The 347,500-nt window shown below is 36.2% G+C and carries 316 protein-coding genes, 21 tRNA genes, 2 rRNA genes, 2 other RNA genes, 4 pseudogenes, 3 riboswitches and 5 other annotated features (2 of these 353 running past the window's edge); of the genes and pseudogenes, 81 read left to right on the top strand and 264 right to left on the bottom strand.

What is annotated here, in order from left to right:
• The 4 genes from EsVE80_RS03070 to EsVE80_RS03055 form a co-directional block, all read right to left on the bottom strand.
• A 23S ribosomal RNA gene (locus tag EsVE80_RS03070) occupies positions 1–1,079 on the bottom strand; it reaches 1,836 nt to the left of the window's first position.
• Positions 1,080–1,308: 229 nt separating this feature from the next.
• Positions 1,309–2,867: ribosomal RNA gene (locus EsVE80_RS03065) — 16S ribosomal RNA — on the bottom strand.
• The 16S and 23S rRNA genes sit together here, the layout of an rRNA operon.
• 635 nt (positions 2,868–3,502) lie before the next feature.
• Positions 3,503–3,865, bottom strand: coding sequence for a hypothetical protein (locus tag EsVE80_RS03060; RefSeq protein WP_173102429.1), 363 nt, complete (start codon positions 3,863–3,865; stop codon positions 3,503–3,505).
• Between the two features lie 61 nt (positions 3,866–3,926).
• Complete coding sequence (locus tag EsVE80_RS03055; RefSeq protein WP_173102428.1) at positions 3,927–4,307, bottom strand: CvfD/Ygs/GSP13 family RNA-binding post-transcriptional regulator; 381 nt, start codon at positions 4,305–4,307, stop codon at positions 3,927–3,929.
• Positions 4,308–4,386: 79 nt separating this feature from the next.
• Between EsVE80_RS03055 and EsVE80_RS03050 the strand changes: the two genes are divergently transcribed.
• Together EsVE80_RS03050 and EsVE80_RS03045 are read left to right on the top strand one after the other, a co-directional pair.
• Positions 4,387–5,556, top strand: coding sequence for a MalY/PatB family protein (locus tag EsVE80_RS03050; protein WP_173102427.1), 1,170 nt, complete (start codon positions 4,387–4,389; stop codon positions 5,554–5,556).
• Between the two features lie 168 nt (positions 5,557–5,724).
• The gene (locus EsVE80_RS03045) at positions 5,725–6,417 is read left to right on the top strand and encodes a YczE/YyaS/YitT family protein (protein ID WP_173102426.1); all 693 of its coding nucleotides are present in this window, start codon (positions 5,725–5,727) and stop codon (positions 6,415–6,417) included.
• Positions 6,418–6,487: 70 nt separating this feature from the next.
• Here EsVE80_RS03045 and EsVE80_RS03040 read toward each other — a convergent pair whose 3' ends face one another.
• The gene (locus tag EsVE80_RS03040) at positions 6,488–7,078 is read right to left on the bottom strand and encodes a peptidylprolyl isomerase (RefSeq protein ID WP_173102425.1); all 591 of its coding nucleotides are present in this window, start codon (positions 7,076–7,078) and stop codon (positions 6,488–6,490) included.
• Between the two features lie 134 nt (positions 7,079–7,212).
• Between EsVE80_RS03040 and EsVE80_RS03035 the strand changes: the two genes are divergently transcribed.
• Positions 7,213–7,689 carry a GNAT family N-acetyltransferase gene (locus EsVE80_RS03035; protein ID WP_173102424.1) on the top strand — a complete coding sequence of 159 codons (477 nt, stop codon included), beginning with the start codon at positions 7,213–7,215 and terminating at the stop codon, positions 7,687–7,689.
• A gap of 114 nt (positions 7,690–7,803) precedes the next feature.
• Positions 7,804–8,775: an NAD(P)/FAD-dependent oxidoreductase gene (locus EsVE80_RS03030; protein WP_173102423.1), complete on the top strand. Its 972-nt coding sequence runs from the start codon at positions 7,804–7,806 to the stop codon at positions 8,773–8,775.
• Between the two features lie 95 nt (positions 8,776–8,870).
• Here the strand turns inward: EsVE80_RS03030 and EsVE80_RS03025 are convergent, their stop codons facing one another.
• Entirely contained in the window at positions 8,871–9,107 is a 237-nt protein-coding gene (locus EsVE80_RS03025; RefSeq protein ID WP_173102422.1) for a DUF1450 domain-containing protein, read from the bottom strand.
• A gap of 89 nt (positions 9,108–9,196) precedes the next feature.
• Here EsVE80_RS03025 and EsVE80_RS03020 point away from each other — a divergent pair, with 89 nt between their 5' ends.
• Complete coding sequence (locus EsVE80_RS03020) at positions 9,197–9,706, top strand: phosphatidylglycerophosphatase A family protein (RefSeq protein WP_173102421.1); 510 nt, start codon at positions 9,197–9,199, stop codon at positions 9,704–9,706.
• 10 nt (positions 9,707–9,716) lie between these two features.
• Here EsVE80_RS03020 and EsVE80_RS03015 read toward each other — a convergent pair whose 3' ends face one another.
• The 4 genes from EsVE80_RS03015 to EsVE80_RS03000 are packed head-to-tail and all read right to left on the bottom strand — an operon-like array spanning position 9,717 to position 13,169.
• Positions 9,717–10,364 (bottom strand): TIGR01906 family membrane protein, encoded by a 648-nt coding sequence (locus EsVE80_RS03015; RefSeq protein WP_173102420.1) that lies wholly within the window; start codon positions 10,362–10,364, stop codon positions 9,717–9,719.
• A complete protein-coding gene (locus EsVE80_RS03010; protein ID WP_173102419.1) occupies positions 10,361–11,137 on the bottom strand; it encodes a TIGR01457 family HAD-type hydrolase in 777 nt (258 codons plus the stop codon). Before EsVE80_RS03010 ends, EsVE80_RS03015 begins: the two co-directional genes overlap by 4 nt.
• Positions 11,137–11,751, bottom strand: a complete 615-nt coding sequence (locus EsVE80_RS03005; RefSeq protein ID WP_173102418.1) for a YutD family protein — start codon at positions 11,749–11,751, stop codon at positions 11,137–11,139. The genes EsVE80_RS03010 and EsVE80_RS03005 overlap by 1 nt, the downstream gene beginning before the upstream one ends.
• Before the next feature lie 35 nt (positions 11,752–11,786).
• On the bottom strand, positions 11,787–13,169 hold the full coding sequence (locus EsVE80_RS03000; RefSeq protein WP_173102417.1) for a bifunctional metallophosphatase/5'-nucleotidase: 1,383 nt from the start codon (positions 13,167–13,169) through the stop codon (positions 11,787–11,789).
• Positions 13,170–13,323: 154 nt separating this feature from the next.
• Between EsVE80_RS03000 and EsVE80_RS02995 the strand changes: the two genes are divergently transcribed.
• On the top strand, positions 13,324–13,605 hold the full coding sequence (locus EsVE80_RS02995) for a hypothetical protein (protein WP_173102416.1): 282 nt from the start codon (positions 13,324–13,326) through the stop codon (positions 13,603–13,605).
• 75 nt (positions 13,606–13,680) lie between these two features.
• On the opposite strand, the gene EsVE80_RS02990 is transcribed toward EsVE80_RS02995, so the two are convergent.
• Complete coding sequence (locus tag EsVE80_RS02990) at positions 13,681–14,841, bottom strand: AI-2E family transporter (RefSeq protein ID WP_173102415.1); 1,161 nt, start codon at positions 14,839–14,841, stop codon at positions 13,681–13,683.
• Positions 14,842–15,030: 189 nt separating this feature from the next.
• Between EsVE80_RS02990 and tadA the strand changes: the two genes are divergently transcribed.
• Positions 15,031–15,588 (top strand): tRNA adenosine(34) deaminase TadA, encoded by a 558-nt coding sequence (gene tadA, locus EsVE80_RS02985; protein WP_173102414.1) that lies wholly within the window; start codon positions 15,031–15,033, stop codon positions 15,586–15,588.
• A gap of 58 nt (positions 15,589–15,646) precedes the next feature.
• Positions 15,647–15,733: signal recognition particle sRNA small type (gene ffs / locus EsVE80_RS02980), an RNA gene on the top strand.
• Positions 15,734–15,837: 104 nt separating this feature from the next.
• Here ffs and EsVE80_RS02975 read toward each other — a convergent pair.
• From EsVE80_RS02975 to EsVE80_RS02935, 9 genes are all read right to left on the bottom strand, one after another.
• Positions 15,838–16,173: a hypothetical protein gene (locus EsVE80_RS02975; protein WP_173102413.1), complete on the bottom strand. Its 336-nt coding sequence runs from the start codon at positions 16,171–16,173 to the stop codon at positions 15,838–15,840.
• A 189-nt stretch (positions 16,174–16,362) separates the two neighbouring features.
• Positions 16,363–17,736 carry an RsmF rRNA methyltransferase first C-terminal domain-containing protein gene (locus EsVE80_RS02970; protein ID WP_173102412.1) on the bottom strand — a complete coding sequence of 458 codons (1,374 nt, stop codon included), beginning with the start codon at positions 17,734–17,736 and terminating at the stop codon, positions 16,363–16,365.
• Between the two features lie 7 nt (positions 17,737–17,743).
• Positions 17,744–18,370, bottom strand: a complete 627-nt coding sequence (locus EsVE80_RS02965) for a YczE/YyaS/YitT family protein (protein ID WP_173102411.1) — start codon at positions 18,368–18,370, stop codon at positions 17,744–17,746.
• 147 nt (positions 18,371–18,517) lie between these two features.
• Complete coding sequence (locus EsVE80_RS02960; protein ID WP_173102410.1) at positions 18,518–19,228, bottom strand: zinc metallopeptidase; 711 nt, start codon at positions 19,226–19,228, stop codon at positions 18,518–18,520.
• Between the two features lie 95 nt (positions 19,229–19,323).
• Positions 19,324–19,665, bottom strand: a complete 342-nt coding sequence (locus EsVE80_RS02955) for a zinc ribbon domain-containing protein YjdM (protein WP_173102409.1) — start codon at positions 19,663–19,665, stop codon at positions 19,324–19,326.
• A gap of 307 nt (positions 19,666–19,972) precedes the next feature.
• Positions 19,973–20,632: a Crp/Fnr family transcriptional regulator gene (locus EsVE80_RS02950; protein WP_173102408.1), complete on the bottom strand. Its 660-nt coding sequence runs from the start codon at positions 20,630–20,632 to the stop codon at positions 19,973–19,975.
• A gap of 32 nt (positions 20,633–20,664) precedes the next feature.
• Positions 20,665–21,201 carry a ferritin-like domain-containing protein gene (locus EsVE80_RS02945; RefSeq protein WP_173102407.1) on the bottom strand — a complete coding sequence of 179 codons (537 nt, stop codon included), beginning with the start codon at positions 21,199–21,201 and terminating at the stop codon, positions 20,665–20,667.
• Between the two features lie 3 nt (positions 21,202–21,204).
• Positions 21,205–21,432, bottom strand: a complete 228-nt coding sequence (locus tag EsVE80_RS02940; RefSeq protein WP_173102406.1) for a heavy-metal-associated domain-containing protein — start codon at positions 21,430–21,432, stop codon at positions 21,205–21,207.
• A 30-nt stretch (positions 21,433–21,462) separates the two neighbouring features.
• Positions 21,463–23,352, bottom strand: coding sequence for a heavy metal translocating P-type ATPase (locus EsVE80_RS02935; protein WP_173102405.1), 1,890 nt, complete (start codon positions 23,350–23,352; stop codon positions 21,463–21,465).
• Positions 23,353–23,586: 234 nt separating this feature from the next.
• Here EsVE80_RS02935 and EsVE80_RS02930 point away from each other — a divergent pair, with 234 nt between their 5' ends.
• Positions 23,587–23,742 carry a hypothetical protein gene (locus EsVE80_RS02930; RefSeq protein ID WP_173102404.1) on the top strand — a complete coding sequence of 52 codons (156 nt, stop codon included), beginning with the start codon at positions 23,587–23,589 and terminating at the stop codon, positions 23,740–23,742.
• Positions 23,743–23,806: 64 nt separating this feature from the next.
• On the opposite strand, the gene EsVE80_RS02925 is transcribed toward EsVE80_RS02930, so the two are convergent.
• The 4 genes from EsVE80_RS02925 to EsVE80_RS02910 are packed head-to-tail and all read right to left on the bottom strand — an operon-like array spanning position 23,807 to position 27,785.
• The gene (locus EsVE80_RS02925) at positions 23,807–24,472 is read right to left on the bottom strand and encodes an HAD family hydrolase (RefSeq protein ID WP_173102403.1); all 666 of its coding nucleotides are present in this window, start codon (positions 24,470–24,472) and stop codon (positions 23,807–23,809) included.
• 18 nt (positions 24,473–24,490) lie between these two features.
• Positions 24,491–25,309, bottom strand: coding sequence for a diaminopimelate epimerase (dapF, locus tag EsVE80_RS02920; RefSeq protein WP_173102402.1), 819 nt, complete (start codon positions 25,307–25,309; stop codon positions 24,491–24,493).
• A 16-nt stretch (positions 25,310–25,325) separates the two neighbouring features.
• A complete protein-coding gene (lysA, locus tag EsVE80_RS02915; protein WP_173102401.1) occupies positions 25,326–26,618 on the bottom strand; it encodes a diaminopimelate decarboxylase in 1,293 nt (430 codons plus the stop codon).
• Between the two features lie 3 nt (positions 26,619–26,621).
• Positions 26,622–27,785 carry a M20 metallopeptidase family protein gene (locus EsVE80_RS02910; protein ID WP_173102400.1) on the bottom strand — a complete coding sequence of 388 codons (1,164 nt, stop codon included), beginning with the start codon at positions 27,783–27,785 and terminating at the stop codon, positions 26,622–26,624.
• A gap of 348 nt (positions 27,786–28,133) precedes the next feature.
• On the opposite strand from EsVE80_RS02910, the gene dapA reads away from it, so the two are divergent.
• The 3 genes from dapA (at position 28,134) to dapD (ending at position 30,665) form a co-directional block, all read left to right on the top strand.
• On the top strand, positions 28,134–29,015 hold the full coding sequence (gene dapA / locus EsVE80_RS02905; protein WP_173102399.1) for a 4-hydroxy-tetrahydrodipicolinate synthase: 882 nt from the start codon (positions 28,134–28,136) through the stop codon (positions 29,013–29,015).
• Between the two features lie 158 nt (positions 29,016–29,173).
• Positions 29,174–29,926 (top strand): 4-hydroxy-tetrahydrodipicolinate reductase, encoded by a 753-nt coding sequence (gene dapB, locus EsVE80_RS02900; protein ID WP_173102398.1) that lies wholly within the window; start codon positions 29,174–29,176, stop codon positions 29,924–29,926.
• Between the two features lie 25 nt (positions 29,927–29,951).
• The gene (dapD, locus tag EsVE80_RS02895) at positions 29,952–30,665 is read left to right on the top strand and encodes a 2,3,4,5-tetrahydropyridine-2,6-dicarboxylate N-acetyltransferase (RefSeq protein WP_173102397.1); all 714 of its coding nucleotides are present in this window, start codon (positions 29,952–29,954) and stop codon (positions 30,663–30,665) included.
• Between the two features lie 281 nt (positions 30,666–30,946).
• Here the strand turns inward: dapD and EsVE80_RS02890 are convergent, their stop codons facing one another.
• From EsVE80_RS02890 to EsVE80_RS02875, 4 genes are all read right to left on the bottom strand, one after another.
• Positions 30,947–31,900 carry a DHH family phosphoesterase gene (locus EsVE80_RS02890; protein ID WP_173102396.1) on the bottom strand — a complete coding sequence of 318 codons (954 nt, stop codon included), beginning with the start codon at positions 31,898–31,900 and terminating at the stop codon, positions 30,947–30,949.
• A gap of 14 nt (positions 31,901–31,914) precedes the next feature.
• Positions 31,915–33,246 carry a DRTGG domain-containing protein gene (locus EsVE80_RS02885; protein WP_173102395.1) on the bottom strand — a complete coding sequence of 444 codons (1,332 nt, stop codon included), beginning with the start codon at positions 33,244–33,246 and terminating at the stop codon, positions 31,915–31,917.
• A gap of 68 nt (positions 33,247–33,314) precedes the next feature.
• A complete protein-coding gene (locus tag EsVE80_RS02880) occupies positions 33,315–33,998 on the bottom strand; it encodes a metal-dependent hydrolase (protein ID WP_173102394.1) in 684 nt (227 codons plus the stop codon).
• Positions 33,999–34,218: 220 nt separating this feature from the next.
• Positions 34,219–34,791, bottom strand: a complete 573-nt coding sequence (locus EsVE80_RS02875; RefSeq protein WP_173102393.1) for a TetR/AcrR family transcriptional regulator — start codon at positions 34,789–34,791, stop codon at positions 34,219–34,221.
• Positions 34,792–34,981: 190 nt separating this feature from the next.
• On the opposite strand from EsVE80_RS02875, the gene EsVE80_RS02870 reads away from it, so the two are divergent.
• Entirely contained in the window at positions 34,982–36,130 is a 1,149-nt protein-coding gene (locus EsVE80_RS02870; protein WP_173104111.1) for an MFS transporter, read from the top strand.
• Between the two features lie 491 nt (positions 36,131–36,621).
• Here EsVE80_RS02870 and lacD read toward each other — a convergent pair whose 3' ends face one another.
• The 4 genes from lacD to pfkB form a co-directional block, all read right to left on the bottom strand.
• Complete coding sequence (lacD, locus tag EsVE80_RS02865; RefSeq protein WP_173102392.1) at positions 36,622–37,593, bottom strand: tagatose-bisphosphate aldolase; 972 nt, start codon at positions 37,591–37,593, stop codon at positions 36,622–36,624.
• A gap of 11 nt (positions 37,594–37,604) precedes the next feature.
• Positions 37,605–38,060: a fructose PTS transporter subunit IIA gene (locus EsVE80_RS02860; protein WP_173102391.1), complete on the bottom strand. Its 456-nt coding sequence runs from the start codon at positions 38,058–38,060 to the stop codon at positions 37,605–37,607.
• A gap of 63 nt (positions 38,061–38,123) precedes the next feature.
• Positions 38,124–39,557: a PTS fructose transporter subunit IIC gene (locus EsVE80_RS02855; RefSeq protein WP_173102390.1), complete on the bottom strand. Its 1,434-nt coding sequence runs from the start codon at positions 39,555–39,557 to the stop codon at positions 38,124–38,126.
• Positions 39,558–39,602: 45 nt separating this feature from the next.
• Positions 39,603–40,559, bottom strand: a complete 957-nt coding sequence (gene pfkB / locus EsVE80_RS02850) for a 1-phosphofructokinase (protein ID WP_173102389.1) — start codon at positions 40,557–40,559, stop codon at positions 39,603–39,605.
• Between the two features lie 165 nt (positions 40,560–40,724).
• On the opposite strand from pfkB, the gene EsVE80_RS02845 reads away from it, so the two are divergent.
• Positions 40,725–41,471: a MurR/RpiR family transcriptional regulator gene (locus EsVE80_RS02845; protein WP_173102388.1), complete on the top strand. Its 747-nt coding sequence runs from the start codon at positions 40,725–40,727 to the stop codon at positions 41,469–41,471.
• A 68-nt stretch (positions 41,472–41,539) separates the two neighbouring features.
• Here the strand turns inward: EsVE80_RS02845 and EsVE80_RS02840 are convergent, their stop codons facing one another.
• From EsVE80_RS02840 to EsVE80_RS02805, 9 genes are all read right to left on the bottom strand, one after another.
• Positions 41,540–42,016, bottom strand: a complete 477-nt coding sequence (locus EsVE80_RS02840) for a YbaK/EbsC family protein (RefSeq protein WP_173102387.1) — start codon at positions 42,014–42,016, stop codon at positions 41,540–41,542.
• Positions 42,009–43,448: an MFS transporter gene (locus EsVE80_RS02835; RefSeq protein WP_173102386.1), complete on the bottom strand. Its 1,440-nt coding sequence runs from the start codon at positions 43,446–43,448 to the stop codon at positions 42,009–42,011. The genes EsVE80_RS02840 and EsVE80_RS02835 overlap by 8 nt, the downstream gene beginning before the upstream one ends.
• 259 nt (positions 43,449–43,707) lie before the next feature.
• Positions 43,708–45,387, bottom strand: a complete 1,680-nt coding sequence (locus tag EsVE80_RS02830) for a ribonuclease J (protein WP_173102385.1) — start codon at positions 45,385–45,387, stop codon at positions 43,708–43,710.
• A 280-nt stretch (positions 45,388–45,667) separates the two neighbouring features.
• Complete coding sequence (locus tag EsVE80_RS02825) at positions 45,668–46,726, bottom strand: aspartate-semialdehyde dehydrogenase (protein ID WP_173102384.1); 1,059 nt, start codon at positions 46,724–46,726, stop codon at positions 45,668–45,670.
• A 176-nt stretch (positions 46,727–46,902) separates the two neighbouring features.
• On the bottom strand, positions 46,903–47,508 hold the full coding sequence (locus EsVE80_RS02820; RefSeq protein WP_173102383.1) for an alpha/beta hydrolase: 606 nt from the start codon (positions 47,506–47,508) through the stop codon (positions 46,903–46,905).
• A 391-nt stretch (positions 47,509–47,899) separates the two neighbouring features.
• Complete coding sequence (locus EsVE80_RS02815) at positions 47,900–48,700, bottom strand: GH25 family lysozyme (protein ID WP_232061261.1); 801 nt, start codon at positions 48,698–48,700, stop codon at positions 47,900–47,902.
• On the bottom strand, positions 48,643–48,801 hold the full coding sequence (locus EsVE80_RS13825) for a hypothetical protein (RefSeq protein ID WP_232061258.1): 159 nt from the start codon (positions 48,799–48,801) through the stop codon (positions 48,643–48,645). The genes EsVE80_RS02815 and EsVE80_RS13825 overlap by 58 nt, the downstream gene beginning before the upstream one ends.
• A gap of 125 nt (positions 48,802–48,926) precedes the next feature.
• A complete protein-coding gene (locus EsVE80_RS02810) occupies positions 48,927–49,151 on the bottom strand; it encodes a DUF2922 domain-containing protein (protein ID WP_173102382.1) in 225 nt (74 codons plus the stop codon).
• A gap of 63 nt (positions 49,152–49,214) precedes the next feature.
• The gene (locus EsVE80_RS02805; RefSeq protein WP_173102381.1) at positions 49,215–49,421 is read right to left on the bottom strand and encodes a DUF1659 domain-containing protein; all 207 of its coding nucleotides are present in this window, start codon (positions 49,419–49,421) and stop codon (positions 49,215–49,217) included.
• Positions 49,422–49,772: 351 nt separating this feature from the next.
• Here EsVE80_RS02805 and serC point away from each other — a divergent pair, with 351 nt between their 5' ends.
• From serC to EsVE80_RS02790, 3 genes are read left to right on the top strand one after another with little or no spacing between them, the layout of a single operon-like run.
• On the top strand, positions 49,773–50,858 hold the full coding sequence (gene serC, locus EsVE80_RS02800; RefSeq protein ID WP_173102380.1) for a 3-phosphoserine/phosphohydroxythreonine transaminase: 1,086 nt from the start codon (positions 49,773–49,775) through the stop codon (positions 50,856–50,858).
• Position 50,859: 1 nt separating this feature from the next.
• Positions 50,860–52,044 (top strand): phosphoglycerate dehydrogenase, encoded by a 1,185-nt coding sequence (locus EsVE80_RS02795; RefSeq protein ID WP_173102379.1) that lies wholly within the window; start codon positions 50,860–50,862, stop codon positions 52,042–52,044.
• Positions 52,044–53,270, top strand: a complete 1,227-nt coding sequence (locus EsVE80_RS02790) for a DUF1015 domain-containing protein (protein ID WP_173102378.1) — start codon at positions 52,044–52,046, stop codon at positions 53,268–53,270. The genes EsVE80_RS02795 and EsVE80_RS02790 overlap by 1 nt, the downstream gene beginning before the upstream one ends.
• A gap of 126 nt (positions 53,271–53,396) precedes the next feature.
• On the opposite strand, the gene EsVE80_RS02785 is transcribed toward EsVE80_RS02790, so the two are convergent.
• The 19 genes from EsVE80_RS02785 to EsVE80_RS02695 form a co-directional block, all read right to left on the bottom strand.
• Positions 53,397–53,828 (bottom strand): universal stress protein, encoded by a 432-nt coding sequence (locus EsVE80_RS02785; RefSeq protein WP_173102377.1) that lies wholly within the window; start codon positions 53,826–53,828, stop codon positions 53,397–53,399.
• A gap of 157 nt (positions 53,829–53,985) precedes the next feature.
• Complete coding sequence (locus EsVE80_RS02780; RefSeq protein WP_173102376.1) at positions 53,986–54,582, bottom strand: DUF1361 domain-containing protein; 597 nt, start codon at positions 54,580–54,582, stop codon at positions 53,986–53,988.
• Positions 54,583–54,743: 161 nt separating this feature from the next.
• Positions 54,744–55,910, bottom strand: coding sequence for a nucleotide sugar dehydrogenase (locus EsVE80_RS02775; protein ID WP_173102375.1), 1,167 nt, complete (start codon positions 55,908–55,910; stop codon positions 54,744–54,746).
• 30 nt (positions 55,911–55,940) lie between these two features.
• Positions 55,941–57,128, bottom strand: coding sequence for a lipopolysaccharide biosynthesis protein (locus EsVE80_RS02770; RefSeq protein WP_173102374.1), 1,188 nt, complete (start codon positions 57,126–57,128; stop codon positions 55,941–55,943).
• Positions 57,129–57,131: 3 nt separating this feature from the next.
• Complete coding sequence (locus tag EsVE80_RS02765; protein ID WP_173102373.1) at positions 57,132–58,397, bottom strand: O-antigen polymerase; 1,266 nt, start codon at positions 58,395–58,397, stop codon at positions 57,132–57,134.
• 21 nt (positions 58,398–58,418) lie between these two features.
• Positions 58,419–59,297 carry an AAC(3) family N-acetyltransferase gene (locus EsVE80_RS02760; protein ID WP_173102372.1) on the bottom strand — a complete coding sequence of 293 codons (879 nt, stop codon included), beginning with the start codon at positions 59,295–59,297 and terminating at the stop codon, positions 58,419–58,421.
• The gene (locus EsVE80_RS02755; RefSeq protein WP_173102371.1) at positions 59,284–60,072 is read right to left on the bottom strand and encodes a glycosyltransferase family A protein; all 789 of its coding nucleotides are present in this window, start codon (positions 60,070–60,072) and stop codon (positions 59,284–59,286) included. Before EsVE80_RS02755 ends, EsVE80_RS02760 begins: the two co-directional genes overlap by 14 nt.
• Positions 60,065–61,213 (bottom strand): glycosyltransferase family 4 protein, encoded by a 1,149-nt coding sequence (locus EsVE80_RS02750; protein ID WP_173102370.1) that lies wholly within the window; start codon positions 61,211–61,213, stop codon positions 60,065–60,067. The genes EsVE80_RS02755 and EsVE80_RS02750 overlap by 8 nt, the downstream gene beginning before the upstream one ends.
• A 34-nt stretch (positions 61,214–61,247) precedes the next feature.
• The gene (locus EsVE80_RS02745; RefSeq protein ID WP_197745910.1) at positions 61,248–62,027 is read right to left on the bottom strand and encodes a glycosyltransferase family 2 protein; all 780 of its coding nucleotides are present in this window, start codon (positions 62,025–62,027) and stop codon (positions 61,248–61,250) included.
• A gap of 4 nt (positions 62,028–62,031) precedes the next feature.
• A complete protein-coding gene (locus EsVE80_RS02740) occupies positions 62,032–62,880 on the bottom strand; it encodes an NAD-dependent epimerase/dehydratase family protein (RefSeq protein ID WP_173102369.1) in 849 nt (282 codons plus the stop codon).
• Entirely contained in the window at positions 62,877–63,446 is a 570-nt protein-coding gene (locus tag EsVE80_RS02735; RefSeq protein WP_232061307.1) for a sugar transferase, read from the bottom strand. Before EsVE80_RS02735 ends, EsVE80_RS02740 begins: the two co-directional genes overlap by 4 nt.
• 60 nt (positions 63,447–63,506) lie before the next feature.
• Positions 63,507–65,336: a polysaccharide biosynthesis protein gene (locus EsVE80_RS02730; protein ID WP_173102367.1), complete on the bottom strand. Its 1,830-nt coding sequence runs from the start codon at positions 65,334–65,336 to the stop codon at positions 63,507–63,509.
• A 12-nt stretch (positions 65,337–65,348) separates the two neighbouring features.
• Entirely contained in the window at positions 65,349–66,113 is a 765-nt protein-coding gene (locus EsVE80_RS02725; protein ID WP_173102366.1) for a tyrosine-protein phosphatase, read from the bottom strand.
• A 25-nt stretch (positions 66,114–66,138) separates the two neighbouring features.
• The gene (locus EsVE80_RS02720; protein WP_173102365.1) at positions 66,139–66,846 is read right to left on the bottom strand and encodes a CpsD/CapB family tyrosine-protein kinase; all 708 of its coding nucleotides are present in this window, start codon (positions 66,844–66,846) and stop codon (positions 66,139–66,141) included.
• A gap of 12 nt (positions 66,847–66,858) precedes the next feature.
• Positions 66,859–67,650 (bottom strand): YveK family protein, encoded by a 792-nt coding sequence (locus EsVE80_RS02715; RefSeq protein ID WP_173102364.1) that lies wholly within the window; start codon positions 67,648–67,650, stop codon positions 66,859–66,861.
• Between the two features lie 16 nt (positions 67,651–67,666).
• Positions 67,667–68,599 (bottom strand): LCP family glycopolymer transferase, encoded by a 933-nt coding sequence (locus tag EsVE80_RS02710; RefSeq protein WP_173102363.1) that lies wholly within the window; start codon positions 68,597–68,599, stop codon positions 67,667–67,669.
• Positions 68,600–68,613: 14 nt separating this feature from the next.
• A complete protein-coding gene (locus tag EsVE80_RS02705; protein ID WP_173102362.1) occupies positions 68,614–69,519 on the bottom strand; it encodes a hypothetical protein in 906 nt (301 codons plus the stop codon).
• Positions 69,520–70,044: 525 nt separating this feature from the next.
• Positions 70,045–71,211: a 3D domain-containing protein gene (locus EsVE80_RS02700; protein ID WP_173102361.1), complete on the bottom strand. Its 1,167-nt coding sequence runs from the start codon at positions 71,209–71,211 to the stop codon at positions 70,045–70,047.
• A 211-nt stretch (positions 71,212–71,422) separates the two neighbouring features.
• On the bottom strand, positions 71,423–72,193 hold the full coding sequence (locus EsVE80_RS02695) for a putative ABC transporter permease (protein WP_173102360.1): 771 nt from the start codon (positions 72,191–72,193) through the stop codon (positions 71,423–71,425).
• A 236-nt stretch (positions 72,194–72,429) separates the two neighbouring features.
• On the opposite strand from EsVE80_RS02695, the gene EsVE80_RS02690 reads away from it, so the two are divergent.
• Together EsVE80_RS02690 and EsVE80_RS02685 are read left to right on the top strand one after the other, a co-directional pair.
• A complete protein-coding gene (locus tag EsVE80_RS02690) occupies positions 72,430–74,178 on the top strand; it encodes an ABC transporter ATP-binding protein (protein ID WP_173102359.1) in 1,749 nt (582 codons plus the stop codon).
• The gene (locus tag EsVE80_RS02685; protein ID WP_173102358.1) at positions 74,175–75,932 is read left to right on the top strand and encodes an ABC transporter ATP-binding protein; all 1,758 of its coding nucleotides are present in this window, start codon (positions 74,175–74,177) and stop codon (positions 75,930–75,932) included. The genes EsVE80_RS02690 and EsVE80_RS02685 overlap by 4 nt, the downstream gene beginning before the upstream one ends.
• A 66-nt stretch (positions 75,933–75,998) precedes the next feature.
• Here the strand turns inward: EsVE80_RS02685 and EsVE80_RS02680 are convergent, their stop codons facing one another.
• The 6 genes from EsVE80_RS02680 to EsVE80_RS02655 all read right to left on the bottom strand — a co-directional run bounded on the left by EsVE80_RS02680 (position 75,999) and on the right by EsVE80_RS02655 (position 81,341).
• Complete coding sequence (locus EsVE80_RS02680) at positions 75,999–77,171, bottom strand: glycoside hydrolase family 3 protein (RefSeq protein WP_173102357.1); 1,173 nt, start codon at positions 77,169–77,171, stop codon at positions 75,999–76,001.
• A 169-nt stretch (positions 77,172–77,340) separates the two neighbouring features.
• A complete protein-coding gene (locus EsVE80_RS02675) occupies positions 77,341–77,868 on the bottom strand; it encodes a folate family ECF transporter S component (RefSeq protein WP_173102356.1) in 528 nt (175 codons plus the stop codon).
• Between the two features lie 39 nt (positions 77,869–77,907).
• Positions 77,908–78,009: riboswitch (THF riboswitch) on the bottom strand.
• Between the two features lie 268 nt (positions 78,010–78,277).
• Positions 78,278–78,907 (bottom strand): hypothetical protein, encoded by a 630-nt coding sequence (locus EsVE80_RS02670; protein WP_173102355.1) that lies wholly within the window; start codon positions 78,905–78,907, stop codon positions 78,278–78,280.
• 202 nt (positions 78,908–79,109) lie between these two features.
• Complete coding sequence (gene rsmA / locus EsVE80_RS02665; protein ID WP_173102354.1) at positions 79,110–79,997, bottom strand: 16S rRNA (adenine(1518)-N(6)/adenine(1519)-N(6))-dimethyltransferase RsmA; 888 nt, start codon at positions 79,995–79,997, stop codon at positions 79,110–79,112.
• Entirely contained in the window at positions 79,981–80,574 is a 594-nt protein-coding gene (rnmV, locus tag EsVE80_RS02660; protein ID WP_173102353.1) for a ribonuclease M5, read from the bottom strand. Before rnmV ends, rsmA begins: the two co-directional genes overlap by 17 nt.
• Complete coding sequence (locus EsVE80_RS02655) at positions 80,571–81,341, bottom strand: TatD family hydrolase (RefSeq protein WP_173102352.1); 771 nt, start codon at positions 81,339–81,341, stop codon at positions 80,571–80,573. The genes rnmV and EsVE80_RS02655 overlap by 4 nt, the downstream gene beginning before the upstream one ends.
• 422 nt (positions 81,342–81,763) lie before the next feature.
• Here EsVE80_RS02655 and EsVE80_RS02650 point away from each other — a divergent pair, with 422 nt between their 5' ends.
• Positions 81,764–82,354, top strand: coding sequence for a hypothetical protein (locus EsVE80_RS02650; protein WP_173102351.1), 591 nt, complete (start codon positions 81,764–81,766; stop codon positions 82,352–82,354).
• A 195-nt stretch (positions 82,355–82,549) separates the two neighbouring features.
• Positions 82,550–83,401 (top strand): annotated as a pseudogene (locus tag EsVE80_RS02645) (metallophosphoesterase); the annotation flags it as partial.
• Positions 83,402–83,759: 358 nt separating this feature from the next.
• Here the strand turns inward: EsVE80_RS02645 and yfcC are convergent.
• The 10 genes from yfcC to EsVE80_RS02595 all read right to left on the bottom strand — a co-directional run bounded on the left by yfcC (position 83,760) and on the right by EsVE80_RS02595 (position 94,203).
• Positions 83,760–85,484, bottom strand: a complete 1,725-nt coding sequence (gene yfcC, locus EsVE80_RS02640) for a putative basic amino acid antiporter YfcC (RefSeq protein WP_173102349.1) — start codon at positions 85,482–85,484, stop codon at positions 83,760–83,762.
• Positions 85,485–85,849: 365 nt separating this feature from the next.
• Positions 85,850–86,875, bottom strand: a complete 1,026-nt coding sequence (locus tag EsVE80_RS02635) for a 3-deoxy-7-phosphoheptulonate synthase (RefSeq protein ID WP_173102348.1) — start codon at positions 86,873–86,875, stop codon at positions 85,850–85,852.
• A gap of 358 nt (positions 86,876–87,233) precedes the next feature.
• Complete coding sequence (locus tag EsVE80_RS02630) at positions 87,234–87,923, bottom strand: uroporphyrinogen-III synthase (RefSeq protein ID WP_173102347.1); 690 nt, start codon at positions 87,921–87,923, stop codon at positions 87,234–87,236.
• A 116-nt stretch (positions 87,924–88,039) separates the two neighbouring features.
• The gene (locus tag EsVE80_RS02625) at positions 88,040–88,342 is read right to left on the bottom strand and encodes a nitrite reductase (NAD(P)H) small subunit (RefSeq protein WP_173102346.1); all 303 of its coding nucleotides are present in this window, start codon (positions 88,340–88,342) and stop codon (positions 88,040–88,042) included.
• A complete protein-coding gene (gene nirB, locus EsVE80_RS02620) occupies positions 88,342–90,771 on the bottom strand; it encodes a nitrite reductase large subunit NirB (protein ID WP_173102345.1) in 2,430 nt (809 codons plus the stop codon). Before nirB ends, EsVE80_RS02625 begins: the two co-directional genes overlap by 1 nt.
• Before the next feature lie 184 nt (positions 90,772–90,955).
• Positions 90,956–91,387, bottom strand: coding sequence for a precorrin-2 dehydrogenase/sirohydrochlorin ferrochelatase family protein (locus EsVE80_RS02615; protein ID WP_173102344.1), 432 nt, complete (start codon positions 91,385–91,387; stop codon positions 90,956–90,958).
• A gap of 10 nt (positions 91,388–91,397) precedes the next feature.
• A complete protein-coding gene (locus tag EsVE80_RS02610) occupies positions 91,398–92,111 on the bottom strand; it encodes a sirohydrochlorin chelatase (protein WP_173102343.1) in 714 nt (237 codons plus the stop codon).
• A gap of 29 nt (positions 92,112–92,140) precedes the next feature.
• A complete protein-coding gene (locus tag EsVE80_RS02605) occupies positions 92,141–92,773 on the bottom strand; it encodes a response regulator transcription factor (protein ID WP_173102342.1) in 633 nt (210 codons plus the stop codon).
• Between the two features lie 12 nt (positions 92,774–92,785).
• Complete coding sequence (locus EsVE80_RS02600) at positions 92,786–93,769, bottom strand: sensor histidine kinase (protein WP_173102341.1); 984 nt, start codon at positions 93,767–93,769, stop codon at positions 92,786–92,788.
• Positions 93,766–94,203: a GAF domain-containing protein gene (locus EsVE80_RS02595; RefSeq protein WP_173102340.1), complete on the bottom strand. Its 438-nt coding sequence runs from the start codon at positions 94,201–94,203 to the stop codon at positions 93,766–93,768. The genes EsVE80_RS02600 and EsVE80_RS02595 overlap by 4 nt, the downstream gene beginning before the upstream one ends.
• Positions 94,204–94,300: 97 nt before the next feature.
• Here EsVE80_RS02595 and EsVE80_RS02590 point away from each other — a divergent pair, with 97 nt between their 5' ends.
• The gene (locus EsVE80_RS02590) at positions 94,301–95,782 is read left to right on the top strand and encodes an amino acid permease (protein ID WP_173102339.1); all 1,482 of its coding nucleotides are present in this window, start codon (positions 94,301–94,303) and stop codon (positions 95,780–95,782) included.
• A gap of 78 nt (positions 95,783–95,860) precedes the next feature.
• On the opposite strand, the gene EsVE80_RS02585 is transcribed toward EsVE80_RS02590, so the two are convergent.
• From EsVE80_RS02585 to EsVE80_RS02570, 4 genes are all read right to left on the bottom strand, one after another.
• Entirely contained in the window at positions 95,861–97,192 is a 1,332-nt protein-coding gene (locus tag EsVE80_RS02585; RefSeq protein WP_173102338.1) for a DUF438 domain-containing protein, read from the bottom strand.
• The gene (locus EsVE80_RS02580) at positions 97,193–97,423 is read right to left on the bottom strand and encodes a DUF1858 domain-containing protein (RefSeq protein WP_173102337.1); all 231 of its coding nucleotides are present in this window, start codon (positions 97,421–97,423) and stop codon (positions 97,193–97,195) included. It abuts the gene before it with no gap.
• 235 nt (positions 97,424–97,658) lie between these two features.
• Positions 97,659–98,405: an oxidoreductase gene (locus EsVE80_RS02575; RefSeq protein WP_232061256.1), complete on the bottom strand. Its 747-nt coding sequence runs from the start codon at positions 98,403–98,405 to the stop codon at positions 97,659–97,661.
• A 150-nt stretch (positions 98,406–98,555) separates the two neighbouring features.
• Entirely contained in the window at positions 98,556–98,780 is a 225-nt protein-coding gene (locus tag EsVE80_RS02570) for a hypothetical protein (protein ID WP_232061254.1), read from the bottom strand.
• 162 nt (positions 98,781–98,942) lie between these two features.
• Here EsVE80_RS02570 and EsVE80_RS02565 point away from each other — a divergent pair, with 162 nt between their 5' ends.
• Positions 98,943–99,782, top strand: coding sequence for an aldo/keto reductase (locus tag EsVE80_RS02565; RefSeq protein ID WP_173102336.1), 840 nt, complete (start codon positions 98,943–98,945; stop codon positions 99,780–99,782).
• 58 nt (positions 99,783–99,840) lie between these two features.
• On the opposite strand, the gene EsVE80_RS02560 is transcribed toward EsVE80_RS02565, so the two are convergent.
• From EsVE80_RS02560 to EsVE80_RS02540, 6 genes are all read right to left on the bottom strand, one after another.
• Positions 99,841–100,626 carry a Cof-type HAD-IIB family hydrolase gene (locus EsVE80_RS02560; RefSeq protein WP_173102335.1) on the bottom strand — a complete coding sequence of 262 codons (786 nt, stop codon included), beginning with the start codon at positions 100,624–100,626 and terminating at the stop codon, positions 99,841–99,843.
• 108 nt (positions 100,627–100,734) lie between these two features.
• Entirely contained in the window at positions 100,735–101,514 is a 780-nt protein-coding gene (locus EsVE80_RS13820; protein WP_232061253.1) for a hypothetical protein, read from the bottom strand.
• Positions 101,515–101,684: 170 nt separating this feature from the next.
• Positions 101,685–101,996 (bottom strand): hypothetical protein, encoded by a 312-nt coding sequence (locus EsVE80_RS13815; RefSeq protein ID WP_232061249.1) that lies wholly within the window; start codon positions 101,994–101,996, stop codon positions 101,685–101,687.
• Positions 101,997–102,010: 14 nt separating this feature from the next.
• Entirely contained in the window at positions 102,011–102,526 is a 516-nt protein-coding gene (locus EsVE80_RS02550; protein WP_173102334.1) for a hypothetical protein, read from the bottom strand.
• 228 nt (positions 102,527–102,754) lie between these two features.
• Positions 102,755–103,720, bottom strand: coding sequence for an AEC family transporter (locus EsVE80_RS02545; RefSeq protein ID WP_173102333.1), 966 nt, complete (start codon positions 103,718–103,720; stop codon positions 102,755–102,757).
• Positions 103,721–103,738: 18 nt separating this feature from the next.
• Positions 103,739–105,382: a malolactic enzyme gene (locus tag EsVE80_RS02540; protein ID WP_269474255.1), complete on the bottom strand. Its 1,644-nt coding sequence runs from the start codon at positions 105,380–105,382 to the stop codon at positions 103,739–103,741.
• Positions 105,383–105,516: 134 nt separating this feature from the next.
• Here EsVE80_RS02540 and EsVE80_RS02535 point away from each other — a divergent pair, with 134 nt between their 5' ends.
• The gene (locus EsVE80_RS02535; protein ID WP_173102331.1) at positions 105,517–106,431 is read left to right on the top strand and encodes a LysR family transcriptional regulator; all 915 of its coding nucleotides are present in this window, start codon (positions 105,517–105,519) and stop codon (positions 106,429–106,431) included.
• Positions 106,432–106,502: 71 nt separating this feature from the next.
• On the opposite strand, the gene EsVE80_RS02530 is transcribed toward EsVE80_RS02535, so the two are convergent.
• The 4 genes from EsVE80_RS02530 to EsVE80_RS02515 all read right to left on the bottom strand — a co-directional run bounded on the left by EsVE80_RS02530 (position 106,503) and on the right by EsVE80_RS02515 (position 112,749).
• Positions 106,503–108,350, bottom strand: a complete 1,848-nt coding sequence (locus EsVE80_RS02530) for an ABC transporter ATP-binding protein (protein WP_173102330.1) — start codon at positions 108,348–108,350, stop codon at positions 106,503–106,505.
• A gap of 12 nt (positions 108,351–108,362) precedes the next feature.
• A complete protein-coding gene (locus tag EsVE80_RS02525) occupies positions 108,363–110,753 on the bottom strand; it encodes an ABC transporter ATP-binding protein (RefSeq protein WP_173102329.1) in 2,391 nt (796 codons plus the stop codon).
• Positions 110,754–110,775: 22 nt separating this feature from the next.
• Complete coding sequence (locus EsVE80_RS02520; RefSeq protein ID WP_173102328.1) at positions 110,776–111,450, bottom strand: TetR/AcrR family transcriptional regulator; 675 nt, start codon at positions 111,448–111,450, stop codon at positions 110,776–110,778.
• 564 nt (positions 111,451–112,014) lie between these two features.
• Complete coding sequence (locus EsVE80_RS02515; RefSeq protein ID WP_173102327.1) at positions 112,015–112,749, bottom strand: alpha/beta fold hydrolase; 735 nt, start codon at positions 112,747–112,749, stop codon at positions 112,015–112,017.
• Positions 112,750–113,087: 338 nt separating this feature from the next.
• Positions 113,088–113,329, top strand: a binding site (T-box leader).
• Between the two features lie 99 nt (positions 113,330–113,428).
• On the opposite strand from EsVE80_RS02515, the gene EsVE80_RS02510 reads away from it, so the two are divergent.
• The 5 genes from EsVE80_RS02510 to EsVE80_RS02490 all read left to right on the top strand — a co-directional run bounded on the left by EsVE80_RS02510 (position 113,429) and on the right by EsVE80_RS02490 (position 117,756).
• Entirely contained in the window at positions 113,429–114,268 is an 840-nt protein-coding gene (locus tag EsVE80_RS02510; RefSeq protein WP_173102326.1) for an SAM hydrolase/SAM-dependent halogenase family protein, read from the top strand.
• 29 nt (positions 114,269–114,297) lie between these two features.
• Entirely contained in the window at positions 114,298–114,849 is a 552-nt protein-coding gene (locus EsVE80_RS02505) for an ECF-type riboflavin transporter substrate-binding protein (RefSeq protein WP_173104108.1), read from the top strand.
• 16 nt (positions 114,850–114,865) lie between these two features.
• A complete protein-coding gene (locus tag EsVE80_RS02500) occupies positions 114,866–116,536 on the top strand; it encodes an ABC transporter ATP-binding protein (protein WP_173102325.1) in 1,671 nt (556 codons plus the stop codon).
• Positions 116,537–116,596: 60 nt separating this feature from the next.
• Complete coding sequence (locus EsVE80_RS02495; protein WP_173102324.1) at positions 116,597–117,430, top strand: energy-coupling factor transporter transmembrane component T family protein; 834 nt, start codon at positions 116,597–116,599, stop codon at positions 117,428–117,430.
• A 122-nt stretch (positions 117,431–117,552) separates the two neighbouring features.
• Entirely contained in the window at positions 117,553–117,756 is a 204-nt protein-coding gene (locus EsVE80_RS02490) for a hypothetical protein (RefSeq protein ID WP_173102323.1), read from the top strand.
• A gap of 1,108 nt (positions 117,757–118,864) precedes the next feature.
• Here the strand turns inward: EsVE80_RS02490 and EsVE80_RS02485 are convergent.
• The 15 genes from EsVE80_RS02485 to EsVE80_RS02415 all read right to left on the bottom strand — a co-directional run bounded on the left by EsVE80_RS02485 (position 118,865) and on the right by EsVE80_RS02415 (position 129,617).
• On the bottom strand, positions 118,865–119,137 hold the full coding sequence (locus EsVE80_RS02485; protein WP_173102322.1) for a head-tail connector protein: 273 nt from the start codon (positions 119,135–119,137) through the stop codon (positions 118,865–118,867).
• Entirely contained in the window at positions 119,127–119,456 is a 330-nt protein-coding gene (locus EsVE80_RS02480; protein ID WP_173102321.1) for a phage head closure protein, read from the bottom strand. Before EsVE80_RS02480 ends, EsVE80_RS02485 begins: the two co-directional genes overlap by 11 nt.
• Before the next feature lie 69 nt (positions 119,457–119,525).
• Positions 119,526–121,037, bottom strand: coding sequence for a phage major capsid protein (locus tag EsVE80_RS02475; RefSeq protein WP_173102320.1), 1,512 nt, complete (start codon positions 121,035–121,037; stop codon positions 119,526–119,528).
• Positions 121,027–122,232: a phage portal protein gene (locus tag EsVE80_RS02470; protein ID WP_173102319.1), complete on the bottom strand. Its 1,206-nt coding sequence runs from the start codon at positions 122,230–122,232 to the stop codon at positions 121,027–121,029. Before EsVE80_RS02470 ends, EsVE80_RS02475 begins: the two co-directional genes overlap by 11 nt.
• 153 nt (positions 122,233–122,385) lie before the next feature.
• Complete coding sequence (locus EsVE80_RS02465) at positions 122,386–124,080, bottom strand: terminase large subunit (RefSeq protein ID WP_173102318.1); 1,695 nt, start codon at positions 124,078–124,080, stop codon at positions 122,386–122,388.
• Positions 124,073–124,552 (bottom strand): phage terminase small subunit P27 family, encoded by a 480-nt coding sequence (locus EsVE80_RS02460; RefSeq protein ID WP_173102317.1) that lies wholly within the window; start codon positions 124,550–124,552, stop codon positions 124,073–124,075. Before EsVE80_RS02460 ends, EsVE80_RS02465 begins: the two co-directional genes overlap by 8 nt.
• Positions 124,553–124,634: 82 nt before the next feature.
• Entirely contained in the window at positions 124,635–124,727 is a 93-nt protein-coding gene (locus EsVE80_RS02455) for a DUF2292 domain-containing protein (RefSeq protein ID WP_232061305.1), read from the bottom strand.
• Between the two features lie 173 nt (positions 124,728–124,900).
• Entirely contained in the window at positions 124,901–125,284 is a 384-nt protein-coding gene (locus tag EsVE80_RS02450; protein WP_173102315.1) for an HNH endonuclease signature motif containing protein, read from the bottom strand.
• Positions 125,271–125,459 carry a hypothetical protein gene (locus EsVE80_RS02445; protein WP_173102314.1) on the bottom strand — a complete coding sequence of 63 codons (189 nt, stop codon included), beginning with the start codon at positions 125,457–125,459 and terminating at the stop codon, positions 125,271–125,273. Before EsVE80_RS02445 ends, EsVE80_RS02450 begins: the two co-directional genes overlap by 14 nt.
• A complete protein-coding gene (locus EsVE80_RS02440) occupies positions 125,456–125,866 on the bottom strand; it encodes a DUF3206 domain-containing protein (RefSeq protein ID WP_173102313.1) in 411 nt (136 codons plus the stop codon). The genes EsVE80_RS02445 and EsVE80_RS02440 overlap by 4 nt, the downstream gene beginning before the upstream one ends.
• A gap of 263 nt (positions 125,867–126,129) precedes the next feature.
• Positions 126,130–127,719 (bottom strand): DNA primase family protein, encoded by a 1,590-nt coding sequence (locus EsVE80_RS02435; protein WP_173102312.1) that lies wholly within the window; start codon positions 127,717–127,719, stop codon positions 126,130–126,132.
• Positions 127,716–128,630, bottom strand: coding sequence for a hypothetical protein (locus EsVE80_RS02430; protein WP_173102311.1), 915 nt, complete (start codon positions 128,628–128,630; stop codon positions 127,716–127,718). The genes EsVE80_RS02435 and EsVE80_RS02430 overlap by 4 nt, the downstream gene beginning before the upstream one ends.
• Before the next feature lie 10 nt (positions 128,631–128,640).
• Entirely contained in the window at positions 128,641–128,883 is a 243-nt protein-coding gene (locus EsVE80_RS02425; RefSeq protein ID WP_173102310.1) for a hypothetical protein, read from the bottom strand.
• A 129-nt stretch (positions 128,884–129,012) separates the two neighbouring features.
• Positions 129,013–129,267 (bottom strand): hypothetical protein, encoded by a 255-nt coding sequence (locus EsVE80_RS02420; protein WP_173102309.1) that lies wholly within the window; start codon positions 129,265–129,267, stop codon positions 129,013–129,015.
• Positions 129,268–129,344: 77 nt separating this feature from the next.
• Positions 129,345–129,617, bottom strand: coding sequence for a MerR family transcriptional regulator (locus EsVE80_RS02415; RefSeq protein WP_173102308.1), 273 nt, complete (start codon positions 129,615–129,617; stop codon positions 129,345–129,347).
• Positions 129,618–129,771: 154 nt separating this feature from the next.
• Between EsVE80_RS02415 and EsVE80_RS02410 the strand changes: the two genes are divergently transcribed.
• A complete protein-coding gene (locus EsVE80_RS02410; RefSeq protein WP_173102307.1) occupies positions 129,772–130,617 on the top strand; it encodes a helix-turn-helix domain-containing protein in 846 nt (281 codons plus the stop codon).
• A 44-nt stretch (positions 130,618–130,661) separates the two neighbouring features.
• Positions 130,662–131,816, top strand: coding sequence for a tyrosine-type recombinase/integrase (locus tag EsVE80_RS02405; RefSeq protein WP_173102306.1), 1,155 nt, complete (start codon positions 130,662–130,664; stop codon positions 131,814–131,816).
• A 96-nt stretch (positions 131,817–131,912) separates the two neighbouring features.
• Here the strand turns inward: EsVE80_RS02405 and sufB are convergent, their stop codons facing one another.
• The 15 genes and pseudogenes from sufB to EsVE80_RS02330 form a co-directional block, all read right to left on the bottom strand.
• Positions 131,913–133,304 (bottom strand): Fe-S cluster assembly protein SufB, encoded by a 1,392-nt coding sequence (sufB, locus tag EsVE80_RS02400; protein ID WP_173102305.1) that lies wholly within the window; start codon positions 133,302–133,304, stop codon positions 131,913–131,915.
• Between the two features lie 59 nt (positions 133,305–133,363).
• Positions 133,364–133,861, bottom strand: a complete 498-nt coding sequence (sufU, locus tag EsVE80_RS02395; protein WP_173102304.1) for a Fe-S cluster assembly sulfur transfer protein SufU — start codon at positions 133,859–133,861, stop codon at positions 133,364–133,366.
• Positions 133,848–135,083 carry a cysteine desulfurase gene (locus EsVE80_RS02390; RefSeq protein ID WP_173102303.1) on the bottom strand — a complete coding sequence of 412 codons (1,236 nt, stop codon included), beginning with the start codon at positions 135,081–135,083 and terminating at the stop codon, positions 133,848–133,850. The genes sufU and EsVE80_RS02390 overlap by 14 nt, the downstream gene beginning before the upstream one ends.
• Positions 135,080–136,360, bottom strand: coding sequence for a Fe-S cluster assembly protein SufD (sufD, locus tag EsVE80_RS02385; RefSeq protein ID WP_173102302.1), 1,281 nt, complete (start codon positions 136,358–136,360; stop codon positions 135,080–135,082). The genes EsVE80_RS02390 and sufD overlap by 4 nt, the downstream gene beginning before the upstream one ends.
• 16 nt (positions 136,361–136,376) lie before the next feature.
• Positions 136,377–137,147 carry a Fe-S cluster assembly ATPase SufC gene (gene sufC / locus EsVE80_RS02380; protein WP_173102301.1) on the bottom strand — a complete coding sequence of 257 codons (771 nt, stop codon included), beginning with the start codon at positions 137,145–137,147 and terminating at the stop codon, positions 136,377–136,379.
• A gap of 196 nt (positions 137,148–137,343) precedes the next feature.
• Positions 137,344–137,508 (bottom strand): hypothetical protein, encoded by a 165-nt coding sequence (locus tag EsVE80_RS13810; RefSeq protein WP_232061304.1) that lies wholly within the window; start codon positions 137,506–137,508, stop codon positions 137,344–137,346.
• A 159-nt stretch (positions 137,509–137,667) separates the two neighbouring features.
• Positions 137,668–138,240 (bottom strand): annotated as a pseudogene (gene hemC, locus EsVE80_RS13805) (hydroxymethylbilane synthase); the annotation flags it as partial.
• Positions 138,230–139,228 (bottom strand): uroporphyrinogen-III C-methyltransferase, encoded by a 999-nt coding sequence (gene cobA / locus EsVE80_RS02365; protein WP_173102298.1) that lies wholly within the window; start codon positions 139,226–139,228, stop codon positions 138,230–138,232. The pseudogene hemC and the gene cobA, both read right to left, overlap by 11 nt.
• A gap of 114 nt (positions 139,229–139,342) precedes the next feature.
• Positions 139,343–140,188 (bottom strand): MetQ/NlpA family ABC transporter substrate-binding protein, encoded by an 846-nt coding sequence (locus tag EsVE80_RS02360; RefSeq protein ID WP_173102297.1) that lies wholly within the window; start codon positions 140,186–140,188, stop codon positions 139,343–139,345.
• 52 nt (positions 140,189–140,240) lie between these two features.
• Positions 140,241–140,927: a methionine ABC transporter permease gene (locus EsVE80_RS02355; protein ID WP_173102296.1), complete on the bottom strand. Its 687-nt coding sequence runs from the start codon at positions 140,925–140,927 to the stop codon at positions 140,241–140,243.
• A complete protein-coding gene (locus EsVE80_RS02350; RefSeq protein ID WP_173102295.1) occupies positions 140,920–141,954 on the bottom strand; it encodes a methionine ABC transporter ATP-binding protein in 1,035 nt (344 codons plus the stop codon). Before EsVE80_RS02350 ends, EsVE80_RS02355 begins: the two co-directional genes overlap by 8 nt.
• 79 nt (positions 141,955–142,033) lie before the next feature.
• Positions 142,034–142,290, bottom strand: a binding site (T-box leader).
• A gap of 58 nt (positions 142,291–142,348) precedes the next feature.
• Positions 142,349–142,687 (bottom strand): glycine cleavage system protein H, encoded by a 339-nt coding sequence (locus EsVE80_RS02345; RefSeq protein WP_173104107.1) that lies wholly within the window; start codon positions 142,685–142,687, stop codon positions 142,349–142,351.
• A gap of 1 nt (position 142,688) precedes the next feature.
• The gene (locus EsVE80_RS02340) at positions 142,689–143,045 is read right to left on the bottom strand and encodes an arsenate reductase family protein (protein WP_173102294.1); all 357 of its coding nucleotides are present in this window, start codon (positions 143,043–143,045) and stop codon (positions 142,689–142,691) included.
• 44 nt (positions 143,046–143,089) lie between these two features.
• On the bottom strand, positions 143,090–144,283 hold the full coding sequence (locus EsVE80_RS02335; protein WP_173102293.1) for an FtsW/RodA/SpoVE family cell cycle protein: 1,194 nt from the start codon (positions 144,281–144,283) through the stop codon (positions 143,090–143,092).
• A 364-nt stretch (positions 144,284–144,647) separates the two neighbouring features.
• The gene (locus EsVE80_RS02330) at positions 144,648–144,887 is read right to left on the bottom strand and encodes a hypothetical protein (RefSeq protein WP_173102292.1); all 240 of its coding nucleotides are present in this window, start codon (positions 144,885–144,887) and stop codon (positions 144,648–144,650) included.
• 125 nt (positions 144,888–145,012) lie between these two features.
• Between EsVE80_RS02330 and EsVE80_RS02325 the strand changes: the two genes are divergently transcribed.
• Positions 145,013–145,085: transfer RNA gene (locus EsVE80_RS02325), tRNA-Thr, on the top strand.
• A 422-nt stretch (positions 145,086–145,507) separates the two neighbouring features.
• Here the strand turns inward: EsVE80_RS02325 and upp are convergent.
• The 8 genes from upp to EsVE80_RS02285 all read right to left on the bottom strand — a co-directional run bounded on the left by upp (position 145,508) and on the right by EsVE80_RS02285 (position 153,957).
• Entirely contained in the window at positions 145,508–146,137 is a 630-nt protein-coding gene (upp, locus tag EsVE80_RS02320) for a uracil phosphoribosyltransferase (protein ID WP_173102291.1), read from the bottom strand.
• Between the two features lie 60 nt (positions 146,138–146,197).
• The gene (locus EsVE80_RS02315) at positions 146,198–147,817 is read right to left on the bottom strand and encodes an ABC transporter (RefSeq protein ID WP_173102290.1); all 1,620 of its coding nucleotides are present in this window, start codon (positions 147,815–147,817) and stop codon (positions 146,198–146,200) included.
• Positions 147,810–148,568 (bottom strand): ABC transporter ATP-binding protein, encoded by a 759-nt coding sequence (locus EsVE80_RS02310; protein WP_173102289.1) that lies wholly within the window; start codon positions 148,566–148,568, stop codon positions 147,810–147,812. Before EsVE80_RS02310 ends, EsVE80_RS02315 begins: the two co-directional genes overlap by 8 nt.
• A 232-nt stretch (positions 148,569–148,800) precedes the next feature.
• Positions 148,801–150,051 (bottom strand): serine hydroxymethyltransferase, encoded by a 1,251-nt coding sequence (glyA, locus tag EsVE80_RS02305; RefSeq protein ID WP_173102288.1) that lies wholly within the window; start codon positions 150,049–150,051, stop codon positions 148,801–148,803.
• 130 nt (positions 150,052–150,181) lie between these two features.
• Positions 150,182–151,213 (bottom strand): L-threonylcarbamoyladenylate synthase, encoded by a 1,032-nt coding sequence (locus tag EsVE80_RS02300; RefSeq protein ID WP_173102287.1) that lies wholly within the window; start codon positions 151,211–151,213, stop codon positions 150,182–150,184.
• 201 nt (positions 151,214–151,414) lie between these two features.
• The gene (gene prmC / locus EsVE80_RS02295; RefSeq protein WP_173102286.1) at positions 151,415–152,251 is read right to left on the bottom strand and encodes a peptide chain release factor N(5)-glutamine methyltransferase; all 837 of its coding nucleotides are present in this window, start codon (positions 152,249–152,251) and stop codon (positions 151,415–151,417) included.
• Positions 152,244–153,317, bottom strand: a complete 1,074-nt coding sequence (gene prfA, locus EsVE80_RS02290; protein WP_173102285.1) for a peptide chain release factor 1 — start codon at positions 153,315–153,317, stop codon at positions 152,244–152,246. Before prfA ends, prmC begins: the two co-directional genes overlap by 8 nt.
• A gap of 70 nt (positions 153,318–153,387) precedes the next feature.
• Positions 153,388–153,957 carry a thymidine kinase gene (locus EsVE80_RS02285; RefSeq protein WP_173102284.1) on the bottom strand — a complete coding sequence of 190 codons (570 nt, stop codon included), beginning with the start codon at positions 153,955–153,957 and terminating at the stop codon, positions 153,388–153,390.
• 403 nt (positions 153,958–154,360) lie between these two features.
• Here EsVE80_RS02285 and EsVE80_RS02280 point away from each other — a divergent pair, with 403 nt between their 5' ends.
• From EsVE80_RS02280 to EsVE80_RS02270, 3 genes are all read left to right on the top strand, one after another.
• Positions 154,361–155,767 carry a TrkH family potassium uptake protein gene (locus EsVE80_RS02280; RefSeq protein WP_173102283.1) on the top strand — a complete coding sequence of 469 codons (1,407 nt, stop codon included), beginning with the start codon at positions 154,361–154,363 and terminating at the stop codon, positions 155,765–155,767.
• 157 nt (positions 155,768–155,924) lie between these two features.
• Positions 155,925–157,277 (top strand): Mur ligase family protein, encoded by a 1,353-nt coding sequence (locus tag EsVE80_RS02275; RefSeq protein ID WP_173102282.1) that lies wholly within the window; start codon positions 155,925–155,927, stop codon positions 157,275–157,277.
• Complete coding sequence (locus tag EsVE80_RS02270) at positions 157,270–157,962, top strand: type 1 glutamine amidotransferase (RefSeq protein WP_173102281.1); 693 nt, start codon at positions 157,270–157,272, stop codon at positions 157,960–157,962. The genes EsVE80_RS02275 and EsVE80_RS02270 overlap by 8 nt, the downstream gene beginning before the upstream one ends.
• A gap of 87 nt (positions 157,963–158,049) precedes the next feature.
• Here the strand turns inward: EsVE80_RS02270 and EsVE80_RS02265 are convergent, their stop codons facing one another.
• The 5 genes from EsVE80_RS02265 to EsVE80_RS02245 form a co-directional block, all read right to left on the bottom strand.
• Positions 158,050–158,856 carry a metallophosphoesterase family protein gene (locus EsVE80_RS02265; RefSeq protein WP_173102280.1) on the bottom strand — a complete coding sequence of 269 codons (807 nt, stop codon included), beginning with the start codon at positions 158,854–158,856 and terminating at the stop codon, positions 158,050–158,052.
• Positions 158,856–159,638 (bottom strand): phosphonate ABC transporter, permease protein PhnE, encoded by a 783-nt coding sequence (phnE, locus tag EsVE80_RS02260; protein ID WP_173102279.1) that lies wholly within the window; start codon positions 159,636–159,638, stop codon positions 158,856–158,858. The genes EsVE80_RS02265 and phnE (EsVE80_RS02260) overlap by 1 nt, the downstream gene beginning before the upstream one ends.
• Positions 159,635–160,414, bottom strand: coding sequence for a phosphonate ABC transporter, permease protein PhnE (gene phnE / locus EsVE80_RS02255; protein ID WP_173102278.1), 780 nt, complete (start codon positions 160,412–160,414; stop codon positions 159,635–159,637). Before phnE (EsVE80_RS02255) ends, phnE (EsVE80_RS02260) begins: the two co-directional genes overlap by 4 nt.
• Positions 160,404–161,171 (bottom strand): phosphonate ABC transporter ATP-binding protein, encoded by a 768-nt coding sequence (phnC, locus tag EsVE80_RS02250; RefSeq protein ID WP_173102277.1) that lies wholly within the window; start codon positions 161,169–161,171, stop codon positions 160,404–160,406. The genes phnE (EsVE80_RS02255) and phnC overlap by 11 nt, the downstream gene beginning before the upstream one ends.
• A 252-nt stretch (positions 161,172–161,423) precedes the next feature.
• On the bottom strand, positions 161,424–162,341 hold the full coding sequence (locus tag EsVE80_RS02245; protein WP_173102276.1) for a phosphate/phosphite/phosphonate ABC transporter substrate-binding protein: 918 nt from the start codon (positions 162,339–162,341) through the stop codon (positions 161,424–161,426).
• Between the two features lie 221 nt (positions 162,342–162,562).
• Here EsVE80_RS02245 and EsVE80_RS02240 point away from each other — a divergent pair, with 221 nt between their 5' ends.
• From EsVE80_RS02240 to EsVE80_RS02225, 4 genes are all read left to right on the top strand, one after another.
• On the top strand, positions 162,563–163,219 hold the full coding sequence (locus EsVE80_RS02240; protein ID WP_173102275.1) for a cyclic nucleotide-binding domain-containing protein: 657 nt from the start codon (positions 162,563–162,565) through the stop codon (positions 163,217–163,219).
• Between the two features lie 109 nt (positions 163,220–163,328).
• Complete coding sequence (locus tag EsVE80_RS02235; RefSeq protein WP_173102274.1) at positions 163,329–163,961, top strand: NAD(P)H-binding protein; 633 nt, start codon at positions 163,329–163,331, stop codon at positions 163,959–163,961.
• Positions 163,962–164,121: 160 nt separating this feature from the next.
• A complete protein-coding gene (locus EsVE80_RS02230) occupies positions 164,122–164,919 on the top strand; it encodes an ElyC/SanA/YdcF family protein (protein WP_173102273.1) in 798 nt (265 codons plus the stop codon).
• 66 nt (positions 164,920–164,985) lie between these two features.
• Positions 164,986–165,663, top strand: a complete 678-nt coding sequence (locus EsVE80_RS02225; protein WP_173102272.1) for an HAD family hydrolase — start codon at positions 164,986–164,988, stop codon at positions 165,661–165,663.
• 41 nt (positions 165,664–165,704) lie between these two features.
• Here the strand turns inward: EsVE80_RS02225 and EsVE80_RS02220 are convergent, their stop codons facing one another.
• Positions 165,705–166,517, bottom strand: a complete 813-nt coding sequence (locus EsVE80_RS02220) for an endonuclease/exonuclease/phosphatase family protein (protein WP_173102271.1) — start codon at positions 166,515–166,517, stop codon at positions 165,705–165,707.
• 104 nt (positions 166,518–166,621) lie between these two features.
• Entirely contained in the window at positions 166,622–168,802 is a 2,181-nt protein-coding gene (locus EsVE80_RS02215; RefSeq protein ID WP_173104106.1) for a PTS transporter subunit IIBC, read from the bottom strand.
• 340 nt (positions 168,803–169,142) lie between these two features.
• Here EsVE80_RS02215 and EsVE80_RS02210 point away from each other — a divergent pair, with 340 nt between their 5' ends.
• The 3 genes from EsVE80_RS02210 (at position 169,143) to EsVE80_RS02200 (ending at position 173,008) form a co-directional block, all read left to right on the top strand.
• Positions 169,143–171,410, top strand: a complete 2,268-nt coding sequence (locus EsVE80_RS02210) for a glycoside hydrolase family 65 protein (protein WP_173102270.1) — start codon at positions 169,143–169,145, stop codon at positions 171,408–171,410.
• 166 nt (positions 171,411–171,576) lie between these two features.
• A complete protein-coding gene (locus tag EsVE80_RS02205; RefSeq protein WP_173102269.1) occupies positions 171,577–172,596 on the top strand; it encodes a LacI family DNA-binding transcriptional regulator in 1,020 nt (339 codons plus the stop codon).
• A gap of 163 nt (positions 172,597–172,759) precedes the next feature.
• Positions 172,760–173,008: a DUF5316 family protein gene (locus tag EsVE80_RS02200; protein WP_173102268.1), complete on the top strand. Its 249-nt coding sequence runs from the start codon at positions 172,760–172,762 to the stop codon at positions 173,006–173,008.
• Positions 173,009–173,193: 185 nt separating this feature from the next.
• On the opposite strand, the gene manA is transcribed toward EsVE80_RS02200, so the two are convergent.
• The 4 genes from manA to EsVE80_RS02180 all read right to left on the bottom strand — a co-directional run bounded on the left by manA (position 173,194) and on the right by EsVE80_RS02180 (position 177,702).
• On the bottom strand, positions 173,194–174,150 hold the full coding sequence (gene manA / locus EsVE80_RS02195; protein ID WP_173104105.1) for a mannose-6-phosphate isomerase, class I: 957 nt from the start codon (positions 174,148–174,150) through the stop codon (positions 173,194–173,196).
• Between the two features lie 91 nt (positions 174,151–174,241).
• Positions 174,242–175,261: a serine hydrolase domain-containing protein gene (locus EsVE80_RS02190; RefSeq protein ID WP_173102267.1), complete on the bottom strand. Its 1,020-nt coding sequence runs from the start codon at positions 175,259–175,261 to the stop codon at positions 174,242–174,244.
• 86 nt (positions 175,262–175,347) lie between these two features.
• A complete protein-coding gene (locus EsVE80_RS02185) occupies positions 175,348–176,184 on the bottom strand; it encodes a VOC family protein (RefSeq protein ID WP_173102266.1) in 837 nt (278 codons plus the stop codon).
• 486 nt (positions 176,185–176,670) lie between these two features.
• A complete protein-coding gene (locus tag EsVE80_RS02180; RefSeq protein ID WP_173102265.1) occupies positions 176,671–177,702 on the bottom strand; it encodes an aromatic acid exporter family protein in 1,032 nt (343 codons plus the stop codon).
• Between the two features lie 301 nt (positions 177,703–178,003).
• Between EsVE80_RS02180 and EsVE80_RS02175 the strand changes: the two genes are divergently transcribed.
• Positions 178,004–179,926, top strand: coding sequence for a fructose-1,6-bisphosphatase (locus EsVE80_RS02175; protein WP_173102264.1), 1,923 nt, complete (start codon positions 178,004–178,006; stop codon positions 179,924–179,926).
• Between the two features lie 219 nt (positions 179,927–180,145).
• A complete protein-coding gene (locus EsVE80_RS02170; protein ID WP_173102263.1) occupies positions 180,146–180,439 on the top strand; it encodes a rhodanese-like domain-containing protein in 294 nt (97 codons plus the stop codon).
• A gap of 66 nt (positions 180,440–180,505) precedes the next feature.
• Here EsVE80_RS02170 and EsVE80_RS02165 read toward each other — a convergent pair whose 3' ends face one another.
• Positions 180,506–181,657 (bottom strand): AI-2E family transporter, encoded by a 1,152-nt coding sequence (locus tag EsVE80_RS02165; RefSeq protein WP_173102262.1) that lies wholly within the window; start codon positions 181,655–181,657, stop codon positions 180,506–180,508.
• A 108-nt stretch (positions 181,658–181,765) separates the two neighbouring features.
• On the bottom strand, positions 181,766–182,119 hold the full coding sequence (locus EsVE80_RS02160) for a PTS glucitol/sorbitol transporter subunit IIA (RefSeq protein ID WP_173102261.1): 354 nt from the start codon (positions 182,117–182,119) through the stop codon (positions 181,766–181,768).
• Positions 182,120–182,413: 294 nt separating this feature from the next.
• Between EsVE80_RS02160 and EsVE80_RS02155 the strand changes: the two genes are divergently transcribed.
• From EsVE80_RS02155 to EsVE80_RS02145, 3 genes are read left to right on the top strand one after another with little or no spacing between them, the layout of a single operon-like run.
• Complete coding sequence (locus tag EsVE80_RS02155; RefSeq protein ID WP_173102260.1) at positions 182,414–183,436, top strand: lactonase family protein; 1,023 nt, start codon at positions 182,414–182,416, stop codon at positions 183,434–183,436.
• 28 nt (positions 183,437–183,464) lie between these two features.
• Entirely contained in the window at positions 183,465–183,815 is a 351-nt protein-coding gene (locus tag EsVE80_RS02150) for a hypothetical protein (protein ID WP_173102259.1), read from the top strand.
• An 11-nt stretch (positions 183,816–183,826) separates the two neighbouring features.
• A complete protein-coding gene (locus EsVE80_RS02145; RefSeq protein ID WP_173102258.1) occupies positions 183,827–183,988 on the top strand; it encodes a hypothetical protein in 162 nt (53 codons plus the stop codon).
• A 151-nt stretch (positions 183,989–184,139) separates the two neighbouring features.
• Here the strand turns inward: EsVE80_RS02145 and abc-f are convergent, their stop codons facing one another.
• Both abc-f and EsVE80_RS02135 read right to left on the bottom strand, forming a co-directional pair.
• Positions 184,140–185,645, bottom strand: coding sequence for a ribosomal protection-like ABC-F family protein (gene abc-f / locus EsVE80_RS02140; protein WP_173102257.1), 1,506 nt, complete (start codon positions 185,643–185,645; stop codon positions 184,140–184,142).
• A gap of 881 nt (positions 185,646–186,526) precedes the next feature.
• Complete coding sequence (locus EsVE80_RS02135) at positions 186,527–186,964, bottom strand: hypothetical protein (RefSeq protein WP_173102256.1); 438 nt, start codon at positions 186,962–186,964, stop codon at positions 186,527–186,529.
• A 140-nt stretch (positions 186,965–187,104) separates the two neighbouring features.
• Between EsVE80_RS02135 and EsVE80_RS02130 the strand changes: the two genes are divergently transcribed.
• Entirely contained in the window at positions 187,105–189,852 is a 2,748-nt protein-coding gene (locus tag EsVE80_RS02130; RefSeq protein ID WP_173102255.1) for a cation-translocating P-type ATPase, read from the top strand.
• Between the two features lie 44 nt (positions 189,853–189,896).
• Here the strand turns inward: EsVE80_RS02130 and nhaC are convergent, their stop codons facing one another.
• The 6 genes from nhaC to metG form a co-directional block, all read right to left on the bottom strand.
• Complete coding sequence (gene nhaC, locus EsVE80_RS02125) at positions 189,897–191,276, bottom strand: Na+/H+ antiporter NhaC (protein ID WP_173102254.1); 1,380 nt, start codon at positions 191,274–191,276, stop codon at positions 189,897–189,899.
• Between the two features lie 76 nt (positions 191,277–191,352).
• Positions 191,353–192,735, bottom strand: a complete 1,383-nt coding sequence (gene tyrP / locus EsVE80_RS02120; RefSeq protein WP_408639871.1) for a tyrosine-tyramine antiporter — start codon at positions 192,733–192,735, stop codon at positions 191,353–191,355.
• Between the two features lie 131 nt (positions 192,736–192,866).
• On the bottom strand, positions 192,867–194,738 hold the full coding sequence (gene tdc / locus EsVE80_RS02115) for a tyrosine decarboxylase (protein WP_173102252.1): 1,872 nt from the start codon (positions 194,736–194,738) through the stop codon (positions 192,867–192,869).
• 461 nt (positions 194,739–195,199) lie between these two features.
• Positions 195,200–196,456 (bottom strand): tyrosine--tRNA ligase, encoded by a 1,257-nt coding sequence (gene tyrS, locus EsVE80_RS02110; RefSeq protein ID WP_173102251.1) that lies wholly within the window; start codon positions 196,454–196,456, stop codon positions 195,200–195,202.
• Positions 196,457–196,610: 154 nt separating this feature from the next.
• Positions 196,611–196,809, bottom strand: a binding site (T-box leader).
• Between the two features lie 400 nt (positions 196,810–197,209).
• Positions 197,210–199,882, bottom strand: coding sequence for a cation-translocating P-type ATPase (locus EsVE80_RS02105; protein WP_173102250.1), 2,673 nt, complete (start codon positions 199,880–199,882; stop codon positions 197,210–197,212).
• A gap of 337 nt (positions 199,883–200,219) precedes the next feature.
• Positions 200,220–202,229, bottom strand: a complete 2,010-nt coding sequence (metG, locus tag EsVE80_RS02100) for a methionine--tRNA ligase (RefSeq protein WP_173102249.1) — start codon at positions 202,227–202,229, stop codon at positions 200,220–200,222.
• Between the two features lie 291 nt (positions 202,230–202,520).
• On the opposite strand from metG, the gene EsVE80_RS02095 reads away from it, so the two are divergent.
• Entirely contained in the window at positions 202,521–202,796 is a 276-nt protein-coding gene (locus EsVE80_RS02095) for a hypothetical protein (RefSeq protein ID WP_173102248.1), read from the top strand.
• 18 nt (positions 202,797–202,814) lie between these two features.
• On the top strand, positions 202,815–203,648 hold the full coding sequence (locus EsVE80_RS02090; RefSeq protein WP_173102247.1) for an NUDIX domain-containing protein: 834 nt from the start codon (positions 202,815–202,817) through the stop codon (positions 203,646–203,648).
• 121 nt (positions 203,649–203,769) lie between these two features.
• Here the strand turns inward: EsVE80_RS02090 and aac(6') are convergent, their stop codons facing one another.
• The 9 genes from aac(6') to EsVE80_RS02045 all read right to left on the bottom strand — a co-directional run bounded on the left by aac(6') (position 203,770) and on the right by EsVE80_RS02045 (position 213,513).
• Positions 203,770–204,324 carry an aminoglycoside N-acetyltransferase AAC(6')-Ii gene (gene aac(6') / locus EsVE80_RS02085; protein ID WP_173102246.1) on the bottom strand — a complete coding sequence of 185 codons (555 nt, stop codon included), beginning with the start codon at positions 204,322–204,324 and terminating at the stop codon, positions 203,770–203,772.
• A gap of 217 nt (positions 204,325–204,541) precedes the next feature.
• Positions 204,542–205,609: a 23S rRNA (adenine(2503)-C(2))-methyltransferase RlmN gene (rlmN, locus tag EsVE80_RS02080; protein WP_173104104.1), complete on the bottom strand. Its 1,068-nt coding sequence runs from the start codon at positions 205,607–205,609 to the stop codon at positions 204,542–204,544.
• A 286-nt stretch (positions 205,610–205,895) separates the two neighbouring features.
• On the bottom strand, positions 205,896–207,707 hold the full coding sequence (locus EsVE80_RS02075; RefSeq protein WP_173102245.1) for an FtsX-like permease family protein: 1,812 nt from the start codon (positions 207,705–207,707) through the stop codon (positions 205,896–205,898).
• Positions 207,697–208,446, bottom strand: coding sequence for an ABC transporter ATP-binding protein (locus tag EsVE80_RS02070; RefSeq protein ID WP_173102244.1), 750 nt, complete (start codon positions 208,444–208,446; stop codon positions 207,697–207,699). The genes EsVE80_RS02075 and EsVE80_RS02070 overlap by 11 nt, the downstream gene beginning before the upstream one ends.
• Before the next feature lie 238 nt (positions 208,447–208,684).
• Positions 208,685–208,828: a hypothetical protein gene (locus EsVE80_RS02065; RefSeq protein WP_173102243.1), complete on the bottom strand. Its 144-nt coding sequence runs from the start codon at positions 208,826–208,828 to the stop codon at positions 208,685–208,687.
• Between the two features lie 33 nt (positions 208,829–208,861).
• The gene (locus EsVE80_RS02060; protein WP_173102242.1) at positions 208,862–211,288 is read right to left on the bottom strand and encodes a DNA translocase FtsK; all 2,427 of its coding nucleotides are present in this window, start codon (positions 211,286–211,288) and stop codon (positions 208,862–208,864) included.
• A gap of 91 nt (positions 211,289–211,379) precedes the next feature.
• Complete coding sequence (locus EsVE80_RS02055; RefSeq protein ID WP_173102241.1) at positions 211,380–212,195, bottom strand: amino acid ABC transporter substrate-binding protein; 816 nt, start codon at positions 212,193–212,195, stop codon at positions 211,380–211,382.
• A 22-nt stretch (positions 212,196–212,217) separates the two neighbouring features.
• Positions 212,218–212,850 (bottom strand): amino acid ABC transporter ATP-binding protein, encoded by a 633-nt coding sequence (locus tag EsVE80_RS02050; protein ID WP_173102240.1) that lies wholly within the window; start codon positions 212,848–212,850, stop codon positions 212,218–212,220.
• 15 nt (positions 212,851–212,865) lie between these two features.
• Complete coding sequence (locus tag EsVE80_RS02045) at positions 212,866–213,513, bottom strand: amino acid ABC transporter permease (RefSeq protein WP_173102239.1); 648 nt, start codon at positions 213,511–213,513, stop codon at positions 212,866–212,868.
• 172 nt (positions 213,514–213,685) lie between these two features.
• Positions 213,686–213,920: a binding site (T-box leader), on the bottom strand.
• Between the two features lie 70 nt (positions 213,921–213,990).
• On the opposite strand from EsVE80_RS02045, the gene EsVE80_RS02040 reads away from it, so the two are divergent.
• Entirely contained in the window at positions 213,991–214,473 is a 483-nt protein-coding gene (locus tag EsVE80_RS02040; protein WP_173102238.1) for a YbaK/EbsC family protein, read from the top strand.
• 26 nt (positions 214,474–214,499) lie between these two features.
• Positions 214,500–214,670 (top strand): hypothetical protein, encoded by a 171-nt coding sequence (locus tag EsVE80_RS02035; protein WP_173102237.1) that lies wholly within the window; start codon positions 214,500–214,502, stop codon positions 214,668–214,670.
• Positions 214,671–215,282: 612 nt separating this feature from the next.
• On the opposite strand, the gene EsVE80_RS02030 is transcribed toward EsVE80_RS02035, so the two are convergent.
• Together EsVE80_RS02030 and EsVE80_RS02025 are read right to left on the bottom strand one after the other, a co-directional pair.
• A complete protein-coding gene (locus tag EsVE80_RS02030) occupies positions 215,283–215,918 on the bottom strand; it encodes a DUF421 domain-containing protein (protein WP_173102236.1) in 636 nt (211 codons plus the stop codon).
• Between the two features lie 11 nt (positions 215,919–215,929).
• Positions 215,930–216,379, bottom strand: a complete 450-nt coding sequence (locus EsVE80_RS02025; protein ID WP_173102235.1) for a DUF3290 domain-containing protein — start codon at positions 216,377–216,379, stop codon at positions 215,930–215,932.
• A gap of 269 nt (positions 216,380–216,648) precedes the next feature.
• On the opposite strand from EsVE80_RS02025, the gene EsVE80_RS02020 reads away from it, so the two are divergent.
• Positions 216,649–218,640, top strand: a complete 1,992-nt coding sequence (locus EsVE80_RS02020; RefSeq protein ID WP_173102234.1) for a KUP/HAK/KT family potassium transporter — start codon at positions 216,649–216,651, stop codon at positions 218,638–218,640.
• A gap of 66 nt (positions 218,641–218,706) precedes the next feature.
• On the opposite strand, the gene EsVE80_RS02015 is transcribed toward EsVE80_RS02020, so the two are convergent.
• Positions 218,707–220,488, bottom strand: coding sequence for an ABC transporter ATP-binding protein (locus EsVE80_RS02015; RefSeq protein WP_173102233.1), 1,782 nt, complete (start codon positions 220,486–220,488; stop codon positions 218,707–218,709).
• On the bottom strand, positions 220,478–222,226 hold the full coding sequence (locus EsVE80_RS02010) for an ABC transporter ATP-binding protein (RefSeq protein WP_173102232.1): 1,749 nt from the start codon (positions 222,224–222,226) through the stop codon (positions 220,478–220,480). Before EsVE80_RS02010 ends, EsVE80_RS02015 begins: the two co-directional genes overlap by 11 nt.
• A 197-nt stretch (positions 222,227–222,423) precedes the next feature.
• Between EsVE80_RS02010 and EsVE80_RS02005 the strand changes: the two genes are divergently transcribed.
• Entirely contained in the window at positions 222,424–223,257 is an 834-nt protein-coding gene (locus EsVE80_RS02005) for a helix-turn-helix domain-containing protein (RefSeq protein ID WP_173102231.1), read from the top strand.
• Between the two features lie 44 nt (positions 223,258–223,301).
• Here the strand turns inward: EsVE80_RS02005 and EsVE80_RS02000 are convergent, their stop codons facing one another.
• The 3 genes from EsVE80_RS02000 to EsVE80_RS01990 form a co-directional block, all read right to left on the bottom strand.
• The gene (locus EsVE80_RS02000) at positions 223,302–224,126 is read right to left on the bottom strand and encodes a GRP family sugar transporter (RefSeq protein ID WP_232061248.1); all 825 of its coding nucleotides are present in this window, start codon (positions 224,124–224,126) and stop codon (positions 223,302–223,304) included.
• A gap of 100 nt (positions 224,127–224,226) precedes the next feature.
• On the bottom strand, positions 224,227–225,789 hold the full coding sequence (locus EsVE80_RS01995) for an alpha-glucoside-specific PTS transporter subunit IIBC (protein ID WP_173102229.1): 1,563 nt from the start codon (positions 225,787–225,789) through the stop codon (positions 224,227–224,229).
• Positions 225,790–225,808: 19 nt separating this feature from the next.
• The gene (locus tag EsVE80_RS01990; RefSeq protein ID WP_408639865.1) at positions 225,809–227,143 is read right to left on the bottom strand and encodes a family 4 glycosyl hydrolase; all 1,335 of its coding nucleotides are present in this window, start codon (positions 227,141–227,143) and stop codon (positions 225,809–225,811) included.
• Between the two features lie 154 nt (positions 227,144–227,297).
• Here EsVE80_RS01990 and EsVE80_RS01985 point away from each other — a divergent pair, with 154 nt between their 5' ends.
• Positions 227,298–228,056 carry a MurR/RpiR family transcriptional regulator gene (locus EsVE80_RS01985; protein ID WP_173102228.1) on the top strand — a complete coding sequence of 253 codons (759 nt, stop codon included), beginning with the start codon at positions 227,298–227,300 and terminating at the stop codon, positions 228,054–228,056.
• Between the two features lie 345 nt (positions 228,057–228,401).
• A complete protein-coding gene (locus tag EsVE80_RS01980) occupies positions 228,402–229,676 on the top strand; it encodes a solute carrier family 23 protein (RefSeq protein ID WP_173102227.1) in 1,275 nt (424 codons plus the stop codon).
• An 84-nt stretch (positions 229,677–229,760) separates the two neighbouring features.
• Here EsVE80_RS01980 and EsVE80_RS01975 read toward each other — a convergent pair whose 3' ends face one another.
• From EsVE80_RS01975 to EsVE80_RS01925, 11 genes are all read right to left on the bottom strand, one after another.
• Entirely contained in the window at positions 229,761–231,845 is a 2,085-nt protein-coding gene (locus EsVE80_RS01975) for a DNA topoisomerase 3 (RefSeq protein ID WP_173104102.1), read from the bottom strand.
• Between the two features lie 253 nt (positions 231,846–232,098).
• Complete coding sequence (locus EsVE80_RS01970; protein WP_173102226.1) at positions 232,099–232,467, bottom strand: DUF1033 family protein; 369 nt, start codon at positions 232,465–232,467, stop codon at positions 232,099–232,101.
• Positions 232,468–232,690: 223 nt separating this feature from the next.
• Positions 232,691–234,730, bottom strand: a complete 2,040-nt coding sequence (pbp4, locus tag EsVE80_RS01965) for a penicillin-binding protein PBP4(5) (RefSeq protein WP_173102225.1) — start codon at positions 234,728–234,730, stop codon at positions 232,691–232,693.
• 159 nt (positions 234,731–234,889) lie between these two features.
• Positions 234,890–236,011 carry a tRNA 2-thiouridine(34) synthase MnmA gene (gene mnmA, locus EsVE80_RS01960; RefSeq protein WP_173102224.1) on the bottom strand — a complete coding sequence of 374 codons (1,122 nt, stop codon included), beginning with the start codon at positions 236,009–236,011 and terminating at the stop codon, positions 234,890–234,892.
• 229 nt (positions 236,012–236,240) lie between these two features.
• Positions 236,241–240,713, bottom strand: coding sequence for a SpaA isopeptide-forming pilin-related protein (locus EsVE80_RS01955; RefSeq protein WP_232061247.1), 4,473 nt, complete (start codon positions 240,711–240,713; stop codon positions 236,241–236,243).
• 488 nt (positions 240,714–241,201) lie between these two features.
• Positions 241,202–241,813: a metallophosphoesterase gene (locus EsVE80_RS01950; protein ID WP_173102222.1), complete on the bottom strand. Its 612-nt coding sequence runs from the start codon at positions 241,811–241,813 to the stop codon at positions 241,202–241,204.
• A gap of 9 nt (positions 241,814–241,822) precedes the next feature.
• The gene (locus EsVE80_RS01945) at positions 241,823–242,674 is read right to left on the bottom strand and encodes an aldo/keto reductase (protein ID WP_173102221.1); all 852 of its coding nucleotides are present in this window, start codon (positions 242,672–242,674) and stop codon (positions 241,823–241,825) included.
• Positions 242,675–242,824: 150 nt separating this feature from the next.
• A complete protein-coding gene (locus EsVE80_RS01940; RefSeq protein ID WP_173102220.1) occupies positions 242,825–243,169 on the bottom strand; it encodes a DUF1831 domain-containing protein in 345 nt (114 codons plus the stop codon).
• 162 nt (positions 243,170–243,331) lie between these two features.
• On the bottom strand, positions 243,332–244,465 hold the full coding sequence (locus EsVE80_RS01935; protein ID WP_173102219.1) for a cysteine desulfurase family protein: 1,134 nt from the start codon (positions 244,463–244,465) through the stop codon (positions 243,332–243,334).
• A gap of 136 nt (positions 244,466–244,601) precedes the next feature.
• Complete coding sequence (locus tag EsVE80_RS01930; protein WP_173102218.1) at positions 244,602–245,573, bottom strand: ribose-phosphate diphosphokinase; 972 nt, start codon at positions 245,571–245,573, stop codon at positions 244,602–244,604.
• A gap of 123 nt (positions 245,574–245,696) precedes the next feature.
• Positions 245,697–246,239 carry a hypothetical protein gene (locus tag EsVE80_RS01925; protein WP_173102217.1) on the bottom strand — a complete coding sequence of 181 codons (543 nt, stop codon included), beginning with the start codon at positions 246,237–246,239 and terminating at the stop codon, positions 245,697–245,699.
• Between the two features lie 204 nt (positions 246,240–246,443).
• Here EsVE80_RS01925 and EsVE80_RS01920 point away from each other — a divergent pair, with 204 nt between their 5' ends.
• Together EsVE80_RS01920 and EsVE80_RS01915 are read left to right on the top strand one after the other, a co-directional pair.
• Positions 246,444–248,348, top strand: coding sequence for a M13 family metallopeptidase (locus EsVE80_RS01920; protein WP_173102216.1), 1,905 nt, complete (start codon positions 246,444–246,446; stop codon positions 248,346–248,348).
• 86 nt (positions 248,349–248,434) lie between these two features.
• Positions 248,435–249,592 carry an alanyl-tRNA editing protein gene (locus EsVE80_RS01915; protein WP_173102215.1) on the top strand — a complete coding sequence of 386 codons (1,158 nt, stop codon included), beginning with the start codon at positions 248,435–248,437 and terminating at the stop codon, positions 249,590–249,592.
• Positions 249,593–249,658: 66 nt separating this feature from the next.
• Here the strand turns inward: EsVE80_RS01915 and EsVE80_RS01910 are convergent, their stop codons facing one another.
• The 5 genes from EsVE80_RS01910 to EsVE80_RS01890 all read right to left on the bottom strand — a co-directional run bounded on the left by EsVE80_RS01910 (position 249,659) and on the right by EsVE80_RS01890 (position 252,410).
• Positions 249,659–249,961, bottom strand: coding sequence for a hypothetical protein (locus tag EsVE80_RS01910; RefSeq protein WP_173102214.1), 303 nt, complete (start codon positions 249,959–249,961; stop codon positions 249,659–249,661).
• 25 nt (positions 249,962–249,986) lie between these two features.
• Entirely contained in the window at positions 249,987–250,535 is a 549-nt protein-coding gene (locus EsVE80_RS01905; protein WP_173102213.1) for a cysteine hydrolase family protein, read from the bottom strand.
• A gap of 50 nt (positions 250,536–250,585) precedes the next feature.
• Positions 250,586–251,281, bottom strand: coding sequence for a 5'-methylthioadenosine/adenosylhomocysteine nucleosidase (locus tag EsVE80_RS01900; RefSeq protein WP_173102212.1), 696 nt, complete (start codon positions 251,279–251,281; stop codon positions 250,586–250,588).
• A 256-nt stretch (positions 251,282–251,537) separates the two neighbouring features.
• Positions 251,538–251,843 carry a cell wall synthase accessory phosphoprotein MacP gene (gene macP, locus EsVE80_RS01895; protein WP_173102211.1) on the bottom strand — a complete coding sequence of 102 codons (306 nt, stop codon included), beginning with the start codon at positions 251,841–251,843 and terminating at the stop codon, positions 251,538–251,540.
• Positions 251,844–251,852: 9 nt separating this feature from the next.
• Positions 251,853–252,410, bottom strand: a complete 558-nt coding sequence (locus tag EsVE80_RS01890) for an NUDIX hydrolase (protein WP_173102210.1) — start codon at positions 252,408–252,410, stop codon at positions 251,853–251,855.
• Positions 252,411–252,695: 285 nt separating this feature from the next.
• Between EsVE80_RS01890 and EsVE80_RS01885 the strand changes: the two genes are divergently transcribed.
• The gene (locus EsVE80_RS01885) at positions 252,696–253,352 is read left to right on the top strand and encodes a 5-bromo-4-chloroindolyl phosphate hydrolysis family protein (protein ID WP_173102209.1); all 657 of its coding nucleotides are present in this window, start codon (positions 252,696–252,698) and stop codon (positions 253,350–253,352) included.
• Positions 253,353–253,441: 89 nt separating this feature from the next.
• The gene (locus EsVE80_RS01880; protein ID WP_173102208.1) at positions 253,442–254,638 is read left to right on the top strand and encodes a toxic anion resistance protein; all 1,197 of its coding nucleotides are present in this window, start codon (positions 253,442–253,444) and stop codon (positions 254,636–254,638) included.
• Between the two features lie 208 nt (positions 254,639–254,846).
• On the opposite strand, the gene EsVE80_RS01875 is transcribed toward EsVE80_RS01880, so the two are convergent.
• The 8 genes from EsVE80_RS01875 to EsVE80_RS01840 all read right to left on the bottom strand — a co-directional run bounded on the left by EsVE80_RS01875 (position 254,847) and on the right by EsVE80_RS01840 (position 263,388).
• On the bottom strand, positions 254,847–256,220 hold the full coding sequence (locus tag EsVE80_RS01875) for an amino acid permease (protein ID WP_173102207.1): 1,374 nt from the start codon (positions 256,218–256,220) through the stop codon (positions 254,847–254,849).
• Positions 256,221–256,264: 44 nt separating this feature from the next.
• Positions 256,265–257,140, bottom strand: a complete 876-nt coding sequence (locus EsVE80_RS01870) for a GRP family sugar transporter (RefSeq protein ID WP_173102206.1) — start codon at positions 257,138–257,140, stop codon at positions 256,265–256,267.
• Between the two features lie 99 nt (positions 257,141–257,239).
• Positions 257,240–258,265 carry a two-component system sensor histidine kinase SapS gene (gene sapS, locus EsVE80_RS01865; protein ID WP_173102205.1) on the bottom strand — a complete coding sequence of 342 codons (1,026 nt, stop codon included), beginning with the start codon at positions 258,263–258,265 and terminating at the stop codon, positions 257,240–257,242.
• A 61-nt stretch (positions 258,266–258,326) separates the two neighbouring features.
• Complete coding sequence (sapR, locus tag EsVE80_RS01860; RefSeq protein ID WP_173102204.1) at positions 258,327–259,001, bottom strand: two-component system response regulator SapR; 675 nt, start codon at positions 258,999–259,001, stop codon at positions 258,327–258,329.
• A gap of 161 nt (positions 259,002–259,162) precedes the next feature.
• Positions 259,163–259,366 carry a hypothetical protein gene (locus tag EsVE80_RS01855; RefSeq protein WP_173102203.1) on the bottom strand — a complete coding sequence of 68 codons (204 nt, stop codon included), beginning with the start codon at positions 259,364–259,366 and terminating at the stop codon, positions 259,163–259,165.
• 85 nt (positions 259,367–259,451) lie between these two features.
• Positions 259,452–260,957, bottom strand: coding sequence for a phosphohexomutase domain-containing protein (locus tag EsVE80_RS01850; protein ID WP_232061245.1), 1,506 nt, complete (start codon positions 260,955–260,957; stop codon positions 259,452–259,454).
• 166 nt (positions 260,958–261,123) lie between these two features.
• Positions 261,124–262,779, bottom strand: a complete 1,656-nt coding sequence (locus tag EsVE80_RS01845; RefSeq protein ID WP_173102201.1) for a phosphoenolpyruvate carboxykinase (ATP) — start codon at positions 262,777–262,779, stop codon at positions 261,124–261,126.
• A gap of 105 nt (positions 262,780–262,884) precedes the next feature.
• Positions 262,885–263,388: a methylated-DNA--[protein]-cysteine S-methyltransferase gene (locus tag EsVE80_RS01840; RefSeq protein ID WP_173102200.1), complete on the bottom strand. Its 504-nt coding sequence runs from the start codon at positions 263,386–263,388 to the stop codon at positions 262,885–262,887.
• A 120-nt stretch (positions 263,389–263,508) separates the two neighbouring features.
• Here EsVE80_RS01840 and EsVE80_RS01835 point away from each other — a divergent pair, with 120 nt between their 5' ends.
• Positions 263,509–264,426, top strand: a complete 918-nt coding sequence (locus EsVE80_RS01835; RefSeq protein ID WP_173102199.1) for a GIY-YIG nuclease family protein — start codon at positions 263,509–263,511, stop codon at positions 264,424–264,426.
• Positions 264,427–264,508: 82 nt separating this feature from the next.
• Here EsVE80_RS01835 and dtd read toward each other — a convergent pair whose 3' ends face one another.
• From dtd to EsVE80_RS01800, 7 genes are all read right to left on the bottom strand, one after another.
• Positions 264,509–264,955 (bottom strand): D-aminoacyl-tRNA deacylase, encoded by a 447-nt coding sequence (gene dtd, locus EsVE80_RS01830; RefSeq protein ID WP_173102198.1) that lies wholly within the window; start codon positions 264,953–264,955, stop codon positions 264,509–264,511.
• A 3-nt stretch (positions 264,956–264,958) separates the two neighbouring features.
• Positions 264,959–267,169, bottom strand: a complete 2,211-nt coding sequence (locus tag EsVE80_RS01825) for a RelA/SpoT family protein (protein WP_173102197.1) — start codon at positions 267,167–267,169, stop codon at positions 264,959–264,961.
• 279 nt (positions 267,170–267,448) lie between these two features.
• Positions 267,449–268,105 (bottom strand): beta/alpha barrel domain-containing protein, encoded by a 657-nt coding sequence (locus tag EsVE80_RS01820; protein ID WP_173102196.1) that lies wholly within the window; start codon positions 268,103–268,105, stop codon positions 267,449–267,451.
• A 12-nt stretch (positions 268,106–268,117) separates the two neighbouring features.
• A complete protein-coding gene (locus EsVE80_RS01815) occupies positions 268,118–268,864 on the bottom strand; it encodes a 16S rRNA (uracil(1498)-N(3))-methyltransferase (RefSeq protein ID WP_173102195.1) in 747 nt (248 codons plus the stop codon).
• Between the two features lies 1 nt (position 268,865).
• Positions 268,866–269,813, bottom strand: a complete 948-nt coding sequence (gene prmA / locus EsVE80_RS01810; RefSeq protein WP_173102194.1) for a 50S ribosomal protein L11 methyltransferase — start codon at positions 269,811–269,813, stop codon at positions 268,866–268,868.
• Positions 269,814–269,895: 82 nt separating this feature from the next.
• Positions 269,896–270,378, bottom strand: a complete 483-nt coding sequence (locus tag EsVE80_RS01805; protein ID WP_173102193.1) for a DUF3013 family protein — start codon at positions 270,376–270,378, stop codon at positions 269,896–269,898.
• A gap of 2 nt (positions 270,379–270,380) precedes the next feature.
• Positions 270,381–271,013 carry a DNA-3-methyladenine glycosylase gene (locus tag EsVE80_RS01800; RefSeq protein ID WP_173102192.1) on the bottom strand — a complete coding sequence of 211 codons (633 nt, stop codon included), beginning with the start codon at positions 271,011–271,013 and terminating at the stop codon, positions 270,381–270,383.
• 227 nt (positions 271,014–271,240) lie between these two features.
• Here EsVE80_RS01800 and EsVE80_RS01795 point away from each other — a divergent pair, with 227 nt between their 5' ends.
• The 4 genes from EsVE80_RS01795 to EsVE80_RS01780 all read left to right on the top strand — a co-directional run bounded on the left by EsVE80_RS01795 (position 271,241) and on the right by EsVE80_RS01780 (position 273,739).
• Complete coding sequence (locus tag EsVE80_RS01795) at positions 271,241–272,542, top strand: replication-associated recombination protein A (protein ID WP_173102191.1); 1,302 nt, start codon at positions 271,241–271,243, stop codon at positions 272,540–272,542.
• Between the two features lie 68 nt (positions 272,543–272,610).
• Positions 272,611–272,805, top strand: a non-coding RNA gene (ssrS, locus tag EsVE80_RS01790) — 6S RNA.
• A gap of 74 nt (positions 272,806–272,879) precedes the next feature.
• Positions 272,880–273,152, top strand: a complete 273-nt coding sequence (locus EsVE80_RS01785) for a hypothetical protein (RefSeq protein WP_173102190.1) — start codon at positions 272,880–272,882, stop codon at positions 273,150–273,152.
• Positions 273,153–273,265: 113 nt separating this feature from the next.
• Complete coding sequence (locus tag EsVE80_RS01780) at positions 273,266–273,739, top strand: universal stress protein (RefSeq protein ID WP_173102189.1); 474 nt, start codon at positions 273,266–273,268, stop codon at positions 273,737–273,739.
• Between the two features lie 175 nt (positions 273,740–273,914).
• On the opposite strand, the gene EsVE80_RS01775 is transcribed toward EsVE80_RS01780, so the two are convergent.
• A complete protein-coding gene (locus EsVE80_RS01775; RefSeq protein WP_173102188.1) occupies positions 273,915–275,024 on the bottom strand; it encodes a sortase domain-containing protein in 1,110 nt (369 codons plus the stop codon).
• A 469-nt stretch (positions 275,025–275,493) separates the two neighbouring features.
• On the opposite strand from EsVE80_RS01775, the gene EsVE80_RS01770 reads away from it, so the two are divergent.
• Positions 275,494–276,390, top strand: coding sequence for a cation diffusion facilitator family transporter (locus EsVE80_RS01770; RefSeq protein WP_173102187.1), 897 nt, complete (start codon positions 275,494–275,496; stop codon positions 276,388–276,390).
• Positions 276,391–276,437: 47 nt separating this feature from the next.
• Here EsVE80_RS01770 and EsVE80_RS01765 read toward each other — a convergent pair whose 3' ends face one another.
• The 27 genes from EsVE80_RS01765 to EsVE80_RS01635 all read right to left on the bottom strand — a co-directional run bounded on the left by EsVE80_RS01765 (position 276,438) and on the right by EsVE80_RS01635 (position 302,906).
• Complete coding sequence (locus EsVE80_RS01765) at positions 276,438–277,121, bottom strand: ABC transporter ATP-binding protein (RefSeq protein ID WP_173102186.1); 684 nt, start codon at positions 277,119–277,121, stop codon at positions 276,438–276,440.
• 4 nt (positions 277,122–277,125) lie between these two features.
• Positions 277,126–278,205: an ABC transporter permease gene (locus EsVE80_RS01760; RefSeq protein WP_173102185.1), complete on the bottom strand. Its 1,080-nt coding sequence runs from the start codon at positions 278,203–278,205 to the stop codon at positions 277,126–277,128.
• Positions 278,206–278,579: 374 nt separating this feature from the next.
• Entirely contained in the window at positions 278,580–279,182 is a 603-nt protein-coding gene (locus EsVE80_RS01755) for a TetR family transcriptional regulator (protein WP_173102184.1), read from the bottom strand.
• Positions 279,183–279,195: 13 nt separating this feature from the next.
• The gene (gene proC / locus EsVE80_RS01750) at positions 279,196–279,999 is read right to left on the bottom strand and encodes a pyrroline-5-carboxylate reductase (RefSeq protein WP_173102183.1); all 804 of its coding nucleotides are present in this window, start codon (positions 279,997–279,999) and stop codon (positions 279,196–279,198) included.
• Between the two features lie 154 nt (positions 280,000–280,153).
• Positions 280,154–281,425: a phosphopyruvate hydratase gene (gene eno / locus EsVE80_RS01745; protein ID WP_173102182.1), complete on the bottom strand. Its 1,272-nt coding sequence runs from the start codon at positions 281,423–281,425 to the stop codon at positions 280,154–280,156.
• Between the two features lie 91 nt (positions 281,426–281,516).
• Positions 281,517–281,577, bottom strand: a riboswitch (Fluoride riboswitch).
• Positions 281,578–281,739: 162 nt separating this feature from the next.
• The gene (locus tag EsVE80_RS01740) at positions 281,740–283,524 is read right to left on the bottom strand and encodes an ABC transporter ATP-binding protein (RefSeq protein WP_173102181.1); all 1,785 of its coding nucleotides are present in this window, start codon (positions 283,522–283,524) and stop codon (positions 281,740–281,742) included.
• A 152-nt stretch (positions 283,525–283,676) separates the two neighbouring features.
• Complete coding sequence (locus EsVE80_RS01735; RefSeq protein ID WP_173102180.1) at positions 283,677–284,498, bottom strand: MarR family winged helix-turn-helix transcriptional regulator; 822 nt, start codon at positions 284,496–284,498, stop codon at positions 283,677–283,679.
• 495 nt (positions 284,499–284,993) lie between these two features.
• Positions 284,994–285,863 carry an AraC family transcriptional regulator gene (locus EsVE80_RS01730; protein ID WP_173102179.1) on the bottom strand — a complete coding sequence of 290 codons (870 nt, stop codon included), beginning with the start codon at positions 285,861–285,863 and terminating at the stop codon, positions 284,994–284,996.
• A gap of 393 nt (positions 285,864–286,256) precedes the next feature.
• The gene (locus EsVE80_RS01725; protein ID WP_173102178.1) at positions 286,257–287,669 is read right to left on the bottom strand and encodes a YfcC family protein; all 1,413 of its coding nucleotides are present in this window, start codon (positions 287,667–287,669) and stop codon (positions 286,257–286,259) included.
• Positions 287,670–287,728: 59 nt separating this feature from the next.
• Entirely contained in the window at positions 287,729–289,222 is a 1,494-nt protein-coding gene (locus EsVE80_RS01720) for an amidohydrolase family protein (protein ID WP_173102177.1), read from the bottom strand.
• 33 nt (positions 289,223–289,255) lie between these two features.
• On the bottom strand, positions 289,256–289,966 hold the full coding sequence (locus tag EsVE80_RS01715) for a GntR family transcriptional regulator (RefSeq protein ID WP_173102176.1): 711 nt from the start codon (positions 289,964–289,966) through the stop codon (positions 289,256–289,258).
• 79 nt (positions 289,967–290,045) lie between these two features.
• The gene (locus EsVE80_RS01710; RefSeq protein WP_173102175.1) at positions 290,046–290,858 is read right to left on the bottom strand and encodes a fructoselysine 6-kinase; all 813 of its coding nucleotides are present in this window, start codon (positions 290,856–290,858) and stop codon (positions 290,046–290,048) included.
• A gap of 116 nt (positions 290,859–290,974) precedes the next feature.
• Positions 290,975–291,943, bottom strand: coding sequence for an SIS domain-containing protein (locus tag EsVE80_RS01705; protein WP_173102174.1), 969 nt, complete (start codon positions 291,941–291,943; stop codon positions 290,975–290,977).
• 292 nt (positions 291,944–292,235) lie between these two features.
• Complete coding sequence (locus EsVE80_RS01700; RefSeq protein WP_232061243.1) at positions 292,236–292,994, bottom strand: GNAT family N-acetyltransferase; 759 nt, start codon at positions 292,992–292,994, stop codon at positions 292,236–292,238.
• Between the two features lie 58 nt (positions 292,995–293,052).
• Positions 293,053–294,234 (bottom strand): acetate/propionate family kinase, encoded by a 1,182-nt coding sequence (locus EsVE80_RS01695; protein WP_173102173.1) that lies wholly within the window; start codon positions 294,232–294,234, stop codon positions 293,053–293,055.
• A 20-nt stretch (positions 294,235–294,254) separates the two neighbouring features.
• Positions 294,255–295,256 (bottom strand): class I SAM-dependent methyltransferase, encoded by a 1,002-nt coding sequence (locus tag EsVE80_RS01690; RefSeq protein ID WP_173102172.1) that lies wholly within the window; start codon positions 295,254–295,256, stop codon positions 294,255–294,257.
• A gap of 187 nt (positions 295,257–295,443) precedes the next feature.
• A complete protein-coding gene (gene comGG, locus EsVE80_RS01685; RefSeq protein WP_173102171.1) occupies positions 295,444–295,827 on the bottom strand; it encodes a competence type IV pilus minor pilin ComGG in 384 nt (127 codons plus the stop codon).
• The gene (gene comGF, locus EsVE80_RS01680; protein ID WP_173102170.1) at positions 295,805–296,224 is read right to left on the bottom strand and encodes a competence type IV pilus minor pilin ComGF; all 420 of its coding nucleotides are present in this window, start codon (positions 296,222–296,224) and stop codon (positions 295,805–295,807) included. The genes comGG and comGF overlap by 23 nt, the downstream gene beginning before the upstream one ends.
• Positions 296,214–296,534: a hypothetical protein gene (locus EsVE80_RS01675; RefSeq protein WP_408639864.1), complete on the bottom strand. Its 321-nt coding sequence runs from the start codon at positions 296,532–296,534 to the stop codon at positions 296,214–296,216. Before EsVE80_RS01675 ends, comGF begins: the two co-directional genes overlap by 11 nt.
• A complete protein-coding gene (gene comGD, locus EsVE80_RS01670; RefSeq protein ID WP_173102168.1) occupies positions 296,506–296,970 on the bottom strand; it encodes a competence type IV pilus minor pilin ComGD in 465 nt (154 codons plus the stop codon). Before comGD ends, EsVE80_RS01675 begins: the two co-directional genes overlap by 29 nt.
• Positions 296,939–297,262, bottom strand: coding sequence for a competence type IV pilus major pilin ComGC (comGC, locus tag EsVE80_RS01665; protein ID WP_408639863.1), 324 nt, complete (start codon positions 297,260–297,262; stop codon positions 296,939–296,941). The genes comGD and comGC overlap by 32 nt, the downstream gene beginning before the upstream one ends.
• Positions 297,263–297,277: 15 nt before the next feature.
• Positions 297,278–298,291, bottom strand: coding sequence for a competence type IV pilus assembly protein ComGB (gene comGB / locus EsVE80_RS01660; protein WP_173102167.1), 1,014 nt, complete (start codon positions 298,289–298,291; stop codon positions 297,278–297,280).
• On the bottom strand, positions 298,263–299,201 hold the full coding sequence (comGA, locus tag EsVE80_RS01655; RefSeq protein WP_173102166.1) for a competence type IV pilus ATPase ComGA: 939 nt from the start codon (positions 299,199–299,201) through the stop codon (positions 298,263–298,265). The genes comGB and comGA overlap by 29 nt, the downstream gene beginning before the upstream one ends.
• A 117-nt stretch (positions 299,202–299,318) precedes the next feature.
• Positions 299,319–299,975 carry a tRNA (guanosine(46)-N7)-methyltransferase TrmB gene (trmB, locus tag EsVE80_RS01650; protein ID WP_173102165.1) on the bottom strand — a complete coding sequence of 219 codons (657 nt, stop codon included), beginning with the start codon at positions 299,973–299,975 and terminating at the stop codon, positions 299,319–299,321.
• 86 nt (positions 299,976–300,061) lie between these two features.
• Positions 300,062–300,841, bottom strand: a complete 780-nt coding sequence (locus EsVE80_RS01645; RefSeq protein ID WP_173102164.1) for a phosphotransferase family protein — start codon at positions 300,839–300,841, stop codon at positions 300,062–300,064.
• A gap of 117 nt (positions 300,842–300,958) precedes the next feature.
• A complete protein-coding gene (locus EsVE80_RS01640) occupies positions 300,959–302,170 on the bottom strand; it encodes an ABC transporter permease (protein WP_173102163.1) in 1,212 nt (403 codons plus the stop codon).
• A complete protein-coding gene (locus tag EsVE80_RS01635; protein ID WP_173102162.1) occupies positions 302,163–302,906 on the bottom strand; it encodes an ABC transporter ATP-binding protein in 744 nt (247 codons plus the stop codon). Before EsVE80_RS01635 ends, EsVE80_RS01640 begins: the two co-directional genes overlap by 8 nt.
• A 170-nt stretch (positions 302,907–303,076) precedes the next feature.
• Here EsVE80_RS01635 and EsVE80_RS01630 point away from each other — a divergent pair, with 170 nt between their 5' ends.
• The 3 genes from EsVE80_RS01630 to EsVE80_RS01620 all read left to right on the top strand — a co-directional run bounded on the left by EsVE80_RS01630 (position 303,077) and on the right by EsVE80_RS01620 (position 305,004).
• Positions 303,077–303,502 (top strand): HIT family protein, encoded by a 426-nt coding sequence (locus EsVE80_RS01630; protein WP_173102161.1) that lies wholly within the window; start codon positions 303,077–303,079, stop codon positions 303,500–303,502.
• Positions 303,503–303,886, top strand: a complete 384-nt coding sequence (locus tag EsVE80_RS01625; protein WP_173102160.1) for a YtxH domain-containing protein — start codon at positions 303,503–303,505, stop codon at positions 303,884–303,886.
• Between the two features lie 122 nt (positions 303,887–304,008).
• Positions 304,009–305,004 (top strand): peptidylprolyl isomerase, encoded by a 996-nt coding sequence (locus EsVE80_RS01620; protein WP_173102159.1) that lies wholly within the window; start codon positions 304,009–304,011, stop codon positions 305,002–305,004.
• 167 nt (positions 305,005–305,171) lie between these two features.
• Here the strand turns inward: EsVE80_RS01620 and EsVE80_RS01615 are convergent.
• From EsVE80_RS01615 to EsVE80_RS01585, 7 genes and pseudogenes are all read right to left on the bottom strand, one after another.
• Positions 305,172–306,713: pseudogene (locus tag EsVE80_RS01615) on the bottom strand (HAD-IC family P-type ATPase); the annotation flags it as partial.
• Between the two features lie 10 nt (positions 306,714–306,723).
• Positions 306,724–307,683 (bottom strand): IS30 family transposase, encoded by a 960-nt coding sequence (locus EsVE80_RS01610; RefSeq protein ID WP_000222573.1) that lies wholly within the window; start codon positions 307,681–307,683, stop codon positions 306,724–306,726.
• 95 nt (positions 307,684–307,778) lie between these two features.
• Positions 307,779–308,540 (bottom strand): annotated as a pseudogene (locus EsVE80_RS01605) (P-type ATPase); the annotation flags it as partial.
• A 290-nt stretch (positions 308,541–308,830) separates the two neighbouring features.
• Positions 308,831–309,775 carry a 3'-5' exoribonuclease YhaM family protein gene (locus EsVE80_RS01600; protein ID WP_173102158.1) on the bottom strand — a complete coding sequence of 315 codons (945 nt, stop codon included), beginning with the start codon at positions 309,773–309,775 and terminating at the stop codon, positions 308,831–308,833.
• A 49-nt stretch (positions 309,776–309,824) separates the two neighbouring features.
• On the bottom strand, positions 309,825–312,431 hold the full coding sequence (locus tag EsVE80_RS01595) for an AAA family ATPase (protein ID WP_173102157.1): 2,607 nt from the start codon (positions 312,429–312,431) through the stop codon (positions 309,825–309,827).
• On the bottom strand, positions 312,431–313,615 hold the full coding sequence (locus tag EsVE80_RS01590) for a metallophosphoesterase family protein (RefSeq protein WP_173102156.1): 1,185 nt from the start codon (positions 313,613–313,615) through the stop codon (positions 312,431–312,433). Before EsVE80_RS01590 ends, EsVE80_RS01595 begins: the two co-directional genes overlap by 1 nt.
• A 371-nt stretch (positions 313,616–313,986) precedes the next feature.
• On the bottom strand, positions 313,987–314,853 hold the full coding sequence (locus EsVE80_RS01585) for an ROK family protein (protein ID WP_173102155.1): 867 nt from the start codon (positions 314,851–314,853) through the stop codon (positions 313,987–313,989).
• A gap of 248 nt (positions 314,854–315,101) precedes the next feature.
• Between EsVE80_RS01585 and EsVE80_RS01580 the strand changes: the two genes are divergently transcribed.
• Positions 315,102–316,160, top strand: a complete 1,059-nt coding sequence (locus EsVE80_RS01580; protein ID WP_173102154.1) for a GntR family transcriptional regulator — start codon at positions 315,102–315,104, stop codon at positions 316,158–316,160.
• Positions 316,150–316,773: a GyrI-like domain-containing protein gene (locus EsVE80_RS01575; protein WP_173102153.1), complete on the top strand. Its 624-nt coding sequence runs from the start codon at positions 316,150–316,152 to the stop codon at positions 316,771–316,773. Before EsVE80_RS01580 ends, EsVE80_RS01575 begins: the two co-directional genes overlap by 11 nt.
• Positions 316,774–316,833: 60 nt before the next feature.
• Here EsVE80_RS01575 and EsVE80_RS01570 read toward each other — a convergent pair whose 3' ends face one another.
• Positions 316,834–317,172: a YlbF family regulator gene (locus EsVE80_RS01570; protein WP_173102152.1), complete on the bottom strand. Its 339-nt coding sequence runs from the start codon at positions 317,170–317,172 to the stop codon at positions 316,834–316,836.
• A 50-nt stretch (positions 317,173–317,222) separates the two neighbouring features.
• Complete coding sequence (locus EsVE80_RS01565; protein WP_173102151.1) at positions 317,223–319,376, bottom strand: PBP1A family penicillin-binding protein; 2,154 nt, start codon at positions 319,374–319,376, stop codon at positions 317,223–317,225.
• A 193-nt stretch (positions 319,377–319,569) separates the two neighbouring features.
• On the opposite strand from EsVE80_RS01565, the gene EsVE80_RS01560 reads away from it, so the two are divergent.
• Entirely contained in the window at positions 319,570–320,421 is an 852-nt protein-coding gene (locus EsVE80_RS01560) for an RluA family pseudouridine synthase (RefSeq protein WP_173102150.1), read from the top strand.
• Between the two features lie 104 nt (positions 320,422–320,525).
• Here the strand turns inward: EsVE80_RS01560 and EsVE80_RS01555 are convergent, their stop codons facing one another.
• From EsVE80_RS01555 to EsVE80_RS01545, 3 genes are all read right to left on the bottom strand, one after another.
• Entirely contained in the window at positions 320,526–321,518 is a 993-nt protein-coding gene (locus EsVE80_RS01555; RefSeq protein WP_173102149.1) for a peptidoglycan DD-metalloendopeptidase family protein, read from the bottom strand.
• A 269-nt stretch (positions 321,519–321,787) separates the two neighbouring features.
• Positions 321,788–322,507, bottom strand: a complete 720-nt coding sequence (locus EsVE80_RS01550) for a pseudouridine synthase (protein ID WP_173102148.1) — start codon at positions 322,505–322,507, stop codon at positions 321,788–321,790.
• A 637-nt stretch (positions 322,508–323,144) separates the two neighbouring features.
• Positions 323,145–324,014, bottom strand: a complete 870-nt coding sequence (locus EsVE80_RS01545; RefSeq protein WP_173102147.1) for a LysR family transcriptional regulator — start codon at positions 324,012–324,014, stop codon at positions 323,145–323,147.
• A 257-nt stretch (positions 324,015–324,271) separates the two neighbouring features.
• Here EsVE80_RS01545 and EsVE80_RS01540 point away from each other — a divergent pair, with 257 nt between their 5' ends.
• Complete coding sequence (locus EsVE80_RS01540) at positions 324,272–325,753, top strand: YfcC family protein (protein ID WP_173102146.1); 1,482 nt, start codon at positions 324,272–324,274, stop codon at positions 325,751–325,753.
• Positions 325,754–325,772: 19 nt separating this feature from the next.
• Positions 325,773–326,966, top strand: a complete 1,194-nt coding sequence (locus EsVE80_RS01535) for an amidohydrolase (protein WP_173102145.1) — start codon at positions 325,773–325,775, stop codon at positions 326,964–326,966.
• Positions 326,967–327,062: 96 nt separating this feature from the next.
• Here EsVE80_RS01535 and EsVE80_RS01530 read toward each other — a convergent pair whose 3' ends face one another.
• On the bottom strand, positions 327,063–328,703 hold the full coding sequence (locus tag EsVE80_RS01530) for a putative polysaccharide biosynthesis protein (RefSeq protein WP_173102144.1): 1,641 nt from the start codon (positions 328,701–328,703) through the stop codon (positions 327,063–327,065).
• 210 nt (positions 328,704–328,913) lie between these two features.
• Here EsVE80_RS01530 and EsVE80_RS01525 point away from each other — a divergent pair, with 210 nt between their 5' ends.
• The 3 genes from EsVE80_RS01525 to EsVE80_RS01515 all read left to right on the top strand — a co-directional run bounded on the left by EsVE80_RS01525 (position 328,914) and on the right by EsVE80_RS01515 (position 331,727).
• On the top strand, positions 328,914–330,425 hold the full coding sequence (locus tag EsVE80_RS01525) for a UDP-N-acetylmuramoyl-L-alanyl-D-glutamate--L-lysine ligase (RefSeq protein ID WP_173102143.1): 1,512 nt from the start codon (positions 328,914–328,916) through the stop codon (positions 330,423–330,425).
• A 182-nt stretch (positions 330,426–330,607) separates the two neighbouring features.
• Positions 330,608–331,468: a sialate O-acetylesterase gene (locus EsVE80_RS01520; protein ID WP_173102142.1), complete on the top strand. Its 861-nt coding sequence runs from the start codon at positions 330,608–330,610 to the stop codon at positions 331,466–331,468.
• 19 nt (positions 331,469–331,487) lie between these two features.
• Positions 331,488–331,727, top strand: a complete 240-nt coding sequence (locus tag EsVE80_RS01515) for a hypothetical protein (RefSeq protein WP_173102141.1) — start codon at positions 331,488–331,490, stop codon at positions 331,725–331,727.
• Positions 331,728–331,797: 70 nt separating this feature from the next.
• Here EsVE80_RS01515 and EsVE80_RS01510 read toward each other — a convergent pair whose 3' ends face one another.
• On the bottom strand, positions 331,798–333,330 hold the full coding sequence (locus EsVE80_RS01510; RefSeq protein WP_173102140.1) for a WD40/YVTN/BNR-like repeat-containing protein: 1,533 nt from the start codon (positions 333,328–333,330) through the stop codon (positions 331,798–331,800).
• Positions 333,331–333,554: 224 nt separating this feature from the next.
• Here EsVE80_RS01510 and EsVE80_RS01505 point away from each other — a divergent pair, with 224 nt between their 5' ends.
• The gene (locus EsVE80_RS01505; protein WP_173102139.1) at positions 333,555–333,869 is read left to right on the top strand and encodes a hypothetical protein; all 315 of its coding nucleotides are present in this window, start codon (positions 333,555–333,557) and stop codon (positions 333,867–333,869) included.
• Between the two features lie 195 nt (positions 333,870–334,064).
• On the opposite strand, the gene leuS is transcribed toward EsVE80_RS01505, so the two are convergent.
• Together leuS and EsVE80_RS01495 are read right to left on the bottom strand one after the other, a co-directional pair.
• The gene (leuS, locus tag EsVE80_RS01500; RefSeq protein WP_173102138.1) at positions 334,065–336,476 is read right to left on the bottom strand and encodes a leucine--tRNA ligase; all 2,412 of its coding nucleotides are present in this window, start codon (positions 336,474–336,476) and stop codon (positions 334,065–334,067) included.
• A 77-nt stretch (positions 336,477–336,553) separates the two neighbouring features.
• Positions 336,554–336,760, bottom strand: a binding site (T-box leader).
• Positions 336,761–336,807: 47 nt separating this feature from the next.
• A complete protein-coding gene (locus tag EsVE80_RS01495; RefSeq protein WP_173102137.1) occupies positions 336,808–338,607 on the bottom strand; it encodes a muramidase family protein in 1,800 nt (599 codons plus the stop codon).
• A 411-nt stretch (positions 338,608–339,018) separates the two neighbouring features.
• Here EsVE80_RS01495 and EsVE80_RS01490 point away from each other — a divergent pair, with 411 nt between their 5' ends.
• The 3 genes from EsVE80_RS01490 to EsVE80_RS01480 are packed head-to-tail and all read left to right on the top strand — an operon-like array spanning position 339,019 to position 341,202.
• Entirely contained in the window at positions 339,019–339,669 is a 651-nt protein-coding gene (locus EsVE80_RS01490) for a phosphatase PAP2 family protein (protein ID WP_173102136.1), read from the top strand.
• Between the two features lie 14 nt (positions 339,670–339,683).
• Complete coding sequence (locus EsVE80_RS01485) at positions 339,684–340,649, top strand: TIGR01212 family radical SAM protein (protein WP_173102135.1); 966 nt, start codon at positions 339,684–339,686, stop codon at positions 340,647–340,649.
• Complete coding sequence (locus EsVE80_RS01480) at positions 340,642–341,202, top strand: tRNA (mnm(5)s(2)U34)-methyltransferase (RefSeq protein ID WP_173102134.1); 561 nt, start codon at positions 340,642–340,644, stop codon at positions 341,200–341,202. The genes EsVE80_RS01485 and EsVE80_RS01480 overlap by 8 nt, the downstream gene beginning before the upstream one ends.
• A gap of 175 nt (positions 341,203–341,377) precedes the next feature.
• Here the strand turns inward: EsVE80_RS01480 and EsVE80_RS01475 are convergent, their stop codons facing one another.
• The 24 genes from EsVE80_RS01475 to EsVE80_RS01360 form a co-directional block, all read right to left on the bottom strand.
• A complete protein-coding gene (locus EsVE80_RS01475) occupies positions 341,378–341,656 on the bottom strand; it encodes an NUDIX domain-containing protein (protein ID WP_173102133.1) in 279 nt (92 codons plus the stop codon).
• A gap of 140 nt (positions 341,657–341,796) precedes the next feature.
• Complete coding sequence (locus EsVE80_RS01470) at positions 341,797–342,567, bottom strand: alpha/beta hydrolase (protein WP_173102132.1); 771 nt, start codon at positions 342,565–342,567, stop codon at positions 341,797–341,799.
• Between the two features lie 27 nt (positions 342,568–342,594).
• On the bottom strand, positions 342,595–344,058 hold the full coding sequence (locus tag EsVE80_RS01465) for an MDR family MFS transporter (protein ID WP_173102131.1): 1,464 nt from the start codon (positions 344,056–344,058) through the stop codon (positions 342,595–342,597).
• A 145-nt stretch (positions 344,059–344,203) separates the two neighbouring features.
• Positions 344,204–345,394 (bottom strand): methionine adenosyltransferase, encoded by a 1,191-nt coding sequence (gene metK, locus EsVE80_RS01460; protein WP_173102130.1) that lies wholly within the window; start codon positions 345,392–345,394, stop codon positions 344,204–344,206.
• Positions 345,392–345,468: riboswitch (SMK box riboswitch) on the bottom strand. (Overlaps the previous gene by 3 nt.)
• Positions 345,469–345,622: 154 nt before the next feature.
• Positions 345,623–345,694 (bottom strand) — tRNA-Glu (locus EsVE80_RS01455).
• A gap of 9 nt (positions 345,695–345,703) precedes the next feature.
• Positions 345,704–345,777 (bottom strand) — tRNA-Ile (locus tag EsVE80_RS01450).
• A 46-nt stretch (positions 345,778–345,823) separates the two neighbouring features.
• Positions 345,824–345,896: transfer RNA gene (locus tag EsVE80_RS01445), tRNA-Phe, on the bottom strand.
• A gap of 4 nt (positions 345,897–345,900) precedes the next feature.
• Positions 345,901–345,973: transfer RNA gene (locus EsVE80_RS01440), tRNA-Asp, on the bottom strand.
• A gap of 17 nt (positions 345,974–345,990) precedes the next feature.
• Positions 345,991–346,064, bottom strand: a tRNA-Met gene (locus EsVE80_RS01435).
• Positions 346,065–346,110: 46 nt separating this feature from the next.
• A tRNA-Ser gene (locus EsVE80_RS01430) sits at positions 346,111–346,200 on the bottom strand.
• A 14-nt stretch (positions 346,201–346,214) separates the two neighbouring features.
• Positions 346,215–346,286 (bottom strand) — tRNA-Glu (locus EsVE80_RS01425).
• A gap of 9 nt (positions 346,287–346,295) precedes the next feature.
• Positions 346,296–346,383, bottom strand: a tRNA-Ser gene (locus tag EsVE80_RS01420).
• A 32-nt stretch (positions 346,384–346,415) separates the two neighbouring features.
• A tRNA-Ile gene (locus EsVE80_RS01415) sits at positions 346,416–346,489 on the bottom strand.
• Between the two features lie 16 nt (positions 346,490–346,505).
• Positions 346,506–346,576 (bottom strand) — tRNA-Gly (locus EsVE80_RS01410).
• Between the two features lies 1 nt (position 346,577).
• A tRNA-Asp gene (locus EsVE80_RS01405) sits at positions 346,578–346,653 on the bottom strand.
• A gap of 18 nt (positions 346,654–346,671) precedes the next feature.
• Positions 346,672–346,745 (bottom strand) — tRNA-Met (locus tag EsVE80_RS01400).
• 46 nt (positions 346,746–346,791) lie between these two features.
• Positions 346,792–346,881: transfer RNA gene (locus EsVE80_RS01395), tRNA-Ser, on the bottom strand.
• 26 nt (positions 346,882–346,907) lie between these two features.
• Positions 346,908–346,981 (bottom strand) — tRNA-Ile (locus EsVE80_RS01390).
• 13 nt (positions 346,982–346,994) lie between these two features.
• Positions 346,995–347,068, bottom strand: a tRNA-Met gene (locus EsVE80_RS01385).
• A gap of 27 nt (positions 347,069–347,095) precedes the next feature.
• Positions 347,096–347,168 (bottom strand) — tRNA-Ala (locus EsVE80_RS01380).
• 14 nt (positions 347,169–347,182) lie between these two features.
• Positions 347,183–347,256: transfer RNA gene (locus tag EsVE80_RS01375), tRNA-Pro, on the bottom strand.
• A gap of 14 nt (positions 347,257–347,270) precedes the next feature.
• Positions 347,271–347,344 (bottom strand) — tRNA-Arg (locus EsVE80_RS01370).
• A gap of 9 nt (positions 347,345–347,353) precedes the next feature.
• Positions 347,354–347,439 (bottom strand) — tRNA-Leu (locus EsVE80_RS01365).
• A 19-nt stretch (positions 347,440–347,458) separates the two neighbouring features.
• Positions 347,459–347,500: transfer RNA gene (locus EsVE80_RS01360), tRNA-Gly, on the bottom strand (it continues 30 nt past the right edge of the window).

The following is a 347,500-nucleotide window of genomic DNA, read 5'->3' as shown; positions in this document are numbered from 1 at the left end:
ACCCCACATCCTTTTCCACTTAACATACATTTTGGGACCTTAGCTGGTGGTCTGGGCTGTTTCCCTTTCGACTATGGATCTTATCACTCACAGTCTGACTGCCGAATATAAATGAATGGCATTCGGAGTTTATCTGAATTCGGTAACCCGAGATGGGCCCCTAGTCCAAACAGTGCTCTACCTCCATCATTCTTCACTTCGACGCTAGCCCTAAAGCTATTTCGGAGAGAACCAGCTATCTCCAAGTTCGTTTGGAATTTCTCCGCTACCCACACCTCATCCCCGCACTTTTCAACGTACGTGGGTTCGGTCCTCCAGTGCGTTTTACCGCACCTTCAACCTGGACATGGGTAGATCACATGGTTTCGGGTCTACGACTACATACTCATTCGCCCTATTCAGACTCGCTTTCGCTGCGGCTCCGTCTCTTCAACTTAACCTCGCATGCAATCGTAACTCGCCGGTTCATTCTACAAAAGGCACGCTATCACCCATTAACGGGCTCTAACTTGTTGTAGGCACACGGTTTCAGGATCTATTTCACTCCCCTTCCGGGGTGCTTTTCACCTTTCCCTCACGGTACTGGTTCACTATCGGTCACTAGGGAGTATTTAGCCTTGGGAGATGGTCCTCCCGGATTCCGACGGAATTCCTCGTGTTCCGCCGTACTCAGGATCCTCCTAGGTGCCTTCCAAATTTCGTCTACGGGGTTTTTACCCTCTTTGACTGACTTTTCCAAGTCATTCGACTATCTGAAAGAACTACCATATCGGAGTCCTACAACCCCAAGATGCAAGCATCTTGGTTTGGGCTGTTCCCTTTTCGCTCGCCGCTACTTGGGGAATCGATTTTTCTTTCTCTTCCTGCAGGTACTTAGATGTTTCAGTTCTCTGCGTCTACCTCGTATACGCTATGTATTCACGTATACGTAACATCCTATAAAAGATGCTGGGTTCCCCCATTCGGAAATCTCTGGATCATAGCTTACTTACAGCTCCCCAAAGCATATCGGTGTTAGTCCCGTCCTTCATCGGCTCCTAGTGCCAAGGCATCCACCGTGCGCCCTTATTCACTTAACCTTATAAGACCTTACGGTCTGGTTTTGAGCAGTTCTTCTAGCGATAGAAGCTTACTCAAGAAAATAAGCAATTGAACTTATTAAAAAACTCATTCAACGCGGTGTTCTCGGTTTGTTTTGATTTTTTCTTCAAGTATCCAGTTTTCAATGAACAAATATTTTGAGAGTAAACCTCTCAAAACTGAACAAAGACAAGTGACAAACTGTGTAGTTTCCGTAATATTCCTTAGAAAGGAGGTGATCCAGCCGCACCTTCCGATACGGCTACCTTGTTACGACTTCACCCCAATCATCTATCCCACCTTAGGCGGCTGGCTCCAAAAGGTTACCTCACCGACTTCGGGTGTTACAAACTCTCGTGGTGTGACGGGCGGTGTGTACAAGGCCCGGGAACGTATTCACCGCGGCGTGCTGATCCGCGATTACTAGCGATTCCGGCTTCATGTAGGCGAGTTGCAGCCTACAATCCGAACTGAGAGAAGCTTTAAGAGATTAGCTTAGCCTCGCGACTTCGCAACTCGTTGTACTTCCCATTGTAGCACGTGTGTAGCCCAGGTCATAAGGGGCATGATGATTTGACGTCATCCCCACCTTCCTCCGGTTTGTCACCGGCAGTCTCGCTAGAGTGCCCAACTAAATGATGGCAACTAACAATAAGGGTTGCGCTCGTTGCGGGACTTAACCCAACATCTCACGACACGAGCTGACGACAACCATGCACCACCTGTCACTTTGCCCCCGAAGGGGAAGCTCTATCTCTAGAGTGGTCAAAGGATGTCAAGACCTGGTAAGGTTCTTCGCGTTGCTTCGAATTAAACCACATGCTCCACCGCTTGTGCGGGCCCCCGTCAATTCCTTTGAGTTTCAACCTTGCGGTCGTACTCCCCAGGCGGAGTGCTTAATGCGTTTGCTGCAGCACTGAAGGGCGGAAACCCTCCAACACTTAGCACTCATCGTTTACGGCGTGGACTACCAGGGTATCTAATCCTGTTTGCTCCCCACGCTTTCGAGCCTCAGCGTCAGTTACAGACCAGAGAGCCGCCTTCGCCACTGGTGTTCCTCCATATATCTACGCATTTCACCGCTACACATGGAATTCCACTCTCCTCTTCTGCACTCAAGTCTCCCAGTTTCCAATGACCCTCCCCGGTTGAGCCGGGGGCTTTCACATCAGACTTAAGAAACCGCCTGCGCTCGCTTTACGCCCAATAAATCCGGACAACGCTTGCCACCTACGTATTACCGCGGCTGCTGGCACGTAGTTAGCCGTGGCTTTCTGGTTAGATACCGTCAAGGGATGAACATTTTACTCTCATCCTTGTTCTTCTCTAACAACAGAGTTTTACGATCCGAAAACCTTCTTCACTCACGCGGCGTTGCTCGGTCAGACTTTCGTCCATTGCCGAAGATTCCCTACTGCTGCCTCCCGTAGGAGTCTGGGCCGTGTCTCAGTCCCAGTGTGGCCGATCACCCTCTCAGGTCGGCTATGCATCGTGGCCTTGGTGAGCCGTTACCTCACCAACTAGCTAATGCACCGCGGGTCCATCCTCAAGTGACGCAAAAGCGCCTTTCAAATCACAAACATGTGTTTATGATTTTTATGCGGTATTAGCACCTGTTTCCAAGTGTTATCCCCCGCTTGAGGGCAGGTTACCCACGTGTTACTCACCCGTTCGCCACTCCTCTTTTTCCGGTGGAGCAAGCTCCGGTGGAAAAAGAAGCGTTCGACTTGCATGTATTAGGCACGCCGCCAGCGTTCGTCCTGAGCCAGGATCAAACTCTCATAAAAAGTGTTTGAACAGTCAAATGACTGTTAAGCTCAAATAAAATTGATTCTGCTAGCTATTGCTTGCATGTTGTTTGCTTCTCTAAAAGAAGCGCCCTACACATTGGTTCGTTTGCTTGCTTTGTTCAGTTTTCAAAGGTCTACTTCGTCGCTTTTAAAAATGTTTCAGCAACTCTTATATCTTATCAGTTGACTTAATTCTTGTCAACTGTTTTTTCAAAAAGTTTTAAAAACTTTTTGAAACGATATTTCAGAAATGTGCTGTTTACTAAGCAACTTCGTTAGTTTAACAGTCGTTTTGGCAACTGTCAACAATTTTTTCAAAAATGTTTCAAGTTGTTTTCAATTGCATGACTGTTTCGTCAACGTTGATTAATTTACCACTAAAAAAAGACTAGGTCAACAAAAATGTTTAGAAAAATAATGGATCCTTCCCATTCACATTTTAGACTAAATATCGATTATTCGCCTTTTATTCTCTTAAATTGTATTTTCTTAAAAAATGCAGATTATCTAATATTTAATTACGTATAAATTTTATATAACTGATAATTTTTATCTGCTATTAGTATATTAATATTGTATAGAATATTTTTTATATAAAAAAAGGCGATTGTTAACAATCGCCTTTTACTCTCTTAAAAATAAGGTACGCCTTCAATGTCATAATGCCGAATAACTTCCCGAAACCGTTGTGGTTCTTCCCAACGAAAATCTTCCGGTAAATCGCCAACTAATTTTTCTTCACTTGTTTCAAAAACAAATAGCGGAACATTTTCTTCTGCTATTTGCCCATTTGTTAATTCTACCAAGTCAATATTTTTAACATCTAATTTAACGCTCTCTTTTAATAAGCTCAAAATATTTGCCAAACCAGTACGTTCGTTTGAAAAATCAGTAGAAGCCAATTCCATTGTATCTCCTACAGTATGAACTAAAAATCGTTTAGAGCCATTTTGTAAATGCAACATCACTGTTCCAGCAACTTTTTTATTAGTCACGATACCACCTCGGCTGTTTTATCTGCTTTTATGATAGCACATTTTCAGAAAATATGCATAATTATTTCGCACGATTTTCAGAGTGTAAATAAGAAACAGCTTCCTCAATCCAGTCTGGTAATACTCTTTTTATTGAAGCAAAACCAATTTTTTTATTTTTATTCGTAAAATAGCGTTTTTTGTAATTACGATTTGGAATATAATTTTTTTCTAACGTTCGTTTAGATAAACTAATTTTCTGTGAGTACTCATCAATATCAATAATTTGCACGTTTATTTTTTCCCCAATAGACAAAATATCATGAATATTTTTAGTATATCCTGATTGAACTTCAGAAATATGTATCAATCCTTGAGTTTTATCATCTAAAGAAACGAAGGCACCATAAGGTTGAATACCTGTAACTTGGCCTTCAAGAATATCGCCGATTTTATAAGACATTTGGTTTCCACTCCTTGCTTTATTCATTATACTGTAACTAGAGTTAAAAAAGAAGTTTAGAAATTCAGGAGGTCTTTTTATGTCAATTTTTGATCAACAGCACGAGCGTCGTCAAACAAACAGCGTCAAATGGGATAGCATTGCATCAACTTATCACAAAGACAATCTATTACCTTTATGGGTAGCTGATATGGATTTCACCGCACCTTCATGTGTGCAAGAAGCACTACTTGATTATGTCAAACAAGGTATTTATGGTTATACACTTTTTGGTGACGATCTTTATGAAGCAATTATTAACTGGCAAAAAAGACGTCATCATTACGATATAAACAAAGAAGAAATTTTATTTTCTCCCGGCGTCGTACCCAGTATTGCTGTTAGTATTGAAGCCTTTACAAAGCCCGGTGACAGTATAATGATTCACGACCCTGTTTACCCACCTTTTGCTAAAATGATAGAAGAAAATAAACGAAAACTAATACGAAGTCCCCTTAAAGTTATAAATGGACATTTTGAAATGGATTTGAATAAAATGGAATCCAAAATGATGAAAGAAAATGTTAAACTGTTTATTCTATGCAACCCTCACAATCCTGGTGGACGTGTTTGGACAAAATCTGAATTAAAACATTTAGGCGATTTATGTAAGAAATATAACTGTTTAGTAGTAAGCGATGAAATTCACCAAGATTTGATATTTGCACCCCACCAACACGAAACTTTTCATAATGTTGACGCTGATTTTGCCGACTTTTCAATTGTTTTAACAGCTGCAACCAAAACATTTAATTTGGCCGGAATTAAAAATTCTATGATTTTTGTAAAAAATCCGCAATTAAAAGCAGCCTTTGCAGCAATTCAGGAAAAGAGCGAACAAGATACAATTAATACCTTTGGATTGATTGGTACTAAGGCAGCCTATAACGGCGCTGAGGCATGGTTAACTGAGTTATTGGACTATTTGCAAAAAAATAGTGTATTTACCATTAACTTTCTACAAAAAAATCTACCAAAAGTAAAAGTTATGCGTCCAGAAGGTACTTATCTTTTCTGGCTAGATTTTTCTGCTTACAACTTGACAGAATCACAGTTAAACAAAAAAATGATTGAAGAAGCAGGAGTTGTTTTAAATGGCGGTTATACATTTGGTCCAAGTGGAAAACAACACATGCGGCTAAATATAGCTTGTCCCAAGGCGACATTACAACAAGGATTAACTCAAATTGCCCAGGCTTTTAAAGAATAAATACGTTGGACTGCATCAGTTTGGTGCAGTCTTTCTTTTTCTTCTGTGTTTTCCTTACGTTTATTACAAAAATTTTGTTACACTAAAGGTAAGGAAAAAAATAAAAGTATGGATTTTACTGACTTCTATTTCAAAAATTTCTCTATAAAATAAAAAAGGAGGTCAAATATGCCTGATTTACCAAAACGTTTAATGCAATATATTCCGGGAATTTTTATTTTAGGTCTGGGGACGGTACTTTTTTCATGTTGCCAACTGGGTGTCAGCTCGCTAGTTTCACTGCCATTTACAACAGCTACAATAACAGGTATAACACTGGGAAATGCAACAAGTTTAATATTTGGTTTATTGGTTATCGTTGAAATCATATTAGCCAAAAGTCTGTCATTAAAAATTCTCTTGCAACTGCCTTTTTCTTTTCTTTTTGGTGCTGTAGTAGATTTTTACAATGTTACCTTAGGCTTAGAAAATTTTGTAGTGCCTAATTTAATTGGTAAAATAGCACTTTTAACCGCTGCAGTAATTGCTACAAGTGTCGGAGCCTTCTTAATGGTACGTTCCAGACTAATCTTAAACCCACCAGATGGTTTAGTAGAAATTATTGCATTAAAAAAAGATAAGCGCTTTGGTCAAGTTAAATTTTATTTTGATTTAACAATGATCACACTTGCCTTTTTATTAGGCATGATTTTTTTAGGTCAATCAAGTGGGATCGGTCTGGGCACGTTAACTGCACTTTTATGCGTCGGACGGTTAATTCATTTTTTAGAAGTAAAAACAACACCTCGCCCGGTGGAAGAAACAAATGAATATGCCCAAATGGTTAGATCAAATGATGCAAATAATATCAAAGCACCTTAAATCACATAAAAATACCCGAATAAGGCTATGTTTTATATTCCAAACATCACACTTATTCGGGTATTCTTTTTTAGTCAGTTAAAATTTCTACTGTCTCAATGACAACATCATGAACTGGTTTATCTTGTGGTCCTCTTTGGACGTTGGCAATCTCATCTACGACGTCCATTCCTTCCACAACGTGACCAAAAACCGTATGGCGGAAATCTAGCCATGGTGTTCCGCCTTGTTTATAGGCTTCAATAATTTCAGAAGGATAACCAGCACCTTCTAATTGTCCCAGCATATTTGCTGGCACATTTTGATTATTCACAATAAAAAATTGACTACCATTTGTATTTGGTCCGGCGTTTGCCATAGACAAAGCGCCTCGGACATTAAACAATTCTTTTGAAAACTCATCTTCAAAAGTACCCCCAAACGTGCTTTCGCCACCCATGCCAGTACCTGTTGGATCGCCACCTTGAATCATAAAATCTGGAATAACACGGTGGAAAATAACACCATCGTAATACCCTTTATTTGCTAACTCCTCAAAGTTTTGAACAGTTTTTGGTGCTAATTCTGGAAATAATTGTACTAAAATGTTGCCACGGTTCGTTTTAATCAATGCTTTGTGGCCAGTTTGGTTTTCCAATGTTAGTTGTGGAAAATCGCTCACGATAATTCCTCCTTCAATTAATAGATTAATTTCATGATAGCAGACTTCGCTTATTTTGCCACGTATTCTTGATTTTATTTTGCGTTATTTGTTATACTAGCTGGAAATTTAATGATTTCTACGGAGGTGTAAACATGGAAATTCGTCCTATTCAAAAAAAAGATGATGACGCGTTAGCAAGCATCATTCGTATGAGTCTTGAAGCTAGTAATTTGGCAATTGCCGGAACAGCCTATTTTGACCCTGAACTAAAAGCGCTATCTGCGTATTACGCCAAGTCAGTCAATCGCAATTATTTTGTTGTTATAGGAGATGATAAAGTTCTTGGAGGAATTGGAATTGCAGAATTTTGTCTTGAAAAAAACATCTGCGAATTACAAAAATTATACCTAAGTAAAAAAGCACGCGGAAAAGGTTATAGTCACCAATTAATGGACTGTGCTTTGACATTTGCAATCCAGTCTGGATATTCCGCAATTTATTTAGAAAGCCACCACAGTTTACAAGCAGCATTAAGCTTATATCAAAAATACGGTTTCAAACAACTCTCTGCACCCTTATATCCTACTGCGCATAATGCGATGGATTGCTTTTTGCTAAGAGAAATTTAAGCGGGGAATATATTTCAAAAGAATAATACCTTTTAATAGAAAAAACAGCTTCTTGCCCTTATACTAAGGACTATTGCAGTAGTTTATTGTTGCAACAGATAAGGAGGAAACAAGATGGAAGTCTATGATATTACCATTATCGGTGCTGGTCCTGCGGGAATGTTTGCCGGCTTTTACGCTGGCATGCGCAACGCGAAAACCAAAATTATCGACAGCTTACCGCAATTAGGTGGTCAATTATCCACACTCTATCCTGAAAAAAATATATATGATATTCCCGGTTACGTTCAAATAAAAGCCAATGACTTAGTGCAAGTTTTAGAAAAAAAACTGCAAACTTTCCCCCATACTTATTGTTTGGGTGAAGAAGTCCTTCACCTTGAAAAACAAGATGATGTCATTGTCATTACAACGGATAAAGAGACACACTACACAAAAGCCGCTATCTTAGCATTGGGAAATGGATCATTTCAACCCCGAAAACTAACAGTAGCTGGTGCCAAAACTTTTGAAAATCGCGGTTTGGATTACTATGTCAACGATTTAATGAAGTATGCTGGAAAAAAAATCGCATTAGCTGGCGGTGGTGATTCAGCCATTGACTGGGCGTTAATGTTAGAACCGATTGCAGAAGAAGTCCATTTAATTCATCGTCGTGATAAGTTCCGTGCTTTGGAACATAGTGTTGAAAAGCTTTATCAATCGTCTGTTAATATTATGACGCCTTATGTAATCGATGAAGTTCGTGGCACAGACTTTCTAGACGGGCTAAGCCTGCAGCAAGTCAAAACCAAAGAAAGAATTGAACTATCCGTAGATTACCTGCTCGTAAACTATGGTTTTACTTCCAACTTAAATGTGAAAGATTGGAACTTAGCTGGCACAAGGCAAAGTATCACTGTTAATTCTGACATGAGCACTTCAATTCCTGGCATTTATGCTTGTGGTGATATTGCCGGTTATGAAGGTAAGGTAAAGTTAATTGCAACAGGCTTTGGTGAAGCGCCTACTGCCGTTAATAATGCTTTACATTTTATTGATCCTAAAAATCGGACTCAACCGGCTCATAGCACCAGCTTATTTTAAAATAAAAAAGACCGCAAAGATTCTACTGCTCTTTACTAGTTTAGCTATTAGTAACAAGACAGCAAAATTTTTAGGTCTTTTTTCTATGCAACTATTTAAATTTCATCCCACTCTGAAATAGCTTGTTTGACTTTTGTTAACAGTTCTGACATGTTATCTGCTACAATAACGTCTCCTTCAACCATAACAAATAGTTTTTTTGCACATAATTCACACATACTCAAACAACTAGTAATTAAAAATTCTGCTCTTTCTCTCAGTTCTTCGTCTTCTAACAAAAGATTGCCCTGATGACTCAGATTTTGTTCACAAAATTCTATTAAAGGTTTCATGATACTCTTCCTTTTCTTTGCTTGATATTATCCGATAGTATAACATAAAAGGTGTGTTAACTTTAACAAGATGAATTGGAGGGATTTGAATGGTAATTGAAACAAAAACATTAGAAGAAAAAGCCCGTGAATTATTAACTAGTCGTGGTGTTAGCTTAGATGAGATTGGTGAATTGGTCATGTTTTTACAAAAAGATTATATCAAAGATATTACTTTGGAAAAATGTGTCGAAAGTGTTAACAGTGTTTTAACCAAAAGAGAAGTCCACAATGCGATTATCACAGGTATTCAATTGGACATTCTGGCAGAAGAAGGAAAATTACTTAATCCTCTACAAGAAATTGTCGCTGATGATGAAGGTCTTTATGGGATTGATGAAATCTTGGCATTGTCCATCGTCAATGTCTACGGTTCAATCGGTTTTACAAATTATGGCTATATTGACAAAGTCAAGCCGGGGATTTTAAAAGAATTAAACAGCCATGATGGCAAACATGTTCATACCTTTTTAGATGATATTGTTGGGGCTATTGCGGCTTCGGCGGCAAGTCGCTTGGCTCATCAAAACCCAGGTAAATCTCATTACATTACCCAATAAAAAAGCGCGCCTAGCTAAGGCGCGTTGTTTTTTTTCTTAGACTGGTGTTCCCCCACAAAACAAGGGCTAAAAAGCACAGCTCTAATAAAACAAAAGCAAGAATAAAGCAGTGCATGAAGAAACTCTCAGGCAAAACATTAATAATTGGATCTGTTTTAGGATCAAATAACCAATCATCATTTTGAAAAAATAATTCATGAAAAGTGACAAAAAAACGGTCAAATCCTGTGGCCATCACAAAACCCAAAATTACCGGAATTATCATTCCGAATTTAAAAGGCAGAATTAAACGCCATAAACTCTGTTGTTTTTTTAACTTAACTAAAAAGACAATAGAAGGAATAATAGTTATAAGGAAAACGGCATAATTGAGTAGAAATAATTTTTTGACATCAATAAAATGACCCCGCCCAGCCTCAGACATGGGAAAATCCGGTAAAGTAAGTTGACTTGCAAAAGGATTATTTAAAAAAGCCATCAATTTGTCAAAATTCTTCAACAAGGTTGTTTTATCCACAGTTGTATCGTGTAAAATGTTTAAATAATGAATATCAAAAACATACAACGGACGAAAATTAATCGCGATGGTAATAACCAACGTAATGATGGTCAAAAAAAGACTAAAAAAGCCAAATCGTCTTTGCCAGGTTGTCATCATTTTTTTAAATCCCCAAAGTCCCATTCATCTAAAGAATCCAATACAAACGTGGGTGCTTTAGGGAGGTTGGGCACTTCTGATTTTTTAGTAAAGCCAGATAATACCAACAATGTATCAATACCATTATTTAATCCAGAACAAATATCTGTTTCATAATTGTCTCCGACCATAATGACGTCTTCTTTAGCCAAACCAATTTTTTCGAGTGCTTTATCCATAATAATTGCTTCTGGTTTTCCGATAAAAATCGGCTTTGTTTGGGTCGCCGTTTCTACTAAGGAAATCAATGAACCAGCTCCAGGTAACAAACCTCTTTCAGTTGGTATGTTTTTATCGGGATTAGTTCCAATAAACGTAGCCCCTTTTTGAATAGCTAATGTGGCCAATACAAACTTCTCGTATGTCACATTGTTGTCCAATCCAACCACTACATAATCCGGATTTTCCTCTTCCCAAACAAATCCAGCAGCTAATATCAAGTCAATCAGGCCTGCTTCACCAATTACAAAGACTTTATTTCCAGCCTTGTCAGCTCTCATAAAGTCAATTGTCGCTAAAGTTGCCGTATATACTGTCTCTGGCGCTACATCAATATCAAATTCATGTTTCAAACGATGTGCTACAGTTTCTGGACTACGCGTAGTATTGTTGGTAACAAATAAAAAAGGGAGATTACGGCGTTTTAATTCATCCACAAAATTTTTACCGGCTAAAATTGGTTCTTGCCCACGATAGATGGTACCATCTAAATCAATTAAATATCCTTTGTACATTAATCTTCTCGCTTCCTAATTGTAAAGCCGCCTTTTTTCCCCTCTTTTTTGCTAGGTTTTGCAGCATTCTCTGTTTTCTTTGTTGGTTGTTTATCAACTTTTTTCTTTAAAACCGGCTTTGTTTTTTTTCTTACTTCTGTTTTCTTTTCGGCAATATGTGCTTGCACCGGTTGGTTGGTGTAATTTTTCTTACGGCGTTTACGATTTTGATTTTTTTCCCGCTTATTTCCTACCCGTTGAATTACAAAATAAGCACAGCCAAAATTACAATACTCATATAAATAATCTTCTAACGTATCAATACGTTGTTCTGGTTGTGCCTTTTTATCATCCGCATTGAAAAAACCTTTCAAGCGTAACTGTTCATAACCCCAATCCCCAACAATATAATCATAACGAGCTAAAACCTCGCTGAAACGTTCCCCTAATTTTTCTGCGTCAAAGCCTTCCCGGTGGTCATAAACAAGCTTGTACTGACGTTGTCCAATCATAAAATCTGTTTCATTAATCGGTGTCACAAGTTCGCCTTTTTGCGGTTTTGCCACTTCTTCGGTTACGACTTCCTCTAAAACCGTCGTTAATTCTTCGGTTAGATTTTTGTTTTCTTTTGTCATTCTTTCACCACCTGTTTTTTCATTATACCTTGTTTTTATTTACTTGGATAGTGAGTTTGCAAATACGTTCCCAGTACGCTACGGATAAATTCTGGAAATAAAAATTCATACTTTCCCGCAATCTCAATTGTAGGAAAAAACGGGACAAACATAAAATGATCTACCGTTGTAAATGTATATGTTTTTTCATCATCTAATTTTTCTCCTAGCCAATAAACTTCATGATTAACACTGTCATATAAAATACCATCATACGTAATCACACCAAAAATCTTCCCGCGAAATCCCATGCCCAACATAGGAAAATTACGTAAAAAGTTGCGGTTTTTCTCCATTTCTAAAACTAAGCGGCGGACATCTGAACCTTTTAAAGTTACATTTAACAGATGCATCGGATGTGGCAAGGTTGTATGCAATTGATCTTGGTTTACTTCTCCTTTTGGCAATTCTTGCAAAAATAAACCACTATTTAAAATAGCGACATCTGTTTGTCCCCTTTTTTCTACTGCTTTTAAAGCTGCATCAATTAAACGGTGTTCACCGTTTAAATCCAGTGTCAAAGTGTAAGGCAAAGTGGCAACCTTTTGTGCCTTTAATAGCTCGTGTCCTTTTTGTAAATAACCACTTATCTCTTCTTCATCCTCTGGAAATGCTGTGAGTGTTGCCGTTTCAATGGTACGAGCTTTTTTAGAAATAATTTTATGATTTTCATCTAATTCCAGCCGTACTTCACCAATGTAGTATCCAAATTTCCCCGCAGCAGCCAACTGTACACCGTTAACAACTTTTCCTTTTGGAAACAAATGATGGGTATGCGATCCTAAAATAACATCCAGCTCCGGCATTTCACTGGCAATTAATTGATCATCTTCAATCCCCAGATGACTCATTAATACTAAAACATCAACTTGCGGTCTTAAATGTGCCACTAAATTAGGTAAGATTTCTAGCGGATAACGAATATCCCAACCATTAGGACTATAGGTAAGTGGAAATGGTGCTGTCAATGCAATAAGCCCAACTTTTGTACCAGCTTGTGTTGTAATAATTTTATATTCTTTGCTCCATTTTGGTGGTTGCAATGTCTTTTTATCAAATAAATTGGCTAACAAAATATCAAAATTAGCGCCCTCGTATAGCTGATTTAGATCTTGTTTTGAATTACCCACACCTTCATTATTTCCAATTGTAACTGCATCATAAGAAACTGTGTTCATTAACGCAACGTTGGCTTTACCATTGGTTGCTTCTGATAATGGATGCCAGCGGTCGATAAAATCCCCCAGATCAACCGTAATAGCCCCGTGTCCTTTTTTGGCTAATTCGCGCTGACGTTGTTCAAGATAACGTCTGATTTTTGGCCAATTTTCTAAATGAGAGTGCAGATCATTGGTGTGCATAATGGTAATTTTTTCCATAATAAAGCCTCGTTTCTAAAGGGATGTAAACATTCTAAGTTTAGACTAGCATATTTTTTTCATAGCGTCTTATTTTGTCTTTCAAATTTGAAATCTTTTGCTCAATCACAGGTATTTGCTAAAATAGACCTAGTAGAAAAAAGGAGGAATAATGATGAAAGACACGCTAAAAAAAGAATGGGAAAAATTATTTAATAAAACGCACGACCTAGCTCAATTAAAAAATCTTCACAAAAATGAAAAAGGCCACTTTATTACTCCAGACGGCGTCAAAACTGAAGTTTGGGAAAAGCATGATGAAACTGGTTTGAATGCGCTAATGGCATCTGATTGGGAATCTTTTCTTGATGGAAATGACGTTTTCAGTCAATTAAGTTTGGCAGAACAAAATGAATTAAAAGCTAATGCCCCCCGCTATGAAGACTACCAAGAATAATTTTTACTATTCGAAATTCTCAAAAAACAAATGCTATGCTTTATAGAGGATATAATCTACAAGCATAGCATTTATTTAATCTTCAAAATTTGTCTCTTCGTATTTTCCATACTCCCCATAAAAGCGATTATAGCGCCCTTTTAGTTTGCGGAAGCAATAAATACATAAAACTTTCAGCACAGCATAAATGGGAATCCCAAAAATTAAACCAAACATTCCCATTAAATCTCCCATCACCAACAAAACCAAAACAATCGTAATTGGATGAACAAGAAGATGTTTCCCCATCACAGCAGGTTCAATCAAATGGCCATTTAACATTTGGACAATCACCCAAACCAGACACATTTTTATTAGCATCCCAAAAGAAGACATCAAGGCTACGATAAACGCCGGTATAAATGCAATAAATGGTCCTATATAAGGAATAATTGCTGTCACCCCAGTTAATAATGATAAAGATCCTGCAAAGGGCATACCAATAATTAAAAAACCAATAAAAGTTAACAGACCAATTGCAATACTAACTAAAACTTGTCCTTTTAAATATGCCCCCACTTGTGTATTCATACTGCCTGCAATTATTTTGGCATCTTTACGAAAACGCGGTGGAATTAATTTGGTAACATAGCTAAAAAATTTACGATCATCCTTTAATAAGAAAAACGTAATAATTGGTGCTGTCCCAATAATCAATACTGTACTGGTAATGGTTGAAACAACATTGGATGCTCCTTTTAAGACACCTGATAAGTAATCCGTCACTTGACTGGACAGCCCTTCAGACCAATTTTGCAACTTATCCATTGTTTGGTCGAGCGGCTCTTCAAAGGGAGAATTATCAAAAAGCTTTGTTATCATTTTTATCGACTTATCCACGTAATCAGGAAAGGAAGAAACCAAAGAAAGAACTTGTTTTTGAATAATGGGACTAATTAAAACGACAGCAACCACGACTAAAGCAATCAAAATCACAAATAACGCTGCCACACTGATTACCCGCTTTACGCCCTTCCCTTCTAACCAATCGATAATAGGATTAAATAAATAATATAAGACCATCGTTAAAATTAACGGACCACTAATAGCTTTAAAAATTGTTACAAAAGGATCAAATAAAAAATCTAACTGGGCAAAAAGCCATAAAACAGCGCCTAATAAAAGTAACACCACTAATGTAAAAATTAAGTTTCGACCACCTAAAAATTGTATCCAGCGACTCGCTTTTTTCTCCATTGTCACCACCTCCTACTTTGATTGTAGCGGAGTTCAAAAAAGGTGTAAAAGAATACGATGTTTTAAGCTGTTATTAAGCTAATCGTATTATAGTTTTACCATACCCAATATTTTTTCATTTCTTCTTTTCTAGCACCCTAGTAAAACTGCCAATTTTGCTAGGGTGCCTCTTTTGTCTCTTATAAAAAAATGCTAAAATTCAGTGAGGTGAAAATTGTGAAAAAAAGCAGTACTTTAGATACTAGAGCCAAAGAAAAATATATGCTTCTAGCGCTGGAACAGGCAAAAAAAGCCCAAGCCATTGGCGAAGTTCCTATTGGTGCTGTAGTTATTTTGGACGGTGAAGTTATCGGTTGTGGTTATAATCGCAGAGAAGCAGACCAAGATGCAACTGCTCATGCTGAGATGTTGGCTATTCGAGAAGCTTGCCAAAATGTTGATAGCTGGCGTTTAGAACGTAGCCAATTATTTGTCACACTGGAACCTTGTCCCATGTGCAGCGGGGCAATGCAACTCGCTCGGGTGGAAGAAGTTTACTTTGGTGCTTATGATCCAAAAGGTGGTGCTGCCGGATCACTACTAACAATTTTGACTGATGAACGCTTTAATCACTGGTCTTATGTGGAAGGTGGCATTTTACAAGGTGACTGTAGTCAAATCTTAACTGACTTTTTCCGCGAACTACGCGCAAAACGTAAAGCAGAGAAAAAATTGCGGCAACGAACATCAGAAGCAGAATTTGAATAAAACTTTAGAAAAAGACTAGCCAAAATTGTTTAAATACGCTATACTAGTTTTTGCCGCAAGGCTAGGACAATGGCAGGCTTGTGAATTGTGTCAGATCTGGAAGGAAGCAGCACTAAGCAGGATCTGCCATGTGTCTGATTAAACAGAACTTAAGCGAGACTTTGGTTTCGCTTTTTTTTTTTTGCAATAAAACTTTATAAAATAAAAAAGAGAGGCCGACGATCCCGATCGGTCTCTCTTTTCATCTTTTTAAACAATTTGATCAATCAAACCACTTAATTTATCTTTTAAGCTTTCAGTTGTTTCTTTTAATGAATCCCCGTAAACAGAAATTTGCTTACGACCTGATTTAATTTTTTTCATGACATTCATCAACGAATCCAACTCTGTATCTGATAAATTATCGACAACAGACAGTAGTTTTTCATTACCATCAAACTTATCGTCAACAAATCGTTTTACTTTGTAGCGATCTTTTTTATGACGAATCTTGTTAATTACAGCATCAGATGCAATTACCGCGGTAGTAATACCAGCCACTGCCGCAATACTTAAGCCAATTGTTACTTTTGTCTTATTTTTCATTTTTTCAGCCCCTCTTTTAAGAACTTTTCTACTACTTCATCATAGCACAGAGAAAAAAATAGCAAAACCAAAAGGGCTTTCACAGACAAAAAGCAACGACATGCTAAATTTTTCTTATTCTTTTTTGCTCGTCGATTTTGCCAGAACATACAAAAAAGCCCACAACTGAAATACGTTTTAGCCTTCGTTTTATTTTGCTAATGGTTCACCTTTAAAACGCAGTCCTTTGGGATAAAAATTTTTTACTATACCTTGGACTTGTTTACCAAAACCTATTGGCACTTCATCTACACATAATAAAACCCATCCAGCATTCCCTTCTTTTGTAAAAGTTTCGCCAGCAACATAATGTAACCAATCTGTATAACTAATTTTAAGGATTGGAAAAGCTGAAATCGTTTGTTGCGTAGCGGTCATGGCCAAGTTAAAACTTGGTTCCATTCGTCCTTTTTTTAATACGCCTAATTCCACACCATTACGCAAAACTTTAATGCCCGTTAAATCCGGAGCTGCTTGAGGTACAGCCCAAACATAATCCCCAAACATCTGCAGAGTACTATTTTGAGGCAAGGGAAATTTTTGCTTAAAGTCATTCAGCAGTGTGCTGGTTTTCTTGCTTATTTTTGTTTTTCCATCTTTTTTCTTCTTGTTCACAATTGGGTTTTCACCGTGAAAAGTTAACTTGGCCACAAAATGTCCTTCGCCTTGATTTAAATGCGGCCATAGGCGAATTGTCTTAACTAAATCAGGATTGCCATCTCCCCATTCTGGACGACCATAAGCTACATTTTTTTGCGGAATTGTTTCAATTGTAAAGGGATACTTCTTTACTAACCAACTAATAATTTCTTCATTTTCTTCTGGGGAAAAAGTACAAGTCGAATAGACCAGAGTTCCACCATTTCTTAGCATTTTAACAGCTGCAGTTAAAATCTCTTTTTGACGTGTGGCACATTTTAGCGATGTATCTGCTTGCCATTGGTCCATGGCAATGGGATCTTTACGAAACATCCCTTCCCCAGAACAAGGGGCATCAACAACAACACAATCAAAAAAACCGCTGAAAGTTGTCACCAACTCATTGGGAGCATGGTTGGTGACAATCACATTCGTACTCCCCCAACGTTCAATGTTCTCAGACAAAACTTTAGCACGTTTAGGAAAAATTTCATTTGCCACTAACAAGCCTTCTCCATTTAATTGCGCTGCTAACTGTGTGGACTTTCCACCCGGTGCCGCACATAAGTCCAATACTTTTTCTCCTGGTTTTATAGCGGCTGTCGCTGCAACTATCATCGCACTTGGTTCTTGACTGTACACATAACCGGCTTGATGCAATAACGTTTTACCTCCGACATTACCTAAAAATGCATTTGTCGCATAAGGAGCAGCTCTTCTTTTGGTTGGTCCATATTTTGTAAGCATTGCAAAGGAATCCGGTTTTGAAGGATTAAGTCGATAACCTTTGCTAACACGCCCTTTGGTTAAAGCAGCAAAAAAATCTTCTGCTTCCTCTTGCAATAATTTTTGATATTTTTCATAGAATGCTTTTGGTAATTCCATTTTTCTCCTACCTTTTTGTTAAAGAATTAACAACCGGATGGGTAACTTTTTGGTCAAAAAAACTAATAAACGGACCAGTTAAAAAGGCACTGATAAACGTCCCAATTCCAATTGGTCCGCCAAAGATAAAAGCCACCACACTAAAAGTGACATCTTGAATAACGCGAATAATACGATAAGGTGCACCTGTTTTATCCACAATAACGGGTGCAATTGCATCATAAGGTGCATTACCAAGTTCTGCGCCCATATACAACGACGCACCAAAACTAAAAAGCAAGATACCGATTATTAAAAAGAGCAGCTGCATAAAGATGTTTGTGGCAATTAAATCTAATTTGGTAAAAATTTCTGTATAAAAATCAATAAAAAATCCTGCCAGTACCATATTGATAACAGTTCCGATACCGATGTATTTTTTTCCCAAGATAAAGATTACTACTAAAATAATAATATTTACCATCAGTTGATAGACGCCTAATGATAACCCAAACTTTTCTCCTAATGCAATATTTGTAGAGGTATAAGGATCTAAGCCAACTTTTCCCATACGTAAAGTTGTTGCCCCTAGTGCCAAAATAGCAACACCTACTAATGCTATAAAAGAGCGAATACTAATTTCCTTTTTATTCATGTTATTCCTCCAGCTTGACTGTAAAAAGCAATCAGTTCATTTATTTACCATTTTGTCAAAATTATAAAAATAGTGCAAAGATTTGCCTTACATCGAGTATTCTGTATAAAAAAATACGCAACCCAAATCGGTTACGCATTTAAAGACTTAATCACGGCGATTACCACCAAAAATTAAAATTAGACGTAGCAGTTGTAAAAACGTAGCTACAGCTGCAGCTACATACGTTAAGGCTGCGGCAAATAGTACTTTTCGTGCCATCGGTAATTCTTCTTCTGTTAACAAATTTCCATTACTCAAAATCTTCAAAGCCCGAGCCGAAGCATTAAATTCCACCGGTAAGGTCACCAATTGGAAAATTAAAGCCAACGAGAAAGCCCAAAGTCCAATCGTAACAAGTTTGGGGGCACTTAAGAAAAAACCAATTAAAATAATAGGAAATGCTAAAGTGGAACCAAAGTTTGCCACCGGTACAATGGCCGCCCGCAAACGTAGCGGCATGTAACTTTTTGCGTCTTGAACTGCATGCCCACATTCATGGGCGGCAACGGCAATTGCAGCGACAGAAGTAGATTGGGCCGTTGCTTCTGATAGACTTAACATTTTTGTTTGAGAATTGTAATTATCTGTCAGATTTCCCGCAATTTTTTGTACACCGACATCGTTAATCCCTTGATCATTCAAGATGTATTGAGCAGCTTGTGTTCCCGTAACATAATTACGGCTTTTTACTTCATCGTACTTCCTAAAAGTACTATTGACATAGGCTGATGCAATGCCAGATAACACCAAACCGATAATCACTAAAATCATTGTTGGATCAAAAAACGGCATAAAGCCATAACCCATTCCATACATAGTCGTTTCCTCCCTCACACAATCAAATAAGACTTTTCTACCTTTATTTTACCATTTTATCCATGAAAATATTGTGAAGAGAATCGGAAGGAATTTTATAATTTTTTGACGAATTCTGACTTTAATTTCATGGGGCCAAAACCGTCTACTTTGCAGTCAATATTATGGTCTCCTTCAACAAGTCTGATATTTTTTACTTTTGTACCTTGTTTAATAGGATTAGAAGCTCCTTTTACTTTTAAATCTTTAATCACAGTGACGTTGTCGCCATCTTGTAATAAATTGCCGTTTGCATCTTTTGCAATTACGCCCTCTGCTGTTTTTTGTGCTTCTTTTGAAGCGCTCCATTCATGACCGCATTCAGGACAAACAAATAAACCGCGATCTTCATAAGTATATTCAGATCCGCATTCTGGACATTTCGGTAATTGTGACATTTCACTTCTCCTTTAAATTTCTTTCGTAGCTTTCATTTTACATAAAAAAACTGGTGGTGAAAAGACTTCATGAAAATTATCTCATCTAAGAAATGCACTCTATTTTAAACTTTTTACCGGCAAAGCTAATAGTATTGCCCATTCCTAAATTCTGCTGACAATCATTTTAATAGCATTGATACACTGCAATCGGATTCACTAAATTTTACAGCATCAAATTTTCAAAAATTAATATATTCTCGCCACTAAAAAATGCTGAATAAAGCCGCATACATTGCTTGCTTTATTCAGCATTTTTTTAGTGTTCTTATAGGTCTTCCAAACCCTCTTTATCTCGCAGAGTCAATTGGTATCCTTGACGTAAAATCAATTGTTTTTCTTCCAACAATTTAATTTTACGGGAAAGAGTCTCCGGAGTAGTGCCTAAAAAAGCCGCAAGTTCCTTCATTTTCATGGGAATTGTAACAACGTCACTATTTTCTACGGTACTCAAATCCAGTAAATACGTGGCTAAACGTTCTTCAATTTTCTCCATCGTTAAAAATTGACTTTGCTGTTCCACTTTTGTCATTTTTTCAGCATTAATTTCCAAAAGTTTTAAACTAAGTTCGGGATAATCCAGCAATAACTGTTTAAAGTCTGTTTGCTTTAAAACGCAAACTTCGGTTTTTTGCAGCGCTTCACTGAATAGATTATTGTTACTAGCTCCAAAAAGTAGATTTTCTCCTTCATAGCCACCTGGTTCCACCACTCGCAAAAGTTGCTCTCTGCCTGCAGCGGATAACTGATACACTTTCAAATTACCACTGGCAACAATCACCAGTTGTGCTTCTTTGTCAGGTGTTGTGACTTGTTCACCTTTTTGGAAGACTTTATGCTGCACCAATTGATTGATTTTTTTTTGATCTTCTTCGTCTAAGTGATTAAACAACGGTACCAATGCAACACATAGGTGGTCATGTGCCATGAAAGTTCCTCCTTTTAAGATAATATTAACAACTAATCTTCTTCGTCTTCTTCCAACAAGCCTTCTAATGCATCATGGCCAATAAAACTTTGGAAAAGACGACTTTGAGCTTTTAACCAGCCATACAATGCTTGTAAAAATACAACTAAAGCAAATTTTTCTTCTTTTTCGGCTAGTTTAATTCCTCTAGTAACGAATAAATTTTGTGTATTAAAATCTTGGACAGCTGTAAATAAGATATTCTCTGTCGTTTCGTATTTTAACTGGCCGCTTTCTTCTAACATTGTATAGCGAGTAAACTCTGCAGTGGTCGTGGGAATGACTTCACCTTCATCTAACAACAATCGATTGAGACGGTCAAACAATTCGTCTTCTTTTTTTATAGTATCTGCTATTTGAGAACTAACCCCTTTGGCAGTTCCTTTTAAATAGTAATTGGCTTGCCGCAACTTATTACGTTGAATGAAAAGATTCGCTAAAATGTGCCCACTCATTGCACCAGCAGTTGGTGTATGATGATCTTTTTCACTTTGTACGAGTTCTGCTTGATATTTTTCTGCTGCATTCATATTTTACGCTTCCTTTACTTTTACAGATTGGACTTCATAACCTAATTTTTCAATTGTTTTTGCTAATGTTTCTCCAGTCGTTTGATTTGCATCAATTTCTGCTTTCACTTTGCTGGCGTTAAATAAGACTTTCACTTTTTCTACCCCAGCTTCTTGGCTCACTGCACTTTCAATTTTTTGCATACAAGACGGGCAAGTTAACGCTCCTAGTTGAATAATTACTTTTTCCATCTGACATCCTTCTTTCTTGTTTTGTTGCTCTTATTGTAAGACTTCTTTTGCCTCAAATACTTGATAGCTATCAAGTTTTCCAACTTTAAATGGTAATAAACGCATTCCATTGGCGATAACGACTAAAATACTTAATTCATGAACTAACATGCCGCTAGCCATATAAATATAGCCAAAGATTAGTCCTACTAATAAAAATGCTACTGTTCCCACTGCCAACGCAATATTTTCTTTCATATTCCAAACTGTCTTTTTTGTTAAAGCATAGGCTTGTACTAATTTCGTAAAATCGGAATTCATTAAAACGACATCTGATGTTTCTACTGCAACATCGGTTCCATTTCCCATAGCAATCCCAATATCTGCTAAAGCAATGGAAGGACTATCATTCACGCCGTCTCCGACAAAAGCTACTTTGTGACCGGCATTTTGTAGTTTTGTAATAAACGCAGCTTTATCTGAAGGTAACAAGCCACCGTGAATTTCTGTTATACCAAGTTCTGACCCAACAATTTCAGCCGTTTTTTCATTATCGCCGGTTAACATTACTAGGTTTTCTGCACCCATCTTCTTTAATTGGGTTAGTGTTTCCTTTACCTGAGGACGAATTTGGTCTTTAATTCCCACCAACTGAGCTAATTTGCCATCGATTGCCAAATAAACTAACGAATGCCCCATTGCTTGTAAGTTTATTTGATCTTTTGCAGAATCTTCTACATTCACACCGGCTTCTTGCAGTAACTTTTCATTTCCAACCAATACTTCATGTCCTGCAATTATTGCTTTTATTCCGCTACCTTTTATTACATTCGTTTTTTCTACCGTTAAAAATTTTTCTACAGCAGCATATTGTAATATCGCTTGTCCCAAAGGATGATCTGATTCGCTTTCAATACTTGCAAGTATCCGTAAATTTTCTTCTTTACTCCCCGTATAATTTTCTAAAGCCGCAACAGTAGGTTTTCCTGCTGTGAGCGTTCCGGTCTTATCAAAAACAAAAGTATCCACTTTACTAAAAGTATCTAAAACTTCTCCACCTTTTAATAAAATACCAAACTTAGCGCCATTGCCAATTCCAGCCACATTAGAAACCGGCACACCGATTACTAAAGCACCTGGACAGCCCAGCACTAAAATTGTAATAGCCAAAGACAAATCGCGACTAATCAGTCCCACTACTAAAGCTAAAATTAAGACAAATGGTGTATAAAACTTAGCAAAGCGATCAATAAACCGTTCTGCCTTTGATTTACTGTCTTGGGCATCTTCCACTAATTCAATAATTTTCCCAAACGTTGTGTCTTCCCCTACTTTTTGTGCTTCTATTTGGAGCGTGCCGTTATCTAATAACGTACCTGCAAAAACCAAATCACCTCTTTTTTTGTGTACAATTGCGGATTCACCTGTGACACTGGCCTCATTCAAATAACCTTCTCCACTGGTTATCACACCATCTACTGGAATTTGTCCTCCTGTTTTGACTAATAATTGATCCAAAACATCCACTTCATCCACATCAACTTCTTCAATTTTCCCCTCGTTGATGACAAAAGCTGTAGTCGGTGCCATCTGTGTTAATGTCTTGATTGCAGAACGCGTCTTTTGCAAAGTTTTTTGCTCTAAGAGACTGCCAAATAAAAATAGGAAAGTCACAATTGCGGATTCATTATACTCACCAATTAAAAATGCCCCTACCACCGCGATGGTAACTAATAAATCAATACTAATCACCTTCACACGTAAAGCTTGGTACGCTTGGATAAAAATTGGCACCCCGCCTAAAAAAGAAGCTACGACCATAGCTGCTACATACCCTGCTGAAAAATGCATACCTTTACTTATAAACGCAGCTACAATCAAAAATCCGCTTACAACAGCCAACTTGTTTTTATACTGTAAAATTTTTTGTTGAAATTTCATTTTTAATTCCTCCTATGTTCTTTAGTGTCAAAAGTTTAACGGCTTGCTTAACTTTGTGTCTTTAGTTTAACGACTTTCGCGTAGCGATAAATTGATAGTCATCAAGTATTTTGCTATTTCGTAAAAAAATATTTAAATCGCGAGCATATACTTTTTAAATAACAAAGGTTCTTGCTAAGATAACAACAATAAAAGAAAATATTTTTTCATAAATTTATATAGGAGTTGATTTTTTTGAAACAAACAAAAACTATCAAAGAAAAGCAAGGCAAAACTTTCACACCCCGCAATGAATTTGAAGCTCGTCTTTTTAAACGTTTTGAAAACTACGCTACAAAAGAAGAAACCGTTAAAAATAACATCTCGTTTGTTAAGCAAGAACAAAAATAAAAAACGTAAGAATCAGCATCTCAGCTGATTCTTACGTTTTTTCTATCATTTATTAAATGCGTCTTTATTTGTGATACTGCTGATATATCTTTTGACATTTTGTATAGTCAAGATCAGAAAATGTTGTGACGACTACATCTGAGCACAAATCCAGTATAGGATAATTGGGATTTGCAAAACCAATTCCAACCATCTCTGCTTTTTTGACTGCAATACTTCCATTAGGTGAATCTTCCAATGCTACACAGTTTATAGGTGATACTCCCAAACGTTTTGCCGCTAACAAATAAACGTCTGGTGCGGGTTTAGAATGCTCCACTTCCTCCCCACTTGCAATAACTGTGAAATCTTGATAAATTCCAATTTCCGACAATGATTTTTTTATTTCACTTAAGGGTGAAGAAGATGCAACTGCCAAGTTGACACCTGCATTTTTTAATCCTTTGACAAATTTTACCGCTCCTTGAATCGGTTTTGTTCCATCTCTTTTTACAATTACTTCCCGTCGCTTAATCATTTCACGAATATAATACGCAGCTGATTCAGGTAAAGCCAATTCTTTTTTCATCGTTTCCCAAGTATATTGATAAGAAGTACCCATAAACTTACTATGATAACTACTAGGAACCATAATGCCCGCATCTTTTAAAAGGCTATCTTTTGCTTCAAAATAGCTATATTCAGAATCAATCAATACTCCGTCCATGTCAAAAATAATTGCTTCTAACATATGTCACCAATTCTCTCTTTAAATTTGTGCCAATAAGGCTTCTCCACTTAACAAACCTTCTGCAATCCATGTTGCATCGCCAGTAAGAAAAAGCTTTTCTTGTTGCACGTTTACTTCTAGCTTACCACCCAATACAGACAATGCAACCGGATTTTCTTCAACTTGTTGTGTGCGATTTAAGACATACGCTACAGATGCTGAACCTGTTCCGCAGGCTAATGTAAAATCTTCTACGCCTCTTTCATACGTTCGAACAACTACGCTATTTCCCGCGACATCGTAAAAATTTACATTAGCACCTTTGGGTAGTTCTGACCAATAGCGTAGTTTTTGAGCTAAAAGACGTAAATCGGATAAGTCTTTTTTGGCTAAACCCGCATATGCGATAACAATATGGGGAATAGCAGGATTGCCTAATTCGACATAATAGACCGTATTTTTCTCAAATTCTTTTACCTCAAATTTTGTAACATCATTTAGCTGTACTTTGTAGATATTTTGGCTTAATTTCCAAGCTGGGACTAATCCTGCTATAGTTTCTATCACCATTTTTTCTGATGCTAATTTTTTTTCATATGCATAACGCGCTAGACAGCGCGCACCATTTCCACACATCTCGGCTTCTGTGCCATCGGCATTATAAAAACGCATGCGAAAATCACCGCCTTCTTGTGGTACATCTACAGCCATTACAGCATCTGCTCCCACTGAAAAGCGGCGACGACAAGCACCTTTTGCGAGTGCACTTAATTCATCTGTCTCTAATTTTAAGTCAATATTATTAAGGACAATAAAATCATTGCCCGCACCTTGCATTTTTACAAAAGGAATATCCATTATTTCACGTCCTTTGTTATCTTTTTACTTCATTTTGAATCATTTGTGCATACGTTTGTCGTTTTACTACCACTTCTGATTGACCATCTTTTACAAAAATCACAGCTGGCAGTGGTAATTTATTATAATTACTCGCCATAGAATAGCCGTAAGCTCCTGTTGTAAACGTAGCAAAAAGATCTCCTGCTACAACAACGCTAGGAACTGCTATATCTTTTATCAATAAATCTGTACTCTCACACGCTTTACCAGAAATCGTCACTTCTTTAGATACTGGTTCATTCATTTTATTAGCCACGACACCACTATACTTTGCATCATAAAGACCTGGGCGAATGTTATCTGTCATGCCGCCATCGATACTAATGTATTTTCTTAAATCAGGCAGCTCTTTAATGGCGCCAATCGTATGCAAGGTAATGCCGGCTTCAGCCACAATGCTGCGACCAGGTTCAATCACAATTTCAGGACGAAGTAATTTATTTTCCTGACAGAATTTTTCGGTTAATTCCATAACTGGGTCCAAAAAGTAACGATAAGGTTTACGGACATCTGTTTTTGTATAACAAACGCCAAAGCCACCACCATAATTTAACTCCTTAATCTGATACCCATAGCGTTTTTTCACCTCTAACATTAAATTAAGGGCAACTTTGACAGCAGCAAGATGCGCATTATTATCACTTAATTGGCTTCCAACATGAAAATGAAAACCATAAAATTCCAAATCTTCTGCTTGCAATACTTTTTCAATCTGTGGATATAAAATTTCAGGTGCTAAAGGGATACCAAATTTAGAATCTTTTTGTCCTGTCGAAATAAAAGCATGCGTTTTGACATCTACCTCTGGTGTAATTCGAAACATAATCCGGGCTTTTTTAGCCAATTTGCGACAAATTGACTGAATTAATTCTACCTCTTGTAAACTATCGACAATAATACGTCCAACCCCATAATCTAGTGCCATTTCCAATTCGGCTTCTGATTTATTATTGCCGTTAAATTCAATTTTTTCTGCTGGAAAATCCGCAGCTATTGCCGTGTACAGTTCCCCACCTGAAACAACATCTAAAGAAAAATTCACTTGATTGATTAATTGCAACATCGCAATGGTATTGAAAGCTTTACTTGCATAAGCTACTCGGGTATTAGGATATTTATTGATAAACTGCTCTTTTAAATCCTGACACTCTTTTAAAATCATATTTTCTGAGTAGACATATAAAGGTGTACCGTATTGTTTTGCTAAAGTAACTGTATCACAGCCGTCCCAATACAGATGACCATTTTTAACTTCTTTTTGAAACATTTTTTACACACCTTTCTCATTTAATACGTGTATTAAATCAACATAGCATTGAATGCCGCCTAACAAATTCTTTTCATCAAAACGTAATTTACTACTGTGCAGCGGATATATATAATCCTTTTCTTCATTTTTTATACCGACAAAGAAAAAGAGACCTGGAATTTTTTGTTGAAACATGGAGAAATCTTCTGCCAACAAATAAGGTGGTGACGTAACATAGCTATCTTTTGCGACTTTCTTTAATGCCGCTACCATTTTCGCGTCGTTGTCTACCACGCGATACATATGATTGAAATCAATTGTTGCTCTGCAATCATAAGCCGTTGCAATATCTTTAGTTAACGTTAGGATACGTTTAGTTATTTTTTCATAAACAGTATCTGAAAAAACCCGCAGTGTACCAAAAAGTTCAACTTTTCCTGGAATAATATTCATCGCTTCTCCTCCATGAATCTCACCAAAAGTTAATACAGCTGAATCAAGCGGGCTAATATTCCGCGAAATAATGGTGTGTAATCCTTGAATAATCGCTGCTGTTGCTAAAATTGCGTCAGCACCTTGTTGTGGTTGCGCACCGTGAGCACTTTTACCTTGGACGGTAATGGTTACTTCCCCGTTGCGAGCCATCATACCACCTTGTTTACAAGCAATGACACCTTCGTTAAAATCTGGAAAAACGTGTAGCCCTATAATTTGCTCTATACCGAATTTTTCTATGATACCTGCTTCAATCATCAGTTGTGCACCGCCAGGACCTTCTTCAGCCGGTTGGAAAATCAAAACAACCGTGCCGCAAATCTCTTCTGGATGTTCGCTTAAATATTTTGCAAAGCCCAACATGGTAGCCATATGTCCATCATGTCCACAGGCATGCATCCGCCCTTGGTGTTGTGAACAAAAAGCTACACCACTTTCTTCTGTTACGGGTAAAGCATCTATATCTGTTCGAAAAGCTAAAGTTTTGCCGGGCTTATTTCCACGAAAAACAGCCACCAAACCAGTATCCAAGACTTCATGGACCTCTTGAACATCTAAATTAGTTAATACACTTTTTAAATACTGACAAGTTTTAAATTCTTGCAAACCCAATTCAGGAATTTGGTGTAAATCACGTCGAAATTTAGTTACGTCTTGTAACAATGCGCGAATTTCATTTCGAATTTCCATTTTATTCATCCTCTTTTTAAGAATAATTTCCATTATTATCATTCATTAAACTATTTTTTACTTCATAAATTAGCTGTTGTTTTATCTCAATATAAATTGAGTTATTGATAAAATGTAATCGCTCCATTATAATGACGTTTGTTTTTTTTACAGTTCTCGTTTTCAACCATTATGCAAAAATATTCATTATTTTCAGAATATCCTTGGCTATTTCCTGTCATTATAGTATATTACTTTGTAAATAGTTGCGATTTTCGTATAAAAAATATTTTCTGAATTTTTTATAATTTCTCTCTATTTTACTAAGAAAACGCAAGAAAGCAAATATTTTGAAAAGGATGTGTTGATATGGCAATTTTTGAAGGAGCTGGCGTTGCCCTTGTTACCCCAATGAAAACAGATGGAATGGTAGATTTCGATAAGTTAAAACAATTAGTAGAGTGGCAAATCACAAAGGGAATCGACGCAATTATTGCCTGCGGCACAACCGGCGAAGCCTCAACTCTTATTGATGAAGAACATATCGCGGTGATTGAAGCTGTTGTCAAGCAAGCTGCCGGACGCGTGCCCGTGATTGGCGGTACTGGTTCAAATAATACACAACACGGCATTCATCTAGCCAAAGAAGCACAACGTGTAGGCGCTGATGGTTTGTTAATTGTTACGCCCTATTACAATAAAGCAACGAACAGCAGTTTGATCAAACATTATACCGCTATTTGTAATAGTGTTACATTACCTATTTTACTATATTCTATTGCCGGCAGGACAGGAATGAACTTAAGTCCGACTATGGTAGCAGAATTAAAAAAAATTCCCAATATTGTTGGTATCAAAGAGGCCAGTGGTAATATCTCTCAAGTCGTAGAAATTTGTAGTTTAGCAGATGAAAATTTTGCCGTTTATTCTGGGAATGATGATCAGGTCTTACCTTTTCTTTCTGTTGGTGGTTCTGGTGTTATTTCAACTATCGCCAATATTTTACCGGCAGAAACCTCGCAAATGGTTCATGATTTTTTAGCTGGTGATATTCAAGCTGCACAAAAAACACAAATTCAACAACTCCCATTGATTCAAGCAATCTTTAAAGAGGTAAATCCTGTTCCAATTAAAGCTGCCGTCAGCCTTTTGGGAAAATGTGAAATGAATTACCGGCTGCCATTAGACAAACCCGAGTCCAAAACGTTACAATTATTAAAGACAGAAATGAAAAATTTTGGTTTACTTTAACATTTAACCTATAATTGAAAAATAGTGTGTTCTTTATGAAATAACTGGTTATAGCCTTTCAAATATTAGTTTGCTATACAACCAAACAAAAAGCTGTACCTTTTGGTTCAGCTTTTCTTATTCCAACTATGATGATTAAATCTTGAAAGGAGTTTTCTATGAAGAAAGTCTTATTAAGTGGTTGTCACGGGCGCATGGGGCAAGTTTTACAAAATATAATTAAAGACCATTCAGAATTAGAAGTTGTCGCAGGTATTGACCGCAATCCGATTCAAAAAGCTGATTTTCCTGTTTACGCTAACCTGTCTGAAGTCGTCGAAAAAGTGGATGTTGTAATCGATTTTTCTCACTACAGCGCTGTACCTGCTTTAATTAATAGCTGTGTCGCCCAAGAACTGCCGTTGGTTATCGCCACAACGGGTTTAACAAATGAAACAAAAACCATGTTGCCAGTCGCCGGTCAAGTTATCCCCATCTTTTATTCTGCCAACATGTCTTTAGGAATGAATGTTTTAATAAAAGCTCTCCAAACCGTATCCTCAGCCTTAGAAAGTGATTTTAATATTGAAATTATCGAAAAGCACCACAATCAAAAAAAGGATGCCCCCAGTGGAACCGCCCTTTTACTGGCGGATAGTATAAATGACTCTTTAGCGAAACCAAAAGAATATATTTTTGGCAGAGAGGGTAATGATTTAGAAAATCCATTAGATCAAATGGGTATCCACGCTATTCGAGGAGGAACAATTCCTGGTGAACATACAGTCATATTTGCCGGTCCGGATGAAATATTGGAATTCAAACACACTGCCTTATCCCGCAATATTTTTGCCAATGGTGCTTTAAAAGCTGCTGAATTTTTACTAAAGCAAAAGCCAGGCTTATACAGCATGGAAGATTTATTAACTTAGAATAGATTTACAAGGAGGGTAACAAATGTCAGATTTACATTTTACTGATCCTTATGCATTAGCCAAATACATTAAGGATGCCGAGAAAAAAACACCTGTAAAAGCTTATGTCCGTGGTAATTTTGGCGGTTTAAGTCACGATAAAATTAAAATTTTTGGTGATTACAATTCTTGGGTATTAATTGGTGATAATCAAGATATTCAAGAATTCTTAAAAAAATATCCAGAGAAAATTGAAGATCTCTACATTGAAAATGATCGTCGTAATTCAGCCGTTCCGTTACTAGACTTAACTAAAATCGATGCCCGTATTGAACCGGGTGCTTTGATTCGTAATGAAGCGGTAATTGAAAAAAATGCCGTCGTGATGATGGGCGCTGTGATTAATATTGGTGCGGTTGTCGGCGAAGAGACCATGATTGATATGGGCGCAATACTAGGTGCACGAGCAACTGTCGGAAAACGTGCCCACATCGGTGCTGGAGCCGTCCTAGCTGGGGTTTTAGAACCACCATCAGCAAACCCTGTAATTATAGAAGATGATGTTTTAATCGGTGCAAATGCAGTTGTTTTAGAAGGCGTACGTGTTGGTAGAGGTGCTGTTGTAGCAGCCGGTTCGGTCGTAACAAAAGACGTGCCTGCTATGAGCGTTGTAGCTGGTTCTCCTGCAAAAATTATTAAAACAAAAGACGAAAAAACTACGAGTAAAACTGAATTTTTAGATGACTTACGAGGATAAGCTTAGAAGTCTGTATTAGTCTTAAAAAGCATTAAATTCTTTTTTGTATCTGATTACCCAAATCTCGTTTCAACATGATAAAAAATATACACCTGAATCAATCAAAATCTAGCAAATAAGCTTTTCTCTTAAGTAATAGAGGTAGTTGCTTCATTTGACACTTATTTTCAAAACTTCATAAAAAAAATACACTTTCAACTTTTATCACAGCCAAAATTAAAGGCCAGAGATAAATGAAAAAGTGTATTTTTTTATTTTGAATTAAACGAGTGGCGTAATAATTACTGCGCTAAATACTTACGACAAGCCGCTTGAATTTCTTGATAAATTTCAGCAACTTCTTTTAGGTCTTTGGCATTGGCACCACTAGCTAAAGGATGTCCTCCGCCATGATGACGCTTGGCAATCTCATTAATGACTGGCCCTTTTGAACGCAAGCGTACCCGATAGTAGCCTTCAGGTTGCTGCACAAAAATTCCCCAAGCCAGGGTAACATCAATCGTTCCTGGTAATGAGACAACATGGGAAGTTTCTGAATCAACTACATTAAATTTATCCAATAATTCTTGAGGTAAAATGACCCGTCCTGCGCCATTTTCATCCACTTCAATATTTTCATAGACATAACCCGAAAGCTTCGCTACCTTCATGGAAATTTGTTGCAGTTCACGATTTAACTTAGCCGCATCAAAGCCAAAGTCTAAAAGTTTGCCGGCAATTTCTAATGTATAAGAAGTAGTTGCTGGATATAAAAAACGCCCCGTATCGCCAACAATTCCTGCATATAATAAGCGAGCTGCTGCCACACTAACTTTTAGCAGATCTGGAAATGAAAAAGCGAAATCAGCAATCATTTCACTACAACTGCTAGCCTTGGTATTGACCCAGACCAAATCTCCATAAGGCTCATCATTGGGATGATGATCAATTTTAATTAATTTGGCACCATTTTTATATCGCTGATCACTCACGCGGGGCGAATTAGCCGTATCCGTTACAATCACAAGTGCCCCTTTATAAAGCTCATCTGCCACTTCATCCATTTCGGCCAAGTAATGTAAGCCTTCAACAGGCCCTCCTACTTGATAAATTTCTTTTGTTGGAAAACTGGCCCGTAATACTTCTGCTAGACCCACTTGCGAACCTAGAGCATCTGGGTCTGGACGCATATGCCGATGGATAATAATACGATCATATTCTTCAATTGCTTTTAAAATTTCGTGTCTAATGTTCATCTTCTCACCTTAACTTATGGCCGCTCTAAAACTTGGCAAGTAACGATTGCCAAAGCTGCCAACGTATTTTCTAAATAAACTTCGATTTCCAACTTCGCACTTCGTCGTCCCAACTCCAACATGCGAGTATGAATGGCTATTTTACTCTCTAATTGTATCAAACGCAAATAATGCATATTCACTTGTTCAATCCACGTATTGCGCCGCTGTTGTTGCAGCAAAGCACGCTTAGCGGTATTAGCGACGATTTCATTTAAAACACCAAAAGAAATCGTCCCGACTTCATTAACCATTTGAGGCGTAACTGTAAATGTATAGTAAGGTTTATCCAATTTATTGCCTTCATTATCTTGGTCTATTAATTGAATATCACCTGTGATTTGATCGGAAATCGTATCGGCAATTTGTGGTTGACGTTGCACCAATTGCATCGCCTTCATCACGTCTTGACGAGAAACTAAGCCAACCAAGCTCAAATCATCAGAGACCACTGGCATAACCTCTAACCCGTCCCAAATCATTTGATGACTGACTGAAGCCACACTCATTTCACGTTTGACGTAGCTAATTTCTTTTGTCATTACGCGTTCAATTGCTTGATTATCTTGCTTTTCCAAAATATCTTTGGGCGTGACAATTCCCACCAGGCGCATATTTTTATTAACAACTGGAAAACGAGAATGTGTTGTACTTTCAGCCAATCGTTTGTAGTCTTTGACTGTTGCTGAAACATCCAAGTAAGAGGTTTTTTCTAATGGCGTAAAAATATCACTTACAAGCATGATGTCTTTTTTAATCAACTGATCACTTAACGCTCGGTTAATCATTGCCGCTACTGTAAACGTGTCATAAGTTGTACGTAAAATGGGCATTTGGACTTCATCGGCTAGTCGACAAATCTCACTTGTAGTATCAAAACCACCTGTAATTAAAACGGCGGCACCTTCTTTTAACGCCAAACGATGAACACCTTCGCGATTACCAACAATCATTAAAGAGCCTGGTGTAATGTACCGGGCCATAGCATCTTCTTTCATAGCACCAATCACAAATTTATGTAAAACCTTATCTAATCCGGCTTTACCACCTAAAACGTCGCCTTCAATAATTTGGACCACTTCACCAAAAGTTAGCCGCTCAATATTTTTCTTTAATTTTCGTTCAATCCGAATGGTCCCCACTCGTTGAATCGTCGAAACCAAACCAATATTTTCGGCATCCTTTATCGCGCGATAAGCTGTCCCTTCACTAACATTTAGCGCTTTGGCAATACCCCGTACGGAAATTCGATCCCCCACAGGTAAACTTTCAATATGAGCTAAAATTAAATCATGTTTTGTCGCCATTGTTCCACTCCTAGTTATGGTATACACTTTTTTTATACAGCGCTTGTTTATCAATATCTTTGTTGTTTTTATAACGTGAGACGCTCGCCAACTGCCATTACTTTTCCAACACCAGTTGGTAAAAGGGCTATAAAAGCGTTGGGATCTTGCTCAATTAGCGGAAAAGTATTGTAATGGATGGGTACCACTTGTTTTGCCTGTAATCGCTTAGCCGCAGAAGCTGCCTCTGTTGGTCCCATGGTAAAATTATCACCAATTGGTAAAAAGGCTACATCGATAGAAAACGCCTCGCCAAAAAGAGCCATGTCGCCAAAATTTGACGTATCCCCAGCATGATAAATCGTTTTACCTTCAGCTTGTAGAATAAAGCCAGCCGCTTCACCCAAATAAACCATTTGACGCTCAACTTCATAACCTGAGCTATGTTGGGCGTGAACCATCTTCACTCGCCCAAATGGAAAGTCAAATTTACCACCGATATTCATACCATGAGTATTTTTTACCCCATTTTTTTCAGCAAAATTACATAATTCCACCATGCCAATGATGGTAGCATTGCAGTTTTTAGCGATTGCAACCATATCGCCCACGTGGTCACTATGTCCATGAGTTACCAAAATATAGTCTGTTTTTACCTCGGCTGCTACTAAATCTGTTTTAGGATTACCCGTAATAAATGGATCAAATAATAAATCCGTACCATCTTCTAATTTGATAGCGATTACGGAATGACCATGGTAAGTGATTTCCATCTCTTTGCCCCCTTACGTTACAACATAAAACTAATACAGTTTTTACTTATCTATTGTAACAGACTTAAACAGAAAAAGGGTATGAAAAAAATCGGCATAAGAAGAAATACTCTTTCCTACTCCGATTTTAAAAAGAAATAAGTCAATTAGTTTAAGTGTGATATGTGCCTGCAATCTTCGTAAATAGCTGATAAAAGTCTATAAATCGCTCCTAACCTGTTTATTCTTTGGCCTTCCTTGCAATAGTCTGAACAAATTGCGTCAATACTGCGACAAAACTTTCATCAGAATCGAGCATCACATTTTGAAAATAACCCAACTGACTCAAACTGACATAGCCATGAAGTAAGCTGCGAAACCCACGACTTTCCATTAAGACTTCTTCTTCTGATAAACCAAACGAAGCCAATAACTGAGATAACAATGAGGTATTTTTTCGACCGGCTAAAAGCAGTGCGTCATTGTTAAAGCTTGGAATTGTATTAAGCAATTCGTAGACCGCTTGATACTTCAAAGCAAAGCGCCGATAAGCCTCTCCGTAGGCTAATAAAGCTGCTTCTTTTGTTTTTCCTATTAATTGTGATGTTAAATATTCATGTAATCTTTCATGAAGAAAAATTGCAGTATGAACTTTCAAGTCGGTTAAATTTTTAAAATGATTATACAAAGACGGTGGTTTAATTGCTAAAGCTTCGGCCAAACGGGGAAAACTAACTTGTGCCAATCCCATTTTTTCTGCCAACGCAATGTAAGTTATTATAATTTTTTCAGGAGTTAAATCCCGCCGTTTCATAAAATCCCTCCTTACGAAAACCATTTTAACACAAAGCTTTTTAAACTACTAACAATAGTTGACAAACTACTAATCGTAGTTTAGTCTATAAAACGAAAGTGAAGTGAGTGTTTTGACAATACTAAAAAAGTATTTTGCCAGTAATGAACTCTGGCAGCGTAATCTGCTTATTTTATGGTTTGGTAGTTTTATGACCGGAATTGGCTCCAGCTTAATTTCTCCTTTTTTATCGCTATATGTAGATACCTTAGGCAATTTCACAAAAAAAGAATTAAGTTTTCAATCTGGTTTAATTTTTGCGAGTACTTTTATTACGATGGCCATTGTCTCGCCTTTATGGGGCAAGCTAGCCGATCAAAAAGGGCGTAAGCCCATGTTGCTTAGAGCCAGCTTGGGTATGGCAATTATGATTTTTTCCATGGGCTTTGTGACAAAATCATGGCAATTACTTCTTTTACGGCTTTTATTAGGTGCATTTTCTGGTTATACCAGTAATTCCGTTGCCTTAATGGCGATCATTACACCAAAAGAACATTCTGGTCGCGTGCTTGGCACACTTTCAACTGGAACTGTAGCTGGAACTCTTTTAGGCCCGTTGTTTGGTGGTATTGTAGTAGCCCATGCTGGCTATCGTATGACATTTTGGATTACCGGCATCATTATGTTTTTTGTTTTCTTACTAACCGTCTTTTTTGTCAAAGAACATTTTACCCCCAAACCAAAGAACAAGGTTTTGACTGCTAAAGCATTAACACAAGTTATTGACCATCCAAAGGTAATTATTGCCATGCTTTTAACCACAACAATTTTACAATTAACAGATAAAGCAATCAGTCCCATTTTGAGTCTATATGTACGCCAACTTGTACATAATCCACAACTTGTTACTATTTATAGCGGGATCGTTGCTTCTGCTCCTGGGGTAGTCATGCTATTTTTTGCACCTTTATTTGGGCGGTTAGGAGATCGAATTGGTCAATATAAGATTTTACTTTTTGGTCTGGTCTTATCTTTTAGCATTTATTTCACACTAGGTTTCAGTCATGCAATTTGGCAAGTTATTTTATTACGCCTTTTTATCGGGGTTAGTGACTCGGCATTAGCCCCTAGTGTACAAATTATTTTATCGCAAAATAGTCCCCAAGAAGCGACTGGACGAATCTTTAGTTACAATCAAACGATGCAATCAATTGGCGCAATTGGCGGTCCTTTAATTGGTTCCACGGTGTCAGCTTACTTTGACTATCGCTATGTCTTTTTTGTATCAGCCTTATTTATTGTTTTAAATATTTTGAACTATGCATCCAATTTCCCCCAATTAAAAGAAAGCAGGTATTAATTATTTCCACCTTGCTGGGAATATATCCTTTAGTCGCCATTGATTTGCAAAGAAAACTTTAGCTAGTGGCAACGCAACTTTTTATTTAACCTCCAACGTACAAAAAAGAACTTACTGGTAACGAAGTTCGTTGAAATGGGTTTTATTTCATTGGGTAAGTAGCTGTTACTACTTTTGACTATTTACATTTTGATGTCAAAAAATATCAACTTTTCACTTTTGCAAGAGATTATGGCAAGCTTTGCTTTAAAATAAAAATTAAATTAAAGCAACTATTATTATAATTCCCACATTACAATTTCCAAATACACTCTAAACTATTTTTAGCTAACAGATCTAGGTTGGCAATTGTGTCGTTGCGGTATTGATACTTTAATTTTAACTGGAAAAATGGCATTTACGCTTACGGTGTTGTATTTCTTGGGCTGCTTGTCTTGTAGTAGTAAAGCTGAAAAAGAGCTGTGACATCATCTCATCACAGCTCTTTTTTCTTAAAATTTAACTGGTGTTGCAGTCGCTTGTAAGACTTCATTTAACGCTTCAATATTTTTACGTCCTTCATTTTGCATCCATTCTCTTGCTGCATCTTCGCCACCTGTGATAAATGGTTCAACCCCATTTGCCCACGTTGCACGACCACATAAGACACCATTAAACGTTGAGCCTGCTTCTTTAGCAAACTTCAATGTTTCTTGGAATAATTCAGCGGTAACACCTGCTGATAAGAAGATAAATGGTAAGTCTGTTGCTTCTGCTTGTTCTTTGAAATACCCCATTGCTTCTTCTTTTGTATACGCAACTTCACCTTTTGCGTAACCTTCTACATAGTTCATGTTGACCGGAACTTCCATTTTTAATACATCTACACCATAGCGTGGTTTGGAAAATTCTTTCATCATTTCGATCACTTTATGTGGTTTTTTCAGCGCATATTCTTTAGTGCTAGCATCGGCATCGTTTGCATCATAAGAAACCAATTCCAAGAAAAATGGTAAATCTTCTGCGGCGCATTCAGAACCAATTCGTTCCATGAAGGCTTTCTTTTGATCGTTGATTTCATCACTTTCATCAACATCATAGTAAAGTAAGAATTTACATGCATCTGCCCCTGCTTCTTTTAGACGTTTCACAGACCAAATAGACAAAATATCTGGCAGACGTCCAGGTGTAGAGGCATCATAACCTGTTTTTTCATACGCTAGTAATAAGCCGGCATTTTCATCGCGAACACCAGCCGCTGGCAAACCAAATTCTGGATCTAGTAAGATGGATGAAGCATATTGAGTTAATTCAGAAGACACGATTTTTTTAAAGTCTTCAATTTGAACAGCCTCTGCCTCTGTGTCTTGGTATTTATTAATCATTTTCTTTAACGCACCACGTTGATCAATCGCAAGTGCAGAAATCACACCGTTTTTGTCACTTAATTGTTTGATAAAGTTTTTTTTTGCTTCTGTTGTCATGAATATACTCCTTAATTTTCCGCTAATTTACTGTTTAAAAGATCAGCAATCTCTGTTGGGGTGCTAGCTGCTTTTAGTCCTTTGGTTACATCTTGATGCATCAAAAGACGCGCTACACTGGATAAAAGTTTCAAATGTGTTGTTCCTGCCTCAGAATCTGGAATAAATAGGGCAATGATAAAATCTGTCGGGCTACCATCTAAACTGTGCCAATCGACTGGATTATCTAAACTAACGATTAAAATGTCAGCAGTTGTAATTGTTATATCTTTAGCATGGGGAATCGCAAAACCATCCATCATCCCTGTCGTTCCTTCTGCTTCACGTTCTAACAACTTTTGATAGACTTTCTTTTCATCTCTTGCTAGTCCTAGTAAAACTGCCTTGTCAGCTAAAAAATGCATTACTTCATCTTGCGTTGCAAAATTTTCTCTTAAAAAAATATGGTCTGTTTTAATTAGCGCCATGTTTTTCACCTTTCTTTAAAAAAGCTGCAGCAATATTGTTTATCTACTGCAGCTTTTATTTCTTTATGCTTGTACTTCAATCTTTGTTTCAGTTGTTTTGTTTTTTGTAGCTTTTGTAACCCGATTTTTTTGAATAAGTCCTAAGATAACACCGCCAACAATAGACCCTACGAGAATGGCAAATACCCATTGTAATTTACCATCTACTACTGGCAAGACCAAAAAGCCACCATGAGGCGCTGGTACTTTCACACCGAACATGTACGTTAAAACAGCTGCAATAGATGAACCTAACATCATAGTTGGTAAAACCCGTAATGGATCTTTAGCTGCAAATGGAATGGCGCCTTCTGTAATGTGTGTTGACCCTAAAATAAAGTTAACTAAACCAGCATTCCGATCATTGGTTTCAAAATATTTACCAAAGAACAACGTAGCAAAGCCAGTAATTAATGGTGGTGCAATACAAGCTGCCGAAACACCTGCCATAAAGCTGCTGTTGCCTTGGGCTAATAGTGCTGTACCTGTTACGTAGGCTGCTTTATTCACTGGTCCTCCCATATCAAAAGCACACATACAACCAACAATGATTCCTAATACGAGTGGTGAAGAATTTTCAAACCCAGACAAGAAACTCATCATGCCTTCATTAACCGTCTTCATTGGACCAGCAATTAAAGCCATAATTGTCCCAACAACTGCAACTCCAATAACGGGATACAAGAAAATTGCCTTTAATCCATCCAGTTGTTTTGGTAAAACTTTTAACAAACGTTGCAATAATAAAACAAAGTAGCCTGCTAAGAAACCTGCAAAAATACCGCCTAGAAAACCAGCACCACCAGAATTTGCTAACAAACCACCTACAAACCCAACGACTAAACCAGGACGCTTGGCAATTCCTTCAGCGATGTAAGCTGCCATTACAGGTACCATCATTCCCATTGCCGCATCGCCAATTGATTTAAACATTGCTGAAGTTGCATTATAGGTTGGATCATTTGGATCAAAAGAGTAAACACCCCAAATAGCAAAAGAAACTGCAATGATAACCCCACCAGCTACTACAAACGGCAACATGTGAGAAACACCATTCATTAAGTTTTTATAAATGCTACGACCAATATTCATTTGTCCGTTTTCAGTTGAAACTTCTTCCACGGTATTTGCAACAGCACTAACTTTACCTTTGCCGGCAAGCGCGTCGTCAATTAATTGATCGGCTTCTTTAATTCCTTTGCTAACCGATACATCAATTATCCGTTTACCTGCAAAACGTTCAGCGTGCACGTCTTTATCTGCAGCGATAATAACAGCCTCTGCATTTTTTATTTCCTCAGCTGACAATTCATTTTCTACTCCTACTTGTCCGTGCGTTTCAACTTTAATCGTGACCCCTTTGCGCTTTGCCGCTTGTTCCAATGCTTCTTGCGCCATATAGGTATGAGCAATACCAGTAGGACAACCAGTTGCTGCAATAATTTGATATTTTGCCATTTCGACACTCCTCATTTCATTAAATTTAATTGTTAAAACCACTGTTTAAGCTAAGACTTCATCTTTTTTAACGTCTTCTTTAATTACTGTAATGTTGATTTGTTCTTCTAGTTGACTGACATCAGAAAAATCTGTTAAGCCTTTTTGAAAAGCAGTTGAACTACCTGCTGCAATCGCCTGCTGCAAAGTTTTTGTTAAAGGTTGTTTTTTTATTATTCCTGCAATGAATGTCCCTAATAACGTATCTCCTGCACAGGCTGTATTGACCACCTGTCCTTTGGGAGAATTTCCTACTAAAACACAATCTTTTGTAATAAAGTTAGCACCGTCACCGCCTAAAGAAAGCAAAACATTTTGCGCCCCTTCTGCTACTAAACGTTTGCCGTAAGTAAGATAATCCGCCTTTGTCTGGAGAGTAACGTCATACCAAGCTGCTAATTCTTCTTCATTTGGTTTTAGTAAAAATGGTTTGTATGGTAGACACGCCAGCACTTCTTGATAGCTACTGTCAAGAATTAGGTTCACTTGTTTTTTATAACAAATCTTACTAATTGCAACTAAAATTTCTGGTGACACTCCTTGTGGCAGACTTCCAGACACACACAAGTAATCATCGGCTTTAAGTAAATTTTCTAATAGTGTTAAAAACTCCATAGTTTTTTCAGCCGGTATTTCTGGCCCTTTATTGACTAATTTGAATTCCTCCCCTGTTTGTTTCACTTGGGTAAAGACATTGATACGGGTCATACCGGGTACTTCAATAAAATGAGTGCTAATTTCTTTTGCTGCTAAAAAATCGTTAATATATCCTCCGGTAAAACCAGCTTGAAAACCCAATGCAGTGTTATCAACACCCAATTGCTTTAAAATTAGTGAAACGTTCACGCCTTTGCCATTTGCTTGAATATCATCATCTTTGGTTCGATTAACCGTATGAGGTTTCATACTATCGGTTTCAATAAATAGATCAATGGCCAAATTCAAGGTACATGTATAAATCATCTTGTCCCCTCCTTTCATTTTTATTATGCATTAAGTAAAGATGTAAATGTTTTCAAATAGAAACAAATTCGCTGAAAATTTTTTCACTTTTTATAACCCCTGTACATCAAATTGGTAAAAAGTTACAATAATAAATAGCAAATATCGATTGGGAAGGATACCATCATGGATGCAAAATTAAGCGAATCAGAACAATACTTATGGGATTTCATTCAAAAAAACATTACACATATTCCCCATTATTCCATCGTTAAATTAAGCGAATTGGCAAATGTTTCTACTGCTACGATTGTTCGAACAATGAAAAAGATGGGTTATGAAGGCTTTACTGCTTTTAAGCACTCTTTAAAGGAAAAAGAAAATTCCAACATCAATTTTTCCCATTTAGATAAAATTGATGAAGGCATTAAAATGGCGATTCTAAAAAATGAACAAGAAGTGATTCGAACGATTAATATGATTGAAATCGGCAATATTGAAGATGCTATTCAACGTATTCATGCAGCTAAACGCATTATGATATTTGCCCGAGGCTTTTCTGAATTAATTGGCCAAGAAATGATGGTGAAACTGCAATTAACCAATAAGTATTGTGAACTCCATACCGATCCAAATATTATTCGGAATATTTCTCGTAAACTGACCAAAGATGACGTTGTAATTTTCGTATCATTAAACGGCGAAACAGAAGAACTGGTAGTTGCTGCTAAAAACTGTTATGAAGCTGAAATTGGTACGGTTTTATTAACTGCCAGCCGTTACTCTTCGCTAATGGAATATATCGAGATTCCTTTTATTGGTTTTAAATCCGAGGGCTCTTTTTTCCCTGATTACGAAGTACGCTCTCGGTTACCTTTATCGATTATGGCCCGAATACTTTTAGATTCTTATGCCTTGCGAACAGCAAAATAAAAAAAGCAGATATAAAAGTTAGGTTGAAAATTTTGCCTAATTTTGTATCTGCTTTTTATTTAAAATGCTTATCCTGCTAAGATGTCTGCTTGAATCGGCTGAATCAAAGCAATCAAATCCGTTACTTTTACTTTGATACTATGACCCAATTCCCCACTAGAAACAATTACTTTTTCATGAGCTAGAATACTCGTATCAAATAATTGGATGTAATCAGGATGTTGCATGAAAATTCCAATTGGCGTATTGGCGCCATGTGGATAGCCAGTTGCCGCCATAACATATTCCATTGGCGGAAAGCCCACTTTACGATTTCCAGAAGCTTTAGCCGTTTTTTTATAATCGAGCCGCCCATCAAGTGGAACAAGTGCAATGACGGTTCCCGTTTTATTTCCTTTTAAAACCAAGGTCTTATAAATTGTCGTACCCGCTAGTTGTAACTTTTCAGCCTGAGCGCGACCTTCATCTTCATCACTTACATCAAACGTAAAACTTTCAAATTGCATCTGGTTTTCTGCTAAATATTCTTCCACTGCATTAGACATGTTTTCTGATGCCTCCTTGTTTTTTCACCCGATAAAGCGTTAAGAGTAATGCTATTAAACAAAGTAAAAATGATCCTAGAAAAGTAATTTTCATTCCATAAATAAAAACATCTGGTCGCGCAGCAATATAAGTTGTGACCCGTTCTCCCATTTTTGAACTCATCGCATCATATAAGATCGTCGTGGCAAGTGAAATACCTATAACCATTCCTAAATTACGGGCAAAAGAATTCAAGCTGCCTGCAACACCTAAATTTTCTTTGGTGACACTACTCATGACCATTGTATTATTGGGCGATTGAAATAGTGAATTACCTAATCCCATGATAGCAGTTGCCACAACGTAATACCACAAAGGTGAATCTGCGTGCATAAACATATACATGAGCTGGGTAACAGCTAACATAACTAATCCAGTTAAAACTAAAATTTCTGGCCCCATTTTATCCGTTAAATAGCCACTTAAGGGAGAGCCAATTACCATTAGAAATGGAAATACCATCATGAGAAGTCCGGCATAACTTGGTGAAAGCCCACGGGCACTTTGAAGGTAAAAAGGAATAACAACATTGACAAAAAAGTTAGAAGAAAAAATCAACAACGCTGTAACTAAACTCATCGTAAAAACCTTATTTTTGAAAATACTAAAAGTAATCAAAGGTAATTTTACTTTCTTTTCAACATATAAAAAGACAAAAAAGCTAATTATCGCCAAAGCAAACAATAGTAATGGAATAGTCGTTAAAAATCCGTGTTCTTGTCCTAAAAAGACACCGCCAAAAAAGGTCATGATTGTCGCTGCAATTGCGGCAAAACCACCCATGTCGATTTTTTCACCGCTTAATGTAATGTCTTTGGGTAAGAATTTTTCACTTATTAACATGGTAATAATCCCAACAGGCACATTAATCCAAAAAATATACGCCCATGAAAAATGCGCCAAAATTAAACCACCTAAACCAGGTCCGGCAATGGAGCCTAAAGAGACAAAAGCACCAATCATTCCTAGCGCCCGACCTCTTTCATGCATTGGAAAAACTTCGGTGATAATTCCGGTATTCGTAGCCATGGTCATCGCAGCACCTAAAGCCTGAATAACCCGCGCAAACAATAGAAACGTTAACGAGTGATTAAAGCCACATAAAAGAGAACCAAAGACAAAAATTAATGTCCCAATGCGGTAAATTTTAATTTTTCCCCAGCTATCTCCGATTTTCCCAAATAATAGTAAACAAGCACAGACCATCATCAAATAAATGGAAACAATCCATTCTGACTGATTCATTGGGACATGCATGTCTTTTGAAATAGTTGGCAGCGCAATATTCACAATACTACCGTCTAATGTAGACATAAAAGTGAACATCGAGACTGCAACGAGAATCCACCAACGATTTTTTTGGACAACCTTATCTTCTTGGTATGTATGCATATATAACTTCCTTTCGTAAAAAAATAAAACCGTTTTGCTAAACAATTCTTCTATTTTTTTCATTTTGACGATTACTAGTTATTTCGATTGTCTACCCACTAAAATCGACACTAGAGTAGTATAATCGTTTTTCATAAAGATTTCATATGTTTTGTTTAAAAAAAAGATTTTAACTATCCTAGTCTTCGCTTAAAAAACTAAATGGCGCTCTTAATAAGAAAAACACTGAAACATTTAAAAATGTTTCAGTGTTTTAGGTTTATTTTCTTTTTTGGCGTTGGGAAGACTCCATAATAACTGGGAGAATAACCGGGCGTCGTTTCGTTTGTTCAAATAAGTAACGACTTAGACGATCGCGAATGTCTTGTTTGAGTTTACTCCATTCAAACTCATCATCTTGTAAATGCTTCTCAACAATTTCACTGACCATATCCGCACTTTCGCGAATCAAATCACGACTTGCTTTCACATAGACAAAGCCTCGTGACGTAATTTGCGGCGCTGAAACAATTTTTTTCTCACGACGATTGATAGTCACAACCGCAATAAAAATACCGTCTTCTGATAAAATTTTACGATCGCGTAATACAATATTACCAATGTCGCCAACGCCAATTCCATCAATTAAGACATTTTCTGCCGGTACAGAACCCGCTTGAGACATTTGACCATTTTTGTATTCCAAAATATCACCACGGGCTGTGATAAAGATGTTCTTCAACGGAATCCCTGTTAATTGCGCTAGTTGTGCATGCGCAGCTAGTTGACGATATTCTCCTTGAATTGGAATTAAATATTTTGGCTTTAATAAATTCAACATTAATTGTAAATCATCAGGATTAGCATGCCCTGAAACCCGCATGTTATCTGAAATTTGTTTTACCGTACCACCAGCTCGAAAAACAATATCTTCTGTTTTTGCCACGGTGGTTTCCATAGCCGTTGTCGGCGTTGTCGTAATATAGACTAAATCGCCTTCTTGGATACGTAATGTTCGATGAGAACCATTGGCCATTCGTTGTAATGATTTAATCGGTTCTCCCATCCGTCCTGTCTCTAAGACAATAATCTCTTCGGGAGGATAGTTTTTCATCTCTTTTTGTGTGATAAACAAATCTTCGTCAGGTAATTCTAATTTATTTAATTTCATCGCCGTTCGAATAATTCGGCCAAAATCTTGCCCGGTTAAAACGACTTTACGATTACAACGGTAAGCTGCATTTAATACTTGTTGGACTCGTTGCAAGTTGCTGGCAACTCCGGCAACAATAATTCGGCCTTCCCAATATTTAATCGTGTCATATACTTCATCGGCGATTTGACGTTCAGAAGCAACCGGCGTAGCATTTTCTGCATTACTAGAGGTGCTTAAAAGTGCCAAAACACCTTCTTTACCAATTTCTGCAATCCGTGCAAAATCTGTTTGATACATTGGCACGGCAGCTTGATCGAATTTAAAATCACCAGTGTAAACAATGTTGCCGACTGATGTTTTTAATGTAATTCCTACAGAATCCGGAATGGAATGCGTAGTTCTAAAAAATCCAACTGTTGTTGTACCAAAATCGATTTCTGTATGCTCATCGATTATATGAAAATCTCGAAACTTCTTAGTAGCATCATTTTTTTGAACGCCAATTTTGGCTAACTCAATGGTTAATTTGGTTCCAAATACAGGTACGTCAACTTTTTCTAAAAAGTAAGGCAGTGCACCAATGGCATCGGCATGTCCATGGGTCAAAAAGACACCGACAACGCGATCTGCATTTTCTACTAAATAAGTAAAGTCAGGAATTACAGTATCAATTCCCAATAATTCATTTTCAGGGTATTTTAACCCACAATCTAATACATAAATATCATCTTCCACTTCGGCGATGTACATATTTTTGCCGTTTTCTCGAACGCCGCCTAATGGAATGATCTTGATGTTACTCAAAAACATTCACCTCTCAAATTTTTTCTATATAATAAATATAATATTTCCTTTTCTGTGCCCAACTAGCCACTGTCCATTATACACTAAAAAGGAGCAAAAAGCGGCGGCAAACTGCTAATTTGTCCTGGAAGCGTTTTGCAGCAAAATTTTTTTTAAAAAATTACGTAATTTGAATACACAAAAATAAAAAAAGCTCCCAAGCGGGATGATAACTTTTCACACGTAAAACAGCAAAAATTACCATCACTTACTTGGGAGATTCTTAGATTAACTAGTGTATTTAGTTAGGGACGCGTACTAAGTTTAGTTCATGTAAAGTTTCTGCAATTTGAACGGAATTCCAGGCTGCACCTTTTAATAGGTTATCGGAAACTACCCACATGTGTAGTCCTGTTTTTACGTCTAAATCACGGCGAATCCGACCAACAAACGTATCTTTTTTATCTACACTATTTAAAGCTTGGGGATAAACTTGTTGACTCGGATCGTCTTGTAAAGTCACTCCAGGTGCTTTTTCTAACAAATCTCTAACGGCCTGAGGTGTCATTTCTTTTTCTGTTTCAATATAAATTGATTCAGAATGACCACTCACTACAGGAATCCGAACACAAGTTGCAGCAACTTTTATGGCATCGTCTTCCATAATTTTATGTGTTTCATTAATCATTTTCCACTCTTCGTACGTATAATCATCTTCAGCAAAAACATCAATTTGCGGAAGCGCGTTAAAGGCAATGGGATAATGCAATTTATCACTTCCTGCAGGCAAAATTTGCGGATCTAGTTCCTCTTTGCTTTTACCGTCTAACAAAGCTTGCGCCTCTTGTTTTAATTCTTCAATTGCTTTTGCTCCAGCACCAGAGACAGCTTGATAAGTGGATACAATAATCCGTTTTAAGCCAGCAGTTTGGCGAATCGGTTCTAAAGCTACCATCATTTGAATTGTGGAACAATTGGGATTGGCAATAATTCCTTTGTGACGTTTTAAAGCATCCGGATTTACTTCTGGTACCACTAACGGCACATTTGGGTCCATACGAAAATGACTGGTATTGTCCACGACAACTGCACCCCGTTTTACTGCTTCTGGTGCAAAAACTTTTGAAATACTCCCACCAGCAGAGAATAGGGCAATATCAATACCATTAAACGAATCTGGTACTAATTCTTCAATTGTTAAAGGTGCTCCTTTAAATTCTCTTGTTTTCCCGGCAGAACGTTTTGAAGCCAACAACTTCACACTTTCAATTGGCAGTGTAGTGTCTTCCAACATTTCAATCATTTTTGTTCCTACAGCTCCTGTTGCTCCCACTACAGCGATACGATATCCTTTTTCCATCTACTACACCCCTATGCATAAATTTGAGCCTGTCTTTGACAAGAATTGATATTTTGGCTAGTTTAGCACAATCTGAAATAAATTTCAGTAACTACCAAAAAATATTTCAAAGATTATATCCATGAGCTTCAATTAGACAAACAGCTATCGTTTTAACCAAACGACAGCTGCTTTTTCTATAATGGGATATGGTGCAACCAATTGCGAGCATGATTCACTTCTTCTGCTGATAATTGATGTCCTTGTGACGTTTGTTTAATGGTTAAATCTGCTCCCCGTTGCTCAAAAGATGCCGCTAGCTCATTGAAAGATTCCAAGGTGACAATGGGATCTCCTTGACCAAAAGAAAGCCATATCCGTTTCTCTTTTAGACTAAATTGTTTTTCATGCACACCTAAAGACATCGGGTGGAAAAATAAACCTTGCGTTAATTCGGTTTCTCTTTCTAATAATAAATGAGCCGCAATATTAGCACCATTCGAGTACCCGACCAAAATCCAATCACTTAAGGGAACATTTTTTTCTGCACTAATTTGTTTAATTTCTTCGTACAACTTATCGGTTTCTTCTTCTAGGCTATCCAGATCAAATTGGTTTAAGCCATTGCGCTTAAAAAAGCGATTCATTCCATCTTCTTTTACTTCGCCGCGAAATGATAAAATTTCACAACCGCCATCTAAAAAGCGGGCAATATCTACTAAGGAAGTTTCATCACCGCCAGTACCATGTAACAGCAATAACTTCTTGCCATCTTCTGTGCCAGCATCATATAAGTATTTCATTTTTTCCCCTCCAATTTTAGCTATGCCAATTCAATATAATAGATAATAGCTTCAAATAACACAGTTTTATAACCCATTTTAAATTAACTGTACTTTATTCATTTCATTATTTTTTTCAGTGAAACTGTTATTCCAGCATTATCAAAAAACACTCGCCAGCTTACTATTTGTAAGTATACTACCAAATAGATTGATTTTCTTCAATTATTTTACCCTTTTTCGGAAAGTCACTTTAGTTAACTTTCTGATCATCCTATACTATACTGTGGTTGAAGGGAATTTTGGGGAAGATTTCCGACAACGTGTAAGGGGAGAATGCGATTCCTTACATCATTGTGGCTAAATTTTTAGCAAAAATAAGGCTTGGATAAATTTATCCAAGCCTTATTTTTTATTTCATTTTACCATAAGCTGTTATTTTTCCTATTGCTAAATAGCCTTCTTCCCCTTTTTGTCGTGGCTGTACTGCCCACAAATAACCTTGGTTTAAAATAATATCATCAAATTTTATCTGATTACCTTTATAAAGGAGTGCAATGACTTGACTTGTGGTATTTGCTTTTTCACGCAAATAGACAGCAGTATTGAGAGTGAATACTTTCAACGTCTTTAATCCTCCTTCTACCGGTTTTTCCTCAAGAGATGTTTCTGGTAAAGACGGCTTTTCTTCGATTAATACTTTTGTTCCAAAAAGTGTTGCAAAATCTTTACCACCAGTCAAACGATTTAAATCAATTGGTCCTTTGTAACCAGGAATACGTCCATTAGAAGTATATTGATGAATATCGTAACGATTGGTACAAGTCGGATTAAACCCTTCATAGCCCCCATTATTTTGTCCATAAGCAGGAATCCAGATTGCGTCAAATTTTTCCACTTCAAGATTAAATTGCCGGTACAAATGATTGGCAATATAGACACCTACTTTTTTTGCACCCAAGCGCTTTAGCTCTTGACGATAACTTTCGCATCCGCTGCGCATATCGTGATAAGATTTTTCTTCTACGTCTAGCCACCAAAATGTTGGCTGAAATTTTGCCGCCCGCTGATAAAAATCACGGGCTTCTTGTTTCATATCTGCAATACTCGTCCCCCTTACCCAAGCATATACAGCTACTGGAACTTTATATTCCTTTAATTTTCTAAGATGCGTTTCAAAATGTATATCTCGGTGGAGGGACCCATATTGCACCCGTACAATTGCCCATCAATATTTTTGGCTAACTTACCATAATCAATTGCCTCAGGTAATTGCCATTCACTAATGTCAAGAATCACTGGTTTTGGAATCATACTATCCTCCTATTTGCCAATTTTTAATAACTGAAGGCTGCAAACCTCAGCTTGTCTAAACTGCCTTATCCGCAACTTTTTAGCCCGTAATTTCTAATAGTTTGCAGCCTACAACTTCACAAATCTTATGCTTCGTCAGAAAAGAGTTCTGTTTCAATCGTTTCAACGTATTTTGCGCTAGCTGGAGCGACAAACAAAGTCACACCTTTTTTAACAAATAACGATAACCCACTGATTTCTTCCATTACTTGTTGGACTTCTGTAACACCTAAGTTTTCATTTGCAATACGGGGGATTATTTTGTGCTTTTTACCTTCACTATTTAAAAAAGTTAAATGCAGTTTTTTCATCTTGTTTTCCTCCTCTATATCCTTTTTTAGCATTCATTTCTACGCTTTTTTGCATATTATTTATTACGCGGTATACTCAATTTCCTTTGTCTCTACCACACTGTTGTAACTAACATTTTCTGGTAATAATTGACTAAACGCACGACCAAAAGTTAAAACATCTGTTTCAGAGGGATTTTCCACGCTATTTGAAAATTTTTGTTTACTAAGCGTTTCTTTCCCTGGTTCCAAAAATGTGACAGCTAAATTCGTACTAATGTGTGTTTTCATAACAATTCCTCCTCATAATTACTATTTTTTGAAACTACTTGTTTTCGATCGATTAAATATAGTAGTTTGCTGATTTTCTTCAGTAAGTGGCGCCCTTACACATTAACAACGAAATCTCACTGGAAAATGTCAAAAGATTTAAAAAAAAATACAAAAATTTTTTCGTTATTTCATTTCGAACATTTGTGATTCAATTCACTTATTAACTTCATTTCCCTATTATGGATAAACTTCCACGCGTTGTTTATTTGCAATTTTCTGAAAAATCACTTTAAAAGCAGAAATTCATCTGTTACAATAAGCGATAACTCATTTAGAGTTAAAATTACTTTTTCAAAGGAGAGAATAGCTATGACTGTTTACAATTTTTCAGCCGGTCCTGCCGTATTACCTACACCCGTCTTGGAGCAGGCCCAATCCGAATTTACGGATTACCAAGGTAGCGGCATGTCCGTAATGGAGTTGAGTCATCGTTCCTCCTTTTTTGATGCAATTATTAAAGATGCCAAAAAACGCTTGCGGGAATTAATGAATATCCCAGATAACTATCATATTTTATTCTTACAAGGAGGCGCAAGCTTGCAATTTTCAATGGTGCCGTTAAATTTAGCGCAAAATAAAAAAGCCTTGTATGTCAATACCGGCTCATGGTCGAAAAAAGCAATTGGAGCCGCTAAAATGCTCGACAATGTCGCAGTTGAAGTGATTGCTTCATCAGAGGAAGATAACTTCACGTATATTCCTGATATTACGCCAGATATGATTGATCAAGATGCCGCCTATTTACACATTACAACTAATAACACCATTGTAGGTACTGCTTTTCAAACTATTCCGGATGCAGGGAAAGTTCCAATTGTAGCCGATATGTCATCCAATATTCTGGCCAATGATTACAATGTAGAAGATTTTGGAATCATTTATGCTGGTGCCCAGAAAAATATTGGTCCAGCTGGTTTAACTGTGGTGATTATTCGCGATGATTTGTTAGGCCTGTGTGAAGTAAATGAACCCATGCTCGATTATAAAATTCACACCGAAGCAAACTCGTTATACAATACACCACCAACATTTGCCATTTATATTGCCCAACTGGTTTTCAAATGGTTACAAGACTTAGGTGGATTACCTGAAATCTTAAAGCAAGATCAAGAAAAGGCACAACTACTTTACGACGCGATTGAAAAATCAAGTATATTTACTAGTCCTGTCCGCCAAGATAGCCGTTCAATTACGAATATTCCTTTTGTGACTGGCGATGAAGAATTGGATAAAAAATTCAACGCTGAAGCTTTGGCCGCAGGTTTTGAGAACTTAAAAGGACACCGTTCCGTTGGCGGCATGCGGGCAAGTCTGTACAATGCCTTTCCAAAAGAAGGTGTAACAGCCCTCGTTGCTTTCATGGAAAAATTCGAAAAAGAAAATGGAGGCGCATAAGATGTTTCACATTAAAACCTTTAACGCAATTGCTCCCGAAGGCATGAATCGCTTTGAAAAAGATAATTATGCCATTAATGAAAGTGATACGCCGGATGGAATCATATTGCGTAGTCAAAAACTGCATGATTACACTTTTCCTAAAAGTGTTTTAGCTGTTGCTCGTGCTGGTGCCGGAACCAATAATATCCCCGTGGCAAAGTGCACCGAACAAGGAATTGTGGTTTTTAATACCCCTGGTGCCAATGCGAATGCCGTCAAAGAACTGGTTCTTGCTAGCCTGTTATTATCTGTACGCCCCATTTTACAAGGTGCCCAGTGGATTCAAAGCTTAACCGGAGAAGCTATCGAAGAACAAGCCGAAGCAAATAAAAAACAATTTGCCGGTCACGAATTAGAAGGTAAAAAATTAGGTGTCATTGGCCTTGGCGCTATTGGTGCTATGATTGCAAACGATGCCTATCGCTTAGGCATGGAAGTTGTCGGCTATGATCCTTATGTTTCTGTTGATACCGCTTGGAGTATTTCCCGGCGTGTAACCCGGGCCAATGAATTGGCTGATGTGTTAACAACGTGCGATTTTATTACTGTCCATGTGCCCTTGTCAGAACAAACAAAAGGAATGATTGGCCAAGCAGAACTCGCCAAAATGAAAAATGATGCCAAACTATTCAACTTTGCCCGCGGCGGCATTGTAGACGACGCTGCTGTCTTACAAGCCTTAGAGGCCGATCAATTAGCCGGATATACCACAGATTTTGCTGACGAAAAATTATTGCACAATGACAAAGTTTTAGTTTTGCCACACTTAGGCGCGTCGACAGAAGAAGCTGAAATCAACTGTGCCAAAATGGCTGCTCGCACATTAAAACGCTTTTTAGAAGAAGGGACGATTAAACGTTCGGTTAATTTTCCCACAGTAGAGATGGCCTTTCATTCTCCTTATCGTATTACCATTATTCATAAGAACATTCCCACTATGCTAGGTCAAATTTCTTCAACCATCGCCGAGATGAATATTAATATTGACAATATGATTAACCGTGGTCGCGATGATTATGCCTATACATTGGTTGACCTTAATTGTGACGATAAAAAAATTGCCCATGCAGTTGCAAATCGTTTAGAGGAAAACTCAGATATTATTCGTGTCCGGGTCATTAAAAATCCGGGGGTGAGTTATTAATGGTTGCTATCTTTCCTTTTAAAGCAATACGTCCAGCTAAAGAATTAGCCGCAAAAGTAGCGGCGCTGCCTTATGATGTCATTAATAGTGAAGAAGCGCGAGAAATGGCAGTAGATAATCCCTATAGCTACTTTCATATTGATCGTGCAGAGATTGACTTACCACAAGCGCTATCTCCCTATGATCCAGCAGTCTATCAAAAAGCGGCTACCAATTTAGCTGACTTTTTAAAGAATGGGTGGCTAAAAAAAGATGACGCCCCTTATTTTTATCTCTACCAATTAACGATGAATGGGCGCAGTCAAACAGGTTTAGCACTATGCGCTTCTATTGATGATTATGTTGCTGGAAAAATTAAAAAGCATGAATTTACCCGACCCGAAAAAGAAGTTGATCGCATTCACCATATTAAAGCTTGCGATGCCAACACCAGCCCCATTTTCTTAGCTTATCGCCAGGAAGACCAAATTCAGACACTAGTAAAAGATTGGCAAAAAAATCACACAGCTGTTTACGACTTTGATAGCTATCATGCTGTGAACCATAAAGTCTGGGTAATAGATGATGAAAATGTTGTCACAACTTTAACTACATTATTTGAAGCAATTCCTGCTCTGTACATTGCTGACGGTCATCACCGAACCGAATCGGCGGTTAAAGTCGGGTTAGAAAAACGCGCCCAAGGTACGAACAGCCCTGAAAGTGATCACTTCCTAGCCATCGTCTTTCCAGAAAATGAACTAGCCATTTGGGAGTACAATCGGGTTGTCAATATTCCCATTACAGATACTTTTTTGGATCAGCTTAATGTAAGTTTTACAATTAAAAAAACAACGAAAACAAAACCCGCTGCTCCGGGAGAAATTCACATGTATCTACCGGGACAATGGTACAGCCTGACGGCAAAAGAGACGATTAAAGACGAAAATCCCGTGAAACGATTAGACGTATCTTTATTACAAGACAATGTTTTTGAGCCGATCTTTGGGATTAAAGATGTTAGAGTCGATAAACGGATTGATTTTATCGGTGGTATTCGCGGCTCGGAAGAACTAGTCAAACTTGTCGACAGTGGCACATGGCAAGTTGCCTTCTCGCTATACCCGACAGCCATGAGCGATCTATTAGACGTCGCCGACGCAGGAAAAATCATGCCGCCAAAATCAACTTGGTTTGAACCAAAGTTATTAAGCGGCCTCTTCTTACATGATTTAGAAACAAAATAAGTTGTTCATTTTTTTATGGGTCAGTTGTGCCCCCTCTTTCAACTGCCCCATAAAAATGAAGCATATAAAAAGCGACTGCCCAGTGTCTTTTAGAAGACATGTCTGACAGTCGCTTTTAATTTACAATTACTTCACCATTAAAACGGTACAAGGGGCGTGATTTACGATATATTGAATAGTAGAACCCACTTTTTCTCGGGTCAACGAACCCTTACCAGTAGCCCCTGCCACAATCAAGTCAATCTCATACTCAGTCGGAATGATTGTAGCGATATAAGTCTTGGGCTCACCAACCTCTAAAATCTCTGCAATATTTTCAATCCCGGCTTTACGGGCCAGTTCCACTAGATTTGCTAGAAGCATCTTTGCTTTTCCTTGCTCTTCTTTTAAAATCTTTGACACAGCAAATGAACTCGTTGAAAGTGACGCTTCATCAATAATATACGCGAGGTACAACTTGCTATTGTTAGCTTTGGCAAAAGCAACAGCTTCATGAAATGCCTTCTCTGCATTTTTTGATCCATCAATCGCCACTAAAATATTTTGGTAATGAGTCATTTTATCCCCTCCTAAGCACTCTTAAATAAAAAGGCAACCACATGAAATCCTTTTCTTTAATTCAAAAGTACCATAAAAGAATGAGACTGGCTAATAAGAAGTAGGAAAAAATTGGCTAAAGCTATCTTTCAATGATAGCTTTAGCCAATTTTTTTAATTAAATATTTTCTCCTTTTCGTCCCATCAACAAATTTTGAATAGACAAGACAACCAAAATTCCCAGATGAAGAACAAAGAACAACAGGACAAACTCTAGTTTTTTTAACGACCACTGTAAAAATACAATATCGAATACTTTTAATGGGTCAGTCAAAAAGTAGATGGAATGTAACCGCGGTGGAAATCTCCCCGCATAGATTCCCATCGAAGAAAGAAAACAGATTGCAGCAACTATCAAGCGAATTCCATAACTGTGCAGATTCAGTTTATCCTTGAAATAACGTGCCAATTTTAACAACTCAGAAAAACCCCATAAATTAAAGGCAAATATTACTAAGAATAACGCAATCAAAAGTGCCCATAAGCGGACACTCGGTAAACTACTCCCATCAGCGTAATTATACAACTGTAACATATCCGAGTGCACAATATCAGTCACAAGATACGGAATATTCGGGAAAAATAGCAACCAAATACAACCTAAAATGACTTGTAATAGCGGCGAACGCACATCCTTAATATGAAATGACAATTCTAATGGAATATAGGCCAGCAAAGTATTGAGTGATAGAAAATAAAATTTGGTCGTATACATTATAGCGATGGTGAGCAGTGCTATTAAACGGATTAGGTTTTTGTAGATGGGAGCCACCTCCAAATACTTTTTTAAGATTAGAACATAAATTGGAGTATAAGCAAAATAATAAGAAGAAGGATCAAACTAAACTTGATAAATTATTCTTATTATAAAGGCAATTAATCTCTTTGAAAAATGTCACGTGTATAAACTTTATCAGCAACATCTTTTAACACAGATTCCAATCGATTAGATACAATCACATCAGATACTTTTTTAAATTCATCAAAATCTTTAATAACTTTTGAGTTGAAGAAATTATCCGCCTCTAATGTAGGTTCGTAAACTACAACTTCAATCCCTTTCGCTTTAATACGTTTCATAACACCCTGAATAGAAGAATATCTGAAGTTATCCGAATTAGCCTTCATCGTTAACCGATAGATTCCTACAACTTTAGGATTTTTAGCAATAATTTGATCTGCAATAAAGTCTTTACGTGTCGTGTTTGCATCTACAATGGCACCAATGATATTGCTTGGTACATCTTCATAATTTGCACGTAATTGTTTTGTATCTTTAGGTAAGCAATAACCACCATAGCCAAAAGATGGATTGTTATAATGACTTCCAATACGAGGATCTAAGCCAACACCTTCGATAATTTGTTTCGAATTTAATCCTCTCGATTCTGCATATGTATCTAGCTCATTGAAATATGCAACCCGTAAAGCTAAATAGGTATTTGAAAATAGTTTGATTGCTTCTGCTTCTGTCGGATGCGTCAATAAGACAGGAATATCCTCTTCTAATGCATTTTCTTTAAACATATCTGCAATCTCTTGACCACGGTCTGAGCATTCCCCAACAACAATTCGTGAGGGATGAAGATTATCATATAACGCTTTTCCTTCTCGTAAAAATTCAGGAGAAAAGATGATATTCTCAGTTTGATATTTTGCTTTTAAATCTAAAGTATACCCAACCGGAACCGTCGATTTAATAATAAATGTCGCATCTGGACGAATTGCTAATGCTTTTTCAATTACATCTTCCACTGTAGAAGTATTAAAATAATTTTTCTTTTCATCGTAATCAGTTGGCGTTGCAATAATTAAATAATCTCCAAAATTGACCGCATCCACAAAATCTTTAGTAAATTCTAAATTTAAATCATCGCGCTCTAAAAACTCATGAACTTCTTTATCTTCTAATGGTGACTGACGCTTTTGTAGCATATCGATTTTTGTTTCTACAATATCGTATGCCTTAACATCTTCTTTTTGTGATAATAATAATGCATTTGCTAAACCTACATAACCTAAACCAAAAACTGATACTTTCATTATTATTCCATCTCCAATTTAATAAAAATATTATTTTATATATCTGCTTCCTATAACACATAATAAAACTATTTTTAATATAGCTACCAAAACATTCGATAAACAAAATCCAATTAGACCAAATGAATTAATTGCACAAAATCCAATTCCAAAATAAAGAAAAATATGGCTGATTTGAATAAACATTTGCCACCCTATAGGACAAAACTTCAAAATCATAGGTTGAATAAATCCCGCAGAAGCCGTTAAAATTGAGGCCAAATTAGCAATGTGTACATAACTATAAATTTCATCGGTAGCAGTTGGATAAAGCAAACCTAAAAGAGGTCCAGCAAAAAATAGTGAAATTATATAAAAAATACTGCATAAAAGAAAATTCAAAAAATTAGTCTTCCAAAAAAATTTTTTTGAGATTCTTTCTGTATCAGAAAAGTTACTTAGTAAAACAGTTGATACTGGACCTAGACCCATCCCAATAAGTTTTCCGAACAATGAGGCAATATAATAAATTGCTACTTGTTCTGCACCTAAGATTGGAAACAAAAAAAGTCTATCCGCATAAGTTGTTAAACTAATCATCACTGAAGACGAAGAGATAATCAAGACTCTTTGTAATGTTTTATACCAATAATCACTTTTCTTTGTTTTTATTCTCCAGAAAAATGTCCTTTTTAATTCATAAATAACAGTAAAAAGCATTCCCATAAAAAATATCAACAACCACTCTTTTGTAAAAAAAAATAAAATTATACCAAGTAAATATCCTGCTGCTTGATATAAGTTACTTTTCATGACTGCTAAAAAATTCTTATCAATATTAAATTCTGAGGTTAAATACTGATTCCCTATACCCAAAATTATAAAAATATATAATAATAGAGCTGGTATAACTTCTAATTTTATACTTAATAGATTTAAAATTAACCACAATAACGGCAATGATATTAAAGCTAAAATCAAAAAAATTCTATTATAATCTTCGATAATATTTCTTTTGTGATACTTATTATTTAAAATTATTCTGGTGTTGTTTAAGCCCACACCAAAAATCTGACTTAAAATATTCGCAATACTTATCAATGTAAGAATGATTCCATAGTTATTAACAGTTGTTTGTCGTGCGAGTAATGGCAAAATTAATAACTGTATTAATACAACGGGTATAAAACTAGCAATAATATTATATAGCGAATTCATTATAAATGCCTTTTTTTTCATCTACTATAATTTTTCCTTCCTATTCTTTGGAATTAACCATAGTACTACTCCAGTTAAAAGTAGCCCATGAGTTAAAAGAACTGTAAAAAAAGAAGAACTGATAAATGTATATGCAACTGTAATAACAGCTCCTATTAAAATCTTAAATTCAATTCCTACAGTACAGCCATCCAATACTTTTAAAGTTAAAATGATTAGAAGAGGCATAATAACAATTCCGCCTATACCTAGATTGTAATATGCATCAGAGAATAAACCATTATTTGCTAACATAGTCTCTGCATTAAAATAATGTAAACCTATTAAATTAGGTATACTCATGTTATAAGGAGAATCAATGCCGATTCTTCCAAGAAGACCTTGTCTAAAAAAATCTTTAGGATTTTGTCCAAAAAAATCAAAATAATATATATTTAATAAATTTGGTAAAAACATCGCTCTACGAATAAAAAAATTAACTAAAAAGTTGGTTCTCATAACTATAACTTCTAAAAAAGAAAATACACTAGAGATAAAAATAATAATAGAAAATGTGCTTATTTTAATACGCTTTACAAAAAAATAAATTATATATGTTAATACAATTGAAAATAGAGTAGATTTTGATCCATCCACAGAAAAAGATAAAAACTGTATTATAAATAATCCTATTGCGATTCCATATTTTTTTATTGAGTAAAAATATATTGATAAAATAGGAATAACTACTTTTGCAGCTGAAAATAGATAAGTAAATATCAAAGGTAATTCAATATTTCTAATCTCGTCCCTAAGTTCATAAACATTTAAAAGATTAAAATTAAGTCTAAAACCCGCATATCTTCCTGATAAAAAAATAATAAATAGTGAAAAGAAAATAGTAGCTATAAAAATTAGTTTTTCGCTTAATACGCTATCAACTTTAGGTAAATAAATAGTCGGTATAATTCTTATAAATATCAATAGAAAAACCCAGTATAAAAGAAAACAAGTAACAAATAGTACATTCTGTGGCATAAAGCTATACAAAGTCAATGCTGGTATAAAATTAATTAGTATAAAAACCAATACTACAGCACGACTTAGATTTTCACTCTTATAATATAGAGAAGTAATCATAGGGAGAAATAAGGAGAAAACAACCCAAAAAAATAAATACCTTTCAAGATTGAAGTCGTTCTTAAACCCATTATAATAAAAACTTGTAGAAATAAAATATTTATATATACAGTCTAGGCATATTTTATACATTATCAAAATAGCCATCTGTATTAACCTTTTTATATTCAAAAAGACCTCTCCTTAACTTAGCTATATTTTATAAAATTTTATATTGCTATTCATCATCTGTTTTGCAGTATCAAAAATATCAACCGCATTACAGCAATAACAATCTAATTTTCCCTTTTTTAAATATTTATGATGGGTATTTTTAGCAAGTTTGGAAATATTTCTTTTATCATTTTTCAAGCCATCCGCACGAACAATTATATTTTTTTCAATCTTTGATCTATCTTCTAAGACTAATGTAGTATTTAGTTCCTTTCCAATTATCTTTTCAAAATTTTTATTATCTTTTAAAAGTCTATAAACAACATAATGAATAAACGTTATTTTATGGGGATGTTTGCCTATTCCAAGACATAAAATCTTTCCATCATTTACTAACAAATCATTAAAAGGAGATTTTTCATCAAATGGATATCTAGATTTAATGTGGTTATCCTTATAACAGCTATCTTTACCATTCAGATAACTAACAGAAAAATACGAATTCAACGACCGTTTAATTGGATAATTACTTCTAAATACTTCGGTGATTTTTCCAAACGAAGATGGAGTATACAGTACATCTAAAAAATTCTGATTGTCTCCTGAACCTGGCATCATCAAAACACCACTTTCTCCTATTTTAGAAAGAATCTTATTTATTAGAATTTCAGAATTCATATTTTCAAATTGAAAGAAACTTTTAAGCGAGCAATGTAGAAAAATATAGTCTCCCTCTTGTAACCCCATATATTCCAATATGCAGTCTAATTCATCTATACTGAACGTCTTTTGATTGAATTTGATATATAAATTCTTTTTTTTTCTTACAAACGCATCAGAAATAGTTTCATTTTCCCGAGCTTTAACAACTATTCTCAAATATTTTCTGATCAATAATCTAATTTTATTTTTTTTCAAAGTCTTTTTTCCCTTTCAAAATAAGCTTATAACATTCAAAAAAACTAATTTCATATTTTTTAAAATTTTTAAATGCAAAGTAAAATATTCTTGGATAAAGTTGAAATTTGAAAAGTTCAGAAAAACATGCACCTGTATCATATAATAATTTTTCATTATATCCCGTAAACCAACTTGAGACAGAGTTACTATCAAGTCTTCCTATTGTGATAGGCAATCCTACTATTTTCAGACCGCTCTTTAGACAATCTCTTAAAAATAAAGTATCTTCTCCAGCACTATAGGAAGCACCCCCTCCAAACAAAACACTAAATGTTATTCTCTTTTTTAAAATACTACTTCGTTTAACAGCAATTCTAGCAGCACCAAATCGGGTAAAATTGAGCCAATTTATATTCATTTTCTTTTTTATGATAAATCGAGAATTTTTTACTTCGTCTAAATTAAAAATAATTACATCAGCTTCTTTGTTCTGTTCAAATGCTTTTTTTATCACTTCAGCGTAATTATCATAATAAATAACATCATCATCAGCGATAATGCATATTTCCTTATCTGACCTAAAAAGAGAGTTGTTCCTATTTAATCCTACACCACGCTCAGAAAAGTTGAAAATTTGTACGGAATTCTCCTTAAAAAAAATATTTTCCTTAGAGAATTTATTAGTTTGATTAGCAATAATTGCACTGGTTTTTATATTCTGTTTCTCCAGAAGTGAATAAAAATTATCTTGTTCAACTGTTGCTATTAACACATCTACTTCTTTGTTATTCATGTCTTATTAACTCATTCCAATCATTAATTATTGATTCTTCAGAAAATTTATTTCCCTTTGATATGTTGTAAGAATTTAATGACATCTTTTCAAGAACATCTCTATTTCTATAAAAAAACAAAATTTTCAATTCAAGGAAATCAATAAGCTTCTTGTCAAGAATATCTGAATTATTGATTGTCTGGTTTCTATTATTCCATACAGATTCATTTGGTAAGTCATCCGGACTAAAAAAATAAAATTTAGGTTTAGTTAAAAAACCGTTAACTTCATTCTGTACTAATTCTTTAATTGCATACAAATCAGTTGAAATAATTGGAAGTCCTGCTTTCATAGCCTCTAATATAACTATCCCAAAACTATCATCACTTGTTGGATGTACCAGAATATGATGGTTAAAATACAATTTTTCTAAACTTTTATTATCTAAATTAAACTCAATTAATTCAACGTTTTTTGAAGTCACTATCCTATTAAGTATCTCTGGATTTAACAAATTACTATTTGTTACAATTGATAAACTGATGTCAAAATACTCAAGTCTTTTCATTAACTCTATTAACTCAAGTCCTCCTTTTGAAATAAATCTTTTACCTTGTGCAATAAATAAAAGTCTTAATTTTTTTTCCTTGGATTTTTTACTTAAAGAAGCAAGACTAAAGAATGAATTGTCTTTTATTAAGGGATATATTGTCTTTTTCTTTATATTTCCAGGAAGTGGGCCACAAACTTCAGAAAAAGTTTTTTCGCATGCCTCAGACATAAAAATGACAGCATATAAATTTTTACTTTCTAATAATTTTTTTATTTTTCTTTTTCCAAGAAGAGACTTACCTCTTAATAATGAATAATGATATAAGGCAGTAGGGTTTTCTACATAAAGAATATATGGAGAATTTGAGTCAACAAATCTATTAAAGCTAAAAATCAAATCATTTTTTGTTATATCATCTCTATTTCCGTTTAATACCTGAATTATACCTAAGTGATCAAATAGCCTGCTTCTAACAATTTTTGAGATTAATTCTTTTTTCCAAGAATTAATTTCATATATCTGTTTTTTTTCACTTAATAAAAATTTCCCATTGATATTCTTGTTATTAAATAGATAATTAAAAAAACCTCTGGTTTGAGATAGCACAAATATTTTTTTTATGATCTTTCATCCTATTCTTTTAAACTCTTTTTATAACAGCATTCAAACAATAAAAAGTAAAATAGTAACACGATTTAATAATATCAAATTTTTCAACATTTCTATAAAGGTACCATGTTCTTGACAAGGCCTTTATTTTATTGGATGAGAGGGAGTTTAGCCCCCGACGATATATTGATAATGATTGATTAATTCCTAGAGCATCTACCCCACTCTTAAGTATTTTCCACCATGTTGCAGTATCCTGACCACGCCTAACATTTGGCATATAAATTAATTCTTTTCCCAATCTATCTACATCTAACATAACCGTTGAAGTAAAAATAATTGTATTTTTTAATGACTTTTTATAATTAATTACCTTAGGAACTCGAACCTCTCTAAGAAAATTATTTCCAGTTTCGTCAGAAAAAAAATAACCAGTAAATGAGAAGGCACAATTTCTTTTTTTCATAAAATCAATTTGAATTTCTATTTTTTCATCGAACCAATAATCGTCTGAATCTAAAAAAGCAATATACTTTCCTTTACTATTTTGGATTCCGACATTTCTAGCAATTGCGGCACCTGAATTTTTATCAAGTGCTATAACCCTCAATCTACTATCTTTAAAAGATAAATTTTTAACTACATTAATTGTCTCATCAGTTGAATTATCATCGACTACAATAATTTCAATATATTTATATGTTTGATTCATCACTGAATTAATAGTTTTCAAAATATATTTTTCTGAATTGAAAGTAGGAATGATAACTGATACTAAAGATTTATCGATATCCATTTCAAGTTTTTCCATCCTTCTATTTTTCCGTTTTCTTTATACTATCTTCTAAGGTTACAAAGTGACTATTATAGAGATAATTAGACTTAAGTAAGTCTTCCTCATAAAATAAATCACCAAAAACCTTTTCAAAAGTAGTATTAAACCGCATCATTATGTTTATCACTTTTGAAAAACCAGGAAGTATCACTATTTTCTTTCCGTTTTCCTGAGCAATTAATTGAACCATCTGTGAAGTATTTACATACTCTTTATTCTGAGGATAGAAAATTCCCGAAGTTTCATTATCTATTATGGCTTTCAAAAAAATATTCAAATTCCCGATAAATAACATACTTCTTTTATTATTTATTTTTGGAAAAATCGGTATTTTTTTTGCGAATTTAGCTAATCTCGTATAGTTTCCAATTGAATTTTTTCCGTAGATCATTGGAGGACGTAATATTACAACTTTAAAATCATCGTCATTCAAACTACTAATTAATTTTTCACCTTCCAATTTTGACTTTCCATAAGGATTTTGGGGAACTAAAGGTGTTTTAGAAGAAATATGTCCTACACTATTCCCATAGACTGCCATTGTACTAAAATATATAAACTGCTTTACTCCCGAAATTTTTGCCATTTTTGCAGTTTCATAAGCTAAATCCCGATTAACTCTATAGTATAAACTTTCATCTTTTTCTTTACTGTGCACAATAGCAGCTAAATGAATTACTATATCGTAATTGGAAAATTCAAAGTTTTTCCAATTATCATCCTTCATGTTTAAACTGTTAACAAAAAAATCATGTGAAAAATATTTCAAATATTCAATAAAACTATTCCCAACATAGCTATTTTTTCCAGTAATTAATATCCGCTTCATCGAATTTCCTCTTTTTCTTCTAAAGTACCTGTTCCACCTTCAACAACGCCATCACTCTTGAACACTGCAACTATTGTACCAATGAAGCACTTTAAATCCATTATAAAAGAGATATTTTGTGTATAATCACCATCAATCTTTGCTTTTACAGGGATTGCTAATTCATCACGACCACTAATTTGAGCCAAACCGGTCAATCCAGGCCGGATATCATTAGCTTGATATTTATCTCTTTCCTCAATTAGATCGTATTGATTCCAAAGTGCTGGACGTGGTCCAATGACCGCCATGTCACCTTTTAAAATATTAAAAAGTTGAGGCAACTCATCAAGACTAGTTTTTCGTAGAAATTTCCCTACTTTCGTAATAAAAAAATCAGGATTTTCTAATAAATGAGTTGGCATCTCTTTAGGCGTATCAACTTTCATAGTTCGAAATTTCAAAATATTAAAGTGACTCTTATTTAACCCAACTCTTTTCTGTTTGAAAATAATCGGACCACGAGAGTCAATTTTTATGGCGATACAAAGAATTAATAGAATTGGTGAGAGAATAATAATTCCCATTAGTGCTAAAATAAAATCAACGACTCTTTTTATGCTATTTTGATACACGCATAGCTCCTCCTATTTACTGGATGCATTGGCAAAAGCAACAACCTCTTTAGCCAATTCTTTATCATCAACATTTGCTAGACTTTGAACAAACGTCATAACGTGCTCTAAGTCAAAGCCTTTAATGTTCCCAACAAAAATCTTTTCATAAACTTCTTCATCGTTACGTTCCTTATCCAACATTAGTTCTTCATAAAGTTTTTCCCCAGGACGAATTCCCGCTTCGACAATTTTAATATCATCTTCACTGTAGCCGCTCAAGCGAATCATATTTTTCGCTAAATCTAAAATCTTCACTGGTTCACCCATATCTAAAACGAAGATTTCGCCACCTTTTGCCAGTGCTCCCGATTGAATTACTAACCGACTGGCCTCAGGTATAGTCATGAAATATCGCGTCATGCGAAAATCTGTGACAGTCACGGGGCCACCTTTAGCGATTTGTTCTCTAAATAATGGAATAACACTCCCCCGAGAGCCTAATACATTCCCAAATCGCACAGCAGAAAATTTCGTTTTTCCAGTTTCATTAAGACTAGTTACAATCATTTCTGCAATTCGTTTTGTAGACCCCATCACATTAGGTGGATTATTGGCTTTATCTGTTGAGATCATAACAAAGTTCTTTACATTATTTGCCTTAGCAGCTTCAGCCACATTTTTGGTACCAAACACATTATTTTTCACAGATTCTCTGGGATTATACTCCATTAGAGGAACATGTTTATGGGCTGCTGCGTGATACACGATATCCGGTTGATACCGTTCCATTAATTCAAAAATTAATTTACGATCTTGCACATCGGCGATAATTGGCACATAGTCGATTATCTTGTCTTTATATTTTGTGGTCAATTCTCGATGAATTTGGTAAATTGAATTTTCTCCGTGACCCAGTAATAAAATTCGTTTCGGGTTAAAATTAGAAACTTGCCGACATATTTCTGACCCAATTGATCCGCCTGCTCCAGTTACTAAGATGGTTTTTCCCGTTAATTGATCCTTAATCGAAGCAATATCTAATGTTACTTCTTCTCTACCAAGCAAATCCACAACATCAATTTCTTTTAAACGTGATAAGCTAACTTTTCCTGCGGCAACTTCTTCCATTGAAGGCATCGTGTTAACTTTCACTTCAGATGATTCCAATAATTGAAAAATCTCACGCAACTTTTTTCGTTGTAAGGAAGGAATAGCAATTGTCACCATATCGATATTATTTTGTCGTACAAGTTCTGGTAAATCGCGAACTTTTCCCAATACCCGTCTACCCGAAAGATAAATTTTTTGCTTATTTGGGTCATCGTCAACAAAACCAATGACATCAATGTCACCCGCTGTTTTGGAACCTAAAAAACTATTTAGAAGAATACGTCCCCCTTCGCCAGCACCAACAATTAGGGTACGTTTCTCTTCATTTATATCTTGATTTGTCCCTCGCATATTTCGCCATTCAACAAACAGACGCCAGATAAGACGACTACTAATAATCAAAAATGTTGCTAAAATATATGTAAATAATTCTAAACGTCGACTAAAAAGATGATCTGCAAAAAAGGACAACACAATCAAACTCACCAAAGACTGAAAAGTCGTTGCTAAAAATATCGCAATCATTTCTCTTAAATTTGTATACCGATTAATTCGCGTAAAAACGTGAAAAGTAAAGCCAAAAACTAAATATAAGCCAATTGAAAGTAATGTAGATAAAAATACAAATTTTTCTGAAATTGGTACGAAAGGTTTCATAAATACATACGCTAATAAATTAGCAATCGCAATTAAAATACAGTCAACCACAACCAAAATTGCAATTTTTCTTCTTCTTGTTAGTGCAAACAACCCTTATTCCCCCTAAAATAACCCGAATTTTTTCTTTTTCACAACCGTATAATTCGGCATGACGATTTGATCCCCATTCAACAAATCTTTTGCTACTTGTTTCATTGCAGCAACTTTTTCTTCACCAAAATCCTTCGTAATTGCCTCATAAGCTTCTTTCAGATAGAAATTCCGCTTATTTACCCCATGAGCATCAGAAGCAACCATTTGCACCAGATTGTGTTCCACCATTTCTTTGGCGGTTTTCTGAATAGACTTCCCAAAAATTCCAACATAACTCGGTGCCGTTAATTGTGCCAAACATCCCATATCCAAATACTCTATTAATCGATTGGGATCCTCTCTAAATTTCGCATTTCGTTCTGGGTGTACGATAACCGGAATCTTCCCCAGACTACGTAATTGAAAGAAAATATCTTCAGTATATGCTGGGACATCCATTGTCGGAAACTCAATTAAAATATATGTATCAGCTAAATCTGTAAATAAAATATTATCATTTTGAACTTCTGAAATTAGCTCCCCCGTAATCCGAACTTCTTGTCCTTCCAGCACAGTCAGTGGCAAGTTACGCTTGTCCAATTCATCTTGTAGAGACAGGACTTGCGGTACAACGCTAGACTTTGGATTAGTATATTTGCCGTTATTATGATGGGGCGTACACAAGATATGTGTGATGCCTTGGCTAATTGCTTTTTCAGCCATTGCAATACTTGCTGCTAAATCTTCTGCTCCATCATCTATCCCGGGTAAAATATGACAATGTAAATCAATCATTGTACCGACACTCCTTTTAATTTAATTAACTGCCATAATAATAGTAGTAACCTTGATCTTTGGTATGTTGTGCGCCATTGTAGACAACGCCTAATACGCGGGCACCCACCATTTTTAATAAATCACGGGCTTTCACAAGTGATTCTTTACGAGAGACATTTTCACGAATAACCAGCACTGTACCGTCCGCTTTTGATGCCATGATTTGGGCATCGGTCACTGCTACAACCGGTGGCATATCAAAAATGACAATATCGTATAAATTGCGGGCTTCATCAATTACTTGATCCATTCGAGCAGAACCGAGTAACTCAGAAGGATTTGGAGCTTTGGGTCCGCTCGTTAGGATGGATAAATTCTCAATTCCTGATGGTTGGGCTGCTTCTAAGACACTTCTTTGAGTGCTTAGTACGGTACTTAATCCTACTTCATTACTTAAATTAAAGGTTTTATACACCGTAGGGTTACGCATATCCGCATCCACTAACAGCACCCGTTGCCCTGATTTTGCAAAGACAACTGCTAAATTGGCTGAACTTGTTGATTTACCTTCTCCGGGTCCTGAAGAGGTAACCACGATCGTTCTAATTTGACGATCAGCAGAAGAGGCAAATTGGATGTTGGTTCGAATCGTTCGAAACTGTTCTGAAATTGGTGAAGATGGATCGACTAATGTAATCAAACTCACGGGATGAGTTTGTGTGCCTTTACGTTCGGTATGTTTTTTTGACATTTTTACTCCTCCTTATACACGTGAGCGACTGCGTCGAGATGCACTTACTTCTTTTTTGTTCGAATTACTTGGTTTCTTAAACGAAGGAATTAGCGGTTTCTTTTGAATCGTAGCATCCAATTCTTTTTGACTCATTTGCGGTACCGTACCTAAAATGGTTAATCCCAAATCCTCAGAGACAAATTTATCATCTTTAACCGTCCGGTCTAATAATTCTAATAAGAAGGATAATCCCACGCCAATCATTAAACCTAGAACAAGACCAATAGCCAAGTTTAGTTTGTTGTTTGGTGATACGGGTGCCATACTTGCCGTTGCTTTTGAAATAATTGAAATTTTATTCACTTCTAAAACGTCTTTAGCTGTTTCTTGGAAAATTTGTGAAGTGGTATTGGCAATATGTTCTGCATTAATGGCGCTACTGTCGGTTGCCTTAATCGAAAACATTAATGAATTCTGTTGTTGCGTGACTTCTAGTGCTCCTTTAATCTCACCTGTTGTCATATCCAAATTATATTCTGATTCCAAACGATCTTTAACTTGATCAATAACCAAATCGCCGGTCACCAATTCTTTATAGGTATTAATCATTTGTAGATTTGTATTGACATCATTAGGGTTAGCCGTTGCATCTCCTTGTGGTAAAGTCACAATTAACTGCGCTTGCGAGCTATACTTTGGCGTAATAATAAAAAACGTTGCAATACCCGCTAAAGCTAAACCAATAAAACTGCAAATAAAAATTGAAGCTAAATGTTTTCGTAAAATATCAAAAATTTGTTTCAGACTAATTGTCTCTTCCATTTTTCCGCCACTTTCTTTAGTTATTTACATCGAGTGCTTTTTTCATTTCAGTTTGAACACGATTTAATTCGGTTTCACTAACCCGTTGGTAAGAAATACCGTCTTGCATGAAGCCTTCACCTTGCATTTGATCTTGTTGAATTTCTTCAAAAGCACCACGATAGTCTGCTGCAATTTTTTTCATATCATCAAAACTCATGTCCGTTTTGACATTAGTTTCCATAGCGTCCAATACTTCCTTATAGCGAGTTACACCATCAAACGTTAGTAATTGTTTGGCAACACCCGTTACAATTTTACGTTGGCGTTCTTGCCGTCCATAATCGCCTCGCGGATCTTCATGACGCATCCGCGAAAAAGATAATGCTTGGTCTCCATTCAGATGAATTTGGCCGTACTCAAAAGTGTAACTATCTTGAGTGAATTTTTGGTCGTTGCTTACTGTAATACCACCTACAGCATCAACCAACTCTTTTAAGCCCTTCATATTAATAGCCACATAGTGATCTACCGGAATATCCAAATACTTTTCAACTGTATCCATAGACATCCCCGCACCACCAAACGCATAAGCGTGATTAATTTTATCTTTGGTGCCTTTACCGACAATGTCGACATATGTATCGCGGGCGATACTGGTAATTAACGTTTTTTTAGCAGTAGGATTCACTGCGGCTACCATCATCGTGTCTGAACGGCCGATTTCTGTTCGCCCTAAGTCGCCTGTATCTATCCCTAGTAATAAAACAGAAAAAGGTTTTTTTTCTGCAATCACTTGTTTTTGTTCTTCTTTACGTTTCGTATCCAATTGTCTTTCTACAGATTCATACGTTTTCTTCACAGAACCACTTAAATCCATATAGACCTTCGCACCAATTCCCACTGCAGCAATTGTTAAAATCGCAATAAATCCTACAATTCCTAAAACAATCTTTTTGCCTTTAGACATATCTTTCTCCTTTTCTAATAGCCAGTTTCAGAATATGAATCTCCAGCTTCTGTATCGCTTGCTTCACTTTGATAATTACTTGCATCGTTTGCTTGCGTTGCTTCATCTGAATAAGACGCTGCGTCACTTGTTGCGTTATCATTATATCCCGTTGTACCTAGCCCTAATTGTTCTGAAATTTTGTCTGCTTTTTCGGTAAATTCTTCTTTCAAATTCTTGTTACGAACTTGGCTGATACTATTTACTAAACTTAAATACTTTTCATAGGTTGCTTTATTGGTGATTTTGTCATCTTTTAACATGCTCTCAAGAGATTTATTAATCTCTGCTACCCGCTTTAATTGAGCATCTGCGTAAGAAAGGTACTCTTTTACTAATTTTGTCCAGTCACTTTCATCGATAAAACTAACCCGTTCTCTGATTGTACCAACGTCCGTATCTTTTAACTTCGTTTTGATAACGACATTATTCTGTGCTTTTTGCCAGTTGCTCACTGGTTTTTCAAATAAAGTATCCACATTGTTTTGAATCGCAAATTTTGCTTCAGCATCTGCCATTTGCTTGTTTAGTACTTCTTTTTCTTTCGCAATCTTTTTCATATTCTTAGGCAAATCGTTTTCTTCGATACCAAAATCATCGGCTGAAACTTTGATTCCATCTAATTTTGCACCAGTCTGCGTTAATTCAGCTTCAGTAATGCCTCTTTTCAAAAAAACCTTTTCTTTACTAGTATAAAGAGCTGTGATTGCACTATTTACCTCGTTAATAGAGGCTTCATCTTTTTTGACTGCCGTTTCAGCATAGCTGACTTTTTGCTGATACTGTTTGTTGTTGTTTTCACGATAACCGACAAAACAAATCGCGACTGCACCAATTCCCACAGCTGCGACGGCGATCGTTTTAATAAGGGGGTTACCCATGTACGCACGCTCCTAACTCACTATAGATAACAATTATTTATACAAAATCTCTAGCCTATTATACGTTACAGTTAAGTATTTTTAAAGGGCAATTTCAATTTCCAAAGAATTCTAGCCGATAAAAGGAAAGTGGCTTTTTTTAAGCGAAAATTTGAGAATTTAAAAAAATAACAATTAGCTTTAATTATTATTTTTTTAAACCGAAAAGCTTTACTGCTTTCATACTTGTATATTCAAGAAAGATTCATAAAAATTTCAAATAGATTAACTCTTTTTTGTATAACAGATTTTATAAGTCTATCTTTTTTTAACGCATCTCGCACACAAGATAAGGGGAAAGATAAAGCAAAACTATGCAAAATTTCTTATGAAATCAGGAAAAAAATTAGAGCTATTCTTGATAGATTTTGCCATTTTAGATTATAAACTTTATTGTAAAAGAAAAATTTCAAACTGCCTCTTATTTTTCGGGCATAAAATAAAAAGTAGCATTAGACTTTACTAATGCTACTTTTCCCACTTGATTTATCCCCGAATCGTTACTTGAACTTGACGTCTCCCCCATTTGTTACATTGAGCAACTGTGGGAAAATGGACGTCGATGATATTGCCTTTAATGGCTCCACCTGTATCTAAAGCTAATGCGACACCATAACCTTGAACTTCAACCACCGTTCCCAGTGGAATGACAGTTGGATCTACTGCTACAGCTTGTGGATTTTGACGTAAGTCCGTTCCACTGGCTGTTAAATAACTTGCCCCCGGTTCAGCATAAGAATAAGCAGTTGATTCCATCATCATGGTTTTACCACCTGATGTACTGCCGCCATTATTTGTTTCATTATTTGATTCACTGCTGCTTGTGCCAGTGTCAGTATTACTATTTGACTCAGTTGGTTTACTCACAGTAGTGTTTGTTGTCTCTTCACTTGCAGCATTTTCTTTAACTGCTGCTTGCTCTCTAGCAGCTTCTTGCTCTTTTGCGGCTTGTTTTGCAGCTGCTTGTTCTTTTGCAGCTTTTTCTTTTTCTGCTTTTTCAGCAGCTAAGCGAGCTGTCTCGACTTCTTTACTTTGAGCAATTTTTTGCAATGTACTTTGATTATCAGCTAATTGTTGTTTTAAATTGGCAATTTTACTATCTAATTCGGTGGCTTCAGCTTCTAAGCTAGCTTTATTATCCTCTAGACTAGCCGTTGTTTTTTGCGCTGTAGCTTTTAAATTTTCCAATTTTTCTTTTTCAGTGTTTAAATCAATAACTTTTTGTTTTTGCGCATTTTGCAATAACGTCATCCCATACGCGCGGTTGATAAATTCTTGTAAATTTTTGGCGTCCAATAAGACAGACCAATCACGTTCTGCACCACCGTTTACTTGAATTTCTTTTAAGCGCTCTGCCATGATTTCTTTGCGTTTTTCGATATTTTGTTGTGTTGTAGCAATATCTTTTTGTGCTTTAGCTAACTTTGCTTCATTTTCAGCAATTTTAGCTTTTGTTTTTTCTACTTGATCATATTTGTCATTCACGTCGTTTAAGGCCAATTGTACCTCGGCGCTGATTTGATTACTCTGACGTGTGATAGTAGACTCTTGTTCGTTTAATGAGTCCAATGATTCCGCTGCTGCAAATACTGGGCTGACAAGATTGACAGCTAAAACAGCTATCAGTGCTGTCACCATTTTTTTTGCCTTCACAAAATCCACACCTTTCTTTTCTAATCTCCAACGCCACTTATTATACAAAGGAAAGGTGTATGTATCATTTCAGTTAGATTACATTTTATTACAGCCTCTATCCCTTAGAAGATAATTTGGTGCTTGATTAAAAGTTTTGTACAACAAAAAAGCGAGGAAAATACTAGCTTCTCCCCGCTTACATTTTTTGTAATATTCTCGTAATATCTGCCTAATTTTTTTTGTGATTCAAAACATATTGTCGTACATTTTCTAAACTTTTAACATTATCCAATTTTAGACGATTAAAGTTTTTTAACAGTCTTCTTTGGTGAAAATTAAGCCGTGGAAAGGCATTTTCTGCTTCTGGATGCTCTTTAAAATACTGCGTTAATTCTAAGCGCTGTTGTACAGTATCTTTTTTTTCATCAAAACTATCCTTCAATTCCTCTTTACGTTTGTCTAATTCTCCAGCAATTTTTTTAGTCATACTTTGGAATGATGCCAAGTTAGCTAAGGTATAGCCCAAATCAAACATCATAATCGCAATTAAAATGACGGGAAGATAAAAACCAAAATGCACTGACAGCCAATTAACAGCTAACATCACCCGTGGATGAATCACTTTCACAATCAACACACACCCAATCCCCCAAAATAAGGACACTGGAATAGCTACACGTCCGTTAATATTTAGCGGAACATCATGATAATCCCACCAAGAAGCATGGAATAATTTTTCTAAACCATAACTTGTAACATATTCTAAAACTGTCACTAAAACTGCTGCAAAGATATATAATAGTAGCAAATTGTCGTGAAATGGTCGTAAAAAATATAAAACCATTAAAATACCAAAACCATAAATTGGTGTAATAGGCCCCATTAAAAACCCGCGATAAACAAATTTTCCAGCTTTAATCGAACAAAAAATTGTTTCCCATAACCAGCCGACAAATGAATAACAAAAAAACAAGAGTACTACTGTGATAAACTCTTGCATGATTACCTCCTCCTTGCACAATTTGCTCCAAATTCTTCAAATAATTTCTAAGTCCTCTTTATTGTATCAAATTTCAGTGACTTTTCTAGCTGAAACAGCCTGCCTTTTCTCGATTTGCTTCCTAGGTTACAATAAGAAAAGTAAGCTAAAAATTGCAGCGATTAAAAGTAATAGAAAGTTTTGTTCATTATATTTTTCTATGTCGCAACTATTCGCTAAACGATAGGAGTTTTTAAATGTTTCAATTATTGGTGTATGCAAAAAAATATCGCAAACAAATTATTCTAGGACCTTTTTTCAAGTTTTTGGAAGCCGTTTTTGAATTAATCCTCCCGCTTTTAATGGCCCAATTAGTGGACCAAGGTATTCGCCAAAATAATCACCACGTCGTTTGGCAAATGACTGGTTGGATGATATGTATGTCTATCATTGGGCTGTTATGTGCCATCATCTGTCAATATTATGCTTCTATTGCTTCCCAGAATTTTGGGACAGAACTTCGAAATCAAGTAATGAAAAAGATTAATAGCTTTTCGCATGCTGAATTAAATCTTTTTGGGACAGATACTTTAATTACACGCATGACAAGTGACATCAATCAATTACAGCTAGCACTTGCAATGTTAATTCGTTTAGTTGTCAGAGCCCCTTTTTTAAGTATCGGAGCTGTTATTATGGCCTTTACCATTGACTGGCAAGCAGGAATCGTCTTTTTAATCACCTTGCCGTTGTTTTGTCTCATTTTATTTTTTATCATTAAGACAACGGTCCCTCTCTACCAAAAAGTACAGCAAAAATTGGATATTATAAACGAACTCGTGAGTCAAAATTTAAGTGGCGTCCGCGTTATTCGTGCGTTTTCCCGCCGTAAAACAGAAATAAATCATTTTGCCAAACGCACAGATGATTTATCGACCATTTATGAACGTGTTACAAATATTTCTGCTCTTTTAACACCAGCTACAACGTTCATTATGAATATCGGCATACTTGCTCTTTTTTACTTAGGCGGCTTTAAAGTAAATACAGGACATTTAGCTCAGGGGCAAATTTTAGCTTTAGTAAATTATATGAATCAAATGTTGCTGGCATTAATTGTCGTTTCCAATTTAGTTATCATTTTTACCCGTGCTGCCGCTTCTGCTAACCGCGTAAATGAAGTCTTGCAAACAACACCAAGTATTCCAAATACAACTGAGCGTGTTAGAGTAAACACAGAAAAATTGAGTCTGATAAAAACTGCTAAACACCAAGGCGCAATTGCATTTCAAAATGTTGATTTTCGTTTTGCTCCTCAATTTGGTCTCGTGTTAAAAGATATTAATTTTACTGTTGCCCCTGGTAGTACTCTAGGTATCATTGGTCCGACTGGAAGCGGTAAGTCCACTTTATCTCAACTCATTCCACGCTTTTATGATGTTACCTGTGGCAGTGTGTCCGTAGATAATCTGGATGTAAGAAATTGGCCTCTAACAAAATTACGTGCTGAAATTGCAATGGTACCGCAAACTGCGGTCTTATTTAGTGGCACAATTAAAGAAAATCTCCAATGGGGTAAAAAAGATGCGACAGATGCACAATGTTGGGCAGCTCTTGAATTAGCCCAAGCCAAAGATTTTGTCGCAGCTTTACCTAAGGGATTGGAAACTCCTATTTTTGAAGGGGGTAAAAACTTTTCTGGTGGGCAAAAACAACGCCTAACAATTGCGCGAGCGGTAATTTCGAATCCTCGTATTTTGATTTTGGACGATTCTCTGAGTGCCTTAGATTACAAAACCGACTTAGAATTACGCCAAGCCTTGCAAAGAGAATTAAATGGAACGCTTATTATTATTTCGCAACGTGTCCGTTCCATTCAAGAAGCGCAACAAATTTTAGTGCTAGACGCTGGAAAACAAGTTGGTTTAGGAACTCATGAACAATTACTTGCTACTTCACCCCAATATCAAGCAATTGTGCACTCACAAGAGGAGGTCTCATTATGAAGTCAAAAAAAATCGACTGGTCCGTTTTAAGACGGTTTAATCCTTACTTGTTATCCTTTAAAAAAGAAATTTGGGCGGCCATCTTTTTAGGCATCATCGCAGGAGGCGCAAGTGTTTTTATCACCTATCAAATCGGACAAGCAGTCGATCAAATGTTAGGAAAAAAACAAGTCAATTTTGCTAATTTAAACCATATTTTGTTACTCTTTGCAAGTGTTGTTTTACTAACAGTTTTTAGTCAGTTGTTCATCCAACGCTTATCAAATAAAATTGCTTATTTTGCAGCCGGCCAACTACGCAAAGATGCTTTTACACATTTAAATAAATTACCATTAAGTTATTATGATCAAACGCCCCATGGAAATATCGTTAGTCGTTTTACCAATGATATGGATAACATTGCAATTGCTGTCGCCGCTGTTTTTAACCAAGTATTTTCTGGTGTTTCTATCGTGTTAATTGCATTTGTAGTCATGCTGCGTTTAAGTGTTGTCCTGACTTTCGTGGTTTTAGTGGCAACGCCCATCATTTTTCTTGTGAGTTGGTTAGTAGCCTCACAATCTCAAGCTAATTTTGCACGTCAACAAGAAATTGTCGGCGAAATATCTGGCTTTGTCACAGAAATGGTAGGCAATCAAAAAATCGTCAAAGCTTTCCAACAAGAAGATGTAAACCAAGTAAAATTTGAAACTATCAATCAGGAATTAAACGTACGGGGACAAAAGGCGCAATTCTCTTCCTCTTTAACCAATCCCATGTCCCGATTTGTTGATCATTTGGCCTATTTAGCCGTTGGATTTGTCGGCGGACTATTAGTTTTAAATGGAAGTGAATTGGTGACAATTGGCATCATTTCTAGTTTCACCATTTATGCCAGTCAATTTACCAAACCTTTTATTGAACTTTCTGGTATAACGACGCAAATTCAAACAGCCATTGCCGGCTTAATTCGAACCTTTGAAATTTTAGATCAAAAAATCGAAACACCTGATGCGCCAGACGCCATCACCTTAACAACAGTTAAAGGTGCAGTTGTCTTTTCCCATGTTGACTTTAGCTATACAGCAGACCAACACTTAATTCATGATTTCAATTTTACGGCCAATCCTGGCGAGACAATTGCGATTGTAGGAAAAACCGGTGCTGGAAAATCAACATTAGTCAATTTATTGATGCGTTTTTATGAAGTTGATGCTGGAATGATTACTTTAGACGGCCACGATATTCGTCAGATCAGTCGCGATAGTTTACGTCAAAGTTTTGGAATGGTATTACAAGATACTTGGCTTTTTGACGCCAGCTTGCGGGAAAACCTTACTTATGGTAACCCCCATGCAACTGACGCCGTAATTTATGAAGCCTTACAAAAAACCTATATGTATGATTACGTGCAACGTCTTCCACAAAAATTAGATACCTTCATTGGAGCCAGTGGTATCAAAATATCAGACGGACAACGTCAATTATTGACAATTGCCCGTACCATGATCTCTGAACCTCATTTACTAATCCTAGATGAGGCTACTAGCTCTGTTGATACTCTCACCGAGCAAAAAATACAGGCAGCGTTTTTAGCCATGATGAAAGGAAAAACGAGCTTTGTTATCGCTCATCGCTTAGCCACGATTCAAGCTGCTGATAAAATTCTCGTCATGGATCAAGGCGAAATTGTGGAACAAGGTAGCCACGAAAGTTTATTAGCCCAAAAAGGATATTACGCTGAACTTTACCAAGCACAATTCGAGCAATCTTAATCTAAATAAAAAAAGTTGGCACGCATGCAATCAAATCTAAAGCTGCATGTGCGCCAATTTTTTTATTTAGTTCAATAGACCCAACTCTTTTTTCCATGTTAAAACACGTACAACTGCTGTATCTAAGTCAGATTCCGCATATTTACCTGCTTTTATCGCTGCTAAAATAGTCGGAATTTGCACCTGGTAACTAGAAGACATAATCAAATCATTTCCTGCTTGTAAGGCAGCTAAGCCTGCCTCTGCTTGAGAAATAAAATCAGCTAAGCCCGCCATATCCATATCATCTGTCATAATCACACCTTTAAATCCTAATTCATTTCGTAATACATCATGTACCGGTTTAGAAATAGAGGCAGGTTTTGTCTGATCAATGTGCGTAATAATATTATGTGATACTAAAATACTGTCTGCTCCTGCTTTAATTCCCGCTTTAAATGGTTTAAAGTCGGTTTGGCGTAATTCTTGCAAACTCCGGGTATCATGTACAATTTCAACATGAGAATCCCGATTATTTCCATATCCTGGGAAATGTTTTAAGGTAGAGCCACTTTTTTCTGCTGCCAATGCTTTTACAACTGTAGTGACATATTCACTGGTTTCCTCTTCATCTAAACCAATCGTACGATCGTAAATAAAGGCATTAGGATCTGTTGCAACATCTGCGATAGGAAATAATCCTGCGTTAATGCCAAATTCGTGGAGAATTTTTGCTTTACTAATAGTATCGGACTTAATCGCTGCAAAACCGCCCGCTTCGTATAATGCTTGTGGGGAAGCAAAGGGGGCTGTGATTAAATTGGCATTTTGACTAAGACGTGTGACTGTGCCTCCTTCTTCATCAGAGCCAATTAGTAAAGGAATATCACTAGCATCTTGGTAACTTTTTATCTTTTCAATCAAACTCTCCTTTGTTTCATTCTCCATGTCACGCCCAAAGAGCACATAACCACCTAAATGGTATGTTTCAATATCTTGTACTTGATTTTGTTCTGGTACCCGAACAAAAAATAATTGTCCGACCTTTTCTTCTAAACTCATATTTTTCAGCTTTTCTTTTACACTATGATCCACTTCTTCACTGTTAGAAGTTGGCATTTCTTTTATTACTGTTTTAGAAGAAGCTGTATTTTTTTCATTTTCTTGCTTACCCGTAAAATCAAAAAATAAATTTAAAATAAAAAAGCTTCCTAAAACTAAAATAATTGCAGTCAAAAGAATAATCAAAAAATTTTTCATTTTTCCTCCTTAAAACAATTCCATTACTTTTACTCTCTACTTTATTCTAACATGAGTAACTGTAAAGCATGGAAATACCGCTTTTGTTTTCCATCAAAAAAACCGTAGGAGTTGTCTGAAGACAAGTCCTACGGTTTTTTTCGCCCTGGGATGAAGGACGGGTATTTGTTTAATTCGAATGAAGTCTTTTTGCAAGACGTCGATACGGTAAAGCGCGTCCTACTATATAAATAATCATTGTTTCTAAAGGAATCATGATGGCGGCCTTAATCAAGCGTGTCGTCCATAAACCTGCATTGGTCAAATCAATACCATACATTAATGATAACCACAGTGGTGTTAAGCAAAAGCTAAAAACTACAGTGTTTACTAGCACACACAAGAAAGAATTTTTCCATGTAATTTCTTTTTTGTAAAAGAAAAAACCATAAATTAGTCCACCTAAGAAGGCATTAAACGTAAAGCCGATAAAAAATGGTGCTTTTGCTAACAAAGTATTGCCAATCACATCTGCAACCACTGCACCGACTCCAGTCCAAAAAGGACCAAACAAAGTTGCCATCACCACTTCAGGTACAAAACTAAAAGTGATTTTTAGCAATTGGGTTTCAAACCCGAAAACCTGCGACAAAACAACCATCAAAGCAATCAACATTGCCATGACCGCAATCATGTAAGCGTCGACTTTTCTTTTCATAACTCAGCATCTCCTTAATAGAGCTGCCGCATAAAATAATGCAGCGAATGCGAAAATAAAACCGCGAATTGCATGCAATTCTTCGTCCTAAGGGCAACATCCCATCCCTCAGACACTTAACGCTTTATTTCCTACTCTGTCATATTTGAGGCTATAAAAACCCCGCCTAAAATATAGCACGAATCTATTGCTACAACAAGCTAATCACACTTTAGGTCTTAAAAATTTGTAACGAACGTTAAGATTCTAAGTGCTTACACCAAAAATAAATTGCTCTCACGTTTGACGTTAAAATTCTATTCATTTCCATTAATTACTTTTAGATAAGTCCCCATCTAAAATGTCATAATTTTTCTTTCTGCTTTTTTGAAAAAAAATCCTGCCATAAATTTATGACAGGAAAAAGTGATTATTTTGTTAGCGCACTTTTCACATTACTCATAACGCTTTTTTGTAATTTCAACGCCTTTGTAAATATAGGAATATCAAAGTGTTTACTTAGTGTTCCTGCTACAAAATACGCGATATTGTAGTCCACTAAACTATGCACCACACCGCCAAAGCCTAACAAGACAAAATAGAAATAAAAGACACCGCCATCATAAGTTCCTGGTGTACCAAGATTAATCATGTTAAAAGCAAGCACAACGACTACTTCTGCAGCTGCATGAATCAACCCCAATATGACATTGTATATTTGAAAACGAACATTGGCTAAAGTAAATTGTCCATTTTGTAATACGATTTGCGGATTTTTTTGCAGATAAAGTGCCCCAATTGTTGCAAAAATGACATGAGTTAACGCACGCAACGCAATAATAACTGGTAATCCCGAAACTAAAAAACCAAAAGTTGTCCCTAATGAAACAGCAATAGCCACTGCTGGCGAAAAAAACATTGCAATAAATAATGGCACATGACTTGCTAAGGTAAAAGATGCTGGTCCAATTACAATTTTGGGCATAACCATCGGAATCATGATTCCCAAGCCAATTAATAGTGCTGCAATAGTTAGATGACGCACAGAATTATTTCTCATTTTTTCCTCCTTGAAAAATACAACGTTTAGTTTAATCTTAATTTAAGTGTCAAGACACTTAATTCTTTTCTATTTTATTGGTAATCAGCCAATGTGTCAAGACATATTGATTTCTTTCACGAAAGAATACTGAAATATTTCATTAAACTATTGATGAATAAAAAAACCTTTCGCACCAAATAGCGAAAGGCTTTTTCATCTTCTACTTTTTAATTGTCAACATCGCATTACTCAAAGCAGCAAATTCAGCCAAGGATAATGTCTCTCCCCGTCGTTTCGGGTCAATGGCAGCTCGTTCTAAGCTTTGTAGCAGCCAAGTTTTAGTTTCTTCATCTTTTCCATAAGCATGAAGTAAATTATTCCAAAGTGTTTTCCGCCGTAATTGAAAAGCTGCTTTGGTTAATTTAAAGAATTCTCTCTCATCTACAACTTTCACAGCTGGTTGATTACGACGAGTTAATTTCAAAATAGCCGAATCAACATTCGGTTGAGGCACAAAAACTGTTTTTGGAACGATGAACGCTAATTTCGCTTCCATAAAGTATTGCACAGCAATTGATAAAGAACCATATGCTTTGGTCCCTGGTACAGCCGAGATACGATCAGCTACCTCTTTTTGCATCATTACAACCATTTCAGCTACTGGTAAATCACTTTCCAAAAAATGCATCATAATTGGCGTTGTAATGTAATAAGGTAAATTTGCCACAACTTTTAATGGAAGACTATTATCAGTAAAGTTTTCTGTCGTTAATTTCAGCAAATCTGCTTTTAAAACATCTTGATGAATCACTTTGACATTTTGATAGTCATGCAATGTATCTGCTAAGACGGAAATTAGGCGATCATCAATTTCAAAAGCTAAAACTTCTTTGGCAGATTTTGCTAATTGTTCTGTTAAGGCACCAATTCCCGGACCTACTTCAATGACATTCGTCTGTTCATCAATTTCAGCTGTAGCAACAATTTTTCTTAAAACATTGGGTTCTGTTAAAAAATTCTGGCCTAAACTTTTTTTAAAGGTAAACCCATGCTTTTGTAAAATTTCTTTGGTTTTTGAAGGTGTGGCAATATCACGTGTGTCTTTCAAGGTCGTCCTCCAACTCTTTTTTGATTTCCTGCATCGCTGTCTTTAATTCTTCGGGCGTGATACGAAACATTGCTAATCTCTTGGTCAACTGTTTACTGTTAGTGTACCCAATTTTCAATTTATCGCCGAGTTTTTCCCGTAATAGTTTGGCAGAAGCTCCCGCTATTAAACCATAGTCTATTAAGCTTTGTCTACTGATTAAAGGAATTTCCTCATTCGTATCTACCGGTGTCACAACTTTTCGTAAAGCTTCTAAAATTGCATCATCACTAGCATGTTCTACGCCTAGAGAACCATGACTACGATTAGGGGTAGCTTCCTTACGAGGTAAAAAGGCATGTTTTGCCCCAGGTACAACTTCCATAATTATTTTCCGGATTTTTTCTCCAGAAAAATCTGGGTCCGTAAAAATAATGACACCTCGCGTGTTATAAGCATGTTCAATTTGAGCTAAAATATCATCGTTAATTGCTGAACCAATTGTTTCAATGGTATCTGCTTTAACAACTTCTTGCAGCCTTCTTGTATCGTCTTTTCCTTCAACGACAATAATCTCTTCAATTACCGGCTTATTCATTGGGCAATCTCAAACAAACGATGGGCATTTTCCCGGGTAATAGCTGCTACTTTTTCAAAAGGTATTTGACGTAATTCTGCAATTTTCTCTACCACATAGCGCGTATAGCCTGGTTCATTACGTTTACCACGATAAGGAACTGGTGCTAGAAAAGGCGCATCTGTTTCCACTAAAAGACGCTCAAGAGGAACAATCGTCGCTGCCTCTTGTACATCTAGTGCTTTTTTAAAAGTCACAACGCCGCTAAAAGATAGATGCATACCAAGATCTAAGAAGCGTTTTGCCCATTCACTACTACCACTAAAGCTATGCATAATTCCGCCAATCTCTGCTATCTTCTCGTCTTTTAAAATACGGTACGTATCTTCTAGCGCGTCACGGGTATGAATACTAACAGGCAAATGCATTTCTTTTGCAATCGCAATTTGGCGACGGAAAATTTTTTCTTGTACTTCTTTTGGATCTTCCATCCAATAATAGTCCAAACCAATTTCACCTAAGGCTACTACTTTAGGCATTGTCAATTGTTCTTGCAGTTGAATTTCGATCTCTTTTGTATAGCTACCTGCTTCGGTTGGATGCCAGCCAATAATACTATAAATATTGGCATATTCTTGACTTAAAGCTAAACTTTTTTCAATTGTCGGCGTGTCAAAACCGACCACAGCCATCTCCGTTACACCAAGTTCTTTCGCCCGTTGAATAGTTTCGGGAATATCTTCATTAAATTGCTCCGCGTTCAAATGTGTATGGGAATCAAAAATCACCAGATTCACTTCCTTAATTAATTTATCTTTTGTTTAATTTAAATGAGGACAAACAGCTCCATCATAACACGATAATCCACAGTATAAAACTATCGCTACTCACTTTCATTTCATTAGTAACTTTAGCACAAAAACGTTTGTCTCTAAAGTAAAGCCCCTATAAAAAAATAACTTTTGTAAAAATTTAGTTGTTAGCCTGCTCTAATCTTTTAAAACCCAATCTCTTAACGTTGCAAAATCCGCCCTAAGTCTGATTTAAGTTTCTCGTTTTTCTTTATAATTAAAGTAGTTTTTTTACTCAAAATCTAGTAGGATAACGAATTTTCTTTACAAGAAGGAAAGTCGTTAGTTCTTTGCCCGCTTTAGCGTCTTACTTATCTTTTATTAGTCCCAAATTTTTTATTACAAAAAGGAGTTAAAATATGGAGAATTTTAATCACAAATACCCGCAATTTGCACAATACTTGCGTCAAAAATATTCTCAAACTACGAAAGATCAAATTGTGACTTGGGGACACTTTGCTATTTTAGCTTTATTTGGCCTTATGCTAAAATTCAGCTTTACCGGCCAATTGCTACTCATCTTCATCTTTATCACCTTTGCTGCTGTAGTCAAAGGCCCTATGATGATTTTATACAGTTCAATTTATCTTTTCCTAACCAGTTTATTTCCACCAATTGGTATCATCTTATCTGCACTTTTGTTTGTCTTATCTCTGCTGGAATTAAAACGTAATTGGCAGCTAAATCTCACTGCCTTTTTCTTTTACGGCGTACCACTCCTATCGACTTTGCTTTTGAAATTCAGCTCAAGCGATCCTTTTTGGTTAAAAAATGTGCTGCTTCTAATCGGTGTGATTGCTTTTCACTTCATTTTACAAAAATTCTATCGCAAAGGTTTCACAAGCCTCTCGCTCCTGTGGTTCCTTATCGCAATGCCTTATGAACTGCTGTTATTTATTATCCCAAAAAAGAACAGTCGTTTGCGTCATAATTCTTCAAAAAAACTTTAAAATAAACGCAATTCAACTAGAAACAGCCGTTTTAAACGTTACCTGTCAATATCCAGGCGACGTTTATTTTATTTGTAATAAAAACGAAATAATTTTCATCTAAATTTAGCAAAATCTTATCTGATGTTCGATTGCTTTTTCCCAAACAATCTTATATTCTATACTAGTTAGCAGAATTTTAAAGGAGGCCGTTTCATGCAGTTCATTCTAGGTGTTATCGCTATTTTATTAGCATTTTCAGTCTATGCATTTTTTATCGAACCTAGTCGGCTCAAGCAACGGCATTACTTGATTCGTAAAAACAAGCAACGCGTATTGGATATTTCAGATGCCTATGATATGTTTACCCAAGAAGGCGATGTTACAATTGCCCATATTAGTGATTTGCATTTCTCTCGTTGGTCCAAACCCCGTAGATTGAACAAAATTATTCGTTCTATCATGGAAATGCAACCAGATATTATCGTTTTTACTGGTGATTTGATTGATGATTATAAACATTGGCCAAAAAAACAAACAGATCGTTTAATTGAAAAATTAAAACGACTTAAAGCGCCAATGGGAAAAATCGCTGTGTTAGGCAATCACGATTATAAACATGGTGGCCAGTACTTCGTTAAAGAAGTATTAAAAGAAGCTGGTTTTACTACTTTAGTTAATGAAGAGGTTTTTGGCTCTGATGCTAAAATTTCAATGAATATTGTCGGAATTGATGATCTAAGTGGTGGTAGTCCCAGCTATAACTTCGAATCAACTTTAGCTGAATGGCACATTTTATTAGCCCATCAGCCTGATCAAATTGAAGCAATTCATAGTTTAGACCAATATGACTTGGTTTTATCCGGACACAGCCATGGTGGGCAAATACGTCTCCCTTACTTATATATCAAAACACAAGGCGCTAAGCGTTATACGGACAGTTTATATTTACCAACAAAGAATACGATTTTATCTGTTAATACAGGTGTCGGCATGACGATGATCCCAGCCCGTTTTGGTGTACCACCAGAAATAATTTATTACCATCTTTCAAACAAACGTCAAATCTTTGAAAATTTTGATGGTAATTTTAATTTTGAAAAACAAATTACAGTTGAAAAAAATGAAGGAACACCAGAAGAAACTAGAAATGAATATATTGCACCTGATCGGAAGGCTGTTCCCCAAACACCCACTGATATACCTACAAATCCAAATGCTAATCCCGAGGATAAACCTGAGGATAAGACAGATAAGATTGTAGATATCAATTTATTCCGTCGTCGCTATAAAAATAAAAAAATTATCTAAATAAAAGAACGACTTTCAAAAATCACATTTTGAAAGTCGTTCTTTTTGTTCCATTATAAAAAATCAAAAAGCTCCTAAAAAAAACTTTCTCTAAAAAGAGAAAGTTAAATAAAATTTATTGAAGCCCTACGGCAATGGCAATAATGATAAAGATAGAACCCAGGACAAAGAAGAAACCTTGCATCTTGATTTGGAACTTCGCCCATTTTGCCCACTCGATATGTGCAACACCTAAAACACCGATTAAGCTTGCTGAAACTGGTGTAAACGCATCGACAAATCCTGCCCCTAATTGGTAAGCCAAAACTGCAACTTGGCGAGAAACACCTACAAGGTCAGCAAGTGGCGCCATAATTGGCATTGTTAAAGCTGCTTGTCCAGAGTTTGAAGTAACAACCAAATTGAATAAACTTTGGAAAACATACATTGCCCAAGCACCAACCATTGCTGGTACTCCACTTAATAAACCACCAACACTATGCAACATCGTGTTTAAGGCAGATGGCATATTCGCATCTGAACCACCTAAAACAAGTAAAATTCCTTTTGCCATACCAACAACAATCGCCGTTCCGGCTAAATCGGCAGCACCGCTTTGGAAACTTTTGGCAATATCATTCCAACCCATTTCATCAAGTTTAAATAATACTGCAATAATACCGGCCACTAAGCCCATTACAAAGAATTGAGATGCAATTTCAGGAATATAATAGCCTTGCTGCGTTACACCCCAAACGATCCAAATTAATACGACTAACATTTCCAATAAAATTAATTTGTGCCCTAATAAGAAAGGTTTCTTTTCCTCATTTGTTTTTTGAATTTGATCACGGAAATGCGCATCAGATTCATAAACTTCTGATTTCATTGGATTTTTACGAATACGTTCTGCATAAAGTGATAAGTATAACGCAGAAAGCGCCGTAATAACAAACCACATAATTAAACGGAAAGTTGCGCCGGATAAGACTGGGATGCCAGCAATTCCTTGCGCTACTGCCACACTAAAAGGACTCATCCAAGAAGCCGCGTTCCCCACCTGGGAAGCAACATAGGTTACCGTAACCGCAACAATCGAGTCATAACCCAACGCTATGACAAAAGGTACCATCACCATTGAAAACGGAATAACCTCTTCGGCCATTCCAAAAGTTGCACCACCAAAAGAAAAGGCAAAAAACAGCAATGGAATTGCTAGTCGTTCCAAGCCACGTGTTTTGGAAATAAAAGCAAAAATTCCTGCATCGATTGCTCCGGTGCGCATAATAATCCCAAAAGCACCACCAACAACTAGAATTAAAGCAACAATCCCAACGGCTGAACCATACTTATCACCAGAAACTAAACCTTCAAAAACAAAATTCAAGAAACCAAAACCATTAAAATCATCAGTTCCCCAAATCTTAGCGGTTTTGTGTAGCTTTTCTGACTTATCGTAAATTTTGTCACCATATAATTTATACAGCGCATCATCTGTCAGATTAATGCCGTCTAGTGTTTCTTGTGAAAGTTTACTTTCACCTTCTTTAATAACACCTTCAACGTCTTCTTTGGCAACATCTAACTCATCTAACTCTGTTTGATTACCTGCTAAATCCTCCAGTTTGTCAAAAACAAACTCTTTATTCAAGGGGTAATCATAACGGAAGGTGTCTTGTTCCAAGACTGTCCGTGTTGCTACTTCGCCATTAGCGTCTTTGTACTCAACTTCAGTGGTGGAAAATTTACCTGCTGGCACAATAAACGTCAACAGCCACGCCGCGATAACAACCATAAAAATAATGACATAAGTATGGGGCGTACGCATTTTTGTTAAATCACGTTTTTTCTTGTTCTTCATATCTCTATCCTCTCTTTATACGATAACAATATTATAAGTTATTCTAGTCAAAAATCATACGTTTCTTTTGTAATTTTTTTTAGATAAGCTGAATAATTATTGAAATTCCTTTTACACCAATAACCTAGTACTATGCGATTTTAAAAGTTATTATTTTCTCAATATTCAAATTATTACCGCTAACAATCATAGTTAGCTTTCTCTTTATTCATTCATTGGGGTTATCTTATTCACAATAAATTTTTAGGATAAAATAATCTTGAAAGTGCTATCGTAATAATTGGGATGTTTTTTAGCAAAAGAATAAGCCAAGATAAATTATCTTGAGTTATTTTATTTCCCATGACGAGAATCCATTTTTATTCTTAGGCGTGTTTTGCTATATACCGAACCAAATCTTCTGTTTTATCCCAGCCCAGACATGGATCAGTAATAGATTGCCCAAAGACCGTCCCGTCTGGTTCTTGGCGGCCATCTTCAATAAAACTTTCAATCATGAAGCCGCGCACCATTTTTCTAATTTTTTCGTTGTAATTGCGATTTTCCAATGTTTCTTTGACAATTCGAATTTGTTCTAAATATTGTTTTCCTGAATTATCATGGTTAGTATCTACCACTACAAACGGATTTTTGAAATTTCCCGCTGCATAACGGTTGGTGACTTCAATTAAATCTTCATAGTGATAATTTGGCATATTTTTTCCCACCTCATTTAATCCACCACGTAAAACAACGTGTGCTAATGGATTGGAAGAAGATTCTACTTCAGCACCATTATAAATGAACTCTTGTTTTTGTTGGGCAGCATACAAGGAATTAAATAGGACTGTCAGATTCCCGCTAGTCGGGTTTTTCATTCCAGTTGGCTGATCAATACCACTGGCTACAAAACGATGTTGTTGGTCTTCTACAGAACGTGCACCTACTGCAATATAACTTACTAAGTCTTCAACAAATTCTAAATTTTCAGGATAAAGCATTTCATCTGCCGTTGTTAAACCTGTTTCCGTTAAAACACGTTTGTGTAATTTACGCACGGAAACAATCCCACGAATCAAATTGCTTTCTCCATTTGGATTTTGTTGGTGTAAAAGTCCTTTATAGCCGTCACCATTTGTACGAGGCTTGTTGGTATAAATACGTGGTACCATAAATACTTTATCACAAACCTCAGCTTGTAATTTAGCTAAACGATGAGCATATTCCATTACTGCCTCTTCCTCATGGGCAGAACATGGACCAATAATTAACAACATGCGTTCATCTTCTCCTGTGATGATTTTTTCCAATTCCAAATCTCGTGCCTTTTTTTGTGCAGCCTGTTCTTCTGTTAATTTTGCTAATGATTTAACTGATTCTGCATTAATTTTTTTGCTGATTGCTTTGAACATACCCTTTTACTCCTTTATTTTTAAATTTACGACAAAGAAAAAGACCCCGTCCTTTCCTAAGAAAGGACGGGGTCTTAAAATAGACTCGTGTTACCACCTTTTTTTATAGTCCGCTTACGCAAAACTACCTCAATAGGTACAAAAATACATATACCCTGGCTAGTTTAACGAAGGCACACCATCCGTCGCAGCCTACTTTATTCGGTGCGAAGTTCAAAGAGGAATTCAGTAAAAATAGTCCCGCGCCTCTCAATTACCGGCAACTTCCTGTCTTCTTATTTTTACTTACTATTTCTTGTCATTACTTTTATTTATTGCATTCATTGTATACAGCTGTCTTTTCATTGTCAAGAAAATTCTAACAATTTTTTTTACTAATCTTCGCTACATCTTTTTTCAATATTGCAGTATAGCCAGATTTTTCAATCGCCTTTTTGGTCGTTTCACCAATTGCAAAAAATTGCAACGGATATTGAAACGACTCTTGATACACCGCCATAAAACGGTGCCAAGAAGAAGGACTGGTAAAATATACAGCGGTAATTTTTTTTGCTCGCAATACCTTTTGCAGTTTCTTTTGACTCTCTTTTGGAAAAATATTCTCATAGGCAACAAAACTTTTAACTTGATGTGCGGCTAATATTGTCTCCAAACCATTCTCAGCTAACTGACTTTTCGGATATAAAATACGTGTTTGGGTAGGATAAATTTTCTGCCAAGTGCTTAATAACATGTCTTTTGTTTCTTTAGGACTAATAAAAGTCGGAGTAAAGCCAGCTTTTATCACCGCCTGAGCAGTTTTTTGCCCAATCACAGCGATTTTAACACTAGGGTGTGCATATTTTAAAACATTGGCTACTGGTACTTGGCTTGTAAAAAAAAGCCACTGGGTTGTTTTAATTTCTTCAATTTCTTTAGCAGATAAATTTCGCAAGGAAATTTCGGTTAAAGGTAAAATTTCTGTTTCATAACCATGCGTGGTAAAAAAAAACTGATCGGATTCATTTAATTCCGCTATGCGTGTTAGCAAAATTCGTCCTTCTCCCATACTCTTCCCTTCCTAATAGAAATACCCAAACCGCTCCTACTAGCATCAAAGTTACATTTAATGCCACCTAAGTTTGTATTTGGGTATTGTCTTATCTTAAATTATTATCCTAAAATTTAAATTTCAACGTACACCTTATCTTCTTCCAAAATAACAGGATAAGTCTTAATCTGACCCTCATCTGGTTCTTGAATCCTGCCGTCTACAAGAGAGATTTTATAGTCACGCATCGGTTCATAGACGTATTCTCCTGAAACCATACCTTCTAAAATTGGGCCTTCCGTTAAAGGACAATAGTCAGCTAAAGCATAGATATTACCTTCAGAAGTCATAAAAATCGCAATTTTTTCATCATTAAGGGTAACCAGACGTCCTACACGAGGAATTAATTTATTTTTTTTGGTGGCCAAAACTTTCATTAGTAAACCTCCACTTTTTCTGGTTTTTCAATTGTATACATTTTTTCTCGCAAATCAACATCTTTTGTAATTGGTCCCCATGGATCGCGTTGCCCTTTGGCTTCTAATGATTCCGTTAAGGCTGCCCACAACTCTTCACGTTTTTTTGCATCTAATAAAACTGCCTTCACATTATCAAAGCCCATCCGTTCTAACCAAGGTGCTGTCCGTTCACCATAAATACCTGTTTCACGATAATATTGTAACATTGCTCCACAAAGTTCAATGACTTCTGCTTCTGTTGCAAAAGTTCCTAACATTTTGGCTGCCACTAACTCTGTTCCGCCATTTCCACCAATCATCACTTGGAAACCATTTTCCACACCGATAATTCCAAAGTCTTTAACAGCAGACTCTACACAACTTCTAGGACAACCAGATACGCCCACTTTAAATTTATGGGGTGTATCTAAGTATTCAAATGTTTCTTCTAGTTTCACACCTAAGCCCATAGTATCTTGGGTCCCAAAACGGCAGAAACTTTTTCCCACACACGTTTTAACTGAGCGAAATACTTTGCCGTAAGCTTGGGCTGCAACCATATCTAATTCTTCCCATATTTTTGGCAAGTCAGCCTTTTTCACGCCGTAAAGTCCAATGCGCTGGGAACCTGTGACTTTGACTAACGGTACGTTGTATTTTTCTGCTACTTGTGCCAATTTTAATAACTGTTGTGGAGTTGTCTGACCACCACGCATCCGGGGAATAACTGAAAAAGTACCATCTTTTTGAATATTGGCATGCATCCGTTCATTCACAACGCGAGATTCACGTTCGTCTTCATGTTCTTTAGGCCATGCGACGTTTAAATAAAAGTTAACAGCTGGACGACATTTGGGACAACCCTCTGGATTTTTCCAACCCAACGTGTCGAAAACTTCTTTGGTACTTAATAAATGTTTGGCATAAATCTGAGTTACGACTTGATCTCGATTTAACTCCGTACAGCCACACATCCCGCTAGCGGCGGTCACGCTATCTCCAAGTTCTGCTTCTAACAACGTTTGAACTTGTGGTTTACATTTACCACATGAAGTTCCAGCCTTTGTAACTTTTCCAACTTCAGCCACACTGGTTAATCCTTTTTCTCGAATCGCGCGTAAAATGTCACCTTTTGAAACGCCATTACAACCACAAACTGTTTCATCCTCATCCCAAGATAAAACATCATCGCCAGTGCCAGCACCTTCGCCAATTGCTTGTAAAACAGCAATTGTTTGCAATTCATCTAAGGATTGCCCTTTTTTCATCATGTTGTAATAACGACTGCCATCTTCAGTATCCCCATACAAAACGATACCTGTAATTTTTCCTTCTTTTAAGAAAATCTTTTTATATTTTTTGCTACTACTATCAAAAGCTTCAATACTTTCTAACCCTTCAGTATTCACGACATTTCCAGCAGAATAAAGATCTGCACCAGAGACTTTCAAAGAAGTAAATGTCGTAGAGCCTTGATAAGGGGTAATATCTGCTTGATTTGTTAATTTATCTGCCAATACTTTACCTTGTTCAAATAAAGGCGCCACAAGCCCATAGCAGATACCATTATGTTCAGCACATTCTCCAACTGCGTAAATATTAGGCAAGTTCGTTTCCATATAGTCATTTACAACAATACCACGATTAACAGTCAAACCAATCTCGCGTGCTAATTCTGCTGCTGGTCGAATCCCAATTGACATTACAATTAAATCAGTTCCCATTTCACTGCCATCAGCAAAGCGCATCCCACTTACCCGTTCATTTCCCAAAATTTCCTGGGTATTGTGTTCGAGTAAAAATTTCAATCCCTGACTTTCCAATTCTTCTTGTAAGAGTTTCCCTGCTTTTTCATCCAATTGCGTTTCCATCAGCCACTTAGCTAAGTGGACAACCGTAACATCCATTCCTTGATCTTGCAATCCTTTAGCGGCTTCTAATCCTAAAAGACCACCCCCAATGACTACTGCCTTTTTGTATTTGGCCGCTGCTTGTAACATCTCAACCGTGTCATCAATTGTTCGAAAAGCCACGACACCTTTTTTATCTGCACCGGGAATAGGTAAGATAAATGGATGTGACCCTGTGGCAAAAATTAGTTTGTCAAAAGAAACTACTTGCCCAGAATTTGTAGTAATAATTTTATTTTGAGTGTCCACACCAACAGCTTCGTCATGATTGATTAATTGAATATGGTTTTCTGTATACCAATCTATTGGATTGGTGATAATTTCTTCAACCGTCATTTTATTTTGTAAAACATTAGATAGCATAATCCGATTGTAATTTGGATAAGCTTCTTTACCAATAATAGTAATTTCATAGCGGTCCGGATCACGATTGATAATTTCTTCAACCGTCCGCACTCCTGCCATTCCGTTTCCGATTATGACTAAACGTTCTTTCATGGATTTTCCACCTTTATTGTTAATAGATTCACAATAAAAGAAATCCGTGTTAAAGCCTATTGGGGAATCCCCTATATTTGCTGTATATTTCACAAAGTAATTTATATTGACTGTTCCTGTGACTAATGAAGCCAATATTTTCAACTTTCTTGGTTTTTTTTGTATACAAATAAAAAAAACAGCCTCATTTTAGAGAACCGTCTTCATTTTGGTTTAAAAGTCGAACAAGTTGTTCTTTCAAGGTTTTTGTTTGCTTTGGACTTTTTCCTTGAGAAGAAAGTGCTATTTCAAAGTCTTGATAGGTAAAACTTGCCAAATTAAAGAAATTACTATTGGCTTTATTGGTCGTATCGTTCACTAATTGAAGAGGTGTTGTGGCGGCTAAAATCTCTTTATTAACGTATCTGTCATTTGTACAAATAAAAATCATTTGAAAATCCGCTGTATCCCCTATTTGATACGCTCGTTTGTGCCATATAATTTTCTCCGCTGCTGCAGCCTTTTGCACATATTCACTTGCTACTGGTGCAATAACGGTCGGTATATTTCCTGCCACAACCAGTTTTTGAATTTTTCTTGTGGCAATTGTTCCTGCTCCTACCACCAAGATTTTCATAGTAGCCACATCAAGCATGACGGGTAACATTGCTATCTGCCAACCTTTCTAAAATTGCCTTAACAACTGCGACACTATCTGCTAACGTTGGTAAAATCGTATCTTTAACTTTACGTTTTGCAAGAATATCTTGCTTGATTTTTGTCGGTAGAAATCCATCTGTAAGAAAAAGACGTTGTATAATTAAAGGCTCTGGCAATTGCTGTAGAATTTCCGTGTAAAGATGTTTGCCATGATAGTTTGCCGGATAAACTTTTCGGCCAGAAATTAACGTTAACTTCTGAGCAATTTCTTCTAACTGGCTAAAAGGTTCGTCGAAATGTGGCGTTCCATGCGCAATTAATAAAACTGCTTGTGGTAAAAGTTTGGGCTGTCCTTTTAACTGCTCCGCTAAAAACCGCAAAACAGCATGCGTTGTGCCAAGGGGTTCCAAGTACGTTGCAACAGCATCTTGTGGCAAAACTTTCCCAGCTCGCAGCGGCAATTCAATTTTCACATGGGTTGCCGCAAATAACAAGACAGGCAAAAAGATAAATTCTTTGCAGCCTTTTGACGCAAGTTGTACAATGCTGTCTTCTAACGTTTGCTTTTTCCCTTCTAAAAAGCCAATGTCAAAAGGAACAGTTAATTTACTTGCCGCTTGCTGTACAGCCGTAATATTTGTTTGTACAACGCGATCTTTACGACCATGCAAAACAAAAATGACTCCTTTTTTTACTGTCATATTCTTGTCCTCTTTTCTTTACAAACAAACTAAAAATCAATTAAATGATGCTTCAAACTATATTGCAACAGACTGGCGTAGCTATCCAAATGTAATTTTTTTCGAATGTTAGCTTTATGCACTTCGACTGTTTTCACTGAAATAAAAAGTCTTTCAGCAATTTCTTTATTATTGTAACCCAGTGCAATCAAAGGGAGAATTTCTTTTTCTCGTTTAGATAAACTAGCGTACAAACGATCTTCTTGTCCATGGGCAATTTCCGTTAAAATTTCTTCATCATAGCCTGCATAATACCGCGTACCAGTATATACATTGCGAATTCCTGTTAGTAAATCTTCATCTGTGGCACTTTTTAAAATAAAACCATCAGCCTTAGCTTCTAACGCGCCACGTACATACGACTCTTCATCGTGCATTGTCAAAAGAATAACTTTTACATTAGGATGTGCTTCTTTGACGCGCTTTGTCGTAATTAGCCCATTTTCTCCTGGTGGCATACTGATATCTAACAAAACGATATCTACCGGCAGATTTTCAATTTTCATGAAGACTTCATTGCCGTCAGCGGCATCGCCAATCACTTCCATGTCCGCTTGCGCATTAATCATAAAAGCCAACGCATTACGAACTAAGGCGTGATCATCAGCAATTAAAATTTTCATGGCGCGCCTCCTCTAATCGTTTACGGTGACATTTTTTTCTAATGGTACCGTAATTTTTATTTTTGTGCCGTGATTTGGCTCAGTTAGCAAATGAAATGTACCCGCTAAAGCATGAATTCGCTCTTGCATATTCATTAAACCAAAACCTTGTTTTTTTTGTAAGGGATCAAAACCATACCCATCGTCAACTATCTCAATTGTTAAAAAACGGGCAAAATCCAAATGTAATTGAACTTGATTCACACCAGCGTACTTCATGGCATTGGCTATTGCTTCTTGCACCACGCGGTATACTGTCGTCCGGATAATCTCTGGCAAAGATGCTTGAACACCTGTAACAGTCAAATCAATTTCAAAACCGGTCATCTCCTCTGTTCGGTTTACGAATTGTTCCAAAGCAGGTACTAGTCCAAATTCATCTAAAGACATCGGTCGTAGTTCTCCAGCTAAATCACGTACTTCTTCTAAAACTTCAGCAAAATGGCGATCAATTGCTTTTAACTTTTCCTGTTGTTTTTCGTCTGGTACCCATTTTATTCCTCTAGTTTCCAGCATTAAACTATAAATACTTTGGGCAATTCCATCATGTAAATCTTGCGCAATTTTTTTACGTTCACTTTCTCTTGCATCGTTTAAATAGCCAAAAAGCGAGTTAACATTATTTGACGTCTTTTGTAACGTAATTTGAACTAGAGTTGCTTTATCCTTACTTGTCACTTTTCCTAAAAATTCATGAGGATTATTATCTTGATCCATTAAAATTAGTGGAAAGCCACTCGATTTAATTTCACCGGTCACAAGACAATTTTCACAGGCAGCTTTTGTTGGGTGTAAGTAACATCCCTCTCCTTTGGCTAGCTCAATAATTTTAGCCAGATTAATATGATAATTTTTTTCCAGTTTTTTTGCTGCTGAGGTACGATGACAATCCCCCTCTACTAAGAGCCAAATTGCTTCTGATAACTCCGCAAACAATGTCTCATCAAAAGAAATCATATAACCAACCCCTTTAAAGTTGGGGCCAATTTTTCAGCTGCTGTACTTACGTTTGTCAATTCTTCCTCCGTAAAAGAATGGGTATGGCGAAAACCAATCGCCAAAATCCCGATTACTTTATTTTCTACTGTTATCGGCACTGCCAGCATACTATCTAGAGATTCCACCCGGGCAATTGGGTATTCTAACAATTTATCCGGTTGACTAAAAATAGCTTCATCTGCTTGCGGACGCCCTGTCTTCCAAACCATACCCGCGATACCGCGTCCCACTTTTAATCGAATTTTTTGATAGGCGTCGCTTTGATTTCCGCTAACATAGCGCCAACGAATAATTTGGGGAACATCATCCGGGGCACAATTGACCGCAATGCCAACAAAATCGCAGGCCCACCCCCTTCTTCTTTCGTATAACCAATTTTCTATATTCTTCATTTGCTACTCCAATTCCCTATATTTCAACAACTATCTTGTAGTTTGTTACAAAACTCACTAATATAATACCGTAATCTTAACAGGAGGCAATTACTTGATGCAAAAAAATATGTCTATCGCCACTTTAATGTTAATTATTATCACTACCGTTTATTCTTTTTCCAGCATGGCGACTGCTTTTTTTATGATGGGAACAAAATCGCTAGCATGGTTTATTATTAGTGCTCTTGGCTATTTTATTCCCTATGCTCTTATTGTAGCGCAATACAGTAGAAAATACGCCCACCAAAAAGGAACTATTTATGATTGGCTGAAAGATTCTCTTTCACCAAAAATCGCCTTTATTACTGCCTTTTTATGGTATTGTAGTTATTTCACTTGGATGGTCAGCCTTTTTATGAAACTGATAATTCCTGCTTCTATTTTATTATTTGGTAAGGATATAACGAATAAAATGACCTGGTTATCCCTACCAACTCAAGTTTGGCTAGCCCTTTTAGCAATTGTAGCCGTCTTTTGTTTAACTTATTTCATCAATCGTGGTTTCCACCATATTATTTCTTTTTTAAAAATCAGTAGCTTCACAATGGTGGGTCTTTTATTATTATCGCTTTTTAGTAATTTGATTTTATTATTTTTACACCCAGAAAATTTCGTACCTAATCTAATTAAAAGCTGGCACGCACCCAGTTTTTTTGCTGGTACGGACAATCAATTTTTTACTCAATTTCCTTTTTTTATCTTTGCCATTACTGCTTTTGGCGGTTTAGATACTGTAGCCAGTTTAGCAGATAAAACCAACGAAAGCCGTAAAAAATTTCCAAAAGCTGTTATTTTCAGTGCAGGTGTAGTCACTATCTTATACATCTTTGGTATTATCTTATGGAGTGGGACAAATGACATCACGACACTACGTCAAACCAATCAGCTACATTTGGGCAACTTGATGTATGGCTTAACCGGTAGTTTAGCCAATTCTTTAGCTAAAGGACTGGAGTTTAATCCTTGGCAAAGCAATCTTTTGTGTCAATTCTATATTCGCTATACTGCCTTTACACTATTAACGGCATATATTGGCTTGTTATCTTCAATTACTTACGGTCCTTTAAAAAGTTTGATTACCGGCACGCCAAAAGAAATTTGGCCACAACCTTTCATTACATTGAATCAAAAACAGATGCCTGAAAAAGCATTATGGTTGCAAGCCAGCCTAATCAGCATTTGTATTGCGGCTTTAGCTTTTAACAATGCACTAGTAGGAAATTTATTCAATCAGTTGACTTATATGACAAACGTCTCCCGCGCATTACCTTATCTTGTTGTTGCCGCAAGTTTTCCTTTCTTTATTCAAAAAAATGTCGTCACACAAAACATGCTGTTGGTCCCGATTAAAAAGATAAATTATCTACTCTCTTTTAGTGTCTGCCTTTGCGTAACTGCCGCAATTTTTTTCCAAATTTACTCACCATTCCAAGCTGGTGAGTACAATAACGTTTTGACGTTAATCTTCGGTCCTAGTCTATTTTCCTTACTTGCAGCAAAGTTATACCAACGATTTGAAGATAGACAAGTTATCTAAACTATTCTGTTTATAAAAAAGCTTGAAGTACACTGTCTTTTATTCAAAAAAAAGACAAACGATACTTCAAGCTTTTTATTATTGTTTTTGGTCCAATAAACGATTTTGGCCACTAATATTTTGGATTTCTGTAATATCTTGCGTTACTTCTAAACACCCCATATACTCACCCTTATTGTCATGTAGTGCAAAATAACGAATATAGATTTTACGTTCTTTTAAATCAATCCAAAAGTCGGCATTTTTGCGAGTACCACTTTTAAAATCATTTAAAATTTGTTCCACCACATGCATACTTTTTGGCGGATGACAGTTAACAACTTCTCGACCAATCACTGAACGTGTCCGTGGAAAAACACGTTTTTGACCTTCCGAATAAAATCGTACGCGATCTTCTTTGTCGACAAAAGTCAAATCTACCGGTAAAACTTCAAAAATTGCTAAGAGCTGTTCTAGTTCTAAACTTCCTGTTGGAAAAACCACATTTTCAGCTGAACTTTGTTCTTCCCAATCGTAATGCTTTGTTGCTCCTTCTTGTGTCACTGCTTCTTGTGCTAATCCAGCAGCAATACCATCAGTTGTTTCTTTCGCTTGCATGATTGCGGCTTGCCGGGCTGGCTCTCGTTCTTGTTCGTCAGCTAACGCTTTTTGACTTGGTTTCCAAGGCAATGGCTCTGGTATAAAAGCAAACCCGATGTCAAAACTATCCTTGGCAATTTCTTCCCAGTCCTTTAAACTGAAGACGTCTAATGTCATAGGGATCATAATTTCTTCTTCTTTAAAAATCATCTCTTCTATTTCTTCTTTTAGAGCTTGCCATTTCTCAGATAAAGGATTAAAAGCAGCTTTTTCACTCTTCACATAATTAATCAAATCCTTTAACATTTCACGAACTTGATCATCTACTCCCCACATGACTTGTGGCGGTGCTGTAATACCATATTTTTCCATATAGCTAAAAATCAATGTCTCTTTGCGAGCATAATGTTTTTCAATCTGACCCAAATCTACTAAGGCTGCTAGTAAGCGATCCCGTTTTGACCAATCACCCTTTGCCATTTTTGTTAGTAAATCGTCCACTTCATCTGTCAACAAAGACTGCATAACTTGATTTTCTAACTTCAATGTATGAACCGGATGACCAGGTTGGGCATGCTCCAAGTTAGAACGATGAATTTCATTAATTGAACCTTTGAATACAGCAGCATGAATATTACATAGCCGTTGTATTTCTGCTGGATTTAATCCTGATTTAATCAAAGCCTTTTCAGCAGCTGTAATTTCTGTTACATCGACACCGTTAAATTCTTGATTAAATAAATCTTTGGCTTCTTCAAAGGAGCCACCTTCATGTAACAAAGTTAAAATCTCCACAATTCGCTCTTGGCGTTGTGCGCGTGTGCGTTCCATTTATTTCCCTCCCGTCACAGTAAAACCTGCTGCTTCAAAAGCAGCAACAATTTGCGACAATGGTATTTTTTTCAGGCGTGCGCCTTTTTCAATCGTCATATACCGACCGGCAGTTTGTAACATCCTAGGTTTTTCAATCGCAGCAAAACCAATCTCTGCCATAATTGTCTTGATCTCAGGGTAATCAGTCACCAAATCAAAAAGATTGCGACTTAAATCAAGTTCTTTCAAATTAATACATCCTCTCCTGATATTGAGAATGATTCTCACTGCCATTATACATTGAATTGTGAAGAAAGCCACTAGGAGATTTCCCTAATAAAATTTTATTAAAAAATCAGTAATGCACTTTTATTAAAAGAACGCGCTAAAAATTTTTTCTCAAAATAAAAATGTAGGAATAGATCAGCTTATGCCCTCTTCCTACATTTTTTGATTTCAATATTTTTGATAACTATGGCCATCCTTACATCATTTCTTGCAGTTTTCCTTGTTGCCGAATAATACCTTGTAATTTTTTTGCCTGCAATTGAATATTTGCTAATTCTTTAACCATTTCTGTGGTAGCTAGTGGCTCAATAATTAAATTGGCTTCAAGAAATTCACCAATGATTATCATTTTTTCAGCCTTTTGAAGCTTTTGTTGCATCGCTTCTTGTTGTTTAGCGACAGCTTGCGCAAACTCTAAAGCCAATGTATTACGCACCTGACAAACATCAGCAAGGTGGATTGCCTGATCGTCCACTTTATTTAACGTTGTTAATTCGGCTTCTGCTTTCAGTAAATCCTTTTGACTTAATGCAGTCTGCAACTCCGTCAAATTATTTTGAAATTCCTTTTTTTCTTCATTAAGTTTTGCCACATTAGCTTGCATTTCACGCGCCTGTGCCTTCAATTCTGCTGAACCTTTAGAAACACGCAGAATCTTTTTAGTTTGAGCTGTGATGAAATCAACATCGAATGTTTCCTGATTTTCTAACGCCATCGCCGGTTCCAGTTGCTCTTTGTAGGCTTGCGCATCTTCACTATCTTTTTTAATAAAGAGAGCACGTTCCACGTTAATAGCCGCATTGCGATAATCTTTTTTTGCGATAGCTACCTCTGCTGCTTTTAGCGAATTATGATAAAGCTGTGCGTTCTGATACAAAAAGTATCCGCACGCACTACTTGCCAATACCAATAATGTCCCCATTAAGAAAAAAATCTTTTTCATTTTCGCACCTTCTCATCGAACTCATTTATTTTTAATCTAATTGTAACGATTATTAAATAATATGACAAGAAAACCGCTACTCGAAAATGTAGTTTTACCGTTACTCAATTTTTAAGAGTACAAAAACAATCACCAGGATCTATACGAGGACTACCTAGATTTAACTGAATTTCCGCTGGAGTTTGTTTTTTTTAATATCTTTTGGTTATTTTGAATACCTTCTTTATAGCTACTAGTACTGCCCTCTACTTCAATATCTCCTAAATCATAGCTAACGCCACTTTCCAAAATCCGTCCAGATTTCGTTGCTCCCCCACTCCAACCGACACTAGAAATGCCGATATCAAAGCCAATATTCACTTCTGTTTTATCCAATTCTTTTCCCTCCTCAAAGTTATGTTGCCGCTTACTTAATTTTGTTCTAATTTTCAGTTACAAACACTAAGTTGTTATATTTAGATAGTTTTACAACCTATCATTTCACTCAAATTAGATTTCATGATAAGTTTAAAAAAAGAACTTTGAGGAGGATAAACTATGAATATACCAAATCTTGTTTTAAACGATGGAAATTATATTCCGGCTCTTGGTTTTGGAACGTATAAAATTCGAGGGGATTATGGTATGCAACAAATTTTAAGTGCCATTCATGATGGTTATCGCGCACTTGATACTTCCACAAATTATGATAATGAAGGGATTGTTGGAGAAGCTATTCGTCGCTCAGGTATTCCACGAGCCGAATTTTTTATCACTTCAAAATTACCTGGTAAATACCATCATTATGAAGATGCTTTATTATCTATTCAAGAATCTATACGCCGGATGGGCTTGGATTACTTTGATCTTTTTCTAATTCATTGGCCTTTACCAAAACGAGGGCTTTATCATGAAGCCTGGCAAGCACTCGTTACGGCACAAAAAATGGGATTGATTCGCTCCATCGGTGTTTCAAATTTTGAACCAGAACATTTAGATAAAATTATTGCAGACACTAATGTAGTGCCCGCAGTTAATCAAATCGAGATTCACCCTTACTGGACACAAGAAAGAATGCTCCTTGAAAATAAAAAACGTGGTATTCTTACAGAAGCTTGGAGTCCATTGGGGCGGGCAAGCGCATCGTTAAAAGAACCCTTAATTCAAGATTTAGCAAATAAGTATAATAAAAATGCCGGTCAAATTATTTTACGTTGGCATTATGAACGGGGCATTATTCCTATTCCAAAAGCAAGTTCACTCATTCATCAGCGTTTAAACCTTGATATTTTTGATTTTGCATTAATGCCAAATGAAATTTTGGCAATTACAGCTTTAAATAAAACTGATGGACGAATTAACAACCAAGATCCTAACGAATACGAAGAATTTGAATAAATAAGACACCTGCTTATGCTCATGATTAAAAACCATGAACTTTAAGCAGGCGTCTTCTTTATTTAACTAATCCCAACATCTCACAGGCGTGCCAAATGCCGTTATCTCCAACTTTTCGTGTTACAAATTTTGCTTTAGATTTTAAAGCTTCACAGGCATTTCCCATCGCAACAGAATAACCAACTACATCAAACATTGCCAAATCATTTTCCTCGTCACCAAAAGCCAATGCTTCTTCTGGCGAAATGTTTAACTTTTTCAATATTTCATATACGCCAGTCGCTTTTGATACATGAGCTAAATGAACATCCATGACAACGGGTGCTACTTTTTCAGCAATCAATGAATTATTTTCTAACTGAAGATGGTGACGATTTTCCATGCGAACAATTAATTGAACGACATTCTGTGGCAATTTCTGAATGTCATTCACATATTCAATATATCTTGCAGCAGCGTCTTTAGTTGCAACTTCCATACTTGTCGCTAAAAAACGTTCTGGTGTTTCAATAATATAACGAATTTTTTGTCGATCAAACTCCGCCATTGTTGCTCTTAAAGTTTTAGGCTCAATAGGATGAATTGCTAATTCTTTTCCTTTATATAAAACTTGTGTGCCATTAGATGCAACTAAACTTTCTACACCTAATTCAGTTGCAAATTCTCGTAACATCAAGTGATTACGTCCTGAAGCAATTACAGGCTCAATCCCATTTTTCTTTAGCTGTCGCAAAGCTGCTCTAGCAGAAGCTGGAATTCTTGGCAAAATTCCCAGCTCATGGGACAATTCATTATCGGCCAATGTTCCGTCAATATCAAAAAATGCAATTTTAAATTGTGTCATAGTACCCCTCTTTTTACTTTCTCTTATCTCAATATTAGCAATTAATGAAAGAGATTACACTGAAAAAAATAATCTTAAGAACAAAAATTGCCCCTAAGATTATTTTTTCTACTGTTTAGCAGACCCATTCACATGCCCTGGTGTATACTTTGCTGCTTCAGCTTCTGTAATTAACCGAAAATTATCGGGATTTTTTACTTGACCGTATGTTTTCCCACTTTCTACTTTTAAGAACTTATAACCTGCTGGTGCTTGGTTCCAGCCTCCCGAATTTGGAATTGGAGCTGGCGTTTTATTATTTAATAACGTGTTAGCCTGTGTTTGTTTTTGCGCTGCTTTTTCTTCTTCAGCTTTTTTTCTAGCAGCTTCTTGTGCAAGCCGTTTTGTCTGTTCTTTACGCTCATTGCTTAATTTGTAGGAACTATCATAACTTATTTTTAATGTTGTATAACTACTAGACAAATCTCCTGTTTGATAATTTTTCAAACTAAGCGCCTCGTTTAAACCTGTCCTAATGCCGTTTAATTCTGCTCTTTCATCAGAATTCAAGTCACCTTTAGCGAGTAATTCATTAGTTGCTTGAATTAATTTACGTGCAACTTTTTCATTTTCTCTAAAGTCTTGTTCTGTATCTTTTGCACGTTCTTGTAAAGTTATGAGTAAATTGTTGGAGTTATCATACTGTTTTTGCACTGTTATAAGACTATCAGCATCTTTAAAATATTCTTCATTTTCTTTTTGTAGTTTTCCTAATTCACTTTTATCCGTTTTAGTTAAAAATTTGTTTTTTTGTAACAGCACAGCAGTTTTGTTAACTTCTTTTAGATTATCTACAAAATCTTTCATTTCTGCTTGATTAGCTGTCATTCTTGTTGCCAGTGCTGCCATTTTTTCTGCTAATTGTCGAACGGGTTTTACTTTTTGTGGCGAGTTAATTTTCTCTAGTTCCCCAGCTAGATCTTCAACTTGTTTTTCGTCTTCACTTGGAATAAAGACTTCGTTACTTTTTTTAGTTAATTCAATTAAATTAGAGGCTACGTTGCTGTATTCTTTGGTCGCTATTTCCGCTTCCTTTTTTCTAGTCTACTGGTAATTTTTGTTAGCAATTTTTCTTGATAAATATTTTTTTCTTGTAATGAATCCCGATTTTCTTTAGTTTTTGCTTTATCGAAATCCATTACTGTTTGTTGTAAGTCTTTTTTATCTTGATTCGAAATAAACTCTGAATTAACTACTTGGTGTATTTTTTGTTCTTGTTTAGTCTGGGTATCATAAACTTTTTGATAAGCATCTGCATTTATCTCTGTTGCGATGAAACCAGCAGTCATAAATGCCAGTACAACGCCTAGTACATCACGTTTTAGTTTCATATGTACTTTCCTTTCTATACTAGATTGTGTTTATGATTTTCAATCGAATTGCGATACCATTGCAAAGAAATCTCAACATCTTCTTGTAGTTGGTGATCATCACCAATGTAATTATAGTAAGCTATAATTTCACCAATAATTTCATTCAAATCAGCAATTGCTATCTCATTATCTTCAATATTCTTATTTTTTACTTTGTTAAATAGTCTGCTCGCTTCGTAAGCAAAATCGTGTTTTAATTGATAATCAATAAAAAATACCAACTCGTCATTTTTTAAAAGCTCAGGGTGGTGATTTTGCAAAAACTCTGTCAACTGATTGTAGTGTTCACTTTCTGGCTTCAATTTTCTCATTTGAAATAGAACAATTCCCATTGCAATTAAATACCAGATAAATGGACTAATTCGAAATATGTCCAACATTACGATAAAACTTGCCAATCCTAATAAGATTGCAGATAAAAGAATGACTTTTACCAAATAACGTTTTCTATCTTTATATAAAGATAGAATATAATAATACTCACTCATTTTTTTCTCCTCCAATTCACTTTATTTTATTATTTAATTCTATTGTAGCTTATCTTGTAAAATAAAAGCAAAAAGTAAATTAATTATTTAATAATTGAATTTAAACTACCTATATTCTAAACAAAAAAAACTCAACCACAATAGATAGTCTTATTGCCCAGTAATTGAGCATAAAGAGTTTCTAGGTGTTTGAGTTTTTTTACGATTTTATAATCATATTAGTTTTTGCTAGATATATTGTACAATACTCATTAAAATTGGCACGACGACTACAAATAAAATTGTACTGGTAGTAACTAAATTTGTAGCGTACTTAACATCTCCATGTGCATCTGCAGCCAAAATTGGTAAGACGGCTAACATCGGCGTAGCGGATTGAACAATTAAGGTTTGTTTCAACAAGCTAACCAAATGAATGCCAAACATTGAGGACCCAAGGCTGATTAAGCCGATTAAAATGATTGGTGACAAGACAAAGCGACCAATTAAAGCAACTACTGTATCACGGTCAAAACGAATACTTTTTAGTCCAGCATCATACAATACAATCCCGATATAAATTAAAGATAATGGTGTAACAATCCCGCCAATATAACTAAGAGTTGCATTTATAAAACTTGGGACAGGAATACTGAAGATTAAAAAGATTAGTGCCACGATAAAACCTAATAATGGCGGTGGCAATAACTTTTTCCAATTTAACTTCGCCCTATTTTTACCTTTTATTTTGGTTGGATCATCATTGGAAATTAAAAATACTCCAAAGGCCCACGTCGATACCGTATTAGTAACATAATAAACCAAAAAGTAAGGCAACGCTTTTTCACCAAACAACGCGATGTTTAATGGTAAGCCAATAAATATCGTGTTGGCATTTACCACTGCATTCATAAAAATTCCCCGTCGTCCCGGACGAATGTGCATAACTTTGACTAATACATAGGCAATAAGATAACCAATTGCAACTCCTAAAACAGGAAACAACAAACTACCGGACAAAGAAATTAGACTATCTTTGGTTAAATATTTTAATACAGAAACAAAAATTGAGGCTGGCAATGCTATTTTTGTAATTAATCCTGAAATATTTTTACCAAAATTTTCATCAAACCAACCTTGTTTTTTCAAAATATACCCCAAAGCAATCATTAAAATAATACTAATGACACTTTGAATTGATTGGAAGAAAACCACAATAATACCTTCTCTCTTTTAATACTCAGGAACCCATTTTGTTGCCTTAACAGCAATATTTATATCGTCAATTTCTTCTTTATTTAGTTTTTGGTCTAAAACACTTTGACCGACTACCTCAGCAATTTTTTCAGAAAATGCTGCCAATTTTTCCACAGGGGGTAAAACAGGTGCTCCTGGTTGAGTGGTATCCACAATACCTCCTAATGCATGACTTGCTTGTGATAGAATTTCGCCATTTATACGACTCGCAGTTGAAGCAATTATTCCTAAGCCAAGTCCAGGATACATTAATGCATTATTGGCTTGACCAATTTGATACGTTACGCCGTTATATTCCACATCTTTTGCAGGAATACCAGTTCCAATCAAGGCTTTACCATCTGTCCATTTAATTAAGTCTGCTGCAGTTGCTTCGGCTAATTTCGTGGGATTGGATAAAGGGAAAATAACCGGACGTTTCGTATATGTGGTCATTTCTTTAACAATATTTTTTGTAAAGGCACCAGGTTGTGTAGAAGTGCCAATCATTACGGTTGGATGAACAGCCTTTACCACACTTTCCAAATCGGTTAAATCCAAGTCAGAGGAAAATTCACTCCGTTTACGAGCAAAAGCTTTTTGGCCGTTTGTCAAATCTGACATATCTTCAAATAAGAGACCTTGTTTATCAACTAAATAGAAATGTTTGCGGGCTTGTTCTTCACTTAGCCCTTCCCGCATTAATTCATCTAACAGTTGGTTGGCAATCCCAATTCCGGCAGTACCTGCGCCAAAAGTCAGAAAAATTTGGTCGGTTAATTTTTCTTTGGAAATATTCATTGCTCCTAAAATACCCGCTAATACTACAATGCCAGTTCCTTGAATATCATCATTAAAGGTTGTAATTTTATCTTGGTATTTTTCTAAAATTGTAGCAGCATTACTCCGTCCAAAATCTTCCCAATGCAATAGCAACTCTGGAAATAATTTTGTAGCGGTATTAACAAATTTATCAACAAAGTTCATATATTCTTGTCCATAAATCCGTTCGTGTTTATTCCCCAGATATAACGGATCGTTGCGCAATTTTTCATTATTTGTTCCTGCATCTAAAGAAACAGGTAATACTTGCCTTGGATCAATTCCCGCTGCAGCAGTATAAACCATTAATTTGCCAATGGAAATCTCTACACCGTTGACTCCCCAATCCCCCATCCCTAAAATGCCTTCTGCATCTGTTACAACGATTAAGCGAATATCGCGTCCTGCTGCAGCATTTTTCAAACTGGCTTCAATATCTTCTGGGGCATCAATTGATAAAAATGCAGCATCTTGTGGTTCAATAAATAACTCATTGTATTGTTCAATGGCATCTGCCACCGTTGGATCGTAAACAATTGGCATGAATTCTACGATATGCTGTCCCATCAATTTGTAAAACAGTGTACGGTTCGTGTTAAAAATGTTCATTAGAAAAATCCGTTTTTCTAAATCGCTAGGTTTACTTAAATATTGGGCATAGGTTTGGACAGCTTGTTCTTCTAATGTTTGTACTTGACTTGGTAAAAGACCAGTCAATCCTAATTCCTTACGTTCAGTTTTAGTAAAAGCTGTTCCTTTGTTTAAAAATGGATTGTTTAAAATTTCAATACCTTTCATTTTTAAAAGCCTCCTTGCAATTTTGCGGTTATCTTTCGTTGACAATGACAAGACTAACCCTTATTTCTTGCTATAGTCAAAAACAGCAGGTATGATAAATTTAATTTATATGAGAAAATTATCGAATAGTAACGCTAAAACTTAAGGAGTTTTTTATGAACATTCGAGATTTAGAATACTTCCAGCGCTTAGCTTTAGAAAAAAATTATTCTAAAGTAGCTGACTTTTACCACGTTAGCCAACCTACAATTACATATGCCATTAAACGTTTAGAAACAGAACTAAATGTTAATTTGGTCAATCGCAATCAGGCTCACAAAAATATTACTTTAACCAATGCTGGGCGCCAATTTTTACTACATGTAAATAGTATTTTGCGAGAGCTGAGAATTGCCAAGCAAGAGATGACCCATTTTTCGGCAAAAAAACTTCCTTTGGGTTTACCGCCAATTATTGGGAATTATTATTTTCCAAAATTATCTTCTAAACTTTTACAAACAGATATTCTACCTCACCTTGTTATTCAACGAGAAGGCTCTGAAAACCTGTTGCGACAAATTAAATTGGGACGCTTAGACGTCGGTTTGATTGGTTCTTTGGATACAATTACTACAGATATTTTACAATCTGAAGTTTTAACGAAGAAAAAATTCAAGATTGTCGTTGCGCCAACCCATCCTTTAGCTACGAAAAAGAATATAGCTTTCGCTGATTTAGCGAAAGAAAATTTTTTATTATTAAGTGAACAATATGTACATCACCGCGCTTTTACTCGCTTAATTCAAGCAAGTAACACGGATCCAAAAGTTATTTATCAAAGTGATGATTTGGCTATCTTAAAAGGGATGATTAAATCCGGTATAGGAATTGGTTTTCTTGCAGAACTGGCTATCAGTTCAGACGACAACTTAATAGCTATTGACTTGGCAGACGCCAATCAACCTCAATTTCTAATTTCTCTTTTGTACCGTAACAATAGTATTTCAACACCAATTATAGCAGAATTACTGACATTAATTCGTCAAATTGTCGTTGAAGATGAAAATAAAAAATTAAATAATTTGCGATAAATAAAAATACGTTTTTCACTTAAACTATTGAGCAAAGTGAAAAACGTATTTTATTTTATAACGAAATTTATTTACCCAGCCAACTCTTCAAATTGTGAATTGTAAAGTTGTGCATAATAACCATCTTTCGCTAATAATTCTTCGTGTGTCCCTTGTTCTTTGATATCGCCATCTTGCATATATAAAATCTTATCTGCATCTTTAATCGTCGATAACCGATGGGCAATAACAAAAGAAGTTCTTCCTGCCATTAAATTATTCATTGCATTTTGAATCAAGACCTCTGTTCTGGTGTCTACAGAAGATGTTGCTTCATCCAAAATCAAAATTGGTTTGTCGGCTAAAATTGCACGGGCAATCGTTAGTAATTGTTTTTGTCCTTGGGAGATGTTAGAGGATTCTTCATTTAATTCCATATTGTAGCCACCAGGTAATGTTTCAATGAAGTGATGCACATGGGCAGCTTTAGCTGCGGCATAAACTTCTTCATCAGTTGCATCTAAATTACCATAGCGCAAGTTATCCATAATGGTTCCTTTGAACAACCAAGTATCTTGTAAAACCATCCCGATATTTTGGCGTAAATCAGCTCGGTTAAAGTCACGAATATCATGACCGTCAATTTTAATAGCACCAGAATTCACGTCATAAAAACGCATCAATAATTTAACCATTGTCGTTTTACCAGCACCAGTCGGCCCAACGATTGCCACCATCTGACCTGGGTCAACATGGCTGCTAAAATCGTTAATGATAATTTTATCTGGTGTATAGCCAAAGTGTACGTGTTCAAAGTCCACTTCACCTTTAACTTTTCCGATTTTCACTGGATTTTCAACAGTTTGTGCCTCTTCATCTTCACCTAAGAATTCAAAAACACGTTCAGCTGCTGCTGCCATTGATTGCAACATATTTGAAACTTGCGCTAGTTGCGCAATTGGTTGAGTTAAGTTGCGGACATATTGAATGAAAGCTTGAATATCCCCGACGGTAATTGTACCGTTGTAAGCTAAAATCCCACCAATAATCGCGACTGCAACATAACCTAAGTTACCAACAAAGTTCATGATTGGTTGCATTAAACCTGAAAGAAATTGTGATTTCCAAGCAGATTTAAAAAGAATGTCATTTTGTTCTTTAAATTCTTTCATGGCATTTTCTTCATCGTTAAACAAATGAACAATGTTATAGCCACCGACAGTTTCTTCTACTTGACCGTTAATTTTACCTAAATACTTTTGTTGGGTAGCAAAATATTTTTGTGAATATTTCACGACAAACATAATTAATAATAATGAAATTGGCACAATCAAAACTGAAATTCCCGTCATTTGAACAGAAATAGATAACATCATGATAATTACACCGACAATAGTAAATGTAGAAGTAATTAACTGTGTAACAGATTGATTTAATGATTGACCTAAAGTATCTACGTCGTTGGTGATACGGGATAAAACTTCACCAGTTGTCCGGCTTTCAAAGTAGTTCATTGGCATCCGATTAATTTTTTCGGTGATTTCTTTACGCATCCGGTAAGTAATCTTTTGGGTAACAGTCGACATGATCCAGCCTTGCATCACACCAAAGAGTGCTGCGACTAAATACAAACCCAACATAAAGATTAGAATTTGACCGATTTTATCGAAATTAATGCCACCAGTACCTTGATATTTTTTGATTAAGCCATTGAATAATTCCGTAATGGCTTTTGATAAGATTTTTGGTCCCCAGATATTAAAAACAGTTGACGCTGCTGCGAATATCATGACAAACAAGACTGCAATCTTATAATTTGCCATATAGGAGACTAATTTTTTAATGGTGCCTTTAAAGTCTTTGGCTTTTTCGCCACCGGCCATGCCGCCACCCATTGGGCCACGACCGCCACGGGGAGTTTGTTGTTTATTTTCTGCCATTGTCTTCGCCTCCTATTCTGCTTCTAAGCCCAATTCAGCGTTACTCAATTGTGAAGAAGCAATTTCTTGATAAACAGCAGATGTTTCCATCAATTCTTCGTGAGTACCTTGTGCAACAATCCGACCTTCATTTAAAACAATAATGTTATCGGCATGTAAAATCGTCGAAATTTTTTGTGCTACGATAATTTGCGTAATACCTTTAACATTTTCGGCTAATGCTCGTCGTAAAGCGACATCTGTCTTATTATCTAACGCAGAAAGAGAATCATCAAAAATTAAGATTTTTGGATCTTTGGATAATGCACGCGCAATAGCTAAGCGTTGTTTTTGCCCACCAGAAACATTGGTCCCGCCTTGAGAAATAGCACGATCATAACCCGCATCATTTGAATTAATGAATTCTTCTGCTTGGGCAATCATGGCCGCTTTTTTCATTTGTTCATCAGAAATACCATCGACGTTCCCAAATTTAATATTTGATTTAATATCACCAGAGAATAAAACCCCTTTTTGTGGTACAAAACCAATTAAATCATGGAGTTTGTGTAAACTCATCTGACGAATGTCTACACCATCAATAGTAATACGACCAGTTGAAACATCAAACAAACGTGGAATTAAGTTTACAACAGTCGATTTACCAGAACCCGTTGAACCAATTAAAGCTGTTGTTTGGCCTGGTTTAGCTGTGAAATTCAAGTGATGCAATACATCTTCATCGGCATCTGGGTAACGGAATGTTACACCTTCAAATTTCACTTCACCAGTAAAGTCGTGATCATCTTGTGGTTGATCTGGATCAGTAATAGTTGGTTTTGTTTCTAAGACTTCATCCACACGACCAGCAGAAACGTTAGCCCGTGGTAAAATAATTGAAACCATTGATAGCATCATGAAGGCCATCACGATTTGCATCGTATACGTAATAAAGGCCATCATATCTCCGACTTGCAATTGACCAGCATCCATATTATGACCGCCGACCCAGACAATTAAAACAGAAATACCATTCATCAATAACATCATAATTGGCATCATAATCGACATTGCCCGGTTCACAAACATTTGGGTTTTCATTAAATCCGTATTCGCACCATCAAAACGTTTTTCTTCATATTTTTCACGAGAAAAAGCGCGAATAACGGGTAGTCCTGTAATAATTTCACGAGATACTAAGTTAACTCGGTCGACTAATTTTTGTAGGCTCTTGAATTTTGGCATGGTAAAACCAAGTAAAGTCAAGACTAAAATCAAGACTAAACTAACCGCAACACCAATAATCCAGCCCATACCAGTACCTGTTTTATATACTTCGTAAATCCCACCTAAACCTAATATTGGTGCGTATAATACCATCCGAATTGTCATAACCAGACCCATTTGGATTTGTTGAATATCGTTTGTACTACGCGTAATTAGGGAAGCTGGTGAGAATTTTTCCATTTCGGCATTGGAGAAGCGCAAAATCTGATTGAATTGTACTACGCGCAAATTTTTACCCACAGAAGAAGAAACCAGCGAAGCAATTAAACCAACTAAAATCGCAGCCACAGCTGAGATTAATGTTAAAATAATCATTTGTGTACCTTTTTTTACCATATAATCGGTTTGAATTTGCTTGGTGTCTTTGTTTAAGGCTTTATACTCGGCTAATGTTAATTGGACTCCAACTGTTTTCATGGAATCTTCACCCATATCGCCAAGCTCGTCTTTGGTTTCTTTTCTTGCTGCTGTTAATTTTTCCGGAAGTGAATCATTGACTTTTTTCAGTTCATCGCCAAGTTTTTGCGCTTGAGCACCTTTGGCCTTAGCTTCATCCCCAAATTTTTGTGCTTGAGCACCTTTTGTTTGAGCAGTTGCCATGTCACCAGCCGCCGCTGCTGTTTGGGCTTCTGTTGCTGCTGTTTGGGCTTGTTCGCCTAACGATTTAGCTTGTGCACCTAATTCTTGTGCTTTTTTACCGTCTGTACCTAGTTTTTGATAAGTATCTAAAATTTCTTTAGCAGCATTGCCATCTTTTGAATCCTTAGCCTGAGAAGAAGCCAGCATCATCATTGGCAATTCAAAAATCTTTGCCAACTTTTCTTTAGTCATGCCCTCTTTTAAATCAAGATTATAGACATCAATTTTTTTACCATCTACTGTTTTTGTAGCAGCTTTATAATTTTCTTTAATCGTATCCTTTTCAGCATCTGTCATAAATAATTCGATTGCTGAAAGAGTGGACTTGCGAATTGTTTCTGGTGTCGCAGTTTCCAGTCCTCCTTGTTGAATACCCACGTCGACAATGTCTGACGTAATGCTAGGTAATGTCAAATCACTATGCGCTTGGATTCCTAAAAGTACCAGTGCTGCTAGGATTGCATACCAATATTTTCCCAGATATTTAAATAATTTCACGTCTGCAACCTTCCTTATCTATTTAATTTTTAACTTTAGATTTAATAGCACCACTTTTTAGCCAATTAAGTTTTAAAGTAAAATCCTTTAAAACTACTTCTACATCAAAGTTATCTTTTCCTACTAACTGACGATAACCTTCTGCAACAGTCGAAAATACAATGTGCATCAACATTTTGACTAAAAGTTTTAACTCATCCTCATTCTGAACATTTAAAGTCGTCAGATCAATCATGTTATAAAACTCTTGCATACTTTCTTTGTGTACTTGACGTGCAGGATCCGCATGAGAATCACCTCTTGGCTTGCCAAAATGGGGCGCAACTTTATGAAAAGAACGATAATCCATATTCATAAATAAATTGCGATAAAAAGAAGCATTCTCACCTTGCAAAACTTCTTTCACCATCTTGGTAAAGTAAATTTCAAAACCGTCAAAAAGTTGACCATTCGCTTTTGCCATTGCAGTATTTAATTCTTGCTGACTATTTCGGCGCATATTTTGAAAATAGTAGAAATATAAATCATCTTTATCTTCAAAATATTGGTAAAAACTTCCTCGAGGAATTCCTGCATCTTTAATAATCTGAGCAATTGAAGCCTCCCCTAAAGGCACTTTGGAAAATTCTTTTTTCGCAGCTTTCATAATCCGTTGCTGCTTTTCTCTTGTTAGATGAAAAAAGGTTTCCTTTGGCATGATCTTTCCTCCTTACTTTAAAAATTTTCAGTTTAAATAAATGACGCTATGTCATGTGACAATGTGTCATTATACACTCATTTTTGGTAATTGCAAGTATTTTGCATAATTATTTTCATAATTATCCCAAGAGAAAAATAGTTATTTTTAAAGATAAAAAACACCGATACAAAAGGAAGTAAATTAAAATGATATTTTATTTTTCAAAGCAACATTACCTTTTTACTATTTTCAGTCAATAAAAATTCATATTTTTTTCATAACTCCCTTTGAAATAACAACTGAAATTTTATATGATTCGTCTAACACCCAATTTTATTTCGGCACAAAAACCTTGGTCAAAATGGTTTCCTCACTTGTTCCAAGCTTACCTTCATAACAATGTGCTCAAATTTTGCTTATGAACTGGCAAACAATACTGCCTTTTTCTCAAATACTAAGACATAATTTTTACAGCTGAAAAAAAATCTCGCATAAAAAGTCGTCTTAACTTTCAAAACTTAAAATTACACCAACCCATCATCTTTAAGTTTACTACTACGACTTAATATTTGAGAATTTTTCCTAGTTTATTTCTTGCAACCAATGAATAATAATCTGACCAATTTCTTTTTGCTGTTTTCTATTTGAAATTGTTGCTTGTCCGTCCCCCTTTTGTGCTCCGTAGCTGCCAAAGCCAGCATGATTACCACCTTTAATGACATCATAAGTAGTCATCTTGGGTAAATAGTTTTTGGCTTTTTGATACTGTTTATGATTTAATACCTGATCTTTACTGGCAGTAATCGATAAAACTGGAAAACTAGATTTTGCTAATGAACCTTTTTCATCCGGATAGCTAGCTAAAAAAATCATCCCACTAATCTCTTGTTGGTGATTGTGGGCATAGCGGCTTGCCATGACGCCCCCTAATGAATGACCTCCTAAAATATTTTTCTCGTGGGACTTCACCACAGCATTAGCTTTATTGGGTGCCATGACCGCTAAATCAAAAGGCAATTTCAAAATATATACCCGATAACCGGCATTGGCTACTTCTTGTGCCCAGATGCGATAACTCGCCGGTTCTACTAAAGCCCCTGGATAAAAGATGAGATTTGTTTTTTCTTTTGCTCTATCTGCTTGTTCACTAGTAAATAATTCGTAATCTTTTGTAACCTTTATCGGATCAATTGCACTTGCAGTACTGCTAGGCGTGTAAATATTCAATTTAATATAGATAATGCCACCTGCTATTGCCAAAAGAAGAGCAATCAACATTCCCAATAAAATTTTTTGCCACCTAAGCAACTTTTTCATAGGAAGACCCCCTTTATATTTATTTCAAAAATTTAACCAAAAAAGACCACTTCTTGATTATAGCAACAAGAAACGATCTGATAAAAAGAAACGACTACGACTGAAAAGCTTTTCTAAAATTGACAAGTATGAAAAATATTTTAATCGGAAATAAAACGATTTTATAGCCTCAAAAGAATACCTACTCTTTTGTATATGAAATACATAAAAAAATTCTTCAATAAAAAGTGCTAAAAACTACAAATTAATTACAACAATAGGATTACATGATTTTTAAGTAGCAATATAATTTCCTCATTGACAAGTGAAATATTCTCTGCTATTTTATTAACAATCAATAAAACGCGATGAAAAAGAAAGTAAAGTAATGCTGTTTACTAAAGAGAGTTCCCGGCTGGTGTGAGGGAATGTAAATCCATTATTTGAAAATGGCTTTTGAGCGGATTTCCCGAATGTTTAAGGAAATACGGTTGCCTCCGTTAACTAGGCACAGTCTCCAAAGAAATTTTGGGTACTAATAAAGGTAAGATCTGTGAGGATCTTATAATTAAAGGTGGTAACGCATTTTCATGCCCTTAGCAATTTTTGCTAAGGGCATTTTTATTTGTCTATACGATAGAATGACGATTCTATCAGGCAAAGTAAACATGCGACTGCTAAAATAGAAAGGTGGAAAAATATGTCAGGATTTTTAGTTGTTCAAACGGATTTTGGTTTACAAGATGGAGCAGTAAATGCAATGTATGGTGTCGCCTATCAAGTAAGTCCTACTTTGATTATCAATAATTTAACACACGAGATTGAACCTTATAATATCCACGATGCCAGCTATCGTCTTTTACAAGCAGTCAGTTATTGGCCAGCCGGTACTGTTTTTGTTTCAGTCGTTGATCCTGGAGTGGGTTCTACTCGCCGCAGCGTTGTTGCCGAATTATCAGGTGGACAATATGTAATTACTCCGGACAATGGAACGTTAACGTATTTAGCACAATATATAGGGATTAAAGAAGTACGTCAAATTGATGAAGAAATTCAACGTTTACCTGGTTCATCAGAAAGTCATACCTTTCATGGACGAGATGTTTATGTTTATAATGGGGCACGCTTAGCTAGTGGAAAAGTTGGGTTTGTAGAGTTAGGTAACAAGATTGCGACAAGCGAATTGGTTGCTTTCTCATTAGTTACTCCTTTGCAAAATGAAAATACAATTACCGGAACAATTGATATTACAGACATCCGTTTTGGCTCTTTATGGACAAATATTCCTGTCGATTTTTTCAAAAAATGGCAGGTTGAATATGGCCAACGACTGTTAGTCAAAATATATTATCAAGATGTTGTCCGCTATCAAGATGAAGTTGTTTTTGGGCGTTCTTTTGCCCAGGTAGCACCAAAAGAAGCCGTACTTTATATTAATTCATTGTTAAATGTCGGTTTAGGAATCAATCTAGATTCTTTTTCAAAGGTATATCAAATTGGAACAGGCAATGATTGGACGATTGAACTAACGCAAATATAAAAATGAAAAAAGAAAAAGAGGTTAAGATGATGAATAAAAAATTTACCGTCAAACATATTGTAGCAATTGGGATTGGTGCAGCAGTCTTCTTTATTTTAAAACGTTTTGTAACAATTCCTACAGGGATTCCCAATACTGATATTGCAACTGCGTATCCCTTTTTAGCGTTGCTCGGTGTCGTTTATGGGCCAATCGTTGCAGGGCTAGCTGGCTTTATTGGTCACGCATTGGGTGATCTAACAACCTATGGTGCTTGGTGGTCTTGGATTGTTGCCTCCGGAATTTTAGGAGTGTTCTTTGGTTTACTGGCAAAACGCATTCCAATTAATGAAGGAATTTTTGGAAAAAAAGAAATTACAACTTTCTTAATTGGTGAAACAATCGCTAATTTGGTAACCTGGGTTATTATCGCTCCAATTGGTGATATTCTAATTTATGCAGAAGCACCTAGCAAAGTTTTTACCCAGGGGGTTGTGGCTGGGATTACTAATTCCATCGTAACTGGAATTATTGGATTTATATTATTAAAAGCATACGCCCAAACTAAGACAAAAAAAGGAAGTCTAAATAAAGAAGCTTAGAACGTGAGGATAGAAAATGATCGAGTTTCGTGATTTTACGTTTCAATATAACAGCCAAGCTGAACCAACATTAAAAAAAATCAATTTACGTATTCAGCAAGGAGAAAAGATTTTAATCATTGGCCCCAGTGGATCTGGAAAGTCTACCCTAGGAAAATGTTTAAATGGTATTATTCCACAAAATGAGCCAGGAAGTTTTACTGGTTCTTTGTCTATTGGTGCTAAAAATTTCGGCGAAGCCTCAATCTATGATCTTTCTTTGGACGTTGGAACCGTTTTACAAGATACAGATAGCCAATTTGTGGGATTGACAGTAGCGGAAGATATTGCCTTTTCATTGGAAAATGAAATGGTCGAGCAACACGAAATGCGTACAGCAATAGATTATTGGTCGAAAAAAACGAATCTGCAAGCTCATTTAAAAAAAAGACCACAAGACTTATCCGGCGGCCAAAAACAGCGCGTCACAATGGCTGGCGTCCTGATTGATGAAACGCCAATTCTTTTGTTTGATGAACCCTTAGCCAATCTTGATCCGCAAACAGGTTATGAAGCAATCCAAATGATTGACCACTTGTATCAATCTCAAAAATTTACGACGATTATTATTGAACATCGTTTAGAAGAAGTACTTGCCGCTCCTATCGATCGGGTGATTTTAATGGATGAAGGAAAAATCATCGCAGATATGACACCAACAGAGTTATTACAAAGTAATCTATTAGCCCAGTATGGTATTCGCGAACCTCTTTATCTTACAGCTTTAAAACAGGCCAATATTTCATTAAAAAATTTTAGCGATCTGACAAAGGTTGAGAAATTAGTTTCACCAGCAATTGCAGCAGCATTAACTGGATCTTTCACAAAAGTTGTGCCACCTGCCCAAGAACAAAAACCTCTACTAACCTTGAACAATATAACATTTGGTTTTGGTACTGACGCAGTTCTGAAAAATATTGACTTGACTCTTTACCAAGGAGAAATGGTTAGTTTGGTTGGTCACAATGGGGCGGGAAAATCTACTTTATCAAATTTGATTACTGGCTTTTATCCTTTGCAAACTGGACAATTATTATGGAAGGGAACTTCCCTAGCTGCAGAAAGTATTAAAGAACGAGCGGATAAAATTGGTTATGTCCTGCAAAATAGCAATCAGATGCTTTCTAAGAACATGATATTTGAAGAAGTCGCTTTAGGTTTAGAAAATCGAGGGGTTGATGCTGCGATTATTCAAGAAAAAGTTTGGGATACGTTGAAAATTTGCGGCTTATATGAATTTCGTAATTGGCCCATCTCAGCGCTAAGTCATGGTCAAAAACGACGTGTCGCCATTGCTGCTATCCTAGTATTAGAGCCAGAATTGCTGATTTTAGATGAACCGACTGCAGGACAAGACTATTACCATTATAATGAGATGATGCATTTCTTACATGAGTTAAATCAACAGGGAATAACTATTTTAATGATTACTCACGATATGCACTTAATGTTAGAGCATACACAACGGACAATTGTTTTAAAAGAAGGAAAAATTATTGCAGATGAGCCTCCTGCAACAGTACTCTCTTCGGCTGAACTTGTTGCATCGGCTAGTCTAAAAGAAACCAGTCTTTACCAGTTAGCAAAAAATAACCAGTTGTCAGATCCATCTGGTTTTGTCGCTGCCTTTATTCAGAATGAAAAATAAACTGGATAAATAAAGATTAGTTAACTAGTAACACCTACTTTATGAATTAGGAGGAGCCTCATGGGAGGGACTAATTTAATTGGCTATCTGCCAAGGCAAACACCAATCCATCAACTTAGCGGCGTAACGAAATTATTGTGTTTTTTACTGCTCTCTGTGATTGGGATGATTTCTTATGATACACGATTTTTACTAAGCCTCGCACTTTTCTCAATCATTCTTTTTGTTGTGGCAAAAATCAGTTATCGTGAAATTTCTTTTGTCTTAAAATTTATTGCCTTTTTCTCAATTTTAAATCTTTTGACTGTTTATTTATTTGCACCAGAATACGGGGTAACAATCTATGGAACTCGGCATGTCATTTTTCAGGGAATTGGACGATATACCTTGACCCAAGAACAACTTTTTTATGAGTTCAATTTATTGATTAAATACTTTGTAACAATTCCACCAGGACTAATTTTCATTTTAACAACTAATCCGAGCGAATTGGCATCAAGCATTGCACGCGTGGGAGGATCTTATAAAATTGCGTATGCATTTTCATTAGCATTACGCTATATCCCAGATATACAAGAAGACTTCCGCACAATCTCAAAAGCTCAGCAAGCACGTGGTAATGAATTATCGCAAAAAGCATCGTTGGGAAAACGTATACGCGGAAATTTGACAATTGCGATTCCCTTAATTTTTTCAAGCTTAGAACGAATCGAAACAATTTCTTCTGCGATGGAACTTCGGCGCTTTGGAAAAAATAAAAGCCGCACCTGGTTAATGGCTAAACCTCTAAGAAAAAACGATTATTTCTCCTTGTTATTGATTAGCTTAGTTTGTTTGGTTGGAGTTTACTTACTAAAAGTAAATCATGGTCGCTTTTATAACCCATTTAATTAAATCCTCTAACCAAAACTACGGTTAGCCTTATTGATGTTGGTAAAATTATCAACATCTTTTTTGTTGTAAAAGAAAAAGTCCAGAAGAATATTCCTAAGGTGGCGTGAGTCAGAGAATACAAAATGGCGGTTGGAATGTTTATTACAAAACCAGTAACGGTAAACAAACTGCAAGAACTGCTTACAATAATATTGTTTGTCGCATGGTCAAAAAATGCTGGGGCTTCAGGAGTGCCTAGCACATGGGCTTCTGCTACTGGTATTAGTTGGATTGCTGGAGTAATTTTTGGTGCAGTAGCAGGTGCCAATGCCTACTTTGCCTCTTAAAAAAACTTGTAGAGATCGAATTGATAGACATGGTAATACAGGTACCGCACGCATGACACTTACTAAAACAAGATGGTCGGCAAAATATGATAATCGTTGGTAGTTCAGTCCAAAATACGCTATAAAAGTATCAGCTGTCTTGTCTACATACTTACTGAAATGGTATGATGAATTAATATGATGTACCGGGAGGGACAGTGATTGAGTAGGGATAAAAAAATTTTTTACATTGTAACACTCATTCAGTATATAATCTATGGAGTTTCACTGGTGTGGGCATTTTTAGCTAGAGGAATCACACAAAACTGGCCATTTTATCTCTTGTTATTAGGGATATTAATTGGAAATTTTATCCCAATTAAATATCGTATCAACTTCTTTTCAAGTGAGCCTGGTTTCATTTTTAAAACAAAGACACGAAAATTCGAAAACATTATTTACATGACAATTACCTGTATAATTATTTTTCTAGTTATACTCCTATATACCTTATAATTTATAAAGTACAATCACTGAGAAAGTAGATACTGGCTTCCTCAGTATCTTTATTTTCGTAGCCAATCTTAAAAACACCACAAAAAAAGAGTACCAAAACATTGAATTAACAATGTTTTGGTACTCTTTAAATGTATTAACCCACAGACCCTTCCATTGCCTGAAGTAATTAGCGAACACTCACAATGGTTGTTTTTTAGGTGAAAGACTAGATTTTGGGTTGTTATTATATACCATCAGTTCACATTTGTTTTAACGTATGGATAGGAAAAAGATAGGAAAAAATGTCGCTGGGGGCATTAGCATTTGTCAGTTATTGGCAAGTGCTTTTTTTATGTAAAAACACGCCCCACAAGAGACGTGTCTAATCAAAAAGTTATCAGCTTTGAAGAACAAAGAAGAACATAACTTAGCAGAAGCTAGATTACTTTCTTCAAAAGAGGTTTGAACGTTCATTTTACATTGTGCCACCTAGTCCAGCCAGTTTGCAACCTGACCTACAATTTTCAGTTTTACAATGCAAATCGGATAGCTAATCCTATAAAATCAGGGTAGCTACTCCCTTCATTTACTACCTCTATTATACTACAAAAACCGCTTTATACCAACGTTTTCAGGCGTATTTCCCTCTTAATTGTTGAATCATACTGGTTACATAAACAGGGATATGATCTGCAATAGCTTCCCCACGATTTAAGTACCAATATTGAGTTAAAAGCAGTGTGGCATTTACGAATAGATCATCTTCTTGGTATCCAATCGCTTCACTATTTACAGCATTTCCGACGTATTCCATACTAGCAGCATCTAAAGCAACCAGAAGGCCATCATCGTCTGTATACGGGATTCTAAGACTCTGTTTAATCATTTCCAATCTATTTAACATAGGCCAAACTCAACTCCATTCTCTCGTTAGGTAAATCAGTATAAACACGTTCGATATTATAAGAAAGCTCTCCAAGTTTTACATGGTACAAAGCTCGGTCCATCATCAGTAATGGTTCAAATCTCAAAGCTATCCTTCTATCAACACTAGACTTTTCCTGAGCAGATATAAATTGTTCGTTTGCTGAAATTCCCAACTCACTGTAAAAAATATCACGTACCTTCACCCAGTCTTCTTTTGGTCTATCGTTTTCATCTATATATGATTCTAGTTTTTGAAGTTCTCCTTTGTATCGGTAATCAGATATTCGGCTTTTCATTCGTCTTACTCCCTTCTATAAAGAAAAGGGCATACCTCTAGAAAGGTACACCCTCAACAATCAATTTGATTATTCCCCAGTGCCTGTTGCTGGAGTGAATTCAATATATACTGAAGCGTTCGGGTCAATTGTTTTATAATCGTTACGAACGACTACTGCCAAGCCTTGAGAATAGTAATCAAATTTTTCCCATTGGGTTGTAATCTGATTGCGACGGGCAACAAAGACTGATTGGGCAATATCTCCCATCACCATTGGGAAGGTCCCAGCTTTTGGATTCGCAAACAGTGCATCACTGATAAGCACAACTGGCATACCGAACAATGATTTTCCACTTGGTGCTGTTACGTCTGGTTGCAAGATATAACGGCCATCGGCATCTTTTAGCGTGTCCAAGTGATTGAAGCCGGACTGGTTCAAAATTACCATTTTATCCAAAGCTGGATCTAATACCACATTATGAATCTGTTTCAAATCATCAAGGGTAGCGGCTGTTTGCTTGGTGAAGGTTTTTAACAAGTCCATGATATGCTTGTTGTCAGTGTTTTCTACTAACTTCGCTAACTGGTCTTTGACTTCTGCCACAATATTCACTTCTGAATCTTCCACTACTTCGTTTGACAAGGCAATTTTACCAGCCCGAGTTTCCACTTTGTAATCCACTTGTGTGAACATTTCAGCATCAATATCGGCAATTTCAGCTAGTTCCGCTTTCGTAGCAAGTACCGCTTGTTGGTTGGTTGCCACTGGATATTTCCCTTGACCGTTCGATACAGTTTTAACAGTGGCATATTGTGCCAAGTTGTAGTTTGAACGTTTGAGATCAAACACTTCCCCGATTACTTCGCTAGGAACAACGGCCGCTGCATTTACAGTGGTTACTCCGTCACGTTCTTCACCTTGGGAACGGATATAATCTTCATATCCCCGAATTTCTGTTTTCTCGTTATCAATTAAAGTTTTTTCCATTTTTTTGCTCTCCTTTTGTGTCTTAGAAGTGGATTCTAAGGCTTTGTTTGTTTTGTTTGATTGGTTGTTACTCATAAACGCTTCATAGGAACGCTTATCTACTTGGACATTTGACGAATCATAAGCCGGGACCGTTACAACACTAATTTCATTCAGCTTTTGGATTTTATCAATGGATCGTACTACCTCACCATCTTCTTTCTCGCTGAAGGAATCGATTCCCAATACAAAGCCAAAACTCATCTTGTCTAATAACTTTTTTGAGACATTTTCATAAACATCATTGGCATAAGTTGTGCCATTTAGTTCCGCTTCAAAGTGAAGGCCAATATCATCTACTTCAAGTTTCAATGTGCCGGCTTTTGTGCTGGCAAGGGGCTTGCTGTAATCATGATTGTGTAATAAGAACACATTCGACAAGTCCACTTCTTTCAGGGCTTCTGGTGTGATTACTTCCACAAAACCACCTAAATCTTTTGAAGGTTGTCCAAACTTCAGCGCATAACCGCTAATCGTTTTGGGTTGTTCCTCCTCGGTTTTCTCTGGTTCTTTCTTGTCAGCCGTCAATTCAGCTTCTTCTGTCAATCGTTTTTCTTTTTCTTCATTCTCCATCTGCTTGCATTGCTCCTTCCTGTTGATCTAATTGATACCGTTCCAACATATCCAAGTAGGTATAGTTCAGACTTGCCAATAAGCGATCTCCGCCATCAACTGGTGCTAGGCCTAATTTAGACCGCCCCTCATTAATCGTGAGTAGTGAACCCTGTACCTGTTTCAACGTTGTTTCAGCCATTGTGAGTGGGTCTGTTTCCAAGAATCGCTCTGTATTGAAGCGAACATTCAACGGATCGTCCACTAGTTTTGCTTTGATTTCCGATAAGAAACAAGCAAAGTAGTGGCTCAACGTGTTTTGCAGATAAATCAGATTGGATTGTGTCACGCTTGAGTGGGCGCTTTCGACTTCTAAACGGTCTGAAGGAATCCCAAAAGCCTTGGATATTTGCTTGGTTGTCCAGTCATTCGAGTTGATTAACTTCAAGACACTGGTGTCTACTTCGAGTTTCTTGTAATCCATCGTGGAATCCAAAACGATTGTTCTTACCGCATTGTCTCCATTGTCTGACCCATTCGCTTCTTCAAACTTTTCCCGGATTGCTTTTTTCGCATTGGAATCTAAGTCGGATTTCTCAACTTTCAAAATTCCACTACTATTAATCCCACGCTTGAAATAATTGAAAATAGTCTTGTTCCCAGCCGCTTGAATTTTTAGCTCGTCTTTTAACGCATAAAGCGGTGGTATACCGGTTAGGCCATCTTGTGTAAAATACTTGAAATGAAGCATATCCAAGGCTTCCACACGCTTTTTCTTATCGCTTGGATTTCCAACTTCGTAATAGATTGACCCATTGTCATGCTGTTTCATAGTAATTTCACTATTGGCAACAAAATCCATCGATACTGGAGTTCCGGCTTCATCTCGGACTATCAAGGCAAAACTATTGCCGTTTAGTAGCATATTTACTGCCAGGCAAAACTTGAAATGCCAGCCGTCCATTAGTTCATTCGGCCTATTGTTGAACAAAGACATTAGATCATCATTCTTAGTGGGCAGATTGTCCTTTAGTAATTGCAACGGACTGGAGGCAATATCTGAAGCTAGAATCTTAATAGCCGTAAACACATCGCTATTTTTTAACGCCTTGATACTCACGAAACTTGAACCATCGTCTGTTACAATCTCGACAACATGGTCTAAAAAGGCGTCTCCTGTTGTGCTAGAAACACTTTTCCCTTTGAAAAATGCCATCTTTACCCTCCTTCCTGTTGGTTATTTAGTAAAATTGCAATCCCAATAAGCACAAAGCCCAGCGCTAACAATCCCCAATAGAAGTTTGTTAGAAAAGTAATTGCCGTTATTACACAAATTAGTCCAAGTAAAAGGATAATTGTATGGCTATTCCTAGAAAGAAAATTCTTCGCTAGTGTAAAATTCATTATCTGCCCTACTTTCCTCTTGATTGGTGTGGTAGTCCATTGCAAACACATAAGCATTTATCAAGGCTGCAATCGGATCTATCTTGTTTGAATTTTTTGCTTTGTTTATCTGAATCCCGTTGTTATCCTCTTTGATAATCGCATTGTTCACCGCATGAGTTAGGATTGTATTTTTCGCATGAAGGATATTTCCCTCATAGACCTGTTCTCTAAAAGTCCGGGTTGGTACGTTCAAGGTAAGTGTCCCTTGTCTTACTTCCAACATTGGATAATTCGCTCGCTCTGCTTTGGCTATCAAATCATTGGCGTTGTACGGGTCATAGCATATTCCCATACATTCCAAATCATTTTCTTGGATAAGTCCTTGGATAAAGTTGAATACCTCTGTATAGTCCACAATGCCACTCTCAAGCCGTGTAATTGAACACTCGCCTATCTTCTCTAATTCCCGATAAGGCAAGCCATCACGCTTTTCCTTGTCCTGTAAGCCGTACTTGGTAGCCACAAAGCTGTGAGAATCACAATACAGTTTGCCATTGGCTAGTGGCACGATCCATGAAATGCTGGTCAAGTCGTCTGTCTTGGATAAATCCACCCCAATATAAACGGGCAAGCCGGTTATCTCTTGCGGTTCAACTTCCACTGCCTGCCAATCTTCGGCCGCCATGTAGCTATCTTCTGAAGCCTGGCGCCACAAATTGAAGTTCTTCACCAATACCGAGTTCAAATTGTTCTGTTTCAAGGCAAGCTGAACATCATCTTCAATGGTTGGTAGCATTACCTTTTTAATTTCTTCACTTTCAAAGATTGGGTTCGCTTTGATCCATAAATCTTGATCGTGTATTTCTTCCTCGCTGTCCAATTCCCAAATGGCTATGAAGTACCTATCAGCTTGTTCTTCGCCTTTTAAGACTTTATCCAGTAGTAAGTATTCCTCATACATCGGCACGTTCAAATCAAGCCCAGCGGTGGATATAACAGCTAATAAGCCGTTCTTTTGCTGGGTCATACCTGACTTGATAACGTTGTATGTTTTCCGGTCTTTGCTCTCATGCCACTCATCAATAATGGCAGTCGTAGGGGCAAAACCATCTAGCGTACTGGTTTCACTTGCCAAGGCCATCGCAAAGGAATTTGAAGGCAAGTGAATGATTTTCGAGTTCATAATTTTCAACTGTTGCCGTAGAAATTTACTTTTCTTGGTGGCAGCCTTCAATGAATTGGACAGCATATCATAACCCAATCTGGCTTGCTTCAAGGCATTAGACACAAACAGCACTTGCCTTGCTTCAGCCGGTTCTCGCTCCATTACAAGGGCATTAGCTGCCATGCCACTTGCTAGGTAGGTTTTCCCATTCTTACGTGACTTGGAAATAAACGCCCGGTTAAACCGCCTAAAGTTGCCTTCTTTGGTACGCCACCCATACAGACTAGAAATAATAAACTTCTGGAATCCTAGCATCTTGATTGGCTTACCATCAGTCCCAGGCAATAACTCAATGAATTGGATTGCCTTTTTCGCTTGGGCATCATCATAGTAATAAGGATAATCCGGCTTCTTTGCCTTCTCCAAATCATCTAGATGGCGCTGGCAAGCTAACTTGATTTTCTCCCCAGCAATCAGGCTACCATCTAATACTTGCGCAATGTAGTTATCCATTCGCCATCAAACTTTCAAATGGATCTTGTGGTGTTTTCTCTTTTGCGTTGTTCAAGGCAATCCGAGAACGTTCTACCATTGTCATGCCAAGGGCAGTAGCGGCCATTTTCATATCCTTCATAGCGTTGGATTGCATTCTAATTGCCGGATTCGCTACCCTAGCACCATTAGCAGCCTTTTGGAATACACCTTTATTCTTAATCTCACGTTCAGCCGCCCCCACACGGGCAAAAGCCAGACAGTACGCCACCAACATTCCATAATCAGCTTCAGAAAGTGGCAAGTCTTGTTTTAGGATAGGAACCAACCGATTCCATTCCTTCACGGCCATCTCTGGAAAATATTCAGGGGGGCCGGACATCAATTCCTTATGAGTGAACATCGCTTGTCTGGCATCTTCTCTTTGAGCTTTTTCCTCATTTGAGATATGTTCACGCTTAGTATTTGTTAATATGGTTACTGGATTCGCCATCTTGTTTCCTCCTTCCCAACAAAAAAGGAGAATACCAGCTACTACTCATAATGAGTAACAACTAATATCCTCCGTTTTTCGGTCAGATTTTATGTTTATTCAATTCATCGATAAAAATAATTTTTCCGTCCTGTATCTGGATTGTAAGTGATCCATAGTCCGGCAACGACAGCATTTTTTCCTTGCCGTCTTTCGTCTTGATTAATACTGTGTTTTCCATATAATTCCTCACTTTCTATTATACACTTTTCGATTACGTTTGTAAACGGTATATCTTTCTAAATCGGCTTTTTATGAAAAAATGAGTCCCTTCCCGTTCCCTAGCTTAAAATTTCCATGCCCCCATAGTCAAAGGGAGGGTTTTTTCCGTTTCTTTTTCTCGATTGCTGTTTTTTTATTGTGGCAAGCATGGCATAAACTTTGAAGATTTTTCTCATCTAATCTTCTTGAATAATCGTCTCGTATTTCAACAATATGATCCACCACATCAGCTTTATGAATTACACCAGCCTTCAAACACTGCTCACAACAGGGATTATTTAGTCGATAGATATAGGACATCTTCTCCCATGCTCTCGACTTATAAAACGCGAAGTACTTACCACCATCTGCTTTCCTGCTGCTATAACTCACATTGCTTACCTTCGTTCGCTTGTGCTTCTCACAATAGGATTGATTGTAATCAACCAGCACACGACACCCAGCTTTATTGCAAAGCTTACGGGGCTTCATAATAACTGAACACTTTCATATAGGGGCTATACACTGTTAGCAATCTATTATCCTTAAAGTAAATACTGGCTTGCCCATCGTTCACGGCAATGGCCTCTACCCCGTTCTCGCCTTCTTCCCAGCATTCCTCTTTCACTCCATTAAAGTATGCAATCTTAATCTTTGGATAGCTCATTGTTCGTCCTCCAATAAATACTCTATCAGTTCCTCATCAGTCAGCAACAACGCCAAGAACCTATCATGCAGATTGGTAAACAAAGCCTCTTCGTGATCCGTCATTTCCCGTTGAGTTGCCAGGTTATACAGTGCCAGTAAGCCTGATAAGTCCTCTGCCACTTCCTCGGCTGTCTGGTAGTTCTCCCCATCAACCAGGGATACCACCAACAATGATTGGCTCCACTCCACTGATTCCCTCAACCAATTCTCATCGGCCGCCATTATATCCAAGGCTTCCTGTGAGAACGTGGAATAGTCCTTCGTCGCCAGTGCCACACTAAAGGCCAGCGTGTTCATCAAGAAGCGTTCCATCATCTCGGTGTATTGCATGTTCATTGGTTTATTTATGCTTATGAAATTTAGCATTTTATTCCTCCAATCAATTATCGTCCATGATTTTGTTGCTATGTGTCCCTAATTCTATTTTTATAAACATTGATATACCGGCGATTGTCCCTAATGTCCTTGATTTTGCCCCATTACTTTATATATAAAATAAATAATGGTATTCTCTTTTTTTATTTTTCAAATTAATTAGATGAAATTAGGTACATTAGGGACAACCCCTTGATACATAAGGGTTCTTGTTGGGCAGATTAGGTACAAATTATAGGCACAACATGGACACTTCAATCACTTAAAATTCGATATGTTGAGGTCAGTTTCAAACCACTATATCGGTAAGTGTGCTGGCCACTGTCATTAAACCCTTGTGTATTTTTCCTTTTTGGTACTTCGTATTTATCATTCAAATACTTAGTGAGTTCCTTGGTAGATTGTGGCCTATAACCATTGCAAGAACAAAAGGCTCTGTATTCAGCAACAACCGTTTTTGCAATTTCACCTTTAGTTTCAGCAGTATCAATCACGCAACATTCAAACAAGAATTGGGCTATACGGTCATTGTCAAATAGCCATTCAGACTTGGTATCAGCCATTTCCTTAGAACGTGTAAAGTTAGCTTTTTTACCATTAAATATTTTTTTGAACTCTTGTATGCACTGATAAACAAAGCTGGTAGATTCTTTTTCCATTGCGTCTAAATCTTGACTCTCCCAAAATGTAGCACCTTCCAATCGCTGGTTGCCCACTGTGATTGGGACAATGGTTAAACGATCCGCAAAACCTGGGCTCATATCCTTGAAGTGAAAGAAGCCATTCATACTAAAAATATGCTTTGAGTGGCTCACAAAGGTGAAACCTTGGATTCCTTTGAACTCACCCCGGACAGCATCTCCACCAGTTAACTGTTTCAAAATTGCTGTCTGGCTAATGTAATCATCATCAATATCTCCACTAAGGTTTAAGGCTTTACCTAATAAATCAACAACGGCAAACTTATCTTTTGTTAGCATCTGTGGAGTTAGTGCTGTACGATTTTCTTTAGTGATATAGTTCTCCGCTACCATATTCAAAAAGCTAGACTTTCCTTCTCCACCTTTCCCATATAAGAAAACCAAGTCTTGTGCTGGGGCATGGCTTCGATAAAAGGTATATCCAATAAACTGCTTCATGAATAAGGCGGCATCTCCAAAGAAATCATGGAAAAATTTATCTGTTGCTGGTGTAGGCGTTCCGGTCATATCCAATTCATAGTTGTAAGAAATCAATATGAAATTATCGGGATCGTGGGGCTTCATCTCATTGGTGAGAATATTGTACGTCCCATTTTTAAAAGGAACCAATGCCGGATTGCTTTCCTCAAAAGGTGATCGGTTGGAATAAGAAGGATCATACGTTTTCTGTTTTACATAAGTCTTGACCGGTGATATATATCTTTGGTCATAGTAGCCCCACGCTTGTAGTTCTTCGAGACAGATTTTCTCTGTAAAGGAAATCATCTCATTCTTACCAAAGTACCGCCAAGCGCCTTTTAACGGCTCATAGACAGCCCCTTCCAACAGCTTAGGAAATCGCAACAAATGATTCTTTTTGATAATCATATCGCCCATTTTTTCGTGATCAAAGTAATGGTCAATTGAAAATTTATCTGAATCTTTTTGGTTCACTTCAACCGTACACATAAACCAATCTGGAGAAATGTTGTTCAATTCGTCAACCATTGCTTGGGCAATACCAACGTCTTTGCTTTCAATCTCTTTGATTGCCACACGCAAATTTAACGGTGTTTTACCAAAGTAACTGTTTTTCTTTTTTTGCTGTACCGTACGTCTAATAGCGAATGTCTCTTTTAGTACCGAATCGCTTATACTACTCAATAAAGGTTCCCTCCTTTCTCCGCATGGTTTTTAATTCTGGAATGAAAAATGGTGTCCAGTTCCTTTTGATCTAGCGGTTCTGGAAAAATTTCTAAGTTGAAATTAATTGCTCCCATCACTTTAGCAATCGTTTCAATTGGTGTATCAACACTTAGCATTTTATCTACCATCTGCCGCCACCAAATGTTTCGATTCCCAACGGTTGCCCCTTCAAACAATTGTTCCAGGAAAACGCCTGTATATTTTTGCTTGCCGGAACTATTGGTTGTATAGCTACTTGTTTTAGGTAGGCGCTGTTTTTTTTGTGCATCTACCCACTGTTGAGAATTAGTAATTCTATGAAGGAACTTATCAACTGGAATAGGTTTAAATCCATCGTGGAAAATACGTAAATTATCACTGCTAAATTCCGTAACGATAGGCAAGCCTTGACCCTGTGACCATGTTTTATTACTTTCATCAAATTCAAACTTAACGGCCAGATCTAAGCAAAGCCCAAACAGCAACTTCTCGTACTCCTCACGGCTTACTGCACGATCCAATTCAAGAACCAATCGATAACGGATATTATCCGGCTTGTATTTCAGGGTTGGATATAAGCAGTAATTGACGGCTTTTAGCTTGTCCGTTATCTTCCCTAAAAATTCGGATTCTGTTTCTTGGACATCATCAAAATCAATAAAGAGTAGCGAACGACTAACCAAGTTTGTATTGTTACGCTTTAAGTCCCCAAGGATAGTACCAGCGATAACTATCAGCATTTGTTGTGTTTTAATCTTTAGTTCTTCGTCTTTGTCTTTTGGATAAGGAAGGCGCTGAGCCTTACACGTTTTAAAGAAATCAAAATCACGGTCAATATTCTTTACTTCGTGCATTGGTGCCAACGTTTTCACTATATTTGTATAAATCATCGTGGCCACCTCAATCTGGGCAAATCTCGTTTGAGATACGTTGAATATCTTTCTCTAGGATTTCAAGACTATCGCCAATTTCACCAAGTAGCCCACTATTAATCTGGTATTTCAAAGAAAAATCATCACCGGTCACTCTGGCATATTCCACCGTTTCAGCCAATCGCTTCAATACCTTTGCTTGTTGGGATAGATTGGTTAGCTCAACCGCATATTTCATCAGTTCATCATTCGTTATCGTTACTTTTTCCATGGTAATTTCCTCCTAAGTTTGATATACTAGAAGGGTAAATAAACGGTGTAAATGCCCGTTGTAGTAGCCTTTAACGTTCGCTTTGGTCGGTGGAATCGTTAAGGCTTTTTCTTTACCCTTCATCATGTTTTAGTCCTCCAGCTCTTTAGCAACTTCCAAAAGTAGTTCTACATTTAATGCCTTCTTTTTTAAATCGTGTAGTTCATCAATCACATAAGCAATCTTATCGCTAGGCTTCGACAAGGTCTTTCCATAGCCGTGTAAAGTAACGATACTGCCTTCATCGCCCACGCTTTCTAAAATCTCTGCAAGCTCAACAGCGAAAGTCCCAATCACAAATAGTTCCGTATCTGCATAGCTTTCAAGCGATTCATGTTTCTTCATTTTTAGTTCCTCCTTCAAAATTCCTTCAGCAACTAACATTTGACTTCCAACGTTCCACTTGCGCCCCCAGCTACCCATTATTTTTCAAATTCTTCCATCCAGTTATCAACCTTTTTTCGATTACACCGTTTTGTCTGATTGATAACTGACACAGGAAAACCCTTCTCTTTAATAAACTTAGAAAGATTAGATCGTGATACTTGTAAATATTCACAAGTTGTCTCTAAATCCATCCATTCTGGAAATTCACGTTTTTTAAGCTGTTGTTGAAACGTGATTGCCCAGACTCTCGTAGCAACATCGGTAAGCTGTTCCTCAATTTCCTGGCTTAAATCTACCTCTAATTTCATATATTTTCGCCTCCTATCTGAACATATCGTTTACATATATCTGTTTTTGGTGTAACCTATAAGTACACTTTACAATATGCGCAAACGCTTGTCAAGTTTATATTCGTTTTTTTGTTTTAGCTGTAAACCAAACATGCACTAAAAGGAGGTAAAAATGCTTTATTTCAAATTAGATAAAATAATGGATGAACGAAAATTAAGTATTAACAAGGTTTCTTCAGAGGCTGATATATCGCGCCCAGCTCTTACAGCCATGTATAATAACGATTCAAAAGGTGTCCAATTTGAGACATTGGAAAAATTGATGAAATATCTCAATGTTTCACTTGGGGATTTAATCGGGGAAAAAAAAGAACAAAATATATTCTCCTTCAAACCAACGGTATCTATTAAAGGGATTATTGCAGCAGAGAAAACGAAGACAGATTCTGAATCCAATAACGGTTTTGTTCAAGTTCTCCCATCCCGAACATTACCCTACGATGCAATATTGCTTGAAAATGGGACTTTAGGAGAAAAGTTTAACTTTGCTATCACTCCCGTAGATAATTATAAAAATATTTCTAAATCAACATCGTATCTTCAAGGAAAAGCAGAAAGTCCTAACTTAATTACTTCTTTGTTGATTACCTTTTATCGAGCGGATGGTAAGGGAAAACAAAAAAATGTCAGCGATATTAATGCCTTTTTAGGAAAACTGAATACCGAAGCTACAGTATTGATGGTGGAAAGCATATTCAAATCGTGGCTATCCGTATACAAGCTACTAAATAACAATTATAAAAATGAATTATCCGAGTTATTGCTTATCGATATAAATTTGATAGGCAATAAAACGCGTATTCCTCTAGTAGCAAAAACTAATAAAAATAGTAAATCTAGTGATGTTTCGTTGGATTTTTCCATGTTTAAAGCTTCATCAAAATTGAAGGGGAATGATACTTATTCTTCTCATTTAGAATTTAAAGAAATTCCAGAAAATGTAAAAATGCCTGACTAACAAAACCACCTCCACTTGCCCCCAGCGAGACATAGGAGGATATCATGGCTAAATTTAATCAATACAGAGACAAGAACAATAAACGAAAATGGAGTTTCAACGGATTTATCGCAACCGATCCAATCTCAGGTAAAAAGATAGTAACTGACCGAAACGGGTTCAATACAAAAGGTGAAGCACAGACTGCCTTCGATAAGTTAAAACGTGAGATTTTAAACGGATTAAAAAAACAGCAATCCATCACATTTGAGGATTTATACTGGGAATGGCTAGACCACCACAGAAACAGTGGTGTAAAACCTTCCACGGTAGCGACTAACCGCCGTTTTCTTGAACCTCACGCATTACCTAAACTGGGTAAACTGAAACTAGATAAGATTACTGTGGCCTATTGTCAGAAGCTGGTAAATGAATGGTACGACAAATACAAGCAGTATCATTACATCCGTCGGGCTGTTGGGCAAGTGATGGCTTACGGTGTTGCTATGGAGTACATGGATAGTAACCCTATGAGGAAAACGCTGTTGCCTCGAAAAAAGGAAGAAGAAAAAGCCCCCAACTTCTACAACAAGCAAGAGTTGATGGCTTTCATGGATTATGTAAAAAAACTTGATAACTATAAGTATTATGCTTTCTTCTGGCTCTTGGCTATTACAGGTATGCGAAAAAGCGAAGCCCTGGCATTGTACGTCTCGGATATAAACATCTTCAATAAAACATTGACTATCGGGAAAACAATCTCTACGGATGAAAATCGTCAAAATATTTTGCAGACACCTAAAACGAAAAGCTCATACCGTACTATTAGCTTAGACGATACCACGATACAAATCTTACAAAAATGGATTGCAATACAAAAACAAGATTTGCTAAAGCTTGGCTACAATATGAATAGTCGAAAACAGTTTCTGTTTGTTAACGTTGAAAATAAAGTAATGTACCCACAGATTGCCAATGATTGGCTAACCTGGATCTATGACAAAGCGGAAAAGGAAGGAATAATCTTCAAACGGATTACTCCTCACGGCTTCCGGCATACTGCTTGCTCTTTAATGTTTGAGAGTGGGGCAAGCATCAATGAAGTTCAACAACGGCTCGGTCACAAAGATATAAAAACTACAATGAATATTTACAATCACGTTACTCCGCAGCAAGCTGAAAACACCAGTCAAAAATTAGCAGATTATCTCGCTCGCTAACAAATAGATAGGTTTTAGGATAGGAATTTCTCTTTCACCCCAAACAAAAAAGCTAGGATTGGCTTCACACAGCCTTTCCTAGCCTTCTTATAGGTCTTACCCCACAGACCCTTCCATTTCATAACTAATCAAACGATTTAGTTCAACGGCGTATTCCATTGGAAGCTCTTTAGTGAATGGTTCGACAAAGCCCATGACAATCATTTCAGTAGCTTCTGATTCTGATAGTCCTCGACTCATTAAATAGTAAAGTTGTTCTTCAGAAATCTTAGAAACTTTGGCTTCGTGTTCAAGTGACACTTGGCTATTGTGAATTTCATTAAACGGAATGGTGTCTGATTTTGATAGTTCATCCATAATAATCGTATCACATTCGATATGAGAAGCAGAACCACTACTTTTCTTACCAAAGATGACTTGTCCGCGATAGTTTACTTCACCGCCATCTTTTGAAATAGATTTCGAAACAATTGAACTTGAAGTATTGGGAGCATTATGAATCATTTTAGCACCGGTATCTTGGATTTGTTTGGCTCCGGCAAAAGCAATAGACAGCATGGTACCGCGAGCACCTTCTCCGTCTAAATACACACTTGGATATTTCATTGTGGTTTTTGCACCTAAGTTTCCGTCAATCCATTCTACTGTTGCACCTTCATAGGCTTTCGCACGTTTTGTTACCAAGTTATAGACATTATCCGACCAATTTTGAATAGTAGTATAACGGCAGTAGGCATCTTTTCTGGTGAAAATTTCCACAATTGCTGCGTGTAAACTGTTGCTGGAATAAGTAGGTGCGGTACAGCCTTCAACATAGTGAACGCTAGCGCCTTCATCAACGATAATTAATGTTCGTTCAAATTGTCCCGTATTTTCAGCATTAATCCGGAAATACGTTTGCAATGGCGTATCCACACGAACGCCTTTTGGTACATAAATAAATGTCCCACCTGACCAGACAGCAGAGTTCAAGGCAGCTAATTTGTTATCTGTGGGTGGTACCAATTGCGCAAAATATTCTTTGAAAAGTTCAGGGTATTCTTTTAAAGCTGAATCAGTATCGGTAAAAATAATCCCCAATTTTTCAAATTCTTCTTTCATGTTATGGTAAACCACTTCTGATTCATATTGAGCAGAAGCCCCAGCCAAGTAAGCTCGTTCTGCTTCTGGAATCCCAATCTTCTCAAAAGTATCTTTAATTTTATCAGGAACATCATCCCAATCACGAGCTGGTTTGTCACTGGCTTTTTGATAATATTTAATTTTGTTAAAGTCGATGTCAGAAAGGTCTGGACCCCATTTTTGCATTGGCATTTTGTTAAATGCTGCCAGTGACTTCAAGCGAAAATCTAGCATCCATTCTGGTTCACCTTTAACGGCTGAAATTTCCCGGACAACTTCTTCGGTTAGACCTTCACCGGTACTAAAGACAGGTTTGACATCATCATGGAAGCCAAATTTATATTCTTCTAATTCAGGAACGCCCATGCGATCACTACTCCTTACGTTATTTAGGTATTGATTATTTTAATCAAGACGATACGTTTTTATTTATTGTCCCCTAGAAAATCTTCTTCGTGGGGATGAATAGAACTTGTTTCAGCAATTCCACTACTTGTTTCAACAACTGCTTTTTCCAATGCTTTCCAAGCTAAAGTCGCACATTTAATACGCGTCGGGAACTTTGCTACACCGCTTAACATTGCGGCATCTCCCAATTTTTCCGCATCGGGCACGTCTTTTCCTTGCACTAAGTCAGAAAACATTTTTTCCATATTACCGACTTCTGTTAATGGTTTGCCAATAACTGCATCTGTCATCATAGATGCGCTGGCAGTACTAATAGAACAGCCGCTACCATCAAAGGCAATATCTGAAATAATGCCATTATTTACTTCAACTTCCAAATGGATGACATCCCCACAAGTTGGGTTATTCATTTCAATGGTTACATTTGACTTTCCCAGCGTTCCTCTATGATGAGGATGGCTGGAATGATCTAAAATGACTTGGCGATATAAATTATCTAGTCTAGATAGTGCCATGCTGGAAAAACTCCTTTGTTTTATGAATCGCATCAATTAAGCGATCCGCATCTTTTTTTGTATTATAAAAATAAAAACTTGCTCGAGCTGTGGCAGGTACGTTCATATACTTTAATAAAGGCTGTGCGCAGTGATGACCTGCTCTAACCGCCACACCTTCCATATCTAAAGCCGTTGCTACATCATGAGGATGCAGTCCATCAATATTAAATGCAATGACACCAGTGTGATCTTTTGGATCTTGCGGACCATACACCGTCACACCTTCAATCGCTTTTAATTTTGGCATCACATAATCAACTAAACTTTGTTCATAGTCGTGAATTTCATCCATTCCGATGGCAGATAAATAATCGACAGCTGCTCCTAAACCGATACCTCCTGCAATGTTAGGGGTACCTGCTTCAAACTTCCAAGGTAATTCTTTCCATGTACTGTCATATAAATTAACAAAATCAATCATTTCACCGCCAAATTCCACCGGTTCCATTTGATCTAACCATTTGCGTTTTCCGTATAAGACCCCAATACCGGTGGGACCACACATCTTGTGACCACTAAAGGCATAAAAATCAACATTCAATTGTTGAACATCAACTTTCATATGAGGTGCAGCTTGTGCGCCATCTATCACCATAACAGCATCATTTTCATGCGCCAAAGTAATTAATTCTTCAACTGGATTAATCCCGCCTAAAACATTTGAAACATGAGCAATTGCGACAATTTTAGTTTTTGGTCCAATTTTACGCTTAGCATCAGCTAAATCAAGATAACCTTCTGGCGTGATATCGATATAAACTAATTTGGCATTCTTTTGTTGTGCCAATTGTTGCCAAGGAATGATATTGGAATGGTGTTCCATATAAGAGATGACAATTTCATCGCCTGCTTTGACAAATTTATCGCCGAAACTTCTAGCAATCCAGTTTAAACTAGTAGTTGTCCCCCGCGTAAATAAAATTTCGGCTGTCTCTTTCGCGTTAATAAAAGCACGGACCTTTTCTCTGGCACCTTCATAAGATTGTGTCGCTCGTTCTGCTAGTGTATGGACACCACGATGAACATTAGCATTATCTTGGTGATAATATGCCGCTAATTTAGCTAAGACGGCTTCTGGCTTTTGCGTTGTTGCTGCATTATCTAAATAAATAAGAGGTTCATCATTGACTAATTGATGCAAGATAGGAAAATCTTGGCGTAATTTTTGTGCATCAATCATCGATTCAACTTCCCTTCAATGACTTCAATAAATTCTTTTTGCGCTTCTTTAACAGGAATTGCAGTAATAACAGAACCCAAGAAACCTCGAATAACCAGGCGTTCTGCTTCAGTTTTTGGCAGGCCACGACTCATTAGGTAATACATTTCTTCAGGATCCACACGACCAACACTTGCAGCATGCCCGGCAGTAACTTCATTTTCATCAATTAAAAGAATTGGATTGGCATCTCCGCGAGCTTTATCAGAAAGCATTAACACACGACTTTCCTGTTGCGCATCTGCCCCTTTTGCCCCTTTTAAAATATGACCAATACCATTAAAAGTTAATGTACCTTTTTCGCGGATCACACCATGTTGTAAAATATGACCGATAGAATGGGCAGCCTTATTGGTAACCCGGGTATCAATTCCTTGAATTTGTTTTCCAGCCGAAATCGCAACAACTTTAATCTCAGAGTGAGCACCATCACCCACTAAATCTGTATCAAAGTCAGCTACTACATCCCCGTCGTTCATAACCCCAATAGCCCAATCTACCATTGCATCCCGCATTACATAACCGCGACGATTTAAATAAGTCGTCAAGTCCACACCTAAGCGATCAATTGCAGAGTATTTTACTTTTGCGCCCGCTTTAGCAATAACTTCCACAATAATATTAGCAGCTTGTTTTTGGGCCACTTCTTTTTCAGAATTAAAACGTTCTAAGTAAGTAAACTCACTATGTTCGTCTGCCACAATTAAAATGTGCTTAAAGAAATGTTCTGTACCGGATTGATTTAAAATTGCTTCAATTGGTTCTTTGATTACGACGTTTTTGGGAACATATAAAAATAAACCACTATTCATGAAAGCTGTATGCGCAGCAGTTAACTTATCTTCAAAAGGCGTTACTGCCTTTGTCATATAATATTCTTGGACTAATTCGGGATATTCTTGTATGGCTGTAAAAATATCCGTGAAGATTACCCCTTGTTCCACTAGATTTTGTGGTAGTTGTTCAAAGACAGTCGTGTCATCTGCTTGCACTAACATTGGATTATCTTGCATAGTATCAAATGCTGGTACCCCTGTTTCTTTTGGTTCAATCGACAAATGATCACGGGTTATGTTTAGTAATGGCCAGCGGTGAAAACGAACCCGCTCAATTTGCGGTAACGCTAATTCGTCCACCTGCTCTAAAGCTGCCAACCGCATTTCCAACATCCAAGCTGGTTCTTCTTTATAAGCAGAAAAGGTGGTCACATCAGCCAATAGCTTTTTCAATTCTGTCATCTAATTGACCTCCTTTTTAAACTTCTTCCTTGTAATCAATACCTAATTCTTTACTAATACCAGCATAGCCTTCTGCTTCTAGGCGCTTAGCAAGATCAGCATTTCCTGTTAAAACAACGCGTCCGTCCATCATAATATGAACGACATCAGGGGTAATGTAGTTTAACAAGCGTTGATAGTGGGTAATAATTAAAGCTCCAAAATCATTGCCGCACATTTCATTAACCCCTTTGGCTACTACTTTTAACGCATCGATATCAAGACCTGAATCAATTTCATCTAAAATAGCAAAAGTGGGTTCTAGCATTAGCAATTGTAAAATTTCGTTTCGCTTCTTCTCCCCACCAGAAAATCCTTCGTTTAAGTAACGTTCTGCCATTTCTTCTGGCATATTTAATAATTCCATTTTTTTATCTAATTTTTTCAAAAATTCCATAACTGAAATTTTATCATCTTCATCTCGTTTTGCATTAATTGCTGCGCGCATGAATTCTGCATTAGTAATACCAGGAATTTCACTCGGATATTGCATGGCTAAAAATAGACCGGCCCGTGCCCGTTCATCTACTTCCATTTCCAATAAATTCTCACCATCAAGTAAAATTTCACCTTGAGTTACTTCATAATTAGGATTGCCCATAATTGCAGCAGATAAAGTAGATTTACCCGTCCCGTTTGGCCCCATAATGGCGTGAATTTCACCAGTTTTCAGCGTCAAATTAACACCTTTTAGAATCTCTTTATCTTCGATTGCTACATGTAAATCTTTAATTTCTAACGTTGCCATCGTCTCGCCTCCATCATTTTTCATTCTCATTCATTTTACGCTAATTGAGAATGATAAGCAAACATCGCTAAATAAATTTGCCTATTCTTTTACTATTATAAAATCAATAAATTTCAATTTAGAATGATTATAAATTAAAAGATCCAAAACGAAAACTTCCTCGTCTTGGATCTTAGTTAATTCTCATTTGTTTTAGCTAATAGTTAGCTAATTGCTGTAATCTTCTTGCGCTGCTTTCTCCTAAAGTTAGCGGATCACTTCCAACTTGAGTAATGGAAAATAACTGACCTTTTTCATTACCTAACATTGCGGTAAGCTCAAGCTTTTCCCCGTTTTTTTTCGCATGGGCTGCTAGCGGCACATTACAACCTACGCCAAAGACCGCTAAAAATGCTCGCTCACAAGTAATCACCTGACGTACGTACTTATCATCAATTGCTGCTGCAATTTTTGCAGCCGGAGAATTCTCAACTCCTTCAACTGCAATCACGCCTTGGCCGACAGCTGGTAAAAATTCATCTAGCGTTAAAGAAACTTGATGCAACTGACAGTCACCTAGCGCTTTTGGATGACGTAATAGCGCGGCTTGTGCCATCATAATCCCATCGTATTCTTTTTGAACCAATTTTTTTAAGCGGGTATCAATATTGCCTCGCAAAGATTTAACGATTAAGTCCGGTCGTACAGCCAATAATTGAAATCGCCGGCGTAAGCTACCTGTACCAATCACGGCTCCTTGAGGCACATCAGCTAATGTTTTAAACTAATTGCGCAAAATTAAAGCGTCCCCTGCTGGTGCACGTTCAGGAAAAGCTGCAAGTGTTAATCCTGAGGGTTCTAGGGAAGGTAAATCTTTTGCGCTATGGACGGCTAAATCAATTTCACCTGTCAAGAGCTTTTGCTGAATGTTTTTAACAAAGATACCTTGTCCTCCCATTTGGCTTAAAGAGGTCTTTTGATCTAAATCTCCGGCAGTAGTAATTAATACTTTAAAAAAACGATGTTCTGGGAACAAATTTTGTAAACGAGAAATTACATTATCTGCTTGAATTTGTGCCAACGGACTTTTTCTGGTACCGATTTTAATATCCATTTTTTCTTTCTCCTATTTCTATTAGGAAATTTTGAAATAATACCGCTGCATTTTTTCCTTGATAGATGATTTCATATTCTTCTTTTAAGAGCGCGGGCAACAAACGGTTGTGTAAAGTCATAAAACGTTCATCAAATGCCTCTCCCACAAAAACCGGATATAAATCTACACCTTCGTCTGTGTATGTTAACAATTCATCAAAAGAAAGTTTTTTCTCACTGACTAGAATAGTTCGTTGACCAAAGCGAGGCAAATCTTCAAACCATGACTTTATTGCAGCTTTTGCTGCAACTGGTCCTATGAAAATTAATGCTGGGTTATGCAAATCAGCTTTTTCGACTGCTGCGACAATAGTTTGGATTGTTGCGACTACCTTTTTTTGCCTTCCCCATGTTCCCCACTCCACGACTGCTACGGGTAATGTTTCACTGGCACCTTGGTTTAGCATAATTTCTATAACCGCAGACAGCTTTTCCATCCCCATATACAAAACAACTGTGCCACCTTTGGCAAGCTGGGCTAGAGGTTCTTGCGTAAATTCCTGCAGCTGTGCGGTGGGAGTAGCAATCAATAATTTTTCACTAAGGTGGCGCTGGGTAACAGCAAAACCCGCATAGACTGACACACCTGAAGCACTAGTTACACCTGGATATACAGCATGCGTTATCCCCGCTTTTATTAGAGGCTGTATTTCTTCGGCAACACGACCAAAAATACCGGGATCGCCACCTTTTAGCCGGACAACATTTTCATAGTTTTGCGCTGCAGCAATTAACTTTTCTTGAATTTCATTTTGGGTATAAGCATGATGGTCGGGTGCTTTTCCTACGTAAACAAGTTTGGCTTTGGCTGGAGCTAAATATAATAAAATTGGATTTAGTAAACGATCATAAAAAATAATATCAGCATTTTTTATTGCTCGTAAGCCCTGATAGGTTATTAAAGCAGGATCTCCTGGTCCAGCACCTACTAAAGTAACTTTTCCCATTTCTTTTCTCCTTTACCTTATAAGTTATACATCTAAGTTATTATCCCTTATCTTAAACAAAAAAACAAAGGCACAACTCACATTCCTGTAAGTGCGCCCTGTTCTTATCTTTCATTAATTTACATCAACGATTTTAACGGAGCCTTTCCATTTATCGTCAACAAATTTCTTCACTTCATCGCTGTGTAAAACTTCCAACAATTTCTTAATTGCTGGTTTCGTTTCATCTCCTTTGCGTACTGCAATAATGTTAGCATATGGTGAATTATCATCATCATGCATTAGAGCATCTTTTTCTGGATTTAAACCAGCAGTTAAGGCAAAGTTGGCATTGATTGCTACTAGTGCATCTTTTTCATTTTCATATGTTGGAACTAATAAACCTGGGTCGATATCATGTTTAAATTTTAAATCTTTTTTATTTTCAGCAATATCATCAAAAGTAGCTGTTGTCTTTTCAACACCTTCTTTTAATTTGATCAGATCTGCATTTTCAAGAATGGTTAAGATACGGCCCCAGTCAGTATTAGAGTTGGAAGTGATGATAGTTGTTCCATCTTTAATATCAGCAACACTCTTAATATCTTTTGAGTAAATTCCCATTGGTTCAATATGAACAGCACCAGCATCCACAAAGTCATAATCATTTTCTTTAACTTGATCGTTAAAATAAGGTTTGTGTTGGAAGTAGTTCGCGTCAATTTCTTTTTCTGCCAATAGTTTATTTAATAGCGTATAGTCGGTAAAAGACTTCACTTCTAAATCGACACCTTCTTTTTTCAATAAAGGTTTGGCTTCATTTAAAATTTCTGCATGTGGACTTGTTGTAGCCCCTACAATCAACTTAGTTTCCTTAGCAGCAGATGAAGAAGCACTATCTTCTTTTGATCCACTATTGCCACAAGCAGCTAATGTGACGCTTGCAAGTAATACTGTTACTAACCCGAATATTTTTTTCATTTTCATTTCTCCTCTACAATTTTATGATATTAATTATGAAACTTCACCGAAATTAGCGTTTATCTAATTTTTGTGTGAAGTAATCTCCTAAACCTTGAACAACAAAAACGATGAGCAACATAATGACTGTTGCAACTAAAGTAACAGTTTGATTACCTAACTGGAAACCTTCTGACCAGGCAAGAGACCCCAGCCCACCAGCACCAATTGCACCAGCCATGGCAGTAAATCCAATCATAGAAACAGATGTCACCGTAAAGCCAGAAACCAAAGCTGGCATACTCTCTGGAACTAAAATCTTATAAATAATCTGCCAATAGTTAGCACCCATCGCATTGGCGGCTTCAATAACGCCTGGCGAGACTTCACGAAAAGCAATTTCTACTAAACGTGCATAAAAGGGAACCGCTGATAAAATCAAAGCAGGTAATGCAGCACTGGCACCAATCATGCTTCCTACCAATGTCTTGGTAAAAGGAATAATTAATACCATTAAAATCATAAAAGGCGTAGAACGAAAGATATTACTAATAATTGAGACGACATTATATAAAATTTGGTAACTGGCGCTTTTTTTTCGTCCTAAACTATATAGCAATAAACCTAACAAAATTCCTAAAACAAAAACTACAATCATTGAAACAATTGTCATGTAAAGGGTATCAACGGTGGATGTTTGCATCTTTGCCCAGTCGACTTTTTCAAAATTCAAATACGTTTCTACAAAACTCTTATCCACGATGCAACACCTCCACTCCTACTTGTTGTGCGGAAAAGAATGCCATTGTTTTATTAATCGCTTTTTCATCTCCGGTAATCAATACCGTCAAAGAACCAAAGGAGTTGTCTTTTGATTGGCGAATATTCCCATAGACAACATTAATGTCCACATCAAATTGACGGATGGCTTGTGAAATTACTGGTTCGTTAGCATTATCATCTTTAAAAATTAACGTTGCCAACACACCATTAGGGTTTTCAGCGATAAACTCCCGTAAGACTTCTTCTGGTTTTTCACTTGGTTGCAAGTCTTGTTGCACAAAACGTTTAGTGACCGCTTGTTGTGGATTACGAAATACCTCAGAAACTTGTCCTTCTTCTACAATCTTACCTAACTCCATTACGGCTACTTTATTACAAATTTTGCGAATAACGTTCATTTCATGAGTAATCAAGACAATGGTTAAATTTAGTTTTTGATTGATGTCTAACAATAAATCCAACACTTCATCGGTTGTTTGGGGGTCTAGCGCACTGGTTGCTTCATCACAAAGTAAAATTTTTGGATTGTTGGCTAGGGCACGGGCAATTCCTACCCGCTGTTTTTGACCACCAGATAATTGCGCTGGGTACGCATCTCCTCTGCCTTCTAAATTGACTAAGGCAAGTAGCTCTTGGGCTTTTTGCTGCCGCAATTCTTTTGATATACCCGCTAATTCCATGGGTAGTTCAATATTTTCTAGAACTGTTCGAGACCATAATAGATTGAAATGTTGAAAAATCATCCCAACATTTTTACGAAAATCACGTAATTCTTTGTTCTTCAATTTGCCAATATCTTCTCCGTCAACGACAACACTACCGCTTGTTGCTAGTTCCAATCCGTTTAAAAGGCGGACCAATGTCGATTTACCTGCACCAGAATAACCGACGATACCATAGATGTCTCCTTTATCAACCGTTAAAGAAACACCATCGACTGCATGAATTGTCTGCTTTTTGACATTAAAACTCTTTTTAACATCTGTTAATTGGATTAAAGCCATTTTTTAGCCTCTTTCTATTTCATACTTTAGTAAAAACCATGAAAAAAACAGCTTTTCATCCTTGTAATTCTTTCAATTACAAAAGGACGAAAAGCTGTCGCAATTTCGTGTTACCACCTTAATTTGCTATAGTCTCACAACTATAACCTTATCCAGTACTTACCGCATTGGTGCATACTGTCGTGCTATAACGGGCACTCCCGTAATAAGCTTGCTAATTGCTCACTTATTCTGCTCAAAGACCATCTTCCATCTTACCTTCATTACCTGTTTGCAGCATTCTCAGGCTCTCTGTGAAATGTCGGTGACATGTACTCTTCTTTTCAAAGCTTTCAAGTTATTGGTGAAATTATAACAAGGTAAAAATCAACTGTCAAATATTTTCAGAAAAATTTTACAGTTCGTCGAATTCTGTAGCATCGACATCTTTAAATGCAACTAGCCATGCGTTCATTTCATCTTCGTCATTTAAAACGTCAATATTTTCCAACGCCTTTTCATTTACAGAAGAAATTGTTCCAGTTAAAGGTGCAGGAAATTCTTGGACCGCTTTTTCTGCTTCTACTTCAACAAGTGGCATACCTTGTTTAAATACTTGGCCAGTCTTTGGTAATGAAGCAAAAGTTACTTTACCTAAATCAGATTGGGCAGCTTCTGTTAGACCAACGACATACTCATTTCCATTGTACAATACCCACAAATTATCTTTTGTTTTTAAACATTTTTGTTGCATCTTATTTCGCGATCCCTTCATATTCAGTTTCTTTAAAGCCAATTGATAAAAGTTTGTCATCACGCACTAAAATCGGGCGTTTAATTAACATTCCATCACTTGCTAATAATTCACTTGCCTCTTGTACTGATAGATTGGGTACTCGGTCTTTCAAGCCCATCTCCCGGTATTTCATACCGCTAGTGTTAAAGAAGCGGCGTACTGGCAAATCACTTTCTTCCATCCACTGCATTAACGTTGCGGCAGTTGGCGGATTTTGAACCATGTCAATGGTCTGAACAGCGATTGCTTGTGAATCTAGCCAAGCTTTTGCTTTTTTACATGTACTACATTTTGGATACCAATATAAAGTCAGCATAGCATTGCTCCTTTACTTTTATTTCCGCTTTCACTTTACCACGTTTAAGCGAAAGTAGCATCTTTTTCCTCTTTTTTTGATTCTGCTTGATAGCGCATCGATAAAATCAAACCAATACCAATCATGTTACTTAAAATAGCCGAGCCCCCTTGACTGATAAAGGGTAATGGAATCCCAGTTAAAGGTAACAGACCGATATTCGCCCCGATATTTTCAAAAACATGGAACAAAATCATCATAATAATACCAGTTGCAATATACGCATAAAATTCGTTATTTGTGTCAAAGCACACGCGAATCATATGATAAATCAAAATAAAATACAAGAGAATGACAAAAGCACTCCCTATAAAGCCAAAGTTTTCTCCAATAACTGTAAAAATCATATCAGATTCTCTAACCGGTACGTAAACATCACTAACGTTAAAACCTTTTCCTGTCATTCCTCCAGAACCAATAGCAAGCAAGCCATATGCTAACTGATAGGAATTGCCTTGCATATCGTGGAAAGGATTTAGCCAAGAATCAATGCGGGCAAATTGATAGGATTTAAAGCCGACGTGATACAAAAGGTCTCGTCCAACTTCTGTTGTCACTAAGAAAATTGTGCCTCCACCAATAATAGCAAAAATAGCAAGCAGTGGAATTAAAATGCGCCAAGATATTCCTGACATCAAAAAGACACCACCGATAATAGCGACAAACACTAGCATCGTCCCAAAATCTTTTTGCAACATTACCAAAGCTAGCACTGGTAGGGAAACTGCTAAAATCTTTAAAATCAAAAGGCCGTCAGTAGGCAAATTACGATTACGATACTTCACATTATGTGTAGTGACCACTAGGGCTAACATCAGAATTAACGCAATCTTCATCAATTCAGCGGGTTGGAAATTTACCGGTCCAAAAGTAAACCAGTTTTTTGAACCCGTTACACTTTCTAAGTTCTGATCGTAAAATTTCAATAATAAAGTCATAATTACAAGACCTAAACCATAAACATAAGGTGTCAATTTCCAGATCCATTTTGATTTCATATGCATAATTACCACAACTGCCACTGTGCCGACGCCATACCAAACAGCTTGTTTTGCTACACCGGCTAAAACATTGGGATTATTACGATCATGAGTTAAAGCAACATATAAGGCTGCTAACCCGATTAAACACAACAGAAAGACTGGTAAAATTACACCATAATCAATCCGGTTATCATTTCTTGCTCGTCTGTTTTCCATGATTCCTCTTCTTTCCAAACTGGCTTTGCAAACTTCTCAAAAATTCACACTACAACATAAATTCGTTGCATTTTATCAAAATACACAAAAATCTGCTTTTTTAATAGTTTGTAAAGCTCGTCACTGTTCACAAGTTGCCAACAGCGTTTTTTCTAAGTTAATAAATGCTATAAATTATAAAAAGGTAAAAAAGTACACTTCCTCATTATAGTTGTTAATGAAAAGAAATAAAAGAAGGGAAATAGACCCTAGGAAAAATTTAAAAATTTTAGTAATAATTAAAAATGACACAAAAATAATCAGGAATATGTAAGCAAAAAAATAAGACTCAAGCAGATGAAAATCAGCTTAAGTCGTAAGAAAACTATTTAAGTTTTTCCAATTCTTTGTAATTAATAATCATTACACCGTTACTTTGCGTCATTAATTGTTGATTATCACCCGTTTCGTCAATTTCAACGACAGCAGAATTTTTTAGCTGTTTGGTGACGGTACCGGTCTGCGGTTTTCCGTAAATTGTAAATTTCACATGGGTATCGACCTGAAATCCTTTACCTGCATCTGACGGAATGATTGTTGTTTCAAACTTACCAAAACTTGCCACTATAGAAAACCTCCCTTTAATTAATACCAGTATACCACATTTTGTGAAAATTTTCTAAGTTCTTGTTTCATAGAAGTGTTTTGCCTTTACAAATATTTTATTTTTGCTATAATTTCTAACGTACTGCCAGCTTAGCTCAGTAGGTAGAGCAACGCACTCGTAACGCGTAGGTCACAGGTTCGATCCCTGCAGCTGGCATTGTCAGAAGTCTTGATAAATCAAGGCTTCTTTTTTTGTATACTCAAAAATAGCACCTCTACGTACTGAAATACTAAAGTGAGTATTTCCTATCTGTCAAAAAAAGTTATTATGTTCGTCTGATTTTAACTTTCAACAGCCTATAACATACTTGCTTTTATTTGTTTCATTTTTTCCTAATTCAAGGAGCCCAAAATAAAAAGCAATGGCTGATTTTGTGACAATTATTTATTTTTCCGTTTCGTTACAAGTAGGTTATTTTTTCTTTGCGGCTAAATAGGCATAACTTATACACATATCAACAGACTTATCCACAATATATTGTGGTTTCAAATTTTAATAAACCCATATTTTGTATCAATAGCTAATTTTTCTTACAAAAAAACGCTGGTTGTAATACAACCAGCGCTTTTTACGAATTATTATTTTGTACCAAACAAACGGTCGCCTGCATCTCCTAATCCTGGAACAATGTAGCCGTGTTTATTTAAATGATCATCTAAGGCAGCCGTAAAGATATCAATATCTGGATGCGCTTCTTGCAGTGCACGTACACCTTCTGGAGCGGCAACTAAGCACACAAACTTAATATTTGAAGCGCCACGTTTTTTCAATGAATCAATCGCCATAATTGCAGAACCACCTGTTGCTAACATCGGGTCTACAACAAAAATTTGGCGGTTATCAATATCTTCTGGCATTTTGAAGAAGTATTCATGCGCTTGTAATGTTTCTTCGTCTCGATACAATCCAACGTGTCCAACTTTGGCTGCTGGAATTAATTCTAAAATACCATCTACCATACCCAAACCAGCACGTAAAATTGGCACAATGGCAACTTTTTTACCCGTTAATGTTTTTTGAGTAGATTGTGCAACTGGTGTTTCAATCTCGATATCTTCCAATGGCATGTCTCGTGATACTTCATAAGCCATTAACATTGCGATTTCGTTTACAACTTCTCGAAATACTTTTGTTCCTGTGTTTTTATCACGAATAATTGTTAATTTGTGTTGGATCAAGGGATGATCGATTACTTGAAATTTGCCCATTGTAAAAGCTCCTTTAGTTTTTCTTTTATTTTAAAGCAAATAGGCTGGTTTAACAACTAATCACTTTATTTTTTTCTGCCTTGCCAAATCAATTTTTCTCTGCCAAGAAACTTGGTCTAATTTTTGCCAGAAACTACGACGATAGTAAGATATTAGCCATAAGCCAATCACTACTACACCAATTAAGACGATACCATTGACCAACACTGCATCCATCATATTTAATAACGCAACATATCCGCCAATTAAAAGAGCACCTACAATCATACTCCCCCACATCATAAAGATTAATCCGACGCGACCACTTCCCCGCAAAAAAAGCTGACTAAAATTAGTCCAATCTATTAAAAGTAGCCGGTAATCTCGTATAAAGTAAAACTGAGACAACAAAATGGTTCCAAAAATCCCCCCGATAACAAAAGATAACAGAAATAGCAAAGAAGCTCGTAAAACAAGACCCGCTGCCAATGAGAGTAGCAACGTAATACCACCTTGAATGATCAGACCTACTTTAAATTTTGCTACTAGATATTCTTTACGACTCACAGGTAGCGTCTGCATATAGGAATAATTTTCACCATCCAAAGAAATCAAATTTCCAACAAATGATGTTTGGTTAATCGTCATCAAGGCTAAAACAAGGCCACCAAAAAAAGCAACACCAACATATTTTATAGACAAATCATGTAACGTTATATCACCATTCAAAGCAAAAGTTGCAATAAAGACAATAGGAAAAATCAATGATGAAGACAACACTTGTGTAATAAAAGAGGGATTCTTGACCAATTCAAAATTGTAACGTTGTAAAATTTGTTGCAAATTTTGATTTTTCTTTCGTTTGCGCCGCACGACTTGTTCTGTACTAGAAATAGCAGTCACTTGTTCATACAGTTGCGGCAAAATTTGCCACTTCACTAGAAAAGCTAAAATTATAAAAAAAACTAACAACCCAGCAATACTCATTAAACCACTACTTGAAAGTGGTGCGTGAGTAATATGAAACAGGGGTAACATTGGTAAGATGATACTGCGATCAGTGACATAACTATCTGCAGTATCCTGATTCATAAACAAGATACCGATAACGACTACGGCCATCGTCACCCATAAAAGCATCGTGGTCATTAATTTTTTATGCTTTTGAAAGACTTTTGTCCGTGCAAGGCCAAAAACAATTAAGCTACAAATGGCAAATAAAATTAAGAGCACAACAATGAATAATGCGATACTAATAAATATTGCCATGACAACATTTATTCCACTTTTCAAACTTGTTAAAAAAAATAGAACCAACAATGGAATAATAAACGGAACTACCGAAAGAGCCACGACAATATTCTTGGCAATAAAGATCTGGCCTTGTTTAAATGGTAAGGGTAAATAACTCCCCAAATCTTTACTTTCAAAGAAAATGTTAAAGATAATACTGACTCCTTGGGACAAACCCAATAAACAAAATAATGTGGCAAAATACGTAAATGTCCCTGGCATTTTTGCAAAGTTCGTCAGAAAAAGCATTGAGCCATAAACTGCTAAAAAGACCAGACCAGATAAGAAGTACTGACTAATAATCGCGCGCGATAAATTTTTGCGTCCTTTTTTTCGCAAACGATCAGTAGCTTGAGGGTTAGCATAACGCAAACTAACAGCAATTAAAGCTTTTAATTGCTTACTCATCCCCATCACCTGCCAACTCTTTGACAATCTCTTCACTATTTTTTCTACCCGCCATTTTTAAATAAATGGCTTCTAAGGATTCTTGGGGATTTTCTGCTAATAAATCTGTCACCGAACCATTATAAATTAACTCACCTTGTTTCAAAATGGCTAACTCGTCACACAATTGTTGTGCTGTATCTAAAACATGGGTAGAAAAAATGACTGTCTTGCCTTTTGCTGCATGCTGTTTCATCAATTCTTTTAAATCAAAAGAGGCTTGAGGATCTAACCCTTGCATAGGCTCATCTAAAATCCAAATATCAGGATCTGGCAATAAAGCCCCTATAATAATTGTTTTTTGCCGCATACCATGAGAGAAGCTGGCTAATGTTTCATCAACGTGATTTTCCATACTGAATAATTCCACTAGCTCTTTTAAGCGTGTTTTTTTATTTTCTATCTCATAAGCAGCTGCAATTAAATCCCAATACTCCCCTGCTGATAATTGTAAAAAAATGTCTGGCGTATCTGGCACATAACCAATTTTCTTTTTTATCTCCATTCGATTTTCAGAAAGTTCTTTACCATCGAATAAAATTTGTCCTCTGGTTGGTTCAATAATGCTGACTAAACTTTTAATTGTGGTAGATTTTCCGGCACCATTATGACCCAAAAAGCCGAAAATTTCTCCTTCTTTAATAGTAAGCGATAAATTTTGCAATGCTGTCTTTTGACCATAATCTTTTCCTAACTCTTTTAACTCAATCATTGACTCTCACTCCTTGTATGTAGACCTATTAAAAATGATATTTTTTAATTTAATTAAATTGATATCCGTTTATTATCTAGTATCATACTACATTCTTATTGGGGATAAAAATGCACTCTCGCATTTTTTATTGAATTCGTTTCCAAATATTTATCTAAACGCTAAAAATTGCTTCTTTAATCAAAAAAGGGCAATCACCAAAGATTGCCCAATCAACTAATTATTCCTTTTTCTAGTTCTTTATAGCTTGATAAATTGGAAAACGATCGGTTAATCGTTTTACGCTTGCTTTAATTTTTGCCAACTCCGCTGCATTATCACGATTTTTTAGTGCGTTCACAACTAACTGTGCGACTTGAGTGCATTCCTCTTCTTTGAAGCCACGACTTGTTAGTGCCGGAGTTCCAATACGAATACCACTTGTTTCCATTGGACTTAAGGATTCAAAGGGAATTGAATTTTTGTTCAAAGTAATGTTTACCTTATCTAAAACATTTTCTGCAATCTTCCCCGTAATATCTAGACCACGAACATCTACCAATAAGAGGTGATTATCTGTGGCACCAGAAACAAGACGGGTTTCTGGTGTTTGATTAAAGACTTTTGCCATAGCTTGGGCATTGTCAATAACTTGTTGGCTGTATTCTTTAAAACTTGGATCTAATGCTTCTTTAAAAGCAACTGCTTTTGCTGCAATTACATGTTCCAATGGGCCTCCTTGAATACCAGGGAAAACCGCACTATTAATTTTTTTAGCTAAATCCGGATCGTTAGTTAAAATCATACCACCACGCGGTCCTCGTAAAGTTTTATGAGTAGTCGTAGTCGTAATATCTGCAAAAGGAATTGGTGAAGGATGTAACCCTGCTGCAACCAAGCCAGCAATATGGGCCATATCAACCATTAATTTAGCCCCAACTTCGTCTGCAATTTCTTTAAATTTCGCAAAATCAATCGTACGGGAATAAGCACTTGCTCCGGCCACAATTAATTTTGGTTGATGTTTACGCGCTAAAATACGCACGACATTATAATCAATCACTTCTGTTGCCGGATCAACTCCGTAACTAACGAAATGATAGGTTTTACCGCTAAAATTGACTTTTGAGCCATGGGTTAAATGTCCTCCAGCAGAAAGATCCATACCTAAAATCGTGTCTCCTGGTTGAACCAAAGCTAAATAGGCTGCAGTGTTAGCTTGTGATCCAGAATGAGGTTGAACGTTAACAAATTTGGCGTTAAATATTTCCTTGGCACGATCAATTGCCAAGTTTTCAGTAATATCGACAAATTCACAACCTCCATAGTAGCGACGTCCAGGGTAACCTTCTGCGTATTTATTCGTCAATACACTTCCTTGAGCTGCCAAAACACCCGGGGAAACGATATTTTCTGAGGCAATTAATTCCAAATTATTTTGCTGACGATTGAACTCATTATCCACAGCTTCCCATAATTCTGGGTCAAATTCACGATAGTCCATTTTAGCCACTCCTTTAAATTAACACTCTTTTTTCGTAAAACACTTAAGTTAAGCAAAAAGCCACTTAATATTGAAATTGTATCATAAAAATAAGGAGCAAAAGAAATCTTTCGCCCCTTATTTTTAGAGTTTAATTTTCTGGTGTAAAGTAGTGCTGGCTAGCTGATTTTTTCAAGCGATTCATATACGCAGCACCAATACCTTCTTCTGGGTATATCTCTGCCAAGATAACGTCTAAATTTAAAGCTTTATTATCCAACGCACGTAAACCGGCGAAAAGTCCTTTTGCAGCTGATTCTGCCGTATCTTTACTATACATAAAGACGCACGCCGTATCATACCGCATTTTTTCTGAAATTGTAGGCCCTGCCAAAACACCAGCTCGTAAATGGTTTTCCTTTACCCAGACCTTCGCTTTTTCCCAGTCATTATTTTTTACCAATAAGACTTTTGTATCCGGAGCATAGTGCTTATATTTCATTCCGGGCGCTTTTGGGGCTTCATTTTCACGGATTAAATGTCCATCTAAAGCGACGGTTACCCCTAATAACTTACTTAGGTCTTCTTGCGTAATTGCCCCTGGACGTAAAATCACCGGTGCTTTATTTGAATCACTTAAATCAAGGACAGTTGACTCTAAACCAATTGAGGCAGCACCATCATCCACAATACCTGCAATTTTTCCTTTTAAGTCATGATACACATGTTCACTAGTAGTTGGACTGGGTTTACCAGATGTATTGGCACTAGGGCCAACTAAAGGAACACCGGCTAATTTAATTAATTCTCGTGTTTTTTTATTCGCTGGCATTCGAAACGCCGCTGTGGATAAACCGCCTGTTACAACAGACGGTAGACTATTTTTTTTAATCGTAAAAATCAAAGTTAATGGTCCTGGCCAATAATTTTCTACAATTTTTTTCGTTAACGGATGAAAGTTATCCACATAGTCTTGCACCATCGTAAAATCTGCGACTGTTACTATTAGTGGATTATCACTAGGACGTCCTTTAACTGCAAAAACCTGCTTGACAGCTTCAGGCAAAAGTGCATTAGCTCCCAGTCCATAGACTGTTTCAGTTGGAAAAGCAACTAACTCACCTTTTTTTAATTTTTCTGCCGCTTCATGTAATTGATCCGTTTGGTATACCTTAGTTTCCAAATTTTATCCACATCCTTTTTTTACAGAACAGGCGACTTTTCAACAATTTCAGTAAAGTTATCCACTTTTTGTGGATAAACGATTTGTCAAGTGTGCAAAAGTCTGTTCATAACTTTCTATTTCGTGAAACAGTTCTGCCAGCTATGTTTTTTAATCGTGAAACATTTTTAAAAAATTTTTTTCCACAAGTTTGCGTAATATTTAATACACATAGACCATTCGCTCATTACCACTTAAATCTTTTTTGACAATGACGGTTTTAGTTGGAAACGCCGCTTGAAAAATTTTTGCTACTGCTGCACCTTGCTTAAATCCAATTTCCAAAAAAATTTGTCCATCAGGAGCTAGAACTTTTTGTGCTTGCTGTGCCAATTTACGGTAAATCGCTAAACCATTGTCTGCGGCAAATAAAGCTGTTTTAGGTTCAAATTCCCGAACACTTTCATCCATTAGCTCCCATTCACTGGGGCTAATGTATGGAGGATTACTAATAATAATATCATATTCTTCTTGAGCCCAAGATAATGTGTCGCCTAATTCAAAAGATATATCTGCATTTAGGGCGATTGCATTTTCTTTTGCTACTGCTAAAGTTTCTGGCACAATATCAACGACGGTAACTTGCCAGTTCATTCTAGCTAACTTTAAGGAAATACCAATGGCGCCTGTTCCTGTCCCAACATCTACTACTTTTTTAGTTGCTGTTAAGTCTTTGTTTTCCCGCAAGCACCAGTCAACTAATTCTTCTGTTTCTGGTCTTGGAATTAAAGTTGCTTCATTTACTTTAAATTTATGCGTATAAAAATACGCATAACCTAACAAATATTGCGGTGGCTGATTTTGCAATAAGGCAGCCAAGTCTAATTCAATTTGTTTTTCATCAGCCAACGGAATAACTTGATTCATATTCAAGAGCCATTGTGTCTTATCCCAATTTTTTCGCGCTAAAAAAACAAATTCAATACTATAGGCTTCTTTACCTGCTGCTTTTAAAAAAGAAGAAGCTCTTAACAGAGCTTCTCGATACGTCTTAGCCATTTTGCATCTCTTCTAATTTCGATGTTTGATCATACATGATTAAGGCATCGATAATTTCATCTAATTTACCAGCTAAAATTTGATCTAGTTTTTGAATTGTTAGGCCAATACGATGGTCCGTTACGCGGTTTTGAGGAAAATTATACGTCCGGATTCGTTCCGAACGATCCCCTGTCCCTACAGCAGACTTACGCGTTGCATCATATTCACTTTGCGCTTCGTGAGAAATTTGATCATACACCCTAGCCCGTAAAACTTTCATTGCTTTTTCACGGTTTTTCAATTGTGAACGCTCATCTTGCATGGCAACTACAATCCCAGTTGGAATGTGCGTCAAACGCACGGCTGAGGCTGTCTTATTAACGTGCTGACCACCGGCTCCTGATGCGTGATAAATATCAGTTCGAATATCTTTGTCGGCAATATCAATTTCAACTTCTTCTGCTTCTGGCATCACGACAACTGTTGCAGTTGATGTATGAATTCGCCCTTGAGATTCAGTTGAAGGTACACGTTGAACCCGATGCGCGCCACTTTCATATTTTAATTTGGAATAGACATTGTCGCCTGTAATCATCATGATTACTTCTTTATAGCCGCCAATACCGGTAATATTGGCATCCATTACTTCGACCTTCCAACCTTGTGCTTCGGCATATTTTTGATACATATTAAATAAATCACCAGCAAAAAGTGCTGCTTCATCACCACCCGCGGCACCACGAATTTCCATGATAATATTTTTGTCATCATTGGGATCTTTTGGTAATAATAATATTTTAATTCGTTCTTCTAAAACTTCTTTTTCCTTTTTCAAATCATTTAATTCTTCTTTGGCCATTTCTGCCATTTCATCATCCAAGTTTTCATTTAAGAGCTCTTCAGCATCTTTAATTCCGTCAATAACTTGTTTGTAACGGCGATAAACTTCTACTGTTTCCCTTGTATTTGCTTCTTCTTTGGAAAGCTCCATAAAACGCTGAGTATCAGTGATTACATCTGGATCACTTAACAGCTCTCCTAATTCTTCGTAACGATCTTCAATCGCCTGCAGCTGATCATACATAATTATTTTGCTCCTTCATTTTCAGATTATGTTTCACGACAGAACCCGTCAAAACGTAAAATTTAATTGCTTATATTTCTGGATGGAAATAATGGTGTCGGCACACAGGATAATACGCTTCGTTGCCCCCAATTTGGACTTGGTTTCCTTCATAGACAGGTTTTCCATCAATATAATGAAGGTTCATAATCGCTTTTTTATGACAAAACCAACAGATTGTTTTCATTTCTTCAATTTTGTCAGCATATAAAAGTAAATATTTAGATCCTTCAAATAACTCATTGCGAAAATCATTTTTTAAGCCAAAGGCCATTACTGGAATATTCAATTCATCTACAATTCTAGTAAAGTCCAAAACATGCTGTTTTTGCAAAAATTGTGCTTCGTCGATTAGCACACAGTAGGGTTTTAATTCTAAATTTACAATCGTTTCAAAAACGTTAGTTTCAGCAAAAATCGGCAATGCTTCTCTTTCCAATCCGATTCGACTTGAGACTCGCCCTACTCCAGAACGCGTATCTAAACCACTTGTCATAATCACAACAGGTTTATCTTGCTCTTCATAATTGTGGGCAACTTTCAAAATTTCAATTGTTTTCCCACTGTTCATTGCGCCATATTTAAAAAATAATTGTGCCATTTCACAAATTCCTCCGCTTCACTCTTTGATATTATAGCGGAAAAGATTCGCTTTTTACAGTAGGAATTTCTTGGGCTCTTCTTAAAGGACAATTCCATAAAAACAAACAAAAAACCATCGTCAAAATTGACAATGGTTTTCAAGGGAGTAAGAAAATGAAAAGAAAAGTTTGTTGGGTTTGGGTTGTTTTGTTGGTATGTCTATATAATAGCCAGAAAATGTGAATAATTTATGACAAGAATTTGCGAAATTCATATCTTTTTTTTAGCGAAGTTCTTTAAATTCAGTCACCTTATTTCTAAATTTTGGATTGCTTAAGAGAAAACTGGGCTAGTCACTCCTATTTTTTTGCTTCTCTGCTATACTTAAGACAAAGTTAACTATTTATACAAAGGAGTTTTTTATGAGTATTTTACGTGTGCTGCGCCAAAAGTCTCGCCGAGCACGTTTTTTTGTGGCTAATAATGTGTCCTCTATTCAAATTATCGTGAGCTATTATTTAGTGATGACTTTTATTTCGCTATTACTTTTTTATTTGCCGTTTTTCCGCCAACCTAACGTTCACGTTCCGTTTTTAGATATGGTTTTTATGGCAATAAGTACGGTGAGCGTGACGGGACTGACGACTTTTAATATTAATCACGTTTTTAACGAACACGGGGTGGTTTTATTAGAAGTTTTATTCCAAGTTGGTGGATTAGGGATTATGATGATTTCGACTTTCTTCTTTATTATATCGCGCCGTAAAATTTCGCTAAAACAGCGACAACTAATTATGACAGATATGAACCAGCCCCGACTTAGTGGCATTGTGCGTCTAATTCGCATAACCTTTACGATGATTTTAATTTTTCAAGTTAGTTTTGGTTTATTTTTTGCTTTGTATTTTTTATGGCAAGGCTATTACCAAAATTTAGGAGATGCATTTTTTTATGGTTTTTATCAAGCTATTTCTGCTGTGACTAATTCTGGCTTTGACGTAACTGGGGATTCTATCATGCCTTTTGCAGGTGACTACCTTTTCTTAGTTGCAATTATGTTTTTGATTTTTATCGGTGGTATTGGTTTTCCTGTTTTAATGGACTTTTATGAATGGTTTTTATATCGCCGCAAAAAAATCAACCGTCGGCTGCCGTTTCGTTTTTCTCTTTTTACCAAAATAGCTGTCTTAGCTTTTGTTATTTTGTTTGTAGGAGGAACTTTCATTATTTACTTATTGGAAAGAGAGCACTTATTTGCTGGTATTGATCCGTTAGGACGCTGGATAAATAGTATGTTTTACTCTATGACGACCCGTAATGCCGGTCTACAAATTCATGACTTGGGCGAATTTCAAGTAACAACCTTAATCATTTTTTCACTCCTGATGTTTATTGGTTGTAGCCCTAGTTCTGTGGGTGGTGGCGTACGAACGACAACCATTGCTATTATCGGTTTGTATATGACTTCATTTCTAAAAAGCGAAGATAATATCAATATTTTTGGCCGTCGTATAAGTGATGCAGATGTCCGTAAGTCAGTCGTTGTGTTCATGTTGTCGCTGGCCATGTGCTTTTTTAGTGTTTTATTGTTAAGTGCAACTGAAAAACAATCACTGATTGCAATTATTGTCGAAGTTACCTCGGCATTTGGAACAACGGGATTGTCACTTGGAATTACTTCTGAGCTATCAATAGTAGGTAAGATTGTAATTGCCTTGTTGATGTTTATCGGGCGGATTGGTATGTTGTATACACTTCTTCTTTTCATCCCCAAAGAAACACGCGATCAAGGTTATGAATATCCTACCGAACAAATCATTATTGGTTAGAAAAAGCTGCAGGTGTCTCCTGCAGCTTTTTTATTAGCTTCTACTAAAATTTAAGAAAAAGCAAAGGTATTACCGTAAATTATTCAGACTATGGTATGATAAGTTGGATTTGTGAAACGATTTAACGACAGTTTAAATAAAAGGAGCAACAGAATCTATGAGCTTACGTAGTCATTTGGCGATATTTGCCGGCAAGAGTGCCCAATGGGTTTTAAAAACTTTTTTTAAAGGTGGTTCCAGCTACCCAGGACAATTGGCTTTAAAAATTAATCCCAATATTTTAGACCACTATTCTGATCTTTATGAAGTGGTCGTGGTAACGGGTACAAATGGTAAAACCCTTACAACTGCTTTAACTGTTAATATTTTAAAACAGCAATTTGACGAAGTGTTAACTAATCCAACTGGTGCGAATATGGTACAAGGGATTGTATCCACCTTTTTATCTGCCAAGCCTAAAAAAAATCAAAAAAACTTTGCGGTTTTAGAAATTGATGAAGCCAGTCTTAGCAAAGTAACAGAATATATCAAACCAGAATTATTTGTTTTTACGAATATCTTTCGTGATCAAATGGATCGCTATGGTGAAATTTATACAACTTATCGCTTGATTGTCGAAGGTGCTGAAAAATCACCTCAAGCAACAATTTTGTGCAATGGGGATTCACCAATCTTTAATTCTGTTAAAACTGTTAATCCGCGTAAATATTATGGCTTTGATCATTTACCTGATACCGAACAAATGGCCCATTACAATACAGATGGTGTTTTGTGCCCTAATTGTCATCATATTCTACATTATAAAATGATCACTTATGCCAACCTTGGTAAATATTATTGTCCTAACTGCGGTTTCCATCGTCCTGAATTAGACTACAAATTAACCAAAATGGTCGCTATGGACAACACATCAGCTGATTTTATAATTGATGAGCATAAATATGGTATTGAAGTTGGCGGCATGTATAACGTATACAACGCTCTAGCTGCGACAGCAGTAGCAGAATACTACAACGTTCCTGCAGAAAAAATCAAAGCTGGTTTAGGTTATGATGAAAAAGTTTTTGGTCGTCAAGAAGTAATTGATATTGATGGTAAAAAATGTACATTAGTCTTAGTAAAAAATCCCGTTGGCCTCAACCAAGTAATTGATATGATTGGTCTTTCTCCTTATTCATTTTCACTTGTTGCCTTATTAAACGCTAACTATGCTGATGGCATTGACGTCAGCTGGATTTGGGATGGCAATCACGAAGCCTTTGCCAAAATGAATATCCCTGCCGTTATTGCCGGCGGAGAACGCCACAAAGACATGGCATTACGTTTAAAAGTAGCCGGTATTGAAGAAGATAAATTGACCGAAACCAAAGATTTAGATGAAGTAATTGAAGATATTAAAGCATTACCAACAGAAAATGTTTATATTTTAGCAACATATACTGCTGTGTTACAATTGCGAAAAAAATTAGCAGAAAAAGGTTACATTAAAGGAGGAATGGATCGTGGCTGATTACGAATTAACATTAGCCCATCTATACGGCAACCTGCTGAATACTTACGGAGATAACGGCAACTTATTGGTATTACAATATTTAGCAAAAAAAATGGGTATTCAATTAGATACAGAGATTGTCAGCATTCACGAAAAATTTGACCCTACCAAATACGATTTAGTTTTTTTTGGCGGTGGTCAAGACTTCGAACAATTAATTGTTTCAGAAGATATCCAAAATAAAAAAGCTGATTTAACCGACTACATCGAAAACGACGGTATCATGTTGGCGATTTGTGGTGGCTACCAACTACTAGGCCATTATTACATGGGCGCTAATGGAGAAAAGATTAAAGGTATTGGTGCATTAGATCACTATACATTAAGCCAAGAGAATAATCGTTTTATTGGAGATATTGTCATTCACAATGAAGAATTCAATGAAACCTACTACGGCTTTGAAAATCATAATGGCCGTACTTTCTTAGGTCAAGGGGAGAAACCCTTAGGTAAAATTGTCGAAGGTAAAGGCAATAATGGCGAAGATCAAACAGAAGGTGTTATTTACCGGAATGTTTACGGTTCTTATTTCCATGGTCCTATCTTAGCCCGTAATGAAAAATTAGCCTATCGCCTCTTAAAAACTGCTTTAGAAAAAAAATACGGTTCCGTTGTTATTCCCACACTAACTGAAATTGCTTAAAGCAAAATAAAAAACACCCAGACAAGCAAGATGTTTCCTACTAAATTTAGTGGACTACGAATCATCTTTTATTATCTGGGTATTTTTTTAGCACAAGCGCATATCTACTTTTTGTAATAACTTCCCACTAGTGACAATTTCTGTTGCTATTTCTTGAAATTGACCTGCTTTTATTTCATATAGACTAAAACCTGCATGCTGAACAAAGCGTACCAGTCCCCCACCTTCATCCTGACCTAAAAAAGAGAGACCATCTACCGTATAATAAGGAATTTCACCTATTGTAGCCTGATAGTGACAATGGGTATGTCCATTTAAAACGGCCAAAATATTATGGCGCTTCAAGACTTGCCACAATTGATCAGATTGAGGCAAGTTCGCTGTCGCATATTGTCCTTGAATTAAGTGGTGATGCGTCATAAACAAAACTGGTTTGTCTTGATGCGTTGCAAGCATTTCTTCCAACCAATTCAACTGATTCTTATCAATAAAACCATCGGCATTACCATAAATAGAAGAATCAAAAGAAAACAGATAAAAGTCAGCCATTTCACAAATAAAATTATAATAATTAGAAGTAGGCACATTTTTCAGCCAACCTTGATAAAAGTTTTCCTTAATATCATGGTTACCTAATGTAACCATGACTGGTGTAGTGGGAAATTGTCGGATAAAGTACTCTCGTAAAAAACGATAATCACAAACTTCACCATCTTCAGTAAGATCTCCTGTAATCAAAACAAGATCAATCGCTGTCATTGATTTAGCCTTTTCAATTGCCAAGTCCAAGTATATCAGTGGATTTTCCATTTTGGTTAACATTTCTTGATAAGCATTTGTTGCTGGTAAATACTGACTGCGATAATGTAAGTCAGATAATTGTAAAATCTTCATCAGCGTAACTTCCTACGAATCCAGCCAGTAAATAAGTCTAAAATAAAGACAGTTACTACGACTCCTAATAAAATAATGCTAACACGATTCCAACTTCGAGTTTGAATTGCAAATATTAAAGGCGCACCTATTCCACCAGCGCCTACTAGTCCCAATGTCGCAGCACTTCGCACCGCAATTTCAAAATGGTTTAAAGCTAATGAACTGTAGATTGGCAATAAATGAGGAATACGAACAGAAAATACTATTTGCCAAAAATTAGCACCAATTGCTGCTGCGTCTTCGATTAATGCTTCATCCATTCCTTCGGCTTCTTCGGTAAATAACTTTCCTAACATACCAATTTGATGGACGCCTATGGCCATCACACCTGCAAAGGGTCCTGGACCAACAACTTTAACAAAAATAATTGCATAAACGAGTTCAGGAAACGCGCGTAAAACATTACAAATGAATTTGCCAATTTTTGCTATCCAAGGATGATTTTGCCATAAATTGCTAGAACTAAATAACGTTAAGGGTAATGCTAAAATGGTAGCAATAAAGGTACCTAAAAAAGCGATACCTATGGTCAGTACTAACAGACTAAGCAAATCTTCTCCACTACCGTCGTATAGATAGTGCCAATCTGGGTGCGCCAATCCTTGCACAACTTCTCTTCCCATTGCCAAAGAAAATGTGCTCAAGCTACTGTAGTCAATTCCAAAAGCTGAATAAATTATCAACGCTAAAAGAACCAATAGAAAAAAATACGTTTTTTTACTCACTTGGCTAATTATCATTTCAATCGCCTCCTTACCGCTTCACTTAAGCTATCCACAATGGCAACTACAATAAAAATTGTCAAAATAATAATGGATACACGATCGTAACGCATGAGCGCTAATGATGAATTCAAAATAACGCCTAATCCCCCAGCTCCTACATATCCTAAAACCGTCGAAGCACGTACGTTTACTTCAAAGGCGTAAAATGTATAGCTAATAATTTGATTAATGACTTGGGGCATAACCGACCAAATAGCAACTTGCATTTTAGTGGCGCCTACTGCTTCATTGGCTTCAATCGGACCAAAATCAATGGTTTCAATTGCTTGAAAAATCAACTGTGAAACCATCCCAAAAGTGAAAACAGCAATCGTCAATACACCTGTTGCTTCTCCAATACCAAAAACAGCCACGAATAAAGCGGCTAATAATAAATTAGGAATCGTACGAATTACCCCCAAAAAGAAGCGAATCGCATAAGATAAAAAACGTTTTTTTGTAATAACATGCGTTGCTAAAAAACTAATTGGAACAGCAAATAAAACACCTAAAAACGTTCCTAAAATAGACATCTGCAATGTTTTTAGCAATGGGGTTACAAGACTTGGTAGATAACTAAAATCGGGTTTTAAAAAGCGCGCTAAGAAAAGAGCCATTTGATCTGAATTTTGAAATACCGCCTGAAAATTTGCATGGGTTAAAAGGATGCTTCCTTGTAAGCACAACAGTAGCACAACTACGATAAACAAGTGTTTGTACCAATTAAAGTGGACAGTGTCTTTAATCTGCATTTGCCGCCACTTCCTTTTCATATGCTTTCCCATAAATTTCACTAAGCTGTGCCGCTGTTAAACTTTTAGCATCACCGTCAAAAACCACTTCACCACTTTTTAGCGCAATAATTCTACTCGCATATTTTTTTGCTAAAGGTACCGAATGAATATTCACAATGATCGTCTTATTTAACGTTTGGTTGATTTCTTTTAAATCTGTCATCACTTTTTCTGCTGTAACTGGATCAAGAGAGGCAACGGGCTCATCAGCCAAAATAATATCAGCTTGTTGCACGAGTGCGCGCGCAATTAAAACACGTTGTTGTTGTCCTCCACTTAATTCATCGCTACGGGTATGCAGTTTATCAGATAATCCGACTTGATCTAAGGCTAATGCCGTTTTTTCATAATCTGCTTGTGTAAACAAACCAAAAATACTTTTCCAAGTTGAATAGTAACCAAGGCGGCCTGATAACACGTTTTTTTGAACGGTACTACGTTTAACCAAATTAAAACTTTGAGATATTAGACCGATGTTACGCCGAATTTCTCGTAATTTTTTCTTATTAGCTGTGGTGATAGATTCACCGTTAATAACAATCTCACCACCAGTTGTTGTTACTAGGCGATTAATGGAACGCAAAAGTGTACTTTTACCGGCACCACTTAATCCAATAATCGCTACAAAATCACCATCTTCAATTGTTAAATTAATGTTTTGTAATCCTTTGACGCCGTTGGGGTAAACTTTGGCAACATTTTTAAATTCAATCATGACTTTAACTCCTAAATTTAGATATCAAAATTCTTACAAAAGGTTAAAAAGCTCAATTTTCCCTTTAATGGCTATAAAAAAAGAAAATCAGCTACTTTTTTTGGAAAATCAACACCGCATTTTGCGTCTTATTTTAGCGAAAATTTCCAAACTTGTTCTGCAATACTCTTAACAAAATTATGAATTTCCCTTGTAAAAGTACTAGTCTATTACCTATTATAAAAAGCCAGCTCATCAGAACCGGCATTTTGTTTATTCAGAAGCTTTTTTCGTATATTGACGAATTGTGTCATAAGCACTATCAGCGGCTTCTTGATAGCCTTTGTGTCCCCATAAAGCCATCGCTTCTTGACCAGCTTCATCTTTTGACATATTCAAGAATACATCTTTAATTTCCTTTTTTAATTTTCCATCCATTTTCGGTTGCACTGCAATTGCGTCGTTAGGAATATCACCCTTGGTTAAATATAAAACTCGTAAATCTTTCATAATATCTTGATTACTAAATTTTGCCGCAAATACATTGCGAGCACCTTCAAAAACAAAAGCTGCATCCATTTGCCCATTCAAAACTGCTGTCATTTCACTTGGAATATCATTCACAGTCGTAACCGTCGCATCTTTAGTTGGATCAATGCCAGCGTCTTTTAGTTCGGCTACAGGATAAATATAACCACTTGCAGAGTTAGGACTTAGTGTAGCGATCTTCTTACCTTTTAAGTCGGTTAAATCTTTTAAATTGCTATCTGCTTTAACTAAGATCTCACCTTTAAATGTATTCGTTAATTTATCTGTTGGTAAACCTGTTTTTCTATCATAAGCTCCTAATTGAGAAGTTAACACTGCTTCTGCTGCATCCATGTCTTTTGCTTGTACATAAGCAGCTGGTGGCATAATCCCTACATCAACTTGTCCAGAAGACATTGCCTCAACAATCGTTGAATAATCGGTTGCTAGCGTTACACGTACATCTTTATCAAGTTTTTTTGATAAATACTCAGCAAAAGGTTTTGTTTTGGCCTCCATTGAGCCATCGTTATTTGTTGGAACAAATTGTACCACCAATTTTTCTTTTGTATCTCCTTGCGCCTTTTGTTCATTACCACACCCCGCAAGGCTGACTAAGACACCTAATGTTAAAAGACTGGTTGCCAACATTTTGAAACGCATTTTTTCTCCCCCTATTGGAAATATGATTTATATTGCTTCCACATAATAGCAAGAATTATTTGAAACAAAAATGACCTGTGTCACTTTCACGGTAATTTTTTTGTAAATTTTAGGTAAAATCCGAACATTACCTTAACATCTATGCAAAAAGGGATGCTTTTTTATCTATTTGTCGTTATAATCAAAAATAACAATACTTCCCTGCGAGAAAGGAAGCTTTTATGAAACAATTATTTGATAACGACCAGTTAAAAGAAGCCATTGCAATCAATAATTTACAAGATTACTTAGATACCGATTTACTTTCCATTGCGACTTTATGTACTTTCGAAAAAGATGAAGATCTCATACAAGCTGGCACACCTTCTAAATACTTGTACTTTCTCGTTGAAGGTACAGCCATGGTTTATTCTTATACCTACGATACGCAAAACATCTGTATTAATTATTGTTATGAAGCAACTATTATCGGCGAAGCTTCTTCTTTATGGGCGACAACACCTAGTAGTAGCGTTAAAGCTATGACTCCTTGCACGTGTGTTTGCGTGAATTTAAAACAATATCGGACTATTTTACAAAATGATTTGCGCTTTTTGAAACATACCTGTCAACTGCTTAGCTACCGCTTAAACTCAGGAATTAACTTAGCCAGCTCCTTGAGTGAACCAGTCGAAACGCGATTAGCCCGTTTTATTTTGGAACATGCAAAAGATGAACTTTTTTCTTTTCAGCTGAACAATTGTGCGGCTATTTTAAATGTTAGCTACCGTCACCTATTACGTACGATGACTAATTTTAAAGAGCAAGAAATTTTACAAAAAGTTCGCGGCGGCTACTTGATTTTAAACCGAAAAGAATTACGCGCTCTAACTATCTAAAAATTTTAATACGACACTGTTCTTTTTTTGTCGCATTATCTCTTTTTCAAGAGACGAATTTTTTGTTTTCCTACAAAATGAGGTATAGGCTTTTTTTGAGGTGAGAAAAATGAAAATTTTGATTTTAGGCGCCAACGGAAAAATTGCCCAACTCGTCCGGGAAATGTTGGCAACAAAACACGTGAGTCTTCGCTTATTTTTGCGTAACGCTAGCCGAATCGAAAATATTGGAGATAACGAAGAAGTTATTGAAGGAGATGCAACTAATTTTGCTGCGATTACGCGTGCATTAACTGATGTCGATATAGTATATGCTAATTTAGCTGGTCAAAATATTGAAGCCCAAGCAAAAAATATCGTCCGAGCAATGACAACTGCAAATAAAAAACGTATCATCTGGATTTCAACTCTAGGTATTTACGATGAAGTCCCTGGAGACTTTGGTAAATGGAATCATGAAATGTTAGATGGCGGTTATCTTGAAACTTATGCTGCAGCTGCAAACGTCATTGAAACTTCTCCTTTAAACTACACGATTATTCGTCCTGCTTGGCTGACAAATCAAGATGAAGTTAATTTTGAATTAACCCAAAAAGGAGAACTTTTTAATGGGACGGAGGTTTCCCGTAAGAGTGTTGCTACTTTGGTTACAGAAATTATAAATAATCCTACACGTTATACTAACCAATCAATTGGCATTAATAAACCTGGGACAGATGGACCTATGCCAGCTTGGTATTAATCTAATTTCAATAAATAAAAAACGATAAATAAAAAAGCAGAGCTCCCCTCGTTCTGCTTTTTTGCGTATAATAAAAACAAGAGAGCATTGTGTGAATTATAAATATATTTATTCACCTTAAAACTCTTTTTATGTCTGTTTACGTAAAGGAAGGTAGTCAATGACATACACACTTGCTGATGATATTAACCTTTTAGGTACTTTTTGCAGTCAACGCGATCTTACAGCATTAACACAAAACAGCTTGCAGGAAAAATACAACTTTCCAAAAGCGGATGCTTTCGTTTTGTTCGGTGGGTCTATTTTAGGTGGTGTTGCGACAATGATTACGGCGATGGAAAATAAAATTGCGAAAAATTATCTAATCGTCGGTGGACAAGGCCATACCACTGAATCATTAAGACATCAAATTAAGCTCAATTATCACCAAATAAAAACAAAAAACGTTAGTGAAGCAGAAATGTTCAATGCACTGTTACAATTAAAAACGGGACAAACAGCAGATTATGTAGAAGTACAATCAACAAATTGTGGCAATAACATTACGAATATGCTAAAAATACTGACGGATAATCATTTGCCGCATGGGTCCGTAATTTTATGCCAAGATGCTACGATGCAACGACGTATGGGGGCTACACTACAAAAATTTGCGCCTGAAATTACGATTGTTAATTACGCGAGTTATGAAATAAAAGTTATCCTGAAAGAAAATCAGCTTCAATTTGACCGTGAACTAATGGGAATGTGGGATCTAGATACATATATCACTTTATTACTAGGGGAAATAAGTCGCTTACAAAATACCCCCACCGGCTATGGACCGGCTGGAAAAAATTTCATTGCACCAGTTTTTATTCCTAAAGATGTCCTAGCTGCCTACTCTCGCCTTATTAAAGCATTCCCCAATAAAATTCGCTCTGCTAATCCCTTATATGCCAAGGAATTGAAGACGTAATTTTTTAGAAACAAAACAGAATTAACTGCTAGTAAGACAAAATTTTTTTATACTAAGGAGGCTATTATGAAAGGGGTTCTTTTTGATTTTAACGGCACTTTAATTGATGATACAAAAAAACATGAAGATGCTTGGCAAACATTTATTACCAACGTGACAGGAAATCCTATTTCTCAATCAGATTTTGCAAAATATTTTCACGGCAAAAACGCCCAGCACACATTAGAATATGTTTTTAAACGTCCCTTAACATTCCAAGAAGTAGCAGACTATGCCGAAAAAAAAGAAGCATTGTACCGCAATCTTTGCCTAGCGGATCCAAATTATGCCCTCTTAAAGGGTGTACCAGAGTTTTTGACATTATTACAAGAAAAAGAAATTCCTTTTACCATCGCTACAGCTTCTGGAAAGACTAATTTAGATTTTTATTTTGAAACGCTAAATCTAAAACGCTGGTTTACTATGGAGAAGGTAGTTTATGATGATGGTAACATGATTAGCAAACCTGACCCTGACCCTTATTTAAAAGGAGCGCAACGCTTAAATTTACCTGCTACAGAATGTGTGGTTTTTGAAGATGCTCCAGCCGGACTATTAAGCGCTTACCATGCAACTGCTGCAAAAATTGTTGCGGTGGCTACTTCGGAAAAAATAGAAACTTTAACCAAGTTTCCTGGCGTTACCCTTGCAATAAAAGATTTTACTGATCCTGCTTTAACAAACTTAATCAACCAATTCACTTAAAAGAGCAGTGGACTAGGTATAACCCTATGTCCGCTGCTCTTTTATTTCCATTGTGCTTCAACAAAAACACCAAAATGGTCACTGATAAGAGGCGTTTTGTTACCAGTAAAAATGACTTGGTGATTTAACACTTTAAATTCTGACGTTAAAAAGACGTAATCAATTCTTTCGCCATTGCTTTCTTCCCAGCCTGCAATTTTTGCTAATGTTGTTTCTTCTCCACTTGTTTGTTTTGCAGCACGAAAACTATCTTGAAGTTGCCAACCACTTTTCATGATAAGATTGTACCCATTGCTATCAGCAGGATTATTAAAGTCTCCCATCAAGATTAACGGATAGGGATTATCTGCCAAAAAGGTTTGAATTTGTCTCCATTCAAAAGGAAAGCCTTCTTCCCACCAAGAAAAATGACCACTGACAACTTGAACCAATTGCCCGTCAACTTCTGTTAAGGCAGTTAAAATTCTGCGTGTATGATAATCTGCTACATCTTGTATTTCTGATATTAAAGCATCTTTGGCAATAAAAGGTGCCTTGGCTAAAATTGCTACACCTTCATGAAATCGACCATAGCCAATATGGTTATAACACCAAGACCAATAATATTCCTTATCTAAGCATTGCAATTGTTCTTGTAGGCGCAATGCAAAATTATCTTCATGAATCTCAGCATCAGTAGTACTAGGAATAAACCAATCATTCAAAATAGCTCCATTACTTGTAAGCAATTGGTTGACTTCTTGTAAGCAGATGACATCATAATCATTTTTCACAATATTTTCAACGAGTTGTGTTAATTTTTCTATTTGATTTTCCTCCAACCAACTATGGCAATTTAAAGTTAATAATTTCATTTCATTACTCCTATCTTGCTATCTTATTAGAGAATAGCACATTTTTTAATGGCAGAGAAAAAAGATTGTGCTCAAAGACATCGTCTTTGAGCGCAATCTTTTCTTTACAATTCAACGTTTGCAACTTCTGTCTTACTCAAAATTTCACCTGTCTTTTCTAAAGTTACAGATTTAATTTCGTCTGCATTGGTAAAGACAACAATAATTGTTGTTTGTTTACCAGCTTCTTGAATTGCTGCTAAATCCATTTGAGCAATTTTATCACCAGCTGAAACTTTGTCACCATCTTTGACATTAACCGTAAATGGCGCCCCTTTTAAATCAACAGTATCAATTCCCATATGCACCAATACTTCTAAACCATTATCCGTTAGTAATCCCAGCGCATGCTTAGTTGGAAAGACACTTGTAACTATTCCAGAAACCGGAGCGTAAACAATTCCAGTAGTTGGCTCTACGCCAAAACCGTCCCCCATCATTTTCTGCGAGAAAACAGGGTCGTTTACTTCGGTAATATCTTTCACTTTACCATCAGCTACATTGATGATTGGCTCGATTATTCCCTTAAATTCTTTTGGTAATTTTTTTGTGGTATGTTCTGTTACTGCATTTGTTTTAGGAATTGCCACCCCAGAATCAATAGCATCTTGAATATCAGATTTTAAAATATCAGCTTTAGGACCGTAAACGGCTTGAACACCTTTATCTTTAACCAATAATCCCATGGCTCCAGCATTTTTCCAATCTGATTCCGTGCCAACTTGAGCGGGATTTTTGACTGAAACTCGCAGACGTGTCATACATGCATCTACATCCACAATATTTTCTTTTCCACCCAATAGATTAATCACTTTTACGATCTGTGAGTTTGGATCAAGGGAACCGTCAGCGGTTACTTCTCCTGTACCTGGGTCTGTCTTATTATCATTTTCATAATTTCCATTACGACCTGGTGTAGCAAAATTGAATTTCTTAATTAAAAAGTTAGCGATGAAAAACATGACAACACCAAAGACAATTGTCACCCATATAAAGTTAAAAAGATCACCGCCTAAACCTGCTTTTAGCGCCATCGGTGTCCGTGTCAATAATTCAATATTCCCAAATGAGTGGACCCGCAAATGAACGATATCAGCCATTGCAAAGGCCGCACCTTGAATAACCGCATAAACACCGTAAAGGGGTACGGCTGCAAACATAAACATAAATTCAAGGGGTTCAGTTACCCCGGTTAAAAAAACTGCCAGTGCTGCTGAAAGATACATTGATTTGTATGCCCCACGTTTATCTTTATCAACGTTCCGATACATCGCAAAAGCTAATCCCATCAAAATACCAGAAGCACCAATCATTTGTCCAACTTTAAAACGTGCTGGTGTAAAATGATTCAAGACATATTCATACTGTGACATATCTCCTTGACCTTTTAAGTTTACTAAGTCAGTAGCCCATGCTAACCACAGAGGATCTTGTCCAAAAACTTGTTGCCCTGCTTGTGCGCCAGACATAATCGTATAAGCCCCGCCTAATTCCGTATAGTTAATCGGAATTGTTAACATATGATGTAAGCCAAATGGTAACAGTAAACGTTCCAATGTCCCATATAAAAACGGCGCCAAAACCGGTGCTGTCTCTTGTGATTGAGCAATCCACAGACCAAAGTTATTAATCCCTGCTTGAATGATTGGCCAAACAATTGCTAAAACTAACGAAACCAAAATAGAACGGAAAATAACGACAAATGGCACGAAACGTTTGCCGTTGAAAAAAGCCAGCGCGTCTGGTAATTTCCGAAAATTGTAATATTTATTATACGCAGTTGCACCCACAAATCCCGCAATAATACCGACGAAAACCCCCATGTTTAACGCAGGTGCTTCTAGGACACTCGTGAAAAAACCATTTACCATAATTTTAGTACCAAATAAAGTTTTCGTCATTGCTTCTGGATCAGCAAGCATATCACTTGTGACGCCAAAAATTGCACCTGTAATCCGATTGATTAAAATAAACGATAGGCCTGCAGCAAAAGCACCACCTGCTTTTTCTTTTGCCCAACTTCCCCCAATGGCTAATGCGAATAAAATATGTAGATTCCCAATAATTGCCCAGCCAATATTTTCAATGACACCCCCGGTTGTAACTAAAGCTGCCAGATCTGGATTAATCATTGGAATCGTTTTTCCAATACTTATCATCAAACCTGCTGCAGGCATAACTGCGATTACAACCATTAATGCTTTCCCAAATTTTTGCCAAAACTCAAAACTAACTAATTTTTTCAGATTTTCTTTCACTTCTCTTCACTCCTCTATTACTTTCCTTTTTTATTAGTGCATCTATGACTATTCACAATTGCAAATTGTAATGCAATCGGTTTCGTTGTAATTATTATAGCGAAGACTTTTTTTGCTGTAAAGTCAAAACTTAATTTTTAGACAAGAATATTTTTTACGAACTTTTTTATCCAGCGTAGATAGATGAAACCAAATAATTTCTTATAAAGATAACTTTTTATGACACTGGTCATAAATTTCTTGCAAACTTTTGCAAATTATCACTTGACTAACGCAAACGATTGCGTTTATTATTTACTTAACAAAAGCACACAGGGAGGATTATAAAATGAAACAGATACAGCGTTTATTCGACATTCATCCATGGAAAATCGCTACGAAAACTTTAGATAAACAAAACCGACGCTTACAAGAATCATTAACCAGTATCGGAAACGGGTATATGGGAATGCGCGGAAATTTTGAAGAACAATATTCTGGAGACCATCATTTAGGGACTTATTTAGCCGGCGTTTGGTATCCGGATAAAACGCGAGTTGGTTGGTGGAAAAATGGTTATCCTGATTACTTTGGAAAAGTAATCAATGCCGTTAATTTTTTGAGCTTAACTATTAAGGTCAATAATACAACTATTGACTTAGCAACTATTCCTTATGAAGACTTTTATTTAGAACTGGATATGCAAAATGGTATTTTAACCCGTCGTTTTACTGTGAAAGTGGCTAATGCGACTGTACGTTTCAACTTTGAACGCTTTTTATCAATTACTAAAAAGGAATTGGCAGTATTAAAAGTTACGGCAGAAGTAATAACAGGTAGCGCTACAATTACCATTGACTCCGCATTAGATAGTAATGTTCGAAATGAAGACAGTAATTATGATGAACTGTTCTGGGAAGAAAAAGCCAGTGGCAAAAAAAATACAGGCACCTATTTAACGGTTCAAACAATACCGAATAACTTTGGAATTGAACGTTTCAGCATCACAGCTATGATGAAACACAATCGAGATTCGCTTAAAACGCTTACTGCACCTTTAGCAATTTCGGATTCATTTTCCTATGAAGTTAAAGCCGGTGAAACGATTAGCTTTGAAAAACGAGTTATTATTTTAACTAGCCGAGATATTGCTGAAGAACATCAAGTAACTAAGGCTGCTGAATTATTAGCTACTTATAATGAATCTTTTGATACTTTAAAAAAAGAGCAAATTGAAGCATGGCAGAAACGTTGGGAACTAGCAGACGTTGTGATTGATGGCGACCCTGCAGCACAACAGGGAATTCGTTTTAACTTGTTCCAACTATTTTCAACCTATTATGGCGATGATGAACGATTAAATATTGGCCCTAAAGGCTTTACTGGTGAAAAATACGGTGGCGCAACTTACTGGGACACCGAAGCTTATGCCGTTCCCCTTTATTTGGCGCTAGCAAAACCAGACGTAACAAGAAACCTTTTAAAATATCGTCACAATCAATTACCAGAGGCACATATTAATGCACAAAAACAAGGTTTAGCTGGTGCCTTATATCCCATGGTAACTTTTACTGGAATTGAATGTCATAACGAGTGGGAAATCACTTTTGAAGAAATTCATCGAAACGGCTCTATCGCTTATGCGATTTACAACTACACAAACTACACCGGTGATGAAACTTATTTACAAAAAGAAGGCTTAGAAGTTTTGACAGCTATCTCTCGTTTTTGGGCAGATCGCGTTCATTATTCAAAACGGCACCAAAAATATATGATTCACGGAGTAACTGGTCCTAACGAATACGAAAACAATATTAATAACAACTGGTACACCAATATGTTGGCGGCTTGGTGTATGAAATATACTTTGACAAGTTATCGTCGCTTTGAAAATGATACTCCTGTTACCATAAGTAAGACAGAACAAGATAAATGGGAAGCTATTATCACGAATATGTATTTACCTTTTGATGATGAACTGGGCGTTTTCGTTCAACACGATACATTCTTAGATAAGGACTTAATGCCTGTAGCTGATTTAGATCCTACCGACTTACCTTTAAATCAACACTGGTCTTGGGATAAAATTTTGCGCTCTTGTTTTATCAAACAAGCAGATGTTTTACAAGGAATTTATTATTTCTCTGATCAATTTACTATGGAAGAAAAACGCAGAAACTTTAATTTCTACGAGCCAATGACCGTTCATGAATCTTCTCTATCTGCCAGCATTCATGCGATTTTGGCAGCCGAACTAGGAATGGAAGAAAAGGCATTGGAAATGTATGAACGTACCGCTCGCTTGGACTTAGATAATTATAATAACGATACTGAAGATGGTTTGCACATTACGTCAATGACTGGTAGCTGGCTTGCTATCGTACAAGGTTTTGCTCAAATGAAAACCGATCAAAAAACATTGCGTTTTGCACCATTTTTACCAAGTAAATGGGACAGTTATGCTTTTCATATCAATTATCGCGGCAGACTGTTAGCTGTGACTGTCACTAAAGAACACGTAACGTTAAAACTTATTGCAGGAGATAAAATTGCGGTAACTCTCTACAATAAAAATTATGAGTTAGCAGACGAAATCACAGCGCCGATAACCCATTAAGTTATTCATACGCCCGCAAACTGCGGGCGTTTTCCTTTTGAATTAAGCGAGGACAATAAAAGCTAGAAAATCTCTATCCAGAATAACGAATTTGGCTAGTTTTCTACCATCAAAATTGCTATGATAGCAAAAGAAGTTATTTCAAAACAAAACAGGGGGGAGACCAATGAGCATTACTGTAAAAGATGTCGCCAAAAAAGCCGGCGTAGCTACTTCGACGGTTTCTCGAGTCATCAATGACCATGCCAGTATTTCCGAAGAAACTAAGAAAAAAGTCCGGAAAGTTATGAAAGACTTAGGCTACGTTCCCAACGTGACAGCGCGTAATCTAGGGAAACAAATTGCTAGCGCAATCGGCATTATTTTGCCTCCTTTAGATTCAAAAGAACGTCTAGGGAACCCTTTTTATTTAGAGACAATCGAAGCGGTTAACGAAGAAGCGAGTACGTATCAGATGTCTGTAGCTGTTGCTTCGGCACCAGATTTTGAGACTCTTTTAGAAAATGTCAAACGAATGCATCTACAAAAACAAGTGGACGGTTTCATCTTAACTTATTCTGATAATCACGATCCCGTTATTGCCTACTTGTTTGACAATAAAATTCCTTTTACACTCATCGGGCAACCTTATCAAAACGAAAGCGAAATCGTTTTTGTTGATAATGACAATCAATTACTTGGAAAACAAGCAACAGAATATTTAATTGCTCGTGGGCACAGCAATATCTTATTTGCTACAAATACAACGCGAGAAAATCTTTATTTTGAGCGCTATTTTGGTTATCAAAAAGCTTTAATGATGGCCAATCTTACGACACATACAGCGGTTAAGTTTGAAACTCCTGAAGATTATGTTGCTTTTGAAGATATTTTAGAAGATACCAAAGCAACAGCTTTGGTAGTTATTGATGATTTGTTTGCAATGCGAATTATGCAATTAGCTCAAATTTACGGTAAAAAAATCCCCGATGATTTATCTTTAATTAGTTTCAATAATTCAATTTTTTCAACTCTTGTTCATCCGTATATCACTAGCCTTGATATTGATGTAGCCCGGCTAGGAAAAATGGCAACTCAAAAATTAATTGAACAAATTAATCAGCACATTACAGATGGAATTAAAGTTATTGTTCCTCATCAACTTATCCAACGAGAAACCGTTTTAGATTTAACCAAATTATCTTAATAAAAAACAGTAAAAAAGCATGCTAAATCCAATACTCTTTAAATGTTAGATCATAAACGTTAACATTTAAAGAGTATTATTGTTAGCAGCTTTTTTTAATATTTTTAATAACAAATAATTATGAATATGTTACACTGAAGAAAAAAATACGAGGATTGAAATTATGAAAAAAATATTTTTTATTTTAATTGGCAGCTCTATTTTGTCAGCCATTTGTCATGCTTTAGGCTATCATACCTTGATTAAATATATCGGTTACATTTCTCTATTTGTAAGTCTGGCTTTATCCGGGGTACTTATTTCCGGTGACCGTATGCGCGCAAATACTAGCAGCGGTACAGGCTATAACAAGGACTCCTTTTTATACGTATTTCTTTTCGCACTTCCTTTTTTAATTCTTAATTTTACATGACGATTGCAACTTGCCACCCATAAAATAACACTCTAATTTGAATACTGTACTTCTTGCAATAAACTAGCTCTGTGATTTCCAGCAAAAAATTCGCCAGCTGCTTTTATTACTTTTTAGTAACACAGTGTATTTTTTTGCAAAAAATAGAGGAGAAACCATCTCTTGATTTCTCCTCTATTAAAATATTATTCTTTTACCCCTGGTTCTGAAGCGATAATGCTGCAATCCCCTTTAATTACCCACTCAGCGATGCCATTTGGGATAATACAACTAGTCCCTAGTGGCATTTCATATGTTTTACCGTTAACACTTAATTGACCAAAGCCGTCAATCACTGTCATCAAGGTGTAAGGTGCGTGTGCTCTTAAGTGTAACTCACCTTTAACTTGCCATTCGTAAACATTGAAAAAATCTGTTTTTAAGTAAGTAATAATGCTGGAATTGCCTTCTTTTACTTCAGTTACATTTAATTCTGGTTTACGAGCTGGCACAGTCGTTACGTCAATCGATTGTTGAATGTGTAGTTCACGGGTATTTCCACTAGCATCTTTTCTACCATAATCATACACACGATAAGTGGTATCTGAACTTTGTTGTGTTTCTAAAATCATGATTCCTTTACCAATCGCATGAATTGTTCCACTTGGTACATAATAAAAATCACCTTTTTGCACTGGCACGCGGGTTAACAAATCATCCCACCGTTCATCTTGAATCATTTGCGCTAATTCTTCTCTTGTTTGGGCATGATGACCATAAATAATTTCAGCCCCAGGTTCAGCATCAATAATATACCAACATTCAGTTTTTCCTAACTCACCTTCGTGTTTCATCCCATATTCATCATCTGGATGAACTTGAACAGATAATTCATCTTCAGCATCTAATATTTTAATTAATAAAGGAAAGACAGGTTCAACTGGATTACCAAATAACTCTTTATGATTTTGCCATAAATCATCTAGTTTTTGTCCTGCAAATGCACCATTTTCAACAACACTGACGCCGTGAGGGTGTGCACTAATTGCCCAATCTTCTCCAATTTTATCACTGGGCAAATCAAAACCAAAAACTGTATGTAGTCGATTGCCTCCCCAAATTTTTTCCTGAAAAACTGGTTTCATAAATAATGGTTCCATTATCAATTTCCTCCTAGTTGTAATGTTTCATCTTGTGTTAAAAAAGACAATTTTCTTCTCCATAACAACTTGTCTTGAAATATTATACCACTTTTTAAGATTTGTGAGCCTTTTCTTTTAAATATAATGCGAGGATTTCATCTCTATTTTTCAAATAAAAATTCCGATTATCTACCGGATGGACACGATTACTCAAGAAAATGAATGCGCTGGACTGTTCGGGATCAATTAACATGAAGGTCCCCGTGTAACCCGTATGAAATAACAAAGGATGCTTATTTTCATCAGCAGTAAATTTCAAATCCCATCCTAAAGAACGTCCGCCAGTTTTTTTTGGTGTTTGATCTGATAAAAGTTTAGCTATGGTTTCTTTTTTTAAATAATCTGACCCCCAATTCAAATACATTTGTACAAAAGTTTCTAAATCAGATAGATTAGTAAATAACCCTGCATTTCCTGCCTCTTCTTTTAGAATTCTTGCCTTTGGATCATGAGTTTCCCCTTGTAGCACCATGCCATCTGGGAGAACTTCTGTTGGTGCTATTTTTTCTTTGATCGCCTCAGGAGGCAAAAAGAAGCTATTGTGCATTTTTAAAGGTACCAAAACTTCAGTACGAAAAATTTCAACCGTTGTCTTTTGGTACATTTCTTCTAGCAAAAATCCCAGTAATATTGTACCTGCATCTGTATATTGCACAACTTTCCCAATATTTTTCCCCGGTTGTAATTTTAAATAGGCAGCTTTTAACGCTTCTTTTTTTAACTGATTACGGTTAGCAATCCACGTCTTTATATCTGAAGTGTGGGTTAATAAATGCCGTAAAGTAATTTGCGGATTTTGAAAAGCTGTTAAATACTTTTGTAACGGTTGATCAATTTGCAGCCGCTCTTGTTCCACGAGGCGCAAAATAGCACTTGTAGTACAAATTACTTTTGTCAAAGAAGCAACATCAAATAACGTATCTTTTTGCAATCGTACTTTATCAGGTACTAACATCTGGTTGCCCCATATATTTTCATCTATCTGGTCTTTTTCAATAAAAGCAAAAGCTACACCAGGAAAAACACCTGCTTGTAATTGCTGTCTAATCAAAGCTTTAGTTTTTGTATACATTTAATCCCCTTTAAATTTGCCATTTCTTTAATATTTTTTAATAAAAAAATCTGAGCTAATGAAATCAGCTCAGATAACTATCCTAATTAATGCCGTTTTTTATCTTCACTAATGAACCACCATTCAATTCCAGTGGGATCGTAAATCGTAATAATTTGTCTTTTTTGATCGATAAAAAATTCAACTTGTAGAAATTCTAAATGTGCAGCTAAAGCCGTTATATCTGATTGCGACACCCGAAATTGCAAGAAGTCCAGACCTAATACACCATCTGTTGAAAGATCTAACGTCCCACCCTTACCAGCAGATAAACCAACATGAAAACTGCCTCCATTTAACGCTAAAATTCCATTGGTTTCATCTTGGACTTTTAACCCAATTACATTTTCTAAAAAGTCTTGCTGCTCTTTTAAACGACTTGTATTTAAATGAATTTTATCAAAATAAACACTATCTGATAACTGCGGAAACTCCCCTGTAGCTTTTCTTGCCAAAGCATCCAGTTGCAGCGAAGTAGGATTTTGATGGACTTTTTTTGAACCAAAATAAATTTCTAACGCATTGCCTTCTGGGTCTTCTACCAAGATTCCAGTAGCCTCTTCATCTATTAAGGCATCTTTAATTGGATAGTCTGCTTCAAGTAATCGCTGTGCCAAATCTGCCATTTCCATTTCAGAAGGAATTACTAAACACAAACGTTGTAATTTCTTAATTTCTCCTGCATGGTCATCAGCGTAAGGACTTTCTTCCAGCCATAACAACTCACTTTTTGCTTTGGTGTTACCAAAAATTGCCAACTCATTTTCTTCTCTTTTTAAACTAAAACCTATAATATCACGATAAAATTGAATCATTAAGTTTCGATTTTTAACACGTAATGCCACGGTTTGAAGTCCCGCCACCGCTAGTGCAAATTCAGCCATTTTTCTTTACTCCCCTTCCGACAAGATTATTGTACTTAGAAATTAGTCTTGTCGCAAATGATATCCCTTAATCTTTTTGATTAACAAATGTTATCTTATGATAATTTTTCTCTAAACATTCGTCTAAATTGCATTTTATCACTTTTTTAACAAAAATATCTGAAAACATCTGATTAAATAACGTTTTACAATAAAAAGTCGTGACTAAATAATTTTTAATCAGATTGGGCAAAGATACGAAAATTTCCTTAGAAAAACGAATAATTTCTTTATGAAAATTTTTATCCTAAGCGAAAGCCACGATGTCTTTTACACTTTCTTGATACGAAGCTTCTTTGTATCTGTCCATGAATACTTTTCATAAAATCAATTATTTTTGTCACTATTGGTTTCTGGCTTAAAATTTAGCTGTATTTTAACCAACAACTCTAAAATAGACTTGGCAAGCGCCAAAAGCTATTTTGCCGTCTGCCAAGTCTACGTTATTTATTCTTCTAGCGCTAGTTGCGCTTCGTAAGCAGCAACTTTTTCCGGATGATGCTTTTGCAAAAACCGCTTTTTAAAAATAAGAAATTCTTCTAAATCCATTAAAATGTGATACAAACGGGCTTTACTTAAAAATTCTTCTTTTGTTTGGGGCAAACTTGCCTCTTCAATCTTTTGCACTAGTTGATCCATCATCTGTAATTGTTCAATGGGTTGACTCATCTCACCAAAATGAGCAGCAATTTCGTTTAAAAATGTGACAATAACGGCCGAATCACTTTTGATTTGTCGCAATTTTTTTATCTCATAATGGAGATTATGCAAAACACCACATTGTTGTGCTCGCATTTCAAAGTAATCCAAATAGAAATCATCTGTAACCGGTAGCCGATTTTGCTGATACGCAAAGGCAGCTTGTGTATATGTGTGAAGTTCTTTTTCCAAATGAATAATCTCATCCCAAACATGATTATTTACTTCACTGTCTTGCAGATAGACAGCCAATTTTTCAAATACTTCTTTAAATTTTTTTTCACTAATAGTACGGCAATAATTTAAATATTTTTTTTGACTTTCATAATGTTGGAAATGATTGACGACTATTGCAATTAAAAGTCCAATTACCAAAAGCCAAAATTCATTCATAACGGCAGCGAATGTTAGATTTTTATCAACCAATAAATGCGTTAGGCCCACTGCATTTACAGACAGTGTTGGTAATAAATTACGTGCACTCAGGCCAAAAGTTAACAATACCAAGATAATCCCATAACTAATCCACTCCAAATGATGAAAAGGTTGAATCAAAAAAGCTAATAGAACGGTGACTAAAAACGTTCCGATGCGTTGCAGACAAAGACGCCAGGTTTGAACTTTTGTAATTGAAATTGTCAGCAAGGTAATAATTCCCGCAGAAGCGGCAAAATTCAATTCCAATAGCTCCGCCAATAAAATCGCCAACGCACTACCGATCCCAATTTTTAAGGCATAACCAAAATGTTGTTGCCACGTATTTTTCGTCAATAAATTCATTAATCGTCTCCTTCATTTGTCCATTTTTCTTTTATTATACTGGAAAAACAGGTGTAATTGCAGTCTACTTCGTTTTTAAACGTGTTCTTTTTTATGCACAATTAATCTCAATATTTTTCATTGATAGCGTAATGTTATTGTTTATCGGGTTCTATCTGCCTTTATTTTATAACTCGCTTGATATGCAGATACAACCATACCAATAAAAATAAATACTAACTAAATCTCAATTTATAAGTATTTCAACACCTATACAAAAATAAAATTGTTTGCTATATTATTACAGTAATGAGGTGATAATTTGGAAAAGAAGTACTATCAACTACTAAAAGAGAAATTTCCCACAAAAGAACAAGTTTTAACAGAACTTATCAACTTGGAAGCAATTGTTCAGTTGCCTAAAGGCACGGAACATTTTGTCAGTGATATCCACGGTGAATTTGACGCTTTTGATCATGTTTTGCGTAACGGTTCTGGTAGCGTAAAAGAAAAGGTTAAAGAATGTTTTCACGATCAACCGCGAGTCCCTATCACAGATTTATGTACCTTAATTTATTACCCCGAAGAAAAATTGGCACTAGAAAAGTCGACTTTAAATTGGGATGAATTGGTTTTATATTACAAAAAAAATATTCCTTATTTATTACAACTCACCAATTATGCTGGGCGTAAATATACACGTTCAAAGGTTAGAAAGGCATTGCCGCCACAATTTGCTTATATTCTTGAAGAGCTGCTCACAGAAGTTGATACGAAAGAAGATAAAATTGATTATTTTTCAACAATTATTAATCGCATTATTGAATTGAATCAGGCTCCTGCCCTCATTACAGCGTTGTGCAAAACCATTCAACGATTGGTTGTAGATCATCTTCATGTAGTAGGAGACATTTATGACAGAGGACCTAAACCAGATTATATTATGGAGAGGCTCTGCAATTTACCGTCTGTAGATATTCAATGGGGAAATCACGACATCGTTTGGCTGGCTGCCGTAGCTGGTTCTCCCATAGCAGCGATGAATTTACTGCGTATTTCTTCACGTTATGGAAATTTAGATATCTTAGAAGATCGCTATGGCATCAATTTACGTCCTTTAATAACCTATGCTCAAAAGTATTATGAACCAAGGTTGGCCTTTAATGTAAAAGCAGAGGATAATCAAACATTTCCTCAAAGTGAACAAATTTTACTCAATCAAATTCAACAAGCAACTGCTATCTTACAATTCAAATTAGAAGGTCAATTAATCCAACGACGTCCAGAATTTTTAATGGATCAACGAAACGTGCTAACTTTTATTGATTATGAAGCCCAGACCATCACACTAAATGCTATTACCTATCCGTTAGTAGACTTTCATGCACCTACGATTGATCCAAATTCTCCGCTTACTTTAACAAAAGAAGAGGAAATTCTAGTGACACGCTTATTGACATCGATTCAAACATCAGAAAAGTTAAAGCGACATATGGATTTTTTATTAGAAGCAGGTGGCATGTATTTGTGTTATAACGGTAATTTATTATTTCACGGCTGCATTCCTCTTCATGAAAATGGAGATTTAAAGTCGCTGCGAATTAATGGCCATAATTATGCTGGCAAAGCGCTATTAGACTTTTACGAGGAACAAGTTCAAAAAAGCTATTTATCTCCTAGTTGTCATGATGATTTAGCCACAGATATGTTGTGGTATTTATGGACTGGTGCGTGTTCATCTCTTTTTGGCAAAGAAGCAATGACAACTTTTGAGCGCTATTATATTACTGATAAAAAAACGCATATTGAAAAGAAAAATGCCTACTATCGCTTACGAAACGAAGAAACAATTTGCCAAGACCTACTAGCAGAATTCGGTTTACCTTCTCACGGACATATTATTAATGGACACACTCCCGTTAAAGAAAAAAAAGGAGAAGATCCCATTAAAGCCAATAGTAAATTAATCGTTATTGACGGCGGATATGCCAAAAGTTATCAAAATACAACTGGAATTGCCGGTTATACGCTATTATCTAATAGTTACGGTATGCAACTAGCCGCACACCAGCCTTTCACCTCTGTTGCCGATGCTGTAAAAAATGGTACTGATATAATCTCTGTTAAGCGCTTAGTAGCAGAAGTGGCTTGCCGTACGAAAGTAAAAACTACCAATAACGGTGCTAAAATCTGTCAGGAAATGGCCGACTTAAGTTATCTCTATCAAAATTTTGACAAAATTTAAACAAAAAAATTATTGTTATTATTTAAAACAGGGGAATTTATCTCCTGTTTTTATTTCTGCTTATTTTTTTATTTATATAGCTTATGCTTTTTTGCAGTATGAAATTCGCTTACATTTATTTTCTTTTCATTATTTTATCAGATTAAACGAAAAAGATTGAATTTTGTAGCGAAATACCCTAAGATACAAACATCTTACAAAAAGAAAGAAGGATGAAAGATGACTTCAATTTCCGTACAAGATTTTAACTTGCTACGTCAAAACGAAGCGCTGAACATCTTAGATATTCGCGATCAACAAGACTTTGAATTAAGCCACTTACAAAACGCTGTTTCATTACCAGCGACGAGTCTTCCTAATGAATTAAAACAATTAGATAAAAATGCGACGTACTATGTCATTAGCTATTCTGGACGTCGCTCAGAAATCATCGCGAATTTCTTAGAAAATCATGGATTTAATGCCGTTCATGTGATTGGCGGCATGCGTGATCTTAAAGAATTAGCAGCTTAAAGGAAAAAGGGATAAATCAATGCAATAAACTGCACTGATTTATCCCTCTTTTTTTCTTCAATCTCTTTAAACTTCTTCTTTGTCTTCATCATGATAGTATTGCGAAACATCTTTATACCATTCAAAAAGATGTGTAATCAAAACTTTAGCCGCTGCATATACAGGAATTCCCAAGATAACACCGACAACACCGAATAACTTACCGGAAGTCAATAACACCAATAAAATAGTAACTGGATGAACGGAAAGTTGATTTCCTAGCACTAATGGCGAAATTAAGCGCCCTTCAATGGTCTGTTCAATAACAAATACTACCAATACTTTCACCAACATTATTGGGCCTGCGACAATAGCCAAGAAGATAGCCGGTACCATAGCCAAAAATGAGCCTAAATAAGGAATCAAATTTAAAAATCCCGCCACAACTCCCAGCGTAACAGAATAATCCAATCCAATAATAGAAAATCCGATAATGAACATAATCGCGACAGCAAAAGCAACAGTCAGCTGTCCTCGTATATAAGAAGAAACCTGATCATTCATTTCTCTTAAAACTTTTAGCGTTGGTTGGCGAACTTTATTGGGCAAAAATTTAACAAAATAAGGTGCCAAATTACGTCCATCTTTTAAAAGGTAAAATAAAATAAATGGCATTGTAAAAATCGCCACCAACGTTGACGCAACCGCTCCTACTATTTTGCCAATACTCGAAATAGTTGAACTGGAGATGTTTCGAATAAAGTCTGTTAGCCACGTTGTAATTTTATCTCCGTAACTATCAAATTGGTCTTTAAAAGTTCCAAAAATAGGATCATTTAAAATTTCATTGGCTTTTTGATCAATAACATCTAAATAATTAGGAAAATTATCAATAAAACTGGCTGTCTGTTCCCGAATTTTCGGTACGATAACAACTACACCCCAAGTAATTAAACCAATTACCAATAAAAATAATAAGATAATACTATAAATTCGTTTTAGCCCTTTCTTTTCCAAATAATCCACAGCGGGGTTCATTAAATAATAAAAGACTCCTGCTAAAACAATGGGTAAACCCACAACACCAACGAATTGGGCCACCGGTTCAAATAAATATGAAACTTTCGTAAAGGCATTCAAAATCAATAAAATTAATAAAATAATCAACAATGCTGTCACGAACTGATTATTCAAAAACCATTTCCAAAACCAGGACAGTCGCTTTTTCTCTTTTTCCATGGTAACCTCCTTATTTCGTTTTGAATCGTAAGAATCCAAAAACAAGTAAAAGTGTAAAATTTAAAGGTAATTTTCCCTTGTTAATTTTCATTAACTTTTTCTTGTCGTTTAAGGATACGTAATAGTCATACCGACTTCTAAATAGGGAACTTTAAAAGGAGTCAGGTATATTCCATTTACAATGCTATCTGTTTCAGGCACAGTATCAAATACAAAAGATGCATGTTGTATTTCATGAAGACCTTTTAACGCCGTATTACCAATATGAGTAATGGTATATTTATCCGTACCAAAACTAATTTCATCTCCGACTTTTAATGTTATTTCAGAAGATGCTGGGACATCTTGAATGACTGCATACGGTTTTAGTCCCGCTGTAGCACTTTTATCAAAGAAAATTAAAAGTTTCTCTTTTGGATCAATCGCTTGCTTACCAATCGCTGTAATTTTTCCAACTATCATTTATAGTTACCTCCTAATTTCAACTTCGCTAAATTTACGTTAAATTTTTAAACAGTTAGCACAAAAAAGTATTCTGATTTAAGCAGCAAATACCTCTTATTTACTAAAAATTCACACTTCAAAGCCATAAAATACAATTAATTCAACTGTTTTAACAGCTCTCATTATAACATAACTAAACTTTCCACTGCCTTTTAAAGCGGATTCTTTATGGTAGAATAGAAAAGAGAATTACTTATTTATAAAAAATTTCTCTGCGGAAAAACTTGCAAATAATCGTTTAGGAGGAAAAATATGTTACATCACTTATTATTAGGAACCTATACAAGGCGTGTCAGTAAGGGAATCTATCAAATTATTCTTGATACAGATAAAGAGCAATTAGTAGATTTACGTTTAGTAACAGAAGAAAATAGCCCCACTTATTTAGCCCAAAGCAAATCAAAAAACTTATATACTGTAACAGCGGTTGACGGCAACGGGGGCTGCGGTGCATATGATAAAAATTTTAATTTTCTAAATGCCATCACAAAAGAAGGAGCACCATTGTGTTATGTAGCCGTAGATGAAGAACGTCAGCTTGTTTATGGTGCTAATTATCATTTAGGTGAAATCAGTGTGTACGGCTTAGAAAAAGACGGTAGTTTAAAACCAGGTGTCATCATTAAACACGATGATCCTACCGGCAGTAATGAAAATCAAGATAATCCGCATGTTCATTATACTGACTTAACGCCAGATAAACGTCTCGTTGTTTGTGATCTTGGTACGGATCGTGTTTACACATATAATGTCAGCACAACAGGTGAATTAGAGAAAATTGCTAGCTATCAAACAGCAGATGGCACCGGTCCACGTCATTTAGTTTTTCATCCGACTAAAAATATTGCTTACTTGTTAGGTGAGTTAAATAGCACGGTGACCGTTTTAAATTATCATCCACAAGATGGTAGCTTTACTGAGATAATGCAAGAGTCATTAATCCCCGAAGAATTTACTGGGGCAAATGGTGGTGCTGCAATTCGTATTAGTCAAGATGGACGTTTCTTATATGCCTCTAATCGCGGCCATAATTCAATTGCTGTTTTTGCTATCACAGCAGATGGTTTAACCGTTGAAAAAATTCAAACCATTAGCACTGAAGGTGATTTCCCCCGAGATTTTGCTCTTGATCCTAGTGATAAATACGTCGTGTGCGCTAACCAAAATAGCGATAATTTAACACTTTATTTTCGCAATCAAGCTGATGGTCACTTAACATTAATTCAAAAAGATGTTTATGCCCCAGAATGTGTCTGTGTCTTATTTGAAGACTAATATCCAGAGAAGAATTGGAGGAAGTCCCATGTTTACTAAAACCCCTGTCGAATTACTATTAAAAGATTTTTCAAACTTACTAAACAAATGTCAGTCGGTTTTTGATTTAGTTATCAGTCGTCGTTATAACGTCAATTTAGCGATTTTGACTACGGCAGAGGCTTATGCTATTGCCGAAAAAGCTTATGTCCGCTGTGATCAAAACGTCGAATTACAAACAAAGGAAGTAGAAGCTTTTGTTAATGCTTTTGACGATTTTTATTTTGAATTAAAACAAGTTTTATTCCATGACGATGATGATATTCCGAGCTTTAAAAAAAAGCTGACTACTATGCAAGAACAGTATGAATTACTAACACAGTCATTTAATTTGTTATAGGAGATTATACAATGAATCAACAAGAAGCTTTGGATCGCTTAAAAGAAGAGTTAAATCTACCGTTTTTTAATGGTAAAATTGAAGATAAAGAATACAGCGAAGAAGACTATCAAAAAATGAAAAATGATTTAATTAAATACTTTGACGATTATGTTCGCAACGTAGAAAACTAAATAAGCTCACTTTATTTCCTACATTTCGTCAGTGTATGTGTTTTAATATCCTTATAGTTTGAAGTAGACTAAAATAGCCGCTAGCTCCCATTTTTGTGGGATGCTAGTGGCTATTTCGTTTTTAGCTTGGTTTATTACAGTATACGATTAGTTATTTTTTTAATTCTAAAAATTTTGTTGCCACATGTTTTAAAAATGTTTCATCATGCTCTACAATTACCATAGTAGGTTGTACAGATTGAATGACTGCTTCTAATTGCTCCTGATTAAAGACATCGAGATAATTTAGCGGTTCATCCCAAATAAAGAGCTCTGCAGGCGTAGCCAGTGACTTTGCGAGTTCCACACGCTTTCGCTGCCCCATACTCATATCTTCAATTTTATTATAAAAAACTTCTCTTTCTACTCCTAATTTGCGTAAATTATTTAACAAGTCTTCATAATTCAAGTGATGACTTTCTGCAAATTCTGTTAACGTTCCTGTATTATCTTCATAGTTTTGACGCAAGTAACTAATAGTCAACTTTTTTGGTCGTTCCAATATCCCTTGGCTACCGCCATTAAAATGGTCCATTAGATAATGAATTAAAGAAGACTTTCCCACTCCATTAGCCCCTTTAATAGCAAGACGTTCCCCTTGCCGCAATTCAAATGAAACGGCGGCAAACAACGAAAGACTCTTCTGGTAGTGTAAAGTTAAATTTTCTGCTTGCAACAACAACTTATGGTGGGTAGGCACAAAATTCATTTTCAGCGTCTCGACTGTTTCGATATCCTTTAACAACTCTGCCTTTTTGCTAGCATTATCTTCTAAGCGATTAATAATAGCCTTTGAGCGTTTCATTGTACGAGCCGCATCAGCCCCAACAGCTCCCTTGTTCACTCGTCGTTTTTCCGTATCAATAAATCCTTTTGATTTTTTGGTCTTATCTCCTTCTCGAGAACGCGCCCATTCTGCTTTTTCGGCCGCTGTTTGCTGAAGTCGTCCGATCTCTTTTTTCAATTTACTGTTTTGTTCTAACTCATATTTATCTCGTAGTCGTTTTTGCTCTTCATAAACAGAAAAATTTCCTTGATACAACACCAACTGACTTTTTTCAATTGATAAAATATGGTCTACCACTTCATCGACAAAGCTTCTGTCATGGCTGACTACGATAAATCCTTGCTTTTTTTGTTTTAAATATTTAGCAACTTGCTTTCTTCCTGTAACATCTAAATGATTAGTAGGCTCATCAATTAAAGGGAAGTTTAGTTCATCCACAAACAGCAAGGCTAATAAAACCTTGGTTTGTTCCCCACCTGAAAGACTGGTAAATGGTCGCCAAAGAATCTCTGGATCCACCCCTAATAAATTCAACTCCCGCTCTAACTGCCATTGTTCAAAATTTACAACTTCATTTAATGCATAAAAAGTTAATTGTGCTTTATCTTGTAATTTCTGCGGAAAATACGTAAAGGTCAATTGATGTGTTATTTTCCCTTCATAGGGAAATTTATTTTGTAGCAAATTTAGCAGTGTAGTTTTTCCTCGTCCGTTCCGTCCAATTAAGCCTAATTTCCAACTAGAATCCATAATTAAGTTACTATGATCAAAAAGTAAGACTCCTTGGTTATCAAAACCAAATGTTAACTCTTGTATTTTTATCACTGTCATATTCTCACCTCATAAATAGTTACGTAGACGCGCTAAAATATACGACTCATGTACCAAAGTTTGGCATGTTTTCTTGAGATTTTCACTATACTTGCGATCTAGTAGACACATAATAATTGATCTTTTCCTTATAAATGCCCGCAAAAATTGACAATAGAAAAAGACCATCCTATTTTCAGGAATGGTCTCAAGCGCAAGCTATGACAGTAAGGTAGACAAAAAGACCTTACATCCGTCATTTAACCAATCCTGAAAATCTGCATACGAAGCCCTTGGTCATTCCAAGACTCACGTTTAAATGCAGCTTCAACAAATTGGTTAAATTTTCAATGCAAGATCCCTCATTTCAGTTTTGATAGTTTAAGAGTAACATGATTTATAATTCTTGGCAATTTTTCTAAAATAAAATTAGAAATTCTTATCGTGCTAATTTTAAAAAAATATAGTTAACAATAAAAAAAACACATGATTTATTTTTTTGATTTCAAATTTCTTCTATCACATAAAAGCAAGAAAATTTATTTCACAAACTTTAGTCCAAAAAAAGCAATTTTTCCACTCTTTTTTCCTTTTTTCAGCGTATAAAAAAACCATCGGGTTGGTTAGGCCCAATGGAAAAAGGAGTAATTACTCTCAAATGGAGTAAAATGAAAAATAAAAAGGTTGTTGTTGGTTATGTATTTAATATAAACGACAACAGTCTTTTTGTCATAAAAATAACGTTATAGTTAAATTAGATAACTCTCGTTTTGCTAATCTTTTTCATTTCATCAAAAGTTGGGCCGCAACTTTTTTCTAGCTAAACCTTTGCCCTAACCCCAAAAGCTGCTCAGCAAAATTAAAGGTACTAAACTTTTTATTACAACGATACTTCAAAGAGCTTATTTTTTACTTAGCAATAAGTTCGTCATGCGTTGGATTGAAAATGATATTTCATCAGTTGCTTCATCTTGTTTTGTTTCGGAGATATCAAAAGCCTTGGTATCAATTCCGGTTTCTGTTTGTAAACTGCCAATCATTTCTTCACAACCTGATACGTACTTTTCATATGAACGTTGAAATTTTTTATGAATTCCCATAACCTTTGCAGGAGGCCGTAACTTTTCAATTTGTGCTAACATCACTTTATATTTTTTAGTCCCTGCCGCAAAGACATCTACTACTTCTGCAATCTTTTCAGGTGTTAAGCTCTCTAAATTATCGCCATCAATAGCAGCACGAATAATTTCATAATGAGGATTCATTTCTTCCCCAATTTTTTCTGTATCTTGTACGATATCATTAATGTTTTGAACATAATAACCAAGATTTGGTCGCACAGTTATTCCCACTTTCTTTTTTGTGATACCTTCATTTTAGCTTTTTTTCCTTTAATAAGAAAGTATTCTCTATAAAAAGGGTTATTTTTTGCTTTTTTTCAAAGAGTCTTAGAAAATATAAGCAAAGGTGGTGATGTGAGATGACACAAGGAAAATCCCTGCAAGAATATGCTAAATTAAGCAGTGATGAAACTCTCACAAAGATAAATAGTTCAAAAACAGGACTGACAGAACAAGAGGTCCACAAGCGCTTAGAAAAATACGGAAAAAATGTCATTACTTCAACCAAGCAGCAATCTATGTTCAAAGTATTTTTCACCAATTTTACAAGTATGATGGCTATTTTACTATGGGTTGCCGGTTTTATTGCCCTGATGACTGGTACACCAGAATTGGGAATTGCAATTTGGCTCGTAAATCTTATTAATGGTATTTTTAGTTTTTGGCAACAATATAGAGCCCAACAAGCCACCAGTGCTTTACAAAAAATGTTACCGAATTATGTCAAAGTTATTCGAGATGGGAAAACAAATAAAGTTTTAGCCGAAGAATTAGTTCCTGGAGATGTGGTTTTGTTAGCAAGTGGTGATAACATTCCTGCCGATGGACGCGTACTTAGTGCTGACAGTCTTGAAGTAAACCAGTCTTCTTTAACTGGCGAATCCACCACAGTTAATAAAGAAATAGATATTCAAACGTCTGAAGATTTAAAAAACGTGGGTCAATACGCTGAGCAAAATTTAGTTTACGAAGGAACCTCTGTGGTAAGCGGAAGTGGCTCGTTCATTGTTTTAGCGACAGGTATGACAACAGAATTCGGGCAAATTGCAACTTTAACAACTTCGGTTACAGACGTCAAAAGTCCTTTGCAAAAAGAGTTAGACATTTTGACTCGTCAGCTTTCTTTCATTGCCATTGTGATTGGCGTTTTATTTTTCATCGCGGCTGTCTTTTTTGTTGGTTATCCTTGGGCTAAAGCCTTTATCTTTGCTTTGGGAATGGTTGTTGCTTTTATTCCCGAAGGATTATTGCCAACTGTTACCTTATCATTAGCCATGGCTGTACAAAAAATGGCGAAAAAAAATGCTTTAGTAAAACATTTGAATAGTGTCGAGACTTTAGGGGAAACAACCGTTATTTGTTCAGATAAAACAGGCACTTTGACAAAAAATGAAATGACCATTGAAAAAGTTTGGCTTCCAATCGCAGATTATGCGGTTTCTGGTACTGGCTATGAACCCAATGGTATTGTTACAAAAGCGGATAAAAAAATAGAGCTGTCAGAAGAGTCAGACTTATTACAACTAATTCGTATTGCTAGTCTTTGTAATAACTCTGCGATTGAAGAAAAAGATAATCACTATCAATTAGTAGGTAGTCCCGATGAGGGGAGTCTTTTAATTTTAGCCGATAAAGCTGACTACGATTTAGGAGATGAAAAGACAAATTATCCACGCCAAAATGAGCTGCCTTTTGACTCTAAACGGAAACGAATGTCTACTATTCATCGTAATAATAAGAAATACTACGTCTTTACTAAAGGTGGTATTACTGAAGTTTTAAGTTGTTGCCAAAGTTATTTAAAAAACGGACAAATTCTTACGCTAGATGAAAATTCGAAAAAACAAATTTTAGCTCAAAATGACACTTTTGCAAAATCAGGACTGCGTACCCTAGCTTTTGCGTATCGCTCGTTGGGTTCAGATGAAGAAATTTCAGTATCAAATTGTGAGCAAAATTTGATATTTGTTGGTCTTACAGCCAGTCAAGATCCTCCACGAGAAAACGTAATACAAGCTATTCAAAAATGTCATGACGCTTCCATCCGCATTATCATGGTAACTGGCGATTACGGCTTAACCGCTGAAAGCATTGCTCGCAAAATTGGTATTGTAAAAGGAAACGATGTACGGATAATTACTGGGGATGATTTAGCTGCTATGTCTGATGATACATTGAAAGACAATTTGCGACATGAAGTTATCTTTGCCCGAGTTGCACCTGAGCAAAAATACCGCGTCGTTTCCTTGTTACAAAGTTTAGGAGAGATTGTTGCTTCTACAGGAGATGGCGTTAACGATGCACCAGCTTTAAAGAAAGCCGATATTGGGGTTGCGATGGGTATTACTGGAACTGATGTAGCAAAAGAAGCTGCTGATATGATTTTAACAGATGATAACTTTACTTCAATTGTAAATGCAATTGAAGAAGGACGAACAGTTTACAATAATATTCGTAAATTTTTACTATATATATTAAACAGTAATATGCCAGAAGCTATTCCTTCTTTACTATTTTTACTTTCAAAAGGAACAATCCCGTTACCGTTGACGGTCATGCAAATTTTAACTATTGATTTGGGTACCGATATGCTCCCAGCTTTAGGATTGGCAACGGAACAAACCGAAGCTGGGACTATGAAAAAGCCTCCTCGCAAGCGAACAGAACATTTATTAACAAAGCAAATTATTTTGAAAGCCTTTGTTTGGTACGGACTTTTAGCTTCAATCATTTCAATCGGTGCTTATTTCTTTGTTAACCATTTAAACGGCTGGCCACAAGTTGCTTTAGCTACTGATGGAACAGTCTATGTCATGGCCACAACCATGACCTTAGCAGCAATTGTCTTTTGCCAAATTGGGGCTGTTTTTAATTGTCGGACCCAAAAACAATCACTGTTTAAGATTGGATTGTTTTCTAATAAACGGATTTTAGGTGGCATTTGTTTTGAAATTATCTTAATTGTTTGTTTAATGTATGTACCTTTCCTACAGAAATTATTTGGGACAACTGGGATTCAATTTCAAGATTGGCTGTTTCTTATTTGCATCCCACTTCCACTTATTCTAATTGAGGAAATACGCAAAAAAATTATTCGTAAAGCTTAATCTCTACCTAAAAAAAACGTCAAGGCCAAAGCCTTGACGTTTTTTTAACCGGCAGGATGAGCTGCTTTAGCTTGACGATGATTTAAAATGAAACCTACTGTAATTGTAACGATTGGGGCTAATAAAGGGAAAAAAGCAAAAGGTACATATGCCAGTGCACTCACCTTTAATGTACCTGCGATAAACGTTCCGCTAACTCCCCAAGGTATTAATGCATTCACACTTGCTCCTGCATCTGCCAATGTTCTGGTTAAATAGCGATTATCTAATTTTACTGTTTCAAAGGATTTCTTGAATGTCTCGCCAGGTAAAATAATAGATAAGTACTGTTCTCCGACAATAATATTTACACCAATACTACTAAGCGCAGTCAAACCAATCAAGCGAGAAGGCCGATCCATTTTGCTTTTTAAAGCTTCCACAATATTTTCGACAATTTGATATTTTAACAACAAACCACCTAAAGCTAACGCCAAAATAATTAGACTAGCTGAACCTAACATACTCATGATGCCGCCACGAGATAAAAGCGTATTTAATTTTTCACTCGTAGTTTCTGCTTTAAATCCATTCATCAAAATATCAGCAACTTTTTGAACCGTTAATGTGTGATTATGAACAAAGCTCAAAACAACGGCTACACTCGCACCTGTTAAAAGTGTGGCAATCGCTGGAATTTTTTTTATCGCCATTATAAACAGCACAACTAATGGAATTAATGTCCATGGTGAAATCCAGAAATTGTTTTGCATATTGGTAATCATCTCATTAACACTAGTCAAATTAGCAGTCTTACTAGTATGACCTAAAAATACGTACAAAATAAAGCTGACTACAAAAGCTGGTAAATCGGTGAACCGCATATTCGCAATATGTTGAAACAAATCAATTTCGCCAATCCCAGCTGCTAAATTGGTCGTATCTGACAACGGAGAAATATTATTTCCTAAAAAGGCTCCTGAAACAACTGCTCCAGCTGTATAAGCATCGTGAAACCCTAAAATATGACCGATACCTAAAAAAGCAATCCCAATAGTCGAAATAGTCGTAAACGAACTACCAACGGTTAAGCCTACAATTGAGCAGACAATAAAAACTGTTGGTAAGAAAAAACGCACTGAGATAATTTTAAAACCATAAACCATAATCGTGGGAATTGTTCCCGCTAAAATCCAAGAGGCCACTAGCACACCAATTAATAAGAAAATAATAATAGGAATGATCCCCGGCGTAATACCACTAATAATACCGGCATGAATATCGTCCCACGAAATTTTTTTCATCCGTCCATATAGTAATAACAGCATAAAGACAAATAAGATAGGCACATGAGGACTTAGCTGAAAACCTATAATTAAAATACCTAAAATTGCTAACATGGCTGCTAAAACTGTAGCACTCTCTTTAGTTGAAATCTTTTTCATATCAATACCTTCTTTTATAAATTCAAAGTAAAAACGCCCTGCCGCAAGGACTTACGACAGGACGCTTCGGGTGTGGTTAATGACTATGATGCAAGTGGTCTGCAGAATTGTCACTAACAGCAACTTTCCAGTCATTTTTCTTAAAATGATTAATGACCAAAGGAATAACAAACATAACAATTGCAATCGCAGCGACTAAGAGTGCGTTGCCTAAAGTGGATGTTCGTAATGTCGCATACGTAACAACAACAATAGAAAACAGTAACATGATGCTGACTACCCAAACAAATGCATTGCCTTTTTTACCAATTCGATAAGGGCGAGCCATTTCTGGATGGTGTTTTCGTAGTTCTAGGACAGAAATGGCAATCAATACATACACGATACAATAAACAATTGTTGTGGCATTCGTTAACGTTAAGAACACTGTACTAACGTCATCCATCACACCATACAATAGTGCAAATAATGAAATGACGATTGATTGCGTCAAAACAACATTTTTAGAAACGCCGTATTTGTTTTCTTTTTGGAAACCAAATTTTGGTGGTAAAAAACCTTCTCTTGCAACTTGAATAATTGTTTTAGAAGGACCAGTTACCCAAGCTGAAAGTTGTAGTAATACCCCAATAAAGACCATAAAACTGAAAATATTTCCAATAATGGTTGGTAAACCTAAAATTTCACAATAAATGATAATTGGTTGCGTGATATTGGCTAATTCCATTTTACCAGCAGGTACAACGTTGGCAACTAACATTGCATTGATCACATTAAGTAAAACTAAACCAATTAATGCAATGAAAACGCCCTTCGTATAATTTTTTGTAGAGTCTTTCAAACGAGGCATATAAACGGAACTCATTTCAATCCCGACAAAAATAAAACTAATCCCAGCTAGATATTTCAATGTTTCGATGTGTTGTAAATCTGGTAAAATTTTAGACCAAGAGAAAGCACCTAAATATCCGTTTGAAACTAAACCAACTTTGAAAAAGGCAAATAGACCTAAAACAAACATGACCACAACAGGAATATAAACACCTAACCAGACACCGATATTCCCACCGACTTTTGCCATATCAAATTTTAAATTCAAGATAGTTATAATCCAATAAATAACTAAAATACAAGCTAAAACAAACCAGTGATTGTTACCTAACGCAACATTTCCGAATGTATTTCCTAAAAGCGGGCCTAATGTCGAGGCAACCATAACCATACCAGGGAACATTTGCACCCATAATAGCCAAGCTACAACAAATCCCCACTTACTACCTAAAGCGGTTTTCACCCACAATTGCGGGCCACCTTCTTCTGGAAGCATTGTTGAAAGTTCACCAGAAATCATTGAGATTGGTCCGGCAAAAAAGACAACTGCAAAAATCGAATAGAAAATTAAAGTCCAACCAACAGCTGCTAAGGTTGGAATACTTCGAACTGTGGCACACAATGCCATTGTCAGTCCGATAAAAGTACCCAAACTAATTTTATTAATATCTGACTTACTCACTTTTGACACGCTCCTTAAAATTGGACCGCAGTCGATCAGTTACCTGACGGCAACTGATCCTGCCGTCTACTTACTGATTAATGTACTGAATGTACTAATTTTTCTGCATAGATTTTTTCCAATTTTTCTTGAAGCGCAGCTTTAATTTTTTCTGCATATTGATCAAAGTTTTCAGCTTTATTCATGTATGGTGTCATAACGCTGGCACGTAAAACTGTAATTTTTTCTACCCGACGCCATTCTGCATCTGAAAAGCCAAGTTGATTAACAAATTGCAAGGGACTATCACCATAATCTGGCACAGCAAAGTCCGTATGTGACGTTAAGAATTCATTGCCATAAATGCTACCTTTAACGTATGAAGAATAATCATAAACGTCATGATTCAATTTATTCATCGCTTCTAAATCATCGTTGCCTTTTTCTTTAAAGACATAATCCACCATATTAAAGTCTGGATAAGTTAGTGGGTGTACTTCAATTTCTTTATCGCCAACTTTAAAGGATAAACTATTTAAAAAGTTAAAGAAGCGATGTGAGCCTTCGATTGAAGCTCCCATTAATTTCCCATAACCGGTAACGTTCAACGGTAAAACATGGTGTGCAGCCCAAACACTAGCAGCAGTTGCGCCTGCTTTTGAACCTTCTAAAATATAAGCACCCAACAACGCTGGAATATCCGCACCTTTTTCAAAAACATAAGTGGCAAAATAAGAAATAACGTCCCGCATCCGAATATCTTGAATAACAATTCCACCAGCTGAATAAGGAACATAACCCATCTTATGGGGATCAATTGTGACAGATTCTGCTTCTTCAATTGCCCGGTAAGCGTTGTAAACTTCCTCTAAAATATAATTATTATTTTCAGTGAAGACACCTTTTTCAAAATGAATATCTTTCAAATTTTCAAATGGAATGAAGTCATTATTTTCATCTAAGAAAATGGCACGACCGTAACCACCATAAGCAGCATCTACGTGTAAATAGAAATAAATGCCATCTTTTGCTAAGACATCTCGTAAAGCAGAAATTTTGTCGATTGGATCAATCGCACCTTCTTCAGTTGAACCAACAACTCCTACAACACCTAATATTGGTGTCTTATCTGCTGCTAATTTACGAACAATTTTTTCAAGCTCATTAACATCCATGCGGTAGTTATGATCGACTGGAACAGGGATAACTTGATCTAAACCAATCCCGATAATGTCTGCTGCTTTTAACCATGAATAGTGTTTAGTTTGTGGTACTAACCATTTCCCTAGTTTTTCTAAGTTTTTACCACTACGAGCAGATGCTGCTTTAATTGCATCAATTTTTTCAGGTATTGTTTCAAGTAAATCCATAATTTCTTTGGTAGACATATTTAAAAGTTCCCATTCTGATTTACCATTAACTAATTCTGGAGTTACTTCTTTCATTGCAAGTGGCAATGATTTAATATTGCGGGCATACCATAAACCTTCTAAGTTTGCTAGTGAACCATCTGCAACAATGTGGCCCCAACCATTTTTATAACTCATTAAGTGGGCAAATTCATGTCCTACTTCTTCTTCCATTTGGCTCGTTGCTGGTGATGATTCATAAGCCACGTTATTACCATTCCAAAGCATTGCAAAGTTATAAGCTAATAATGATGGCATCAATGTTTCTGAGTTCATGTGACCCCAATAACGTCCTGCAGTATGCCATGGTACAGAATGACTCCGCATTCGAGATGAAATTTCTGATAACACATCTTCCATTTTGTTAATCGTATTTTTGAAACTTTCACTGCTTTTTTCTTCTGGCGTAATAATCGGCATGTCTTGTGGCATGTAATTTTGACGCCAACCTAAATGCTCATCTACTAATTCGTTTAACAAAGCTTTGTAAATTTGGCCATTTTCAGCTTTGTCCCCAATAAATAGGGCATTTAGATTCAAATCGTTTCCTTGTTCACTCATGATGAACTCCTCCTAAAAAAGTATTGATAAAGATTTTGTCGTTTGTAGGTTACACCTGTTTTTTTTTAAAAGTAAAATCAAAACTAGCTCCTTTTTTAATCAAATTCTTACTTATTAAATTGTTTTAAAGTTATAGTCAATTGTGAAAATTTAATAAAATAAAATGGCCGTTGTTTTTTATCTGAAAATTCCAAACAACAGTGTAACGAGCGTTATATTATTTACTGAAATTTTTCTCATTTTACAAACTCGTGAATTTTTTTTAATTATTCCTCAATATAAAAGCATCTACCTTTGTGAAGGCATTTTATTTTAACTACGATTAAAAAAAAGCGACCTGTAAAGACAGGTCGCTTTCTCTTGTAACGTATTAACAGTGATTTTTACTTTTTTAAGACCAGTTCATCATTTGAATTGGAAAATGAAAATCATTGTTTTTCAAGGCAAAAAATTATTAAATTTTAATTTAATACTTTGGCCAAAAAGTATTTTTTCTTACCTTTTCTGATAACAACGAATTTTCCTTCGAAATGATCAGATGGTGTTACGACAAAATCTAAATCAGTGATACGATCACCGTTAATACTTATAGCTCCATTTGAAACATCTTCCCGCGCTTGGCGTTTAGATGGTTCAATTTTTGTTGCTACTAATAATTCCACAATATTTTCAGGATTATTGGAAATTTCGACTGTTGGCATTTTGCCAAATCCCTGTTCAATTTCAGTAGCATTTAAATCTTTGATATTACCAGAAAATAGTGCTTCGGTAATTTTTTGCGCTTCTTTTAAATCTTCTTCGCTGTGAACAAAGCGCGTAACTTCTTCAGCCAAGCGACGTTGCGCTTCCCGTTTTTCAGGTTCGGATGCAACTTTTTGGGTTAATTCATCAATCTCTTCTTTATCTAAGAAAGTGAAGAATTTTAAGTATTTAATGACATCACGATCATCTTGATTTAACCAAAATTGGTAGAATTCAAATGGTGAAGTTTTCTTAGGATCTAACCAAACAGCGCCTCCAGCAGTTTTACCAAATTTAGTTCCGTCTGCTTTTAGCATTAAAGGAATTGTTAAACCAAACGCTTCTGCTTCAGGTCCTTCTAATTTTCGAATTAAATCAAGACCAGCGGTAATATTTCCCCATTGATCGGCACCACCGATTTGAAGTTGAACATCAAATGTTTTGAATAAATGTAAAAAGTCGATAGATTGCAAGATTTGGTATGTGAATTCAGTAAAGGAAATCCCCACTTCCAAACGGCTTGAAACAATATCTTTTGCCAACATTGTGTTAATGTTGAAGTTTTTACCGTAATCTCTTAGAAATTCCAACAATGAAATTTTGGATAACCAGTCAAAGTTATTTACAAAACTAATATTCGCATCTTTACCAAATAACTTACGCATTTGATTTGATAACGCGTCGACATTATGTTGGACCGTTTCCATTGTTTGCAAAGTTCTTTCTGTTGTACGTCCACTTGGATCACCAATTGTTCCTGTTCCACCACCGATTAAAATATAAGGACGGTGGCCCGCCAATTGAAATCTTTTCATCATCATGAAAGGAATTAAATGTCCAATGTGCATGGAATCACCAGTTGGGTCCACACCACAATAAAGCGCAATGCTCTTTTCATCTACGAGTTTACGTAGACCTTCTTCATTGGTTTGTTGGTTGATGGCATCCCGCCATGTTAATTCATCAATAATATTCATTTTATTGACCTCCGTCTATATTTATGAAAGCAGTAAACTGCTGGCATAGCAAAATTAAATTATGTTATTAAAAAATGATTTTTATTATGCGTTTTTTATCTGCTCGTGATTTTTATAAAATTTGGAGTATAAAAAAAGTCCCTTGGCAATTTTGCCAAGGGACGAAAAGTCGCGGTACCACCCAAATTATATGCTTATATTAGCATATCACTCAAACATTTAACGCTGTCGCGTGGCTTTACGCCAAGACTCCAGAAGTGTAATTCACACAGATAGCATGTACTGGTTTACAGCCCCACCAGCTCTCTTTAACAGCGGCTATTGTCCTACTTCGTTTCCATCGCAGTCATCATTTATTAATGTGACTACATCATAAGACTGGAATATCTGTTTGTCAACAAAAAATACGTTATTTTTTTCATAATAACAAAATACCTCTACAAAAAAAGGAAGAAAAATCTCAGTATTTATTCCAATGTCATAGCATAAATATTCACCTTCAAAGCCTTAAGACCGTTTTCTATTTTGCTCGTTTTCAAGAAAAAAAATTCTTATGTCATTTAAAATAAAGTCTATATAAAATAACAAAAAAAATATTATATAAAAACAATTATTTTACTTAATAATTAAAAGAGACACCAAATTTATGTAGCACGCCGAATTTTTTATCGGAACAAAAATTCTCTTCTAAAACCTAATAAAGCTAAAAAGCTGAAAGATATATCTTCCAGCTTTTTAGCTTTAGAGCGTATTCTATTCTTTACCCGTAGCACGTTGAATCGCTTTGACAATTTCCACAATCGGAATAATGGCAAAAGATGAACCTACGACTATTCCCCATTGGTACAAATCAAGATGAGCCACACGGAAAATATCATTTAATCCTGGCACCACAATAATTACCATCATCAAGAAGAATGAAAGTAAAATTGCCCAGTTAAATGTTTTATTGCGGAATGGTCCTACTTTAAATAAGGATTGGTGAACAGATTTCACATTAAATGCATGGAACAACTGCATCAAACCTAGTGTCGCAAAAGCCATTGTTAATGCATCACTATGAATTGCTTCATATGTTGCATGGACTGGCCATTGAATCGCAGACCAATAAACAAATAAAACCGTAGCAGCTTCTAAAATACCTTGATAAATAATACTTGAAAACACGCCGCCAGAAAACAAGTTTGAATTACGACCACGCGGTTTATGACTCATTAAATCTTTTTCAGCAGGTTCCATCCCCAAAGCAATAGCAGGGAATGTATCAGTTACTAAGTTAATCCACAATAAGTGGATTGGCAACAACGTATCCCAGTTTAACATCGTAGCAATAAATAACGTTAACACTTCACCTAAATTGGCTGCCAACAAGTATTGAACAGCTTTTTGAATATTAGAGAATACTTTTCGTCCTTCTTCAACAGCAACAACAATCGTTGCAAAGTTGTCATCTGCCAAGACCATATCAGAAGCACCTTTTGAAACTTCTGTACCTGTAATCCCCATACCTACACCAATATCTGCTTGTTTTAAGGCTGGAGCATCATTGACACCATCACCTGTCATGGCAACAACTTTACCTTCTTTTTGCCATGCTTTTACGATCCGTACTTTATGTTCAGGCGATACACGAGCATAAACAGAATAATGAGCAACTTTTTGTGCAAATTCATCGTCAGACATTTGATTTAATTCTGCCCCTGTTAAAACAGCATCATCATCACCAGCTTTAATAATACCAAGACGTGCAGCAATTGCTTCAGCTGTATCTCGATGGTCCCCAGTAATCATAATCGGACGAATACCAGCTTCTTTGGCCACCTTAACAGCATCTGCTGCTTCTGAACGTTCTGGGTCAATCATGCCGACTAAACCGGCAAAAATCAAATCATTTTCAACTACTTCTGATTCTAAGTCACTTGGAATAGCAGCAACATATTTATAGGCCATTCCTAAAACACGCAAAGCTTGTTTTGCCATATCTTTGTTATTGCTCAATATTTTCTGTTCTTCAGCATTTGTCATAGGTTTTACTTCGTCAAACACTTGATATTGTGTGCAACGACCAAGTAAAACATCTGGTGCTCCTTTAACGGCAACTAAATAACGACCATCTGCTTCTTTGTGAATTGTTGACATCAGTTTACGGTCAGAATCAAAAGGTAATTCTGCTACTCGTGGTTCTACTGCGACTTTTTCAGTTACATTAAAGCCTTGATCTTGACCGAATTTTACAAGAGCTGTTTCAGTTGGATCACCAATTAATTCGCCTTCTTGACTAAATTTCGTATCATTTGCGTAGTTCATAATCTTAAGAGCCATATTGTTATCTGGAATATGTTCAGATGATGGATATTGTCGGTCATTAGTGTATAACTTTTCTACCGTCATTTGATTCAACGTCAAGGTACCCGTTTTATCAGATGCAATAATATCTGTCGAACCTAATGTTTCTACCGCTGGCAATTTACGAATAATAGAATTGCGTTTGGCTAAAACTTGTGTACCTAAAGCTAAAATAATTGTCACAATTGCTGGTAAACCTTCTGGAATTGCAGCAACAGCTAAAGATACAGAGGTTAATAACATATCCATCCAAGGTGTTCCATTAATGATAGTCCCAAATAAGAACATAATCACGGCAATAACTAAAATTGCAGCTGTTAAGAATTTACCTAAATGATTCAAGTTGTTTTTTAGTGGTGTTTCAGTTTCATCAGCAGCAGCCAACATACCTGCAATTTTACCTACTTCAGTATTCATCCCTGTATTAACAACAACACCTTTACCACGACCATACGTAACATTACTATTAGAGTATGCCATGTTAATGCGGTCACCAATACCAATTTCGTTACCTTCTAAAACTATTAATTCTTTTTCAACCGGAACAGATTCACCAGTTAAGGCTGCTTCTTCAATTTTTAAAGAGCTAGCTTCAATCAAACGCATATCAGCGGGTACAACATCTCCTGCTTCTAACAATACAATATCGCCAGGTACAAGATCTGTACTCTTAATTGATAAGGCATGACCGTCTCTTATAACGTTTGCATTTGGCGTTGACATATCTTTCAAAGCTTCAATTGCAGCTTCCGCTTTTGACTCTTGCACAACACCCATAACTGCATTAATAATCACAACTAATAAAATGATAATGGAATCAACCGGCTCATGGGGTGCAGAAATAATGGCAGCAACCAGTAAAACCAAAATCATCAAGTCTTTGAATTGTTCAAAGAACTTTTGAGCCATTGATTTTTTCTTGCCTTCTTCCAGCTCGTTTTCACCGTATTCATTTAGACGCTTTTTGGCTTCTGCGGCACTTAGACCGTCAGCAGTTGCATCTAACTCTTTTAGAACCTCATCTGGCGTTTGGGAATAAAACGCTTGGCTCAACTGCTGTTTTTTGTTTTCTTCTGACAATTTTGTTCCTCCTTTGAAATTATCCTCCACAAGTCAGCTAAAAAAAATAGACTTGTGTATGTGCATAACATACATAAGTCTCACTAATTAAGGCAACACCAGAAAGTAAATTTCGGTTGGTGATGTTGCCACAGCTTATGCTGCTAGTTACTCCCTCATGAAAACATATAAATACAAGAAACATTATATAGTAGATTGTAGACTTGAGCAAATACTTTTCACAAAAATCCTTGATGTAACAGAATTACTGCACTGTTTTTTCGTGTATCTTCACAAAAAATATTCTAAAAAATAGCATGCTGTTTACATTTAAAAAATATAAACAGCACGCTTATTTTTAAGCGATTATTGAACCGTTTGGCATTTGTTTTGGTGCTTGCACAATCGCCAGGTTCCCTTTTTCATCTTCAGCAGATAAGATCATACCTTGACTTACTTGTCCCCGCATTTTCCGTGGTTTCAAGTTTGCCACAATCACAACTTTTTTACCGATTAAAGCTGTTGGATCTGGATAAAATTCTGCGATTCCAGAGAGAATTTGCCGGTCTTGGCTGTCACCGGCAGCTAAACGAAATTGTAATAATTTGTCTGCTCCTTTGACTTTTTGGCAATCGATGACTTCTGCAACTTTCAACTCAACTTTATCAAAATCATCGTATTTAATTTGCTTATCTTTAACAGAAATCAATTCCGTTTCTTCTGGATCCCATTTGACAGCTTCTTCAGGACTCGTTACACCTTCGGTCATTTTCTTTTGGATATACGCAACTTCTACTTCCTGATCCAAGCGTGGAAAAATTGGTGTCCCTTTTGCCACAACTTTTGTATCCCGCGGAAACTCTCCAAAACGTAAATCTTTCAAATCCATTGTCTCTGAATCCAAACCTAATTGTTGAAAAATTTTCTTCGGCGTTTCGGTCATAATCGGCTGCAATAAAATCGCCGCAATACGCAAGCTTTCAGCTAAATGCACCATGACACTATGAAGTTCATTTTTACGTTCTTCATCTTTTGCTAATACCCACGGTTCGGTCTCATCAATATATTTATTAGCACGGGAAATCAACGTCCAAACTTCAGATAAAGCCACACTAAATTCCATTTTATCCATCGCTTGATGATAACGCCCTACAACATTTGCCGCGGTTGTTGACAGTTCACTATCAAAAGCCGTCACTTTTGAAGCATATGCTGGTACATTTCCTTCACAATATTTATTAATCATTGCAATTGTCCGATTCAATAAGTTTCCTAAATCATTCGCTAAGTCATAATTTACTCGCGCAACAAAATCTTCAGGAGTAAAGACACCATCAGAGCCAAAAGGCATTGCCCGCAATAAATAGTAACGCAGTGCATCTAAGCCATAACGTTCAACTAGCATTTCAGGATAAACTACATTTCCTTTTGACTTACTCATTTTGCCGTCTTTCATTAACAACCAACCATGACCAAAGATTTTTTTAGGCAATGGTAAATCTAATGCCATTAACATAATCGGCCAATAAATAGTGTGGAAACGAACAATTTCTTTACCTACCATGTGCACATCTGCTGGCCAATACTTGTCAAATAAGCTGGTATCTTCTGAACCATAGCCTAAAGCTGTAATATAATTAGATAATGCATCAATCCAAACATAAACGACATGTTTTGGATCAGACTTCACAGGAATTCCCCATTTAAAAGTTGTCCGTGAAACTGCCAAATCTTCTAAACCTGGTTTAATAAAGTTATTAATCATTTCATTTTTTCGTGACTCAGGTTGAATAAATTCTGGATGTTCGTTGTAATATTCTAATAAACGATCAGCATATTTGCTCATACGGAAGAAATAAGATTCTTCTTTAACCAATTCCACTTCATGTCCGCTTGGAGCTTTACCGCCAATCACTTTTCCTTCTTCATCACGGTAAACTTCTGCTAATTGTGTTTCTGTAAAGTATTCTTCATCAGAAACAGAGTACCACCCTTCGTACTCGCCCAAGTAGATATCTCCTTGGGTTAATAATTGGTCGAATATTTTTTGAACAGCAGTTTTATGATAGTCATCAGTAGTCCGAATAAACTTATCGTAACTAATATCCAGTGTCTTCCATAATTTTTGAATATCAGCGGCCATCTTATCCACATAAGTTTGCGGTTCAACACCTAATTCTAACGCTTTTTTTTCAATTTTTTGACCATGCTCATCAACACCCGTTAAATAAAAAACGTCAAAGCCCATTAAACGTTTGTAACGAGCAACGGCATCACAAGCGATTGTGGTGTATGAATTCCCAATATGCAATTTGCCGCTGGGATAATAAATTGGTGTCGTAATATAAAAAGTTTCTTTTCCAGCCATGGATTTTCCTCCTAGTAATAAAAAAGTTAAATGACTCCTCTTGAAAATACTGTTGTAAAATAAATCAGACATTTTAAATGGCTGACAACAGTAACTCCTCTAAGTTTTTCACGCTAATTTTTAAATACACATCACGTAAATGATTCTTAGCTAGTATACCACAATTCCAATTTTCTTTAAGTGCTTTTCCTTGTAAAAAACATTCGCAAAATCATTTTTGGCAGATTTCGTCGCCTCAAAAAAAGTTTTTTTGGTATAATGAAAGGGATTAACGAAATTGAGGAAAATAATATGACTAAAAAACATCGTCTTCTAATAGCAGTAGTTACCGTTTTGACGCTCTTTCATATGATATTTTGCGCCTTTTACAACCGCTTGTACGGCTATTTTAATTTACAAGATACCTTGCAACTTTTTTTAACAACAACATTCATTCTACGGGGGGCTCTCCTCGTCATTATTGCTATTTTAGGACTTGTTAGCTTGAATGATCACGACAGCAAAGTAACCCCTTTTTACCTGATTTTCTTTTTATTCAATTTAATTATTCCATTTATTTTTAATTAAAGTAGAGGTGAGCGGTTTATGCCAGAGTTTGCAACATTCGCAGAAGAAAAACACTATTATGAACAAATTGCCACCGAAGAAGAGTTTCTCCAGTGGTATAAAAAACAAGATCACCCAGAATACGAAAAGCCCTCTTTAACTGTTGATATGGTTTTAATGTGTTACAACAAAGAAGAAGATCAATTGAAGATGCTTTTAATCAAACGAAAAAGCCATCCTTATCGTAATTCGTGGGCACTACCTGGTGGTTTTGTTATGCCTAATGAATCAACAGACGACTCGGTTTTACGCGAAACACTAGAAGAAACTGGCGTGGAAATTTCCAAGTCAAATATTGAACAGCTCCATACTTTTAGTACGCCTAATCGTGATCCCCGCGGTTGGGTCGTGACAGTTAGCTATTTGACTTTTATCGGAGAAGAACCGCTAAGTGCTGGCGATGATGCCGATGAAGTCCGCTGGTTTGCGATGGAAAGAAAAGGCAGTGAGCTTTATTTAACGAGTGGGCAAGATGTTGAGATTATTTTAAATTTGAAAACCGGTATTTCTTCTGGTAGTGATTCTTTAGCATTTGATCATAGCCAAATTGTCCTCAAAGCTTTTAAACGCGTAGCCGAAAAAATGGAACATGAGCCCCGTGTCTTACAAGTTTTAGGTCCTACTTTTACCATTACTGAAGCACGCAAAGTTTTTGCAAAATTTTGGGGCATGGATTTTAAAAGTATCGATCATTCCAACTTCAAAAAAGCCATGCTACAATACTTCGATGAAATTGGCGAAAAACCATTAGGAATTGGACGTCCATCTAAAATTTATCGCTTAAAATCTGAGGTTCTTCTCGCGAAATTTTGATAACAAAGAAAATGATTCTTTCTCCTTACATTCTTCTTATCAAGAAAATACACGTAGCCGTTTTTAGGGACAGTTTTTGTCTAAACCTGTCTAAAAGGGCTACGTGTATTTTAATTTATTACTAATCTTCTGTTATCTCTTCAAAGTCACCAATTCGTTTTGACATGATAATATCTGGTTTAAACCAACCATTTGCATCGGGTATCACACCGGTAATTTGATAGCCCATCTTTTCATAAAAACTATAGGGGTGATTCTTTAAATTTTTAATTTGAGCAATTGTGTCAAAAAGATCATGATACAAATTCACTTGACTTAAAGTTGTTTCATCATTTTCATCATCAGTACCTAAATAAATCGTGATTCCCCCACGAGATGCAATTTCAGACTCTAAAAAAGACACTAAGCGAGCTCCGATTTTTTGGCGTCTAAAATCAGATCCGACAACTAACGGACGCATCTCCCATCCTGTTTGTCCGTATTGTGGGATTGCACCAATGAAACCAACTAATTCATCATCTACTAAAGCAGCAACCGCAATCCGCTCTGGTGCTAATAATTTTTCAACTTCGGCTTTTGCTGTTTGTTTATAGTCTTTCGGCCAAGTTTTCGCTAAAAGATCCGCCAACTGGTCTTTTAAAATTCGATTATCTCGTTCAAATTCTGTAATTAACATTGGCATACGCCTCCTGTAGTATTATAGGTAGTTTACCAATAATTAAAAAATGTCGGAAATAAAATGTCTTTAATTATGTAAAAATAAAAATAGCCAGCAATTAATACTGCCAGCGTACTTTACTATTTAATTGAAAAAAGTTGGGACAAGGTCAATCTTATTTTTGTCCCAACTATAGAATTTTACCTTTTATTTTCATAAAAAGCCTTATATTATTTTAAGCCCGTTGCTTTTGTTCTTGCATTTTTTTACTGCGTAGTTGACCACATGCCGCATCAATATCCGTTCCATGTTCTTTACGAATGACACAATTAATGCCGTTGCGTTTCAAAATATCATAGAACCGTAAAACGTCTGCTTTATCGCTGCGAGAGTATTGGTCGTGCTCACTGACCGGATTATAAGGTATCAAGTTAACATAAGCTAATTTTTTCTTATCTTTTAGCAAATCCGCTAATTCTTGAGCATGGTGCGGACGATCGTTGACATTGTTTAACATGATATATTCAAATGTAACCCGTCGATTGGTTTTTTCAATATATTCATCAATAGCTTCCATTAACACTTCAATCGGATAACTTTTATTGATACGCATCATAGAACTTCTAACTTCATTATTGGGGGCATGTAAGGAGATTGCCAAATTAACTTGCAAGCCATTATTCGCAAATTCTTTGATTTTGCGTGCTAAACCACTGGTCGAAACCGTGATATGGCGGGCGCCAATGGCCAGGCCTTTAGCATCATTAATGACTTGAATAAAGTTCATGACATTCTCGTAATTATCAAATGGTTCGCCAATTCCCATCACGACGACATGTGAAACACGATCTCCTTTGCCTCGTTCATCAAAATAATGTTGGACTAACATTATTTGTGCGACGATTTCTCCAGTAGTTAAATCCCGTTGTTTTCTTAAAAGACCACTGGCACAAAAAGTACAACCAATATTACACCCTACTTGGGTCGTCACACAAACAGACATTCCATACTCTTGTCGCATTAACACCGTTTCAATCATTAATTTATCCGGTAACTCAAATAAATATTTAACAGTTCCATCACTAGCTTCTTGTACAACCAATTGTTTTAACGGATTGATGACAAAATATGCTTCTAATTTTGCGATTAAATCTTTAGACAAATTAGACATCTGACTGAATTCCGCTACTCTTTTTTCATAAAGCCATTCCCAAACTTGAGTAGCTCGAAATTTCTTTTCGCCATTTTCAATAAACCAATTAATCAGTTCTTCTTTATTCAAACCATAAATTGATGGTTTCATTGTTGGTTTTTTCACAATTTTACCCCTTTTTGACAGATTCGTTCCATACTATAACAGATTTCTCTGCTTCTTTTCAATAAGGGCAGGATTTTTTTATTCAAATACAAAGAGTTTTAACAATTTTGATCCGTAAAAAAGTAACCCCGTGAACAAATTAGGTTGGCCTGAGGCTTGACTCTTATTTATAAAAAATAACCACATTGTTTATTAAGCATTTATCTGTTTACTAGTTTGCAATAAATAATAATCTTAAATAAATTGTGGTTATTTTCTAGATTGGATTAAATTAAGCAGTCACAGCTTGGTATACTTTGCGGAAATAAAAAACGCGCGCAATTAAGTAGTAAATAATTTGAATGACTACAAAAACACCTAAAACTTGCCAACCTGCCAATTGCATTCCCAGATTAAACATATGATACATTGCTGTTAACGCTATTGCACCATGAACAACTGAAACAATAATTGGAGTAAAAAACAAAATACCAATTTGCTGATAAATCATTTTCTTTAATTCTTTTTTTGCTAATCCCATTTTATAAATCATCTTGAATTTTTCAATATCTACATCCATGTCACTGTACAGGCGGAAGTACAAGAAACTTCCCGCAGAAACAAAAAAGACAATTCCAATAAAAATTCCCACAAATAAAATAGGGGCAAAACTTTGTATGATTGTGTCTTTCATAAATTCTACAGAAACAATATCTTTATTTTTTTCTACTGCTTTTCCGACTTTAATTTGGTCATTAATACTAGCATCAGGGTTAAACCAATAAACATAATGATTGGCTTTGTAATCATTAAATGCCACTTGATCATTGACCACATAAGTTGGTATAAATGTACTTAAAATAGTTGTATCAACTTCTTTTACAACTTTTAACTTAGTGCCCGCAACGGTTACTGCACTTGTCGAGGCAGCATTTTCCACACCGGAAGAGTCTTTTAGTTGTATTGCTTCACCTGCTTTAGGTTGTAAAATGGCTGTTTTTGCAGCTCTTGCTAGTTTAGTGTATTCCCTTTGGCTAATAACTTGGATTTTTTCACCCGTATACACTGTTACTGGGACTTCATCTGATTGAATGTCATATTTTTGTAACGCATTGTTAACGGCATTTACAGATGACTCTTTTGCATCTAAAGCTTGAAAGGCATACGGCGTTTCATCCATACTCCCCACGATTAGCTGACGGAAACCATACAACGAACCAATTGCAGAAAAAGCTACTGTAGAGATGATAGCAACTAAAAAGAAAGAGCGAGCATTATCTTTCATTCGAAAAGCAAGATCTGAGAAAACAACCATATTAGTCTTTTTCCAAAAAATTTTATCGTTCTTTCGCAATTTTTCAATTACCCAAACACTTAATTGATCAAATAAAAATTTCGTACCAACAATGACGACAAAAACCACTGGTAAAAAGACGACGAAAACGCTGGCACCTGGCGCTAATAACGCAGTTGCATAACCTGCGGCAAGCAACAATATTGCAACCCCACTTTTTAACGGTGAAATTTTAAAAGTACCTTTTCCAAGTTCACCAGCCTTTAATAACGTTTGAACATTTAATTTAGGTAAACGGAATTGAATAACAAATGAAATGATAAAAAACAAAGCCATAAAGGCCACAACCGTTAATACTAGCGCTTGAGTTGGAAAGTAAAAACCTAGATCAATCCGCATCAAAAAGTTAGATAACCATAAAATGAACTGAGAAAATAAAATTCCCACGACGCTACCGCTAATTGTAGCAAAAAAACCAATTACAATGTTTTCTATAAAAACCATTTTTCGTAATTGTTTTGGACTCATCCCTTGAATCATTAATAGACCAAATTCTTTTTTACGAGATTGCAAAAAAACATCCATGGAATAAAGGACAAAGAAAAATGCAAAGCCGTAAATAATAATGGCAGCCCCTAACATACCGATTTGCGCTTGTGAGTTTAAAGCATCTCCTCCTAATTTAGGATGAAAAGCAAAAACACTAAAAGTAAAAAAAACCATCACGGCAAATAATGTACTTAAGAAATAAGCGAGATATAAGTGTTTGTTGCGCATCGTATTACGCACAACGAATTGTCTAAAATTCATTGTCAACCCCCTCAATCGCGGCTAATTCCTCCATAATTTGATTATAAAATGCTTGTTGGTCATTTTGCCGTCTAATTTCATGGACTAATTTACCATCTTTAATAAATACGATTCGTTCACAATAGCTTGCTGCTAAAGGGTCATGGGTTACCATTAGTATCGTAGCTTTTTCCTCTTCATTTAACTGTTGTAATAAACCCATCACATCTTTTGACGATTTAGTGTCTAAGTTTCCGGTTGGTTCATCAGCTAAAACCAATTCCGGTTGGTGAATCATCGCTCTAGCAACAGCTACCCGTTGTGCCTGACCACCAGAAATTTCAGCAATACGTTTTTTTAATAAATTACCAATTCCTAGTCTGGTTGCAACTTCTTTTACTTGGCGTTTCATCACAGCCACTTTTTCTCCATCAAGTGTGAGTGGTAAAACAATATTTTCTTCTACTGTTAAAGTTGGTAACAAATTGAAACTTTGGAAAACAAAGCCCAATTGATTACGCCGAAAAGCAGCAATCTCTTCTTGATTTAACTGATGTGGGTCTTTACCATTTAGCAAAATTTTACCACTTGATGGTTCATCAATAGTGGCTACTAAATTTAAAAAGGTTGATTTTCCACTACCTGAAGGGCCCATGATTCCGATAAACTCGCCATCATTTACTGTTAAATCAATTCCCTTTAGCGCTTCATATTTCATAGTTTCCCCATAAATTTTACGTAAATTTTCAACTTGTAACATTTTTGCACTTCCTTTGTTATCAGTGTTTGTTAGAAATACGTTGTCTGCGTTTGCTATTCGAGCCAGTTTTTAACTACCTATTTAGGTTACGAAACTTTTATATCTCTGGGAATGGATAAGGCTAACAAGACCCTAACACTTTTGTTAGCCACCGTATTGCATCAAGGTTTTACACTTTTCCTAAAAAAAGACCTGAAAATAATCTTTCAGGTCTTTTTTCTATGAAAATTTTAAAACTTCATTTTTCTTTATTCTTTTGTTTCTGCTCGTAATGCTCCAACTTTTCGTGAGCATTACGAGCCAGTGTATTCCCACCGGCAGCCCCACCATTACGAGTTAATTGCGTCAATTTACGCAATAAATTAATCAAAAAATATTTCATATCTCACACATTCTTTCACAAAAAAATTACCTTTTATTCAAAATCTTGAGGAAGCTCTTCTGTTACACTTGGTTCGATTAAAACCTTACGCGGCTTACTACCTTCTGATGGACCAACAACACCATGCATTTCTAGTTCATCCACTAAGCGAGCAGCGCGATTATAGCCAATACGAAAACGACGTTGTAGCAGTGAGACACTCGCCGTTTGCATTTCAACCACTAGATCTTTAGCTTGCTCATACAATTCATCTTCTGGTTGCGCATTAGTACCATTTACTGATTCGTCTTCTTCTGTTACCATCATTTTTTCTTCATAGTCAGCACCTTGTTGCTCTGTAATAAATTCAACCACACGTTCTACTTCGTGATCAGAAATAAAAGCTCCTTGCACTCGAATTGGTTTGTTTTCCCCCATTGGTAAAAAGAGCATATCACCGCGACCGAGTAATTTTTCTGCTCCATTACCATCTAAAATCGTACGAGAATCCGTACCGCTAGAAACAGCAAAAGCCATTCGTGAAGGTACATTTGCTTTGATAATCCCAGTAATAACATCCACACTTGGACGTTGCGTAGCTAAAATCATATGAATTCCAGCAGCTCGCGCCATTTGTGCCAAACGAATAATTGCATCTTCCACTTCATTTGAAGCAACCATCATTAAATCGGCCAACTCATCTACAATAACGACAATAAAAGGCAAAATCGGATTATTTTCTCCATGACTTAAATTACGTGCCATAATCATTTCGTTATAGCCGGTGATATTCCTAACTCCTGCTGCGGCAAATTTTTCGTAACGTTCTTCCATTTCTTTCACTACTTTTTGCAATGCCTGTGCAGCTTTTCTAGGATTAGTTACTACCGGTGTTAAGAGGTGAGGAATCCCATTATAAACATTTAATTCCACCATCTTGGGATCAATCATCATTAATTTGACTTCGTGAGGTTTTGCGCGCATTAAAATACTGGTAATAATCCCATTAATCGCAACTGATTTCCCACTTCCGGTTGAACCGGCAATTAACAAATGAGGCATTTTTGTTAAATCAGCCGTTTGTACGCGTCCAGAAATATCTCGGCCAAGTGGCACTTCTAATAATTTATCTGGATGATCCGGTTGGGCCTCAATAACTTCTCGAAAAGAAACCGTACTGATACTGCTATTGGGAACTTCAATTCCTATCAAAGATTTACCAGGAATTGGAGCTTCCATCCGCACATCTTTTGCAGCTAGCGCCAACGCAATATCATCAGTCAAACTAACAATTTTGCTAACCTTGACACCAACTGCCGGTTGTACTTCAAATTTCGTTACAGCTGGGCCTAAACTGGCCTTTACCACTTTGGCATCAACACCAAAACTTTGAAACGTTTTTTCTAACACGCCGATATTATGTTCAATTTTTTGATACTCATCGCTTTGATCAGTCGGCGGCAGCGAGTCTAATAATGCACCATCTGGCAATTGATAATCATGATTTTCAGCTTCTGCTGGAATTTCAAAATCTAAATCTTCTCCGTCATCAGAAATTTCTGCTGTAACTTCTTTTTCCATCTTCGTATCCGTTGTTTTAACCGCCGGACTTGGTTTTGCCATTACTTTTTCTTGAAAGTGATCAATGGGTACAAAACTCAATTGCTCTGATTCTACAACTACGTCATCTTTTTCTGTCGCTGCCAACTTTTCTCCTGCAGTCAGGGGACGTACTTGGTTTTTCTCGTTACGCGCCAATTCCTTTTTAGCTGCAGCTTTTTCGGCTGCAATTTTTTCCTCTTTTTCAGCTGCTTTTTTAGCTTGACGCGCTTTTTTAGCTGCTTGTCTAGCTTCTCTTTTCTCTGGATCACCAGCTAGAAATTCTTGCAGGTTATCTCCGGCATGTTGCAAGTGTTCTACTAGTTCACCACCACTCATCATACTAACTAAGAACAAGCCAATTAAAGCAAGAAGAACTGCTAAAAAATAACTACCAATTTGGGAAACTAGAAAATAACTCGCTTGATAAAGAATTGCACCCAACATACCACCACCAACATTTTGGCTGATTTGACTGGTCCGAATATCCCCTAACAATGTTCCCCACGTTGTATTGATAATATTTGGTTCCCCACTAATCACATTGCGGAATAATAGTGCATGTAAAAATAATAAAAGTGCTGCATAAATAAATAGTCCTCCAAAAAAGCGTCGAAAACTTTCAAATCTTGCCATCGTTGTTTTGACCATCAACCATAATCCATACAAGGCTAGTGCCACCGCCAGAATTGGATAAGTATTGCCACCGATAATGCGTAGACAATTGGCAATTAAAGTTCCCAAAAATCCCAATCTAAATAAACCTACTCCAGCAAATATTATAAATGTGACGCCGATTGCCGCCAGCATCATCTTTTCTTGTTGTTGCTGTTGTTTCTTTGTAACGCGTTTCTTTTTCTTCTGGCTTTTTCGTTGTGCCATTTATAATCCCTCATTTCATCTTCTTCATTATACAAAAAAAAACAGGCGAACAAAAGTTTTGTTCAACCTGTAAAAAGTTCTCATGGTACAACTATTTTGGTGACACATCCTCACCAAACCATTTCTCAGAAATCTTTTTGAATTCCCCGTTGTCTTTTAATGTTTTAAGAGCAGCATTAATTTTTTCGACCAAAGCCTGATCATTTTTTCTAACGCCAATAGCATAATCTTCATTTTCAAAAGGACCTTTAATAATATTATAGTTATCCAATTGTTTCTTTTGTGTCAAATAATAATCAGCGTAAACTTTATCAATCAATAGCCCATCGATACGACCGTTTTCTAAATCAATAAATGCTTCATTAAAACTAGCATATAAGACAGCGTCATTGTCTGCCACAATATCTTTTAAAACTTCTGGTTGTTTTGTAAATAAATCATAACCTGAAGATCCTTCTTGTGCACCTAAAATTTTCCCTTTCATGTCTTTAAAGGTAGTCAACTTACTTTTTTTAGGTGTAACTAAAACTTGATCATTTTCCATATAAGTATCAGAAAAAAGAACCTTTTTCTCTCTTTCATCCGTTTTTGAATACCCATTCCAAATGACATCAATAGTACCATTGTCCAACTCTGTTTCTTTCATCGACCAATCAATCGATTGAAACTTGACTTTTTGTCCTGTTTCTTTAAAAACAGCAGTGGCTAAATCAATATCAAAGCCAACTAATTTTCCATCTTTATCTTTAAATCCCATTGGTACAAACGTATCATCTAATCCCATTACAACTTCTTTTGGTATTTCATTTGTCTTTGTCTTGGAATTTTCTGCTTTATTCCCACATGCCGCCAATAAACCAATGCTTCCTACTACCGTCATTAATACGCCTAATTTTCTTAATTTCATTTTCACAGCCTCCATTTTCTATTCATTTTGGTGTTACTTTTAACGTTTGATCTGCAATATGTTCAGCAAACGTCCAATCGTGAGTAACCACAATTTGCGTCACGCCTTCTTTTTTTAATGATAAAATCAATTTTTCCACTTGTTCTCTTAAAGCTGGATCTAAGGCGCTTGTGGGTTCATCATAAGCTAAGACTTGCGGATCCATCGCCATCGCCCGCGCAATCGCTACTCGTTGTTTTTGTCCACCAGACAATTGATAAGGATAACTTTGCAATAGATCTTCCAATCCCAGTTGCATCGCCAACTTTTCTGCTTTTTTAGTGTAGACAGCTTGCGTTTCTTTTAAAACCAATTTTGGTGCTAAAGTAATATTTTCCAAGACATTCAAGTGAGGAAATAGTTGAAAATCTTGAAATACTACACCGACAACTTGTTCTTTTTCACTTAGTCCCGTGGGATTAAAAGTTTTACCATCTAATAAAAATGTCCCACTATCGGCTTTTTCTAAACCTGCAAGCATACGTAATAGTGTTGTTTTTCCTCCCCCGGAAGGACCAACTATTGCTAAGATTTCACCGTCAGGTATACTTAAATCCAAATTTTCAAAAATATTTTTTTTACCAAATGCTTTATTAATTTTTTTCAATTCTAACATTTTTACTTCACCTGCCTACCGGTAATAATTTAATTTATTTTCTAAAAGTTTCATAATTAATGTGAATAAGCCTGTCATGACTAAATATATTAGCCCCACTCCAACTAGTGGTAACAACGTTGTATCTCGTTCCATCGCAATTTTTCCAATTCGCATCATATCTGAAAGTCCTAAAATGTAAACTAATGAAGTATCTTTTACTAAATTAACCACTTCATTTCCTACAGATGGTAATGTAATTTTTACTACTTGTGGTATGATAATTCTTTTTATCGTCTGCATTTTACTTAAGCGCAATACCTGTGCTGCTTCATATTGTCCTTGTGGGATAGATTGGATTCCACCACGAAAAATTTCAGCGAAATAAGCTGCGTAGTTAATGACAAAAGCCAATAAAGCTGCATCAAAACGTTCTAAAACCAAACTTGGTAGTAACAAAGGTAAACCGTAAAAAATAAAGATTAATTGTAACAGCAACGGTGTCCCGCGCATAATCCAAACATATACTTGTACCAACAACTTAAATGGTTGAAGATGGCTAGCCAGAATAAAAGCCAAAACAATCCCTAATGGAATGGAACCTAATAATGTTAAGCCAAATAATTTTAACGTAATACCTGCACCTGATAATAATTGTGGTAAAACAGAAATTAAATAATTCATTTGTTTCTCTCCTTTATCTTACTATACAAAAAAAGCCCTCTGACTTTCACGTCAGAGGGCGTAACAACGCGGTGCCACCTCTTTTTTTTACCTTCTCACAAAAGTAAACTCGGTCAGTCAGAAATCGAACAGAATAGAAAAAAGATAATAAAAAAGTCCTTTAGCGCATGCGCTAAAGGACGTAGATTACGTGGTTCCACCTTTTTTTACTCTCGTTTTGCAACTAAGAGCCTCTATAAGTCATCTATCAATGACTGCTGCTGTAACGGGCATACCCGGATTCTCTTACTTTTATTTCAGAAAAACAACTCCAAGATGTGGTTCACAAATCGCTATCGTCTCTTTCCACCAACCAGAGACTCTCTTTAGACAAACAGACTTGCTACTCTTCTTATCGATGTCGTATTATTAAGTTATCTCTAACTTTAAAAGGTTAGATGTATTTTGTCAACTATTTTTTTTGAGGGAGTGTTTTTCATGACAGCAACACCACAAGAAGCCTATCAATTACTAACGGATTTAAATATTCCCTATCAACGAATCGATCATAAACCAATTACTTCTGTTAAAGATGTCCCTTTTTCTCTACCAGGACCACAAGTGAAAAATTTAGTTTTAAAACCACGTAAAGGAGAACAGCGCTTTTTGGTCATTTTACCCGATGAAAAGCAGGCAGATTTAACACATCTTGCTGAAATCTTAAATGAAAAGCGTCTTTCTTTTGTTTCTGAAAAAAATTTGTTAGAATTACTCAATGTGCCCGCAGGTACGGTCACTCCTTTGGCTTTGCCAAATGATCATGATCATAAAATCACAGTCGTTGTAGATAAAGCAATTGATCAAAATGATACGGTTGGTTTTCATCCGAATATCAATTCAACAACTTTAATTATGCAGTTTCGCGATTTTGTCAAAATCTTAGATCATCTTGGTTATAAGCCCTTGTATTTAGCAATTTAATAATTTTTCGAGGTGTAATTGCTCTTATGTTGTTCTTATTTATTTTTACTTTAATTGCCGGTGGTGCCGGCTACTTATTTTATTTATTAACCAAAGACGCTATTCGTGAAGTCTATGAACAATTAGACGACAAAAACGAAAAAGTTCGCAAAATAAAAGCGGTTTGTTTAGGTGTTTTCCATTTAATCGCTTTTTAGCCGGCAAAAAAGCGTCCTTTAGTCCAGCGTAATCCCAAAAGATTAATTTGGGGAGAGCAACTAAGGAACACTTTTTTTATGTAATTTCAAAACTGAACAATATGTACTACACCAACAAATCCAAACCCAAATACTTCAAAACTCCCAACAATACACCTGCCAATATAATAACAGATAAAATCATAAATAATATCAATCCCACTAAAAATCGACGTCTACTTCGCATTGACAGCTCTCCTTTTCCAAAAATAAATTATCCTTGCATATTTATACTAGCACGTATTGATCATTATCTTAAAAAAATGTGAGATATTTTAGCACTCTAACCTACTTTTTTTATAACATTCCCACCTAAAAAAACATTTATTAAAAAACATCGAAGAAATTTTATAAATAACAACGTTATGTATTAAAATTCTATTTTCAATAAATTTCGGCGCAAAAAAAATGTTGTTTCAAAGTATTTTCACGCTTAGCGTTTCGACCTTGAAACAACATTTTATTTTTTGTTTCCTCATTTTTTTCTCACTAAGCCACATAAATAAGAAAAGATAAGTATTTTGATTAATTGTCTTGCAGCAGTTATAAAGGGCATCGTAATAATTTCATTTATTATACATCATAGGCTGTTAATAGAACATTTCCATTTAAATATTCACCTAAATAGATTTCGCCAATTCGTTCATAACCTTGTTTTTTAACCTCTGCTTCTAACCAATCACTATCCTTTTCAATAATTTCTAATAAATCAAAATTGGCTTGACCATCTACTATAATTGGGTAACGAATCATCTCAGCCCCATACTCAATCACATTTAGCTGACCATTTTGTTCCATGACAGCTAACTTTACTTTTTCAACTTCAAAAATACCGTTTGATCGCAATTTAAACATCAAATCATTAGCAGAAATCCCAATCCGTAAACAATCTTGAACATTAACCACTCCATTACGAATAAGTGTCACAGGAGAACCATCAATGATACGTTTGATCCAACGATTGTGTTCTTTAGCAAATTTTAAAATCAACACTAATAACGTCCAAATAATTAAAACTAACACAAATTGTAAGACAGTAATAGCTTCGTTATAAATGACCCCGCCAATAATTCCCCCTAAAACAAAATTTTGAACCTGATCCATCGGCGAAGTTGGTGCCAAATTTCCTTTACCCATAATGGTGATTTGCAAAATTAAGCAAATTAAACCTAATGAAAATTTAGCTAAAATTGGCAAATAGTAACTCATTTTATTTCCCCCTATTTTTGTTTCACAATTTGATCTTTTGATGTCAACAAAGCTACTGCATCTAATTTAAAATTCGTGCCATCTTGGCTTAATGTTACGCGATAACAGTCATCTCCAATTAACACCAGCATTTGATCAGAAAGTATCGTACTATTCACATAGACTTCTTCTGGTGTGACGACTTCATCTTGGGCGACTCTTTTAACAAAATGGACCATTTGAGATGACTGAGAATGATTAGTTTGATCTTGCTTGTAATCGGAATACTGAACTCCCAATAAAAAGAGCAATAACAAAAGCATAATAATCGTTAAATCTCTGTATTTCGTATCTAGCCGATGACGTAAATATGCGCCAAACACAAAAATTAAAAAAAGAAGAACCGTAAAAATCATGCCATATTTAATATAATCGTTTACCCCAGCATTATTTTGTAAATATCCGATACCATAAAAAGTCATTTTAACTCCCCATCCCTTTTTATACTTGTTCTTATTTTAGCATGAAGCAGAATTATTCTTGCTATATTTTTCTATTAATATTTGACATCAGTCTAAAAAATCCTGATAATGTAGCTTAATTAGGGGAGTAGCACATAGAAAGAGCTATGGTTTTAGATCAACAACTCGCGTAAATCGCTGGTCTAAGACATAATTGCCAGACCTAAGTTAGACTATACCTTTTTGAAAAGAAATGGTGGAGTTAATTTTAGCAAACTTAGGAGGATAAAATGAGTCAACAAAAAATGTCAAAAGTATCTGCAGCTGGTCTGCTGGTCGCCATGGGGGTTGTTTACGGAGACATCGGAACAAGCCCTCTTTATGTTATGAAAGCAATTGTGGAAGAAAATGGTGGTCTTCACAGTTTAAATCCCGATTTCATATTAGGTGCTGTTTCCTTGATTTTTTGGACATTAACTTTTTTAACCACTATCAAATATGTCGTCATCGCATTAAATGCCGATAACCACGGCGAAGGTGGCATATTTTCTCTTTACACTTTAGTCCGCAAAAAAAGCAAGTACTTAATTATTCCTGCCATGATTGGTGGGGCAGCACTATTAGCAGATGGTGTACTGACCCCAGCTGTTACAGTGACGACAGCAATCGAAGGATTACGAGGGATTCCTGCTTTTTACGAACGATTTGGAATGGATCAAAACATTATTGTTATAATCACTTTAATCATTTTACTCATTTTATTTACCGTACAACGTTTTGGCACGGATGTTGTTGGTAAAGCCTTTGGACCAGTTATGTTTTTATGGTTCACGTTCCTAGGTGGGATGGGCTTATTCCATTTCGCTCAAGATTTATCAGTCATTCGCGCCTTGAATCCTATGTATGCAATTAAATTATTGGTTAGTCCTGATAATAAGTTGGGGATTTTAATTTTAGGAAATATTTTCTTAGCAACTACTGGTGCCGAAGCATTGTATTCGGATATGGGCCATGTAGGCAAAAAAAATATCCAAGTAAGTTGGCCTTATGTCAAAATTTGTTTATTACTAAATTATCTAGGTCAGGCAGCATGGTTGCTAAGTGTTTATCAAGATCCAAAGGTACAGGCCGTCGAACAATTAAATCCATTTTTCCAAATTTTGCCTGCCAGCTGGATGATTTTTGGGGTCGTTTTCGCAACGATTGCCGCTGTAATTGCTTCACAAGCCTTACTTTCTGGATCCTTTACGCTTGTTTCAGAAGCGATTAAATTACGTTTATTACCGCGAATGAAAATCATGTATCCTGGATCATCAATCGGTCAAATGTATATTCCAGCAGTAAACTTCATTTTGTGGTTGGCTTGTTCATTAATTGTTTTAACTTTTAGAACTTCCTCACATATGGAAGCAGCTTATGGACTATCCATTACCGTTACAATGTTAATGACAACATTCTTACTTTATTTCTATTTAGCTCAAAAGCGTCACAATAATTTATTAGCAGCCTGTGTGAGTCTTTTCTTTGCTGCAATTGAAACAATCTTTTTCATTTCCAGTGCTGCCAAATTCTTACACGGTGGTTTCGTTGCCGTTATCATGGCTCTTTTAATTTTAGCAGTTATGATTATTTGGGAATGGGGGAATATTATACAAGAAAAGGCCAGTGACACTGTTCACTTAAAAGATTACATTCCACAGTTGGCTGCCTTGCGTAGTGATGAAAGCATCCCGATGTATCAAACTAACGTCGTCTTTATGGTTCCTCATGTTACAGATGATGAAATTGGCAAGCAATTTGTTTATTCCATTTTGGATAAACGACCAAAACGCGCCCAAACATATTGGTTTGTAAATGTTATCGTCACAGATGAACCTTACACAAAAGAATTTTCAATCGATACATTGGGTACAGATTTTATCGTTGTTGTTCGCCTATACTTAGGCTTTCGTGTCAATCAAGAAGTCAATGTATATGTTCGTCAAATTATTCATGATTTAATGAAAGATGGTCGCTTACCAGAACAGCCCCAACGTTATTCTCTAACACCAGGTCGTATTGTTGGTGATTTCCAATTTGTATTAATTGAAGAAGAACTTTCTAACAATACTGAATTGGACAAGTGGGAACGACAAATTATGCAGGCCAAACTCTTTATTAAACGCCACACTATGTCGCCTGAAAATTGGTTTGGTCTAGAATATAGCGATGTCTTATACGAGACCGTGCCACTCATTATCGGGAAAATGAAAAAGACACGCCTCATCGAACGGACAAAATAGGTAAAAGGAGCCAGGAAAAAGAATTTTCCTGGCTCCTTTTTATAAATAGACATTATTTTACAAAATTTAAATTGCTTGTAACAAATCATACTGAGATTGATATAAATGGTAATACAAGCCTCGTTGTGCCATCAATTCTTCATGATTTCCACTTTCAGCAATCACACCATTTGCAACGTAAAAAATGCGATCTGCATTTTTTATCGTTGAAAGTCGATGTGCAATAATGAAAGAAGTTCTTCCTTTTAATAATTGTTGTAAACCAGCTTGTAATAACTCTTCTGTTTTAGTGTCAATACTTGAAGTAGCTTCGTCTAAAATTAAAATCTTAGGGTCTGCCAACAAAGCTCGAGCAAATGAAATTAATTGTCGCTGCCCCGCAGAAAGCGTACTCCCTCTTTCTTCGACCACAGTCTCGTATCCGTCTTTTAAATCTTTAATAAAATCGTGCGCCCGAACAACTTTAGCCGCTGCAATAATTTCTTCTTTGGTGGCATCCAATTTGCCATAACGAATATTTTCAATAATTGTTCCAGAGAAAATAAACGTATCTTGCAACATAACGCCCATTTGACTCCGTAAAGATTGTAACGTTACGTCTCGTACATCGATACCATCTACTTTGACACTACCGCCTTTTACATCGTAAAAACGACTGAGTAAGTTAATTATAGTCGTTTTCCCGGCACCAGTCGGCCCCACTAGCGCAATACTTTGCCCTTCTTTCACATGAAACGTAACCCCATTTAAAATATTTTTTCCTTCTTCATAGCGGAAGACTACATCTTCAAAATCAACGCTTCCTTTTATAGGCGGTAAAATCTGAGCGTCTTTGGCATCTTGAATATCAGGAATTTCATCCAATGTTTCAAAAATTCGTTCCAAATAAGCACTGGCTGTAATTAGAGAATTATAAAAATTGCCAATATTAATAACTGGATTCCAAAAATTATTGATATAACTTAAAAAGGCCACTAGAGTACCAGTGGTAACCTCTACACCTAAAGAAGAAATACCGACGTAGTAAATAATACAGGTTGTCAAAACAGCTATATTTTGTACACCAGGCCATAAAAGAAATTGAATCTTGACAGCTTTCATCCAAGAAGTACGGTATTCACCGTTGACCTCGTCAAAAATGCGGGCATTTTCTTTTTCCCGGGCAAAAGATTGGGTAATCCGAATACCCGCAATACTCTCATGAATGTAGGCATTTAGATTTGATTGTTTATTACTCAAAACTTGATACGCTTTTCGTTGCTTGTTTTGAATTACGAGTACTAAGACAAAGAGTACTGGTAGTAAAATCAAGCTATACAACGTTAAGCGCACATCAATAAAAAACATAAACGCTAACGTAATAACAACGCTAAAAATATCTGAAATTAAATTAATCAGACCATTACTCAATAAATCACTTAATGTGTTAATGTAATTTACGACGCGAATCAAAATTTTCCCATGAGGTCGGTTATCAAAATAAGAAAAAGGTAGTCGTTGTAAATGTTCAAAAATATCAAAACGCATATCTTTTAACATATCTTGTCCAATTTCTGTGATATGCATAATGCGATAGCGCATACACCAACCAATTACAACTAAAGAGAGCAGAAAAACCCCCCCTAAAAATAACAATCGGTTGCTATCTTGTTGTGGAATAACAGTATCAATCGCAATTTTTGTTAGATAAGGTCCTAACATTCCCAGAGCATTGGCTAAAATTATAGTCGCAAGTACAGTAAAGATTGCTTTTTTGTAAGGGACGACATAATTTAATAGTCGTTTTAAATCTCCCCAGCGAAACTCTTGGGCTAATTCTTCATCTTCATCAAAACGATTACGCGCCATCTTCTTGTCCTCCTGTTAAACCAAGTTGCTTACTGTATACTTCATAATACTTTCCGCGTTTTACAACTAATTCTTCATGTGTTCCTTTCTCGACAACATGTCCTTTTTCCATTAAAAGAATCAAATCGGCATCCTTAACAGAAGAAATACGATGGGCGATGACAAATGTCGTTTTTTCCGTTGTTAATTTTGCCAATTCCTGTTGAATTTTTGACTCTGTTTCCATATCAACAGCCGAAGTAGTATCATCTAAAATTAAAATCGATGGATTCTTTGCTAATGCTCGTGCTAAGGAAATCCGTTGTTTTTGTCCTCCAGATAAACCAACTCCGCGTTCACCGACAACTGTTTCGTACCCTTGAGGCATCCGGGCTATAAAAGAATCTGCATCTGCGACAGTTGCCATTTGTCGTATAAAATTTTCATCAGCATAAGGGTTACCAAATGCAATATTATCTGAAATCGTATTCGAAAATAAGAAGACGTCTTGCATTACCATAGAAATATTTTCTCGTAATTGGCGGACGGGATATTCCCGTGCATCTTTTCCATCAATTAATACTCTTCCTTGGGTTGGATCATAAAAACGCCCCACCAAATTTACTAAAGTTGTTTTGCCAGAACCCGTTTCCCCTAAAATTCCCACTGTTTTGCCAGGACCTGTTTTAAAACTAATATTAGACAAAACATTGTGCTCAGGGTCATCTGAAAAATGAAAACTAACATTCTCAAAAACAATTTCCCCTTTAATGGGATTAAGCGTTTTTTCATCCTCTACAGGAATACTTGATTTTTGTCCTAATAGTTGTCGAATTTTAATACAAGCAGCATTAAAACGCTGTACGTCATTAATCAACCACCCACTCATGCGCAACGGATTATTTAACATCCATAAATAACCATTAAAAGCCACTAATTGACCTAATGACATATTGCCACGAATAACCAAAATACCGCCAAAAACTAATGTAATAACAGCCAATGTTCCTGCAAATCCATCCAACCATGGTAAAAAGCGGGCAGATACTTTAGCTGAATCCATATTACGCTGTTTAAAATCTTCGTTATATTGTTTAAATTTATTTAGTTCAAAATCTTCTCTAGCAAATGCTTTAACGACACGATTACCGCCAATATTTTCTTCCACCATCGAATTTAAGCGCGAAAAACTCTCCCGTATTTCAAAAAACTTGGGATGCGCTTCTTTAGCCATTTTATTTGTCAAAATAAAAATAACTGGTGTAACAATTAACAACGCAAATGTCAACTGCCAACTGATAAATGCCATAACAATCACCGCAGCTAAAAACCACAGCACACACTCCACAATATTGTACGTTACCCACGCAACAAAATGACGAATCGCATCGACATCTCCTGTCATACGTGCCATGATATCACCCACTCGTGTGTGATTGAAAAAGTCAAAGTCTAAACTTTGCAATTTACGGTACATATCTTCACGCAGGACATAAATTGCATTTTGACTCATTCTTTCACACAAAATTTGATACATATAGCGGACAATCGTCCGAAAAACAGTCGTACCAATCATCAATATAATCAAGGGTAATAGCCATTCTTTTTTACCTTGATTAATGACATCATCTACAATTAGGCCACCTACATAAGGATTCACTACAATTAAAACAGCATTTAGTATAATAAATAGACAAATAAGACCAAAATGATTTCGTGACTTCTTAACATAACGCCAAATCCATTGCATATTAGACATAAATCCACCTCCAATTTCTTGTCTATAAACATCTTAGAGTAATCCATTGGAAAAGAAATGGGATATCTTCTTTAAAATGATGTAAAATATTAACAAAGATAATTTTTATAATGCTATTTTCAGCTACTAAAAAACGTTTGCAAATTTTGTATTTTTTTCAATAATTTCGTTTAACTAAAAAATTACAGGAGTTTATCATGCATTTAATCAACGCCCAGACTTTTAATCCGGAAATTTTATATCTTTTTGATGCCTGTTGTGACGAAGATTGGGTTGGTGAATTTCACGCCCACGATTTTTTAGAAATTTCTCTCGTGCTAGAAGGCGAATCGGAATACTTCTTTGAAGATTTACCTCAGACTACTATTCGGGCAGGACAAGTTTTACTATTTAATCCTGGCTACCATCATATGGAACGTCATGTAAAACAAACTTCCCACCAACTGCACATTGGGATTAAAAATTTCACTTTACAAGGATTGCCCCGAAATACTTTTCCCCATAAAAGCCCCATCTTGAATTTGGGCCGTCATCAGCAAAATGTATTGCAAATTGCTTGGCGCCTACTAGAGGAATTGTATCAAGATGCACCTGAAACATTGGTCTTACGCAAAATACTAGTTAGTGAAATGTTGGTGCACATTTTACGTGGTTTAGATGATACCAATGAGCGCCAACCAACTTTTTTATCTAGCCGTCAACAGCGACAGCAAAAAATTGTCAACGACACTATTTATTTTCTGGAAAACCACTTTAAAGAAGAAATTACATTAGAACAGCTAGCCCAGATACAATTTGTCAGTCCAGCCTATTTATCTCGGTTGTTTAAAGAAATTGTCGGAGAAAGTCCTATCAATTATTTGATCAAATTACGGTTAAAAGAAGCCAAACATTTGTTAAAGACCACACCTTTAACGATCAAACAAATAGCCCAAGCAACTGGTTATCAAGATGCTTATCACTTCAGTAAATCTTTTAAAAAGCAATTTGGGATTGCGCCTTCTAGTTTAAGCGAAAAAAAAACATCATAGCTTTTTACCTTTAGTGAGCAAAATTATCTTTCAGCTCGATAAATTCATTTGTAGATTGAAAAAAGGAGAATTCCAAAAAGAAAAAATACCATTCCAAATACTATCTTTTTATTATCACTTCGTTTTCCATTCGTATATGCAATGATATTATTTAGAATTACAGAAATAAACACCGCTAATTGTGATAATAAAAATGCAAATGATATAGAAACGCTTTCGCCTAAACGAAAAAGGCTAAAATTGGCAATTGACCAAGCCACTCCTGTCAAAATGTTTTTAGAAACTAACATTTTATTGAACTTGACCTTACGTAGATTACTAATAATCAGGGTTGTAACAAACATCCCAACAGCTTGGGGTAAAATTAAGCTTTCATTTTTTATTTGAAAAAATTTCGGGAAAATGATATATAAACACAAAGAAAATGATGAAATCAGAATTATTATCATTACTTTCAAAGGAGCTGTTTTTGAATTTTCCGTTTTATTTGGACCTTCTCTTGGTGATGAAAATAATTTTGTTCCTATTAAAATAGATATAATTCCAATAATACTAACCATAAAACTTATTAATGAGTGCCACTCGTTAAGCAATATTCCACCACCCAGTGTTACAAAAATTATCTGTGTACCATTTGATAATGGCATTACTTGAGAGACAGACTCTCCTTTTAGAGCAATAAATTGCAGTAACTGGCCAATTGACCAAAAAGCCCCCGACAAGAAGCCTACCGTAAATATCAATGAATTAAAGTTAATATTTGTATTAGAATAACTGCTAAACATAAATGAAAATACCAAAGCCGCTAAAGTTGTTCCTAATAATTGATCTTCTGGTTTACCACCTATATTTTTTGCTAAAATTGGCATTATTCCCCATCCCAACGCGGGAAGAAACATCATAAAAATTTGCATAATCCCGATTCCTTCCTAAAAACAGCTCACTTCTTTTTAGAAGTGAGCTGTTTTGTTAACTTTTTGACTTCATATAGGCTTCAAAAGCTTCTCTAACTTGTGGAACTGATAATCCAACAATAACCTGAAAAGCATTTTTGTTGCGAACAACTCCATGGGCTCCAAATTGTTTAAACGCATTGTCATCTTTTACTTTTCGTTCATCTACTACCGAAATTCGCAATCTTGTCGCACAATTAGCAACTGAGTCAATATTCTCTGCTCCTCCAAAAGCATTTAAAAAACCAATTGCTTGATCAGAATATAACGTAGATTCTCCACCTAACTGTTTTTCTTTGAAATCTTTTTTTGTAAACAATTCTACTTCATCACTGGTTCTACCCGGTGTTTTAAAGTCAAATCGTAAAATCAAAGTTCTAAAAACAAAGAAATATATAATGATAAATACTAAGCCGATACCGACTTGAAGTAAGTATGTCTGCCAATGGTTAGCCCACATGGGAATCCAATTTTTTGTTATCAATTCGATTAATCCACCGCCCATATCACCAACTACACCAAAGGCATACTCTGTTGTTGCCAAAATCGCAGCAAGTAATGCATGAATAAAAAACAGAGCAGGTGCTACGAATAGAAATGTATAATCAAATGGTTCTGTAATGCCACATAATACCGCAGTCAATACACCTGGAACGATTAAAGCTAATACCTTTTTCTTATTTTCTTTCTTAGCAGTTACATAAAAGGCTAATGCAATACCTGGAATCCCGAAAAGATTAGATAGGCCTTGCAAACTAAAACCACCTTCAGGAAATAACGACTTCAAGCTTTGTGTTGATGAAGCAAATTCTTTCATATGTTCCATCCAATACAAAGTTGTTCCTCCCTCCACAACAGCCGGGCCATATTGAAAAGGCGCGTAGATAAAGTGATGTAATCCAGTTGGTAATAAAGCTTTCTCCAAGAAAATATAAGTAAACACACCAAAATTTCCTGACCTTACCATAAATCCTTGTAAAGACTGCACACCATGTTGAAACATAGGCCAAATCCAAGCAAATAAAAATCCCACAGCTAACATTACCCAAAAACCAATCATAGCAACAAGTGCTGATCCTTGAAAAATACCCAAAAATTCAGGTAATTTAGTATCAAAAAATTTATTGTGAAGATAAATTGCAATAGCAGCAATTACAATCGCACCTAATACACCAGTATCGAGCGTTTTGACACCACCTATCATCTTCAATCCATTTCCTGCTTCTTGAGAAAAATCTACACCAAAATTTGAACCAAATAGTTCCAAAATTTTTGAGACAAAGACATTAAAACTCATATACAAAACAAATGATTCTAACGCAGCTCTTGACTTAGCTTTATTTGCTAACCCTAACGGCAACCCTATCGCAAATAGAATTTCCATGTTATTAAAAACTGTCCAGCCACCTGATTCAATTATTTGCCAAATTTTATTCCACATAGTCCCATCAGATGCTATTGTTCCAACAATATCTGGATTATTAACAACAGAAGCAATTGCAACAACTATCCCTGAATAAACAAAGAATAATACTGGTGTAAACATTGCGCCCCCAAAACGCTGAACTTTTGCCATCATAGTAAAAATCCTCCTATTTTCAATTTAACTCCGGCCAAAAATCTCCATTTGCTTCAATTAATTCATCTAAGACAACTTTTGCAACTTTTGCAGATGGTACAGTTTGATTCAAGGTAAAAGCTTGTAAAGCTTTTTGGTAAGAGTTTTCAAAATACGCATCAACTAATAGTTTTTCAGCTGCATTTTGTGCCTCCATTAAACCTTTATGAAAGTCATTAATCTCAAATCTTAAAGAGATTGGTTCAGCACCTGTTCTACCAACATAAGCAGGAATTTCCACCATTGCATCACTACGCAAATTGGGAATAGCCCCCATATTGGGAACAATAAGCATAAATCGGTCATGCTTATCATTCAATATTGATACAGCCATATCAACAATATATTGACCATGTTCACCAAAATTAAAATCCAAAATATCTCCATCTACTTTTTCTCTAATTTTTCTTGACATTTCTTTGGTACGCTTTTCTCGTCCATCCATAACCATATTTGCACGGGTATACTTGGGATTGGATTTTTCTACAACTTCATTTGAATATAGATAATACTCTAAGTAATTATTTGGTAGAAAATCCGGAAAATTTTTTGTCATGACACACAGCATATCCCATGCTTCTTGCCACGTCTTATCACCTGAATTAAAATCAGCAACTTGTAATCCATCTGCATTCAATTTTTCAATAATTTCTGGCATAACGTCACGATCTAAAGATTTATCATAAATTGATGTATACCATCCAAAATGGTTTAGTCCATAATATGTCGGAATCCAATTTTTACGGTCATAACCATAATTAATTGCGACTGTTTCCTCAATCGAAATTGTCATGTCACACGCATTCAACATTTTTACATGTGGAAATGCTCTACGAACTGCTTCTGAAACTAATGTTTCCGGATTTGTATAGTTTAATAACCAAGCATCGGGAGCATATTGATCCACATAGGACACAATTTCCAACAATCCTTTAATCGAGCGTAATCCATAAGAAAAACCACCGAGTCCACACGTTTCCTGCCCAACCAAACCATGACTAAGTGGAATTTTTTCGTCGATTTCTCTCATTTCCATACCGCCTACACGTATTTGAGAAAATATAAAGTCAGATTTTATAAAGGCTAACTTAGGGTCTGTGGTCTGGGATAGGGTGACTTTTTTTTCAAGGGCTTCTTTTTTTAACATATAGTCAATGATCTGATACATATCATCATTACGTATTTCATCAATATCGTATAATGTAATCGATGTAAAATTGAATTTATCTCTACTATTAATCATTGCTTGAACAATTCCAGGTGTGTACGTACTCCCGCCACCTGCGATTACAACTTTCAAATTATTCATTTTCATAACTATCACTCGACTTTCTTTATGTTATACTCACATTATAATTAAATAGAAAAGAAAAAATATCTATTTTAATGAAAGCGATTTCGTTTGCATTTTATGATTTCTATTTTATAACGCGAAATTCATTTCACAAATTAATATCATGAGGTCAAAGATGAGACTAGAAGAAAGAATCAATAAAATTAAAACTTTTTCGAATACTGAATACAGTCTAATTGAATATATTCTATCCGCTAAAAGTAAGGTGATTTCTATGCAAACAGCGGATTTAGCAGAAGTAACCTTTACTAGTCCAGCTAGCGTAACCAGATTATCAAAAAAATTGGGATTTTCTGGATTTAACGAATTGAAGTTTTTTTTAAAGTCAGAGCTCGAACGACAAGAAAAAATCAGTATGGAAAGTTGGGATTTACTACAAAATGATATAAATAAGACAATTAGCTTAATTTCAGAAACAAATTTGATACCTATGAACGAGTTAATTGCAAAAGCAACTAAGATCTTTGTTTTCGGCACAGATTGGGGTGAAAGAAATGCAACTGAATTATTAGTTAGAAATTTTATGACTATAGGAGTATTTCTAATTTCTGTCCCTTCAATAACTGAGTTTCGTTGGATTGCTGAAGAAGTGACCCCAAATGACCTCGTTATAGTTGTCTCTTTTAGTGGCGAAAATACCGAAGTCACTGAAATTTCACGTTTAATCCTATTAAAAGGAACAGAGATAATTTCCATTACACCACTAACTAAAAATCATTTATCTAGTCTAACTGTCAATAACCTTTATTATCAGACTTCTGAACTCCCAAGACTAAGTAACAATCCTAATGCTGAATATAATATGTTTACAACACTGCATATATTATTAGATGCACTTTTTAGAAATTACTATGATAACTTTTTGCACTCTTGATGCTAGTTTTCACTATTCAACAAAATGACAATTATTTTGTTCCTAAATTTAGTAGTTTTTTTTTTAATTTATTCTAATATGTACTTAACAGTTTTCGTGGAATTCTCCTTGCTATCTGGCTTTTTGTAGTGTATATTTTTATCAGCAAAAAAATTCACCTCTGAAAAATTATTTTAATGGTTACAACTGTTAAATTTTTTCAAGACATCCTTTAACATAGTCCAGAGAGGCTAAGAAGGGTCCGTCGCAAAGCAAAGGGATAGCATTACTCCTTTGTATCCATTGACGATCCTCCTGCCGAAAAGGGTAGGATTTTTTTGTATCAAAATTTATAGGAGGATTCTCATGGAAGAAAAAAATGATATTCACTTTCACAATGATGATGTTGTCTTAGACATCCACGATCGTCCCGCACCTTTTCACTGGTTCGGATTAAGTTTACAACACTTGTTTACTATGTTTGGTGCCACAGTTTTAGTCCCAATCTTGGTAGGAATTAATCCAAGTATTGCTTTAGTCAGCTCTGGTCTTGGAACATTGGTGTATTTAACGGTTACGAAAGGCAAAATTCCTGCCTATCTCGGCAGTAGCTTTGCTTTTATTGCTGCCATGCAAATGTTAATGAAAACAGACGGTTATCCCGCCATTGCCCAAGGTGCGTTGACTACAGGTGTGGTTTATCTAATCGTTTCTTTTGTAATAAAAAAAATTGGTACTTCGTGGTTAGATAAAGTTTTACCACCAATTGTTGTAGGACCAGTTATCATGGTTATTGGTCTTGGATTAGCTAGTAATGCCGCGAACAATGCCATGTACAACACGAGTGGTAATTATGATTTCAAATATGTTGCTGTCGCTTTATTGACTCTCGCTGTAACAATTATTTTCAATATGTTTTTAACAGGTTTTTTAGGTTTGATTCCCATTTTACTAGGTATTATTTCAGGTTATTTCATTGCCTTAGCTTTTGGTATTGTTAATTTTCAACCTGTAATTGATGCTCCTTGGTTTCAATTGCCCGCTTTTGAAGTCATGTTTGTACAATACCAGCCTAAATTATATTTAAATGCCATTACTACCATGGCACCGATTGCCTTTGTAACAATGACCGAGCATATCGGACATTTAATGGTTTTAAACAAATTAACTAAACGTAATTTCTTTAAAGATCCTGGCATGGATCGTACTTTAATGGGGGATGGCTTAGCACAAATCGTAGCGGGGTTTGTCGGCGGGCCTCCAGTAACAAGTTATGGTGAAAATATTGGTGTGCTAGCTATTACTCGCGTTCACAGCGTTTTTGTTATTGGCGGTGCAGCTGTATTTGCTATTGTTTTAGGTTTTGTCGGTAAATTAAGTGCGCTAATTTTAAGCATTCCTGGTCCTGTAATTTCAGGTATCAGCTTTGTTTTATTCGGAGTTATTGCTGCTAGTGGACTGAAAATTTTGGTCGAAAATAATACCAATTTTGATAAAAAGAAAAACTTATTGATTACTTCAAGCATTTTAGTAATTGGGATTGGCGGGCTCGTGTTTGAAGCCGGAACGTTTACTTTATCGGCCATGGCATTATCAACTTTAATCGGTATTTTCTTAAATTTAGTTTTACCAGATCGCTAAATATCAATTTGCCTCACGTAAAAGTGAGGTTAAACTAAAAAGAACGTGTCCCAAAATAAGGGACACGTTCTTTTTAGTTTCGTATTAATCTTCTTGTTTCATCGCAGCTTTCAATGCTAAAGCTAACGGGCTTTCTGCCGCTTCTTCTTCTTGACTGTACTTTTTAAGTAATTTCCGTTCTTCATGCTTGGTCATTTTTTTGCTACGTGTTTTCTTATCCGGAATTTTTTCAGTAATTCCGCAATATTTACATTTGAAGAAAGCACCATTTTTACCATCTAAAATTTCCATTTTCTTATGACATTGTGGACAACGATGATTGGAAAGTTTCGGTTCTTTTCTTCGACGATAGCTGCATTCGTTATTGGAACAAAGATAAATTTTTCCGTCTTTGGTGTTGCGTTCTTTCAATTGCGAACCACATTCCGGACAAATCTTAGTTGTAAGAGAATAGTCTTTATACGTTTCTTGTGAGTTTTTAATTTCACTCACTAATCGAGCGGTGTCTTTTTCGATGCCTTTTAAAAAAGTATTAGCAGATTCTTTGCCTTGAGCAATATTTTCTAAACTCTTCTCCCATTTAGCCGTTAAATCTGGACTTACTAAAGAAGCGTTGACTAAATTCAACAATTGTCTGCCTTTTGGTGTCACTGCTAAGACATTTCCACGCCGTTCCATCAATTCCGATTTTAACAACTTTTCAATAATTTCAGCACGAGTTGCTGGCGTTCCCAGCGCGTATTTTTCCATTTGCGCTAGCAAACTTCCCTCTGTCGCAAATTTAGGCGGCGCTGTCAGTTCCTTATTAATGGCAAACTGACCTTTAATACTTTGAACCTGCCCCCAATCCGTTACTTTTTCAACAGCTTTTTCATTTGATTTTTGCCAACCACTTTGTAAAACTTTTTCTTGGCGAAAAACAAATTCACCCCCAGCAAATGTCACCACTGCCTTTACGTTGGCTGTAATATATTCTTCAGCAAATAAACCTAAAAATCGTTCGACAATAAGATGATAAATACGACTTTCATCAGTAGACATTTTTTCAAAACGTGGCCGTTCTTCCGTGGGAATTAACGCATAGTGATCGGTCACTTTGCTATCGTTGAAAACAGCTTTTTGTTTCACTTTGGCTCCGTTTTTCAAATATTCTTTTGCTCGCACATCGACATGGGCTAGTGCTTGCAACCGTTCTTTTAAAGTTGTTGCTACATCTTTTGGTAAATACTTTGAGTCAGTACGCGGATAACTGACTACTTTATGGGTTTCATATAAACTTTGAACTAACGATAACGTCTTTTTCGCTGAGTAGTGATACAAATTATTAGCTACTCGCTGCAATTCTGTTAAATCATATGGTAATGGCGCAGATTGTGCTTTTTCTTTTAGTGTAACGTCCGTTACTTTACCGATTTGATTTTGCCACTTTGCTACAACTGTTTCCGCTTCGTTACGATCATGAAATTGTTGTGGATTTTTTAACTGCAAACGTCCTTTTTCATCACCGTAAAGTAAGTCTACTGTGTAATACGTTTGAGGAATAAATTTTTCTGATTTTTCTTGGGCTCTTGCTACTAAAGCTAATGTTGGTGTTTGAACCCGTCCTGCACTTAAGCTATCGTGATATTTTACAGTTAAGGCCCGCGTCACGTTTAACCCAACTAACCAGTCCGCTTTTCCTCTGGCCACAGCAGATTGATATAAATTATCGTATTGCTTTGCTGGCTTTAATTGTTGAAAGCCCTCTTTCACAGCTTTTGTTGTTTGCGAAGAAATCCATAAACGTTCCAAAGGCTTATTAAAGCGAATCCATTCAAAAATATAACGCCCAACAGCTTCTCCTTCACGTCCGCCATCTGTAGCTATAATTCCACCGATAATATCTTTACGTTTGGCTAAATTGCCAATTAGTTTTAATTGTCGATTCGTTTTAGGTAGTGGCTTAATGCCAATATGTTTGGGAATCATAGGTAATGTTTCCATATTCCAAGTTTTCCACTCTTGTTTAATATCTTCTGGTAATTTTAACGTTAATAGATGACCATAAGCCCAAGTGATAACGTATTGCTCATTTTCAAAATAATCTTTTCCTTGTGGCTTTGCTCCTAATACTTTAGCAAAATCTTTGGCCACACTTGGTTTTTCAGTAAGTACTAATTTTTTCCCCATATTAGCTCCTTTATAAAAATTAATTGCAATACTTTCATAACAGCGCTTTTTGCGATGTAAGCGAATTTTTTTTGACGCCTTTTTTGCTAATTGCGTGCCTTTCATTATAACAGCTCCCCGAAAAAAGCTAAACTGCTATTACCTAATCTTACAAACTACAATTAAATTCCAAAATTAATTTTCAAATTGTATTTTTCTGCTAATAAAAAAGCTTGAACTAGCCACCACAGCTAATTCAAGCTACAAATAATGTTCAATTGGCAACTTTACGTTTACAAACACGTAGTTTGCCTTCACCGTTGATTGTTTGGCACAATTTGCTAGAACTTTTTTCAACTATGGCATTGTAGTCTTTCAATAATGCCAAACCAGTGTACTGCTGCAAGTAATCATCACATTCTTCACACCAACGTTCATCACTTTCGTTCCAAAAAGCAGCTTGATAATTTGGATGTGATTTCAAATGTGAAAAACGTGGGCTTAATTCGAGCCACTTATTCTCATAAAATTGTTCGGCAGCTGTTAAATCACTAAAAGTATATTCTTCTGTGATATCGGTTTGCCAATTTTCAAAGAACCACCAAGGCTCATTATCCCCATACATTATAACAACCTGATACATGATTTATTGCTCCTTTTATTCCCCATTTGCACTAATCATACTCAGGAAACGTGACTATGACAAGAAATTCGCACCAAACTTAAATAACCATAATTATTTTTATTTAATTTGATTAAGCTTGTGAATTTTCTTCTTATAAAGAAATAATTTTTCATAAAAATAAAGAAACGATTTCTTTGATACTTTATCTTGCACGTAAAATACTTGGATCGTTATTATCTAATTAATAATGTTCATGTAAATAGGCTAAAACGTTCGGTGCCAATTGTGTTGCTGATTCATTTTCTTGACGATCTTCCAACATACTGATAAAAAGATAACCGCTATTTTCTCCTTCGTATGCAAGTAAAAAGCTGTTCTGTTGTCCTCTTTCATCTTGTTTTTCTTTTATTTCAGCCGTACCAGTTTTAGCAGCTAAAGGATATCCCAAGCTATTTAAACTATGGGCGGTGCCATTTGGATCACTTACAACGGCTTTTAGATCCTCATTGATTCTATCTACACTAGTTTCTTTGACAACATCTGCCTTTTTGCTTACTTTTACATCTGTTAAGAGTTTGGGATAAACAAGTGTTCCTTTATTAGCAAAAACAGAATACATAGTTGCTTGTTGAATAGGATTAATTAACAATTGACCTTGTCCATAACCGGTATCAGCTAGTAAAATGGAGGAATTGAAACTTTCTTCGTTACTAATTTGGGCTGGATTCATTGCCAGCGGTACATTCAATTTTTCACCAAAAATAAATTTATTTAAGCCTGCTCGAAAAGCTTTTTCGCCCATTTTCAGTGTTTCTTGTGCCATATAAATATTATCAGAATAAACAAGCGCCGCTTTTAAATCTACCTGCCCTACATCAGCTACTCGTGTCACATAATAATTTCCCCATGAAGTATCTTGCTGCCATTTTAAACCCTTAATAGCTAGTTTCTCATTCGGATTTAGACTCGCATTATCTAATCCAATTGCCGCAGTAATCGCTTTAAAAGTCGATCCTGGTGCATATCCTGTTAAAAACCGATTCAAAAACGGCTTTTTCTCATCTTTTTCATAAGTATCATAATCCTTTTGAGAAATTCCATTTGTCATCTTATTAGGATCATAGCTAGGACTACTAACTAAAGCAAGCAGCTCGCCATTATGTGGTGCACTCACAACTGTTGCACCTCTTTTTTTTGCTAAAGCATTATAAGCTAATTCTTGCAAGCTACTATCAATAGTTACTTGAATTGCCGTACCATCTTGTTTCTTTGTTTCGAGTAAAACATTTTTTTCATTACCTTTCTCATCAGTAATTGCTAATTTCCCACCAGCTTTTCCACGCAATTTTTCATCGTAAACAGCTTCCAGACCGGCACGCCCAATTTCTCCTTCACTGGTTAATTCTGGATGCTTTTTTAAGTCATCAGCAGTAATTTTCCCTAAATATCCTACTAAATGAGCTGCCGCTGCGCCTAAAGGATATTTGCGACCTGTAATTTCTTGAATACTGGCACCCGTCGGTAATCCTTTTACTTCATCGACAATTTTCAACGGTACAAAATAATTTGGTTTTACCCAACTTTGTTCTACTGCTTGAATGATTTGTTTTTCTGTTAAATCGTAAGTTTCAGCGATTGCTTTTATATTTTTTTCTTTTTTATCCCCCTCACCTAATTCTTGTGGAACTACGCCCAATTGTTGTAAGGGACCATTTTCGGCTAAAGGCTGGTTATTTCGATCCAAAATTTTGCCACGTATTGGTTCATCGACTGTCATACTGACTTTATCTTTGCCGCTCATTTGTGGAAAAATCAAATTTGGCCCCCATTCCAACTTTGGTTTTCCCTCTTCATAAGCTAAATAAGTTTGATATTTTAAATTTTTCAACTGCCCCATTGCTGTTGAAAAAGACAATTCATAAGATACTTGATACTTATCTTCTTTTTGTTTTACTATTTTCAATTTGTCCATTTTGATATTTTTTACTTCAATAGCTGTGAAAATATTTTGATATTTTGCGGTAATCTCTTTATCACTATAACCATTTCGTTGCGCTGTATCTGCTAGAAATATCTTGGGAAGGCTATCATATTTTCCTTGTGATAGAAATTGCGTGAATTCTTTTACAAGGGCAACTCTTTGTTTCTGTTCATTTTTTGTTTTGCTATGATAGGCCAATAAGCCACCTGCTATTGCTAATAAAAGAGCGCCTATAAGGATAAAAATTAATTTGAAATTTTTCTTGTTCTGTTTATTTTGCCGTCTTAATTGTTCTGTCATGCTTACGCTCCTAATAAAATAGTTATTTTATTTTACCGCATCTAAAGGGATATTTTTTTTGAATATATTCTTTTTTAGTAAAAGTTAATGAAATTTAATGCCTTTATTTAATTTGAGACAGAATAAAAAGATGCACCTTTGAAAGGTACATCTTTATTTTTAAATGTATTGTAGCACTACTTCTTCTTTGTAGGCACGATCAATCAGACCACCGCCTAGACATTCGTCTCCATCATAAAATACAACCGCTTGTCCTGGCGTAATTGCTCGTACTGGTTCGTCGAAGATAACTTCTGCTTGATCATCTGCTAGTAAACGAACAGTTACTGGCACGTCAGCTTGGCGATAGCGAAACTTTGCGGTACATTTGAATTCTCGCGGCATTTTTTCATCGGTAGTAAAATGTAGCGTACTTGCATCCAAACGATCGGCATACAATGCTTCGTGATGGAAACCTTGGCCAACGTAAAGTGTATTTGTTGACAAATCTTTTCCGACTACAAACCAAGGATCATTTGATCCACTGCCGCCGCCAATACCTAAACCTTGACGTTGCCCAATTGTATAATACATTAAGCCATCGTGTTCGCCTTTTATTTGCCCATCAAGCGTAACCATTTTCCCTTTTTTCGCTGGCAGATAGTTACTTAAAAATTGTTTAAAATTCTTTTCGCCAATAAAACAAACCCCAGTAGAATCTTTCTTTTTGGCAGTTGCTAAACCAGCACGTTCTGCAATAGCACGAACTTCTGACTTTTCCATTCCGCCTAGAGGAAACAGTGTTTTAGCTAGTTGTTCTTGAGATAATTGACTTAAAAAATAAGTTTGATCTTTATTATTATCCACACCACGTAACATGTGAACTACACCATTTCCATCTTTTGTAACGCGAGCATAGTGTCCTGTTGCAACGTAATCGGCACCTAATTCTAACGCATAATCCAAAAATGCTTTGAACTTAATTTCTTTATTACACATCACATCGGGATTTGGTGTACGACCAGCGCGATATTCTGCTAGAAAATATTCAAAGACGCGATCCCAGTATTCTTTTTCAAAATTGACTGAGTAATATGGAATTCCAATTTGTGCTGCTACTTGCGCTACATCTTTATAATCTTCTGTTGCGGTACAAACGCCGTTTTCATCTGTATCATCCCAATTTTTCATGAAGATACCTACGACATCGTATCCTTGTTCTTTGAGCAAAAGTGCGGTTACAGAAGAATCTACTCCACCACTCATGCCCACGACAACGCGTGTGTTGCTGTTGTCTGTCATGTAATCACCATCATTTCATTGTTAATTCCGAAAATTTAACGATTTGAAGGTCGCAACTTTTCAGTATTTGTCATTATACAACAGAAGTCCAATAATTTCATGTATCAGTTTTTAAATTAGTGCTTTTTTAAGGTAACCAATTGCACCTCTAAAAAAAATGCCAAACATGAAATTATAATGTTAAACATAACCTTCATCAGTAAAGATAACTTCATGTTTGGCTCTATTTTTAATTTATTTTTCGATTTCGCCACCAATAATAAAAAGCCAAGAGACCTGCACCACCACTTAGAAAAGTAGCAACAATGACAAAAAACTGCGTCCCTATCCCTCCTGTTGATGGCATCAAGCCTTGGGGGCGGGAATTTATTACCGTAAACGTGATTACTTGTGTTTGTTCATCAAAGATAAACTCATTTGATTCTTTTTTATCAGTATCGTTGTAGTATTTAACCAAAAACTCTTCTGGCATGTCAACCTCTACAAGACGGTATTTTGTTTTTCTATCTAAACACTTGCGCCAATCCTGAATTAGTACTTCTTTTTTATCTGTTGAATAAAATTTAATCTCTGCTTCTTTTTCTTCTGGTTTAATTTCGGCGTAACCATAGGCTGCGATTGCACCATCTGTTACAGTTTCAATTCTAAAATTGAACACTGCTTTTCCTTTTGCGCCTTGTAATATCTTTTTTGCTTCAAAATTAAGCGGTGGGCTTTCTTCATTTGCTACATTTAACGTTACGTTTAAATTGTTTTCTGAAGTAGCAAAATAATAATGCTCTTTTAATGAATCCTCTTCATTGCCCGCTGCATCTGTAATAACTGGCTTCATTTGATTTAACTTAAAGTATGCATATTTTGCAAATAACTGGTACCCTTTCGGTGCTTGAATTTCTTTAATTCGGTAAGCCCCTGATTTAAGCCCAGTAAAAGACAATAAACCACTATTAGAAGTGACGTCTTCTGCTTGACTGACATTAACTTTTTGCCAAACGTCGCCGTTTTTTTTCTCCAAAATAAATTTTGCTCCAGCTAAAGCTTCTTCATTACTTCGAGAATGCTTTTTAATAGTTAACATTCTAGAATCGCCACTGATCGTACCAGAGGCACTAATGTTTCTAATTTCAACTTTTTCAACATGTGAATTTGTTACTTTTTCTCCCCAGTTAATTTTGATACGATTTTCAATATAACTTTGATCTGCCTTTTTTGGTTTACCACTGTATTCAATAATCAGTGGCGTCTCAACGACAAAATCTTGGATAAAGGTAATTTTGAAGCTATCATTTTCATAATCCAACTGATAGAGTTCTGATGCAACTTCACTTTCTTTACTTATTTGTGGCTTCCAATAATTATTTCCTTCTTTTATCGTTTCTAAATTTCCATAATACAATTTTATTTTGCCAGGAATTATATCTTGATCTTGCGAAGAATCTTCAATCACTAAATTATGCAACTGAGCACCTTCGGGATTGACAACAGCTGTCCATGGTATCTCCGTTGTTTCCGCATCAAATTCACCAGCAGATTTATAAACTCCACTTGCTTTTTTTGTGTACACTACGCTTGCAGAAGTCTTAGTCGTACCACTTGTAGTTACTAATGCTGCCGTATTTAGGATTTGATTTTTATTTCCTTTTTCAGCCGCCATAATTGTTTTATCAAGCTGAGTTGAAAAACTAATTTTAAAAGCAGCATATCCCATATTCTTTTTAAAAGAAATCGCAAATCCTTGCGCTAAGGTGTCCTTTGTTTGATCTGTAATCGGAATTTCAGACCATTTCTTCCCATCATTTTTTAGTGGAATTATGCTATAATCCTCTCCCACTACTAACTTTTCTTCTTTGTAGTCATGGTACCAATCATCAGATGAATTTTTTTCATTATCATTTGTCGTCTCCAACCGATAAATTACAAGTTCTTGCATATCCTGCAATGTCATTCGTTGAATCAAACTTGTCGTATTATCATCAAAACTCCAAACATTCATGTGATCGACGATTTTATCGCCCGCATTAATAGCGTATCCTCTTGTATTTGCTAGTATTTCCCAAGTAACAGAAGAATTTTCTACATTCAGCGTCCCTCTTTTTCTTAATGCATCAGCAACTTGGACATTATTTGTCCAGGTAGTATTTGCATCGGCATGACCTTGATAGGTACCTTGTAGCGCTTCAATTGTATTAAACAAATAATTACTTATCGGCATTTGCGGTATAAGTTCTTGTGTATTCCCATAATTTGTAGCAATGGCTAACCAGATTTTTTTACCCGCATGTTTTCCATCTATTTTTAACTGAAAACCAGCCGCTTTTTCTCCTGTTTTCAATGCATCAGATTGAAAGGCAATGCCAGAATCCGGATCAACTTTTATTGCCTCGTCTGTCGTAACTAACTTGCCATTATCAATAATAAAAGTGATATCTTTTGCTGGGATTTCTTCAAATTCACCATTTCCGTTCTGATATGCAACAATTATTCCTTTTTCTTTTAAATAGCGCTGGTTAATTCCTTTATCAAATTTCCCTCCGGTTACTAATTCTTCCTCTGATTTTAGTTTGGCAGCTTCATTTAAATAATAAGCTAGACCATTTTTATAAAATTTGCCTTCTTTCAAACGTAATGCCGCATCGTTAATTAAAATCTCACCTGCATTTGGTACCGTCATCACCGAAGCCGACCAGAATATTGTTTTATCTTCAAAATTACTTTCAACCTCTTCACCAAAGAGTATTTGTTTGATTACGTTTTTTTCAACGGCTAATGAGGTAAACGTGCCATAATTTGCAGTTAAATCACCCCCGCTGATTTTATTTTTCACTAAAGTTTGACCTTTAGTGTCCTTGTGCGTACTTCGATAGGTCAAAATGTAACGTCCTTTTGGTATCTTTTCACTAAAAGACAATTTGAACTGTTTTTCATTAGACTCTTCAAGCGTAATTAAATCGCGGTATTCCTCTGGTGTAGTAGTAATACTAGGAAATAGCTGTTGTCCTTTCCCAATTTCAGCAAAAACTTTTAACGTGCTAAAGTCGATGATTCCATCATCTAATTCATCAACAAAATCAATTTTTTCTTTATTTTCTCGGTGATAAACGACTGTCCATTCAATAATACCATTTCCTTTACTAACAGCTGTTTTTTTCAAATCATCATAGTAATATTCTGTCTTGGCAGTAGCATCTAACTTATGAGCCCCCCCAATGTTACTTTGGGCCATATTCCTAACTTCACTGGGATGATTATCTTTCAAAATAGTGGTGTATTGAATTTTTACTGGACCTGTTATTAGCGTATCAATTCTGTCATTCCAATTGTAAAATACCAAAGAAAATTTGCTATCATTAATTTTATCGTACGTAAGTTTGTAATCTTTTCCTGCCTGTAATTCTTTTTCTTCGCCTTCAACTTCCATTGTGAGTTTAAATAATTCAAAATTTGTTAGTTGACTAATTTTTGAAGCTAATGCCTCTGGTACCAAATAAAATCCTGCCTTACTACCACTATCTGGATAAAGAGTCGTTATATCTTCATCTATAATACGTAAGTCTTTAATGGGTAAAAACTTACTAGGATCTTTTTTATCTCGCCCAGGTGTAACCGTAATTTCCCACTCAACTAAATGATAATCTTCTTTCTCTATAGTAATCTTCCGTGGTTCTTTACTAACCCCTTTTTGAAGACTGTACTCATTTTTTACCGGTTGAATTTGAATCGTTTCTTTAATTTCAGCGTCTTTATTAATCATTATATCAATGTTTTCAGTTACCTCTTTGATGACAATCAGAGAAGTCAAATTCATCTCACCTTGGACGTTTTCTTTATTCCAATTCTCATTATTAAAAGTGACCGTCCATAAATGATTTTCACCATCTTCTCCCCCATTTTTCGTAATGGTAAATTCCCCTCTTTTTTCACCATCAATTGTCAAATTTTCTTTGATGTCAGCTTCCAAATAGATGTCTCCGGAAATTTCAAAACTAAATTCAAAATTGCGTTCTTTACCTTCATTTGCATCAATATCTTTTTTGATTTTTGCGCCGGCGGGTGTTAAAAAAAATTCATCCAAATTAAAATGGTAATGCACGCGAACTGAAGTGTCTGGGAAAATAAATGGTGGTTGAATACCTTCTATACTTTGCCAGTCTTCATTGCCTTGCTTAGTTTCAAAACTAACCTTATCAATTGGCCATCCTGATAAATCTGTTGGCATATTTATCGTAATTGGTGTAGCTGCCTTTGGTTTTATTGCTGTTAATGTTTCTTCAGTTACTTGCTTTTCTGCTTTTTGATGCGGATTTGTCAATTGATGGGTTTGTTCGGCTGCTGCTAAAGTATAATTTGCCTTTGTATCTTTTTGTAATAAATCAAAATGAATCGTTGGCTGTGCATCTATCGTTGTAGTAAACGTAAATTCTCCTTGGCCTTTCATTGTTCCCAAGGTCTCTTTTGACTCATTTTTTTCTTTTAACCAATCATTTTCACGAAAAAAATTATCTCCTGTCATGTCGTGGATAACGGTGGTGTCACTTAGTTTGATTGCAAACTGTGTAGCTGTGGTACCGGTGTTTTTCTCGTAATGAAACGTCCATACCAATTGATTACTGCCATGTACTTCAACTTTATAGTCAACTTTCAAAAAACTATTACTAATCAAATAGTTTTTATTAGTTGTAGCTTTGGGTCGCCAAGTAAACATGCTCCCTCCCAATGCTTCTAAAAAAGGAAAAAGTAAGCAGATGACGAGCATCAAAATTATTTTTTTGTTTTTTATTTTCATATTCCCTCCATATTTTATTTAATTTCTAATCTTTTTATCATTATATAACAACATTATGCTCTTTCGCAATTATCACAAACATTGAAAATAACTTTTTTTTATTTCATTTTATGATTTATTTAAAATAAAAACCGCAAATTTAATACTGCTTTTTTAAACAAAAAAAGAAATGAAGGAAGTAGGCACGATAATTAGATATAATAAAAAAACACCGCAAATTTAGTGGGAAATTTTCGGTGTTTTTTTAACAAAGTATCTCTATGATTTTGACAGATTAAACTTCAAATTGTTGCGCTTTGATTGCAGCAATCTTTCCTTCTTTTAAATAACACACCAAATAAAAGCGCTTCGTTGTTAATTTATAGAAAAAAGAGAAGGCGTTAAAATTGATAAAAAGACGCACTCTCCTATTTATTTTCCCAACTTCGCAATTCTTCTGCTTTTTTAGCTGCAATAAAATCAATTTGATTTTCTGAAAGAGGTGTCCCAAACGGTAATTTTTCTGGTAAAAAATCAATTTCAGGAGCATCCACGCCGACGTTGATATTTTCTTTGATAGGGACACTATAATGATGAACATGCCCATGGAGGTTACGAATATTTTTAGTAACTCCCAAAAGTAACGGATAATGAGTTAAATAGTATTGATGATGATTAAATTTAATGATAATACCCACATCTGCAAACTGAAATTTGAGCTGACCATTCGGTAATGTCGCATTATTTTTTTCCAAAAACTTGAAAAAGGTACGATGATCATGATTTCCTTTAATAAAAATTATCTGACCATTCAAACGAGATAACAAAGTTAAAATTTCAGGATAACCTGCCTCGTAATCCGGATGCATTGCAATATCTCCCAAATGATAGACACGATCAGTTTCTTTAACCACAGAATTCCAATTGTTTATCATTAACTCGTGCATCGTTTGAATATCTTTAAAAGGTCTTGGAGCAAAATCATTGTCTCCAAGTAAGTCTTGATGGAAATAATGAGTATCGGATGTAAAAAATTTCATTGTTTTCACCTACAATACTGCCAAAGGCTGCTTTTTAGTGGGAGCGGGATAGCGTGCCGCAATTTCTTGCCACTCTTGGTGAGATAACTGAATTTTTGCTGCGGCTAAATTGGCCAATACATGGTCTTTATTACTTGATTGGGGAATTGCTAATGTTTTTTCATCACGAATCGCCCACGCCAAAAGTAATTGAAAAACAGAAACAAAATGATCGCTAGCAATTCTTTGTAAAAGATCATCTGATAAAAATTGATTGCCCAAACGATCGCCTTGAGCAATTGGAGAGTAAGCTATTAAAGGAACTTGCTGTTTTTTCATCCAAGGCAGTAAATCAAATTCAATACCGCGACTACCTAAATTATATAAGACTTCATTTACAACACAATTTTGTCCATCTGGCACTTGCCAAAGTTCTTGCATATCTGCTACATCAAAATTTGATACACCCCAATTTTTAATGTAGCCGCTTTTTTTTGCTGCTTGTAATGCACTGACTGTTTCAGCTAGTGGAAACTCTCCTGTCCAATGCAACAAATATAAATCAAGATAATCTGTCTGTAATCGTTTTAAACTTTCTTCTAAACTTCGTGGTAATTGGCGTTTGGAGGCATTCCACGGATAAACTTTTGAAATTAAGTAGACATTCTCCCGCGCAATAGTATGCAATGCCCTTCCTACTAATTTTTCTGAATTACCTTCTCCATACATTTCAGCGGTATCAATAGCAATTTTTTCAGTTGAGTTGGTTTGTGCCAAACCAACTTGCAAGGCGGTTAATTCTTGTATTCTCTTGTCAACATCGTCTCCCATGTGCCATGTCCCTAAACCAATTGGAAAAATTTTTTCACCAGCAATTTCCATTTTTTTGCCTCCTTATCCCTTTTCTTATTTCAAGTATAAACCAGGTTGAAAGTCGGGTAAAAAATTTACCATTATCCACTAAGGTTTTCAGTCTGCAATGAAACTTTTGCGATAAAAAAAAGCCGCCTGTTTACACCGGCGACTTATGATTTAAACTACCTTTTCAAAAAGACCACGGCTAATAAAGCCATCCATTAAAAAGTAAAATTTATCTTGTAGCATTTTGTGTTGCGGATCTTTAAAAATATTGACAGCTTTTAACCCATTAGCTGTTGTAATAGACATTTTTAAAGTTTGAATATCTTTATCCACTGTAATTTTTAGTTTAAAACCTTCTTTACTTTGAGGAGTTGCCTCAAGGGGTTGAATCAATTGGAAATTCCCCCCATTTGTTTCTTTAAAACCATTATCTCGCAGCGTATATTTCTTTGCATCTGGATTTAATTGATACATTACCTCTATACCTAGAACAGTTGCTTTCTTTTGAAACGCCATCTACTCCACCTCTATTTCTTGTTTGCGCTTAATAAAAGTTTTCCCAGTGCATAACTTGTTCACAACACGACCATTTTTTCACTGTTATCTTTTATTACAAACTCAAATTCACTTTCTTTTTAATTATAAAAGTTTTCTGATTGTTTGACTACTGCTCCTTACTTATTTTTGACAGGCAGCAATTAATTTTTCAGCAAAATAAGTAACATCTTCTTCTGTATTCCCAAAACCAAAACTTACACGAATTGATTCATGAATTGCATCACTATCTTTGCCGTACATAGCGGTTAAAACATGAGAAGGTTCTATATTACCTGCTGTACAAGCAGACCCCGTTGAAATTGCTTGCCCTTGTAAGTCTAATTTCATTAACAGTAAATTATTATCAACATTATTCAATTGTAAGTTTAAAACATGAGGTAATTTATGATTCCGATCACCATTGATACGATACGCAATTTGGGCTTCATCTAGTTTAGTTAATAATAAAGCCGCTAATTTTTTGTAATGAAGTGTATTTTCTAATTGTTTATCCGGTGTTAAAATTTCGACGGCTTTTGCCATACCTATAATTCCCATTAAATTTTCTGTACCAGCACGACGTTTTTCTTCTTGTTCTCCACCGTGAAGGTAGCTGGATAAATTTACACCGTCTTTTTTAAATAAAAACCCTACACCTTTAGGCCCGTTAATTTTATGAGCCGAAATGCTAAATAAATCAATATTATTCTCATAAGGATTTAAAGCAATTTTGCCAAAAGCCTGCACCGCATCTGTATGAAAGACTGCTGGGTGATCTTTTAACAGTTCACCTATCTCTTTAATAGGTAGCAAATTACCAGTTTCATTATTTGCTGCCATCACTGAAACTAAGATTGTATCTGAACGCAACGCATTTTTTAGTGTTTCAAGTGCTAATTGTCCACTTTCGTCAACAGGTAAATAGGTAACTTCAAATCCTAGCGTTTCCAAATAATGCATCGATTCTAAAACAGCAGGATGTTCAATTGCAGTGGTAATCAAGTGACGACCGTTTTTCTGTCTTGCTAAAGCAGTGGCAATAATTGCGGTATTATCCCCTTCTGTTCCTCCGCTGTTAAAAATAATTTCATGGGCTTTGACACCTAAACTTTTAGCAATTATTTGACGGCTAGTTTCTAATTTTTCGTGGGCTTTTCTCCCAAAGCTGTGAACACTAGAAGGATTTCCAAATATCGGCATTGCTTCTGTCATTGCTTGTATTACTTCTGGGTGTATCGGCGTTGTCGCTGCATGATCCAAATAAATTTCTTTCACTTTCTTCACCTTTTCTTGTCTGTACTAGGGTCATTCTAGCATAAAAATAGGCATTTATTAATTGATTACCATTTTTGAGTTTTGCATAAATAAAAAGACTGTATCATGATTTGATACAGTCAAAATACTTATGCTATTAAGCAAAATCTTTTTCTTCCAATCGGAATAATGGGCTCATCGGTGTATTCTCATGAATTCGTTTGACAGCTTCTCCCATTAATTCACCACAAGTAATATAGGTCAAATTATTAGGATGACGGCTTTCATCAGTTAAACACGAATCTGTTACACAAATATCAGTGATATCAGCACTTTCCAAGTTTTCTTTTGCCGGTGGCGATAACAAAGCATGCGATGCACAAGCATAAACTTCTTTGGCACCGGCTTCTTTTAATAAACGGGCTGCAACTTTAAACGTATTACCAGTATTTAAAATATCATCGACCATGATACACGTTTTGCCCTGCACGTCGCCGATTACGTAACCACCATTTTCATCGCTTTCTTCTTGATCAACAATTGCCAATGTCGTATTTAAATATTCTGCCAAACTACGTGTTCTATTAACTCCGGAATTTTTAGGTGAAACCACAACAAAATCATCACCAAACATCTTCTTTTCACGATAATATTTGGCAAATAGTGGCATTGTAAATAAATTATCCACCGGAATATCAAAGAAACCTTGTACTTGGACTGTATGTAAATCCAACGTTAGAATTCGGGTAGCACCTGCTTCTTGCAACATATTTGCCACAAGTTTAGCAGTAATTGGTTCATGAGGTCTAGCTGTTCTATCTTGACGCGCATAGCCATAATAAGGCAAGACAACATTAATCGTCTTAGCACTTGCTCGTTTCATTGCATCGATCATAATCAACAATTCCATATAATAATCATTAACAGGTTGATTCGTGGCTTGAATCAGATACACGTGAGCTCCTCGCACACTTTCTTCAATACTAATTGAAATTTCACCGTCGCTAAATTGTTTAATCGCACATTGCCCTAACGTTGTGCCAAAAACAGCAGCAATTTTTTCTGCTAGTGGCTCATTTCCATTCAAGCTAAAAATTTTCAACGATTGATCTTGGTATTGTTCCTCCATGATAGCCTCCTTAGTTATTGGCAATTCTTTAAAGTCGTCTTATTTTGAAAAATTCTTTTTCATTCTAACATCTTTTTGTACTTTTTTGAACCGTAACAGCCAGTTTCACCTCTTCCTTCCTAGTTAGGGCAAAGAAACGGTGGCATTTATCCAGCTAGCGGGTACAACTTTACGATAATTTCCCCAATTATCATGAATTTTAATCCATTCTTTTCCGGTTTCATCTTTTTTATAAGCGTAAGCTACTACCCAGTGATTGCCATAAGTACTTCCCCTTAGCTTCATCAAACCAACAATCACAGGTTTCCCTTGCGCTAGTCTTTTTTTTACGCGTTGGATGCCGCCAACAGGCGTTTGTCGTGCTCGAAATGGTAGTTGAAATAGACGAAAATAGCGAGAAAGTCCATGAGAAACTTGTAGCGAAATCGTCGGAAAATCAAATGGTTGAATGATTACGCGTAATAAATCTTGCAAAGCTTTCGTCTCTTGACTACCTGGTTTGCGGATATGTTCTGGCACAATTGTGTTTGAAAAATAATCCTGATAATAGCACAAAAAAGTTGTTGCTGCACTTGTACCACACAAATAACCTGATTTGGTAATTATATTACGATAAGGAGAAAATCTTTCTTCTGCAATACCCAGCCATTCATTTTCAGTTATCATCTTATCACCTCATTTTTAGTATAGCACAGGAGGTTATAACAAGGAGATTTTCCATTACCGTCAAAAAATTCTGAACGTTTTCTTTGTGAAAAATCTTCCTATATATCATAATAGATATGATATGAAAAAAGCGGATAAAAATGTCTCATCAATCATCTTAATGATTTGATGATGGAGACACTAATAACAGGAGGATGTAGCCTTATGAACAACTTATTAAAAGATGATTTTTACGAATATGTCAATGGCGATTGGATGAAATCAGCTGTCATTCCCGCTGACAAACCGGCAACAGGAGGGTTCCAAGATTTAGTCGACGGCATCGATCAACTCTTGATGACAGAATTTAAAGATATGCTCGCAGATAAAAGCAAAATCCCACAAGGAAAAATGACTGACGCTATTGCATATTATGAATTAGCTAAAGATTATGATTTGAGAAATAAACTAGGAGCTGAGCCGATCCAACCATTGTTAGCTAAAATTCGTGATTTAAAGGACTACGAAGATTTGAATCAACAGTTAGTTGATTGGGTTTTAGACGGCTTTCCTCTGCCTTTTACTTTAACAGTTGATCAAGATATGAAAAATACACAACAAAATGTTTTGTTTGCCTATCCGGCTGACACTATTTTGCCTGATAAAACTTACTATGAAAAAGAACATCCACAAGGATCAGAATTATTAGAAGTATTTGCTAATATGACAATCGCGGTGTTAGAAGAAATGGGCCATGATCAAAAAGAAGCAAAAAAAATTACACAAGATGCTTTGGCTTTTGACCGCCTAATCGTTCCTTTTGTGCGAAGTTCAGAAGAAAACGCTGACTATAGTAAAAACTATAATCCTCGTAGCTTCACTGAATTTTGCGCTTATGCACCTGTTTTGGATTTAAAAGATTTAGTAGAAAATCTGGTTAATGCAACGCCTGAAACAATTATTGTCACAGAACCCGATTATTTTGATGCCTTAAATAATCTTCTAACAGAGGACAACTTTACTTTGTTACAAAATTGGCTTTATATTCAAACAGCTTTAGGTTACACCAATTTGTTAAGTGAAAAATTGCGTCAATTAGGTAGTACTTATTCTAGACAACTTTCTGGTGCGCCTAGTGCTATGCCGCAAGAAAAAGCTGCTTTTTATTTAGCAAATGGTCGTTTTAGTCAAGTAGTCGGACGCTTTTACGGCACTAAATATTTCGGTGAAAAAGCAAAACAAGATGTTGAACACATGGTTCAAACAATGATTGGCATTTATCAAGACCGTTTGGAAAAAAATGACTGGTTATCAAAAGAAACCCGCACCAAAGCCATCACAAAATTAAACAAATTGGGTATCCAAGTTGGCTATCCTGAAACTATTCCTGCTTTTTATAATAAATTTGATACCATCTCAAAAGCTGACGGGGGGACTTTAGTCGCAAACAGCCGCAAATTTAGTCGAATTGTTAGAGAGGATAACTTTAGTCGCTATGGGAAAAGTGCCGATCGAAATGAATGGGAAATGAGTGCGGCTACTGTAAATGCATACTACCATCCTTTCAAAAACATTATCGTTTTTCCCGCTGCAATTTTACAGGCACCATTTTATAGTTTAGAGCAATCTACTAGTGCTAACTATGGCGGAATTGGGGCCGTTATTGCACATGAAATTTCCCATGCTTTTGATAATAATGGAGCAAAATTTGACGAATACGGCAACATGAATAATTGGTGGAGTGCAGCAGATTTAAATCATTTTGAAAAATTATCTTCGAAAATGATTGCAGAATTTGACGGTATTGAATTTGCCGGGGGCAAAGTTAACGGAACCTTAACTGTCTCCGAAAATATCGCCGATGCCGGAGGAGTTAGTTGTGCTTTAGCTGCTGCTAAAAAAGAAGACGATGTTTCTTTGGAAGATTTCTTCACCAATTGGGCAAAAATTTGGCGTACAAAAGCACGAGAACAATACCAACAATTGCTACTAGCCATAGATGTTCATGCTCCAGCTAAATTGCGGGCAAATATTCAGTTGCAAAATATTCCTGAGTTCTTTGAAACTTACGGAATTAAAGCAGGCGATGGTATGTATAAAGCACCAGAAAATCGTGTGCATATCTGGTAATTAAAATATTAGAGCAGTAAGCTATCGTATATGCTAATACGGTTTACTTATTGCTCTTTTTAACAATTTAAAAGAGGTGATTAGTCTTGGAGAAATACGCATTAGATAGCTACTTAACTGAAATTGAAACGACAATTACAAAACGTGGGAAAGATGAAACAGGAAATTTCGTGTGTTTAAAAGAAACTATCATTTATCCCGGTGGTGGAGGACAACCTGCAGATAGTGCGTGGATAGAGAACAATGCTATTTTAAAAGTGCAAAAAACAAATGAAGGAATACGTTATTACCTTGGCATTGAAGTTGAGGAATTGCCTGATAGTGTTTCTGTTAAAATTGATTGGGATAAACGCTTTGATTTAATGCAACAGCATACTGGTCAACATATCTTAGCTCGGGTTTGCGAAGATTTATTTCAAGTAAGAATCACAAAAGAGCAAATAACAGTCACAGATTCATTTTTTGAAATTGATGATCAATTAAATGCACTGCAACTAAAAACAGCTATTACGCGTAGTAACGAAATTATACGACAACATAAGAATATCAGTATTTTATTTCCCACTGAAGAAGAACTGGCCAAAGAAACACTTTTTACAACCCCACCAAAATACTTTGATAATCTGCGTCTAATCAAAATTTCCGACTTTGATATCATTGGCTGTGGTGGAACACATGTGAATAATACCGCAGAAGTCCAAGCTTTAGCACTGACTCAAGTGAAAGAACACAAAAAAGGCACTACATTGCATTTTGCTTGTGGCAATCGTTTATTACACCAATTTGAAACAAATCAAAAACAACTAGCAGCATTAACATTACAAACAAAGGTTCCTGTCGATGCGCTAGCCTTAGCATTTCAAGAGCAAGAACAAACAATTAAATATTATCAAACACAAGTTGCTCTTTACCAAGTCAATGAATTAGTTTCAAATGCCAAAGAACTCTCAACCCATTTTGTTTACAGTGAGATAACTGACACAGAACCTAAAACATTACAAACAGCTGCTCTTCAGCTCGCCGATATTTATCCAGAGGCATTGATTTGTACAGCCACGAGTGATGAGGATAATTTACGTTATCATTTATATCAAAAAAAAGCTGACACAAGACACCAAGTTGGCCAGTTAATTCGGCTTGTTAATCAAGAATTGGCAGGTCGCGGCGGGGGCTCCCCCACAAAAGGCGATGGCAACATTCCTTATTTACAAAAAGATACTTTTTTACGCTATTTACAACAATAAAAATAAACGTAGTGATCACACCGCTAACATAAGCGATGTGATCACTACGTTTTTTACTACCTGCACTTATCTTTTTAATGCTTTTTTTAATAACTCTTCTATGTTACCAAATTGCGAGTTTTTATTAATAATTGCATCAATTTTCCCTTTAGCTTCAGGATTTTGCAACATTTCGCCCAGTTGACTTAAATCACGAATACCAAGCTTACTTAACAACTCTGATTTATTATTAAAATCAGTAAAATTTTTAATAAACTCATTACTCAAAATATTATCAAAATTTAAATTACCTTCTTTTTGTAAATCACCAATAATTCCACTAATGTCAGCGAAGTCAAAACCATCTTTCAACCGATCAAATAGTCCCATTTTTTTCCTCTTTTCTTAATTTTGCCTATAGAATCTCTGCACCTAACGTATTTTGAAAGTGGGCTATCGCCCAGTTATGTCCGATTTCATCAAAACTTGCTACAGCGTCTTTTACAATATGCAAATTGTAACCTAAATTATACGCATCTACTGCTGTATGCAAAACACAAATATCTGTGCAAACACCAGTTAAGTACAAATCTGTCACACTTCTTTCCCGCAAGCGAATATCCAAATCTGTTCCACTAAAAGCAGAATAGTGTCGTTTATCGAACCAATAAATGGTTGGATCATCTTTATGTTTTTCATATAAAGTCTCTAGGCTACCATAAAGTTTACGTCCATCCGTGCCAATTACATTATGTGGCGGAAATAGTTTATTTTCCGGATGATAGGTATCAGTAGGATCGTGTGCATCAATAGCAAAAACGGTATAATTTCCTGCTTCAATAAATTCCTTCGTAAATTCTACCAATTTTTGTTCGATTGCTTGGCCAGCTTTGCCAGTGGTTAATTTTCCTGTAGTTGCGACAAAATCATTCGTATAATCAATTGAAATCAATGCCTTTTTCATTTATTTACCTCCTGTCAGCTAATGTTTAAACCAACCGTCTTTATACTTTTTTATTTTAAAAGACGGATAAATTCTAAAACGAGTTCGGCAGAGCGTTTCCCCGCTTCTTCAATAAATTCATCAAAACTTGTGGTTGCACTATGATCTGCAGTATCGCTAATTGCGCGTACCACAAGAAATGGGATAGCAAATTGACTAGCTGTTTGAGCAATAGCAGCGCCTTCCATTTCGCAAGCTAGCGCTGTGGGAAAATCATTTAAAATAGCGTCAATTTTAGCTGTACTATCAATAAAGCTGTCTCCAGTTACAATAAGACCTTTTTTTACATGATGGGCTGTTTTTTCTGCTGCTTGAGTCATAACTTGTTGTAAATAAGCACTCGCTTCATAATAAAGAGGAAAACCGCCAGGCAATTGTCCTTTCTTATAGCCAAATCCTGTTACATCTACATCAAAATAAGCTAATTTTTCTGAAATTACCAAATCACCGACACGAAGACCTGCGCCAATACCACCAGCTGAACCAGTATTAATGACCATATTTACCCCATATTGTTGAATTAATAAACTGGTTGTAATAGATGCTGCTACTTTACCAATTCCAGAACGCACGACAATAACTTCATGATTGCCAATACGTCCAGAGATAAACAAAGCATCCGCTCTTTCCCATGACAAAGGACTATCAATGGCATTTCTCAAAATTTTAATTTCTTCTTCCATGGCGCCGATAATTCCAATTTTCACACAAATTCCTCCTGATTTTACTTTTATTTATTTGCTTAATAGTACCAGTTTCTTGAAAAAATAGCATTTTTCTACTTTAAGAGAAGAATTAAAAGAGAATTATCTTTTGTCTATCCCCTTCTAAAGAAATCTTCAACGGTAAAAATAAAAAACGTCCAAATCAGGTAATTACGACCTACCTTCTGATTTCAACGCTTTTTTAATAATCACAACCACTCAAAACATATAGTATCGAAATCACCTACTTTTTTAAATCTTACAAAAAGAAGGTCGCTAATAAAACCACTCCGATTAATAAAGAAACTACAATAATTGCGCCAACTAAGAAGCTATTTAGTTCGCGAGACTTACGCGATTCGCCACTTCGCGTTTTTGTTAATTCTTTTTGTTTCTTTGCCTCTTTACGATAAAAACTTTTAATTTTTTCATCTTTGCGTTCATATTCTTTTTGTAATTTCAGTGTATTTTTCTCCCGCACCGGTTCATCAAAACCTGCTTTGCTACTATTCTTTTCTTTTTGCCGGCGCAATTCACTACGGGTAACTAATGGGCCTTTACTCACTTATGCTCCTCATTTCTGTAATAATTCCCAATACGTAATGGCATACATTGTTTTTGCATCACAAATCTGTCCAGTTTTCACCGCTTCTTTAGCTTGTGCTAATGTTAATGCATATAATTCCAACACTTCATCTTCATCTTGTGCACGAGGATTTTTCACTTCACTTAAATCCACCGCGTGATACAAATGTAACATTTCATTTGAAAAACCTGGCGACAAATACATGGAGCCTACATGCTTCATCTCTTTTGCAGTAAAGCCTGTTTCTTCTTCTAATTCACGAGCACCTGTAACTTCAGGATGACTTCCTTCACCTGGATCAATTTTTCCAGCAGGAATTTCCAAAATAACTTTTTCCAAAGGTTTTCGAAATTGCTTTACCAATAGCAGCTTATTTTCTGGTGTAATAGCAATGATTCCTACTCCACCAGGATGAAAGACTAATTCTCGTTTGGCTGTACCACCGTTTGGAAGCGCGACATCATCTAAAAAGACATCAATAATTTTACCGTGAAATAATTCTTTTCGTTGAATTGTTTTTTCTTCAAAATCTGAAAAGGAAAGCATTGTATTCCCTACTTTCTATCGTTAAATTAATTTATTCAAGCAAGAACTAGACAATCTCCACTTGAAAATGGCAAAGTGTACCCTAGTTATTAAACTACATACTATTATACACAATTTCACGATTTGGAAACTTAAGATTGCGATAATAAATCTTATGAATTTTCTAAATCGCAAAAATCCACCCTTGGTCTGATTTTTTTCCACCTTTCCCCGTGGTAAAATAAACTCGTGAAGTTAAGGGAAAACCTTTAAAAGATAAATCACCCAAATTTAGGAGGGTAAAAAATGAAGAAGAAAACCAGAACGCGCTTACTGGTAATTACTGCTTGTTTACTGCTGTTTGGCCTATTTCTACGTGGCAATCCTGATGAGATCATCCCATTTGGACTTGTCATAGGTGGCGCTGCCTTAATTATTTATGGCGTGAAAAATCGTCGTCAAGGCGGTCAACCAACTGTATTACCAATTATGACCAAAGAAAAAGAAGCACATTACTTAGAAAGTGGTATGACCGAAAAAGAAATTGAATTTTTCCGAGAAACCATGAATCAAACAAAAAAACAAATTTTACAGTTACAAGAAAATATTAACCAAAATGCAAAATTAAAAGCCATTGATTTACGACACGATACTTTACGCGCTTCAAAAGCGTTATTTAAAGAATTAGTGAAAGATCCACAAAAATTGCATTTTGCTAATCACTTTTTGTACACGCATTTGCCTAATATGGTTGATTTAACTGACAAGTTTATTGAAATTAATGGGCATGAAATTAAGACCAAAGAAACTTATGAAAAAATCGAAGAAAGCTCACAAATAATTGACCAAATGGCAGCTTTAATTGCCAAAGACTACCAACAATTTGTTGCTGATGATTTAGAAGATTTAGATGTAGAGCTTTCCATTGCCAAACAAAGCTTAAAAAGAGATAATAGTTTGTAAGCAGGCGCTTACAATAAAAAATCTAGCGTAAGCTAGATTTTTTATTAAACACTTATTTAATTTGATGATCTAATATTGGAGGAATGAATATGCAGGACACACCCGAAACAAAGCAAAACGTCGATCAAACATTAGACGATTTATTAAACAATCCCTTTACCACACCAGTAGGTTCTTTAACAGAAACCCAGCAAAATGAAATTAACGTTTTGAAAGATCAACAAAAAGCAGAACGCTTAGTCGACAGACTACCAGAAGAACGCAAAGTGCAAGCCAAAGAATTAGCTGCAAAAATTGATGTCAGCGATCAACAAGGAGTTATCACTTATGGTGCAGTGGCGCAACAAAAATTAGGTGAGTTTTCCCAATCAATGTTAAATCATGTTCAAGCAGCCGATATTGGTCCAGTCGGAGATTCTTTAACAGATTTAATGTATCGTCTAAATGAAGCCAATCCTGACGATTTAAGAGCCGGAGAAGGCAATGTTTTTAAACGAATGTTTGGTAAAGTAAAACAATCCATTTATGAAATTACAGCTAAATATCAAAAAATTGGTGCTCAAATTGACAAAATTGCTGTTAAATTAGATAAAGAAAAAGATGGTCTTTTAAAGGACAATTTAATGCTTGAACAACTTTATCACAAAAACAAGGACTATTTTGATGCTTTAAACCTTTATATTGCTGCTGGCGAATTAAAGATGGAAGAATTACAAACTAAAATTATCCCAGAAGCTGTTGCTAAAGCACAAGCAACAGGAGATCAAATGGATGTTCAAATTGTAAATGACTACAACCAATTTTTGGATCGTTTGGACAAACGAACGCATGATTTACGATTAGCTCGTCAGATTACAATTCAACAAGCACCACAAATTCGATTAATTCAAAATACGAATCAGGCATTAGCAGAAAAAATCCAAGCCTCTGTCAATACTGCAATTCCATTGTGGAAAAATCAAGTTGTGATTGCATTGACTTTATTACGTCAAAAAGATGCTGTCACAGCACAACGACAAGTGTCTGAAACAACAAATGAACTGTTGAAGAAAAATTCTGAAATGTTGAAGGTTTCAGCAATCGAAACAGCTAAAGAAAATGAACGTGGTATTGTAGATATCGAAACTCTACAAAAAACCCAAAATGATTTAGTTGAAACTATCCAACAAACCTTGCAAATTCAACGAGAAGGTAAAGAAAAACGCCGTGCCGCTGAACTGGAATTGGGGCACATGGAAGCTGATTTAAAACAACGGCTATTAGAATTGACACAAAGTGAAAAATAGCTAAAAAAGTTAGAGGACTGAAAGGAAAAGCCATATAGCTTTTCCTTTCAGTCCTCTTTTTTTGATAAACTTGAAAAAATCACTAAAACAGTCAAAATAAAAGTGCTTATTTGCGATACTTAACTGAAAAATACTGGAAATTGCATTACCAACAAACAAAAAAAGGTGCGGAAAATTCCCCTTATAATGGAATTTCTCCGCACGTTTTTTATTTCTTATTCATTTCACTATTGCGATACCCATAGAAAAAGTAAATTGCGAAGCCTAATAATAAGGTTACCGCAAATACAATGTAGGTTGTGAGACTAAATTGTGCAATCAAAAAAATACACGCTAATACAGAAAAAATTGGTAATACAGGGACTAATGGTACAGCAAATTGTCCTTTTTCCGGTTTGCCAAATTCTTTACGTAATTTCAAGATACCTCCTGAAACCATCATCAAGTAAACTAAAGCTGCAATATTAGTTAATTCTGCTAAAATTTGTAACGGAAATGCTGCTGCAAAAAATAAAGCAAATCCCCCTGCCACAAAGGTTGCATTTTTAGGTGTTCGTGTTTTTTGATCAATTTTTTGCATTTGTTTTGGCAATAATCCGTCTTTACTAATAGCATATAATAGCCGTGCTAAAGAATACATCATCGAAATTGTTACTGTTAGTAATGTTAAAATCGCCCCTACAGAAATCACAGAGCCTAAAAATCCATGACCTGCATAGCGCATCACAAAAGCCATTGGATCAGATACTTGCAATTTCGCAAAAGGAACAACACCAGTCGAAATCAACGTCACTATAATATATAAAATCGTCGCAATACCAATTGAACCGATAATTCCTTTTGGCACATCCTTTTGGGGATTTTTCACTTCTTCGGCAGCCATTGCGACAGAATCAAATCCTAAAAAAGCAAAAAATACTAACGACGAACCTCGAAAAACGCTACCTACGCCATTAGGCATAAATGGTGTCCAGTTATTGGGTTTAATATAAAAAATTCCCACCGCAATAAACAAAATAATAATAAAAAATTTCACCCAAACCATGGCATTGTTTAAACGTAAAGCTTTTTTCGCTTCTTGACTTACCCAAAAAGTGATAAAGACAATCACCAATGCAGCAATTAAATCAATGTAGGTACCATTTTCAGCATTGTATCCTGCGGTTAAAGCCTTAGGTAAGTGAATGCCCCAGCTTCCCAAGAAACCTTGCATATATCCTGACCAGCCAGAAGCAACTGATGAAACAGCTAGTAAAAATTCACAAATTAAAAACCATCCTGTAAACCACGCAGCAATTTCACCAAAAACCACATACATATACGCATATGGCCCGCCGATAACAGGAATACGTGCTGAAAATTCAGCAAAGCAAAGTCCTGATAAACCAACGACTACTGCTGCTAAAATGAAAGATAATGTTAATGCTGGTCCAGCGTGATTGGCATCGGGTACTCCAGTAATTACAAAAATACCTGTTCCAATAATTGCACCAATTCCTAGCATAATTAAATCTTTTAATTGCAAATTTCGCTTTAATTCATTCGCATGAGTTGTCTTCATTTCTTTCTTGCGAAAATTCATTGGGCTCCCCCTCATAATTTAATGAAATTTCTTATAGTTAATGCTTAAGATAAAGCTTTCATATATCCTAAAAGAATACCACCAAAAATAACAAGAAGGCAACCGATAATAACATAAAACATTTCTTTTTTCGTTTTGTGTTCGCCCAATAAAAAGATCCCGCCTAAAGTTGAAATGATAATGCCCATTTGTGATAATGAAAAACCAACTGCAAGGCCGACTGTTTGAATAGATAATAGCATACAAATATTCCCGATTCCCCACAAAAGACCAGAGGTAATATTGCGCCAAACGTATTTGTCAAACGCAACTTTTCGCGCTGAAAAACATAACGCCCCTACTAACATGCCGATACTTTGCGGTAAAATAATAGCCAACGGATCCAGTCCTGCCCACGTAATAATAATTGTATAAAGACCATAACCAATCGTTGAAATAAATAGAAAACGAAATCCCTTACCAAAATCATACATCTTCATGCCGACTTCGGGCTCACTTTTCCCATTTGGATCTTTGCGTGAAGTTAAATATGCACCTGCTACTAATAATGCCAAAGCTAAAAATCCTAAAATAAAATCCCGACCATGACGCCATTCATGGAAAAAAACTGCACCAGCAATTGTATTTAACATTAACTGCATACCTGTGGAAAGAGGTAAACCCACAGAAACTCCCATTGCTTTCATGGCGTGAAATTGTCCGTTTTGTCCTACAAACCAAAATAAACCTGAAATAAACCCGACAATAATTGTCAATAAATCAATACTTGGTCGCATTACAAAAAAGATACCAAGTGAAAAAACAAACGCTCCAATCGTCATCCCTAAAGTTTGCTGATTGGCGTCGCCACCTAATTTTCCACTCACCAAACCAATGCTGCCCCAGGCAAACATCGGTACTAATGCTACTAATAAAGCCATTCCCATTCTCCTCAATCTATATAATCTAAAAAGATACCCAAACAGTGTAGCAGTGAAAACGTTTTGCAGACAAGAAAAAACTCGCAGTTTTCTGCGAGTTTATCGTTGTTCTTGATAATAAGAGACGTATGGAAAGAAAAGGGTCATGGCCGTTCCAACCCCCACAGTAGATTCTGCGCTTAGTTTCACTCCCAATTGTCTGGCTAAATTTTGCGCTAAATACAATCCCAATCCTGTCGCATGCATTTCAGAGAAACGTCCATTTTGTCCTGTAAACCCTTTATCAAATATGCGCCTTAAATCTTCCTTGGGAATACCAATGCCATCGTCTTTTACTGTCAAAGTTACTCCTTTAGCTGATTTATCCAACAAAATCAAAATTTCACCATTTTCCGGTGTGTATTTAATGGCATTACTCAACAATTGCTGAAAAATAAAACCAATCCATTTACCATCGGTTAAAACATTTTGATCATCACCTACAACTTGATAGCGTAAATTCTTTTGAATAAAGTAATTAGCATTGCTGCGCATAATAGGTTGAATGATGCTTTTAAGTTTGGTCTCTTCAATCAAATAATCTTTAGAAAAATTATCCAGACGCGCGACGTATAAAACTTGTTCTACATAACCATCAATTTTTCCTAATTCATTTTCCAACTGCATAAATTTTTCATCAGAAATGTCGAATTCTACTGCATGCAATAACAGCCGACTAGCCGCTAACGGTACTTTAATCTCGTGGACCCAAGAATCGATATAATCTTTTTGTTCCTCTTGAGCAGCAACAATTTTTTGCATATGAATCTGATGTTCACGAATAATTTGATTGATGAAATCCTGCTGTAATTGTTCTTCATACGTTCTTGCTCCTGTTAAATAATTTTGAATAGAGCTTTCTTCTTCTCCAGAACGCAATTTTTGCCACCAACGGCGCTTATAATAGTAGTGATAGATTAAAATGACCGTAAAAAATACCCCTTCAATTAAGGCTGAATAGCCGACATTCCGCCAACTCATCTGAAATCCTGGTGTTAGCCACATTACAAATGCCGTTAAAAAAATGAAACCAATCCAAGCAAAAACTAATAACCATTGATCTTTTAAATACTTAAAAAAATTCATCGCAACTCCTCAATTAACTATTTTAACCTATTACAATCCCAATCATGTCATGCAAAAAAGTTTAAGGGACGATATACCCCTGACCAACTTTAGTTTCGATGTAATCTTTCACACCAGCTTGTTCAATTTTTCTTCGCAAACGGTTAATATTCACAGTTAATGTATTATCATCGACATAGCGCTCGTCGTCCCATAATGCGCGTAATAACTTTTCTCGGGACAATATTTTACCGTTATTTTTCATTAAGATGTACAAAAGACGGTACTCATTTTTACTTAAATCAATTACTTCATCGTGAATCATCATTGTACTATTGTCTACATTCAGCGTTAAGCCATTATGCACTAATGTTTCAGCACTTGCTTCTGAATAGTTATAAGAGCGGCGTAATAATGCGTTAATTTTTGCCACTAAAACATCCAATTCAAAAGGTTTCGTGACAAAGTCATCTGCTCCCATATTCATAGCCATAATCATATCCATGTTCGTGTTGCGACTAGAAATAAAAATAATTGGGACTTTTGAAACTTCACGAATTTTTTGACACCAATAGTAACCATCAAAGACAGGCAAATTAATATCTAATAAAACCAATTGTGGATCCTCTTCACTAAAATCACTGAAAACATTTTCAAAATTGGTGGTACCAAAGACATCAAACTGCCATTTTTTTAACTCTTCCATGATTAATTGACGAATCACGCCCTCGTCTTCTACTACCATAATTTTCGCCATGATATCCTCCTAGCAGATATACTTGATTAAAATACTTTTTTATAGTACCAAGTTAGCGCATTTTAGTTTATGTCGCAAGTTATGACCTCGCATTTAAAAATAACTTATGTAATTCGGCATAAGTAAAAAACCCATAATGTATTTATGGGTTTTTTACTTCTTTATTCAATTAGCAAAATACCTTCTTCGACTAATTTGGCAATAAATAAAAATAGCCCATCTGCAAATAAAACACTCATATTAACACCAAAGTATAACGCCATTTTTTCAAACCAATCACTCCGATGATTTTTCAAATAGCGATAAGCTAAAAAATTACTACCATACGTAATGATAATTGCTCCAGTTAAAATCCAACCTATCATTTCAGATTCCCCTTTTGAATAAAACCTTTTCATCTTTAGTTTTACTCAATTTTAGTAATATTTGCAAGCGGTAACCAAACAAAAGTTATTTTTTATCCAAAGGAGCTAATTCCAACGCTGAAAATGTTTCAAAAAATTCTCGTAAAACAGGTAAAACTTTGTCTATCATGCCAACTTCATCATTTTCCAGCTGTAAAACTAGTAATGGTTCGTGAAGGCTTAATCGTAGCAAAAACCACCCACTGCCATATGGTTCATTTAGTTTCATCCGAACGCCTTCTTCGTTTTCCAAGTCTTCTTTAAAACCAATAAAATTTGCGGACTTCAATTCGGAAATTATTTTTTGTCCGTAATCTTTAAAATCGGCTTCATTAATTTTCAATCGAATTTCCAATGTTTCAGAAGGCTGCTTTAATTCATGAAGTAAATCGTTAATTGTTTGTCCTTGTGCTTTTAATTGCGGTAAAATCATTAAAACTTTTGCGACAAGATATGCGCCATCATCCAAATTATAATTTTCTTTAAACGCTGCATGACCACTCGTTTCAATGGCCAATTGTGTTTCAATACCTTCCTTGTTTAGCGCAATCATCTTATTGATAACGTTACGATACCCAGAGATGTAGCGCACCTGCTGTCCACCTTGTGAGACAATAAAGTCTTTCAAATGATCACTAGTAGGAGAATTCGTCACAATTGTAGCTCCTGGATATTGTGTCAAAACAATTTTGCTTAAAAGAGCGATTAAATTATTGCGATTTAACACAGATCCATCTGGTCCTACCAAAGCCGCCCGGTCGGCATCTGTATCAAAAATCACACCCAAATCTGCTTTTTGTGTTAATACAGCGTTTTGAATACTTACCATTGCTTGTTTATTATCGGGATTGGGGATGTGGTTAGGAAAGCGACCATCAGGTTCTAAGAATTGTGAGCCGTTGGTATTTGCACCAAGAACTTGCAAGACTTTTTTGGCAAAAAAACCACCTGCGCCATTACCAGCATCCACAATAATATGCCAACCTGTTAATGGCTTATTACCAAATTTTTTTGTTGCATGTTTTATTTTTTCTACCAAGTCAATGCTATAAGCCGAAATTAGATCAGCTTTTTGATAATTACCAGTACTATCAGAAATCCGCTTTTTCGTGTGAGACATAATATAACGAATATCTTCTTCTTCAACTCCACCGTTTTTGGTAAAGATTTTAATACCGTTGTAATAATAAGGTAAATGACTCGCTGTTAGCATAACACCTGCGTCACAGTCAAATTGCTTAAATTGCGTACTCATAAACATTGCCGGCGTAGTTGCAAGATCAAAATCAATTACGTCGACTCCTTGTTCTTGTAAAGCAGCAATTAAGCTTGCTTTCAAAGCCGGCCCACTAATCCGACTGTCACGCCCAACGCCCACGCGCAATTTACGAGCTCTTTTATCTGGGAGTGATTCACTTTTTAGTAAAAAGTGAATCAAACCGGCTGCAATATCTTGCATTTCTATTGGCGTCAAATTTGCTGCATAATCAGCTGTTGCAACTGCAATTCCACGAATATCTGAACTCAATGCTAACGGTAATTTTTTTGCCAAAATAAGCACCCCTTTTTTGAAAACGCTTTTCTTTAGTATAACAGAATCTTTTTTACCTCGCATTGTTTTTTTGGTAAAAAATACTTTTATAACATGTCATATTCATTATTTTTACTACAAAAAAAATTCGCCAAGAAGATTATCTTTGACGAATTTTCTTTTTTCCTTAAACCAACTGTTCGATTATTTTTTCCATTACTTTTGCAACTTCATCTGGTAAGGCATTATAACCTTCATTTTCTTCTTTTTGGGCCAAAATAAAATCAAGTCGTCCTTGCATCCGTACTTTCAATTGGGTGAGATAGGTAGCGTCAGCAAAATCTACCTCAAAGCCTTCAATAGGCAAATAGCTCATATTTTCCAACGGACCAAAAGGAATAAATTCTGCCGTTCCATCTACAATTTTTTCAATAGCGCCAAGGGTATCTTGAGGTTTTACTTTATTACCTTTATAAAAACCTGTATTTAAAATATAACAAGCAGTATGCGTCTTTTCATTGGAAAATATTGCGCGAAAATCAGCATAATCTTGACCTAAGGGATAGCAACGGAAAGGATTAGCAAACGGTTCAATTACCAATTTATCCAAATCTACGTTACCAACAACATTTTCTGCTGTGGTACGCTTTGTTGCCAATGTCAAGCCAAAAACCGCAGCTAAAGCAGGATCATCAATTTTAATGACTGGTGGTAAACTATCGTCTTTCATAATCCAAAAAATTGCATCTACTGCTTCTTTTAAATGATCAACACGATTTGGCGTAACATAGCGTGACTTCACCGTACGACCATTCCCGTTACGAATATCTTGTGTGACGATGACTTTATTATTATCCTTGTCCAAAGTTACCCCGACGTTTTGACAAGTTAAAAAATACTTCACTGCATCATCATCTAAGGGATAATCTTGTGTTTTATCAAAATAAGCCGGCTCTAATGCAGTTGTTGAGCCATGTTCTTTGTTAATGACAAAAGCATCATCATGCAATACATCCACTTGATACTTATCTCCATGTTTGGCTAGCGTGATGGTAGATTTTCCTGAACCTGAAAGTCCAAAAGCTGCCATTGTAAACTTGTTATTTCCTTTATGATATTGTTTCATTCCTCCATGACACGCAACAAAACCATTGCGATGTGCTGTTGCCCAAGCTAGTGTTAGTGTAGCTTTTTTTAGTTCCCCAAAGTAATTTAAACCTAAGACAGCTGCAACATTATGCTCTGGATCAAACAAGGCCAATCCATGAGGAAAATCTGAATGACGCCAATCTGGATCTGCGTATAAATAAATATCATTCTCCGGATATTCCACCGAAGTTGTGTATAATTTCTGAAATTCATTTGTTAGAATTTGAAAATTTAATAGATAAGAATAAAAATTGGTTTCATAACCTGCAGGCAATAATAAATGGCCTTTCACCATAAATTCCGGATCTAAGCCCACCAAAACCTCACCACGATAGAATTGCTGGTATTGTCCCTCGTATAAGGCCTGGCGCAATATTCCTTCATAATAAGTACGGTCAATCCCTGGTTGTCCAATCACACGTCTTGCTGCCGCCGTGCGTCCGGTGACTTTCCCATCATTAAAAACAATAACTTTTGCATCTTTTGGTAAACCTAAATCTTCAGTATGCCAAACAGGCATATCTGTGACCACTGCCCCTGGAACATCTTTGGCTAAATCATAGGCAGTAGCCAAATCTTTTATCGACGTAACATTGTTTCCATAAAAAACAGACTCCACCATTGTCTTAAAACTTGAGAATAAATGATTATCAGGATTTATATCCTGATGTGAATAAGTGCCAACAGTTGCCATTTTCTCTCCTCCAGTCCTCTATATTAAAATTAAAGTGTTTACATGATAATAAATTAATTATAATACAACGCTGGTTTCTTGTCTTTTCATTTCCTTAAAAAACTTTTAATATGCATATTCAGATATTCCTTCGGACTGTAAAAGTGCCACCTTCATTGCAAGTCCTCCACGATACCCTGTCAAACGACCATTCTTACCAATCACGCGATGGCAAGGTACGACAATCATAATGGGGTTACGTCCGACAGCATTTGCCACTGCCCGTACTCCTTTTTCATAGCCAACTTGCAATGCTAACTCGCTATAGGTAATTGTTTTTCCATAAGGAACTGTTACTAATTTTTGCCATACTTTTTTTTGAAAAGTGGTTCCAACTAACGCTAAAGGAAAATTAAATTCTTCTAATTTCCCCATAAAATATGCCATCAATTGTGTTTTTACTTCCTGACTACTCCCTTTTTCCTCTTTTAATGGCCAACCTTTAAAAAACTTCTCTAACTCCTCCTTTGCTACGTTTGCTGTTCCAATATAGCAGACACCTTTGGCAATACGACCTACAACAAAGCCTTTGCCCTCACAAGTAAAACGATCGATTAAAATAGTTTCCATCTTCTTCACCTCATTGTTATTGTACCTTTAATCTTGCTGGATTACGCTCCTAATGTTTTTGGCTAAATTTCATTTTTACGTTATACTAAATCCACTAAAAATAAAAAAGAGACGAAAATAATGACTTTACAAGATAAATTACAACACTTACCAGAAACACCAGGCATATATTTAATGAAAGATATACACGGCGATATTCTCTATGTTGGAAAAGCAAAAAATTTAAAAAGGCGAGTCCGCTCTTATTTTCAAAAAAACCAACAACATTCTAAAAAAGTACAACGGATGGTATTCAACATTGCTGACTTAGAAATTCAACCTGTTGATACTGAATTGGATGCTCTTTTACTAGAATGTCGCCTAATCCAAAAAATTCATCCTCATTACAATCGTGTGATGAACTATTATCAAAATTATTGTTACGTTGATTTTACTGAAAGTGGCCCTGTTTTAACCAAAAGTCCAACTACCACTAGCGTAGGCCCATTTCGGCAGTACAAACAACTACCAGAAATTGTGGCACTATTAAGCGAAACGTACTTACTTCCAAAGGTAAATAACGTCACAAAAAAAATGATTCAACAGCAATTACCTGCTGTTGAGCACTATTCACTTACAGAACGTCTCGCCAATTGTCATGCTTTCTTTGCTGGTAAAAAAACGACCTTTTTCAATTTGTTAAAAGAGCGTATTGCTTATAGTGCAAAGCAGCAAAATTTCGAACATGCCCAATTAATAAAAGAGCAACTTGAACTTTGTCAACGTCTGTATCACTACATTCAGCAACGAAATAAATTCTGTCAAAAAAAACAATTGACTTTAAAACTACCCTTGTCAGAAAATTATCAAAAGATTTATTTTATTGCTTACGGTAGCATTGTAAAAACAATTATCCAAAAGGATGATACTGCCGTAATATTTCCCACGGAAAAGTTTTCACTCTCACCCTTACAAAAAGAAGACGTCGATCCTTTAGACATTTTAAGAAGTTACTATACCCGTTATCATAAAGTTACACCGTCTGATGAGGCTATTTGAAAATTAGAAAACTGACATAAAAAATTGTGAACAAAAAGATCTGAAACAAAATTCCTAAAAAAATTTTGCTTCAGATCTTTTCTTATTTATCTCGCGTATCAATAATAATAGTCACAGGACCGTCATTGACAAGGGCAACTTGCATGTCCGCGCCAAATTCACCTGTTTCTACAGAAAGCCCACTTTGACGTAAGCCTTCATTAAATGCTTGATAAAGTGGAACTGCTTGCTCAGGACGAGCAGCCTTAACGAAACTTGGACGATTACCTTTTTTGGTATCTGCATATAACGTAAATTGTGAAATACTCAAAATACTACCAGCAACAGCATCAATATTCAAATTCATTTTTCCTGCATCATCTTCAAAAATGCGCATCATCGTAATCTTTCGCACCAAATAATCTACATCTTCTATAGTATCTTCCACATGAATTCCTAGTAAAATCATAAAACCTTGCTTAATTTCACCAACAACTTGCTCGTCGATAGTCACACTGGCTGATTTTACTCGTTGTATAACAGCTTTCATTTTCTACCCCTTCGTTCTTCTAACACTGTAAACTTCAGGAATTTGTTTGATTTTATCAACAATTTGTTTCAAATGTGTTAAGTTTTGAATTCCTACTGTAATACGAATCGTTGCCATTTTATCTTTATTTGACTTGGCTTCCACACTTTGTAAACGTTTCGTCATGCTATTGACGGTCTGTAAAACATCATTTAAAAGTCCCGAACGATCATAACCATAGATTTCTAAATCAGCGTCATACTCCTTTGAATTATTAGAAGTGTCTTCCCATTCCACTTCAATGAGCCTCTTTTCAGCGGTGGGAGTATTTACATTGGGACAATCCCTTCGGTGAATAGAAATACCGCGACCTTTTGTGATATAACCTACGATGTCATCTCCTGGTACTGGGTTGCAACAACGGCTAATACGGATTAGTAAGTTATCTGCGCCTTCAATAACGATACCACCATCATGACGCACTTTCATCCGATCTTCTTTTTTTGTCGCCGGCTGATTCATCATTTCTTGAACTTTTTGCTTTTCTTTTTCTTCTTTTTTCTGACGACGTTCTTCTTCTGTTAAACGATTTGCAACTGTCGTGGGACTAACTTCGCCATAACCCACAGCAGCATACAAATCATCCTCAGATTGATAATTAAAACGCTCCAAAAGATCAGCCATTTTGTTTTTGTTCATGTAATCTTTTGGCAAAAATTCCATTTCTTGCAACGTTTTATACACTGCATCATGGCCTTTTTGCACGTTTTCTTCTCGATCTTGCGCTTTAAAAAAGCGCTTAATCTTATTTTTAGCTTTGCTGGTTGCAACAAATTTTAACCAGTCACGACTAGGACCAAAAGAATTGGGTGAAGTTAATATCTCCACGATATCGCCATTTTTCAATTTATAATCCAGCTGGACCATTTTACCATTTACCTTCGCTCCGGTAGTCTTATTGCCCACATCTGTATGAATACTATAAGCAAAATCTAACGGGCCTGATCCTTGAGGCAATTCCGTTACATCTCCTTTTGGTGTGAAGACGTAGACCTTATCACTAAAGATATCTCCTTTGACGCCTTCCATAAATTCAGAAGCATCATAACTTTCATCTTGAAGTTCTAAAATTTCTCTAAACCAACTGATCTGATTGGTCATTTTATCAGGTTTTACTTTGTCTGTCTTGCCTTCTTTATAAGCCCAGTGCGCTGCCACCCCAAATTCAGCAATTTCATGCATTTCATGCGTACGAATTTGAATCTCAACAGGATTGCCCTTTGGACCAATAACAGTAGTATGCAAGGACTGATACATGTTAGCTTTTGGCATCGCAATGTAATCTTTAAAACGTCCCGGCATTGGTTTCCATTTTGTGTGGATCGTGCCTAAAACCGCATAACAATCTTTAATTGTATCAACAATAACACGAATCGCTAACAAGTCATAAATCTCTTCAAATTTTTTCTTTTGATCCACCATTTTACGATAGATGGAATAAATATGTTTGGGACGACCATAAATTTCAGCATAAATATCCAATTCTTCTGTTGCCACACGAATTTCTTCTACTGTTTCGGCTACGTAAGATTCCCGTTCATCTCGTTTTGACTGCATTAAGTGAACAATGCGATAGTATTGCTGTGGATTTAAATAGCGCAAAGCCGTATCTTCTAGTTCCCATTTGATTCGGCTGATCCCCAAGCGATGAGCTAACGGGGCGTAAATTTCCAGTGTTTCTTTAGCAATGCGTCGCTGTTTATCTTCCCGTAAGTGTTTTAGTGTCCGCATATTATGCAAGCGGTCTGCCAATTTCACCATAATTACTCGTAAATCTTGTGCCATGGCAATCAACATTTTACGGTGATTTTCCGCTAACTGCTCTTCGTGGGATTTGTATTTAATTTTCCCCAATTTTGTGACGCCGTCTACTAACATCGCTACATCACTTCCGAAGTCACGAGTTAAATCTGCTAGCGTAATTGGCGTATCTTCCACTACATCATGCAAAAAACCAGTAGCAACAGTATGCGGATCCATATGCAATTCAGCTAAAATCCCTGCAACTTGAATAGGATGAATGATGTAGGGTTCACCAGATTTACGAAATTGTTCTTTATGCGCTTCCGTGGCATAGTCCAACGCTTTTTGTACAAAGGCCACATGTTCTGGGCTCATATATTGACTCACTAAACGAATCACACCGGGACCTGTTACGATTTCATCTTTTGCCACAAGCATACCTCTTTTCTTTAGAAAACATTGTGAAAAAACTGAGCTACAGATACTAAGACGAACTTTTGATCATAGTGTTCTAACTGTTCAAAACTTCGCCTTAATATCCTTCATTATCTTTTTATAAAATCAATCTTTTTACTATTCTATCCTAATTTTATACTTAAAAAAATAACTGATTGTTATGAATAAAAGTACCGCTTTTCAGCCGGTACTTTGTGAATAATTAGGGTTATTATACACTAGAAGTAAACATGATTTCAATCACCGCAAACTTCTCTAAAAAGTCTTTAATTCTGTGGTTAAATCTAAACCAGATAAGGTTAAGATTCCCAGACTATCGGCTCCGCTTAACATTAATTCTTGAAGTTGTTCATGGCTTACATGGGTTAAGTTGATTTGTAACTTAACGCTTTTTCCGGCATCATAATTAAAAAGCGTAGCATCATGCTTGGCATTATCAAAAGAATCTCCCTCATCTAAGACAAGCTGATTCCAGCCTAGTTCTTTAAATAAAGGCGCTATTTCGATTTTTTGTAATTCTTTTAAATCGCGGCTATCCATCCGCACCCGAATTTCTCCCCACGCCATTGCTAAAGAGTGCAATGTTTTTTGTAATTCTTGCACTTGATCACGTTGTTGAATCAGCATTGTAGGTGAAACTGTAATTTCTAAAAAATCCGCGCCACTTTGAAATGCTTTTCCCACTTCAAATGCCTTTTTAGCGATGGTTCCATTTCCAAGTGGATAATCAATCACAGTACCAATTTTAATCGCTGTCTTTGCCAAAAGCTGCTTGGCTCTTTCCAAATGATTCGGCAAGACAACAATTTCTTTTAATGGCAGTTCTTGTAATGATAAAAGTTGATCTTTAAAATCCCAGTCTGTTATCGCTGGATTTATTATGCGTAGACTGATAATCTCACTAACGTTCATAATCTCACCTCTTTACAATAATTCCCACTGGTAACTAACAGCACTTAGCAAATATAAAGGGGCTGTTTCTGTTCGTAAAATTCGCGGTCCTAAACCGCATAATTTACCGCCTAATGCAGTCATTTTTTCAATTTCAGCAGGAGTAATTCCACCTTCTGGACCAAAAATGGCTAATAAACGGCTGCCAACTGGTAAACCTTGCAAAACTTGAACTAATTGAGCTTTTTCTCCTTGCTTAGCTGATTCTTCATACGCTACGATAATTGCGTCGTAATCGGCTAATTTATCCCACAATTGTTTTTCATTGGTTAAAAGTTCTACATTCGGTGTTAATTGTCTTTGTGATTGTTCAGCTGCTTCTTGGGAAATTTTTATCAAGCGTTGTTTTTTCTTGGCCAATTTTTTTTCATCCCACTTTACCACAGAGCTTTGCGCAGGAAAACCAATAAATTCATAAGCACCCAATTCCGTTCCTTTTTGGACAATCCATTCTAATTTATCACCTTTTGGATAACCACTGGCTATCGTCACTAAAAGAGGTAATTCTTTATTTTGCAGTTCTTTGGCTACCTCACTTAAAACAACTGTATTTTCTTCAATAGCAGTAATTTTGGCAATAATTGCAATTTGATCTTTATAGACCAGATAGACCTTATCTGCTAACTTCATTCGCATCACACGAACCATGTGATGAAAAGCTTCCCCTTTTAAACGAATTTCGCCACTTTTATAAGGCGTAGAAATAAAATACCGTTGCATCTCAAACTTCCTCTTTTTTCAAAATAATTGCAAACCAGTCTTTTTGCTGCAAAATTTGGGCAACATGGAAACCATAGGTACGCAAAACTGCCAAAACTTCCTCTTTTTTCCCTTCAATAATACCAGAGACAATTAACGTTCCTTCATTTTTCAATAAACGAGTGGCATCTGGAATCATTTTGATAATAATATCAGCTAAAATATTGGCTACGATCACATCTGCTTTAATTTCTACCCCGTTCAATAAATCATTGGCACTCACATGAACATCTTTGGCAATTGGATTTAAATCCATATTTTCTTGCGCCGACCGAACAGCTACTTCATCTAAGTCAAAAGCATGAACATCCTTTGCGCCTAAAAATTTGCTGGCAATACTTAATACGCCAGAACCTGTCCCTACATCGAGCAACGTTTCACCACCGCGTAACGTCATTTCTAATGCTTGTAAAGTTAAATTGGTGGTTGGGTGTGTCCCAGTCCCAAATGCCATACCTGGGTCCAACGTAATAATTTTTTCCTCAGGAGAAACCGCGTCGTATTCTTCCCATTGAGGTACAATCGTTAGATAACGTGTTACTCGAACAGGATGATAATATTTTTTCCAAGCAGTCGCCCAGTCTTGATCAGAAACCTCGCTTGTTGTAACACTATTTTTACCAATAGCTAAACCATATTCTGGTAATTTACTAATCTGTTCTTTGATAAAAGGTAAGATTTCCGGTAAAAATGTTGTTTCTGGAAAATAAGCTTGTACGATTGCCTCGCCTTCTGCTAAATTAGTAAAATTCTCTTTGTCTAAAAGTTCACCAAAAGCATCAGATTGAAAATATTCCGCATCCAAACTATCTTCGATTGCGACCCCGCTAGCACCAGCTTCCATTAAAATATTTGCTACAGCTTCCACCGCTTCACTAGCGGTTTCAACTTTAATTTCATTCCATTTCATTATTGTGCTCCTTTATCAGATTTTTCTTCATAGCTATAAATAATGCGGTAATTTACATCGATTAAGCTTGTTTTCACCTAATTTAGTAGGTTGGATATGGGATATAGCTATCATCATCTTTTGTTTGATGACTATTTACAAAAGACAACAAAACGTCATTATTGAACTTTAATTCAAAAACTTCCGCTGTTTCATCCGTTAGAAAATCTAGCAAATCACTTTGACCGTCATCTAAAACAACTCGTAGATAATCTACCAGCCCATTCAACATTGCTTTAGGCATTCCTTTTTTTCCTTCATAAGGTAAAACAGCTAGATAGTCCTCTTCTTCAAATTGTGATTTTTGTGGATTGAATAGCAAAATACCATCCTCAAATTCAATAACTTCCTCTTCTGACGCCACACCATTCGCATCATCAATCATCACTTTTTCTTTATTTTCGGCAAAAAGTCGCAAAACAAGCATAATGGTATGGTTTTTTTTATCCCAGTCTAAAGCCACATCATAATCAGAAATTTTTTTGGTAAGTAATTCATCTAAGTACGTTAACATATTGGTTTTCATCGCTACTTCCAACCCCAATCTTCTGTAATTTTATTTTTCCTTTGCTGTGAAATATATGGATTTCCTGCAACTGCATAGCGCAATAGCATCTTCGTCCACTTTCCTTTGTTTGGAATGCCAATCCGCGGCAAACGCAAAATTTTCTTAGCTTCTCGTTTTTTACTTGGTACAAGGTGCAACGGGCTCGAAAAAATTGAATCCCCGTATAAACTTTTAGTAACACCTAAAGCTGCGACTAACTTACCAGGACCATTGCTAATTTCTGGTCCTTCTTTGCCACCGCGATTTGCTTGCATCAAGTCAATTCCTGCTACAGGCTCAATCGCTCGAATCATAACCCCTTGTGGTATGCCTTCTTTTTGCGTTACCATATTCAGAATTAAATGTGTGTGCATGGTATACAAATAAATCGAACCCGCTTTTTCATACATGGCACGCACACGAGGGGTCCTTCGCATACCATAACTATGAGCAGCCTCGTCATTTGGACCTAAATATGCTTCGCAATCTACAATATATCCACCGGTAATCCCTCTTGGCGTTACATGCTCTACATACATACCGATTAAATATTCCGCAATTTCAGGCGTTGTTTTAGTATTAAAAATTTCTTGTGCTTCTTCTAATGTACTCATCTTATTCACCTTCCCTCATTGTACACAAAAGACCTGCTTCTGACCACGAAATCAGTTACGTTTTAAGGATTTCACACAATTCCAAAAGATTTCATTGCTAAAAAGCTATGTTATACTTTAACCAACCTATCTTGTTAAAATTTTACTAGCATAGTTAAAATAAGGACAAACAATATATTGAGCTCTTCATAAAACAAGATATATAAATTAAAAGGAGATTTTCTCTTATGCAAAAACCACTTGCTTTTCGTATGCGTCCTCGTAATTTAGATGAAGTGGTCGGTCAAGAGCATCTTGTAGGTACAGGCAAAATTATTCGCCGGATGGTAGAAGCCAAAATGTTATCTTCTATGATTTTATATGGACCACCGGGAACAGGTAAAACCAGTATCGCCTCAGCAATTGCCGGGTCCACCAAGTATGCCTTTCGAATGTTAAATGCCGCGACCGATACCAAAAAGGATTTACAAGTGGTGGCCGAAGAAGCCAAAATGAGTGGGACAGTCATTTTATTATTAGATGAAGTCCATCGGTTGGATAAAACTAAACAGGACTTTTTGCTACCGCATCTTGAAAGTGGTAGCATCATTATGATTGGTGCTACTACTGAAAATCCTTATATCACAATTAATCCAGCGATTCGTAGTCGGTGTCAAATTTTTGAAGTCAAACCACTTTCAGAATCAGATATTTTACAAGCAGTCGATCTGGCATTAGCCGACTCTAAAAGAGGCTTAGGTGATTTTCCAGTTAAAATTGATGAACAAGCGCGGCTTCATTTATCACGAGCAACAAATGGTGATTTGCGCAGCGCTTTAAACGGCTTAGAGCTAGCGGTTCGCTCAACTCCGGAAAAAGATGGTGTGATTCATTTAACGTTAAGTATTATTGAAGAATGTATCCAAAGAAAAGCTCTTACTCATGATAAAGATGGCGATGCACACTATGATGTTATCTCGGCTTTTCAAAAATCAATTCGTGGCAGCGACGTTGACGCTGCACTACATTATTTGGGACGGCTCGTTGAAGCTGGCGATTTAGCTATTATTTGTCGTCGTTTAATAGTTATTGGTTACGAAGATATTGGCTTGGCTAATCCAGCAGCTGCGGCTCGTAGTGTCAATGCGGTTTTAGCTGCTGAACGCCTAGGTCTGCCTGAAGCACGAATTCCACTAGCTGATTGCGTTGTTGATTTGTGTCTCTCACCTAAATCAAACTCGGCGTATGTTGCTCTTGATGCAGCGATTGCTGATATTAAAACAGGAGCTACAGGGGATGTACCTGACCACTTACGAGATAGTCACTACAAAGGGGCCAAAGATTTAGCACGCGGAATTGGTTATCAGTACCCTCACAACTACGAAGATTTTTGGGTTAATCAGCAATATCTTCCCGATAAAATTAAAGATGCAACTTATTATCACCCGAAATCCTCCGGTAAATATGAGCAAGCTTTAGGGCAACAATATTATCGTATCAAAAACTGGCAGAGTAAAAAGCGCCAAACCAAAAAGTTGTCGGATAATTAAAGATAGCGATTACAAAAATAGAAGCAATCTTGTTGCTACTTTTGCCCCCCTATGCTACTATGTAAGTGGGAAATCTGTGATGTACGAGTTATCCTTTTTGTGTGTTGACCGAACATTTTTATTGATATATTGGGATCCGTCCTGTGTGTAAGTTGGTAACATGCCTTTTCTTTTGGTAGTTCGATACTTAAACCGTGGAACCCACCTGCTAGAAATTGCGGGATCAATACTATGGGACGAATAACGGCATCTACGGATATTACCCATTCTTTATGAATGTAGCCGCCTGTCTTTGGACAGACGGCTTTTATTTTTAATTTGGAAATGGAGTTTTTTTATGATTCGTGTGTTAGTCATTTTATTTGCTTTATTATTACTACTTTTAAGTTATGCTTTATTAAAAAAACCGCAATTATTAACACCTTTGTTCCCACAAGAAGAAATTCCTGGCTTTTTGAGAACCTATGGACAGCTCTACCTAGGCTTTGGTATTTTAGGATTTATTGCAGCGGTCATTAACTTGAAAATCATTATCCTGCTTTATATCTTCTTTGTCCTTTTACTCGCAGCTAGTTTTAGTCTCAAACTAGCCAAATCACTTAAAAAATAATTTTGAATTTGATAGCTTCTTTTTTGCAATTCATCTAAAGTAGTTTACAATAAAATTGTAAGTAATAAGACGATTTAGAGTTAGGGCCTTGTAAAAGTAAAGGAGTGGGTAAAATGTTACAACAATATAAAACAATTATGGTGGCAGTTGATGGTTCGAGCGAAGCTGAACTTGCCTTCAAAAAAGCTGTCAATGTAGCAAAACGAAATGAGGCAAAACTATTAATTGCCCACGTTATTGATACAAGAGCTTTTCAAACGGTATCTTCTTTTGATGGTATGTTAGCTGAACAAGCAACAGAAATGGCAAAACAAACATTAGCAGATTATAGCGATTATGCAAAAGAACAAGAATGTCATGATATTAATACCGTTATTGAATATGGTGCGCCAAAACCCATTATCGCAAAACAATTACCACAAGAACACGGTGTAGATTTAATTATGCTAGGCGCTACCGGACTAAATGCCGTAGAACGCTTATTTATCGGTTCTGTTTCGGAATATGTCATTCGTAATGCTCCTTGTGACGTTTTGGTTGTCCGAACAGACTTGAATAACAAAATTGTCAAAGAAGAAAAAGAATAGGCCTCAATCTGTACGCTATTCATTAAAAAGTAATAATACCTAAAGATATTTTTTAGCGGCTAGATTAGTAGTTCGTAGTACACGCCTAATCTACCGTAACCAAAATTTATCTTTAGGTATTTTTTAATGGAATTTAGTAAATTATCTCCATCAATGCCAACAGCATAGTATTTTTTTAGCGAGCTAATACACAACGATTTATTTGATCAGTAATACAAGTTTGTAAACTGATCCGTTCACTTTTTTCATCTAACATGCGTGGCAAAACATCATCTTGCAAGTCATTGGCGTTGTATCCTTCATCCGTCACGTCAACAACTTCGTACACATGATATGTTTTTTTTTCACCGTTATCATCATAAACGGTGATGGGCGCTCCTACATACAGCTCCATGACAGTCGCAAAGTCACCAGGATTATGCCCAATAAAATGAGTCGGCGCCCCATCGTCAACAAATCCTTTACCAAGCCAAGTAGCCGCTCCTTCATCAGGAGCAGTATTAGCACCTGTAGCGTGAACATAAGAAATTTTCTGGCCATTGAATTGGATGACAGAAGTGTACTTGGCTTGAGAATCAAACTCGTTTTTTTCCGTAGACTTAACACGCACACGATTTTTTTCTTCGTGCCGTGATTTTGCCGTTTTGGGTGCTGTCGTATTTTTCAAATCCTTTTGAAGAAGTTGTCCTGCTTTTTCCAATCGTTTGTTTGTGCTAGAGAAAATTTCTACTGAAAATTCTTTTTTAACATTGTTTCCCGCCTTATCTTCCGCACTTATTACCACAGTCTGCTTCCCAACTTTTTTTGTATCCACTTCACTAATTTTACTTTTTGCTAAGGAAATAAAGCCATCGACTGTATCATCAATTGAAAAGTAATCATTCCAATCAATTTTGGCATTTTGTGGAATAATTAGCTCTTTTTTTTGTGTGATAACAGGCTGTGTTTTGTCAACTATTTGAACGTTAATCTGACGGGTAATAACTTCATCAAATTGAATATATACCTGAATTGTGACTTCATACGTTCCTGGTTTATTATTTTTTATGCACTCCAAATTTGTAACATCTACTTTTGTCACTTGAGGAATTTTATTAACATGGGCTGCTGCAAGTAATGTCTCTTTGCTTACGGTTTTTTTAGTCCCTACGTCAAATGTCACATTTTCGACTAATACTTGATCCAAGCGTCTTTCCGCACTTGCATAAACTTTAAAAAGACTAACACTAACCGCGATTAGACAAAACATTGCTAAACTAGTTAGTAACAATTCGCGTATTTTCATGCTCCACACCGCCCTTCATTTTACTTACTTGTTTTTTTATGATCAAAAAAACAACTTCTATTCTATTTAAAAAGCAATAATGTTACATCTTATTATTCACTACTATTATAAAGGATATCGTCTTACAAATTATCACATATGCACTCTTTTTCAAATTAAATAACCTTCATTTTTTGAATAAGTTAATGTCATTTAATTCACATTTTTCTAATATATCGTGTCTTTTTATAGAAATAAATCTTTTGAAGAAACAGCTTAAATACTCTTTTAAAAATGTTTCTTTCTTCCTTGCAAATTCTTTTCTCAACGCTAAGTAAGTTTGCTATTTAAACTGTAGATTATTATTCGCATAATTTAATTTGGTGTGTTAAAATTAATTTACATATGATTACACATTCATATTTAGATTTTTTTCTATCTTGGCTTTAAAAAAGTTACTTTCTATTTGATAAAATTGGAGGTTATCTGTATGCAGAAACATCATCTACATGCACCTACTACGAAAATTAGACGTGCTTTTAAAATTGGGATTGTTATCAATCTCTTGTTTGTTCTAATCGAGACCATTTTTGGTTTTTCAGCCAATTCTTTATCACTGGTAGCAGATGCAGGACACAATTTAAGTGATGTATTAGGGTTGGTTATTTCCTGGATTGCAGTCTTATTAAGCGCTCGGCCACGAACGTCCACTAGAACTTATGGTTACAAACGCAGCTCAATTTTAGCAGCACTTTTTAATGCTATCTTTTTATTAGTGGCTATCGGCGGAATTTTAGTTGAAGCGATTTCTCGTTTACAAAATAGTCAACCCGTTGCGGAAAATAAGGTAATTCTAGTAGCTTGCATTGGAATTATTATTAATGGTTTTACTGCCTATCTTTTTATGAAAGATCAACAACACGACTTAAATGTAAAGGGCGCCTTTTTACATATGGCAGCTGATACATTGGTTTCTGTCGGTGTGGTTGTAGCAGCTATTATTGTCAAATATACCAATTGGTTCTGGTTGGATCCGTTAATTAGTTTAATTATTGCTGGCATTATTTTTATTGGAACTTGGGGATTACTAAAAGATGCTGTGAACTTATCTTTGGATGCTGTTCCAGAAGCAATCGATTACGAGGAAGTAAAAAAATTTATTGAAAATCAACCGACCGTATTAGCCATTCATGATCTTCACATTTGGGGATTAAGTACCACAGAAAATGCACTAACTGTCCATATTTGTCGTGATACTTTAGCAGATAACAACCTTTTTTTAGAAAACTTAGATCATGCATTAATGAACAATTTTGTTTTAGCTCATATCACTATTCAAGTTGAGCTTGGAGAAATCAGCGATGAATCGGTAAAACATAGTATTTAATAAAAAAACTGTCTGAATCCACTATATTAGTGAATCAGACAGTTTTTTTAAGCTTCTTTTGGTACTGGTTGGAGTATGCCATCAGTCATCTTTAAGACCCGGTCACTCCACTGCGTCATTCGTGGATCGTGGGTCACCATAATAGTAGCTTTTTTATTTTGATGCGCTTCTTTTACCAATAATTTTACCACGTCAAAAGCATGATCTGTATCTAGTGAAGCAGTAGGCTCGTCTGCTAAAATCACGCTTGGATCGTTATATAAGGCACGACCAATTGCTACTCGTTGCCGCTCCCCACCAGATAAATCACGAGGGTATTTATCTTTTAAATCAAAAATATCCAATGAACGTAAAATTGTTTCAACGCGTTCTTTATCCAAATTTGTTTTTTTCACTTTATCTACTAAGAAAAATTGTTCTTCAATTTTTAAAAATGGAATTAAATTAGACGCTTGTAAAATAAAACCAATCTCTTTGAATCGTAGTTGACTACGCTTTTTTTCATTCAAATTAGTAAAATCGTGTCCATTAATTAGAATACTTCCACTAGAAGGTGTCTGTAATCCACCGGCAATGGTTAAAAAAGTACTTTTCCCAGAGCCAGAAGGACCAATAATAGAGACAAATTCTCCTGGTTGAACAGCAAAATCAATTCCTTTTAAAGCGGTAATTTGTGTATGTCCACTACCAAAAACTTTTTTAACATTATTCATTTCTAAAGCATTTTCCATATTCTTAACCTCCAATGGCTGTAATTGGATCAACTTTTGTCACTGTTCGAATTGAGAACAAACCACCAATAACAGCTACAACTAACAAGACAATTCCATATAATAACCAATCATTTACAATAATTTGAAACGGCATAGCACTTGGTAAAATCAGGCTTGTCAAAAAGGCCAATACCGCTGCCCCGATAACACCAATCACACCGACTATAAAGGATTGAGCGATAATTGATTTAGCAATAAAACCAGTAGAAATCCCTTCTGCTTTCATAATTCCGAAGGTTGCTGTCTTTTGTAACGTCATCACATACATGAAAATTCCAATTACAGCAGCTACGACAATAAATAGAAAATAGATCATTCCGTTTAAAGTTAAGTTCTGAGCTGAATAACCTGGAATTGCTTCAATGAATTCAGCTAGCGACAGTGAATCAAAATCTTCCTTTTGCTCGGTCGTAAAATCAGGACTTCCTTTTTTTACTAGAATCCCATTAATTGGAATTTGATTTTTGTCTTGCGGAATTTGACCATTAAATTTCACATTCACAAAAGTTTCCGTATCCGAATAAATAACTGGAGTTACGGTGTAATATGTCGCTTTGAAAATGCCAATGATTGTCAATTTTTCCGCATATTTACCAATCGTAATTTTATCTCCAATCTGATAACCCTCATCTGCTAAATTTTGCGAAATAATAATATTATTTTTAGTTAATTCATTACTTCCTTTGGTAACTTTTGGCAACATAAAGGCTTCAGAATCTGTTCCAAATAAAGTAATATCCGTATTTTTTTTATTCAACTTTGCTGCACCATTATAAATACTAATAGGTGCCTTTTTACTTGTAGTGGCTACATCATCAAAATCCTGCAACGTTAACTGAGAAGCATTTAATGATTTATTGGCATCCTTTGCCAATACTACCGTATCCGCTTGCCAATCACCTGCCGCTTGCATAAATTCTTGTGCCAACCCGGATGCTAATCCTGACAACAAGAAAACTACGAAGGAAACTAGCAACATAATCCCAATAATTAAGCCATAGCGTAGTTTCGCATAACGCATCTCTTTTAGTGCTAAAAACATCTTCATCATCCTTTATTTACAATTTCTTTAAGTACGGTAATCACTTTAACGCCTCAGTAACACTTTGTCACTATTTGTGCTTGTTAAACGAAATTTACTTAACCTTTTCTTAATATTTAAAATGTAATTCGAATCGAAAAAGCACAAACTCTAGGCCTTTTAGAAAATATCAAAGAAGCCATTTTATCCGACTTTTAGCAAGAGAAAACGGGGAACTGTCTTGAAAACTAATAGGTAAAATACGATCACATTAGCCAAACAAAAAACTTCATTAACAAAATTTTGTAATTCTCTCAACAATAAAAAACAGAAATTTGCTTTAATAGCCATATTGCTACTTTTAGACGCAAATATCTGTTTTACTCTGAATTATTCTATTTTTTTTGAATACCTTGTTTGAGCCATTTAATTCGCAACTGATAAATAGTGGCTAATCGTTTTTCATCCCAATCATTGACTATAAAGGCAGTCAATATCTCCATCACCAAATCCATAATCAGAAATAAAAATTCTTGGCTTTCTTCTAGCGTATCCATACTAATATCATTTTTGATCAAAAGCTCTTGCCATTGCAGCACCATTGCATTTTGCCCATTACTGTGATCATTGCGTTTAGCAAAAATTGTCGGATTAGCTGTCAATAATTGAATTTGTTGCCATTCTTTTGCTGTTTTATCCACTCGCGCAATTTTTTTTAGATAATTTGCAATTCCCGCAAATAAATCGTCTGACATCGTATAAACAGACGTTAATATTTCACGGTGAACTGCAATAGAAGCTTTTTGCACTACATATTGATGCGCATCTTCTAAATCAATGAAATATTTGTAAAAAGCTCCCCGCGACATACCCATTTTTTCAACAATTTCGGATACTTTCACTTGAGAAATGTGTCGATTATAAAAAGTTGCCAATAAAATCATTTCAACTTTTTCCTGTTTATCAACAGCTAAATTTAAAAAAGTGGCTTTTGGCATCTATTTTCCTCCATTATTTCCCTAACTCACGACTTTTTTTTGTTGCTGCACACACAGCTGCTATTCCTGCTGCTCGTAATCCTTCCGTTTCTAATGCTTTTACACCCGCAATTGTAGTACCTCCTGGTGAAGTTACACGATCTTTTAAAACACCTGGATGTTCTTTGGTTTCTCCCACCATTTTTGCTGCCCCAAGAACCGTCTGAGCGGCAAATTCATAAGCCATTTCTCGCGGCATTCCTTCAAAAACTGCACCATCAGCTAGGGCTTCAATAAACATATAAACAAATGCTGGACCTGAACCACTTAATCCCGTTACACTATCCATCATTTTTTCTGAGACTACTTCTGCTTTTCCAAAACTACGAAAAATTGCTAAAATTTGGTCTAGTTCTCCTGTAGTAACCATCTGATTTGCGGCAACGGCTGACATACCTTCTCCCACCAAGACTGGCGTATTTGGCATAACACGTAGAATTTTTTGCTTTTTTCCAAGATAGCCAATAATTGTATCTATTGTAACACCAGCGGCAATAGAAACCACTAATTGATCCTTTCTAATCACGGTTGCTACATGTTCTAACACTTCGGATAAAATACTAGGTTTTACCGCAAAAATAATGATATCACTTTTTTTAATTAATTCATCACCTGTGTGTGTTACGTTAACATCAAACCGTTTACTAATACTTTCTAATGAAGGGCCATAGGCATCATAGACAAAAATGTCCTCTCTTATGTAAAGTTTTGACTGCAATAACCCACTGATCATTGCCTGCCCCATATTTCCTCCCCCATAAAATCCTATTTTACCCATTTCCCTCATCCTTTCTTTGGTTTAATTTTGCTATATTTTTTAATAAAAAGCTACCGTCAGATGGATTTTTATAAAATTCAGATGTGAGACTACTTATATAACAAAAAGAATACTCCAGCTAGAGTACTCCTTTTGAGTTAAAATATAGATTTTCTTATTTCCTAGGAAAATGTGCTAGTTTAGCGTAGCCTTCCAATTCTTCTTCAATCCGTAAAAATTGATTGTATTTTTCCACTCGTTCACTGCGGGCCATAGAACCTGTTTTAATTTGTCCGGCATTCATTGCGACAGCAAAGTCAGCAATATAAGTATCACCAGTTTCTCCTGAACGATGGGAAATCATTGTATTGTAACCATTTTGGCGCGCTAATTTAATAGCTGCAATGGACTCAGAAACTGTGCCAATTTGGTTTAGTTTGATTAAAATTGCATTGGCGACGCCTTTATCAATGCCCTCTTTAAAAATAGTGGGGTTGGTAACAAAAATATCATCGCCAACTAGTTGAATGTTAGCCCCCATCGTATCCGTTTGTTTTTTAAACCCGTCCCAATCATGTTCGGAAAAACCATCTTCAATTGAAATAATAGCAGGGTATTTCGCTACTAATTCTTGGTAGTAGGTTAACATTTCGCCACTGGACATTTCTTTGCCTTCAAAGTTATATTTATGGGTATCCTCATTATAAAATTCGCTTGAAGCTGGATCTAACGCAATCGCAATTTCTTCTTTTGGCATGTAACCAGCAGCTTTAATTGCTTCATACAATGTTTCGATAGCAGCTTCTGTACTACCTAGTTTTGGCGCAAAGCCGCCTTCATCCCCAACCGCTGTTTCAAGGCCTTTTTTAGCTAAAATTCCTTTTAGTGTGTGGTAGATATTGGCAATTTTTTCTACTCCATCACGGAAACTTGCTCTTTTAACTGGCGTAATCAAAAATTCTTGAACATCAATGCCCGAATCAGCATGGACACCACCATTAATTACGTTAAAAAATGGTTGTGGTAATTCTAAATCAACACTACCTAAATAACGATACAAAGGTTCCTTTTTGCTAGCGGCAGCGGCTCGACTAACCGCCATCGAAACACCTAAAATAGCGTTAGCACCCAACCGACCTTTATTGGCTGTGCCGTCTAAATCAATCATGATGTGATCAATTTTTTCTTGATCAAATGGACTCAACCCAACTAATGCATCTTTGATTTCTGTGTTTACATTGTTCACTGCTTTTAAAACACCTTTGCCTTGCAGGCGATCACCGCCATCGCGCAATTCGACAGCCTCACGATCGCCAGTTGAAGCTCCTGATGGCACTTGTGCACGTCCTAATGTTGCATCAGATAAAATGACATCGACTTCGACAGTTGGGTTACCTCTTGAATCAAAAACTTCTCTTGCTTTAACATTTTCAATCACTACTGACATGATAATTCCTCCTTAGATTCTTTGAGTGGCAAAATTCAAAATGCAAAAAAACACCTGTTGTAAAAGTATTTGAAAACATCTCAAATAAACTCTTACAACAGGTGTCATCAGCCATTTCAGCACTTATAGGGAACACCATCCCTTTACGCGAAAATAATATCGCCATTTTCAAAAATTGTAAAACAAAAAGACTCTTGCTTTTAATTAGCCGTAAATTTCAAATTTGTCCGCTAAATAAATAAGATGAAATTTAAGTAACAGTTTAAGCTGTTTCATAAATTTCACCTTATAAATAATAGTTACATCTGGTTTTTTTAATCTACAACTTGCTCATTTACATATTTGGCATATAAAGGGTGCGTTGCAATTAACTCACGGTGTGTCCCACTGCCTGTCACTTCTCCATGTTCGATAAAGTAAATTTTATCTGCGTCAACAATCGTTGACAGGCGGTGAGCAATTACTAATGTTGTTCTTCCTGCCATTAACTGATCTAATGCTCGCTGTACTTTTTCTTCTGATTGAGAATCTAGACTGGCTGTAGCTTCGTCTAACATCAAGATATTCGGATTGCGTAAAAAGGCTCTGGCAATCGCAATGCGTTGCTTTTGTCCACCAGATAATTTGACGCCGCGTTCGCCAATTTGCGTATCCAATTGATCAGGAAAATCGCGGACAAACTGATCCGCATACGCTAATGACAAACCTTCCCACATTTTCTCATCTGTTAGTAACTGATTTAAGCCATATTGTAAATTGTCTCGAATACTACCGGCAAAAACCGCACTATCTTGTGAGACATAACCAATTTGTGAACGCCAATCTTTTAGAGACAGGTCTTGAATATTTTGTCCACCAATGGTAATACTGCCTGATTTTGGTTCATAAAAACGTTCCAACAGGCCAAAAATCGTTGACTTACCTCCACCACTAGGTCCGGCAAATGCCACCACCGTATTAGGTTTAGCTTCAAAAGAAACATCTTGTAAAATCACTTTTGATTTGTCGTAACTAAATGATAAGTGATTTGCTTCAATTGTTTTACCTGTGACAGTAATATTGGTATCAACGGTAATTGTTTCCGTTGGTGTTTCCAAAATTGCTTGAATGCGTTCTGTTGCCCCCATTGCTTTTTGCACTTGAGAAAAGAAGGTAGCAAAGCTAGCAGCTGGTGTAATGATATTGAAGAGATACAATAAGAAAGCGACCAATTCACCACTAGTTAGTGTCCCTGCTTGCACCCGTACTGCTCCATAGCCTAAAATACCAACAAACAAACCTAGCATTGTCGTCATCATTACTGGCTGCAAGACAGCTTCAACTTTGGCATCTTTTAAACCTAGTTTAAAGATTTTATCAATATAGCGACCACCATTTTTAATTTCATAGCTTTCGCCATTACTGGATTTAATTAAGCGAATCTCAGATATTTTCTCTGTCGTATCTGCATTAAAATCTGCTAGTGCACCTTGCATTTGGCGCCCAATTTTCATCATAAATTTTCCAATTGGCATCATTACTAACATAACGACTGGCACAGAAATAAACATTAGCGCCGCCATTTTCCAGTCCATGATAAATAAGATAATCACCGAGCCGACTAATTGAATAGCCCCCGTAATAAAATTAGGAAATTGGGTCGTTACCAAGTCCTTTATTACACTGGTATCATTCACCAAACGAGAGCTACTTTCACCTGATTTATGATCGTCATAATAGGCGACAGGCAAATGTAACAAGTGGTGCCATAATTTTTCTCGTAATGTTTTGACAGAACTTTCCCCGACATAACGTAAAAAATAACCGCCAATTGCACCGAAACCTAAATATACGATAAACGCCAACACCAAGACGGCAACCATTTTGCCATCGATTTTTGCTAACTCACTCGTATCTACTAATCCTTTTGTTAACTGTGGCACAACAAGACTCGCGCCACTCGTGATTAAGCTTAGTAATAAACCAAAAGCAAAAAGTGCTTTTTGGGGGCTCACACTATTAATTAGTTTCAAAAAATCTTTAAATTTAAATGTTCCTTTAGCTTTTGGTAACTCATCATCAAAAATTGCAGCTTCACGGCCGCCTCCACCTTGTGGCATTGTAAATTCCTCTTTTCTTCATTAACGTCTGACATTACGCAGGTGTAAAGAAAAAACGCCTGTAACCTTTACAAACTTGAAATTTTTTGTAAAAAGTGTCTGCCAGACTAAATTGTTTTAGACAGAATCGTTTTAAAACGTCGTTAACTCTTTTAAAAATCTTTCCATTCATCTTGATCTTGTTTATCTTCTTTACCCTGATTTGGCTTCATACCACCAATTTTATTCTTCCAAAAATCAAACCAGGCCTCTTGTTGTTCTTTGGTTGGATGGGGGTGATTTTCGTGAAAATTACGACCACCAAGACGGCCGCCACGCCCCCCTCTTAGTCCACCACCAAAGCCACCAAAGTCGCCACGGAAATTACGCATGTGTTCTAAATCTTCAAATGACATTTCTCGCATTTTTTTCTGCATTTCTCGACGTAATTTATTCATGTCCGCAGCATCCATTTCAGCCCATTCTTGCCCAAAATGTTCTTTAAAAACTTCCTGCATATTTTGAATAGCTGCGAGACGATCAAAAGGATCTACAAAGGCTTCGGCTTTTTGTTTCATGTCATCATTCCAGCCTTCTTTAATTTTTTGTAATAAATCTGCTAGTTCCGTCATTTCCTCTTCCGTTAAGCCATCAAAGAAATGTGCACTTTCACTTGTTTGTGCTGTTTGTGCCGATATTTCTGCCTGCTTTTTGCCTACTTCGGTCAAAAATACTTTCTTAATACGTTTGTCCTGCTCATCTTCAATGCGTTTAATAGAGCCACTATTTTCTAATTTCTTCAATAATTCTGCCAGTGAACTAGGACTCAAACCCAAAATGTCTGCTAAATAGCCTTGGGTTAATCCGTCTTCCAAGCGCAGTACTGCCAATACTCGCTGTTGCCCTGTTAATTTTTGTCTTTTACTCATAAACGCATTGCCAGCATCACTGATGAAACGAATTTGTTTTAATAATTGGTCACTAAATGTATTCATTAAAATTACCTCACTTTTATTACGGCACCGAATATTTCGGTACCGAACTTTATTACATTGGTGATTATATTTCGGTACCGAACAATTGTCAATCCTTTTATCTCAAAAATTTTTTAGTATCCATTTCACTAAACAGTAAAAAAAAACACCAACATCTTATTATCCATTTGGCGTGAATAATAAAATAGTTGATGTCATTTCGCTAAAATGCGAAAAAATGATTCTAACGAATTGAAGTTGAACGTTAGGCTCACACGTTTATTATACCTGATTCTCGTTAACTTTTCCTTTTAATTGCAAAATGAACCCAGAATAAGAAACCAAAGATTCCTAAAAATTCTGTTTATTCTGCATGGAATCTAGTTACCTAGCGCAAACAATAAGTAATATTCTACTTTCTCTCATACAAAATACATTCTGGCAGTAACGTTTGGGCTTTCTTATATCGGCAAGTAATGTGCCGCACCCATGCATTACAACGTATAAACTAATCGTTTAGCTGCCCATGGATTTTTCTTTAATTGGGATATAAATTTCACTATAAGCAAACTTATCTTTTTTTGTATTCATTTTCGTAAATGAAAAATTGGGCTTTGCAATTAGCTCATACTCTACACTAGGCAACCATTCACTGTAAATTTTAGCCATTGTCTTTTGCATTGTTTCCGGAAATGGACCTTCAGCAGTAAAAACTGCCCATAAACCTGCCGATACAGCTTTTTTTGTTAATAACTTAGGCTCTTTTGTCGTTAAAACACCGATAAGATGTGTCAGCTCCCCTTTTTCTTCTTTAAACCCATAATCAGCAGCATAAGATGCATTCACAACTTCTAAGGGAGCCACATTTTTCAAAGCATGCATTTCCTCTCTTTGGGCGCCAGTAATGCTTTGTGCTAAGGCAATAATCTCTTCATTTACGCCTTCAAATTGCATAGAGACTCTCTTTTTAACTCCCGCTAAATAAAAGTCCGGCATTTCAATTATTTTATATTCCATATTATTTCCTCCTGTAACTGTAATGGTAAAGGAGATTTTTGGGAAAACTTTACTTTGTTGCAATTTGTTAATTTCAGACGGAAGCAGTCCACTCCACTTTTTAAAAGCACGGGTAAAACCATCCAAGGATTGATAACCATATTGGTAGGCGACTTCTGTCACACTTGCTCCTTGGCTTAATTTTTGTGCGGCCTCTGATAAACGACGTTGCTTGATATATTCACTGATTGTCATTTGAGTTAAATGAAAAAAAACAATTTTCAAGTGGTACACTGAAACACCGGTAATTTTTTGCAACATTTGTGGCTGAATTTCTTCTGTTAAATGTGCTTCAATGAAATCAACAAGTACGTTCAACTCTTTTAGCATTATTTTCCCCTCCTTATTTATAAAGATACAGGCACTTTTATAAATTGACTCGATATTTTGTATTAAATTAAGTCGTATGATTACTTCGTACTTCCGAAAAAATTTTATCCCAGTATATTTCAAGGCAAGTTGTCTTTTACAGCTCAATTATAACTATTTACTCCCCAATTAAACAATCAGTTCTAATTAGACCCTAGCAAAAATTCTGATAACTTCAGAGAGTAAGTGTTGCCAAAATGGTTAAGTCTTTTTACGCGTATCACTTTTTTACTAGCGTCGACTCTTTACTTTAAGAAAAATTTTATTGTATCCGGACATCGTTAAGTACTACAGAAAAAAGCAGCCCTTTGATTTTACTCGGGACTGCTTTTTGTTTTCATGTTTAATAGTTATCTAAAATAATGTCGCAACATAAAGTAAAATCGCTGCAGCAACTGTTAAAATGCCAAAAGCTTTCAAACCAACTTTAAACCATTTTGAAAAGTTGATTTCAGCAATAGCTAGCCCCGCCAATAACACACCCCCAGTTGGTGAAATAATGTTCATTAAGCCATTACCAAACTGATTACTTAAGACAATAACATCTCGATTTATTCCCAGTAAATCTCCTAAAGGCGCCATTACCGGCATGGTTAATGCCGCAGCACCAGAAGAAGATGGGACAAAGAAGGTTACTAAAACTTGTGCTCCTAATAAAATTGTCGAAAACATAGCTTTGGGTAATCCTCCTAAAAGAGTAGCCAAACTATTTAAAATTGTATCGATAATCATGCCATTTTCTAAAATTACCAAAACACCTCGCGCTAAACCGATAATTACAGCTGCATAAGCAAAATCCGCACAACCTTCTACGAAAGCTTCCGCAATTTTTTTTTGCCCAAATTTAGCGACCACACCTGCAAATAATGCTAGGGCCACAAACAGTGCTGAAATCTCTACCATGTACCAACCTTGGACAATAATACCCCAAATCATAACACCTAAACCGCCGATAAATCCAGCTACAATCAATTTATCACCACTGGAAAAGGGTTGGTCTTGCTGGAAATTTTGAAATTTATTTTTGACCAATTGATCGCTGGCGTAAACGATTGAACTTTCAGGATTGGTCTTTACTTTACGTGCATAATTCATCGTAAAGACAATAGAAATTATAGTTAAAATCACCCAACAAATAACCCGATACCACAATAATGGATTGCCATGTACCCCTGCCACTCCTTGGGCAATCAACACATTAAACGGATTAATTGTCGAGCCAACGTACCCCACTTGCGTTCCCAAAAATAAAATTAAAATTGCTGTCATAGAATCATATCCTAATGAAAACATCAATGAAATAAATACGGCAAATAACGGAATTACCTCTTCACTCATTCCAAAAGTTGAACCACCAAGACTAAATAAAACCATAGATAAAGGAATTACCAAAATCCCTTTATCTCCAAGTGACGTCGCTAAAGAAAATAAAGCCCGATCTACTGCTCCTGTTTTTAAAATCACCCCAAAAGCACCGCCAACAACCAGCACAAAAGCAACTACTTCAACTGCGGAAATAATCCCCGCTGCTGGCGCTTTTAAAATTGCTCCAATTCCTTGACCATAGCCGGCTTTAGCGATTTGATGATACGTGCCCGGAATAACTGTCGTTTTTTCAGTACCATTGATATTTTCAACAACCGTCTCAAACTGTCCACTTGGAATAATCCAAGTTAAAATCGCGGCCGCAATAATCAAGCAAAAAATCAGTGTATAACTATGGGGAAAAACAAATTTCTTTTTTTGTTTTGATTGTGTTACTTCCATTTCATTTCCTCCTTGCTCGTCAAAATACGTATCATAACGTTATTGTTTGATGGAAATTTTCAACTTTGGTAAACGACCTGTCCATCAATGTAAGTAGCAACTATTTGGGCTTGCATTAAACGCGTAATATCTTTAGTTGTCAAATCAGTGTCAAAAATTGCTAGATGAGCTTTTTGTCCTGTACATAACGTACCGGCGTCAAACATACCATTAGCAGCAAAAGCATTTTGAGTAAAACTTTGCAGTATATTTAGCCAATCAAGTCCTCTTTTTTGCTGCCAACTTCTTTCTCCACGAGGAAATTTACGCCAGACACTGCGAACAATTGATTCTGGTAAACTCGTTAGGAAAAGAGGTAAATCAGTACCACTGGTAAGTAATACGCCTGCGTCTTTTAAGGCACGGTAATTAAAGAAACGATTGGCATATTCCTGTGGCAAAATAGTTTCCATATAACTTTCTTCATAACGACTATTTAGTCCTAAAACTTGAGGATAAATTTCTGCTGCAATTTTATTATCCGCCATTTTTTGTGCGGTTTGGTTGGTAATCATTTCTAAATCACTCATGGAATTATAAACACCTTTTGGTAAACGCTTACCATTCGCTGCTAAAATTTCAGCAGCTTTTGCTGCCGCCTGATCTCCTTCAGTTGTTAAACAGCAGGGAATATTTTGACTATTACATGTTTTCACTACGTTAAAAATAGCATCATAATCAATCTGTGGCTGAATTTTTCCTGAAGTGTAGTCACCATACGTAGCACCAGTTTCTTCAGCTACCACACCATCCACCATAATTTTCGCGCCACCAAACGTGACGTTTTTTAAAAATTGAGTTCGTTGATATTGAACTAACTTAGCAATATTTAACGGTTCTGCCACTGCTTGAATATAAAAACGTGTTTGAATCTTTCCTTCTGGTCGCCAGCTAAAATATTCAGCGTTATCAAAAACAATTTCTTTAGTCGCAACAACACCACGTGAGAGTAAGGCTTTTTCATACTTTTGGTACACAGTAGTTAACTCTTCTTTATTGGTTAACAATTCCGTGATTAATTTTTCTGCTGCCTCAGCACTGGTATCTGTTTCACTAAAACCATAACGAACTTTAGCAGCTTTGTTTAACCAACAATAAGAACGATTTTTATCAATTCCGCTAATTGGACCGTCATAATTTAAACGATCTAAATCCTGTTGCGTTGGTTTTTCTGACCACCGTGTCAAGTCAAAACCGTGAAAATAAATCGGATCCCCGTGTTTTTGTGCACTAGCAGCTTCTATTTTTCGTAAAGCTGCTATTTTATTTACACATCCGCTTAAATCAAGACCCGCATTCATTCGCAAATAACCACTAAAAAAAACATGGTTATCAAACAAACCAGGCATAACAAAATAGTCATCGTATTCAAGTAACCGACGCTTATCCGAAATTTCTCCATATTCCCAATTAAAAAATTTGGCGATAATCTTATCATCTTTTATGACAATATGTCCTTTTTGAACGGGATGAATACCATCAAAAAGAAAATGAGTGCGAATAATTGTTTCCATGATTTCTCCTCCAATATACGGCTTGGCGGCAAATCAAATACTGAAAGTATAGGCATCTCCTAAATAAAATTGCTTGCCAAAATGAATTGGACGCATTTTTTGATCTTTCACGACTGTCTGCATATAAAAAAATGGGGTACCAATAGCAACAGCCATTGTTTTGGCAATAAAATCATCAGCAGTCACTATCTCTAATGTTGTTTCTCCTGGATTGACTGGTAAAATAGCATGCTTTCGTAAAATTTCATACAATGAGCCTGTTAGATCTTCTTTTTGCAAAAAGGAAAAACGTTCAAAATCAAAATAATTATTTTCCAAGAGTAATGGCGTCCCATTGCCTAGCCGCTTTCTTTGGGTATATAAAACTTTTGCACCAATAGGAATTTCTAGCTTGGTTGCTAACTCGTTATCTGCTAGCAACACCTCTTCCTTTAGTAAAATACTCGTCGTTTTTAACTGACTACTTTTCGCACTATCACTAAAACCTGCTACATACTCAATTTTACGCAGTACTTTGTGTCCACTGATAAAAGTTCCTTTGCCTTGTTTTTTTACCAAATAGCCTTCTGCCACCAATTCTTCAATTGCTTTGCGAACTGTAATACGACTGATACCATAATTTTCAATGAATTCAGGTTCAGTTGGAATGCGTTTATTTTCAGTATATTCACCGGTGTTTATTTTTGTTTTAATTACTTCTTTTAGTTGTTTATATAATGGCAATTGTGCGTTTGCATCAAGCATATTAGTCCCTCACTTAGTTTTTAATCAAAAAGATTTCTCATAAAGTAGAGTACCAAATGCCTTTGTTTAACACAAGTTGCTAGTAAGAAACCCCATAGCCAAAAGAGCCCTCAATCATGCAAGATTCACCAGCAAAGTCATTTCCTTTTTTCATTGCAGATACAATATCTGCTCCATTTAAATAATGAACTAAAAAGGCTGTTAAAAAGGAGTCCCCGGCTGCCATGGTATCTACAGGTTCTTTTAAAACCGGTACAACTTCATAAAACTGTTCTCCGTCATAGGCCCAAGCGGATTTAGCACCTCTGGTAACAATTAGAACTTTATTATTTCCAGTGAAATGATCATGTAGAAATTGCTTAGTATCTTCATCGTTAGCATCACTGATAGAAAAAAAGCCAAAGTCCACGTCTGCAATTACATTTTGAATTTCAGCTTCAGTGAAATCATCGGAAAAATCATATGAAATTTGGGCAGGTACGTCTTTCAAAGCTGTTAGTAAATGATTTACATGACTGTATAACCCCATATGAATGAGATCAAAAGTTTTTAAATATGTTTGATCGTCTTTCGTTAAAGTAATTGGATTAGTCCGCGTCACGCCACCTTCGTTGCTCCCTAAAAAAATCCGATCACCATCTTTAATTTTCACGCGAGCACAGCCATTCTCACCTTCTACTACGCGGGAATGACTATTGTCCAATCCCAATTTCTCTACAACTTTTTTAACATACTGCCCTTCTTGATCGGTACCAAAGACACCCATAAAACTACTATCTGCTCCTAACTTTTGCGCAAATACGGCAAAGTTTAGAGCATTTCCCCCAGGATACATCATTTGATAATTCACATACTTATCTACGACATTGTCTCCTAATCCAAGAACCTTCATTAAAACTGCTCCTTTCATTTAAAACTATTTTATCCCCATAAAATAACAAACGAATTTTATACTTCAAGGGAAAGACAGTCACCTTATTTTTGTAACTGCCTTTTTTAAAAATTATTTTAATACGTAACTTTTCCCATATAGCGGCGAACATCCAAGTCGTGATTACGAACTTTGGATAACGCCAAGCGATATTCTGACAAAACACTATAGAATAAAATCGGATTAAAAAATTCATTAACTTCTGAGGGAATTAAATCCAACCCTAATTCTTTTGCATCAACATATTCGACATTTTTGGCATATTCTTGCAAGAAAGTTTTTGCCCGCTCGTCTAATGGCCGGGTGCGCCCTTCGCTCATTAACATGATGTAATTGCGATCTTGGTCTGTCACTTCAAACGGCCCATGGAAATATTCGCCAGAATGAACAGAAGTTGAGTCTAACCATTGCATCTCCATTAAGGAACAAATTGAAAATCCATATGCATGACCATAACTTGGACCACTTCCCATAATATAAAACATCGATTCATTTTGATAGTTATCAGCAAAAACTTTGACACGATCTTGTACTTGCGTAATTGCATTTTTCACAACAGTATCAATAATGCCCATACCTTCTTTGAATTTATCATAATGGGTGTATCCTTCTGTTTTTGCAACGAGTGATACTGTCAAATCCAAAATAATCGCCATCGGATTATTTTTCACTTCAGCATCTGCGCCCCAATCATACAAGAAGCTGTAGTCAGATACATTAAATAAATCAGCTTCTTTATTGTGGGTTAAACCTACCGTCTGCGCACCGCGGCTTTGTGCAATTCTTCCAGCTTCTACTGTTTCTTTGGTATTACCACCATGGGAGCATAAAATGACAACCGCATTTTCATCTAAAGCTTTCGGTGGTACGTGACAAAACTCATTAGCAGTATACCAACCGGTAAAACATTTGCTTGATTCAGCTTTCATAAAGTACTCTGCCACATACATGTCAACTAAAGAGCCACCACAAGCCACAAAATAAATACCCGAAAGCTGTCCTTCATTTTTAGCCAAAATTTTCTCAACAGTTTTTGTTACGTCCATTTTTTATCCTCCTAAATTTAACAAATTTGTTTAAATAGCGTACCTGTTTTTACAGTAAATTATTTTTAGTTTTATAACGTTATATGACGTTTTGTGTTTTTAGTGTAATCGATTTCTATTTATTGGTCAATAGTTTCTTAGATTTTTTTGCTGAAAAAATAGCCAACCAGTAAAAACCAGTTTGGCTATTCTTTATCTCTTAGCTATTCAATAATACGTTTTCGCGGGTAATTGGTACACTACAAAGTCCAACTATGATTTAAAAATACTTAACTATTTTTACTGATCTGAGTTACATATCCCCTCTTTTCACAAAACTAATCGCCGTCCAGCCCATTTTATATCCTGCATTCAAAAAAGCATTAATAGAATCTGTATGTGAAAATTCTGTTCTTGCAACTGGAATCTTCTTATTATTCGTCCTATGCCTAATTTCAGCTGTAAGTTTTTGAATTAACTTTGTAGCCAATCCTTGTTTGCGATAATGTGGCAAAATATTCATACCAATTTCGTAACAGTATTTGCCATTTTCATTACAGCCAGCCATCCCGATAATTTCACCATTCATTTGATAGGCAACCCCTATTTTGTCAGGGTCTTCATCGCTATCAGCGAAACATTGATCAAAATTCTTTTGATTTTTAAATTGCTTAATATCTTCTTCATAAAAAATTTTTATGGCCTCATCTTCTGTATTGACTATTTGTTGAGGAAGTAAAAACGTGCCCCACTCATTTAAAGAATAGCCATTTTTTTCTAAAATCGCTTGGAAAGTTTGAATATTTTGTAATTCAAAAAACCACTGATTATTTTTGCCTTGATATTGTTTTCTTAATTGCGCCAGTAAAGGTACGCTATTTACCCGTACATAAAGTTTTCCTTGATAAATAAGCGCAACGCCAGCAAATCGATGATAGGAAAACATTTCTTTTGTCGGTTGCCCATAACAAAAAACATCTGTAGTTAAGTCAGCTATGGAGCAACCAATATCAAGAGCAAATTGTTCTGTTATTGCACGCATATATTCTCCAATCGTAAAAATAATAGACAAAAAACATCCTATACTATTATAAGCATAGGATGTTTAAAAATGACAATTAAGCTCTAAATTAACGTAAACGTTCTACGTCACGGGCAATCATTAATTCTTCGTCAGTTGGAATTAATAGTACTTTTACTTTTGATTCTGGCGTAGAAATGTCTAATTCTTCGCCACGAACTTTATTTTTCTCTGAATCGATTTCGCAACCAAACCAAGTCATACCTTTAATAACTTCATTACGCACGTGAGCATCATTTTCCCCAATACCCGCCGTAAAGACAATTGCATCTACACCGTTCATTGTTGTTACGTAGCCGCCAATGTATTTGCGAATACGGTCAGTGAAGACATCATAAGCAATTTTTACTTCTTCTTTGTCGTAGTTTGCTTCAAGATCACGCATGTCGCTTGAAAGACCTGTTAAACCAAGTAAACCAGATTTTTTATTTAAAATGTCAACCATTTCTTCAATGTTGATGTTTAATTTGTCCATTAAATATGGTAAAACGGCTGGATCAATATCACCAGAACGTGTTCCCATTGTTACACCTGCAAGTGGTGTGAAGCCCATTGATGTATCAACAGATTTCCCGCCATCAACAGCAGTAATTGAAGCACCGTTTCCTAAATGGCACGTAATAATTTTTAATTCTTCAATTGGTTTACCTAACATTTCAGCTGCTCGTTCAGAAACATAGCGATGACTAGTGCCATGGAAGCCATATTTACGCACTTTGAAGTCGTTATAATATTCAATTGGCAGACTATACAAGTAGTTGTGTTTTGGCATTGATGCGTGGAATGACGTATCAAAAACAGCCACACTGATAATTTCTGGTAAGATTTTTTTGAAAGCTTTAATTCCCATTAAATTAGCTGGATTATGTAGTGGTGCAAATTCAGCCAACGCTTGGATATTTTCCATTACCTCATCATCAATAACAACAGAATCTTTATATGTTTCACCGCCATGCACGACACGATGACCTACGCCAGTAATTTCGTCATAGTTGGCTAAAATTTCTAAATCAATTAATTTATCCAACAGCATTTTAACAGCGACTTCATGGTCGTTAATATCTACAACTTCGTTATATTTTTTATCTTCGCCGTATTTAATTGTGAAGATTGAATCATTTAAACCGATTCTTTCCACAATTCCTTTAGCGACAACACTTTCTTCTGGCATTTGATATAGTTGCCATTTCAAACTTGAGCTTCCTGCATTGATTGCGATTGTTTTAGACATGGTACTCTCCTTCTAAATAATTAATTGGCTAATTTCCATTCTTCAAATTGTTTAAAGAATTTAGCAATGACTTTTTCATCAGTTAATGAAGCTAATTTTGCTAAAAAGACTTCTTTTTGGCTAGCATCGCCACCGCGATTTTGTACGATTAAAATACTTTTGCGTGATTGTTCGGAGCGAAAAAGCTGGTCTGGTAATTGGATTAAACCTTGTAAAAAGACTTTTTTAGCCAACCAGTTTTTAACCTGTGTTGCTTGTTTTGACTCCAATAAATTGCTTGGTACTAAAAACAGACCGTAGCCCGCTTCTTTTACGTAATTCATTGCTTGTTCCATCAATAGATGATGGGCATATGAATGCCCTTGTGTAACACCGGTGATAAAATCTTGCGCTTTTTGATCATTAGGATAATAGCCAATTGGTAAATCAGAAATGGCAGCATCTGTTGGGTCTAATAATAAGTCTTGCAAGCTATCTTGATGGAAAAGCTGCATATCTCCTTTAGTCCACTCTGTATCAGCCGCTGCAACCGCTAATAGAGTATCATCAATATCGACACCAACACCTTTTGCTTCATAACCGGCAATTTTAAGGTTTAATAGGGCCGTTAATAATAAATTCCCCATTCCCACCGCTGGATCAAAAATAGTTAATGCTTGTTTCTTGTCAGAATATAACTGTTCCAACAAATAAACGAATAAAAATCCTAATCCATCTGGCGTTAGCTGATGATTAGCTTGTAACTGTTCTGTCTTACTACCTTTTAATAAAAGTAACTGGGATAATTTACGCAAATCTTCTCCTGCTAAAGAAATTTTCTTTAGCTCAGAATACAATGCTTCGATTTTTCCAACAGTTTCAGCATTTGGAACACCCGCTAATACCCGCACACTAAATCCATCCAATTGATTTTCCACATTCTCGATGTAAGCATCCAGAAATGAGGACCCCAATGCATTTTGCAACAATTGGACGGCTTCAAGATTCAATGAAAAAGCTTTTTCGAATTGATCAGGAAACATATGACACCTTCTTTCTGGAGATTATAACACCTTTTGTACCTGTTTAATGATAGCTGATTCCCTCAAAATTATCAATCAAAAATTGATTTTTTTGTTTGTGAAACTACGAACATACAGCTTTTTTGATAAGGATACCAAAAAGCTGAGAAACACAAATGGTAAGGTTTTCTCAGCAGCTGTTATATTCTCAATAAGAAACAGATTTTTTGTTATCTTTAAAACGTTCAGAAAGCTTCGTCAGTTCTGTTTCACTAACCGAAAAATGAAATGTCTCTTTATCTAACAGAACAACTAAATCTAATACTTCATTTTCTTTAAAAAAATGACATTGCCCCTGTGTAAATTTCACTAGGCCTTTTTGTTGTCCTTGATCTGAAAGTGTGAAATAGTAAACTAAAAATAGTTCTTTCATTGTTTTGGCGCGATACAATCTTTCTGTTTTTATTGTAGCTGTTACAGTAATAAAATGATGTGTTAGCACACTGTAACTAAGCAAACTTAACAATCCAACTAATAATAGTGTGGTTAATAAGACGCCAGCTTTGGGGTTAATTTTCCACCCACTTTCCATAACAAACCCTCCCTGATTGAAAAAAAACTTTTAACATTACACTCTTCGTTGCGAAATCTTTTGAAAAATGCAAATGATAAACATCCATCAAAAGAGGCTGATGACCTGCCTTGTCGACTCTTTTGCGAATCATATTATTCCCTTTTTCGATAGCAATGATTTGTCCCAAACTATTTTTGCATTTTAATACTGCTGCTGTACACGAAACAAGGGTTGTATCTTGTAATTCATTTTCTAATTGCAACATAAAAGTCGCAAATTCTTGTTCTTCTCTTTGGATGAGTACTTCTTTTAACCGAATTGTTTTTAAAAGAAGCCCACTAATTAGTAATAAACACATATTGAAAATAAGTAAGGCCACTAAACATTCCAGCAATGTAACTCCTCTAATTTTCAAGTTGCACCTCCATTACCTTGTCATCTTCTCTACAAGAAAAACGATACTCTTGGGAAGAGTAAATGATGTAGTAGTTTTTTGCTCCATACTGTATCACTTCATCGTGGCTGCCACCCTGGCGTAGGATAATTCGCGCTTCTTCGTACATAATCCTACTTTGCGTCAAACGTTGCTTAGCTTTGTTACTTTGATTTAACAGTTGCTGTTGTTGAAAAATTAAAACTAGGGCACAACCTGTTAAAATGGCAAGTGAGATCACAGCTTCCAACAAAATGAACGCTTTAGATGATGCTTTTGACAAAGCGACCACTCCCCATCTGAAATGTGTATTTAACGATCAATTTTCTATTTTTCCATTTAAAAGTTATTGTTTCCATCTGCGAATAGTTACCAGTGTTTTCTTTTATATTTATTTTATCTGGCATTACGCAAGATAATTCTGAAGGGATTTGTAAATGCGGATAGCTTTTTTGCTCAGAAATTTTAAATTGTAATACCTGATCCTGGCGATCAATTTCAAGTGTCGTAGCGACCTGCTGTGCAATGGCTGTCTGTTGCAATAACAAAAAATTTTGTTCGAACTCTGCTAAGAATAATTCAACTCTCATTTTTTCAGTTAAAGGTTGCAATGTTAAAGTGGGAATTAACAAAAAAGCAGTGATAACAACAAGTACAACTAAAGATTCAGCAATCGTAAAAGCGGTATGACTTGCATTACTGTACAGTCTCATCATTATGTTTTTCATAAATCACCCACTGTTGTGTTGAAACATACTCTGGCACCATATTTTCTTCATTTACAACACCATCTGGATTGTTTAATTTAAACAATTCAATTTGAGTTTCTACCGTCTTTACAATCGCTTTTTCACTTCCTTCTTCGGCTTTGTCTTTTTGGTCTGATAAATTTGGTACAAAGAGTAATAATAAAATACTAATAATAAATAGTACAACTAACATCTCGATAATGGTAAATCCTGGTAATCGCGTTTTCTTTCCCATTTGCAGACGTTTATATATATCGCCTAAACATTTCATATTATCTCTCCTTTTTCAGTTATACAGCTTCAAATTGCCATACAGCGGTAAGAATAAGGCACCATAAACACTAATAATCAAAATTGCAATTACAACAAATACAAGCGGCTGAATGAGACGAATCCCCCTTTCAATTTTACTGTTTAATGTTTGGCTGCATAATTGGCTATATAAAACCAGCTCTATACCAAGCTTTCCCGTCGCTTGGCCTTGAAAAACAATTAAACTAAATTCTTGCGGTAAAAAACCATAGTCTTGCAATTTCTTACTTAAGGGCTCCCCTTTTTGCAATGCCTTATCCAACTCACTGGCCAGCTGACTTAACAGCGAATTAGGGGTTGTTTTTTGCATTACTTGAATAATTTGATTAATCTCTAAACCTTGTTGAAAAAGTTTTCCCCACTCTAAAGCAAAATAACTTCCCATAAATAAGCGATAAATTTGATTAAAAATAGGAATTTTACTATAAATATTTGCCTGATGAATTGCAGAAATTTTTTTCAAGTATTGTTTAATTAGAAGAGAGGTTATAAACACTAGAAAAATGAAAGCACACAGAACGTAAGGACTGTAGTGTAGAAATAAAATAGCCCAATGATTTTTTTGTACCATTCCAGAAGCCAACAATTGCGGTAATAAAAACTGATGTAGACTAATCATCACACCGCCAACAAAAATTAATAGTAGTAATGGATAACTCAAAACTTGTCGTAGTGCTTGTTTTTGCTTAGCAGCCAGTTGCAATTGCTCTGCAATTTGACGTAACGTCTCTGCTAACAAACCTTGTTCTGCTGCTAACTGAACTTGCGCAATTTCGCTAGCATTAAAGTCAATAGACTCAAAGACTTCGCTTAATGAGATTCCTGCTGCCAAATTATCGCGAAACTTCACTACTTTCATCTCATCAAACCCATGGCTCCGCTGAATAACCGCAATGGCTTGCAATAATGTAAAGCCACTTAATAATAAATCTGCTAATGTTTTAACAAAGCGCTGTTTTTCAGCCTTCTTGTTGGTAAATTTTTTCATCAATTCTTCCTTCTTTAAGTAATTGCGTCAAATTTTGTTGCCAGTTTGAAAAAGGCAGCTCACTCTCAAATTGATAGGCTAACAAACTAGCGATCCTTCCCTTTGTATCCGTTAGTAAACGTTGATAGATAATCCCGCCTAAACAGTAATCCAACTCATTTTTAATCGGTAATAAATCGCGTAAACGACTTTTGGTTTCTGACAAGTTAGCGGCATGAATCGTAGCAAAAACTTTATGGCCGGTTAACGCCGCACGAATAGCTGCTTTAGCTGTTAAAGTATCTCGAATTTCGCCAATGATGAGACAATCCGGACGATGACGTAAAGCCAATTGAATTAATGTATCATAGGTTTGCCCAATCGCATCATTGGTCTGCAATTGCAAAAAAGTGCTCTCTTCAATTTCAACAGGATCTTCAATGGTAATAACTTGTTCTTCATTTAATTTTGCTAAACGATACATTAAGGTCGTTTTGCCAGAACCTGTTGGTCCGCTAAATAAATATAATCGGCGTTTTTGAATCCTATTTGCTACAATGTTCAATTGTTCTGGAAAATAGAAATGCGCAACTTCCGCCATAGGTTGTAAAAAACGAATCACAAGACTTTCATTACCTTTGTAATTTCCAACAACAGAAAGACGCAAGCGCTGCTCACCTTTCACAGTTTCATAAGTAATAGCTCCTAATTGTACTTTCCGTTTCTCTCCTACATCCATTTGCGCTAAATATTTGAAACGTGCAATTAATTTTTCAGCATTCTCTTTTGTAAGACAATCAAAAAGCGTACGCCTATTTCCTTGACGAAATTGCAACTGCCACTGTTCTTTTACCGGGGTAATATATAAATCTTCCATCTTATGCGCCTTCCCATACACAATTAATTCTTCGGATAATTTGGTGACATTCATCTTCTTTCCTCCTCGAAAAAAGATACGCCAAAAACAAAATTTTTTATTTAACACTATATATTTTATGTAAAAAAAGCGTCGCCTCTTTAATAGAGACGACGCTTAGGGAAAAATGTATTAATTTTTTTTGGTTTTATCTGCAAATTGTGCTTCTACTCGATAAATCGGCTGTCCTTTGGTACTAAATTTTTCCTCGTATTCGGTCATAATATTGTCGCGAAAATCACTGTTGTGTAAATCTAACCAAACTTGTTTTAACGTCATCCCGTATTGCGAAAAACTAGCTAAAGAATATTCAAACAAACCTTGATTATCGGTTTTAAAGTGAATTTCTCCTTTAGGTTTTAAAATAGTTTCATCGACAGCTAAAAAATCAGGTGAGGTTAAACGGCGTTTGATGTGACGCTTTTTAGGCCAAGGATCTGAAAAATTCAAATAGATTTGATCAATTTCATTATCTGCAAAATATTCAGTCAAAGCCGAACCATCAACGTGCAATAAGCGTAAATTGTCTACTTCAGCTTCTAGCGCCTTATCTAGCGCATGGGAAACCACGCTTACTTGCATATCAATACCAACATAATTAATTGTTGGATTCTGCTTTGCCATACCACTAATAAAACGACCTTTTCCCATTCCAATTTCAATATGAATTGGGTGTGTGTTCCCAAATACTTCATGCCATTTGCCTTTTTGGGCAGTTGGTTGTGCAATAATAATTTCTGGATGGGCCAAGAGCATTTCTTCAGCACCATTTCTTTTTCTTACTCGCATATTCATTTCCTTTCTTATCCCTAACTAAATTTACGATAGCTCACAAAAAAAGAGCAAGGTCAAAAGCCTCCGCCTAAGACATCGCTCTATTCACTAAAAATTCGCTTAATTTGAATAATGACTTCATTCATCGTGTCAAAATCACCACGAACGTAATATTTTTTGACTTCTTGTAACAGTGACATCAAGGCGTACCAGTAAACTTTTTCAAGATTAGCACCGCTTGGCATCATGCCATAACTCATTAACCAGCGGCTCCAAGAAGATTTAGGTAAATAATGGCCTAAAAAAGTTCCAATATCTACGGCTGGATCACTAAAACAAATAGAATCCCAATCCACTAAATATAAATAATTACGACAAACCAGCCAATTGCGATGATTCACATCTCCATGAACAACCGCCACATCTTCTTTAGTAAATTCTGGTACATTATGTTTTAAATAATGTAAAACTAATTGTAAAAAGCGATTCTCTGCAATGGGATTAGCTAAAGCACTTTTGTATTGCTCTAACATCATCTTCGGTGTTAAAACTTCTCCACCTATTTTTTGTAACATTCGCTTTAGTGATTGTGAGTGATGCAATTGATACAACACGTCTACAACATCATTTCGTTTCCCAATTTCCTCAGCTGTTAAAATCGTTCCTTCTAGCCACTCCTGTGCGGAAAAAGTATCCCCATTTCCCGTTCTTTTTGTCCAAATTAAACGCGGGGTAATTCCTTCTTTTGAAAGAGCTGCAAGCATTGGTGTCGTGTTGCGTTTCACAAAAACTTTATCGTTTTCTCGAGAGCCAACATACGCTTTTCCGGTATCGCCTTTAATGGGACTTAAATTCCATTCTTGGCCTAACTGAATATCCATTGCTCCGTCCTCCTTCAAAACAAAAGTACCCCCATTCTAGCGGTCTCACGCCTTATCGTCAAGCGCATATACGTTCCCCTACGAGCTTTTTTAAGATCTTTTTTATTTTATTTCCCATTATGCCGCCATCTTCTTTAAACGACTTGGAACATACCAGTGTGTAAAGAAAAATACCATGAGAAAATATGCAGCAATTACTAAGAAACGTTCTGTCCATAAAGAAAGAGCGAAACCTGCGCTGATAGCAAATATCACTGCTGCTACACTTAATAAAACCACTAGTAAAAATTGCAATGCTTTGGCTTTTTGTTGACTAGAAACGGGATAAAGTTGCGTTAAAACCATATAGCGAAATTGATTGTATAACGGAATTAACTGAAAGCCAATCATATAAATAAATAGAATTCCTAATCCCACACTAAAATAAAGATCGTGAACGAAATAAAGTAACAAACTACCAATAAAAACTAATCGAATAAAAAGTCCGCTATATTCTGAACCTCTGACAAATCGTCTGGTATATAAATACAAATAAGTATTACTTTGTTGAGATTTAATTTTTTGCAACAAGCCATCTAAATAGGCGCGGCGTTTTACTGTTGCGGTAATTTCTGGTACATCGGTAAAAAGATTGATAAATTGGTAGATACGATGAAGTCGACTTTTTTCCTTGTCGATCATTTTTTCCCAATCAAGATTATCTTCTCTTTTGGCTACTACTTGTTGTGTCACAACTGCTGTGATACTCGCGAAAACTAGGCCCAAAAATGGATTTAAAAAAATACCAGCAGCCAAAGAAATTGTTGCTACTCCAAACCAAGTTAGCTCTGCTTGTTTTAGAAAAGTCGTGGTTACTTGATAAATTTTCAAAGTAGCAATTTTTAAGTGGGCAAACTTCAAACACCACATACTCAATAACAAAATAAAAAATGCAGAAAATCCAAGTGAACTAGTTGCGACCAAAAGTGGCATTAAAAAGCCTAAAATCAAGAGTTCTACAAAAAATGGTAACACTAAAGAATAGTTAAACGCAGCTTTAAAATAGTCTTTCAAAGCTCTTTCTTTGGGGAGCAAAAAGACAATATCTGCTTCTTGGGTCAAAGTTGCAAAATGCCCAATTGGTAAAACTGCTAATAAGGCAACTAACACCACAAGAGTTGCAGGCCAAAAGTTATTAGGCAATGTTTTAATGAACTCTGAATAATAAAGTCCCACTCCACCAAGTAAAAAGACGCAAATCAAGACAAAATGATCATTAAAAACATACCGCAAATATTTTTGCATATGACGTTGATGAAAATTCAGACGCTTTTTAAATAAGTCACGCATTCTCTATCACCTGCGCTTTTGTTAAGTGCAAATAGATTTCGTCTAAGTCTGCTCCTGGCAAGCCAAAAGTTTCTTGCAATTCCTCTAAACTACCTTGCGCTGTGATTTCTCCTTCATGCAAGACAATAAAACGATCACAATACTTTTCTGCCGTCGCCAGAATATGCGTAGACATTAAAATCGCCGCGCCATTTTTTTTCATTTGATTCATAAGTTCCAACAAAGCATTAATCGCCAAAGGATCTAAACCTAAAAATGGTTCATCAATAATATAAAGGCTGGGTTCAATTAAAAAGGCACACAATACCATCACTTTTTGTTTCATTCCCTTAGAAAACTTGGCTGGAAACCAATCTAACTTATTTTCTAAGCGAAACGTTTTTAACAGCGGCTTTGCTCGTTTCATAGCTTCTTGTTGCGCAATATCATACGCCATTGCAGTTACTTCGATGTGTTCTCGCAACGTCAACTCTTCATATAAAGAAGGCGTTTCTGGAATATAGCCAATTTGTTTCCGATAATTTTCTGGATCTTTTTTTAAGGTTACGTCATTTAAACTAATGCTGCCTTTTTGCGGTTGTAAAAGTCCGATAATTTCTTTAATCGTGGTACTCTTACCAGCACCATTTAGCCCGATTAACCCTACCAATTCCCCTTTTTCAACGGAGAAATTCAAATTTTTCAAAACAGGAAACTGACCGTAGCCCCCTGTTAGATCTTTAACAATTAAACTCATTTTGATAAGCTCCTTTATCTCGGCTTTTAAAATTCCAATTGATAGCAGTCTTATTATACCAAAAAACAGCCTTTCTCTGAAAAAAACTGGCTGGTTGTGGTAAAGTAAGAATAACAAAATCGATTAAAATCTTGCAGCGACGCTGCAAGCAAGAAGAAAGGATGACCTTCATGGAAAATTGTATTTTTTGTAAAATCGCAGCAGGTGAAATTCCTAGCTATAAAGTTTACGAAGACGATGTTGTCTACGCCTTTTTAGATCTTTCTCAAGTTACACAAGGACACACATTAGTAATTCCTAAAAAACACGTTACCGATATTTTTGAATACGATGAAGACTTGGCTAGCGCAGTTTTTGCTCGTATTCCTAAAATTGCCCGTGCACTAGAAACTGCTTTTCCGGAAATGGCCGGACTAAATATTTTAAATAATAATAAAGAACTAGCTTATCAATCCGTTTTTCATTCCCATGTACATTTAATTCCTCGCTATGAAAAAACAGATGACTTCTCCGTTCATTTTGGCAATCACGAAGGTCTGCACAATGAAGATGAAATGAAAGCTATCGCCAAAGCTATTGCAAAGCAGGTGAAATAAATGTTAAAAAATTTCTTAAAAGGATTCGTGGTCGGCTCTGTTGCCGGGGGTGTTGGGACATTACTCACTGTTCCTAGAAGCGGTAACGAAACAAGAGAAAAGTTGGCGCGTGAACTAGAGCTTGCCACAGAGACTACTCTTGAATTGAATACGCGTTTAACAAATTTCAAAAACGCGCTGCAAACAACACAAAAAACAGCACAAGAACTTATTCCCGCTTTTACGTCAGGTCTGCAGCAAGATATCACAGAATTTAAATTTCAAGCCCAACCGCGTGTCGCACAGATTAAAGATCAAGTGGAAACGTTAACCGAACATGTCGACGCATTTACAAATGACACACTATCTACAACAGACATGCCGATAGTCTCTAAGGAAAGCTAAAGAAAAACGACCATTGTGTGAATTTTGTTTGAAACTTCCAACCAGTGATTTTTTTTAAAAACAGAATGTGCTATAGTAATATTTGTGAAAATTAAATTGAAAATACAGGAGTGCTCAACTAAATGAAGAAAAAAATGTTATTAGCCGCTGTCAGTGCAATGGCTGTTTTATCCCTTGCTGCTTGTGGCGCCAAAGACCAAGATATCGCCACAATGAAAGGTGCAAAAATCACGGTATCAGATTTTTACGATCAAGCAAAATATGAATCTAACAATCAACAAACAATCCGTAATATGATTATTTTAAAAGTTTTTGGTGACAAATATGGTGATAAAGTTGATCAAAAAGAAATTGATAAGCAATACAATGAACAAGCCAAAGTTTACGGCGATTCATTTGAACAACAACTAGAACAATCTGGTTTCACTAAGAAAACTTTCAAAGAATACTTAACGCAACAAGCTGCTTTAGAAAAAGGTATTAAATCACATGTCAAAGTTACTGACAAAGATTTAAAAACAGCGTGGGATTCTTTCCATCCAGAAGTTGATGCACACATCATTGCTGCTGCAAGTGAAGATGAAGCCAAAAAATTAAAAGATGAAGTAAGTAAAAAAGACGCAGACTTTGAAAAAATCGCAAAGAAGAGTTCCACTGACTCTGCTACTAAAGAAAAAGGTGGCAAAATCTCCTTTGATTCTCAAACAGCAAGCGTGCCAGCCGATGTTAAAACCGCTGCTTTCAAACTAAAGGATGGTGAAATTTCTGACGTTATCCCGGTTACTGACCAATCTACTATGATGACAAGCTATTACGTTGTTCGGATGGATAAAAACAAAGCTAAAGGCAATTCAATGGACCCTTACAAAAAAGAATTGAAAGAAATTGCCATCAATACCAAAGCATCTGATTCTACATTCTCTGCTAAAGTAATCGGACAAGAATTAAAAGAAGCTAATGTAAAAGTAAAAGATGATGCTTTACAAAATATCTTAAGCGACTTTATTGAAGCTGCTGAAACAAAAGATACAAAATCAAGCTCAACGAAAGATTCAAAAGCAGATTCTTCTACCGAAGAATCTAAAACAGCAGAAAGCTCAACGGCTGAATCTAAATAATTAAAAAATAAGACAGCTACACTGGTAGTTAAACTTATGTATCTACTGCAACCTTAAATAAAGAAAAGTCCTCCTGGTCAAAGTTATTTTAACTTTCAAACCAGAGGACTTTTTGCTTGTACTGACAAAAAAACTTAACGAAATTTTCTTTTAAAAAATGAATTCACCTAGTGCACGCTCTTTATCTTATTTTGTCTTTTCTTCATGAACCACGTTATAAGACTGTACAAAATACCATTCACTAGCATCCCTATAATAAATATAGGAATAGTTGCCGATGTTAAAAAATTAATTTCTAAAATTTTATCAAACAACATTGCAGCAACATAAATTCCACCAATTGTAGTGGCTATCAGAAATACCCGCAATGGGTTAAGTGGTAAACAAACTTTAATTACCGCTAAATAGCTAATCCCAATTAATAGATAATACATTAAAGTAGTAACTTGTACTTGTGACCAATTTGCTTGCCTACTCAATAATTGTACCGTCAAAATATTCACAACTATTAATAAAGCATTCGGCAAAGCTGCTTGAAGTGCGGTAGGTAAAAACTTTCCAGTGACTTTCTTTTGATTCTCCTCAAAAGATAAAAAGAAAGAAGGGTACCCTTCAATTGCCAAGTCAATCAGTGTGATTTGAATCGGGAGGAAAGGAAACGCGCGGACGCTTAATAAACAAATAATAGATAATAAGAAAGAATAGATGGTTTTAATGAAAAAAATACCAGCAACTTTGGTCACATTGTTTACTACTCGTCGTCCTTCAAATAAGACTTCTGGTAAGGTGGTAAAATCTGAATCCAACAATACCAAATTGGCGATTTGACGCGTTGCGGCATCACCATCTGCCATTGCAATACTTACATCTGCTTCTCGCAGTGCCAAAATGTCATTGACACCATCACCTGTCATTGCCACCGTTCCACCGGCTTTTTTCAAAGCTTGAACTAGTAATTTCTTTTGTTGAGGAGTAACACGACCAAAAACGGTATAGTCTAATGCCGCTTGTCTTATCTCAGCATCAGTTTCACAAGTTGTTAAATCAATATATTTTTCGTAATGTAACAGTCCCGCTCGCTTAGCGATATTGGCGACAGTCACTGGATTATCACCTGAGATAACTTTTAACGCTACTCCTTCATGATCCAAATAGGCGAGTGTTTGGGCCGCATTATTTCGAATAATATCTTCAATTTCAATTACGGCAATTGCACGACGCGCCTCTTTTTCTTCTGAGGTTTTTGCTACTGCAATTATTAATACCCGTAGCCCTGCCTTTTGTGCTGTAAAAACTATCTCCGGAATATGCTCTTTTGCCAAGATACGTTCAGGGGCTCCCAAGTACACTGTTCCAATTGTCGCTAAATCCATTTTGCTCCACTTTCGTTCTGAAGAAAATGGGGTTACACGACTGGCAGTATAAAGGTTCTTTTCAGGAAAATAATTTCGCAAGGCTTGCATTGTTGCATTACAATCTGTGCTGTTTTTTAAGTAGCTCCCTATGATAGTCGGCAGTTGTACTTCGTATTCTTTTTGTAGACTGTGGAATTTTAAAACGCGCATATTTCCTTCTGTAATCGTCCCCGTCTTATCCAGGCAAAGCGTATCAACATGTGCCAGTGTTTCAATTGCATACATATCTTGAACCAAAATTCTCTTTTTGGCTAATTTGGTAACCCCTGTCGTTAGTGCGATACTAATTAATAAATCTTAATTGTCAAATTAAGTTAGACAAATCATCAATACTTACGTAACTCAAAAATACTTCCAAAGGTGTTCGATAATTCAGTGATTTTCTAGGAATATTATTTCGTTTCGATGCGACAGATTGAATAAAAGATTCATCTACTGAATTGAAATCCATAGATTTCAATAAACCATCTCTACGTAACAATCCGTTAGAATTCTCGTTTAGGCCTCTTTGAGACGGCGTTCCTGGATCAGCGAAATAAATGGCAATATCATTGGCATTACTGATCTGTTTCCAATTTGAAAATTCCTTTCCACAATCAAAAGTGATGGATTTGAATAGATTTTTCGGTACAGATTCAAACCAATGATTTAATTTGTTTTCAATATCAATCGCTTGTCTACCACACGGTTTCAATGTGATGATAACTTTTGATAATCGTTCAACTAAGGTAATTACAGCACTTTTATGTTTCAAACCTACGATAGTGTCACCTTCAAGGTGACCAAACTCATTTGAGAATTGGCTATAATCTTTTTCACGTTCATGAATAGAGCGACGGAAAGCTTGTTTTCCACGTCTTTCTTGATGTCCATTTGGTTTACGCTTGCCTTTCATCGGTAAGTCAGAAGGATTAAATAGCCCCTTTTTGAACATACGATAAATGGTACGAGCAGAACAACGAATAGGAAACGCTGCACGACCAACAATCACATCGGGTGTCCATCCTTGAACAACCTTTCTTTGAATATATTCTGATTGTTCCTCAGGTAAAACAAGCGGGCGTCTACCACAGTTTGATTTGTTTTTCTTATACTGTTGATAGTACTCTAAGGCTGATTTTCCTTGCTTGAAGAACAGGTATACTTTATGGATCGTTTGTCTTGAACGATTCAAGCAATGCGCAGTTTTCGCAACAGATTGATTTATTTTGAAATAAGACTCTATCATTACAAGTTCATCCGTTGTAAGATGGGTATAGGTCATTTGTACTCACTCCTTATAATTCTTTGGACGGAACTATTTTGAGTGTAGCACAAATGACTTTTTTAGTTGTCTAGCTTAATTTTACAATCGGCGAAAACTAAACCTTTAGGCAACATTCCCAAAACAGCTGCAACAGAAACCACCACTGCTTCTTTCATTCCGCTTGCACGCCAAATATAAGCTTCTAAAAACAGGAGTAGACCAAAAGGAATAATGACAAAACTAGTAAACTTTGTTACCTGACGAATTGCCCGAATTAATTCTGAGTTAAGCGGTTTATGCATTTTCGCTTCATTGGTTAATTTTACGGCATAATTATCTTTTCCCACATGGATAACTCGTGCGAATACTTCTCCACTAACTAAAAAACTTCCCGACAATAAGGTTTCCCCAGCCTGTTTAGCAATTAAATCGGCTTCTCCTGTCAACATTGCTTCATTAACTTCAGCAAAGCCACATATAACTTTTACATCAGAAGGAACTTGCTCTCCTGCAGTTATTTTGACCAAATCCTCTATGACCAACTCTGAAGTAGCTACCTTTATTTCAATCCCATCGCGAAAAACGCTCACCTGCTTTTTATTCACAATTGAAAGCTTTTGGACTAAATTACGGGCATGAATCTCTTGATAAATCCCAATTATGATATTGACTAAAATAATAATCAGATAAAACATATTGCTATAAGCGCCTACTAAAAAAAGACAAATCCCAATCAATAAATTTAAAAAATTAAATAATGTAACTAAATTATCGTAAAAGATGGCCCGTGTTGATTTGGCCGCGTTTTCAATAAAATTATTTTGTAATCCTTGTTCTTTTCGTAACTGCACCTCAGCTAAGCTTAGACCGTTCATCTTTTCCACAGCTGTAATCTCCTTTGAAAATTCTCTACAAAAAAAGATAACATAGGAGATTTTTATTTACTGAAATTCAATAAAAATATCAATTAGTTTATAAAAACTTTAAGAAAAATGACTAAATTCCAGAAGATTTAACCTTCACTTTCAAAAACCTCACATTTTGATAGCCGAAAAAGAAGAAAAATCATTATTTTTGCATAAATAAAAAGCTTCATTTGTACCAAACAATTTCTCTCATAAATATTGTGGTATAAATGAAACTTTATTATTTTTAGTATGTGTTGCTATACATCTTTAGGCAAATAGAAACTACGATTATCCATTCCAAAAATACGATCCGAATAATTTCCCGGTTGTGTTTGGCGCAAAGAAGTTAGCATCATTTGCATCGAAGCATCTAAATTGTCAATTTGATGTAAGATTTCAGCCTCCATAATACGTGGTCGAACAGGCGAGCCATATTCCAACAAACCGTGGTGTGCTAAAACCATGTGACGTAAAACGACAATATCTTCTTCGTTTTCATCAAATTTTAAAGCTATACAAGCTTTTGTAATTTCTTCATCTACCAACACCAAATGACCAACCAAATTTCCCACTAAAGTGTATTCCGTTGACATAGGCCCAGATAATTCCACGACTTTCCCTAAATCGTGTAAAATAACTCCCGCATATAACAACGATGGATTTAATTCCGGATATTCTTTGACGATTGCTTTGGCTAAACGCAGCATTGAAACTGTGTGATAGGCTAAACCACCAGCAAAAGCATGATGATTGCGTTTAGCTGCAGGATAGTCAAAAAATTCTTTTTGATATTTATTTAATAAAAAGCGAACAATCCGATTCCAATGAGGATTGATAATTTCAAATAAAGTTTGATTGATTTCTTCTTCCATCTCTTCTTTTTTAAGCGGTGCTCTTTCCATATATTGCGTGGGTTCACTAGGTTCATCAGCACGCGCTAATCGCAGATGAACAATTTTCACTTGTGGATTACCGTTATACAATTCACGTTTTCCTTGTAAGGCAACCACTTTGCCTGCTGCAAATTTATTAATTTCTTCTTCAGAAGCATCCCAAAACTTGCCGTCAATCGTACCAGACGTATCTTGAAAAGTAAATGCAATAAATTTTTTACCGTTTTTAGCTAACCGAACATCGGCATTTTTAATTAATAAAAAAGCTTGAAATTCTTCATCCACGGCTAAATCTTTTAATTTTTTCATGGCAATCTCCTCTTACTTCTTTTTTCTAGTCACAACTTGCAACAAAAAACTAATTTAACACAACAATTTTTTGTTGTAACTTCTCATAATAGCTTACCATTTCTACGTCAGAAGACAAACAAATCACTTGATAGTCTTGGGAAAATTCTTTTAACAAGACAGCTAATTGTTCTTTACGAATACTATCATAATGCAACCAGCCATCATCAATGATTAACGGACATAAAATTCTTTCCTGCAAGGATAAATAACCAAAGCGAACTGCCATAATCACTTGATCTTTAGTACCTGTGGAAAGTTCATAAATCTGCCAGTTTTGATTTTTAGTTTTGACAACTAATTCTCCTTCAATAAAATCCAAAGCTGTATAATTGTCTTTTGTCAAAATTTTTAAGTATTCACTGCTCTTTTGTAACAACTGCGGCAACTGTTTATCTGAAAGTTCTGTTGCTAAATCACCTAGTAAAGCTGCCAACAGTTTATTTTTTCCCCATTGGAGCGCCAGTTCATAAACCTTACTGTCTGCTTGCGTTAAGCTTTGACGTAACTCATCTAAAGTTCCATCACTTTGCATCTGTTCAATTTTTAATTGTGCGCTTTGTATACTACGGTTCACTTGGCGATCAGCTAGCTGTAATTCTTCTAGCTTCTTTTGTACTGTTGCTCTTTTCATTGCTAATTGTGTAGCGGTAATTTTTTTAGGAAATAAATTTTTTAGCCTTGCTGCAAGTTCTTGTTTTCGGGCTAAGTCACCCGCTTTTTGATGCATTTGTGCAATCCATAATGGAATTTCAGTAGGTTGCGTAATTCCTACACTACTAAGCAAATTCTGATTTTCTGCCACCAGTTGATCAAGTTGCTGTTGCAATTGTTGATTTTGACGAATCAATAAAGCCGCTGTGGGTTGTTCCTGCTGCAACTTCACTTCTTGCATCTCATCAGCAAAATTTTGTACTAATAATAAACGTTGTAAAATATCTTGTCCTTCTTGTGGCACCCATTTATCTAAAAATGAAAACCGTTGTAAAAAAGCGCCATACGCTTGATCTAATTGATCCAAACGTTGATCCACTGCCATCAGGGCATTATTTTTCACAAGATAATCTTCTGCAGCATTTTGCAATTGAACTAAAGCAACAGGTAAATCTTCCGGGTCTTTAAGCAAAGGTAATTGCGTTTGTAGGTGGTGCCAAATTTGTTCTTGCTTTTTCATCAATTGGTCCACAAATGTCATTTTGTGGCTTTCTTGCTGCTTATCTTTTGTTTTCACAGAGTGCTTTTTAGTCGTTTTTTTCTGGTAATTGTAAAGGGCGACCCCCACTGCAATGAGGGCAATTGCCCATAAGACAAAGCGGACATTTGTACTGAGGATACCACCAATCACAAAAATCACTGCAACAAAACTAGCAATAAGGGTAGGAAGAACAGCTCCGGTCTGCTGTTGAAAAAAAGAAGGGGTAGTAGAAAGTACCGGCTGTTGTTCTTTTTGCCACCGAACTTCTTGTTGCGCCTGCGTAATATCTGATGTAATGCTGTGATAGTCTTGGACTAAATTTTTAACTACACGAACTTTTTTCTGTGGATCTTCTCCCACGTTAAACTGATACGTATCTTCTAAAACCGTCACGGCTTCTATTAATTGCTGTTGCTCGCGTAGATGTGCTTGAAAATCGTCGGTTAAACGCACTGCAGTAACTTGATCTTGTAGCAAATTTTTAATCTCTATTTCATGTTCGAGATAAAATCGGTAACGATCAGTCAATCCATAAGATTCATTTAACGCGACCAATGCTTGTTTGCCTTCTGCTAAGCGGGTATTTAGCTGATTATATTGATTGTAAAATTCCTGTAGTTTCTCAGGTTGGGCTCCTAATTCATCGTTGGGATATTTTTTTTGTAAAACTTGCCACTCTTCATATTGGGGAAAGCTATTTTCTTTTTCTTTTAGGACTAAATATTCTTGCTGCGCTTGTTTTAATTTTTCTGTTAATTCTTGTTGCAGTAATTCATCTTTTTGTTTGCCGGCTAAAAGATCGGTAATGGCGGCTTCCTTTGTTTCTTGTTGCGAAACTTGTTGGGCAATTTTTTCCCGTTCTTTTAAAGCCTTGTTTAAAGCCTGTCGCTGTCCTCTGACTTTAAATATTTTTTGTTCGTTCTCGTTATAGGTCTGTTGCTTTTCTAATAATTTTTTGCTCCCAGTAATTCCCAATGAAATTAAAGCATCGTGCAGTGGTTTTTCTTGTAGGCGCTCTATTTGCGCCAATTGTTCTTGTTGAAAAGTAAAAACTTCTTCAAACAATTCCCGATTTAAAGGTGCAATCAATTGATTTAAAAGCGTATCATCTCCAGTCTGCTGTCTTAAGTAAACTTTTGCTTTCCCCCGATTCACTTGTTTAAAGCGTTCGATTGTCACTTCACCTTGCACAGGGAGTGTTATTACTAAACGCCCACCATAACTCGTACCATCTAAAGGTTCAAAATCACGTTTTCTTCCTCTTTTTAAAGGAAAGCCAAATAACATCGCCATAATAAACTGATACAAAGTCGACTTACCCGCCTCATTTGCACCGTAAAACAATTGATTGCCACTCGTAAAATCAATTGTTTGATTACGATATTTACCAAACCCGGTAATTTCAGCTCTTAGAATTCGCATTACTTTTGCCCCCATTCAAATTGCTGATCTAATTCTTCGGTGACTTGTTCCAACACTTCTTGGCAAAATTCATCGTCTTCCAACAAAGCTGCGGTAATTTTATTTGTAGCAAGATCGGCTAAAACTTCTTTAAAAATTTCGCTGTGGCTAAATTCTTGTAACAATTGTTTTTTTAATAAATCACTTGCAGGTAATGAAATCTTTGCTTTTGTTTCTTGTACTGCCAATTTATGAACAAAAATTTGTGCAGGCCATTGTTGATTTAATAAATCTTGCAGCTGACCATTTACAATCATATCGGCAAAATTAACCAAGTGTTGTGTTTCTGTCAATGTAATTTCGAGCAACCTCGTCTGCGCTGTTGCCAGCGGTGTCAATTGTTCTTTTAAATAATTTAAGACTGTTGCATTATTCTCACAGTGGGCTAAGGAAATTACGCTTTTTTGCCAACGCACTGCAGCAACAGGAATTTCCTTTAAATTGACTTTATCCCCTGACAAATCCACTAAGAGAACATTACCCAAATCAAGCTCTTTTTTCGTATGCCCTTGTGGTGTTCCTGGATAAATAATTTCTTCACTTAATTGCGTCGGTTGATGAATGTGTCCCAATGCCCAATAATCATAATTTTTACTTTTCAATTCACTAAGGTTAAACGGTGCAAAGTTGGCATCTTGAACATCCCCATGATAAAGTCCAATATGATAGTCAACTTGTGAATTGCGCATGGGAAATTCTTGGGTCATGGATTTATGCAAATATTGCTGACGATAGCTAAACCCCGATACCGCATAACGTTCCCCCGCTTGCGTAGTCGCAATAAAGCTTTTCACTTTTTCTTCTTCAAACAATACTACATTTTTAGGAAATGAAAACCAGTAACGATTCTCATCATAATAATCGTGATTACCAAAAATTAAATATACCGGGATTTCCACCTGTTCTAATCGCTGAAATTGCTGCATTAATAACTGCTGATTTTTCAAAGATGGATTCTTTTGATGAAAGGTATCTCCAGCAAAAATGACAAAATCCACGTTTTGATTAATAGCGCTGGTAATAATATTTTTTAAAGTTTTTTCATTCGCTTGATTTAACTTTTTTAAAAAATCAGCTGGAAGTTCTTTTGGGACTCCCTCAAAAGTGCGGTCAAAATGCAAATCAGCAACATGGATAAAGCGCATGATAACGCCCTCCTTATTTCATAATTTCACTTCATATTTCAAATAAAGAAGTTGTTTACAGATTTTAAAGCACCCTAATTCATTTGGTAAAAAAACTGTAAATTCCTTTATATCATAACATTTCTCCCGTGTTCCGTCACCCATAATACGAAAACTTGTTCGCCTTTTGTCATTAAAAGAAGTACATAAAAAAAAGCTGTCATTTTTTTAATGGTGTTTAGCTGAATGATGTAAAACTAGCTTAAATTTCTTTTTAATCTATTGCGTTACTGCTTTTACATGGTACAAAATGTGAATCAAAATAAACAACCTTGTAACAAATAGTATCACTTCACTACTTGCTACAAGATTGTTTGACTTATTTTTCTTATTTATTTTGTTTTTATAGCATCTTCTGCTAATAATAAACAACCTGTGATGCCACTTTCATTTGGTAAACCCCAACGGACAATATATTCACTAACTGGCGGTGTTTCCACATAACCGGCGACTTGCTCCACAAAACTTTGTCTAATTTTCATTAATAAATGATCTTGGTTCATCACACCACCACCTAAAATAATTCGTTCTGGTGCTAATGTTAAAACATAACTCATTAATGCTTGCGCAATATAATACGCTTGGATTTCCCAAATTGGATGATCTTCTGGTAAATCTTGACCTTTAATGCCAGTTCTTGCTTCAAGACTTGGTCCTGCTGCTAGACCTTCTAAACAGTCCTTATGATACGGACACTTTCCTTCATATTCATCATCCGGATGACGTTTTACATGCACATGTCCCATTTCTGGATGATTGATTCCAGAGAAGATTTTACCATCAATTACAACACCGCCCCCGATTCCTGTACCTACTGTTAAGTAAATACAGCTATTTTTACCTTGAGCTGCTCCTTTTTTTAGTTCACCATATGCTGCTGCATTGACATCTGTCGTCCAGACAAAAGGAATATCGTATTTTTCTTTCATTTGACCTAAGAAATCAAACTCAGACCACCCTGGTTTTGGTGTTGCCAAGATATAGCCATAATTATCTTTATCCTCATTAATTCCAATCGGTCCAAATGATCCAATGCCCATTGCACTGATTTCATATTGATCAAAAAAATCAAACGTGGCTTGTAAAGTTTCTGCCGGGGTGGTTGTAGGAATACTCGTTTTTGCCACAATATTTTGTTGCTCATCACTGACAGCACAGATAAATTTTGTCCCGCCTGCTTCAATACCACCGTAATACATTTTACATCCTCCTAATTTGAAATTGGTGCACGTATTTTACCATTATCAAAAAGCGTGAACCTTGTCTCAATTTTCTTTTAAAAAAAATATTAAATTTGATATATCAATTTATAAAATGATTATACTTTGATAATCACTACATGTCTACGCTTTCAAAAGATATTTTTAATTCTGTAAGAGCAAAAAATAATATGCTATCATACTAATTGAATATATCAAAAAATAGAAGTAGATAGGAGGTAGCAAACGTGAGCCAGCCGCTCTATCAAAAAATAAAAAACGATTTAAAAGCGCAAATTCTAATTGGAAAACTTCCTTCAGGTAATAAATTACCTACCGAAAAAGAACTTTCTGACATATATCACGTCAGTCGGATTACAGCCAAGCGAGCATTAACTGACTTGGAACAAGAAGGTTTAATCAAACGTATTCAAGGTAGCGGGAGCTTTGTCAAAGAACTTCCAGAAAAGCGGACACAACCACGTCGAATTCTATTAATTTTACCATTAGAAGAAAGCACAGAACTCTCCATTGCCCCTTTGAGCGAAGGAGTTATGAATGTTTTACAGGCTAAAAAAATAGATGTACTCTTAACTAATTTTGATTTTTTAACTCATCGTACTGCAACTGACATAACAACAGAATTTGATGGATTAATTTACTACGCTCGTAATCAAGAAGCACATTTAGATTTACTTATTTCTCTGGCTTTACAGTCTTTTCCTACTATTATTTTGGATAAAAAAATCCCCGACTTACCTTTTGCTGCGGTTACTGCAGACAATGAAGTAGGGGGATATCTTGCGACCAAACACTTACTACAATTAGGACATCAAAAAATTGCCTATTATTTTGGAGATAAAAACCATCCTCAATCAACGCGGCAACGCTACTTTGGGTATTTTCGGGCCTTAACAGAAGAAAAAGTAATTTTCCATACTCATTTAGAGGATACTTATTTAACCGGGGCTGGCCTTAATCATTATTTACGGGAAAACAAAATAACAGCCTTAGTCTGTGAAAATGATTTGTTTGCACTACGCGCAATTCAACAGCTGCGCCAACAAAATTGGCATATCCCCGCTGAATTATCAGTCTCAGGCTTTGATGATACACAAGCAGCACGTTTTTTTGATCCTGCTTTAACCACTGTTTTTCAGGATTTTAGTAGGATTGGTCAAAATGCTGCAAAACTGTTATTGGCCTGGCTGCAAGAAGAAAAAATCCCTGGAGATACTAAAATTCCAGTAAAATTAATTCCCCGAGATTCCACAAGATCACTTAAAGGAGAAAATTATGAAAATTGATTGGAGCAAGCAGGAAAAAACACTATATACTGCAAAAAAACCAACTATAATCACAATTCCATCACAACAATTTATCACTTTAACAGGCTGTGGCAATCCCAATGATTCCTTGTTTACAAAAAAGATTAGCGCACTTTTTCCAATTGCCTATGGTATTAAAATGGCCATAAAAAAAGGCGCTCTAGGCGAGTCAATTGATTATCGCGTTTATCCCTTGGAAGGTGTTTGGACTACCACTGATGGATCAAAAGGCGAAAATCTAAATAAAGATGCTTTAAAATATAAAATTATGCTCCGCCAACCCGGGTTTGTAACAGAAGACTTTTTCAATGCGATTAAGACAAAAACCTTAATCAAAAAAGAAAATCCTTATTTTGACGATGTGAAATGGGAAGTCTATGAAGAAGGACAAGTTTTACAAATGATCCATACTGGTACCTTTGATACAGAAACCAAAACATTTAATCAGATGGAGAACTTTCTAGCTGAAAACAAGTTAACTAAGACCGTGATGATGGGTGATTACTGGCACCGAGAAATCTACCTAAACGATTTTCGTCGAACACAACCAGAAAAATTACAAACATTATTGCGTTATAAAATTAAAGCATAGTTATCAATTTATTTAAGGACACGCATAAAAAATAGGATGAGGCTAGCCCCATCCTATTTTTTAATTATATAATTCATGAACAGGGCCCATGATAATGCGGTTTAAGTCATTGACAACAGCACTAAAAGCTTGTTCTTTTTGCATTAATTCATTAATTAAGTCTTCCTTTTGTACTTTTTCAGCTAATTCTTGCGCTTTTTTTGCATCCTCTTCGGAAATTTCTTCACCTGACATCATTTTTTCATGCAAACCTTGTTGCAATTGTTGGAATTCTTGAAATAAAGCATGTGCTTCTTGATTTTCTTTCAAGCGATCAAAAGATGCTTTTAAGTCGCCAAATTGTTGCGATTCACGAATTTCTCGTTCTAATTGATTTGCTGTATCATAAATATTTGCCATGATTTGTAACCTCGCTTTTATTTGATATGCTTTATTGTAACATAAAAAAATTAGTTACCATTTAGTTTACCCCAAATATCTTGAAAGACCCGTTTTGCACCTTCTTTTACTTTACCACCGATTTCACTTAAACCATCTTTTGCTTTTTCTGCGAAATCATCGACCGTTTTGCTCCAATCGTTTTCACTACTTTGATCACGATTGACTTCATCAGCAGCGACAACTTTTCCATTCGTTTGATAAGCGTCGGCTACGGCAAAACCAGACTCCTTGACATGAGGCAAAATATTAGCCGCTTCAGCTTGAAAAATTTTACCAACTACATCGCCACTCGTACCCGATAAATAATGATCCTTGCTACTTTGTTCAAATCCTAACCAAGTCGCAATTACCACATTTGGCGTATAGCCTACAATCCATTGATCGTTAGCTTTACTAGAATCAAAGTTCGTTTCTGTTGTTCCTGTTTTACCTGCCATTGTATACCCAGGATTGGCTTGGGCAGCAGTCCCATTTGAAAATGTTCCCAATAACATACTTGTCATCTGATTGGCTGTTTCTTCTGAGATAACACGTTTGCCTTTTGGCTTAGTATTGTCGACAATAACGGTACCTTTAGAATCTACAATCTTAGTGATAACATGTGGCGTGTAAAGTTGTCCCCCATTGGCAAAAACACCATACGCTGCAGCCATAGTCATTGGGGATTCTCCTTTTTCTAGACCACCTAAGGCAACCCCACCCCAATATTTGTCTTTTTCTGTTAGTGAAAGACCAAATTCTTGTGCCTTTTTGAATCCTTTATCAATCCCAATTTCATGAAGTAACCAAACAGCCGGTGCATTCAAACTCCAAGCCACCGATTGATACATCGGCACCTCACCGGAATAGGTACCATCATAATTTTTTACATCATAAAATTTCAGTTTTTCATCTTTTAAAATACTATCTGGTTTATATCCTGCTTCTAGTGCCGGTGTATAGACACTAATTGGCTTAATCGTCGAACCAGGTGAACGCTTCATCTGAGTAGCAAAGTTAAAGCCTCGAAAAGTATGCTCTCCTCGTCTCCCCACTAATGCTCGAATTCCGCCGGTATTTGGATCCATTGAAACTGAACCTGACTGTGGCATAGCGCCATCAGTAGCATTAGCTGGAAAATTATTGGCATTCTCATAAACGTTTTGCATCTGAATTTGTTGTTGTTGATCCAACGTCGTATAAACTTTATAACCCTTTGTTAAAATATCAGAGTCGTCAATATCATATTTTGCTTCTGCCTCATCTAAGATAGCATCAATAAAGTAAGGATAATTATTTCCACTATCTTCATTATCATACGCATCATATAAGGAATCTGCTATATTGGTTTGTTCAACTTGTTTTTCCTGTTCTTTGGTGATCTTCCCATTATCTACCATTACACTTAAAACAACATTTCGGCGCTGATTAGCTAAATCAGGGTGGTCAATTGGATTATAAATGTTAGGTCCTTTTAACATCCCAGCTAGTGTTGCCGCTTCACTTAATTCCAGTTCACTGGCATTAACGCCAAAGTATTTCTTAGAAGCGTCCTGCACACCCCACACACCATTACCAAAATAAGCGTTGTTCAAATACATCGTTAAAATTTGGTCTTTGGTGTACTTTTTTTCAATCTCAATCGCCAAGAAAAGTTCTTTTGCTTTACGACTAAAAGTCTGATCCAAAGTTAAATAAGCATTTTTAGCTAATTGTTGGGTAATGGTACTCCCACCGCCTCCGGAAGTGTTGCGATTAATCACTGCTCTAACTGCTGCCCGAGCAATCCCTTTTATATCAAATCCATGGTGATGATAAAAATTACGATCTTCTGTTGAAACTACGGCATTAACAATATTAGGAGAAATTTTGTCAATTTCAACATACGTCCCCTTACCAGAACTTAATTTCCCAGCAGTATCGCCATCTTTATCATAAATGACTGTCGTGTTCTTCAAATCTGATTGCAGACGGTCAACATCGACTTGTTTGGATAAGTAAAATAAGTAACTGCTAGTCACTAGAACTGCGACCAAACCTAACAGGATAATAATTTTATTCACATGATATTTTTTCCATACCCGTTTACGCCAGTGATGCAATTGCTGTAAATAAGGCTTCAGCCATTGCCAAAAAGATAATAGCGCCTCTTTAATTTTTTTCCAAATTTCTTTTGCGTCCATAACAATCTCCACTCATTTAATTTGTGTCAGTTTAACAGGAAAGTCTCGCGCTGACCTGCGTCTTTAGACTGAAAATAGCATATTTAACTAAATCTAGCACATTTTAGCAAAGAAAATGCAGTAATTCGTTACATTTTTCTTAAATATCTTTTAAAATAAAGCATAGTTTAAGAAATATGAAAAGAGGACTGCGATGGAATACGCGATAACACTACCTAAAAATCAAAAAGAGATGACGATTCGTGAACTATTAGAAAAAGAATGGTTAGTTCCTAGAAAAGTCCGTCATTTTTTACGTACCCGAAAAAATGTCCGCAAAAACGGAGAATTTGTCATGTTTCATGAACATTGTCGAGCTGGCGATATCATTACCCTAGTTATTGAGCCCACTGATTACGTCTATCAAACAGTTGCTTTAGGCAATAAAAATAAAATCTCAGTTTTATATGAAGATGAGCATTTGATTGTGGTGAATAAACCAACTGGTGTAAAAACACATCCCAATCAGCCCCAAGAAATCGATACACTTCTAAATGATTTAGCCGCCTACTTAGCCGTTAAAAATCAGCGTCCCTATGTTGTTCATCGTTTAGACAAAGAGACTAGCGGTGCTATATTATTTGCTAAAAATCCATTAGTACTTCCTATTTTAGGTCGATTATTGGAACAAAAAAGTATTTACCGCCGCTATCAAGCTGTAGTTGCCGGCAATTTAGACCATGATTTAACTATTACGAAAAAAATTGGTCGTGATCGTCACGATCGCCGTAAGCGGATTGTTGATGAACGAAATGGACAAACAGCTATCACTCACATAACCGTTCATCACGGAGGAAAAAAAAGTCAAGTTTATTGTCAGTTAGAGACAGGGCGTACTCATCAAATTCGGGTCCACTTAAAAAGTATTGGTCATCCCATTATTGGCGACCCATTATATGGTTCGATAAAAGCACCACGTTTAATGCTGCATGCGAGTGAAATGCATATCGAACACCCTTTTTCTAAAGAAAAATTAATTATTACCGCCACCCCAGGTTTATGGTAGTAAGAAAAGCAAAATGAATACATCCTATTTTACTAGCAAAATACCCAACAACCTTCAGAAAAAATTTTCCCCTGAGAGTTGTTGGGTATTTTAATTTTACTTTATTAAGCAGCACCAATTAAAGGCGCAGGATCAACAAAGCCCTCCCACATACCTGTTGCAACACCAAAGTGTAAATGAACACCAGTGGAGTTTCCTGTGGTTCCCATACCACCAATTCGTTGACCGACACTCACATTAGCACCATTACTTACTTCAATTGTTGTTAAATGAAAGTAATACGTGTAATAGCCGTTGTCATGTTTTACAATCACATGATTGCCACAACTAGCATCAAAACCAGCTTCTATTACAACACCATCTCGCGCTGCCATCACTGTTTGGCCAGTAGAACCGGTTAAATCAATGCCATCGTGATGTTCTGTCCCGCCACCTAAAGGCATTTGACGCCAGCCAAAAGGACTGCTGACATTTAAACTCCCTTCTATTGGTGCAGCAAAACCTGTTTGCGCTACTTTAGCCGCTTTTTCTTCTTCTGCTTTAACTTTTGCAGCAAGTTTTTCAATTGTGGCTTTTTTTACTACGATTGCTTTTTCAACAGCTGCCTGTTCTTGGCCTAAATTTGTTGCGTTGGCCGTTAATTCTTGCTTGCTCTGTTTTAATTGTGTTAATTTTCCTTGCAATGAGGCAACTTCAATGCGTTGATTACTTTGTTCTTCTTTTAATTTTGTTACTTGCACTTCAATTTGTTCTTTTCCTTGTAATCCACTTAATAAATCAAGGGAAGAACTTAAAAAAGAGGCTGCCACTTCTGCTTGTTGTGCTTCTTTTTGGATCAAGGCTTCTTTTATATCTGCTAATTTTTCAACTTCTTTATCTAATTGTTGCACTAAAGCAGCTTGTGTTTCTTCATTTATTTTAAGTTGGGATTGTACATCTTTGATTTGTGATTTAAAATCATTTATTTTTGCTTCACTTTGTGTCACATCAGCTGTTACTGTTGCTAATTTATCACTTGTTTCAGAAGCAAAAGCAGTTGCAGAAAAAAATAAACTTCCGAGAAGTGAAAGTGTTAAAATTGTTTTTTTGAGTTTCAATTAATGACCCCTTTTCGTTTTTTTGACTTGCTTAATTTAGCATGATTTTTCATGAAAAGGATGACAGCCAACTTACAGTTTTATTGCAATGGGTGCGTATTTTCACAACAGATGCGCTTTCATTTACAACGAGATTTCTATATTTCAGCTAAATTACATAAAGTATAATTTTTTCATAAAGAGATTATGTTTTTGCAAAATATTTCTTTTTTTGACAACAAAAAAAGTGTCACATCTGCAAGTGACACCTTACTTTCATTGGTTACTTTTTAACTTTTACTTAAGACAGCTAACTCTTCAGATGTTAACGGTCTATATTCTCCTAAGGCTAACGCCTTATCCAAGCTAACGCCGCCGATACGATCGCGTCTTAAATACACGACTTTTTTGCCAACAGCTTGAACCATTCTTTTTACTTGATGGAACTTTCCTTCGTGAATAATTAATGAAATTTCTGAAGTCTCACTTTCTTCATCAACTTTTAAAATCGTCAACTCTCCTGGTAGCGCTACTTCTCCTTTGTCTAATAACAACCCTCTAGCAAAAGCTGCACTATCTTCTCCACTCATGATACCCGCAACTTTGGCAAAATATTCTTTTTCCACATGATTTTTAGGCGAGAGTAAATGATGTGCCAATTTTCCATCGTTACTTAACAAAACAAAGCCCTCTGTATCCTTATCCAAACGGCCCACTGGAAATAAATCAGACCGAAAATCTGCTGCTTGTAACAAATCAACCACTGTCTGATGTTGCTGATCTCTTGTAGCAGAAATAACTCCTGCTGGTTTGTTTAACATATAATAGAAAAATTCTTGATACTCAATTTTTTCACCATCAAAGAAAATTTCGTCAATCTCTGGATTCACCTGAAATTTATCTTGTTTTACTGTAATGTGATTAACTTGAACTAAGCCTTTTTTTATATAGTTTTTCACTTCTTTGCGACTACCAACTTGCATATCTGCCAAAAACTTATCTAAACGCATGACTCCTCCTTGTTATCCTATCTAACAATATTTTTATCATCATACTTGAAACACACCCTAAAAATAGAAGCATCTTCACTACCTTCTGCTTAATAATTCTACCAACTTATTATACAGTAAATACGAAGCAAGAAGATGAAAAGAAGTTTTCCCATACACCCAATGTGCATGATTTTCAATAATCACAATAAGCTTTTGAAGCAAATCAAAAGAAACTAATTTGTTCCAAACCAAATCCAGCTATCATTTCTTCTGCCAAAGCCCAATCAAAATCCCATAAAAGTCAGCAGTTAATTGAAAGTATTTTTTTACTTTTAAGTTTCCCGGATATAAATTATCTTCTGACATTAAATAAATTTGATTTAAAGCCGCTTCGTTATCCACAAGAGGGAGGCCATTTAACGTGATTGTTCCATCACTGGTTAATTACTTGTGTAACTAACTACATATCTAGTGATAAAAAGGCAACTAAAAAAAGCATCTCCACTGGAGAATGCTTTATAAATAACTTAGAAAATGCCAGAAGATATTGGCAACAATCAAATAAGAAGAATTTTTCCCACCAAAGTTAGAACCTTTAGTAAAACAGTAAATTTTTAGTACAAGAATGAAAAAATGTTCTAAAAAGAACACCACCTTATTGCGGTGGAGTTAAAAAATCTTGTTGTAACTGACGTATGAGGGACTCTGCAAACCTCTTTTTCTTTTTATCTTCCCATTTTTCGGGATAAATAAGACGAATAGGTGCCGCCTCATTATATGTTTTAAGCACATGGTAATCTTTTCCATCAAAGCAGCCGTCACTTATCACACCCAAACATATTTGACGTTCTACCCCCGTCAAAACCATCATATCACCTTCAACGTGAATTACTTGCGCAAATTCGTTGGTGTCCTTTAAGACGTATTCAAAGATTACACTGGCTTTACGGTCAATTAAGACTGGTAAATTCTTCATTGAACTAGCATCTTGCAATATCTTCTCATAAGTTTTAGAAGATGCAATTAATACCAGACTTTCCCGTTTGATCGCCAAACTGGTAAAATTGGCCGGGACCATTCGATCTGCAATAATCCCCATATCTAGTTCTCCTGCTTTTAAACGTGCCAATGTTTCATCACTGGTGCCATGAATCAAATCAAACCGAAGCTGAGGATGATCCACTTGATAACTTACCACTTTTGTGACCACCATTTCTGACAAATAACGTTCTAATCCGCCAATCTTTACAACTGTCTGACAAGATGCCGTCGCTTTTACTTGTTCTTTAAAATGTCCATAAAAAGTTAGGGCATGCTGCGCATAATTGTATGTCAGTTCACCGATTTCAGTTAAGCCATTTTGAACTTTTCCTTCGTTAAATAACGGAAATCCTACTGCTTGTTCCAACTCAGCAATGTGTTTGCTAATCGTCGATTGGCTGTACATTAATTTTTCGGCAGCAGCTTTAAAAGAAGAATAATCAACTGCATATTTGTATGAGCGCAAAATTTTCAAATTTAGCACCGTTCAAACCTCCTAAAAAGGCAAGTTCACATTCCAAAATGGAAAGTTGACTGCCTCTTTTTCTCGTTATCATTATAGCAGAAAGTAAGCGCTCTATGAAAAAGTAATCTTGGCCAATCCTTGCTTAACCGTTACGAAATTTTTTTAGGACTTTTCCTTTAGTTATCGTCTTCTGTATTCATTGAAGTGCTAAAAATTTCAAGCTGATACATTCTTACGCTTACTTTTACAAAAACTATTAAAAGGAGTCGTTTTTTATGAAAAGAAAAATGCCATCATCTTACGCCATTTTATTTGGGATTATCTTTCTGATGGTAGTTTTAACGTGGCTGGTACCAGCAGGTCAATACAATTTAAACGAAGCCAAACAGCTGATTTCTGGTACTTATCATCGTGTTACACAAAACGAACAGGGGTTTTGGGATATTTTAAAAGCCCCGGTTATAGGTATGTTAGGTGACGACAAAACGTCTGCTGCAATGCCAGTTTCATTATTCATTTTAGTAATTGGTGGTTTTTTAGGCGTGGTGAATGCGACTGGAGCCCTTGATGCTGGAATCAGTTCTATTGTAAAAAAATATCATGGTAAAGAAAAACGTTTGATTATTGTACTCATGATTTTATTTTCACTCGGGGGTACTACTTTTGGTATGTCTGAAGAAACATTAGCTTTTTACCCTTTACTTTTGCCTGTCATGTACAGCATTGGCTTAGATAGTTTAGTCGCAGTAGGTGTCATTTTAATAGGAACTACAGTGGGCGTCTTAGCCTCTACCGTTAACCCTTTTGCAACCGGGGTTGCTTCTCAAGCTGCGGGGATTTCACCGGGGCAAGGCATTATCTGGCGCCTTGTCTTATGGGTAATCTTAACTACCATCGCCATTATTTACGTCTATCGTTATGCGCAAAAAATTGAAAAAGAGCCGACAAAATCCCTTGTCTATAAGCAGCGTGAAGCAGATTTAACTTATTTTAAACTCCAAACAATCGATACGATGAGTCAAAAGCAAAAACATGTAATTGTTGCATTTATTCTAACCTTCATTGTCATGATTCTAGGCTTGATTCCATGGCAGACAATCAATCAAAACTTTACTTTCTTTGCTAACTTGCGAGACAGCGTAATCAAAATTCCTATTTTAGGTAAAATGATTGGCTCAGACTTCCCCGCTTTTGGAGACTGGTATTTTACTGAAATCACAATTTTATTTATGTTTATGGCGATTGTGATTGGCTATTTGGATAATATGAAAGAAAGTACGATTGTCCAGCATTTTATTACGGGAGCCAAAGACATGATTCAAGTTGCTTTAATTGTCGCAGTTGCCCGTGGGATTCAGGTCGTGATGAATGACGGAATGATTACAGCTACAATTTTACATTTTGGTGAAACGACATTAAGCAGCCTGCCGCCTGTTTTATTTACAATCTTGACTTATATTTTTTATATTCCAATGAGCTTTTTAATTTACTCTACTTCTGGTTTAGCCTCTGCCACAATGGGAATTATGAGTAACTTAGCAGACTTTGTTCACGTACCAAAAGATTTGATAATTACAGCTTTTCAGGCTGGCTCTGGTACCATGAACTTAGTTAGCCCGGCATCGGCCATTATGTTAGGTGTATTGAGCATTGCTCATATTGAATACGCTACTTGGTTAAAATTTACTGCAAAACTTTTAGGTATCATTTTTGTTGTCGTCTGCTGTATTTTAACCATTGCTACCTTATTTAGTTAAAAAGAAAGGAGTCCTTTTTATGGACCAATTGCAAAAATTATTTTTAGAAAAAATTTTCCTTAATGAACAAACTGCCTACGATTTAAATGATGATTTAGCAGCGCATCCCGAAATATCGGGCCAAGAATTCCGCTCGGTCAAAAAAATTATTGAAATTTTAAAGGCTAAAGAAATTGCCGTTACTGAAAATATTGCAAATTTGCCAACAGCTTTTATCGGTCATGTCATTCAGGGAGAAAAAAATCAGCCTAAAATTGGAATTTTAATGGAATATGACGCCCTGCCTGATATCGGTCATGCCTGTGGTCATTGTGCAAGTGGGAGTTTAAGTCTTTTAGCAGCATTAACTCTAAAAGAAATGGCCTCAGAGATTTCTGCATCCATTGATTTAATTGGTACACCAAATGAAGAAGCTACCGGTGATAAAATTACGATGGCTAATGCCGGTGTTTTTGATGACTATGCATTTGTAATGATGATTCATATGAACAGCGACCAAACTTGGCCTGCTTGTCGTTTCTTAGCTTTAAGTGAAATCAAAGCAACTTTTACTGGTCAAACTGCCCATGCAGCTGCTGCCCCTTGGCAAGGAAAAAATGCCTTAAATGCTGCAATGCTTGCCTGTCACGCAATTGATATGGCCAGACAACAAATGAAAGATGGCAGTCGCGTCTCTTATATTTTACCCCAAGGTGGTACTGCTTCAAATGTTATTGTCGACAAAGCAGAATTAATTATTAATATGCGTCATGCTAATAAATATGATTTAGCACAAAACTTTACCAAAGTCATAAACTGTTTAAAAGGTGCTGCACAGGCTACGGAAACTTCTGTCACTTATGAAAAAACCGGAGAAGATTTTGATGATATGAATTTAAATGCTCCCGGAATTGCAGCTATTGATGAAATCATGACGGCCATTGAGCTGCCTCATTGTGATGAACCAAAAGGAAATGCCACTGGCAGTTCTGATATTGGCAATGTCAGCTATATTTGTCCGGCTTTTCATCCTATGATTGCAATCTCTGATCACTGGTTTTCTTTACACACCAAAGAAGTAGCTGCTATCATGCAGACACCTGAAAAAATTCATCCAGTCATCTTAGCCGGGGCAAAAGTTATCGGATTGTTTATTATCAAAACGTTAAGTGATCAAAAACTGATGGAAGCTATTCAAATGGCTTTCAAAAATTCTTTAAAAAACAAAGCATAAACACATGGTCTATCTTTATAAAAGAGATTAAAAGTGCTGTCTTTTCTTATAATTATAAGAAAAGACAGCACTTTTATTCCTTTGGGTATTTTGTTTTTACATGTGTAGACGCCGCCGAATTTTTTCAGCCGTTGCACCCAGGAGTTTATCCGCTAACCGTACACGTAAAACCATGAAAACATAACTTGCACCACCAACTGCTGCAACTCCTAAAATCATGAGAAAAGATTGTAGTTTGCTATCTGTATCAAGTACTAATCCCATTAATTGACGCATAATAAACGCAATTACCGTCATCATTAAACTCATAAGAAAAATCAAAACCGTCCGACGAAACGTCAATATGCGATTGAAGCGAGAAATTTTATGCAATTTATACAAATTCAAGCCACAAGTTACACCAAAGCCAATCATCGTAGCTAAAAGCGGACCATACACTTCAAAGACCATAATTAATGGTATCTGTACTAAAATTTTAATGACTAAACCAATGATAAAATACCCAATTGCCGATAGATTTTCATACATTCCTTGTAACATATTGGATGTCATCATATACAGCCCTAAAAAAAGACCGGAAACACTTGCTTCGACTAAGACGCTAGCGCCTAAATGACTAGGGGCATAAAATAATGTATTTAAAGGATATGCTAGTACGATCATACCAAATGTAGCTGGAAACATAACAAAAGCAAATAACTGTAAATTATTACTAATTAATTTCGCCAACCCTTTGTGGTCGCCCCGTGTTTTGGCTTCGGTAATCAAAGGCAAACCAGCTAAAGCCATAGACGTTGCCAAACCGATTACAACCATGGTTAACTTATCTGGATTCGCACTAAAAATAGAGAATAAAGAAGTTAGCTGATTTTGCGAGTAAGCAGTAAAAGAGGACATTACGCGTACAAAAGTAACTTGATCTACAAGTTTAAAAATTGTAATTCCAGAACCAATTATAATGAAAGGAATTGCTTCTTTGACTGTTTCAATCAGTAAGTCTTTAGCATCCAAATTAACATTATTGGCACTGTGTTCAATTAAATAATCCATCCGAACCTTATCTTTTCGCAGATAGTATACTAAAACTAAAATACTGATAATAGCTCCAATAAAAGCAGCAAACGTTGATTGCGTTACGGCAGTTGTATATTCCCCTTTGGCAACTTTCATAATAATAAAAGTTGCTAGCAACATATAAAAAACGCGTGCTACTTGTTCTAAAACTTGAGAAATAGCAAAAGGCTTCATTTCATTTTGACCTTGGAAATAGCCGCGAATAACACTCATACAAGGAATAACTAAAATTGCGACACTCAAGGAACGAATTGTCGGGATTAACTCTGCCCCCCCACCGGAAATATCAGCTAACCAAGGGGATAGAAAATACATCACAGCAGCTGCAATGACCCCGAAAACAGCCATAACTTGTAGGGCACGATACAATAATTTACGACTAGTAGCATATTCATTTAACGAATTATAATACGCTGTTTGTTTTCCAATTGCAGCTGGAATACCTGCGGTGGAAAGCATCATAAACAATGCGTAAAAATTATAGCCCATATTAAATAACGCATTAGCTTGATTGGCATGTTCTCCCATCCAGTAATACCAAGGCATAATATAAATTGCGCCTAACAAACGAGAACCAATATTTCCAATCGTTAGCCAGGTGGAACCTTTGGCCATTTTTTCTTCAGTAGATAGTTCCTGTTGTGCCATAAATTTTTCACTCATTTATTTTCTCTACTTTCTATTGGTTTCAAGACATATGTTCTATTTTACTTACAAAAGTTCCCTCCGGCAATCTTTTTTGCTGATTTTTAATGGTTTTACAACACCTCAGAAAATCTCGTCATAATAGTTTCTTTTTTTCCTGAAGTTTGGTACCCACTTTATTTAATGCTATAATACAACCGAAGAAAAATGTAAAGTGAGGCTTGAGCCATGACATTAACATTAGAAAAAGTCAGTGAAATTTTATTACAAAATGACTTATTAAAAGAAATGATTACGCCAACTGGTTGGCATTTAACAAGTAAAAATTTACCTAAAAAAGAATTTACCGCTGTAACCTACGATTCCCGTAAAGCAGATAATAATAGCTTGTTTTTTTGTAAGGGTCTAAATTTTAAAGTGGAGTATTTAATAAGCGCACTTGAAAATGGCTTAGAAGTTTATGTTGCCGAAGAACCTTTTGAGGTCAAAGCTCAGTGTGCCATTATTGTTACGGATATCAAAAAAGCAATGGCACTTTTAGGGATGGCTTTTTATGGCTACCCACAAAAAGAATTACAACTTGTTGCTTTTACGGGTACAAAAGGTAAAACAACTGCCGCCTATTTCACCCACGCATTACTAGCAAAAGCTACTGGAAATAAGACAGCTTTATTGTCGACAATGAATACCTCATTAGATGGTAAAACTTATTTTAAATCCCATTTAACCACGCCGGAATCTTTAGATTTATATCAAATGATGCGGCAAGCTGTCACAAATGGCATGACGCATTTAGTGATGGAAGTTTCTTCCCAAGCATATAAAACAGCGCGTGTTTTTGGTTTAACTTTTGATGTGGGTGTCTTTTTAAATATTTCACCAGATCACATTAGTCCGATTGAACATCCGACTTTTGATGACTATTTTTATTGCAAACGCCAATTGTTGCGCCATTCAAAAAAAATGATTTTAAATGCCGGCAGTGACTATTTTGAGCTGTTAAAAGAAAACTGTGAATTATTACAAACTCCCTATATTTCTTACGGCCGCAAAAATGCAGACTACTTGGTTATTAGCGGCAAAAATAAGCATTTCACAGTTAGCAACCAAAAAGACGAATTGCAAATTGCTGATGAATATCGCATTCAATTAGCTGGAGATTTCAACCAAGAAAATGCGACTGCAGCCCTTTTAGCCGCAGCAACTGTAGGGGCAAATGTCAAAGAGGCAAAAGACGCTTTAGCGAGTGCTCGTGTTCCTGGGCGGATGGATCATCTACTAAATACAAATGGCGCTAGTGTTTATGTTGATTACGCCCATAATTATTTAAGTTTAAAAACATTACTGGAATTTGCCCAAGGAGAACACCCAACTGGACGTGTCATCGTGGTTTTAGGTAGTACCGGTGGCAAAGCAATTTCACGTCGTGCCGACTTTGGTAAAGCATTGTCAGAACATGCCAATATCGTCTTTTTAACTGCCGATGATCCGGCGTTTGAAGATCCAAAAAAAATTGCAGAAGAAATCAATGCTCATATCACGAATGCGCAATTAGAAGTTCACTTTGAAATGGATCGCGTCAAAGCAATAGCTGCTGCCCTACAAGTAAGCCAACCAGAGGATGCCGTTGTAATCGCAGGCAAAGGGGTAGATGAATATCAAAAAATCAATGGCGAAGATACGCCTTATGAGGGGGACTACTTTATCGCCAAACGTTTGATTGCAGAAGATAACGAATAACAAAATCCATTATTTGCAGCGACTTTCTTTCAATCGGCAAAAAACTTATTCAAAGGATCGTAACTTGCGACTACTTTGAGTAAGTTTTTTATTTTACCACAAATGATGCTTTAAACTTTGTCAGCGCTTTTAATCTGCGGTACCATTTAGGTAGTAACTCACATAAATTAGGAGTGATTTTCTTGCAAAATTTAACTGTGCACCGCCCTACTGCTATTACCGAATTTCGAGGCTTATTAGAAAACGAAAGAGCGGCCTTAAAAGCCCAGTACCCTCAACCTTTAGAACCTGATGAAGATGGCGTCGATTTAATTCTTTTTGCCGGTCAAAGTAATATGGCAGGTCGTGGTACAGCTCATTTAGCTCCTTACGTTAAAGAAGGCTACGAATTTCGCGCTGTAAGTCAGCCCACCAAACTTTTTCATTTACAAGAACCCTTTGGCAAAACTGAAGATAATGCTACTGGTATTAATGATGAAAATAAAAAGACTGGCTCGCTAGTTAGTAGCCTCGTCAACGCTTATTACGATTGTACCCGGCGCATGGTAGTCGGTGTTTCAGCATCAAAAGGCGGTAGTAGCATTCTAGAATGGCAACCAGGTACTGCTTATTGTTCGGATATTTTAGAACGTTTAAATCGAGCTGAAAACTTTTTAAGCGCACAAAATATTCCCATTAAAAATCGTTTTTTGATTTGGTGCCAAGGAGAAACTGACGGCGATCACGGCATGAGCAGTCATGAATATAAAATGCATTTTACTGCACTGCAAGATGTCTTGTCTAAAGCTGGGATCACGCAAACTTTTCTCATTCAAATTGGCAATAAGAAGGATGACCCTGAAAAATTTCAAAAAATTATTCGCGCCCAAAGAGAATTGGCCCAAGCAAAGCAAGTCGTTTTGATTGCCAATGCTTTTGAATGGATGTCAGAGTTAGACTTAATGAAAGACGGTTATCACTACACTCAAACTGGTTATAATTTATGTGGCGATCAAGCGGGCCTAAATTTAGCAGCATATGTTTTAAATTCACAAATGCTTTAAATCTAAATGAGGTGAAAAAATGAAAATTGAAGAATGCAAATCAAAAATTGTGCATTGGGATAAAAATTTTGGTCTTTTAATTCCTGAAAAAATGTTAAAAGCAGCCGGTTTTCCCCTTGATGATGACCTTTTAGTAACTTTAGAACAAAATCCAACAGGTAAAACCCGTCTGATTGTCACCGCACCTGATGAAGCGATTATTCATTTACCCATCAAAGAAAATCAGCACTATCAGCGCAGTTCAGATGGCAAATATTAACAAAAAAAGCAAAACACGACTGCACTTTTTACTCGTGTTTTGCTTTTAATTTTAGACTAAAAATTAACGCTTAATCTGCAGAGGTCACTTCTGAAAGTTGGCGTACAAAAGCCCATGTTTGGCCGCCATCATAAGAACGATACAAACAAGCGTACATATGGCCATCTTTTTTGGTTAGATAAAACTTCGCTTCTAAAGTAGTACTATTAGGCTGCGTGACTTCATTAGGTGACTGAAAAAGATCTAGGCCCCCTAACAGATAATCCGCTGGTACATTGACAAGTGCTTCATGGTAAGAACGTCCCCCATTTTGAGTATAGAAGATTCCCTCTCTGGTACTAATAAACCCCATTGAAGCATCGATAAAACTAATATTTTGAATAGGGGCATTAATCGTGGTATTCCCCACCGGATACCAATCTTGACCATGATTTTGGGTGGTAAATAGACAGACCTGCTCACTGCCCGACATTGCTGTCGTTTGTGAAATTGCTGCAATCCCCGTTCCATTTTCAAAAAATTGTACTTTACGATAACGCAAATTCCGCACTTTTTCTCCGACTTGGCTTTTTTGCCACGTTACCCCATTGTCACTTGAAAAAAGTAAGTATACGTCTAAATAGTCGCCAAAACCCGTGGTATAAAGATACCAAGAAAAATCTTTCCCCACTTGATATGTGTAATCCATCCAATAACCAAAAGGAATTTCTCCACTTGTTAACGTATAACTGCCACCTCTTAGCCACTCCGCTTTTAAAGGTACAAATTGCCAATGCTGACCGCGATCTGTCGTTTGAAACAACTCATGCGTATTTGCTACATAAAGTTCATTTTCTTTTTGCGCAACTTTATTCGGTGTAGCTCCTTGTTGTTTTAATAATCCTGATGTGGTGATTTTGACTTCTTCTGACATATGAACTGCGGCAGTCGAAGTATTCTCTTTTATTTCCGTTTTTGTAAAAAGGTAAAGAAAACTTCCTAGCAACAAACAAAAAAGACCAAGAAAAATTGCCAATTTACCTGTACTTTTGTGTTTATCTGTCTGTACGTTAGGTAACTTGCGAAAATCTATTTTAGTAGTTCTAAGAAAAATGAATCCCCGTGTGACACCCAAATCCAATTTCTCTACGCCAATCATTAACTTATCGCCGTTAATGCGCTCGGTTAAGACCAAGCAATCTTTTTTAGCTAGTCTTACTTCTTTTTGCTTGCGTTTAATAAAATAGTATTCTTCATCTTCTACTACTTTAGAAAAACCAGAAAACTTCTGCAAAATTCGGGTTAACCAACCTTGGAAATTTCTTTTCAGTAAAAATAGATGTACAAGTACAAAGACACACTGAATAAGACAAAGTGTAATGATGATACCACCAAAAATCAGGGCAAAATAATGTAGGCCAACAATTTTCTGAGCAGCAGAAGTTGTCTGAACCCTCGCCATCAAATAACGATAAACTAGAGTATTCAATCCTAAAAAAAAGCCAGCACTAAATAATGATAGACTAATACTCAAGCGTAAACGTTGCCGATAGAGTGGCAAAAACACGGCTGTAATGATCTTTTTGCCACCTAATAAATCAATCATTAATAGTTCTTTATCCATTTCCCACTCCTCTGAAATTTTCTTTATTATGCAAGAAAATAACAAAAAATAATAGTAATTTAATGAAAAAATAAAAAAACAAAACTAATTCCTTCAATCTCCTCTTCAAAAAATAAGTTAGTTTTAAAATAAATAAATTGACATAAAAATGCTTATATAGTAATATAAACACTGTAAAATACAGTTAGTAATTTGATTAGTTTTTTAAAAAAGGAGGAATTAGTATGACTAAAAAAAGTAACTATTCATGGAAAATTGAAGGAGATATTTTAGCTTACTATTTAAATCAATTTGGTTTTTCTGGTTTAGTTTTTACAACTTATAAAAGCCTTGCCACACAGTTAGGCACAACTGAAAAGAGCCTAAAAGCCCGCGTCCAAAACGTTCGCTATGTCTTAAATCCCGCTGTCGGCTTAAGCCATCCGGCCAAACAAACGATAAATGTTGTAAATTTGTTAAATGAACAGCAACAAAATGCAAAGGATCCTCACCTTTTCCAAAAACATCTTGAACAATTTTTAAATCACACTTTGCAATAAGTTTAGATAAAACCTAATTGATATTTTGCGCCAATAAGTATTTGAAGTAGTTTTTATAATCGTCACTAAAATAAATAAAAAACTCCTTTTGAGGCAAAGCATGCTGATTGGCTGCTTCCCCCAAAAGGAGTTTTTATTTTTCTAAAATCATTATGGGCTACCAAAAAAGTCCCTTAGTTTTTTGTGAGTGAATGCTTAATTGGCAACAATATTAACCAATTTATTTGGTACTGCGATTACTTTACGAACTGTTTTACCGGCAAGATGTTCTTGAATGGTCGTATCTGCTAACGCAATTTTTTCCAGTTCGTCTTTTGCAATGTCGCGTGCTACTTGCGCTTTACTGCGTACTTTACCGTTAACTTGGAACACTACTTCAATTTCATCTTCCACTAATTGCGCTTCATCATAAGTTGGCCAAGGAACATAAGAAATGCCATCCTCATTCCCTAAAACTGCCCACAACTCTTCCCCAATATGTGGCGCAATCGGCGCTAGTAATTGTACAAATCCTTCAATGTATTCATAAGGTAGGGCGTCGGCTTTATACGCTTCATTAATGAAAACCATTAATTGCGAAATCGCCGTATTAAAATGCATATTTTCGTAATCGTCGGTAACTTTTTTAACAGTTTGATGGTAAACTTTCGTTAATTTTCCATCGTTAATCGTCGTGATTCGATCACGCATTTTGCCATCTTCATCTACGATTAAACGCCATACCCGTTCTAAGAATTTACGACTACCTTCTAGACCATTTTCACTCCAAGCAATTGATGCATCCAAAGGTCCCATAAACATTTCATACATCCGCAATGTATCAGCACCGTATTTTTCTACGACATCATCTGGATTAACTACGTTACCGCGAGATTTCGACATTTTTTCATTGTTTTCTCCCAGAATCATCCCTTGGTTAAATAGTTTTTGGTATGGTTCTTTAGTTGGTACGACACCGATATCATATAAGAATTTATGCCAAAAACGCGCATATAATAAATGTAAAACAGCATGTTCAGCACCACCGATATAAATATCTACAGGTAACCACCGTTCTAATTTATCATAGTCTGCTAAAGCTGTTTTATTATGAGGATCAATATAACGTAAATGATACCAAGAACTACCCGCCCATTGCGGCATTGTATTGGTTTCACGACGTCCTTTTTTACCTGTTTTCTCATCGGTAACATTAATCCAATCTTCAATATTGGCTAAAGGAGATTCACCAGTCCCACTTGGTTTAATATTTTTTGTCACAGGCAAACGCAATGGCAACTCTTCTTTTGGCACAGTCGTCGTTGTCCCATCTTCCCAGTGAATAATTGGAATTGGTTCACCCCAATAACGTTGGCGAGAGAACAACCAGTCACGTAGACGGTAGCTGACTTCTTTTTTCCCAACACCATTTTCTTCTAACCACGCATTCATTTTTTCAATGGCTTCTTCTTTGTTTAAACCATCTAAAAATTCAGAATTAATATGTGGACCATCACCCGTAAAGGCTTCTTTTGTTACGTCACCACCGGCTAAAACAGGAACGATATCCAAATCAAATGTTTTGGCAAATTCATAATCGCGTTCATCATGAGCAGGAACGGCCATAATTGCCCCAGTTCCATAACTTGAAAGTACATAATCGGCAATCCAAATTGGAATTTTTTTACCATTAACAGGATTAATAGCATACGCTCCCGTGAAGACACCCGTTTTTTCTTTTGCTAAGTCTGTCCGTGCTAACTCGGATTTTTTCGCTGCTTGCGCAATATAAGCTGCCACAGCTTCTTTTTGTTCTGGCATAGTAATTTTTTCCACTAAAGCAAGTTCTGGTGCCAAAACAGCATAGGTCGCACCAAACAACGTATCAGGTCTAGTCGTAAAAACTGTAAATTCTTCATCTGTATCCGCAATTTTGAAGGTAACATTTGCCCCTACTGAGCGGCCAATCCAATTTCGCTGCATTTCTTTAATGCTTTCGGGCCAATCCACCAAATCAAGGTCATCTAATAGGCGATCGGCATAAGCTGTAATTTTTAACATCCATTGACGCATGGGGCGTCTTACAACATCATATCCTCCTCGTTCACTCTTACCGTCGATAACCTCTTCATTTGAAATCACGGTTCCCAACTCTGGAACCCAGTTAACAGCTACTTCGGCTTCATAAGCCAAGCCTTTTTCGTATAGTTTGGTAAAAATCCATTGTGTCCATTTGTAATATTCTGGATCTGTCGTATTAATTTCACGATTCCAGTCATAACTAAAACCTAATGAATTAATTTGACGTTTGAAAGTTTCAATATTTTTCTTGGTAAATTCAGCCGGATCATTCCCCGTATCTAAAGCATATTGTTCAGCGGGTAACCCAAAAGCATCCCATCCCATAGGGTGCAATACGCTATATCCTTGTGATCGTTTCATGCGTGACAAAATATCTGTCGCAGTATAACCCTCAGGATGCCCTACATGTAGTCCTTGCCCAGAAGGATAGGGAAACATATCCAAGGCGTAAAATTTTGGTTGATCGGTTTTGTCATGGGTATTAAAGGTATTATGTTTCGCCCAATACTTTTGCCATTTTTTTTCGATTTGCTTATGATCGTACACTGCTAAATCCTCCTAAATAAAAGTTAATTGACTGATAATCAGTCGTATAAAAAAAATCCTATAAAAAGCCATGCTTTTTATAGGACGTAATCTACGTGGTACCACCTAATTTTTGCTTATCTAAAAGATAAGCCTCAAACGTTGTAACGATCGTCACCGTAACAGCCTACTTGGTTCAACTGCTAACGCTAAAAGGCGAGTTCAAAAGAGTTCGTACACATTTTCACCAACCATGTGCTCTCTAAAACGATTTGCTTTTTACTATTCCTTCTCACAGCGTAATTTTCTACTTGTTAGTTATACTAACAAAGAACATCTTAAAATTCAAATATTATTTTAATTTGAGTATCTGACCAGGATAAATGAAGTTATTTTGGATTTTATTTAGCTGAATTAATTTATCCATCGTTATTCCAAATTTGTCAGCAATTCCCCACACGGAGTCCCCACTTTGTACTTTATAGGTTTTCGTGCTTGTTTGACTACCTGTTTGCAGTGATTGAGCCTTTTGTGTGTTGCTGCCTTTTTTAACAATAACCTTTTGACCAGGGTAAATAAAATCATTTTTAATATTGTTCCATTGGCGGAATTGCTCCATTGAAATTTTATATTTGTTGGCAACAGCCCAAACAGAATCACCACTTTGAATTGTATAGTATTGATTTTGACTACTATTTACTGTACTACTTGTATTTGTGTTGCTATTTGGCTTAGTGACTGTCGTATTTTGTGCCGGCTTATTATTGCCTGTACTAGCAGAACCATTGCGCACCACTAAACGTTGCCCTGGATAGATAAAATTATTCTTAATATTATTCCAGGTAACTAGTGTATTCATGCTGATGTTATATCTATTAGCTACACTCCATACCGAATCGCCACTTTGAACTGTGTAGTAGGTTTTCGCGTTACTATTATTTGTGCTTGGCTTATTCGTATTTTGTGTCGGTTTACTTGGCGTTTGGTTTGTTGTAGAAGAACCGGAAGCTCCTTTTTTCACCACTAGACGTTGGCCAGGATAAATAAAGTTGTTTTTAATGTTATTCCAGCTAACTAAACTGTTCATACTAATCCCATATTTATTGGAAATTCCCCAAACTGAATCACCACTTTGTACCGTATAATATTGCGTTGCACCGGAATTTGCTGTATTCCCACTCGGCTTATTCGTATTTTGTGCCGGTTTACTTGGCGTTGGTTTAGGTGTGGTAGACCCTGTAGTTCCTTTTTTCACTACTAAACGTTGACCCGGATAGATAAAATTATTCTTGATATTATTCCAGCTGATCAACTCATTCATACTGATTCCATATTTATTGGAAATTCCCCAAACTGAATCACCACTTTGTACCGTATAATATTGGCTTGTACTTGCGCTGGAAGAACCACTAGAGCTATTATTCGTTGACCCAGCACCGTTACTCCACGCGCCGCCACCAGCATTGCCACTAGCGGGTGTATCATAGCGAGTTAATCCATAACTTTCAATCACATTATTTAAAGCTGAAGCATAGTTTGGTGCTGTTGCATAACGACCTGTCAGCCACGCCGTTGCATCTCGGTAAGAACGCGTATTACTTTTCCAAGCCCCACGATAATAATATTGACCACCAATATAAACATTGCGTAAAGTCGCTGCATTATCGGCAAAAGATTCTTTATAAGAAGGATAATCGCGGAAAGGTTCTTTCATGGTTACCCATTTTCCATTTAAATATTCTAAGGTATTCATATAAACGGTTTTACCGTTATAACTACCTTTAATACCAAATAAATTATAATAAGGTGCGCGGGATAAGCTACTTGTTCCCCAACCACTTTCTACAATTGCTTGGGCAATCATGACAGAAGCATATAAATCATTTGCCGCCGCTACAGGTTGTGCATGTGCTGCTAATTCTGTAATTAAAGCTGTTGAATTACTACGAATCGCTGTTTGGCTTAGATTTTTTGAAATTTGTGCTTGATTAGTATTTGTTGCCTCTGCAGTCATTGGCTTTGCCAAAGGTGCGACTACAGAGCATGCTGTTAAAGTTGTTCCCACGATGGCCGCACTTTTTTTAGCGTCGCGGTAAAACTTAGTTTGTTTTTCTACTTTTCGTCGTTCTTTACGAGAAACAAGTTGGGTCAAGTTGCTCGCCTCCTTTTTTAAACTTTTCTTAACTTTAAGTATACAGTCTAACGTTTTTTATTAAAAGTTTTAAATGATTAATTCCCTAATTTGTTAAACTGCTGTAACATTATCTTCAATTCGTTATTTTTATTACAAATATTATTTATATTATCAGAGCTTCAATTTATTATTCCGTCAAGAAAATAGTTATTAAAAAAGACAACAAATGTTGCAAAACGATTACATTAATTCTTTTTTTAATACTATTTTTGTGTGATTTAATAAAAATGTTAAAAAATAAGGTTTTTGACTTTTTCTAACCTTATCCTAATATTGAAAAAATTCCTTTTGATAAACGAAAGGAACCTCTTCTCATGCTATAATAATCCCATTGTCAAACAATTATTCGGATTTACTAAAGGAGACGTTATGAAAAATAAACTCTATTACCAATTTGCTAGTAGTTGTTTCTTATTACTTTTTGTTTTTTTAGGCTACGTGGTGAAATTTTACCGCCATTGGTTAACAGGATTTGATACTTTTATTACCAATCTTATTCGTGCCCCTTATCCTACTTGGAATAATTTTTTTATTTGGATTACAAAGTTTGCCAACCCTATTACGATTATCATTTTGGCAGTGGCCTTTTTATTCTTATTATATCGTAGCAAGTATTACGCAGAAGCACTCTGGCTGATGATCAACGTTGGATTAGTCGCTGGTGTTATTAACCCACTTATTAAACTAGTCTTTCAGCGTGCGCGACCAACACTCCAACATTTGGTGACAGAACATAGTTTTAGTTTTCCTAGTGGACATGCTTGTGCCAGTATGATTTTATATGGTACTTTAATTTTTATTTTGCCAGGTTTACTGAAGAACAAACAGATTTTACTTAGTCTACAAATTCTACTTGGTCTCTTAATTGTCCTCATTGGTAGCAGCCGAATTTATGTCGGTGTTCATTTTCCAAGCGATATTATTGGTGGGTACAGTTTAGCTTTAGGCTGGCTATGCCTAACCTATCCTTACTTTAGTGAAAAGCGCTTTATCTGGCGTTTTAAAAATCAACAGAAATAATGAGGTGTCAGAAAATGACTTTTTTATACAGTGAAGATGCTAACAAACGTTACCATTCATGGAATTATGCTTTACGCCAAGAATTTGGTGGGAAAATCTTCAAAGTACCTGTGGACGGTGGTTTTGATTGTCCCAATCGTGATGGTACGGTCGCGCGTGGTGGCTGTACTTTTTGTAGTGTTTCAGGATCTGGGGATATGATTGTTGCTCCTGAAGATCCCTTACCCGTCCAATTTCACAAAGAAATTGATATGATGCACCAAAAATGGCCGCATGTAGATCAATATATTGTTTATTTCCAAAATTTTACAAATACCCATGCGCCTTTGTCTGTCATTAAAGAACGTTTTGAGCAGGTAGTAAATTTACCTGGAGTAGTTGGACTTTCTGTAGGAACGCGTCCGGATTGCTTACCAGCAGACGTGGTGGAATATTTAGCTGAACTCAATGAGCGATTATATTTATGGGTGGAATTGGGATTACAAACAACTTATGAAGAAACAAGTAAAATTATCAATCGTGCACATGATTATCCTACTTATGTGAATGCAGTTGCTCGTCTTCGCAAACACAACATTCGTGTCTGTACGCATTTAATTAACGGGCTACCAGGAGAAACGCCGGAAATGATGGTCAAAAATGTCCGCCGCACCTTGCTAGACAGCGATATTCAAGGTATCAAATTACATCTATTGCATTTAATGCGTAATACGCGAATGTTACGCGATTATCATGAAGGTCGCTTGCAACTCATGAGCCGTAAAAGTTACGTCACTGTTATTTGTGATCAGTTGGAATTGATTCCCCCTGAAGTGATCATCCACCGTTTAACCGGGGATGCTCCGTGGGACTCTTTAGTTGGACCGATGTGGAGCTTGAAAAAATGGGAAGTTTTAAACGCAATTGATGAAGAAATGAAGCGACGCAACACTTATCAAGGAAGCAAAAATATCTTTTTGGAGGCTGGTGTTCATGCTTAAAACAGCTATGCACTACAGTCACGAACTTTTACGCGAAATTGTAACGACAGGAGATCATGTAGTCGATGCTACCATGGGCAATGGTAATGATACACTTTTTTTAGCACAGTTGGTGGGTGTAAGTGGAAAAGTGGATGCTTTTGATATTCAAAAATCTGCTCTTTTAGCTACGCAAGAAAAATTGGCTCGCCACCCAGAACAGGTAGCTGTCAATTTACATTTAGCTGGACATGAAAATGCTGCTACTTATTTGCAAGGTAAAAAAATTAAAGCCGCTATCTTTAATTTGGGCTATTTACCAAAAAGTGATAAGCAGATTATTACTTTACCTGAAACCACAAAAAAAGCCCTTACGGCTCTTTTAGAACACTTGTTACCACAAGGGCGCATTATCCTTGTCTGTTACTATGGACATCCTGGCGGTAAAGCAGAACTAGACGCCCTCAAATCTTATTGTAATGATCTGCCCCAAGAACGTTATAATGTTTTAGCTTATCAATTTATTAATCAAAAAAATAATCCCCCACTATTACTTTGCATTGAGGCTAAGTAGTAAGGGGACTGGATTCAAAAAACACGCTGTTTTGTAAGATTCCAAAAAGGAGAATAAACTTACAAAACAGCGTGTTTTTAATCGCGATAAATTATATGCTGGAATGGTATTGCTTTATTTACAAAAAAAACTTGTGACCACTTCATTTAAAATAGCTGGCTTTAGATTCAACTTTTCAACAGTCAAATCTAGCCAAGAAAGTGATTGACTTTTCTATACCGCTGAGTGCTGGCGGTATTTGTAACAGTTTGCAAGTGATATAAAAAAAGCACTTGGTGGTAATCAGCGTCTTCCTAACAAAAAAGTTTTCGATGACAGCTAGCAAACCTCTTCCTTTCACAGCTAAACCACTTTCTTCTTTCAACTCACGAATAACTGCATCACGAGAAGTTTCACCCGTTTTCACTGCGCCACCAGGCAAGGTTTGGGTATGAACTGCTTTTGTTGAAATCAAAAGATGATTTTTTGAATGAGAATACCGCTTGCCCGTACATCAAAACGATTCGTTGCAATATTGGTTCTGATATCTGTTTTAGTATACATTGTGCTTTCCTCATTTTTTAGACAACATAACAGCCTATTTTTCACATCACGCTAAATCTCAACTGGTAACCATTGCAAAACTTTTTGAATCCATTCATCCCAAAAGTCCCACGTATGAGCTCCTGGTCCTTCTTCATATGTGACAGCAAAACCAGCTGCCTGCGCTTTTTGAACAAAATATTGATTGCTCGTATACAAAAAATCCTCTGTGCCACAACAAACAAATATTTTTGGCGCAATCGCTGGTGCTACTGTGGTTAAGAGATGAATCGGATCGTTTTCAGATCCCTTGATTTTTTCCACTGGACCAAAAACACCCTCCCAATAAGCTTGACTACCTGATTGCAGCAAAACTTCAGGATCACTTGCCAACGCCAAAGCACCAGAAAGACTAGCAACAGCCGCAAACTTATCCGGACAGCGCAAACCTAATTTAATCGCACCATAACCGCCCATTGAAAGACCTGCTGCAAATGTTTTCTCTCGTTTTCTTGTAAGCTGTGGGAATAATTCATGTAAAATCGTCGGTAACTCTTCTGAAATAAATGTCCAGTAATTCATTCCATAATGTGTATCTGTATAAAAGCCTAATTCAGTGGTTGGCATCACAACTGCAATTTCACTTTCTCGAACATACCGTTCAATACTACTTCGACGCATCCACGCTGTTTCATTGCCACCCATACCATGTAACAGATATAAAATAGGCACATCATCTTTTTCATTCCGAACGAAACGCTCACTACTTTGGGGTAAAATTAGATTCAAACCTACATCCAAATTTAAAACACGCGAATAAATATTTGCTTGTATAAATGCCACATTAATTCCCCCAATTTTTCTCATTTTCTACATTGTATCAGACTTTTTCAAAAATAGGGTTAAAACCACAGCCACAACAATCAAAAGCGCCCCTGCTACATAAACACCATGTAAACTAGCAAAAAGCACCCCACGTAACGTTGCTTGCAAATCATCGGCCAATAATTTTGCCGTCTGAGGATTTACCAATTGGTTCATTATATCTCTTTTATTTGCCACCGTGACGCCTTGCAATTTTGCTGCTGTAATACTATTTAATAAAATACCAAAAACTGAGACCATAATGGTTTGTCCTATTGTCCGTGCTAAGGTATTAAATGACGTTGCCACCCCCATCTGCTCAGGAGAAACACTGCTTTGTGCACTAACTGTGCATGTCACTGTTACGGCTCCTAAACCAATACCTAAAATAGTCGAGATAACAAAAAACCAAAGCCAATTGGTATGTTGTGGAATGAAAACAAGACATAATGCTCCTATTAACGTAATAATACCCCCACGCAATAGCACACGCTTCACCGGAATTGTTGCCATCCACCGGCCAGCTAAAAACGAACCCACCATCCATAACAAAGACAACGGTGCTAAAACTAAGCCCCCAATTCCTGCAGAAAGACCCAAGACGCCTTGCATCCACATTGGAATATAGACATCGACCCCGATTAAAAAACCACTAGCAAGAGCCGCCACAAGATTAACTACGACAAATAAAGGTTGTGTGAATAACTGCAACGAAATGACCGGATCTGTCGCCCGTTTTTCAGCATAAACAAATAAAATTCCAGTCGTTATTGTTATAACAGCTAAAATGATAACTTTAAGCGATAATCCTTCATCACCTAAAAACTGGAAAGCTAACAACAACGCTAATAATAACCCCATTAAAGATAGGCTACCAAAAATATCCATCTTTTTTTGTTGCTGACTTATTTTTTCTTCCACCAAATATAGCCAAATTAAAATAATCAAAATAATTCCAATCGGTACATTAATAAAGAATATCCAGTGCCAACCAATGGTATCAACGATAATTCCACCTGCTAGGGGACCGACCACTGATGCAATACCCCAAGCTGTACTATTTAATCCAAGTACGCGTGCTCTTTTTTCTTTATCATATAAATCACCGATAATCGTCAATGCTACTGGCATCATTGCACCTGCACCCATCCCTTGAATTGCTCTGGAAATAATCAACGTCAGCATCGTATTGGAGAATCCACAAAGAGCCGAACCAATAATAAAAAGGATTGTCCCTAAAATAAAGATCGGTTTACGTCCAATTTTATCTGCTAATTTCCCGTAAATTGGTGTTAACATGGCATTCGTCAATAAATAAATTGAAAAGACCCAGTTCATGATTTCAATCCCATGTAATGACCCGACAATTGTTGGCATAGCCGTAGTTACAATGGTTCCTTCTACTGCCGTCATGAATGTTGCCACAAAAACAGCAACTGTGACTAACGTAACATTTGTTTCTTTTTTCATTTTTAACCTCCTCAATTAAATCTCAATCTTTTTTTATTACAATGTCAATCAAAGTAAAAAAAATCTCCCAAAATTTTTCTGTTTTCCTCAAAGAAAAGCCGCTATTACCTAAGCAATAGCGGCAAAATCAACAACTCAATCCCTATTATCCATTTACACTAGCTAATAATGCAGCTACTTTATCTGTGTGTTCCCAAGGCAAATCTACATCCGTTCGTCCAAAATGACCATAAGCCGCTGTTTGACGATAAATTGGACGACGCAAGTCCAACATCTCAATAATCCCGGCTGGGCGTAAATCAAAATTTGCACGAATCGCTTCGATTAATTTTTCATCGCTGGCAATCCCAGTTCCAAAAGTATTGATTGAAATTGATACAGGTTGTGCTACACCGATTGCATAAGCCAATTGTACTTCTACCTTGCTAGCCAATTTGGCAGCTACGATATTTTTAGCAATATAACGAGCAGCATAACTAGCTGAACGGTCAACTTTTGTTGCGTCTTTACCAGAAAAAGCACCACCACCATGACGTGCATATCCTCCGTAAGTATCCACAATAATTTTACGACCGGTTAAACCTGCATCTCCTTGTGGGCCTCCAATTACAAAACGACCAGTTGGATTAATAAAGTATCTAGTATCTTCATCCAATAATTCACTTGGAATTACTGACTCAATAACTTTTTTAATCACATCTTTGCGAATCGTTGCATTATCAACAGCATCATCGTGTTGTGTACTAATCACGACTGTGTCAATTCTTTTAGCCTTTCCTGCTTCATCATATTCTACTGTAACTTGTGATTTTGCATCAGGACGTAAATATTTTAGTTCACCATTTTTACGTAATTCTGCTAAACGGCGAACTAGTTTATGACTTAAAGAAATCGGCAACGGCATCAATTCTGGTGTTTCATCGCACGCAAAACCAAACATTAGTCCTTGATCTCCGGCTCCAATCTCATCTATTACCGTATCTTTATTATCACGACTTTCCAAAGCAGCATCGACACCTTGAGCAATATCTGGTGATTGTTCATCAATTGCTACTAAAACCGCAACTGTATCCCCATCAAAACCAAATTTAGCTCGTGTATAGCCAATATCTTTAATCGTATTTCGAACAATTTTTTGAATATCCACATAAGCTGTTGTCGAAATTTCACCAAATACTAAAACTAAACCAGTTGTTACTGAAGTTTCACATGCTACACGGGCAGCCGGATCCTTCGCTAAAATTGCATCCAAAATTGCATCGCTGATTTGATCAGCTACCTTATCTGGATGTCCTTCAGAAACAGATTCTGAAGTAAATAAATGTCTTTCTGTCATGATGATTCCCCCTAATGATATTCGGTTACAAGGCATCTTCGCAGTGCGAATCCTCTCGGGAACTTGCAACGCTTGTAGTATAGCAGATTTATTCAGATAAAGCTCGCTTAATTTATTATAATTACAATAAATCTTTTCTTACTTAGAATAAAAAAAGATTCAAACAGTTTGAGCTGTTTGAATCTTTATCACAAAAATAAAAAGGAAGATACACAACGTATCTTCCCATGATCCGTACGGGATTCGAACCCGTGTTACCGCCGTGAAAGGGCGGTGTCTTAACCACTTGACCAACGGACCAATTATTAATGGGCCTAAATGGACTCGAACCATCGACCTCACGCTTATCAGGCGTGCGCTCTAACCAGCTGAGCTATAGGCCCATATAAAACTAAATGACTTTTCTAATAAGATTTATTAGAAAAGAAATGGCGCGGGACAGAATCGAACTGCCGACACATGGAGCTTCAATCCATTGCTCTACCAACTGAGCTACCGAGCCAAAACGGTCCCGACGGGACTCGAACCCGCGATCTCCTGCGTGACAGGCAGGCGTGATAACCACTACACTACGGGACCAGGATTTAGTTTTATAATTGCGGGAGCAGGATTTGAACCTACGACCTTCGGGTTATGAGCCCGACGAGCTACCAGACTGCTCCATCCCGCGATAATATAAAATTTACTAACATCTATATATTATAGAATTATAGTAAAGGAGGATAAGGGATTCGAACCCTTGCACGGTTTTACCCGCCTGACGGTTTTCAAGACCGTTCCCTTCAGCCGGACTTGGGTAATCCTCCAAAAAAAAAAAAAATGACCCGTACGGGATTCGAACCCGTGTTACCGCCGTGAAAGGGCGGTGTCTTAACCACTTGACCAACGGGCCAACTAAAAACGGAGAAGGAGGGATTTGAACCCTCGCGCCGGTTTCCCGACCTACACCCTTAGCAGGGGCGCCTCTTCAGCCACTTGAGTACTTCCCCAAAAACCAAAAATCTTTTCTTTGATTTTATAATGGGCCTAAATGGACTCGAACCATCGACCTCACGCTTATCAGGCGTGCGCTCTAACCAGCTGAGCTATAGGCCCATATTTAAAAACTAAAAGCGGGTGACGAGAATCGAACTCGCGACAACAGCTTGGAAGGCTGTGGTTTTACCACTAAACTACACCCGCATGGCGGTCCCGACGGGACTCGAACCCGCGATCTCCTGCGTGACAGGCAGGCGTGATAACCACTACACTACGGGACCAGGATTTAGTTTTTAAAATTGCGGGAGCAGGATTTGAACCTACGACCTTCGGGTTATGAGCCCGACGAGCTACCAGACTGCTCCATCCCGCGATAATATAAAATTTACTAACATCTATATATTATAGAATTATAGTAAAGGAGGATAAGGGATTCGAACCCTTGCACGGTTTTACCCGCCTGACGGTTTTCAAGACCGTTCCCTTCAGCCGGACTTGGGTAATCCTCCAAAAAACAAATCCACAATGTCACGGATGGACCTTGTAGGACTCGAACCTACGACCGGACGGTTATGAGCCGTCTGCTCTAACCAACTGAGCTAAAGGTCCAGGCTCTAAAAAATCGCGGCGGAGGGGATCGAACCCCCGACCTCCCGGGTATGAACCGGACGCTCTAGCCAGCTGAGCTACACCGCGAATAATCATTTCAATATTAAAATGATATGGAGCCTAGCGGGATCGAACCGCTGACCTCCTGCGTGCAAAGCAGGCGCTCTCCCAGCTGAGCTAAGGCCCCGTGTTACTTTTAAATCGGGAAGACAGGATTCGAACCTGCGACCCCTTGGTCCCAAACCAAGTGCTCTACCAAGCTGAGCTACTTCCCGTTAAATTATTACTACGCGCCCAAGAGGAGTCGAACCCCTAACCTTTTGATCCGTAGTCAAACACTCTATCCAGTTGAGCTATGGGCGCATTTTATAATGCCGAGGACCGGAATCGAACCGGTACGGTGATCACTCACCGCAGGATTTTAAGTCCTGTGCGTCTGCCAGTTCCGCCACCCCGGCTTCTTACTTTTTAAAGTAAAGCGGAAAACGGGGTTCGAACCCGCGACCCCCACCTTGGCAA

This window comes from Enterococcus saigonensis, assembly GCF_011397115.1.
Taxonomy (GTDB): domain Bacteria; phylum Bacillota; class Bacilli; order Lactobacillales; family Enterococcaceae; genus Enterococcus_C; species Enterococcus_C saigonensis.
This window is presented reverse-complemented; position numbering and strand designations above follow the sequence as displayed.

Excerpts from the sequence above, each read along its gene's own strand:
- EsVE80_RS02000 (WP_232061248.1), bottom strand. The coding sequence starts at position 224,126 with ATGCCAATTTTAGCAAAAAATATAGGTGGTAAACCAGAAGATCAATTA.
- EsVE80_RS01975 (WP_173104102.1), bottom strand. The coding sequence starts at position 231,845 with ATGGGGAAAAAATTAGTACTTACTGAAAAACCAAGTGTGGCCAAAGAT.
- EsVE80_RS02190 (WP_173102267.1), bottom strand. The coding sequence starts at position 175,261 with ATGTATACAAAAACTAAAGCTTTGATTAGACAGCAATTACAAGCAGGT.
- EsVE80_RS01560 (WP_173102150.1), top strand. The coding sequence starts at position 319,570 with ATGGAATACGCGATAACACTACCTAAAAATCAAAAAGAGATGACGATT.
- EsVE80_RS01855 (WP_173102203.1), bottom strand. The coding sequence starts at position 259,366 with ATGATAGGTTGGATTTTAACTGGAGCAATTATCATTACGTATGGTAGT.
- EsVE80_RS01930 (WP_173102218.1), bottom strand. The coding sequence starts at position 245,573 with ATGGAGGAACAATACCAAGATCAATCGTTGAAAATTTTTAGCTTGAAT.
- EsVE80_RS01990 (WP_408639865.1), bottom strand. The coding sequence starts at position 227,143 with ATGAAAATGAATAATTTGAAAGTTGTAATCGCAGGTGGCGGGAGTACG.
- EsVE80_RS01800 (WP_173102192.1), bottom strand. The coding sequence starts at position 271,013 with ATGAGTACATTAGAAGAAGCACAAGAAATTTTTAATACTAAAACAACG.
- EsVE80_RS02165 (WP_173102262.1), bottom strand. The coding sequence starts at position 181,657 with ATGGAAAAAGAGAAAAAGCGACTGTCCTGGTTTTGGAAATGGTTTTTG.
- EsVE80_RS03035 (WP_173102424.1), top strand. The coding sequence starts at position 7,213 with ATGGAAATTCGTCCTATTCAAAAAAAAGATGATGACGCGTTAGCAAGC.
- EsVE80_RS01985 (WP_173102228.1), top strand. The coding sequence starts at position 227,298 with ATGAGACTAGAAGAAAGAATCAATAAAATTAAAACTTTTTCGAATACT.
- EsVE80_RS02470 (WP_173102319.1), bottom strand. The coding sequence starts at position 122,232 with ATGGCATTTTTCAAAGGGAAAAGTGTTTCTAGCACAACAGGAGACGCC.
- EsVE80_RS01835 (WP_173102199.1), top strand. The coding sequence starts at position 263,509 with ATGACTTTACAAGATAAATTACAACACTTACCAGAAACACCAGGCATA.
- dtd (WP_173102198.1), bottom strand. The coding sequence starts at position 264,955 with ATGAAAGCTGTTATACAACGAGTAAAATCAGCCAGTGTGACTATCGAC.
- tadA (WP_173102414.1), top strand. The coding sequence starts at position 15,031 with ATGCTAAAATTCAGTGAGGTGAAAATTGTGAAAAAAAGCAGTACTTTA.
- EsVE80_RS02805 (WP_173102381.1), bottom strand. The coding sequence starts at position 49,421 with ATGAAAACACACATTAGTACGAATTTAGCTGTCACATTTTTGGAACCA.
- EsVE80_RS01870 (WP_173102206.1), bottom strand. The coding sequence starts at position 257,140 with ATGGCTTTATTAGTAGCATTAGTACCGATGTTTGCCTGGGGCAGCATT.
- EsVE80_RS01550 (WP_173102148.1), bottom strand. The coding sequence starts at position 322,507 with ATGCGTTTAGATAAGTTTTTGGCAGATATGCAAGTTGGTAGTCGCAAA.
- EsVE80_RS01540 (WP_173102146.1), top strand. The coding sequence starts at position 324,272 with ATGAAAAGAAAAATGCCATCATCTTACGCCATTTTATTTGGGATTATC.
- EsVE80_RS03045 (WP_173102426.1), top strand. The coding sequence starts at position 5,725 with ATGCCTGATTTACCAAAACGTTTAATGCAATATATTCCGGGAATTTTT.
- EsVE80_RS01925 (WP_173102217.1), bottom strand. The coding sequence starts at position 246,239 with ATGATAACTGAAAATGAATGGCTGGGTATTGCAGAAGAAAGATTTTCT.
- comGC (WP_408639863.1), bottom strand. The coding sequence starts at position 297,262 with ATGAAATGTTTAGGCGATATATATAAACGTCTGCAAATGGGAAAGAAA.
- EsVE80_RS02235 (WP_173102274.1), top strand. The coding sequence starts at position 163,329 with ATGAAAATTTTGATTTTAGGCGCCAACGGAAAAATTGCCCAACTCGTC.
- EsVE80_RS02200 (WP_173102268.1), top strand. The coding sequence starts at position 172,760 with ATGAAAAAAATATTTTTTATTTTAATTGGCAGCTCTATTTTGTCAGCC.
- EsVE80_RS01490 (WP_173102136.1), top strand. The coding sequence starts at position 339,019 with ATGAAAAATAAACTCTATTACCAATTTGCTAGTAGTTGTTTCTTATTA.
- EsVE80_RS02745 (WP_197745910.1), bottom strand. The coding sequence starts at position 62,027 with ATGGAAAAACTTGAAATGGATATCGATAAATCTTTAGTATCAGTTATC.
- EsVE80_RS02615 (WP_173102344.1), bottom strand. The coding sequence starts at position 91,387 with ATGAAAATCTTGGTGGTAGGAGCAGGAACAATTGCCACAAGAAAAATT.
- EsVE80_RS01840 (WP_173102200.1), bottom strand. The coding sequence starts at position 263,388 with ATGGAAACTATTTTAATCGATCGTTTTACTTGTGAGGGCAAAGGCTTT.
- EsVE80_RS02280 (WP_173102283.1), top strand. The coding sequence starts at position 154,361 with ATGAGTATTTTACGTGTGCTGCGCCAAAAGTCTCGCCGAGCACGTTTT.
- EsVE80_RS02360 (WP_173102297.1), bottom strand. The coding sequence starts at position 140,188 with ATGAAAAAAATATTCGGGTTAGTAACAGTATTACTTGCAAGCGTCACA.
- EsVE80_RS02770 (WP_173102374.1), bottom strand. The coding sequence starts at position 57,128 with ATGAAAAAAAAGGCATTTATAATGAATTCGCTATATAATATTATTGCT.
- EsVE80_RS02045 (WP_173102239.1), bottom strand. The coding sequence starts at position 213,513 with ATGAATTATTTAATTTCTGTTTTACCACAATTATTATCAGGTGCAGGT.
- EsVE80_RS01570 (WP_173102152.1), bottom strand. The coding sequence starts at position 317,172 with ATGGCAAATATTTATGATACAGCAAATCAATTAGAACGAGAAATTCGT.
- EsVE80_RS02680 (WP_173102357.1), bottom strand. The coding sequence starts at position 77,171 with ATGAAAAATTTTTTGATTATTCTTTTGACTGCAATTATTTTAGTTTTA.
- EsVE80_RS02885 (WP_173102395.1), bottom strand. The coding sequence starts at position 33,246 with ATGGCGACAAAACATGATTTAATTTTAGCTCATATTGAAAGTTTACCT.
- EsVE80_RS02550 (WP_173102334.1), bottom strand. The coding sequence starts at position 102,526 with ATGAGTGAGTATTATTATATTCTATCTTTATATAAAGATAGAAAACGT.
- EsVE80_RS02455 (WP_232061305.1), bottom strand. The coding sequence starts at position 124,727 with ATGCTGTCGTTGCCGGACTATGGATCACTTACAATCCAGATACAGGAC.
- EsVE80_RS02390 (WP_173102303.1), bottom strand. The coding sequence starts at position 135,083 with ATGATTGATGCACAAAAATTACGCCAAGATTTTCCTATCTTGCATCAA.
- cobA (WP_173102298.1), bottom strand. The coding sequence starts at position 139,228 with ATGGGAAAAGTTACTTTAGTAGGTGCTGGACCAGGAGATCCTGCTTTA.
- EsVE80_RS01955 (WP_232061247.1), bottom strand. The coding sequence starts at position 240,713 with ATGTTTACTTGGCGACCCAAAGCTACAACTAATAAAAACTATTTGATT.
- EsVE80_RS02480 (WP_173102321.1), bottom strand. The coding sequence starts at position 119,456 with ATGAAAAGCCGAATATCTGATTACCGATACAAAGGAGAACTTCAAAAA.
- EsVE80_RS02720 (WP_173102365.1), bottom strand. The coding sequence starts at position 66,846 with ATGTCAAAAAAACATACCGAACGTAAAGGCACACAAACTCATCCCGTG.
- EsVE80_RS02040 (WP_173102238.1), top strand. The coding sequence starts at position 213,991 with ATGACAGCAACACCACAAGAAGCCTATCAATTACTAACGGATTTAAAT.
- EsVE80_RS02945 (WP_173102407.1), bottom strand. The coding sequence starts at position 21,201 with ATGAATGCAGCAGAAAAATATCAAGCAGAACTCGTACAAAGTGAAAAA.
- EsVE80_RS02950 (WP_173102408.1), bottom strand. The coding sequence starts at position 20,632 with ATGGCACATGACCACCTATGTGTTGCATTGGTACCGTTGTTTAATCAC.
- EsVE80_RS01535 (WP_173102145.1), top strand. The coding sequence starts at position 325,773 with ATGGACCAATTGCAAAAATTATTTTTAGAAAAAATTTTCCTTAATGAA.
- EsVE80_RS01735 (WP_173102180.1), bottom strand. The coding sequence starts at position 284,498 with ATGAATACATTTAGTGACCAATTATTAAAACAAATTCGTTTCATCAGT.
- EsVE80_RS02590 (WP_173102339.1), top strand. The coding sequence starts at position 94,301 with ATGCAAAAAAATATGTCTATCGCCACTTTAATGTTAATTATTATCACT.
- EsVE80_RS02785 (WP_173102377.1), bottom strand. The coding sequence starts at position 53,828 with ATGACTCATTACCAAAATATTTTAGTGGCGATTGATGGATCAAAAAAT.
- EsVE80_RS03000 (WP_173102417.1), bottom strand. The coding sequence starts at position 13,169 with ATGGAAAAAATTACCATTATGCACACCAATGATCTGCACTCTCATTTA.
- EsVE80_RS02025 (WP_173102235.1), bottom strand. The coding sequence starts at position 216,379 with ATGACTTTTTATGGTATCGGATATTTACAAAATAATGCTGGGGTAAAC.
- EsVE80_RS01725 (WP_173102178.1), bottom strand. The coding sequence starts at position 287,669 with ATGGAAGTAACACAATCAAAACAAAAAAAGAAATTTGTTTTTCCCCAT.
- EsVE80_RS02475 (WP_173102320.1), bottom strand. The coding sequence starts at position 121,037 with ATGGAGAATGAAGAAAAAGAAAAACGATTGACAGAAGAAGCTGAATTG.
- EsVE80_RS02095 (WP_173102248.1), top strand. The coding sequence starts at position 202,521 with ATGACTAAAAAACATCGTCTTCTAATAGCAGTAGTTACCGTTTTGACG.
- EsVE80_RS01775 (WP_173102188.1), bottom strand. The coding sequence starts at position 275,024 with ATGAAAATACGCGAATTGTTACTAACTAGTTTAGCAATGTTTTGTCTA.
- EsVE80_RS02340 (WP_173102294.1), bottom strand. The coding sequence starts at position 143,045 with ATGCTGACTTTATATTGGTATCCAAAATGTAGTACATGTAAAAAAGCA.
- pfkB (WP_173102389.1), bottom strand. The coding sequence starts at position 40,559 with ATGATTTATACATGTACCTTGAATTTGGCCATTGATCTATTTATTGAA.
- EsVE80_RS02940 (WP_173102406.1), bottom strand. The coding sequence starts at position 21,432 with ATGGAAAAAGTAATTATTCAACTAGGAGCGTTAACTTGCCCGTCTTGT.
- sufB (WP_173102305.1), bottom strand. The coding sequence starts at position 133,304 with ATGGGCGTTCCTGAATTAGAAGAATATAAATTTGGCTTCCATGATGAT.
- EsVE80_RS01905 (WP_173102213.1), bottom strand. The coding sequence starts at position 250,535 with ATGAAAAAGGCATTGATTTCAATTGATTATACGAATGATTTTGTCGCA.
- EsVE80_RS02610 (WP_173102343.1), bottom strand. The coding sequence starts at position 92,111 with ATGACAGTAAAAAAAGGAGTCATTTTTGTTTTGCATGGTCGTAAAGAT.
- EsVE80_RS02595 (WP_173102340.1), bottom strand. The coding sequence starts at position 94,203 with ATGAAGAATATAGAAAATTGGTTATACGAAAGAAGAAGGGGGTGGGCC.
- EsVE80_RS02055 (WP_173102241.1), bottom strand. The coding sequence starts at position 212,195 with ATGAAATTAAGAAAATTAGGCGTATTAATGACGGTAGTAGGAAGCATT.
- tyrP (WP_408639871.1), bottom strand. The coding sequence starts at position 192,735 with ATGGCATTGTGTGCCACAGTTCGAAGTATTCCAACCTTAGCAGCTGTT.
- EsVE80_RS01695 (WP_173102173.1), bottom strand. The coding sequence starts at position 294,234 with ATGTCTAAAACAATCGCAATCAATGCAGGAAGCTCAAGTTTGAAATGG.
- EsVE80_RS02970 (WP_173102412.1), bottom strand. The coding sequence starts at position 17,736 with ATGGAATTACCAAAAGCATTCTATGAAAAATATCAAAAATTATTGCAA.
- nhaC (WP_173102254.1), bottom strand. The coding sequence starts at position 191,276 with ATGAAAAAGATTTCAACTAAAGAGAGTGCTACAGTTTTAGCAGCCATG.
- EsVE80_RS01765 (WP_173102186.1), bottom strand. The coding sequence starts at position 277,121 with ATGGAAAATGCTTTAGAAATGAATAATGTTAAAAAAGTTTTTGGTAGT.
- EsVE80_RS02425 (WP_173102310.1), bottom strand. The coding sequence starts at position 128,883 with ATGGAAAAAGTAACGATAACGAATGATGAACTGATGAAATATGCGGTT.
- EsVE80_RS02890 (WP_173102396.1), bottom strand. The coding sequence starts at position 31,900 with ATGAACATTAGACACGAAATTTTAAAAGCAATTGAAGAATATGATCGT.
- EsVE80_RS01480 (WP_173102134.1), top strand. The coding sequence starts at position 340,642 with ATGCTTAAAACAGCTATGCACTACAGTCACGAACTTTTACGCGAAATT.
- EsVE80_RS03025 (WP_173102422.1), bottom strand. The coding sequence starts at position 9,107 with ATGAAACCTTTAATAGAATTTTGTGAACAAAATCTGAGTCATCAGGGC.
- EsVE80_RS02955 (WP_173102409.1), bottom strand. The coding sequence starts at position 19,665 with ATGTCACAATTACCGAAATGTCCAGAATGCGGATCTGAATATACTTAT.
- EsVE80_RS01510 (WP_173102140.1), bottom strand. The coding sequence starts at position 333,330 with ATGGATAAAGAACTATTAATGATTGATTTATTAGGTGGCAAAAAGATC.
- EsVE80_RS01465 (WP_173102131.1), bottom strand. The coding sequence starts at position 344,058 with ATGAAAAAAGAAACAAATGTTACGTTAGTCACAGTTGCTGTTTTTGTG.
- EsVE80_RS02225 (WP_173102272.1), top strand. The coding sequence starts at position 164,986 with ATGAAAGGGGTTCTTTTTGATTTTAACGGCACTTTAATTGATGATACA.
- EsVE80_RS02315 (WP_173102290.1), bottom strand. The coding sequence starts at position 147,817 with ATGAGTAAGCAATTAAAAGCTTTAATTGCTGTTAGTTTGCGTTATGCT.
- EsVE80_RS01530 (WP_173102144.1), bottom strand. The coding sequence starts at position 328,703 with ATGAGTGAAAAATTTATGGCACAACAGGAACTATCTACTGAAGAAAAA.
- EsVE80_RS02070 (WP_173102244.1), bottom strand. The coding sequence starts at position 208,446 with ATGTTACAAGTTGAAAATTTACGTAAAATTTATGGGGAAACTATGAAA.
- EsVE80_RS01565 (WP_173102151.1), bottom strand. The coding sequence starts at position 319,376 with ATGGACGCAAAAGAAATTTGGAAAAAAATTAAAGAGGCGCTATTATCT.
- EsVE80_RS13820 (WP_232061253.1), bottom strand. The coding sequence starts at position 101,514 with ATGGCAGCACTGGCAACAAGAATGACAGCTAATCAAGCAGAAATGAAA.
- comGA (WP_173102166.1), bottom strand. The coding sequence starts at position 299,201 with ATGAATGTCACCAAATTATCCGAAGAATTAATTGTGTATGGGAAGGCG.
- EsVE80_RS01760 (WP_173102185.1), bottom strand. The coding sequence starts at position 278,205 with ATGTTTTTAGCACTAAAAGAGATGCGTTATGCGAAACTACGCTATGGC.
- EsVE80_RS03005 (WP_173102418.1), bottom strand. The coding sequence starts at position 11,751 with ATGACAAAAGAAAACAAAAATCTAACCGAAGAATTAACGACGGTTTTA.
- EsVE80_RS02090 (WP_173102247.1), top strand. The coding sequence starts at position 202,815 with ATGCCAGAGTTTGCAACATTCGCAGAAGAAAAACACTATTATGAACAA.
- EsVE80_RS01645 (WP_173102164.1), bottom strand. The coding sequence starts at position 300,841 with ATGGATATTCAGTTAGGCCAAGAATGGAATTTAAGTCCCATTAAAGGC.
- EsVE80_RS02975 (WP_173102413.1), bottom strand. The coding sequence starts at position 16,173 with ATGAAAAATAAGACAAAAGTAACAATTGGCTTAAGTATTGCGGCAGTG.
- EsVE80_RS02430 (WP_173102311.1), bottom strand. The coding sequence starts at position 128,630 with ATGATTTATACAAATATAGTGAAAACGTTGGCACCAATGCACGAAGTA.
- EsVE80_RS03015 (WP_173102420.1), bottom strand. The coding sequence starts at position 10,364 with ATGATGACAACCTGGCAAAGACGATTTGGCTTTTTTAGTCTTTTTTTG.
- EsVE80_RS02875 (WP_173102393.1), bottom strand. The coding sequence starts at position 34,791 with ATGAAACGGCGGGATTTAACTCCTGAAAAAATTATAATAACTTACATT.
- EsVE80_RS01690 (WP_173102172.1), bottom strand. The coding sequence starts at position 295,256 with ATGTTTCCTGATCAATTCGAAAAAGCTTTTTCATTGAATCTTGAAGCC.
- EsVE80_RS02500 (WP_173102325.1), top strand. The coding sequence starts at position 114,866 with ATGATCGAGTTTCGTGATTTTACGTTTCAATATAACAGCCAAGCTGAA.
- EsVE80_RS02240 (WP_173102275.1), top strand. The coding sequence starts at position 162,563 with ATGAAACAATTATTTGATAACGACCAGTTAAAAGAAGCCATTGCAATC.
- EsVE80_RS01770 (WP_173102187.1), top strand. The coding sequence starts at position 275,494 with ATGCAGAAACATCATCTACATGCACCTACTACGAAAATTAGACGTGCT.
- EsVE80_RS02585 (WP_173102338.1), bottom strand. The coding sequence starts at position 97,192 with ATGGAACGCACACGCGCACAACGCCAAGAGCGAATTGTGGAGATTTTA.
- dapF (WP_173102402.1), bottom strand. The coding sequence starts at position 25,309 with ATGGATATTCCTTTTGTAAAAATGCAAGGTGCGGGCAATGATTTTATT.
- EsVE80_RS02695 (WP_173102360.1), bottom strand. The coding sequence starts at position 72,193 with ATGCAAGAGTTTATCACAGTAGTACTCTTGTTTTTTTGTTATTCATTT.
- EsVE80_RS01820 (WP_173102196.1), bottom strand. The coding sequence starts at position 268,105 with ATGAACGTTAGTGAGATTATCAGTCTACGCATAATAAATCCAGCGATA.
- EsVE80_RS02490 (WP_173102323.1), top strand. The coding sequence starts at position 117,553 with ATGGCGGTTGGAATGTTTATTACAAAACCAGTAACGGTAAACAAACTG.
- EsVE80_RS02605 (WP_173102342.1), bottom strand. The coding sequence starts at position 92,773 with ATGAAAATTTTAATTGCTGATGATCACGCCTTAGTTCGTAATGCGTTG.
- EsVE80_RS03010 (WP_173102419.1), bottom strand. The coding sequence starts at position 11,137 with ATGTACAAAGGATATTTAATTGATTTAGATGGTACCATCTATCGTGGG.
- EsVE80_RS13825 (WP_232061258.1), bottom strand. The coding sequence starts at position 48,801 with ATGATTCCAAAACCAGTGATTCTTGACATTAGTGAATGGCAATTACCT.
- EsVE80_RS02230 (WP_173102273.1), top strand. The coding sequence starts at position 164,122 with ATGACATACACACTTGCTGATGATATTAACCTTTTAGGTACTTTTTGC.
- sufC (WP_173102301.1), bottom strand. The coding sequence starts at position 137,147 with ATGGCAACGTTAGAAATTAAAGATTTACATGTAGCAATCGAAGATAAA.
- dapB (WP_173102398.1), top strand. The coding sequence starts at position 29,174 with ATGAAGAAAGTCTTATTAAGTGGTTGTCACGGGCGCATGGGGCAAGTT.
- EsVE80_RS02795 (WP_173102379.1), top strand. The coding sequence starts at position 50,860 with ATGTTTCACATTAAAACCTTTAACGCAATTGCTCCCGAAGGCATGAAT.
- EsVE80_RS02560 (WP_173102335.1), bottom strand. The coding sequence starts at position 100,626 with ATGACACAATTTAAAATTGCATTTTTTGATATTGACGGAACATTGGCC.
- EsVE80_RS02050 (WP_173102240.1), bottom strand. The coding sequence starts at position 212,850 with ATGTTAGAATTGAAAAAAATTAATAAAGCATTTGGTAAAAAAAATATT.
- EsVE80_RS02635 (WP_173102348.1), bottom strand. The coding sequence starts at position 86,875 with ATGTTCAAAGCAATCAGCAAAAAAATTAATGCAGAATCAGTTAAATCA.
- EsVE80_RS02775 (WP_173102375.1), bottom strand. The coding sequence starts at position 55,910 with ATGAAAGTATCAGTTTTTGGTTTAGGTTATGTAGGTTTAGCAAATGCA.
- EsVE80_RS02510 (WP_173102326.1), top strand. The coding sequence starts at position 113,429 with ATGTCAGGATTTTTAGTTGTTCAAACGGATTTTGGTTTACAAGATGGA.
- EsVE80_RS01710 (WP_173102175.1), bottom strand. The coding sequence starts at position 290,858 with ATGAAGGTTCTTGGATTAGGAGACAATGTCGTAGATAAGTATGTGAAT.
- EsVE80_RS02495 (WP_173102324.1), top strand. The coding sequence starts at position 116,597 with ATGGGAGGGACTAATTTAATTGGCTATCTGCCAAGGCAAACACCAATC.
- tdc (WP_173102252.1), bottom strand. The coding sequence starts at position 194,738 with ATGAGTGAACAAGGAAACGATTTGAATCTAAATGCCCTATTTATTGGG.
- EsVE80_RS01755 (WP_173102184.1), bottom strand. The coding sequence starts at position 279,182 with ATGCCAAAAGCCACTTTTTTAAATTTAGCTGTTGATAAACAGGAAAAA.
- nirB (WP_173102345.1), bottom strand. The coding sequence starts at position 90,771 with ATGAAAGAACGTTTAGTCATAATCGGAAACGGAATGGCAGGAGTGCGG.
- trmB (WP_173102165.1), bottom strand. The coding sequence starts at position 299,975 with ATGCGAGTAAGAAAAAGAAATGGTGCTGAAGAAATGCTCTTGGCCCAT.
- EsVE80_RS02275 (WP_173102282.1), top strand. The coding sequence starts at position 155,925 with ATGAGCTTACGTAGTCATTTGGCGATATTTGCCGGCAAGAGTGCCCAA.
- EsVE80_RS02705 (WP_173102362.1), bottom strand. The coding sequence starts at position 69,519 with ATGGGTAACCCCCTTATTAAAACGATCGCCGTCGCAGCTGTGGGAATT.
- comGG (WP_173102171.1), bottom strand. The coding sequence starts at position 295,827 with ATGGAAAGTGGGTGGAAAATTAACCCCAAAGCTGGCGTCTTATTAACC.
- EsVE80_RS01740 (WP_173102181.1), bottom strand. The coding sequence starts at position 283,524 with ATGCCACAAGGTGGAGGCGGCCGTGAAGCTGCAATTTTTGATGATGAG.
- glyA (WP_173102288.1), bottom strand. The coding sequence starts at position 150,051 with ATGGACTATCGTGAATTTGACCCAGAATTATGGGAAGCTGTGGATAAT.
- EsVE80_RS02205 (WP_173102269.1), top strand. The coding sequence starts at position 171,577 with ATGAGCATTACTGTAAAAGATGTCGCCAAAAAAGCCGGCGTAGCTACT.
- EsVE80_RS01815 (WP_173102195.1), bottom strand. The coding sequence starts at position 268,864 with ATGCAACGGTATTTTATTTCTACGCCTTATAAAAGTGGCGAAATTCGT.
- EsVE80_RS01720 (WP_173102177.1), bottom strand. The coding sequence starts at position 289,222 with ATGGAAACAATTATTCGCACTCATTTTCTTTTTGATGGTATTCATCCC.
- EsVE80_RS02855 (WP_173102390.1), bottom strand. The coding sequence starts at position 39,557 with ATGGCAAAATATCAAATTATTGCAGCAACTGGTTGTCCTACTGGTATT.
- EsVE80_RS02810 (WP_173102382.1), bottom strand. The coding sequence starts at position 49,151 with ATGAAAAAACTGCATTTAACTTTTTTAAATAGTGAAGGTAAAAAGCAC.
- EsVE80_RS02600 (WP_173102341.1), bottom strand. The coding sequence starts at position 93,769 with ATGATTTCTTTTGATGAGACATTGTTTGCGGAGTTATCAGAAGCAATT.
- lacD (WP_173102392.1), bottom strand. The coding sequence starts at position 37,593 with ATGACAACAGAAGCAAAAAAAAACTTTATCAAACAATTAAGTGACAAA.
- EsVE80_RS02990 (WP_173102415.1), bottom strand. The coding sequence starts at position 14,841 with ATGGAGAAAAAAGCGAGTCGCTGGATACAATTTTTAGGTGGTCGAAAC.
- sufU (WP_173102304.1), bottom strand. The coding sequence starts at position 133,861 with ATGGCACTATCTAGACTAGATAATTTATATCGCCAAGTCATTTTAGAT.
- EsVE80_RS02170 (WP_173102263.1), top strand. The coding sequence starts at position 180,146 with ATGACTTCAATTTCCGTACAAGATTTTAACTTGCTACGTCAAAACGAA.
- EsVE80_RS02220 (WP_173102271.1), bottom strand. The coding sequence starts at position 166,517 with ATGAAATTATTAACTTTAAATTGCCATAGTTGGTTGGAGGAAAATCAA.
- EsVE80_RS02405 (WP_173102306.1), top strand. The coding sequence starts at position 130,662 with ATGGCTAAATTTAATCAATACAGAGACAAGAACAATAAACGAAAATGG.
- EsVE80_RS02910 (WP_173102400.1), bottom strand. The coding sequence starts at position 27,785 with ATGGAAATTCGAAATGAAATTCGCGCATTGTTACAAGACGTAACTAAA.
- EsVE80_RS03055 (WP_173102428.1), bottom strand. The coding sequence starts at position 4,307 with ATGTCTTATAAAATCGGCGATATTCTTGAAGGCCAAGTTACAGGTATT.
- EsVE80_RS01505 (WP_173102139.1), top strand. The coding sequence starts at position 333,555 with ATGACTAAAAAAAGTAACTATTCATGGAAAATTGAAGGAGATATTTTA.
- EsVE80_RS01630 (WP_173102161.1), top strand. The coding sequence starts at position 303,077 with ATGGAAAATTGTATTTTTTGTAAAATCGCAGCAGGTGAAATTCCTAGC.
- EsVE80_RS01625 (WP_173102160.1), top strand. The coding sequence starts at position 303,503 with ATGTTAAAAAATTTCTTAAAAGGATTCGTGGTCGGCTCTGTTGCCGGG.
- EsVE80_RS01785 (WP_173102190.1), top strand. The coding sequence starts at position 272,880 with ATGATTCGTGTGTTAGTCATTTTATTTGCTTTATTATTACTACTTTTA.
- EsVE80_RS02870 (WP_173104111.1), top strand. The coding sequence starts at position 34,982 with ATGACCGGAATTGGCTCCAGCTTAATTTCTCCTTTTTTATCGCTATAT.
- EsVE80_RS02880 (WP_173102394.1), bottom strand. The coding sequence starts at position 33,998 with ATGGAAATCACTTACCATGGTCATTCCGTAATCGCTATCAAATTAGAA.
- sapR (WP_173102204.1), bottom strand. The coding sequence starts at position 259,001 with ATGGCGAAAATTATGGTAGTAGAAGACGAGGGCGTGATTCGTCAATTA.
- EsVE80_RS02310 (WP_173102289.1), bottom strand. The coding sequence starts at position 148,568 with ATGATTGAGTTAAAAGAGTTAGGAAAAGATTATGGTCAAAAGACAGCA.
- phnC (WP_173102277.1), bottom strand. The coding sequence starts at position 161,171 with ATGATTGAATTTAAAAATGTTGCCAAAGTTTACCCCAACGGCGTCAAA.
- sapS (WP_173102205.1), bottom strand. The coding sequence starts at position 258,265 with ATGAATTTTTTTAAGTATTTAAAAGATCAATGGTTATTAGTTTTTGCT.
- EsVE80_RS02710 (WP_173102363.1), bottom strand. The coding sequence starts at position 68,599 with ATGTCTAAAGGCAAAAAGATTGTTTTAGGAATTGTAGGATTTATTGCG.
- EsVE80_RS03020 (WP_173102421.1), top strand. The coding sequence starts at position 9,197 with ATGGTAATTGAAACAAAAACATTAGAAGAAAAAGCCCGTGAATTATTA.
- EsVE80_RS01515 (WP_173102141.1), top strand. The coding sequence starts at position 331,488 with ATGAAAATTGAAGAATGCAAATCAAAAATTGTGCATTGGGATAAAAAT.
- EsVE80_RS02575 (WP_232061256.1), bottom strand. The coding sequence starts at position 98,405 with ATGAAAAAGATTTTTTTCTTAATGGGGACATTATTGGTATTGGCAAGT.
- serC (WP_173102380.1), top strand. The coding sequence starts at position 49,773 with ATGACTGTTTACAATTTTTCAGCCGGTCCTGCCGTATTACCTACACCC.
- EsVE80_RS01715 (WP_173102176.1), bottom strand. The coding sequence starts at position 289,966 with ATGCTTGATGCAAACGCACAATTGCCATTATATAAACAACTAAAAGAA.
- phnE (WP_173102278.1), bottom strand. The coding sequence starts at position 160,414 with ATGCAGATTAAAGACACTGTCCACTTTAATTGGTACAAACACTTGTTT.
- EsVE80_RS03050 (WP_173102427.1), top strand. The coding sequence starts at position 4,387 with ATGTCAATTTTTGATCAACAGCACGAGCGTCGTCAAACAAACAGCGTC.
- EsVE80_RS01525 (WP_173102143.1), top strand. The coding sequence starts at position 328,914 with ATGACATTAACATTAGAAAAAGTCAGTGAAATTTTATTACAAAATGAC.
- EsVE80_RS01885 (WP_173102209.1), top strand. The coding sequence starts at position 252,696 with ATGAAGAAGAAAACCAGAACGCGCTTACTGGTAATTACTGCTTGTTTA.
- EsVE80_RS02465 (WP_173102318.1), bottom strand. The coding sequence starts at position 124,080 with ATGGATAACTACATTGCGCAAGTATTAGATGGTAGCCTGATTGCTGGG.
- EsVE80_RS02840 (WP_173102387.1), bottom strand. The coding sequence starts at position 42,016 with ATGTCTAATGCAGTGGAAGAATATTTAGCAGAAAACCAGATGCAATTT.
- EsVE80_RS01620 (WP_173102159.1), top strand. The coding sequence starts at position 304,009 with ATGAAGAAAAAAATGTTATTAGCCGCTGTCAGTGCAATGGCTGTTTTA.
- EsVE80_RS02675 (WP_173102356.1), bottom strand. The coding sequence starts at position 77,868 with ATGAAAAGAAAAGTCGACGCTTACATGATTGCGGTCATGGCAATGTTG.
- EsVE80_RS01705 (WP_173102174.1), bottom strand. The coding sequence starts at position 291,943 with ATGGACGTAACAAAAACTGTTGAGAAAATTTTGGCTAAAAATGAAGGA.
- EsVE80_RS02185 (WP_173102266.1), bottom strand. The coding sequence starts at position 176,184 with ATGGCTGAATTTGCACTAGCGGTGGCGGGACTTCAAACCGTGGCATTA.
- EsVE80_RS01890 (WP_173102210.1), bottom strand. The coding sequence starts at position 252,410 with ATGCTTTCCTTTTCAGATTTTGAAGAAAAAACAATTCAACGAAAAGAA.
- EsVE80_RS02020 (WP_173102234.1), top strand. The coding sequence starts at position 216,649 with ATGAGTCAACAAAAAATGTCAAAAGTATCTGCAGCTGGTCTGCTGGTC.
- EsVE80_RS01795 (WP_173102191.1), top strand. The coding sequence starts at position 271,241 with ATGCAAAAACCACTTGCTTTTCGTATGCGTCCTCGTAATTTAGATGAA.
- mnmA (WP_173102224.1), bottom strand. The coding sequence starts at position 236,011 with ATGACAGACAACAGCAACACACGCGTTGTCGTGGGCATGAGTGGTGGA.
- EsVE80_RS02145 (WP_173102258.1), top strand. The coding sequence starts at position 183,827 with ATGAATCAACAAGAAGCTTTGGATCGCTTAAAAGAAGAGTTAAATCTA.
- EsVE80_RS01995 (WP_173102229.1), bottom strand. The coding sequence starts at position 225,789 with ATGATGGCAAAAGTTCAGCGTTTTGGGGGCGCAATGTTTACACCAGTA.
- EsVE80_RS02420 (WP_173102309.1), bottom strand. The coding sequence starts at position 129,267 with ATGAAGAAACATGAATCGCTTGAAAGCTATGCAGATACGGAACTATTT.
- EsVE80_RS02030 (WP_173102236.1), bottom strand. The coding sequence starts at position 215,918 with ATGAGTTACTATTTGCCAATTTTAGCTAAATTTTCATTAGGTTTAATT.
- EsVE80_RS02160 (WP_173102261.1), bottom strand. The coding sequence starts at position 182,119 with ATGATAGTTGGAAAAATTACAGCGATTGGTAAGCAAGCGATTGATCCA.
- EsVE80_RS02415 (WP_173102308.1), bottom strand. The coding sequence starts at position 129,617 with ATGAAATTAGAGGTAGATTTAAGCCAGGAAATTGAGGAACAGCTTACC.
- EsVE80_RS02445 (WP_173102314.1), bottom strand. The coding sequence starts at position 125,459 with ATGAGCTATCCAAAGATTAAGATTGCATACTTTAATGGAGTGAAAGAG.
- EsVE80_RS01805 (WP_173102193.1), bottom strand. The coding sequence starts at position 270,378 with ATGAAAACCAATATGTTAACGTACTTAGATGAATTACTTACCAAAAAA.
- EsVE80_RS02065 (WP_173102243.1), bottom strand. The coding sequence starts at position 208,828 with ATGAAATATTTTTTGATTAATTTATTGCGTAAATTGACGCAATTAACT.
- EsVE80_RS02935 (WP_173102405.1), bottom strand. The coding sequence starts at position 23,352 with ATGAAATTTCAACAAAAAATTTTACAGTATAAAAACAAGTTGGCTGTT.
- EsVE80_RS02845 (WP_173102388.1), top strand. The coding sequence starts at position 40,725 with ATGGATGCAAAATTAAGCGAATCAGAACAATACTTATGGGATTTCATT.
- EsVE80_RS02735 (WP_232061307.1), bottom strand. The coding sequence starts at position 63,446 with ATGGGAATTATTATTCTCTCACCAATTCTATTAATTCTTTGTATCGCC.
- EsVE80_RS02825 (WP_173102384.1), bottom strand. The coding sequence starts at position 46,726 with ATGGAAAAAGGATATCGTATCGCTGTAGTGGGAGCAACAGGAGCTGTA.
- EsVE80_RS01595 (WP_173102157.1), bottom strand. The coding sequence starts at position 312,431 with ATGCGAATTCTAAGAGCTGAAATTACCGGGTTTGGTAAATATCGTAAT.
- EsVE80_RS02520 (WP_173102328.1), bottom strand. The coding sequence starts at position 111,450 with ATGCCAAAGGAAACCTTTTTTCATCTAACAAGAGAAAAGCAGCAACGG.
- EsVE80_RS01575 (WP_173102153.1), top strand. The coding sequence starts at position 316,150 with ATGAAAATTGATTGGAGCAAGCAGGAAAAAACACTATATACTGCAAAA.
- EsVE80_RS01485 (WP_173102135.1), top strand. The coding sequence starts at position 339,684 with ATGACTTTTTTATACAGTGAAGATGCTAACAAACGTTACCATTCATGG.
- EsVE80_RS01730 (WP_173102179.1), bottom strand. The coding sequence starts at position 285,863 with ATGCTAAAAGAGTTGAACGTACTTGTTGATTTCATTGAAGCACATTTA.
- EsVE80_RS02790 (WP_173102378.1), top strand. The coding sequence starts at position 52,044 with ATGGTTGCTATCTTTCCTTTTAAAGCAATACGTCCAGCTAAAGAATTA.
- EsVE80_RS01945 (WP_173102221.1), bottom strand. The coding sequence starts at position 242,674 with ATGGAAATTGCTGGTGAAAAAATTTTTCCAATTGGTTTAGGGACATGG.
- EsVE80_RS01585 (WP_173102155.1), bottom strand. The coding sequence starts at position 314,853 with ATGTATTACGGTGGTATTGAAGCAGGCGGGACAAAATTTATCTGTGCT.
- abc-f (WP_173102257.1), bottom strand. The coding sequence starts at position 185,645 with ATGACAGTGATAAAAATACAAGAGTTAACATTTGGTTTTGATAACCAA.
- EsVE80_RS02960 (WP_173102410.1), bottom strand. The coding sequence starts at position 19,228 with ATGTATGGAATGGGTTATGGCTTTATGCCGTTTTTTGATCCAACAATG.
- pbp4 (WP_173102225.1), bottom strand. The coding sequence starts at position 234,730 with ATGACAGAACAATTAAGACGGCAAAATAAACAGAACAAGAAAAATTTC.
- yfcC (WP_173102349.1), bottom strand. The coding sequence starts at position 85,484 with ATGAAGAACAAGAAAAAACGTGATTTAACAAAAATGCGTACGCCCCAT.
- EsVE80_RS02010 (WP_173102232.1), bottom strand. The coding sequence starts at position 222,226 with ATGTCTAATATGCAATGGATTTGGCGTTATGTTAAGAAGTCACGAAAT.
- EsVE80_RS03030 (WP_173102423.1), top strand. The coding sequence starts at position 7,804 with ATGGAAGTCTATGATATTACCATTATCGGTGCTGGTCCTGCGGGAATG.
- EsVE80_RS13815 (WP_232061249.1), bottom strand. The coding sequence starts at position 101,996 with ATGAAACTAAAACGTGATGTACTAGGCGTTGTACTGGCATTTATGACT.
- comGD (WP_173102168.1), bottom strand. The coding sequence starts at position 296,970 with ATGAAAAACATAATGATGAGACTGTACAGTAATGCAAGTCATACCGCT.
- EsVE80_RS02965 (WP_173102411.1), bottom strand. The coding sequence starts at position 18,370 with ATGAATAAAAAGGAAATTAGTATTCGCTCTTTTATAGCATTAGTAGGT.
- EsVE80_RS02995 (WP_173102416.1), top strand. The coding sequence starts at position 13,324 with ATGAAAGACACGCTAAAAAAAGAATGGGAAAAATTATTTAATAAAACG.
- phnE (WP_173102279.1), bottom strand. The coding sequence starts at position 159,638 with ATGATAATTAGCCAAGTGAGTAAAAAAACGTATTTTTTTCTATTGGTT.
- EsVE80_RS02740 (WP_173102369.1), bottom strand. The coding sequence starts at position 62,880 with ATGAAGCGGATATTAATTACTGGAAAAAATAGCTATGTTGGGAATAGT.
- EsVE80_RS01610 (WP_000222573.1), bottom strand. The coding sequence starts at position 307,683 with ATGACCTATACCCATCTTACAACGGATGAACTTGTAATGATAGAGTCT.
- EsVE80_RS02210 (WP_173102270.1), top strand. The coding sequence starts at position 169,143 with ATGAAACAGATACAGCGTTTATTCGACATTCATCCATGGAAAATCGCT.
- EsVE80_RS02625 (WP_173102346.1), bottom strand. The coding sequence starts at position 88,342 with ATGAAAGTTTTGGCCACCAAAAAAAATAAATTAATTCCTCGTGTAGGA.
- EsVE80_RS02485 (WP_173102322.1), bottom strand. The coding sequence starts at position 119,137 with ATGTTAAATAGATTGGAAATGATTAAACAGAGTCTTAGAATCCCGTAT.
- EsVE80_RS02410 (WP_173102307.1), top strand. The coding sequence starts at position 129,772 with ATGCTTTATTTCAAATTAGATAAAATAATGGATGAACGAAAATTAAGT.
- EsVE80_RS02285 (WP_173102284.1), bottom strand. The coding sequence starts at position 153,957 with ATGGCACAATTATTTTTTAAATATGGCGCAATGAACAGTGGGAAAACA.
- EsVE80_RS01640 (WP_173102163.1), bottom strand. The coding sequence starts at position 302,170 with ATGCGTGACTTATTTAAAAAGCGTCTGAATTTTCATCAACGTCATATG.
- EsVE80_RS02265 (WP_173102280.1), bottom strand. The coding sequence starts at position 158,856 with ATGAAGATTTTACAATTATCTGACTTACATTATCGCAGTCAGTATTTA.
- EsVE80_RS02345 (WP_173104107.1), bottom strand. The coding sequence starts at position 142,687 with ATGCAACAAAAATGTTTAAAAACAAAAGATAATTTGTGGGTATTGTAC.
- EsVE80_RS02650 (WP_173102351.1), top strand. The coding sequence starts at position 81,764 with ATGGAGAATTTTAATCACAAATACCCGCAATTTGCACAATACTTGCGT.
- EsVE80_RS02725 (WP_173102366.1), bottom strand. The coding sequence starts at position 66,113 with ATGATTGATTTACATTGTCATATTTTACCCGGGATAGATGATGGAGCA.
- EsVE80_RS01635 (WP_173102162.1), bottom strand. The coding sequence starts at position 302,906 with ATGAGTTTAATTGTTAAAGATCTAACAGGGGGCTACGGTCAGTTTCCT.
- EsVE80_RS02505 (WP_173104108.1), top strand. The coding sequence starts at position 114,298 with ATGAATAAAAAATTTACCGTCAAACATATTGTAGCAATTGGGATTGGT.
- EsVE80_RS02685 (WP_173102358.1), top strand. The coding sequence starts at position 74,175 with ATGAAGTCAAAAAAAATCGACTGGTCCGTTTTAAGACGGTTTAATCCT.
- EsVE80_RS02335 (WP_173102293.1), bottom strand. The coding sequence starts at position 144,283 with ATGGAAAACAGACGAGCAAGAAATGATAACCGGATTGATTATGGTGTA.
- tyrS (WP_173102251.1), bottom strand. The coding sequence starts at position 196,456 with ATGAATATTATTGATGAATTAACATGGCGGGATGCCATCAACCAACAA.
- eno (WP_173102182.1), bottom strand. The coding sequence starts at position 281,425 with ATGTCAGTAGTGATTGAAAATGTTAAAGCAAGAGAAGTTTTTGATTCA.
- EsVE80_RS02460 (WP_173102317.1), bottom strand. The coding sequence starts at position 124,552 with ATGGCGAATCCAGTAACCATATTAACAAATACTAAGCGTGAACATATC.
- EsVE80_RS02350 (WP_173102295.1), bottom strand. The coding sequence starts at position 141,954 with ATGGCTTTAATCCAATTAACAGATGTTAAAAAGAGTTTTAATGTCAAA.
- proC (WP_173102183.1), bottom strand. The coding sequence starts at position 279,999 with ATGGGTAAAATAGGATTTTATGGGGGAGGAAATATGGGGCAGGCAATG.
- prmA (WP_173102194.1), bottom strand. The coding sequence starts at position 269,813 with ATGAAATGGAATGAAATTAAAGTTGAAACCGCTAGTGAAGCGGTGGAA.
- EsVE80_RS02245 (WP_173102276.1), bottom strand. The coding sequence starts at position 162,341 with ATGCGTTTCAAAATGTTGGCAACCAGTCTTTTAACATTAGGTGTCTTA.
- EsVE80_RS01875 (WP_173102207.1), bottom strand. The coding sequence starts at position 256,220 with ATGAATTTTCGCAAGAAAGAAATGAAGACAACTCATGCGAATGAATTA.
- prfA (WP_173102285.1), bottom strand. The coding sequence starts at position 153,317 with ATGTATGATCAGCTGCAGGCGATTGAAGATCGTTACGAAGAATTAGGA.
- EsVE80_RS02835 (WP_173102386.1), bottom strand. The coding sequence starts at position 43,448 with ATGCATACATACCAAGAAGATAAGGTTGTCCAAAAAAATCGTTGGTGG.
- lysA (WP_173102401.1), bottom strand. The coding sequence starts at position 26,618 with ATGTTTCAAAAAGAAGTTAAAAATGGTCATCTGTATTGGGACGGCTGT.
- EsVE80_RS02670 (WP_173102355.1), bottom strand. The coding sequence starts at position 78,907 with ATGAGAAATAATTCTGTGCGTCATCTAACTATTGCAGCACTATTAATT.
- EsVE80_RS01970 (WP_173102226.1), bottom strand. The coding sequence starts at position 232,467 with ATGTATCAGGTTGTTATAATGTATGGGGATAATGAGCCTTGGTGGTTC.
- EsVE80_RS01980 (WP_173102227.1), top strand. The coding sequence starts at position 228,402 with ATGGAAGAAAAAAATGATATTCACTTTCACAATGATGATGTTGTCTTA.
- metK (WP_173102130.1), bottom strand. The coding sequence starts at position 345,394 with ATGACAGAAAGACATTTATTTACTTCAGAATCTGTTTCTGAAGGACAT.
- EsVE80_RS02530 (WP_173102330.1), bottom strand. The coding sequence starts at position 108,350 with ATGGCAGAAAATAAACAACAAACTCCCCGTGGCGGTCGTGGCCCAATG.
- EsVE80_RS02515 (WP_173102327.1), bottom strand. The coding sequence starts at position 112,749 with ATGAAAAAGTTGCTTAGGTGGCAAAAAATTTTATTGGGAATGTTGATT.
- EsVE80_RS01920 (WP_173102216.1), top strand. The coding sequence starts at position 246,444 with ATGAACAACTTATTAAAAGATGATTTTTACGAATATGTCAATGGCGAT.
- EsVE80_RS02630 (WP_173102347.1), bottom strand. The coding sequence starts at position 87,923 with ATGGGAGAAGGACGAATTTTGCTAACACGCATAGCGGAATTAAATGAA.
- EsVE80_RS01910 (WP_173102214.1), bottom strand. The coding sequence starts at position 249,961 with ATGGGACTATTTGATCGGTTGAAAGATGGTTTTGACTTCGCTGACATT.
- EsVE80_RS01950 (WP_173102222.1), bottom strand. The coding sequence starts at position 241,813 with ATGAAATTTTTTACATCCGATACTCATTATTTCCATCAAGACTTACTT.
- prmC (WP_173102286.1), bottom strand. The coding sequence starts at position 152,251 with ATGGCTAAGACGTATCGAGAAGCTCTGTTAAGAGCTTCTTCTTTTTTA.
- rlmN (WP_173104104.1), bottom strand. The coding sequence starts at position 205,609 with ATGAAACCATCAATTTATGGTTTGAATAAAGAAGAACTGATTAATTGG.
- EsVE80_RS01845 (WP_173102201.1), bottom strand. The coding sequence starts at position 262,779 with ATGGCAACTGTTGGCACTTATTCACATCAGGATATAAATCCTGATAAT.
- upp (WP_173102291.1), bottom strand. The coding sequence starts at position 146,137 with ATGGGCAAATTTCAAGTAATCGATCATCCCTTGATCCAACACAAATTA.
- dapA (WP_173102399.1), top strand. The coding sequence starts at position 28,134 with ATGGCAATTTTTGAAGGAGCTGGCGTTGCCCTTGTTACCCCAATGAAA.
- comGB (WP_173102167.1), bottom strand. The coding sequence starts at position 298,291 with ATGAAAAAATTTACCAACAAGAAGGCTGAAAAACAGCGCTTTGTTAAA.
- EsVE80_RS02780 (WP_173102376.1), bottom strand. The coding sequence starts at position 54,582 with ATGTATACGACCAAATTTTATTTTCTATCACTCAATACTTTGCTGGCC.
- EsVE80_RS01590 (WP_173102156.1), bottom strand. The coding sequence starts at position 313,615 with ATGCGCTTTATCCATGTTGCTGATTTGCATTTTGACCGCACTTTTGAG.
- EsVE80_RS02060 (WP_173102242.1), bottom strand. The coding sequence starts at position 211,288 with ATGGCACAACGAAAAAGCCAGAAGAAAAAGAAACGCGTTACAAAGAAA.
- EsVE80_RS02690 (WP_173102359.1), top strand. The coding sequence starts at position 72,430 with ATGTTTCAATTATTGGTGTATGCAAAAAAATATCGCAAACAAATTATT.
- EsVE80_RS02820 (WP_173102383.1), bottom strand. The coding sequence starts at position 47,508 with ATGAAATACTTATATGATGCTGGCACAGAAGATGGCAAGAAGTTATTG.
- EsVE80_RS01600 (WP_173102158.1), bottom strand. The coding sequence starts at position 309,775 with ATGAAAAAATTAAAAGATTTAGCCGTGGATGAAGAATTTCAAGCTTTT.
- EsVE80_RS02155 (WP_173102260.1), top strand. The coding sequence starts at position 182,414 with ATGTTACATCACTTATTATTAGGAACCTATACAAGGCGTGTCAGTAAG.
- EsVE80_RS02565 (WP_173102336.1), top strand. The coding sequence starts at position 98,943 with ATGAATATACCAAATCTTGTTTTAAACGATGGAAATTATATTCCGGCT.
- metG (WP_173102249.1), bottom strand. The coding sequence starts at position 202,229 with ATGGCTGGAAAAGAAACTTTTTATATTACGACACCAATTTATTATCCC.
- EsVE80_RS01940 (WP_173102220.1), bottom strand. The coding sequence starts at position 243,169 with ATGGCGTTTCAAAAGAAAGCAACTGTTCTAGGTATAGAGGTAATGTAT.
- EsVE80_RS02535 (WP_173102331.1), top strand. The coding sequence starts at position 105,517 with ATGAACATTCGAGATTTAGAATACTTCCAGCGCTTAGCTTTAGAAAAA.
- sufD (WP_173102302.1), bottom strand. The coding sequence starts at position 136,360 with ATGACAGAATTGAAAAAGCTATTGGCTGATGTGACCACCTTTTCTGCT.
- EsVE80_RS02925 (WP_173102403.1), bottom strand. The coding sequence starts at position 24,472 with ATGTTAGAAGCAATTATTTTTGACATGGACGGAGTATTGATTGATTCT.
- EsVE80_RS02755 (WP_173102371.1), bottom strand. The coding sequence starts at position 60,072 with ATGAATAACAAAGAAGTAGATGTGTTAATAGCAACAGTTGAACAAGAT.
- dapD (WP_173102397.1), top strand. The coding sequence starts at position 29,952 with ATGTCAGATTTACATTTTACTGATCCTTATGCATTAGCCAAATACATT.
- EsVE80_RS02150 (WP_173102259.1), top strand. The coding sequence starts at position 183,465 with ATGTTTACTAAAACCCCTGTCGAATTACTATTAAAAGATTTTTCAAAC.
- EsVE80_RS02180 (WP_173102265.1), bottom strand. The coding sequence starts at position 177,702 with ATGAATTTATTGACGAAAAATACGTGGCAACAACATTTTGGTTATGCC.
- EsVE80_RS02450 (WP_173102315.1), bottom strand. The coding sequence starts at position 125,284 with ATGAAGCCCCGTAAGCTTTGCAATAAAGCTGGGTGTCGTGTGCTGGTT.
- EsVE80_RS02860 (WP_173102391.1), bottom strand. The coding sequence starts at position 38,060 with ATGGCGCTAATTAAAACAGACCATATTTTTTTAAGAGAAAATTTTGCA.
- EsVE80_RS02440 (WP_173102313.1), bottom strand. The coding sequence starts at position 125,866 with ATGCTAAATTTCATAAGCATAAATAAACCAATGAACATGCAATACACC.
- EsVE80_RS01880 (WP_173102208.1), top strand. The coding sequence starts at position 253,442 with ATGCAGGACACACCCGAAACAAAGCAAAACGTCGATCAAACATTAGAC.
- EsVE80_RS01780 (WP_173102189.1), top strand. The coding sequence starts at position 273,266 with ATGTTACAACAATATAAAACAATTATGGTGGCAGTTGATGGTTCGAGC.
- EsVE80_RS02075 (WP_173102245.1), bottom strand. The coding sequence starts at position 207,707 with ATGAATTTTAGACAATTCGTTGTGCGTAATACGATGCGCAACAAACAC.
- EsVE80_RS02715 (WP_173102364.1), bottom strand. The coding sequence starts at position 67,650 with ATGGAAGAGACAATTAGTCTGAAACAAATTTTTGATATTTTACGAAAA.
- EsVE80_RS02035 (WP_173102237.1), top strand. The coding sequence starts at position 214,500 with ATGTTGTTCTTATTTATTTTTACTTTAATTGCCGGTGGTGCCGGCTAC.
- EsVE80_RS02130 (WP_173102255.1), top strand. The coding sequence starts at position 187,105 with ATGACACAAGGAAAATCCCTGCAAGAATATGCTAAATTAAGCAGTGAT.
- EsVE80_RS02015 (WP_173102233.1), bottom strand. The coding sequence starts at position 220,488 with ATGGCGCGTAATCGTTTTGATGAAGATGAAGAATTAGCCCAAGAGTTT.
- rnmV (WP_173102353.1), bottom strand. The coding sequence starts at position 80,574 with ATGAATAAGCCGGTAATTGAAGAGATTATTGTCGTTGAAGGAAAAGAC.
- EsVE80_RS02005 (WP_173102231.1), top strand. The coding sequence starts at position 222,424 with ATGCATTTAATCAACGCCCAGACTTTTAATCCGGAAATTTTATATCTT.